Origin of the sequence: Microbacterium sp. MAH-37 (assembly GCF_009758255.1) — a bacterium.
Taxonomy (GTDB): Bacteria; Actinomycetota; Actinomycetes; order Actinomycetales; family Microbacteriaceae; genus Microbacterium.
In genome coordinates, this window is record NZ_WSEN01000007.1 from 57,672 (window position 1) to 494,621 (window position 436,950).

The following is a 436,950-nucleotide window of genomic DNA, read 5'->3' on the forward strand; positions in this document are numbered from 1 at the left end:
GCAGAAGTCGCTGGCCTTCGTGGCGGCGATCGGATGCTTCGTACTCTGCGGCGCAGCGGTGCTCGGCGGCATCACCCTGATCGTGATCGGGCACTGACCGCCCTATCATGAGGGCATGACCGCCCTTCCCGCGTTCGGTCGTCACGAGGCGGCGTCGCACACGATCATCCACCTCAGCGACCCGCACCTGCTCGCCGGGGGAGCGCGGCACGCCGGCGGGGCGGACTCCGACGCCAATCTCGAGCGCACCCTGCAGGCCGTGCGCCGTGTGCATCCGGCGCCGTCGGCCATCGTCGTCACCGGCGACCTCACCGACTTCGGCGAGCCGGACGCGTACCGCCGGCTGCGTGCCGCGCTCGAACCGGTGGCCGCCGAGCTCGGCTGCCCGATCGTCTGGGTGGCGGGCAATCACGACGAGCGGCCGGCGATGCGGGCTGAGCTGTTCGACGCCGAGGCGACCGAGGAACCCGTCACCGGGGTCTGGAACCTCGACGGTCTGCGCCTGATCGCCCTGGACTCGAGCGTGCCCGGGTGGCACCACGGCGACCTCGACGTGGAGCAGCTGGACTGGCTGGCCGAGCAGTTGCGCACGCACGCCCCGCACGGCACTCTGCTGGCGTTGCACCACCCGCCGCTGCCATCGCACCTGCCGCTGTTCGACATCCTCGAGCTGCGGCACCAGGACGAGTTCGCCGACGTCGTCCGCGGCACCGACGTCCGCGGCATCCTCGCGGGGCACCTGCACTACTCCTCGTCCGGCATGTTCGCCGGCGTGCCGGTGAGTGTCGCCTCGTCGACGTGCTACTCGATGAACGTCGCGCTGCCGGCTGCAGAGGTCAACGGGATGGATGCCGGGCAGTCGTTCCATCTGGTCCACGTGTACCCCGACACGATCACGCACACGGTCGTCCCGGTCGTCGACGCACCGACCGGCGACTTCTTCTCGGAGGAGTGGGTGCGCGAGATGGCGGCGCTGACTCCGGAGCAGCGGCTGGAGGCGTTCTCGCGCAAGCCCCCGGCGTAGACTGGGGGCATCCCCCGCTTTCCGGTAACCGCTGAACACCCACAAGGATGTGACATGGCCGCTGACGCGCCTGCCCGCACTCGCACCGAGACCGATTCGATCGGAAGCATGGAGATCCCCGTGGACGCCTATTACGGCGTGCACACGCTCCGTGCCGAGGAGAACTTCCCGATCACGAAGCGCCCGATCTCGGTGTATCCCGACCTCGTGGTCGGTCTCGCCATGGTCAAGCAGGCCAGTGCGCGAGCAAACAAGGAGATCGGGGTGCTCGACCCCGAGCGCGCGGACCTCATCGACAGGGCCGCGCAGCGCGTGATCGACGGCGAGTTCCACGACCAGTTCGTGGTGGGCGTCATCCAGGGCGGCGCCGGCACCTCGACGAACATGAACGCGAACGAGGTCATCACCAACATCGCGCTCGAGATGGCCGGGCGGGAGAAGGGCGACTACGACTTCCTGTCGCCGATCGACCACACCAACCGCAGCCAGTCCACCAACGACGTGTACCCGACGGCGGTCAAGATCGGCCTGTCGCTGACCCTGCGATCGCTGCTCGAGGAGCTCGATCTGCTGCGCGGCTCGTTCCTGAAGAAGTCGCGCGAGTTCCACGACATCCTCAAGGTGGGCCGCACCCAGCTGCAGGACGCCGTGCCGATGACGCTCGGCCAGGAGTTCCACGGTTTCGCATCGACTCTCGGCTTCGACCACGCCCGTCTGACGGAGAACGCGTCGCTGCTGTTCGAGATCAACATGGGCGCCACCGCGATCGGCACCGGCATCACCACGCACCCGGCCTACGCCCCGGCCGTGCTCAAGCACCTGCGCAAGATCACCGGTCTCGATCTGCAGACCGCCAGCGACCTGGTCGAGGCGACCAGCGACACCGGCTCGTTCATGTCGTTCTCGTCGTCGCTCAAGCGCAACGCCATGAAGCTCTCCAAGATCTGCAACGACCTGCGTCTGCTCTCGTCGGGTCCGCAGGCGGGCCTCGGCGAGATCAACCTCCCGGCGATGCAGGCCGGGTCGAGCATCATGCCCGGCAAGGTGAACCCTGTCATCCCCGAGGTCGTCAACCAGGTGGCCTTCGCGGTCGCCGGCGCCGACATGACCGTCACGATGGCGGCCGAGGCCGGCCAGCTGCAGCTGAACGCCTTCGAGCCGGTCATCGCGCACTCGATCTTCCAGTCCATCACCTGGATGCGCCAGGCCATGTGGACGCTGCGCGTCAACTGCGTCGACGGCATCACCGCGAACACCGACCGCCTCGGAGCGATGGTGGGCGCGTCGGTGGGCGTGGTCACCGCTCTCACCCCGTTCATCGGGTACGCGGCATCCGCCGCGCTGGCGAAGACGGCACTGCTGACCAACCGCAACGTCGCCGACCTCGTCGTCGAGGCAGGTCTGATGACCCGCGAAGAGGTCACCAAGCAGCTCTCGCCGGCGCGCCTGTCCGGTCTCGAGACGATCACCGCCGCGATCCCCGTGATCGCCGCCGAGGACGACTGAGCGCCCTGCGCCAATAGGCTGTCCTCCATGACCTCCGGAGGACAGCCGCCCGCCTACGGTCCGCCGCCCGCGCAGGGCGGCGGACCGCAGGCGTATCAGCCGCCGCGGCCGGCGTACCCGTCGGTGCTGGCGAAGAACCCGATGCGCGTCGCGCCGCAGGCGCCCGCCGCCCCGGCGCCCAGTCCGGCACTGCCCGCGCTGCCGACGCCGGTGCGCAAGGGCCGGACGATGTCGTTCTGGATGTTCGGCGTGCTCGCGTTCCTGCTGCTGCAGCTGATCGGCTACTTCGTGAACGCCCTGGGCGCCGGGGCATCCGTGCTCGGCCTGGTCCTCGCGCTCGTGCCGCTGTCGATCGTGCTGCTCGGAGTCTGGCTCATCGACCGTTGGGAACCCGAACCGCGCAGCCTGGTCGCCTTCGCGCTGGCCTGGGGCGCCATCGCCGCGGTCGGCATCGCGCTGCTCGTCGATCGGGGCCTCGGGCAGGTCTTCGGAGACCGTCCAGACGCCCTCACCGCGGTGGTCCAGGCACCGCTGGTGGAGGAGGTCGGCAAGGGCCTCGGCGTCTTCCTGATCTACGTGTTCGCGCGCCGTGCCTTCGACGGGCCGGTCGACGGGGTGGTCTACGGCGCTCTGGTCGGTGCCGGCTTCGCCTTCACCGAGAACATCCAGTACTTCGCGATCAGCCTGCACGAGGGCGGGGGGCAGCAGCTGACCGCGACGTTCGTGGTGCGCGGTCTGATGTCGCCGTTCGCGCACGCGATGTTCACCTCGCTCACCGGCTTCGCGATCGGCCTGGCGGCGCGACGTGGCGCGAGCGCACAGAGCGCCTTCGGCGCCGGATGCCTCGGAGTGCTCGGCGCCGTCGCGCTGCACGCGCTGTGGAACGGGTCCTCGCTGTTCGGGGACTTCTTCCCGCTGTATCTCACGATGCAGGTGCCCCTTTTCGTCGGCTTCATCCTGGGCATCATCGCGCTGCGGCGCGAAGAGTCGCGGCTGACCAGGGAGCGGCTCGGCGACTATGCGCGGGCGGGCTGGTTCACGCCCGAGGAGGTCACCATGCTCGCGACGGCGGCAGGCCGGCGGACGGCGATGAAGTGGGCGTCGTCGCTGCGCGGCGACCGCCGACCGCTGATGAAGTCGTTCATCCGGGATGCCACCGAGCTGGCCGCGGTGCGGCAGCGGGCCATCACCGGCCACGACAGGTACGCCGCAGCGGACGAGCACGCCCTGCTGGTGAGGACGCGGGCGACGCGGGCGGCGCTGCTGGCGTACTGACGGTCGCGGCCGCTGAGCTGCCAGGCCATTGACAGACTCAGCGCCCGGTGCTGCGGCGATGCCTGCAAGCGAATCCGGGCGCTGAGTTGATCTGTACCCAGGGTGCATCACCGGATGGGAAGTGTCAAGAGTCGCCTGTTCGCTCTCGGCGCGCATCCTCGCGTTGACCGTGCGCGGGGCGTCCGGTTACATGGAGGCATGACTGATCGCACAAAGCCCGAGTTCGACGCCCCCACCGGCGAGGCTCCCGCGGAGCTCGTCATCCGCGACATCATCGCCGGCGACGGCGCCGAGGCGAAGCCCGGCGACACCGTCACGGTGCACTACGCGGGCGTCGAATACGACACCGGCGAGGAGTTCGACTCGTCCTGGGGTCGTGGCGAGACCATCCAGTTCCCGCTGCGCGGCCTGATCCAGGGCTGGCAGGAGGGCATCCCCGGCATGAAGGTCGGCGGACGCCGCGAGCTGGTCATCCCGCCGCACCTGGCCTACGGTCCCGCCGGGGCGGGGCACTTCCTGTCCGGGAAGACGCTGATCTTCATCATCGATCTCGTCAACGTCGGCTGACATCATCTCCGAGGCCCTCGTCCGCAGCATGCGGGCGGGGGCCTCCGTCACTCCGGAACGTTTCTCACTCTCGGGAATACATCCATTTGCATGTAAGTTGTAACCCGTGTCGCCGATCGGCGGCAACGACTTCCCCCAAGGAGCAGCATGAGCACCATCGACGTCCCCGGCTACCGCGCCGGCACCTGGACCCTCGACCCTTCGCACAGCGAGGTCACCTTCAGCGTTCGCCACATGATGATCTCGAAGGTGCGCGGCAGCTTCGGCGTGAAGAGCGCGACCCTGATCGCCCCGGAGAACCCGCTCGAGGCCAAGGTCGAGGCCAGCGTCGATGTCACCTCGATCGACACCAACGACGAGAACCGTGACGCGCACCTGCGTTCCGCCGACTTCTTCGACACCGAGAACCACCCCACCATGGACTTCGTGTCGACCGGTGCCCGCGTCGAGGACGGCGACCTGTTCGTCGACGGCGACCTGACCATCCGCGGCATCACCAAGCCGGTCAGCTTCGCGCTGGACTTCGGCGGCTTCGGCACCGACCCGTGGGGCAACTACAAGGCCGGCGCTTCCGCCAGCGCGACCATCAACCGCGAGGACTTCGGCCTCACCTGGAACCAGGCCCTCGAGACCGGCGGCGTCCTGGTCGGCAAGGACATCAAGATCAACCTCGACCTGCAGGGTTCGCTGCAGGCCTGATCGCCACACTGCGAGAGGGGTGCGGATGCTGCGGCATCCGCACCCCTCTCGCATGTTCAGCCGGCCCGCCGCCGCAGCCGGAGCCGATCCTGCGCCAGCAGGATGCCGGCGAACACGATGAGCGCGCCGAGTGGCTCGTTCCAGCTCACCTGCTCATGCAGCACGAGGACGCCGAGCGTGACCCCGACCACCGGGGTGATGTAGGTCACGGTCGACGCGCGAGTCGGTCCCCAGGCGCGCAGCACGTTCTGATTCCAGACGTAGGCGAGGCCGGTGCCCAGGAAACCGAGGAGCACCACGGCCACGACGATCGCCGCGTCGAGATGCACCGGCGTCAGCACGAGCACCGGGGTGAGCAGGAGCATGATCGCGGCGGCGAGGCCGATGTTCAGGAACGAGAAGACCAGTGCGCTCACCCCGGAGTCCGAGAGGAAGCGTCGCATGTACGCGAAGCTGAAGCCGTAGCAGGCGGTGGCGCCGAGGATCGCCAGCTGCGCACCGATGCTCTGGCTCGCATCCAGTCCGCTCCACGGCGCGATGATGACCATTACGCCGAGGATCCCGATCAGGATGCCGGCGATCTGCCCCGGCTTCAGCCTCTCGACCCGCATCACGGCCCAGGCCATGATCGCGGTCATGATCGGGGTCGTCGCGTTGTAGATGCTGGTGAGACCCGAGCTCACGTACTGCTGCGCCCAGGCGAAGATGAGGAACGGCACGACGCAGAACGTCACGGCGACGACGGTCAGGTGCATCCAGATGCGGCGGTCGCGTGGCAGTCTGTCGCGGCGCAGTACGACGAACAGGCCGAGCGCGAGCGCGCCGAGCAGCAGCCGGGACCAGGCCACCTGGGCGGGGGAGATACCGCCCAGTGCGACCTTCATGAACAGGAAGCTGGAGCCCCACACGATCCCGGTGAGCACGAACTGGATCACGATCGAAGCGGTCCGCTGACGCGCGGCGACGGGAGGCGGGGAAGCGGCGGTCGAGGTCACTCCCGAACTCTATTCACGTCGCGGCCCGCGGCGGGGCACTTCCGGATGCGACGTCCGATATCCGCCGCTGAACGGCAGGATTCCGCTGCGGGAGCGGTTCAGGGCACCGGGTCCGCGGCGTCGTACGCGGCGAAGCTCGGGTGGCGCCTGGCCAGCAGTGCGACAAGGCCGATGACCAGGAAGCCGCCCAGCAGCGGCGGGAACCACAGTGCCGTGAGCGTGGCCAGGGTGCCGGCATAGAGCGCGCCGACGCGCGGCCCGCCGGCGACGACGATGATGAACACCCCCTGGAGGCGCCCGCGCATGGTGTCGGGCACGGCGGCCTGCATCATCGTGTTGCGGTAGATCGAGCTGACGTTGTCGCAGGCGCCGGACAGCGCGAGCGTGAGACAGGCAGCGACGATGAGCCCGACGTTCGGGGTCTTCTCGGTGGCAGGGGAGAGGAATGATCCGATCAGCAGCACGGCGCCGAACAGCACGATCGAGAGGCCGTAGGCCTGAACTGCGCGCTCGATGCCGCGGCCGTGCCAGCGGTACTGCACGACGCGTCCGGAGAGCAGGCTCGATGCGAACGTGCCCACGGCGACGGCCGCCGTGAGGATGCCGGTGGTGAACGCGCCACCGCCGAGGATCACCGTTCCCAGCGCCGGGAACAGCACCAGGGGCTGCCCGAACGTCATCGCCAGGATGTCGCAGAGGAACTGCATCCGGATGTTCCCCGCGCGGCGCAGGAACCGCCAGCCGTCGGCCAGGGATGCGAGACCGGGTCGCACGATCTCGCCCTCAGGCACGAGCGCGGGCAGGGTCCACAGCCCGAGGAACATCGCCAGCATCAGCACGATGTCGATCGTGTACGTCCAGCCGTACCCGGTGAGCGCGACGAGCAGTCCCGCGAGTGCCGGGCCCGCCATCACCGTGAGCCCGAACGCGATGCCGTTCAGGGCGGATGCCGCGGCCAGCTGCTCGCGGGAGATGAGCCGGGGCACGATCGCCGTACGGGTGGCCATGCCGACGGAGTTCGCCGCGGCGATGATCATGCTCAGCGCGTACAGCCACCAGATGCTCTCGGTGTGCGTCCAAGTGAGGGCGGCGAGCAGAGTGGTGGCGGCGAAGGTGACCGTGGCGGCGATCAGGGCGACCACGCGGCGGTCGAAGGCGTCGGCGAGCATGCCGCCGTAGAGCCCTGCGAGGATCATCGGGACGAGACCGGCGACAGCGATCATCGAGACCGCGAATGTGCTGTGCGTCAGGGAGAACACGTGCAGCATGACGGTGACCATGGTGAGCTGTCCGCCGATGCCGGCCAGCGTGGAGCCGATCCACATCCGCGCGAACGCGGGGCTCGCCTTGAGCGGTGAGAGGTCGATGAAATGGCTCACGCGAGAGTTCCGTACTGCATCATCCGAGCGTATCCGAGGGGCGGGCGTACCCCGTCCGTCGGTGGCCCCGATCACTGGTAGACTCTTCAGGTTGCCGTTAGATCGGCCGCGGATAAAGAGAGCTCACGCATCAGGCGTCGGGCACCGCGCAATGAGTGAGAGGGGATCGAATCTATGGCACTGGAAGCAGACGTCAAGAAGGCGATCATCGAAGAGTACGCGACGCACCCCGGTGACACCGGATCCCCCGAGGTGCAGGTCGCGATGCTGACGCAGCGCATCAAGGACCTCACCGAGCACCTCAAGGAGCACAAGCACGACCACCACTCGCGTCGTGGCCTGTTCCTGCTCGTCGGTCAGCGCCGCCGTCTGCTCGGCTACCTCCAGGACGTCGACATCGAGCGCTACCGCTCGCTGATCGAGCGCCTGGGTCTGCGTCGCTGAGCACAGCACGCGTTCCAGCGTTCAATCGCGCAGAACATTCTTGAGAAGGCCTCCCACGGTGTGGGAGGCCTTCATCGTTCCCGGCGGAGAGCGTACGCTGACCGCCATGCTGGCGAACAGATCGATGCCTGTCGACGCGCTCATCCCGGTGCTGGCGTATCCGGACGTGCCCGAGGCCGTCGAGAGACTGGGCGAGGCATTCGGCTTCACACTGCGCTGGCGCATCGGCGACCACCGTGCGCAGCTGGCCGTGGGCGACACAGCGGCGGTGGCGATCGTGCGCGGTGAGCGCCCGAACGGCGCCGACCACGTCATGGTTCGGGTGGCCGATGTGCGGGCGCTCCGGGAACGCGCACTGGCGGCCGGAGCCGCGGCGTCGACCGTCGAGGAGTTCCCCTATGGAGAGCGCCAGTGCACCTGCGTGGACTTCAGTGGACGCACCTGGGTGTTCTCGGAGTCGGTGGCGGACGTCGACCCGCGCGAATGGGGAGCCGCCACCGGCTGACCGGGCGCTCCTCAGCCGGCGATCAGCGAGACGGGCCGGCGCCGGATGACCAGCGCGGTGCAGGCGCTGAGCGCGATGCCGAGGATCGCCATGACCAGGATGCTGGCGGTCCAGCCTCCCGTCGCGTCGTGCAGCAGACCGAGCAGCAGGCTGCCGACGCCGGCGACGGCGTAGCCGACGCCCTGCGCGATCGCGGACAGGATGCCGGCCGACGGGGCATCGGCGGCGAGGCTGACCAGCAGTCCTATCGCGAGTCCGAAACCGGCGTTCTGCACGATGCCGAGCCAGGACACGACCGCGGCATCCGTTCCGGTGCTGAGTGCGAACCACGCGTAGCCGGCCGCCATCGCGACGCCGAGGCCAGGGCCGAACCAGGTCAGAGCACGTCTGCGGCGCGCGATCACCGGTGCCACGAGCGAGGGGATCAGGCCGATCAGGCTGAACCAGCCCAACAGCCAGCCGGTGGTGGCCGGATCGGTGCCGCGCTCGGCGAGCATCGACGGCAGCCAGGTGGTGACGGCGAAGTAGAGCAGCGACTGCAGCGAGAACACGGCGGTCATGATCACCACGGTCAGCCGGTTGTCGCTGGCGATGGTGATGCGGGGCCGCCCCTGTGCGGCGACGTCCGCACCGCGTCCGACGAGCAGCAGCACGGCGGCGGCGAGCACGGCGAGCACCGCCCAGCTGGCGAGGGCCTGCGCTGTTCCGCCCAGTGCTCGCTCCAGGGGCACTGAGAGCCCCGCGCCCAGCGCCGCACCGACGCCGAAGGACATCGTGCTCAGCCCCACCCACAGACCCGAGGCGTTCAGCGACTTCAGGAACGGCGGGATCAGCGTCGCGCCTACCATGATCGCGGCGCCGGCGAGGAACGTGCCGGGCACCAGCATCCAGCCGTCGACCACGCGCAGTGCCAGCGCGACGGCGAGCACGACCATCGCGGCCAGCAGCGCCCGTGAGGTGCCGATGCGGCGTGCGAGCAGCGGGCCGAGCGGCGCACTCACGCCGAAGACGACGATCGGGAGCGTGGCGAGGATGCCGGTGCCCGTGTCGCCGAGCGCGAACGTCGTCGAGATGTGGTCGAGCAGCGTGGAGACCGAGGTGATCGCCGGACGCAGATTGACCCCGACCAGCAGGGCCGCGCCGAGCGCGATCGCACGAGCGGCCCCGGAGGGCTCAGCGGACGTCGTCATCGGATGCGGTTTCGCCCCAAGGGCGCTCGTCTCGGATCAGCACTGTTCTGGTATACCAGATCAGGATGGATGGGCTGCCTGCCCCGCACGCGAGGCGCGGCTGACGCGGGTCTCGTCGGGAGTCAGGCCCTGACCAGGTCGGCGTGGTGGATCGCGGCCACATCCGGATGTGCGCGCAGTCGCGACTTCAGTGCGTTCTCGCCGTAGAGGGCGTGGATCGGGTTCGACGGATCGTCGGTGACGCCGTGCGCCTCGGCGGCGAGCTCCGCGGGCAACTCGATCAGCGGCAGCCGCGAATCCAGCGCCGGGTTGAAGAAGAACGGGATCGAGATCCGCTCATCCGGCGCCTTCGGCGAGATCACTCGGTGATCGGTCGCCTTCAGGTAGCCGCCGGTGGCGTACTCGAGCATCTCACCGATGTTCACGACGAAGGCACCGGGTACCGGCGGGGCGTCCACCCACTCGCCGTCGTACCGCACCTGCAGGCCGCCCTTGCCCGGCTCCACCCAGAGCAGAGTGAGGACGCCGGAGTCCTTGTGCGCGCCGACGCCCTGCTGCTGCTCAGGGTCGACCTTGCCGGGATAGCGCACGATCTTGATCAGGGTCTGCGGTTCGCCGAAGTGCTCGTCGAAGTAGGACGAGTCCGCGCCCAGAGCCTCGGCCCACGCTCGAAGCAGCCGCCGAGACACCTCCGAGAGCGTGGCGTGCCACTCCGCGACGACCTCGCGCAGCTCGGGCTGCGCCTCGGGCCACAGGTTCGGTCCGACCAGTCGGTTGAAGGCCGGGCCGCCGGCGAGCGGCTCGCGCTCCGGACCGATGTCGATCTGCTCTCTCCAGTCGACCTCGCCCTGCGTACGCTCGCCGCCCACGCGCGTGTACCCGCGGAAGTGCGGGCTCTTGACGTTCTCGATCGACAGCTTGTCGGCCTCGGGCAGGGCGAAGAAGTCCCGCGCCGCCCGGTGCAGGCGATCCTCGAGCTCGGGTGAGACGCCCGTGCCGGTCAGGTAGAAGAACCCCACGTCATGGGTGGCCGCCCGAAGCTCCGCGCGGAACTGCTCGGCCGCCTCTGGGCCGGCGTCGAGGCGGGAGAGGTCGAGGACGGGGAGGGGGAGTTCGGCCATGGCTCGACGGTAGACGTGCTTTCACACGGCGTCACGTATGTTGCGCACGGTTACTCGGATGCTAGGGTTTCATAGGTAAGGCATTCCTTACTTACCCCTTCCTCGGAGTCTCCCGCGTGATCGCATCACTCCTCATCGGCCTGCGCGAAGGTCTGGAGGCCGCGCTGGTCGTCGGCATCCTCGTCGCCTATCTCAAGCGGATCGGCCGCGCTGACGTCCTGCCCCGGATGTGGGCGGGCATCGGCCTGGCCGTGGCCCTGTCTCTGACCATCGGCGCCGTGCTCACCTTCGGCGCGTACTCGCTGGCGCCGGGCGCCCAGGAGCTCATCGGCGGCCTGATGTCGCTGTTCGCCGTCGCCATGGTGACCTGGATGATCTTCTGGATGCAGAAGGCCGGCCGCACCATGAAGGCCACGCTCGAGGGCGGTCTCGACCGTGCACTCGCGAAGGGCGGCCTCTGGGCGCTGGTCGCGATCGGTTTCGTGTCGGTTGCACGCGAGGGCATCGAGACCACACTGCTGCTGTGGTCGATGGTGCAGTCCTTCGGCAGCGCGCCGATGGCACTGCTGGGCGCCCTGATCGGTCTCGCCATCGCGATCGTCGTCGGCTGGCTGCTCGCCCGCGGGGCGGTCAGGCTCGACCTGCGCCGCTTCTTCGCCTGGACCGGTGGTTTCCTCGTGATCGTCGCCGCCGGAGTGCTCGCCTACGCGATCATGGACCTGCAGGAGGCCGGTGCCCTGCCCGGCCCGTTCACCACCGCGGCGCCGATCGACCCCGTCACCGGCGCCGTCGCCACCGGGTTCGCGGCGTTCCCGTTCGGCTGGGCGTTCGATCTCAGCGGCGCGATCGCCCCAGACGGCACCGCCGCGACCATCCTGCAGGCGACCCTCGGCTTCATGCCGCGGATGACCTGGCTGCAGGTGATCGCATGGCTCATCTACATCGTCGTCGTCGGCGCGTTCTTCCTGCGCGGCCTGCCTCGACGCCGCGGTGCGCGGAAGCCGGATGCTGCGGCATCCGCTCCAGCCACAGCGCAGCCCTCGACCCCAGCGGACGCCGCGCCCGCAGCGTCCGCGTCCCCCACCGCACTTCCCGTCACCACAACTGAAGGAACAGCATGACCTCGTCTTCCCGCGTCGCCTGCGCCCTCGCCGCCACCGGCGCCGCCGCGCTCCTGCTCAGCGGCTGCGTGGCCAAGGCCGACGCCGACCCGTCGGCCGCGCTCACGGTCTCATCCACCGCATCGGACTGCGCCGTCTCCGCGGGCACCGCGAAGAGCGGCACTCTGACCTTCGACGTGAAGAACGCCGGCGACCAGGTGACCGAGTTCTACCTGCTCGCCGACGACGGTCTGCGGATCGTCGGCGAGGTCGAGAACATCGCCCCGTCCGCCTCGCGCACCCTCACAGTCACCGCGCAGCCCGGCGACTACTTCACGGTCTGCAAGCCCGGCATGGTCGGCGACGGAATCGGCAAGGCCGCGTTCACCGTCACCGGCGACCGGGTCGCCGTGGACGGACCGGACGCCGAGCAGAAGCAGAAGGCCGTCGACCTCTACGCCGCCTTCGTCAAGGACCAGGTCGGACAGCTGGTCCCGGCGGTCGACGAACTGGTCACCGCGTACGAGGCAGGCGACGACGCGAAGGCGCAGGAGTTGTTCCCGACCACCCGCGCGTACTACGAGCGCATCGAGCCCGTGGCGGAGGCGCTCGGCGACCTCGATCCGCGCATCGACTATCGCGAGGTCGACGCCGTGGCCGAGGGGCTGGACTGGACCGGCTTCCACCGCATCGAGAAGGATCTCTGGGTCCCGGCGAAGGAGGCGCTGAACGCCGACGGCGAGACCTCGGCGTGGCAGGACTGGGCGCCGTCCACGTCCGAGCAGCGCGGTGAGTTCGGTGACCAGCTGATCGCCGACGTGCAGGAGCTGTACGACTACGTGCACTCCGACGACTTCGTCAGCAACCTCGAGGATCAGGGCATCTCCGGCGTCTCGAACGGCGCCATCGCGCTTCTGGACGAGGTCGCCACAGGCAAGATCACAGGCGAGGAGGACTGGTGGTCGCACACCGACCTCTACGACTTCGCCGCCAACGTCGAGGGGTCGAAGATGGCGTTCTCGCTGGTCAGCGACTTCGCCGCCGCCCAGGGCGACGACGGAGCGGCCCTGGTGAAGGAGATCGAGACCGGCTACGCCGATCTCGAGAATGCACTCGCCCAGCACGGCACGCTGAAGGACGGCTTCGTCGCCTTCACCGATCTGAGCGATGCACAGAAGCGCGAGCTCGTCGACCTCATCAACGCCCTCGCCGAGCCGCTCTCGCAGCTCACCGGAACCACGCTGTCCTGACGTGACAGGCGAACAGGGCGCGCAGCCGGTGGAGGAGCAGGCTCCAGATGCCGACAAGCGGAGGGGGCTGAGCAGGCGCGGCCTGCTCGGTCTCGCCGTGGGAGGCGGCGCCGCCGCACTCGCTGTCGGCGCGGGCGCGGGATACGCGGTCGCCGCGTCTCAACGCGGCCCGAACGAGGCGAAGCCCTACGAGTTCTTCGGAGCGCACCAGGGCGGCATCGTCACGCCGGTGCAGGAGCACCTGCACTTCGCATCCTTCGACATGATGCCGCGCACCGATCGCGCCGACCTCGTCGAGCTGCTGCAGGACTGGTCCTACGCCGCATCCCGGATCACGCAGGGACTCGACGTGTCGGCGACCGGCGCAGTGGGTGGCTCGCCCGAGTCGCCGCCCGACGACACCGGCGAGGCGCAGGGACTGCCGGCGAACGGTCTGACTGTCACGATCGGATTCGGCCCGACGCTGTTCGACAAGGACGGCGAAGACCGCTACGGCATCCGCGACCGGCGCCCTGCCGCGCTCGAGCGGCTGCCGGCTTTCCTCGGCGACGACCTCGCGCCGGAATCCTCCGACGGCGACCTGTGCATCCAGGTGTGCGCGGACGACCCGCAGGTCGCCGTGCATGCGGTGCGCAACCTCAGCAGGATCGCGTTCGGGCGGGCACGGCTGCGCTGGTCGCAGCTCGGCTACGGCAAGACCTCCCGCACGACCGCGGAACAGCAGACCCCTCGCAACCTCTTCGGGTTCAAGGACGGCACGGCCAACATCCTCGCCGACGACACCACCGCCCTCGACGAGAACGTGTGGGTGGCAGCATCCGACGAGCCGGCCTGGCTGTCCGGCGGCTCGTACCTGGTGGCGCGCAAGATCGCGATGCTGATCGAGACCTGGGACCGGGTGCGGCTGTCCGAGCAGGAGAACATCTTCGGCCGGGACAAGGGCGAGGGTGCGCCGCTCTCCGGCGGCACCGAGTTCACCGAGCCGAAGCTCGCGAAGCTCGACGCGCACAGCCACGTGCGGCTCGCGCACCCCGATTCCAACGGCGGCACCCGGATCCTGCGCCGCGGCTTCAACTACGTCGGCGGCAACAACGCACTCGGGCGGCTGGACGCCGGGCTGTTCTTCCTGTCGTACCAGCGGGATCCTGCGCAGTTCATCACGCTGCAGCGCAGCCTCTCCACCGACCTGATGAATGAGTACGTGCGACACGTCGGCTCGGGGCTGTGGGCGATCCCGCCGGGTGCCGCGGCCGGCTCCTATGTGGGGGCGCCGCTGTTCGCGTAGCCCCCACCGGGTTCAGGACGCGGCGTCGATCAGAGCGACGATCTCGTCGTACCCGGACTGCTCGGCCAGCTCCCGCGGCAGCGCGCCGTTGCCGTCCGCGATGCTCGGATCGGCGCCGGCCTCGAGCAGCAGGCGGACGGTCTCGATGTGATCGGGTGATCCGGTGCCGAGCACGATCGCCTCGAGGAGCGCGGTCCACCCCAGGTCGTTCACGTGGTCGAGCGGTACGCCGGCCTCGATGAGGATCCTCGTGGTCGAGACGTGGCCGTGCTCGCCGGCGGGGATCAGCGCGGTGCCGCCGTAGCGGTTGGTGCTGGTGACGTCCGCGCCGTGCTCGATCGTCGCTGTGAGGATCTCGTCCAGGCCCTCGGCACCGGCGTACAGGAACGCGGAGTCCTCGATGCCGTCCTTCGCGTCCGGGTCGGCGCCGGCGTCGAGCAGCAGCAGGGCGATGTCGGTCTGCTCGTCCTTGGTCGCGGCGACCAGGGGAGTGGCGTCACCGTCGCCACGTGCTTCGAGGTCGGCGCCGTCGTGGACTGCGGCGCGGGCCGCGCCGGCGTCGCCGCTGTCGATCGCCTGCCAGAGCGCGGCAGTGGCGTCGTCGGCGGAGGTGGGATCGGATGCGGGCGACACGGAGCACGCGGTCACGACGAGGGCGACGGTCACGAGCGCCGCGGCCAGACCGGCGGACTTCGCTGTCGATCTGCGGTTGCGGGTGCGGAAACGGCGAGGTCTCATCGGCTTCTCCAGGGGATCGGGGACGTCTCCAGACTCGCAGCGGGCGACGCCGGTCGGCATCATCCGATCGGCTACTCGTTCGCACCCGGCAGGACGATGCAGCGTGCCCGCGCCTCGAATGACGATGGATGCAATCGGCCTTGGCATCCACTCCTACCGGTCGAGATCACGAAACGAAGGACATGGAAATGACGCTCAAGAAGCCGATGAAGACGATCATGCTCACCGCCTCGGCGTTCGTCGCCCTGGGGCTGCTGGCCGGCTGCACCGCGGCTCCGACCGAGACCGCCGGTGCGCCGTCATCCAGTGCTGCGGCATCCGAGGAGTCCGCAGGGCCGACGCCCTCCGAGATCCTCGCCTCGACGGCATGGGAGACCACGGGCGCGACCGACGCCGAAGGCGCCGACGTCGCCCTCGACGACGAGAACGTGAAGAACTTCGTCGGCTGGGCGTACTTCAAGGACGGCGGTTCGTTCACGATGTACAACCTCGACGACTCCCCGAAGATGCAGGGCGACTGGAGCGTGACCGCGGACGGCAGCTCTCGGCACATCGTCGCGAAGGACGACGCCGGCGAGGTGCTCTTCGAGCGCGACTCCGACATCGTGACGCTGACCGAGGAGGAGTTCACCTACCGGGTGTTCCCCGACCCCGCGAACACCGAGGTGTACTTCGACATCATCCACACCCCGACCGATCACGAGGAGCCCGCCGCCTGACCGGCCCCACTCCACGGCGAGGCGCCCGTGCCGGAAGGCACGGGCGCCTCGTGCGTCTACTCGGGGCGGCGCCGCGACCCGGTCGGGTCGCTGCGGTGGTCCTGCGCCGACACCAGCGCGGCATCGGCGAACAGCCAGCGCGGACGCGGCTCGATGAGCGGCCGGAACACCCGTCGCACCGCACGCGTCGACAGGGCGAACGCGATGAGCACCGCGACGACGGTGATCAGCGGCAGCCAGAGCCAGGTCGGGTCGAGGCCCCGCAGGATGCCGGACTCGCGGAACGGGTACAGCACGAAGGAGTGCAGCAGGTAGACGTACATCGTGTACTGCCCGAAATGGGTCCACCATGTGGCGCGACGGGGGATGAGCAGGAAGAACGCTGCGCTCAGCACGATGGCCAGTGCCATCAGCGCGATGCGGATGCCGCCGGCCCACCACTGGTCCGCGGCGAGGCCCGCGTACGAGTCGTCGTAGAAGAACCAGAACCGCAGATCGACGGCATCCCAGGTCGGCAGCCAACGCCAGCAGACGAAGGCCCAGGCGCCCAGGGCGACGATCGCACAGACGCGCAGCCACCACGGCCGGAACTCGATCAGACGGAACCTGCGCACGATGTCGTGCTCGCGCAGCCACCAGCCGAGCGTGAAGAAGAACATCAGCCCCAGGGTCCGCGACAGCGAGAAGGTGCTGTCCACGTTCTGCATGTAGCCGACGCCGATCGAGATCAGGAACGCCCACAGCAGCGGCCAGCGCAGCAGGGCGAGGTAGGGGAGCACCAGGCGGAAGATGCCGAGCGCGAGCAGGAACCACAGCGTCCAGGAGGGCTGCGTGAGGTTCGGATCGGCCTGCCCCTCGACCAGCCACTTCGTCAGCGCCCACAGTCCCTCGAAGATCACGTACGGCACCAGGATGTCGGTGATCACCCGGGACATCTGTCGTCGGGTGGGGCTGGAGGCCTTCGAGAAGTAACCCGAGATGATCGCGAACGCCGGCATGTGGAAGGCGTAGATCAGCAGGTAGAAGGCGTAGGAGATGTCTGAGTCGTAGATCAGCCGCTGGATGCCGTGTCCCAGCACCACCAGGACGATGCAGGCGAACCGGGCGTTGTCCCAGAATGGCACTCTTCTTCGGGGGCGATCAGCGGGTACAGCGGCACTGCTCATGGGACGAGGCTACCGGCGGGAATATGTTTGCGGTCTGAGCGTTGTACCGGATACATTCATTTGAATAAACCCGGATGCTGAGGCATCCCGATCTGGAGAGAAATCGTGAACGAACAGAGCGGCATGCAGTTCGGCCTCATGTCGGTGAGCGACATCACGGAGGACCCGACCACCGGAGTCACCCCGAGCGAGGCGGAGCGCATCCAGGCAGCGGTCACCATCGCCAAGCACGCTGAGGAGGCGGGGCTGGACGTCTTCGCCATCGGCGAGCACCACAACCCGCCGTTCTTCTCGTCGAGCCCGACCACCCTGCTCGCGTACATCGCCGCGCAGACCGAGCGTCTGATCGTGTCTACCTCGACGACGCTGATCACCACGAACGACCCGGTGCGCATCGCCGAGGAGTACGCGATGCTGCAGCACCTCTCCGGCGGCCGCATGGACCTGATGATGGGTCGCGGCAACACCGGGCCGGTGTACCCCTGGTTCGGCCAGGACATCCGGCAGGGCCTGCCGCTGGCGATCGAGAACTATGCGCTGCTGAACGAGCTGTGGACCAAGGACGTCGTGGACTGGGAAGGCAAGTTCCGCACGCCGCTGCAGGGCTTCACCTCGACCCCGCGACCGCTCGACGGCGTCAAGCCGTTCGTCTGGCACGGCTCCATCCGCACGCCGGAGATCGCCGAGCAGGCCGCGTACTACGGTGACGGCTTCTTCGCGAACAACATCTTCTGGCCCAAGGAGCACTACCAGCGACTCATCGAGCTGTACCGCCAGCGCTGGGCGCACTACGGTCACGGTGCGCCCGAGACCGCGATCGTCGGCCTCGGCGGCCAGGCGTTCATCCGCCCGAAGTCGCAGGACGCCGTGAACGAGTTCCGGCCCTACTTCGACAACGGCCCGGTGTACGGCCACGGTCCGTCGATGGAGGACTTCAGCGAGATGACCCCGCTGACCGTCGGGTCGCCGCAGCAGGTCATCGACCGCTACGCGGCGATGCGGGAGCACTATGGCGACTACCAGCGCCAGCTGTTCCTGATGGACCACGCCGGCCTGCCGCTGAAGACCGTGCTCGAGCAGATCGACCTGCTCGGCGGCGAGGTCGTCCCGGTGCTGCGCAAGGAGCTCGCGAAGGATCGTCCGGCGAACGTGCCGGACGCCCCGACCCACGCCGCTCGCGTCAAGGCGGTCTACGGCGATGGCCCCGCCAGGCAGGCGCGCCCCGGTGCGAACCGCGGCGACAACCTCACCGCCGGCTCGCCGTACCAGGACGGCGGTGTCGCCCCCGCGGGCTCGGCGTTCGGGGCCGCGGCGACGAAGGCGGGTGCCTGAGATGGCCGAGCGTCGTATCGCCGTGATCTCGGCGGGCCTGTCGAACCCGTCCTCCACGCGGATGCTGGCCGACCGGCTGGCCGCCGAGACCGTGAAGACGCTCCGCGAACAGGACATCCCGGTGACCGTGGACGTGATCGAGCTGCGCGACCTGGCGCACGACATCACGAACAACCTGCTGACCGGCTTCGCGCCGCCCGCGCTGGAGACGGCGATCAACACCGTCGTCTCCGCCGATGCGCTGATCGCGGTGACGCCGATCTTCTCGACGAGCTACTCGGGTCTGTTCAAGTCGTTCATCGACGTGCTCGACCCCGACGCGCTCACCGGCAAGCCGGTGCTGATCGGGGCGAATGCAGGCACCGCCCGTCACTCGCTGGCGGTGGACTACGCCATCCGGCCGCTGTTCACCTACCTGCACGCCGAGCCCGTCTCCACCGGCGTCTTCGCCGCCTCGAGCGACTGGGGCGCGAACGCGGACGACGTGGCGCCGCTGAGCGCACGCGTCGAGCGCGGCGCACGCGAGCTGGCCGAGGCGATCGCCCGGCGCGAGCCCGCAGCGGACGCCGATCCGTTCGATCCGGAGACCTACCTCGGCAAGGGGCGCTCGTTCGGGCACCTGCTCGGAGGCCTCGCCGGGGAATGACCCAAATGGTATACCATTCAGTCTGGACTGACTGAAGGAGACCGTCGTGACCGAAGCCGACACCCGCCCCACCCAGCGGATCGGCCTCGGCACGGCGGTCTCCTCATTGCGGGGCAACCGCAGCTTCCAGCTGCTGTGGACGTCGAACCTGTTCTTCTTCGGCGGCGTCTGGACGCAGACGCTGGTGCTCGGATGGATGGCGTTCGAGATGACCGGCTCGGAGTTCCTGGTCGCGCTCTTCACCACAGTGCGGCTCGCCCCGCTGCTGCTCGGTCCGATCGCCGGCGCTCTCACCGACCGGTTCGACAAGGTGCGCCTGCTGCTGGCGGCCTGCGGCTGGGCGACGACGGCGATCGCCGTCGTGTCGTTCCTCGCGTCATCGGGGATGCTCTCCTACTGGGTGCTCGTGGCCGGGGGACTGGCCATCGGACTGGCGCAGTCGCCGTCGCAGACCGCCCGCGCCTCGCTGGCACTCGAACTGGTGGGGCCTGCAAACCTCTCCAACGCCAACGCCCTGAACTCACTGGCCATGAACATGACACAGGTCGTCGGGCCGGCGATCGGCGGCGCGATGATCGCCGGGCTGGGTGCGCCGGCGGCGCTGTGGGTGTCCACCGCCTGGTACGCCATCTCCTTCGCCCTGCTGATCCCGCTGCGCAGCATCCCGCATGTCGCGCACGCGGAACCCGAACCCGTGCTCCGGATGCTGGTGAGCGGCGTCCGCCTGATCGGGCGCAACCGCCTTGCGGTCGGGGTGCTCATGGTGACCGTGGTGGCGAACACGTTCCTGTGGCCGGTGTACCAGTCGTTCATGCCGGTGTTCGCCGATCAGCGGTTCGGACTCGATGCCGACGGGCTGGGCATCATGCTCTCGTGCTCGGGCATCGGCGGGCTGATCGGGTCGATGGTGATCGCGGCGCTCGGCGACTTCCGCCGCAAGGGCGCCCTGTTCGTCTTCGGCACGATGGTCTGGGGTGCGCTCTGGGCGGTGTTCGCGATGCTCACCTCGCCGCCGGCGGGATTCGTGGTGCTGGCTCTCGCCGGTTTCGCCAGTGCTGCGTTCGGTGTGCTGCAGACGACACTGCTGCTGATCGTCACCGACAAGTCACTGCACGGCCGAGTGCTCGGACTGCAGGAGCTCGCGATCGGGATGATCCCGATCGGCTCGCTGCTGCTGGGCGTGCTCGCTCAGACGTTCGGTGTGGCGCCCGTGACGTTCTGGGCGGCCGTGCTGCTGGTGCTCTCGGTGGGGGGCGTCGCGCTGCGCGTGCCGGCGGTGCTGCGGATCCGCTGACCCACGGCACCGCCGACTGCGCGAGGGATCAGCCCTCGATGCCGCCCTCGAACGCCTCGGCGCCGAGACCCCTGCGGACCTCGAGCTCGATCTCGGCCTCGCTCTGTGCCGTCTCGAAGGCCTCGTCGTCGCGGAGGGTCTCCTTCTCGGCGTCGGGACCCTGCGGCTTCTTCTCTGTCATGAGCGTGCTCCTGTGCCGTTCTGCTCAGCCGCTCTTGCGGCGGAACTCGCGCTTCATCTGCGGGGCGGCGGTCGCGTGCACGGCGGAATCGCCGTCCAGGTGCGCCTGCCCTGAGCGATTGTGCGCGTTCTTCTTGTCGAGCGCCTCTTTGAACTTGCGCTTCATCTCGTCGGACGCGGCGTCTTTGCCTTCGGTACTCATGGCGCCAGCCTAACCCGCGGGGCGGGTCATGGGCGGCGATTCCGAGGTGTTGGGCGTGCCCGCGAGACGGCGAGGTCGATGAGGAGGCCGATGCCGACGGCGGCACCCGCGGAGACGAGCACGGTCACGATCGGGCCGCCAGGACGGATCAGAGCGATCGCGGCGCCCAGTGCTGCCTGGTAGACGGCCCAGCCCGTGCCGGCGACGGCGGCGACGGAGAGATAGCGGAGCGGCGGAGTGCGTGCCGCACCCGCGACGAGATTCACGGCGAGCCGCGCGAAGGGGATGAACCGCGCCGTGAACAGGACTGTCGCCGTGCCCCGGTCCAGCCTGCGTCGTGCGCTCCCGATCGCCGCGCGCACCCGGCGATGCCGCATCCAACCCCACCGCTCGACGCCGACCGTGCGGCCGATCAGATAGCAGCAGGTGTCGCCGATCAGCGCGCTGCCGGCCGCAACGGCGATCACGACCCACAGCGGCGGGCGGCCGGTCTGCACGGCGAGCGCGCCCACGGCGGTGACGGCGACCTCGCCGGGTATCACGACGGTGAAGGCGTCGCCGATCACGAGTGCCGCCATGATGAGCAGGCCCCAGGTGCCGGTGAGGAGGCCGGTCAGCGCGTCCGGGATCACGGGACGAGCGTCTCTCATCCGGATGAACGGGAACCGACCGGGGGATATCCGGTGATCGGCATCCGTGCGACAGATGAACACTCGGTGATCCACGGCGGTCCCGGCGTCGGGAGCACCGTACGGCGCGGATCCTGATGTCGTGAGAGTCGCGGTCGTGACTGAATCCTTCCTGCCGCACATGAACGGCGTGACCGGATCCGTGCTGCAGATCCTTCGGCACCTCGAACACGCCGGCCACGAGGCCCGGGTGATCGCGCCCGCCGACCAGGACCTCCCCGTCGCGGTCGGCTCGGCCCGGGTCGAACCCGTGCCGTCCGTCGCCCTGCCCGGGTATCGCAGCGTCCGGGTCGGCACCTCCGGCGCCGGACGGGTCGCCTCCGCTCTCGAGCGNCGGCGCCGGACGGGTCGCCTCCGCTCTCGAGCGCTTCGATCCCGACATCGTCCATCTCGCCTCGCCCTTCGCCCTGGGATGGAGCGGGGTGCTCGCCGCGAATCGCCTCGAGCTCCCCGTCGTGGCCGCCTACCAGACGGACGTCGCCGCGTATGCGTCGCGCTACGGCGTCGCGCTGTCGACGGCTCTGGCGGAGCAGCACATCCGGAGACTCCATCGCAGGGCGACGATGACCCTCGTCCCGTCCGGCGGTTCCGAGGCACAGCTGGCCCGGCTGGGCGTCGACAGGATGCGTCGCTGGGGGCGGGGCGTGGACGCAGAGCTGTTCCACCCGGGGCGCCGGAGCGGCTCCCTGCTGCGTCGCACCGACGGAGTGGTCGTCGGCTATGTGGGGCGGCTCGCCCCCGAGAAGCAGGTCGAGGATCTGCGGGCGCTCGACGGGCTCCCCGGAATCCGCCTCGTCATCATCGGTGACGGCCCGTCCCGCGCGAAGCTGGAGGCGCTGCTGCCGCACGCCGAATTCCGCGGACATCTGGCGGGGGAGGAGCTCGCGGCCGTCGTCGCCTCCTTCGACGTGTTCGTGCACCCCGGCGAGAGCGAGACCTTCGGGCAGACGCTGCAGGAGGCGCACGCCAGCGGCGTGCCGGTGGTGGCGACGGGCCGGGGCGGCCCGCTCGACCTGGTGCGGATGGGCATCGACGGCTGGCTCTATCGTCCTGGCGATCTCGCGGACCTGCGGATGCGGGTCGCCGACCTCGCCGGGGACGCGCGCAAGCGCCGCGCCTTCGGGTGCGCAGGACGGGAAGCCGTGGAGCAGCGATCCTGGTCGGCGGCGGGCGATCAGTTGCTCGCGCATTTCGACGACGCCCGCGCCCTGCACAGCGCGGACCGCGCATCGGTGACCGTGCGAGCGCGCCGCCCCGAACTGCCGCAGCCGCGCGCGGGTGTTCGGCGGCGCTACATCGCGCTCGGTGACTCGCTCACAGAGGGACTGTGCGACCCCGCTCCGGATGGGACCCTGCGCGGCTGGGCGGACCGGCTCGCCCTGCTGCTCGCCGCTGAAGGAGGGTTGCGTTACGCGAATCTGGCCCTCCGTTCGCGTCGCGTGTCCGACGTCTGCGGTACTCAGCTGCAGCGCGCTCGCGCGCTGCAGCCCGACCTGGTTTCGATCCTGGCCGGGGCGAACGACCTGGTGAAGCCCTGGCCGGACGTCCGCCGGATGGCGGCCGAACTCGAGGAGGCCGTCGCGCGGTTGCGTGCCGACGGCGCCGAGGTGCTGCTGGTGACCCCATTCCTGCCCCGCCGCCGGGAGGCGGTGCTGCTCCGGCGGCGGTTCGCGGCCTTCGCCGACGAGCTGACCGGCGTCGCAGCGCGCACCGGTGCGACGCTGCTCGACACCGATCTGCTCCCGCTGCTCGGCGAGCGGCGCAATTGGGGCGAGGACCTGGTGCATCTCTCCTCGCGTGGGCACCGCCTCCTCGCCTACCGCGCGGCCGAGCTGCTCGGGGTTCCCCATGCCGATGCGCTCGGCCTGCTCGACGAGTCTTTCCACGGTGAGGAGGCGGCGCTGCGCATGCAGTGGTGGCGCCGGCATGCGCTGCCGTGGATCTGGCGGCGGATGCGGGGACGCTACGCCGGGGAGGGGCGCACGGCCAAGCACGACGACTACGTGTTCCTCGGCAGGGGGCGGGTCTCCGTCGGCGAGCGCGCGCCGGAGGCATGATCCGCTAGGCGCACTGCTAGACTCGATGCGGTTGCCTGTGGCATCCGTTCAAACTGCATACAGGCACGGAGCGGTCGGCTGGGAAGCTGGTCTCCTGTGGTGGGTTCCCCGGCGAGGCGTCGGGTGGTCTTCTACTGGTGACCAGCGCAGGCGAGAACCGCGGGTCCTCCCGCGCGCCGAGACTTTCCGCATCCGCTCCTTCGTGAGTCCTCGCACGCCAGACGGGCGCGCGAGTCTAAACAAAGAAGGAGAGACCTCTTGGAAGGTCCTGAAATCACTGCCACCGAGGCCGTTCTCGACAACGGCCGCTTCGGCACCCGCACCATCCGCTTCGAGACCGGCCGCCTCGCGCAGCAGGCGCAGGGCGCAGTCGCCGCCTACCTCGACGGCGAGACCATGCTCCTCTCGGCAACCAGCGCGGGCAAGCACCCGCGTGAGGGCTTCGACTTCTTCCCGCTGACGGTCGACGTCGAGGAGCGCTCCTACGCAGCGGGCAAGATCCCCGGCTCGTTCTTCCGGCGCGAGGGTCGTCCCTCCACCGAGGCGATCCTGGTCTGCCGCCTCATCGACCGTCCGCTGCGTCCGTCGTTCGTCGACGGACTGCGCAACGAGGTCCAGATCGTCATCACCGTGCTGTCGATCGCGCCGGGCGAGTTCTACGACGCGCTCGCGATCAACGCGGCATCCGCGTCGACTCAGATCTCGGGCCTGCCGTTCTCCGGTCCCGTCGCCGGTGTGCGCCTCGCGTTCATGCCGGGTCACGGCGAGCACGCCGACCAGTGGGTCGCGTTCCCGACCGCCGAGCAGGTAAGCGAGGCCGTGTTCGACCTGATCGTCGCCGGTCGCGTCGTGACCAAGGCCGACGGCACCGAGGACGTCGCGATCATGATGGTCGAGGCCGAGGCGACCGAGGGCAGCTGGAACCTGATCAAGGCCGGCGCCACCAAGCCGAACGAGGAGATCGTGGCCCAGGGCCTCGAGGCCTCGAAGCCGTTCATCGCCCAGCTGGTGAAGGCTCAGGCCGAGCTGGCCGCGCAGTCGTCGAAGGAGCCGGGCGTCTACCCGGTGTTCCTGCCCTACTCGCAGGAGACCTACGACTTCGTCGCGCAGCGCGCCTACGACGAGCTCGTCGGCGTCTACCAGATCGCCGACAAGATCGAGCGCCAGACCGCCGACGACGCCATCAAGGAGCGTGTCCACGCCGAGCTGGTCGCCGCCGTCGAGGCGAGCGAGCTGCAGGCCGTCGCGACTCTCGAGTTCTCGGCCGCCTACAAGGCCGTCACCAAGAAGATCGTCCGCGGACGCATCCTCAGCGAGAACATCCGCATCGACGGCCGCGGGCTGGCGGACATCCGCCCGCTCGACGCCGAGGTGCAGGTCATCCCGCGCGTGCACGGCTCGGCGATCTTCCAGCGCGGTGAGACCCAGATCCTGGGCGTCACCACGCTGAACATGCTCAAGATGGAGCAGCAGATCGACTCGCTGTCGCCCACGACCAGCAAGCGCTACATGCACCACTACAACTTCCCGCCCTACTCGACCGGTGAGACCGGCCGCGTCGGGTCGCCGAAGCGTCGCGAGATCGGGCACGGCTTCCTGGCCGAGCGCGCGCTCGTGCCGGTGCTGCCCACGCGCGAGGAGTTCCCCTACGCGATCCGTCAGGTCTCCGAGGCCCTCGGCTCCAACGGCTCCACCTCGATGGGCTCCGTCTGCGCTTCGACCCTGTCGCTGCTGAACGCCGGTGTGCCGCTGCGCGCACCCGTCGCCGGCATCGCCATGGGCCTGGTGTCCGACGAGGTCGACGGTCAGACCCGCTACGCGGCGCTGACCGACATCCTGGGTGCTGAGGACGCACTGGGCGACATGGACTTCAAGGTCGCCGGTACCAGCGAGTTCGTCACGGCGATCCAGCTGGACACCAAGCTCGACGGCATCCCCTCCGAGGTCCTGGCCGGCGCGCTGACCCAGGCCAAGGAGGCCCGCCTCACGATCCTGGGTGTCCTGAACGCCGCGATCGACGCTCCGGACGAGATGGCGCCGACCGCGCCGCGCGTCATCAGCGTGCAGATCCCCGTCGACAAGATCGGTGAGCTGATCGGCCCCAAGGGCAAGACGATCAACGCGATCCAGGACGAGACCGGCGCGCAGATCTCCATCGAGGAGGACGGCACCGTCTACATCGGCGCCGTCGACGGCCCGTCGGCAGAGGCCGCTCGCGCCCAGGTGAACGCGATCGCCAACCCGACCAACCCGGAGGTCGGCGAGCAGTTCCTCGGCACCGTCGTGAAGATCGCCACCTTCGGCGCCTTCATCTCGCTGCTGCCCGGCAAGGACGGCCTGCTGCACGTCACCGAGGTGCGCAAGCTCGCCGGTGGCAAGCGCGTCGAGAACGTCGACGACGTGCTCTCGGTCGGCCAGAAGCTGCTGGTCCGCATCACCAAGATCGACGACCGCGGCAAGTTGTCCCTCGAGCCCGTGCTCGAAGAGACCGCCGCGGACGAGAAGGTCGAAGAGGTCGTCGAGGGCTGAGCCCCGGCATCCGATCACGAGGTCCGGTCCCGCTCGCGGGGCCGGACCTCGGTCGTATCCGATGTGATCAAACCGTTACGGTAACTTTTCGGCCGTTCCCAGGGAATCGGCAGGAGCCGTGGAAATCGTCGCTTACTCTCGAAGTACGCACCGGGGGGTGCTGAAAGTCGAACGGATCGCGAGATCCGCGGGGGTTTTAGAGTATGCGTCTATTCAGCGTCGGCACATCAGCCGAAGCGGAGCGCGCCCCGCAGCGGACGGACGGGCACCCGTCAGCCCCGATCCCCGTCGTCGGTCCGGGCGTCGGTGAGAGCATCCGCGTGGACCTGGGCGAGACCGGTCTGCGGACCTTCCCGCTCATGCTCGGCGCCGCCGAGTTCGGCTGGAACGTCGACCGTGACACCAGCCACGCCATCCTGGACCGCTACCTGGAGTTCGGCGGCAACGCCGTGCACACCGCCGACGGCTACTCCGGCGGACGCAGCGAGCACATCGTCGGTCAGTGGCTGGCTTCCCGAGGCGTGCGCGACCGCATCGTGCTCGGCGCGCGCGTCGGCGCGCACCCCGACAACCCCGGCCTCGGGTCGGTGAACCTCGTCCGGGCCGTGGAGGCCTCGCTCGGCCGGCTCGGCACCGAGCACATCGACGTGCTGTACCTCGATGCCACCCTCGATCAGAGTACGAACCTCGAAGACACCATGGCCACCGTCGAGTGGCTGCGCGAGACCGGCAAGATCGGTGCGGTGGGTGCGTTCCGCTTCGCCGCCGAGCGTCTGGTCGAGGCCCGCATCCTGGCATCCGCAGGCTACCCGCGGATCGACGTGATCGATGAGCCGTACAACCTGGTGCGACGGGAGCCCTTCGAGGGCGACCTGCGGCTGGTGGCCGGCGCGCAGAACCTCGCAGTCACGCCTTCGCACGCGCTCGAACACGGATTCCTGTCGGGGCGGCACCGCAGCAAGCAGTCCGCGACCGGCGTGCGCGGCGAACAGCTGCGCTCGCACCTGAACCGCCGCGGCATCAAGATCCTGCGGGCGCTCGACCTCGTGGCGCAGGAGCTGGCTGTGCCCGTCGCTGCCGTCTCGATCGCCTGGCTTCTCGCTCAGCGCACGATCGCGGCGCCGATCGTGAACACCTTCGCTCCCGATCAAGTCGACGAGCTGATGCAGGGCGCCGGCGTCACGCTGTCGCGGGCGCAGGTCGCCGATCTCACCCGGGCGGCGAGCTGAGCCGACCCGGCGTCGGCGGGGTGGCCTAGGCTGGTGGTGCCCCGATGATGGGGCATGAAGCGAGCGGGTTGTGACGCATTACATCTATCTGGTCAGGCACGGCGAACATCAGGATGCCGAGCACGGCGTCGACGACGGACCCCTCTCTCCACGGGGGCAGCGGCAGGCCGAGTTGATCGCGGATCGCCTGTCCGGACTGCCGCTGGACGCTGTCTGGCACTCGCCTCTGCTGCGTGCTGCCGAGACCGCGCGCGCCGTCGCCGCGCGGTTGCCGTCGGTCGATCCCGCGCCGTCCGCTCTGCTGTTCGACTGCGTCCCGACCGGGATGACGGAGGAGACCCCGGCGGTCTTCGAGCCGTTCTTCGGCTCGGTGACGGACGCCGAGATCGAGGCGGGCAAGGCGCAGATGTCGGATGCCGTGAACGAGTTCCTGATGCGCAAGAACGGTGAAGTGCACGAGGTGCTGATCACGCACAACTTCGTGATCTCGTGGTTCGTGCGCGAGGTGCTCGGTGCGCCGGAGTGGCGCTGGATGACACTGAACCAGGCGCACTGCGGGCTGACGGTGATCGCGCAGAAACAGGGCCGGCCGTGGTCGCTGCTCACGCACAACGACCTCGGTCACCTGCCGATGGAGCTGCGCACCGGGTTGCCGGACTACGCGTCGGTCTAGGCGCCGACGACCTCGTTCGCGAAACCGAGCGAGAGGATGCCGATCCCGTCGTGCTCGCGCAGCCAGTCGAGGGCGTGCCGCTCGTGAGGCGGCATGTTCGAGGGCAGCGCGTCGAGGGCGAACCAGCGCAGCTCGGCGCACTTCTCAGGTTCCTGGATCGTCGGCTCACCGGTCCAGGCCGTGCACGTGAAGAACCACTCCACGCGCTGCTCGATCGGGTCGTCAGTGCCGTCGGTGCGCTGCAGCACGCAGATCGGGTCGAAGTCGTCCTGGGCGATGGCGATGCCGAGCTCCTCGGCGACCTCGCGCGCGGCGGCGCGGGTCGCGGTCTCGCCCGGCTCGACGTGCCCGGCGGCTCCGGCGCTCCACATCCCGTCCATGTAGCCGGTGTTCTGCCGCAGCTGCAGCAGCACGCCCTCGTCGCTGCGCAGGAAGACGTACGACGCCGGGATGACCGAGAATCTGCTCACCGGACGATGCTAGCGGGTGGAGTTCGGTGCGTCAGGAGACCGCCTTGCCGTACCACCTCGTCGCGTTCGGGTTCTCGTTGTACGGCTCGATCTGCTCATAGCCGCTGCGGGCGTACAGGCCGCCGGCGGCCTCGAGCGTGTGGTGCGTGTCGAGGACCAGTTCGGTCGCGCCCCAGCCCGTCGCGCGGCGCTCGAGCTCTTCGAGGATCGCGCGTCCCGTGCCTGCGCCGCGGCCCGCGGGCTGAACGAACAGGTGCTTGATCTCGAAACGGGGACCGGAGTCGCCGTCGGCCAGGCGCCGAACGGCGCCGCATCCGAGCACCTCACCGTCGTCGTCCAGCGCGAGCAGGAACACGCCGTCGGGCTCGCGGAACGCGTCAGGTCCGGGGAATGACGGGCGGTACTCGCCCGGGAATGCAGCGGCCCTCATCGCGAAGTAGTCGGTGAGGACGGCGACTGCCGCGGGATCTGTGGCCGGGACGGCACGGAATGTCACCATGGAGCAACGGTATCGCGCGCCACGGCAGGTTCAGAGCCGTCCTGACTGCCATATACCTAAACTGGAATCATGACCACACAGGTTGCTCTCGTCGGCGGATCCGGCAAGCTCGGCGGCATCATCCGCGCGGTGATCGATGAGCTCGACGGCTTCGAGGTGACTCGGGTGCTCGGCTCGTCCAGCGACCTCTCCGAGCTCGACGGGGCCGATCTCGTCGTCGACGCTTCGACGCCCTCTGTGAGCGTCGAGGTCGTCCGCGCCGCGATCGAGCGCGGCATCAACGTGCTCGTCGGCACCTCCGGCTGGTCGCAGGAGCGGATCGCCCTGGTGCGTCCGCTGGCGGATGCCGCGGGCACGGGCGTCGTGTTCATCCCGAACTTCTCGCTGGGGTCGGCGCTCGGCTCGGCGCTGGCCGCGGCCGCCGCGCCGTTCTTCGCCTCCGCCGAGATCATCGAGGCGCACCGGGACACCAAGATCGATTCGCCGAGCGGCACGGCGGTGCGCACTGCCGAGCTGATGGCGGATGCGCGGGAGGGGCAGGGGCCGGTCTCGGCTCCCCACGCCGACCAGCGCGCCCGCGGCCAGCGGGTCGCTGGGGTGCCGATCCACTCCCTGCGCCGCCCGGGCGTGGTCGCCAAGCAGGAGGTCATCCTGTCGGGCGCGGGGGAGTCGCTGACCATCACCCACGACACGGTCGACTCCGCTGCGGCCTACACCCCGGGCATCCGTCTCGCGCTGCCCTTCGCGCGTGACGCGCGAGGCGTCGTCGTGGGCCTGGAGAACATCATCGACCTCGGCCTGCGCCCGAACGCATGACCTTCCGGGTCGGCGTGCTCGGCCCCGTCCAGCTCGCCGATCGCGACGCGGGTGGCGCAGCCATGCGCGCGCTGCTGGCGGCGCTGACCCTGAGCGGCAGCGGCTCGGTCCGCTCCGTCTCCGCGCTCGCCGACGATGTCTGGGGCGAGGAACAGCCGCAGAACCCGAAGGCGGCACTGCAGACGCTGGTCTCCCGGGCACGCGCGGGTGGCGGCGCCGACCTCGTGCGCAGTGCTCCGGGCGGCTACGCCCTCGGCACCGATGAGACCGACCTGCACCGCGCCAGGCAGCTCGTCCTGGAGGCGACGAACCGGGCGGAGCGGGATCCGCAGCGGATCGACCTGTTCGAGTCCGCGGCCGCGCTGTGGCGCGGCGAGCCGGGGCTCGATCTCGGCGACGCGCCGGTGGCCGGCGAACTGACCCGCACCGCGACAGCCCTGCTCGACACGATCCGCTCCGGCCTCGCCACCGCGTACGCCGACGCCGGCCGAGATCCCGAGGCCATCGCACTGCTGACCGCGCTGGCCGAAGAGCGCCCTCTCGACGACGGCGTCCACGTGGCGCTGATGGATGCGCTCGCGCACGCCGGCCGCACCTCCGAGGCGCTCGCGCTCTTCGCGGGTCTGCGCATGCGGCTGCGGGACGAGCTCGGCACGTCGCCGTCGCCGGCGGCCGTGGAGCTCAACGCGCGACTGCTGCAGACCTCGGATCAGGCCGGGCCGAGGGTGCGCATCGGAGTCCAAGCCGCACCGAACGAGCTGATCGGCCGGGACGGGGCCCTCCGCGAGGCGAAGGCTCTGCTTGCACGCACGCGACTGCTGACGATCCTCGGCGCCGGGGGCATGGGCAAGACGCGGCTGGCCCAGGCGATCGCCCTCGACGCCGATGCTCCCGCGGTCGTCGTCGTCCCCCTCGCCGGCGTGCGCGAGGACGCGGGGGTGTCGATCGCCGTCGCCGCAGCCCTCGGCATCAGCGAGATCGTCCCGGGTCGTCGGCTGAACGACGCGGTGCCGCGACCCGACCTGATGGCGCGCGTCATCGCGATGCTGGGCGAGCGGCGCACGCTCCTCGTGCTGGACAACTGCGAGCAGGTGATCGACGGCGCCGCGCAGTGCGCGGCGGAGCTGCTGGCTGCCGTGCCGACGCTGCGGATCGTCACGACGAGCCGCACTCCGCTGGCGATCGCCGCCGAGCAGGTGCTGCCGCTGGAACCGTTGACGATCGACGCCGATCCGGCGGCTCCCGCCGTGCGCCTCTTCATCGAGAGGGCGCATGCAGCCCGCCCCGGCGCGACGCTCGACCTCGAGACGGTCGCGCGCCTGTGCCGCCACCTCGACGGACTGCCGCTGGCGATCGAGCTCGCCGCCGCGCGCGTGCGCACGATGACGCCCGAGCAGATCGAGCTGCGACTCGAGAACCGGTTCGCGCTGCTGACGACCGGTGACAGATCGGCGCCGGAACGGCATCGCACACTGCAGGCGGTGATCGAGTGGAGCTGGGACCTGCTGGCGCCCGAGGCGCAGCGAGCGCTGTCCCTGCTCTCGGTGCTGCCAGGCGGATTCTCCGCCTCTATCGCCGAGGCCGTGCTGGGCGGCGGGCCGGCTGACGACGTGCTCGACCTGCTCGTCTCGCATTCGCTCCTCGGTGTGATCGAGAACGATGCCGGGGCGGAGGTGCGCTTCCGGATGCTCGAGACCGTGCGCGAGTTCGGCCAGCAGCGGCTGCAGGACGCCGGCGGCGAGGAGGAGGCCTGGGAAGCCGTGATCACCTGGGCGACGGAGTTCGCCGCCGCACAGGGCGAGGGCAGCAGACGATTCCCGGCGGGGCTCACCGCAGCGGAGCATCTGGCGGTCAGCCGGGAGCACGACAACCTGGTCCATGTCCTGCGCCATCTCCTCACCGTCGAGCGCGACGCCGAGGCCGTGGTGCTGTTCGCCGTGCTCGGCCAGTCCTGGTTCATCCGCGGCTCGTTCACGGAGTTCATCGGCTACGCCCCGCGGATGATCGGCGCCGCCGCGGGGGCCGATCGCGACAGGATCGGCATCGATCTCGTCGTCATCGCCCTGGCGATGGGCGTGCTGGGCTGCATGATCAGCGGCGACCCGGGTGCCGCGCGGGGTCTCGCGCTGCTGCGTCTGCGCAGAGAAGCGGCCAGTGACAGCCTGGCCCCGGCCTGGCGTCTGCTGGCCGAGGCACTGGACGCGGCGGCCCGCGGAGGAACCGCCGGCGCCGGCGACATCGTCGCGGGCGAGACGGACCCCCGCGCACAGCTGGCGGCCGACATCCTCATGTCGCAGGCATCGGAGAACGACGGCGAGCCGGACGCTGCGATGCGCGCCGCGCGCAGCGCCTGGGAGCGCGCCAGGCGGATCGGCGAGCGGTGGGCGGAGGGACTGGCCGCCGATCTCGCCGCGCAGCTGGCCGCGCAGACCGGTGACGCCGAGGACGCACTCGTCTGGCTGGACCGCGCCGCCGAGGTGTTCCGCGAGTACGACGCGCAGGATCAGCTCAGCCAGCAGGAATGGGTGCGCGGTGGTGCGCTGCTGTGCCTGGGACGCACTGCGGACGCCCGGCCGCTGTTCCAGCGGCTCGTCGACGAGGGCGGACTCAGCCAGGACGGCCTGGAACTCACCTCCATCGGTGTCTACGGTCTGGCCGAGGCCGACCTGGTGGACGGCGATCTCGTCTCCGCATCCGAGTACTTCGCCGCCGCCATGCGGGCGTTCGCCGAACCGTCGCCACGGCGTTCGCCGTGGTACCTGATGGCGATGTCGGGCTATCTCGCGGCAGCCGTGCGCTCGCTGGGACTGGCGGCGGACGAGGTCGCGGTCTGGGAGCGCAGGCTGCGCACCAGGACGATCGCCGCCTGCAGGCAGCGCCGAGAGGGAGTGGACCGCCCGGTGCTGGGCACGGCCCTCATGGGCTGGTCGGCCTGGGCGCTCCGCAGCCCGGGGCAGGTCGCGCGGGGTGTCGAGGCCGTCGCACTCTCCGAGGTCCTCGGCGGCCGGCAGAACATGCCGACGCTCCACCTCGCCGCGCATCTGGCGGATGCCGAACGGATCGCCGGCGCCGATGTCGTGCAGCGGGTTCGCACCGAGGTCGCCGCGCTCAGCCCCGAGCGACGGCTCGAGCGCGGGCTGGCCGTGCTCACCGGCCGCTGAGCCCGGGTGCGCGGAAGGGGCGGCCGCCGTCGGCGGACGCCCCTGAGCGCGGGGAGGATCAGGCCTTTCGCATGTAGGCCCGCACCGTGAGCGGTGCGAAGACAGCGACGATCACGGCCGCACCGAGCAGCGAGATCCAGGCATCCGCTCCGAACGCACCGGTCGCGGTGAGCTCGCGGACGGCCGTCACGAGGTGCGAGACCGGATTGATGTTCACGAACCACTGCATCCAGTCGGGCATGGTGTCGACCGGCACGAAGGCGTTCGAGAGGAACGTCAGCGGGAACAGGATGATCATCGAGATCCCCTGCACGCTCGAGGCGGTGCGGGCGATGACGCCGAAGAACGCGAAGATCCAGCTGACCGCCCACGAGCACACGACGACCAGCAGGCCGGCGGCGACCACCGACCAGAGGCCGCCACCGGGACGGAAGCCCATCAGGGCGCCCATCGTGAAGGTGAGCACGGTGGCGATCGCATAGCGGACGGTGTCCGCCAGTAGCGCGCCGGACAGCGGGGCGATGCGCGCGATCGGCAGCGAGCGGAACCGGTCGAACACGCCCTTGTCCATGTCTTCGCGCAGCTGCACGCCGGTGACGACCGAGGTGGTGATCACCGTCTGCACCAGGATGCCGGGGATGATCACAGGCAGGTACGACTGCACGTCGCCCGAGATCGCGCCGCCGAAGATGTAGGTGAACATCAGCGTGAACAGGATCGGCTGCAGCGTGACGTCCATCAGCTGCTCGGGCGTGCGGCGGATCTTGATGAGGCCGCGTCCCGCCATCGTGAGGGTGTTGCGCAGGGCGAGCCCGAGACCCGCGTGGTTCTTCAGGTTCCGTTCGGATGCGGGGATGATGCGGGTGGCCGCGGGGGCGAGAGCGCTCATGCGCGCACCTCCTCCTTCTGTGAGGCGGCCGCAGCCGCGCTGTCTTCGGTCTCGTCCTCAGCGGAGTGACCGGTGATGGTGAGGAAGACCTCGTCGAGGGTCGGCTTCTGCACGCTCATCTCGCTGAGGCCGATGCCGGCCTCGCGGAGCACGATGAGCAGGTCCGCGACCCGATCGGCGTCGGTCATGGGGGCGGTGATCCGAGCAGCCTCGGGGGAGAGCACCCCCTGCACGCCGAGCACCCGCTCGATCGCGCGCAGTGCGTCCCCGGCATCCGCCGGCTCGGTGAGCCGCAGCTGCAGCGAGGATGCTCCGACGGAGGCCTTGAGGTCGTCGGGGGAGCCCTCGGCCACGACGCGGCCGCGGTCGATCACCGCGATGCGGTCGGCCAGCTGGTCGGCCTCGTCGAGGTACTGCGTGGTGAGCATCACCGTGGAGCCGGTGCGCACGAGCTCGCGGATGGTGTCCCACATCTGCCCGCGGGTGCGCGGGTCGAGACCGGTGGTCGGCTCGTCGAGGAAGATCAGCGGCGGCTGGGCGATCAGCGACGCCGCCAGGTCGAGACGACGGCGCATGCCGCCGGAGAACTGGGCGAGCGGGCGGCGCGCCGCCTCGGTGAGCCCGAACCGCTCGAGAAGGTCCGCGGACTTGGTGCGCGCCTCTGCCCGCGTCAGGCCGAGCAGCCTGGCGAAGATCATGAGGTTCTCGTTCGCGGACAGGGTCTCGTCCACCGAGGCGAACTGCCCGGTCACGCCGATGAGCTGGCGGACGACGTGCGCCTCGCGCACGACGTCGTGGCCGAAGATGCGGGCGCTCCCGCTGTCCGGACGCATCAGCGTCGCGAGCATGTTGATGGTGGTGGTCTTGCCGGCGCCGTTCGGGCCGAGGACTCCGTAGACGGTGCCGGCGGGCACGCGCAGGTCGACGCCGTCGACTGCGCGGTTCGCACCGAACACCTTCACGAGTCCGTCGGCCGCGATGGCCCATTCTGAGGTGGAGTTCGTCATGCGACGAGCATCCGCCCCGCCGCTGTCGGCGCACTGTCACGGCGCTGTCTGCGACTGTCACCCGCTGTCCGCGCGTGGGGCCGGCCCCACGCGCTCCTAGGATTGAGGCATGACCTCTCGCATCGGCGTCGCCGTCATGTCCGCCGCGCTGCTGCTGTACATCGTGGCCGTCGTCTGGCTCGCCGTGCTCTTCCTGCGCAGCGGCACCGGCGCGGGGATCGCGATGGGCATCGCCCTGATCGTCATCGCGCCGATCGGCGCCTGGGCGATGTACCGGGAGCTCGCCTTCGGCCTCGCCGCCGACCGGCTCGGCAGGCTGCTCGACAGCGAGGGCGGGATGCCGGAGGCGCCGGAGCAGCTCACGCCCAGCGGCCGGCTGATGAAGGACGACATCGAACCGCTCGTCACCCGGTACACGGATGCTGCGGATGCCGCCCCGCAGGACTGGCGCGCCCGTTACCGCCTCGGGGTGGTGCAGGACGCCGCGGGGCGCCGCAAGGACGCCCGCTCCAGCATCCGCGAGGCGATCAGGATCGCGAAGACCACGCCCTGACCCGCGGCGTCCCCGACTTCGGATGCCGCACGCCGGCGGCCGGCGTGTCGTCGACGTTCTGCGGCGTGTTGCGGGTCGGATCCGAAGTTGAGCAGGCGCCCGCCCCGAAACGCGCAACGCCCCCGTCAGCGACGGGGGCGCTGCGCATGTCAGAGCACTCAGACGAGCGAGGCCTCGAGGGTGATCTCGATGCCGGCGAGAGCCTGCGACACCGGGCATCCCGTCTTGGCGCCCTCGGCGAGCTGCTGGAACTGCTCGGGCGTGAGGCCGGGGACGCTGGCGTTCACGTTCAGGTGGCTGCCGGTGATGCCGGTGCCGGGCTTGAAGGTGACGGACGCCGTGGTGTTCACGCGCTCCGGCGGTGTGCCGTTCTCCGCGAGTGCGTTCGACAGCGCCATGCTGAAGCACGACGCGTGCGCGGCGGCGATGAGCTCCTCGGGCGTGGTGGTCGTGTCCGAGCCCTCGCTGCGGGCCTTCCAGTCGATCGGGAAGGTCCCGAGCTTCGACGAGGAGAAGGCGACGGTGCCCGACCCCTCGATCAGGGATCCGGTCCAGGTGCTGGCGGCTTCACTGGTGACGGGCATGGTTCCTCCTGTGTTGGGCGGGCTGTCCGGCAAGCCTATCCAGCCCTCATGCCCGAGGGAACGGTTCAGGCCGCGCGCAGGACGCCGGCGCGCCGCAGCAGCAGGTACAGCTCGCAGCCCAGGCAGAAGCCGAAGACGGCGTTGAGGAACGCGGCGATGAAGGCGGCGGCGGCCGCGATCGGCAGGGCCCACGGCACGCCGAGCAGATGCAGCAGCAGACCGACGCCGACGACGAAGAGTCCGACGCCCTGCGCGAAACGCGGCGGTCGGGGGTCCTCGAGCTCGGCCGGGGGAGCGAGGCGCGGCTGCACGAGTTTCCGGAACAGCACGCTCCAGGGCTGGGTTCGCGGCGACAGCACGCCCCAGAGGAAGAGCAGCGCGATGACGAGGAGAAGCAGGAAAGCGGGGTCGAGGATGCGCTGGAGTGGAGACACGAGCGTGATCGTCCAGGGCACGCCCGCCAAGAACCCGAAGTCGGTGGCTCCGCCGCCGGCGAGCGGAAAGGCTCCGATCGCGGGGAACCTGGCTGTCGACAACCCGACCAGTCCCAGCAGCACCGCGATGAGCAGCAACACGGCGGTGATGGATGCCGCGAACCGCGGGCCGCGGGGATCGATGCCGGTCGGGGTGCTCATCGTGCCTCCTGCAGTGCGGGCAGTGCGCCCAGGGCTTCCTCGACGTCTGTACGGCGGGGCACGCCGTTGAACCGTGCCCGCACGGTTCCGGTACCGTCGACCAGGAACGTCGTCGGTGTCTGCAGCACCCGGTACTTGGATGCCAGGTCGGTGCGGTGCGTCAGGTCGACGTCGGCGTGCAGGACGCCGTCGTGCTGGCCGGCGACCTGTCCCAGCATCCGGCGCACCTGCGGGCAGCGGGCGCACATCTCGGTGCTGAACTGCACGAGGGTGGCGCGCGCGCCCAGCTCACCGGCATCCGCTGCGTCCACGACCTCGCCGCGCCCTGCGCGACGGCGGCCGTCCCGCGCGTGCCATACGAAGCCGAGCGCGAGGCTGCCGACGAGCAGTGCGCCGGCGACGGCCAGGGCGGCGATCGGGTTCATGCTCAGAGGCTACGTCCGGCGGGATCGATGAAGGGCGGATGTGTCGCACGATGACGGGCCGGTGTCGGTGCCCCGCCGGTATCGTGTCTGTCATGACCGTTCCCACGCCGTATGAAGATCTGCTGCGCGACGTCCTCGCGAACGGAACCCACAAGGACGACCGCACCGGCACCGGCACGACCAGCGTGTTCGGCCGTCAGATCAGGTTCGATCTCGCCCAGGGATTCCCCCTCATCACGACCAAGCGCGTGCACTTCAAGTCGATCGCCTACGAGCTGCTCTGGTTCCTGCGCGGCGACTCCAACGTGCGCTGGCTGCAGGACAACGGCGTCACCATCTGGGACGAATGGGCTGACGCCGAGGGCGACCTCGGGCCGGTCTACGGCGTGCAGTGGCGCTCCTGGCCGACGCCGGACGGCGGCCACATCGACCAGCTCGCCCAGGTGATCGATCAGATCAGGGCCACGCCCGACTCGCGCCGGCTCATCGTCTCCGCCTGGAACCCCGCAGACATCCCCGACATGGCGCTCGCGCCCTGCCACGCGATGTTCCAGTTCTACGTGGCCGACGGGAAGCTGTCCTGCCAGCTCTACCAGCGCAGCGCCGATCTCTTCCTCGGCGTCCCGTTCAACATCGCCTCGTACGCGCTGCTGACGATGATGGTCGCGCAGCAGACCGGACTCGAACCGGGCGACTTCGTCTGGACCGGCGGCGACTGCCACATCTACGACAACCACGTCGCGCAGGTGCGCGAGCAGCTCACCCGCGAGCCGTACCCGTACCCGACGCTCCGCTTCGCGAGGAAGCCCGAGTCGATCCTCGACTACACCTACGACGACCTGGTCGTGGAGGACTACCAGCATCACCCCTCGATCAAGGCGGCGGTGGCGGTATGACCTGGGTGGGGCTCATCTGGGCCGAGGCGCACGGCGGCGTCATCGGCGCCTCGGGCGGCATGCCCTGGCACGTGCCGGAGGACATGGCGCACTTCAAGGAGGTCACGCTCACCGCTCCGGTCATCATGGGGCGCAAGACCTGGGACTCGCTGCCGGAGCGGTTCCGGCCGCTGCCTGGGCGAGAGAACATCGTGATCACCAGGCAGCAGGACTGGGCCGCCGACGGCGCGCGCCGCGCGGCGAGCGTGCAGGATGCCGCGCGCGGCCTCGAGAAGGTCTGGGTGATCGGCGGTGCCGAGATCTACGCCCAGGTCATCGCCGACGCCGACCGGCTGGAGGTCACCGAACTCGATCTGGACGTCGCCGGGGATGCCTACGCTCCGCCGAAGACGGGCTGGCGTCTGGTGTCCGAGGGCGAGTGGCAGACCTCTCGCACCGGCATCCGCTACCGCTTCCTGCGTTACGAGCGCTGATGCCCACTGCACTCATCACCGGTGCCAGCGCCGGACTCGGTGCCGAGTTCGCCAGGCAGCTCGCCGCCCGCGGTGCGGACCTCATCCTCGTCGCGCGCGGCGTGGACGCGCTCGAGGCGCTCGCCACGGAGCTGCGGAGCACGTACGGCGTCTCGACGGACGTGATCGCCGCCGACCTGTCGGTCGAGGCCGACGTCGAGATCGTGGCCGCACGCCTGCGTGATGCCCGGAACCCCATCGACCTTCTGGTGAACAACGCCGGCTTCGGACTGCCCCTGCAGTTCGCCGACAACGACATCGACGCCGAGGTGCGCCATCTGCGCGTGCACGTCGAGGCCTCGATGCGGCTCATGCACGCCGCGCTGCAGACGATGCGCGGCCGCGGGGGACGCATCATCAACGTGGCATCCGTCGCCGGGTTCATCTCGCGCTCGACCTACTCGGCGTGCAAATCCTGGCTGATCGGCTTCAGCCGATGGGCGAATGCGGAGTACGCCCGCGGCAACGTCACCGTCACCGCGGTGTGCCCCGGGTTCACGCACACGACCTTCCACGAGCGGATGGGCCTCGCCCGCGGCGAGGAGGGGATCCCGGCGATCGCATGGCTGGATGCCGAGGACGTCGTGCGGGAGGGACTGCGAGACGCCGCCAGGGGCAAGGCGGTCTCGATCCCGTCGCTCCGGTACAAGGCGGTCGTCGCGCTCACCGGCATCCTGCCGCGCTCGCTGACCGCGGGCCTCGCGCGCCGGGGCCGTGTCTGACGGATCCGTCGCGCGCGGCGGCAGCCCGAACCGATACGCTGGGAGGCATGACGCATACGGGCAATCCCTTCGGACAGGTGCTCGTCGCCCTCATCACCCCGATGACGGCCGACGGTGAGGTCGACTGGCCCTCCGTCGAGAAGCACATGGACCGGGTGATCTCCGACGGCGCCGACGGCATCGTCGTCACCGGCACCACCGGCGAGACGTCGACGCTGACCGACCCTGAGAAGCTCCGTCTGGTCGAGGTCGGCAAGGACGTCGCCGCGGGCCGCGCGAAGATCATCACCGGCGGCGGGTCGAACGAGACCGCGCACGCCATCGAGCTCTACAAGGCGAGCGAGAAGGCCGGCGCCGACGGCATCATGATCGTCACGCCGTACTACAACAAGCCCACCCAGTCCGGGATCCTGACCCACTTCCGCCTGGTCGCCGACGCGACCGATCTGCCGGTCATCCTGTACGACATCCCCGGCCGCACCGGCGTGCCGATCAAGTACGAGACCATCCTGCGTCTCGCCAAGCACCCGAACATCCTCGCCGTGAAGGACGCCAAGGGCGACTTCTCCGAGGTCAGCCGGGTGCTCAATCAGACCGACCTGATGTACTTCTCCGGCGACGACTCCAACGTCCTGCCCCACCTCGCGATCGGCGCCACCGGTCTCATCGGCGTCACCGCGAACATCACCTCCGCGCCGTACCGCACCATCGTCGACGCGGTGAACCGCGGCGATCTGGCCACGGCCACCGCCGAGCACAAGCGTCTCGAGCCGCTGGTGCGCGCCGCGATGACCCACGTGCCGGGCACCGTCTCGGCGAAGTACATCCTGCACGGCCTCGGCCGCATCGACAGCCCCCGCGTCCGCCTGCCCCTCGTCGGGCCGGAGGAGTGGGAGGCCGCAGCCATCGAGGATGAGCTCGCGCTCGTCAAGGACATCCCGGGTGCGGACTTCTCCGACTTCCGCCCCGACCGCAATGCCGCCGCAGGCGGCGCACTCCCCAAGGTGCACGGCACGACCAGATGACGGTCGTTCGTCGGCGCAGGGAGCAGATCACCGGGCGCGCAGCGCGCCCCGCCTAGGAGGCACCCATGTCCATCCCCATCGCCGATCCGGAACCCATCGCCGACGGCACTCTGCGCGTGATCCCGCTGGGCGGTCTCGGCGAGGTCGGCCGCAACATGACGACCTTCGAGATCGACGGCAAGATCCTCATCGTCGACTGCGGCGTGCTGTTCCCCGAGGAGCACCAGCCCGGCGTCGACCTGATCCTGCCCGACTTCGAACCGATCAAGCACCGCCTCGACGACATCGTCGGCGTCGTGCTCACGCACGGCCACGAGGACCACATCGGCGCGGTGCCGTACCTGCTGCGCCTTAAGCAGGACATCCCCCTGATCGGCTCGGGGCTGACTCTCGCGCTGGTCGAGGCGAAGCTCAAGGAGCACCGCATCAAGGCCTTCACCCTCACGGTGAAGGAGGGCGACCGCGAGCAGGTCGGTCCCTTCGACCTCGAGTTCGTCGCGGTGAACCACTCGATCCCGGATGCCCTCGCCGTCGCGATCCGCACGGATGCTGGCATGGTGCTGGCCACGGGCGACTTCAAGATGGACCAGCTGCCGCTGGACGGCCGCATCACCGACCTCCGCGCGTTCGCGCGGCTGGGGGAGGAGGGCGTGGACCTGTTCCTCGTCGACTCCACCAATGCGGACGTGCCGGGCTTCACACCCACAGAGCGGTCGATCGGCCCGGTGCTCGACCAGGTGATCGGCAAGGCTCCGCGTCGTGTGATCGTGGCGAGCTTCTCCAGCCACGTGCACCGCGTGCAGCAGGTCATCGACGCCGCGCACGCGCACGGACGCCGGGTCGCGTTCCTCGGCCGCAGCATGGTGCGCAACATGACCATCGCCGAGCAGCTCGGCTATCTGCACGTGCCCGACGGCGTGCTCATCGACTACAAGAAGGCGCGCGACCTGCCGGACGACCAGATCGTCTACATGTCCACCGGATCGCAGGGTGAGCCGATGGCCGTGCTGAGCCGCATGGCCAACCTCGACCACGCGATCGAGCCCGGCCCCGGCGACACCGTCATCCTCGCCTCCAGTCTCATCCCCGGCAACGAGAACGCGGTCTACCGCGTGATCGACGGGCTGACCAAGCTCGGTGCGAACGTCGTGCACAAGGCGAACGCGCGCGTGCATGTCTCCGGTCACGCCGCCGCCGGCGAGCTGCTCTACTGCTACAACATCCTGAAGCCGAAGAACGTGCTGCCCGTGCACGGCGAATACCGCCACCTGATGGCGAACGCCAAGCTCGCGCAGGACACCGGCATCGACGCGGAGCGCACGATCATCGCGTCGAACGGCACCGTGATCGACCTCGAGGGCGGCAATGCTCGTGTCGCCGGTCAGCTCGACCTCGGCTTCGTGTACGTCGACGGCTCGACGGTGGGCGAGATCACCGACGCCGACCTCAAGGACCGCCGCATCCTCGGCGAGGAGGGCTTCGTCTCTGTCATCGTCGTGGTGGACGCCGCCACCGGCCGCATCATCTCGGGCCCGGAGATCCACGCCCGCGGCATCGCCGAGGACGACGCGGTGTTCGACGACGTCGCACCGAAGATCGTCGCCGCGCTCAAGGAGGCCTCCGGCAACGGAGTGCGCGACACGCACGCGCTCTCGCAGGTCGTGCGCCGCACGATCGGCCGCTGGGTCAACCAGAAGCTGCGCCGCCGTCCGATGATCGTCCCGCTCGTCATCGAGGCGTAACCCGGATCGGATGCCGGGAATCGGTCGCGATCGCGCATCGATTCCCGGCCCCACCCGCGTCATTGCGGGGTTTTGTCGGTGCCCGGGAATACCGTAGAGGACATGGCCAGGAGCACCACGAAGTCTGAGCGCGCGTCCGCGGGTGCTCCCAAGAGCGCTCCGCGGCAGTCCTCCTCGCGATCGTCATCCTCGAGGTCGCCGAAGTCGGCTCCCGCGCCGAAGAAGTACGTCGACGAGCTGGACAAGCCGTCGATCGGCCTGCGCATGTGGATGGGCGTCGCGCACGGCGTCGGCGGGCTGTTCCGCGCCTTCGGCCCGGAGACCCTCGAGAAGGACCAGCGCCGCGACGGGTTCCCGTTCTTCCTCGTGCTGCTCGCCTGCATGGGCGCGGTGGTGGAGTGGTTCTTCATCGGCAACGAGGTCGCCGCGCAGATCTCGGCGTACTCGGTCGGCGGCCTGGTCGGGCGCACCGCGTTCCTGATGCCCGTGCTGCTGCTGTTCCTCGCGGGCTGGCTTTTCCGGCATCCGTCGTCCGTGCACGACAACGGGCGGATCGGCATCGGCTTCGGAATGCTGATCCTCGCGATCGCCGGCATCTGCCACGTCGCCTCCGGCACGCTGAACCCCAAGGGCGAGATGGTCTGGCCGCAGCCGCGCGACGGCATGCCGGCGCTCAGCGAGGCCGGCGGCCTGTTCGGCTGGATGATCGGGCAGCCGCTGCTGTTCCTCGGCCAGATCGTCGCCTACGTCGTGCTCAGCCTGCTCATCGGACTCAGCATCCTGATCATCACCAAGACCCCGCCGAACCGCATCGGCCAGCGTCTCGGCGATCTGTACGCCTGGATGTTCGGCGCGGAGCGTCGCGAGAAGGCCGAGAAGACGGCGGATGCCGCAGACGAGACTCCCGATGAGGATGACGGCGTGCTGCCCTGGTGGCGGCGCAACAAGACCGGCCGCGAAGAGGACCCGGACGACGGCGTCGACTCGAAGGCCATCACCAAGCTGCTCGACGAGCCGACCGCGAAGGCGGCGTACGACCAGGCGATCATCGTAGACGACCCGTCCGACGCCGCGACCGAGGTGCTCACCGACGTCAGCGCACTGACCCAGCTGCTCGACGAGCAGAACAACGCGACCGCTCTGATGGACGACTCCGGCACGACCGGCGAGCTGCCGGGCTTCGACGGCTTCGGCACGGCGGGGCCGGGTCAGAACGGGCCGCAGCCGCCCGCGGCGCCCTACGTACTGCCGTCCGCGTCCGTGCTGGCTGAGGGACCGCCTTCCGTGGCCCGCTCCGAGGCGAACGATCGCATCGTGCAGCAGATCACCAACGTTCTCACGCAGTTCAACGTCGACGCGAAGGTCACCGGATTCTCGCGCGGCCCGACGGTCACGCAGTACGAGGTCGAGGTGGGCCACGGCGTCAAGGTCGAGAAGATCCTGCAGCTGAGCAACAACTTCGCGTACGCGGTGGCTTCCAACGACGTGCGCATCCTGTCGCCGATCCCAGGCAAGAGCGCGATCGGCATCGAGATCCCGAACACCGACCGCGAGACGGTCTCGCTCGGCGACGTGCTGCGCTCGCCCGCGGCGCAGAAGAGCACGCACCCGCTGACGATCGGGGTCGGCAAGGACGTCGGCGGCAACTTCGTCGTCGCCAACCTCGCCAAGATGCCGCACCTGCTGGTGGCGGGTTCCACCGGCTCCGGTAAGTCCAGCTTCGTGAACTCGATGATCACCAGCCTGCTGATGCGGGCGAGGCCCGCCGACGTGCGCATGGTGCTCATCGACCCGAAGCGTGTGGAGCTCACCAGCTACACCGGCGTGCCGCACCTGATCACGCCCATCATCACGAACCCCAAGAAGGCCGCCGAGGCGCTGCAGTGGGTCGTGAAGGAGATGGACATGCGGTACGACGACCTCGCGTCGTTCGGCTTCCGTCACATCGACGACTTCAACCGCGCCGTGCGCGCAGGCGAGGTCGAGGTGCCCGCCGGCAGCGAGCGCGTGCTCAAGCCGTACCCGTATCTGCTGGTCGTGGTCGACGAGCTCGCCGACCTGATGATGGTCGCCCCGCGCGACGTCGAGGACTCGATCGTCCGCATCACCCAGCTCGCCCGAGCTTCGGGCATCCACCTCGTGCTGGCGACTCAGCGTCCCAGCGTCGACGTCGTCACCGGTCTGATCAAGGCCAACGTGCCCTCGCGTCTGGCATTCGCCGTGACCAGCGTCACCGACAGCCGTGTGATCCTCGACAGCCCCGGCGCGGACAAGCTGATCGGCCAGGGCGATGCCCTGTTCTCGCCCATGGGGTCGTCCAAGCCGTTCCGCCTGCAGGGCGCGTGGGTGCAGGAGAGCGAGATCGACGCGGTCGTCAAGCACGTCACCGGCCAGGCGCGCCCGGAGTACCGCCCGGACGTGCAGGAGGCCGCGGGAGCCGCGAAGAAGGAGGTCGACGAGGACATCGGCGACGACCTCGAGCTCCTGCTCGCCGCCGCGGAGCTCATCGTCACCTCGCAGTTCGGCTCCACGTCGATGCTGCAGCGCAAGCTGCGCGTCGGCTTCGCGAAGGCCGGCCGCCTGATGGACCTGCTGGAGTCCCGCGAGATCGTCGGCCCGTCCGAGGGATCCAAGGCGCGCGACGTGCTCGTCACGGGCGAGCAGCTCCCCGAGGTGATCGCGCGGCTGCGTGGTGCACCCGCCCCGGCCTCCGCTGCTGCGCCCGCTCCGCAGGCCGCACCTCCGGCACCGGCGGCGGATGCCGCGGACCCGTACCCGACCGATCCCATCGAGGCGCAGTACGACGGCCTTCCCGTCGTCGAGAGCGACGGCGATGAGGACGCCTGGGGCCTGACGGGGCGCGACTGATGGCGATTCCCCGGCAGCTCCCCAACGCGATCACCGTCGCCCGCATCCCGCTGGCTGTGGTGTTCTTCGTGCTGCTGCTCATGGGCGGCACGTACGGTCAGGCGCAGCCCGTACTGCGCTGGGTCGCTGCAGTCCTGTTCATCATCGCGATCTCGACCGACTGGGTCGACGGCTACCTGGCGCGCAAGTACGACATCGTCAGTGACTTCGGGAAGCTGTGGGATCCGATCGCCGACAAGCTGCTGACCGGATCGGGTTTCATCGGGCTGGCGATTCTCGGCGAGGTGCCCTGGTGGATCGTCATCATCATTCTGATCCGCGAGTGGGGTATCACCGTGCACCGGCTGATGATCAGCAGCGAGCACGTCGTCGCAGCGGCCTGGATGGGCAAGATCAAGACCGTCGTCCAGGCTGTCGCGCTGAGCTGGGCTCTGCTGCCCCTGCACGTCCTGGTCGGGATGACGGCATGGATCGTCGTCACCCAGACACTCATGATCACCGCCCTGGTGCTCACGGTCGCGAGTGGGGTGGACTACATCGTCGCGCAGGTGCGCGGATCACGCGCGGCACGCGGATGAGCGATGCCGCGGAGCTGATCGACGCGCTGCGCCGCCGCGGGTGGACGCTCGGCGTCGCGGAGTCGCTCACCGGGGGAGCGGTGTCAGCCGAACTGGTCTCGGTCCCGGGAGCGTCGAACGCGCTGCTGGGCGCGGTGGTCGCCTACGCCACCCCCGTCAAGCACAGCGTGCTGGGTGTCGACCAGGCCCTGCTCGATGCCCACGGCCCGGTCCATCCTGACGTCGCGGCCCAGATGGCCGATGGCGTACGCCGGGCCGTTCAGGTCGAAGCGCGGCCCGCCGACGTGGGAATCAGCACCACGGGCATCGCCGGCCCGGACTCGCCGGACGGTCAACCGGTCGGCACCGTGCACATCGGCGTCGCGAGTCCCATTGGGCGGGTGGTGCGATCGTTCGTGTTCGACGGCGACCGCGCGCAGGTGCGCCGCAGCAGCGTGGATGCCGCGATCGCCGCGGCTCTCGAACTGGTTCGGGAATAGCAGCGGGCACTTCCCGGTTTCCTCAGATGTGCTGATGACACAGCGAACGCTCACATCCGAACCACAGCGAGAAACAGTAGATTTGAAGATGCCAGGTGGGGTTAGACTGGCGATCCGTTCGGCGCGACAGTCGAACCAGACGATGGAGGGGAGGTTCCGATGATCCTTGTACGACAGGAGATCGGCGATGTGCTCAGGGACTTCCGCCTGCAGAAGGGGCGCACGCTCCGGCAGGTAGCGGGCAAGGCATCCGTCGCCCTCGGCTACCTCAGCGAGGTCGAGCGCGGTCAGAAGGAGGCGTCCAGCGAGATCCTCGCATCGGTCGCCGAAGCCCTCGACGTCCCCATCTCGACCATCATGCGTGAGGTCGGCGACCGCATCTCGGTGCTGGAAGGCATGCAGGTCTTCCCCGATGTGGTGCCCGACGACCTGGTGGCCTCGGTCGAGCCCGAGTTGTCGCTGCGCTGATCGCGGATGCGTCGCAGTGAGTTCCTGCGCGCCGTCGACGACGAGTTCGGCGCGCGTGCAACGGCCCTGACTCAGGATCTCGTGCTGAGCAGCATCGGTCGTACGGCTGTCGAGGCATTGGATGCGGGCGTGCCGCCGCGCGACATCTGGCTCGCGCTCTGCGAGGCCGCCGACGTCCCGCCGAACCGCAGGTACGGTGTCGGGCGTCTGGAGCCCCGTAAACGCTGACCGTGCATCCGCACTTCTGATCGATGCTGTGACGGCGTGTCGTCGAATAAGTGTTCGATAGGCGCGTATCGTTCTGCACAGATGGGTTCCAGCCGGAGTCTTCCCACAGCAAGGGCTGTCGACGACGTGATGTCGGAGGCCCCGCCTACGGTGAAGACATGGCCTGAAGCCATACGCCTTGTCTCAGATCCGACCCCGCCGGGGTCGGGCGCGACAGCCTACAGGCGGCAGAACTCGAGCACGAAGGAGCACGTCATGCCCTCACCCGCAGACCGCGAGAAGGCCCTGGAATCCGCCCTCTCCCAGATCGACCGCCAGTTCGGAAAGGGCTCGGTCATGCGACTGGGCAGCGACGAGCGCGCCCCGGTCGAGGTCATCCCCACCGGATCGATCGCGCTGGACGTCGCCCTCGGCATCGGAGGACTGCCGCGTGGCCGCATCATCGAGATCTACGGCCCGGAGTCCTCGGGTAAGACCACGCTGACTCTGCACGCGATCGCCAACGCCCAGCGCGCAGGCGGCATCGCCGCGTTCATCGATGCGGAGCACGCCCTCGACCCCGACTACGCGAAGAAGCTCGGTGTCGACATCGACCAGCTGCTGGTGTCGCAGCCCGACACCGGTGAGCAGGCGCTCGAGATCGCCGACATGCTGATCCGCTCGGGGGCGATCGACCTGGTCGTCATCGACTCCGTCGCGGCCCTGGTGCCGCGTGCCGAGATCGAGGGTGAGATGGGCGATTCGCACGTCGGCCTGCAGGCCCGCCTCATGTCGCAGGCGCTCCGCAAGCTGACCGGTGGCCTGAACCAGACCAAGACCACCGCGATCTTCATCAACCAGCTGCGCGAGAAGATCGGCGTGTTCTTCGGATCGCCCGAGACCACCGCCGGCGGTAAGGCGCTGAAGTTCTATGCGTCGGTGCGCCTCGACATCCGCCGTATCGAGACGCTGAAGGACGGTTCCGACGCGGTCGGTAACCGCACCCGCGTCAAGGTCGTCAAGAACAAGATGGCACCGCCGTTCAAGCAGGCCGAGTTCGACATCCTGTACGGCGTCGGCATCTCCCGTGAGGGCAGCCTGATCGACTTCGGCGTCGAGCACGGCATCGTCAAGAAGTCCGGTTCCTGGTACACCTACGACGGCGACCAGCTCGGCCAGGGCAAGGAGAACGCCCGCAACTTCCTGATCAACAACGACGACATCGCCCTGGCGATCGAGACGCAGATCAAGCAGAAGCTCGGCATCGGCGGGGCCGCGGCGCCGGCCGAATCCGCGGCCGACGAGCTGGCGCAGCGCCGCCCGGCCTGATCATGACGGCAGTCGACGGAGGCGAGCGCGACGACGATCGTCTCGCCCCCGTGATCCCGTTGTTCGGGTCCTCCTCCGTGCCCCGCTCTCGGCGGGGCACGAAGGACGGCTCCGGATCGGACTCGAACGAGGGCAGCGACACCGCTGTGCCGCGTCGCACCGGCGAAGCCGGCCTGTGGCGCTCCAGCTGGGACGAGGGCGATGTAGAACGCCCTGCCGACCCGGGTGCGCGGCATCCGGCCTATGGCACGCATGCGCGTGCGAACAGCGAGGGTGAGCAACCGGCCACGGTGCCGCGGCTGCGCGCGCTCCGGCCCGCGCACGCAGCGGATGCTGGCGACGATGCGGCGACGCGCGATCCCGATGAGCTCCGGAGGGTGGCTGAGGAGAGCCTCGTGCGCAAGCTCCGCAGCCGCGCCATGTCGGTGTCCGAGGCGCGAACCGCCCTGCGAGCGGCAGGGCTCGAAGGCGACCAGGCCGATCAGGTCATCGACGACTTCGAGCGCCGTAAGTATCTCGACGACCGCACGCTCGCTGGACATCTCGTCACCGCGGGCGTGGAGCGCAAGGGACAGGGGCGCGTGGCACTGTCCCGCGCACTCGCGCAGCGCGGCATCCCGCGCGACATCGTCGACGATGCGCTCGCGGAACTGCCCGACGACGACGAGGAGCGCGCCCTCGAGTACGCCAGGAGCAAGGCCCGCAGCATGACCAGGCTCGACCCCGACGCCGCGCTGCGACGTCTGGTCGGCCAGCTGTCGCGCCGCGGATATGGCGGTTCGGTAGCGATGAACGCGGCGAAGACCGCACTGCGCGAGGCTGCGGGCGGTTCCTCGCGGGGTGTGCGGTTCGTGGAATCGGACTGAGGGCGCGGCAGGCGGAGCGCACGTGCAGAGTCCGCTCGTAGAATGGACGGCATCATGATTACTCCGCGCAGCGAACCGACGATCATCGCGCCGTCGTCGGCAGCGATCGACGCCACGGGGCACCACCGCTCCTACGAGGTGCGCACCTTCGGGTGCCAGATGAACGTGCATGACTCCGAGCGACTCTCCGGTTCTCTGGAGAGCGCCGGCTACGTGCGTGCCGCTGACGGTGAGGACGCTGACGTCGTCATCATCAACACGTGCGCCGTGCGCGACAATGCCGCCGGCAAGCTGTACGGCACGCTCGGGCATCTGAAGTCCAAGAAGGACAACCACGACGGCATGCAGATCGCCGTAGGCGGCTGCCTCGCGCAGATGGACAAGGACGCTGTGCTCGACAAGGCGCCCTGGGTGGACGTGGTCTTCGGCACGCACAACATGGGTTCGCTGCCGAGCCTGCTCGAGCGGGCCCGTCACAACGGCGAGGCCGAGCTCGAGATCCTGGAAGCACTCGAGGTGTTCCCGTCGACTCTGCCCACCAAGCGCGACTCCGCGCACAGCGGCTGGGTGTCGATCTCGGTCGGCTGCAACAACACCTGTACCTTCTGCATCGTGCCCAGCCTGCGCGGCAAGGAGAAGGATCGCCGTCCCGGCGACATCCTGAACGAGATCCGCCTGCTGGCCGACGACGGCGCGATCGAGGTCACCCTGCTCGGGCAGAACGTGAACTCGTACGGCGTCGAGTTCGGCGACCGTCAGGCGTTCGGCAAGCTGCTGCGCGCCGCCGGTGAGATCGAGGGCATCGAGCGGATCCGCTTCACCAGCCCGCATCCCGCCGCCTTCACAGACGACGTCATCGACGCGATGGCCGAGACGCCCGCCGTCATGCCGCAGTTGCACATGCCGCTGCAATCCGGCAGCGACCGCATCCTGCGCGCCATGCGTCGGTCTTATCGCAGCGAGCGGTTCCTCGGCATCCTCGACCGCGTGCGGGCGAAGATCCCGAACGCGGCGATCACCACCGACATCATCGTCGGCTTCCCCGGCGAGACCGACGAGGACTTCGAGGACACCATGCGGGTCGTCGAGCAGGCCCGGTTCTCGGGGGCGTTCACGTTCCAGTACTCCATCCGCGAGGGCACGCCCGCCGCGACGATGGAGGACCAGGTGCCGAAGGAGGTCGTGCAGCAGCGCTACGACCGCTTGATCGCGCTCCAGGAGCGCATCTCGCTCGAGGAGAACCAGAAGCAGGTCGGGCGCGAGCTCGAGGTGCTGGTCTCGGTCGGCGAGGGCAAGAAGGACGCCGAGACGCACCGCCTCACCGGCCGCGCCGAGGACAACCGCCTGGTGCACTTCGAGGTCACGCCCGGCTCCGATCTGCCGCGCCCCGGTGACGTCGTGACGGTGAAGGTGACCCACGCGGCGCCGTTCCACCTGCTCGCCGACGACCCGACGGGCGCCCCGCTGCGCATCCGCCGCACCCGTGGCGGCGACGCCTGGGACCGTGCGCAGGCCGAGAGCTGCGCGCTGCCCGAGCCCGGTGCGTCCGGCTCGGCGGGCACCGTGCGCCTGGGGCTGCCCACGCTGCGCGTGGGCGTGTGACCGGCATTCGCGCCACTCAGACGGTCGCAGAAACACGGGATGTCGCCGACCTTCGACCGACCGTCTGCGACATCCGGGATATCTGCGACATCCGGGCGGCGGCAGGATGACTCGGCTGTGGGCGATCGTCGGCGCGACCGGCACGGGGAAGAGCGATCTCGCTCTCGACCTCGCCGAGGCGCTCCGCGCGCAGGGCAATCCGGCGGAGATCGTCAACGCCGATGCCATGCAGCTGTACCGCGGCATGGACATCGGCACGGCGAAGCTGTCCGAGGGCGAGCGCCGCGGCATCCCGCACCACCTCTTCGACGTGCGCGAGGTCACGGAGGAGGCCGCGGTCGCGTGGTATCAGCCGCTCGCCCGCGCGGCGATCGCAGGCATCCACGAGCGCGGCGGCGACGCGATCCTGGTCGGCGGCTCCGGTCTCTACGTGTCGAGCGTGATCTTCGACTTCCGGTTCCCGCCGAGGGATGCCGCGCTGCGCGCCGAGCTCGAGGCGGAACTCGAGGCGCAGGGTACCGGGGTCTTGTTCGCGCGGCTGCAGCAGCTCGATCCCGTCACGGCGAATAAGATCGACCCGAAGAACGGACGCCGGGTCGTCCGCGCGCTCGAGGTTCTCGCGCAGGGATCGGAGACCCACGGCGCCACTCTGCCGGATGCCCCGGTGCTGTGGCATCCCGACTCGCGCATCTTCGGACTGCACGTCGAGCGCTCCGTCCTCGTGGAACGGCTCGACCGCCGGGTGGAACGGATGTGGGAGAACGGCCTCGTCGACGAGGTACGCGGACTGCGAGGGCACGGTCTCGAGGACGGCGTCACCGCGCGTCGCGCGATCGGCTACGCGCAGGCGCTCGCCGAGCTGGACGGGCGGATGTCCGAGGCCGAGGCGATCGCCGAGACCCAGGCGCTGACCCGGCGCTACGCGCGCCGCCAGGTGTCGTGGTTCAAGCGCTATCCGGGCATCCGCTGGATCGAGCCGGGCACCCCAGCGGACTCACTCCTCGACTGAGAGCTCGTCGGGCTTGACCCCGAAGGCGAAGTAACTCGCCGGGCCGATCCAGTTCACCAGGATCACGGGGATCCATGCGGCCTTCGGCCCGCGCACCTGCCGGGCATCCCGAGCGGTGAGATCCCAGAACGCCAGTGCCGCGAACGCGATCTGCGCGATGCCCAGGATCGTGAAGAGCACCTTTCCGCCGGCGCTGATCTGCTTCTTCTCGGACCTCGCATCGCAACCCATGCCTCGAGTCTGGCCCACATCAGCACGAGGAGCGAGGGTTTCTCATGTCGGTGGCCAGGAGCACCATGAGATCATGACCACCCACTTCTACACCGCGTCGTCGCTGGACGGCTTCATCGCCACCGCCGATCACTCCCTGGACTGGCTGCTCAAGCAGGACATCGACATGGAGGGCCCGATGGCGTACCCGGGGTTCGTCGCCGAGGTCGGGGCGCTGGTGATGGGCTCGTCGACCTACGACTGGATCCGCCGACACGAGGGCGACACCTGGAACTACGCGCAGCCGACCTGGGTGCTCACCCATCGCGACCTGGCGGAGATTCCGGGTGCGGACATCCGCTTCGCTCAGGGTGACGTGCGCGCGGTGCACGAGGCCATGACCGCGGCGGCGTCCGGCCGCGATCTGTGGGTCGTCGGCGGAGGAGAGCTGGCCGGTCAGTTCGCCGATGCTGGTCTGCTCGACGAGGTGTGGGTGCAGTATGCACCGGTGACTCTGGGATCCGGCGCACCGTTGCTGCCCCGTACTCTTGATCTCGAACTCATCGACGTCGCGCGCAACCGGGCGTTCGCCTGCACGCGCTACCGCGTGCTGAAGGGTGCGCAGAACGGAGACACCAGTGACCGTGCAGCTGAGGACGTTCGTCAGGGCGGATGAGAGCGCCGTCGTCGCACTGTGGGAAGAGGCCGGGCTGACCCGGCCATGGAACGACCCGCATGCCGACATCGAGCGCATGCTCGCGGTCTGGCCGGATCTGCTCGTCGTCGCCGAGGACGCCGGCCGGATCGTCGGCACTGTCATGGCGGGCTATGACGGTCACCGCGGATGGATCTACTACCTCGCCAGTGCGGCCGACCGTCGCGGCGAGGGAATCGGCCGGATGCTGGTGGAGGAGTCAGAGCGCCGCCTAATCGCCCTGGGCTGTCCGAAAGTGCAGCTGATGGTGCGTCCGGGGAACGAGATCGTCTTCGCGTTCTACGACCGCATCGGCTATGAGCGCTTCGACATCGGCATGACCGGAAAGCGCTTGATCGTCGACGCTCCGGCTGAAGCCGTCGTCTGAACGGGAGACCTGCTCGGGCTGAATAGACTGGGCGCATGGTCGCATTCACCAAGGGACACGGCACCGGCAACGACTTCGTCATCATCGCCGACCCCGACGGCGAGCTCGAGCTGAGCGCCGAGCAGGTCGCGGTGCTGTGCGACCGCAACTTCGGCATCGGCGCCGACGGCGTGCTGCGCGTCGTGCGCTCCGCCGCCATCGCCGACGGCGCGGCCGCGCTCGCGGAGGAGCCGAACGCGGAGTGGTTCATGGACTATCGCAATGCCGACGGCTCGGTCGCCGAGATGTGCGGCAACGGCATCCGGGTCTTCGCGCACTATCTGGTCCGCTCGGGGCTCGCCACTCTCGACCCCGGCTCCACCCTGCCGATCGGCACCCGCGCGGGCGTCCGCGATGTGATGCGCGGTGAGACCGGCTACCAGGTCGACCTCGGCCTCTGGCGGCTGGTCGACGGGGACCCTCTCGTGAAGGCACGCGGCCTGGCTGTGGCGCGACCCGGCACCGGCATCGACGTCGGCAACCCCCACGTCGTGGTGGCTCTGGCGTCCGAGCAGGAGCTTGACGAGCTCGATCTGCATGCGGGTCCCGTGCTGGAGCCGGCGCCGGCGCACGGCGCGAACGTCGAGTTCGTGGTCCCGGGTGAGCCTCTCGTGCGGGACGGCATCGGCCACGTGCGGATGCGGGTTCACGAGCGCGGCGTCGGTGAGACGCTCAGCTGCGGCACCGGCGTCGCCGCGACGGCACTCGCCGTGCGGTACTGGGCGGGGGACAAGGCACCGAACGACTGGCGCGTCGAGGTGCCGGGCGGGAAGCTCGGAGTGCGCATGTTCCCCGCCGAGGATGGCGAGCACGTCGCCCTCTCGGGACCTGCCCAGCTCGTCTACACCGGCGAGATCGACCTCGCGTGAGGCCTCGCCGGGGCCGGAACGCTCAGGACGGGATCGCCACCGGCTCGGTCGGCGGGGTGCCATGCCGGCGCACCTTCAGCACCCGGTAGCCCTTGCCGGTCGCGGCGCGGAACACGCTGTACCCCGGATCGAACGTCGCATCGATCCAGCGCTGCAGCGAGTCGGCGCCGAGGTTGCGCTGTACGACCAGCCACGCATCGCTGCGCTCGTCGAGCCTGGGGATCCAGCGCTCGAGCATGCCGTGCAACTCGTTCTTGCCCACGCGGATCGGCGGGTTCGAGCGGATCGTGCGGAACACCACGTCGTCGGGAACATCGTCGGGCAGCACAGCGTTGACGTTGGTGAGGCCGAGCGACTTGGCGTTGCGGCGCGTCAGATCGAGGGCGCGTTCGTTGACGTCGACCGCCCACACGGTGGCGTGAGGGGCGGACAGCGCCATGGTCAGGCTGATCGGCCCCCACCCGCATCCGAGGTCGAGGAAATCCCCGCTCGGCGGCAGTGGCGGCATGTTTGCGAACAGCACAGCGGTTCCGGCATCAAGGCGGTCGGGACTGAAGACACCGCCGGCGGTCGTGACTTCGAGGTCACGGCCGGCGAGGGTGACGCGGATGTTCCGCAGGTTCTCCGCACTGGCCGGGGTCGCGGTGAAGTAATGGTCGGACCCCATACCGCGAGCGTAGCGGACGCGGCGGGCTAGGGTTAAGACGCTATTCAGAGAAAGCAGGAATCCGGACCGGATGACGAACTCCAAAAACAACGACGACAACACGCAGGACTCTCTGGACCGGGTGCTCGCGAACGCCGAACCACGCATCGAGCCGATCGTCTTCGGCGGCGCGCAGGCGCTGCAGGATGCCGCGACCGCGGGCTACGGCTCCGCCGACGGCGACCAGTGGGACCTCGAGGACCGGCATGCGCTGCGACGCGTGGGCGGGCTGTCGACCGAACTCGAGGACGTCACCGAGGTCGAGTACCGCCAGCTGCGGCTCGAGAACGTCGTGCTCGTCGGCGTCTACCCGCAGGGCGCGCAGGACGATGCGGAGAACTCGCTGCGTGAGCTCGCCGCCCTCGCGGAGACGGCCGGTGCCGTCGTCCTCGACGGGCTGCTGCAGCGTCGCCCCCATCCGGACCCCGCCACCTACCTCGGCCGCGGCAAGGCCGAGGAGCTGCGCGACATCGTGCGCGCCGTCGGTGCCGACACCGTCATCGCCGACACTGAACTGGCTGCCAGCCAGCGGCGCGCCCTGGAGGACGTGGTCAAGGTCAAGGTGATCGATCGCACCACGGTCATCCTCGACATCTTCAGCCAGCACGCGAAGAGCCGCGAAGGCAAGGCGCAGGTCGAACTCGCGCAGCTCGAGTACCTGCTGCCGCGCCTGCGCGGCTGGGGCGAGTCGATGAGCCGCCAGGCCGGTGGCCAGGTCGGCGCCGGCGGCGCCGGCATGGGGTCGCGCGGACCGGGTGAGACCAAGATCGAGCTGGACCGCCGCCGCATCCGCACGAAGATGGCGCTGCTGCGCAAGCAGATCCGCGACTTCGCACCGGCGCGGGAGGCGAAGCGTGCCGAGCGGCATCGCAACGCGATCCCGTCGGTCGCGATCGCCGGGTACACGAACGCCGGCAAGTCGAGTCTGCTCAACGCGCTCACCAGCGCCGGCGTGCTCGTCGAGAACGCGCTGTTCGCGACCCTGGATGCCACGGTGCGGCGCTCCGAGACCGCCGACGGCCGCGTCTACACGCTCACCGACACGGTCGGGTTCGTGCGGAACCTGCCGCACCAGCTCGTGGAGGCGTTCCGCTCCACGCTGGAGGAGGTCGCCGAGTCGGACGTGATCGTGCACGTCGTCGACGGATCGCACCCCGACCCCTCGGCGCAGCTGCAGACCGTCCGCGACGTCATGGGCGACCTGGGCGCGCGCGACATCCCCGAGATCGTGGTCTTCAACAAGGCGGACCTGCTCTCCGACGATGAGCGCCTCGTGCTGCGCGGTCTCGTGCCGGGAGCGCACTTCGCCTCCTCGCGCACGGGGGAGGGCATCGAGGAGCTGCGCGCGGCGATCGAGGAGACGCTGCCGATGCCCGCCGTCGAGGTGCGAGCACTCGTGCCCTACGACCGCGGCGACCTGGTCTCGGCCGTTCACGAGAGCGGCGTGCTGATCTCCGCGGAGCATGAGGAGAACGGCACAGCGATCCACGCGCACGTGTCCGAGCGCCTCGCGGCCGAGCTCGCGCCGTTCTCCACCGGGTCCTGAGCGCCCTTCGTCTCGTCGCTGCGCTCCTCGCTCAGGATCCGCGCAGGGGGAGGAATGGCGTCAGCTCGCGCTGAACCGCGCCTCGACGGTAGCGGACACGACGATGTCCTCCGCTTCGTAGACCATGCCCGGCCGCCCGAGGCGTCGAAGGCCGCCGCACGCATGAGCATCTTGCCCTGCGGCGGGCCCGCCGACTCCTGACGGGAGATCAGGCCGAGGTCGGCGATCTCCACAGGCTGCACGTTGTGCAGGCCGAGGGCGGCGGCGTAGGCCTCGGCACGGGCGACGGCGACGGACACGGCCTCGGCCGCGACATCCCGCTCGGTGCGTGCCCGGGTCTGAGGAGTGAGCTGCCAATCCACGCCGCCGATCTCGACGCCGTCGCGCACCGCGACATCCGAGACCCAGAGCGAGAGCTCCGACGCCTCGGCGAACGTCACGGTGAAGGAGATCGCCGCGTGGTGCACCGGCGCGAGCCGCTTGCCCTCGTTGTTCCACGGACGCTCCGCGTGCACGGTCATGCGGGTGCTCGACCACTCCACGACGGCATCGGAGTCCTTGCGGTCGACGATGCTCTGTCGGATGGGCTCCGCGAGGCGTGTGGCCTCGTCGACCGCGGATGCGCGCTCGGCGCCCTCTGCGCGGATCGTGAGATGGACCACGGCGCGCTCGGGTGCGATGCGGGCCTCGTTCTCGCCGCGGACGGTGATGATGACGTCGCTCATGAGGGGACTCTACGGCACCCGCCGACCGTCGGAACGGGCGCAGGCCTGGGCAATCAGGATTTGGTATGCCAAGATGTGGCGTGTGCGACTGATGAGGGGGAGCGTCATCGGCCTGCTGGCCGCTGCCGCCGTGCTGACGACGACGATGACCGCGAGCGCTGCGACCGAACGGTCCTGGGCGCAATGGGCGCCGATGGGTGGAACATCCGGGGCGTACACCGGGGAGGTGTCGATCGCCGAGACGCCGCAGCTCGACGCGACGTATTCGAGCACCTCGAGATCCGGCTCGGTCGGAGTGATCTCTGGAGCCAGCACCTGGCTCTCCGAAGGCACGCCGGTCGGCGCGGTCTACGGGTCGAGCCGGAACCAGCAGTACCTGAACCTTCGCCCCAAGGCGGACAACGCGTCGTCCCCGTCGATCACGACCTACGCGTTCGCGCAGGCGACTCCGGCATCCGGCTGGGCATTCACGCTCGGTGACATCGACGCCGACGCCGTGCAGATTCGCGCGATCGGGCCGGACGGCACCGCGCTCACCGCGGCGCAGCTCGGTTTCCAGGGCGGCTTCAACTACTGTGCCCCGGGCGTCGCGGGAAAGCCGTCCTGCACGGGCGACGCCGCCGATGTCCCGACTTGGGACGCGGGAAGCAGCACGCTCACCGGCAATGCTGGCGCCCTGGACACGCAGGGAGCCGCCGCTTGGTTCCAGCCGACCTCGCCGATCTCCTCGCTGACCTTTACGTTCACCCGCCGTGCGGGCTTCCCCGTGTACCAGACCTGGTTCTCCGCGATCACCCGCGGCGTGACGGGAGTCGTCCAGGACACGACCGCCGGCGCCCCGATCGGTGGTGTGCCGGTGCGCCTCACCGACGCGAGCGGTGCCGTGATCGGCGAGACCGTCACGGCCGCGGACGGCACCTATTCGTTCCCGAGCGCGGTGGCGACCGACGGGTACACCGTCGACATCGTGCCGCCCGCGGGGAAGACCAGCGATGAGTCCAGCCGCCCTGTCGACCTGACAGATCAGGACGGCGTGGCCGATTTCTCGGTGCGCGACATCGTGCCGGTCGCCGTGTCCGGCACGGTCCGGGATGCGAACGGAGACCCGATCGCGGGAGCCGTCATCACCCTCGACGACGGGACCACGGTGCGGACGAAGCCGGACGGCACGTACCTCATCGACACGGTCCCGGTCGGCGAGCACACCCTCACCGTGGCCGCGCCGGATGGCTACACGGTGATCTCCTCGCCGGCCCCGTTCACGGTCCCCGAGAACTCCGAGACCCCGATCACGGACCAGGACTTCGTGCTCCAGGAGCTTCCGGCGCTGTCCGGGACCGTGACCGCTGCCGGCACGGGAGTGGGGGGTGTGGTGGTCACCGCGGAGGGGCCCGGCGGCACGGAGCACGCCGTCACCGCCGCGGACGGCAGCTATTCGTTCCCGGGACTCACGGCGGGCGACTACACGGTGCGCGTTGAGACCCCGAACGGTTATGTCGCCTCGGGTCCCGCCGCCCGGGAGGAGGCCGTCGACGCGGCCGACGTGACCGGCGTCGACTTCGCTCTGGCTCGTCTGGGATCGGTCTCGGGCATCGTCACCACCACGGACGGAGACGCTCAGCCCGGGGTGACGCTGCGGATCACCGGCCCCCAGGGCACGGTGACGACGATCACGGAGGCCGACGGAGGCTACGGCCTGGGCGACCTCCCGCCCGGGGAATACGAGATCGAGATCGTGCTGCCCGACGGATTCGCTTCAGCATCCCCGACGTCGCGCACGATCACGATCACGGATGCCGGTGAACTGATCGAGGGGCAGGACTTCGTCCTCACCCCTGCGGTGGTCACCCCGACCCCCACCCCGGATCCGAGCGGATCGACGGAGCCGACCCCCGCGGCGCCGTCCGACGCCTCCGACGACGGTCTGGCGACGACGGGCGTGGACCCCTGGCCGGCGGTCGGCACCGGGGCCGCGTTGCTCGCGCTCGGTGCGATCACGCTGATGGCGACACGTCGTCGCCGGGCCTGAGCCATGCGCGGCGTCGGTGCCGGCGTGGAATGGCGCGGGCGCCGCATCCGTTGTAGTCTGTAGAGCTCGGCTGCGATGCATCCGAGGTGGTAAATCAACAGTGCGACAGCGGCTCCTTCGCAAGAAGGTCCACGGGGCTGATCGGTTTCGACGGCGCCTGTGAATCCACGAGAAGCGGGCCGAGGATGCAGGGTTATCTCGTGAACGCTCCCTGCAAAACAATAAGTGCCGATGCAAAGCGCACTGACTTCGCCCTCGCTGCGTAAGCGAGCCCGATAGTCCGTCAGGCCGTATGTGATTCCGATACGGATCCTGGCGTCATCTAGGAATCTTGCTGTGTGACGGCGTCTGGACGTCACACGGGACTCTTCCCAGGCTGGGCTTGTCGACTTAGGTGTCTGTGACAAAGGTCGGAGCCGAGTAGAACGTCTGCACAGACTGCGCCCGGAGAAGGCGTGGAGACTCAGCGTCGGACGGGGGTTCGATTCCCCCCAGCTCCACAGAACCGCTGTCGCACATCAAGAGGCCCGCCTTGCTGGTGAACACCGGGAAGGCGGGCCTTCTTGTGCAACCATCGACGCATGGACATCACGGATGATTCTCCGCAGGTGGGGCCGGCCGACGTCGACGAGGACGCGCTCGGAGACTTCGTCGCCCTCGCCGGCGAGTCGGGCTCCACCGACGAGCTGCGGACGAAGCCGGAATAGGCTGGCGCTCATGTCCGACCTGCAGGTTCTGAGAGCGCGTCACGACGTGATCGCAGCTCTTCTTGTGGCCGCTGAGAATGCTGAGCACGTGATGCGGATCTGTTCATCTGCAGCACCCGATGCTGCGGATGAGCTGGTGCGGACGTTCGGCGTCAGCGATCTTCAGGCACAGGCAATCCTGGAGATGCAGCTTCGGCGATTCGCTCCTGAAGCCGCCGCCGCCATGCGAGCCGAACTGGTCGAGGTCAGCCGCCGCATCAGTGAGATCGAAGCGCGCTAGCCGCAGCACGCTCGGACCGTCTCCTCAGGAGGAGGGCTTCTCCATCTCCGCGAGTGCGCCGGTCAGCCGGGCGCGCGCATCCGGATCTGCCGACGGGACGCGCTCGGAGATCATCCCGATGATCTCGGATGCCGCCTGCGGCGAGACAGCGAGGCTTACGAGCAGTTCGATCGCCTCGACGTCGTCGACGCCCTGCACGATCAGGTCGACGAGCGCGGGTACCGCGTCCAGATCTCCGCGGCGGCCGCGGATCAGTGCGGCGCGAGCGCGGACGACAGTGTCGGAGTCGGCGAGTGCTCCGGCGAGTGCGGCGAGCGCCCGGGCGCTGCCGATCTTCTCCAGGGTCACAGCGGCCTTCCGGCGCTGTGCGACGTCCGGAGACTCCAGCGACGCCTTGAGCAGCGGGACGGCGCGATCGCCGATCCGAGCGAGTGCCCAGTCCAGCGCCCCCGCAGCGTTCGGGTCGCTGTCGACTGGCGGCGCCGGCTCGACTCCCGCGGCATCGTCCGCGGGAGCGCGCGCCGCGGCCTGTCGGCGGGCGGGCGGCTCGGCGGACTCCACCCCGTGCATCAGGCCGACGATGTGCAGGGCCGCGGCCCCTTGCGCGGTTTCGCCGCTGCGGAATCGCTCCAGGCGACGGACCAGTTGCTGCTCCCGCGCCATGCGCTCGGCCGTGTCGATGAGAAGGCGGTCGACGACCGCAGCGGGGGAGAAGTCGGGTGAATCGAGCACGTCGGCGACCTCGGGGAGGCCCAGTCCGGATGAGCGCAGCGCCTCGACGTGGAACAGTCTCTGAACATCGGCGTCGGTGTACCGCCGATATCCACCGGCGGTGCGCTCGCTCGGGGACACCAGTCCGATGCTGTCGTAGTGGCGCAGCATCCGCGTACTGATGCCGGTCTGCGCCGCGACTTCGCCGATGAGCATCTCCACATTCCACCGCTGAGATTGTCACGGTGTCAAGGTCATGTCCGTGTCCCGGCCGGCGGAATATATGCGGATGCATAGAGGTTGGGGCTGACGTGAGCGATATCGAGTTCGGGCTGGACACGTTCGGGGGAGTCACCAAGGACGCCAAGGGGCAGAGCCTGCCGCATCCGCAGGTGATCCGGGATCTGATCGACGATGCGGTCGTCGCCGACCAGGCAGGACTGGACTTCTTCGGCGTCGGCGAGCACCACCGCCCCGACTTCGCGGTGTCGAGCCCGGAGATGGTGCTCTCGGCCATCGCCGCGAAAACCGAGCGGATCCGCCTCGGATCCGCGGTCACCGTCTTGAGCTCGGACGACCCCGTGCGCGTCTTCGAGCGTTTCGCGACGCTCGACGCCGTCTCGAACGGGCGTGCCGAGATCGTCGCGGGGCGCGGCTCCTTCATCGAGTCCTTCCCGCTCTTCGGCTACGACCTGCAGGACTATGAGGTGCTGTTCGAGGAGAAGCTCGACCTGCTCGCGGCGCTGCTCAAGGAGGAGCCCGTGACCTGGCAGGGGTCGACGCGCGCTTCGCTGACCGACCAGCGCGTCTTCCCGACCACAGAGCGCGGTCTGCGGGCCTGGGTGGGCGTCGGAGGCAGCCCGGACTCCGTGGTGCGCACGGCGCGGCACGGCCTCGGCCTCTTCCTCGCGATCATCGGCGGCCCCGCCGCGCGGTTCGCACCGTACATCGACCTGTTCGAGCGCGCGCAGGACCAGTTCGGTGTGGAGCGCCAGCCCGTCGCGGTGCACTCGCCCGGCCTCGTCGCCGAGACCGACGAGAAGGCCCACGCCCTCGTGCGTGACGGCTGGTTCGCGATGCGTACCCGGATGGGCCAGGAGCGCGGCTGGCCGCCGCCCGCAGTCGGCGACTTCGAGCGTGAGATCGAATCCGGCGCGCTGTACGTCGGGTCGCCTGAGACGGTCGCCCGCAAGATCGCCGCGACGCTGCAGATGCTGAAGGTCGACCGCTTCGACTTCAAGTACGACCAGCCCGTGCAGCACGCCGCTCACCAGCGCTCGATCGAGCTCTACGGTGAGAAGGTCGTGCCCATGGTGAAGGACATGATCGCCTGAGCGCGTTCATTCCGTCGGCGGCCACTCCTTCGCCACGAGGGTGAGCACGTCGTAGGTCGCGACCGGCTCGTCGTTCTGGTTGACGACGACGGCATCCCAGCGCACCTCGCCGTAGTCGGCCGAGCTGCGCGGAGTGAGCTGCTTCACCGTCAGCGTCACCCGGATGGTGTCGTCGGCCTTGACCGGAGTGAGGAAACGCAGCCCGTCCACGCCGAAGTTCGCGAGCACGGGGCCCGGATCCGGGTCGACGAACAGGCCCGCTGCCAGCGAGACCACCAGGTAGCCGTGCGCGACGATCCCGCCGAACAGCGGGTTGTTCGCCGCCGCCTCCGGGTCGGTGTGCGCGTAGAACCGGTCGCCGGTGAAGTCGGCGAAGTGGTCGATGTCGGCCAGCGTCACCGTGCGCGGCGCCGAGACGATGCTGTCGCCGATGCGCAGGTCGCGCAGGCTCTTGCGGAACGGATGCACGGCCTCCACGGTGCGCACCGAACCGGTCGTCCAGCGGCCGGTGATCGCGGTCATCATGTCGGGGGAGGCCTGCACGGCCGTGCGCTGCATGTGGTGCAGCACCCCGCGGATGCCGCCGAGTTCCTCGCCGCCGCCGGCGCGACCCGGGCCCCCGTGCACGAGCATCGGCAGCGGACTGCCGTGCCCGGTCGACTCGGCGGCGTCGTCGCGGTCGAGCACCAGCACCCGGCCGTGCCAGGGCGCGAGCCCCAGCACGATCTCGCGCGCGAACGCCGGATCGTGGGTGACGACGGATGCCACCAGGCTGCCGCGTCCGCGCGCGGTCAGCGCGATCGCCTCGTCCACCGTCCGGTAGGTGATGACGGTGCTGACCGGTCCGAAGGGCTCGACGTCGTGCGGCTCCTCCGCGCCCTCGTGGGCGCGGAGCAGGATCGGGGAGAGGAATGCCCCGGCCGCGGCATCCGCTCCGACCACCTCGACGCTGTCGGGGTCGCCGAACACCAGGTCGGAGCTGCGCCGCAGGGTCGCGACGGCCCGACGCACCTCCTCGCGCTGACCGATGCTGGCGAGCGCGCCCATGCGCACCCGCTCGTCGGTCGGATCGCCGACCACTGTGCGCGCCAGCCGACCCGACACCGCCGCGATCACGGCATCCGCCATCGCCTCCGGCACGATCGCCCGGCGGATGGCCGTGCACTTCTGGCCCGCCTTGACCGTCATCTCGGCGACGACGCCCTTGACGAACAGGTCGAACTCCGGGTCGTCGACGGTCACATCCCTGCCCAGCACGGAGGCGTTCAGCGAGTCCGCCTCGACCTGCAGCCGCACGCCGCGCTCCTGCACGGCGGGGTCGCGTCGCAGCAGGTCGGCCGTCGCTGCGGAGCCGGTGAACGAGACCGAGTCCTGTGCGTCGAGCATCGCGAGCAGGTCGCCGACGCCGCCGGAGATCAACTGCAGCGCGCCCTCCGGCAGGATGTCGGACTCGACGATCCTGCGCACGACGGCCTCGGTGAGGTAAGCGGTCTGGCTGGCCGGCTTCACGATCGTGGGGAGCCCGGCGAGGAAGGCGGGGGCGAGCTTCTCGAGCATGCCCCAGACCGGGAAGTTGAAGGCGTTGATCTGCACCGCCACGCCGGGCCGCGACGTGTAGACGTGCTGGCCGAGGAACGTGCCGCCCCTGCCGAGCTGCTCTACCGAGCCGTCCAGGTACACGATGTCGTTCGGCAGCTCGCGCTTGCCCTTGCTCGCGTAGGAGAACATGGTGCCGATGCCGCCGTCGATGTCGACCGCCGAATCGCGCTTCGTCGCTCCGGTGCGTGCGGAGAGTGCGTAGAACTCGTCCTTGTGCTGCCCGAGCATCAGTGCGAGCTCCTTGAGCATGCTCGCCCGCTCGTGGAAGGTCAGGGGACGGATCGCCGGACCGCCGACGCGCCGTGCGTAGTCGACCATGGCAGCGGTGTCGAGGCCTGCGCTCGAGATGCGGGCGATCTCGTTGCCGGTGGCCGCATCGAGAAGGGGCGTGCCCTCGTCGTCCGCGCGGAACCAGTTGCCGGCGGCGTAGCTCTCCAGAAGTGGGCTGGTCACTGGGGCATCCCTTCACTCGTCATCGAGGGCGCGGGGCGGCATTGCGCGACTCGCATCCGTGTGTCAGAGTAGTACAGAACGGTCGGTCAGTAAATAGGGCCGGATGCTCCGACGGAGGTGCAGCATGAAGGTCGAGGACGACCTGGAGCTCGAACGGCGCTTCGAGGAGATCGTCGCGCGGCGCGATCGCATCGAGCCGCGCGACTGGATGCCGGAGGCGTACCGCAAGACGGTGATCCGCCAGGTGGCTCAGCACGCGCACTCCGAGATCATCGGCATGCAGCCCGAGGGCAATTGGATCGGCCGGGCACCCTCGCTGCGACGCAAGGCGATCCTGCTCGCCAAGGTGCAGGACGAGGCAGGGCATGGGCTGTACCTGTACTCCGCGACCGAGACGCTGGGCGTCTCGCGGGACGAGCTCACCGAGAACCTCATCTCCGGCCGGCAGAAGTACTCGTCGATCTTCAACTACCCGACTCTGTCGTACACCGATGTCGGCACGATCGGCTGGCTGGTCGACGGCGCCGCCATCTGCAACCAGGTGCCGCTGTGCCGGACCTCCTTCGGTCCCTACGGGCGCGCGATGATCCGGATCTGCAAGGAGGAGTCGTTCCACCAGCGGCAGGGCTACGAGCTGCTCATGACGATGATGCGCGGCACCGACGCCCAGCGCGAGATGGTGCAGGAATCCGTGAACAGGTTCTGGTGGCCGTCCCTGATGATGTTCGGCCCGCCGGACGACTCCTCACCGAACACCGCCCAGTCGATGGCCTGGGGCATCAAGACGCACACCAACGACGAACTGCGGCAGAAGTTCGTCGACATGACGGTGCCGCAGGCCGAGGCGCTCGGCGTCACCCTCCCCGATCCCGATCTCGTGTGGAACGAGGAGCGGGGCCACTACGACTTCGGCACGCCGGACTGGGACGAGTTCTGGGCGGTCGTCGGCGGGAACGGCCCGTGCAACACGCAGCGCATCGCCTGGCGGCGAAAGGCGTGGGAGGAAGGTGCCTGGGTACGTGAGGCGGCCATGGCATACGCGGCGAAGGAGGACGCGGCATGAGCGAGGTCGAGGCCCAGGGCGTAAAGGCGGAGTGGCCGCTCTACGAGGTGTTCGTGCGCGGTAAGCGCGGGCTGAACCACGTCCACGTCGGTTCGCTGCATGCGGCCGACGACCAGATGGCGCTGCGGCACGCCCGCGACGTGTATACGCGCCGCAACGAGGGCGTGAGCATCTGGGTGGTGCGCTCCGACGAGATCTCCGCGTCGAGCCCGGACGAGAAGGATCCGATGTTCGCCCCCGCGGGCGACAAGGTGTACCGGCATCCGACGTTCTACGTGATCCCCGACGACGTGCCACACATGTGAGGTGACGACGATGACAGACGAGTTCCACGACAACGCCTACGCCGGACTTCTGGTGAACGACGCGCACTGGGCGTTCGGCACCGACTTCGAGGACCCGCTCGCCGGTGTCGACACGACCGTGCCGGACGGCGTGGATCCGCACGCGCTCGCCGAGTACTGCCTGATGCTGGGCGACGACGCCCTCGTGCTCTCGCAGCGGCTCTCGGAGTGGTGCAGCCGCGCGCCCGACCTCGAGGAGGACATCGCGCTGGCGAACATCGCCCTCGACCTGCTCGGCCAGGCCCGGCTGCTGCTGGCACGTGCGGCCGCCGCCGACCCGTCCGTGGTGCCCTCGCTGCCCGAGGGCTCGCCGGTCCCCGACGAGGACCGGCTCGCGTACTTCCGCGACGACCGGGAGTTCCTCAGCGTCCGTCTCGCCGAGGTGCCGAACGGCGACTTCGCCGAGACGATCGCCCGCATCCTGATCTTCTCGACCTGGCGCTACGCGCTCTTCGAGCGCCTGTCGGGCAGTCGCGACGCCGTGCTCGCCGCCGTCGCCGCCAAGGGTGCGAAGGAGCTCGCATACCACCGGGACTTCTCGGGCCGCTGGTTCGTCATCCTCGCGCAGGGGACGGAGGAGTCGCGCCGACGCCTCGTCGCCGCGCTCGACGGGCTCTGGCCGCTCCGCGCCGAGCTCTTCGAGACGCACCAGGTCGAGCGGACGGTGGCGGATGCCGGTGTCGGTGTCGACCCCGCACAGGTGCAGGAGGAGGTGGACGCCGTGCACGACCAGGTGCTCGCCGCGGCCGCGATCGAGCGCCCGGAGCGCGCCGCTCTCGCCGGGGTGCAGGGGCGCCGCGGTCGCGACGGCAGCCACACGGAGGCGCTCAGCCGCATGCTCGGCGAGATGCAGGTCGTCGCTCGCGCCCACCCGGAAGGGCGGTGGTGACGATGACCGCCGTCCTCGACCGAACCCAGCTGCTGGAACGCGCCTGGGCCGCGGCCACCCGCGTCGTCGACCCCGAGCTGCCGATGCTCACACTCGCCGATCTCGGCGTGCTGCGAGAAGTCAGCCTCGACGACGACGGCACGGTGATCGCCGCGATCACGCCGACGTACTCCGGATGCCCCGCCATGGCGACCATGCGCGACGACCTGCAGCGTGAACTGCATGAGGCCGGGTTCCCCGCCGCCCGCATCCGCGTCGCCCTCGAACCGGCCTGGACCACGGACTGGATCTCACCCGAGGGACGTGCGGCGCTCGCCGCGGCCGGCATCTCGCCGCCCGGACCGGCCCCGGTGCACACAGGACCGGTAGCGATCCGGCTCGGCCCGACGCACCGGGCCGTGCACTGCCCGCAGTGCGGCAGCACGGACGTCGCGCTCTCCAGCGAGTTCGGCTCCACGGCGTGCAAGGCCATGTACAGGTGCCGCTCCTGCCTGGAGCCCTTCGACCACGTGAAGGAGATCTGACGTGACGGCCGCAGCAACCGCCACCAGGGGAGCGTTCCATGCGCTCACCGTGACCGCGATCGACGTCCTCACTGACGACGCCGTCGCGGTGACCTTCGCCGTGCCGGAGGAACTCCGCGCGGAATACGACTTCGTCGCCGGGCAGTCGCTGACCCTGCGCAGGTTCATCGACGGGGCCGAAGAGCGCCGCACGTACTCGATCTGCTCGCCGGCCGGTAGCGCTCCGCGCATCGGCGTGCGCGTCATCCCGGACGGCCTGTTCTCGCCCTGGCTCGCGCACGAGCTGCGCCCGGGAGACGCCGTCGAGGTGCAGACCCCCAGCGGGAGCTTCCGTGCGGAGGCGGGGCAGGGCGGACGCCACCTGTGCATCGCCGCCGGATCCGGGATCACCCCGATGCTGTCGATCGCTGCGACGGTGCTCACCGATCCGGGATCCGACGTCACGCTCATCTACGGCAATCGCACCACGACTTCGGTGATGTTCGCCGAGGAGCTCGCCGACCTGAAGAACGCTCACGCAGGGCAGTTCGACCTGGTGCATGTGCTCTCGCGCGAACCCCGCGACGTCGAGCTGTTCTCCGGACGCCTCGACGCCGAGCGACTGCGCACCCTGCTCACCACGCTGGTGCCGGTCAGTGACATGGACCACGTATGGCTGTGCGGCCCGTTCGGCATGCTCACCGACGCGCGAACGGTGCTCGACGAGCTCGGGGTGCCGCACGACCGCGTGCACGTCGAGCTGTTCTACGTCGACGAGCCGCCGCCCGAGCTGCGGCACCCGGATGCCGTCGTCGAGGGCCTCACCAGCGATGTCACCGTCGTGCTGGACGGGCGCCGCACGACCACGGCGATGTCACGCGGCGCCAGCATCCTGGACTCCGCGCAGCAGACCCGCACCGACCTGCCGTTCGCCTGCAAGGGCGGTGTGTGCGGCACCTGCCGTGCCAAGCTGTGCGCAGGCGAGGTCGACATGGTGCGCAACTACGCCCTCGAACCGGGCGAGGTCGAAGCCGGCTTCATCCTCACCTGCCAGTCGTTCCCCGTGAGCGACGAGGTCACAGTCGACTACGACAGCTGAACAGGAGAACCATGTCCGAAGCCTTCATCGTCGACGCCGTCCGCACGCCCATCGGGCGCTACGGCGGCGGCCTGTCCGGGCATCGCCCCGACGACCTGGCCGCGCACGTGGTGCGCGCGGTCGTGGACCGCAGCGGCATCGATCCCGAGCTCGTGGATGAGGTCGTTCTCGGGGCCGCGAATCAGGCCGGGGAAGACAATCGCAACGTGGCGCGCATGGCGGTGCTGCTCGCCGGACTCCCGATCACCGTACCCGGGTACACGGTCAACCGTCTGTGCGCCTCGGGCCTGACCGCGATCCACACGGCTCGGCAGATGATCGCCGCAGGCGACGCCGACGTCGTGGTCGCCGGTGGAGTGGAGTCGATGACCAGAGCGCCCTGGGTCACCGAGAAGCCGGCGAAGGCCTGGGCGAAACCCGGTCGCACCTGGGACACCTCCCTGGGGTGGCGCTTCACGAACCCGCGCTTCGGCGCCGACACGACTCTCTCGATGCCGGAGACCGCCGAGCGGGTCGCAGCGCAATGGAATCTCACCCGAGATGAACTCGACGAGTTCGCGCTCGCGTCGCACCGTCGGGCGGTCGCGGCACAGCAGGCCGGCCGATTCGACGCGGAGATCGTCGCGGTGGGTGACGTCGTCGCGGACGAGGGGCCGCGGGCCGACACCACCGCGGAGAAACTGGCCGGCCTCCGCCCGATCCACGGCGAGGGCGGGCTGATCACGGCCGGCAACTCCAGCACGTTGAACGACGGAGCGGCCGCTGTCATCGTCGTGAGCGAGCGGTTCGTCGCGCAGCACGGGCTCGAACCACGGGCCCGGATCATCGCGGGAGCCAGCGCCGGAGTGGAGCCCTCCATCATGGGCATCGGTCCGGTGCCCGCCACCCGCAAGGTGCTCGAGCGATCGGGCTGGGACATCGAGGAGCTCGACGCCGTGGAGCTGAACGAGGCGTTCGCCTCGCAGTCCCTCGCCTGCATCAACGACCTCGGGCTCGATCCGGACACCGTCAACGGGTGGGGCGGCGCGATCGCGCTCGGGCATCCGCTCGGATGCTCCGGCGCGCGCATCGTGACGACCCTGCTCAACCGGCTGGAGCAGGGCGGAGGCAATCGGGGTCTCGCCACCATGTGCGTCGGCATCGGCCAGGGCACCGCACTGCTCTTGGAGCGCGCATGACCGCACCGGTGCTCGTCGAGCAGCACGACGACCGCGTCGTACTGCGGTTGAACCGTCCCGAGGTGCGCAACGCGATCGACCTCGCCACCGTCGACGCCCTGCACGACGCATGCCGGATGCTGGAGCGCGAGCCGCGCATCGCAATGATCATCGGTTCCGGTGGCACGTTCGCCGCCGGTGCGGACATCGGCGAACTGCGTGAGCGTGGCCGGACCGACGCCCTCGCCGGGATCAACTCCGGTCTGTTCGACCGCATCCAGCGCCTGCCGATGCCGACCATCGCCCTCATCGACGGATATGCGCTCGGCGGCGGCGCGGAGCTCGCCTACGCGTGCGACTTCCGCATCGGCACACCGGATGCGCGGATCGGGAACCCCGAACCCGGTCTCGGCATCCTCGCCGCGGCCGGTGCCTCCTGGCGGCTCAAGGAGCTGATCGGAGAACCACTGGCAAAGGAAGTGCTCCTGGCCGGGCGCATCCTCACCGCCGACGAGGCGCGCGAGGTGCACCTGCTCACCGATGTCGTCCCGGCGGATCAGCTGGAGGATGTCGGGAACCGCCTCGCCGACCGGGTCGCCGCGCAGGCGCCGCTCGCAGTGCGGCTCACCAAGGCCGCCTTCCACGCTCCGCGTGAGGCACATCCGCTCATCGACGACCTCGCACAGGCGGTGCTGTTCGAGACGCAGGACAAGCGCGACCGGATGACGGCGTTCCTGGAGCGCCGCGCGAAGAAGGAGAGCTCATGACGAGCCTCGGGGGAGTGCCCGCACGAGTCGGTGTCTACGGCGGCGGACGCATGGGCGCCGGCATCGCGCACGCGTTCGCGTTCGCGGGCTCGACGGTCACGATCGTCGAGAACGGCGCGGATGCCGCGGGCGCGGCGCGCGAGCGGATCGCGGCGAGCCTCGCGAAGGCGCAGGAGAAGGGCATCGAGGTCCGCGGCACGAGCAAGGTCGTCACCGACCCGTCGGCGCTGCTCGACTGCACGCTGGTCGTCGAGGCGGTGCCCGAGCTCGTCGATCTGAAGAGCGAGGTGCTCGCTCGCATCGCGGAGGTCGCGCCCGGCGCGATGATCGCCACGAACACCAGTTCGCTCTCGATCGACGTACTGGCGGACGCGCTCCCCGACCCGTCGCGCCTGATCGGCCTGCACTTCTTCAACCCCGTCCCGGCGAGCGACCTCGTGGAGATCGTGGTGGGCGCTCGGACCCCTGGCGCCCTCGCCGAGGAGGCGCGCGGCTGGGTCGCGGGGCTCGGCAAGGCCGCGATCACCGTGCGGGACACGCCAGGGTTCGCGAGCAGCAGGCTCGGCGTCGCACTGGCTCTCGAAGCGATGCGGATGCTGGAGGAGGGGGTCGCGGTCGCCGCAGACATCGACACCGCGATGACGCTCGGGTACCGGCATCCGGTCGGTCCTCTGAAGACGACGGACATCGTCGGACTGGACGTGCGACTCGCGATCGCCGAGCATCTTGAGCGTGAACTCGGCGCGCGCTTCGCGCCGCCGCAGCTGCTGCGCGACAAGGTGGCGGCGGGGGAGCTGGGACGCAAGACCGGCCGCGGCTTCTACGAGTGGTGATGAGGTGCTGCAGATGGTGAGCGAGATGGATCCGCAGCGGCTCGCCGAGGCGTGTGCCGAGCGGATGTGGTCGACGGATGCCGCGAGCATCGCGCTCGGCATGCGCATCGAGCAGGTCGGGCCCGGCACGGCGACCTTGACGATGACCGTGCGCGACGACATGGTCAACGGTCACGGAAGCTGCCACGGCGGAATCATCTCGTCGCTCGCGGACAGCGCGTTCGCGTTCGCGTGCAACAGCCGGGGAACGGTCACCGTCGCCGCCGGCTTCGAGGTGGACTTCATCGCGCCGGTCATGCTCGGAGACCGGCTCGTCGCGGAGGCGCACGAGACCGTGCTGCGCGGCAGATCGGGCATCTACGATGTGGTGGTGCGCAACCACGAGGCCGTGGTCGCCGTGTTCCGAGGGCGCAGTCGCTCTCTCGGCCGTCCCGTACTGGAGGATTCATGACAGACCAGGTTCTGCTCGACCGCGACGGCGCCGTCGCGATCATCACGCTCGACCGCCCTGAGGGACGCAACGCACTGAACGTCGCGCTGAAGACCGCGCTCGTCGCGGCGACCGCGGAGGTGGCAGCCGACGAGACGGTGCGTGCGGTCGTGCTCGCCGCCGACGGGCCTGCCTTCAGCGTGGGGCAGGACCTCGCCGAGCACGCGGCGCTGCTGGCCGACGGCGGCGGAGCTGCGGCCATCAGCACGGTGCGCGACCACTACTCGCCCGTGGTGCGGTCGCTGATGACGATGCCGAAGCCCGTGATCGCCGCCGTCGACGGCGCATGCGTCGGTGCCGGGCTGGGGCTGGCGCTGGCCAGCGACCTGCGCGTGTTCGGCCCGGGAGCGAAGCTCGGCACCGCGTTCACCGGCATCGGGCTGACCTTCGACACGGGCCTGTCATACACGCTGCCGCGCGCGGTCGGCGAGGCGCGCGCCCGTGAGCTGATCCTGCTGCCGCGCATGTTCGGGCCGCAGGAGGCGGTCGCCTGGGGGATCACCGGGGAGATCGCGGAGGACCCGCGCGCCAGGGCGCGCGAGATCGCCGGACTGCTCGCCCAGGGGCCGACGGCGGCGTACCGCGAAAGCAAGCGGCTGCTGCTGGATGCCGCGGCGCTGGAGGCGGCACTGGAGGCGGAGGCGGTCTCCCAGGCGCGCGCCGGCGACACGCAGGATCACAGGGACGCGGTCGAGGCATTCCTCGCCCGCCGCGCGCCGGTGTTCACCGGGAAGTAGACCGCCGCAGCCCTTCGATCGCCACGGAGAGCACATCGTCGGCGAGGCCCTGCGGATCGATCGCTCCGTCTGGCCGGTACCACTCCACGATCGAGTTGATCATGCCGAAGATCAGCCGTGTGATGGTGCCGGCGCCGATGTCGTCGCGCAGCAGGCCCTCGTGCTGCGCTCTGCGCACGAGTGAGGACACGCGCTGGTCGAAGGCGCGACGACGCTGCAGCGCGGCGAGCTCTACGGGACTGTTCCCGCGCAGACGAAGAAGCAGGGTGACTTGAGGCTGCTGCGCGGTGAGCACGCGCACCGCGCCGCGGATGGCCTCATCGAGCTGCTCGGATACGCCGTCGCACGCCATCGCCTCGTCCAGCGCGCCCTCCAGGCCGCCCAGCGCGCTGTCCAGCGCGAGCTCGAGCAGCTGCTCCTTCGAGTCGAAGTGGTGGTAGAGGGCGGACTTGGTCAGTCCGAGCCGTGTGGCGAGGTCCGAGACCGAGGTCGCGTCGTACCCCTGTTCGTTGAACAGGGCCACGGCGATCCGCAGCACCTGATCCCGGCTGTAGCCGGGACGTCCGCGGCGTGCGGTCTGCGAAGCGGTCATCCCGGGCTCCTCCCTGCGTGCGTACGCATCCGCGCGTCAGCATCCTGGATCAAACGTAGCGGGCCGTCGGCGCTAAGCTGGAGGGACACTGCCCGATTCCGAGAGGACCGTCATGGCCGCATTCATCGCCTTCATCATCATGTTCGTCGGCGGAATCTACCTGCTCGGCCTGTCGTTCGGTCTCGAGGCCTTCCAGGGCGTGGTCTTCGTCGCCGGCATCCTGATCGTCAGCCTCGCGCTCGGCCTTCTCATGCGCCAGCGCGGCTCGGCGACCCGACGCACGAACAACTGGTCGCAGGACAGCTGAACCACTGACGAAGAACGCGCGACGGCCCTGCAGCCGTCGCGCGTTCTTCGTGTGTCAGGTGCAGGTCACTTCCAGTCGACGAGGATGAGTCCCTGCTTCGTGTCGGCGTACTTCACCCAGCCGTCGCCGAACTCGTAGGTGACTCCGTAGCCGTCCTCATCGGTGGCGAATGCGTATTTCGGGTCCTCGGTGATGAATCCGTCCTCACCGTCGATGCGCTGCCAGCCCTCCGCGAGCATCTGGGACTGCACATCGTTCGCGGTCTTCGCGTCGATGGGGGCCCAGCCGTACTGCTGGCCGTGATCCGAGGCAGCGGAGTAGTCGGCCCAGCTGCACATGATCCCGCCGTCGAGGACGAGCTCGCCGAGGGTGAACTCGGTGGGCTCGGCCGTCCAGCCCTGCTCCTTCAAGGCCTTCACCGTGCCGGCCGAGATGATCGTGTCGCAGGTCGGTTCGGCGCCCTTGGTCGGCGCGGGATCGGGTTCCTCCGCGGCGGCGGTCGCCGGCGGCGCCTCGACGGGCTTCTCGGCCGTCGTGGTCTTCGTCGGGGCCGGATCGGGCGTGGGCGCGCAGGCGGTGATCGCGAGGGCGAGGGCGAGGAAGCCGGTGGCGGCGAGGGGGATGCGGGGGGTCATCGTCTCTTGTCGGGTCGGTCGGGACGCGGGGGCGTCACCGAGTCGGATCAGCTCGCAGCGTTGCGAGTGAGTTCGAGGACGGCGTCGTGCAGGACGTCGTTGGTGGCGAGGGCGGAGCGGTCGGTGATCGAGTCGGATCCGTCGAACGCGCTGAAGCGGCCACCGGCGGCGCGGACGATCGCCACGGCCGCGGCGATGTCGTACTCCTTGACGTCGAACTCGGCGACCATCTCGAGGCGCCCCTCGGCGAGCAGCATGTAGCTGTACACGTCGCCGTAGGCGCGATCGCGCCAGACGCGCTCGGCAAGGGTGAGCAGCGCGGGCAGCTGCCCGGCATCGGCCCACTGCGTGATGCTCTGGAAGCTCACGCTCGCCTCGTCGAGGGATGCCACCTGCGACACCTGGATCGGCCGGTAGCCGCCGTCGCCGTTGGTCCAGGCGCCGCGGTCGACGATGCCCCACCAGCGGCGTCCGAGGGCCGGCATGCTGACGACGCCCAGGCGGGGCTCTCCGTCGATCGCCAGCGAGATCATGGTGCCCCACAGCGGCACTCCGCGCAGGAAGTTCGCCGTGCCGTCGATCGGATCGATGATCCACTGCCGGTGCGTGCCACCGCCCGTGCCGAACTCCTCGCCGAGGATTCCGTCACCCGGTCGCTCGGCGGCGAGCAGGTCGCGGATGGCACGCTCCGTGGCGAGATCGGCATCCGTGACGTGGGACCGATCGGCCTTCAGCGACACCTCGAGGTCGGCCGCGTCGAATCGCGGCAGCGACTGCGCATCCGCCGCGTCGGCCAGACGCAGAGCGAGCTCGAGGTCGGCATCGACGGAGCTGTTCTCGGGGGAGGAGGTCACGGTCTCAGGATAGTGGGCCTACGTGTGAGAACGACGTGACAACGAGAAACCCCGTCTCATCAAGAACCTGATGAGACGGGGTTATCGGTGCACCCCCAGGGACTTGAACCCTGAACCCACTGATTAAGAGTCAGTTGCTCTGCCGATTGAGCTAGAGGTGCTCGCTGCCGTGTCCGGCAACGAGGAATTACGTTACCAGGCGGCGGGGTCGCGGACAAATCCGCGCCGTCCTCCCGGGCGCGTCGTCAGGCTGCCGCTCCGAGGTGAGCGGCGTCGTTGAACCGAGTGACGGCGATCTCGCCGTTCGAGCGGAGCTGCAGCTCGGTGACCGCCGCATTCCCGACCGGGAGCAGCATCCACGCCGCTGGCGGCGCCGATAGCGCTGCGGCGACGAAGCTGCCGACGACGAACGCATGGGTCACCACCATCAGCGCACCCTCGCCGCGGCCGTCCAGCATCCCGGCGATCCGAGTCCAGGCGTCGCGCAGCACGCGGCCGTCCTCGTCCTGCTCCTCGACGGGGGTCTCCTGCAGCCACTGCCACCGGTGCGCCGGATAGTCGCTCCAGCGCTCCGCGGAGGGCATCGGCGTGCGGTCGTCGAGGACAGGGGCGACCTCGAGCGGCAGGCCCAGACGTTCGGATACGGTGGACGCGGTCTGCCGGGCCCGGCGCCTCGGGCTGCTGAGCACGCGGAGCACGGGTTCGGCGGAGAGCCGTTCGGCGAGCAGGGCCGCCTGATGCTCGCCGGTCGTACTGAGCGCGGGGTCGGCGCCGTCATGGCCGTCGGCCTGAGCGTGACGCACGAGGAGGAGTCGATCCATCCGAGCAGTCTTCCAGAGGGTGCCGAGCTCCTTCGTCCGCCGTTCACCCTCGGGCTCTTCCGTCCCGTGCATCCTGGTGGGATCATGGCCTTCACGAGGAGGCTCTCATGATCGAACTCGATGAGATCGACACCGACGAGGATGGCGCGCTCACAGCGATCGCCGAGCTTCCCGGTGGGCGACGCGTCACGGTGCAGTACGACTTCGACGACGACTTCGACCTCGACGAGGGGGAAGACGACGATCTCGACGACGAGGACGATGACGACGGCGGCGGAGGGATAGACCCGGAGAATCTTCCGGACCTCGATGAGATGCAGTCCACCGCCGAACACGCACTCGCGCGGCTCACCGAGGAGACGCTCGACGGCATCGAGCGCGACGTCGTCAGGGCCCTCGCCGAGGCCGCCGCGGAGGACGACGAGTCCGACCTCGACGACCTGCTCACCGACCTTGCGGACGACATCGCATTGGACGGCGTCGTCGTCTTCGGCGACGGCGGCATCACGCTGCTCTACGTCGCCAGCGACAACTTCCCCGACCTGACCGTGTACTGCCTGCTCGACGACGACCTGGAGATCGACGACCTGATGGTCGAGTAGGCCGCTCAGGTCACCCGCACCAGTTCTCCGCCGGTCAGCGTGCGCAGCTGCTCGAACGTGAGCGGCATCACCGAGTGCGGGGTGCCCGCCGCCGCCCAGATCTGCGCGTATTGCTGCAGATCCTCGTCGATGAAGGTGCGCAGCGGCGCGGGATGCCCCACCGGGGCCACGCCTCCGATCGCCTGGCCGGTGACCTCGCGCACGAGCGCGGCGGGGGCCATGGCGACCTCGGCGGCGCCGAGCGCGGCGCTCAGGACGCCGAAGTCGACCCGGTGCGCACCGCTGGTCATCACCAGCACGGGAGCGCCGTCTGCGGTGAGCACGAGGCTGTTCGCGATGGCGCCGACCGCGCAGCCCACCGCCCGCGCGGCCTCGGCCGCGGTGCGCGCCGAGTCGGGAAGGACGACGACTCGGGTGTCGACGCCTGCTGCGGCGAGATGCTCGGCCACGATACGGCTGCGCGGGGGAAGGGTCTGCTCGGTGGTCACGACGTCATCGTCTCCTCGGATCGGGGGGAGCGGCGGATCAGGCCGCATCCCCCACGAGGATAGCCTCAGCGTCCTCGCCCGGGCCTTCGCTCTCATCGTCGATGTGCGAGAGCACCTTGCGACCGAGCAGCACCGTGAGGGCCGCGATCAGCACCGAGGCCGCGGCGAACAGGTACGGCACGGTGGCGTTGTAGTGGTGCCACAGCAGCGCGGCGATCGGCGGGGCGGCGGCGCCGCCGAGGAACCGCACGGCCGAGTACGACGAGGACGCCACCGAGCGCGGCAGATCCGTCGCCTCCATGACGGCCTCGGTGAGCACGGTGTTCATGATGCCGAGCAGCAGACCGCCGACGATGATGCAGGCGACGAGCCACATCGCGTCGGCCACGACCAGGCCGGCGACGACCAGGTCGATCGCCAGCAGCGGCAGCACGGTGAGGATGATCGTGGTGCGGCGCATCCGGCGCATCAGCACCGGCGCGACCCAGACGCTGGTGATCGCGAGGGCGACGCCCCAGCCGAAGAACGTGAAGCCGATGCCCATCGCGCCGAAGCCGAGCGGGAACGGCGAGAACGCCAGCAGCACGAAGAAGCCGATGTTGTAGAACAGCGCGGTCACGGCGAGGATCGCGAGGGCCGGCCGGCCGAGGGCGGTGAACGGTGCCGAGAACGGCACCGGCTCGCGCTTCTCGCCCTTGCCGCGCACCAGGGTGAGCACGGCGATGAAGCCGATGGCCATCAGCACGACGACGCCGAAGAACGGACCGCGCCAGCTGACCTCGCCGAGCAGGCCACCCAGCAGCGGGCCGACCGCGATGCCCAGGCCCAGTGCGGCCTCGTAGAGGACGATGGCCGCGGCGCTGCCGCCGGATGCCGCGCCCACGATGGTCGCGAGGGCGGTGGAGATGAACAGGGCGTTGCCGAGGCCCCAGCCGGCGCGGAATCCGATCACGGCCTCGACGCTGCCGCTGGTCGCGCAGAGGAGCGCGAAGACGACGATGAGGCCGAGTCCGGTGAGCAGCGTGGCCTTGGCGCCGATGCGGCTGGACACCCAGCTGGTGATGAGCATCGCAAGACCGGTGACGAGCAGGTAACTGGTGAAGAGCAGTTCGGTCTCGACCGGCGTCGCCTTCAGCGACTCGGCGATGGCCGGCAGGATCGGGTCGACCAGGCCGATGCCCATGAACGCCACGACGCAGGCGAACGCCACCGCCCACACCTGCGCGGGCTGTTTCCAGACCGATCCCGTCGTCGTGCTCATACTGCGTCTCCTGTCTCTCGGCTGTGGTCGTGCAGGATCTGCGCCGCACGGGCGAGGGCCGCCCAGTCCGCGTCGTCCAGCCCGGCGAAGCGCGGGGCGAGCGTGGCGCGGAAATCGGTCCGCCAGGCGTGCATCACCCGTCGTCCCTCGCCGGTGATCGTCACGAGCGTGGCGCGCGAGTCCTCCGGGTCGGGTGTCCGTGCGACGAGTCCCGCGCGCTCCAGGTCGCCGATCAGCCGGGTCATCCCGGGCTGCGTGGTGCGCGCGGCGGCCGCGAGTGCACCGACGCGCTGCGCCGGGGACTCCTCGAGCAGGCTGAGCACGCGCCATTGGGCGGCCGGTGCGTCGTTTCGCGCTTCCTGGGCGGCGATCCGCCCGAGCGCGTACGACGACAGCACCAGCGTGGGGATGATCTCGTCGCGATCCATACCAAAGAGTATATACCGCCTGGTATGTATCAGGGGCGCCGCGAGCCCGCGATCCGTGAGGAGAGCTGGTGCGCGTGTGCGAGCAGGGTGCGGCCGAGCTGGGGGAGCCGGTCCGGTCCGAACCGGAACTCGACGCCGGTGAGGCTGAGCGCCCACTCCGGGCGGCCGTCGCGGTCGAAGACCGCGGCGCCCATGCCCCAGGAGCCCTCCACGATCAGGCCGGGGTTCACGGAGTAGCCCCGCGCCTTCGTCTCGGCCAGCCGGGTGCGCAACGGACGCTGCGCATGCGTGCGCCCCCATCGTTCCGGCAGCTCCGGATGCCGGTCGAGATAGGCATCCACATCGTGGTCAGGGAGGAACGAGAGGATGGCGAGGCCGGCGCTGGCGACGCCGAGCGGGAACCGCACGCCCTCGCTGAGCACGAAAGAGCGGATCGGAAACGACCCCTCCTCGCGCAGCAGACAGACGGTCTCGTCCGCGCGTCGCACGGAGAGGAAGGCACTCTCTTCGGTCTTGACCGCCAGAGACCGCACGATGTCGCGTGCGAGTTCGGTCACGTCGTAGCGCGCTGCGGCGACGGTGCCCATCAGATACAGCTCGGGTCCCGGCATCCACAGGGCGGTGGCACGATCCTGGTCGACCAGGCCCTCCACCTGCAGCGCGGTCAGCAGTCGGTGCGCGGTCGACCGGCTGAGCTCTGCGTCACGGGCGAGCGTCTGCAGCGAGGCGCCGTCCGCCGCGGCGGTGACCAGCCGCAGCAGGCGCGACGCGCGCGCGACCGCCTGTGCGCCCGGCACCGTGCGTCTGGCCGTCGAAGACGATTCCATAATGTGGACGCTAGTCGGCACCGCGACCACATCGCAAGCATCCGTTTGCCGGAGCCTCGGGCGGAGGCGGATGCTGGAGGAGTACCCCATCACGAAGGAGTGACGCGTGATCGACAAGCAATGGGCATCTGCCACGGAGGCGGTCGCAGACATCCCCGACGGAGCGTCGCTGGCTGTCGGCGGATTCGGCCTGTCCGGCAACCCGATGAAGCTCATCGAGGCTCTGCACGCGCAGGGCACGAGCGACCTCAGCATCGTCAGCAACAACTGCGGCGTGGACGACTGGGGGCTCGGCATCCTGCTCGGCGCGCAGCGCATCCGCAAGATGACCTCGTCGTATGTCGGCGAGAACAAGGAGTTCGAACGGCAGTTCCTCTCCGGCGAACTGGAACTCGAGCTCACCCCGCAGGGCACGCTCGCAGAGAAGCTGCGCGCCGGCGGCGCCGGCATCGCCGCGTTCTTCACGCAGACCGGCGTCGGCACGCAGGTGGCCGAGGGAGGCCTGCCGCGCCGCTACGACGGCACCGGCGGCGTCGCGGTCGAGTCCCCAGTGAAGGAGGTGCGCAGCTTCTCGCTCGGTGGCACTCCGCATGACTACGTGCTCGAGGAGTCGATCGCCACCGACTTCGCCCTCGTCCATGCCTGGCGCGGTGACCGGCACGGGAACCTGATCTTCAACAAGGCCGCGCGCAACTTCAACCCGCTCGCGGCGCAGGCGGGGCGCATCTGCATCGCGCAGGTCGAAGAACTGGTCGAACCCGGCGAGCTCGACCCCGACTGCATCCACCTGCCCGGCATCTACGTGCATCGCGTCGTGGAGGTCGGCACCGGCATCGAGAAGCGCATCGAACGGCGCACGATCACGGAGGCGAACTGACATGGCGCTCACCCGCAACGAGATGGCTGCCCGCGCAGCGCTGGAGCTGCAGGACGGCGCCTACGTCAACCTCGGCATCGGCTTGCCCACGCTCGTGCCCAACTACGTGCCCGCGGGTGTCACCGTGGTGCTGCAGTCCGAGAACGGCATCCTCGGCGTCGGCCCGTACCCCACCGAGGAGAACGTCGACCCCGACCTCATCAACGCCGGTAAGGAGACCGTCACGACGCTGCCGGGGGCGGCGTACTTCGACTCCGCGACGAGCTTCGGCATGATCCGCGGCGGCAAGATCGACGCCGCGATCCTCGGCGCCATGCAGGTCTCGGCCCGCGGCGACCTCGCCAACTGGATGATCCCGGGCAAGATGGTCAAGGGACCGGGCGGCGCGATGGACCTCGTGCACGGCGCCGGCCGGCTGATCGTGCTGATGGAGCACGTCGCCAAGGACGGCAGCGCGAAGATCGTCAACGACTGCTCACTGCCGCTCACCGGGCGCGGCGTGGTGCACCGGATCATCACCGACCTCGCCGTGATCGACGTCACGGATGAGGGGCTGGTGCTGGTCGAGACCGCGCCCGGCGTCTCGGTGCAGGACGTGATCGACGCGACCGAACCCGAACTGATCGTCTCGACTGCGCTGGTCGAGAAGCGCGAACTGGAGGAGAACTCATGAGCGACATCGTCATCGTCGCGGCCGCCCGCACCCCGCAGGGGCGGCTCAAGGGTCAGCTGGCGGGCTTCACCGCGCCGCAGCTGGGCTCGCTCGCCATCAAGGGCGCACTGGCGCAGGGCGGGATCGACCCGTCGGAGGTCGACGCCGTGATCGTCGGCCAGGTGCTGCCGGCAGGCTCGGGGCAGAATCCCGCCCGCCAGGCCGCCATCGGCGCCGGGATCGGCTGGGACGTGCCGGCGAGCTCGGTGAACAAGGTCTGCCTGTCCGGCCTCACGGCGATCATCGACGCCGCGCGCATGATCCGTCTCGGCGACGCGACCACGGTCGTGACGGCCGGCATGGAGTCGATGACGCGCGCGCCGCATCTGCTGATGGGCTCGCGTGACGGCTGGACCTACGGCAGTGTCGAGGTGCTCGACCACATGGCGTACGACGGCCTCACCGACGTCTACGACAAGGAGAGCATGGGGGCATCCACCGAGCGCCAGAACCCTCGGTACGAGCAGACTCGCCAGACGCAGGACCGGGTCGCCGAGCTCTCGCACCAGCGCGCCGCCGCGGCGGCTGAGGCCGGCCTCTTCGACGCCGAGATCGTCGCCGTCGAGGTGCCGCAGCGCAAGGGAGACCCCGTCGTGCTGACCCGCGACGAGGGCGTGCGCCCCGAGACCACAATGGAGACGCTCGCGACGCTGCGTCCCGCCTTCGTGGAGGGCGGCACGATCACTGCAGGAAACTCCTCGCAGATCTCCGACGGCGCATCGTCGGTGATCCTCACCACCCGCGAGAACGCCGAGGCGAAGGGCTGGGAGGTGCTCGCCGTGGTCGGCGCGAGTGGACAGACCGCGGGTCCGGACAACTCGCTGCAGGCGCAGCCGGCACGCGCGATCGAGCGCGCCTGCGAGAAGCAGGGCATCACACCCGCGGATCTCGATATCGTCGAGATCAACGAGGCCTTCGGCGCAGTGGTCGCACGCTCGCAACAGGAACTGGGCCTCAGCGAGGACATCGTGAACATCCACGGCGGAGGCATCGCGATCGGGCACCCGATCGGCGCCAGCGGCAACAGGCTCGTCGTGCACATGGCGCACGAACTGGTCCGTCGCGGCTCCGGCACGGTCGCCGTCGGCCTGTGCGGCGGCGGCGGTCAGGGCGAGGCGCTGATCCTCATGCGCTGACTCTCAGCGCTTCGTCGCCTTCGCGGTCTTCTCGATCTGCTTCGCCTGTTTCCTCGCCCTCTTCGCCTGGACAGGGGCGATGGGGGAGTCGACCGCGACGGCGACGCCGCGCTCATCGCGGCGCATGTCGACGACGGCGCCGATCGCGAAGGCGAGAGTGATGGCCCAGCTCGCCCAGGCGAGCAGCGCCCGCCACGTGATCGGCGCATCGCGGGTGCCGCGCAGCAGCGAGATCCCTGCGGAGATCGCGGCGAACAGGCCGGTGCTGAACAGGTAGCGCATGCATCCACGCTAGCGGGTCCGGATCGGACGCGCCCGGTAGAATGGTCGACGGATGCCACGCATCCGCCAGCTGTGTATCTTCCGGCCGTCGGCACCCCGACGGATAACGGCGGCACCCGACCCCGCGCCGATCCGGCGCGCGAGAGCCATGACACAGACCACTTCGTCACCGAGCCTGATCCGTCTGGCCGGCATCCCGTACTTCCTCATCGCGTTCGTCGCGCGGCTGCCGTTCGCCATGATGGTCGTCGGCGTGCTCACGCTCGCTGTCTCCGCCCGCGGCTCCATCTCGCTGGGCGGACTCACGTCCGCCGCCGTCGGTCTCGGCACCGCCTGCATCGGCCCGCTGCTGGGCGCCGCCGCCGACCGCTTCGGGCAGCGTCCGGTGCTGCTGATCATCGCCCTCGCGAACGCCGCGGCTCTCGTGCTGTTCACCCTCGCGGTATACAGCGACGTACCCGACGCCGTCATGCTGCTCGCCGCCTTCGCGATCGGCGCCACCGCGCCGCAGGTGGCGCCGATGTCGCGCTCGCGACTGGTCACCATGATCACCGAGAACATGCCGCGCTCGAGGCAGCCGAAGGTGATCGGCTCGACGATGGCCTACGAGTCCGCCGCGGACGAGACCGTGTTCGTGTTCGGACCGTTCCTCGTCGGCGTGCTCGCCTCGCTGATCGCACCGTGGGCACCGCTGGTGATCGGCGCGGCGCTCACAGTCCTGTTCGTCGGCGCGTTCGCGCTGCATCCGAGTGGTGCGCACATCTCCGCGGCGCGGAAGGCCGATGGCGCGGCCGTGGCGCCCGTGCGCGAGCTGTTCCGGGCGCGACTGCTGGTGGTCGTCGTGGGCATGTTCGGTGTCGGACTGTTCTTCGGCACCATGCTCACGGCGCTGACGAGCTTCATGGAGGACCGCGGCCACCCCGAGCAGGCCGGGCTCCTGTACGGCGTGATGGGCGTCGGCTCGGCCGTGCTCGCCCTCGGTGTCGCCTTACTGCCGCCGAGCTTCAGCCTGCGGAACCGGTGGCTGGTGTTCTCCGGGATCCTGTTCGCGGGCACCCTCCTGCTGTTCGTCGTCCACGATGTGCCGAGCATGAGCCTGGCGCTGGGACTGATGGGCATCGGCATCGGCCCGACCCTGGTGACGCAGTACAGCTTCGGCGCCGCGCACACGCCGGCCGGCCGCTCGGCGACGGTCATGACCATGCTCGGCTCCTCGATCATCGTCGGACAGTCCCTCGGAGCGGCGGTCACCGGCCGGCTCGCCGAGACCGCCGGTACGACCGCCGCACTGTACCTGCCGATCCTCGCCGCGGCCATCGTGGTCGTCGCAGGCGTCGCCAACCACGTGCTGAACTCACCGCGCCGCCTCGCTCGATAGCCTGTAGACCTGTAAGGGAGGTCGCCGTCGTCGGCGACAGGACGGGAGGATCCGTGTCGCGCAGCGAACAGGCGGAGTTCGTGGTGGTGGCCAACAGGCTGCCCGTGGACAGGGTCGTCACCCCTGACGGCGAGGAGAGCTGGCGCACGTCGCCCGGCGGACTCGTGGCCGCGCTCGAGCCGATGATGCGCAGCGTCGACGGCGCCTGGGTGGGCTGGGCCGGGCAGCCCGACCTGGAGATCCAGCCGTTCACCGCAGACGGCATCCGGTTGATCCCGGTCACGCTGAGCGGTGAGGAGATCGCGGACTATTACGAGGGTTTCTCCAACGACACGATCTGGCCGCTCTACCACGATGTCATCGCACCGCCGCAGTATCACCGCGAGTGGTGGGACGCCTACGTGCGAGTGAACCGCCGGTTCGCGGAGGCAGCAGCCGCCGCATGCGCCGAGGGCGGGACGATCTGGGTGCACGACTACCAGTTGCAACTCGCTCCGGCGATGATCCGCGAACTCCGGCCGGACGTCACGATCGGATACTTCCATCACATCCCGTTCCCGACCCACGGGCTGTACGCGCAACTGCCGTGGCGTGACCAGGTGCTGCACGGCCTGCTCGGCGCCGACGTGATCGGCTTCCAGCGCGCGCAGGACGCCACCAACTTCCTCACCGCCGTCCGTCGTCGGCTGCGGCACGAGGTCAAGGCATCCACGGTCAACAAGGCCGACGGGCACACCCCCTTGGTGAAGGCGTTCCCGATCTCCATCGACACCACGCCCTACCGAGAACTCGCCCAGCGCCCCGACATCCGGGCCAGAGCCGCCGAGATCCGCGCGGAGCTCGGGCATCCGAAGCGCATCCTGCTGGGTGTGGACCGGCTGGATTACACCAAGGGCATCCGGCACCGGGTCAAGGCGTACGGTGAGCTGCTCGATCAGGGTCGTCTCTCGGTCGAGGACGTCACCTTCGTGCAGGTCGCCAGCCCCAGCAGGGAGCGCGTCAACGCCTACATGCAGCTGCGCGACGAGATCGAGCTCGCCGTCGCGCGTATCAACGGAGACTACGACACGACGGGGCATACGGCGATCCGCTACCTGCACCAGGGGTATCCGCGCGAGGAGATGGTCGCGCTCTACCTCGCTGCCGACGTCATGCTCGTCACCGCGCTGCGGGACGGGATGAACCTCGTCGCCAAGGAGTACGTCGCCACCCGGTTCGACAACAGGGGAGCGCTGGTGCTCAGCGAGTTCACCGGCGCCGCCGACGAGCTGCGGCAGGCCGTGCGCGTGAACCCGCACGACATCGAGGGCCTCAAGGAGGCCATCATGACGGCGATCGAGATGCCGCCCTCCGAGCAGGGCAGGCGGATGCGCTCTCTGCGCAAGCGCGTGCTCGAGCACGACGTGGACGCGTGGTCCACGTCGTTCCTCGACGCGCTCGCCGACGCGCGCGCCAAGAAGGCGCGCTCGTGACCCGCGCCTGGATCCCCGGAGCAGCGGATGCTGGGCTCGCGGCGGTCGCCCGCACGCCGCGGCTGCTCGTCGCCCTGGACTTCGACGGCACGCTGTCCGAGCTGGTCGCCGACGCTATGAGCGCCCGCGCGGTGCCCGAGGCGGCCGCCGCAGTCGAGCGCCTGGCCGCGCTGCCGGACACGCTGGTGGCCCTGGTCTCCGGGCGCACTCTCGACCACCTCCGGATCATCGCCGAGCACGACGACGACTCTCCGGTGGTGCTAGCGGGCTCGCACGGCGCACAGGAATGGACCCCCGGGGTCGGGGCGACCGAGCCGGCCGACCCGCCCGAGGAGCGCGAGCTGCGCGAACAGCTCTGGACGGATGTCGAGGAGCTCCTCGCCGCGTATCCGGGCGTCGAGCTGGAGCGCAAGACCTACGGCCTCGGCGTCCACGGGCGATCGGCGGACGTCGCGGTGGAGACGCAGGCGTTCTCCGCCGTCGACCAGCTGATGGCGCGTCGCGCCCCGCATTGGCGGCGCCGCACCGGCAGCCGCATCCTCGAGTTCTCCTCGCGGCAGGAGGGCAAGGACGCCGCGATCGCGACGCTCCGAGCCCGGTTCGGTGCCACCGCCGTCCTGTTCGCCGGAGACGACGTCACCGACGAGGACGCGCTGCGCTCGCTGGAGCCCGGCGACCTGGGCGTGCGGGTCGGCGCGGGGGAGAGCGCGGCCGCGCTGCGGGTGGAGAATCCGCAGCAGATGGCGGCCCTCCTCGGCGTCGTCGCGGACGAGCGCCGCGCCGGTCGGGAATAGACTTCCGTCATGTCCTTCCACGAAGCACCCGAGGGCGCGTCCGACGCCACTGCAGAGATCGACATCAAGCCCCGCAGCAGGGTCGTCACCGACGGGATCGAGGCCACCACCTCCCGGGGCATGCTCCGCGCCGTCGGCATGGGCGATGCCGACTGGGACAAGCCGCAGATCGGCATCGCGTCCAGCTGGAACGAGATCACGCCCTGCAACCTCAGCCTCGACCGCCTCGCGCGGGGCGCGAAGGAGGGCGTGCACTCCGGCGGCGGCTACCCGCTGCAGTTCGGCACCATCTCCGTCTCGGACGGCATCTCGATGGGCCACGAGGGCATGCACTTCTCGCTGGTCTCGCGCGAGGTCATCGCCGACTCCGTCGAGACCGTGATGATGGCGGAGCGTCTGGACGGCTCGGTGCTCCTGGCCGGTTGTGACAAGTCGATCCCCGGGATGCTCATGGCCAGCGCCAGGCTCGACCTGTCCAGCGTGTTCCTCTACGCGGGATCCATCGCGCCCGGCTGGGTCAAGCTCTCCGACGGCACCGAGAAGGACGTCACGATCATCGACTCGTTCGAGGCTGTCGGCGCCTGTCGCGCCGGCCTCATGAGCGAGGAGGACCTGAAGCGCATCGAGTGCGCGATCGCACCCGGCGAAGGCGCCTGCGGCGGCATGTACACCGCCAACACGATGGCGTCGGTCGCCGAGGCGCTCGGTCTGAGCCTTCCCGGCTCCGCCGCCCCGCCGGCGGCGGACCGCCGCCGTGACTACTATGCGCATCGCTCCGGTGAGGCTGTCGTCAACCTGCTCCGTCAGGGCATCACGACCCGCGACATCCTCACCAAGGAGGCGTTCGAGAACGCGATCGCCCTGGCGATGGCGCTCGGCGGCTCGACCAACGTGGTGCTGCACCTGCTCGCGATCGCCCGCGAAGCCGACGTCGAGCTGAGCCTGCACGACTTCAACCGGATCGGCGACAGGGTTCCGCACGTCGCCGACATGAAGCCCTTCGGAAAGTACGTCATGAACGACGTCGATCGGCACGGCGGCATCCCGGTGATCATGAAGGCGATGCTCGACGAGGGCCTGCTGCACGGCGACGCGCTCACCGTCACCGGGAAGACCCTCGCGGAGAACCTCGCAGAGCTCGACCCGCTGCCGATCGACGGTGAGGTCATCCACACCTTCGACAACCCGATCCACGCCACCGGTGGCCTGACGATCCTGCACGGCTCATTGGCACCCGAGGGCGCCGTCGTGAAGACCGCCGGCTTCGACGCCGCCGTCTTCGAGGGCAAGGCGCGCGTGTTCGAGCGCGAGCGGGCCGCGATGGACGCCGTCGCCGAGGGGTCGATCGAGCCCGGCACCGTCATCGTGATCCGTTACGAGGGACCCAAGGGCGGCCCCGGCATGCGGGAGATGCTCGCCATCACCGCGGCCATCAAGGGCGCGGGGCTCGGAAAAGATGTACTACTCTTGACAGACGGACGATTCTCAGGCGGCACAACCGGCCTGTGCATCGGCCACATAGCACCCGAAGCGGTGGACGCTGGTCCCATCGCCTTCGTGCGCGATGGTGATCTTATTCGGGTCGATATCGCGGCTCGTGCTCTCGACCTACTCGTCGACGAGTCCGAGCTGAGCTCCCGCCGTGAGGGCTGGGAGCCGCTTCCTCCGCGCTACACCCGAGGCGTTCTCGCCAAGTACTCCCGACTCGTGCGCTCCGCTGCAGAAGGAGCCACCACCGGTTGAGTTTCCCGGCATCCCGACGATTCCGCCAGATCACATCAGGAATGACACATGACTGCTGACTCCGCCCCGGCCGTGCCACGGCCTCCCGCCCGTCCTGCCGCAGCCCCGGAGATCTCCGGGGCCGACGCCGTCGTCCGCTCGCTCGAGAAGCTCGGCGTCACCGACGTCTTCGGCATCCCCGGCGGCGCGATCATGCCCGTGTACGACCCGCTCATGGACTCCACGGGCGTCCGCCACGTACTCGTCCGGCACGAGCAGGGCGGCGGACACGCCGCAGAGGGCTACGCCACCGCATCCGGCAAGGTGGGCGTGACCATCGCGACCTCCGGCCCGGGGGCCACCAACCTCGTGACCGCGATCGCGGACGCCTACATGGACTCGATCCCGATCGTGGCGATCACCGGACAGGTCTTCTCGACCCTGATGGGCACCGACGCGTTCCAGGAGGCCGACATCGTCGGCATCACCATGCCGGTGACGAAGCATTCGTTCCTCGTGAAGGACGCCACCGAGATCCCCGGTGCCATCGCCGCGGCGTTCGAGATCGCCTCGACCGGTCGCCCCGGCCCGGTGCTCGTGGACATCACGAAGGACGCCCAGCAGCAGGTCGCGCCGTTCGTGTGGCCGCCGAAGGTGGATCTGCCCGGCTACCGCCCGGTGACGAAGGCGCACGGCAAGCAGATCCAGGCCGCGGCCGCACTGCTGGCCGAGTCCAAGAAGCCGGTGCTCTACGTCGGCGGCGGCGTGATCCGCGGCAAGGCCTCCGAGCAGCTGTACGCGCTGGCGGAGTCGACCGGCGCGCCGGTCGTGACCACGCTGATGGCGCGCGGCGCCTTCCCCGACTCGCACCAGCAGCACCTGGGCATGCCGGGCATGCACGGCACGGTTCCGGCCGTGCTGGCGCTGCAGGAGTCCGATCTCATCGTCTCGCTCGGCGCGCGGTTCGACGACCGCGTCACCGGCAAGGCGTCGCTGTTCGCCCCGAACGCGAAGGTCGTGCACGTCGACATCGACCCGGCCGAGATCTCGAAGATCCGCACCGCCGACGTTCCGATCGTGGGCGACCTGCGCGAGGTCCTCGTTGACCTCGACACGGCCTACCGCGGCATCACGGCGGGCGCGAAGCCCGACATCGAGGAGTGGTGGTCCTACCTCGACGGCCTGCGCACCGAGTTCCCGCTCGGCTATTCGCAGCCCGAGGACGGCCTCATGTCGCCGCAGTACGTGATCCAGCGGATCGGCGAGCTCACCGGCCCCGAGGCGATCTACGCCGCAGGCGTCGGCCAGCACCAGATGTGGGCCGCGCAGTTCATCAAGTACGAGCGCCCGAACTCCTGGCTCAACTCCGGCGGAGCCGGCACCATGGGCTACTCGGTTCCGGCGGCGATGGGCGCCAAGGTCGCCGAGCCCGACCGCGTGGTGTGGTCGATCGACGGCGACGGATGCTTCCAGATGACCAACCAGGAGCTCGCCACCTGCGTCATCAACAACATCCCGATCAAGGTCGCGATCATCAACAACTCGTCGCTCGGCATGGTGCGGCAGTGGCAGACGCTGTTCTACGACGGCCGCCACTCGAACACCGACCTGAACACCGGCCACGGCACCGCCCGCATCCCCGACTTCGTGAAGCTCGCCGAGGCCTACGGCTGCCTCGCCCTGCGGGTCGAGAAGGAGGAGGACGTGGATGCCGCGATCCAGACGGCTCTCGAGACGAACGATCGCCCGGTGGTGATCGACTTCGTGGTGAGCGCCGACGCGATGGTGTGGCCGATGGTGCCGCAGGGCGTCAGCAACAGCTACGTCCAGTACGCCCGTGACCACGCCCCGGCGTTCGACGAGGAGGACTGACCATGTCGAAGCACGTGCTGAGCCTGCTCGTCGAGGACCGCCCCGGTCTGCTGACCCGCGTCGCGGGGCTGTTCGCCCGCCGCGGCTTCAACATCGAATCCCTCGCGGTGGGGGTGACCGAGGTGCCCGGCGTCTCGCGCATCACCGTCGTGGTGGACGTCGAGGACCTGCCCCTCGAGCAGGTCACCAAGCAGCTGAACAAGCTGATCAACGTGATCAAGATCGTCGAGCTCGAGCAGTCGGCCTCGGTGCAGCGCCACCACATGCTGATCAAGGTGCGCACCGACAACAACACCCGCTCGAACGTCCTCGAGGTCGTGAACCTGTTCCGCGCCTCCGTCGTCGACTACGCGCCGGACGCGCTGGTGATCGAGGTCACCGGTGACAAGGGCAAGGTCGAGGCACTGCTCCGCGCGCTCGAGCCGTTCGGCGTGAAGGAGCTGGCGCAGTCCGGCCTCGTCGCCATCGGCCGCGGCGGCAAGAGCATCACAGAACGCGTGCTGCGCGGCTGACATCCAAGAACTCGCTCGCCCGGCGGTTGCTGAGCGAGCGGAGCGAGACGAAGTACACAATCAAGGAGAAACACAAGTGAGCACCGAGATCTTCTACGACGCTGACGCCGACCTGTCGATCATCCAGAGCAAGAAGGTCGCGATCGTCGGCTACGGCTCGCAGGGTCACGCGCACGCGATGAACCTTCGCGACTCCGGCGTCGAGGTCGCGATCGCCCTCAAGGAGGGCTCGAAGTCGATCGCCAAGGCTGAGGAGGCCGGCTTCCCGGTCAAGTCCGTGGCGGATGCCGCCGAGTGGGCCGACCTCATCATGATCCTCGCGCCGGACCAGCACCAGCGCGGCATCTACGCCGACTCGATCAAGGACAAGCTGACCGCGGGCAAGACGCTGGCCTTCGCGCACGGCTTCAACATCCGTTTCGGCTACATCGACGCTCCCGAGGGCGTCGACGTGATCCTGATCGCCCCGAAGGCCCCCGGACACACCGTGCGTCGCGAGTTCGTCGCCGGCCGTGGCATCCCGGACATCATCGCCGTCGAGCGCGACGCGTCCGGCCAGGCCTGGGACGTCGCCCTCTCGTACGCGAAGGCGATCGGCGGCACCCGTGCCGGCGTCATCAAGACGACCTTCACCGAGGAGACCGAGACCGACCTGTTCGGTGAGCAGGCCGTGCTGTGCGGTGGCATGAGCCACCTGGTCCAGGCCGGCTTCGAGACCCTCACGGAGGCGGGCTACCAGCCGCAGATCGCCTACTTCGAGGTGCTGCACGAGCTGAAGCTCATCGTCGACCTGATGTGGGAGGGCGGCATCGCCAAGCAGCGCTGGTCGATCTCCGACACCGCCGAGTTCGGCGACTACGTCTCCGGCCCGCGCATCATCGACGCCGGCGTGAAGGCCCGCATGGGCGAGGTGCTGGCCGACATCCAGTCCGGCGCCTTCGCGAAGCGCTTCATCGAGGACCAGGACAACGGCGCTGCCGAGTTCCTCGCCCTCCGTGAGAAGGAGCAGGGCCACCCGATCGAGGCCACCGGCAAGGAGCTGCGCGCCCTGTTCGCCTGGAAGCAGTCCGACGAGGACTACGTCGAGGGCAGCGCTGCGCGCTGACCTCGACGCAGCCCCGGGACCCTGTGCTGGTCTGGCCGCTTTGCGGTCGCCGGCCCTCCGGCCTGGGGCGAGGGCGGCGCCGCGCGCTGACCTCCTGATCCGAACGAAGCGGATGTCGCCCTCGGGCGGCATCCGCTTCTTCGTCGCCAGACATCCGATGTTTGTGCCAGGATGGACACATGCGGCAGCAATGGTTCGATGAGGCCCGGTTCGGGATGTTCGTGCACTTCGGTGCGTACAGCGTCGCGGCGCGTCATGAGTGGGTTCAGAACTACGAGCGTCTGACGGACGACGAGTACCGCCCCTACGTGGAGCACTTCGACCCCGACCTCTTCGACGCCCGCGCGCTGGCGCGCCGCGCCAAGGAGACCGGGATGGGATATGTGGTGCTGACCACCAAGCACCACGACGGATTCTGCCTGTGGAACAGCGACGAGACCGACTTCTCGTCCGTCACGACCTGCGGACGCGACATCGTGCAGGAGTTCGTGGACGCCGTGCGCGCCGAGGGGCTGCGGGTCGGGTTCTACCACTCGCTGCTGGACTGGCATCACCCCGATTTCACGGTCGACTGGAATCACCCACGCCGCGATGACGACGCCGGAGCCGCGCTCAACGAGGGGCGTGACATGGCGCGCTACCGCGCGTACCTGCATGCACAGGTGCGCGAGCTGCTGACGCGCTACGGCACGGTCGACTACCTCTTCTTCGACTTCAACTACCCGGAGAGCCAGGACGGCTGGGCGGGCAAGGGGCCGGATGACTGGGGTTCCGAGGCGCTGCTCGCGATGTGCCGTGAGCTGCAGCCGGAGATGCTCGTCAACGACCGCCTCGGCATCCCCGGTGACCTCGTCACCCCTGAGCAGTACCAGCCGACGTCGCCGCTCGTGGATTCCGACGGCGTGCCGCAGGTGTGGGAGGCCTGCCAGACGCTGAACGGCTCGTGGGGGTACCACCGCGACAACCACGACCAGAAGCCGGCGACTCTGCTCACGCAGATGCTGGCGGACTCGGTGTCGATGGACGGCAACATGCTGCTCAACGTCGGTCCCAACGGGCGCGGCGAGCTCGCACCGCGCGACGAGGCGACGCTCGCCGAGATCGGCGAATGGATGCGGCTGCACCGCGACGCGATCGTCGGCGCCGGTCACGCCGACGTCGTGCCACCCCGCGAGGGCGTCTACACGCGGCGCGGGAACCGGCTCTATCTGCACCTGTTCTCGTGGCCGCTGGGCTTCGTCCACCTGCCGGATCTCGGCGGTCGCGTGAGCTTCGCGCGGCTGCTGAACGACGGATCGTGGCTGCGCACCTCTGTGATCGACCCCGATCAGCAGGCGGTGAACATGACGCCCGCCGGGCAGGCCGAGGGCACGCTGACGGTGCACCTGCCCGTGCAGCGGCCAGACGTGCTGATCCCGGTCATCGAACTGACCCTCACCGACTGAAGATCACGGAGTCCGGAGCTCGAGCCCGTCCATCGCGAGTCGTGCGGCGCCCTGCAGGATCGCGTCCGCACCCGTGCGGGCGGCCTCGATGCGCAGGGTCTGCGTGACCAGCGGGTGACAGCCCTGGTAGACCCTGCTCCGCACGGCGGCGAGGAACGGCTCCGACGCGCTCATGCTGCCGGTGAGGAACACCGCGTGCGGGTTGAAGAAGTTCACCACCCCGGAGAGCGCCTGCCCGAGGTGGTTCCCGGCCGTGCGCACGAGCGTGGTCGCATCCGGGTGCGCGTCCCTCGCGAGCGCGAGCACGTCCTCGGTGGTGTGCACCGTGCCGTAGCCGCGTTCGTGCATCTGCCGCACGAGGCTGGCGCCGCTGGCCACGGTCTCCAGGCAGCCGGTGTTGCCGCACGAGCACGGGATGTCGCCGCTGCTGTCGATCCTCGTGTGGGTGATGTCCCCGGCGGCTCCGGTGGCACCGCGATGCACGCTGCCGTCCACGATGATTCCGCTGCCGATCGCGGTGCCCGCCTTGACGGTGATGGAGTGCTTCTCCGCGCCGAACTGCGAGGTGTGCTCGCCGAGCGCCGCCAGATTCGCGTCGTTGTCGACCGCCGCAGGCACACCGTGCCGGGCACGCAGGTGCTCGCCGACGCGGAATCCCGGCCATCCGGGCATCCGTGACGGCTGATCGACCGAACCTGTCGCGATGTCGACCGGACCCGGCAGCCCCACCCCGATGGCTCGCACGGAGGCGTTCTCTCCGAACCGGTCGAACACGGCGCTGACACGCGCCAGCGTCGCCTCCGGACCTTCGGTGAGATCGACGGCGATGGTCTCGACCCGATCCAGAGCCCCGCCGAGCGTGTGTCGTCCGATGCGCGCGTGACCGCCGCCGAGGTCGGCGGTGAGGATCGTGCCGGCTTCGGCGAGCTGGAGCACGCGGGGGCGGCGTCCACCGCGCGAAGTCCCGTCGCCGGCCTCCCTGAGGACGCCTGCGTCGAGCAGCGTCTGCACGCGCATGCCCACGGTGGAGGGGGCGACGCCGAGCTGTGCCGCGAGCTCGCTGCGTGATCGCGCCGCGCCGCTGGCGATGAGCTCGACGATGCGGCGGCCGTTGGTGTCGTCTGAGGGCGGCATTGCTGTCTCCTGGGTGTCCGCTGAGGTGCCGCGGCTGCTCCGTAGACATCGGATGTTCCGCTTGCGTCGTAGTACGAAGTATGGCACGGTGTCTTCGTTCAAGACACAACCAGGTTGTTTCGGCCCTCGAAATAACCTCTGTGTCCCTGCTAGGAGGCAATCAATGAAGATCAAGCGCGTGGGGGCCGTGATCGCGGTCGCCGGCGTCGCCGTGGCGATGGCCGGATGCTCCAACGGCCCGAGCAACGGCGGGTCTGCGGACGGCGACACGATCGTCGTCGACATGTGGGCGGGCAGCGAGGACGACACCGCCGCGCTGAAGGCGCAGATCGATGTCGCGAAGAAGCAGAATCCCGACCTGAAGATCGAGCTGCGCACGGCGCCGTGGGGTGACTTCTTCACGAAGCTCACCACCAACATGGCCTCGGGCAACATGGCCTGCGTCACCGGCATGAACTCCGGCATGCTCGCCAGCTACACCGACGGCTTCGTGAAGCTCACCGACGCCGACCTGAAGACCGCAGGCCTCGCCGAGAGCGACTTCGCAGCCGGCGCCACCGAGATCCTGAAGAACAAGGGCGACCTGTACGGCCTGCCGTTCGACGTGTCGACCATGGTCGCCTATTACAACGAGGACCAGCTCACCGCCGCCGGCGCGGAGCTGCCGACCAACGACTGGACCTTCGAGGACTTCGAGTCCATCGCGAAGAAGGCCACCACCGGCGGCAAGTACGGCTTCGGCATCGGCATGGGCGACTTCCAGTGGCAGGCGCTCCCGATCGCGAAGTCCGGCACCCAGCCGGTCTCCGCCGACGGCGAGCTGCAGCTGACCGACCCCGGCTTCCTCGAGGCGTCCGAGTGGTACGCGGGCCTCGTCACCGACCAGAAGGTCGCGGCTCCCGTGGCCTCCGCATCCGAAGGCGGCTGGGGCGAGAACCAGTTCACCAGCGAGAACGCCGCCATGGCGGTCGACGGCACCTGGAACGCCGTCGGCTACCTCCAGAACGACGCCGGCTTCAAGGCGGGCCTCGCTCCGCTGCCCACCGGCGCCAACGGCGACCTCAGCCTCGTGCTCGGCTCGGGCTACGGCATCGCCGAGACCTGCAAGAACAAGGAGGGCGCGCTGAAGGTGCTCGGCTCCCTGCTCAGCAAGGACTCGCAGGACTACATCGCCTCCTCGGGCCGCAGCTACCCGGCGCGCGCCGAGAGCCAGCCGCTGTACTTCGAGTCGCTCGACGAGTCGTACCGTGACCAGGTGAAGTCGGTCTTCGAAGCCGCCTTCAAGAACGTCGAGGGACAGAACGTCTCCGACAACTGGGCCAAGGTCGGCACGTACGTGCAGCCCGAGCTCGTCAGCGTCTACAACGGCCAGGAGTCGATGAAGACGGTGCTCGAGTCCGCGCAGCAGCAGTTCGGCAACTGAGCCTCGCACAACACCAAGGGATGTACACAGAGATGACCACCACGACCGCTCCTCGCCGTCGTCGCGGGTCGCTCGCCAAGGTCGAGGCGCGCCAGGCGCTGGGCTTCGCAAGCCCGGCCCTGGTGGGCCTCGCCCTGTTCACGATCGTGCCGGTCGTCTTGTCCATCGTGATGAGCTTCTTCGACTGGCCGACGTTCGGCGAGCGCACCTTCAACGGCGGCGCGAACTACGCCAGGCTGTTCCAGGACCCGAACTTCCTGCCTGCCCTGAGGAACACGATCGTGTTCACGCTGCTGTACGTCCCCGCCAGCATCGCCCTGTCGCTGCTCATGGCGCTCGCCCTCGGGCCGCGGATCCGAGGGCGCGGCGCGCTGCGCGTGCTGTTCTTCATCCCCGTCGTGACGCCCATGGTGGCGAACGTGCTGGTGTGGAAGATGCTGCTGCAGCCGCAGGGTCTCTTCAACGGCCTGGCGCAGACCTGGTTCGGGGTCGAGCTGCCGAACTTCCTGGCCGACAAGAACTGGGCGATGATCATGGTCGTCGTCATGAGCGTCTGGCAGGGGATCGGTTACAACATGCTGATCTTCTCGGCGGCGCTCGAGCAGCTCCCGGAGAGCGTGATGGAGGCGGCGGTCATCGACGGCGCCCGCGGATTCCGCCTCACCTGGAGCGTGATGATCCCGATGATCTCCCCGGCGATCTTCTTCGCCACGATCATGACGATGATCACGTCGCTGCAGGTTTTCGTGCAGCCGCAGATGCTCACCGGCGGCGGTCCGGGCAACGCCACGATGCCCCTGGTGATGTGGATCTACAACCAGGGCTTCAAGTTCCAGGACCTCGGCCTCGCCGCAGCGGGCGCGTGGATCCTGTTCGCGCTGATCATCATCATCACCGCGCTGCAGTTCGGCGCGCAGAAGAAGTGGGTGCACTATGAGCACTGACGTCATGGAGCCCCTCGTGCTCGGCGACCCCGGCGACGACGGAGCCGTCGAGGGGGAGCGCATCCGCAGCCGCCCGCCGCGGAGCACCGCCGGTCGTGTCCGGCTCGTGTTCGCGCACATCGCGGTCTACATCGCGGCGGGCATCTTCCTGCTGCCGCTGATCTACGCCTTCTTCTCGGCGCTCAAGCCGAACGGCGAGATGTTCGCCATGCCGCCCCGCCTCATCGGATCCGAGGTGCGCTGGTCGAACTTCGCCGAGGTCTTCGAGTACGGCCCGTTCTGGACCTACATCTTCAACTCGCTGTTCGTCTCGGTCGCGGGCACTCTGGTGGTGCTCGTCGTCTCCACCACCGCCGGCTACGCGTTCGGGCGCCTGCGCTGGAAGGGCAGGGACGCCGTCTTCGTACTGTTCCTCGCCACCCTGATGGTGCCGGCCGAAGTGCTCGTCATCCCGATGTTCCAGGTGATGCAATGGGCCGGCTGGGTCGACACGTTCCAGGCGCTGATCTTCCCCTTCGCCTTCACCGCCTTCGGCACGTTCCTGATGCGGCAGTTCTTCCGCGGCATCCCGTACGAGCTGGAGGAGGCCGCCCGCGTCGACGGCGCCGGCGCGGTGCGGACGTTCCTGCGCATCATCCTGCCGCTGTCGACCTCCACGGTCGCCGTGCTCGCGGTCTTCACGTTCCTGTCGTTCTGGAACAGCTACCTCTGGCCGCTGATCGTCACGGTCGACTACAACGCGCACGGCACGCTGCCCGTCGGCCTCGCGAGCTTCTCGGGTCTGACCGGCACGCGCTGGGACCTGCAGATGGCGGCGTCGATCATCTCGATGATCCCGACCACGATCCTCGTGATCGCGCTGCAGAAGCACCTGGTCAAGGGCATCGCCATGGCGGGTCTGGGCGGTCGTTGACGTGAGCACGAGACAGTACGAGGGCACCGCTGTGCCCGCCGGCGTCCCCGCGGACGCCGGGATCGACATCGGCGGCACCAAGATCGCCGCGCTCATCGTCGACGAGCAGGGCGCCGTGCTGGCGCGGGGCAGCGCCGCCGCGCCGGCCAGGGAGGGCGGGGCCGCGATGGCGGATGCCGCCGCAGCCCTGGTCACGCGACTCTGCATCGAGGCGGGCGCCTCGCTGCGCGCCGCGGGCGTGGGCGCTGCGGGCGTCGTCGACCACGCCTCGGGCACCATCCGTGCGGCGTCCGAGACGTTCGTGGACTGGGTAGGCTTCCCGCTCGCCGACGAGCTCTCGTCCCGTCTGGGCGTGCCGGTGCGGATCGAGAACGACGTGAACGCATTCCTGCTCGGTGAGGCCGCCGGTCGTGACGACCGCGACGTGCTGGGCGTGATGCTGGGCACCGGTGTCGGCGGCGCGCTCATCGTCGACGGCGACCTGCGGCACGGCCCGCACGGCGCGGCCGGCGAGATCGGTCACACCCCCGGATACAGCGACCTGCGCTGCACGTGCGGTCAGACCGGTCACCTCGAAACACTGGCATCGGGCACCTCGATCGGCGCGCGATACGCCGAGCGCACCGGCGACGAGCTGGATTCGCGCGAGGTGGCCGATCGGGCCAGGAAGGGCGACGCCGACGCGATCGCGGTGTTCCACGACGCCGGCAGGGCCCTCGCACTGGCCTGCGCGAGTGCGGCGACGCTGCTCGACGTGCCTGTGGCGATCGTCGGCGGGGGAGTGGCGCGGGCCTGGGATCTGCTCGCCCCGGCCGTCGAGGAGACGCTGCGCACCGATGCGCCGATCACCGGCATCCCGCTTCAGGTGATTCCCGCGCAGATGGGCGGCGACGCCGTCGCTCTGGGCGCGATCCAATCCGCACGGCGCGCCCACGCCGTTCCCGCATACTGAACCCGAGTCGTACAGGAGGACACATGACCGACCGCCCGGAAGCGAGTGACATCTGGAAGGGGCCGCTGGGTTCCGTCGCCGACGGCGGGCTGATCGCCCCGCGCATCGGCATCGCCGGCATCTCGATCGAGTCGAGCACCTTCTCGCCGCACGTCTCCGGCGACGAGGCGTTCACGATCCGCACCGGCGACGAGCTCATCGGGTACTACCCCTTCCTCGACGCCGGCCGGGAGCTGCGTGAGGCCGCCCGATGGGTGCCGATCTTCCACGGGCGTTCCCTGCCCGGTGGCGCCGTGGCGCCGGAGACCTACCGGCGGATGAAGGATGCGATCGTCACCGGCATCCGCGACGCCATCCGCGACGGCGGCGCGTTCGACGGCTTCTTCTTCGACATCCACGGTGCGATGAGCGTGATCGGCATGCAGGACGCCGAGGGCGATCTCGCCCGCGCGGTCCGTGCGGAGCTGGGGCCCGACACCCTGGTCACCACGTCGATGGACCTGCACGGGAACGTCTCCGAGGTGCTGCGCGACGAGGCTGATCTGCTCACCTGCTATCGCATGGCGCCGCACGAGGACTGGATGAACACGAAGGAGCGGGCGGTGTGGAACCTGCTCGACCGGCTGCGGGGGCCGCACGGCGCCGATCCGGTGCTGCGTCGTCCGTACAAGGCGTGGGTGCCGGTCCCCGTGCTGCTGCCCGGCGAGAAGACCAGCACCAGGCTGGAGCCGGCGCGCGGCATCTACGCCGAGCTCCCGGGGATCGAGGCGATGGACGGCGTCGTGGACGCTTCGGTGTGGATCGGGTACGCCTGGGCGGATGAGCCGCGCTGTCAGGCCTACGTCGTCGTCACCGGCGATGACCGCGATCTCATCACCGCCGAGGCGGAGCGCGTCGCGCGGATGTTCTGGGACAGCCGCGAGGACTTCGTCTTCGTGGCGGAGACCGCCACGCTGGACGGGGCTCTGCAGAAGGCGCTCGCGCCGGATGCCGCGCATCCTTACCTGATCTCGGATTCCGGCGACAACCCCACGGCCGGCGGCGCCGGCGACGTCACGTGGACGCTGGCCGAGTTGCTGGCCCGTCCCGAGCTGACGGACGGCACTCGGACCACGCTCGTCGCGTCGATCTTCGACGCCGAGGCGGTCGCCGCAGCGGAGGCCGCGGGCGTGGGGGCGACCGTGACGCTCGACGCCGGTGCACGCGTGGACCACGGACCGCGCGGCCCGGTGCGGATCACCGGGACGGTCTTCTCGATCACCGAGGGCGACGCGGATGCCGGCACGCAGGCGGTCATCGCGGTGGGCGGCCTGCACGCGATCATCACCTCGCGACGCAAGCCGTTCCACCACCTGGACGACTTCCGGATGCTCGGGCTCGACCCCGAGGCAGCCGACATCGTCGTCGTGAAGATCGGCTACCTGGAGCCCGAACTCTACGACCTGGCCGCGGACTGGACCCTTGCGCTCACCCCGGGCGGGGTCGACCAGGATCTGCTCCGTCTGGGCCACAGCCACCTGCAGCCCGGCGTCTACCCGTTCGACACCACCGGCACCCCTGCGCTCACCGCCGTCGTGGGCCGCCGCGGAGAGGAGAGCACCGCATGCTGAACTTCGAGATGCGCACCGGCCCCGACTTCGGCGCCTCCGCGCCGCAGTATCCGGCGAACGGCGTGCCCGAGTGGTACCGCGACGCCAAGCTCGGCTTCTTCGTGCACTGGGGGCTGTACTCGGTGCCGGCGTGGGCGGTGCAGCACGGCGAGGGCGTGAACATCCCCACCGAGGACGCGTATGCCTGGCACCAGTACGCCGAGTGGTACGGCAACACCGTGCGCATCGCGGGCAGCCCGACCTGGCTGCGGCACCAGGAGCTGTACGGCCCCGGCACCTCGTACGAAGACCTCGCGGACCGCTGGGACGCCTCGGCCTTCGACGCCGACGCCTTCGTCGGCGAGCTGGTCGGCGCCGGCGCGAAGTACGTCATTCCCACGACGAAGCACCACGAGGGCTTCTGCCTGTGGGGCACGGCGACCACGGGGTTCAACGCCGCCGCTCGTGGCCCACGACGCGACCTCATCCGCGAGTTCCACGACGCGACCCGGCGCGCCGGCGCCCGCTTCGGTGTCTACTACTCCGGTGCGCTGGACTGGCACGTCAGCGATTTCCCCCCGATCGAGTCCGACACGGATCTGTTCCGCTTCCGCAGGAACGACGAGCACTTCTCACGCTACGCCGCCGCGCAGCTGGAGGAGCTCGTGGAGAACTTCTCGCCCGATGTGCTCTGGAACGACATCGACTGGCCGGACGGAGGCAAGGGCGACGACGACTTCGCCGTGGCCGCGCTGCTGAAGCGCTACTTCGACGCCGTGCCCGAGGGGGTCGTGAACGATCGCTGGGGCGTGCCGTACCACGGCTTCCTCACGCGCGAGTACCGGAACATCCCCGACATCCTCGAGCATCCGTGGGAGTCGACGCGTGGTCTCGGCTACTCCTTCGGGTTCAATCAGGCCGAGGACGGCCGCCACTCGCTGTCCGGCGACGAGCTGATCCGGATGCTCGTCGACGTCGTGTCGAAGAACGGCAACCTTCTCATCAACGTCGGTCCCGCCGCCGACGGCTCGATCCCCGCGCTGCAGCTGGCCGCCATGCGCGCGATGGGCGCCTGGCTGGGCGAGAACGGCGAGGCGATCTACGGCACCCGGCCATGGATCCGGTTCGGCGAACCGCTCGCCCCGGTGCGATACACGGCGTCGTCCGCAGGCGTCCACCTGCACGCGCTCGATCCGGCGACAGGCGAGGTGGCACTGCCCGCCGAGCTGGCCGGCCGGGAGGCCCGCTGGGTGGACGGATCGATCGCCCGGTCGGCCGCGCGTCCGGACGGTACGGCCACGCTGAGCATCCCCGAAGGGCTGCGCGGCGCGGCCGTCGCGGTGGCGACGATCGGATGATCGGCTCTGCACCGCGCGCGCATCGCGTGCAGCTCGAGATCGCGGTGCAGGACGCCGCCGGTGCGCGGACCGCGTTCCAGGCGGGCGCGGATCGTGTCGAGCTGTGTCAGGCTCTCGCGGAGACGGGCGGTCTCACGCCGTCGGCGGGGGCCGTCGAGGCGGTGCTCTCGGTGGCGGGACGCGCCGAGCGGGTGGCGGTGCTCGTGCGTCCCCGCCCGGGCGGCTTCGTCTACGACGCCGACGAAGTCGCGGTTGTCGCCGCCGACGTACGGGAGATCGTGCGTCGCGGGGCCGGGGCAGTGGTCGTCGGCGCTCTGGACGCCGATGGACGGATCGACGTGGACGCGGTCAGTCGCTGGATCGACGCCGCGGAGGGCGCCGAGGTCGTCTTCCACCGGGCCATCGACACGCTCACCGCCCCGGCCGACGCCATCGATCAACTCGCCGAGCTGGGCATCCGCCGCATCCTCACCAGCGGGGGCGCCGTGCGCAGCATCGACGGGCTGAGCACGATCGAGGCGCTCGCACGCCGGTCGGACGGCCGTGTGCAGATCATGCCCGGCGGAGGAGTGCGCGCCGTGGACATCCCCGCGTTCGTGGCGGTCGGAGCGGATGCCGTGCACCTCTCCGCCCGCAGGCCGTCCGGCGACACCTCGCCGAGCGGCCCCGGCGGCGGAGCATCCGGCTTCGACGTGACAGATGCGACGATCGTCGCCGCCGCACGCACGGCTCTCGACGGCGTGACAGCCGCGCGCTGACAGAGAGCGCTGCGCTCACGCCTCGGTGGCAGCAGCGCGGGCGCGAGCGATCCGGGAGAGCCCGGCGGGATAGGGGAGTTCTTCAGCGAGCTCGGTGAGCTCCTCGAACTCGCGCGCCGCGCGGCGCGTGTCGCCCCGTAGCGCCCGGGCTGTGGCAAGGATGATCCGCGCGTCGATCGCCGTGATGAGCTCACCCTCGCCCGTCGCACGGGAGATCTCCTCGGCGGCGATGCGTTCTGCGGCTGCGGCATCGCCCAGTTGAAGGCGTGCCCAGGCCTCGAGTGCGGCGGACCCGCTGGTCAATCCACGGAGCACGTGCAGCGCGGCATCCGGCTTCTCCTGCTCGAGCAGCAGCAGCGCCTTCGCACGGGCGATCTCGTCGAGCGCCTGGCGATCGGCGGATGCCTCGGCGGCCGCCTGCCCGATGTCGAGTGCGCCGGAAGGATCCTCCCCGCGCCGGATCTGCACCAGCGCCAGCGCCACGAACGCGTACGGCGTGGACCAGCCGGCAGGGGCGGGCGGCGCGGCCGCGACGGCCGCTTCAGCGAGCTCGGCCGCGAGATCCACCTCTTCCACGAGCAGATGCAGTTCCGCGAGGTTCGCCTGCTCGAACGCCTGGGAGAGCTGCTCGCCGGAGCGCATCGCCAGCTCGAGCGCGTGGTGACCGATGGCGAGGGCCTCGCGAAGGCGTCCGGAGCGGCGTGCCTGCTCACGCTGCACGGACAGTACCGAAGACAGGATCTGCGGATCGCCGTAGGCCTCGGCATGGGGGAGCGCCTGCTCGGCGGCCGGTCCCGCCTCGGACACCCGTCCGGCGAGTGCGAGCGACACCGCCTGGTACTGGAGGGCGCGAGCGAACAGACCGCGCCTGCTGCTCTCCGGCGTCTGTGCGGCGACGCTCTCCGCGCGCCGTGCGTACTCGACGGCGTCGGCATAGTCTCCGGTGACCAGCAGCGCCCGGGTGCGGGAGAGATGGTGGGTCGCCGCGGCGAGAGGTCCCGTCGCGCCTGTCACCGGATCGCGATCGAGTACGACCAGTGCGTCCTGCGGCGCGGCGGTGCTGACGAGCACCTCCGCGATGCGTGCGCCGGCGAGCACGACGCCGTCGTGGTCGCCTCGCCTTCGCAGTTCGCCGAGCGCCTCATCGAGCACGGCGCGCGCCTCGTCGAATCGCCCGGTGCGCTGCAGCACGACGCTGCGGTCGAGGCGCACCCACGCCGCTTCGGCGCTGATGGCGTCGAGCCGGCTGATCAGCTCTGCGTAGTAGAGATCGGCGGTGTCGTTCGCGCTCAGGCTCGCCGCACGATCCGCCGCCTGACGCAGGTAGGTGGTGGCGCGCGGGTCGTCGGCGCGCACCAGGTGCGTCGCCAGCGCGTCGACCGCATGCGGCCGCCGCCGCAGCACGACGTCGGCATACGCGCTGTGCAGCACTTGCCGGCGCACCGCTGACAGCTCGTCGTAGGCGGTCAGCCGGACGAGCGGATGCTGGAAGACGAGACCCGGCACGGGGCGTCCGTCGATCACGACATCGCGCTCGTAGAGCACCGAGGAGCGGAGCGCCTCGTCAACAGCCTCGGCCGTCTCGCCGGCCGAAAGCGGCGGATGGAGTACCTGCGTGGCGACATCCACGACCTCCGCGACGGCCGCCTCCCCGCCGGCGGTGGCGACGACCTCGGCGATGCGGCGCGCCGCAGCGGGCAGGCGGGAAAGCCGTGCGGTGACGAGTTGCCGGATGCCGTATGACCTCGGCCCCTCGCTGGTGTGCTCGACCTCGCGCGCCAGCTCGATCGCGAACAGCGGATGTCCGAGCGAGAGCTCCCACACCCGCTCCGGTGCGTCCGCGCCGGTGACGTCGGCGGCCAGGGCAAGGCACTCGGCACGCGTCAGCCGCGGCAATGCCAGTGTCTCGGCGAGGCGATCGCGCGCGAGCGCGTCGAGGAGCGCACGGCGCGGGTCGTCCGTATCGATCTCGTCTTCGCGCAGCGTCACGATCACGCGCCACGACGCACCTGTCATGGATTGCCGCCGGGCCAAGCTGCTGAGCAGTTGCACGGTGCCGAGATCGGCTGCGTGCAGGTCGTCGAGCACCAGGAGCACGGGAGCCGCCGCGGCGAGTTCCTCGAAGACGGCTGTCACGGACTGGAACAGGCGGCGGCGCTCGTCGTCCGGGCTGCGCTGCAGCTCGGGCAGCGTGTTGCCGAGGCTGGGCAGGATGCCGGCGAGCTCGGGATACTCGCTGCCGGCACGCGCGCGCTCGGTCGCCGGACGGCCGGACAGCCAGCCGTCGAGTGCCTCGACGAACGCACCGTAGGGCGTCTGGCCCTCGGTGTCGTGCCCGGCTCCCCAGAGCACGATCGCGCCTGCGTCGAACGCACGACGGGCGTGCTCAGCGACAATGCTGGTCTTGCCGAGACCGGCCTCTCCTGTGACGAGGAGAACCTTCGCGGTATCGTCGACCGCCAGCCGATCGAGCACCTCGCGACGGCCGCGCAGAGGGGTGGCCAGTGCGGTGCGCAGCACCGGCGGAGGCAGGATGGCCGCGTCGACCGGTCCGGCCGCGCCGGCGTTCACGTCCAGGATCTCGAGATGCAGCTGCTCGGTCTGCGGGCTCGGCCGGACACCCAGCTCGACGTCGAGCGCCTCGCGGCAGGCGTGGTACTGCTGGATCGCTTGCCGCCGCAGCCCGAGCGCGAGCGAGGCACGCATGACCGAGCGGTGCGCGCGCTCTTCGGCCGGATGCTGGGCGAGCACGCCCCTGGCGGTCGTGATCGCCTCCTCGGGGTCGGCGGAGAGCAGCGCCTCGCACAGCTCCAGAGCGACGCGGAGCCGCAGTCGGGCGAGGTGATCGCGGCGCTCGGCCGTCCACGGTGCATAGCGGTCCTCGGGAAGCAGTTCGCCGTCGAGCGCGGTGTGGGCGCTCCGCAGCTGCGCGGCATCGCCGCTCGCGAGGGCCAGAGAGGCGAGTCGCTCGGCATGGTCGGCGTCGATCCATACTGTGGCCGGATCGAGCTGCAGCATCGCTCCGTCACCGACGAGGTAGTTCGACGGCTGCCGGGACACCAGCTCCGGCTGAAGCGCACGGCGTGCGGCATGGAGGGCGACGCCGAGGCTGCGGGCCGCCGCTGGCGGATCGGCGTCGGGCCAGCACGCGGCCATGATCTCGTCGCGGTGCATCCGATGCGCCGGCGCGATTGCGAGCAGCTTCACGAGTGTGCGTGCACTCGGGCGCGGCCAGCGCTCCGGGATCGGCGCTCCGCTGTCGCGGGTCGCGCGGAAGCCTCCCAGGAGGTGCAGGCGCAACTGCGGCGGGTCGAGCGTGTCTCGAACGCTGGCAGCGTCGGAGGGGTCGCTCGTACGTGCCATCCCTAAGAGGGTAGTCGGCGGAACACAGATCGGCCCCGTCCCAGGGGACGGGGCCGATCTGCCGGGGGACTTCAGCTCACAGTGCGTCGAAGGAGATGATCATGAACTGGCGCATCGCCGTGAACGGCTGGGAGATGCCGGTGCCGAACAGCTCGGCCGCACGGTCGGCGCTGCGCAGGTCGGAGGTCAGTGAGACCGCTTCCTGACGCCCGTCACCGTCGAAATCGCCGAGCATGAGCTCCCGGCCGGACAGGTTGCCGGTCTGAGTGGACGCAGAGATGAAGGTGCTATCGGGATTCAGGAGATGTGAAACCCGATACGTGCTCACTCCGCCGACGGTGGCCGTGGCCAGGAGTCGCTCACCGTTCGGGCCGGCGACGAGCTCGGCGTCGTTCAGATCAGCGACGGTGTGCGTCTCGACGTCGCCGTCCGGGCGGAACGTGTACACCGCGCCCAGCGAGATCGCCATCAGGCCGTCGGAGCCGGCGATCCAACCGCCGAGCGTATGCAGACCACCGAGCGCCGCGGAGCGGATCACCTCCCCGGTGCGTCCGTCGCGGATCTCCATGAACATCCGGGGCGCGGTCGTCTGGGAATCCCGGCTGATCCAGGAGTACACGACGGCGTGCCCATCTGCGTACGGGATCTCGGGAGAGGCGAAGGTCGCGGCGCGCATCGTCGCGCCGTGCACCAGGCCGTCGAGCGGGAGCTCGGGGTCGACGGTCGGCGTCTCCTGCCAGCGCACCTTGCCGGTCGTGGCGTCGAGCGCAACGGCACGGACGTAAATGTCCTCCGGTGCTTTGTCGAACGACCCGCGGCTTGCGAACTCGGCATAGATCTGCCCGTCGCCGAAGGAGAGGTCACCCACGACGAGGTCCGCAGCGGGCCGGTACTCCCAGATGAGCTTGCCGTCGGCGCCGTAGACGCGTACCGCGTCGGTGGCCACGACGATCTCGGCCTTGCCATCGCCGTTCACATCGCTCAGGTCGACGGTGCGGACGAACTGGCCGCCACCGGCGATCGTGCGGAGCACCTTGCCGGACGTCGCATCCACCACTGCGGTGGCGGTGTCGGCCGCGACGACGACCTCGGCCTTGCCGTCGCCGTTCACATCGCCCTTGGCGACGTCGGTCACGCCGCCGGGGAGCGTCGCCGTCCACACGGGCACCCGCTTGCCGGCCATCAGGGCGTGGCCGTCATAGGCGGTGAGGGCCGCCGACTTGCCGCCGACGATCAGGTCGTCTGCGCCGTCGCCCGTGATGTCGAGCGCGACGCCCGTCGAGGAGTCGGCGCGGAGGGCGGACATGCCCATCTCCTTGCCGGAGCCCAGGTTGTAGAGGTGGATGTTCTCCTGTGTGTCGACGGTGCGGATCTGAAGGTCCTTGCCCGTGCCGACCACCTCGGACCAGACCGGCGATGCTGCCGTGCCGGTGTGCTCCCACTTCACCGCGCCGTTGTTGCCGGCGAGTACGGAGATGCGCCCGGAGACGCTCGCAGCACGGTTGAGAGCAGTGTCGTAGCCCTGGTCGTCCCTGTAATTGGCGATCACGCGGCCACCGGCGACGACGACACCCCAGCCGAGGACCCCATCGCCACCGTTGCCTTCTGCACGCTTGAGGGTGCGGGACCAGCGCTGTGCACCGCTGTCACCGTCGAGCGCGCGTACGGTGGACGCGTTGAAATAAATCGAGCTGTCTACAGTGGACTCGCTGACGACGATCTCCGACTTTCCGCCGTCACCGAGGTCACCGACCGCCGTGCTGAGCGGGAACGCGTTGATACGGGTGTCGAGCACGGTGCGAGCGCCGTCGGCGACCGGATAGGCCGCTACCTGGTACTGCACGCCGTCGTTGACATCGGACTGCTCGACCGCGACGATCCGCTGGCGCGACGCGTCGAAGCGCAGCTGTCGAGAGTAAAGCCCGTCGGTCGTGGTCTCCCACTTGACGGCGCCGCTCTTCGTGTCGATCACCAGGGTGTGCCCGGAGACCACCGTGTCCAGAGTCTCCTTGCGACGGTCCCACGACGCGGCGAGCAGGCCGTGGCCGACCGGCTCCAGGTCGGCCCAGCCTGAGCGCTGCGGAGCGTCGGGAGTGTAGGTCCAGGCCTCCGTGGCGTTGAGCTTCGCGCCGTCCTTGGTGAACCGCAGCGCGTGCAGCGACATGGTCGTGCCCTTGGGGGAGTTCATGTTGAACGACGGGGAGTCCGCGAGCACCAGGGTGCCCTCCACGAGGTCGAGCGCGTAGACGCCGGCGTACAGCCTGGTCCACAGGGTGTGGCCGTCGGCGCCGTCGAGGATCGTGACGAACGTGCCCGTGGAGGGGGTGCCGGCCATCGGACGGTAAGGGTACGAGCCGACCTCGGCGGAGAACACCAGGTCGTCGACGCCGTCGCCGTTCAGGTCGCCGGTGGCGAAGCCGCTCTCGCTGGTGGCGCCGAACGGGCTGACCGCGTTGTAGCCGATCACGATGCGAGCCGGGTACGGCTCGATCTGCCACGGTCGGGCGTTCTTGACGCCCCAGTCCGTGTAGAACGACATGTTGTCGCGACGCCAGACCTCAGCGCCGGCCGCGGTGCGGCGCTGCACGAGACCGAGTGCGTCGATCGTCAGGTAGTCGTCGCCGGCACCCGCGAGCGGTGCAGTCTGCACCATCCCGCCATCGCCCTCGACGGTGGCGTGCACCGTCTGCTTCCAGGTGGGCGGCTCGACGGCCTGCAGCTCGTTGCCGCCGTCCACGACATCCGTCTCATCTGCAGGCGCCTCGGCGGCGGGATCTGCCCGGCCGGCATCGCCGTACACGTCGGCAGTGGCGCGGGCGGCGAGCGCCTCGCCCTGCTCGGGCGTGAGGACGATCGGGTCCCCGTCGGTCGTCGCCGCAAGAGCCGGCGACGCGAGGCTGAACGCCATCGTCACGGCCGCGCATGTGGCGACGAATGCCGCGCCTCGGCGCTGTCTGGTGGTGAACATCAGTGTCCCTTTCGGATGAAGCTGATCGCCGAGCCGTCTGTCACGACGGCCTCGTTGAAGGAGTACTGCAGCGCGTCGGAGCCGTTCCCGCTCTCGATGCCGATGGTCGCCGAGGCGCCACGCTCGAGCGGCGAACCGGCGACGTCCTTGTACTGCAGGGTGACGGTGCCGGACGCCTCGTCGAAGACGGCCTCGAAGGAGAGGCGCACCGAGGGGTCCGCCGCGACGGCGGCGTTGTTCCACACGATGGCGAACTGTCGCTTGCCGGCGGTGCCGACGGTCGCGGTCTGCACGCTCGCCTTCTTGTCGATGACGAGGTCGTCCCAGAACGCGGCGATGATGCCGTTCGGCGCGGCGGCTGTCGGCAGGGCGCTGTTGGCGTAGTCGCCGAGGCGCGGTGCGACGAAGTTGATCATGCCATTCGTGGTGACCGCGGCGGTCGTATAGCTCGTGCCGTAGTGGTCCACCGCGAAGGGCAGCTTCACGGTGGCGGCATCCTCATCGCCCGAGATCGCGACCTTCGTCGAACCCTTGATCCAGGAGTACTTCGCGGGGAGGCACGAGGTGCCGGCCGCATCCGTGCGGGCGGGCAGGTCGATGTCCTCGACGACGTCGGCAGCGACCACGAGCGGCACGTTCGCGACGCCGTTGCAGAGCACGGGGGCGGTGGGCGTCGCAGTGATCGCAAAGGTCCCCTCGGCCACTGAGGGCAGAGTGTAACGGCCCTGCGCGTCGGTCTTGACGGCGGGCACCGGGATGCTGCCGAGCGAGATCGTGACACCGGACAGCGGGGCGCCGACGACGTCGCGGACGACGCCGGTCACGCTGTGGTGGGGCACCGCGGTGAGGGTGAAGTCGTGGTCGGCGTCGGTGCCTGCGGAGACGACGTATCCGTCCTCGACGAGGTTCGCGTAGCCGTAGCCGCTCAGCGCGAACCGGAAGGTGCCGGCGGGGAGGACGACACGATAGCCGCCGTCGGCGCCGGTGGTGACGATCCGGTCGAAGCCGGCGCCGGTCACGTGCACGGAGAGGTTCGCGATCGCGGCGCCGGTCACACCATCCGTGGCGGTGCCGGTGACGATCGCGCGGGTGTGCGGAGCCGCGTCCACAGCGGCGAGGATGTCGAGCTTGCCGTCGCCCCACACGTTGTTGCGTCCGGCGGTGCCGCCGCAGTGCGTGTCGTCGACGTCCCGCGCCGACTGGTTGAGAAGCGCCTGCGTGGCGGGGATGTCGCCGATCAGTGACGGAGCCTCGGACCACAGCAGGGCGACAGCGCCGGCGAGATGGGGCGTGGCCATCGAGGTGCCGTTCATCGACTGGTAGCTGTTGCCGGGGATCGTAGAACGCACATTCACGCCGGGCGCGGTGATGTCGGGGCGCATCGAGCCGTCGACAGGGGAGGGGCCGAAGCCCGAGAACGACGCGATCTTGCCGTTCACGTCATAGGCGCCGACGCCGTAGACCTCGCCGCGTCCTCCGGGGGCAGCCGTCGTCGAGCAGGTCACACCGTCGCCGTCGTTGCCTGCTGCGAATGCCTCGAAGATGCCGGCCGAGTTCCACGCCTCGATGATGTCGGCGTAGAAGAACTGGTCGTCGCTGCCGCCCCACGAGTTGTTGATGATGTCGGGGGAGAGATCAGGACGGGGGTTCTGCCCGTTGTGGTCGGTGGGGGCGAGCATCCACTGGCCGGCGTCGAGCAGGAACGGGTCGCTGCACGAGCGGCCCTCGCAGCCCTTGGCCGCGATCCAGGTCGCGCCCGGCGCGACGCCGATGCCGCCGGCGCCGACCATGGTGCCCATGGTGTGGGTGCCGTGGTTGTTGTTGTCGCAGGGGACGCCGCCAGTGCAGACGCCGGTCGGGTCGTACCAGTTGTAGTCGTGCGAGAAGGTGCCGTTGCCGAGGTTGCCGCGGTAGTTGGCGACCAGGGCCGGGTGGTCGTACTGCACACCACTGTCGATGTTCGCGATGACGATGCCATCGCCGTCCACGCCGTACTGCGACCAGACCTGGTCGGCCTTGATGTCGGAGATGCCCCACTCGACGGTGGTGTCCGCGGCGACAGCGGCCGCCGTGGTCGCGGACTCCGCTGTAGCCGAGACGATCGTGTCGTCGAGGGCGTAGGTGCGCTCGGGGACGATCTTCGCGACGTCCTTGCGGGCGGCGAGGTCTTCGATGAGCTCCACGTCCGCCGTGGTGGCGTGGATCGTGTTGGCGATCCAGTACGGCTGGTACTCGACGTGGTTCTTGTCGAGGAAGTTGCGCAGCGGGCGCTGGGTGTTCGCCGCGGTGGTGGTCAGCTCGGTGTACGCGAGCTCCGCCTTCTTCTCGTGACCCTTCGCCTTGCGGGCACCCGAGAGATCGGCCTTCTCGGTGAGCACGATGAAGAACGGAGTCTCCTCGCCCTGCTGCGCGGAGTCCAGCACGGACTGGTCGATCTTGTCGGCTCCCTTGTCTGCGGGGGCGGCGAGCGCAGGCGGTGCGGCGATGACGAACGCGGCGGCCGCTGCGGCGGCTGTCAGCGACGCCAGCCACGCGCGGGCGGTTCTGGACTGTTGCATGTCGTGTCCTTCGATGGTTGACGGCAGGTCCCGCGGGCGACGACGCTGGCGGACGCAGGATGGCGTCACGCTATCCGGGCCTTCTTACTGACGGATTACTGAAACCGCCCAGGCATGAATAAGGAGGGCATCCCGTGCGGGATGCCCTCCTTCTTCTGAGGATGCGTCGTCAGTTCGCCGGAGCGGCGTCCTTCACGACGATCGGCGGTGTGACGCCTTCGCCCCAGACCGGCGCCGGCAGTACGACACCGGTCGCACCGTCGCGGATCTCACGGATCGCGCTGACGATCTCGGCGGAGTTCTCGGGCACGGGCAACCCGCACTTCTTCAGTTCCGACGCGAACTCGAGCGTGAGGCGGGTCTTGCCGGCCTCGATGGCTTCCGCCGTCGTGCCGGTGCGGATCTCGCTGCCGGTCTGCACATCGGGCACTTCATCGCACACGTGGTAGACCTTGCCGCCGTCGACCCAGACGACCTGGTCCTTGCCGAGCAGCATGACCACGGTGGACTGGTCGGCGGTGTACTGCTCGACCGACGCCGGGGCGAAGTCGATGCCGATGTAGGTGGCGAGGAGGGCCAGCGCGACGCCGACGATGCCGGCGGTGGCCTTCTGCCCCTTGTCCATGTCCTTGTTCAGGAAGATCAGGATCACCAGCGGCAGGAACGCGATGATCGCGATGATCGCTCCGAGCTGGTTCTGCACGAAGAACCGCGCCTTGTCGGACTTGCGTGCCGGGTCGAGGCGGTTCGCCTTCTTCCAGAGCACCGAACCCGTGATCGACAGCGCGGCGATGACCACCAGCAGCACGAGCAGCGAGATGAACGCCCACTGCGGGAAGATCGCGGTGACGCCGCTCTCGCTCACCAGTCCGGTCTCGGGGTCGCGCGTGAAGGTGCCCTCCTCGCCGACGTACACGCGCTGGCGCAACAGCCAGAAGATGCCGACGGCCTCGCCGACGATCGCGACGACCCACAGCGCCACGGCGATCCAGCGGAAGGTGGTGGCCTTCTTCTTCGCCTCGGGCGTGGGCTTCCAGCCCGGTGCTTCCGTCTCGACTGCCTGCTCGTCGCTCTCAGCCACGATGGCCCCCTCCTGAGTGTTTGCTGAACGCCCTGAGCCTACTGGGCGCAGGATTCTGATCGCTACGCTGGAGACATGACATCCGACTCCGACGATGACGCCCTGAGCTGGGGTGGCGATTCCGACGTGGATCGCCCCACGCTGCCGAAGGGCTGGCACGCCGTCGGCCGGGGGAGCGAGGACGTCGAGTCCGCCCCGGCGGAGGAAACCGCCCCCGAGAAGGTCTCGTCCGCGGTATCCGCCGCCGACGAGGTCGCGGAAGAGGATGACGACGAGGAGTACGAGGGGCTGTCCACCGGGATGCTGCTGGCCCTCGGCGCGGTCGGCGGCATCTACCTGCTCTACACGATCGGCTGGCTGATCGGCGGCATGCGGATGCAGGCGGGCGCTCTGTTCCTGATCCCGAGCGTGATGTACACCGCCACCCTAGTGATCGCCGTCGCCGCGCCCGCGCTGTGGTTCGCGGCATCGTGGATGCTGACGCGCGGTTCGCGCAGCTGGGTGCGACTGGTCGCACTGATCGCCGGCGTCGTGTTCCTCGTGCCATGGCCGTTCGTGATGACTGGGGGAGTCGCCGCATGAGCGTCGCAGAGAACACCGTCGACCCCGCGCCCTCACGTCTTCGTTCCGCGCTGACCGGGTTCATCACCGGGCTGGCCGGCCTCGCCTACGCCTACCTGATCTGGAACGCCATCGCGTTCCTCATCGGTGTCGCTCCGTTCGGCCTGCAGGCGATGGACTGGGTGGCGCTGCTGTTCGCGGCCGTGCTTCCCGCGCTCGTCTTCACGGCCGCGATCGTGCTGGCGCGCAGACGGTCGCTCTGGCAGTTCGTCATCGTGCTGCTCGCCGGGCTCGGCCTGTCGGCGGTGTTCTGGCTGAACGTGCTGTCGTACATGATGCGCAGCATCGCGGTGGCCTGACCGGCCGGGCGTCACACGGACGGGAGCATCGGTCGCTCTCGGGTACAGTGGTGCTCGATCGCGCCCCCGACGGTGTGCGGCGCATCGGCTCTCTCCCGCCTGCCGCGCTGCCCCGAAGGATCCACTGTGCCGAAGCCCGTCGTGCTCATCGCCGAAGTCCTCTCTCCTGCCACGATCGAGGCCCTCGGCCCCGATTTCGACGTCCGCGACGTCGACGGCACCGACCGCGAGGCGCTGTTCGCCGCCCTCGCCGACGCCGATGCGGTGCTGGTCCGCTCGGCCACGAAGATCGACGCAGAAGCGCTCTCGCACGCACCGAAGCTCAAGGTCGTCGCCCGCGCCGGCGTCGGACTCGACAACGTCGACATCAAGGCCGCCACGGCCGCGGGCGTCATGGTCGTCAACGCGCCGACCTCGAACATCGTCTCGGCCGCCGAGCTGACCGTCGGCCACATCCTCAGCCTCGCGCGGCACATCCCCGCCGCGCACGCGTCGCTGGCCGCCGGCGCCTGGAAGCGCTCCAGCTTCACCGGCACCGAGCTGCTCGAGAAGACCGTCGGCATCGTCGGCCTCGGCCGCATCGGCGCCCTGATCGCCGCTCGCCTGAGCGGCTTCGACGTGCGCCTGATCGCGTACGACCCCTACGTCACCAGTGCCCGCGCGCAGCAGCTCGGCGTGCAGCTCGTCTCGCTCGACGAGCTGCTGGCCGAGGCCGACTTCCTCACGATCCACATGCCGAAGACCCCGGAGACGACCGGGATGATCGGTGTCGAGCAGCTCAAGGCGATGAAGTCCTCGGCGTACGTCATCAACGTCGCCCGCGGTGGCCTGATCGATGAGGAGGCGCTGCTCGAGGCGCTGCAGACCGGCGAGATCGCCGGCGCAGGACTCGACGTCTTCACCTCCGAGCCGCCCGCCGAGGGCAGCACCGCGCGAGCTCTCACCGAGCTGCCGAACGTCGTCGTCACCCCGCACCTCGGCGCCAGCACCGAAGAGGCTCAGGAGAAGGCCGGCGTCTCGGTCGCACGCTCCGTCCGTCTCGCGCTCGGCGGAGATCTGGTGCCCGACGCGGTCAACGTCGCCGGCGGCGTCATCGACCCTTATGCGCGTCCCGGCATCGCGCTGGTCGAGAAGCTCGGGCAGGTGTTCTCCGGTCTCGCGCAGTCGCCGCTCACCAGCCTCGACGTCGAGGTGCACGGCGAGCTGAACGACTACGACGTCAGCGTGCTGAAGCTCGCCGCTCTCAAGGGAGTCTTCGCGAACATCGTCAGCGAGACCGTGTCGTACGTGAACGCACCGCTGCTCGCCGAGCAGCGCGGCGTGGCCGTGCGGCTGCTGAAGGACGACGTCAGCGAGGAGTACCGCAACGTAATCACGCTGCGCGGGGCGCTCTCGGACGGCTCGCAGCTGTCGGTGTCCGGCACGCTGACCGGCCCGAAGCAGATCGAGAAGCTGGTGGGCATCAACGACCACGCGCTCGAGCTGCCGCTCGGACAGCACCACGTCGTGATGCTCTACACCGACCGTCCGGGAATCGTGGCCGTCTACGGCCAGAAGTTCGGCGAGGCCGGCGTGAACATCGCGGGCATGCAGATCGCCCGTCGTGCCGCCGGCGACCAGGCCCTCAGCGTCCTGACGCTCGACTCGCCCGTCGGCGACGAGCTCATCGACGAGATCCGCGAGGCGATCGACGCCGATCTTTTCCGCCAGATCGAGGTCACCACGCTCTGACATCCCCGCAGAACGGCCCGTCCTCGCGCGAGGGCGGGCCGTTCGCCGTTCTCCCGAGGAAGAAGTTCTGAAAGAATCTGCGCGGGCTGTCGATTTCGAAGGATGCTCCACGTCATATCGGTGTTCGACACCTCAGCGGGCCGCTGGCCCGCCCGACGAAGGAGACATGATGTCCGACGAGTACATGATCATCATCCGCGAACCGGAATGGGACTACGCCGGCAGCTCACCGGCGCAGCTCGAGGCGGATCTGGCGGGCCACAAGGCGTTCCAGGCGGCCGTCGCTGCAGCCGGCCAGCGGATCACCGCCGGCGTGCCGCTGCGCGCGCAGTCCGAGGCGTTCCGCATCCAGCCCGGCGCGGACGGCCCGGTCTACACGGACGGCCCGTTCGGCGAGACCCGCGAGGTCGTCACCGGCTTCTACGTGTTCACCGCCGACACGGTCGATCAGGCGAGGGAACTGGCAGCCCTGGTGCCCACGGGCGGCTGGCTGGACGTGCATCCGGTGCTGGACATGGCGGCGGCACCCGAAGCGCAGTCCTGAACCGATGAGTGACCGGATCGAGGATGCGTTCCGCGCAGATGCGGGGCGCATCCTCGGTGCCGTCGCCGCGTACACCGGCGACCTGCAGCTCGCCGAGGACGCGGTGCAGGACGCGTTCCTGCGCGCGATCGCGCAGGAGCGAGCCGGAGTCGTGCTCGCGAATCCCTCGGCGTGGATCACGACCGCCGCGCGGCGCGCGGCCGTCGACACGATCCGCCGGCAGCGCACGGCGGCGAAGGCACTCCCCGTGCTGGCGGCCGACACCGCCACGGTCACCGCGGATGCCGCGGACTTCGCGTTCACCGGTGATGAGCGGCTCGAGCTGATCCTGACCGTCTGCCATCCGGAGCTCGCGGAGGAGACCCGGCTCGCACTCGCCCTGCGCTTCGCCTGCGGCATCGCGACGCACGACGTCGCGGCGATGCTGCTGGTGTCGGAGCCGACGATGGCGGCACGGCTGACCAGGGCGAAGAAGCGGCTGCGCGATTCCAGCATCCGGTTCGCGATGTCGGATGCCGCGCAGGCGCACGCCAGGCTGCCCGACGCGCTCTCGGTGATCTCGCTGCTGTACACGACCGGCTACGCCGCGCCGACCACGGGGGATGGGCGCAGGCTGTGCGCGGACGCCGTCGAACTCGCGCGCGACGCGCGGCGGATCGCCGGCGACGACTCCGAGGCGAACGGGCTGCTCGCCCTGCTTCTGCTCACCGAGGCGCGGCATCCGTCGCGTGTCGACCCGGCGGGGGAGCTGGTCGCGCTGGCCGAGGCTGACCGCCGCCTCTGGGATCGTGCGCTGATCGCCGAGGGCGAGGCGCTCGCGACCGTCGCCCTGAACGGCGGGACCGGCCGTTTCGCACTCCAGGCCGGCATCTCGGGCCTGCACGCCATTGCGCCGGACTGGGACGCCACCGACTGGCCCGCGATCGCTCGGCTCTACGACGGGCTCGTCGCGCAGTGGCCCTCACCGTCGGCGAGGCTGGCCAGGATCGTCGCGCGCGGCTATGCGGACGGCATCGGCGCCGCCGGGGCGCGTCTGGAGCTGGATGCCGACGAACAGCTGTTCCAGGGGTCGCTCGCGGCGCAGGCGTTCGCGGTGCGCGCCGAGCTGGGGCTGCGCAGCGGCGACACGGACGGGGCTGCTCGCGACTTCCGGCAGGCGATCGCGCTCACCTCGGATCCGGCCGTGCGGCGGCACCTCCACCGCCGGCTGTCTGAACGTGAGGGTTGAGCGCCTGCAACTCCGGTCTCACTGTTTGCGGGTGCGGAGACCGTCTGACCCACAACGAGTGAGACCGGAGCAAGAAGGGGGTCAGGCAGCGGAGCCGGTCGCCTTCAGCACGAGCGCGATGAGCGCGCGCATCCGCTCCTCGTCGGGGACGAGACGATCGCCGCCGTCACCTCCGAGCGCGTTGTTGAAGTACAGTCCGTCGCTGAGCATCATCACCAGGTCGAGAGCGGCCTCGTCTCGTACGCGGGGGGAGATGGTCGCCGACCAGCGCCGCCGCACGTCGTTCAGGGCGGCGGCGGCCGCCGCGTGTCCGCCCTGCGCGAGCCGTGAGGTCGCGATGAGCGCGCGGTCCAGCGGATCGTCGATCGCGACAGAGGTACGCAGATAGTAGGCGACGACGCCCTCTTCGGCGGTCTCCATGCGCTGCACGTCGGCGTCGACGAGGTCGGAGAGCCGCTGGATCAGCCCCGCTGCGAGATCCTCCTTGGAGCCGAAGTGGTACAGCAGGCCGCCCTTCGAGACGCCGGCGGCTCTGGCCGTGGCATCGAGGGTCGCCGCGCGCTCGCCCTCCTCGATGAGGAGACGCTCGTAAGCGTCGAGGACGCCTTCCTTGGCGCGAGGCGGGCGCGACATGGGGACTCCTCTGCTCAGTGGATGCTCAGACGCATCGCCATTACTATACCAACTGGACGGTATAGTTATCTGGTCGTCCCCGAACAGGAAGAGCGTGAGAGCATGACCACCACCGCATCGATCCCCGTGCAGGAGACCGACGGACCCCGCGTCGGAGCACGCGGCTGGTGGGCGCTCATCGTGCTCATGCTGCCGGTGCTGCTGGTCTCAGTCGACAACACGGTGCTGAGCTTCGCACTGCCCGAGATCTCGCTCGCGCTCTCTCCGAGTGGAGCGGAACAGCTCTGGATCATCGACGTCTACCCGCTGGTGCTCGCGGGGCTGCTGGTGACGATGGGCACGCTCGGTGACCGGTTCGGCCGGCGGCGGATGCTGCTCATCGGCGCCACCGGCTTCGCCGCCGTCTCCGTGCTCGCGGCCTTCGCGCCGACGGCGCTCACGCTGATCGGCGCGCGCGCCCTGCTCGGCTTCTTCGGCGCGATGCTGATGCCGTCGACGCTCTCGCTGCTGCGGTCGATCTTCACCAACCGCGATCAGCGCCGCATGGCGATCGCGGTGTGGGCATCGGCGTTCTCGGCCGGCTCCGCGCTCGGCCCGATCGTGGGCGGCTTCCTGCTCGAGCACTTCTGGTGGGGCTCGGTGTTCCTCATCGCGGTACCCGTGCTCGTCCCGCTGCTGATCTGCGCGCCGCTGCTGGTGCCTGAGAGCCGCGACCCGAACCCCGGCCGCATCGACCCGATCAGCATTCTGCTGTCGATGGCCGCGATGATCCCCGTCGTCTACGCGATCAAGTCGTTCGCCGTGGAGGGCCCGACGTGGGCCGGGGGAGCGTGGGCCGCGCTCGGCATCGCGATGGGCGCGCTGTTCGTGCGCCGTCAGCTGTGGGCCGAGATCCCCATGCTCGACATGGCGCTGTTCCGCCGCGGCTCGTTCTCGGGCGCCATCCTGGTGAACCTGCTCAGCGTCGTCGCGCTGGTCGGCTTCCTCTACTACGTCTCCCAGCACCTGCAGCTGGTGCTGGGGCTGACGCCCATGGTCGCCGGGTTCGCCCTGGTGCCCGGCATGGCCGCGATGATCGTCTCCGGTCTGGCGATCGTGCCGGTGTCGCGTCGCGTCTCGCCGCACATCCTCATCCCCGCCGCACTGATGTTCTCGGTGCTCGGCTATCTGCTGGTGGCGTTCACGAGCGGCTCCATCGCCGCCCTGGTGCTGTCGTTCGTCTCGCTCGGCATCGGGATCGGCGCGGCGGAGACCATCTCGAACGAGCTGATCCTCGCCAGCGCGCCGCCCGAGAAGGCCGGTGCCGCCAGTGCGGTCTCCGAGACGGCCTACGAGCTGGGTGCCGTGCTCGGCACCGCGATCCTGGGCGGCATCATCACCGCCTTCTACCGCGGCGCTCTGGTACTGCCGGATGGGCTGGACGCCGCGGCCGCGGACGCCGCACGCGAGACGCTCGCCGGCGCGTACACGGTCTCGCACGGGCTCGGTGAGCCCGCGGCCACGCAGGTGTGGGATGCCGCGATCGCGGCCTTCGGCTCCGGCGTGGGCGTGACGTCGCTGATCGGCGCAGGACTCGTGGTGCTCGCGGCGGTCATCGCGGCGACTACGCTGAAAACACGCACCCGCTCCTGAGGCGTGGCGGGGCGGTCCCCGAGCAAGGAGTGTCATGTCGCGTGTCGTGAAGCTGGCCGTCATCCCCGGTGACGGCATCGGACCCGAGGTCATCGCGGAAGCCGAGAAGGTTCTCGACGCCGTCACCGCCGGCGGCGAGACCGTCTTCGAGAAGACGCCCTTCTCGCTCGGTGCGGGCCGCTACCTCGAGACGGGCGACACGCTCACCGACGACGACCTCGACGCGATCCGCACGCACGATGCCATCCTGCTCGGCGCGGTCGGCGGTCAGCCCGGCGATCCGCGGCTCAAGGACGCGAACATCGAGCGCGGGCTGCTGCTGAAGCTGCGCTTCGAGCTCGACCACTACGTCAACCTGCGCCCGTCGAAGCTGTTCGCCGGCGCCCCGGGGCCGCTCGCCGAGCCCGGCGAGATCGACTTCGTCGTCGTCCGCGAGGGCACAGAGGGGCCGTACGTCGGCAACGGCGGCAGCATCCGTCGCGGCACGCCGCACGAGGTGGCGAACGAGACCAGCGTGAACACCGCCTACGGCGTGGAGCGCGTGGTGCGCTACGCGTTCGAACTCGCCGAGCGGCGCGACAACCGCCTCACCCTGGTGCACAAGACCAACGTGCTCGTGAACGCCGGCGGCCTGTGGAAGCGGATCGTCGACGAGGTCGCGCAGGAGCACCCCGGCGTGGCCGTAGACTATCTGCACGTCGACGCGGCCACGATCTTCCTGGTCACCAACCCTTCGCGCTTCGACGTGATCGTCACCGACAACCTCTTCGGCGACATCCTCACGGATCTGGCCGGCGCCGTCACCGGTGGCATCGGACTCGCAGCCTCGGGCAACATCAACCCGACCGGCGCCTTCCCCTCGATGTTCGAGCCCGTGCACGGCTCGGCTCCGGACATCGCGGGTCAGCAGAAGGCAGATCCGACCGCCGCCATCCTCTCCGTCGCCCTGCTGCTCGATCACCTCGGGCTGCGCGACGAGGCCGCCCGCGTGCAGCAGGCGGTCGAAGCGGACATCGCCGAGCGGAATGCCCCGCGCGGCACCGCCCAGATCGGCGACGCGATCATCGCCCGGCTCCGGGCGTAATCTGGATTCCGGCGCACTACTCGCCAGCTTTCGACCTGTCAGGACACCACATCATGACCATCGGACTTCCCCTTCAGGCTCCTTCGCCCGCCGGCCTCATCTGGCAGGTGACCCGCAATGAGAACGCGCGCTCCGACGCGGAGCGCGAGGAGATCCTGAGCCACCCCGGGTTCGGTCAGTACTTCACCGACCACATGGTCGACCTGTGCTGGTCCGAGAAGGGCGGCTGGCACCGTCCCCGCGTGCAGCCCTACGGCCCGATCCCGCTCGACCCCGCCGCCGCGGTGCTGCACTACTCGCAGGAGATCTTCGAGGGGCTCAAGGCCTACCGGCACGCCGACGGCTCGGTGTGGACCTTCCGTCCCGACCGCAACGCCGCGCGCCTGCAGCGCTCGGCGCGCCGGCTCGCCCTGCCGGAGCTTCCCGAGGAGCTCTTCGTCGAGTCGCTCAAGCAGCTCGTCGCGGTCGACGCGTCGTGGGTGCCCAGCAACCCCGAGGAGAGCCTGTACCTGCGTCCGTTCATGTTCGCCAAGGAGGCCTTCCTCGGCGTGCGGGCGGCGAAGAAGGTCGGCTACTACCTGATCGCCAGCCCCGCCGGAGCGTACTTCCCCGGTGGCGTGCAGCCGGTGAACATCTGGCTGTCGACCGACTACGCCCGTGCCGGGCACGGCGGCACCGGTGCGGCCAAGACCGGCGGCAACTACGCCTCGAGCCTTCTCCCGCAGGAGGAGGCCTACGCCAAGGGATGCCAGCAGGTGCTGTTCCTGGACGGCGAGTACATCGAGGAGCTCGGCGGCATGAACCTGGTGCTCGTCACCAGCGACGGCCGCCTGCTCACGCCGCAGTCCGACTCGATCCTGGAGGGCATCACGCTCGCGTCGATCCTGCAGCTCGCCGAGGACCGCGGTCTGAAGGTCGAGCAGCGGAAGCTCTCGATCGACGAGTGGCGCAAGGGCGCGGCATCCGGTGAGATCGTGGGCGCCTTCGCCTGCGGCACGGCCGCCGTGGTCGTGCCGATCGGCAAGCTCATGGCGACCGACTTCGAGATCGTGCACGAGGGCGCGGAGTCGACCGAGCTCGCGATGTCGCTGCGCGAGGAGCTCACCGACATCCAGTACGGCCGTCGCGAGGACAAGCACGGCTGGCTCGTCCGCCTGGACGCCTGACCCGCCTCACGCCGAGACCCCGCTTTACCGCCGAGACCCCGGGTTGCTGACGTCAGCAGCCCGGGGTCTCGGCGCAAGCCCGGGGTCTCGGCGGGAGAAATGCCGGGTGAGTAGGCTGAGCGGGTGAAGATCGCGCGTTTCAGTCACCAGGGCGGCATCCGATTCGGCATCGTGGACGACGGGGATCTCGTCGTCCTCGAGGGCGACCCGATGTTCGCAGGATACGAGCCGACGGGGGAGCGCGTGCCGCTCGCGGACGCCGCGCTGCTGGCGCCCGTGATCCCACGTTCGAAGGTGGTCTGCGTCGGCCGCAACTACCACGACCACGCCGCCGAGTTCGGCAACGTCGCCCCGGAGGAGCCGCTGCTGTTCCTGAAGCCGAACACCGCGGTGATCGGCCCCGGCGACGCGATCGTGCGCCCGATCGCCCTCTCCGAGCGCACCGAGTTCGAGGGCGAGCTGGTCGCCGTCATCGGACGCATCGCGAAGAACGTCAGCGCCGAGAACGCCCTCGAGCACGTGTTCGGCTACACCGTCGGCAACGACGTCACCGCGCGCGACCTGCAGCGCAAGGACGGCCAGTGGACGCGCGGCAAGGGCTTCGACACCTTCTGCCCGCTCGGCCCGGTCATCGAGACCGAGTTCGACGATGCGTCAGCCACCATCGAGACCCGCGTCAACGGTGAGGTGCGCCAGCACGCGCCGCTGTCCGACATGATCCACTCGGTCGCCGACATCATCGCCTATGCGTCCGCCGTGTTCACGCTGCTGCCCGGCGACGTCATCCTGACCGGCACCCCGGCGGGCGTCGGCCCGATCGTCGCCGGTGACACCGTCGAGGTCGAGGTCTCCGGCATCGGCACGCTCCGCAACCCGGTGCGCGACGCCTCGTGACCACGACCGAGCTCGCTCCGGGCGATCTGGAGCGCATCCAGCGCCGCACAGTCGGCGTCCTCGCGCTCGGTCAGGTGCTCGGAGGCATCGCGTTCGGCGCCACGGTATCGCTCGGCGCCCTGCTGGCGGCCGACCTCTCCGGCGACGACGCGCTGTCCGGTCTCGCCACGGCGTCGGTCACCCTCGGTGCAGCAGCGGCAGCCATCCCGCTGGCACGGTTCGCGAGCCGTCGCGGGCGCAGGCTGTCGCTGACCGTCGGCAACCTGCTCGCGCTCGTGGGCGTGGGCATCGTGATCACCGCGGCATCCATCCGCAGCTTCCCGGTGCTGCTGGTGGGCGTCATCCTGATCGGCATGGGGAATGCCGGCAATCTGCAGTCGCGCTTCGCCGCGACCGACCTGGCCTCTGCGCAGCATCGGGGCCGCGATCTGTCGATCGTGGTCTGGTCGACGACGATCGGCGGCGTCGCCGGGCCGTTCCTGCTCACGCCTGGTGAAGTCATCGGGCAGGCACTGGGGATGCCGCATCTCACCGGCTCGTACGTCTTCTCGCTGATCGCCCAGGCGCTCGCACTCGCGCTGTACCTGATCGCGCTGCGGCCCGACCCGCTGCTGCTCGCGCTGCGGATCGCCCGCGACGAGGGCAGAGGAGCCGTGCTCGGTGCCTCCGTCGACCGCCCCGTCGCTGCGCGCTATGCGATCTTCGCGGTCGCCGGCTCGCATGCCGTGATGGCCTCCGTGATGGCCATGACCCCGATCCACCTCTCGCACATGGCTCACGGCATGCACGGCATGGCGACCACGGAGACCGATGTCACCACGCTTGTGGGACTGACGATCGGTCTGCACGTGGCCGGCATGTACGGACTTTCTCCGGTGTTCGGCATCCTCTCCGACCGCTGGGGACGTGTCCGCGTCGTGCTGCTCGGCCAGGCCCTCCTCACAGCTTCGCTGCTGACCGCGATCTTCGCGGGTGAGAACCCGGTCGGCGTCATGGCGGCGCTGATCCTGCTGGGGCTGGGCTGGAGCGCAGCGACCGTGGCGGGCGCCGCGCTGCTGACCGAGTCGTCGACGACGCTGCAGCGTCCGCGCCGGCAGGGCATCAGCGACTCGCTGATGAGTCTGACCGCTGCCGTCGGCGCGGCACTGGCCGGACTGGTGCTGACGAACTTCGGCTACGGGGGCCTCGGAGCGGCCGCCCTCGTGATCGTCATCGCGATCACCGCGCTGTCGCCGCTGGCCCGCGTGCGACCGACCGCATGAGCTGGGCCGGCACGGGCGACGCGTACGCCGCCTCCTACGCCGCGCTGTGCGCCGGCACGGGCGCGCGGCTGCGAGAGCTCGCCGGCGCGGCCGGCGGCCGTACCCTGCTCGACGTCGGCGCCGGCGACGGCACGCTGGCCGCGGCCTGGGCCGACGCCGGGTGGCGGGTCACAGCGGCCGAGCCGGAGCCGAGCATGCGCGAGGCGGCACTCCGGCGGCATCCGTCGCTCCGAGTGACGGACGGCATGCTGCCGGAGCTGCCCTTCGAGGACGGCGCATTCGACGTGGTCGTGGCGAACTTCGTGCTGAACCATCTGGCCGATCCCCGCGCGGGCGCTGCGGCGCTGCGGCGTGTCGCACGGAGCACCGTGATCGCCAGCACCTGGTCGGCGTCACCGTCGAGCTTCTGGGCGGACGTGACCGCACGATCCGGCCTCACGCCGGCGACCGGTAACCGCCTCCCCGCGGACAAGGACTTCGAACGGACGGCCGCAGGCTTCGGGCGGATGCTGCGGGAGGCAGGCTGGACGCCGGAGGTCACCGAGCTCACCTGGACCTGGCGGCCATCCGCTGAGACGCTGTGGACCTCCGTGGCCGGAGGAGTCGCCGGAGCCGGAGCCTTCTACGCCGGACTCTCAGCCGCGGAGAGGGAGCGATTCCGCACGGTCTTCGACGAGATCGTCGCGGCGACGTCACAGGACGGCGCGCTCCCGCAGACGCAGACCGCTGTCCTCGCGGTCGACCGATTGCGCTGAGGCGCCGCGCGACGACGCCGGTGTTCCGGCTCTAGGCTGTCGGGATGAGCGACAGCGAGGTGCCCAGCGACCTGTGGACCAAGGCGACCGCCGACGCGTATGACGACCCGGGCGATCCGATGTTCGCTCCGGAGCTGCTGGCCGCGACGTCGGCGTTCCTCGCCGAACGCGCGGAGGGGCGTCCTGCACTGGAGTTCGCGATCGGCACGGGCCGCGTCGCGATCCCACTGCAGGAGCGCGGCGTCGCCGTGAGCGGCCTGGAGTACTCCCCGGCGATGGCCGGTCGACTGCGGGAGAAGACGGATCGCATCCCGGTCGTGATCGGCGACATGTCCTCCACGACGGTGCCCGGCGAGTTCGGCCTCGTGTACCTCGTCTTCAACACGATCGGCAATCTCTGGACGCAGGACGCGCAGGTGGACTGCTTCCGCAACGCCGCGCGTCACCTCGTCCCCGGCGGGCGCTTCGTCGTCGAGGTCGAGGTGCCGGCCGCGCGGCGGATGCCGCCGGGTCAGGCCGCCGCGCCGTTCGACGTATCGGAGGAGCATGCCGGGATCGACACGTACGACTTCGTCACCCAGCGCGCGATCTCGCACCACTACACGCGTCAGGACGACGGCAGCTACCGGTACGGGGCGCACCACTACCGTTACGCGTGGCCGGCGGAGCTCGACCTGATGGCGCGCATCGCGGGCATGTCCCTGGAGTCGCGGCACGCGGACTGGACCGGCGCGCCGTTCACGGCGGAGAGCGAGTCGCACGTCTCGGTGTGGCGGAAGGATGCCGCGTTCTGAGGCGCCGGGGAGCGGCATCCGCTCTCGGTAGAATCGAAGGGCTATGGCTACTCCTGATCCCCGCACCACCACCGCCACCGGAGCCGACGTCCGTGTGCGCTTCTGCCCGTCGCCGACCGGTCTGCCGCACGTCGGCCTGATCCGCACTGCCCTGTTCAACTGGGCGTACGCGCGGCACAACGGCGGCAAGCTCGTGTTCCGCATCGAGGACACCGACGCCGCGCGCGACAGCGAGGAGAGCTACCAGCAGCTGCTCGACGCGCTGCGCTGGCTCGAGATCGACTGGGACGAGGGCGTCGAGGTCGGCGGCCCGAACGGTCCCTACCGCCAGTCGCAGCGCCACGACATCTACCGCGAGGTGCTGGACAAGCTCGTCGCCGCGGGCCTCGTCTACGAGAGCTTCTCGACCGCCGAGGAGATCGACGCCCGCAACGAGGCCGCCGGTCGCGCCAAGCAGCTCGGCTACGACAACTACGACCGCGACCTCACCGACGAGCAGAAGGCCGCGTTCCGCGCCGAGGGCCGCGAGCCCGCGCTGCGCCTGCGCGTGCCGGATCACGACCTCACCTTCGTGGACCTGATCCGCGGCGAGGTGACGTTCCCGGCCGGTTCTTTCCCGGACTACGTGATCGTGCGCCCGAACGGCGTGCCGCTGTACACGTTCGTGAACCCGGTCGACGACGCGCTGATGGGCGTCACGCACGTGCTGCGCGGCGAGGACCTCATGCCGTCGACCGCGCGTCAGCTGGCCCTCTACGCCGCGCTGATCGATGCCGGCGTGACGACCTTCATCCCTCGGTTCGGCCACATGCCGCTGGTGCTCGGCGAGACCGGCAACAAGAAGCTGTCCAAGCGCGACCCGAAGGCCGACCTGTTCCTGCACCGCTCCAGCGGCATGATCCCCGAGGGGCTGCTGAACTACCTGGCGCTGCTGGGCTGGTCGATCGGCCCCGACCGCGACGTCTTCTCCCGCGACGAGATGGTCGCGGCGTTCGACATCGCCGACGTCAACCCGAACCCGGCCCGCTTCGACCAGAAGAAGGCCGTGTCGATCAACGGCGACCACATCCGCATGCTCGATGGCAAGGACTTCGCCGAGCGGCTGCTGCCGTACCTCGCCGCAGCCGACGTGTTCGGCGGTGCCGAGCCCACCCACGAGCAGATCGTGCTCGCGTTCCGCGCGGCACCGCTGGTGCAGGAGCGGATGCAGCTGCTGGGCGAGGCGCCCGGCATGCTCGGCTTCCTGTTCGCCGACGAGGTCACCTACGAGGACGACGCGATGAAGGGGCTTCCCGCGAACGCGGCCGAGGTGCTGCAGGCATCCGTCGACGCCCTCGAGCCGCTGGAGGAGTTCACGCCCGAGACGATCCAGGAGGCTCTGTCCGCCGCGCTGATCGACGGTCTCGAGCTGAAGCCGCGCGTGGCCTACGGCCCGCCGCGCGTCGCGATCACCGGTCGTCGCGTCTCGCCTCCGCTGTTCGAGTCGATGGAGCTGCTCGGCAAGGACGAGTCGCTGCGTCGGCTGCGGACGCTGGGGGAGAAGCTCGCGAGCTGATCCGCTCGATCCTCGAGGAGGGAACCGGACGTGACGGATGTCGCGACCTCGGAGTCCGGAACGGACGTGATCCTCGGTGACCTCGGGGTGCTGCTGCTGGAGTGCGGCACGTCGGTCACCGACGTCCGGGGCACGCTAGAGCAGGTGAGCCGGCGGACCCTGCCGGACTCACCGGTCGAGTTCGCGATCCTGCCGGAGATGGTGATGGTGAGCCGCCCCGGCGCCGCGTCGGCGACGACGACCGTGATCGGCAAGGGGGCGGCCCTCACCTTCCGGCAGTCCGCCAAGGCCAGCCGGCTGGTTCGCGACCTCGAGTCCGGTGCGCTGCCGCTGCACGCCGCCCCGGCGAGGATGGCGGCGATCAGGGCGACGCCGCGTCGGATGCCCGGGCTGCAGAGCCTGATCGGCTGCGGGTTGCTCGCGGGGGCGCTCGCTGCGCTGTTCCGCTGCCCGTGGTGGGCGATCGTGCTCGCGCTGATCGTCGGACTGCTGGTGGGCGGCCTGACGCTGCTCATGATGCGGGTGCGCGCCGCCGCCGCGGTCGCCCCGTTCGTGTCGGCGTTCGTCTCGACGATCCTGGTCGGCACGGCGGCGAACGCGCTGGATCTGTCGCCGGTGCCGCTGTTCGCGGTGTGCGCGCCTATCGCGATCCTGGTGCCGGGCGCCCTGATCACGAACGCGCTGCTGGAGCTCACCTCGACGGACATCGTCACCGGGGCGTCCCGGCTGATGTACGGACTGATCATGCTCGCCTTCATGGCGGCCGGAGTCTTCGCGGGCGCGACGCTGACCGGGATGCACATCGACTCGGCATCCGCGGCGCTCGTCGGAGACGCCGTGCAGCTGACGAACGACCACAGCGGATGGGGGTCGCTGCCGCCGCTGTGGGTGGCGTGGATCGCCGTGGTGATCCTGGCGATCGGGATCGGCCTGGCGTTCGGTTCCGGCTTCCGGCTGACCGTGGTCTGCGTCGTCGTGATGACCGGCACCTACGCCGTGCTCGCGGTGCTCAGCCCGGTGATGGGGAATGTCGTGGCCACGGGCGTCGCCGGTGCCCTGCTGTTCGTCTCCGCGCGTGTGCTGGAGCGCGTGACGCTGGCCGTGCCCGCCACCGTGTCGTTCCAGCCGGCGTTCCTGCTGCTGGTGCCCGGCACGATCGGCCTGGTGTCGCTCGCCAGCTTCGACACGCAGGCCGTGACCACGGCGCTGATGATGTTCCTCAGCCTGAGCATCGGCACGAAGGTGGGCGCGCTGCTGGCCGACCTGGCACGCATCACGCGGTCGACGGTGTTCCTGCGCTGGGTCAAGCCGGCCCGCATGGGAGAGCTGTGAACCACGACGCGCGCGGGATACGAGTCCGGTTTGGCCCCTGCCGGGGAGTCGGGTAAGCTTGACTCTCGGTGCGGAGCTCCGGTTTCGCCCTTGGGGTATGGTGTAATTGGCAACACAGCGGTTTCTGGTACCGCCATTCTTGGTTCGAGTCCAGGTACCCCAGCAGATGAGAAAACCCCCGCTCCGGCGGGGGTTTTCTGCTGTGCGGGTCACTTCGCGAGCGACGTCTGTCATCACCGCTGCAACTGTCGGGGGAGGCCGCCGCGGATAACCTGGGCTCATGCGCACCAGCACCTGCATCCTGCCCGTCTGGCGATGGGGCGAGGCATCCGCGATCTGGCGAGCCGCCGATGACCTCGGGTTCCACGCGGCGTACACCTACGACCATCTGTCCTGGCGGAACTTCCGCGACGAGACCTGGTTCGGCGCCGTGCCGACGCTCGCGGCCGCTGCCGCGGTGACGTCGCGTGTGCGGCTCGGCACGCTCATCACCTCGCCGAACTATCGCGAGCCGGTGCTGTTCGCGAAGGACCTGATGACTCTCGACGATCTCTCGGGCGGGCGGATCACGGTCGGTCTCGGCGCAGGGACGACCGGTTTCGACGCCACGGTGCTCGGCCACGAGCCGTGGTCGGCACGCGAGCGCGCCGACCGGCTGCGCGACTTCACCGCGCTGCTCGACCGGCTGCTCACCGAACCCGCCGTCACCCAGACGGAGGGCGCCTACCTCGCGCATGAGGCGCGCAACATCCCCGGACCCGTGCAGCGGCCTCGCGTGCCGTTCGCGATCGCCGCGACCGGCCCCCGCGGTCTGCGCCTGACGGCGCAGTACGGGCAGGCGTGGGTGACCACCGACGGCGGTGGAAGCACAGCCGAGTCGCAGACGATCGTGCGCGAGCAGGTCTCGCGCCTGGAGAGTGCGTGCGAGGAAGCCGGCAGGGATCCCGCGAGCGTCGAGCGCATCCTGCTCACAGGCTTCACCCCGGACAGCGCGCTGGACGGCGTCGAGCACTTCCTCGAGACGGCTGCCGGATATCGTGACGCCGGTATCACCGAGATCGTCCTGCACTGGCCGATCCCGGACACGCAGTTCGCCGCAGATCAGGATGTGTTCGAACGGATCATCACCGAGGCTGCGCCGCAGCTGCGCTGAACGGGCAGAGGGCCCGGCCCACTCCGGGAATGCGGATGGTGCCGGGCCCTCAGGCTCAGGCGCTCAGAACACCGGGGTGCCGGCGCGCGTGAGCCGCCAGTTCTCGACATGGAAGTCCGCCGGATCGATCGTTCCCTCGGCCGAGGCGGTCGCGACGATCGCCTCACGGATCGCGACCTGTGCGTTGTAGATCACGGGCGCGGTGGCGATGTGCGGGAAGTTGCCGCCGCCCGACTGGCGGTAGTTGTTCACAGCCAGGGCGAACTTCTGGTCGGCGGACACGGGCACGCCGTTCCACGCGAGGTTCACGATGCGCGAACCGCGGGGCTGCGCGATGTCGATGTCGTACGTCACGCCCGAGAGCTGGTCGTAGTAGTAGTCCGCGGTGCCGTCGGCGTTGGTCCAGCTCGCCGGATCCACCGGGGCATCCGCCGCCACCTGGGTGAAGTACTTCGCGGAGTACTCCAGGTAGTCCTTCACCTGCGCACCTGTGAGCACCGAGGCCAGCAGCGTGTTGTCGAAGGTGTACAGCCCGGCCACGTCCCGCACCGAGACATCTCCAGCGGGGAAGGTCGCGGTGCGGCTGAACGGAGCGACGATCGACAGCACCGGCAGACCCTCGTCCGCCGTCCCGGCCAGGGCCTTGGTGACGGTCTCGACCTGCACCTTGTGGATGTAGTCGAGGATCGCGGTGTCGCGCCAGCACGCCTCCGCGGTGGACAGCGTCTCCGTGGACGTGGCGACGGTCGTGTTCACGTAGCGGACGACAGCGTCGTGCTGCGCCTGCACGACCGACACCAGGTCGGGGTCCTGCTGCACGCCGCTGGTGAGCAGGTTCGTGGCCTTCTTCGAGACCACCTTCCACTGCCCCTTGACCTGCCGCAGCTCGATGTCGAACACGCTCAGTCGCTGGCCGAAGCACATCGGCTCGCTGAGCACGACCTGCTCGCCCGTCGCGGCGTTGGTCACGAAGCGCTGCGGGATGTCCCTGTGCGCGTGCCCGAGCAGGATCGCATCGATGCCGGGCACCTGTTCGGCCAGCAGCGCTGCGGCGTTCTCGACGGGCAGGTCGTCGCCGTAGGTCGAGGTTCCGCTGTCGCCGGAGTGCACGCTGACGACGACGACGTCGACGCCCTGATCACGGATGATCGGCACCCACTTCTGCGCGGTCTGGACGATGTCCAGCACCTCGAGCTTTCCCTCGACGTGCGGCTTGTCCCAGATGACGATGCCGGGGTTGGTGAGACCGAGCACGCCGACGCGGATGGGCTTGCCGCCCTTCACGTTCAGCGTCTTGATCACGTACGGCGTGTACGCGGGCACCGTCGTCCCGGCGCGCACGGCGTTCGCGCCCATCACCGGGGCGTCCATCTGCGAGATCCAGGCGTCGAGGAAGTCGAGGCCGTAGTTGAATTCGTGGTTGCCCAGTGCCACGGCGTCATAGCCGATGGCGTTCATCTGCCTGGCGATCGGGTGCGTCTCGCCGGTCTCGGTGATCGGCTTCACGGTGGCGTAGTACGAGCCGAGCGGCGTGCCCTGGATGGTGTCTCCGGCATCGAACAGCAGCGTCCGGTCCGACCCGCGGTCCGCGCGGACCTGCTTGACGACGCTGGCGAGGCCGGCGAGGCCCACGGCGTTGCCCTTGCCGTCGTTGTACTCGGAGTCCTTGTAGTAGTCCCAGTTCAGGGCGTTGGAGTGGATGTCGGACGACCCCATGACGGTGATCGTGACGGTCTTGCCGACGCCGCCCTGAGCGGCTGAGGCGGACTCAGGGGTCGCCGCCCAGCCCGCAGCGGCGAGGGCGCCCGCCGCGGTGACGCCGGTGAGGAATCCACGCCGGCTGACGCCGGAACGGTGGTCATGGATGATGTCGGGATTTTCAGCCTGGGGAAGGTGCTGAGTTTCATCTGTCATGAGACTCAAGATACGTCAGCCGGGAACTTCTGAGGGAGCAAGATGGTTGTAGAGGACATACCCCTCAGACGAAGGAGCACTGCCATGACCAGCGGCATCACCGACACCGGATCCATCACGCGTCAGCAGGGCGCAGAGACCGCCGTCCTCGCAGGAGGCTGCTTCTGGGGCATGGAGGATCTCATCCGCCGTCAGCCGGGCGTGCTGGCCACGCGCGTGGGCTACACCGGCGGTCAGAACGAGCACGCCACCTACCGAAACCACCCCGGCCACGCCGAGGCCGTCGAGATCGTCTACGACCCCGAGAAGACCACGTATCGCGACATCCTCGCGTTCTTCTTCCAGATCCACGACCCGTCGACCTTGAACCGGCAGGGCAACGACATCGGCACCAGCTACCGTTCGGCGATCTTCCCGCTGGACGCCGAGCAGGAGCGGGTCGCTCGCGACACGATCGCCGACGTCGACGCCTCCGGTCTGTGGCCGGGAGCGGCCGTGACCACGATCGAGGCACCCGGTCCGTTCTGGGAGGCCGAGCCTGAGCACCAGGACTACCTGATCCGCTACCCCGACGGCTACACCTGCCACTTCCCGCGCGCGGGATGGGTGCTGCCGCGCCGGGAAGCCGACGCGACCGCCTGATGGCGCCCCAGCCGCGGCCGGATGTCGCGGCGGCGCTGCCCGAGCGCATCGCCGTCCGCGGTGCCCGTGTGCACAACCTGCGCGACGTGGACGTCGACGTCCCGTTGCGCGCGCTGGTCGGGATCGCCGGCGTCTCCGGCTCCGGCAAGTCGTCGCTGGCGCTGGGCGTCCTCTACGCGGAGGGCTCCCGGCGCTACCTCGAGGCGCTCTCGACCTACACCCGGCGACGGATGGCGCAGGCGCCGCGCGCCGCCGTCGACTCGGTGCAGCACGTGCCGGCGGCGCTGGCGCTCCGGCAGCGGCCAGGAGTCCCCGGCGTGCGCTCCACGTTCGGCACCTCGACCGAACTGCTGAACGTGCTCCGGCTGATGTTCTCGCGACTCGCATCGCACCTGTGCCCGAACGGGCATCGGGTGCCGCCGACGATCGACGTCGCCGCGGAGACGCCGTTCTCCTGTCCGGTCTGCGGCGCGCAGGTGCACGCCCCAGGCGCCGAGGACCTCGCGTTCAACTCCGCCGGTGCCTGCCCGACCTGCCAGGGCACCGGCGTCGTGCGCACCGTGGACGACACCGCGCTCGTGCCGGATCCGTCGAAGACGCTGGACGGCGGTGCCGTCGCGCCCTGGCAGATGTTCGGCTTCAACGTGCAGCCCGACATCGCCCGCGAGTTCGGTGTGCGCACCGACGTGCCCTGGCGCGACCTCACGGACGCCGAGCGCGAGATCGTGCTGGACGGCCCGGAGGAGAAGAAGCACATCACCGTGACGAGCAGGAAGGGCGTGCACGAGCTGGACTTCACGTTTCGCAACGCCCGGCTCACCGTCACGGAGGAGCTGCGCCGCGCCGACGACGAGAAGCGGCTCGCGCGCGTCAGCCGATTCCTCACGGAGGGCACCTGCCCGGACTGCGGTGGCACCCGGCTGAGTCCGGCGGCCCGCGCGCCGCGGATCGGCGAGGCGGGACTCGCGGATGTCACGGCCATGACCCTCGACGAGGTGATCGCATGGGCCCCTGGCGTGGCGCGCGGACTGCCTCCGGAGATGCGGCCGATGGCGGACGCGCTCGTGGACACGCTGCTGGGCATGGCGCAGCGGCTGATTCAGCTCGGGCTCGGTTACCTCTCGCTCGACCGGGCCGGTGCCACCCTGTCGACGGGGGAGCGGCAGCGGGCGCAGCTCGCCCGCGCGGTGCGCAACCGCACCACGGGCGTGCTCTACGTGCTGGACGAGCCGTCGATCGGCCTGCATCCGGTCAACGTGGACGGGCTGCTCGGCGTCATGCGCGACCTGCTCGCCGACGGCAACTCCGTGGTGTTCGTCGACCACGACGTGCAGATCCTGCGCGAGGCGGACTGGCTGATCGAGATCGGGCCCGGCTCGGGATCCGAGGGCGGGCAGGTGATCGCCCAGGGCGCTCCGGACGCCCTCGACGGCCCGTCGCGCATCGTGGGCTTCCTGAACGGCTCAGAACGGGTGGAGACGCGCGGCCGCGCGGCATCCGACACCGTCTTCGAACAGGGCCGGATCGTGCTACGCACCGACGCGATCCACACGGTGCATCCGCTCGAGGTCGAGGTGCCCGTGGGGCGCCTCACCGCCGTCACCGGCGTTTCCGGCTCGGGGAAGACCACGTTGGTGCTGGAGTCCCTGGTGCCCGCCCTGATGGCCGCGGCAGACGGGACCCGTCCGCCCGCACACGTCCGTGCACTCGAGGCGCCCTCCGCCATGAGGGTGCACGTCGTCGATGCGACGCCGATCGGCCTGAATGTGCGCTCCACGATCGCGACCTACTCCGGCGTGATGGACGAGCTGAGGAAGGCCTACGCCGCCACACCCACCGCGCGGGAGGCCGGGCTCACCGCCTCGGACTTCTCCTACAACACCGGATCGCTGGCGTGCCCGAAGTGCGAGGGCACCGGGGAGATCACGCTCGACGTGCAGTTCCTGCCCGACGTGGACATCGTCTGCCCGGAGTGCGAGGGCAGTCGATTCGCCCCGGACGCGCAGGCGTTTGCCCGCGAAGGAGTGACGCTGCCGGACCTGCTGCGCTGCACGATACGCGAAGCGCTGCCGAGGACCGCCGATCTGCCGCGGGTGCACCGCCGCCTGGTCGCCTTCGACCAGTTGGGGCTCGGCTATCTGACACTGGGCGAGGCGACGCCCGCGCTGTCCGGTGGTGAGGCGCAGCGGCTCAAGCTCGTCACCCAGATGCACCGTGACCAGACCGACGCGGTGTTCGTGCTGGACGAGCCCAGCGTCGGGCTGCATCCGCTCGATGTGCGCACGCTCGTCGCCGTGCTCGATCGGCTGACGGCGCGCGGGGCGACGGTGATCGTCGTCGAGCACGACCTGGACCTCATCGCGAACGCCGACCACGTGATCGATCTCGGGCCCGGCGGAGGCACCGAAGGCGGACGGGTCGTCGCCGTCGGCTCACCGACGCAGGTCGCCGGCACCGCGGCATCCGTCACCGGACGCTACCTCGCACGGCACCTGCGGAACGGCGCCTGACCCGATGTGCGGAGGGCCGGGGCCCTCCGCACATCGCGGGGATCAGGATGCCGCGGGGGAGGCGTACGCGATGCGGACGCCGTCGATCGTGCCGTCGAACGCGAACGGCATCCGGTCCGCATAGCTCCTCGACACCGCCCCGCCGTAGGCGCGGCCGATGTCGAGGCAGTCGTTCGCGGAGAACAGCAGCGGCGCGCTGACCGGAACCGTTCCGGAGGCCACCTCGGCGCCGTCCGCACGGATCACGATGCTCAGCGGTCCGCCCGGCCGAGGCTCGACGTACGTCGTCTCGACCTCGATCGTCGTCGCTCCCGCAGGCAGCGGGGCATCCGCGGCGATGACCGTGCGCTGGACGAGGAACAGGTTGTACTCGTAGTGCAGCACGCCGTCGATCACATAAGCGGTCAGGCCGCCGCCGGAGCCTCCGAGTTTTGTAGAGCACACCGTTCGCCTTGTTCGGGAGCGTCGCCGTGATCGTGACCGTGTTCGGCTTGTTCCCCAACGCAGGGGCGCAGAACTCCGGGATCCGCACGGTGTCGCCGGAGAGCTCCCACTCGGTGTACGCCGGGCCGAGCCGGAACTCGGGGTGGTAGACGGGCACCCAGAGTCCACCGCCGACAGGCAGAACATCGTTCTTCGCCGCCTCTATGGCGAAGAGTTCCTTCAGCTGGGCGAGTTTGTCCGGATGTTCGGCAGCGAGGTCGCGCGCCTGGCTCCAGTCCTCGTCCAGGTGGTACAGCTCCCACACATCGGCGTCCGGCGTCCATGTCGCGATGCCGGGAGGTGCTCCGGGCACCCACGGCAGACGCGGTCCGGTCGCGGACGCGATCCACCCGTCGGAGTAGATCGAACGGCTGGCCATGACCTCGAAGTACTGCACGCGGTGCCGCCCCTCGGCGGCGGCGTCGTCGATCGAGTACGCCAGGCTCGTCCCGTCGATCGGGTCCTGGGGGATGCCGTTCACCGTCTCCGGCGGGGTGATCCCGATGATCTCGTAGATCGTGGGAACGATGTCGATGACGTGATGGAACTGCGTGCGCGGTTGCGGGTCGTGCGCGATGCGCCCCGGCCACTGGATGAACATCGGATTCCGGGTGCCGCCGAGGTGCGACGCCATCAGTTTCATGCCCTGATACGGGGTGGAACCGGCCCAGGCCCACGCCGCGTGGTACTGATTGTCGGTCGCGGGGGTGCCGAGCGCGTCGAGACCGCCGAGCTCCTCGAGTGCGGCGAGGTGCTGGTCGATCGTCGTGGGGATCATGTTCTGCGCGAGCAGTTCGCTGATCGTGCCGTTCTGGCCCTCGCCGGAGGAGCCGTTGTCACCCCAGATGTAGATGATGACGGTGTCGTCGAGGTAGCCGAGCCGCTCCACCTCGTCGATCAGCCGGCCGGCCTGCACATCGGCGTGCTCGCCGAAACCCGCGCACACCTCCATGAGCCGCGACTGGAACGGTTTCTGGTGGTCGGGGATCTCGTCCCAGCCCTGCAGATTGTGCGGCCGTGGGGTGAGCTCCGCGGACTCCGGGATCCATCCGGACGCCTTGGCGCCGGCGAACGCCGTCTCGCGGTACGCGTCCCAGCCGTCGTCGAACTGCCCCGCGTACCTGTCGGCCCACTCCTTCATGATGTGGTGCGGCCCATGGATCGCGCCGGTGGCCCAATACATGAAGAACGGCTTGTCGGGAGCGTTCGCCTTGTGCTCGCGGAGCCAGTGCATCGCGTCGTCGGCGATGTCCTCGCTGAGGTGGTAGCCCTCCTCCGGTGTCTTCGGGGGCAGCACGCCGGTGGTGTTGCGCACGAGGTTCGGTTCATACTGCGAGGCTTCGCCGGCGAGGAAGCCGTAGAAGTACTCGAAGCCGTAGCCGGTGGGCCAGCGATCGTAGGGGCCGGCCGCCGTCGTCTCCTCGGCCGGGGTGTTGTGCCACTTGCCCCACGCCGCCGTCGAGTAGCCGTAGTTGCGCAGCACCTCCGCCATCGTCGCGCTCGACTTCGGGATGTGGCCGGAGTAGCCGTCCCAGTCGTTGGCGAGCTCGGCGATCTGACCGCTGCCCACGCGGTGGTGGTTGCGCCCGGTCAGCAGAGATGCCCTGGTGGGCGAGCACATGGCCGTGGTGTGGAACCTGTTGTAACCGAGGCCGTTCGAACGGATGCGGTCCAGCGTCGGCGTCTCGACCAGACCACCCAGCGGCTTCGGCAGCGCAGGGCCCGCATCGTCGATGAGGATGACCAGCACGTTCGGCGCCTGAGCACCGAGATGGCGCTCGGGCGGAAGCGGCGAGTAGGTCGATTCCGCGAGCGTCCGACCGGGGATGCTCCCCGAGCGGTGCGGCGGGAACGGCAGTGTTCTCGCCGTCGGCAGCGGTGGTCCGATGACGGAGTTCTCAGCGGTCATGATGCTCCCCTTCATGTCGATCGGTCCCGGCTGCCTCCCTGCAGCCGGAACCGTGCGCAGCGTCGCGTACGGTCATCTTGACGGCACGGCAGCGCGAGGGCATCACGCACAACGGGTGATGCGCCCGGTCGACGGCTTCGACGGTGAGAGGCTCGCGGCCCTTCGACAGGCACAGGAATCCTGATGTCGGATTCCTGAGCCTGTCGAAGCGCGTCAGCTCACGCGGCGCCGACGCGCGGTCGCGATGAGCATCAGGCCGATCAGCAGCAGGGCGAGGCCCCCGGTGACCGCGATCGCCACGGTGCGGGTGTCGGCGCCGGTGGCCGGCAGCGGCGCGATGAACGTGTTCGTGAAGGCGATGGACACGTGCCCGGAAGTGAGCGTGACCGTGCCCGATGCCCCGTTCTGCGTCTCTCCGTCCACCGTCATCGTGGTGCGGTCTGCGTCGCCGGTATCGGTCTCGGTGACCGTGCACTCGCTGCCCGCCGGCAGGTCGGCGACCTCGGCTGCGAGCCGCGACGGTCCGCCGATCTGGAAAGTCTCGTCACGGACCACCAGCCCCGGTGCCGGATGCGACGGATCGACGAGCACGCAGGTCACCTGCACCGGGAAGGTGCGCGTGACGGCGGATGCTCCGGAGCCGTCCACGATCTTCGAGATGCTCAGGGCGCTGACCCCGAACGTGTTCGTGATCGCCACGGAGGTCTGGTCTGCGGCGTCCGTGTTCGGCAGGGGAGCGAGCTGCGTGGTCGTCGCGGACTGCGCGTCGCCCTCCTCACCGCCCTGCGTCACGACCATGGTCGTGGACTCCGCACCGGCGGTGTCGGACTCGGTGACGGTGCAGTCGGCGTCCTGCGGCAGCTCCGTCCAGGTGACGGTCTCGCCGTCCTGGATCTGCTGTGTCATGGGTTCGGCGGCGGTCACCCGCTGCTCGTCCCACATGCAGGCCAGCGTGACCTCGAACGGCCCGTACTCGACCGGGTCGCCGTTCGCGTCGACCGCGCCGCTGTCGTCCACGGTCTTGGTGACCGAGACCTGGGCGAGGTTGAAGGTGTTCTCGACGGTCAGCGACGGCTGCGGCTGATCGTCGACACTGAGGATCGTCGGGTCGGTCACGATGGTGAAGTCGTAACTCTCCCCGTCGCCCGCCACGACGTTGCCGTCGGCGTCCAGGATCTGCGTGGAGCTCGCCCCGCCGTCGTCGACCTCGGTCAGGCGGCAGTCCGCACCCGTGGGCAGGTTCTCCCAGAGGGCGGTGGGCGAGTCGGCGCTGACCACGCGGATCGCGCCGCCCGGGATGTCCACGACCTCGCCGTCGCGCACGCAGCGCAGGCGCAGCTCGTAGGCGGAGGTGCCGTATTTCTCGACACCGTCACCCGCGAACGCCTTGGTGACCTGCAGCGAGCCGGTCAGGTACCAGTTGGTGGCGGTCACGGTGACCAGGCCGCCGCCGCGGGGGATGGTCACGATGCCGGTCGTGACGTCCTCGCCGTCGTTCGGCGTGAACACCACGGCGTCCGCACCGTTCAGATCGGCCTCCGTCACGGTGCAGACAGTGCCCTGGACGAGATCGACGATCACGCTCGTCCAGCCGTTCTCGGCATTCAGTTCCACGGATCCGGCGAACACGACCTCACCGGCGTAGGTGCACGAGTAGTCGAAGGTGAACGTCTTGTCGAGGCCGTACTGGTCGGCGCCGGCCCCGGCGAACTCCTTGTTCAGCACGACCTGCGAGGTGCCGAAGAGGTTCGTGTACGTCACGGTGTTCACCCCCGCCGTCTCTCCGGGCTGCAGCTCGGGGATGACGACGGTGCGCGTGCGCTGATCGATCTGCGGGGCGTTCTCGCCGTCGGCTCCGGTGACCTTCGCCGTCGTCACCGTGCCCGTCGCCTCGCGGTCATCGGTCTCGGTGACGGTGCACTCGGATCGGGCAGGGATGCCGTCGATCGTCTCGGTCTCGTCCGCGTCCAGTGTGAACGTCTCGTCGACGACGGTCTCACCCTGGAAGGTGCAGATCACGTGGAACTCGAACTGGGTCGGGATCGCGTCCGTGTCGGACACGACCTTCTTACCGACCTCGAGAGACGCCCACTCGTAGGTGTTCTCGACGTCGAGGGCGAAGGTCTGATCCGCCTCGGTCACCGTGATCTGCTCGGGAGACACAGTGGTGCCGGTCTGACCGGCGTCGTCCTCGACCACGGAGCAGACCGAGCCGACGGGGACGTCCTCGATCACCACGGGATCGGCGCCTGGCACGATCGTGACCTCGCCGTCGTTCGCCAGCGGCACCGCCGCACCCTGCCAGGTGCACGTCACGGTCGCCGTGAACGAGTCCGGTACCGGGAAGCCCTCGGGGGCGACGACCGACTTCGCGATCGACACCGAGCCGTTGTCGAACTCGTTGGTCACGGTGACCAGCACCGGCTCGCTGCCGTCGCCGATGACGACCGGCTGGTCCGGACTGATGGTGTGCCCGGTCGCGTGGCCGGCATCCGTCTCGGTGACGGTGCAGGACGCTCCGGTCGGAAGGCCCTCGTAGAGCGCGGTGCCGGCGCCCGTGATCGTGCGCGTGGCGCCGCCGGGGATCGTGACGTCGACGGTCTCGCCGTTGACCTCGCGCGTGCAGGACAGGCTCACCTCGTACTCGAACGTCGTCGCGGGGTCGAGACCGCTCGCGGGGGCGCCCTCGAGGTCCTTCTGCACCTGCAGCGAGCCGACGGTGAAGGTGTTGGTGATCTCGGCCGGCACCGGCGCGGCCGGGTCGTCGCCGACGGTCACCGTGACGCTGCCGCTCGAGTCGTTGGCACCGCCGTTCTCCGTCTCGGTCACGACGCAGGTGGCACCGGTCGGCAGGTTCGTCACGGTCCAGGTCGGATCGTCACGGCTCAGGGTCGTGGAGTCCTCGAACACGGGGTTCGGGGTCGCACCCTCGAGGGTGCAGGTCATCCCGACGGTGAAGGTGCTCCCGCCCCAGGCGCCGCCTCCGGAGCCGGCGACGATCTTCGTCACCTCGACGGCGCCGACCGTGTACACGTTCTCGAATCCGACGACGGTGAGGGCGGTGCTCGTGTCGTCCGCATAGGGGAGGATCGTGAAGGAAGCGTCGGAGGACGCCTCCGACGCGCCTTCTGCACCGTTCTCGGTGACGACCACGTTGGTGGTCGGCGCGCCGCCGGCATCCGTCTCCGTCACGGTGCAGTCAGCACCGGCAGGGATGCCCGAGAACGTCTTGCTCTCCCCGTCGTCGAGCGTGAACGTGCGGTCGGCCGCGGGGACGGTCTCCTGATCGAGATACGTGCAGCTCGCCTCGAACGCGTACGTGCGGTCGTAGACGATGGGCTCACCGTCCTCGTTCACGGCACCGCCGGCGTCCACGGACTTCTCGACGGTGAAGCCGCCGGCTGCGTAGGCGTTGGCGACCCGGATCGACGCCTGCTCGACATCCCCGGTGTAGGGATCCCACACGGCGTCATCCTCCGAGATGTCCCGCTCCGCGGTCACGCCGTCCTCGGGGTCGACGGTCACCGTCACACCCGGGATCACCGGGTCCTCGACGATGGTGCAGGTGGAGAACAGCGGCAGATTCACCGGGCCGGTGGTGTTGTCGTAGACGAGCACGGTCCCGTCGGCGTCGAGTGTCGGCCTGCTGGCATCCGAGTTGTCGGCGTGCACCAGGGTGACAGCCTCGCCGCCTGACGTGCAGGTGACGAGCATCGGATAGCTGTCAGGCAGTGTCACATCGGTGGCGAAGTCCGGGGCGTCGACCGACTTCGACAGCAGGAGCTGACCGGTGGCCGTGGCCACGCCGACCTTCTGCGGCTCGACGACCAGCGAGGGGCGCTCGGGCTGAGTCACCGTCTGGTTGGAGCGCGACGCCGTCGCGAAGGAGTTGTAGGCGACGGGCAGACCGTTGGCGACCGCAGACTCGGCGGGCAGCTGGTACGGGGTCTGGGTGTCGAACTCGATGCGCAGCGTTTCGCCCGGGCGCAGGCCCGGTGCCGGGCTGGCGCCGGTCGAGTTGTCGTACTCGAGAACCATCATCACGCTGCGGGCGGCCTTCAGCACATCGGGAGACGTGGACGCGTCCGCCTTCACCCAGTCGAATGTGCAACCGGGATCGGGCGTGGCGCCCTCTGTGTAAACCTTGATGGCATTCGTATTGCAGTCCTGGCTGAGCTGGACCGGCGACAGGAAGACGCCGGTGCGGGAATCGACGCTGTCGGTGAGTTCGTCGAAGTTCGCCGAGATGCCGCCGGTCAGCGTGACGCCGTACTGTGAGCCGCGGTCGCCGGGCACGATCACGCCCTGGTCGTCGACCGAAGGCAGAGTGTCGACGGCGGCGACCACCCGGGCCGCGGTGTTGCCCGTGTTGGTGAAGTCCACGCGCCAGGTCTCGATGCCACCGGGGCGGATGACCGGCGCGCAGGGGAACGAGTAGAACCCGTCGTTCGTGACACCGCCCTGGCTGGCGTCGCAGGCCGAGGCGTCGCCGTTCACGTTCAGCACGCCGAGGTCGTCGTCGCCGGACACGGCCGGGTCGCCGCCGTCGTTCCCTTTGACGTACTTCTTCGCCGCGATCGTCGCGTTCGCGAGGGGCGCGATCGAGGTGTCGGCCGAGCAGTCGTCCACCCCGGGCGGAGTGTTCTCGACGGGCTTCGGCGTGAGGTCCTTGCCGTCGACGACGGTGGTGCCCTCGCACGTCTCGAAGAGCCGATCCGAGGTCACAGTGGCCTCGTTGGTCACGATGGTGTCGGGCGTGACGTCGGAGCGGAACTTCAGCGGCGCGTTCATCGTGAGGGTCCAGCCGTGCATGAACACGAAGTCCGCGGGACCGTCGATGGTCATCTCACCGGTCTGCTCGTCCAGCGAGGCGGTGAAGCCCGGGTCACCGGAAGGTGCGCCATCACCGGTGAGCGTGAACGTGTACGCCGGCGGGTCCGGCTCCACGAGCAGCGAGCCGTTCGCGTCCGTCTGCACCTGGTCGACAAGATGGAAGCCGGTCATGTCCCACTGGCCGGTGTTCGTCACGGTGATGACATAGGGGATCGTGCCGGTGGGGCTGATCAGGGTCGACGAGCCGCGGGTCTTCGTGATCTTCACGGCGTTCGGACGGTGCAGGACGACGGTGTCGTCGGCCGCCTCGCCGTCCTTCGTGAACTTCTGTTGGCCGAACTGCGCTTCGCTGTGCGACTGCACGTCGTCGCTGATCACACCGGGATCGGTCTCACCGGGGTTCGGCTCGAGGTCGGGCCGCGTGGTCGAGACGAGCATCTCGGGGTCGCTGCGCAGCGTGTCACGGCGCTCGGTCGTGACCGAGTACGTCAGCTGCGGGTTGTACGGGCGCTCCCACTGGAGCACGTTCCCGTCTCCGTCGACCTCCTGCGCACGGAACCGCACGCCGACGACGGTGGTCGGATCGGTCACACCGGCGGGCAGATCGAACACCACGGTGTCGCCGGCGGCGGCATCCATCCAGTCACCCTGCACCCAGCACGACGAGGTGTCGGTCAGCGGCAGACCGTTGCACAGCGCCGTGAGGGCACCCGCGACGTCGACGTAGGTGACGCCGGTGCTGAGCACATCCATCGCTACCTGGTTCACCGGTGCGGGCACGGAGATCTGCGCGCCGGTGTAGTCCATGGTGTTCCAGAACGTCGGCGTGGTGTCGGTCAGGGTGAACGAGGTCGTGCGGGCGGTGCCGTTCGGGCGTCCGCCGAGCTGCGTGGTGTAGTCCTTCGACTCGTCCTCGTAGACGGATGCCGGATCGATGCTCTTCGTGGTCGTGATGTCGTAGCTCGCACCGACGATGACGAACTCGTCGCTGGCATCCGCAGCTCCCGTGCCGCACTGGTTGTTCGCGCAGTCGTCGAGTACAGGACTCTCCAGCTGCGTGTGCGTGTCGTTCACGAGGGTGTCGCCCGCCGGGGTCACCGTCACCGGTGTGGCCGGGTCGGAGCGCAGCTCCGCGCGCAGTTGCCAGGTGAGCGTGACGCCGCCCGTGCCGTTGGTCGGGATCACGGCGCTGCCGTCGTCGGAGCGGAACGCGATCGACAGCGCGGTCACGTCCGCGAGGTCACCGGGAGCGAGTGCGAGTGCGTCGGCGTACGAGTAGTCCGTCGTGGTCCCGCTCCGCGACAGCGTTATCGTCGTCTCGGCCTCGCTGATGCCGGAGGGCACCTGGATCGCATCGATGTCATACAGGTTCAGCGTGTCGAAGACCGTGTCGGGCAGTGCCTCGCCGTCGGTCGGGTCGTCGATCACCATGCCGGAGACGCGCGCCGCCGAATCGTTCGTCGCCGTGATGGTCGCGCTGATCAGCGGGTAGTCTGCCGGGTCGACCCCGAGTGCAGGATCGGGCAGGCCCAACTGGTCCTGATCGAAGGTCTTCGTCGTGGAGGCGTTGATCGGCTCGTCGACGATGAGGATGGTGTCGTCGGCGACGTCCGTGCTGTCGACGCCCGTCTGCTCGTTGACGCCGCGCGCGCTGGCGGTGTTGTCGACGAGGCCCTTCTGACCGGTGTTGTAGCCGTACGGGTGCAGGTCGCCGAGCACCGGCTTCGACGGGTCGCTGCGCAGCGTGTCGCGCACGCGGAAGTCGAGGTCGAAGGGGCGGCGGTCGTACGACGAGCCGACACCTGCCCCGGGTGTCCTCTCAGTCAGCACGATGCGCATCGCGAGTGTGTTCGCGGCTTGTTCATCCGTCAGCGTGTAACCGCCGAACTGCCCGTCGCAGCCGTTCGCGCAGGCCTGTGAGGTGATGTCCGTCCAGCCCTGCCCGTCCAGGTAGAGCGAGACCTCGGTGATCTCGTCGTTCACGATCAGCGGGTCGCTCTGCGCGGTGATCGGGTCGATCCGCACCAGGTCGAACGCGTCGTAGACGGTGTCGACCGTGTTCGTCGGGTCCTCGGTCTCGGAGATGTCGGACAGTGTCATCTGGGTGATGTTCAGACCGTCGGTCGACCACCACAGCCGTGCCGTGCGGGTCTCGCCGGAGAGGGCGGGCACGTCGTCGTCCGGGGTCCACTCCTTGTCGAGGAAGTCCGGGCCCGGGCCGTCGCCGTCGATCGGCAGCAGGTGGATGTCGTCCGTCGCGGTGTCGGTCTTCTCGCCGCCGGCATCCGGATTGTCGACCAGCGACTGCGCGTCGTTGTCGTAGGTGACCTCTGTGTCCTGCGGCTGTGTCACCGACACGTCGATGTGCGTGACGACCGTGAACCCGGGGGGCAGCAGATCGGGGCATCCGTCGCCGGCGGCCGGGAGGTACTCGAACTGGATGCCGCCGATGTCATCCTGCAGGTCGGCGGGGATCTGGTACGACCAGAGCTGCTCCGGTCCCGGCACCTCGGTCGCTCCGGGGAAGTCGGTCCACGGACCGTCGGTCGACTTCGGCCAGTAGCGCACGGTCAGCGTCGTGCACTGCGGGATGTCGGTGTTGTCGATCTCGGTCGCGGTGAAGTTGTCCCAGAACTCGGATCCGGCGGTCGGATCGACCGGGTCGGAGATGACGAGTTTCTCGGAGCCTGCCGTCGACTCGGGAGTGACGTTGCCCGTCAGGGTCATGTTCGCGTCGGTTCCCGGCACACCCCAGATGGTCTCGGGCGTGATCTCCTTGGTGACGCTGGTGTCGAGCGTCAGGGGCTCGACGGTGAACGGGGCCGACGCGTCGTCGGTGCCGGTCTGGCCCTGCGTGTTCTCGACCTCGGTGTCGACCGCGTTCGTGCTGGAGACGGCCTCCTCGGTCGGCAGTGCGGTGACGTTCAGCGGGAGCGCGGCGTAGGCGCCGGACACGATGTCGTCGCCGTCGGCGGAGAAGACCACCGTGAAGCCCTCGACGGTGCAGCCGTCCTCGGCGGCGGGAAGGGTGTTCTTCGTCGTCGTGGACGCCGTGCTGTCGTCGCAGTCGGAGTACGTGTAGGTGATCTCGGCCGAGGTGGCGGCCACGGGCCATTCGATGCCGTCGGCGAAGCCGTCGAAGCTGAGGCCCTGTTCGGTGAACGTCGGCGTGCCCGCGGTGGGCTCGGTGATGGTCAGCGTCTGCACGTTCTGCTCGCCCACGGTGGCCTTGATGTTCGCCGTGGTGCTCTGACCGCTGACCAGCGTGTTGTCGGCGAAGGACTTCTCGATCGTCACGTCGGGCTTGCGCTGCGCGAGGGTGATGCTCGCGTCGTCGGTGACGGGGTCGCTGGTGTCGTCGCCCTTCGACACCGTGGTCGACGCGTCGTTGGTGACGGTCTGTTGCGACTGGTCGGGGATGCCGGTCACCGTGTCGTTCGTCTCGGTGTGGACCACGAGCTTGCCGGTCGCGCCGGGGGCGAACGTTCCGGTGAAGGTGACGCGGATGCCCTCGGCCTCGGAGATCGGGTCGGGCTCGGTCGCGGTCCAGGCACCGTCCACCCAGTACTCGGTCGTCGTGCCGGTCGTGCCATCCGGTGCTGTCACGTCATAGCCGGTCACGTCGAGGTAGCCGCCGAACGTGCCAGGCGGAGACACCGGATCCTGCACGACGATCGTGTCGACGTTCTGATTGGAGCCGTTGCCCGGCGTCACGGTCCAGTCGATCGCCTGTCCTGGTACGGCGGGCAGGGTGCCGGCGGGCGAGACGGTCTTCTCGATGCTGGGCACGAGGGTGGTCTCGACGTCAAGGGTGACGTTCGCGCTGGCGTTCGCGACGGGCGCGTTGCTGCCGTCGACGCTGGCGGTGTTGGTCACGGTCTTGCCGTCCCACGTGCCGTCGGTGTCGGGCTTCACGATGGCATTGACCGTGACGGTCATACTGTTGCCGCCGGCCCAGGTCTTGGGCGTCGCGCTCAGGTCGGTGGCGGGGGTGACGGTGAAGCTGTTGCCGGCGGTGTCGATCTGCCGGTCGTACTCGCCGATGGGCTGGCCGGACGGTGCGTTGAGCTGGACTGTCACCGCGGGGTTGATCGCCGGGTTGAACATGAGCGGCTCGGGGAGCGAGTCGCTCAGGACCGTGTCGTCGCATCCGCCCTCGTTGGTCGAGGAGCAGTTCACGACGATCTGGTACGTGATCGTGTCGCCGGGACCGAACGGCCCGGATTCCACCGCCGTCTTCTGAATGCCGTACTGCGCGGTGTCCGCGGCCGCAGCGGGAACGGCGGCCACGAAGACCGACGCAGCGGCGAAGATCAACGCGGTGATTCCCGCGAGCACTCTGTTCTGACTTCTCATCGGCCTGCCCCCCTGGCGAGTCGTGACGCTCGACACCCTAGAGCCGATTCATAGGGTTTCACCAGGGGGTACTCCGTTAAGGATGAGGCGGGTGTGACTCGCTTCCGATCTCGCCGACCTCTTGCCGGGACAGCTTCGACGGCCACCAGATCGCCCGCCCGATGTCGTAGCCCAGTGCCGGCACCAGCAGCGAGCGAACGATGAACGTGTCCAGCAGCACACCGAAAGCCACGATGAACGCGATCTGCACGAGGAACAGGATGGGGATGACCCCGAGCGCGGCGAAGGTCGCCGCCAGCACCAGGCCCGCCGAGGTGATGACGCCTCCAGTGATCACCAGGCCACGGAGGATGCCGGGCCGCGCGCCGTGCTCCAGTGTCTCCTCCCGCACCCGCGTCATGAGGAAGATGTTGTAGTCGATCCCCAGCGCCACCAGGAACACGAAGCTGTACAGCGGCACTGCCGGGTCCGCGCCGGGGAAGTCGAAGACGACGTTGAAGAACAGCGCGGCCACGCCGAGGGCGGTCCCGAACGACAGGACGGTGGTCAGCACCAGCAGGATCGGCGCGACGACGGCACGCAGCAGGATCATCAGGATCACGAGGATGACGACGAGCACCAGCGGGATGATCAGCGTTCGGTCGTGGATCGACGCGTCGTTCGTGTCGATCGCGGTCGCCGTCACGCCGCCGACGAGCGCACCGGGCACCGCCTTGTGCAGGTCGGTGCGGATGCTTCGGACGGTCTGCTCCGCAGCATCCGAATCGGCGGCGTCGGAAAGCGTGGCCTGCAGCAGCACATTCCCGTCCGACACCGTCGGCTCAGCCGCCGGTGTACCGGGAGGGCCGACGGCCATGATGCCGTCTGAGGTGACCTGCGCGCTGCCGCTCGGGCTGTCGGCCGACACGACGCTGACGCTCTCCACGCCGTCCGCCGCGAGCAGCACATCGGCGGCGTCCTGCAGTTCGCGCTCCGGCACGATCACATAGGCCGGGCTGCCGGATCCCGCCGGGAAGTGCTCGCCGAGGATCTGCTGTCCGTCCCGTGCCTCGGAGGAGCCGAGCACCAGGTCGGACTGCGGCACTCCGGAGGCGTCCAGCTGCGTCGCACCGAGCATGCCGGCGGCGAGGACGAGCGCGGTGACGATCCAGATCGGGCGGTGGCGGCGACGGATCCATCCGGCGAGCCAGGCCCACGGGCCACGCGAGGGCATCCCGTCCTCGGCCTCGACGACCTCCGGCTCGTACACGGGCCGGCGCGGCCAGAACGCGGCGCGCCCGAACAGGAAGAGGATGGCCGGCAGCAGTGAGAGCGCCGCGAGCATCGCGAACACGATGCCGATCGAAGCCACGGGCCCGAGAGCGCTGTTCGACTTCAGATCGCTGAGCAGCAGGCAGAGAAGCCCCGCGATGACCGTGCAGCCGGATGCCACGATCGGCTCCACCGAACCGCGGATCGCCCGCATCGCCGCGACCCAGGTGTCGGTGTTCACCCGAAGCTCTTCTCGGAACCGGGATACGTAGAGCAGCGAGTAGTCGGTCGCCGCGCCGATCACGAGGATGAACAGGATGCCCTGCGTCTGACCGCTGAGCAGGAGAAGCCCCGCCTTCGCCAGCCACCACACCGTCAGCAGCGCCGCGGTGAGCGCGAAGATGCTCGTGGCGAGGACCGCCACGGGCAGCAGGAACGACCGGTACACGATGATGAGGATGATCAGCACGGCGAGCAGCGCCACGCCCAGCAGCAGACCGTCGATGCCGGTGAATCCGTTCACGAGGTCGGCGGTGAAGCCGGCCGGCCCTGTGATGTGCACCGCGACGCCGTCCGGTGCGGCGTCGCGCAACGCCGAGTCGACGTCGGCCACCGCAGCGCGCAGGCCTCCGCTCTCGGCGGTGATGGGCACGAACGCCTGCGCGGCCTCGCCGTCCTCCGAAGGGATCAGCGGCGAGACGTCCGTGCCCACGCCGTCGACATCGTCGGGGAGCGCCGCGACCGCGTCCGACATCCGCTCCAGGTCGTCGTCGCTCAGCTTCTCGTCGGACGACACCACGACGACCGCGGGAATCGCGTCGGAGTCGCGGAAGCCGCTGAGCATCGACTGGACCTCCGTCGCCTCCGCGGAGGACGGCAGATAGGCGGACTGCTCGTTGGACGACACCTCGCTCACCCGGCCGAAATACGGGCCGCCGATGCCGGCGACGACGAGCCAGATCAGGATGAGCAGCGAGGGGATGAGGAGGCGCAGCCACGCGGGCACGCTGCTGTGCGGTGAGCGCCTGCGGCGCTGGTCCGATCCGGCGTCCGGTGTCGTGCTGGACATGAGGGCTCCCCCCAGAGGGGGACGGCCCTCAGCCCTATGAAACCATACCGGCCGGACGCGAGCCGAGCAGAATCCGACCAGAATGAGGGGCATGAGCACCGTCATCCGCTTTCTGAAGCGCTATCCGGTCGTCCCGCTGACCGTGCTGGTCGCGGTCGTCGTCCTCGTGCTGCACATGGTCGACCTCGCGTTCGCGGCGCAGGTCGTCGCGACGGTGTTCGTGGCCGCGTTCATGCTCTGGACGATCATCGGAATGGTGCGGTCGCTGCTCAAGGGGCAGTTCGGCCTCGACATCCTCGCGGTGGTGGCGATGGGTGCGACTCTGGCGGTGGGGGAATACGTCGCCTCTCTCATCGTCGTGCTGATGCTCTCGGGCGGAGAGGCGCTCGAGGACTTCGCGTCGTACCGCGCCCGCCGGGATCTGAACGCGCTGCTGGAGCGCTCGCCGCAGCGGGCGCACCTGCTCGGGGCCGACGGATCGCTGCAGGACGTCCCCGTCGAGCAGGTCCGCGTCGGCGACGTGCTGCTGGTCCGGCCGTCCGAGATCGTGCCCGCGGATGCCGCCCTGCTGGACGACTCCGCGGAGTTCGACGAGTCCTCGCTGACGGGCGAGAGCCTTCCGGTGACGAAGAGCGCGGGCGACGAGGTGATGTCCGGTTCGGTGAACGGCGATGACGCCGTGCGGCTGCGCGTGCTTCGTCCGGCGGAGCAGAGCCAGTATCAGCAGATCGTCAAGCTCGTCGCCGCTGCGGAGGACTCCCGGGCGCCGGTCGTTCGGCTCGCCGATCGCTACGCCGTTCCGTTCACGGTCGTGTCCCTGGCGATCGCGGGTGTCGCCTGGGCGATCGCAGGGGATCCCGCGCGTTTCGCCGAGGTGCTCGTGCTGGCGACGCCGTGCCCGCTGCTGATCGCCGCGCCGGTGGCGTTCCTCGGTGGCCTGTCGCAGACGTCGCGCCGCGGTGTGATCGTCAAGGGCGGAGCGGTGCTGGAGCAGTTCGGGCGGATCCGCTCGGCGGCTTTCGACAAGACCGGCACGCTGACGCGGGGGCACCCGGCGCTGATCGATGTCCGTCCGGCGGCCGGCTTCGACGCCGCCGACGTGCTGCGGCTCGCCGCATCGGCGGAGCAGTACTCGACTCACGCGCTCGCCGACGGCATCCGCGCGGCGGCGCAGGATCGCGGGCTGAGCCTGCTCCCGGCGTCGCACGCCGCGGAGGCCGCCACGAACGGCGTCACCGCGGTGATCGACGGGCGTACCGTCGTCGTCGGCAAGCCCGCCTACATCGATGCGCTCACGCCCGACCTCGTCCGGGAGGACCTGCGCTCCGGCGAGGCCGCCGCGTACGTCGCGGTCGCCGGCCGGTACGCCGGGGCACTCATCCTGGCCGACGAGCTGCGGCCCGAGTCCGGCGCGGTCGTCGGCTGGCTGCGCGAGCACGGCGTGGAGCGGATCGTCATGCTGACCGGCGACGCGCGCACCACGGCGGAGTCCGTGGCCTCGTCGATCGGCGTGACAGAGGTGCATGCCGAGCTGCTGCCCGCGGACAAGGTGCGACTGGCGAGTGAGATGGCTCCCCGCCCGATGCTGATGGTCGGCGACGGCGTCAATGATGCGCCCGTGCTCGCTGCGGCCGACATCGGGGTCGCGATGGGAGCGAAGGGCGCGACTGCGGCGGGAGAGGCCGCGGATGCTGTGATCGTCGCCGACTCGCTGAGCCGTCTGGTGGACGCCGTCCGGATCGGCCGGCACACCCTCACCGTCGCGACCACCGCCATCGTGATCGGCATCGTCCTGAGCGTCGGCCTCATGCTGGTGGCGACGACAGGTGTGATCCCCGCGGTGGCCGGCGCGCTGATCCAGGAGGTCGTCGATCTGGCGACGATCCTCTACGCGCTGCGCGCGCTGCGCCCGCCGAAGGGTACGGAGCTCGGCACTGTGCCGTCCGCGCAGCCCGCGTCAGTCTCGCAGGCCGGCTGAGGGAAGCACTCCGACGCCCTCGCGCAGTTCGAACACGAGCTGGGTCTCCGTCGCACGCACCACATCGTGCACGGTGATGTGCTCGAGCACGATGTCGCGCAGTGCCGCGGCATCCGACACTGCGACGTGCACAAGGAAGTCGTCCGCGCCGGCGATGTGGAACACCTGCAGCACGCCGGGCGTCTTCACCAGCGCATCGAACAGCGCGTCGACGCCGGCCTTGCTGTGGTTGCCGAGGCGCACCCGGATGACCGCCTGCACAGGGAGGCCCAGCGCGGTCGGGTCGACGCGCAGACGCGCGCCGAGCAGCACCCCGCGAGCGCGCAGCGACCGGAGCCGGAACGCGCACGTGGATGCCGGGATGCCCAGTCCCTGGGCGAGATCGCGGACCGTCGCCTCGGGCTGCTCGGCGAGCGCGCCGAGGATGCGCAGATCGAGCGGGTCGATCGCGGGTGCCTGTTCTGCCGCCAACTTCAATACCTTCTTCTCCGCCGGATCTTGTCGAGTCAACAAGATCATCGCCCCTGAAGGTGTGACAGAGCAACCAGGGTGGACTGAACCTGCGCTGCGGAGCATCCTGATGGCATGTCCGATCTGCCGCTGCATCCCGAGACCATCGCCGTCCACGCCGGACGCACCGACTTCGCCGCGCTCGGCGTGCATGCGGCCCCGATCGACCTCTCCACGACCAACCCGCTGCCCGACATCCTGCACGGGGGCGACTCCTACGAGGCGATGGCGACCGGGGGACACCCGGTGCCGGAGGGCGGCAACGTCTATGCCCGACTATGGAATCCCACTGTCGCGCGGTTCGAGGAGGCGCTCGCGGAGCTCGAGCACGCCGAGGCCTCAGTCGCGTTCTCGTCCGGCATGGCGGCGATGACGGCCGCGATCCTCTCGCACACCCAGGCGACAGGGCGGCACCACGTGGTCGCGGTGCGTCCGCTCTACGGCGGGACGGACCACCTGCTCGACTCAGCGCTCCTCGGCACCAGAGTCACCTTCTGCGACGCGCACGAGGTGGCGGGGGCGCTGACCGCCGACACCGGGCTCATCGTGCTCGAGACACCCGCCAACCCCACCCTCGACCTCGTCGACATCGCCCATGTCGTCGCGCAGGCCGGTGGCGTCCCTGTGCTCGTCGACAACACCTTCGCGACGCCGCTGCTGCAGAATCCGCTCGATCTCGGCGCCACCATGTCGCTGCACAGCGCAACGAAGTACATCGGCGGCCACGGCGACGTGATCGCCGGCGTGATCGCCTGCTCGGAGAAGACCGCCGTGGCCCTGCGCCAGGTGCGCGCCATCACCGGCGCCCTGCTGCATCCGCTCGGCGCCTACCTGCTGCATCGGGGACTCGCCACCCTGCCGGTGCGTCTGGCCGCGCAGCAGGCCGGCGCCGTCGAGCTCGCGCGCTGGCTGGCAGATCAACCGGCGGTCGCCGACGTGTTCTTCCCCGGTGCGAGGCCGGAGGACCGTGAGCTGGTCGAGCGGCAGATGCGCGGTCCGGGCGCGATGATCGCCGTGCGCCTGCGCGGCGGGTACGTCGCAGCTGAGGCGCTCACCGGGGCGGTGCGCCTGTTCACGCACGCGGTCTCGCTCGGCGGGGTGGACTCGCTCATCCAGCACCCTGCGGCGCTGACCCACCGTCCGGTGGCAGCCGAGGCACGGCCCGGCGCCGACATCGTGAGGCTCTCGATCGGCCTGGAGAACGTCGACGACCTGCGCGTCGATCTGGACCAGGCGCTGGCGAAGGCGGATGCCACCGCCGCGCAGGTGGCACGCTGACCCTCCCGCGCCCTCTACGGTGGAGGCATGAGCGACAACACTGACCCGACGCCGCAGCCCGGGTACACCCCGCCGCCCGCGTCCGCCCCGTCCGCACCGGCTCCCCAGGCACCCCCGCAGGCCGGGTATGCCGGATATCCGGCGCCGTCCGCCGGGTACGTTGCGGCCCCGCCGGCGCCGAAGACCAACGTCCTGGCCATCGTCACCTTCGTGCTGGGCCTGCTCGGCTTCGCGATCGTGCCGGTCATCCTCGGCCACATCTCCCTCAGCCAGATCAACAAGAGCGGTGAGAGCGGAAAGGTGTTCGCCATCATCGGCCTCGTGCTGGGCTACCTGATGTGCGCCGTGTACCTGCTGCTCATCATCCTCCTCGTCGCCGGCAGCCTGTTCTACGCGACGAACTACAACTGACCTCGCTGGTCGGTCTCAGGCCCGCGCCGGAGCATGAGCTCCGGCCGGGCCGAATCTCGCGATGACCAGAAGTGCACCGGATGCCGCCACGATCGCGGCAGCAGCGGCGAAGAAGGCAGCGAGCCCCGCGACGTCGGCGATCAGCGCGACCCCCGCGTAGGCCAGCGGACTCAGCCCGAGCGTGAGCAGGGTGAGCACCGCCGTCACCCTGCCCAGCATTGCCGGCGGAGTCTGCTGCTGGACCTGTCCCTGGCACAGCACCATCGTGACGCCGCTGCTGACCCCCATACCCGCGCCGCAGAGCACCGCGGCCGCGACTTCGGCGGAAGCGCCGAAGACGAGCAGCAGCGCGGCCGTCACGGCCACGGATGCGAGCACCGTCGCGCGCCCTCCCGCGCGCGGCAGCGCCGAGAGCGCCAGGCTCGTCACCAGGCCTCCGATGCTGAATGCGGCGAGCACGGCGCCCGCCGTCGCCGCGGGCCATCCGCGGTCCTGCACGAGCAGGATGATCGCCGCGGCGACGGGACCGGAGAACGGCAGTTCAGACAGTGCGGTGCCCATCACGAGCGGAACGATCCTCAGGCGCCGGACCGTCTGCCAGCCGGATCCCGTCGTCTCGACGCGCTCCGCGGCGGTGCCGGCCGTCCGGGGGCGGATCGTGCGCAGCAGCAGCACCGACGTCGCGAAGAGCGCGCCCAGTGCGGCGAAGGCGACGGCGCTCCCGGCGAGCAGCAGCAGTGCGCCGAGTGCGGGGCCGACGGTGTTCGCGATCCGCAGACCGGTGATCCGCCACGCCTGCAGACGGGTGAGGTCCTCGGGCTCGACGAGGCGGGCGGGCATCGCGCCGACCGCGGGGATGAAACAGGCGTCCACGACCCCGAAGATCACGGCGACGACCATCAGCCACCAGGGGAGCAGGCCGAGCGAGACGGCGAGCAGCGCGGCGCCGATCAGCGTCGCCGCCCTCGCCGCGTCGGTCCAGACGGCGATCCGGCGCGGATCGACGCGGTCCGCCAGCATCCCGCCCGCGAGGAGCAGCAGCAGCCGGGGGAGCGATCCGGCGGCGAGGATGAGTCCGGACGAGGAAGCGCCGCCGGCTTCCGCCGCGGCCCAGGTGAGCACCAGGTAGTAGGCGACGTCGCCGAGGACGGCGAGGGTGTACGCCAGCACCCAGCGCACGGCGTCGTGCGTGACGCCCGTGCTCACGGCTGCTCGTAGATCTGGAGCCGTACCTGCGTCCTCGATCCGCCGTCGGCGGTGCCCTCGGTGCGATAGCGCTCGATCACGCCCATGAGGTCGGCGCGGAGTCGCTGCCGCCGTTCGCCGTCGAGCGGGAGCCGTAGATCGATGAAGGCGGACTCCGCGAGCCATCCGGCGTCGGCACGCGGCACAGCCGCCGCCACGCGCTGCAGTTCTTCTGCGGCCATCAGCACGACGGATTGCACATACCGGCGGGCGGACCCGTCGTCGTGCTGGGCAGGATCGAACTGCGACATGTCCTCCGCCGCACGCCACCAGCGCTCGCGCTGAGTGCCGAGGGCGGGATCCTCGACGATGAGCCCTCCCGCTTCGAGTCGCCGAAGGTGGTAGCTCGCCGCGCCGGAGTCGAGGTCGAACTCGCGCCCGAGCGAGCGCGAGGTCGCAGGGCCGTTCTCGCGCAGTCGGCGCAGGAACGCCAGGCGCATCGGATGCGAGAGCACCCGCAGCTGGGCGGTGCTGAGTTCTTCGGCTGCCATGTCGGTAAGGCTACGAGTGCGAAGAAGTCTTCGCAACATGATCGCTTCCAGCGGAACGCGTTACGGCAGTAACTGCCATAATCGGGCGTACGCTGAGAGCATGCCCCGCCAACCGCTCGCCCCAGAAGATCTGCTGCGCATCTCGGAACGATGCGCAGAGCTGCTCACCGCCGATGGCGCCGGAGAGCCTTCCGTGGCCGTTCTCGCGGATGCGGCCGGCCTGTCCGAGCGAACCTTCTACCGCTACTTCCCGACCAAGGCGGACTGCCTGCGGCCGCTGTTCGACGAGGGGCTGCATGCCTTCGTCCGGGTGCTGGAGACGCAGCCCTCCGATGCGGGACTCCCCGCCGCCGTGCGCGCGGCGTTCTCCGCGACCTTCCCGGATGAAGGCGAACAGCGCTCCCGGGCGATCATGAAGGCGGTCTTCCGGGACCCGGCGCTGCGCAGGGTCTGGTTCGAGGCGAGCTGGGAGACCGCGAGACTGATCCGTCCCGCCGTCGCGCGGCAGCTGCAGCAACCCGAAGAGTCGATCGCGGTGACCGTGGGCTGCGGCCAGGCGGTGCTGCACGTGATCGGCGGGATCGTTCATCTCGTCTCCGACGGATCGCACCCCTCCGAGCTCACCGCGGAGCTCTCCGAACTCATCTTCCCGAGCGGCACGGGACCCACTGCCGCCTGACTGAAAGGAACAACTCATGACTCGGAACCTCGAAGGCAAGGTCGTCCTCGTCACCGGCGGTGCGCGCGGCCTGGGCGAGGCATACGCACGGGGCATCGTCGCGGCCGGAGGCAAGGTCGTCATCGGCGACCTGCTGGACGCCGACGGCGAGGCCGTCGCCACGTCGCTCGGCGACGCGGCCCGCTTCGTGCACCTCGACGTCACAGACGCCGAGTCCTGGAAGGGCGCCGTGGATGCCACCGTCGCCGCTTTCGGCCGTCTCGACGGCCTCGTGAACAACGCCGGGATCTCGGCATCCGGAACCCCCGTCGCGGATGAGCCGCTGGAGACGTTCGAGCGCGTCGTCCGCATCAACCTGCTCGGTGTGCACATGGGCATGCACTTCGCGATTCCCGCGATGCGCGAGTCCGGCGGTGGATCGATCGTGAACATCTCCTCGGCAGCAGGCTTGATCGGGATGGCGCTGACCAGCGCATATGGCGCAGCGAAGTGGGGCGTGCGCGGGCTGAGCAAGATCGCTGCCGTCGAGCTGGGACGCGAGCGGATCCGCGTGAACTCCGTGCATCCCGGCATGGTGCTCACGCCGATGACCGCCCCCACGGGCATCAGCCTCGAGGAGGGGGCGTTCCCGAACAACCCGTTCCAGCGCGTCGGCCGGGCCGAGGAGCTGGTCGGTGCGGTGACCTACCTGCTGAGCGATGACGCGTCGTACACCACTGGCGCGGAGATCGCCGTCGACGGCGGATGGACCGCCGGACCGTCGATCGAGTACATCGCCGGCCAGTGAGGGGTGGCGGCACGTGACGTGCCAGCATGGAGGCATGACCTCTCCTAACGTCACCGCCAACCTCACGAGGGAAGAGACCGCCGCGCGGGCCGCGGGCATCACACTGCACCGCGTCCGGGTCGAGCTCGACCTCACCGGGGCCCCGGAGCGCGAACGCTCCGGGTTCCCGACGAGCACCGTGCTCGAGTTCGATGCGACCGCCGACGCGACCTGGGTCGACTTCATCGGAGAAAGCGTCGACCGCGTGGTGCTCAACGGCACCGAGCAGGCCGTCGACTGGGACGGCGCGCGCATCCGCGTGACCGGTCTCGCCGCGCAGAACACCCTCACCGTCGAGGCCGTCGCCGCGTACAGCCGCTCCGGCGAGGGCATGCACCGGTTCCACGATCCGGTCGACGGCGAGACGTACCTGTACACCCAGTACGAGCCCGCGGACTCCCGGCGGGTGATGGCGAGCTTCGAGCAGCCCGACATGAAGGCCTCGTACACGTTCGTCGTCTCGGCTCCTGCCGGCTGGCAGCTGCTGTCCAACCAGCGCCCGGAGCACACGACGCCTGGCATCGGCGTGCAGACCGTGCAGTTCGCCCCGACGCTGCCGATCTCCAGTTACATCACCTCCGTGGCGGCGGGCCCGTACGCCCGCATCGACGATGAGTGGCGCCGCGACGATCAGGTCGTCGAGCTCGGCCTGTTCTGCCGCGCATCGCTGCTGCAGTACCTCGAATCCGAAGAGTTCCTCACCGTCACCAAGCAGGGGCTGGACTTCTTCACCGACGCCTTCGCCTTCCCCTACCCGTGGGGCAAGTACGACCAGATCCTGGTGCCGGAGTACAACCTCGGCGCCATGGAGAACCCGGGCCTGGTGACGTTCACAGAGTCGTACATCAGCCGCGGCGCGGCGACGGACGCTCAGCGGTCGAGCCGGGCGAACACGATCCTGCACGAGATGGCGCACATGTGGTTCGGCGACCTGGTCACCATGCGCTGGTGGGACGATCTGTGGCTCAAGGAGTCGTTCGCGGACTACATGGGAGCGCACGCGCTCGGCGCGGCCACGCGGTTCGAGGACGCCTGGGTGTTCTTCGCGAACCGCCGCAAGGCCTGGGCGTACCAGCAGGATCAGCTGCCGACCACGCACCCGATCGTCGCCGACATCCCCGATCTCGAGGCCGCGAAGCTGAACTTCGACGGCATCACCTATGCCAAGGGCGCCTCGGTACTCAAGCAGCTGGTCGCCTACGTCGGGGAGGAGGCGTTCTTCGAGGGCGCTCGCCGGTATTTCGCCGCGCACGCCTACGGCAACACCACGCTCGACGACCTGCTGGTACAGCTGGAGGACGTCTCGGGCCGCGATGTGCGGACCTGGTCGGCGGCGTGGCTGGAGACCTCCGGTGTCTCGACGCTCTCCTTCGAGGAGGACGCCGACGGCAACGGCGTCATCATGCAGACCGACCCGCGCCCGCACCGCCTGCGCGTCGGCCGCTACGACGTGCAGGACGGCGTCCCCGAGCTGCGCGACCGCGCCGAGCTGGACGTCACCGACGAGCACACGCCGTTCGAGCGCGCGGACGCCGACCTGGTCCTGCTGAACGACGAGGATCTCACCTATGTGAAGGCACGGCTCGACGAGCGATCGCTCGCGACGGTCGAGGGGACCCTGTCCGCGGTGGAGGACGCGCTCGCACGCGGACTGATCTGGGCCTCGCTGTGGAACGCGACGCGTGACGGCGAACTGCCCGCGCAGCGGTATCTCGCCATCGTGCGTCGGCATGCCGCCGCCGAGCGCGACATCGTGCTGCTGACCGGGGTGCTCCTGAACGCACAGTTCGCGGTGCGCCACTACGTGCCTGCCGACGCGCGTTCCGACGAGCAGGGCTCATGGCTCGACCTGTCCTGGCAGGCGCTGCAGGCGGCGGATGCCGGCAGCGACGCGCAGCTGGCCTGGGCCCGTGCGTTCGCCGAGGCCGCCGCCTACGACGACGCGCACGGCGATGACGTGCGGCGGATGCTGGACGGCGCCGCGCCCGAGGGACTGCCTCTCGACCCCGACCTGCGCTGGCAGCTGCTCACCGCCCTCACCACCACAGGGACGGCGGGTCCGGAGGACGTCGAGGCGGAGCTGAGGCGCGACGACACGGCATCCGGCCGGACCGCCGGCCGGCGCGCGCTCGCCTCCCGCCCGACGGCCGAGGTGCGTGCCGCAGCCTGGGATGCAGCCTGGAACGACCTCACCCTCAGCAACGACCACCTGGATGCCGAGATCGCCGGCTTCCGCGCCGGCGGACGGCGCGACCTGATCGCCGGATTCGACGAGGAGTTTTTCGAGCGCATCGCAGCGGTGTGGGGAGAGCGCAGCATCGAGCTGGCCAAGCGGCTCGTGACGGGTCTGTTCCCGGCGTCCGACTCGCTCGAGCCGGCGGACGCCTGGCTGGCCGCGCACGAGGATGCGCCGGCCGCGCTGCGCCGGGTCGTCATCGAGCAGCGCGACCACCTGTCGCGCGACCTGCGGGTGCGCGCGGCGCAGCCGGTCGCGGACTGACGCCCCGACGATGACGGGCCCTGCACCGACGTGGTGCGGGGCCCGTCATCGCCTCAGTCCCGGACGTCTTGTCGCAGCTCGGCCGCCGTACTGACGCCGAGAGCGAGGTGATCGGGCCGGTCGTCGCTGAGCGTCAGGAACACCAGCGCGAGATACGCCGCCCAGGCTCGCGCCCTGGTCCAGGTCGGCTCGTCATAGCGGTCTCCGGTCGCGATCCGGAACCGCCGACGTCCATCGGCGTCGAACAGCAGCCAGCCTGCGGCGAGGTCGTAGGCGGGATCGCCTGCGGTGACATCGCCGAAGTCGATGAGGGCCGTGAGCCCGCCGTTCCGCAGCAGGACGTTGCCGGGATGCAGATCGCCGTGGATCCAGAGTCGCTGGTCGCTGTGCGGAGCCCGCAGCCCCGCCTCCCACGCCGTGCGGAGGGTATCCGACGCCGGCATGAGCGCTAGGCGCTCGCGCATGGCGCCATCCCGGACGGCGAGCGGCACCCCGCGGAGGGGATTGTGCGGCGCGTCCGCGGGCGCGGGGACGTGCAGTGCGGCGAACGCCGAGGCGAGGGCGGGTGCCCACTCCGCGTTCGCGGAGCGCGGGACGCCGAGCGCCGGCATCCCCTGGATCCACGGGATCACCGACCAGGGCCAGGCGAAGGCCGCGGTCGGCCGTCCCGCGACCACCGGGACCGGCGTCAGCACGCCCACGGCCGCCAGCCGCGGTCCGATCTCGGGCAGCGCGCGCTGCTCGTGGGTGATGAGCGGAACGGCGAGTTCGCGACGGGGGATGCGCACGGCGAGATCGTCGCCGAGCCTCCAGATCTCGTTGTCCCACCCGTCGGCGACGAGGGCGAGCGGGAGGTCGGCGAGGTGCGGGGCGTCGGAGCGCAGCAGGGCGCGGACATCGGCCTCTTCGAGGACGTGCTCCGCAGCGGGGGAGTTCGCCATCGTCAGAGGTCGAGGGACTCGCCGGGGTCCAGGGTGAAGAACTCGCCGCCGCCCTGTTCAGTGGCCCACTTCAGGCGACTGCGATGCATGTCTCGGCCGATCACGGAGAGCGTCATGTCGTGCACGCCGAACGCGCGCCGCGGCGCGACCGCCAGCACGTAGTCCATGGCGTCGCCGATCTTCAGCCACGGTGCGCCGAGAGGAGCGGCGAGCGTTCCCACGGCGACCCCCTCCGGCACCGCGTAGGAGTCACCGGGGTAGTAGAGCTCGTCGTTGACGAGCACGCCGACGTTCTCGACCACGGGGAGGGACGAGTGGATCACGGCGTGCTCGCCGCCGAAGAAGCGCAGTGTGAAGGAGCCGGCGGTCACGGTGTCGCCCGGTGCCACCACGGTGATCTCGTGATCCGTCGCCTGCGCGGCGACGCCGGCGGGGGCGAACACCGGCGTGCCGGGAGCGGCGAGCAGGATGCGATCGAGGTGCTCGGGCGTCCAGTGATCGGGGTGCTCGTGGGTGATCACCACGGCCACGGCCTTCCTCAGGTCCTCCAGCGGCGTGGTGAACGAGCCCGGGTCGATGATGAGGGTTTCGCCGGCCTCGTCGATGCGGAGGGCGGCATGTTCGAATTTCGTGACGCGCATGAGTCGAGTCAACTCCTGCGCGCCCGCGCGCGCAAACGACCCGCGACACGCCCGTGATCCGCGTTCGGCCCGCCTCGATTTGGTCGCGCTGGAATCGCCGTGGCATACTTGAACAGTTGTCAGCGGGACGGAAAAGTTCCGCAAGACGGCCCCATCGTATAGCGGCCTAGTACGCCGCCCTCTCACGGCGGTAACGCGGGTTCGAATCCCGCTGGGGTCACGGACAACATCAGAAGGCCCCCGGTTCCGACCGGGGGCCTTCTGCGTTTCCGGATCAGTTCGCCGATTCCTCGGCGGATTCCCCGACCGGTTCCTCGATCGTCTCCTCCTCGGGTTCCTCCGCTGTGGTGTCCCGCAGCGAGATGCTCCGCAGCTGCGGATTGCTCAGCGGAACGACCATCAGCAGCGCCATCGCACCCCCGTAGAGCGCGAACGGCACCCACAGCGGCAGGATCCCCGCGAGCGCACCGAAGGCGGCCATGCCCACGGGCATCAGGCAGTCGTCGCCGAGTCGCAGGATCGATCCGAGACGTCCGAGGTAGTCGGGCGCGGCCGTCGCCGCGAAGGTCGCGCTCAGGAGGGAGGACGCGTATCCCGCGGTGAATCCGATCGCCAGGCATCCGGCGCCGACCACGAACTGATTCCCGAGACCGAGGGAGACGATCCCCGCGCCTTGCACCATCAGTGCTGTGAAGCCGCCGATCGCCTCGTGACGCGGACGCCAGCGCACCACCGTCAGGGCGCCGACCATCGCGCCGCCGCCGACGAGCGCCTCGAAGACGCCCACCGCTCCCGCACCCCAGTCGCGCGACGTGGCCATCAGCGGCAGGCCGATGGCGAGCGCCGGGCCCACCGCCAGGTTCAGCCCGGACAGTGCGATCACCAGTGTGCGCGTCGCACGTTCCCGACCCAGGTAGCGGAAGCCGTCGGCGACACCGCGCAGAACGCTCTGCTCCGCGGAGGCCCGGGGGAGTGCGAACCGCGGGCGCAGCCACAGCACGATGAAGACGATGACGATGACGTACGTCAGCGTGTTCAGCCCCGCGCTGCCCGTGATCCCATAGGCGGCGACGAGGAACCCTCCGGCAGCCGAGCCCGCCATCGTGCCCAGACGGGAGAGCGTCTGGCTCAGCGCGGCATACGCCGGAAGATCGGATGCGGCGACGAGCTGACGCGGCATCGTCCCCGCCGCCGGTTCGAAGAACGCGTCGCACAGTCCGAAGGCGATGCTGGCGATCAGCAGCAGGGCGACCGTCGGCGGTGCCGCTAGACACCACACCGCGACCGTGACCAGCACGACCACGCGCAGCGAGTTGAACACGATCATCAGCCGTCGGGCATCCGCGCGATCGGCGTACGCGCCGCCGATCAGCAGCACCACCGCACGAGGGACCGTGCCGGCGGCCACGACGAGGCCGGCGACGGCGGGGGAGGCGATCTGCACCGCCGTCCAGGCGAAGGCGATCGTGAAGATCGCGTCTCCGGCATCGGAGAGCGCCTTGATCACCAGCCACGCCTGGACCATCCGATCGCGGGCGAACGCCGGCGGAGTGCGGAGCATCGTGGGTTGAGCCGTGGTCGTCATGTCATACCTCCGTCGGGAAGCCGTGGGCGAAGAAGTAGACCGGAGTCCGCTCCTGCCCGTCCTCGCGGTCGATGCCGGCGCTCCACTCCTCGAGCATCCGTCCCACTCGCGCCTGCAAGTCGTGCAGCTCGTCCTGCGTGGCCCAGGCCACGGTGTCGGTGTTGAAGCCCTCCCACTCGCTGGAGGCCGACACCCGGTACCAGCGCTGGAGGCGGTCGAGCTGGTTGCGCACGTTCGCGCGCTGCGCCTCGCGGGCCAGCAGCGCGTCGGCGGGCGATTCGAAGTCCTCGGAGGACCACGTGAACGAACGCCGGGTCAGTTGCCACCAGCTGGTGCGCCCGTCGCCGTGGGGGTCCGCGACCTGCTCGACGACGCCGGCCTTCTGCAGCATCCGCAGATGGTGGCTGATGCTGCCGACCTGCGCGTCGAAGGCGCGCGCGAAGGTGCCGACCTGGGTTGGCCCGTGCAGCAGCAGCCGGTCGATGATGCGCCGCCGGAGCGGGTGCGAGATGGCGGTGATGACGTCGATCTGTTCCACATAGGTAAACGTAAGCATGATCCGCGATTCTCACAAGAGTTCTTGTATACCCCGGAAAATCAAGGATTCCGCAGAGGAGCGGTGGCGACGTCGTGGTATCGGCGTCCGGTAGTATTGACTTCGCGAGAGGGAGTATCCCGTCAACGCGCGTCCGTCATCACGAGCATCGCCAACGCTGCTCCGGGCCCGCACCGCATGAGAATGCGGGGGAGAGACTTTCGGTCTTCACCGAACCCTCTCGAAAGGCGTCCTGCACGTGGACTTCATCCCCCTCTGGTTCGAGATCACCTCCATGGTGGTTCTCGTCGTCATCCTCATCGCCGACCTTCTGCTCGTGCGGCTGCGTCCGCACATCCCCAGCACCAAGGAGTCGACGCTCTGGGTGGCGTTCTACGTGACGCTCGCCCTGGCCTTCGCCGGGCTGCTCTGGGTGGTCTCCGACGGAGAGACCGCGGCGCACTTCGTCACCGGATGGGCGCTGGAGTACAGCCTCTCCATCGACAACCTGTTCGTCTTCGTGCTGATCATGGCCCAGTTCGCCGTGCCCAGACGACTGCAGCAGCAGGTGCTGATGGTCGGCATCATCATCGCGCTCGTCCTGCGCGGCATCTTCATCCTGCTCGGCGTGGCAGTCATCGAGAACTTCGCGCCGGTGTTCTACATCTTCGGCGCCTACCTCATCTACACCGCGATCAAGCAGGCGATGCCCGAGGGAGATCACGACGACGAGGTCAAGCGCGAGGGCTTCATGGTGCGGCTGGTGCGTCGCTTCGTCGACATCAGCGACCACTACGACGACAACAAGCTGCGCACCGAGGTCGACGGCAAGCGCATGTTCACCCCGATGGTGCTGGTCTTCGTCGTCATCGGCGTCACCGACCTGATGTTCGCGATCGACTCGATCCCGGCGATCTTCTCGATCACCTCGAACGGCTTCATCGTGTTCACCGCGAACATCTTCGCGCTGATGGGTCTGCGACAGCTCTACTTCCTGCTCGGCGACCTGCTCGACAAGCTGCGCTACCTGCACTATGGCATCGCCGTGATCCTCGGTTTCATCGGCGTGAAGCTGATCCTGCACGCGATGCACGAGAACTCGCTGCCGTTCATCAACGGCGGTCAGCCGATCGAGTGGGCCCCCGACATCAGCACCTGGATGTCGCTCGGCGTCATCCTGGTCTCGATGACCGTCGCGACCGTCGCGAGCCTCATCGCCGCGGCCCGCGACAAGCGCAAGGCCGCCGTCACACAGTGACGCAGCGGCGTCCGGCGGGTGCGGGCGCATGTAGACTGACCGGCATGCAGGCGGTGCAGCTTCTCCTTAGCAGCCGCGGCGAGACCTCGATCTAGGCCTCTCTCGCCGCGGTGTCTCGCGTGGGCCGCACCAAGACCCCAGGAGAAGTAAACGCATGACAGTCCCCGCATCCGCCCGCCCCCGCACTCTGGCCGAGAAGGTCTGGGACGACCACCTCGTCGTCAAGGGTGAGAACGGCGAGCCGGACCTGATCTACATCGACCTGCACCTGGTGCACGAGGTCACCAGCCCGCAGGCGTTCGACGGCCTGCGCTCCGAGGGGCGCCCGCTTCGTCGGCTCGACCTGACCATTGCGACTGAGGATCACAACACCCCGACGCTCGCGATCGACAAGCCGATCGCCGACCTCACCAGCCGCACCCAGATCGAGACGCTGCGCCGCAACGCGGAGGAGTTCGGCGTCCGCCTGCACTCGCTGGGCGACGCCGAGCAGGGCATCGTGCACGTCGTCGGGCCGCAGCTGGGCCTGACCATGCCGGGCATCACCGTGGTGTGCGGCGACTCGCACACGTCCACGCACGGCGCGTTCGGCGCGATGGCGTTCGGCATCGGCACCAGCGAGGTCGAGCACGTGATGGCCACGCAGACGCTGCCGTTGAAGCCGTTCAAGACGATGGCGATCAACGTGGAGGGCACGCTGCGTCCTGGCGTCACTGCGAAGGACATCATCCTCGCCGTGATCGCGAAGATCGGCACCGGCGGCGGACAGGGGTATGTGCTCGAGTACCGCGGCAGCGCCATCCGTGCACTCTCCATGGAGGGGCGCATGACGATCTGCAACATGTCGATCGAGGCGGGTGCCCGCGCCGGCATGGTCGCCCCCGACGAGATCACCTTCGACTACGTGCAGGGCCGTCCGCACGCCCCGCAGGGGCAGGACTGGGACGACGCGGTCGCCTACTGGCGCACGCTGCCCACTGACGAGGGCGCGGAGTTCGACGCCGAGGTGTTCATCGACGCTAACGAGCTGGAGCCGTTCGTGACCTGGGGCACCAATCCCGGGCAGGGCAGCTCGCTGTCGTCGACGGTTCCAGACCCCGCCGAGATCACCGACCCGAACGCCAGAGCCGCCGCCGAGCGCGCGCTGGAGTACATGGACCTCACGCCGGGCACGCCGCTGAAGGACGTGCAGGTGGATGCCGTGTTCATGGGCTCGTGCACCAACAGTCGCATCGAGGACCTTCGTGCCTTCGCATCGGTCATCAAGGGCAAGAAGAAGGCCGACGGCGTCCGCGTCATGGTCGTCCCCGGCTCGGCGCGGGTGCGTCTGGAGGCCGAGGCCGAGGGCATCGACCGGATCGTCGAGGAGTTCGGAGCGGAGTGGCGCTTCGCCGGCTGCTCGATGTGCCTGGGTATGAATCCCGATCAGCTCGCCCCCGGTGAGCGCTGCGCGTCGACATCCAACCGAAACTTCGAGGGCAGGCAGGGCAAGGGCGGTCGCACCCACCTGGTGTCGCCTCTGGTGGCCGCGGCCACCGCCATCCGTGGCACACTGTCGAGCCCGAGCGACCTGGTCGCCGAGGAGGTCTGAATCATGGAGAAGTTCACCACGCACACCGGTGTCGCCGCGCCCCTGAAGCGCTCCAATGTCGACACCGACCAGATCATCCCCGCCGTGTTCCTGAAGCGCGTCACCAAGACCGGGTTCGACGACGCGCTGTTCCACGCCTGGCGGCAGGACCCAGGGTTCGTGCTCAACCAGGAGCCGTTCCAGACGGCGTCCGTGCTGGTCGCCGGTCCCGACTTCGGCACCGGCTCCAGCCGTGAGCACGCCGTGTGGGCGCTGCGCGACTACGGCTTCAAGGTCGTGCTGAGCCCCCGGTTCGCCGACATCTTCCGCGGCAACTCCGGCAAGCAGGGCCTGCTCGCCGCGACCGTCGACGAGGCCGACATCGAGCGCATCTGGGCGCTCATCGACGAGGACCCCGGCCGTGAGATCACGGTCGATCTCGAGGCGCGAACCGCCACGATCGGGGGCTTCCAGACCGCCATCGGAATCGACGATTACACTAGATGGCGGCTCCTCGAAGGGCTCGATGACATCGGGCTCACGCTGCGCAACGAAGACAAGATCGCTCAGTTCGAGGCCCGCCGCGAATCGTGGCGGCCACGCACGCTTCCCGTCCGCTGAGGCCGGAAGCGCCCGTGGGCCGGGGCCACGAGCCCCGCGTTCCGAACGAAGAAGGATGAGGCCCGAATGTCGACACCTGTGCGCGCAGCCGTAGGAGAGGGAACGAACGTGACCGTATCCGAACTCGCGATCCGCGGGGGGCGGCCTCTGCGGGGCCGGGTGGATGTCAAGGGCGCGAAGAACCTCGCCACCAAGGCCATGGTCGCCACCCTTCTCGGGGAGACGCCCAGCACGCTGCGCGACGTCCCGGACCTCAGCGACGTCGCGGTCGTCCGCTCGCTGCTCGAGGTGCACGGGGTGCGGGTCGAAGAGGGCGACGAGCCCGGTGCCCTCACCTTCGACCCGAGTGGGGTCGAGTCGGCGCACATGGAGGAGATCGACGCGCACGCCGGCGCCTCCCGCATCCCGATCCTGTTCTGCGGCCCGCTGCTGCACCGGCTCGGGCAGGCGTTCATCCCCGACCTCGGCGGGTGCCGCATCGGCGACCGACCGATCGACTTCCATCTCGACGCGCTGCGCAAGTTCGGCGCCGTCGTGGAGAAGCTCCCCAGCGGCATCCGCCTGTCGGCCCCTGAGGGGCTGCGCGGCGCGAGCATCCATCTGCCGTACCCGAGCGTCGGCGCCACCGAGCAGGTGCTGCTGACCGCGGTGCGAGCGAAGGGCACGACCGAGCTGCGCAACGCGGCCATCGAGCCCGAGATCATGGATCTCATCGCGGTACTGCAGAAGATGGGTGCGATCATCTCGTACGAGCCCAACCGGGTCATCTTCATCGAGGGCGTCGACACGCTGCGCGGCTACGACCACCGATCGATCTTCGATCGCAACGAGGCGGCCTCCTGGGCGAGCGCGGCGCTCGCGACCGACGGCGAGATCTTCGTCGGCGGCGCGCGCCAGCAGGAGATGCTCACGTTCCTGAACGTGTTCCGCAAGGCCGGCGGCTGGTTCGACATCCAGGAGGACGGCATCCTGTTCCGCCGCGACGGCGAGCTCAAGCCGGTCGTCGTCGAGACCGACGTGCACCCCGGATTCATGACCGACTGGCAGCAGCCGTTGGTGGTCGCGCTGACCCAGGCCAACGGCCGCTCGATCGTGCACGAGACGGTGTACGAGAACAGGATGGGCTTCACCGACGCGCTGGTGAAGATGGGCGCCGACATCGTGGTGCACCCGCACGGTCTGCAGGACGGTCCGCGCCGCGTCGCGCGTCGCGAGCTGGAGCAGGCCGCGGTGATCACCGGCCCGACTCCGCTGCACGGCGCCGACATCGTCGTCCCCGATCTGCGCGGCGGCTACAGCCACGTGATCGCGGCGCTCACCGCACAGGGCGAGTCCCGTGTCTCCGGCGTCGACATCCTCAGCCGCGGCTACGAGAAGTTCCTCGACAAGCTCACCGCGCTGGGTGCGGACTTCGACGTCATCCGGTGAGCTGATGGCTGCCTCTGAGAAGGGCAGGCCCAGCCTGTTCTGGCCCCTCGCGGCCGTCGTCGTGCCCATCGCTTCGTACCTTGCCAAGCTGACCTTCATCGGCCGGGAGAAGCTGCCCCGTGAGGGCGCCTTCGTGCTGGCGCCGAACCACTACACGGAGTTCGACCCGATCATCGTGGCGCTGGCCGTGTGGCGGCTGCACCGGCTGCCGCGGTTCATGGCCAAGGAGAGCCTGTTCCGCGTGCCCGTGGTCGGCTGGGTGCTGAAGAACACCGGCATGGTGCCGGTCGCCCGCACCTCGTCGGCCTCGGCGGCGAAGCAGACCATGCTGCAGTCGAAGGAGCTCGTCGAGCACGGCCGCGGCGTGATCGTCTACCCCGAGGGCACGCTGACGCGCGACCCGGAGCTGTGGCCGATGCGCGGCAAGACCGGTGCTGTCCGCCTGGCGCTGGCAGGAGACATCCCGCTCATCCCGATGGCGCACTGGGGCGCGCAGGAGATCATGCCGCGGTACGGCAAGAAGATCAGCTTCTGGCCGCCGCGCAAGCGCGTGCAGATCATCATCGGCGATCCGGTCGACCTGTCCGATCTGCGCGGACGGGCGGGGGAGCAGGCGGCCCTCACCGAGGCGACTCGTCGACTCATGGATGCGATCGCGGTGCTGCTCGAAGAGCTCCGCGGAGAGAAGGCCCCGGCGGAGCGCTGGAACCCGGCAGATCACGGCCAGAAGGAGACGGGACGCCTTGACTCCTAAGCGCATCCCCGCCGGCACCGGTCCGCGTGTCGCCGTGATCGGCGCCGGCAGCTGGGGCACGACGTTCGGCAAGATCCTCGCCGACGGCGGCGCCCAGGTCACCATGTGGGCCAGGCGCCCCGAGCTGGCGCACGAGATCGCCGAGGCCAAGCGCAACTCGAAGTACCTGCCCGGCATCAATCTGCCGCGGACGATGGATGCCACGCCCGATCTGGCGAAGGCGCTGGACGGCGCCCAGCAGGTGTATCTGTCTGTGCCGAGTCAGTCCCTGCGCGAGAACCTGAAGGATCTGCGTCCGCTGCTCGAGGGCACCGACATGCCCCTGATCAGCCTGATGAAGGGCGTCGAACGCTCGACGACACTGCGGATGAGCCAGGTGATCGAGCAGGAGCTGCACTGCGACCCTGCGCGCATCGCCGTCGCATCCGGACCCAACCTCGCCCTGGAGATCGCCCGCGAGCAGCCCACTGCCGCCGTGATCGCCTCGCTCAGCGAGGAGACCGCCGACACGGTGGCGCGCACGGCGCGCAACAGCTACTTCCGCTCCTTCGTGAACACCGACGTGATCGGCACGGAGTTCGGCGGCGTGCTGAAGAACCTCATCGCCGTGGCGATCGGCATCGTCGACGGCGTGGGCTACGGCGAGAACACGAAGGCGTCGATCATCACGCGAGGACTGGTCGAGATGACCGACTTCGCGGTCGCGAACGGCGCCCAGCCGAGCACTCTGCAGGGCCTCGCGGGCCTCGGCGACCTGATCGCGACCTGCCAGTCGCCGCTGAGCCGCAACAACACCGCCGGCCGGCTGCTCGGACAGGGCTACAAGTTCCAGGACGTGGTCAAGCAGATGAACCAGACCGCCGAGGGCCTGGCCTCGGTCGCCCCTGTGCTGCAGCTCGCCCACGAGGCGGATGTGCACATGCCCATCGTCGAGCAGGTGAAGATGGTGCTGGACGGGAAGATGGACCCCCGTGACATCGCGCCCCACCTGACGACGGACGACGACACCCCGCAGGGGGAGAGGACCGAACATGGACAAGCAGACGGTGGCGGTGCTCTTCGGCGGGCGTTCCAGCGAGCATTCGATCAGTTCCGCCACGGCGGGCGGGGTGCTGGCGGCGATCGATCGTGACCGCTACCGGGTGATCCCGGTCGGGATCACCCGCGACGGCGCGTTCGTCCTCGAGGACGACGACCCCGCCAAGTTCCAGCTGGATGCCGCGAAGCTTCCCGAGGTCGCCGACAACGGCACCCGCGTGCGCTGGCCGGAGCCGGACGGCGTCCGTACCCTGCGCGTGGTGCGCGCCGATGGCGAGGAGGACGACCTCGGCGAGATCGACGTGGTGCTGCCGCTGCTGCACGGCCTGCACGGTGAGGACGGCGCGATCCAGGGCTTCTTCGACGTGCTCGAGGTGCCCTATGCCGGATGCGGCATCCTGGACTCCGCGGTGAGCCTGGACAAGCACTATACGAAGCTCGCCCTGCGGGCGGCCGGCATCGCCGTCTCACCGGGGATCACGGTGCGCAGCGCGCAGTGGAAGAGCGACCCGGAGAGCGTCCGCGCTGCCATCGCCGAGCTGGGATCCGTGGTGTTCGTGAAGCCCGCGAGCGCCGGTTCGAGCGTGGGCGTCTCGCGCGTCGACGACGGCGACGGTCTCGACGAGGCACTGCGGATCGCGTTCGCCGAGGACGTCAAGGTGCTCGTCGAATCGCGTGTCGCGGGCCGTGAGATCGAGGTCGGCGTGCTGGCCGGCCGTCAGGGAGCGCGCGCGAGGGCCTCGCTGCCCGGAGAGGTCGTGCTGACATCGCGCAGCTTCTACGACTTCGAGGGCAAGTACCTCGGAGGGGAGGGCGTCGAGATCGTCTGCCCCGCCGACGTCGACGCCGAGCTGATCGATCGCCTGCGCGACACCGCGGTGCGCGCCTTCGAGGCGGTGGACGGCAAAGGTCTGGCCCGCGTGGACTTCTTCGTCACCGCCGACGGCGAGCTGGTCGTCAACGAGCTGAACACGATGCCGGGGTTCACGCCGATCTCGATGTTCCCGAAGTGCTGGATCGCGTCTGGCCTGTCCTACGGAGAGCTGATCACCGAACTCGTCGAGAAGGGCCTCGAGCGCTGACCCCGGGTTCCTGAGGCTGCCGAAGGGTTACTCGACGAAGCCTTTCGGCTCGGCATCCGGGGCGATGCACTCGCTGGTCTTCGGGATCGACTGCACGCCGCTGACGATGCCGGTGTTGGCGAGCACTGCGTCGGCGCTGACCTTGGTCGTGTCGACGAACACCTGCACGGCGGGATCCCGCCCGTAGGTGGTCATCCGCATCCACGGCTCCTGCTTCGGGTCGACCAGCCAGTCGATGCCCTCCAGCGTGACGCACTGCAGCTCTGCGGTGGGGCCGGGCACGGCCACGCCGCAGGACAGCAGCACGGTGGTCGGGTCGCCCCAGGCGCCGGTGGCCTGGGCGTCGGTCCAGCGCCGGTCCTGGCCGGCGACGGCGTCGGGAAGGCGTACCGTCACCTCGGCGCAGAGCGGGTTGTTCGCATCCTTCGCGGGCTCGAGCGAGACGGTCTGGGAGCAACCGCTGAGGACGAGGGCCGTGAGCACGCAGGCAGCAGCGGCGAGACGGCGGAGGGGCATGCTTCCAGGCTACCTTTGACTTCATGCCCCCTCGCGCCGCCTCCGACGATCCTCGCCTGGGAGATGTCTCGGAGGGCACCGTCCTCCGCAGCATCCTGTCCCGCACGAAGCCCGCGACGGCGACGATCATCGGCCCCGGTGACGACGCCGCGGTGATCGCCGCTCCGTCGGGCGCTGTCGTGGCCACGACGGACACCCTCGTGCATGGACCCGACTTCCGGCTGGCGTGGTCGAGCGGTTTCGACCTCGGCTGGAAGGCGGCGGCGGTCAACCTGGCGGATGTCGCCGCGATGGGGGCGACGCCGACGGCCCTGCTCGTCGCGCTCGCCGTGCCGCGCGATCTGCGGCTCTCGTTCGTCGAGCAGCTCGCCGACGGCTTCCACGCCGCCTGCGACGCGCTCGCACCGGGGTGCGCGGTCGTCGGTGGCGATCTCACGGTGTCGGATGTCCTGACGATCGCCGTCACCGCGCTGGGCGACCTCGGCGGCGTGCGCGCCGTGACGCGTTCCGGCGCCCGCCCCGGCGACGTCGTCGCGATCGCCGGCGAGATGGGCCTCGCGGCGCAGGGCCTCGGCGTGCTGTTCGGCCGGTTCCGCGACGGGGACACCCCGATTCCGGTGGATGCCGCCGCGCTGACCTCCGAGGAGCGCGCCGCGGTCACCGCGCAGCTGCGGCCGGTGCCGCCGATCGGCCTCGGCCCGGTGGCCGCGGTAGCCGGCGCCACAGCGATGATGGACGTCTCGGACGGCCTCGCCCTCGACGCCGGTCGGATGGCGGACGCCTCTGAGGTGACGATCGCGCTGGATCGCGCCGCGCTCGGCATCCATCCGCGGCGGGCGCTGGCCGGCGGAGAGGACCATGCCCTGCTCGCCACGTTCCCGGGCGATGCGCTGCCGCCCGGATTCCGCAGGATCGGCCGGGTCATCGCCCGCACCGAGCATCCGGTGCTCCACGACGGCGAGCCGGTCGGCCCGCTCGGCTGGGACCCCTACCGCGACTGGGACGGCCACGCCGGCAGCTGAGCTGCAGTCGGGCATCGCGCTGCCGTTCTCTGCTCGCGCTGTCCTTTCCTGCTCAGCCGTGAACTCGCGCGCCACTTCTCCGCCGGCGCTGCGCGTATTCACGCCGCGTGAGCAGAGAAGTGCCGCGCGCGCCGGATCGTGTCCCTAGTTCACGCGGGCTGAGCGGGCTCCGCCCACCACACCCGGGTGTCGCCGTAGGTCTTCTCGCGCACCAGCGTCAGCCCTGCCGCATCCAGTTCCGGCGGGGTGGAGCGCTTCGCGCGCTCGATCACGACGATCGCGTCGGGCGAGAGCCGCGGCGCGAGAGCGGCGAGATCGGCGGTCATGGCCGCATCGTCGAGGTCGTAGGGCGGATCGGTGAAGACCAGATCGAAGACCCCGGAGGTGCGCTGCAGGAAGCCGTGCACGGCGCTCTCGTGCACGCGGGCGTCCGCGACACGGGCGCCGAGCGCCTTCGAGACCGTCGCGACGTTGCGTCGCACGATCCCCGCCGCTGGGTGCGACTTCTCGACGAGGTCGACGGATGCCGCGCCGCGGCTCCAGGCCTCCAGGCCCAGCGCGCCGCTGCCGGCGTACAGGTCGAGCACATGCGCACCGTCGATGACGCCCATCGACTCCAGCGCGCCGAACAGCGACTCGCGCACCCGGTCGCTGGTGGGCCTCGTCCCGGCGGAGGGGACGTCCAGTCGCAGACCTCGGGCGGCCCCGGCGATGATCCTCGTCACCCGTTCACGATACGACACGTGACGTCGTCGGCCTTCTCTAGACTCGTGAGCATGCCGTCCACGCTGGAAACGCCCCTCGACGTCGCGCTCGGCGGTGCGTCCGCGAAGGCGCTCGACAAGGCGTTCGGGCTGAAGAGCGTCGGTGATCTGATGGCGCATTATCCGCGCCGGTACGCCGACCGCGGTGAGCTGACGCCGATCCTCGATCTGCCGATCGGTGAGACCGTCACGATCGTGGCCGAGGTGCTCTCGTCGGGCATCCGACGCATGCGCAACCGGCAGGGAGCGATGCTCGAGGTGACGATCGGCGACGGGATCGGTCGGATGTCGCTGACCTTCTTCGGAAAAGGCGAAGGGCAGCTGGAATGGCGGCGGCAGCAGCTGCTGCCCGGTCGCCGCGGGGTCTTCTCCGGCAAGGTCGGCGAATACCGCGACAGCCTGCAGTTCTCGCATCCCGAGTACCAGATGTTCGACGACGAGGACGAGGCGCGGAAGCAGGCGGATGCGCGAGTCACGACGCCGATCCCGATCTACCCCGCTACCGCTGCGCTGGCGAGCTTCAAGATCGCGGAGTTCGTCGGTCGCGTACTCGACGACCTCGGTCCGATCCCCGACCCACTGCCGGAGCAGTTGCGTGTGCAGGAGGGACTGCTCGATGCGCGCACCGCGCTGGAGAACGTGCACCGGCCGCCCACCCGCAACGACATCGATCCCGCAGTGCGCACGCTGCGCATGCACGAGGCGCTGACCCTGCAGACCGCGCTGCTGCAGCAGCGCGCCGCGGTGCGCGAGCTCAGAGCCACGCCGCGGCCGGCGCAGCCGGGCGGGCTGCTGGAGCGGTTCGACGCGAACCTGCCGTTCACGCTCACTCCCGATCAGCAGGATGTCGGGGCACAGGTCCAGCAGGATCTCGTCGCGCCGTGGCCGATGAACCGGCTCGTGCAGGGCGAGGTCGGCTCGGGCAAGACGCTGGTCGCGCTGCGGGCGATGCTGCAGGTGGCAGAGTCGGGCGGCCAGGCCGCGCTGATCGCGCCGACCGAGGTGCTCGCCGGCCAGCATCTGCGCTCGATCACGAAGATGCTCGGCCCCGAACTCGCGCCGCTGCTGATGCCGACGCTGCTGACCGGGCAGATGTCCGCGCCGCTGCGGCGGAAGGCGGCCCTGCGGGTGGCATCCGGGCAGGCGCTCATCGTCGTCGGCACGCACGCACTGCTGTCCGAGAAGACCACGTTCGCCGACCTGGGTCTCGTCGTCGTCGACGAGCAGCACCGGTTCGGCGTCGAGCAGCGTGAGACGCTGCGCGCGAAGGGATCCAGCCCGCACGCGCTGGTCCTCACCGCCACGCCGATCCCGCGCACGGTCGCGATGACCGTGTTCGGCGACCTCGACACCTCTGTGATCCGCACCATGCCCACCGGACGTGCCGGGATCCAGACCTTCGTCGCACCTCTCGCCGAGCATCCGGGCTGGTGGCAGCGGGTGTGGCAGCGCTCGGCCGAGGAGATCGCGCAGGGCCGCCAGGTGTTCGCGGTGTGCGCGGCGATCGACACCACGAAGGACACAGCGGAGGCGGATGCCGCCAGCACGCTGTTCGACTCCACGGCGACGGGGCCGCGGTGGGGCGTCGTTCAGTTGGAGGAGGCGCTGTCCACGCACCCGGAGCTGGGCGGCGTGCGCCGCGCGGTGCTGCACGGCAAGATGCCGTCAGACGAGAAGGACGCCATCATGCAGGCGTTCGCGCGCGGCGACATCGATCTGCTGATCGCGACCACCGTCATCGAGGTCGGGGTCGACGTGCCGAACGCGTCGACTATGGTCATCCTCGACGCGGACCGGTTCGGCGTCTCGCAGCTGCACCAGCTGCGCGGCCGTGTCGGCAGAGGCGGCGTGCCAGGACTGTGCCTGCTGGTCACCGAGGCGGAAGAGGGATCGGTCGCGCGGGAGCGCGTGGACGCCGTGGCGGGGACGCTCGACGGCTTCGCCCTCGCCGAGGTCGACCTCGAGCTGCGCGGCGAGGGCGATGTACTCGGCTCGTCGCAATCCGGCGTGAAGTCGTCGCTGCGGCTGCTTCGCGTGGTCAAGGACTCCGGACTCATCGGTCGCGCGCGCGAGATGGCGGAGGCGATCCTGGCGGATGATCCGGCGCTCGAACACCATCCGGGGCTGCGCGACACCATCGCGCGCCGGGTGACGGAAGAGGACAGGGCTGCTCTCAGTAAGAACTAGGCTGACGTGTATGCCTGTACTGAGCGAGCGGAGCGAGACGAAGTGCGCCGTGCTGAGCGAGCGGAGCGAGACGAAGTGCGCCGTGCTGAGCGAGCGGAGCGAGACGAAGTGAACAGCAGGATCGCCGTCGTACCCGGTTCCTTCGACCCGCCGACACTCGGACATCTCGATGTGATCCGGCGTGCGGCGCGGTTGTACGACGAACTGCACGTGCTCGTGGTGCACAACCCGGGCAAGGAGGCGATGCTGCCGATCGCGCAGCGCATGTCGCTGCTCGAGCAGTCCATCGCTGACGCCGGTGTCGAGGGCAGCATCATCGTCGGTTCGTGGAGCATGGGACTTCTGGTCGACTACGCCCGCGACGTGAACGCAGGCGTGCTGGTCAAGGGCATCCGCTCGCAGGTGGATGTGGCCTACGAGTCGCCGATGGCGATCGTCAACCGGCACCTGGCCGACATCGAGACCGTCTTCCTGCTGCCCGACCCGGCTCACGCGATGGTGTCGAGCTCGCTGGTGCGTCAGGTCGCGTCGTTGGGAGGCGACGTGTCGCCCTTCGTGCCGCCGTCGGTGGCGGCCTTCCTCGACACCGGGGCGCGCGGCATCTGAGTCGCTCGGCCCGCGACCAGCTGGTACCGGGTAGCATGGCTGAGTGAAATCCCGACTGAACGGTCCTTTCGTCCTGCCCGTGCGCGACATCTCACGTCGCCCGGGGGAGATGCGCGAGCACGCGTTCGAGGTGACCCTGGCGGAGCGCTGGGGCGAGGGGATCGTGTCGGTCGAGGCCGGCGAGATCGTCGACCTCGACGTGCGTCTGGAGTCCGTGCACGAGGGCATTCTGGTGTCCGGAACAGCGGACGCCGAGTACTCCGGCGTGTGCGGACGATGCCTTACTGACATCGCCGCGCCTGTCGAAGTCGAGTTCCAGGAGCTTTTCGCGTATCCTGGAGAGGAAGAAACTGACTTCGAGGTTCAAGACGACCACGTGGATCTTGAAACTCTGGTCAGGGATGCGGTCGTATTGTCGCTTCCCTTCCAGCCGGTGTGTCAGCCGGACTGCCCGGGTCTCGACCCGAACACGGGTGAGAGGCTGACCGCGAGCACCGGCGCAGAGAGCACCGCTCCCATCGATCCTCGGTGGAGCGCGCTCCAGCAGATCACAGACCAGGACGGTGCGGCAGAGAGCCGGGCCGCCGAGAAAGAAGAGAGCTAGTCATGGCCGGTAACCCCCCGAAGCGCAAGGTCTCCCGTTCGAACACCCGCTCGCGCCGCGCGCAGTGGAAGGCGACGCCCACCGCTCTGGTGAAGACCGTCGAGAACGGCAAGACCGTCTACAGCCGCCCGCACCAGGCGAAGGTCGTCACCGACTCGCAGGGCACCGAGCTGTTCATGGAGTACAAGGGCCGCAAGGTCGCTGACGTCTGATCGCGATCGGCTGATCGTGACCGAGGTGGCGCGGGGGACGGCGCCTCTGAGTGAGACGCTGGGGGTCGATATCGACCCCCAGCTCCTCACACGTGCCCTCACACATCGCTCCTACGCGTACGAGCACGGTGGTTCCCCGCACAACGAGCGCCTCGAGTTCCTCGGCGACTCGGTGCTGGGACTGGCCGTCACCGTGATGCTGTTCACCACGCATCCAGAGCTCGACGAAGGAGAACTGGCGAAGCGTCGCGCGAGCGTCGTCTCGACCGTCGCCCTCGCCGAGGTCGCCCGTGGCATCGGGCTGGGCGAGCACCTGCTGCTCGGCCGCGGTGAGGAGCAGACCGGCGGACGCGACAAGGACTCGATCCTCGCCGACACCATGGAAGCCGTGATCGGGGCGACGTACATCTCCGCCGGTCCTGATGCGGCCACCGCCCTCGTGCTGCGGCTCACCGAGCCACTCCTCGCCGACCCTGAGCGGTATGGCGCCGCGATGGATCCGAAGACCAGCCTTCAGGAGCTCGCCGCCCGTCTGGGAGCGACCCCGCCGAGCTACTCGGTGAAGGCGACGGGCCCTGACCACGACCGGCGCTTCACCGCGACCGTGCTCGTCGGAGACCTCGCCCAGACCGGTGAGGGCACCAGCAAGAAGACGGCCGAGATGGCTGCCGCGCTCAGCGCCTGGCGGCTGCTCAGCGACCGTGCCTGAGCACGTCGATGCCTGAACTGCCCGAGGTCGAGGTCGTTCGCGCCGGCCTGGCGCCGGCGGTGGTCGGGGCGACCGTGACGTCGGTCTCGGTGCTCGACGAGCGGGCGCTGACGCGGCACGCCGCAGGTGCGGCGGACTTCGTCGCGCAGCTCGAGGGAGCTGACGTCGTGGCTGCAGTGCGCCGGGGCAAGTTCCTCTGGCTCCCTCTCACCGATCGCCACGAGGCGCTGGTCGCGCATCTCGGCATGAGCGGGCAGATGCTGCTGCGCGAGCCGGACGCCGCGCCCGAGCGGCACGAGCGCATCCGGCTGCACATCGAGCATCCTGCGCATGGACGGCTCGCGGTCGTGTTCTCCGATCAGCGAACCTTCGGATCGCTGGCGGTCGACGATCTGCTTCAGACTCCGGACGGTCGCGCGGCGGGACTCGGCAGCGACCTCGCGCTGGTGCCGTCGCAGGTGTCCCACATCGCGCGCGACGCTCTCGACCCCGCCTTCGACGATGCCGCGTTCATCGCGGCCGCCCGTCGTCGGTCGAGCGCGATCAAGCGCATCCTTCTCGATCAGAACCTGATCAGCGGCATCGGTAACATCTACGCCGACGAGTCGCTCTGGGCGGCGCGCATCCACCCGGAGACAGTGGGCCGTGCCCTGTCGGTGCAGGCATTGCGCCGTCTGCTCGCGGAGGTGCGGCTCGTGCTCGAGAAGGCCCTCGCCGAGGGCGGGACGAGCTTCGATGCCCAGTACGTGAACGTGAACGGTCAGGCCGGTTATTTCGCGCACTCCCTCAACGCGTACGGGCGCGGGGGAGAGGCCTGTCCGCGCTGCGGTGGACCGATCCGCCGTGACGCGTTCATGAACCGATCGAGTCACTTCTGTCCGAGGTGTCAGCGCCGACGCTGAGGAACCGGGCCGGCGCGCCAGGTGTGCAGCCCTCGGGTGGCTCACGCTGCGAGTGCGAAGGACTTCGCCAGCAGCGGGCGGGTCACTCGCGTCGCCGCCCACACCGTGAGGATCCCGATCGCGAGCACGCCCGCGATGGTCACGAGCGAGAGCGGAGCGATGATCAGCGTGATCCCCAGCAGCGGGAGGATCATGATCGCCGCGCACAGCGCGGAGCCGATCGCGGTGACCATCAGCGGTGACATGATCGCGCGCGTGCGCGCGGCATCCACCGTCTCCATCGGCACACCGAGACGGTGCAGGCTCGCGTGCAGGTCGCGCTGATCGGCGATGGCGGATGCCTGGTTCACGCCCACCGAGGCGGCGACCATGAGGAACGAGCCGATGAGGGTGATGATCAGGCCGGTGCGCATGTCGGTCACCAGCGCGAGATCCTGCGCTCGGGCGTCGTCGGTGCCCATCACGTCCATCAGGGCCACGCCGGTACCGGCGAACACAGCCATGAAGCTCGCCATAGCGATGCCGCTGACCTGTCGCCAGGCGGCCTTCGGCGCGTCCAGCACCATGCGCGCCGACAGCATCCGCTCGGGTGTCTCCGCCCTGCGCAGTTGGCGCCGGGCGCGCACTCCCAGCACCCACGGGCCGATGAGGTTCAGGACGGCGAGCACGACGCCGAAGACAGCGGCGAGGCCTGCGATGAGGTACACCGCTCCCGCAATCATCGGGAGGAGTTTGACGGCGGCGAAACCGGCGGCGACCACCAGCACGACGGCGACGGCTCGAACGGCTCCGAGGCGAGGAGCATCGGCGCGCATCCGCACGCCGAGCGGCGAGATGTTCACTCGGCGCAGGCCGACCACCGCGCTGAGCACGGCGAGCAGGATCACGCCGCCGAAGACGGCGAGGATCTGCCAGGCGGGCAGGATCACCGCGAGCACGCCGAGCGGCGCGCCGCGGAAGGGGATCAGCCCGATCAGGGGAGTGAGCGCGAAATAGAGCAGGATGCCGCCGATCGCACCGATCGCGGCGATCAGCGCGGACTCGACCACCGTGGCGAACGAGACACCTGCGGGAGTCACGCCGAGCAGTCGCAGCGTCGAAAGACGCTCGTCGCGCCGTCGGGCGGACAGCCGTGCGGCGGCACCGCCGAGTGTCATCAGCGGTACGACGAGCAGCACCACGGCGATCGCGGCGAGACCCTGGTAGATGAAGCCGTAGTCGTCGTCCCAGGTCCAGAACGACTGGGCACCGCCCAGCACCGTGAGCACGAGCGTCGTGACGATGCCGAACGCGACCGCGGGGATTGCGATCACGCCCAGCGAACCGGGGGCGGGACGCAGGAGCATCCGCAGCACGCCGACGTTCATGCCGACACCTCCGCGGGAACGATCACACCGTCGCGCATCGAGACCGTACGGGAGCATCGAGCCGCGACGCCGGGGTCGTGGGTGACCACGACCAGGGTGCGCCCCTGGCCGGTGGTCGACCAGAGCAGGGCGTCCATCACCTCGGACGAGGTCCGGGAGTCGAGCGCGCCGGTGGGCTCGTCGGCGAAGATCAGCTCGGCTCCGGTCACCTGGGAACGGGCGATGGCGACGCGCTGGGCCTGCCCGCCGGAGAGCTCGCCGATGCGACGGTCCTCCATGCCGGTCAGTCCTAGCGACTGCAGCCAGGCGGCGGCGTGCGGCAGTGCATCGGAGCGCTTCATGCCGTTGATCATTAGCGCGAGCGCGACGTTCTCGATGGCGGTGAGCTCGGGAATCAGCAGCCCCTGCTGAAAGACGAACCCGAACCGCTCGCGCCGCAGCTTGGAGCGGGCCGACTCGCCGAGTGCGGTCACGTCGATCACCTCGCCGGAGGAGGGGGTGAACCGTACCGTGCCGCTGTCCGGCGTGATGATCCCGGCGAGCGTGTGCAGCAGCGTGGTCTTGCCGGATCCGGATGCGCCCATGATCGCCACGGACTCGCCGCGCTGGACGGCGAGATCGACGCCGGCGAGGGCGCGGGTGGGGCCGTAGGACTTCTGAAGGGCACTGGCGTGCAGGATCGGTGCGGTCATGATTCCAGCATCCGCGGATCGGACGTCGGAATCGTCGGCCCAGCGGATGATCCGCGCGAAGCGGGATCATCCGCTGGGATGACCGGTCGTCAGCCCAGCTTCTTCTGCCAGGCCCCGGCGTACGCGACGGGGACGAAGCCGATCGCCTCGTTGATGTCGAGCATCGGCCGGTTCTCCTCGACGTTGAAGGTCGTGATCCTCGGCGACAGCGGTGCGACATCCCGCCAGTGCAGGATGTTCGCGCACTTCACCACCATGCCCAGGCGGTGACCGCGGTGCTCCTTGAGGACGAGCGTGTTGTACTGGTGCGTCGGCTCGCTTCGATCGGCTCCGACGACGAGCTCGTTGAACGCCGCCAGCTGCCCGGTCGGTTCATGGACGACGGCCGCGACCGACAGGGTCTGCTCGCTGTCGATGATCTTCTGCTCGCGGCGTGTGACGCGGGCGGCGTCCCAGACCTCCTCGTCGATCTCCATCGCACCGGAAGGCGCGTCCGTGGACATCCGGGACAGGGCCCAGGCATATCCGTCGCGCAGTTCCGGCGGCGTCGGGATCGTCCACTGCACGAGGCGGTAGTCAGCCCCGGCGGCGACCAGCGCCTCGTCGAGCGCGCGCTGCACGCCGTCCATCGGACCGGTCAGGTCGAAGGCGCTGTTGCGCTCCACCTGCTCGAGGACGAAACCGTTCGCCAGGAACAGCTCCGTCTGCGGGGACTGCTCGATCGCGCCCCACCCCGTCGCGGGCGTGAGGGTCGGTCCGGAGGGGGTGCCGTGGTGCAGCGTCCACGCCTGCATGACGCTTCGACCCAGCGCCCTGGTCTCCTCCTCGGCGCGCGCGAGCAGGGCGTCCTCGATGCCGCGCCCGCGGTCGGCACGCAGCACCATCAGGTCGAAGTCGGTGCTCGTCGGTTCGGCGAGGGCGTGATTGAAGATGCATGCGCCGACGATCCTGGAACCCTCTCGGACGATGAACACCCGGTGCACGGTGTCGGCGTCGTCGCGCAGATCGGCGAGCAGTTCGACGGCGGTGTAGTCGAGATCCGTCGTGCCCGCGTCCTCACGGCAGATCGCATTGTTCAGCTCGGTCAGAGCGATGAGGTCTGCCGCGTCGGGTCCCTCGGCGGATGCCGGCAGGGCGAGCAGTTCGATGGCGAGCGTGGTGCTCATGAGAGTTCCTTCTTCCAGGCGCCCTCGTAGGTGAAGGCGGTGAACCCGAGATCCTCGTTGATCGAGAGCATCGGGCGGTTCTGTTCGGAGTTGTAGGCGATGACCCGGGGCGAGTTCGGGTAGCGCTCCCGCCAGGCCAGCAGGCCCTCGGTCTTCACGAGCATGCCCAGGCGGTGTCCGCGATGGCCTGCGAGCACGAGGGTGTCGTACTGGTGCGTGGTGCCCGAGGCATCCGGACCTATCGCCAGCTCGTTGAACGCGCTCAGTTCACCGGTCTCGATGTGCTGCGCGGCGGTGACGAACTGGTGGTAGCCACGGGCTGCGGTGCGCTCGTCCTGCTGCGCGACCCGCGCGGCATCCCAGGTCTCCTCGGGTAGCCCGAGGTCGCCCTCGGGGACATCGGTGGACATGCGCGACTTCATCCATGCATAGCCGTCGACGTACTCGGCCGGGGTGGGCAGCATCCACTGCACGATCCGGTAGGCGGAAGCGTGCCGGGCCGCGTCGGTGCGCCGCGACTCCAGTACGGCTGCGGTGTCGTCGTTCCACACCAGTTCGCTGGCGCGCTCCACGGTCTCGAGTGTGTACCCGTTGCGGATGAGGAATCGTGCCGCGCGGTCGGCGGGAACAGAGCCGAAGCCGGTGGGCGAGGGGATCGGGTCGAGGTCGGATCCGTCATCGCGGTGCTCGGCGAAGTGCACGAGCTTGCGCACGCCTGCGTCGCGCGCGACGGACTCGAGGTGGTCGTAGGCGGCCCGGCCGATCCCCTCGTCCTGCGCGTCCCCCAGGAGCGCGACGATGACGAAGGCGGTGCGGCCGCCGTCGTCCTGCAGGATGTCGAGTGCGCAGCATCCGACGATCCGGCCGTCCTGCTCGACGTACCATTGGCGCCGCGTCCGGTCGGGGGTGCTGTAGAGCATCGGCAGCAACGACTCCGCGCTGAGCGCGTCGTCATCGCGACCGGTGCTTTCGAGGATGCTGCGGTTCCGCACCTCCGCGTACTCGCGGATCAGCGGGGTGGGCCCCGCGTCCGCCCGTTCGGGAAGAACGAGCGGACGCAGGGTCGCGCCGGCGGGGAGCGCGTGCACAGGGGGAGTGGCGGTCATGATGCTCTCGTTTCAGCGCAGCCGGAGCTGCAGATCGAAGATGGGCGCCTGGGCGTCCTCGATGGTGGGACGGTTGCGCTCGAGCGTGAGGCGCTCGCGCTGCTCCTGCTCGGTGACCCGTTCTTCCTGGCGAAGGGTCCGCTCCACCAGCCAGAGGCCGATGGCCAGCCTCAGTCGTTCGGCGGGAGTCAGGTACTGACGCTGGTCGGCGTCGGGGAGGGTGAGGATCTGACGATCCTCGATATCCGGCGGGTGTCCCTGACGCTGCAGGGTGCCGGGGGTGAGCAAAGAGGTGTTCACGGTGATTCCTTAGAGGTTGTGGAAATGACCCGGAGGTCGTCGATGGGGCGATCAGGGGCGGATGCGCGCCGAGGCGGCGTGCGGATCCACGGGTGACGGCGGTCAGCGGGCCGGAACGGCCGGCGGATGCCGGAGGAGCGCTGCCGATGGTCGGCGAGGTGCGCGGGAGGCGTCAGACCTGTGGTGTCGATGCGACGACAGGGACGCGGCGATCGGAGACCGGCACAGAGGTGCCGGGAGGATCGAGGAGGGCGGGTGGCCTGCTAGCTCAGCCCGGAGAACCCGACGGGAGAAACCGAGTGCGCGAAGCACGCGAACGAGCGCGCGGCTGGGCCGTCGAGGCGGGCGTCAGTCTTCGTGATCATCATCGGTCTCTCCTTTCCTTCAAGCGATCGGTGAGTCACGCTAGCGGGAACTTCCCAGCCGAGTCAAGCATTCGGGCGTGTCATCGGCGTGTCGCGTGCGGCGGATCGTCTGGCGGACGGCGCGGAATCCCCTGAAGAGCCGCAGGATTCCGGTAGCGTAGCGGCGTGATTCCCCTGACCCCGAAGGCCCCGGCATGCATCTGAAGAGCCTCACGCTCAAGGGCTTCAAGTCGTTCGCGCAGCCGACGACCTTCGTGTTCGAGCCAGGCGTCACCTGCATCGTCGGCCCGAACGGATCGGGCAAGTCCAACGTCGTGGACGCCCTGGCCTGGGTGATGGGGGAGCAGGGCGCGAAGACGCTGCGCGGCGGCAAGATGGAGGACGTCATCTTCGCGGGCACCTCGACGCGTGGGCCGCTCGGCCGCGCGGAGGTGCAGCTCACGATTGACAACGCCGACGGTGCATTGCCGATCGAGTACGCCGAGGTCACGATCAGCCGCACCCTGTTCCGGAACGGCTCCAGCGAGTACGCGATCAACGGCACCGGATGCCGGCTGCTGGACGTGCAGGAACTGCTCAGCGACTCCGGCCTCGGCCGCGAGATGCACGTCATCGTCGGGCAGGGTCGCCTGGACACCGTGCTGCAGGCCTCTCCCGAGGATCGCCGCGGATTCATCGAGGAGGCCGCCGGCATCCTGAAGCACCGGCGCCGCAAGGAGAAGACCCTCCGCAAGCTCGACGCCATGGAGACCAACCTGACTCGTCTCAGCGACCTGGCGGGCGAGATCCGCCGGCAGCTGAAGCCGCTCGGAAGGCAGGCCGAGATCGCGCGCGAGGCGCAGACGATCGCCGCGGTGGTGCGGGACGCGAAGGCCCGGCTCTTCGCCGACGACGTCGTCGCGCTGCGGACCACCCTCGCCGATCACACCCGCACCGAGAACGAGCGGCACACCGAGCGCCTGGTGCTGTCCGACCAGGTCGACGCCGTGCACACCGGTATCATCCGTCTGGAGGCCGAGCAGAATTCCGCCGCCGTCGACGAGGCGCGCCGCGTGGCGTTCGGCCTCGAGCAGGTGCAGGAGCGCATGCGAGGTCTGTTCACCCTGGCGAATCAGCGTCTGGCGCTGCTCGGCAGCGAGGACGACGACGCGGTGACGGCGATCACGGTCACGCAGAACACGATCGACGAGGCCAAGGACGAGATCACGCGGATCTCGGAGGGACTCGGTGACGCGCAGGACGCCGCAGCCGCGGCGAGCCGCGAGGTCGTGCAGGCTCGTGCAGAGCTGGACACGCTGGACGTCGACATCGCCGAGCAGAGCGCCCTGGTCTCGGCCTACGACATGCGGCTGAACACGCTGCGCGGAAACGCGGATGCCGCGGCATCCGCGCTGGCCGCCGTGCGCGGTGCGGTGCTGCGCCAGGAGAACGCGCTGGAGGCCGCACAGGCCCGTCGCCGTGAGGCGGCGGAGGCGCTGGAGTCGTTCGAGGAGGGCGAGGCGCCCGAGGGATCCGCAGCGGAGCATGCCGCCGCGTACGAGACCGCCCAGCAGGCCGCCACAGCGGCCGAGGCGGAGCGCGACGGGCTGCGGGAACGGCTGCACGAGGCGGAGCGCGAGGCCGATGCGCTGACGGCGAAGGCCGCCGCGCTGACGAGCGCGCTGTCGTTTTCGGGCGGTGCCGCCGACCTCGTCGCCGAGGGCACTCCCGGCGTGCAGGGGCTCGTCGGTGATTCCGTGCAGGTCAAGGCGGGATTCGAGGCGGCCGTCGCCGCGGTGCTCGGGCCTCTCGCCGAGGGCGTGCTGGTGGATGCCGCGGACGATGCGTTCGCACTCGTGCCGCATGCGCAGGGGCGCGGTGCCATCGACATCGTGATCGGTTCAGCAGAGGTCTCAGGCGGTGCCCCGGCGGTGGAGGGCACGGTCGCCGCGTCCGAGGTCGCGACCGCTCCCGCCGGCGTACTCGGCATCCTCGCGCACGTGCTCGTCGCCGATGACCTCGACGCCGCGAGGTCCGCGCGTGCCGCTCTGGACGCGCTTGGCGACACCACGACGGCCATCGTGACCCGAGACGGCGAGGTGCTCACCGCCCACACCCTGCGAGCGGGTTCGGGGGAGCGCTCCCGGCTCGAGCTCGCTGCGGAGCGGGATGCCGCGGCGGAGCGCCTAGACGAAGTCCGCGGGATCGTCGACGCGCTGCGCACCGAGCGCGCCGAGGCGACCGAGCGTGTGGAGACGACCAGGCGCGAGGCCAAGGAGGCCCTGCAGCGGCTTCGCGAGCACGACGCCGCGCTGGCCACGCATGCCGAGCAGCTGAACCGCGTGACCGTGCGGCACGAGGCCGCCGTCGCGGAGTGCGACCGGCTGGAGTCCGGCTTCGGCCAGGCGCAGTCCGCCGTCGCGGATGCCGAGCAGGCGATGGCGAAGGCGAAGGCGGAGCTCGAAGGTGCCGAGCGCGAGCCGCGGCCGGTTCTCGACGCATCCGCCCGTGACGGACTGCTCGAGGCGCTCGAGACCGCCCGCGAGGGCGAGGTCAGGGCCCGCCTCGAGATCGAGACGCTGCGTGAGCGCGTGCGCGCAGCGCAGACCAGGGTCGTGACGCTGGAGCGTCAGCGTGAGGCGGAGAGATCCGCGGCGGAAGAGGCCGCGCGTCGCGCCGTCATCCGGCGAGCACAGCGCGAGGCCGCGAGCGGCGTCGCGGACGAGCTGCCGCGGGTGCTCGACTCGATCGATCGGTCCGTCACCGAGGCTCGAGTGGCGCTGGCCGAGGCCGAGGCGGAGCGCTCCGCCCAGAACGAGGAGCTCACGGCGCTGCGCGCCCAGGAGACCTCGCTCCGCGAGCGCCTCGCGGGCCTCACGGAGAGCGTGCACGGCCTCGAGCTGCAGATCCACGAGAAGAAGCTGCACTTGTCCAGCCTGCTCGAGCGGGTATCGTCCGAGCTGGCGCTCGATGAAGATATTCTCATTGCGGAATATGGTCCCGACCAGCCGGTTCCCCGTGATCCGGGAGCGGAGGAGCAGGATGACGATACTGCGATCCCGTTCGACCGTCGCATCCAGGAGCGTCGTCTGAAGGACGCCGAGCGCAAGCTCGCACAGCTGGGACGGGTCAATCCGCTGGCGCTCGAGGAGTTCGCCGCGCTCGAGCAGCGGCACGCGTTCCTCACCGAGCAGCTGGCAGACCTGACGAAGACCCGCCAGGACCTGCTGACGATCATCGCCGAGCTCGATGAGCGGATGCAGACGATCTTCGCCGCCGCCTTCGAGGACACCAGGCAGGCCTTCACCGAGGTGTTCCCGGTGCTGTTCCCCGGCGGCGCGGGCAGCATCTCGCTGACCAAGCCCGACGACATGCTCACCACCGGCATCGAGGTCGCCGTGCGGCCGGTCGGCAAGAAGATCGAGCGACTGTCGCTGCTCTCCGGTGGAGAGCGGTCCCTGGCCGCCGTGGCGCTGCTCGTCGCGATCTTCAAGGCCCGGCCGAGCCCGTTCTACATCCTCGACGAGGTGGAGGCGGCGCTTGACGACGCGAACCTCGGGCGGCTGCTGGCCGTGTTCGAGCAGCTGCGCGAGAACTCGCAGCTGCTGATCATCACGCACCAGAAGCGCACCATGGAGATCGCGGACGCCCTCTACGGAGTCTCGATGCGCCAGGATGGCGTGTCAGCGGTGGTCGGCCAGCGCGTCGGCGATCGCGCAGCAGCATCCGTCTGAGCCGTCGGCGAACACGCCGGGGCGAGACCGTCGTGCACCGTAGGCTGGTGGCATGGCGGAGAAGTCCTGGTCCCTCGGTCGCGCGCTGCGCGGCATGTTCGTCAAGCCCACGATCGACGAGACGACGTGGGACGACCTCGAGACCGCGCTGATCGGCGCCGACTTCGGCCCCGACATCACCGAGCGCATCATCGACGAGCTGCGCGAGAAGGTCGAGCGCTATCGCACGACCGATCCGAAGGACCTGCAGCGGATGCTGCGAGAGACGCTCGAGGAGCACTTCGCGAAGTTCGACACCACGCTCAAGCTCTCGGAGCGCCCCGCCGTCGTGCTCGTCGTCGGCGTGAACGGCGTCGGCAAGACGACCACGATCGGGAAGTTCACGAAGTTCCTGCGCGGCTACCAGCGCAGCGTCGTCGTCGGCGCCGCCGACACCTTCCGCGCAGCGGCGGTGGATCAGCTCGCGACCTGGGCGCAGCGCGCGGGAGCGGCGATCGTGCGGCCGGAGCAGCAGGGCCAGGATCCAGCATCCGTGGCCTTCCAGACCGTCGACTACGCGAAGCAGAACGGCATCGAGATCGCGATCATCGACACCGCCGGCCGCTTGCACACCAAGGGTGGCCTGATGGACGAGCTCGGCAAGATCAAGCGCGTCGTCGAAAAGCAGGCGCCCATCAGCGAGGTGCTGTTGGTGCTGGACGCCACCACTGGCCAGAACGGTGTGATGCAGGCCGAGTCGTTCCTGCAGCACGCCGGCGTGACGGGTCTGGTCATCACCAAGCTGGACGGCTCGGCGAAGGGCGGCTTCGTGCTCGCGGTTCAGGAGCGCACCGGCATCCCGGTGAAGCTCCTCGGACAGGGCGAGGGCATCGACGACCTCACCGGCTTCACGCCGCACGTGTTCGTGCAGTCGCTGGTCGGCGCCTGATCCGAACTCGTCGACAACGCTGGCGCGTCGGGCTGGCGCAACACGGACAAGGCTGGTTGCATAGCGATATGGCGATCGAACACGACTACTTCGGACTGCTGTCCTCGGGGCCGGACGGGTCGATCTTCTGGTCGGAGCGCGTCGACCTCGGCGACCAGTCGGTCACTGTCGACCTGACCGCGCCGGACCAGGACGACGTGTCGATCGACGCCCTCGACATCGCGGCGGCGCTCATCAGCGGGCTCGAGGATGTGGATGCCACGGCTCGACGTTCGATGCTCTCCGAACTGGACGATCGCACCAGCGAGGTGACCGAGTACATCCTGCAGCAGCAGGAGGAGTTCGGCGACCAGCTCGCCGAGGTGCTCGTCGACGTCTCGGGTGATGACGCGGTGGACATCATCCGCTCGTTGACGCTGATCAGCATGACGCTGCTCGTCGACGAGCACGGCGGCAGCGATCCGTTCGCCGTGCTGGAGTACACGCTCGACGCCGGCGGTGCAGATGACGTGCTGCTGGTGAACCTCGCCTCCGACGGCTCTGTGCTGTCGGTGATGAGCGGGGACTGACGCCCTTCGTCTCGTCGCTGCGCTCCTCGCTCAGGGGCCGGAGCATGAACCTCTTGGATCCTGAGCGAGCGAAGCGAGACGAAGCGACGAAGGACGGGAGACGTCAGACCGCCTGAGCGAAGCCCAGATCCGCGCTCTCGGCGATGTGCGCGAGGTGCGACGGGATCGGGCGGCCCTTCGAGATCATCGACTGCGCCCACAGACGCCCGGCGCGGTACGACGAGCGCACCAGAGGGCCGGCGAGCACGCCGAGGAAGCCGATGCGCTCCGCCTCCTCTTTGAATCCGACGAACTCGTCGGGCTTCACCCAGCGCGCCACCGGCAGATGACGGGGGGAGGGGCGCAGGTACTGCGTGATCGTGATGATGTCGCATCCGGCGTCGTGCAGGTCCTGCAGCGCCTGCACGACCTCTTCCGGCTCCTCGCCCATGCCGAGGATGAGGTTCGACTTGGTGATGAGACCCGCCTCGTGGCCCTGCGTGATCACATTCAGCGAGCGCTCGTACTTGAACGCCGGGCGGATGCGCTTGAAGATGCGCGGCACGGTCTCGACGTTGTGGGCGAACACCTCGGGGCGGGCGTCGAAGATCTGGCCCAGGAACGCCGGGTCGGCGTTGTGCTCGTTGGCGAGCAGTTCGACGCCGGTGTTCGGGTTCATGGCATGGATCTGGCGCACCGTCTCGGCGTTCAGCCACGCACCGGTGTCGGGCAGGTCGTCGCGCGCGACGCTGGTGACGGTGGCATAGCGCAGACCCATCCGCTGCACGCTCTCGGCGACGCGGCGCGGCTCGTCGGTGTCGTAGGCGTCCGGCTTGCCGGTGTCGATCTGGCAGAAGTCGCACCGACGGGTGCACTGCGAACCGCCGATGAGGAAGGTGGCCTCGCGGTCCTCCCAGCACTCGAAGATGTTCGGGCAGCCGGCCTCCTGGCAGACGGTGTGCAGATCCTCGGTCTTCACCAGGGACTGCAGCGCCTGGTACTCCGGGCCCATCTTCGCCTTCGTGCGGATCCACTCCGGCTTGCGTTCGATCGGGGTCTCGGCGTTGCGGACCTCGAGACGGAGCAGCTTGCGTCCCTCGGGCCCGGCGCTCACGCGGCCACCTCCGCGTACTCGGCGGCGAAGGCATCGGAGACGGCCTCCACGAGGTCGACGGGCGAGACGGCGCGACCGGTCGTCTCGCTGACGGTGGTGACTCCGGCATCCGTGATCCCGCACGGGATGATGCCGCGGAAGCCGGCGAGCGTGTTGTCGCAGTTGATCGCGAAACCGTGCATGGTCACACCCTGCTGCACACGCACGCCGATCGCGGCGACCTTGTCCTCGCTGAGGGGGCGGCGCACCCACACGCCACTGCGTCCCTCGACCTGGTACCCGTCGACGCCGAACGGGCGCAGCACGTCGATGAGCAGCCGCTCGATGCGGCGCACGTGGGCGACGACGTCCATCGGCTCAGGCAGGCGCACGATCGGGTATCCGACCAGCTGGCCCGGCCCGTGCCAGGTGATCTTACCGCCGCGGTCGACGTCGATCACGGGGGTGCCGTCCTGCGGGCGCTCCTGAGGCTCGGTGCGCTTGCCGGCCGTGTAGACGGCCTCGTGCTCGAGCAGCAGCAGGGTGTCCGGCCGGTCGCCCGCGACGACGTCCCGGTGCACGCTGCGCTGCAGCTCCCAGCCGTCGAGATAGGGGAGGAACTCGGGGTCGAGTCCAGCGATCTGGATGTCGAGCATGTGTGCGCTCCATCGGGTCACGGTTATTGGATCGCGTCCAAGAATACCTCTGTTCGTGATCTCCGGTACACCGATACGCTGTGGCACATGGAATCGGTGTCGCGAGCGGGACGACCACGGGCCTCCTCGAGGGAGACGCTTGCGGAGGCCGCATGCGAGCTGTTCCTCGAGCAGGGGTACGACGCGACATCCGTGGCGGACATCACGCAGCGCGCCGGAGTGAGCCGCTCCAGCTTCTTCAACTACTTCTCGTCGAAGAGCGATGTGCTGTGGTCGGGGCTCGACGCGCGGATCGACGACGCGCTCGTCGCGCTGGCGGCGCTGGGTACGGATGCCACGGGGCCGGGCGTCCGCGCGGCGCTGACCCACGTGATCAAGGACTTCGAGCCCGACCCGCTGGCACTCGCCATCCGCAACGAGGCGGCCATGGGTCTGGAGGCCGAGCTCCAGCGCGATCGAGGGGTCCGACACGGACGGCTCGCCTCGGCCGTGGCGTCGGCGGCACGCGCATCCGGCGTCGGGGAGATCCCGGCCGACATCCTCGGCGCGGCGTGCGCGGCGGCCGTGCTCTCGTCGATCCGCGTGTGGGCCGAGAAGGGCGCCGGGCAGGCCTCGCTCGAGGCGCAGTTCGACTCCGCGCTGCGTTGCATCCACGATCTTCCCTGGGCGTAGCGGACGTTTCGCGGTCTGCCGGACAGGCCATGAGTAGAACCTGACGAAGGAGCGACTCATGACCGCATCCGCCCGCGTCCGTTCATCAGCGCGCGAAGGAGCAGCTGCGGGCCGCGCTGGGTCTGGAGGCCGGGGTTCCGTGATCCTTCTCAGTCGCGGAACGGCGTGATCGACGCGCCGATCGAGTTCAGCCTCGACCACAGGTCCTCGTAGCCGCGCTCGATGACGGCGATGTTGCGCAGGACACTGGTGCCCTTGGAGGCCAGCATGGCCAGCAGGATCACGACGGCCGGTCGCAGCGCCGGCGGGCAGATGACGTCGGCGGCGGACCAGTGCGTCGGCCCCGTGACGTCGAGCCGATGCGGATCGCGGAGCCGGATGTCGGCGCCCAGCCGGGTGAGGTCGGTCAGGTGGATGGCGCGCCCCTCGTACACCCAGTCGTGGATCAGAGTGGTCCCTGTCGCGCAGGCGCCGATGACGGTGAAGAACGGGAGGTTGTCGATGTTGATCCCGGGGAAGGGCATCGAATGGATCTTGTCGGCGGGCGCACGCAGCGCTGAAGGGTGCACGGTGATGTCCACGAGCCGGGTGCGTCCGTTGGCGGCGGCGTACTCGGGCGAGACGTCGTAGCGCAGCCCCATCTCGCCGAGGACGCTCAACTCGATCTCCATGAACTCGATCGGGACACGCGTGACGGTGATCTCGGAGCCGGTGACCACGCCGGCGGTGATCAGGGTCATCGCCTCGACCGGGTCCTCGCTCGGCCAGTAGTCGACATCGACGTCCACGTCCCGTCGGCCGTGGATGCGGAGCGTGGTCGTGCCGATCCCCTCTATCCGGATGCCGAGCAGCTCGAGGTAGAAGCAGAGGTCCTGAACCATGTAGTTGGGGCTTGCATTGCGGATCACCGTGACCCCGTCGCGACCGGCCGCGGCCATGATCGCGTTCTCGGTGACCGTGTCGCCGCGCTCGGTCAGGACGATCCGGAGCTCCGACCCGTCGACGTCCGACACCTTCGCGGCGTACCATCCGGACGTCGCCTCGACGGAGAGCCCGAAATGACGCAGGGCGATCATGTGCGGTTCCACGGAGCGCGTGCCGAGGTCGCACCCGCCGGCGTAGGGGAGTGAGAACGACTCGTGGCGTCCGAGCAGCGGGCCGAGGAACATCAGCACGCTGCGGGTGCGACGCCCGGCATCTGCGTCGATCGAGTGCAGATCGAGGTCGCGGGGCGCGCGGATCTCCAGATCCTCGCCGTTCTCGGACCAGGTCGCGGAGACACCCATGCTGCGCAGGACGTCGATGATGCGATCGACCTCGACGATCCGTGCCACGTTGTGCAGGGTCGTCCGGCCCCTGTTGAGCAGGCTCGCGCACAGGAGCGCGACCGCGCCGTTCTTGCTCGACTTGACGGCGATCGAGCCCGACAGACGGCGTGCGCCGTCGACGCGGATGTGCTCCGCAGTGCGGGGCTGGCCGAGCGTGAGGATCTCGTTGCCGAGCGCCGCGTTGATCCGGGCCAGGAGTTCGAGGGTGAGGTTCTGCCCTCCTCGTTCGATGCGATTGATCGCGCTCTGGCTCGTGCCGACGCGGGAGGCGAGCTGCGCCTGAGTGAGGTCCTGCGCCTGCCGGGCTTCGCGGATCAGGCGGGCGGCGGTGCTCTGGAGCGGTTCACCTGTGCCCGGATCCTCACTGATCGTCGTTCCGGAGGTCACGTCTGCGATCGTCATGAACGCAAATATACCGGCTATGAGATGAGCAGGGCGCGAGTGAGGCATTCTTCGCCAGAAGTCGTCGATGGATATCTCCTACGTGAGATTTCTCGCGCCCGGGTATGTTCCTCCGGCCCGCGCCGAGAGTCATCGCCGCGCTCCCGTAAACTTGACGTCATCATGGCTACCTTTGGCACGCTCTCCGATCGGCTGACCGAGACCTTCCGCAACCTGCGCACGAAGGGCAAGCTCAGCCCCGCCGACGTCGACGGCACCGTCCGCGAGATCCGTCGCGCGCTTCTCGACGCAGACGTCGCGCTTCCCGTCGTCAAGGACTTCACCGCGAAGGTGCGCGAGCGCGCCCTCGGTGATGAGGTGAACAAGGCGCTGAACCCGGCGCAGCAGGTCGTGCAGATCGTCAACGAGGAGCTCGTCGGGATCCTCGGAGGCGAGCAGCGTCGCCTGGAGTTCGCGAAGACGCCGCCGACCGTGATCATGCTCGCGGGCCTGCAGGGTTCCGGTAAGACGACCTTCGCCGGCAAGCTCGCCAAGCAGCTGCAGGGCGAGGGCCACACCCCGCTGCTCGTGGCGTGCGACCTGCAGCGCCCGAACGCGGTCACCCAGCTGACCGTCGTGGCCGAGCAGGCCGGCGCCGCGATCTACGCCCCCGAGCCCGGTAACGGCATCGGAGACCCGGTGAAGGTCGCCAAGGACGGCGTGGAGCACGCCCGCCGCACTCAGCACGACGTCGTCATCATCGACACCGCCGGCCGCCTCGGCGTCGACGCCGAGCTGATGAAGCAGGCCGGCGACATCCGCAAGGCGACGTCCCCCGACGAGGTGCTGTTCGTCATCGACGCGATGATCGGTCAGGATGCCGTCAACACTGCGAAGGCGTTCCAGGACGGCGTCGACTTCACCGGCGTCGTGCTCTCGAAGCTCGACGGCGACGCCCGAGGCGGCGCCGCGCTGTCGGTCGCCTCGATCACCGGCCGCCCGATCATCTTCGCCTCCACGGGCGAGAACCTCGACGACCTCGAGCCGTTCCACCCCGACCGCATGGCGAGCCGCATCCTCGACCTCGGCGACATCCTCACCCTGATCGAGCAGGCGCAGTCGGCGTTTGACGAGGCCGAGGCGATGAAGGTCGCCGAGAAGCTCGCGAACGAGGCCTTCACGCTGGAGGACTTCCTCGAGCAGATGCAGCAGATGCGCAAGATGGGCTCGATGAAGAAGATGCTCGGCATGCTGCCGGGCATGGGCCAGATGAAGCAGCAGCTCGATGACTTCGACGAGCGCGAGATCGACCGCACCGAAGCGATCATCCGCTCTATGACCCCGGCCGAGCGCCGCAACACCAAGCTTCTGAACGGCTCGCGCCGGCTGCGCATCGCGCGCGGCTCCGGCATGACCGTGACCGACGTCAACCAGCTCGTACAGCGCTTCGAGCAGGCCGCGAAGATGATGAAGACCGTCGCTCGCGGCGGCACCCCGCAGATCCCCGGCATGGGGCCGATGGGCAAGCCCGGTGCATCCGCCAAGCGCGGCCGGAAGGGCGCGAAGGGCAAGAGCGGCTCGCGGTCGGGCAACCCCGCGAAGCGCGCCGCCGAGAACGCCGGCGTGGGCACCGCCCCCGCCGAGGCGACCGGTTCCGGCTTCGGCCTCGGCGGTCAGAAGGCGCCGAGCGAGGCCGACATGGCCGAGATCCAGAAGCTGTTCGGCAAGGGCTGATCCCCATCGCCACGAGAGCCGCAGCGCGCACGACGCGCTGCGGCTCTCATCGTTTCAGCGGGCTGCCGGCTCTGCCGAGAGGTCCACGCCGTGCCGCTCGCGCAGCGAGCGGACGGTCGCCTCGATCTCGGCGTCCGTCGCCGCGGCGTCCCAGCCGAGGAGCTGCGCCATGGCCTCCGCGACCGTGCGCACGGTCGCGGCATCCGCATCGCCGGTGAAGACGAGGTTCGTGCGCCGGAACAGGACGTCCGAGACGTGGCGCGCGTGCTCCTTCTCGACCATCCAGAGGAGTTCGCGCGTGGACAGCTCCTCTCCCAGCAGCGGTTCGTCCGGTCCCTCGCCGAGGAAGGCGGCGACGTGCGCCGCGCGCGTGCCGTACCGCACGAACAGCACGCGGCCCCGTACGGAGTCGCCGACGTTCTGCCGCAGCCACTCCACGGTGCGCCGCGGCGTGCGCGGGTAGCCGTTGCCGCCGCCGATGCGGACGCCCTTGGTCCTGGTCACGCGCGGTCGGCCGAGCTCGGCCAGTACACGGTCGGCCAGGGACTCGCCGAGCGCGCGGAAAGTCGTCCACTTGCCGCCGACCAGACTGAGCACCGGCGGCAGCCCGGCATCCTTCCGCCGCTCGATCCGGTAGTCGCGGGAGACGAAGCCGGGCGCGGTGTCATCGTGGTGCGGCAGCGGACGGATGCCGGAGAACCGATACACGATCTGCGAGCGACCCACGGGGATCGAGGGGAAGACGTGGCCGATGAGGTCGAGGAAGTAGTCGATCTCCTCCTCGGTGCACACCGCGGGCTCGCGGGGATCGGCCTCCAGGTCGGTCGTGCCGACGAGCACCTTGCCCTTCAGCGGATAGATCAGCACGATGCGTCCGTCGGAGTGCTCGAAGAAGATCTCGCGGCCGGCGGTGGCCGCCATCAGCTCGGGGTGGTCGAGCACGATGTGCGAGCCCTTGGTGCCGCCCATGAACGCGGTCCCAGTGCCGAGCGCCGCGTTGGTGAGGTCGGTCCAGGGACCCGAGGCGTTCACCACCACGTCAGCGTCGATCCGGAACTCCTGCCCGGACTCGCCGTCGCGCAGCAGCACGCCGTCGGCGTCCATGCCGATCGCCTCGACGTAGTTCAGTGCGCGGCCGCCGGCCCGCTCGCCGTCCCGCAGCACGTCGAGGGCGAGCCGCTCCGGATCGTGGGCGGAGGCGTCGTAATAGGTCGCGGTGTACTTCACGCGGGGGTTCAGACGGGGGAGGTCCGCGAGCGACTTCCGCCGGCCGTGGAACCGGTGCCGGGGCACGCTGCCGCCGTCGCGCGAGAACGTGTCGTAGATCGTCAGCCCGGTCTTGATGAGCAGCGCGCCGCGCTCCCTCGGCTTGCCGGATCCGTGGAACAGGAAGCGGAACGGTGCGGTGAGGATGCCGGAGAACGTCGAGTAGATCGGGATAGTGGTCTCGAGCGGCTTCACGTAGTGCGGCGCCGTCTTGAGCAGGTCGTTGCGCTCCTGCACCGATTCCTTGACGAGACGGAACTCGCCGTTCTCCAGATAGCGGATGCCGCCGTGAATCATGTGGCTGGAGGCCGAGGACGCACCCGAGGCGAAATCCTCGCGCTCGACGAGCAGCACGTCGACGCCCTGCAGGGCGAGGTCGCGAAATGTGGAGATTCCGTTGATCCCACCGCCGATGATCAGGACGCTCGCGCGGCCTGCCTCCTGTGCTGCTCGGACATCAGTGCGCTCGTTCGTGGCCACGGCGGTCCCTCCCCGGATTCGTCCCCTCCATCCTCGCATCACCCACCCCGTCCGGGGCGCGAGCGCGGCCGGGCGAGGATGGCCGCATGAGCGATGATGCGACGGGGCCGAGCGACGAGGGCGTGCTCTGCCGGGATGAGGGCGGTGTCCGCATCCTGACTCTGAACAGGCAGAGGATGCGCAACGCGCTTGACCCTGCCACAGCCCGGGAGCTCAGGAGACTGCTCCGTGAGCTCGACGACCGCGATGACCTGCGCGTCGGGATCCTCGCGGCCACCGGCGATGTGTTCTGTGCGGGCATGGATCTGAAGGATTTCTCCGCCGGTGGCGATTGGTCGGCCGACGGTGGGTTCGACGGTTTCGCAGAACTCCGCCCGAGGAAGCCCCTCATCGCGGCGGTGCAGGGGCCGGCTGTCGGCGGAGGATTCGAACTGCTTCTGGCCTGCGACCTGGTCGTCGTCGAGACCGGCAGCTGGTTCGGCATGCCCGAGATCGCGCGCGGATTCGCTCCGGGCGGCGGCGGGATGCTGTGGCTGGCACGGCGGCTGCCGTACGCCGTGGCCATGGAGGTGCTCTTCGGCGCGGAACGCCTCCCCGTCGAGCGAGCCCGCGAGATCGGGTTGGTGAACGAGATCGTCGAGCCCGGGGAAGCGATCGGGACGGCGCTGGCCCTGGCTGAACGGATCGCCGGGCTGCCGCCGACCTCGCTGCAGGTGGTGAAGCACTTCGTGGGCGCCAGCCCCGACTGGTCCGAGCAGGACGCGCTCGCCATGCAGAAGGCGCTGATGAAGCGTCTGCTGTCCGGTCCGGATGCGGCGGAGGGCGTCGCCGCCTTCCTCGAGAAGCGTGCTCCGGTCTGGTCCGCGCCAGCGGTGGGCGATCTCGAGGAGTGGTTCCCGGTGCGCACGGATCGCGAGGGCGAGAACCGCTGAGAGGTCTCAGCGCACGTCGTCGTCCACCCAGTCCATCGACTTCTCGACCGCCTTGTGCCACAGGCGCAGCTTCCGCTCGCGCTCCGCCACGTCCATGGTCGGGGTCCAGCGGTGGTCCTCCCGCCAGTTCGCGGTGAGGTCGTCGAGGCCACTCCAGAACCCGACGGCGAGACCCGCCGCGTACGCCGCGCCGAGTGCGGTCGTCTCGGCGATCACGGGGCGCACGACCGGCACGCCGAGGATGTCCGCCTGGAACTGCATGAGGGCGTCGTTGGCGACCATGCCGCCGTCGACTTTCAGTTCGTTCAGCGCGGCGCCGGTGTCGCTGTTCACGGCGTCCAGCACATCCCTGGTCTGGAATGCGACGGATTCGAGCGCCGCGCGGGCGAAGTGGTTCCTGTTGGAGAAGCGGGTCAGACCGACGATCGCTCCACGGGCGTCCGGGCGCCAGTACGGCGCGAACAGGCCGGAGAACGCCGGAACGATGTGCACGCCGCCGTTGTCCTCGACCTGGGCGGCGAGGGTCTCGACCTCGGCGGCGGACTTGATGATGCCGAGCTGATCGCGCAGCCACTGGATGAGCGACCCGGTCACCGCGATCGATCCCTCCAGCGCGTAGTGGGCGGGTGCGTCGCCGAGCTTGTAGCCGACAGTCGTGAGCAGGCCGTTCGCCGAGTGCACGATCTCCTCGCCGGTGTTGACGATCAGGAAGCATCCGGTGCCATAGGTGTTCTTGCTCTCGCCTGCCGCGAAGGCGGCCTGCCCGAACGTCGCGGCCTGCTGGTCGCCCAGGATGCCCGAGATCGGTGTCTCTCGGAGCAGCGAGTGCGTCTCCGCCGTGCCGTACACCTCTGAGGAGGAGCGGATGTCGGGCAGCATCGAGCGCGGCACTCCGAACTCGGCGAGGATGTCGTCGCGCCAGTCGAGCGTCTCCAGGTCCATGAACAGCGTGCGGGACGCGTTCGTGACATCCGTCGCGTGCACACCGCCGTCCACGCCTCCGGTGAGGTTCCACAGCACCCACGTGTCGGTGGTGCCGAAGAGCAGATCGCCCGCCTCGGCCTTCGCCCGCGCGCCCTCGACGTTCTCCAGGATCCAGACGATCTTGGTGCCCGAGAAGTAGGTCGCCAGCGGCAGACCGACGATCGGCTTGAACCGGTCGACGCCATCCTCACCTGCGAGACGCTCCACGATGTCCTGCGTCCGCGTGTCCTGCCACACGATGGCGTTGTAGACCGGTTTGCCCGTGGTCCGGTCCCAGACCACGGCGGTCTCGCGCTGGTTGGTGATGCCGACGCCCGCGATGTCGTGCCTGGTCAGGTGCGCGCGGCTGAGCGCGAGCCCGATGACCTCTTGCACGTTCCGCCAGATCTCGGCGGGGTCGTGCTCGACCCAGCCCGCCTGCGGCAGGATCTGCTTGTGCTCCTTCTGGCCCGAGGACACGATGCGTCCAGAGCGATCGAAGATGATGGCACGGCTCGACGTCGTGCCCTGATCGATCGCGATCACGTGGTCGGGCATGGTGTTCTCCTTCGAATCGGCGGGAGGGATCAGCTGAGATGGTGGTGCGGTCCGGTGCGGAACTCGTCGATGAGGTGCTGGACCACCATCCGCAGATCTCCGCCCGTGGCATCCGCGACGGCGAGTTGACGCTCGTAGCTCGCGCCCGTGTCGAGGATCGAGCCGACGCGGGCGAACTCCGCGCCGCAGCGCAGATCCACGGCGACCGGCGCGAGGGTCTCCAGCAGCTCCAGCAGGTGCTCCCGCACCGGACGTTGCGCACCGGCGGAGTCCACGATGACCGTGGCGTCCAGCCCGTAGCGTGCCGTGCGCCACTTGTTCTCGCGGTGGAACCACGGCTGCAGCACAGGGAGGGTCTCGCCCTCGTCGAGGCGGCGGGAGAGGTACTCCACGAGCACCTGGGTGAGGGCGGCGATCGCGGCGAGCTCGCGCAGCGTCGACATCCCGTCGCAGGCGCGGACCTCGATCGTGCCCCAGCGCGGCGCGGGACGGATGTCCCAGCGCACCTCGGTGGCGTCCGCCATGACGCCGGTGCGGACCATGTCGTCGAGGTAGCCCTCGTACTCCGACCACGTGCGCAGCGGCCAGGGGAGTCCTGCCGTCGGCAGCTGCTGGAAGACGAGTGCCCTGTTGGAGGCGTAGCCGGTGCGCTCGCCCGCCCAGAACGGACTGGATGCCGCGAGTGCCTGCATGTGCGGCAGGTATGCGGCCAGAGCGCCCACGATCGGGAGGACCTTCTCGCGATCCTCCACGCCGACGTGCACGTGGATGCCCCAGATCATCATGTTCCGCCCCCACCACTGGGTGCGGTCGATGAGCGAGCGGTAGCGGGTCTTGTCGGTGACCCGCTGGTCGTACCACTGCGCGAACGGGTGGCTTCCGGCGGAGAGCAGCTCGATGCCGGCCGGATCCGTGGCCGCGCGCACCTCGCGGATGGCGGCGGAGATGTCGCCGATCGCCTCGGCTACCGTGGAGCCGACGCCGCTGGTCACCTCGACGGTGTTGGTGAGCAGCTCGCCCGTGACGGTGTGCCTGCTGTCGGCGCTAGCCGCTTCGAGGGCGGCGAGCAGCTCGGGCGCGCGACCGACGAGGTCACCCGTCTGCGGATCTGCGAGCATGACCTCCCACTCGACACCGACCGTCGAGCGTGCGGAATCGGCGAAGGCGATCGTCACGAGCACAGTCTGACATGGGCGGATGCTCCGACACGCTGCTCTGTGACGGTTCGCGACACCGCGCGGGATCTGGCAGAATAGTGGGTCGGACGACGTGCTCGACCCTCTATCCAGCGCGCCATCCCCCTTATAGAGCTTCCACCGGGTGTGCACCCCACGCTCCAGGTGACCGGTTCGTCTTCCTTCCACACCATTCAGGAGAATCGTGTCTGTCAAGATTCGTCTCAAGCGCTTCGGCAAGATCCGTGCGCCGTACTACCGCATCGTCGTCGCCGACTCGCGCACCAAGCGCGACGGTCGCGTGATCGAGGAGATCGGCAAGTACCACCCCACCGAGGAGCCCTCGTTCATCGAGGTCGACTCCGAGCGTGCGCAGTACTGGCTCTCCGTCGGCGCCCAGCCGACCGAGCAGGTCGCCGCGATCCTCAAGATCACCGGTGACTGGGGCAAGTTCAAGGGTGACAAGGACGCGAAGTCCACCCTCAAGGTCGCCGACGAGAAGAAGGCCTTCGAGGCCGACTCCGCCAAGAAGTCGGTCATCAAGCCCAAGGCCGAGAAGAAGGCCGAGGAGCCCGCCGAGGCTCCCGCCGAGGCTCCCGCCGAGGACGCGGCCGAGGCCGCTGCCGACGCAGAGTAATCCGCTGTGCTCGCCGCCGCGCTCGAACACGTCGTCAAGGGGATCGTCGATCACCCGGACGATGTCCGCATCACTGCATCCGCGTCGTCTCGTGGCGACCTCCTCGAGGTGCACGTGCACCCGGATGACCGTGGTCGCGTGATCGGGCGCGGCGGCCGCACCGCCAAGGCGCTGCGCACGCTCATCGCCGCCCTCGCCGACGGCCGTCGTGTCCGCGTCGACGTCGCGGACGACTGACGTGGCCGAGGAACGCAACCAGCTCCGCGTCGGTCGCCTGCTGAAGGCCCACGGCCTCAAGGGCGGGCTCAAGCTCGAGCTCTACACCGACGACCCGGCCCGCCGCTTCGTGCCCGGCGCCGAGTTCACCCTGCAGGTGCCCGAGGCATCCGTCTGGCACGGCAAGACCATCACCGTCCGCGAGTACCGGGTGATGAACGGCAGCTCCGTCGTCTTCTTCGACGACGTCGAGGACCGTGACGCCGCCGAGTCGCTCGTGCGCGCCATCCTCTGGATCGATCAGGACCTCGACGAGGCCGACGAGGATGCCTGGTACGACCAGCAGCTCTCCGGCCTCGACGTCGTGCGCGACGACGAGGTCATTGGCCGTGTCGTGCGGATCGAGCACATGCCCGCGCAGGACCTCCTGATCGTCAAGGCCGCCCGCCGCGAGGTCATGGTCCCGTTCGTGAAGGCGATCGTGCCGACGGTCGACATCGCGGCAGGACGCATCGTCGTCACCCCGCCGCCCGGGCTCTTCGAAGAGCTCCCGACGGCGGATGCCGCACCCGAGAAGGACGCAGACGGCGGCTCCGCCGCGGAGTGACGCGATCATGCGCATCGACGTCGTCTCGATCTTCCCGTCGTACTTCGACGGTCTGACGCTCTCACTGCTCGGCAAGGCGCAGGACGCCGGCATCCTCGACCTGCAGGTCCACGACCTGCGCGACTGGACCCACGACCGGCACCGCACCGTCGACGACACCCCGTACGGCGGGGGAGCGGGCATGGTCATGAAGCCGGAGCCCTGGGGCGCTGCGCTCGACGACCTCGTGTCTTCGGTTCCTGAGCGCCCTTCGTCTCGCTCCGCTCGCTCTGGAACCGCTGAGCAGCCCACCATCATCTTCCCCTCGCCGGCCGGCGAGGTCTTCACGCAGGCGACTGCCCGCGATCTCGCGACGAGAGAGCACCTGGTCTTCGGCTGCGGCCGCTACGAGGGCATCGACGAGCGCGTCTTCGAGTACGCGGCCTCGCTCGGCGAGGTGCGTCTGATCAGCCTCGGAGACTACGTGCTCAACGGCGGCGAGGTCGCCGTCATGGCCATGACCGAGGCCATCGGCCGACTCATCCCCGGTGTCGTCGGCAACCCCGAGAGCCTCGTCGAGGAGTCGCACGAGGACGGCCTGCTGGAGTACCCGTCCTACACCAAGCCCGCCGTGTGGCGGGATCGGGCCGTGCCCGACGTCCTGCTCAGCGGCAATCACGGCGCCATCGCCACTTGGCGTCGCGAGCAGCAGCTCGAACGCACCCGCACCCGCCGCCCCGACCTGCTGGACGAGTAGGCGCTGATAGCGTCGGATCATGGCAGATCAGACGCTGGCACAGTCGTTCCAGAACGCGGGGGAGGACTACGACCGGTTCCGCCCGGGGTTCCCCGAGGCGGCCGCGGACGCCGTCCTCCCGGTGCACGCGGACACGGCGCTCGACCTCGGCGCGGGAACGGGGAAGTTCACCGAACGTCTGGTCTCCCGCGCGTCGCGCGTGATCGCCGTGGAGCCCTCGGAGCAGATGCTCGCCGTGCTGCGGTCGAAGCTGCCGACGGTGGAGTCGCACGTCGGCACCGCCGAGGAGATGCCGGTCCCGGATGCCTCGGTCGACGTCGTCACAGTCGCGCAGGCCTTCCACTGGTTCGATCGCGATCCTGCCTGCGCGGAGATCCGGCGGGTGCTCGTTCCCGGTGGCACGCTCGGGCTGCTCTGGAACCACTCGGACTCGGCGTGTGCATGGGATCGCGCGTGCACGCGGGTCGCGCATCCGGACCTGACGGACGGGCTGACGGCGGACGACGCGGTGACCGCGACGCTGCCCGGATTCGACAACCCCCGATTCGTGCAGGTGCCGTGGCAGGAGCGGATCACCCGTGCGGACTACATCGCGCGCTGGCTCACCGTGAGCTCGTTCCTCGCGGCATCCGACGACGAGCGTGCCCGGATGGTCGCCGAGGTCGAGAGCATCCTCGACGCGGACCCTGAGACCTCGGGACGCGACGAGTTCGATCTGCCGCAGATCACGGACGTGTACGTCTACCGCGCCTCATGAGGCTCTGGTCACCGCATCCGCGGTATCTGGATCGCCAGGCGCTGGTCGCCTGCTGGCGCGAGGCGCTGCTCGCGCAGGCGGTGCTCGCCGGGAGGACCGTCGGATACCGGAACCATCCGCAGCTCGTGCGATTCCGCGGGCGCCCGGATCCGCTCGGTGCCGTGGGGATGTTCCTGACCGGCGTCGCGGACGAGGCGGATGCGCGCGGCTACCGCTTCGACCGCGCCCGGATCGACGTGCCCGGGCGTCCGGACGGAAGCATCGATGTGACCTCGGGTCAGCTCGACGCCGAGTGGCGTCATCTCCTGACCAAGCTCGCGCACCGCAGCCCCGAACGTCTCGCACTGCTCGAGGGCGTCCGCGTGCCCGACTCTCATCCGCTGTTCACCGTGATTCCGGGCGGCGTCGCGGACTGGGAACGCGCGCGCTGATGCTCGGCAGCGATACTGCTGGCGTCATCTCATGGCCCTTTACCTCGTGCGGCACGGGCAGACCGAGTGGAACGCCCTCGGCCGCCTGCGTTCCCGACGGAGAGAGCTACGCGACCGCGAGCATGCGCGCGCGGGCCTTCCTCGCCGCGCTCGACGCCCGTGTGCCAGTGGCGCTCCGCGCAGCGATGCCCAGCCAGGCGTCGAGAGGGGTTGCATGAACCGGCGAAGACCGCGCGATCGCTCGCGCTGCTGAGTTCTGCCCGCGCGGCGCTGATGTGCGCAGCGCGAGCAAGGATCGATAGCGCGATGGATTGTGGGCGACGAGACGTGCAGCGCGCGCGAAGAAGTGCAGCGCGAATTGCGGCGTGGCCGCCGGATTCAGTCGACGCCGAGGAAGCTGCGGTCGGTGAGGACGATCGGGCCGCCTGTGGTGATCGCGACGGTGTGCTCGGAGTGTGCGCCGCGCGATCCATCCGCGCTGCGCAGCGTCCAGCCGTCAGGGTCGGTGACGAGTTCGTCGGTGGTCGCGAGGAACCACGGCTCGAGGGCCATGACCAGGCCGTCCCGCAGCGGGAAACCGCGGCCGGCGCGGCCGTCGTTCGGCACGTGCGGGTCGCCGTGCATGACCCGGCCGACGCCGTGGCCGCCGAAGTCGGTGTTGATCGAGTAGCCCTCGCCATGCGCGACCTCGGCGATGGACGCGGAGATGTCGCCGATGCGGTTGCCGACCGTTGCGGCAGCGATCGCGGCATCCAGCGCCCGCTCCGTCGTCTCGATCAGCCGCAGGTCCTCGTCGCGTGCGGTGCCGACCACGAAGGAGACGGCGGAGTCGGCCACCCAGCCGTCGACGGAGACGGCGAAGTCGAGCGAGACGAGATCGCCGTCGCGCAGTACGTAGTCATGCGGGAGGCCGTGCAGGACGGCATCGTTGATCGACGTGCAGATGACCTTGCCGAACGGCCCGTTGCCGAACGAGGGCGCGTAGTCGATGTAGCACGACTCCGCACCGGCCTTCCGGATGAGGTCGTGTGCGCGGCGGTCGATCGCCAGCAGATTGGTGCCGACCTTCGTCTCATCGCGCAGCGTCGCGAGCGTCTCGGCCACGAAACGGCCGGCGGCGCGCATCTCATCGATCTCGGCGGGCGTGCGCAGTTCGATCATCGGGGTGTCCCTTTCTCCGGGCATCGTCAGGATGCCCGGCATCCATTCTCTCCGATCCGGATGTCACGATGCTCACAGCGAACGAAGAACCCTCGGGCTCCGGAGCGCCGTACCATCGGAGTATGTGGTTGCGCAGCGCGTTCTTCCGGTGGCTCTTCCCGGCGGCGCTGGTGCTGCCCCTGTGGCTGCTGATCGGCTGGGGAGTGTTCCAGGCCGGAGGATGGGCCTTCCTCTGGGTGATCCTCATCGCGGTGCCCTCCGTGCTCATCGGCGAACTCGTGCTCACGCTGCTCACCAGGGCCAGGCCGTCGGTTCGCGCCGAGCGTGCCGTCTCCTGGTGGGACGTGCTCGGGTTCGGCATCTGGCACGCCCTCACCATCGCCGTCGGATTCTTCCCCGAGGGCGGATTCCCGTGGCTGCTCACCGGGGCGATCGTCGCGTGGCTGGCGTTGTTCTGGCTGCAGCTGTGGCAGCTCTGGAGCGAGGCACGCGGCAGCGGCTTCAGCATCCGCGAGACCGCGACGTGGTCGACCGTCACTCCTGGCGCCTCGAATGCGAGCGAGCGCGACGTCATCATCGTGCAGGAGAACGACCGCCGGGACTGACTCGTTTTTGCGGCCTTGCCGATCCATGGCAGAATAGATTCTTGTGCCGTGACCCGGCTCTGCCTCAGGGGAGCCCGCGGACGCCTTGCGCGCCGTTCGGCACACATCAACGTATTCCTTCCTAAATGCATCCGACCTGTGGCGAGTGCAGAGAGAGACGATCATGCAGATCCTCGACGCCGTCGACGCGGCTTCGCTCCGTAGCGACATTCCCGAGTTCTTCCCCGGTGACACCGTCAAGGTGCACGTCAACATCACCGAGGGCAACCGCTCCCGCATCCAGGTCTTCCAGGGCGTCGTCATCGGCCGCCAGGGCGACGGCGTGCGCGAGACCTTCACGGTCCGCAAGATCAGCTTCCAGGTGGGCGTGGAGCGCACCTTCCCGGTGCACTCGCCGGTGATCGACCACATCGAGGTCGTCACCCGCGGTGACGTGCGCCGCGCCAAGCTGTACTACCTGCGCAACCTGCGCGGCAAGAAGGCCAAGATCAAGGAGAAGCGCGACAACTGAGCGCCGCTCTTCTGAAGCACCCCGGGACACGTCGTCCCGGGGTGCTTCTGTTCTGTCAGGATGTGCGACCCTTGATAGTGCCGTCTGCGTACGGTGCACCCGACGCGAAGGATGGAAATGACGACCGAAGCCGCTCCCGCTGCCGCCACGTCTAAGCGGCGTCATGGCTTCCTGATCTTCCTGCGCGACCTGCTGGTGATCATCGTCATCGCCGCGCTCGTGTCCTTCGTCGTCAAGTCGTTCGTGGTGCGCTCGTTCTACATCCCCTCCGGGTCGATGGAGCGCACGCTGCTGATCAACGACCGCATCCTGGTCGATGAGCTCACGCCGCGCTGGACCGGGTACGACCACGGCGACGTCGTGGTGTTCAAGGACCCGGGCGGATGGCTGCCGCCGCTGCCCGCCGAGCCTCCGCAGCCTCCGCTGATCAAGGCCATCGACAGCGTCCTCACCTTCATCGGCATCTCGGCGTCGGACTCTCAGGACCACCTCGTGAAGCGGCTGATCGGGCTGCCGGGCGATCATGTCGTGTGCTGCAACGCGGTCGGCCAGATCACCATCAACGGCGCGCCGATCGACGAGCTGTCGTACCTCAACCTCCCGCAGGGGGACACGAACGCGTCGGACACGCCCTTCGACGTCACGGTGCCGGAGGACTCGCTCTGGGTCATGGGCGACAACCGCACGCGCTCCCAGGACTCCCGCGCGCACCAGGAGCTTCCCGGCGGCGGATTCGTCCCGCTGGACAACGTCGTGGGGCGCGCATTCCTGCTCACCTGGCCGCTGGACCGCTTCGGCCTGATCGACACTCACGACGAGGCCTACGCCGGAGTGCCCGAGTCGAAGAAATGACGGTCGTCGCGCCCCGGCTCACGCTGGAGAGGTCTCTGCTCAAGGAGTACGACCTGATCATCGCCCTCGACGAGGTCGGGCGAGGAGCTCTCGCGGGGCCCGTTGCGGTGGGCGCCGCGGTGATGGATGCCGCAGGGGCACGGCGCCGGGTGCCGGATGGGCTGCGCGACTCGAAGCTCGTCACCGAGCGACGACGTCCCGACGTCGCCTCGCGCGCCGCCGCCTGGGTGGTCGCCTCGGATGTCGGATGGGCGAGCGCCGCCGAGATCGACGAGGTCGGGATCATGCGGGCTCTGGGCCTGGCCGCTTCACGCGCGATCTGCGGCGTGATGGGGACCGACGTCATCGGCGAACGCACCCTGGTGATCCTCGACGGGAACCACGACTACGTGTCGGGCGTGCATCCGTCCCGGCTGCGGGTGCGGCCGGTGATCAAGGCCGACCGGGACTGCGCCTCGGTGTCGGCGGCTTCCGTGATCGCCAAAGTCGCGCGCGACTCGCTGATGGTCGAGCTGCACGACCAGCATCCCGCCTACCAGTGGGAGCGCAACAAGGGGTACGCGAGCACGGAGCACCGCGCGGCCATCCGCGAGTGCGGCCTGTCGCCGTGGCATCGCGCCTCCTGGGCGATCGCTGACGCACCGACGCTGTTCTGAACGTGACGGGGACGGCGGCTCGTCCGCACGCCTCATAGGATGGACTCATCATGGATGACGAATCATTCGACGACTACGACCGTGAACTCGAGGTCGCACTCTTCCGCGAGTACCGTGACGTCGTCTCTCAGTTCCAGTACGTCGTCGAGACCGAGCGCCGGTTCTACCTCGCCAACGAGGTCAGCGTGGTGCGCCGCGACACCGAGCACGACTTCTACTTCGAGATCTCCATGACGGATGTCTGGGTCTGGGACATCTACCGCGCCGACCGCTTCGTGAAGGCGGTGCGGGTGCTCACCTTCAAGGACGTCAACGTCGAGGAGCTGCAGCGCCGCGAGTTCGAGCTGCCCGAAGATCTGTCGCTCGACGGCAAGTAGTACTCCCCAGCTCCGCCTCGGCGCGGAGTTCTTCCGGATCGCCGTGGATGCTGCGGAATCAGGCTGCGCGCGCGGTGTCGCTCCTCGAGGATGCTGTCCTCCATGGCAGCGAAGGACGAGCTCGGCAGAGCGGGTGAGGAGCGGGCCGCGGCGTACCTGCGAGCGGGCGGCTACGACGTGGTGGACCGCAACTGGCGGTGCGACCAGGGCGAGATCGACATCGTGGCGGTGCACCGCGATCGGCTGATCGTCGTGGAGGTCAAGACGCGCCGGAGCGATCGCTTCGGGCATCCATTCGAGGCGATCGACGACCGCAAGCGCCGGCGGCTGTGGCGGCTGGCTTTCGCCTGGGCGCATGCGCATCCCGAGATCGCCCGGCGCCGCACCGTGCAGCTCGACGCCATCGGGCTGATCGGCGATGACGCTGCGACGGCCTCCCTCGAGCATCTGACGGATCTGCTGTGAGCACCGCGCGCACCTGGGCCGTCGCGCTCACGGGTGTCGACGGGCATCTCGTCGAGGTGGAGGCTGACGTCTCGAATCAGACGCCGGAGTTCAAGATCATCGGTCTGCCGGACAAGTCGCTGGCCGAGGCCGTGCAGCGGGTGCACAACGCCTGCGCGAACGCCGGACTGGATCTGCCTCGTCGCCGGATGACGGTGAACCTGTCCCCGGCGAGCCTGCCCAAGCACGGCGCCGGGTTCGACCTGAGCATCGCCGTCGCGACGCTGGCGGCGAGCAGGTCTCTTCCGGGGCGGTCGATCAGGCAGGTCGTGCACATCGGCGAGCTCGGACTCGACGGGCGCCTGCGTCCGGTCGCCGGGGTGCTCCCTGCGGTGTACTCGGCCGTGCAGGCGGGGTTCTCGCACGTCGTGGTCCCGATCGGGAACGTCGACGAGGCGCGCCTGGTGCCAGGCATCGAGGTGCACGGTGCGGCGTCGCTGGCAGAGGTCGCGGTGATGCACGGCGCGGACGTCGAGGTCCCGGATGTGGAGCCGGTCACGATCGACACCACGGATGCCGCGGAGATCCACCCGCTGGACCTCGCCGATGTGATCGGACAGGACGAGGCCGTCGAGGCGCTGATCGTCGCCGCCGCAGGCGGACACCATCTTCTGCTGAGCGGACCTCCGGGTGCGGGCAAGACGATGCTCGCGCGTCGGCTGCCGGGGATCCTTCCCGAGCTGTCCGACGAGGAGGCGCTCGAGGTCGCCGCCATTCGCTCGCTGTGCGGCGATGCGGTGCGCGCGCTGGACCGCACGCCTCCGCTCGAGGCGCCGCACCACTCCGCGTCGATGGCGTCGCTGGTGGGCGGCGGGTCCCGCCAGGCACGGCCCGGTGCGATCGTGCGCGCCCATCGAGGCGGTCTGTTCCTCGACGAGGTCCCCGAGTTCCAGAGAGCCGCGCTGGACGCACTCCGGCAGCCCCTGGAGTCCGGACGCATCGAGGTGCACCGGGCGGGCTTCACGGCGAGCTTCCCCGCGCGGTTCCAGCTGGTCATGGCGATGAACCCCTGCCCCTGCGGCAACTACGGGGTGCGCGGCGCGGAGTGCATCTGCCCTCCGATCGCGATCCGCCGCTACGCGGCGAAGCTCTCCGGACCTCTTCGCGACCGGATCGACATCGAGCTCCAGGTGGCCAGAGTCGCGGCGTCCAGGGTGACGACGATGGAACGCTCTCCGATCACGACGGCCCAGGCCAGGGAACGGGTCGTGCAGGCGCGGGCCGCGGCATCGGCCCGCTGGGCCGGCACCCCATGGCGACGCAACGCCGAGGTGCCGGGGGAGCGGATGCGGCAGGGAAAGCTGCGACTGGCGGCCGCGGTGCGCATGCCGCTGGATCGCGCGCTGGAGCGCGGCGGCCTGACCCTGCGCGGCTACGACCGCACGTTGAGACTCGCCTGGTCGATCGCGGATCTGTCCGGCCGCGGAACCCCCGACTCCGACGACGTCGGTCGCGCACTGTTCCTGAAGAGAGGACTTCTGGCATGAAGACGATCACCACGGCGGACCTGCTGGCCGATGAGCATCTGCTGCGCGCGGCGGAGCGGCTGCGACCGGACGTCGATCCCGTGGAGGTAGCCGCTCGTGCCGCCTGGTCGGTGCTGACGGAGCCCGGCGACGGCGTGGCCGGCGCTCTTGTGACGATGTTCGGCGCGCAGGGCGCGCTCGACCAGGCACTGTCGGACGCGACGCTGAGAGCCCCTGTCGAGGCCCTCGGCGCGAGGGCGATGAGCGAGGCCGCGAGCAGGTGGTCCCCGAGGGCGGACCCACGAGCCGTGGCGGGCGCGCTCCGAGACGCCGAGGCCGTGGGCGCGCGGATGCTGTTGCCCGAGGATCCTGACTGGCCCGCGGGCCTCGACGATCTCGGTCCGCACGCGCCGCTGATGCTCTGGGTGCGGGGCGCCACGGAAGCGCTGGTGGCTGAGGAGGCAGTGTCGATCGTCGGTGCGAGAGCCTCTACCGCGTATGGGGAGAACATCGCCGCCGAGCTCGCGGGCGATCTCGCGGCGACGGGCGTGTCCGTGGTGTCCGGCGGTGCGTACGGCATCGACGGCACAGCGCATCGCGCCGCACTCGGCGTCGGAGGCACCACGGTCGCATTCCTGGCAGGGGGAGTGGACAGAAGCTACCCGGCCGGTCATCACCAGCTCTTCGAACGGATCCGAACCGGGGGAGCGGTGGTCAGTGAGGTGCCCTGCGGGTCCGCTCCCACGAAGTGGAGATTTCTGCAGCGGAACAGGCTCATCAGTGCGACGGGCCTCGCCACGGTCGTGATCGAGGCCGGCCGCCGCAGCGGCACGCTGAACACCGCCGGCCACGCGGCTGCGCTCGGACGGCCGCTCGGCGCGGTGCCGGGGCCGGTGACCTCCGCGGCATCCGCCGGGTGCCACCGCCTGCTCCGCGAGTTCGACGCGATCTGCGTGACGTCGGCGGCCGAGGTGCGTGAGCTGTGGGCGGATGCGGCGCCGTCGCATGGTGCGACTCCTGCTCCCGATCCCGATCGGATCCGGCTGATGGACGCTCTCAGCGCGCGAGCTCCGAGAGATGTTCCCGACCTGGCGAAGCGCAGCGGTCTCTCCATGGAGAGGGTGCGCAGCGTCCTCGGCACGCTCGATCTCGAAGGCGGTGTCGTGCGCCGCGCGACGGGTTGGCTGCGGGCGGGCGAATGAGTCCGTCCGGATCAGGCGTGCTTGCGGAACTCGTCCACCTCGAGGCCGAGATCGGCGAGTCTGGCCAGAATGCTCTGCAACTCCGCGTGATCGCGCAGTTCGCCCAGCAGCATGATGCTCGTGCCGGTCGGGATGACGGTCATCTCGGGGACGGCGGCCACGATCACATCCGAGTGCGCACAGGGAACGCGGATCTCGTAACTCGTCATCGGCCTCACCCCTGACTGCGATCCTCCTCCCTGCACTCGGCGCCGTCGTCATCCGACAAGGGTGAGGCACCCTCAGAGCAGACCGTGCTCCTTCGCGACCGCGACCGCCTCGGTGCGGCCGCCCACTCGCAGCTTGCGGTAGATGCTCTTCAGCTGCGTCTTCACGGTGTTCGCACTCACCTGGTACTTCGCGGCGATCTCGTTCGTCGTCTGATGAGCGGGAAGCTCACGCAGCAGCTCACGTTCGCGCCGCGTGAGCAGCGCCTGGAGCTCGTCGGCGTCCGGCCGGATCACGTCCACGTGCATCAGCAGATCCTCCGCGACGTCGCGCCACGGGCCGAAGCCCGCGACCCGGGAGCGCAGCAGGGCAGCACCCGCCCCCGCGGCGAGAAGCAGAGGCCGGACGGGGCGGAGCGCTGCGGCCGACTTGACGGCCATGAGGATGTCCTCCGTCGCGTGGGCGGAGCGATGCCGCTGCTCGGCGACGACGGCCAGGATCGTCCAGCAGTACACCACGGTGAACGGCTCCCGGCCAGGCTCTGCGGACTCGAGGAGGGTTCGCAGAGCGATCTCGTTCTCGCGCTCCGGGTGCATCATCAAGGCGAGAAGCCGCGTCTCCAGCGATTCCTCCCCGAGCACCCGGGCCGCGCGACGGAAGATGCGTTCCGTCAAAGGCACGTCCTCGGACTCGAGCGCCGCACACATCCAGGGGATCACTCCGAACCCCAGATTGGCGGGCTCGGAGCCGAAGCTGCTGTCCAGAACGCCGGTGACCAGCTGCAGAGACTCGCGCCCTGGCTCACGGTCCAGCCTGTCCAGCGCCAGCAGCAGCTCAGCGCGCTGCTGGTGGTCGTAGGCACCGGGGATGGGCGATGACCCCGCCATGCTGCGCAGCATGCCGAGAGGCAGAGGCTCGGCCCGATGATAGGCGAGGGAGGCATGCGCGAAGGCGATCCGGCTCGCGACGCCGTCGGCAGGGTTGGCGCTCAGATCACGACTGGTCAGGAGTGAAAGCAGGAGCGGCTGTGCCTCCGTCCAGTCGCCTGCCATGGCTCTCAGTGAGAACGCGCTCTCCAATGCGAGCATTCGCAGCCAGCCGAGTCCTTCCGCCCCCGCCGCTGCGCCGATGGAAGTGAGCCGCGAGGCCGCGTTCCTGCGGTCGGTCTCGTTCGAGCCGGCGGTCGACCAGGTGCGGGCGAGTTCGACGAACAGTGCGGCACCGGTCTGATCCTCGGCGACGTGCGGGACGTTCCCGGTCTGCGCCGACGGGGTCGCTCCCGTAGTCCCGGCATGTTCCCAGAGCATGCGCACTGCGGCATCCACGGCATCCGCCGACTCCGAGGCCGACGGGCGCGCCAGCGCGGCGCTCGAGGCGATACGGCTCGCGCCGCCCACGCGGTCGGTGAAATGCGGAGCATCCAGCAGCAGCCTCAGGCGGCTCTCCAGGTGCTCGGCCGACGCGGCGGCGGGGAATCGCTGCACCGCGCGGAGCACCGCGGACACGTGTCCGCGGAAGATAAGCTCGTAGGAGTGCACACTCAGGATGTCGGACACCAGTGCGCCGTCGGAGGATTCCACGGCCTGGTCCAGCGCGGCCGCGAGCTCGCCGCGCTGCGCGAACCAGCGTGCGGCCGTCGCATGGCCGCGCGCGGCTGACGCCGCGTCCCGGCGGCGGCGTTCGGCGCGCAGATAGGCGAAGAGCACCGGATGGATTCGGTACGACTCCCCGTCGGGAGCCGGAGCGATCAGCGCGTTGCGGCGAGCCAGAGCGTCCAGGATCGCACCGGCATCCGTATGGCCAGAGACGATCGCTGCCAGGGTCAACGGCACATCGTCCGCAACGGCAGACCAGAGCAGCACGTCGCGCTCCTCCGGCGAAAGCGAATCGATGACCTCGGAGACCAGGAAGTCGGCGATCGCACGATTGCCCGCCAGCCCGCTCACGATGTCCGCGCCCGAGCGCTTCGCATCCCGAAGCGCGTGCGCGACGAGCACGAACGCCGTCGGCCATCCCTGAGTGCGGACGATCACCTGCGCGATCTCGGCGCCGGTGAGGTCCACATCTCGGGAGGTGAAGAACGCGGCCGCCTCGTCCTCGGTGAAGGCGAGATCGTCGCCGCGGATCTCATGGGTCAACGCCCAGCGCAGGGGAGAGGCGGGGAACGGATCGTACCGGCCGGACAGCACGACCCCGGCGGAGGCCGCCTCTGCCTCGATCAGCTCCAGGATCAGGCGCAGCGCTCGCGGAGAGGCCTCATGGACGTCGTCGATCAGCAGTACGGGTGGGTGCGCCCGGTCCGCGGATCGAAGGCGCTCATGAGCGGCCTCGATCGCCGCATCCCGTGGCCGGTCGACCAGGATGCACTCGCCGGGCGTTCGAGCCAGCCACTGCCGCAGAAGCGTGGACTTGCCCGAGCCGGGCGCCGCCCAGACGCCCACGACGCGTGCGTCGCGCCCCAGGGTGCGAAAGCGGTCGAGCAGCCGCTCGCGCTCCACAAGCCCCCCGTGAAGCAGCCCATCCATGACGACGCCCTCCCGACGCAGACCTCTCCCGTCTCGGAGCATATCCAGTTCAGGGTCCCCGGTGCCGACGTTCGACCGCGAATAGCACGTGACGACGCGGAGTATGGTTGTCCCATGCGTTCCTCCTTCTCCTCCTCGTGGTGGTGGCTGCTCTAGCAGCCGGACGCACCAACTCGCGCGCGCTGCACGGCAGCCCGCGCGATCGCGGACCGATCCATCCGTGCAGCCCTGACCCCAGGAGCTCCTCATGGATTCCTTCTCCGCCACCGTCGCCCGGATGCCTGCACTGCAGGCCGAGATCGCCGCGCACCCGGAACGACATCGCATCCTCACCGGTGAGCGGCCGACGGGCCGGCTGCATCTCGGCCATCTGCTCGGCACGATCCTCGAGCGCGTCCGCCTCCAGCAGGCGGGGGTCGACACGTTCGTCGTGGTCGCCGACTATCAGGTGATCACCGACCGCGACACGATGGGCGACATCGTGGCGAACGTGCACGGCGTGGTCAGGGACAACCTCGCCGCCGGCCTGGACCCCGAACGGGCGACGATCTTCACGCATTCCTCCGTTCCGGAGCTGAATCAGCTGATGCTGCCGTTCCTCAGCCTCGTGTCCGAGGCGGAGCTGCATCGCAACCCGACGGTGAAGGCGGAGGCGACCGCGGCCGGCAGGTCGCTCAGCGGCCTGCTGCTGACCTATCCGGTGCATCAGGCAGCGGACATCCTGTTCTGCAAGGGCACCCTCGTGCCGGTGGGTAAGGACAATCTGCCCCACGTCGAGGTCGCGCGGCAGATCGCGCGCCGGTTCTCCGAGCGATACGGGGCGGTGTTCCCGGAGCCGGAAGGGCTGGTGACGTCCGCGCCCGATCTGCCCGGCCTGGACGGTCGCAAGATGTCGAAGAGCTACGGCAACGCGATCGCGCTCGGCATGAGCGCGGAAGAGACTACGGCTGTGATCCGGCGGGCGCAGACCGACTCCGAGCGGCTGATCACCTACGAGCCCGCTCGGCGACCGGGAGTGTCCGCGCTGCTGGACACTGCCGCCGTCTGTCTGGACAGGGACCCGCTCGAGATCGCGGAGGAGATCGGGACTGCGGGGAGCGGCGCGCTCAAGAGCGTCACCGCCACGGCCGTGAACGACTTCCTCGCACCGCATCGTGAGCGACGCGCGGCGATCGACGCGGCCACGGTCACCGAGGTGCTGAGAGCGGGCAACGAACGGGCCAGGGAGATCGCCGCAGCCACGCTCGATGAGGTGCGAGCCGCGATGGGCATGGCGTACTGAGCGGCACAGCACGCGGGGCCAGACTGGAGGGGTGCGGTACGACGAGGCGGTGCAGGCGTTCGCCGTGCACCTGGAGCAGGTGCGGCGGCTCTCGCCGGCGACCGTGCGCGCGTATCGATCGGATCTGGCCGACCTGGGAGCGGTCGCCGGAGACCGCGATCTGGACGAGATCGATCTCGAACTGCTGCGTGAATGGCTGTGGCACGCCACGCAGCGCGGTGACGCGCGCACCACACTGGCCAGGCGAGCGGCCGCCGCGCGATCCTTCTTCCGCTGGGCCAAGGACGAGGACCGCATCGCCGCGGACCCGAGTCTGCGGCTGGTGACGCCGAAGCTCGCCAGGACGCTGCCCGTCGTGGCCTCGCAGGACGGCATGCGGGAGCTGCTGGACGCAGAGAAGGATGCCGCCACGCAGGGCGACCCCGTCGCGTTGCGCGATCACGCCATCCTCGAGCTGCTGTACGGCTCCGGGATGCGGGTGTCGGAGCTGTGCGGTCTCGACGTGGACGATCTCGACCTGGATCGCGGCACCGCGCGGGTGTTCGGCAAAGGAGCGAAGGAGCGCGTGGTGCCCTACGGCGCTCCGGCCAGGGACGCGGTCGCGGCCTATCTGACCCGTGGACGCCCCGCGCTGCTCGCTCGCACGGACGCCCCCACACCGGCGCTCCTGCTCGGCAGCCGAGGGGCGAGGGTGGGTCCGCGCAGCGTGTACGCACTCGTCGCCCGCGTGCTCGCTCCCGTCGTCGGGACCGAGACCGTCGGCCCGCACGCCCTGCGCCACACTGCGGCCACCCACCTTCTCGACGGCGGCGCCGACCTGCGGGCGGTGCAGGAGATCCTCGGCCATGCGAGTCTGGGCACCACGCAGATCTACACGCACGTCTCCGCCGAGCGGCTCACCGCCGCGTATCGGCTGGCGCACCCGCGTGCCTGAACCTCACCCGCTGTCGCAGCACGGATAGAGGATCGCCCGTGGCACGTCGCCGAACAGCGGTCGCGGATTCACGTACTCGTCGTCCAGCCGCACACCCACGTGCACGGTCCCCGAGACGGCGTGCCCGCCGGCGGAGGCCACGGCGACGACCTGACCGGCCTCGATGACGTCGCCGGGTCCGAGATCGGACAACACCGGCTCCAGGGTGATGACGTAGCCGTCCCCGTGGTCGATGGTGAGCACTCCGCGGTCGACCACGCTTCCGCGGAACGCCACGACGCCGGCTGCGGGGGAGCGGAGTGCACCGGTCGCGATGATGTCCATGCCGCGGTGCCCGGGCCCGTAGCGGTGCGCTGGAGCGCGGAACGGCTCCGTCACGGTCCGGGCGCCCTCGACAGGCCAGATCCAGGGGGCGTCCGCGGGAAGCGCGGCATCCGCGGCCTGCGTGTCGTCGCCGGCGGCGACCGGCGGCGGGAGGGGCGACCAGATCACCGAGGATGCCAGGAGCGCCGTCGCCAGGGCGAGGAGCACTGCGCGTCGCGCGCCCGGCCTGCGGCGTCCGGCATCGGCGGCCGAGCGGGTGCGTACGATGTCCATGTCCCCAGCCTGATCGGGTGCGCACGACCCCTCCCGCGGGAGACCCGGGGCGGGGGAGAACCCGCTGCGGTTCCGCGCCTGGGGAGGGCGGGTGCCGGGGGCCGCATCCTGTACACTGGAACCCGCATCCCTTCCCAGGGATGACTACGCGTGCCCAGAGCGACCACGGTCGCGGCATCCACTTCCCGCAGGTCCCGCCTCCCACGAGGCGGGTGGGACGTGTGCCGGGCACCAGGCATCCGGCCGTCCGGCCGGTGGACAACCTCAACGACGCGAGAGCGTCAGAACCAGGAGACGACCATGGCTGTGGTCACCATCCGCCAGCTCCTCGACAGCGGCGTGCACTTCGGACACCAGACCCGCCGGTGGAACCCGAAGGTGAAGCGCTTCATCCTCACCGAGCGCAGCGGCATCCACATCATCGACCTGCAGCAGTCGCTGGGCTACATCGACAGCGCCTACGACTTCGTCAAGGAGACGGTCGCCCGCGGCGGCACGATCCTCTTCGTGGGCACCAAGAAGCAGGCGCAGGAGGTTCTCGCCGAGCAGGCGACCCGCGTCGGCCAGCCCTACGTCAACCAGCGCTGGCTGGGTGGTCTGCTGACCAACTTCCAGACCATCGCCAAGCGCCTCGCCCGTATGAAGGAGCTCGAGGAGCTCGACTACGAGAACCCGGCCGCTTCGGGCTTCACCAAGAAGGAGCTGCTGCTCAAGAAGCGCGAGCTGGACAAGCTGCACAAGTCGCTGGGCGGCATCCGCAACCTGACCAAGACCCCGTCGGCCCTGTGGGTCGTCGACGCCAAGCGCGAGCACCTCGCGATCGACGAGGCCAAGAAGCTGGGCATCCCGGTGATCGGCATCCTCGACACCAACGCCGACCCGGACGACTTCCAGTACCCGATCCCCGGCAACGACGACGCGATCCGCTCCGTCTCGCTGCTGACCCGCATCATCGCCGACGCCGCGGCCGAGGGCCTGCAGCAGAAGCACAACCCGGAGTCGGGCGACGCGGAGCCGCTGGCCGAGTGGGAGAAGGAGCTCCTCGAGGCGAACGCCTCCGAGGCCGCTGCTGAGGCCGAGGTCGCTGTCGAGGTCGCCGCTGAGGCTGCTGAGGTCGCCGCAGAGGCTGCCGTCGAGGCCGAGGTCGCCGTCGAGGAGGCCGTCGTCGCCGAGGCAGCCGCCGAGGTCGCCGAGGGCGACTCCAAGTAAGCATCCCCACGCACACACAACGAAGCAAGGAGCCACCACACATGGCCAACTTCACCATCGCCGACATCAAGGCGCTGCGTGAGCAGCTCGGCACCGGAATGGTCGACACCAAGAAGGCGCTCGAGGAGGCTGACGGCGACGTCGCGAAGGCGACCGAGATCCTGCGTCTCAAGGGCGCCAAGGGCAACGCCAAGCGCGCTGACCGCTCGACCAGCGAGGGCCTCGTCGTCGCTCGCGAGCAGGACGGCGCCGTGACGCTGATCGAGCTCACCTGCGAGACCGACTTCGTCGCGAAGAACGAGAAGTTCATCGCGCTAGCCGAGAAGGTCGCCGACGCCGCTGCTGCTGCGTCCGCCGACTCGGTCGAGTCCGTCCTGGCCGCCGCGGCCGGTGACCAGACCGTGGAGCAGCTCATCTCGGACGAGGCCGCGATCCTCGGCGAGAAGGTCGAGCTCCGCCGCGTCCGCCGCATCGTGGGCGACGCCGTCGAGGTCTACCTGCACCGCACCAGCAAGGACCTGCCGCCGCAGATCGGTGTCGTCGTCGCGTACAGCGGCTCCGACGCCGAGACCGCTCGCAGCATCGCGCAGCACATCTCGTTCGCCGACCCGATCTACCTCACCCGCGAGGACGTCCCCGCGGACGTGGTCGAGAAGGAGCGCGAGATCGTCACCGAGATCTCCCGCAACGAGGGCAAGCCCGAGGCAGCCCTGCCGAAGATCGTCGAGGGTCGCGTGTCCGCGTTCTTCAAGCAGGTCGCGCTGCTCGACCAGGACTACGCCAAGGACAACAAGCTGTCCGTCGGCCAGGTCGCGAAGGACGCCGGCATCACGGTGACCGACTTCGCGCGTTTCAAGGTCGGCGCGTAAGCCACGAGGAGGGGTTCGGATCCGCACAGGGTCCGAACCCCTTCTTCATGCCCGCAGGGCAATGCCACTATCGTGATATCCGATGAGAGGACCCTCCCAATGACAGAACGAACCGGACGCCGTCGCGTCCTCCTCAAGCTCTCCGGAGAGGCCTTCGGCGGTGGCCAGCTCGGCGTCAACCCCGACATCGTGAGCGGGATCGCCCGCGACATCGCTGCGGCCACGGACCGGGTGGAGGTCGCGATCGTCGTCGGCGGCGGCAACTTCTTCCGCGGTGCCGAGCTCAGCCAGCGCGGCATGGACCGCGGTCGCGCCGACTACATGGGCATGCTGGGAACCGTCATGAACGCTCTCGCCCTGCAGGACTTCCTCGAGCAGGCCGGCGCACCGACCCGCGTGCAGTCCGCGATCTCGATGACCCAGGTCGCCGAGCCCTACATCCCGCTGCGCGCAGAGCGCCACATGGAGAAGGGCCGCGTCGTGATCTTCGGTGCCGGCGCTGGTCTGCCGTACTTCTCCACCGACACCGTCGCCGCACAGCGCGCCCTCGAGATCGGTGCGCAGGAGGTGCTCGTCGCCAAGAACGGCGTCGACGCCATCTACACCTCCGACCCCAACAAGCACGCCGACGCCGAGCGGATCGAGCGTGTGACGTACCGGGAGGCCCTCCAGCAGGGTCTCAAGGTGGTCGACTCGACCGCGTTCAGCCTGTGCATGGACAACAACATGGACATGCGCGTGTTCGGCATGGAGCCGGCCGGCAACGTCACCAAGGCGCTGTTGGGCGACCCCATCGGCACGCTCGTCACCTCCTGACGGGCCGTCCGCGGCGCGGCGCACAGCGCCCCGCCGGTAGAATTGCCAGAACCACTCGACGAATGGAGAACCCGTGATCGCGGATGTCCTCGCAGATACCACTTCTCGCATGACGCGGGCGGTCGACGCCGCCAAGGAGGACTTCGCCACGGTCCGCACCGGTCGTGCGAACCCGCAGATGTTCCAGAAGGTGCTCGTCGACTACTACGGCTCGCCGACCCCGCTCGCGCAGCTCGCCTCGATGGCCAACCCGGAGGCGCGCACGCTCGTCATCACGCCCTACGACAAATCGGCGCTGAAGGCGATCGAGCAGGCCATTCGCGACATGCCGAACCTCGGCGCGAACCCGACCAACGACGGCAACATCGTGCGGGTCACCATGCCCGAGCTGACGGCCGAGCGTCGCAAGGAGTACGTGAAGCTGGTGCGCTCCAAGGGTGAGGACGCCAAGGTCCAGATCCGTGGCATCCGTCGCAAGGCGAAGGACGGCCTCGACGCGCTCAAGGCCGAGGTGGGCGAGGATGAGATCGCTCGCGGCGAGAAGGAGCTCGACGGGCTCACTCGTCAGCACGTCGACCTCATCGACGACGCTCTCAAGCGCAAAGAGGCCGAGCTTCTCGAGGTGTGACCGGGATGTCTGACGATTCTTCCTCGCAGGATCGTCCGCTCACCCGACGAGAGGCTCGGGCGGCGGCGACACCGGCGCAGGGCACCCCTCAGGCGGATGCGGCAGATGCCGTGACGCCGGTGCGTGGCGTGCCCGTGGTCGGATCGCAGCCCGAGAGGCCCGCCGAGCCCGCCGTCACGCCGAGTTCGGCGCGACCGGGACCGGAGCCGGTGCCGCTCGACGATGCGGCGTTCCCGGGGTTCGACGCGGCGGCCGTGCCGCCGCGTCCCTCCGCACCGGAGATCGCGGAGACGCCGAAGGCGGATCCGCCAGACTCGTCGCCGCCCGCGGCAGCGGACTCCGTACCTGCTCCGTTCGACGGCGGCCCGTTCAGCACCGCCGACCACAGCGCCATCCGCGACCAGTGGCGCGCTGCGCGAGACGAGCTGGGGACGCACGTCTCGAACGCGCGCGACCAGTTCGATCAAGCGAACGAGCGCATCAAGCAGCGCACGGGGCGCGACCTCCTCGTCGCGATCCTGATCGGCGTCGCGTTCGGCGCGGTGCTGCTGGCATCGCTGCTGTTCGTGAAGTGGCTGTTCGTCCCGATCGCCCTGGCCGCCGGCCTGCTGGGCACGTACGAAGTGTCGCGCGCGCTCAAGGGAGGGGGACGCCGGATCGACGTCGTCCCTCAGCTGATCGCCGCGGCGCTGCTGATTCCGACCGGGTACTTCGACTCGCCCTGGCTGAGCTGGGTGATGCTGTTCGTCTCGGTGACCTTCGTCTGCGTCTGGCGCATGGTCGCTCAGATGGTCGCCGGCGACGGCAGAACCTATGGCGATGTGCTCGCCGACGTCCTCGTCAGCGGGTTCGTGCAGATCTACGTCCCGCTGCTGACCGCCTTCGCGCTCATGCTGCTTCGCCAGGAGCACGGTGAATGGTGGGTGCTCTCTTTCATCGTCATCGCCGTCGTCGCCGACACGGCGGCGTACGCCGCGGGGCTCAGCTTCGGCAAGCATCCGATGGCGCCGCGGATCAGCCCGAAGAAGACCTGGGAGGGCTTCGCCGGTGCTGTCGCCGGGTCCCTTCTCGCGGGAGCGCTGCTCGGTGTGTTCCTGCTGCAGATCCCGGTCTGGGGCGGTCTGGTCCTCGGCGCGGCGATCCTCGCGTCGGCCACCCTCGGCGACCTGGGTGAGTCCATGCTCAAGCGCGATCTCGGCATCAAGGACATGAGCTCCTGGCTGCCGGGCCATGGCGGCCTGCTGGATCGCCTCGACAGCATCCTGCCGTCGACGGTGCCGGCCTTCGCCCTGTACGTGCTGCTCTCACCCTGGATGGTGTTCTGATGACTGCCGACTTCGCCGCACAGTTCTCCGACGAGGAGGAGTCCGCGCCGCCCGCCTTCACACTGACCACGGGGCGGCGTCGCGGGTACCACCGCGTGGCGGTGGATACCTTCCTGGAGTCCGCGCGGCGCTCCTTCGAGAGCGGGCTGGGCGACCTGACATCGGAGGACGTGCGGGTGGCGTCCTTCCCCCTCGTGAAGGAGGGGTACGACGTGGCCGAGGTGGATTCCGCTCTCGGTCGCATCGAGGACGCCCTCGCCGCGCGCGCCCGCGAGCGCATGGTGCGCGAGAAGGGTGTCGAGGCGTGGGTCGCCGAGGCCCGCGCGGATGCACAGATCATCTTGGACCACCTGGCGCGTGGGCCGAAGCACCGCTTCGCCCGCACCGGGATTCTCACCTTCGGCTACCGGATCGACGAGGTCGACCACGTCGCCGAGCGGATCACCGGTTTCCTCCGGGACGGTGACGAGCTCAGCGCCGAGCAGGTGCGCAACGCCGCGTTCCGGATGCAGCGCGGCGGGTATCGCGAGGAGCAGGTGGATGCGCTCCTGGACGCGACTGTCGAGGTCATCCTGGCCGTCCGTTGAGCCGCCACCGCGCGTTCTCATGGATGTTTCAGGCCGGATCGCATAGACTGACCGGCATCGTGACTCCCGATAACGAATCGATTACGCCTGAACTGCGCCCTGCGAGCGCGGTCTCCGCATCCCCGCGCGGCCGTGGCCGCCGGGTCCGTCGACCGATCGCCGCCGTCGTCGCGAGCGTCGCCGTCGTCGGTTTCTCCGCCGCCCTGCTGGCGCCCACCGGCATGGCCGTCGCCGACCCATCGGTCGCAGAGGGCGCCGTCACCGCCTACTCCCTCGCGGAGCAGGAGGGGCAGAACCTCACCGTGACCGTCGCGGGCGAGGACATCGCTCCCGCCGCGCGGGGGACCTTCGAGGTCTACATCAAGCCGAAGCCGAAGCCCAAGCCGGTCGTCACCAGCACGGAGAAGTCGTCGGGCAAGTCGAGTGGCGGATCCGCCGGAACGCCGAAGTACACCGGCGGCGGATCCAAGGAGGAGTGGATGACGGCGGCCGGGATCGCACAGAGCGACTGGCCGTACGTCGACTACATCGTCTCGCGGGAGAGCGGCTGGAACCCGAACGCGACGAACAAGTCGTCCGGTGCGTGCGGCCTTGTGCAGGCGCTGCCCTGCAGCAAGGTTCCGGGCAACGGGTACAACCCGGTGGACAACCTTCGCTGGGGAAGCGGGTACGCCGCCGGCCGCTACGGCGGATGGGCGGGAGCCTACGCGTTCTGGTCGCGCAACCACTGGTGGTGAGCGGCCGGTATGGCACGCTCTCGCAGACGGCGCCCGGATCCGCGCGCCGGCGATGATTCGCTCGACCGCCTGATCGCGGGCTGGAAGCGCTCCGAGACCCGTCGCGGGCAGGAATGGACCGTGCAGCCGGTGAACGCCTCTCAGGCGCAGAAGGCCTACACCTGCCCCGGATGCGGCGGCACGATCGCCACCGGCACCGCGCACCTCGTCGTGTGGCGTGCGGACGGAGTGCTGGGGGATGCCGCCGACCTGGCGGCCAGGCGGCACTGGCACACGCGATGCTGGAGCATCGCCTGAGCCGGACCGTTCTACCGCTCGTTCATCTTCGGGATGACGACCTGGCGATAGATGATGAGGATGCTGGCCGCGACGGGGATCGCGATCAGAGCCCCCAACAGGCCCAGCAATGATCCGCCCGCCAGTGCCGCGATGACGACGACGGCACCGGGCACGGAGACCGCCCTGCTCATGATGCGCGGCGAGATGAAGTACGCCTCGATCTGCATGTAGATCAGGTACCAGACGGCCGCGGCGATCGCGGTCGCCGGCGAAGCGAGCCCGGGGATCAGGCAGGTCAGCACGATGATCGCCGACCCGGTGAGGGTGCCGACCAGCGGGATCAGCGAGAAGAAGAAGGCGATCACCGCGAGCACGGCGGGGAACGGCGCGTTGATGATCGACAGGAAGATCATGCTGAGCACGCCGTTGATCACGCCCAGGGTGGCCTGGCCCATGACGTAGTAGCCGACGGAGTCGGTGATCTGATCGGCCAGATCGATGAAGCGCTCGCGCTTGGACGCCGGGACCAGCTGGTACACCGAACGCTTCAGTGACGGCGTGGACGCGGTCATGTAGATGGTGAGGACCAGCACGATGAACGTGCCGAAGAGGCCCGCGGCCACGGCGCTGCCGAACACCAGCACGCCCTGACCGATCTGGCTGCCGATCTCGGTGACGTTGGTGTTGAGCCACTCCGTGACGTACAGGAAGACATCGTCGACCTTGAGCATCGGGAAGGTCGTCTTCATCCACTCCTTCAGATCGTCGATGGCGGTGCCGCGCTCCACGATTCCCGTGATCTGCTGCACCAGCTGCCCGATCTGCTGCACGAACACGGGCAGAACTATGAGGAAGACTCCGGTGAGCACCGCGAGGACGGCGATGATCGTGGCGAGCACCGCGGCCCAGCGGGGCAGCCAGCGCTCCAGGAAGGTGACCATCGGGTCGAGGCCGAGGCTGATGAACAGTGCCGTACCGATGTAGAGCAGCACCGTCGAGAGCGTCTGGACGCTGCCGATGAGCATGATCCCCAGCCCCACGCCGAGCGTCGCGACGAGCGCGGTGCGGAACGGGCTGACGATCTTCATCGATTCTCCTCACGGACGGTGAACGCCAGCTTATTCCGTGGAAGCGGTGAAGCCTGGACGAGGCGGGGGAGTCGCGGCATCCGGCGGTGTTTCGCTTCTCGTGTGGAAAACGCACAGGCGCTTCCCGCTACCCTGGAATGTCGAGCGGAGACCACCGGTGGATGCCGGGGTCACGTAAGGAGTCTTCTCGTGCGATTCGTATGGGCCGTCGTGGCCTTCATCCTGGCCGCGGTCCTGATCGGTGCCGGCGTCGCCCAGCGCACCGTCTTCATGGGGCCATCCGAGGTGCAGATGGAGCTGCCGGCGGGCGAGTCGGAGCCGTATGTCCTGATCTCAGGCGACGTGCTGCGTGCTCACCCCGGTCAGCAGACCCTGCTGGTCCGCGGCGAGGGCGACCTCTTCGTCGCCTACGGACGCACGGCGGACATGAAGGCATGGCTGTCGGATGCCGAGTACGACAGCGTCACGCTGGACAAGAAGGGCGAGCCCCGGACCAAGGTCGTGAAGGCCGAGGTCGAGTCCACCAGTGAGACCGGGAGGAATCCTGCCGGCTCCGACCTGTGGCTGGACTCGTTCACCGACAAGGACTCCCTGATCGCGAACCTGCAGCTGCCCGAGGGGATGAGCGTGCTCGTGGCTCGCGACGGCGTCGAGGACGCGCCTTCCGACATCCTGCTCACGTGGCCGCTGAAGACGACGACTCCGTGGGTCGGACCGCTGTTCGTGCTCGGCGGCCTCGCGCTGCTGGTCGGTCTCGTGCTCTACATCCTCGGCATCCGGCACCAGCGTCGCGGCAAGGGGCCGCGGCGCAAGGGACCGGGTCCGCTGCCGCCCACGCAGCCCATCGACCTCGCTGTGGATCCGCTGCCGGAGCGTGAGCCCATCTCGACCGGCTCCGTGCCGACCGGTGAGGGGGCGGACGAGCCCGCCGACAAGCCCGCCGATGAGGGTCGTTCTCCGCGCACGGCGCACCGGATGCGGCGAAGACTGGCCGTCGCCATCCCCGCGATCGGTCTCACCGCCGTGCTCGCGACCGGCTGCTCGGCCGACTCCTGGCCGCAGTTCGATGCGCAGACGAGCCCGACGCCGACGCCTACTGTCGTCGCTCCGGACAACCAGAAGCCCCCGGCTGTGACGGAGGCTCAGGCCGCGCGCATCCTCAAGGACATCTCGAAGACGGTCACGGCGGCCGACGAGGCCCGCGACGTCGAGCAGGCCAAGACTCGCCTCGACGGCGCCGTGCTCGAGGCCCGCACCACGGACTACGCCCTCGGCGCGAAGAACCCGAATCTCGGCATCCCTGCACCGCTGCCGGCCGACAAGGTCGAGGTCGTGCTGCCGCAGTCGACCGACGCGTGGCCGCGAACGGTGCTGATGCTGACGAAGGCCTCCGACGAGAAGGTGCCGCCGGTGATCTTCACGATGACCCAGGCCGACCCGTGGTCGAACTACCGCATCGGCACGATGTCCGACATGCAGGCGTCGGCGAAGCTGCCCAAGCTCGCACCCGCCTGGCTCGGCACGACTCTCGTCCCGCCGGACTCCACGTTCCTGATGACCCCTCCGGACGAGGTGGCCGAGGCGTTCTCGTCGCTGGTCGACGAGGGGGAGAAGAGCCCGTATCTCGGCGAGTTCGACGACGCGTCCAAGAAGCAGGCCGAGGCGATCACCGCCAGCCGCGCCGCGCTGGTGAAGGCCGTCGCAGACAAGGGCGCCGCCAAGACGACGAAGATCGACTTCGACATGACCCCCTCGGACTTCGAGCCCGTCTCGCTGGCCACCCTGGACAGCGGCGCGATCGTCTCGGTGTCGGTCGTCGACACCCAGACCATCGCACCGACGACTCCGGACGCGGTCATCAAGTTCGACGGCAACCCCGAGGCCGAGGCCCTGACCGGGGCGAAGGAGTCCAAGAACGGCGTGCGCACCACCTATGGTATGCAGCTGTTCTTCGCGGTTCCCGCCCAGGGCGCGAGCGCGCAGATCCAGCTGCTCGCCTTCCATCAGAACATCCTTAAGGTGGAGATCATCCCATGAGCGACATCTCAGCCGCCGCCCTGCGCGGCGCCGTCGACCTGTCCACGCTGCGCGATCGTCCGCAGGCGGCACCCGGCGCACCCGCCGTGCAGCCGGGGGTTCCGGACGTGGTCGTGGACGTCACGGATGCGACGTTCGGTCAGATCCTCGAGCTGTCCAACACGGTGCCCGTCGTTGTCGACCTGTGGGCCGAGTGGTGCGGGCCGTGCAAGCAGCTCAGCCCCATCATCGAGAAGGTCACCCGTGAGCAGGGCGGCCGTGTCGTGCTCGCCAAGGTCGACGTCGATGCGAACCCGCAGATCGCCCAGGGCTTCCGCGCCCAGTCGATCCCGATGGTCGTCGCGCTGATCGGCGGGCAGCCGGTGCCGATGTTCACCGGCGCCGTGCCGGAGGAGCAGGTGCGCGAGGTGTTCGGGCGGCTGCTCGAGCTGGCCGCACAGAACGGCGTGAGCGGATCGGTGGCCGCCGGTGAGCCCGGCGAGGCGCCGGCGGAGCCGGAGGAGGCCCCGCTGCCCCCGCTGCACGCGGAGGCCTTCGAGGCGATCGAAGCCGGTGACTATCAGCGCGCGATCGTCGCCTATGAGAAGGCACTCGCGGAGAACCCGCGCGATGAGGACGCGAAGGCCGGACTCGGCCAGGTGCGGCTGCTCGCCCGGGTGCAGCACCTCGACCTGCAGGCCGCGCGCAGCGCAGCAGCGGAGGCTCCGCTCGATCCTGACGCGCAGTTCGCGGTGGCCGACCTCGACATCGCCGGTGGGCACGTCGAGGACGCGTTCGGACGCCTGCTGGATCTGTTCGCGGCGCTTCCGGCCGATCAGCGGGTGCCGGTTCGCGAGCGGCTCGTGGAGCTGTTCGACCTCATCGGCGCCTCCGATCCTCGCGTGGGCGCCGCGCGCACCCGGCTCGCATCACTGCTCTTCTGAGAGCTTCAGCGCGAACGCCGGGGACGGAGGTCCCCGGCCTTCGTCGTCTCAGCTGAACGTGGCCGCCGGCACATGGGGATCGGCCTGGTACCGCAGCCAGATCGTCGAGAGCGCGGGCAGTGTGATCGTGGCGACCGGCACCGCGTCCTCTCCCACGGGGTGCGCTGTGACCAGCCCGAGGTTGCCGCCTCCTGAGCCGCCGAACTCCGCGGCATCCGTGTTGAGCACTTCGAGCCAGACGCCCTTGAGCGGCAGATCCAGGCGATAACCCGTGCGCTGGACGCCGGCGAAGTTGCTGATCACGACCAGACGACCTCCGTGGGCGTCGCGTCGCTCGAAGGCGATCACGCTCGGATCCCAGCTCGGCGCACCGAGCCTGGTGAATGACGATCCCTCGTTGTCGCGCTCCCACAGCGGCGCCTGAGCGCGGTAGGTGCGGTTCAGCTCACCGACGAACCCCTGCAGCTGCTGGTGCGCCGGCTGGTCGAGCAGCCACCAGTCCAGCTCACGATCAGGCGACCACTCGCCGATCTGCCCGAACTCCTGGCCCATGAACAGCAGCTTCTTGCCCGGGTGCCCCCACATGTACGCAAGGTAGGCGCGCACGTTGGCCAGCTTGTGCGCGTGATCCCCGGGCATCCGCGACACCAGCGTGCCCTTGCCGTGCACGACCTCGTCGTGACTGATCGGCAGCACGTAGTTCTCGCCGAAGGCGTACACGAACGAGAACGTCATCTCGCCCTCATGGTGCGATCGGTGGATCGGATCCCGCTTCATGTACTCCAGCGAGTCGTTCATCCAGCCCATGTTCCATTTGAATCCGAACCCGAGTCCCGCGGCTGTCGTGGGCGCGGTGACACCAGGGAACGCGGTGGACTCCTCCGCGATCATCACGATGCCGGGGAAACTGCGATAGGCGGTCGCGTTGACCTCCTGCAGGAAGCGGATCGCCTCGAGGTTCTCCCTGCCGCCGTGGACGTTCGGCTCCCACTCGCCGTCCCGTCGCGAGTAGTCCAGGTAGAGCATGGAGGCCACGGCGTCGACCCGCAGGCCGTCGATGTGGAACTCGGACAACCAGTACAGCGCGTTGGCGACGAGGAACCCGCGCACCTCGTTGCGCCCGTAGTCGAAGATCAGCGTGCCCCAGTCCTGATGCTCGCCGCGGCGCGGATCCGGATGCTCGTAGAGCGGTCTGCCGTCGAAGCGGGCGAGCGCGAAGTCGTCCTTCGGGAAGTGCCCAGGCACCCAGTCCAGGATCACGCCGATGCCCGCCTGGTGCAGCTGATCGATGAGATAGCGCAGGTCGTCCGGGGTGCCGTACCTGCTGGTGGGCGCGTAGTAGCCGGTGACCTGGTACCCCCAGGACCCGCCGAACGGATGCTCCGCGACAGGCATCAGCTCGACATGCGTGAAACCGGTGGTGGTGACGTGCTCGATGAGGGGTTGCGCGACGTCGCGGTAGCTCATCCCGCCGCGCCACGATCCGAGATGCACCTCGTAGACCGACATCGGCTGGGCGACGGCGTGCGTCGCCGCACGACGGGTCATCCAGGCGCCGTCGGCCCAGGTGTACGCATCGAGAGTGACCACAGACGCCGTCGCGGGAGGAACCTCCGCGGCCTGCGCCATCGGGTCGGCCTTGAAGATCCAGCGGCCGTCCGGTGTGAGCAGCTGGAACTTGTAGGTCGCCCCGACGGCCACGTCCGGGATGAAGAGCTCCCAGACCCCGCTCGAGCCCATAGAGCGCATGGCGTGGCCCTCGCCGTTCCAGCCGTTGAAGTCGCCCGTCACGCGCACGGCCTGCGCGTTCGGCGCCCAGACAGCGAAGTCGACCCCGGTCTCGCCGTCGAGGATACGGGGGTGCGCTCCCAGTGCCTCCCAGAGCCGCTCGTGGCGCCCCTCGCCGATCAGGTGCAGATCGACCTCGCCGAGTGCCGGCGGGTGCCGGTAAGGGTCTCCGCTGAGGTCCTCGTCCCGGCCCTCGTAGACGGTCGCGATCCGGTAGGCGACCGGTGGTCCGTCGTGGCTGCCCTCCCAGATGCCGTGCACGACATGACCGAGCTCCAGCCGGCTGCCGTCGGCGAACACCGCCGAGACCGACTCGGCGAGCGGACGGCGCACCCGGATCACAGTCGTGGTCCTGCCCACGGCATCCGTGCTCGGATGGGACCCGAGCACCGAGTGCGGGTCGTGGTGCGCGCCGTGCGCGATGCTCTCCCACGCGGCAGAGACGGAGACGTCCTCGACGTAGCTCATGATCGCTCCTTCACCCTCAGGATGTGCACCGGCTCGGCGAAGGCGTCGAGCCGCACGTAGTCGTGGTCGGTCCAGGTCCAGACCGCGCCGGTGAGCAGATCCTCGACTTCGAACGGGTCGCCGGGCGTGACGCCCCAGAGCGTGGTGTCGAGGTGCACGGTGGTCTCGCGCACGGAGTGCGGATCGACGTTGGCGACGACGATGATCGTGTCGTCGGATCCGGTGCCGGTGAAGGCGGCGTCGAGGTGCTTGGAGTACACCAGGATCGCGTCGTCGTCGCTCCAGTGGAACGAGATGTTGCGCAGCTGACGCAACGCCGGATGCTCGCGGCGCAGGGCGTTCAGGCGGCGCAGAAGCGGGGCCAGTGAGTCGCCGCGCTGCTCGGCGCCCGCCCAGTCCCGTAGCTTGTACTCGTACTTCTCGTTGTCGATGTTCTCCTCGGAGCCGGGGCGGGCCACGTTCTCGAACAGCTCGTACCCGGCGTACACGCCGAACAGCGGCGCGGCCGTCGCGGCGATGCAGGCGCGGATGCGGTAGGCCGCGCGCCCCCCGTACTGCAGGTATTCGGTGAGGATGTCAGGGGTGTTCACGAAGAGGTTCGGACGCATGTAGTCCGCGGTGGTCGTGGACACCGATGTGAGGAATTCCTCGAGCTCGGCCTTGGTGTTGCGCCAGGTGAAGTAGGAGTAGCTCTGCTGGAACCCCGCGGCGGCGAGTCCCCGCATCGGTGCCGGGCGGGTGAACGCCTCGGCGAGGAACACGATGTCGGGGTGGGCGGCGTTCACGGTGCCGATCAGCCATTCCCAGAACCGCAGCGGCTTGGTGTGCGGATTGTCGACGCGGAAGATGCGCACGCCCTGCGCGATCCAGTGCTCCACGACGCGCAGCACCTCGGCGTAGAGACCCTCCGGGTCGTTGTCGAAGTTCAGCGGATAGATGTCCTGGTACTTCTTGGGCGGATTCTCGGCGTACGCGATGGTGCCGTCGGGCAGCGTCGTGAACCACTCGGGGTGGGCATCGACCCAGGGATGGTCCGGAGATGCCTGCAGCGCGAGGTCGAGGGCCACCTCGATACCGGCCTTGTTCGCGGCGCGCACGAAGGCGCGGAAGTCGGCGAGGGTGCCGAGGTCGGGATGCACGGCGTCGTGCCCGCCCGCCGCGGAGCCGATCGCCCAGGGCGAGCCCGGGTCGTCGGGGCCTGCGACGAGCGTGTTGTTCGGACCCTTGCGGTGCGTGCGTCCGATCGGATGGATCGGCGGCAGGTACAGCACGTCGAAGCCCATGTCGGCGATGGCGGGCAGGCGCTTCATCGCGGAGCGGAACGTGCCGCTGACGATGCTGCCGTCCTTACGGCGCTTCGCGCCCTCGGAGCGCGGGAAGAACTCGTACCAGGCGCCGCACCCGGCGGCGGTGCGCTCCACCAGGAGCGTGCCCCAGGCCGTCGCGGAGGCGAGCGTGACGAGCGGTCGATCGGCGAAGAAGTCCGTCAGCGCGGCATCGGTCGCGACGGACACGAGGGTGCCGGCATCCGCGCCCTTCAGGCGCTTCGCAGCAGCGTTGAGCGCGCGGCGCTCGCCGACGGCTCGATCCTGCTCGCCGGCGGCGCGGGCGAGCAGTTGCGCGCCTGCGATGCTCATGACCTCGAGATCGACGCCGGCCTCCGCCTTCACCTCGGCGGCATGCGCCCAGGTGGCGAAGTCGTCGGAGAACCCTTCGAACCGGAAGGCCCAGGTGCCGGCGGCATCCAGTGCGATCTGCGTCTGCCAGCCGTCGGTGCCGTCGTTCTGCGGGCTCAGCCGGTGCAGGCTCTCCTCGCCGCCGGGGGAGCGCAGCCGCACGTGCGTGCCGATGAGATCATGCCCCTCGCGGAATGCGACGACGCGGAACGGGACCACCTCGCCGGCGAAGGCCTTCGGCGAGAAGCCGCCCGGAGCCGTCGGCGACGGGTCGGCGAGCGGTATGCGTCCGAGCAAGGTGCCCGGCGCGGCTTCCTCCTGCTCTGCGGCGGGCCGCACGGGGATCTGTGCGGGGCTTCGGAGCACCGCCGGATTCGAGACAGAACGAGCAGCCACACCTTGAATGTACCGCGCACCATGGAAAGCGGGTAGCTTGCGGGATTCGCGTGGCGAAGGGCGTCCGAACGGACCCCGTCACTCGATCCGGAAGAGCTGCATCGACGTCCCGAGGACGGGCAGCACGTCGCCGGGTGCGTAGCTTCGGAGGGCGCCGTCAGGGCGTTCGTCCGCGCTCGACCAGAGCGACACGAACGCGGTCGCGCCCTCGATCGACTCGGGCAGGCGCACGTCGATCGGCGCCTCCGTGCCGTGCACGATGAGCAGGATGCGGTTGAACGCCTCCTTGTCAGGTGTCGACGCGGCGACGTACTGAAGGGTTCGGTGACTCGGGTCGTTCCACTGCTCGAGCGACATGGTCTCGCCGTCCTGGCCGTACCAGTTCATGACCGACGCATTCGGCACGTGCTCACCCAGCCGGGCGTAGCGCGCGGGACGGAGTGCCGGGTTCTCGGCGCGGAGCCGGGTGAGCAGGGCGACATGCTCGCGCAGGTCCTGCTGCCAGGGCTCGTGGTCCCAGCTCAGCCAGGTCAGGGCGGAGTCGTGGCAGTACGCGTTGTTGTTGCCGCGCTGGGTGCGGCCGAACTCGTCCCCGGCGGTGATCATCGGGATGCCGGCCGAGAGCAGCAGCGTGCCCAGCAGGTTGCGCATCGCCTTGCGGCGCGAGGCGAGGATGGACGGATCGTCGGTGGGGCCCTCAGCTCCGTGGTTGAAGGACCGGTTCATGTCGGCGCCGTCGTGGTTGTTCTCGCCGTTCGCCTCGTTGTGCTTTACGTCGTAGGACACCAGGTCGTGCAGGGTGAACCCGTCGTGCGCGGTGACGAAGTTGATGCTGGCGAGCGGTCCGCGCTCCTCGCTGTAGGTGTTCGCGGAGCCGGCGAGCCGATTGGCGAAGCCTCCGATGCCGACCGGAGTGGAGGCGCGGCGGGCGTAGTCGATGTCGCTGAGCCAGAAGTTGCGGGCGCGGTCGCGGTAACGATCGTTCCACTCGCTCCAGCCGGCCGGGAAGTTGCCGGTCTGCCATCCGCCCATCCCGACGTCCCAGGGCTCGGCGATGAGCTTGACGCCCTGCAGCGCAGGATCGTCGGCGATCGCCTGCAGCAGCGGGTGCTCGCGGGTGTACTCGTGATTCGCGTCGCGGCCGAGCGCGGCGGCCAGGTCGAAGCGGAAGCCGTCGATCTGCATCTCCTGCGCCCAGTACCGCAGCGAATCGAGCACGAGCCGCGCTGCGGCCTCCGTCGCCGTGTTCACGGTGTTGCCGACGCCGGTGGTGTCGATGTAGGCGCCGTCGGCCGTCTGACGGTAGTAGCGGGCGTTGTCGATGCCGCGGAAGCTGGAGCGCGGGCCGCCCAGACCCTCTTCGCTGGTGTGGTTGTAGACGACGTCGAGAATGACCTCGAGGCCGGCCTCGTGCAGCAGCCGCACCATGCCCTTGAACTCCGCGAGCACCGCCTCTGGGCCCTCTTTGCGGGACTCCTCGGTGGCGTACGCGGTGTGCGGCGTGAAGAAGCTCAGGGTGTTGTAGCCCCAGTAGTTCGTGAGGCCCTTCTCGAGCAGGCGCGGCTCCGGCACGAACGCGTGCACGGGGAGGAGCTCGATCGCCGTGACTCCGAGCGACTGGAAGTACTCGATCATCGCAGGGTGCGCGAGTCCGGCATACGTGCCGTGCAGTGCGGGCGGCACGCCGGGATGCCGCTTGGTCATGCCTTTGAGGTGGCCCTCGTAGATCACGGTGCGATCGAGCGGGGTGTTCGGCTTCGGCACGCCGCCCCAGTCGAACCCGTCGGCGATGACGACGGAGCGCCATTCCTCGTAGCCGTCGCCCTGTGCGAGCCCTCGCGAGTACGGGTCCAGGAGCAGCGTCTCGGAGTTGAAGGTGTTGCCGGGGCCGTGCGGGCCGTCGACGCGGATCGCGTAGCGCACACCGGGCTGCAGGAGGTCGGTGGTGACCTCCCAGACGCCGCCGGGGCGGCGTTCGAGGGGCAGCTGCGCGGTCTCCCAGTCCAGGTCGGTCGCGTCGAAGATCACGAGCTCGATCGAGGAGGCGTTCTGCGACCAGATCCGGAGGGTCCCCACGTCGTCGTGGAGCCGGACGCCGAGGTCGTCGAGCGCGGCGCCGCCGAGGGGCGTGCGGGACGTCGGGAGCATGGAGACAGCCTAGATGCCACAGCGGCCTCGCGATGAATCCGGATACCGGGTCGCGTGACCCCCGGTCTCGCCCGTTCCAGGCGTACGGCTGGGAGGATGGACTCATGCGCTTCTATCTCGACCACGCCGCCACCGCGCCGCTGCGCGCTGAGGCGCGGGATGCCTGGCTCGAGGCATCCGCTGTCGTGGGGAACGCGTCGTCCACTCACGGTGCGGGACAGGATGCGCGACGGCTGCTGGAGGAGTCGCGCGAGCGCGCCGCGGCCGTGCTGGGCTGCGACCCGATCGAGGTGGTGTTCACCTCGGGCGGGACGGAGTCGATCAACACGGCGCTGCACGGGTTGTGGGCCTCACGAGCTGAGGGTACGGATGCGATCGTGCTGCCGGACGGCGAGCACCACGCGACGATGGACACCGCGGCCGCGCTGGCGGCTGCCGGTGCCGGTGTCCGCGCGGTGCCGCTGGATGCGGTCGGGCGGATCCCTGTCAGTTCCTTCGCGGAAGCGTTGCCGGGTGCCGCACTGGCCACGGCCCTCGCGGCGAACAACGAGGTCGGCACGATCAACGACGGTGCTGCGCTTTCGACCGCCGCAGCGGATGCCGGAGTGCCGCTGCACCTGGACGCCGTGGCCGCCTGGGGACACGTACCTCTCTCGTTCCGCGAGCTGCGCGGAGAGGTTGCTGCCGGCGTAGGGCTCGTCGCCATGACGGTCGCCGGGCACAAGCTCGGTGCCCCGGTCGGTATCGGCGCGCTCGTCGTGGCGCGCACGGCGCGCATGACTCCGCTGCTGCACGGCGGCGCTCAGCAGCGCGGGCTGCGCGCCGGCACACAGGATGTCGCGGGCGCGGCGGCCTTCGCCGTCGCGCTGGAGATGGCGGAGGCTGAGCGCGGAGCGGAGACGGCGCGCCTGATCGCGTTGCGCGATCGTCTGATATCCGGCATCCGTGTGGCCGTGCCGCAGGCCGAGCTCCTCGGCGATCCCGTGGAGCGACTACCCGGCAACGCGCACCTGCTGTTCCCCGGGGCGGTGGGCGAGAGCCTGCTGTTCCTGCTCGACATGGCCGGTGTCGCGGCATCCACGGGCTCCGCCTGCCAGGCCGGGGTCGCGGAACCGTCGCACGTGGTCATGGCGCTGGGACGGAGCGAGCAGGACGCCCGGGGCGTGCTGCGCTTCACACTCGGACGCACCTCGACCGATGCCGACGTCGACGCCGTGCTCGCGACGATCGGTGATGCCTATGCGCGGGCGTCAGGCACCTCTCCAGCCACCCGCTCGTAGACTGGAACCCATGCGTATTCTGGCGGCGATGAGCGGAGGGGTCGACTCCGCGGTGGCGGCGGCCCGCGCGGTGGAGGCCGGCCACGACGTGGTCGGCGTGCACCTGGCGCTCTCCCGCGCCGGTGGCACGCTGCGCACCGGCAGCCGAGGATGCTGCACGATCGAGGACGCGATGGATGCCCGGCGCGCCGCCGATCTGCTCGGCATCCCGTTCTACGTCTGGGACTTCTCCGAGCGCTTCCGCGACGACGTGATCGAGGACTTCATCTCGGAGTACAAGGCCGGGCGCACTCCGAACCCCTGCCTGCGGTGCAACGAGAAGATCAAGTTCGCGGCCCTGCTGGAGCGGGCGATCGAGCTCGGCTTCGACGCGGTCTGCACCGGGCACTATGCGACGCTGGTCGACGGTTCCGACGGCCTCGAACTGCACCGCGCCTCGGACAATGCGAAGGACCAGTCGTATGTGCTGGGCGTCCTGAACGCCGAGCAGCTCGCACACACCTACTTCCCGCTGGGATCCACGCCGTCGAAGGCGCTGGTGCGTGCGGAGGCCGCCGAGCGCGGTCTGAGCGTGGCGCAGAAGCCGGACAGCCACGACATCTGCTTCATCCCGGACGGAGACACCCGCGGGTGGCTGGCCGAGAAGGTCGGCGCGGAGCAGGGGTCGATTGTGGATCGTGACGGCGAAGTCGTGGGCACGCACGACGGCGCGCACGCGTTCACGGTCGGGCAGCGGAAGGGACTGCGCCTAGGCGTCCCCGCCGCGGACGGCAAGCCGAGGTTCGTGCTCGAGGTGCGACCGGTCTCGAACACAGTTGTCGTGGGTCCCAAGGAGGCGCTGGCGATCGCCGAGATCTCGGGGGAGCGGTTCTCCTGGGCGGGCGCCGCCCCCGCGGCATCCGAGTTCGACTGCGAGGTGCAGATCCGCGCCCATGCCGAGCCGGTTCCGGCGCGCGCGTTCGTGACGGATGCCGGGGTGCGGGTCGTGCCCGTCGAGCCGCTCGACGGGGTCGCGCCCGGACAGAGCGCGGTGCTCTACGTCGGGACTCGCGTACTGGGTCAGTTCACCATCGACACGACGGTGTCGGCGGTGCCGGTCGGGGCCTGACGACCAGGGCTTCGTCGCCCGCGCTGCAGTTCTGGGGTCGCGTCGAGCATGCGCAGCACACGCCCGGCCTGTTCTTCCGTCGTTCCCGGCGGGTTGCGCAGGAAGCCGCCGTTGCCCGGCAGCAGCATGATCAGCCAGAAGATCGCCCAGAAGGTGCGCCACTCGGCGAGTCGCTCCCGCTCGGCGGTGGAGAGGCCGACCGCCCGGATGAGCGCGTCGGCGTCGTACACGCCGCGGCCTGCGAGGTGCTCCACATGATCGGCGAGCTCGAACGCCGGGTCGGAGAGGCCGCCGTCCTCGAAGTCGACGAGGCGACAGACTCTGCCGTCCCACAGCACGTTGGCGGGATTGAGGTCGGCGATGCCGAGCACGGAGAGCTCGAATGCGGGCGCCGGCGACTTCGTGAGGAACTCGCGCGCGCCGCTCAGCGCCCGCTCGACGAGTCCCGGCTCCTGCAGCGGGTTGAGGTCGTGCGGTCCGGCCGCCCAGGCGACCAGGTGCGTGCGGAGCGTTGAAGCGCCGAGGCGCCGCTCACCGAGGCCGGTCGCCGCGACGGCGGCGAACTCCACGTCGAAGAGTCGCCGTAGCGCGGCCCCCAGCGCCTCACCCTGCCGGCTGGTGAGGGGCCCGCTCCCGAGGGGCGTGCCCGGAAGACGCTCCATGACGATCACCGGGGCACCCTCCGCCGTCTCTCGGCGGAGCGGCCGGGGCGCCAGATCCGGAGCTTGCTGGGCGAGGATGCGAAGGCACGTCCACTCCCTGTCTGGCTCGTCATCGTCCCAACTGTTGAATCGCTTCCGCACCTCGGTCTCGGAGAACGTCAGATCGTGGGTGTGCGTCGTCACGCCTCCAGAGTAGGTGCAGTCCCCGGTTGAATCGCGCGGCAACGTTCAAGCGGGACGATGGAGACGTCGCCTGAGCGTGTCACCCGCACGTCGCGAGTCTTCGCATCGAAGCGGCCCATGCGCTGCCAGTGATCGAGGACGATCCGGCCGGTCGGCGGCATGGCGAGTCCCGACAGATCAGCATCGAGGGCGAACCAGCGCAGAGTGCCCTCCGTGCAGCTCGTAGGGGCCACGACCCCGTCGGCGAGTCGCGCGGTGAAGTAGTGCACGACCCTCGTCTCAGAACCGGTGTCCCTGGTCGCCGTGTAGCGCAGGCGGAGGTCGCGCAGGTCGGAAGAGCGCAAACCGACTTCCTCCGTGAGCTCGCGCAGCGCGGCATCCTGCGCGTACTCTTCAGGCTCGACGTGTCCACCGACGCCGACCCAGGAATCCTCGATGATGCGGGATCCCTCGCGGTGCAGGAGCAGGACGCGCTCGTCGTCGTGCAGGAACACCGTCGTCATCACTCGGGTCACCGGCTCAGACTAGTCGTCGCGACGCGCCCGGCGGATGTCGGCGGGCGCTCGTAGACTCGATCCGTGCCGGAGAACATCTCGCTGGAAGACGCCCGCAATGAGGCCGAAGACCTGACGACCCGCATCCTCGATGCGAAGGACGCCTACTACGGTCGTGACACCTCGCTCGTCGACGACGCCACCTACGACGGCTGGATGCGGCGGCTCGAAGAGCTCGAGCGCCTGCATCCCGAGCTGCAGGGGCAGGACTCGCCCACGCAGATGGTCGGCGCGGCTGAGGCCACCGGCCTCGACACCATCGAGCATGCGGAGCGGATGCTGAGTCTCGACAATGTGTTCTCGCTCGACGAGCTTCGGGACTGGGAGCTGAAGACCAAGGCCGCTGCCGGTCGCGACGTCGCCTGGCTCACCGAGCTGAAGATCGATGGTCTCGCGATCAACCTCCGATACGAGAACGGCGTGCTGACTTCGGCGGCGACCCGAGGCGACGGGCGTGTGGGTGAGATCGTCACCGAGAACGCTCTGCGTCTGTCCGACATCCCGCCGCGACTGAGCGGCACCGGGCATCCGTCGATCGTCGAGGTGCGCGGCGAGGTCTTCATCCCCGTCGCCGCGTTCGAGCGGCTCAACGCCGCACAGGCCGCGTTCCGCGATCGCGCGTATGCGGACGCGCTCGCGCGCTGGGAGGCGCGCTCGGGTGCGAAGAAGCCGTTCGACGAGGAGAAGGCGCGCGCAGCCGCCGCCCGACGCTTCCCCTCCTTCGCCAACCCGCGCAACGCGGCGAGCGGCGGCCTGCGTCAGCAGCTCGACAAGAAGGACGGCCTCGAGCTCGAAGCGGGTCTGCTGCGCACGGAGTCGCTGTCGCTCTACGTACACGGCATCGGCGCGTGGGAGAACCCGCCGGTCGCCGCGCAGAGCGAGGTCTACGACCTGCTCGCCGGGTGGGGGCTGCCCACCAGCCCGCACACCAAGGTCTGCCACACCCTCGACGAGGTGGCCGACTTCGTCGCCTACTTCGGCGAGCACCGGCACGACATCGAGCATGAGCTGGACGGCATCGTCGTCAAGGTCGACGAGCTGGAGCTGCACGCCGAGCTCGGGCAGACCAGCCGTGCTCCGCGCTGGGCGATCGCGTACAAGTACCCGCCGGAGGAGGTGCAGACGAAGCTGCTCGACATCGTCGTCTCGGTCGGCCGCACCGGCCGGGCGACGCCGTTCGCGGTGATGGCGCCCGCCCACGTCGCGGGCTCCGTCGTGCGGCAGGCGACCCTGCACAACAAGGACGTCGTGAAGGCGAAGGGCGTGCTGATCGGCGACACTGTCGTGCTGCGCAAGGCCGGCGACGTGATCCCCGAGGTCCTCGGCCCGGTGGTCGAGAAGCGCGACGGCACCGAGCGCGAGTTCGTGATGCCGGAGGCCTGCCCGGAGTGCGGGTCGATCCTCGCTCCGGCCAAGGAGGGCGACATCGACCTGCGCTGCCCGAACACCCGCTCCTGCCCGGCGCAGGTGCGCGGGCGCGTGGAGCACATCGGGTCGCGCGGGGCGCTGGACATCGAGGTGCTCGGCGAGGTCACGGCGGCAGCGCTGACGCAGCCCAGCCTCCCTGCAGAGCCACCGCTCGACACCGAGGCGGGGCTGTTCTCGCTCGTGCTGGAAGACCTCGTGCCGATCTCCGTCGTAGTGCGGGACTCCGAGACGGGCCTGCCCAAGGAGGACGACGACGGCGTCGTGAAGACCCGCTCGCCGTTCCGTCGCAACCCCACGGCGGCCGAGAAGAAGGATGGGATCGAAGGCCCTCAGCCGTCGTCCTCGGCGATCAAGCTCATCGCCGAGCTCGAGAAGGCCAAGACCAAGGAGCTCTGGCGACTGCTGGTCTCGCTGAACATCCGGCACGTGGGTCCGGTCGCGGCGCGCGCTCTCGCACAGTGGTTCGGCTCGCTCGACGCGATCCGGGCCGCCAGTCGCGACGAGCTCGCGGCTGTCGAGGGCGTCGGCGGCATCATCGCGGATTCGCTGCTGAGCTGGTTCGAGGTCGACTGGCATCAGGACATCGTGCGTCAGTGGGCGGAGGCCGGCGTGCAGTGGGCCACTCCGGGGCATCCCGGGCCGGGTGCCGCCGTCGCGGAAGGCGGTGTGCTGGACGGTCTGACCGTGGTCGCGACAGGATCGCTCGACGGGTACACCCGCGAGGGGGCACAGGAGGCGATCATCAAAGCCGGCGGCAAAGCCGCTTCATCGGTCTCGAAGAAGACCGACTTCGTCGCCGCGGGTCCTGGTGCAGGTTCCAAGCTCGCGAAGGCGGAGGATCTCGGGATCCGTGTTCTGGATGCCGCGCAGTTCCACGTCCTCGTCACTGAGGGGCCGGCGGCGCTGGATGCCTGACCGTCTCGTCGTCCTGAACGGCATGGCGGGCGCCGGCAAGACCAGTCTCGCCGGACCGCTCGCCGCTGTGCTCGGATTTCCGCTCGTCTCGAAGGACGCCATCAAGGAGGCGCTCGGTGACGCTGTCGATGCGCCGCTGCCGACGCGTGCGATCGGTGCGCTGGCGGCCGATGCCCTGTGGCGGATCGTCGGGATGCTGGAGGGCACGGTGCTCGTCGAGTCGGTCTGGCTCGCCGGACGCGACGAGGAGTGGTTTCGTCGCGGCTGGGAGTCGGTCGGGTCCCCCGTGGGGATCGAGGTCTGGTGCGAGGCGCCGCGTGACGTCATGCGCGAGCGCTATCTGACCCGTCCGCGCCATGCCGTGCACGACGATCAGGCTCGCATCGACGAGTGGGAGGCCGCGGTGGATGCGGCCAGGCCGATGACCGGCTTCCCGGTGGTCGAGGTCGACACATCCGCGCCGGTTGACGTCGCAGATCTGGCGAGGCGCATCAGGGTTGCGCAGCCGGGCGTCGCCCATCCCGCTCGGATGTCGGGATAGGACGCGCAGCGCGTCGGTCGTCGAGCGCACGACCTGTTGCCGAGCGCACGGGATGCTCGCGTGAACGAGCCGTGCACTCGACAAGAGGCCGTGCGGTCGGCAGCTCAGCCCTTGTGGCGCGGCTTGCGCGCGGGGCGCGCGTCGCGGTCGTACCGGTCTCCGCGATTGTCGCGGTTGCCCTTGTACCCGCCGTCGCGCGGGGCGCGGCGGTTCGGAACCCCGCGGTCCGGCTTGATCTCGATCAGCTGACCGGAGATCCGGGTGTCGCGCAGCCGCTCGAGCACCGACGGGTCGAGGTTCACCGGCAGCTCGACGATCGAGAAGTCCGGCTTGATCGAGATGGCGCCGAAGTCGTCCCGGCCCAGACCACCCTCGTTCGCCAGCGCTCCGACGATCTGGCGCGGCTCGACGCGCTGGCGCCGGCCGACCTCGATGCGGTAGGCGGCGTAGTCCCCGCGACCTCGACGCTCGCGGGGCGTGCGATCACCGCGGTCGGCACGATCGCCGCGGTCCGTGCGTTCGCGCGGCGGGCGGTTGTCGCGCTCGACGGCGCGCGAGAGCTCGTCCGTCGCGGGGTCCAGCAGCAGGGGAGTGGCGCCCTGCGCGACCACGGCGAGCGCCGCGGCGACATCCGCCTCCGGCACGTCGTGGTTGCGCACGTAGTGCGCGATGATGTCGCGGAAGCCCTCGATGCGCGTGGTCTCCTCGAGCGCCGCCGTGATGGCGTCGTCGAAGCGGGTGAGGCGGGTCGTGTTGACGTCCTCGAGCGTGGGCAGCTGCATCTGCGTGGGCTGCTGGCGCGTCGCCTTCTCGATGTGCTTGAGCAGGTAGCGCTCGCGCGGGGTGATGAAGCTGATCGCGTCGCCCGAGCGGCCGGCGCGGCCGGTGCGGCCGATGCGGTGCACGTACGACTCGGTGTCGGTGGGGATGTCGAAGTTGACGACGTGGCTGATGCGCTCGACGTCGAGGCCGCGAGCCGCGACATCCGTCGCCACGAGGATGTCGAGCTTGCCGTCCTTCAGCTGGTTCACGGAGCGCTCGCGCTGCGCCTGCGGGACGTCGCCGTTGATCGCGGCGGCGGAGTACCCTCGGGCGCGCAGCTTCTCGGCGAGCGTCTCGGTCTCGTTCTTCGTCCGGACGAACACGATCATCCCGTCGAAGTTCTCCACCTCGAGGATGCGGGTGAGCGCGTCGACCTTCTGCGCGTAGGACACCACCAGGTAGCGCTGGGTGATGTTCTGGTTGGTCGTGGTCTTGCCCTTGATCGCGACCTCTTCCGGGTCGCGCAGGTACTGCTGTGCCAGACGGCGGATCGTCGCGGGCATGGTCGCCGAGAACAGGGCGACCTGCTTCTCCTCGGGCGTCTGAGCGAGGATCTGCTCGACGTCCTCGGCGAAGCCCATCTTCAGCATCTCGTCGGCCTCGTCGAGCACGAGGTACTTGAGCTCGGAGAGGTCGAGGGTGCCCTTGGCCTGGTGGTCCATGATGCGGCCGGGCGTGCCGACGACGATGTGAACGCCGCGGCGCAGTGCGGACAGCTGCACGCCGTAGGCCTGGCCGCCGTAGACCGGAAGCACCCGGACGTCCTTCATCCGCGCCGAGTACGACTCGAACGCCTCGCACACCTGCAGGGCGAGCTCGCGGGTCGGGGCCAGCACGAGCACCTGCGGCGTCTTCTGCGTGAGGTCGAGGTTCTCCAGCACCGGCAGCGCGAACGCGGCCGTCTTCCCCGTTCCGGTCTGCGCGGTGCCGAGCACGTCGCGGCCTTGCAGCAGCAGCGGGATCGTCGCCGCCTGGATCGGCGACGGGGTCTCGTAGCCGAGGTCGTGGATGGCCTTCAGCACCGGCCCGGTGATGCCGATCTCAGCGAATCCGGGGGTGGCGGGCGTCTCGGCCTCGGCAGTCTCAGGGGAAGTCACTTCCCAACCGTACAGCGCGGGCGCCCTTCAGCGCTGGGAGAACGCCCCGTCAGTCGCCCGAGTTGAGCTCCAGCAGACGCTCCTTGACCTCGCGACGCAGCACCTTGCCGATCAGCGACTTCGGCAGCTCGTCGACGACGAACAGACGACGAGGAACCTTGTACGGAGTCAGGATGCCGCGGGCGAACTCGCGCACGGCCTCCACGTCGAGGTCTGTGGCGCCGTCGACGACGATCGCGGCGACGACCTCCTCGCCGGAGTGGCTGCTCGGGAGGCCGATCACGGCGGCATCCAGCACGTCAGGGTGCTGGCGCAGCACACCCTCGACCTCGGTCGGCGCGACGTTGAAGCCGCCGGTGATGATGAGCTCCTTGATGCGGTCGACGATGCGGACGAATCCGCCGTCGTCGATCGTGACGATGTCACCGGTGCGGAACCAGCCGTCCACGAACACGGCCTCGGTCTCTTCGGGCTTTCCGTAATAGCCCTGGAACACCTGCGGACCGCGCACGACCAGCTCGCCCGCAGAGCCGGGCTCGACGTCCCGCGTGGGGTCGTCGGGGTCGATGACCCGGCACTCGGTGCCCGGCAGAGGCAGGCCGACCGTTCCCGGCACGCGATTGTCGGCGACGGGGTTCGCCATCAGCACGGGGGAGCACTCGCTGAGGCCGTACCCCTCGACCAGGTAGCCGCCCGTGGCCTCCTCGAACGGCACCACCAGCTCGTGCGGCAGCGCCATGGCGCCCGAGATCGCGACCTCGGTGCCGGCCAGCGACACGCCCTTCTCCTTCGCCGCCGCGAGCAGACGCTCGGCGATCGGCGGCACCAGCGGCAGGAAGGTCGCAGGATGCTTCTTCGCGACATCCAGCACGAGATCCGGGTCGAACTTCGGGAACAGCACGAGGCGGGCACCCATGGACATCGCGAACGTGAGGCAGAGCGTCAGCCCGTAGGCGTGGAACATCGGAAGCACGGCATAGACGACGCAGCCCTTGCCGCGCTGGATCTGCGGCACCCAGGCCTGCGCCTGCGCGGCGTTCGCCAGCAGGTTGCGGTGCGTCAGCGCGGCACCCTTCGGAGTGCCGGTGGTGCCGGAGGTGTACTGGATGATCGCCAGGTCGTCGGTCGCAGGCTTGGGGTGGGAGGCCGGGATCGGCTCGGCCCTCAGGACCTGCTCCCACGGGATGGTGCCGCGGACCTTCTCGGTCAGTGCCTCACGCGACTCGCGGGCCTTCTGCACCGGCAGCTTCAGCGCGAGGCGCATGCCGAACGGCATACCGTTCACGACGTCCACCGATATCAGGCTCTGCACGGCGAGGTCGGCGGGGAACTCCTGCACCGACTTCACGACCTTGTTCCACACGATCGCGTGCTTGGCGCCGTGATCCTCGAACTGCTTGCGCAGCTCGCGCGGTGTGTACAGCGGATTGTGCTCGACGACGACGGCGCCCAGGCGCAGCACCGCGTAGAACGCGACGATGTGCTGCGGCGAGTTCGGCAGCACGATCGCGACCGGGTCGCCTGCACCGACGCCGAGGTCGCGCAGGCCCGCTGCGGCGCGGTCGATCTGCTCCTGCAGCTGCCGGTAGCTGGTCTCTCGGCCGAAGAACTGCAGGGCCGGAGCATCCGGATAATCGCGCGCGGAAGCGGCCACGATGTCGATCAGCGACCCGGAGACGGGGGAGAGGTCCTCGGGAACACCGTCTGCGTAGCTGGCGGTCCAGGGGCGCGGGGGTACGAACGTCGTCACCTCACCACCCTATTCCGATGCGTTTCATCCCGCTGGCGCTCGCTCAATGAGCGGGGAGCAGTCTCGTAGGATGAGGGGGTGTCTGAAATCACCCCTGATCTCGTGCGCCATCTCGGCGTGCTCGCGCGCATCCAGCTCTCCGATGACGAGGTGACGCAGCTGACAGGTCAGCTCGACGCCATCGTCGACAACATCGCGAAGGTGTCCGAGGTGGCGACCCCCGACGTCGTCGCCACCAGCCACCCGATCCCGCTGAGCAACGTCTTCCGACCGGACGAGGTCGGCCAGACTCTGACGCACGAGCAGGTGCTGCAGAACGCCCCGGATGCCGCAGACGGCCGCTTCCGTGTGACCGCCATCCTGGGAGAAGAGCAGTGAGCGACATCATCCGCCTGTCCGCCGCCGAGCTGGGCGAGAAGCTCACCGCCGGCGAGATCTCGAGCGTCGAGGCCACGCAGGCGCACCTCGACCGCATCGCCGCCGTCGACGGCGACGTGCGCGCCTTCCTGCACGTCAACGAGAACGCGCTCGCGGCCGCCGCCGAGATCGACGCGCGTCGCGCGGCGGGCGAGCAGCTCGGCCCGATCGCCGGGGTGCCGCTGGCGGTCAAGGACGTGTTGGTGACCACCGACATGCCCTCCACCAGCGGATCGAAGATCCTCGAGGGGTACATGTCGCCCTTCGACGCGACCGTCGTGGCGCGTTCGCGCGCCGCCGGGCTGATCCCGCTCGGCAAGACCAACATGGACGAGTTCGCGATGGGCTCGTCGACCGAGCACTCCGCCTTCGGCCCCACGCACAACCCGTGGGATCTCGACCGCATCCCCGGTGGCTCGGGCGGCGGTTCGGCCGCAGCGGTGGCGGCTTTCGAAGCACCGCTGGCGCTGGGCTCCGACACCGGCGGTTCTATCCGTCAGCCGGCCCACGTCACCGGCACGGTCGGCATCAAGCCCACCTACGGCGGCGTCAGCCGCTACGGCGCGATCGCACTGGCATCCAGCCTCGACCAGGTCGGCCCCGTCACCCGTACGGTGCTCGACTCGGGTCTGCTGCACGACGTGATCGGCGGCCACGACCCCAAGGACTCCACCTCACTGCAGCACGAGTGGCCGTCGTTCGCCGCCGCCGCCCGCGAGGGTGCCACTGGCCAGGTGCTCAAGGGTCTCAAGGTCGGCGTCATCAAGGAGCTGCCCGACTCCGGCTTCCAAGCCGGCGTCGCTGCCTCCTTCCATGAATCGCTGGCGCTGATGGAGGCGCAGGGCGCGGAGATCGTCGAGATCTCGGCCCCGCACTTCGAGTACGGCGTCGCGGCGTACTACCTGATCCTCCCCGCCGAGGCATCCAGCAACCTGGCGAAGTTCGACTCGGTGCGCTTCGGCCTGCGGGTCACCCCGGAGGGCGGCGCGACTGTCGAGGACGTGATGTCGGCGACCCGCGAGGCCGGATTCGGCCCCGAGGTCAAGCGCCGCATCATCCTCGGCACCTACGCACTGTCGGCCGGCTACTACGACGCCTACTACGGCAGCGCGCAGAAGGTGCGCACGCTGATCCAGCGCGACTTCGACCAGGCGTTCTCGCAGGTCGACGTCATCGCGACGCCCTCGGCGCCGACCACGGCGTTCAAGCTTGGCGAGAAGATCGACGACCCGCTGCAGATGTACCTGAACGACCTGACGACGATCCCGGCGAACCTCGCCGGCGTGCCGGGCATCTCGATCCCGTCCGGACTCGCCGCCGAGGACGGTCTGCCAGTCGGCATCCAGTTCCTCGCGCCCGCTCACGAGGACGCTCGTCTGTACCGTGTCGGCGCCGCCCTCGAGGCCGCGCTGCTTGATTCGTGGGGCGCCCCTCTTCTGGAGAAGGCACCCGTGCTGGGAGGAACCCGCTGATGGCCGCCGTCAAGCTCATGGACTACGACAAGGCTCTCGAGCTGTTCGAGCCGGTGCTCGGCTTCGAGGTGCACGTCGAGCTGAACACCCGCACGAAGATGTTCTCCGATGCCCCGAACCCGGCCAACGAGGAGTTCCACGGCGCCGAGCCGAACACGCTCATCGCCCCGGTCGACCTGGGTCTGCCCGGCTCGCTGCCGGTGGTCAACGCCACCGCGGTGCGTTCGTCGATCAGCCTCGGTCTGGCGCTGGGCTGCTCGATCGCCGAGTCCAGCCGCTTCGCGCGCAAGAACTACTTCTACCCGGACCTCGGCAAGAACTACCAGATCTCCCAGTACGACGAGCCGATCGCCTTCGAGGGCTCGGTCGAGGTCGAGCTCGAGGACGGCACGCTCGTGACGATCCCGGTCGAGCGTGCGCACATGGAGGAGGACGCCGGCAAGCTCACGCACATGGGCTCCACGGGTCGCATCCAAGGCGCCGAGTACTCCCTGGTCGACTACAACCGCGCCGGCGTTCCGCTCGTCGAGATCGTCACGAAGCCGATCTTCGGTGCGGAGCACCGTGCGCCGGAGTACGCCAAGGCGTACATCTCCGCCATCCGCGACATCGTCCGCGCCCTCGGCATCTCCGAGGCGCGACTGGAGCGAGGCAACCTGCGCTGCGACGCGAACGTCTCGCTGCGCCCGCGCGGCCAGGAGAAGCTCGGCACCCGCACCGAGACCAAGAACGTCAACTCGATGCGGTCCGTCGAGCGCGCGGTGCGCTACGAGATCCAGCGTCAGGCGGCCATCCTCGCCGACGGCGGCACGATCACCCAGGAGACCAGGCACTGGCACGAGGACACCGGCACCACGTCGCCGGGTCGCCCGAAATCGGATGCCGACGATTACCGCTACTTCCCGGAGCCGGATCTGCTCCCCGTGGTTCCCGCCCGCGAGCTGATCGAAGAGCTTCGCGCTGCACTGCCCGAGCAGCCCGTCGCGCGTCGCCGCCGGCTGAAGGCGGAGTGGGGCTTCACCGACCTCGAGTTCCAGGACGTCCGCAACAGCGGTCTGGTCGAGGTCGTGGAGGCGACCATCGCGGCCGGCGCGTCCCCGGCATCCGCCCGCAAGTGGTGGACCGGTGAGATCACCCGCCTGGCGAACGCGGCCGAGCGCGAGGCGACCGACCTGATCGCTCCCGAGAACGTCGCGGCGCTGCAGCAGCTGGTGGATGCCGGTACGCTCACCGACAAGCTGGCCCGCCAGGTGCTCGAGGGCGTCATCGCCGGCGAGGGCGCCCCGCAGGAGGTCGTGGACGCCCGTGGTCTGGCCGTCGTGTCGGACGACGGCGCGCTGATCGCCGCGATCGACGAGGCCCTCGCAGCGCAGCCCGACGTGATGGCCAAGATCAAGGACGGCAAGGTGCAGGCCGCCGGTGCGATCATCGGCGCGGTCATGAAGGCGATGAAGGGTCAGGCGGACGCCGCCCGCGTGCGCGAGCTCATCCTGGAGCGCGCCGCGCAGTGATCCTGCGCGCGCAGTGACATCCGGTGCCCGGGGCGTTCGACGCCCCGGGCACCGTCATGTCGTCGCAGGACCCGGCGCGGTGACGAGCAGTCCGGCGGTGAGCAGCCGTGCGATCGCGCGCAGGCTGGCCGGTTCGTGCAGGTGGGGGCGTGACTCCGAGCCGGCTGTCAGCGGCCGTGCGGTGATCGTCGCCGCCCACGCATCCGCCGCCGCCCGCAAGGCGAGTTCGTCGGCACTGACGGTCAGGCTCGCGCGCAGCGCGCATTCCACGAGCTCGTGCAGGGCGCGCCGGTAGCGCGTGAGCGCGGCGCTCACGTCGGGACGCGTGTGCGATTCGTGCCAGATGATCTCGCGCAGGACGTCGGATGCCGCGTGCGCGCTGAGAACCGTGTCTCCGACGTTGAGCAGGGTCTGCACGGGATCGCCGTGCACGGTGAGCGGCACCGGGTCGATCGAGTCGGTGCCCAGCCGCTCCTCGATCAGACTGCCGAGCAGGTCGGGCTTGGTCGGGAAGTAGTAGAACAGCAGCCCCTTCGGCACCCCGGCAGCGCGTGCGATCCGTGCCGTCGATGCGCCGTCGAAGCCGAGCCGGGCGAAGAGCGACTCTGCGGCGTCGAGGATGCGTGTGCGCGTCGCGATCGGGTCGGCCTCGTCGGTCATGACTGCTCCTTCCACGGAAGCGGGGCGGTGGTCGTCCGCCGCCCCGTTTCGTTCGCCGTGCAGGTCAGGCGTGAGCTGCGTGCGGTCCGCCGTGAGACGCCTTGTGCGCCTTCTCGGCGGGCGCCAGCGCCCACAGTCCTGCGGCCGCACCGATGAATCCGCAGATCCACGACGTCCACGCGGGTCCCGCGTCTCCGGCGAATCCGCCGATCCAGGGCGAGATGAACAGCAGCGCTCCGATCGCGGCGATGATCCACTCCATCGACACGAGTCCGGGCGCCGCCATGCTCCACAGCCCAGCGGCGATCATCAGCACGCCCAGCACGATCATCATGGACATCGACGCCGCCGTGCGCGGCGTCGTCCAGATGCTCGCCAGGGCCGCGTACAGTCCGGCGGCGACGGCCACCCAGTCCTGCCAGCGTGTCCACCTCTTCATTGAACTCATCCTCCTCGAGGTCAGATGGCTCCCGAATCGGGGGTCGAGGCTCACGATACGCTTTTGATTGACCGGTCGGTCAGGAATCTCGGATCGGATGTCGGCGGTGTCGGCGAGAATGGATGTATGGGACGCGGCGACGGATCGGGACGCATCGTGTCGCCCGCCGGGGCGGACGACAGCGGCACCGGCATCCTGCACGTCGACATGGACGCCTTCTACGCCTCCGTGGCCACACTGGATGACCCGTCCCTCCGTGGACTGCCGCTCATCATCGGCGCGCCCGATGGGCGATCCGTCGTCTCCAGCGCGTCGTACGAGGCGCGCCGCTTCGGTGTGCGGTCGGCCATGCCGGTGTCCCAGGCGCTGCGGCTCTGCCCGAATGCTCGGATCGTCGCTCCCGACTTCGCCCGCTATCAGGCCGTCTCCGGGCAGGTGATGTCGATCTTCGAGTCGTTCACGCCGCTGGTGGAGCCGCTGTCGATCGACGAGGCCTTCCTCGACGTGCGCGGCGTGCGACGGCTGTGGGGGAGTCCCGGCGAGATCGCGGTGCTCATCCGGCGCCGGGTCGCCGATGAGGTCGGCATCAACTGCAGCGTGGGCGTGGCCGCGACCAAGCATGTGGCGAAGATGGCGTCCACGCTGTCGAAGCCGGACGGGCTGCTCATCGTGCCGGGTGCGCGCACGCAGGAGTTCCTCGATCCTCGGCCGGCGGGTGCGATCTGGGGCGTCGGGCCGAAGGCGGCCGAGGCGCTGCAGCGCCGCGGCATCCATACGATCCGCGACGTCCGCGAAGCGGCCCCGGGGATGCTGGAGCGCGCGCTGGGACCGGCGGCGGGAAGCCGGATCCGGCAGCTCTCCAGGGGGGAGGACGCTCGCGAGGTCGAGACGGAGCGCGTCGAGAAGAGCATCGGTCACGAGGAGACGTTCGATGTCGACATCATCGACACGGACGTGCTTCGCGCCGAGCTGCTCCGGCTGGCCGACCGGGTCGGCGCTCGTCTGCGCGCGGCATCCTGGGAGGCGCGCACCGTCGCGATCAAGGTGCGCTTCTCGGACTTCTCCACGATCACTCGAGCGCAGTCGCTGCCCGAACCGACCGACGTGGGACAGCGCATCGGCGAGACGGCCGCGGCGCTGTTCGACGGCCTCGAGCGCCGCGATCCGATCCGCCTGCTCGGGGTTCGTGCGGAGAAGCTGCAGAGCGCGGGCTCCGCGGGATTCGCGCTGTGGGACGACGACGCCGATCGCCGACGCCTGGAGGGCGCATTGGACGATGCCCGCGCACGGTTCGGCAGCAGTACCATCACCCGAGCCAGGCATGTCGGACGCGGGGACGGCCGGGACGGCCCTCATCCGCGCTCCTTCGGGCGGGAATGACCCGCGACACCGGGCCGCGGTTCCAGTAGCGTGGACGACATGCCCAACATCGCAGTGGAACTCGGTAAGCAGGCCGCCTCGTTCGGGGTCAAGAGCGCGTACGGAGAGACGGTCGACGTCGACGGTGTCAGCATCACCCCCGTCGCACTCGCGGTGACCGGTTTCGCCGGCGGCAGTGGCGAGGGCATGGAGGGCGGCTCGGGTGGCGGCACGGCGATCCCGCTCGGCGTGTACGTGCGTCGCGAGGAGGGGCTGCGCTTCGAGCCGAACCTCATCACCCTGCTCGCGGTCGGGATTCCCTTCGTGTGGGTCGCAGGCCGTGCGCTGACCCGCATCATCCGTGCGCTCAAGAAGTAGCGATCCGTTCGGGGAGTGCCTCGACGCGGCCCTGGCCCGCATTGTCGCTGCCGTGCGTGCCGCAGGGGCGACGAATCCCGTCGTCGTGATCGACGGACGCAGCGGCGCCGGGAAGTCCACGCTCGCGCGGCGGCTCGCGGAGGCCTGGCCGGCGGAGCGCCCTGTGCAGCTGGTGGCGCTGGATTCGCTCTATCCCGGTTGGGACGGTCTCGCAGAGGGCGGGCGGCTCGCGCTCGAGAACGTGCTGCGCCCGCATTCCCGCGGCGAGATCGGCACCTGGCACCGCTGGGACTGGGGGAAGGACGTGGAAGCCGAGAGTCACACGGTCGATCCGTCGCGCGGCCTGATCGTGGAGGGGTGCGGTGCCCTCACGCCCGCCTCCGCCGCGGTCGCCGATGTGCGTGTCTGGGCGGACGGACCTGAGGAGAGCCGGAAGCACCGGGCTCTGGAGCGTGACGGCGACGGCTTCCGGCCGCATTGGGACCGGTGGGCGGCGCAGGAGGAGGCGCACATCCGCGCGCACGATCCGGCGTCTCTCGCGTCGATCCTCGTGACCGTGCCCTGACAGCGACTCAGAACCGGGCGTCGCGCTCGTCGGCCGCCTGGATCAGCCCCTCCAGCCGGTACCCCAGCCAGTCGTACACGCCGTAGCGCTCGTCCTCGGGGTCGTGCGCATCGGCGTTCTCGATTCCGATCCGGGTGGCCAGCACCAGGCGCAGCGCGGTGAGCGTGCGCAGCCACGCGTCCAGATGGTCGCCTGTGATCAGAGCATCGCGCGGACGCATCGCGTCGCGGCGGTTGAGGCCCTCTTCGCGATCGAAGGCGGCGAGATCGGCGCGGACGAGCGCCGCTTCTTCAGCACGACGATCCAGCAGGTCGGCGCGGGTGAGTGCCGCGTACTCCTGTGAGGCTTCCTCATCATCCGGGTAGGCCATCGGGGTGAGGCGCCGCAGCGCAGCATCCGCATCGCGTTCCGGCGCATCCACGAGCAGCAGGAACTCGTCGATGAGCGCGATCAGGTGCTGTCCCTCGATCACCGCCAGCGGCAGTACGACGGTGTGGTCCTCGCTCATGACTGGACCTGACGGATCGTCGCCCACAGGCCGAAGTCGTGCATGGCCTGCGCATGCACCTCCATGGTCTCGCGCGGTCCTGTCGCCACGACGGCCTGGCCCTCGTGGTGCACCGTGAGCATCAGCGCGGTGGCGCGCTCCTCAGAGAAGCCGAAGTAGCGTCGGAACACGCGGACGACATAGCTCATCAGGTTGACCGGGTCGTCCCACACCACGAGCTCCCAGGGTTCGAGCGGGGCCGCGACGAGGACCTCCTCGATGTCGAGGTCGGGCAGCGACACGGGCGTGCTCATGCCCACCCCAGCTCGTGCAGCTGCTCGTCGTCGATGCCGTAGAAGTGCGCGATCTCGTGGACCAGGGTGGTGTGCACCTCATAGCGCAGCTCCTGCTCGGACTCGCACGCCGCCAGGTGCGCTCTGCGGTAGACGATGATGCGGTCCGGTAGCTCTCCCAGGCCGTACTGGCCCCGCTCTGTGAGGGCGAGTCCGTCGTACAGACCGAACAGGTCCTCGCCGTCCTCAGGGGCCTCCTCGACCACGAACACGACGTTGTCCAGGCCATCGACCATGTCGTCGGGCAGCCGATCGAGCTCGTCCACGACGAGCTCCTCGAAGGCACCGGCATCCATCTCCATCACGACAAGCTTATGAGAGGACTCTCACGGTGGCGGGCCCCGTTTCCCGGCTCACGGAGAACCTGTCGCGGGATCGTCGGCACATGGCGATTCTGGAGCGTCCCGCACAGGCTTCGCCGTCGCGTGCGGCGGTGAAGCCGTCGCGACCGCGCGTCATCGCCCCATGGATCGGGATCGGCGTCGCCCTCGTCACGTACCTCGGCGCCGGTATCCCGTCGTACTGGGGCGATGAGGGGGCGAGCGTGATGTCCGCGCAGCGGCCCTGGTCGAGCCTCGCTGCCGAACTGAGCACGGTGGATGCCGTGCACGGCATGTACTACGCGCTGCTGCATCTCTGGATCGATGCGTTCGGTGCCACGGAGTGGTCGACCAGGGCTCTCAGCACGATCGGCATCGGCTTTCTCGCGGCAGGTGTCGTGGTCCTCGGTCGTCGTTGGTTCGACCGGCGAACGGCGATCCTCGCGGGGCTGCTGATCGCGGTGGTCCCTCGGGCGAGTCTGCTCGCGGCCGAGACCCGCGGCTACTCCATCGCCGCGGCCGCCGCCGTGTGGGTCACGATCCTGTTCGTGCGTCTCGTCGACAGGGATGCCCGGAGGCGCGCCTGGATCGGGTACGGGATCGCTGTGGCCGTGTCGGGAACGTTCTTCCTCTACCTGCTGATGATGCCCGTGGTGCACTTCGTCGCGCTGCGCACCCGACGGGAGCGGACGAGTGCCCGCGTCGTGCGGCGCTGGCTGACAAGCCTCGCGATCGCGGCGCCGCTCGCTCTGCCGATCGTGGTGGTGTCGCAGTTCCAGAAGGGACAGATCGCATTCCTCGCGCATCGCAGCTACGTCACACCGGCCGGTGTGGTGGTCACGCCCTGGTTCGGGCATCTGCAGGTGGCGCTGGTGATGTGGCCGCTCCTCATCCTCGGCGTACTTGTGCTGGCTCGTGGGTCCAAGCGCGGCGAGAGACGCGCCGAGGGCTTCCTGCCCGTCCTGACCTGGCTGCTGCTGCCCGCCTTCGCGCTGATCCTGTTCGATCTGCTGGTCTCCCCGGTCTACAACCCGAGGTACCTGTCCTTCAGCCTGCCCGCAGTCGCGCTGCTGATCTCGACCGGCGTCTGGGCCGTGCTGGACGCCGCCCGCAGGATCGGAGCAAGGAAGGGCATGGCGGTCGCGGTCATCGTGCTCACGGCCGTCGCCGCGGCGACCGTCGTCCCCGAGTTCGTGCGGCAGCGCACGCCGTTCGCCAAGGACGGAGGTGCCGACTTCCGCGCCGCCGCCGCGGAGGTCGGGGCGCACGCCCGTCCCGGCGACACGGTGCTCTTCGGCACCACCTCCCGCAACTCGCGCGCCCCGCGTCTCGCCTACCGGCTGTACCCGGGGGACTTCGCCGGGCTGCGCGACCCGCAGCTGATCGCCGCCTATGACCGCACGAACGGTCTGTGGGACAGGCTCGCGACCGTCTCCGATGTCGCACACGGGCTGAGCAGCGACACGGTCTGGCTGCTCGAGTCAGGCAGCACAGGGTCGTCGAAGGCCGACCTCGCAGCGCTGCAGGCCGCGGGCTTCACCCGAACGTCACACACGCACATCCACCGCACCGTCGTCTACGAGTTCCAGAAGGGAATGCAGTCATGAGCGAGAGCACCATCGTGATCCTGCCCACGTACAACGAGATCGAATCACTCCCCGAAGTGGTCGCCCGCCTGCGCGAGGCGGTGCCCGAGGCGCACATCCTCATCGTCGACGACGCGTCCCCCGACGGCACCGGTGACCTGGCCGATCTGCTGGCGGCGCGGGTAGCCGCGATCCATGTGCTGCACCGCACGGAGAAGCAGGGGCTCGGTCCCGCATACATCGCGGGCTTCGCGGAGGCCGTGCGGCTCGGCTTCGAGGTGATCGTGCAGTCGGATGCCGACGGCTCGCACCGGCCGGAGGACCTGCCGGCGATGCTCGACGGGCTCGACGGGCTCGACGGGCTCGACGGGCACGATCTGGTGATCGGTTCCAGGTGGGTGGCCGGCGGCGACGTGCAGCGCTGGTCCCTGCACCGCTACCTGCTCTCCCGCGCGGGAAGCGTGTACGCGGGGGTGATGCTCGGCCTGCGTCAGAAGGATCTCACCGGCGGCTACCGCGTGTTCCGCGCGGACGCGCTGCGCGCCATCCGCCCTGAACTGGTGACCAGCCGCGGGTACTGCTTCCAGATCGAGATGCTCGATCGCGCCGTGCGCAACGGATGCCGGGTGGTGGAGGTGCCGATCACATTCGACGACCGGCTGCACGGCGAATCGAAGATGTCCGGCCGGATCGTCTTGGAGGCGCTGCTCCAGGTGACCGGGTGGGGGATGGCACGCCTGTTCGGGCGGGAGCGCATGACGGTCGCACCGAATAGGGAGCCCTCTCATGTCTGAGGGAGTGCTGTCCCGGGGTGCGGCATCCCGAGTGACGCACGTTGCCGCGCAGCTGCTGAAGTTCGGCGTGGTCGGCGGTGTGGGATTCGTCGTCGACATCGCCGTGTTCAACCTGCTGCTGCTTCATCCGGTCGCCGGCATCCCTGCCTGGCCGATCGCCGCGAAGTCCGTCTCGACCATTGCGGCGATCGCCGTGAACTGGGTCGGGAACCGGATGTGGACCTTCCGGGAGCATCGCCGCACCGACACCGTTCGCGAGGGCGTCGAGTTCCTCATCGCGAGTCTCGTCGGCAGCGGCGTCTCCCTCGCGTGCCTGGCGTTCTCGCACTATGTGATGCAGCTGACCACGACCGTGGACGACAACGTCTCCGCCAACGTGATCGGCCTGATCCTGGGCTCGCTCGTGCGGTTCGCCGCTTACCGCTGGTGGGTGTTCGCCGACACGTCGGCGCCGGATGCCGTCGGCAGCACGACCGTCGCCGTCGCCCCGACGCCCGGACGGTCGTCGAGGGATACGGCGCCGTCGGCGAGCGTCGCCAGCCGGGCGACGATGGCGAGCCCGAGCCCGCCCCCGGAGTAGGACGAGGAAGACCCCCGGACGAAACGCTCGAATGCCCGGTCGGCGATCGCGGGGTCGAGTCCGCCGGCGTCGTCCTCGACAGTGAGCGTCAATGCGTCCATCGTCTGGGTGAGCGCCACCAGTACGCGCACGTCGCTTGCGCTCGCTGCGCCGATCGCGTTGTCCACGAGATTGTCGATCACCCGACCGAAGTCGGATGCGGCGATGTCCACGACAGCTGCCGGATCGCTGGTCTCGATCCGGAAGTCGATGTCGATCTCGCGCTCGTCCGTGTCCGCTGCCGTACGCAGGCGGATGCTGTCGACGCGCTCGGTCAGCTCGCTCGCCAGCTCGAGGACCGTGGCCGCGCCGCCGGCATCCGCTGCCTCGATCCGCGACAGCTGCAGGAGCGAATCGGCGACGCGCACGAGGCGCGTCAGCGTGTCGCGGGCGTCTTCCAGCACCGCGGCATCCGCGGCGGGATCCGCTCCGTCGACGAGAGCGAGCTGCGACTGCAGCACGGAGAGCGGATTGCGCAGCTCGTGACTGGCGTCGGACACCATCTGCCGCTCGCGCTCGCTCGCGGAGCGCATGCGCTCGAGGAGGTCGTTCAGGGTCTGGGCGAGTGCGTTGAGCTCATCCTTCGCCTCGCCGACCGGCAGGAGGTCGTCGCGGCGGCGGACAACGAGCGACTCCGCACTGCGGCGGAGCTGCTCGACGGGCCGCAGTGCGGCACCGGAGACGAACCACGAGCCGAGGGCGAACACCACCGCGCCGACGGCGAGGATCGTCAGGAGCAGTTTCTCGACGCCGCCGGTGACGTCTTCGCCGATGTCCGTGTCGCGGGTCGCGATCACGTACCAGGTGCCCTCGGAGGTCTTCACAGGATCGACGTAGACGTAGTACGTCTCCTTGGTGGAGCTGATCCTGTGCAGGCCCCGCCCCTTGGCGAGCATCTCATCCAGGCCGTCCTGCAGCCCCTTCGGCAGCGTGTTCATGCGCGTGGTGCCGGAGGGGTCGATCACGGCGACGTGCTGCTTGATGCCCGGCTTCTCGAAGTGCTCCTGGGGGTCCTCCTGGATCACGCCGCGGTAGACCTCCGTGATCCCGTGCAGCACGGCCTTCTCCCGCGCCTCCACGATCACGGTGATCTGCGCGTAGACCGCGATAGCGGCCGCGATGAGCAGCACCACGGCGACCACGGTGGAGCCGATCGTGATGCGCCCGCACCGAGAGCCTGGTGAGCATCAGGGGGTCCCGACCTGCCGGGGATCGGTGAGCCGGAAGCCGACGCCGCGCTCGGTCTCGATCTGCATCTCGGAGCCGGCTCCGACGAGCTTCCTGCGCACGTAGCGGACGTACTGGTCCACGACATTGGACTGGAAGTGCGGGGAGCCCCAGACCTCGGTCAGCAGATCCGCGCGCGTGACGACGCCCTCCGGGTGCTCCGCGAGGACGCGAAGCAGGTCCGCCTCGCGCCGGCTGAGTGGGTGGTCGCGCCCGTCGACGGTGAGGATGCCGCGGTCGGTGCTGAGCGTGAGATCACCGAACTGCACGCGGGTGGATGTCAGACTCTCGCGTCGGCGCAGCGCGCGCAGCCGGGCATACAGCTCGGCGAAGTCGAACGGCTTGACGAGGTAGTCGTCTGCACCCGCGTCGAGGCCTCGCACCCGGTCGTCGATCGCGTCTCGCGCGGTGAGCATGAGGATGCCGAGTCCCGCGGACTGCTCTCGCAGCCGCCGGCAGAGCTCGAATCCGTTCATCCCGGGCAGGTTCACGTCGACGATGGCGAGATCGAATTCGTCTCGTGCAGCGAGCGACAAGGCTCCGATCCCGTCGACGGCCGAGGCCGTCGCGTAACCTTCGCGTGAGAGCCGCCTGGCGATGAGATCGGCGAGCTGCGGCTCATCGTCCACGACGAGCACCCTGGTGGTCACAGCTGGATTCTACGTGTGCACGCTGTGCGGGTGGGCCGGACTCGTCAGGAGTCCGGCCCACCCGCACGAGGCTCAGTGAGCGTCGGGGGCGACGATCTCCGGGAGCACGGCCTCGAACTTCGCATCGAAGGCGAGAGCGCCGAGCTTGTGGCCCTGGTTGCTCGCGGCGTCCACCACGGAGGCGCCGAACGTCGAGCTCTTCAGCCGCTGGTTCGGGGTGCCGTGGTGGCCGTCGTTGGTGAAGGCGCAGTCGCCGACGTTGTAGAACGACGCCGCCACGTCGAGCGTGCGGGCCGCGTTCAGCGCGCCGCCGCGCGAGTGCACGAGGTAGTACGTGCCGTAGGCGTCAGCCATCAGCTCGGTGCGGCGGGTGGCCTCCGGGCCGGTCAGCGGCGACTCGAACAGGTTGTTCGCGTACTGCACCTGGTGGCCGTACTCGTGGGCGAGTACGCCCAGCGGGGCGGCCTTGTCCTGCAGCCCGATGCCGCGCAGGCCGGCCATGACTCCGTCGCCCATGATGATGCGCTTGGTCAGGCCGGGGAACTGCTCGACGTCCTCGGGGGCCGGATCGAACGCGAACGCATTGAAGGTGAAGTACGGGTTGTCGCCCTGGCGCAGTCCGGGCTGGCTGAAGATCAGCGCCTGGACGTACTCGGCGATCTCGCGAGCCGAGTCGGCGTCGAGGCCGTACACCCCGGTGTAGACGCGCACCATGCGGTCGATCGAGCGGTACGTGTCACCGTGCATCGGGATCAATTGGATGTCGGAGCCGTCGAAGTCCCAGAACTTCTTCAGGCCGTCCATCGTGCGGTTGAGCTCGTTCGTGTACGAACCGTCGTAGCCGAAGGTGTTCCGCTTGTCCTGCGCGCCGAAGATGAGCGCGTCGTAGGTCGCAAGGTCGAAACCGGCAAGCTGGTCGATCGCCTGCATGGTCGGCCGGTCGATGCCCGCGAGCTGGCCGGTGAGCCAGGCGTTGACCGGCGTCGTCGCACACTGGTAATCGCTGCCGTCGATGACGCTGCGCGTCTGGTCGGCCCACGTCGTGGCATCCAGGCCGAAACGAGCGCGGGCATCGGCGACGCGGTCGGCCCAGTCGGCCGGCAGCTCGGCGCGCAGCGCGTCGAGCTGCGGGGCGCCCGCGGTGACCGATGCTGCGGTGCTTGTGGGGGTCGTGGTCTCCGCCATCGCCGCAGGCGCGAGGCCGAGACCGAGAGCGATGGCGATCCCTGCGGCGAAGGCGCAGGAGGTCGACTTCTTGAGCATGTTGTGTTCTCCCAAATGAACGGCCCGACGCTGTTGTCGGGCGCACGAGACCGAACCTATCGGCCGGGGAACCGGGTGCACGGGAGGCCCGGCGTGTCGAGGTCGTCGACGTGTCGCAGAATGCGACCGGGAAGGAGAAAGGAGCGGGATGCTCTCGCATCCCGCTCCAGATTGGGGTGGCTAACGGGACTTGAACCCGCGACCCCCGCGACCACAACGCGGTGCTCTACCAACTGAGCTATAGCCACCATGTGCCGGCCGGAGCAGGCAACCGCTCAAGTGTATTACATGTTTTGAGTGAACTCTGACACCGTGCGCTCCGAGAGGGTTCGCGCCTCGTCTGTGGATGGTCCTGGTTCGTCCACGAACACCGCTCCGCGGTAGTACTGCAGCTCCCGGATCGACTCCAGAATGTCGGCGAGAGCACGGTGCCCGCCGTCCTTCGCAGGTGCGTTGAAGAACACCCGGGGGTACCAGCGCCGGGACAGCTCCTTGATGCTCGACACGTCGACGTTGCGGTAGTGCAGGTACTGGTCGAGCTCTGGCATGTACTTCGCGAGGAACATGCGGTCGGTGCCGATCGTGTTGCCGGCGAGCGGTGCCTTGCGCTCCTGTGGCACGAAGCGGCGGATGTAGGCGAGAGTCTGCTCGGTCGCCTCGGCGAGGGAGACGCCCCGGGGGATCTCCTCGATGAGACCGGAGGTGCGGTGCATCTCGGTCACGAAGTCGTTCATGTGCTCGAGCGCAGCGTCGCTGGGCCTGATCACGATGCTGAATCCGGGGTCGAGGGGCTTCAGAGTGAAATCCGTGACGACGACGGCGATCTCGACGAGCTCATCGACCGCGAGGTCGAGTCCGGTCATCTCGCAGTCGATCCAGACGAGCCGGTCGTTCTCAGACGCAGAAACCATGGTGTCCATCCTAATGACGGGTACGGACACCGCTATTTGGCCCCCCAGGCACGATTCGAACGTGCGACCGGCGACTTAGAAGATCGATGCTCTTCCGCTGAGCTACTGGGGGTAGACCTCTAGCGTACCCGGACTCAGCGGTCCGAATCATCGTGGCGTCGGGCCGCGCGCCATTCACGGTTGTACTGCGCGCGGCGTTCCCGGCAGGGATGGCAGTCGCATCCCCTCCGGCCCTTCGCGCCCCCGCCGTGGGGAACCGGCCGGCGTGGCGGTACGGTCACGATGATGGCAGGGACCTCGCGCCCCTCAGCGAGCATGTGCTTTCGGTGGTCCCCGCGCGCAGCCGTGCGACGACGATGGCAGTTCGCGCAGACGACCTCGCATTTCGCGATCTCCTGTTCGATGCTCTTCCACGACCGTGTCGATGCACCGACCGCGCGCGTGATCTCGAATCGCTTCTCGAACTCGGGCAGATGATCGAAATCGAGGACGACCGGATCGGGCTCACCGCAATCACTGCATGGGTGAACGGCGAGGTAGGCGATCATCCGCTCGAAGTTGCAATGGCGATGGGCGGCCTGCACCTGCCGAAGACGTTCGCCGCTGCTCGGCATGAGACTCAGAAGCGCAGAGCGGCCACGGCGTCGTCGGCGGCCCAGAACTCGCCGACCAGGCGGAAGGTGCCGGTGGCCGTATTCAGGCGTTCGGCGCGATAGCGGACGCCGAGAGGGTCGGCGACGATGCGGAGATGACCGCGGATGGCACCCCGCTCGTCGATCACGCGCCAGAGCTGGTCTCCGGCACGCTGAAGCGTCTCGCGCCCGGGTCTGATCGCGGGCGCGGTCCAGGGCAGGGCGAGTGCGGGTGTTCCGGTGGGGTGTTCGGCGGTGATCATGATGTCGTCTCCTCTCACCTTCGAAGATAGGGACGGCCTCCGACATCGCCTCGGCGGATGTGCGACGGGATCGCGTGATCCCTACACTGTGCTGGTGGCGTGGACGACCTGGCTCTCTCTGCTGGTCGCGTGCGTCGTGATCAGCTTCACGCCGGGCGCCGGTGCGATCAACACCATGACCAATGCGCTGAATCAGGGGTGGCGCCGCTCGCTCTGGGGTGTGGCGGGGCAGCAGGCGGCGCTGATCGTGCACGTCGTGATCGTCGCAGCGGGTGTCGGACTGCTGGTCGCCAGGTCACCGTTCCTGTTCGAGACGATCCGCTATCTCGGTGCCGCCTACCTGGTGTTCCTTGGAGTGCGGCTGATGCTCACCAAGCCGAAGGCGGGGGAGGACGGCATCGTCGCGCCGGTGTCCCGCGAGGGCGGCTGGTCGATGTTCCGCCGGGGCTTCTGGGTGAACCTGCTGAATCCCAAGGCGATCGTCTTCTTCATCGCCTTCGTCCCGCAGTTCATCCGCCTGGACCAGGACCCGCTGCCGCAGTATCTGATCCTGATCACGACGGTTATGATCGTCGACGTCCTCGTGATGTGGTTCTTCTTCGCCGCGGCCGCGAAGTCGTTCCGGCGCTTCACCGCGAGCCTGCGCGGCCAGCGGGTGCTGAACCTCGTGTTCGGGGCGCTCTTCATCGGCGTCGCCGCCCTGCTCCTGTTCGTGCACTGACCTCCGGCTCCACTCGTCCTGCACATCCCGCCGATCCCGCGGACTCTGCACAGTCACGGGTTTTCCGGCATCCGGCTCGGGGCGCCGCGGTGCACGCTGGTGCGATCCGGGCAGCGACCCGGGCTCACGAAGGAGAACGACATGTCCGACACAGTGACGATCCTGGGCAACGTGGCCAGCGATCCGCTGCGCAACACGACGAACCGCGGCGACGCCGTGATCAGGTTCCGCCTGGCGTCCCCGAACCGCTGGCTCGACCGCAGCACCGGTGTCTGGAACGAGGGGGAGACCAACTGGTACGACGTCTCGGCATTCCGGCAGCTCGCAGAGAACGTGAGGTCCTCGCTGCACAGCGGCGATCCGGTCATCGTCACCGGGCGGCTCAAGGTGCGCAAGTGGGAGGCCAACGGCAAGTCCGGCACCTCGGTCGAGATCGAGGCGGACGCGATCGGGCACAACCTGAAGCACGGCGCCAGCGCGTTTGTCAAGCCGCACCGCGCGCCGGCGCCGGAGGCCGGGGATCGCTTCGCGCCACCCTCTGACGAGGATGCGCCGGATGCCGCCGACGCGGCGGCCGCATGGTCAGTGCCGGCCGACGATGCGAGCGAGGACGGCAGCGAGGACTCGACCGAGGAGACGACGGCGTCGCACGCCGAGCTCCTCCCGACGTGATCCGCGCCGACACGATCCCCGCGGCTGAAGCCGGGCGCCTCCGGGACCCGAACCCGGAGGCGCCCCCTCCTAGAATCAGAGGGTGCTTCGTGGACCGTCCGCCGTCCCGCGTCGTGGCGCACCCGTCGCGGTGCTGCTCGCCGGGATGCTCGTCATGACGGCCTGTACGCCCGCGACGTCGTCGGATCCGACGCAGCCTGCGACCGCAACATCTCAGGCGAAGCCGTCGCCGCAGCCGACAGCCACGTCTCCCGAACTGCATGCCGAAGGCACGGCCGCCGACAACCTCCCGCTGTTCACCGAGATCACCAGCCGCGTCTGGTCCACCGAGAAGCGGGCCGAGGGGCGCGCATACATCGATGCGCTCGTCGCCGCGGGGTTCCCGCGCGAGCGGATGCAGGTCACCGAGGACGAAACCACGGTCGGCAATCCGGTCGAGAGCCTGCAGTTCTCGGTGGCGTGGGGCGATGCGGAGTGCCTGGTCGGCCAGGTCGGGCCGTCTACGGGCGAGCCCGTCACCGCGGTCCTGCCACAGCTTTCGGAGGGGCGCTGCCTCGTCGGCACGACGAGGTCGATCGACTGGTGAACCCGCCCGGCCGCGGGCCGGGCTCGCGCGACAGCGAAGGCCGGTAGGCTGGTGTGTCGGTGTGCGTCGGCACCGCAGACGCACATCCCACATGCACACCCGCCGAAAGTAAGGGGCTCCTCCGTGGCCGAGTACATCTACTCCATGGTCCGCGCACGTAAGGCCGTGGGCGACAAGCTCATCCTCGATGACGTGACGATGGCGTTCCTGCCCGGCGCGAAGATCGGCATGGTCGGCCCGAACGGCGCCGGAAAGTCGACGATCCTGAAGATCATGGCCGGCCTGGACACGCCGTCCAACGGCGAGGCCAAGCTCACTCCCGGCTTCACGGTCGGGATCCTCATGCAGGAGCCCGAGCTCGACGAGTCCAAGACCGTGCTGGAGAACATCCAGGACGGCATCGCGATCAAGGCGAAGGTCGACCGCTTCAACGAGATCTCCGCGCTGATGGCCGACCCCGACGCCGACTTCGATGCGCTGCTCGCCGAGATGGGCACCCTGCAGGAGGAGATCGACGCCGCCGACGGCTGGGACCTCGACTCCCAGCTCGAGCAGGCGATGGACGCGCTGCGCACCCCTCCGGGGGATGCCGAGATCGCACCGCTCTCCGGTGGTGAGAAGCGCCGCGTCGCCCTGGCTAAGCTGCTGCTGCAGAAGCCCGACCTGCTGCTGCTCGACGAGCCCACCAACCACCTCGACGCAGAGAGCGTGCTCTGGCTAGAGCAGCACCTGCAGTCCTACAAGGGCGCGGTCATCGCCGTCACTCACGACCGCTACTTCCTCGACCACGTCGCCGAGTGGATCGCCGAGGTCGACCGTGGTCGTCTGATCGGCTACGAGGGCAACTACTCGACCTACCTCGAGAAGAAGGCCGAGCGCCTCGACGTCCAGGGCAAGAAGGACGCCAAGCTCGCCAAGCGTCTGAAGGACGAGCTCGAATGGGTGCGCTCCAGCGCCAAGGGTCGTCAGACGAAGTCGAAGGCCCGTCTGGCCCGCTACGAGGAGATGGCTGCCGAGGCGGAGCGGACCAGGAAGCTCGACTTCGAGGAGATCCAGATCCCCGCCGGTCCTCGCCTGGGCAACGTCGTCATCGAGGCGAAGAACCTGCAGAAGGGCTTCGGCGACCGCACCCTCATCGACGGCCTGAGCTTCAGCCTGCCGCCGAACGGCATCGTCGGCGTCATCGGCCCGAACGGTGTCGGAAAGACCACGCTGTTCAAGACGATCGTCGGCCTCGAGCCCCTCGACGGCGGCGACCTGAAGATCGGCGAGACGGTCAAGATCAGCTACGTCGACCAGTCCCGCGCCAACATCGACCCGAACAAGACGCTGTGGGAGGTCGTCTCGGACGGCCTCGACTTCATCACGGTCGGCAAGATCGAGATCCCCTCGCGCGCCTACGTGTCGAAGTTCGGCTTCAAGGGACCGGACCAGCAGAAGAAGGCCGGCGTCCTCTCCGGTGGTGAGCGCAACCGCCTGAACCTCGCCCTGACGCTCAAGGAGGGCGGCAACCTGCTGCTGCTCGACGAGCCGACCAACGACCTCGACGTCGAGACCCTGAGCTCGCTCGAGAACGCACTGCTCGAGTTCCCCGGCTGCGCCGTGGTGATCACCCACGACCGCTGGTTCCTGGACCGCATCGCCACGCACATCCTCGCGTACGAGGGCACGGACGAGAACCCGGCCCAGTGGCACTGGTTCGAGGGCAACTTCGAGTCCTACGAGGCCAACAAGATCGAGCGCATGGGCCCGGAGGCCGCACGCCCGCATCGCACCACCCACCGCAAGCTGCACCGCGACTGATCCCCACGCCCCACTCCGGACATCGCTTCGCGCTGTCCGGAGCCTCCGGGGCGCGGGGCCCCTGTCGAGGCCGGCGCATCCGGCAGAAGGAGACGATCCTGACTGAGCACCTGCACCTCCCCGTGCACCTGCGCTGGGGAGACCTCGACGCCTACAACCACGTCAACAACACCTCGATGCTGAAGCTGCTCGAGGAGGCGCGGGTGCGCGCGTTCTGGGTCCCCGGCGACGGCGAGGACGCCCCGCCGACCGCGATCCTCGATCCCGGCATCAGTCAGGGCATGCTCACGCTCGTGGCGAGGCAGGAGATCGAGTACGTCGCGCCGGTGCCCTATCAGCGGCATCCGCTCGACGTGGAGATGTGGTTCGGCAAGATCGGCGGCTCCAGCATGGAGGTCTGCTACGAGGTGTACAGCCCGATCGCGGCGGCCGGGCGCACGCTCTACGCGCGCTCGACGGCCGTGATCGTGCTGGTGGACGCGGCGAGCGGCCGCCCCACCCGCATCACGCAGGAGATGCGCGAGGCGTGGGGCCCGTACGTCGACGAGCCGATCCGCTACGCGCACCGCTGACGCCGGCCCTTCGGCCGGGCGGCGTCAGTCGCCGGACGGCACCCGGATCATGATCTCCTGGGCGACGCTGGCCACCAGCATGCCTTCCCTGGTGTAGATCCGACCGGCGGCGAGACCGCGTCCTCCACGGGCGTTCGGCGACTCCTGAACGTAGAGCAGCCATTCGTCGACCCTGGCCGGCCGGTGCCACCACATCGCGTGGTCCAGGCTCGCGACCTTCAGGCCGTGCTCGGCCCAGGACAGGCCGTGTGCGCGCAGAATCGACTCCTGGATGGACATGTCGCTGAGGTAGGCGAGCGAGGCGCGGTGCAGGCTCGGCGCGTCGGGCAGAGGGGCGCGCATCCGCATCCAGACCGCCTGCGCAGCCACACGCTCGGCTCCCGCCTCGACGTAGATCGGCCCGTCGACGTGACGCATGTCCACGGGACGGTCGGTGAGCATGCGCTGCGACAGCGGGTGGTTGCCGGGGGACAGCGCCTCGTCGTTAGCGAGGCCGTCTGGGGCCGGAATGCCGTCGGGCATCGGCGCCGCGTGCTCGAGGCCCGGACCGTCATCCTGGAACGACGCGATCATCGAGAAGATCGGCACGCCGTTCTGGTACGCCTGGGCGCGCCGGGTGGAGAACGAACGGCCGTCGTGGATGCGGTCCACCGCGATCGTGATGCCCTTGGCAGCGTCTCCCGGCCGCAGGAAGTAGCCGTGCATCGAGTGCAGGATCCTGCCCTCTGCGACGGTGCGCTCGGCGGCGATCACGGACTGGGCGAGAACCTGCCCGCCGTAGATCCGGCCGGTCGGCATGGGATGCGAGATGCCGGTGAAGATGTCCTCGGTCGTCCGTGCACCCGACACGTCCAGAGCGAGCACCCGCAGCAATCCGTCGACCGTCTCCTGCGCGTCCATCGCCTGCCTTTCGTTCGATGACACCGGCCGGGTCGGCTCGGGGCACCGATGGATAGTCTAGATGTCGTGCCTCCTCGTCTCGTCCTCGCCGATGCCCACACCGCCCAGGACGTGCTGACCTTCCTCGGCCGCTCCCGGGCGATCTCCGACGACGGAGTGCGGCTGCAGGCCGCGAACGGCGTGCTCGCGCTCACCGCGGCAGCGCTGGCGCCACAGGGGCTCTTCGACCGCACGCCGACCGTGCTGGCCATGCGCATCGTGCACGCCGATCCGGAGCTCGAGTGCGATCTGGTCGTGGATGACCTGTCGGACACCGACGACGACCGGATGCTGCAGCTGCCACAGACCAGCCGCTCGCCCGCATGGGCGGGCGTCGCTCCGCCGCGCGGCGGCTGGCAGCCCGGTGGCGTGCTGGATGCCTCGACGATCGCGGAACGCTCCCAGTGGGGCATGTCCGCCGTGGCGCGTGGCGCGGGGACGCAGTCCGGCGAGGAGGTCGTGCGCAGCGTCCGTGCGTCCGTCTGGGGCGAACCGGACGAGGACCTGCTCGGGCTGCCGCGCGGAGTCGCGTTCGCCGCACAGGCGTTCGGCTTCCTCTCCGGCGCGGAGCAGGTGCCGGTGACCGTCTCGGGCCGCTGGACGCGCCTCGCGTTCCGCCGCGGTCATGTGCTGAGTCGCGGTCCTGCGGCGACCGGCCTCACCGACGTGCGCGCCACCGGCACAGCCGGCTGACTCCCGTCTACTGCTGCCGCGCAGCCGCGCGGCCCGCCTGGCGCCCGGAGAACAGGCATCCGCCGAGGAATGTGCCCTCCAGCGCACGGTAGCCGTGCACGCCACCACCGCCGAAGCCGCTGGCCTCACCGGCCGCGTACAGGCCGCTGATCGGCTCACCGGAGGCATCCAGCGCCCGGCCGTCGAGGTCGGTCTGGATGCCGCCCAGCGACTTCCTGGTCAGGACGTGCAGCTTCACGGCGACCATCGGTCCCGCGGCAGGATCCTGCAGACGGTGCGGCGCCGCGGTGCGGATCAGCTTGTCGCCGCGGTACGCACGCATCGAGCGCAGCATCCCGATCTGGGCGTCCTTGGTGAAGTCGTTCTCGATCTCGCGATCCCGGGCGGTCACCTCGCGGCGCACGCGATCGAGATCGAGAGCCTCGCCACCGGGCATCGCCGCCATGCGTCCGAGCAGCGTCTCCAGGTCGTCCTCCACGATGAAGTCCGGCCCCTCGTCGAGGAACGCCTGCACGGGGCCGGTCGGCCCCTTGGCCAGCCGTGACTTCAGCAGCAGCTGAACGTCCTTGCCTGTGAGATCGGGGTTCTGCTCACTGCCGGAGAGAGCGAACTCCTTCTCGACGATCTTCAGCGAGGTGACGAACCAGGAATGGTCGTGGCCGGTCCTGCGCAGGTGAGCCAGCGTGCCGAGCGTGTCGAAGCCGGGGAACAGCGGCACGGGCAGCCGCGCGCCGGTGGCGTCAAGCCACAGTGACGAAGGACCGGGCAGGATGCGGATGCCGTGAGAGGGCCACACCGGATCCCAGTTGGTGATGCCCTCGACGTAGTGCCACATCCGGTCTTCGTTGATGAGACGCGCACCGGCTGCGCGGGCGACCTCGTGCATCGAGCCGTCGACATAGGCGGGGACGCCGGTGAGCATGTGCTTTGGGGCGGTGCCGAGCCGTTCGGGCCAGACCTTGCGGACCAGGTCGTGGTTGCCGCCGATGCCGCCGGACGCCACGATCGTCGCCGCCGCGGTGATCTCGAAGCTCCCGACCACCTCGCGACTGCTCTCCTCGCCGCGGTCCGCGGGGCTGTCGGCTAGCACGTCGCCGTGGGCACCCGTGACGGCACCGTCGGTCGTCGTGAGCGCGCTGACACGATGCCGGGGGAGTACGGTGAGCCGGCCGGCCTTCTCCGCCTCGGACAGGGCGTCGACGAAGGGCGCGACGATCCCGGGCCCGGTGCCCCAGGTGATGTGGAAGCGAGGCACGGAGTTGCCGGGTCCTATCGCGCCGTAGCCGCCGCGTTCGGCCCAACCGACGACGGGGAAGAATCCGACGCCGCGCTCACGCAACCAGGAGCGCTTCTCGCCGGCGGCGAACTGCAGGTACGCCTCGGCCCAGCGCCGCGGCCATTCATCCTCGGGACGATCGAAGCCGGCATTGCCGAACCAGTCCTCCCGAGCGAGGTCGAGGGAATCGCGGATGCCCATCCTGCGCTGCTCGGGGGAGTCGACGAGGAACAGCCCGCCGAAGGACCACCAAGCCTGCCCGCCGAGGTTGGACCGCGGCTCCTGGTCGATGAGGGTGACGTGCCTGCCTGCGGCCACGGCCTCGGCCGCGGCGACGAGGCCGGACAGCCCCCAGCCGATGACGAGCACGTCGGTCTCGTGGGTGCGGGGTGACATGGCGACTCCTTCGTCGTCGATGCGGATGGCGGATGCTACGAGGTCAGGCCCAGATCGGGGCGGATCTGCGCCTGCTGGGCAGGGCCGACGCCGGAGGGCTCGAAGGTGTTCACGAGCGAGTGGGCAGCGCGCTGCAGGTAGTCCCAGAACGTCGCATCGTGCAGCGGGGAGAGCTGGGCCTCGTCGAGCGCGGTGCGCATGTGCGTGAGCCAGCGGTCGCGGGCATCCGGATCGACGTGGAAGGGCACGTGCCGCATCCGCAGTCGCGGGTGACCGCGCTGCTCGCCGTAGGTGGACGGGCCTCCCCAGTACTGCTCGAGGAACATCCGCAGCCGGTCCTGTGCCGGCCCGAGGTCGTCCTCGGGGTACATCGGCCGCAGCACGGGGTCGAGCGCGACCTCGCGGTAGAAGACGCTCGCGATCTTCTCGAACGTCTCGTGTCCGCCGATCTCGTCGTAGAACGTCACTTCTTTCCGCCTTCCGTTCCGGCGCCGTCAGGAGTGCCGCCGGTCTTCTTGCGTCGCCAGATGCCGCGCTCCACGGGCGGCACGCCGGTGATCGCGTTGGGGCGGGTCTTGGGCGGGTTCGCGCCGCGCACGCGACGGGCGCCCTCCAAGCCGGTCGGGGCGACCGCGGCCATGCTCGGGACGGCGATCTCCTTCTCGTCGAACGCCTTCTTCAGGCGCGCGCGCAGCTCTTGGGCCACGTCGTCCTTGGCGTTCGCCCTGGTCTTGATCACGACGCGCACCACGAGGGCGTCACCGGCGATGGACTCCAGGCCCCAGATCTCCGGCTTCTCGATGATCCTGGTGCGCCACTTCGGGTCCTTCGCCAGGGCCTGGGCGGTCTCGAGCATCGTCTGCTCGACGTCGTCGAGGTCGCTGTCGACCGGTAGTCCGAGGTCGACGATCACGCGGGCCCAGCCCTGCGACATGTTGCCGATGCGGGTGACCTCGCCGTTGCGCACGTACCAGAGCGTGCCGTTGACGTCGCGCACCTGCGTGATGCGGACGCTGACGTATTCGACGACGCCGGTGGCGAGACCGAGGTCGACGACGTCGCCGATACCGATCTGATCCTCGGCGACGATGAACATGCCGTTCAGCACGTCCTTGACGATGTTCTGGGCGCCGAAACCGAGGCCGGCGCCGACCGCGGCTGTGAGCAGGGTCAGCGAGCCGAGGATGTCCTTGTTGATCACCGTGACGATGAGCACCAGCGCGACGATGACCAGTACCACGTTGACGATGTTCTGCAGGATGGTGCCGAGCGTGCGGGTGCGCTGCACGAGTCGCATGTCGGCGAGAGGCGAGCGCTCCAGCGCGACCGTGTCCGCCACGTCCGCCTTGTTCTTGGCGTTGTCGACGATGCGATGCACCACGCGACGGATGACGAGGCGCAGCACGAAGGCGATCGCGATGCAGACGACCACGATGATCGCGATGTTCAGCAGCTTCCAGCCGACGTCGGTCAGGATCTGGAGCACCTGCTCCCAGACGGTGGCGGGGTCGTCTTTCGCTGCGGCAAGAGGGAGGAACATCATCCCCTCGATTCTACTGATGGGGCCTCTCCGCACGCTGAGTGCGGAGAGGCCTCACAGTGCGAGCAGTTCTCACCATGGGCATCTGTGCCAAAGGGCCCACACGGCCCGGAGGCTCCGATCGGCGCGGAGCGACGGGCGGAGTGGGCCGTGTGGATCAGTCCTCGGCGTCGCGGGACTGCGCAGCGAGGGCGCGCTCCACGTCGGCGAGGTTCTCGTGGACGAGACGGCGCAGCGCAGGTGCGGCATCCTGGTTCGACGAGAGCCACGCGCGCGTGGCATCCCGCAGCTCGACGTTCGCGAGCGACCGCGGGTACAGGCCGACCACGAGGTAGTCGGCGATCTGGTAGGTGCGCGACGTCCAGATCGGCAGCAGCATCTCGAAGTACTTCGGCACGAACTCGCCGAGCACCTTGATGCCCGAGCCGTGCACGAACCCGGCCGCCGCAGCACGCACGATGGTGTTCGGCAGATCGGCGTTGTCCACCAGGGACGTCCAGGCGGCCTGCTTGGCGTCGGCGGTGGGAAGCGCGGCACGCGCCTGCGCGGCGAACTCCGCACCCTTCGAGGTGTTGTCCGCCGCGAGGGCCGCGTTGATGGCGGCGGCATCCGTCGCGCCGGCGGCGGCGAGCCCGACCAGCAGCTGCCAGGACAGGTCGGCGTCGATCTCGAGACCGGGCAGGGCGTCCTCGCCGGAGCGGAGACGGCCGACGATGCCCGCGTGCTCCGGGGTGACCAGGATGTTCGCGAACGCGGTGACCAGCTGCAGCTGGCTGTCGCTGCCGGCGACGGCGCTCTGCGCGAGGGCCCACAGTCCGTCGGCCACCTTCTCACGGGCCGCGGAGCGCCGCTCCGGGGCCACGTACGTCGACGCGGCCAGACCCAGCTGGGCGAGCGTGGTGCGGATGGTCGTGGACTCGGTCTCACGGCCGATGTTGCCCAGCACCAGGTCGATGTAGTCGCTCGCGCTGCTCTCGGCGTCGCGGGTCTGATCCCAGGCGGCGCCCCAGACGAGGGAACGGGCGAGCGGGTCGCTGATGTCGGAGAGGTGCTCGATCGCGGTGGCCAGCGACTTCTCGTCGAGGCGGATCTTCGCGTAGGCGAGGTCCTTGTCGTTCAGCAGCACCAGGGCCGGGCGCTTCAGGCCCTGCAGCTCGGGGATCTCGGTGCGGTCGCCGTCGACGTCGACCTCCACGTAGTGGGTGCGCACGAGAGTGCCGCCGTCGAGGTCGTAGAAGCCGATGCCCAGACGATGCGGGCGGATGGTCGGATAATCCGCCGGCGCGGTCTGCGTGACGGCGAACCGGGTGATGACGCCGCTGGAGTCCTCCGCGATGACCGGGGCGAGAGTGTTGACGCCTGCGGTCTCGAGCCACTTCTTCGACCAGGTGGTGAGGTCGCGGCCGCTGGTGCGCTCGAGCTCGACGAGCAGGTCGCTCAGCTCGGTGTTGCCCCAGGAGTGCTTCTGGAAGTACGCCGAGACGCCCGCGAAGAATGCGTCGATGCCGACCCACGCCGTGAGCTGCTTGAGCACCGATCCGCCCTTGGCGTAGGTGATGCCGTCGAAGTTGACCAGCACATCCTCCAGGTCGTTGATCTCGGCGACGACCGGGTGCGTGGAGGGAAGCTGATCCTGGCGGTACGCCCAGGTCTTCTCCATGGCGTTGAACGTGGTCCACGCCTCGGTCCACTCCGTGGCCTCGGCGGTCGCGATGGTCGACGCCCACTCGGCGAACGACTCGTTCAGCCACAGGTCGTTCCACCACTTCATGGTGACCAGGTCGCCGAACCACATGTGGGCCAGCTCGTGCAGGATCGTGACGACGCGGCGCTCCTTGACGGCGTCGGTCACCTTGCTGCGGAACACGTAGGTCTCGGTGAAGGTCACGGCGCCGGCGTTCTCCATGGCGCCCGCGTTGAACTCCGGGACGAACAGCTGGTCGTACTTGGCGAACGGGTAGGGCACGCCGAACTTCGACTCGAAGTACGCGAAACCCTCGCGCGTCTTGTCGAAGATGTAGTCGGCGTCCAGGTGCTGCCAGAGGCTCTTTCGGCCGTACACGCCGAGCGGGATGACCCGGCCCGAGGCGCTGGTCAGCTCCGAGAAGGTCGCCTCGTAGGGGCCGGCGACGAGGGCGGTGATGTACGACGAGATGCGCGGGGTGGGCTCGAAGCCCCAGGTGGCGATCTGACCGGCCCCTGAGCCCGACGAAGGGTCGTGCACGATCGGCTCGGGGGTCGGCGAGTTCGACACGACTTTCCATGCCGCAGGAGCGGTGACCGTGAACTGGAAGGTCGCCTTGAGATCGGGCTGCTCGAAGACCGCGAACACGCGTCGGGAGTCGGGCACCTCGAACTGGGAGTAGAGGTAGACCTCGCCGTCGACGGGGTCGACGAAGCGGTGCAGGCCTTCACCGGTGTTGGTGTACACGCAGTCGGCGTCCACGACCAGCACGTTCTCCGCCTGCAGGTCGGACAGCGCGATGCGCGAGTCCGCGAACACCGCGCTGGGGTCGAGCTGCTCTCCGTTGAGCGAGATCTCGCGCACGTCGCGGGCCATGAGGTCGATGAAGGTGAAGGCCCCCGGCGTCGCCGTGAAGCGCACGACGCTGCGCGACCCGAACACCTCTTCGCCCTTGGTGAGGTCGAGGGTGACCTCATAGGACTGCGTGTCGATGACGTCGCGGCGCTCCTGCGCTTCGATGCGGGTGAGGTTCTCTCCAGGCACAGCTGTTCTCCCAGTGGTGAGGGGGTGTCGCCACGGTCCGGCGCTGCTGGCGCCGACGGCAACCATGACAGCCTACGCCAGGCGTCCGCGCCGTCGAATTCCACGGCGCCGGGGATCGGGACAGTCATAGGGAGCGGTGAAAGGATGGTCTGGTGACCGCCAAGCCTGTCGATTCCGTTCCGTTCGCCTCCGCAGCAGCCGCCTCCGGCGCCCCGTTCGTGGAGACACCCGTCGCCTACGACGCCATCCTGCTGGCCGGCTTCGGTGGTCCTGAGGGGCAGGAGGACGTGATCCCGTTCCTCCGCAACGTCACCCGCGGGCGGGGGATCCCCGACGAGCGTCTTGAAGAGGTGGCCCATCACTATCGCCACTTCGGGGGCGTAAGCCCCATCAACGGGCAGAACAGGGCGCTGAAGGCGGCACTGGAGCAGGAACTCGCCGCACGTTCGATCGACCTGCCCGTGTATTGGGGCAACCGCAACTGGGCGCCGTACCTGGAAGACGCCGTCGCAGAGGCGGCGGCCAACGGTCACACGACGCTGCTCGCGTTCGCGACGAGCGCCTACAGCTCGTTCTCGAGCTGTCGCCAGTACCGCGAGGACTTCGCGCGCGTTCTGGGCGGCACGCAGTACGAGGACGTCGTCACCATCGACAAGATCCGTCCGTTCTTCGACCATCCCGGGTTCGTCCAGGCCTTCGTGGACGGGGTGCACGACGCGATCTCCGGCTTCCTCGCGGACGGGATCGCGCCGGAGGCCGTGCAGGTGCTCTTCTCGACGCACAGCATTCCGTCCGCCGACGCCGTGCGCTCGGGCCCGCGTGACGTGGACTGGGGCGCGGGCGGTGCCTATGCCGCGCAGCACGAGGCAGTCGCGGCCTGGGTGATGGATCGAGTCGCACAGCTGTTGCCGGCGGCGTCCGCCGTCCCGTGGGAGCTGGTGTACCAGTCGCGGTCCGGTCCCGCCTCGCAGCCCTGGCTCGAGCCCGACGTGTGCGACGTGATCGAGGAACTCGGCGGGCGGAGTCGGCAGGCCGTCGTCGTCGTTCCCGTGGGATTCATGAGCGACCACATGGAGGTGCTGTGGGACCTCGACACCGAGGCGAAGGAGGCGGCGGAGGGGGCCGGCCTGCGGTTCGTCCGTACGCCGACGCCGGGCGTGTCTGCGGGGTTCGTCGCGGGGATCGTCGATCTCGTGCAGGAGCGCCTCGAAGGCCGCCCTCCGGCGGACCGGGCGCACGTGACCGATCTGGGGCCGTCCTTCGACATCTGCCGACCCGGGTGCTGTGAGAACGTCCGCGCGGGGTTCAAGCCCGCCGCTGCCGGCATCGCTCCGTGACGTGAGGCGGGGTCCGTCGGCGCCGTGGGAGCCGGTGATGTGCCGAATAGGATGAGAGCCATGCGCATCCACCTCGCCACCGATCACGCCGGACTCGACTTCTCCACCCGCCTGCAGGAGCACCTGCGTGCGGCCGGCCACGACGTGGTCGACCACGGCCCGCTGACCTACGACGCGCTGGACGACTACCCGGCATTCTGCATCCGCGCAGCACAGGCCGTCGTCGCCGATCAGTCGTCCGGAGTCGAGGCGCTCGGCGTCGTGTTCGGCGGTTCGGGGAACGGCGAGCAGATCGCCGCGAACAAGGTCGAGGGCATCCGCGCCGCGCTGGTCTGGAACGCCTCCACCGCCGAGCTCGCGCGTGAGCACAACGACGCCAACGTGATCTCGATCGGTGCGCGTCAGCACACCTTCGACGAGGTGACCTCGTTCATCGACCTCTTCATCGCCACACCCTTCTCGGGCGAGGAGCGGCACGTGCGCCGGATCGGACAGATCGCCGATTTCGAGCGCGACGGATCTCTCCTTCCGGACCCGCGGGCCTGAGATGCCAGAGGGCCACTCCGTCCACCGCATCGCGCGCCAGTTCGACCGCAACTTCGTCGGCCGTGAGGTGCTCGCCTCCAGTCCGCAGGGCCGCTTCGCCGAGGGCGCGGAGTTCCTGAGCGGACGCGAATTGCTCGAGGCCAAGGCCGTCGGCAAGCAGATGTTCCTCGGGTTCGACGGCGACGCCTGGCTGCGGGTTCACCTCGGTCTGTACGGCGCGTGGGACTTCGCCGGCGAGATCCTCGTCGACCCGACGATCGCCTCGGCCAACGGACGCATGGGCCAGACGAACCAGCGCGGCACGGATCTAGATGCCCCGATCCTCGACGAAGCGGGGGAGAACTCGCTCACGTCGATCGGCGCTCCTCGGCGCACCCGGGTGCACGTCCGGATGTCTGAGCAGACCAAGGGCCTCGCGGACGACGGCGACCAGTGGCCGCCGCCCGTCGTCGGGCAGGTCCGCGTACGTCTGCTCACGGACGCGACGTGTGCCGACCTGCGCGGCCCGACCGCCTGCCAGGTTCAGACGCCGGACGAGATGCTCGCGACGATCGCGAAGCTCGGCCCTGATCCGCTCGTCGGCGATCCCGCCGAGGGCGAGGAGCGCTTCACCGCCGCCGTTCGGAAGAAGGGCACGCCGATCGCGCTGCTGCTGATGGATCAGGCCGTCGTGAGCGGGATCGGCAACGTCTATCGTGCGGAGATGCTGTTCCGCGCGAGGCAGAACCCGCACACGCCCGGCAAGCAGGTGCCGGAGGACGTCATCCGGGAGCTCTGGCGGGACTGGGTGCGCCTGCTTGCGATCGGCGTCGAGACCGGGCAGATGATGACCATGGACGACCTGTCCCCGGACCAGTACCGGGCGGCGATGGCGAGCCGTGACGACCGGCACTGGGTCTACCACCGCGCCGGGCTTCCGTGCCGGGTGTGCGGCACGGAGATCGCACTGGAGGAGATCGGGGCGCGCAAGCTGTACTGGTGCCCTTCCTGCCAGCGCTGATCCGTCGACGCACCGCGGGCGGGGTGGAATCCTGAGAGCGGGCTGTGAAAGGATGACCGGACTCTCTGCAACGACGCATGACAGGAGATGCGATGGACCTTTCCGGCCTGCAAGCCGTACTCGAGAAGATCAGCTCGTGGATCTGGGGCCCCTGGATTCTCATCCCTCTGCTCCTGGGTACCGGGCTGTACCTGACGATCCGCCTCGGAGGCCTGCAGTTCCTCCGTCTCGGCGCGGCACTGCGCCTGGGCATCTTCACCCGCAAGGACCCGGGCGCCGACGACGGTGACATCTCGCAGTTCCAGGCGCTCACCACCGCGCTGGCCGCCACGGTGGGCACCGGCAACATCGTCGGTGTCGCGACCGCCATCGGCATCGGCGGCCCGGGCGCGCTGTTCTGGATGTGGGTGACCGGTCTGCTCGGCATGGCGTCGAAGTACTCCGAGGCCTTCCTCGGTGTGCGCTTCCGCAAGACGGACGCCGCCGGTGAGAAGTCCGGCGGTCCGCAGTACTACCTGGAGCGCGGCATCCCGAACAAGTTCGGCAAGTTCCTCGCGCTGTTCTTCGCGATCGCCGCCGTGCTCGCCTGCTTCGGCATCGGCAACATGACGCAGGGCAACTCGATCGCCTCGAACATGGAGAACAGCTTCAACGTACCGACCTGGGTCACGGGACTCGTCCTCACCGCGTTCGCGATGCTCGTGCTCGTGGGCGGCATCAAGTCGATCGGTCGCGTGACGGCCGGCCTCGTGCCGATCATGATCATCTTCTACGTGCTCGGTGCGCTCTACATCCTGATCGCGAACATCGCCGATGTGCCCGCGGCCTTCGCTCAGATCTTCACGGACGCCTTCACCGGCACAGCGCCGATCGGCGGTTTCGCCGGGTCGGCGATCATCATCGCGGTGCAGTTCGGGGTCGCACGCGGCATCTTCTCCAACGAGTCCGGCATGGGCTCCGCAGCGATCGCTGCGGCCGCGGCCAAGACCACGCACCCCGTTCGCCAGGGGCTGGTGTCCATGACCCAGACCTTCATCGACACGATCATCGTGGTGACCTGCACCGGTCTGGTGATCATCACGACCGGCGTCTGGAACATGACCGACCCCGAGACCGGCGAGCAGATCAGCGCGGCGCTCATGACGGGCGAGGCGTTCTCGCACGGGCTGCCCGGTGAGTGGGGACACTACATCGTCACGATCGGCCTGGTGATGTTCGCCGGCTCCACGATCCTGGGCTGGTCGTACTACGGCGAGCGGTGCATCGAGCGGCTGATGGGCCGCAGGGCTGTCATGCCGTTCCGGGTGATCTTCTCGCTCGTGGTCTTCATCGGCTGCACGGTGCAGCTCGGCGTGGTGTGGGCGTTCTCCGACGTGATGAACGGCCTGATGGCGATCCCGAACCTGATCGGACTGCTGATCCTGTCGGGTCTTATCGCCCGCGAGACGAAGAAGTATCTCGACAACGATCCGAAGCTCGTCGCGACCAAGGAGCAGATCGACGTCTTCATGGCCGGCGACCGCGACTTCGAGGAGTGGAAGACGCAGGCGATCCCGGTGGTGGGCGCCAAGAAGTAGCACGGCGTGGCGACGGCGGCCTGGGGGAGCGTCCCCCGGGCCGCCGTCGCCGTAATCTGGTCACATGCGCCAGAACCCCAGCTTCGCCATGACCGATCTGACCGAGTTGAGGCGGGTGATCGCGCAGAACCCGTGGGCGACGCTGGTGGCGAGCGGCCCGGACGGGCTGGTCGCCTCGCACTACCCGGTGCTGCTGGACCCCGATCGCGAAGATCTGACGGTGGTCGGCCATGTCGGCAAGCCGGACGATCACGTGCTGGGACTGGGGGAGACCGAGCTGCTGCTGGTGTTCGAGGGACCGAACGGCTACATCTCGCCGAATTGGTACGGCGATGTCAAGGCAGTCCCGACCTGGAACTACGTGGCGGTGCACCTGGCCGGCGTCCCGGAGGTCGTCGACACCGAGACGAACCTGAAGATCCTGGACGATCTGGTCTCGCACTTCGAGTCGCGGCTGCCGCAGCCCCGGCTGATGTGGCAGGCGCCGAACACCGACGAGTTCGTGCGCGTGCTCGAGGCGGGCACGGTCGGCTTCCGCCTGACCCCGACCCGGGTCACGGCCAAGCGGAAGCTCAGCCAGAACAAGCCGGACGAGATCGTCGAGAGCGTGATCGCCGAACTCGGCGCGGACGGCGAGTACGCGCATCCGGCCCTCGCCGCGGAGATGCGCCGGGCGCACGACGCACGTCTGGCGCACCGCGGATGAGCACCGACCTGCTGCTGCGGTCTGTCCGCGTCGCCGGCGCAGGGCGTGAGCTGCTGCCGACCGACGAGCCGGTCGACATCCTGATCCGAGGTGGCCTCATCACCGACATCGCACCCACCGGCAACCTGCGTGCGCCGGCTGACGTCCTGGACGGCGACGGCGCCTGGGTGATCCCCGGTCTCTGGGACCACCACGTGCACACCGTGCAATGGGCGCTCACCGCCCAGCGCGAGCCGCTGCACGACGCAGAGAGCGCGGCGGATGCCGCTGCGCGGATGTCCCGGGTCGCGCCACTGAGCGACGGACGCCGGATCGGCATAGGTTTCCGCGACGCGCTCTGGCCCGACGCTCCGACGCGGGCGCTTCTCGATCAGATGACGGGCGACGTACCGACCTATCTGCTCAACGCCGACGTGCACAGCGTCTGGCTGAACTCCGCGGCGCTGCGTCGTGAGGCGTTCGACGGGCAGGACGACGACGGCATGCTGCGCGAGGAGCCCGCGTTCGAGATCTCGCGCCGGCTGAACGCCGTCGACGACGCGATGGCCGATGCCGCCGTGGCCGAGGCGGCCCGTCGCGCGGCCGCGCGCGGCATCGTCGGGCTGGTCGACTTCGACATGGGCTGGAATGCCGGAGCATGGGCGCGCCGTCTGGCAGCCGGCTTCGACGTGCACCGGGTGGAGTTCGCCGTGTACCCGCACGATCTGGAGCGGGCCGTGGCGGAGGGGCTACGCACAGGCGACCCGGTCGGCGAGGGCGGGCTGGTGCGCATGGGCCCGCTGAAGGTGATCGCCGACGGATCCCTCGGCACTCGCACCGCCGCGTGCAGCCACGGCTACGACGACACGCCGTCCAATCACGGGGCGCTCACCGTGCCGCCTGAGCGTCTGCACGAGCTGCTCGGCCGCGCCGCCGGTGCGGGCATCGAGGCCGCGGTGCACGCGATCGGGGATGTGACGGCCACCGCCGCGCTCGACGCGTTCACCGACACCGGGCAGACCGGGACGATCGAGCACGCCCAACTGGTGCGGCACGCCGACCTGGCCCGCTTCGCCCGCCTCGGGGTGGCCGCGAGCATCCAGCCGCGTCACGCGATCGATGACCGTGCGCTGGTCGACCTGCTGTGGTCGTCGCAGTCCTCCGTCGCCTACCCGATCGCGAGTCTGCGCAGTGCAGGCGCCGGCGTCCGGTTCGGTTCGGATGCCCCGGTCGCACCGCTCGACCCGTGGCATGCGATCTCGGCCGCGGTGACGCGCGAGAGCGAGGACGGCACGCTGTGGCACCCCGAGGAGCGCGTCGACATCGACACCGCGCTGCGTGCCAGCGCGCACCACGGTACCGACGGCACGTCTGCCGTCACCCCGGGCGGGGTCGCCGATCTCGTGCTCTGCGGTGCCGACCCGCACAGCACGGATGCCGCGACACTGCGAGTGATGCCGGTCGAGGCGACCTTCGTCGCCGGGCGCCGCACGCACTGATCGCGGACACACGAATGCCCTCGGGAGATCCCGAGGGCATTCGTGGTTCGAGATGCGTCAGGCCGCGACGTGCGAGAACAGGAACCAGCGGTCCTTCTCGAGACCGCGCTGGATCTCGATCGCGACGTCCTGGCTGGTGAGGTCGACCTCGTCGAGCCCCTCCACAGCGGCCTTCACGTCCACGAGGATGGCGTCGATGTCGGCGATGACGGCGCGGACGAGCTCGTCCGAGGCGGCGAAGCCCGCGGCGACCTGCGTCGAGCCGGCCTTCTCGGCCACCGTGCTGATGCGGGCGTCGATCGGCAGCCCCAGGGCGACGATGCGCTCCGCCGCGGTGTCGGCGAACTCACCGGCGTTGGCCACGACGGTGTCGAGGAACTCGTGCACCCCGATGAAGTTGGCACCGCGCACGTGCCAGTGCGCCTGCTTGCCGTTCACGACCAGCGCCTGCAGGCCGAGGACGACGGGGGAGAGGAACTGGGCCGCCGCAGCTGCCACGGTGGGGTCGCCGGCGGTGGCGGGGATGGTCTTAGAAGCGCTCATGGTGTCCTCCGGAGTCGTTGATCGCTGCCTGATGACCTCAACGCTACTCAGCCTGAAATGTTCCGCAAGCAAGCTGAGGCAACACTAACCGCCGCGGAATCACGCGGATCTGAGGGTAGTCTCACCTACATGACCGTCTCCTCCGCAGCATCCGTCCTGGCACTGCCGGGCAAGACTCCGAGCCTGCACGACGATGCCTTCGTCGCCGATGGCGCGCGCATCGTCGGCGAGGTGTCGGTAGGCCGGGGAGCGAGCGTCTGGTACAACGCCGTGCTCCGCGGCGACTCCGCGCCGATCTCGATCGGTGCGGGCAGCAACGTGCAGGACAACGTCTCGGTACACGTGGACAGCGGTCACGGTGTCGTCGTCGGCGAACGCGTGTCCATCGGCCACAACGCTGTCGTGCACGGCTGCACGATCGGCGACGGTTCGCTCGTCGGTATGGGCGCCGTCGTGCTGTCCGGCGCGGTGATCGGAAACGGGTGCCTGATCGCGGGCGGCGCGGTCGTGCTCGGCGGCACGGAGGTCCCGGACGGCTCGCTCTTGGCGGGCGTGCCCGCCAAGGTGCGTCGTGAGCTCACCGACGAGGAGCGCGCCGGTCTCATCGAGAACGCCGAGATCTACCTCCGGCACACGCAGACGCATCGCGATGCAACAAGGCTCTGACGCCGCCCGGTAGGCTGGAAGACCTACGGGGCGGTGGCCAAGCTGGTCAAGGCAGCGGGCTCATAACCCGACGATCGTGGGTTCAAGTCCCACCCGCCCTACTCTTTCGTCTGCGGACGGCCGATGATCCCGATGCCGACGGCCTCGTGATCCGGTTCCGGTTCGTCGCGCTCGGGCTTGCGTGGCTGCTCGCCGGGCTCCTTCTCGGTGCTGGGCTCGTCGAGGTCCTCGGCGGCGGGCTCCGTCTCAGGGCGTTCGTCCTGTTCGCGTGGATCGGTCATGGTTCGTCCTCCTTGCCGCGAACGTACGAGGCACCTCCGGATACGCGAAGGGGGTGGACAACGCCCGAACCGGCGCTACAGGTGCTCGAGCGGATACCGGTCCCGGATGTGCTCCCGGAAGTACCGCCCCGCGCTCGGCGCCGCCACGAGCGCGCGGTGCACCGACGGCGGGACCGCGTAATAGCGGTAGAGCTCCGAGCTGCGGAATTCGATCTCGAGCACGGCCGTGCCGGGGTCGTATCCGACCGAGGCGATCGCGGACGATCGAACCTGCTGCCGCTTCATGGCGAAGCCTCCGGCGGATCGCCGGTGCCCGCTCGCGCCCGACGTGGACGTCGCTCTCCGGAATCCTCCATCCGAAGGATGGTACGCCGGGCTCTGTCACCGCGGCCTGCGGGTTGACAACCGGACGAGACCGCTGCAGCGGTTACCGGACGCGCCGGTCGTACGCCAGGTCGAGCAGCCGCTGGAACACGTCGCCCGATCGCAGGCCGTTGTGCTCGTGCTCGCTGGTCACCCACAGTCTGAGGCCGGGCAGCAGCCGCGCCGTCTCCAGAGAGTGCTCGAGCGAGACGTACACGTCGTTCACGTACACAGCCGCCGCACCGCGCGCGCCGGACGCCGCGAGAGCGTCAGCGTCGTACAGCGCGGGCCACTCGTGGTCGGCGAGCGTGAGCGCGACCTCGCGCCACGGCCGGAGCGCGGGGACCGTCTCCGTCCACTCCCGACGGATGTGCTCACCGGTGAACAGGGTCACGTCCGAGACGAAGTCCGCCGGCTCCATCCGCTCCGCCGACCACCGAGTGGTCTGGGCGTCGGCGTAGCAGGACTCGTGGAACGCGAAGTAGAGCGGGTTGCGGCCGCCGAACGGCATGGCCGCGGCCAGGTCGTAGCGGAACGCGTTGGTGTCGGGGTCGAGCTCGAGCAGCGACCAGACGGTCTGCCAGCCGTCGTTCGTACCGAGTGCGGAGCCGACCGAGCGCAGCCGCGAGACGGAGACGACCTCTCCATCCGGCAGCAGCAGCTTCCCGGCGGCGGCGAGGTCGACGAGTCTGCGCATCCGCTCGCGGTGCTCGGGGAAGCGGCGGTAGTACTTCTCCGACGCGGTGCGCATCTTGTCATAGCTGAGTGTGTAGACCTCGTCGACCGTGTGCTCCACAGTGCTGAGCCCACCGGTGGTGTAGACCCGGTCCAGCGCGCTCGCGTGCGTCGACAAGTACGTCAGCACGGTGAAGCCGCCGAACGACTGACCGAGCAGGTTCCATTTCTCGACGCCCAGCTCGGCGCGCAGCGCCTCGGCATCCCGCACGATCGAGTCCGCCCGCAGGTGCGTGAGGTACTCCGCGGCAGCGGGGGAGCCGAGCTCCTCCAGCAGCCGGTCGCCCACCGGCGTCGAGCGCCCGGTGCCGCGCTGGTCCAGCATGACCACGCGGTGATCCTGGAGCGCAGCATCCAGCCATGAGGGCGAGGAGGGGGCATGGAACGGACGCGGCGCCTCGAAGCCTGGCCCGCCCTGCAGGAATACCAGACAGGGCAGGTCCTCGCCGCCGTCGCGGGCGACGACCGCGGCGAACACGTCGATGGTGCGGGTGTCGGACTCGTCGCCCCAGACCAGCGGCACCGTCATCGTGTGCTCGGTCACTGTCAGATCCTGCATGCGTCGCACGACGGCGGTCATCACATCACGTTCCCGATGTAGGAGTACTTCACGAACACCTCGGCGGCGATGCCGGACTCCTCCAGCACGCCCTGTACGGCACCCATCATGTAGTTGGAGTCCCAGCCCATGTAGATGTGGATGCCGCCGAAGTCGTCCCAATGGCCCTTCCAGGCCATCTCGTCGTAGAGCGGGCCGCCGTGCGCCGCGCTGTACGCCAACGCGGCGGAGCGGTCGTCGGTCCAGGCGCGGCGGAACACCCGGTTGAACAGGTAGCGGACGTCCTTGACCTCCCAGTGCTCACCGCGGTACTCGACGTAGTCGAACTCGCGCTCCCAGCCGGCCGGCCACCCGCGGCGCCGGACGGCGTCGAGGATGGGGGTGAGGCCGTCGTCGTCGATCTCGGGCAGATCGGGTCGCGCCCAGATCCGCACGAATGCCTCGGTGAGCTGCACCGTGCGCGCGGCGATCGCGGCGGTTCCCCAGGAGGCCAGGTCGGCCAGAGCGCGAGTCCCGGAGACGGCGCTGCGCGCATAGGCGTCGTCCCGCTTGTCGGGGAACGACGCCCCGAACACGCGCTCCGTGAGCCGCTGCTCGAGCAGCGTGAGATTGCCCAGCGTCGGCGCCAGCGCGCGATGGCTGTTCTGCTCGTCCTCGGTGTACTCGCTCCACGGTCGCACGCCGTCACCCGACCAGGCGTCGCCCGGTGCGGCGGGCACGATGTGCTCCACGTCGTAGCCGCTCGCGTCGTCGACGTCGAGCAGGCGGCCCAACACGTACGAGGCGTACGGCAGCTCGCTGTACTTCAGCACCGCGCTGACGCGCTCGTCGGACGGCGTGATGCGGGCGATCGCGCGCATCAGCGCGTCATTCCCCTCGGCGCGGGCACGGCACAGGCGGGCGATCAGGCGATCGGTCGGCAGCCCCACCACGGTACGGCGCAGGAGCAGCGCCTGCACCCACTCCATCGTGACGATCAGCTCGTCGCGTGAGATCACGCCGTGCGCGTGGTCGCGATAGGCGCTCATCACCAGCGGATAGGCGGCGCGGCCGAAGGTGTTCACGAATCCGAGCTGGCGACGGATGCCGGCATCCGCTTCGAGCGACGGATCCAGCAGGATGCCGTAGATCTCCGCGTATTCGCGCCAGACGCCTGCATCGGCTCGCAGCCGCTCGACGTCGAACCGCGGGAAGGTTGCGCGGAACGCGCTGTACACCCCGCGCTCACCGGCGACATCGACCTCGCGACCGGTGGTCATCACCAGGAAGTGCCGCCAGAACGCGCCGATCGCCTCGCCGGTGAGTCGCTCGATCGCCAGCCAGTACTCCTCCTCGATCTCGAGCTGCTCACCGTGTGAGAGCCCCATGAGGATGTAGTTGTGGATGAGCTCGTGGTCGCGCAGCGGCTCACCTGTCGAGTTCAGGCTCTCGAAGATCTGCTGCGCGTTCGCCGCCGCGCCGAGCGTGATCGATACGTGCTCCAGCTTCTTCAGGCCCTCCCAGATACGTGGGGCCTCGTCGGCGTGAACCTGGCTGCGGAAGAAGGCGTAGTTGTCGTCGAACCGCGATTCGCGGTCCGTGTCGTCGCGTCGGTCCAGCACGACCGAGTCGTACAGGTCGGCCCACGCGTGATGCGGCCGCAGCTTGGTGCGGGCTGGGTCGTCGGCGCGCACCAGGACGCGCTCCAGGTCGGCGGCCATCGCGGGGTCCGTCTCTCGGACGGAGTGGTGCAGGGCCGCCACCAGGAGCATCAGCGTGGTGACACGCTGCTGCCCGTCGATGAGGATCAGGTCGCCGCCGTCCTCCGTGGCGTCCTCGGCCGACAGGATCGAGCCGATGAAGTGCCGGTGCGCGGCATCCTCCGCGGCCACGGCCCGGATGTCGGAGAGCAGCCGCTCACACCCGCCGATGTCCCAGCGGTACTGGCGCTGATACACCGGGACGACGATGTTCGTCGACGGTGCCGACAGCCATTCGATCGTGCTCGTTGCGGTCGCTTCGACGTTGGTTGCCGTGGCCATGACTGGGTGATGCCTCCGTGCGGCGGGAAGACGGGATCCGCCGCACCGAGTCTATCCGGGGCCGTCTTTTCTCCGGCTCGCCTCTCGGGCGCGTCCAGCAGCGGGAGGTAGGCTTACCTAAGTAGGGCCTGTTAAAACTTCGCTGGCCCCCTACGAAAGGACATGACTCGCTCATGGGATACATCAAGTCCGCAGCCCTTGAGGACAAGGGATTCGTCATCCTCGACAGCTACGGCGGGGAAATGGACCCGAAGGAATGGCTCGACATCGAATATGTCGATTGGAAGTCCTCGGGCGACACCCGCTTCTCCCCGCTCGCCAGCGCGAAGGGCGAGATCGAGTGCAACGGCTTCTGGAACCACAAGCCGCCGCGCACCGACAAGGACGGCGTCTGGATCGAGTCCCAGACCGCCATCGCTCCGACCCTGACCGCGCGTGCGCAGGAGCCCGGCGCCAATGTCGGCCGCTGCCGCGTCATCGAACTGCAGCCCACGCCGTACGGCGACTGCCTGTACAACCTGCACCAGGACGACAACAACCGTCTGAACCCGGACGGCACCGGCTGGGTGGTGCGCGGCTTCTTCAACCTCACCGACGACAAGGACAGCTTCTTCGTCCTGCGTGAGAACCGCACCGACCCGAGCATCGAGTACCGCATCGCTCTTCCTGCCGGCGCTCAGCTGATCGTCGACACCCAGCGTCTGTGGCACGCGACCACCCACATCGGCACCGAGCCGCGCTACTGCCTGATCACCTCCTGGACCTCGGGCCCGGAGCTCGACGCCTACATCGAGAAGTACCACGGCACCGACCAGCACACCCAGGTCGAGGTCCCGCAGGACGTCCTCGAGGCCGGATACGCCGAGCAGGCCCGCAAGGATGCCGCTCGTGCCGCGTACTACGCCGCCAAGGGTCAGCAGGAGAAGCTCGCGATGAGCGAGGCCTGATCCTCAGTCGGATCACGCGGAACGGCCCCGATCTCGGATCGGGGCCGTTCTGTGTTACATGCTTGTCATTCCTCGGAATCTCGGCGATAATCGCGGTATAACCGCATAGTCCGCCAGCATCCGTGGCTCAGGTCGTAGGGGAAGACGCACCTGATGAAACGGAGAGATCATGGCGACGGGATACGCACGGGGAGTGGTCTACATCCACTCCGCGCCTCGCGCGCTCTGCCCGCACCTCGAATGGGCGGTGGGACGCGCTCTCGGTCGTGCCGTCAACTTCGACTGGAGCGACCAGCCGGTGCAGCAGGGCACGCGCCGCGCGGAGTTCTACTGGGACGGCCCGGTGGGTACCGGTGCTGCACTCGCGACGGCCATCCGCGGGTGGGAGCACCTGCGCTTCGAGGTCTCCGAAGACCCGACGCCGCGCAGTGACGGCGGACGCTGGCTGCACACGCCCGATCTCGGCATCCACTATGCGCAGACGGATGCCGCGGGCAACATCGTCATCGGAGAGGACCGCATCCGGTACGCGATGGAGATCGCCGCCGGAAGCATTGTCGAGCTGCAGCGCGAGCTCGACGTGGCCCTCGGCGCCGCCTGGGACGAGGAATTGGAACCGTTCCGGCACGCCAGCGACGACTCGCACGTCGTGTGGCTGCACAAAGTCGGCTAGCCGTTCCGCTGAAGAGTCGGCTAGCCGCGCTGAAGAGTCGGTTGATAAGGCTTGCGAGAGAGGCGCGAGTAGCGGGATCCGGTGAACACCCCCGGAGACCGGGAAGGCGAATCTCTCGCAGAGGACAGGAGCCCCCGCCGGGGAAGGCGGGGGCTCCGTCGCGTCCGGCGTCAGATGACAGCGGTGCGCGGATACGTCCCCGCGGGATGAAGATCGCCGCGGCGGACGTCCCGCCAGGCGAGCGCGAACCGGCGCATCGCTTCCGCGGAGGTCTCGGGGTCGTGGGTGATCGGGATCCGCATCCGGCGCTCGAGCACCCCACCGGTAGCGAATCGCGGACCCGGCGGCAGGATGAGACCGTGCGCCCGCGCCGCGAGGGACAGCTCGGTCGAGATCGGGGCGCCAAGATCGATCCAGGTGGAGAGGCCGCCATGCAGGTCGGGCATCACGGGGCCGTCGACTGCGGCGAGCCCAGAGGAGACCGCGTCGCGTCCCGCCGTGAGACGCGCTCGAACCTGGCCGCTGAGCTCGGCAAGGTCGCCGAGCAGCTCGACAGCGATGCACTGTTCGAGGAGCGCGGTGCCGAGGTCGTACGACGCCCGTGTCGCCAGGAGCCGGCCGATCATCGCCCGGTCCGCGCGGATCCAGCCGAGTCGTAGCCCGCCCCAGGCGAGCTTCGAGAGCGACCCGATGGTGACGACGTGCGGACCGAGTGCGCCGAACGGAACGGGTGCCCACCCGCGATCGATGTCGAGCTCGGCGGTGGTCTCGTCGACGATCACGAGCGTCCCGGCGCTTCGGGCGGTCGCCGCGATCACGGAGCGCGCGTCGTCCGGCAGAGTTGCGCCGGTGGGGTTGTGGAAGTCCGGGATGAGATAGGCGAGGTGCGGGCGGGCGCGCAGCAGAGTCTCTGTGACGTGCGCGGCATCCCATCCGTCGTGATCCACCGGCGTCGGCAGCATGCGGTATCCGTGCCGGTGCAGCGCCTCGATCGCGTGCGGGAAGGTGGGCTGCTCGATCAGTGCTCGTTCGCCGCGCCGTCCGAGCGCGCTCAGCACGAGGTTCAGCGCCTGCATGGCGCCCGCGGTGATCACGATCTCGTCGGCGGATGTCGGTGCGCCGCGCTCCGTGAGGCGCCGGGCGACCGCGTCCCGGAAGTCCGGCAGCCCCTGCAGCGAGTAGCCGCTGGTTCCGCGCAGCGCGGCGAGGCGCGGCAGTGCCCGGACCGTCGCGTCGTAGAGCCCGGGCGTCGATCCCATCGAGGCGACGGACATGTCGATGGCGTCGCCGTCGCCTGTGGGTGCGGGGGCGAGCCCCTGGTGCGGCAGCGTCACCCGAGTGCCGCCGCCGTGCACCCGATCCACGTAGCCACCCTCGGCCAGGATGTCGTAGGCGTGCGTGATGGTCGAGCGGGAGCGCCGCAACTCGAGAGCCAGTGCGCGCTCGCTCGGTAGACGCTCGCCGACGGTGAGCCTGCCGTCGAGGACGAGCGCCCGGATCTGATCCGCGAGTGACGCCGCCGATGCGCCGGCGGCGCTCTGCACTCCGAGCAGGGTCACCAGGCGCGAGGTCATACGTCCATTCTGCGGCAGAGTGGCCTGGATCTGGCAGACCACTTTCCTCATGGTGGTCCGCTCTGCGCCGGGCGCCGGTCCGCGAGCATGAGGGGATGAACTTGCGATCGATCCTGCTGCCGATCTCCGCCGCCGGCCCCAGAGACCTCGCGGAGCGTCTGCTGCAGCTGGTGGTCGGGCTCTTCCTCTACGGCGTGGCGCTGGCCCTGATGATCCGCGGCGGCATCGGCGTGGCCCCTTGGGACGTCCTCTCGCTGGGGATCGCCGGGAGCACCGGGCTCGGCTACGGTCTGGTGACGAACCTCACCGCCGTGGTGGTGCTGCTGCTCTGGATACCGCTGCGCCAGCGGCTGGGACTGGGCACCGTGCTCAACGCACTGCTGATCGGGCCGAGCGCGGACCTGACGCTGTGGCTGGTCCCTGCCGCGCCTTCGCCGTGGGTGGGGGTGCCACTGTTCCTGTTCGGACTCGTGCTGCTCGCCTTCGCCACCGGCCTCTACATCGCGGCGGACTTCGGACCGGGCCCGAGGGATGGTCTCATGACCGGGCTGGTCGCGCGCACCGGATGGCGGGTGTGGGTGGTCCGCACCCTCATCGAGGGCAGCGTCCTGGCGATCGGGTTCCTGCTCGGCGGTCCGGTCGGCGTCGGCACCGTTCTGTTCGCGTTCGGTGTGGGGCCGCTGATCGGCTGGTTCCTGCCCCTCCTCACCCGGATGCGGGAGAGGCGGACTCGCCAGCTCGCGCGGCGGTGACGGATGCGCGAGACGCCCCCGGGGTTACCCCGGGGGCGTCTCGGCGTGCATGCGTTGGTCAGCCGTCGTAGCTGCGGAACGCGACGACCGCGTTGTGGCCGCCGAAGCCGAACGAGTTGCTGATGGCCAGCTGCGGGCCATCGCCGAGCGACTGCGGCGTACCTGCGAGCTTGAACGGCACGGCCGGGTCCTGCTCGGTCATGTTGATCGTCGGCGGGGCAACGCGGTCGCGCAGCGCGAGCACGGTGTAGACCGCCTCGAGTGCGCCGGTGCCGCCCAGCAGGTGGCCGGTCGAAGCCTTCGTGCCCGACACCGGGATCTCGTCGATCCGGGCGCCGAAGACGCGCTTGAGCGCCTCGTACTCGTTCGGGTCGCCGACCGGGGTCGAGGTCAGGTGCGCGTTGATGTGCGTCACCTCGCCGGGCGTGGCGCCGGCCTGCGCGAGCGCCGCCTCGACGGCGCGGGCAGCGCCTGCACCCGTCGGGTCGTTGCCCGTGATGTGGTACGAGTCGGCGGTGACGCCGCCGCCCACCAGCTCGGCGTAGATCTTCGCGCCGCGGGCCTTGGCGTGCTCCTCGGTCTCGAGCACGAGCGCGGCGCCGCCCTCACCCATGACGAAGCCGTCACGGTCGACGGCACCAGGGCGGGACGCGCCCTCGGGGTCGTCGTTGCGGCGGGAGAGGGCCTGGGCGGAGGCGAAGGAGGCCATCGTGATCGGGTGGATCGCCGATTCGGCGCCACCGGCGATGACCACGTCGGCCAGGCCGTCCTGCAGGTGCTCGTAGGCGTTGACGAGCGACTCCGTGCTGGAAGCGCAGGCGCTGACCACGGTGCGGGCGAAGGCCTTCGCCCCGAAGTGCAGCGACAGGTTGCCTGCTCCCGCGTTCGGCATCAGCATCGGGACCGTGAGCGGCATCACCCGACGAGGGCCCTTCTCGCGCAGCGTGTCCCAGGCGTCCAGAAGGGTCCAGACGCCGCCGATCCCGGTTGCCCAGTCGATGCCCAGACGTTCGGGCTCGATCTCGGGCGATCCGGCGTCCTCCCAGGCCTCGCGTGCCGCGATCAGCGCGAACTGCGTCGACGGGTCGAGGCGCTTGGCCTCGTGCCGCGGCAGCACCTCCTCGGGACGGACTGTTGCCTCGGCGGCGAACTTGACGGGGATCTGGTACGTCTCGAGCCACTCGTGGGGCAGAGTGTGCGCGCCGGGGACGCCGGCGAGCAGGTTCGCCCAGTTCTCGGGCGCCGTGCCTCCGAGTGCGGACGTGGCGCCGATACCGGTCACGACGATGCGCTTGGTCATGGATGGTTCCTTCGTGGGGATCGTTCAGGGACGGCGGATGCCACGCCCCGCGGATGTGCGGGCGTGGCATCCACGGGAATTACTCCGCGCCGGCGACGATGAACCTGACGGCGTCGCCCACGGTCTTGAGGTTCTTGACCTCGTCGTCGGGGATGGTCACGCCGAACTTCTCTTCGGCGTTGACGACGATCGTCATCATCGAGATCGAGTCGATGTCGAGGTCGTCGGTGAACGACTTCTCCAGGGCGACCTCGGACGCGTCGATGCCGGTCTCGTCGGTGATGAGCTCAGCCAGGCCCGCGAGGACCTCGTCGTTGGTGAGAGCCATTTCTTTCCTCTTTCTTGGGATGGTCTAGGAACCGGGGAACAGTCTAGGGAACAGCGGTTGCAATTACGGGATGTGCGGTGTTCTCAGGGGAGCACGACGACCTGGGCGGCGAACACCAGGCCGGCGCCGAAGCCGATCTGCAGCGCGAGACCGCCGGACAGCTCAGGGTGCTCCTGCAGAAGGCGGTGCGTCGCGAGCGGGATGGATGCCGCGGACGTGTTGCCGGTGGTCTCGATGTCGCGGGCGATCACCGTGGTCTCCGGCAGCTTCAGCTGCTTCGCGAACTCGTCGATGATGCGCATGTTCGCCTGGTGCGGGATGAAAGCCGCGAGGTCGGACGCCTCGATGCCGGCCTTGTCCAGTGCCTCGCGGGCGACCTTGGCCATCTCCCAGACGGCCCAGCGGAACACCTTCGGGCCCTCCTGACGGAGCGTCGGCCAGGGCGCCGCCCCGTCACGGAATTCGGTGAGCGTGTGGTTCATACCCACGGCCTCGGCGTTGCTGCCGTCAGAACCCCACACGGCGGGCGAGATCGCCGGGGTGTCGCTGGGACCCACCACGGCGGCACCTGCGCCATCACCGAGCAGGAACGAGATGCTGCGGTCGGTCGGGTCGACGATGTCGGAGAGCTTCTCCGCGCCGATCACCAGCGCGTAGTGCGCGGCACCGCTGCGGATCAGGGCGTCGGCCTGGGTGATCGCGTACGCGTAGCCCGCGCACGCGGCGTTGATGTCGTACGCCGCGGCGGGGTTCGCACCCACGCGGTCGGCGACGATCGCGGAGACCGACGGGGACTGCTTGGGGTTGCTGATCGTGGCGACGATGACGAGGTCGATGTCGGAGGGGGCGACGCCTGACTTCTCGATGGCCTCGGTGGCCGCGGCGGTGGACAGATCGATCGCGTCGGTCTCCGGCACGGCGCGCGTGCGCGTGACGATGCCGGTGCGCTGCCGGATCCACTCGTCGCTGGAGTCGATCGGACCGATCAGGTCGTCGTTCGGCACGGCGTTCTCGCCACGGGCGGCGCCGTAGGAGTAGATGCGCGTGTACGCGGGACCGGTGGTGTGCGCGAGGGTACGGGTCATGCTGCTTCTCCGTTCAGCAGCGCAACCGCCGCGTCGAGGTCTTCCGGGGTCTTCACGGCGACGTTCGGCACGCCGCGCAGACCGCGCTTGGCGAGTCCGACAAGAGCGCCCGCCGGGGCGACCTCGATCAGGCCGGTCACGCCGGCGTCGGTCATCGACTCCATGCACAGGTCCCAGCGCACCGGGGACGAGACCTGGGTGACGATGCGGTCCAGTGCGTCGCGGCCGTCGGTAACGACCGCACCGTCGCGATTGGACCAGAGCGTGACGGTGGGGTCTCCCGGAGTGACCTCATCGACGGCGGCGCGCAGGACTTCGACCGCGGGTGCCATGTACGAGGTGTGGAACGCCCCCGCGACCTCGAGGGCACGCACGCGGCTGCCCTTCGCGGGGTTCTCGGCGAGCCTGGCGAGGTTCTCCAGCGAGCCGGCGGCGACGATCTGACCGGCGACGTTGTAGTTCGCCGGGGTCAGGTCGAGCTCGGCGAGCAGGGCGAGCACCTCGTCGGCGTCACCGCCGAGCACGGCACTCATGCCGGTGGGAGTGCGAGCCGCGGCATCCGCCATCGCACGCCCGCGGATGCCGACCAGCCGCATCGCGTCGATGCCGGAGACGACTCCCGCAGCCGCGATGGCGGCGAGCTCACCGACCGAATGTCCGGCGAGGCCGTCGGGGCGTCGTCCGGATCGCTCCACGAGCTGCTTGCCGGCGACCATGGAGGCAGCGACGATGAGCGGCTGCGCGATGCGGGTGTCGCGGATGGTGTCGGCATCCGACTCGGTGCCGTGCTTGATCAGATCGACCTCCGCGGCATCCGAGAACGCCGCGAGCTGCTCGGCGACACCGTCGAGCTCGAGCCAGGGAGAGAGGAAGCCGGGGGTCTGAGAGCCCTGTCCAGGGCAGGCGACGACGATCACTCACCCATTCTGTCAACGATCACGCGGAGACGGTGGATGATCTCTCACAACAATCCGCGTTTCGTTTGTGCGTGGCGCACAGCTGTCAGCGTGGGCGACGTCCGAGTGGGCGACGGCGGACTTGCTCGGCGGTGCCGATGGAGCCGAGGATGAGCGCGGTCTGCAGGATCAGTGCCTCGCGCGGACCGGTGGCATCCCATCCGATCACCTCGCTGACCCGCTTCAGCCGGTAGCGCACCGTGTTGGGGTGCACGAACAGCTCACGAGCGGTCGCCTCGAGCGATCGTCCGTTGTCGAGATAGCTCCACAGCGTGGTCACGAGATCGGGGGAGTGCGACTGAAGAGGGCGGTAGATCCGCTCGATGAGGGTCTGCTTCGCCAGGGCGTCACCGGCGAGGGCGCGCTCGGGCAGCAGATCATCGGCCTCGACAGGACGGGGCGCGCCGCGCCAGGCGCGCGCGACGGCGAAGCCGGCGAGAGCCGCTCTGGCGCTCTGGCCGGCATCCACCAGGGCAGCGACGGGCGGTCCGAGCACGACGTAGCCCGGGCCGAAGGAAGGCTCGAGGCGACCGGCGATCTCCTCGAAGGGCAGCTCGTCGGTCGGTTCCTCGCGTCCGGGCAGACGGGCGCGTCCGACCACGAGCACCAGTCGCGACCCCTGTACGCCGATCAGGACGTCGACGGCGAGCTTGCGGGCGGTGCGGCGCACGGTGTCCACGTCGAACTGCGCCGGCGTCGTGCCGACGATGACGCTGACCTCGCCGTGGCCGTGCCAGCCCAGAGCCGCGATGCGGCTGGGGAGCTCCTCGTCGGCCTCGCCGGTGAGGATCGAGTCGACGACGAGCGCCTCGAGTCGGGCATCCCACAGTCCGCGCGACTCCGCGGCGCGCGCGTACACGTCCGCGGCCGCGAAGGCGACGTCGCGGGAGTAGAGCAGGATCGCCTCGCGGACGCTCTCGTCCTTGCCCGCGACGCGCTCCTCGGTGACGTCCACCGTGGCGCGGATCAGCTGCAGTGTCTGCTGCAGGCTGACGCTGCGCAGCAGCTCGCGGGGAGCGGCGGCGAAGAAGTCCGCGCCGATCCAGGCTGTGGACGTCGGATCCTCGTACCACTGGATGAACGAGGTGATGCCGGCCTGGGCCACCAGCCCGACGGAGGACCGTCGGGCCGGTGGCATGTCGGCGTACCAGGGCAGCGTCTCCTCGAGGCGCTTGATCGTCGCCGTGGCCAGGTCGCCGGAGATCCGGCGCAGCCAGGCGAGCGTCGCAGCCTTGTCGACGGCCGGCGCAGGAGTCGCTGTCACTCGGTGCTCAGCTCTCGCCGCCCGCGTTCCCGCTGGTGCCCGCGTTCACGTTGTACAGGTCGTACTTCGCGATGGCCTGAGCGACGATCGAGCGCTCGACCTTGCCCTCGTCGGCCAGGGCCTGGAGGGTGCGGACGACCATGGAGGGGCCGTCGATCTTGAAGAACCGGCGCGCTGCGGCACGGGTGTCGGCGAAACCGAAACCGTCGGCGCCGAGCGTGTAGTAGGAACCGGGGACCCACTGGCGGATCTGGTCCTGCACGGCGTGCATGAAGTCGCTGGTCGCGATGACCGGGCCCTCGGCGCCCTGCAGCTTCTCCGTCAGGTACGCGGTGCGCGGCTCCTGGTCGGGGTGCAGGAAGTTGTGCTCGTCGGCGGCGAGGCCGTCGCGGCGCAACTCGTTCCACGACGTCACCGACCAGACATCTGCCGTGACGCCCCAGTCCTCGCGCAGCAGCTCCTGCGCCTCGAGCGCCCACGGCACGCCGACGCCGGAGGCGAGCAGCTGGGCGCGGTGGCCCTCGCCGGTGCCGACGGAGATGCGGTGCAGGCCCTTGAGGATGCCCTCGACATCCACGTCCTCCGGCTCGGCCGGCTGGCGCATCGGCTCGTTGTACACGGTGATGTAGTACATGACGTCCGGGTCGGGGTGCGTGCCGCCGTACATCTGCTCGACACCGGCCTGCACGATGTGTGCGACCTCGTAGCCGAACGCGGGGTCGTAGACGAGCGTCGCGGGGTTGGTCGACGCGAGCAACGGCGAGTGACCGTCCGCGTGCTGCGTGCCTTCACCGGTCAGCGTGGTGCGACCGGCGGTGGCGCCGATCACGAAGCCGCGCGCCATCTGGTCGCCGGCGGCCCAGAAGGCGTCGCCGGTGCGCTGGTAGCCGAACATCGAGTAGAAGATGTAGATCGGGATCAGCGGCTCACCGTGGGTCGCGTATGAGGTTCCCGTCGCGGTGAACGCGGCGGTCGCGCCTGCCTCGTTGATGCCGACGTGCATCAGCTGGCCCTGCGGGCTCTCCTTGTAGGCGAGGAGCAGCTCCCGGTCGACCGAGGTGTAGTTCTGGCCGTTCGGGTTGTAGATCTTCGCCGTGGGGAAGTAGGCGTCCATGCCGAAGGTGCGCGCCTCGTCCGGGATGACCGGGACGATCCGCTCGCCGAAGCCCTTCACGCGCATGAGGTCCTTGACCATGCGCACGAAGGCCATGGTCGTGGCGACCTCCTGGTTGCCCGAGCCCTTCTTCGGCAGCGAGTAAGCCTTGTCGTCGGGCAGCTGCAGGCCCACGTGGGTGCTGCGGCGCTCGGGCAGGAAACCGCCGAGGTCACGACGGCGCTCCAGCATGTACTGGATCGTCTCGTCGTTCTGTCCGGGGTGGAAGTACGGCGGACGGTACGGGTCGGCCTCGAGCTGTGCGTCCGTGATCGGGATGTGCATGGTGTCGCGGAACAGCTTGAGGTCGTCCAGCGTCATCTTCTTCATCTGGTGGGTCGCGTTACGGCCCTCGAAGTGCGGGCCGAGGCCGTAGCCCTTGACCGTCTTCGCGAGGATCACGGTGGGCTGGCCCTTGTGCTCCATGGCCGCCTTGTACGCCGCGTAGACCTTGCGGTAGTCGTGGCCGCCTCGGCGCAGCTGCCAGATCTGGTCGTCGGTGAGGTCCTTGACCAGCGAGAGCGCGCGCTCGTCCCGGCCGAAGAAGTTCTCCCGGACGTAGGCGCCGTTCTCGGCCTTGTAGGTCTGGTAGTCGCCGTCGGGCGTGACGTTCATGAGGTTCAGCAGTGCGCCCTCGGTGTCGCGGGCGAGCAGGTCGTCCCACTCACGGCCCCAGACCACCTTGATGACGTTCCAGCCGGCACCGCGGAAGAAGCTCTCCAGCTCCTGGATGATCTTGCCGTTTCCGCGGACGGGGCCGTCCAGGCGCTGCAGGTTGCAGTTGATCACGAAGGTCAGGTTGTCGAGACCCTCGTTCGCCGCGACCTGGAGCTGGCCGCGGGACTCGACCTCGTCCATCTCGCCGTCGCCCAGGAAGGCCCAGACGTGCGAGTCGGAGACGTCCTTGATGCCGCGGTTGGCGAGGTACTTGTTCGTCATCGCCTGGTAGATCGCGTTGATCGGGCCGATGCCCATCGACACCGTCGGGAACTGCCAGAACTCCGGCATCATCCGCGGGTGCGGGTACGACGGCAGGCCGTTCGGGGCGCCGGACTTCTCCTGGCGGAAGGCGTCCATCTGCGTCTCGGTGAGGCGGCCCTCGAGGAACGCGCGGGCGTACATGCCGGGGGAGGCGTGGCCCTGGTAGAAAATCTGGTCGCCGCCGTTGGCGTGGTCGCGACCGCGGAAGAAGTGGTTGTGACCGACCTCGTACAGCGACGCTGCGGACGCGTAGGTGGAGATGTGGCCGCCGACCCCGATGCCGGGGCGCTGTGCGCGGTGCACGGTGATCGCGGCGTTCCACCGGATCCAGTGCCGGTAGCGGCGCTCGAGCTCCTCGTCGCCGGGGAAGGCGGGCTCGTTCTCGGGGGCGATGGTGTTGATGTAGTCGGTGGTGGGAACCATCGGCACGCCCAGGTGCAGATCCTTGGAGCGCTTCAGCAGGCTGAGCATGATCTCTCGCCCGCGGCCGTGGCCCTTCGCCTCGACGAGTTCATCGAGCGACTGCTGCCACTCGCCGGTCTCCTCCGGGTCGCTGTCGAGCGGGCCCTGCGAGTACGGATCCTGATCGTGAACGGTCACGGTCGACCTTTCGTCGTGATGGCAGATCATGCCAAGGGAACGGGATGCCGCATCGGTGAACCTTGTCGGCTTCACACAACGCGCACTGTGCTCAGCCTATCCCTGTTCGCACGAGGATCGCGTCGTCCGCTGGACCGTGCGCCCGCTCCTCAGTCGACGGCTCGCGACTCGAGTCGCCGCAGGTGCTCATCCCACGTGTCCTGCCATTCAAAGGCGCCGGATGCATCCCGGTAGCTCACCCACAGCGAGGCGAACCTGCCGTCGGGCAGGGCGACGGCGAACTCTCCGCCCGGGTCGACGCGCGGTTCGCTGGCGACCACGGTCGGCTCTCCGTCGATCTGCCAGACGGTCATCACCTCGGTGGCTGCAGCGCCGGTGACGCGAATGGTGCCGGCGCTCCCGTCTCGGCTCGGCAGCAGCCGTGGCTGAACCGCACGACGGGCCGCGAGCCGGGCCTGCTGAGCGGCGGCGCGGCTTTCGAGCGCGGCGATGGCAGCGCCGACCGCGGCAGCAGCGGCGCACAGCCCGGCGACGACGGCACCCGCGGCTTCCAAGGCCGCCAGCATCGCGGCATCCGCGCGCTTGAGGATGAAGACGACGAAGATGGCGACGAACACCAGCAGGCTGGCAGCGACGGTGATGGCGATGCGGATGCGCATGGGGGCGAGGATCCTCCGGCTGGTCGTCACTGACCTCCGGCAGGAGATCATTAGAATCATCGTGAAGGGCCTTTAGCTCAGCTGGTAGAGCGCCACGTTTACACCGTGGATGTCGTCGGTTCGATCCCGGCAGGGCCCACCGATCGCGAGGGGCGGATGCATGGCGCAGCAGGTGACCGCAGAGGCCCGTTGCCCGTGCTCGAGCGGCAACACCTACGGCGGATGCTGCGGCCCGATCATCGCTGGGGCGCCGGCGCCCACCGCGGAGCGGCTGATGCGCTCGCGGTTCACCGCGTTCGCGATCGGGGACGACGCGTACCTGCTGCGCTCCTGGCATCCGTCCACGCGTCCGGAGGACGTCGACCTCGATGACGCGACCCGCTGGCTGTGGCTGGAGATCGGAGCGACGACGGCCGGCGGACCGTTCGACAGTGAGGGGACGGTGTCGTTCGCCGCCGCGTACCGCGACGCGTCCGGCAGGGGCGAGCTCCGTGAGCGCAGCCGATTCGTCCGCGAGAGCGGTGAATGGTTCTACGTCGACGGCGACGTGGACCGACACTGAGTACATTGGACTTCGTGAACGCGAATCCCGAAAGCCAGCGCGCCCTGCTCGACATCGCCGATCTCGACCTGCGGATCGCGCGGGCCGCGAAGGCCGCGAAGAACCCTTCCCAGGGCGCCCGCATCTCCGAGCTCGCCGCGCAGCGGCAGGAGCAGCTGCGCGAGCTGACCGCACTCGCCGGTGTGCGGGACGATGCGCAGACGGAGCTCTCCCGGGTCGAGTCGGATGTCGCGCTCGCGGAGCAGCGTCGTGATCGCGACGCGGCGAGGCTGACGACCGTCACCAGCCCCAAGGACGCTGTCGCCCTCGAGCAGGAGATCGCCAGCCTCGGCCAGCGTCTCAGTGCGCTCGAGGACGTCCAGCTGGAGCGCATGAGCGCTGTCGAGGAGGCGGATGCCGCAGTCGCGGCGCAGCAGGCTCTGATCGACGCGACCAGCGCGGAGGGTGGCGAGCTCACGCGCCAGGCCAAGGCGGATATGGCCGCTGCCGAGGCCGAAGGAGAGCAGCTCGCCCGGGACCGGGCTGCTGTCGCAGCGGGCATCCCCGCCGATCTGCTGGCGGACTACGACCGCCGCGCCGTGCGCACGGCTCCGGCCGCCGCGCTGCTGCGTGCGCGCACCTGCGAGGGATGCCGGATGGTGCTGTCTGGCACGGACCTCACCGCCATCCGTCGCGAGCCGGAGGACGCCGTGGTGTCCTGCCCCGAGTGCGGCGCGATCCTGGTGCGCACCGACGAGTCAGGCCTCTGAGCGCCGGTCCGGCCGCCGGCCGCGACGGACGTCTGCCGTCGCGGCGAGACCCCGAGTTCCGTGCGAGACCCATGCGCGCGATGTCGGACTCGTGCAGAACTCGGGATCTCACGCGGAACTCGCTCAAGTCTCGGGAACTCACTCCGCGGCAGAGGACCGTCACTGCTCCTCGTGCGTGCGCGGGTCGGCGTCGAACAGCCGCCCGTCCGGGCGTCCGAGTGCGGTGATCCGCTCGACCTCCTCCGGGCTCAGCACGACGTCGTTGGCTGCGAGGTTCTGACTCTGGTGCGCCGGGTGGGCCGCCTTCGGGATCGACACCACGCCGCGTGAGCGATGCCAGGCGAGCACGGTCTGCACGGGCGTGGCTCCGTGCGCGGCAGCGATGTCGACGATCGCCTGCTCGTCGAGGACGTCGCGGGCCCGGCCGATCGGGCTCCATGCCTCGGTGAGGATGCCGTGCTCGCGGTGGTAGGCGAGTGCCTCCTGCTGCGGGAAGTGCGGGTGCAGCTCGATCTGATTGACCACGGGGCGCACCCCGGTCGCCTGCTCGATCCGCTCGAGATGCTCCGGCAGGAAGTTCGAGACGCCGATCTGCCGGACGAGTCCTCGTTCCCTGGCGTCGATGAGGGCCTGCCAGGCCTCCACGTACAGATCGACGCTCGGGTTCGGCCAGTGGATGAGCACGAGGTCGATCTGATCGACGCCGAGACGGAACCTGCTCTCCTCCAACGCGGTGCGCGCCCGATCGGCGGCGTGATGCCGCCCGGCCAGCTTGGTCGTGATGACGAGCTCGGCAGGATCGACTGCGGCACCTGCCACGCCCCACCCGACGGCGCCCTCGTTCTCGTAGTTGAACGCCGTGTCGATCAGCCGGTAGCCGAGCTCGATGCCCTGGCGCACGGAGTCGGCACCGGACTCTCCGCGCAGGTTGTACGTGCCGAGCCCCTGAGCGGGCAGGGCGAATCCGTTGTGCGCGGTGAAGGCGGAAGAGTCGGTCATGGTGGCTCCCTCTGTCAGTGGTCGACCTGGCGCTTGTCCTCCACGCTAGACGCTGGTGCAGCGGTGTCGCCGGTCTGGCGTAACGTCGAGACGTGAACCGAACGGAAGCGACGGATCGGCGTGCTGCGGCCGTGGTGCTCGGACGCGACGCCGGCGGTTCCTGGATGCTCGTGCACTGCGACGAGGAGGGAGCCGAGTTCTCCCGCGAGAGCTGCGCATTCGACGAGCTGAACGCCGTCGTGGCGCGCATAGAACGGGGCACACCGCTCTGGATCGTGCGTACGCTGCGCGAGATCTATCCACCGTTGCTGGGGGCCGGCATCCGGCTGCGCCGCGCGCACGATCTGCTGCTGTGCCACGCCATCCTGCGCGACACGGCCGCGCTGGCGCAGCCGGTGCCTGCATCCGCTCGCTGGACACGCACAGACGCGGCCGAGCCTCGGCCGCAGGCGCTGTTCGAGGTGGACGCCGGGACCGATCAGGACGACGGGATCGACGAGCTGCTCGCCGAATGGGCTCGCCAGCGCGCCGCTCTCCGCCGCGCCCCGGATGCCCGGCTCGAACTGCTCTGCAGGGCGGAGTCGACCGGGGCGCTGATCGCCGAGGAGATGACGGCCGCGGGTCTGCCGTGGGACGTCGCCGTGCACGAGCGGATCCTCGAGAACGCCCTCGGGCCCCGGCCGCTCACCGGCGCCCGTCCGCTGAAGATGGCACGCCTGGCCGTCGAGGTCGGAGAGCAGCTCGGTGAGCGCGACGTGCCCATAGACAGCCCGCCGCGTCTGCTGCGGTCGCTGCACCGCGCCGGCATCCTCGTGGAGTCCACGTCGCGGTGGGAGCTCGCCGAGCAGGAGCATCCTGCCGTGGCGCCGCTGCTGGCGTACAAGAAGCTCGCGCGACTGCACACGGCGAACGGCTGGGCCTGGCTGCGCGAGTGGGTGCACGAGGGACGGTTCCGGCCGATATACCTCACCGGCGGGGTCGTCACTGGCCGCTGGGCGTCCAGCGGCGGGGGAGCGCTGCAGATCCCGCGCAGCCTGCGTCCCGCCGTCCGTGCGGATGCCGGGTGGCGGTTCGTGCTCGCGGATGTCGCGCAGCTGGAGCCCCGGGTGCTCGCCGCGATGTCGCAGGACCGGGCGATGGCCATGGCGGCCCGCGGCGCCGACCTCTACGAGGGGGTCGTGCGCTCCGGCGCGGTGGCGACCAGGTCCGAGGCGAAGTACGCCGTGCTCGGCGCGATGTACGGGGCGACGACGGGCGAGAGCGGGCGCCTGGTGCCACGGCTGCGCAAGGTGTTCCCCACCGCGATGGCCCTGGTCGACCGCGCCGCGCGCATCGGCGAAGAGGGCGGCGTCGTGTCGACGCTGCTCGGCCGCAGCTCGCCGCCGCCGTCCGGCGAATGGCGCGCCACGCAGTCCCGAGCCAGCGACCCGGGCGCGGGCGGGGCCGAGGAGCGCCGAGCGCGCAGCCGGGCGCGCGACCGTGGACGCTTCACCCGCAACTTCGTCGTGCAGGGCACTGCCGCGGAGTGGTCCCTGCTGTGGCTGGCAGAGATCCGGCACCGGCTGTCCGCCCTGCCGCCCGCCGGCTCGCCGGCGCCGGCATCCGGCCCGGTCTTCCAGCGCGGCGCGCACCTCGCGTTCTTCCTGCACGACGAGGTGATCGTGCACACTCCTGCGGAGCAGGCGGATGCCGCGGCCGAGATCGTCCGCGCAGCAGCGGACGCGGCCACCGCACGACTGTTCCCCGGCTTCGACATCGACATCCCGCTCGATCTGCGCATCGCGGAGGACGCGGGCAAAGACGCCTAGAATCGAAAGGTGAACGGGTCGGCTGGACGGTCGCGTTGCGGGTGACCGCACCGAGGAACGTCCGGGCTCCACAGGGCAGGGCGGTGGGTAACACCCACCCGGAGCAATCCGCGAGACAGTGCCACAGAGAGCAGACCGCCTCGAAAGAGGTAAGGGTGAAAGGGTGGTGTAAGAGACCACCGGGGGCCGTGGTGACACGGCCCGCCAGGTAAACCTCGCCCGGAGCAAGGCCAGACAGAGGATGTTGACGCGGCTCGCCGAGTCCTCGGGTAGGCCGCTGGAGCGGCACGGCAACGTGTCGCCGAGAGAGATGACCGTCCACGGGGCGCAAGCCCCCGGACAGAACCCGGCGTACAGGCCGGCCCGTTCACCTCATACGACGAAGCCCCGGAATCCGATCGGATTCCGGGGCTTCTCACGAGGGGGTTCAGTCAGCGGCGAGCGAGGCCGCGCCGATGATGCCGGACGAGTTGCGGTGGATCGCCGGGACGATCGGGGTGTTCAGCTCGAGCAGCGGGATGAACTTCTCCGGGTGCTTCGAGACGCCGCCGCCGACCACGAACAGGTCGGGGCTGAACAGGAACTCGACGTGGCTGAAGAAGATCTGCAGCCGCGCGGACCATTCCTCCCAGGAGAGGCTCTCGCGCTCCATGGCGGAGTAGGCGGTCCACTTCTCGATCGAGTCGGTCTCGACCGAGGTGCCGCCGTACAGCAGGTGACCGAGCTCGGTGTTCGGCAGGAGCACGCCGTCGTAGAGGAACGCCGAGCCGATGCCGGTGCCGAGGGTGGCGAGGATGGTGAGGCCCTGAGCGTCGCGCGCGGCGCCGTGGCGCACCTCGGCCACGCCGGCGGCGTCCGCGTCGTTGACGAAGTGGATCTCGCGGCCGAGGCCGTCCTCGAAGAACTTCTCGGCCTCGAAGCCGATCCAGTCCTTCGAGATGTTCGCGGCGGACAGTGTCTTGCCGTGCTTGACGATCGCCGGGAACGCGACGCCGAGGGGCAGGTCAGAGTCGGCGACGCCGAGGGTGTCGAGCACCTGCTTGACGGCGTCCAGCACGTCCGCGGGGGAGGCGCCCTTCGGAGTGGGGACCCGAATACGATCGGAGTCGAGTGTGCCGTGGGAGAGGTTGACGATTCCCGCCTTGATGCCTGTGCCGCCGATGTCGACGCCGATCGCTTGTGCCATGGGCATTAGCCTAGCGAGAGCACGACGCGACGTTAGGATCGTGACAACAGCTACGAAGGGACGGAGCCATGCCCGAAGGGGATGACAAGTACTGGTACAACCTCACCACCAAGCAGGTGGAGTACGGCATGATCTCGTCGTCGTACGACCGGGTCGGCCCGTTCGACACCAAGGCTGAGGCCGAGCGCGCCCCTGAGGTCATGGTGGAGCGCTCGAACAAGTGGGCCGAGGAGGAAGCGGCCGAGAACGGCTGGGACTGACACACATGGACAAACAGCGTGATTTCGTGCTGCGGACCATCGAGGAGCGCGGCGTAAAGTTCGTGCGCCTGTGGTTCACCGACGTCATCGGCACGCTGAAGTCGGTCGCGATCGCGCCGGCAGAGGTCGAGGGCGCGTTCGCCGAGGGCATCGGCTTCGACGGCTCTGCGATCGAGGGCCTGACCCGCTCGTTCGAGTCCGATCTGCTCGCGCAGCCCGACCCGACGACCTTCCAGATCCTGCCCTGGCGCGGCGAGATCGATCCCACCGCTCGTATGTTCTGCGATCTCACGACGCCCGACGGGCAGCCCGCGGTCTCCGATCCGCGGCATGTGCTCCGGCGCACGCTCGCGAAGGCGGCGGATGCCGGGTTCACGTTCTACACGCATCCTGAGATCGAGTTCTACCTGCTGAAGTCCTCGCAGATCGGCCCGGAGGGGCCGATCCCGGCGGATTCCGCAGGCTACTTCGACAACGTTCCCGGCGGCACGGCGCACGACTTCCGCCGACGCGCGGTGCGGATGCTGGAGGATCTCGGCATCTCGGTGGAGTACAGCCACCACGAGGGCGGCCCCGGTCAGAACGAGATCGACCTCCGTTACGCCGACGCACTCACCACCGCGGACAACATCATGACGTTCCGGACCGTCGTGAAGGAGGTCGCGATCGAGCAGGGCGTGTACGCGACGTTCATGCCCAAGCCGCTCAGCGACCACCCCGGCAGCGGCATGCACACGCACATGTCCCTGTTCGAGGGCGACGTGAACGCGTTCTACGAGGAAGGCGCGCAGTACCAGCTCTCCCGCACCGGCCGGCACTTCATCGCCGGCCTGCTGCGGCATGCCAACGAGATCGCCGCGGTGACGAACCAGTTCGTCAACTCGTACAAGCGGCTGTGGAGCGGCGGCGAGGCGCCGAGCTTCGTCACCTGGGGGCACCAGAACAGGTCCGCCCTCGTCCGCGTGCCGATGTACAAGCCGAACAAGGGCCAGTCCTCGCGGGTCGAGTACCGCGGCCTGGACTCGGCGACCAACCCGTATCTGGCGTATGCGCTGATCCTCGCAGCCGGCCTGAAGGGCATCGAGGAGGAGTACGACCTGCCTCCCGAGGCCGAGGACAACGTCTGGACGCTCAGCGACGCCGAGCGCCGGGCGCTGGGCTACGAGCCGCTGCCGGCCAGCCTCGACCACGCACTGGAGTTCATGGAGGATTCCGAGCTGGTGGCCGAGACACTCGGCGAGCAGGTGTTCAACTACGTGCTGCTGAACAAGCGCAAGGAGTGGGAGGCGTACCGCGGTCAGGTCACGCCGTTCGAGCTCAAGAGCAACCTCGAGCTGCTCTGATCCATGGCCCGCCAGGACGAGTCCGTCTCGCTGTCGGCGCTCGCCCGGCTCGGCTTCGCCGAGCTGAGCACGGCCTCGGCGGCGCTGGAGGAGCTCGCGGAGCTGACCGGATCCTCGCGGGCAGCGCTCCTCCAGGGGGCGATCGCCGCCGACCCGGACGGAGCGCTGGAGGGACTGCTGCGGATCGCCCGGCGCGCGCCGGGCGATCTCGCCCCGCTTCTGAGTGATCCCGATGCGCGATCGCGCGCCTGGCGGCTGCTGGGCGCGTCCTCCGGCGTCGCGGAGTTCCTGCTGCGGCATCCGGAGCATCTCACGGTGCTGCGAGACGAGGCGACAGCCGTTCCGGACTCCCACGCGCTGCGGGAGCGGATGCTGCACGCCGTGGGTGCCCGCGACGGCGTCGCGTCCGACGGGGGGCCCGATGCCGTGATCGCTCTGCGCGTGGCGTATCGCCGTGCGCTGAGCGAGATCGCGCTCGTCGACGTGATGTCCGCCGATCCGGTCGGGCTCATCGACGAGGTCTGCGCGGCGCTGGCGGATGCCGCAGGGGCGGCGCTGGAGGGCGCACTCGCCGTCGCCAGAGCCCGCCTGGCCGAGAGCGTCCCGCTCGCCGAGGTGCAGGCCACGCGCCTCGCGATCATCGGCATGGGTAAGGCCGGAGCGCGCGAACTGAACTACATCAGCGACGTGGACGTCATCTTCGTGGCAGGCACCGCCGACGACGAGGTGCTCGCCGAGTCGCGCGCGCTCGATCACGCCACCCGCCTCGCCCGCGATGTCATGACGGTCCTCTCGGGCATGGAGGTGGAGCCCCCGCTCTGGGAGGTCGATGCCGCGCTGCGCCCGGAGGGCAAGCAGGGCGCGCTGGTGCGCTCGCTCTCCTCGCACCTGGCGTACTACGAGCGCTGGGCGAAGAGCTGGGAGTTCCAGGCGCTGCTGAAGGCCAGGCCGCTCGCCGGAGATCCGGTGCTGGGCGAGGCGTATCTCGCCGCCGTGCAGCCGCTGATCTGGTCGAGTGCCGCGCGCGACGACTTCGTCGACAGCGTGCAGCAGATGCGCGAGCGCGTCACCGCGCACATCGACCCGGCGGACGCCGCCTATCAGCTGAAACTCGGCGAGGGCGGCCTCCGCGACATCGAGTTCACCGTGCAGCTGCTGCAGTTGGTGCACGGCCTCGCAGACGAGTCGCTGCGGGTGCGCGGCACGCTCGAGGCGCTGGACGCGCTCCGCGATCGCGGGTACATCGGCCGTTCCGAGGCCGGGGTGTTCGGCGCGGATTACCGGATGCTGCGTCTGCTGGAGCATCGTCTGCAGCTGCGCGACCTGCGGCGCACGCATCTCATGCCGCGAACGGACGCCGGGCTGCGGGTGCTGGCCCGTGCCACCGGGCTCGCCGACACCGGTGAGGGCGTGTGGCAGCGCTGGGAGGCCATCCGGCGCGAAGTGCGCGAGCTCCACGTGCGGCTGTTCTATCGGCCGCTGCTCAGCGCCGTGGCTGCGCTCCCCGAGGAGGAGCGCACCCTCTCGGCGGCGCAGGCCCACGACCGTCTGGCGGCCATCGGCTTCCGCGATCCGGCCGGAGCGCTGCGGCACATCGGCGCGCTCACCGGCGGGCTGAGCCGCAAGGCGGTGGTGCAGCGATCGCTGATGCCGATCATGGTGCGCTGGTTCGCCGACGGCAGCGATCCCGACTACGGGCTGATCGCGTTCCGCCGCATCAGCGAGCGGCTCGGCGACACCCCGTGGTTCCTGCGCATGCTGCGCGATTCCGCCGGTGCGGCCGAGAGGCTCACCCGCGTGCTGTCCGGCTCGAAGTACATCGGCGAGCTGATGGAGTGGATCCCCGAATCCGTCGCCTGGCTGGACAGCGAGGGGCAGCTGCGCCCGCGCTCGGCGAAGGCTCTCGACGACGAGGCGAGGGCCATCCAGACCCGGCACGTGACGGTGGCAGATGCGGCGAAGGCCGTCCGTGCGCTGCGCCGCAGGGAGCTGCTGCGCACCGCGATGGGCGCGGTGCTGGACGTGCTCACGATCGAGGAGGTCGCGCAGGCGCTCACCGACATCACCGAGGCGGCGATCCAGGCTGCGCTTCGCGCCGTGCGGCGCGAGGTCGTTCCGCCGGAGCACGACGCGCTGGACTTCTCGGTGATCGGGATGGGACGCTTCGGCGGCGCGGAGCTGGGGTTCGGATCCGATGCGGATGTGCTGTTCGTCTACGACGCGAACGGCGTCGACCCGCACACCGCTCAGCAGCTGTCCGCGCGGATCGTCGCCGGCCTGCGGGAGCACCTCACGGATCACCGGCTGCCGCTCGAACTCGACGCCGACCTCCGGCCGGAGGGGCGCAACGGACCGCTGGTGCGCTCCTTCGACGCCTATGCGGAGTACTACCGTCGCTGGTCGCTGTCCTGGGAGGCCCAGGCGCTGCTGCGCGCACGGGGCATCGCAGGCAGCGCGAAGCTCATCGCCCGCTTCACCGAGCTCGCCGACGGCATCCGCTATCCCGAGTCGATCGGGCTGCAGGAGGTTCGCGAGATCAAGCGGATCAAGGCCAGGGTCGAGGGGGAGCGGCTCCCGCAGGGCGCTGACCCCCGCAGGCATCTGAAGCTCGGCCCCGGCACGCTCAGCGACGTGGAGTGGATGGCGCAGCTGCTGCAGCTGCAGCACGCCGCTCGTGTCCCCGGGCTGCGGACGACGTCGACGTTGGGCGCGCTCTCCGCCGCGGAGGATGCCGGGCTGCTCCCGGCGTCCGGCGTCAGTCGCCTGCGTGCGGCGTGGCTGCTGTCCAGCAGGCTGCGCTCGGCGATCACCCTGTACACCGGAAAGGCGACCGACGTGCTGCCGGCTGACCGCCGGGAGCTCGATGCGGTCGCCCGCCTGCTCGGCTATCCGGACCGATCCGCGACGCAGCTCGACGAGGAGTACCTGGGCGTCACGCGCCGCGCACGCCGGGTCTTCGAGAAGAACTTCTACGGCTGACCGAGAGGATCGTATGACGAGCTCCATCCGTGACCTGCTGCGTGCTGTGCCCGCGCTCACCGGATCTGCGCCGCCGTTCGATCCGCTCTCCGCGCCCGACGATCCCACCGAGCTGTTCGTCGCGTGGTTAGACGAGGCATTGGCGGCGGACATCGCCGAGCCGCACGCGATGACGCTGTCGACGGTCGACGCGGAGGGGCGGCCGGATGCCCGCACGCTGATCCTCAAGGACGTGGACCGGGTGGGCTGGGCGTTCGGGAGCACGCTGTCCTCGGTCAAGGGGCGTCAGCTGGCCATGCATCCGGCGGCCGCGCTGAGCTTCTGGTGGCCGGGCCAGGTGCGCGCGGTGCGCGTGCGGGGGCCGGTCGTGCAGGCTTCGACGGAGGAGTCCGCCGCCGATCTGGCGGCACGCTCCGCCGCGGCGCGGGAGGGCGTCGCCGAGGGTGACTGGGCGCTCTGGCGTGTGGTGCCCGAGCAGATCGAGTTCTGGCAGGGCGCGGCGGATCGCCGGCACCTGCGTCTGATGTACGAGAGGCGCGGCGACGGCTGGTCGCACGCCGTGGTGAACGGTGCGCAGAGAGAGGATGCAGGATGAGCGAGGGTTACGAGGTCACGCAGATCGGAGGCCTGGACGACTGGCGCGGGCACTTCGGCGGGTTCGACGAGAGCCGGTCGCGTGACGGGCGACGGGTCATCGACCACGAGCTGACCATGCAGTACATCGGCATGACGGCCAACGCGCTGGTGCCGGGGGAGGAGGCCGGGTACTGGCATTCGCACAGCCGTGTCGAGGAGCTCTACGTGTTCCTTGAGGGGCGAGGCCAGATGGGGCTCGACGACGACGTGGTCGATGTCGGACCCGGCTCGGTCGTGCGGGTCGGTCAGGGCGTTTGGCGCACATGGCGCGCGCTGCCCGACAGCCCGGGGGAGCTGCGCTGGCTCTGCATCCGTGCCGCAGGCGAGGAGCTGCCCCACCTGCCGAATGACGGCACGCGCGCTCCGGAACGGCCGATGCCGTGGTGACCGCGCTGGAGACTCTCCACGGCCGCTGGACGGGCGAGGAGGAGGTGTTCGCGACCGCATGGACACCGGCGGGGCGTGCCGAGGCCGAGCTCGTGCTCGCAGAGGGCCCAGGCGGCGCGCTGATCGTCGACTACGCCGAGACCCGCGCGGACGGTGCGATGACAGGCCACGGCGTCGTCCTCGGCGACGGCTGGTGGTGGTTCGACTCCTACGGCTTCGTTCCGTCGGCGCCCGGTACGGCCACCTGGAGCGACGGGGAGCTCGTCCTCGAACGGCGCTCGGAACGGGGCAGGAACGTCATGGTCCTGGCATCCGACGGTGAGGTCCTGACGATGCGCCTCGCCGCGGCGTCCGGCGACGGAGAGCTGCAGCCTCTCGTGTCGGGGGTCTACCGCCGGGGGTAGCCCGACGGCGCTCAGCGGTTCTTGTCGTCGCGCCAGGCGAGCCAGTCCGTCACGCGCGCGAGGTCGTAGTCAGGGCCGGAGATGCCGACCGTGAAGAGGGTCGCGCCGAGGGCGTACTGCTGCTCGACCTCGTGGAGGCTGCGGTTCCCGATCTCGGTGGAGATCTCGATCTCCGCTGTGTCCCTGCCGACCGCGCGGCCGTGGTCGGCCAGAATCGCGAGCTTCCGCTCCAGCGTGGCCGCGTCGCTGAACGAATGCCAGATGTCTGCATGCCCGGCGACGATCCGCAGCGTCTTCCTCTCACCTCCGCCGCCGATGAGCACGGGGATGTGCCGGGTCGGTGGCGGGTTGAGCTTCGCCCACCGGTTCTCGATCACGGGGAGGTCGCGGGCCAGCGCATCGAGACGGCTGCCCGCAGTGCCGAAGTCGTAGCCGTACTCGTCGTAGTCGCGCTCGAACCATCCCGACCCGGTGCCGAAGATGAAGCGCCCCTGACCACCCTTCGCGCTGATGTGATCGATCGTGCGGGCCATGTCCGCCTGCAGGTTCGCGTTCCGATAGCTGTTGCAGTTCACCAGGGCGCCGATCTCGACGCGGGTGGTCTGCTCAGCGAGAGCGGCGAGCATCGTCCACGACTCGAAGTGCATGCCGTGGGGTTCGCCGCGAAGAGGGAAGAAGTGGTCCCAGTTGAACAGCACGTCGACGCCGAGATCCTCGAGGGCGGCGGCTGTGTCTCGGAACTTCTCGTACGGCGCGTGCTGGGGCTGGATCTGCACGCCGATGCGCACAGGGCGATGTACAGCGGTCATGTGTTCCTCCAGGACGAGGATAGGCGAATGCCCCGCCTCCGAACGGGAAGCAGGGCATTCGCGAGTCAGGCGTTGATCACACGCCGTAGTACAGCTCGAACTCGTAGGGGTGGGGACGCTGTGCCATCGGCAGGATCTCCTTCTCGTACTTGTACTCGATCCAGGTGTCGATGAGCTCCTGGGTGAACACGCCCCCCTCGAGGAGGAAGTCGTGGTCCTCGCGGAGCGCCTCGAGCGAGTCCAGCAGCGAGTTGGGCACCTGCGGGATGTTCTTGGCCTCCTCCGGCGGCAGCTCGTAGAGGTCCTTGTCGATCGGCTCCATCGGCTCGATGCGGTTGCGGATGCCATCAAGGCCGGCCATCAGCTGCGCGGCGAACGCGAGGTACGGGTTGCCCGAGGCATCCGGGACGCGGAACTCGATGCGCTTGGCCTTCGGGTTCGAACCGGTCAGCGGGATGCGGATGGCGGCGGAGCGGTTGCCGGCGGAGTACGCCAGGTTCACCGGCGCCTCGAAGTGCTTCACCAGGCGGTGGTAGCTGTTCAGGGTCGGGTTCGTGAAGGCGAGCACGGCGTGCGCGTGCTTGAGCAGGCCGCCGATGTACCAGCGCGCGGTGTCGCTGAGCTGGCCGTAGCCGTTCTCGTCGAAGAACAGCGGCTTGCCGTCGAGCCACAGCGACTGGTGCGTGTGCATGCCAGAGCCGTTGTCGCCGAACAGCGGCTTCGGCATGAACGTGACCGTCTTGCCCCATTCCTCGGCGGTGTTCTTGACGATGTACTTGAACTTCAGGATGTCGTCGGCCGCGTGCACCATGGTGTCGAAGCGGTAGTTGATCTCCTGCTGGCCGGCGGTGCCCACCTCGTGGTGCGAGCGCTCCAGGTGGAAGCCGGCATCGATCAGGCGCAGGGTGATGTCGTCGCGCAGGTCCGCGGTCTTGTCGACCGGTGCGACGGGGAAGTAGCCGCCCTTGAAGGGGGTCTTGTTGCCGAGGTTGCCGCCCTCCTCCTCGCGACCGGAGTTCCACGCGGCCTCTTCGGAGTCGACCTTGTAGAAGCTCTCGCCCGAGGTGACCGAGTAGCGCACGTCATCGAAGATGTAGAACTCGGCTTCGGGAGCGAAGTACGCGGTGTCCGCGATGCCGGTGGAGGCGAGGTACTTCTCGGCCTTCTTCGCGACCTGACGCGGGTCCTTGCTGTAGATCTCACCGGTGCGCGGGTTGTAGATGTCGAACACCATGACGATCGTGCTCGCCTCGCGGAACGGGTCGATGTACGCCGTCGTCACATCGGGGATGAGCTGCATGTCGGACTCGTGGATCGACGCGAAGCCGCGGATCGAGGAGCCGTCGAAGAGCTGTCCGTCCCGGAAGAAGTCCTCGTCGACCGTGGCCGCCGGGATGTTGAAGTGCTGCTGCACACCGGGCAGGTCGGTGAAGCGGATGTCAAGGAACTTGACGTCGTTCTCCTTGATATACGCGAGCAGCTCGGACGGTTCACTGAACATGTAGCACTCCTGTGGAAGGGATTCGGGGGGCTTGGCCCACGAGGCAGATTACGGAGAGGCGGTTTCCCCGCCGTGTCTGCCGTGTTTCGAGCATGTTACAGGCGACGCCTAAACTGGAACCGTGACGGATGCTGTGAACACGTACCCCGGAGAGCGACTCGGAATGCCGCAGACGGGGCCGGGGAGCATCGCCCGCGTCGGCCGCAGGATCGGCGCACTGCTGATCGATTACGCGGCGGCGACGATCATCGCGATCGGGTTCCTGGGCTACGACCAGTTCGATCTGCCCGCCGAGGCCGGGTGGCGTCAGTTCGCGCCGATGATGGTGTTCGCCGTGCTGCAGATCCTGTTCATCCCCACCGCCGGCGGCAGCCCTGGGCACCGCATCCTGGGTTTGCGCGTGATCAGGCTGGGTGGCGGGTGGGCCGGTCTCTGGCGCCCGATCGTCCGCACGCTGCTGCTCGTCGTCGTGATCCCCGCGGTGATCTGGGATGCGGATCAGCGCGGCCTGCACGACAAGGCATCGGGTCTGGTCCTCATCCGCGCCTGACTCCGCGCTCAGTCCCTGCCGCGGTTGCGTCGGCGCGCCTCTTTCGGCGCCCTGCCGCCGAGGAATGACCGCGCAGGGTCCACGATGTACCCGCGACGCAGCGCCTCACGGCCGATGAGCATCCGGAAGCCCATCTCGTCGCGGTTGGTCAGCGTGACCTCCGCGGTGACTTCGCGGTCCACGAGCCGCACACGCAGCTTCACGACCAGGCGTGCCTCGGAGTGACCGGACGAGCTGCGCACCTCGCGGCGGTCGTGTACGGGGTACTCGGCGAGCACCGCGTCCTCGGCGGTGTCCTGCCAGGGGTTCACACGGAAGCGCACCCAGTCCGCGCCCTCGCGCTGGAACTCCTCGATGTCGAAGGCGTGCAGCGAAGAGGTCCGGGCGCCGGTGTCGATCTTCGCCTTGATCCACTCCACGCCGAGATCGGGCAGCCCGACCCACTCACGCCACCCCGTGAGCGTGTTTGAATGAGAAGACCGACCCATCCCTACATCCTGGCAGGAATCCCCGTTGAAGATCGCCGTCCTCTCCCGAGCGCCGCAGTCCTACTCCACCCAGCGCCTTCGCGCCGCAGCGCAGCAGCGCGGACACAACGTCAAGGTCCTGAACACCCTGCGGTTCGCGATCGACCTGACAGCGGATGAACCCGACCTCTTCTACCGGGGCAAGCAGCTCAGCGACTACGATGCGATCCTGCCGCGCATCGGGAACTCGATCACCTACTTCGGCACCGCCGTGGTGCGTCAGTTCGAGCAGATGGACGTGTACACGCCGAACACGGCGAACGGCATCTCCAGCGCCAGGGACAAGCTCCGCGCGAACCAGATCCTGTCTCGGCACAACATCGCGATGCCTGCGACGGCGTTCGTGCGCAACCGCGCCGACGTGCGCCCGGCGATCGAGCGGGTCGGCGGCGCTCCGGTCGTGATCAAGCTGCTGGAGGGGACCCAGGGGATCGGCGTGATCCTCGCGCCGCAGGTGAAGGTCGCCGAGGCGATCATCGAGACACTGCACTCCACCAAGCAGAACGTGCTGATCCAGAAGTTCATCGCCGAGTCGCGCGGTCGCGACATCCGTGCGCTGGTCGTCGGTGGGCGCGTGGTCGCCGCCATGCGACGGGTCGCCGACGGCGACGAGTTCCGCTCCAACGTGCACCGGGGCGGCCGCGTGGAGCCCGTCACGCTGGATCCTATGTACGAGCAGACGGCGGTGCGCGCGGCCCAGATCATGGGCCTGCGCGTCGCCGGCGTGGACATGCTCGAGGGCGAGGACGGTCCGCTGGTCATGGAGGTCAACTCCTCCCCGGGTCTGCAGGGCATCGAGGCGGCGACCAAGTTGGACGTCGCGGGCGCCATCATCGACTACATCTCGGAGCAGGTGGCCTTCCCCGACATCGACGTCCGTCAACGCCTGAGCGTGTCCACCGGCTACGGCGTCGCCGAGCTCGTGATGCACTCGGGCGCGGAGCAGGTCGGCAAGCAGCTGGGTGACCTCGGTCTGTGGGACCGGGACATCACCGTGCTCACCCTGCACCGGGGTGTGAACGTGATCCCGAACCCGCGCAAGCACGTCGTGCTCGAGTCGGGCGACAGGCTGCTGTGCTTCGGCAAGCTCGACGAGATGCGCTCGATGATCCCGGAGCGCCCCCGGCGCCGGGCGAAGGTGCGCCGTCTGCCCAAGCAGCCGCTCGGCGAGTGACACGAGAAAGGGCCCCGTCCGCGGACGGGGCCCTTTCTCGTGAGTTGTTCGGGTCAGCGCGGACGCTGCGCGCGGGCCTTCATGGGGTCGATGCCCTTCGGGATCGGCAGTGAGGTGACCGACTGCGAGACGGACTCGATGCGCTTGATCACCGCGGCCATCGTGGCCTTGTCGATCTTCTTCGGCAGCTTCTTGATGGTCTTCGCGAGGTCCTTGATCTGCACCTCATCGTCGCCGTGCCCGACATAGAGGACGGTGACGGGCACTCCGGCGGCCACTCGCTGGGCCTTCGACCGCTCTTCGTTCACGAGGCGCGTCAGACGCCCGCGTGCGCCTTCGCCGACGACCACGACGCCACCACGGCCGACCGCGCGGTAGACGGCCTCCTGGGTCTTCGGGTTGATGCCGGCGGGAGTGTCGGAGGCCTGCCAGTTGCGACCCAGGCTGGTGGACAGCACGTGACCGCTGGCCCCGGGCATACCGTCGATCTTCTGGTACATCGCGCTCGTGGAGAGGCGGGTCATCAGCATCATCGCGCCGAGCAGACCGAGCATCAGACCGGTGATGCCCCAGAGGATGACCGCGAACACGCCGCCCGGCGGGATCAGGTACCCGAGGATCACACCGATCAGCACACCGCCGACGACGATCGCGGCCTGCGCCCAGGGGAGCCAGCCGTAGATCTCGCGCGTGAAGCGGAACAGGGACTTCAGCTGGGAGAAGAATCCGGGTCGCTTCTCGGGTGCGGAATCACGCTTTGCCATGAGGACCAGCCTACCGGTCGTCGGGGCGCCGCCGCCGCCCTGCTCTGTTCCTCCACAGGCGGGTTGGTCGGACGTTCCGTGCACAGGGCCGGGATTCCGACGTCCGCGTCCGCTCCCGCTGCGCTGGGATGGGCGGATGACCGAGAACACATCGTCAGACGAGCTCGTCGCCGGCGTGCACCGGAGGATCCGGATGCTGGATCCGCAGGAGGGCCCCTTCGCCGGAGAGCTGGTGGCGGACGGCGAGGAGGTGCGGATCCGTCTCGATGCCGCCGGATGCTCCGAAGATCCGTTCTGGTCGTTCAGCGGGACAGACCACGTCGCGGCGCCATTGGACCTCGTGCGAAGGGCGGACGGCACCGACGTGCTGCTGCCGTGGTGCACAGAGCGGATCTCGGCGTTCCTCGGACGTCGCACCGCGGCGGAGCAGGCGCTGAGCACCGGGGAGAGCGTCACCCTGGTCGGCAGCCTGCTGCGTGGCCTGACCGAGCTGGACGGCTGCCCGCTGCCCGGTGCCTGGTGGTTGACCGACGGCGGCAGGCCGGTGTTCGTCCTGGGCACGGGGGAGCCCGCGGCCGAGGGATCGAGGGCACTCATCGCACGGGTGCGGGACGGGGCCGCGGATCGCGGCCTCGAGCGGCTCCTCGCCGACATCGAGTCGGGTCTGGCGGACCCGCGCGCCGCGCGACGGCGGATGGACCGGTGGGATGCAGAGCTGACCGAACTCGCTGCACCCCGGCCGCTGCATCGTGAGGTGTTCGCCCCGGCCGCCGCAGGCGCCGTCGTCGCGAAGCGCTTCCCGGCGGCCCTCGACGTGCCCGCTGACGAGGGAACGCGGTGGTGGACTGCGGTCTCCGGCCGAGCCGCGATGGCAGCGGAGCGCGTGCGCGGGCTGCTGCGGCGCCTGGGATCGGCCGCGCCGCGCCGGCGGCAGTCCAGAAGGATGCCGAAGCCCGAATCGGGCGCGGCGAATCCCGTCGGAGGGCGTCGCCGTCCCCTGCTGATCGGCGCCGCTGCCGCGACGGTCGTGCTGGCGGTGGGACTGCTGTGGCCGACCGGCGAGGGGGACGACCCGGCCTCCGCACAGGCCGTGGAGACGCCGGTCGCCGGCACGCCTGCTGCCGAGACCCCGAGCCCTGAGCACTCCGCACGCACCGCGACGCCACAGGACGTGCCGTCGGGCGATCCCGTGGCGGCAGTTCCGGGTCTCGTGGAGCGGATCGAACGCTGCCTGCGCGCACACGACGGGGTCTGCGCGGATGCCGTCGTCGAGGGGTCCGCGGCCGCCGTGCTCGCTGCCATCGAGCGTGCGGACACCGGTGACGCGGTCTCCCTGGTGGATTCCTACGGCGACATCGCGGTGATCCGCCGAGGCGATGTGCAGGAGGAGCAGCAGATCCTGGTGCTCCTGCGTCGGAAAGACGAATGGCTGGTCCGCGACGTCTATGCCGTCGCGGACCAGCCGGGTTCGTCCTGAGACTTACGCTCCGAGCACGGCGGCGAAGTCCGCCGCCTCGAGGCGGGTCTTGATCGCGCCCAGGAAGCGGGCGGCATCCGCACCGTCGATGATGCGGTGGTCGTACGAGATCGCGAAGTACACGTACGAGCGGACGGCGATCGCGTCGACGCCGCCGACGTTCACGACGCCGGGGCGCTTGAACACGACGCCGGTGCCGAGGATCGCGGACTGGGGCAGGAACACCAGCGGTGTGTCGAACAGCGCACCGCGCGAGCCGGTGTTGGTCACCGTGAAGGTGCCTCCGGCGAGCTCGTCCGGCTTCAGCTTGTTGTCACGCGTGCGGGCGGCGAGATCGGCGATCTCGTGAGCCAGCTGGGCGAGGTTCTTCGTGGCCGCATCGCGCACGACCGGCGTGAGCAGGCCGCGCTCGGTGTCGACCGCGATGGAGATGTTCTCGGTCGCCGGGTAGACGATGCTGTCGCCGTCGACCGTCGAGTTGATGATCGGGAACGCCTGCAGCGCCTCGGCGGCGGCCAGGGTGAAGAACGGCAGGAAGGAGAGCTTGTCGCCCGTCTTCTGCTGGAACGCCACCTTGACGCTGTCGCGGTACTGGGCGAGCGCCGTCACGTCGATCTCGACGAACGTGGTCAGCTGCGCAGTCTGCTGCATGGAGGCCACGGCGCGCTCGGCGACGACCTTGCGCAGACGCGACATCTTCTGCGTGGTGCCGCGCAGCGGCGAGACCTCGAGCGGAGCAGGAGCCGCGGCGGCCGGAGCGGCAGCGGCGGCGGGCGCCTGGGACTTGGCCTCCGCGGCCTTCAGGACGTCCTCCTTGCGGATGCGTCCGCCGACGCCAGAGCCCTGGATGCTGGCCAGGTCGACGCCCTGCTGAGCGGCGAGACGACGCACGAGCGGGGTGACGTAGACGTTGTCCGATCCCTCGGCCTGGGCGGCCGGGGCCGGCGCAGCAGCGGGAGCCGGTGCAGGAGCGGGAGCCGGCGCAGCAGGGGCCGGCGCGGGTGCTGCGGCCGGGGCGGGCGCGGTTGCCGGGGCAGGCGCCGCAGGAGCAGGCTCAGCTGCAGGAGCCGGGGCTGCTGCCGGTGCGGCAGCAGCAGGAGCACCGGAACCGACACGGGCGAGGACGGCACCCACGGCGACGGTCTCGTCCTCGGCGGCGACGATCTCCTGCAGCACGCCGGCGACCGGCGACGGGATCTCGGTGTCGACCTTGTCGGTCGAGATCTCGAGGAGTGCCTCGTCGACCTCGACGCTGTCGCCGACCTGCTTCAGCCAGCGGGTGACGGTGCCCTCGGTGACGCTCTCGCCGAGCTCGGGGAGCACGATGTCGGTGGCGTCCCCTGCGGGCGCGGGCGCTGCGGGTGCCTCGGCGGCCGGCGCCGGAGCGGGAGCTGGTGCCTCTGCGGCCGGCGCCGGAGCGGCGGGCGCGGGCGCCTCAGCAGCGGGCGCGGCGGCAGCAGCCGGGGCCTCGGCGGCGGGGGCGGCGCCGGAGCCGTCGCCGATACGGGCGAGCAGCGCGCCGATCTCGACCGTCTCGTCCTCTTCGACCAGGATCGCCTCGAGCACGCCGCTGACGGGTGCGGGGATCTCGGTGTCGACCTTGTCGGTCGAGATCTCGAGGAGGCCTTCATCAGCCTCGACGGTGTCGCCGACCTGCTTGAGCCAGCGGGTGACCGTACCCTCGGTGACGCTCTCTCCGAGAGCGGGGAGGACCACGGATGTGCTCATGTCGGAGTCTCCTTCAGGAAGTTCGTGTGGTGTTCAGCTTAGTGGCCTTGACCGCGCAGAGACAGAACGAAACTTCCACAATGCGCGAAAAAGTTTTCATAATGCGTGCAGGGGCTTACCGGCGAGAGCGAGGAAGGCCTCTCCCAGAGCCTCGCTCTGCGTGGGGTGGGCGTGGATCAGAGGAGCGATGTCCTCGGGGTGCGCCTCCCACGCGACCGCGAGCTGGCCCTCGGTGATCAGCTCGCCGACGCGGTCGCCGAGCAGGTGCACGCCAAGCACGGGACCGTCCTTCAGCCGGACGACCTTGACGAGGCCGCCCGTACCGATGATCTCGCTCTTGCCGTTGCCCGCGAGGTTGTAGTCGTACGAGACGACCTGGTCGGCGCCGTGCGCGGCCACCGCGGCCTCTTCGGTGACGCCGACGGACGCGACCTCCGGGCTGCAGTACGTGACGCGGGGGATGTTCGTCTCGGCCATCGGCGCAGGGCTGAGTCCTGCGATGCGCTCGGCGACCGCGATTCCCTGCAGGAATCCGCGGTGCGCGAGCTGCAGGCCCGGAACGATGTCGCCGACGGCCCAGAGACCGGGCACGCCGGTGCGCAGCTCCTCGTCGACGATCACGAACCCGCGGTCCATCGTGACGCCGGCCTCCGCGAAGCCGAGATCCGCGGTGGCGGGACCGCGCCCGACGGCGACCAGCAGGTAGTCGGCCTCCAGCGTCTTGCCGTCCTCGAGCGTGATGGTCACGGCATCCGCCGTCTGCGTGGCGGACTGGAACCGCACGCCCAGCGAATACGCGATGCCCCGTCGCCGGAACGCGCGCTCCAGCCCCTTGCTCAGCGCGATGTCCTCGTTCGGGACGAGGTGCGGCAGCGCCTCGACGATCGTCACCTCAGCACCGAACGAGCGCCAGACGCTGGCGAACTCGACGCCGATCACGCCGCCGCCGAGAATGAGCACCCGTGAGGGGATCTCGTCGAGGGCGAGCGCCTGCTCGCTGGTGAGGATACGGCCGCCGATCTCGAGACCAGGCAGCGATCGGCTGTACGAACCCGTCGCGAGCACGACGTCGGCGCCCACGTAGCGGTCCTCACCGACCACGACGGCGCGGTCGGTGTCCAGTCGGCCGGCGCCGCTGACCACGGTGATGCCGCGCGCCTTGATCAGACCCTCGAGACCCTTGTACTTCTTGGCGACGATTCCTTCGCGGTAGGAGCGGACGCCGGCGGCGTCGATTCCCTCCAGCGTGGCCGTCACGCCGACGGATGCCGCATCCCGGACGTGCTCGGCGACCTCGGCCGCGTGCAGCAGGGCCTTGGTGGGGATGCAGCCGCGGTGCAGGCAGGTGCCGCCGACCTTGTCCTTCTCGATCAGGGCGACCTTCTTGCCCAGCTCCGCAGCGCGTAGCGCGGCGGCGTAGCCGCCGCTGCCGCCGCCCAGGATGACGACGTCGTAGGTGTGGGTGGTCATCATGCCTCCTTGCCGGATGCTTCGGCGAACGCGATCAGCGAGCGCACGGTGGCGCCGGTCGGGCCCTTCTCCGTGAAGCCGTACGCCGCACCCTTGTGCTCGCCGGATCCGGCGATGTCCAGATGGATCCAAGGGATGCGCGGGGCGTCGGCGTCATCGGACGTACGGCCCACGAAGCGGCGCAGGAACAGCCCGGCGAACAGCGAACCGCCGGAGCGGTCGCTCATGTTCGAGTTGATCATGTCCGCGATCGGCGACTCCAGCGACTCCTCCATGTGGTCGGGGAGGGGGAGTGCCCACGCGAGCTCGTCCACGCTCTCCGCGGCGGCCAGGTACTCGGCCACCGCCTCGTCGCTGCCCATCACACCGGTGTGGCGCATCCCGAGCGCGACGATGATCGCCCCGGTGAGCGTGGCGACGTCGATGATGACGTCGGGGTTCTCGCGGCTCGCCGCGACCAGGCCGTCGGCCATCACCAGCCGGCCCTCGGCATCGGTGTTCAGCACCTCGACGGTCTGGCCGTCCAGCATCCGGAGCACATCGCCGGGGCGCGTGGCGCGGCCGGACGGCATGTTGTCCGCGATGCAGAGCCAGGCGGTGACGTGCACGGGGAGCCCGAGTGCGGCGATGGCGCGGAGCGCGGCGAGCGCCGTCGCGGCGCCGGCCATGTCGAACTTCATCCCGACCATGCTCGCGGCGGGCTTCAGGGAGAGACCGCCGGTGTCGAACGTGATCCCCTTGCCTACCAGGGCGATGTGGCGCGTCGCACCGGCGGGGGAGTAGTCCAGACGCACCAGGCGCGGCGGGCGGTCCGATCCGCGACCCACGCCGAGGATGCCGCCGTAGCCCTGCTCCTCGAGCTGCTTCTCGTCGAGCACCTCGACCGAGACGTCGAGGTGCTCGACCGCCTCGGCGGCGCTGTCGGCCAGCTGAGCGGGGCTCTGCCACTCCGCCGGGACGTTCACCAGATCCTTGATGAGGGCGACGGCCTCGGCAACGGCGACCGCACGGGCGACATCCGCGTCGCTCAGGTCGGCGTGCAGCACGAGCTCGTCCGCGCGCGAGGGCCCGCGGTCGCTGCGGTAGTCGTCGAAGCGGTAACCGCCGAGTGCGGCACCCTCGGCGGCGGCGGCCGGGTGCGCATCGGCGCCCGGGGCGAATCCGATCGAGACCCGGCTGAAGCCGGTCAGGGTGCGGGCGGCGGTCGCGACGGCGTCCCGCACCGCGGCGGCGGTCGGCTCCTTGCCGACGCTGACGACGGTGAGCGGGAGCGCGGTCACCGCGGGCAGGTGCACCCGTGCAGTGCTGCCGGCGGAGCCGCGGAAGCCGACGCCGGAGAGGAACTCCACGAGACCCGGGTAGGCCGTGAGCGCTTCTGGCGCGACCTCCGGATCCTGGATCACGAGCACTGCGGCGTCTGCAGCGCTTTCGGGGAACGTTTCGGTCGTGTGCGAGAGCGCGGGTAGCGTCATGCCTCCATCCTATTCAGGGACGGAGCGGCGAGACCGCGCGCGTGTTCGCTCTCAGCTTGAGACCCACGGCCTCCGCATCGGGCGCGGCTCGTAGCATGGAGTCATGCCCTTCACCGGAGACGTCCACGAACGCGTCGCGAACGCCCCGGTCGTGCCGACCGGCCTTCCGCTCGTCATCCTGCTCACCGGGTTCACCGACGCGGGGAACGCCGTGTCCGGTCTGATCGACCACCTCGAGGAGACAGCGGATCCGCAGCCGATCGTCGTCTTCGACAACGACATGCTGCTCGACTACCGCGCGCGGCGGCCCGTGGTCTCATTCGACCAGGACCACCTCACGGAGTTCCGCCCTGCGCGTCTCGAGCTCTCGCTCGCCCACGACGCGCTGGGACAGCCGTTCCTGCTTCTGGCCGGGTATGAACCCGACTTCGCCTGGAACGCCTTCTCCGACGCCGTGCTGGAGCTCGCGACCGAGTTCGAGGTGTCCGGAGTCTCCTGGGTGCACTCGATCGCGATGCCGGTCCCGCACACCCGTCCGATCGGGACCACGGTGAGCGGGAACCGCCGCGACCTGATCGTCGCGCACTCGGTCTGGCGCCCGCGCACCCAGGTGCCGTCGACCGCGGGTCACCTGCTCGAGTACCGCTTCTCACAGCGCGACGACCGCGTTGCCGGATTCGTGCTGCTCGTGCCGCACTATCTCGCAGACACGGAGTACCCGGATGCTGTGATCACGGCATCCGAGCGCCTCATGGCCGCGACCGGCCTGGTGCTGCGGATGGACGAGGTGCAGGAGAGCAGAGCCGACTATCTCTCGCGGGTCGAGGAGCAGGTGCACGGCAACGAGGAGCTGATGCAGATGGTGCACACGCTCGAGCGCCGGTACGACGCCTACATGGCCGGCCGCGACCCGGAGGACGCCGACGAGGGCGGTTTCGACGAGCGCGACCTGCCCAGCGCCGACGAGATCGCCGCCGAGCTGGAGCGCTATCTCGCCTCCCGGCCCACCGGTGAGGACGACGGGAAGCGCGGCTGAGAGCGGAATCGGTGCTTCGCGGCATCCGAACGCTCTCGGGTGTGTGATAATGGACATTCGACCCGTTGTCAACCATCGTATTCGCGATCGGACTTGACAAGGGTCTTACTAGTGTCCGAAATCTCCCGGGGCGTGCGCACCGCCCCGTGAAAGGCGAAACGTGACTCAAGCCACGACCAAGAAGAGCCGGACGACCAAGACGACGACCCCTGCCGAGGCCGAGCCCGCTGACGTCGACGCGGTCGAAGCAGCGGAGCCCGCGGCCAAGGCCGCGCCCGCGAAGAAGGCCGCTGCCAAGAAGCCTGCGACGCGACGCAAGAAGAAGGACGACGACGAGGGCGACGACACCGCCGAGGACGTCCACGCCGAAGACACGGCCGAAGACGAGGAGGAGGGCGACAAGAAGCCCGCCTTCACCGAGCCGCTGCCGACCGGTGCCATCGTCATCACCTCGAACGACGAGGACGATGTCCCCGTCTACTCGACCCAGATCACCGGCGCCACGGCCGACCCGGTCAAGGACTACCTCAAGCAGATCGGAAAGGTCGCGCTGCTGAACGCGGCCGAAGAGGTCGAGCTCGCGATGCGGATCGAGGCCGGTCTGTTCGCCGAGGAGAAGCTGTCGACGATGACCGCGGCCGAGAAGACCAGCCAGCTGGGCCTCGACCTGCAGTGGGTCGCCCGCGACGGTCAGCGCGCCAAGAGCCACCTGCTCGGCGCGAACCTGCGCCTCGTGGTCAGCCTGGCGAAGCGCTACACCGGTCGCGGCATGCAGTTCCTGGATCTGATCCAGGAGGGCAACCTCGGCCTCATCCGCGCCGTCGAGAAGTTCGACTACACCAAGGGCTTCAAGTTCTCGACCTACGCCACCTGGTGGATCCGCCAGGCGATCACCCGCGCCATGGCCGACCAGGCCCGCACCATCCGCATCCCGGTGCACATGGTCGAGGTCATCAACAAGCTCGCCCGCGTGCAGCGCCAGATGCTGCAGGACCTGGGCCGCGAGCCCACCCCCGAGGAGCTGTCCCGCGAGCTCGACATGACCCCCGAGAAGGTCATCGAGGTGCAGAAGTACGGTCGTGAGCCGATCTCGCTGCACACCCCGCTCGGCGAGGACGGCGACAGCGAGTTCGGTGACCTCATCGAGGACACCGAGGCCGTGGTCCCCGCGGACGCGGTCGGCTTCACGATGCTGCAGCGCCAGCTCGAGCAGCTGCTCGACTCGCTCTCGGAGCGCGAGGCGGGCGTGATCCGCATGCGCTTCGGCCTCGGCGACGGCCAGCCCAAGACCCTCGACCAGATCGGCGACACGTTCGGCGTCACGCGCGAGCGCATCCGTCAGATCGAGTCGAAGACGATGGCCAAGCTGCGTCACCCGAGCCGTTCGCAGTCGCTGCGGGACTACCTCGAATGATGGCGGCCGCACCTCAGGCGCGGTCGGCGGGTCCCCGGTACATCGTTCCGGTTCTGGCGGGAAAGCTCGCCCGTTTCGCGACGCGCCTGCGCGGTGGCGGATCGGCGTTCCCTGGGTACCTCACCAACCGGATGGCGCCGACCCTGCTGCCCACGCTCGCAGACCAGTTCCGCTACGGCGTGATCTTCGTGCTCGGGTCCAACGGCAAGACGACGACCACGCACATGGTCAGCGAGGTGCTGCGGGCGCACGGCCTGAAGGTCTTCACCAACCCGACCGGCGCGAACCTGCCGCAGGGCGTGACGAGTGCGCTGCTCGCCGACGCGTCGCTGACCGGCCGGATCAAGGCCGATGTCGCGGTCCTCGAGATCGATGAGGGTTATGCCGCCGACCTCGCCGACCGGCTGTCGCCCTCGGTGATCCTGTCGCTGAACGTGCAGGTCGACCAGCTGTTCCGGTTCTTCGAGACAGAGCGCGTCGCCGACATGATGCTGGATGCCTCGACGCGGGCATCCGGCCACGTCGTGGTCAACCGCGACGACCCGTACCTCTCGAAGATCGACGTGGACGCCATGAAGGCGCCCGTCTCGTTCTTCGGCATCGCGGAGGACATCGTCGCGGCATCCGCGCACGGCCTGTCCAATGCCGCCGACACGCGCAGCGGCACCGCCGGCACGACCCCGAGAGACGCCTTCGCCGAGGTGCGCGAGGTCTCGGGGCGTGACATCGTCGTGAACGTCGGCGGCGCGGATGCCCGCATCACGCTGCCCGCGCGCGGACTGCACTACGCGGCGGACGCCGCAGCGGCGCTGACTGTCGCGGCGCGCGTGCTGGGTGACGAGTTCGACACCGACCGTGCCGCGGCGGGTTTCGCCACCATGGCACCCGCCTACGGCCGCGGTGAGGTCATCCCGCTGCGCGGGAACCCCGCAGGCGAGCAGGTCGAGTTCGTGATGTTCAAGAACGCGCCGAGCCTGCAGATGAACCTGGATGCCCTGGACGGCACCCCGGAGCGTGCGCTGATCGCGATCGACGACGGCACTCCGGATGTCTCCTGGCTGTACGACGTGGACTTCGCACCGCTGCCGCGGGTCGATGTCGTCACCGGCGAGAAGGCGCACCAGCTCGCACTCGCGCTCGCCTATGCGGGCGTGGAGATCGGCACGGTCGAACCCGACATGGAGAAGGCCGTGCAGCTCATGCGCTCGTTCCCCGAGACCGCGGCCGGCCGTCAGGTCTGGTTCGTCAACTACGAGCTCATGATGATCGGCCGTCGTATCCTCGGCCGCGAAGAGCAGGAGACGCGCCGATGACGCAGGTCACCATCGCCCAGCTGTACCCGGCCGAACTCGGCGTCACCGGCGACCGCGGCAACGTCCGCGCGATCGAGCGGCGCCTCGCCGCGCGCGGTGTGGAGACCACGACCGTGCTCGTCGCGCCGGGTGAGCGGCTCCCCGACGCGCTCGATGTGCTCGTGATCGGCAACGGCCCACTGTCCGCGCTGCGCGGCGTGCACGCCGACCTGACCGCGCGGAAGGACCGGCTCGACGCGTTCGTCTCAGACGGCGGCGTGCTGTTCTCCGTCGGCGGCTCCGCAGAGCTGCTCGGAGAGCGCCTCGATGCGCCGGACGGCGAGAGCCTCGACGGCATCGGCGTGCTGCCGTACCGTGTCGCCCGCGTCAGCGCCCGGCGTGTCGGCTACATCATCGTCGACACTCCGGACGGCCCTGTGGTCGGCTTCGAGGATCACGCCTCCGAGTGGACGCTCATCGACGCGGCATCCGCCTACGGCACTGTGCGCGACGGCCACGGCAGCTTCACCAGGGGTGAAGGACGCGGTGAGTTCGTGCGCGTGGGCAACGCCTTCTCGAGCAACGTGCAAGGACCGGTGCTGCCGCTGAACCCGGCGCTCACGGACGTGCTCGTCGATGCGGTCGCCGAGCGCCGCGGACTGACGCTTTCCCCGGCGCGCGCCAGTGATCTCGACGAGTACGCCGACGCCGCCCGCACGAAGATCCTGATGCGTCCCACTCGCGACAAGGGCTTCAAGACCATCCAGGTGTGACGGAGGAGATCCAGTGAGATCCGCTGCGAGCAGCGCGCTGCCGCGTGCCGTCCTCTCCCGTGGTGCCCTCGCGTCCGCGGTCAGGGCGACAGTCGAGGCTGGCGGCACCCTGGCGGATCTGCGCCGTGACGCCTGGGGTCACGGTGTGGCGGAGGTCGCCCGCGCCGCCGCCGGACGGCTGAACGTCCTCGTCGACGACGAGGACATCGCCCAGCAGTTGCGCGCGACCGGCGTCGACGCCGTGACGTCCGGACTGCCCGACGTGGATCCCTTCCTGCTATATGGTCTTCCCGGCGCCGGCGTGACGCCGGTCATGCGCCTGGTGGGCACCGTCATGTCCACCAAGCCGTTGCGTGCGGGGGACGCCGTCTCGTACGGCTACACCCACCGTGCACCGGAGCCGACCACCGTCGCGCTCGTCACGGGCGGCTATGCGCAGGGCGTCGTCCGGTCGCTGGGCAACCATGGCCGCGCGGAGATCGACGGCGTGCTGCGACCGATCATCGGCCGGGTCGCGATGGACGTCTGCGTCGTTGACCTCCAGGGCGAAGATGCGGCAGAGGGCACCGAGGTCACCTACTTCGGCGGCGAGGGACCGGCGCGCGATGCCCTGGCGGACTGGGCACGGATCACCGGCCTCACCGTCGGCGAGCTCGTCGGCGTCGCCGGGATGAGCTCAGGACGGGAGTGGCGAGCATGAGCGCTCCTGTGCTGGAGATCTCGCGCGGGACGCTGCGGAGCAATATCGCCGCAGTGAGGGAGCAGATCGCCCCGAGCGAGCTGATGCTCGTCATGAAGGACGACGCGTACGGGCACGGACTGGAATGGGCGGTGGATGCGGCCGACGGCGTATCCTGGCTCGGCTCCTACGACATCGCCTCGGCGCTGCGCATCCGGGCGCGACGACGGGACGCCAGGGTCTACGCCTGGGCGACCTCGCCGGGCGACGAGGTCGCCGCGGCGATCGAGGCGCACATCGACCTCGGCGTCGGCACCCTGCCGTATCTGCGTGAGGTGATCGCCCAGGCTGAGGTCCTCGGAACCAGGGCGAGGGTGCACCTGAAGATCGACACGGGACTGCACCGCAACGGCGTCCGGCCGGAAGACTGGCCGGCGTTCGTGGCCGAGGCCCGTGCCGCCGAGGAGCGTGGCGTTCTGGCCGTGGTCGGCGTGTGGAGCCATCTCGCCGAGGCCAGTGACGACGAGGACGACGAGGCCGCGGGGGAGTTCCGCGCCGCCGTGCAGTCGCTCCGTGATGCGGGTGGCGAGCCCGAAGTGCTGCACCTCACCGCGTCCGCAGCATCCTGGTGGCGACCCGAGCTGCGCGGATCCCTGAGCCGGATCGGTGCGTTCTGCTACGGGATCCGCTCCGCGGACGGACCGCAGATCCCCGGCGTCGTGCCGGTCGCCGAGCTGCGCGCGCCGGTCCTGGCGGCGGGCGACGAAGTCGTGGAGATCGCCGTCGGGTCCTTCGACGGTCTGCCGTCGACGCTCGCGGGCGCGGGCGTGGGCACGCCCGCCGGCACCCGGATGCTGCGCGAGGTCGGGGCGATGACCAGTCTGGTCGAGACCTGGCCCGGGGCGTCCACGGGTGACCTGGTCACGGTGTTCGGCCGAGGCTCTCAGGGCGAGCAGGACGCGACGTCCCTCGCGGAGCGCATCGACACCGTCGGCGAGGAGATCCTGCTGCGACTCACGCCCCGCGTGCGCCGGGTCTCAGTCGACTGACGCGACGCGGGTGGTCGGTCAGACCGCTTCGGCGAGGCGTGCGGTCTCGTCGTGCCAGCTGGTGGCGACGGCACGCAGCTTCTCTTCGTACTTGCGGCCGTGGTGAGCGCAGAACAGCAGTTCGGAGCCGTTCACCTCGGCGGCGATGTAGGCCTGAGCGCCGCAGGAGTCGCATCGGTCCATGGCCGTCAGGCGGTACTCGACGGTGGACGTGTCACGTTCGGTCGTAGCGTTCATCTCGGTTCCTCCTCGGTCTCGGACGTCTCTGTGATCGTGCTCAATACAACCACGCAGACCTGTGAGCAATGCCCGCGGGGCGGCGTGTTTCGCTCTGCGCGTACTGATCTGCGCCGGAGCGGGCGCATGGGGGAGTGTCGGCGAGGCTGCGGGCCCCGTGGCGAATAGAATCGAGGATTGTGACCGCCGAGTACTCCGCCCATCATCTGCAGGTTCTCGAGGGGCTCGAAGCGGTGCGGAAACGCCCCGGCATGTACATCGGGTCGAACGGCTCCCCGGGTCTCATGCACTGCCTCTGGGAGATCATCGACAACGCCGTGGACGAGGCGGTCGCCGGCAACGGCGCGAAGATCGACGTCATCCTGCACTCGGACGGCAGCGTCGAGGTCCACGACCGCGGCCGCGGCATCCCGGTCGACGTGGAGCCGCGCACCGGTCTCACGGGCGTCGAGGTCGTCTTCACGAAGCTGCATGCCGGCGGCAAGTTCGGCGGCGGTTCCTATGCGGCATCCGGCGGCCTGCACGGCGTCGGCGCCTCCGTCGTCAACGCCCTGTCCGAGAGACTGGACGTGGAGGTCGACCGCGGCGGCAAGACGTACGCGATGTCGTTCCACCGCGGCGAACCCGGACTGTTCGACGACTCCGGTGACGGCATGCGCCCGGATGCGCCGTTCACGCCCTTCCAGGAGAAGAGTGAGCTGCGTGTCATCGGCAAGGCGCCGAAGGGGGCGACCGGCACCCGGATCCGGTACTGGGCGGACCGCCAGATCTTCACCAAGGATGCGGCGTTCCAGCTCGGCGAGCTGGAGACCCGCGCCCGCCAGACCGCGTTCCTCGTCCCCGGCCTCGAGCTGGTCGTCCGCGACGAGCGCGCCGAGGAGACGAACGAGACCTCGTACCACTACGAGGGCGGGATCTCCGAGTTCGTCGAGTATCTCGCGGCAGACGCGCCGGTGACCGACACCTGGCGCATCCAGGGCGAGGGCACGTTCAAGGAGACGGTGCCGGTCCTGCAGCCCGACGGGCACATGGTCGCCACCGAGGTCGAGCGCGTCTGCGCCGTGGACCTCGCGCTGCGCTGGGGCACCGGCTACGACACGACGACACGCTCGTTCGTCAACATCATCGCCACGCCCAAGGGCGGCACGCATCAGCAGGGCTTCGAGCAGGAGCTGCTGAAGTCGCTGCGCGGCCAGGTGGAGCAGAACGCCCGGCGGCTCAAGGTCGGGAGCGACAAGCTCGAGAAGGACGACGTGCTCGCCGGCCTCACCGCAGTGCTCACCGTGAACCTGCCGGAGCCGCAGTTCGAGGGCCAGACCAAGGAGGTTCTGGGCACCCCGGCCGTTCGCGCGATCGTCTCGCAGGTGGTGCGCAAGGACCTGGCGGCCCGGTTCAGCTCCACCAAGCGCGACGACAAGAGCCAGGCGGCCCAGCTGCTCGACAAGGTCGTCGCCGAGATGAAGGCCCGCGTGTCCGCGCGCGCCCATAAGGAGACGCAGCGGCGCAAGAACGCCCTGGAGTCCTCCTCGCTGCCCGCGAAGCTGGTGGACTGCCGTTCCAGCGACGTCACGCAGTCCGAACTGTTCATCGTCGAGGGCGACTCCGCCCTGGGCACCGCCCGGCACGCCCGCAACAGCGAATTCCAGGCGCTGCTGCCGATCCGGGGCAAGATCCTCAACGTGCAGAAGGCGTCCGTCAGTGACATGCTCGGCAACGCCGAATGCGCGGCGATCATCACGACCATCGGCGCGGGTTCCGGGCGCTCCTTCGACCTGAGTCAGGCGCGCTACGGCAAGGTCATCCTGATGAGCGACGCCGACGTCGACGGCGCGCACATCCGCACTCTGCTGCTCACCCTGTTCTTCCGGTACATGCGGCCGCTCGTCGAGGCAGGCCGCGTGTTCTCGGCCGTGCCCCCGCTGCATCGCGTGATCGTCATGAACCCGGGCTCCAAGCCGAACGAGACGATCTACACGTACTCCGAGGCGGAGCTGCACACGCTGCTCACGAAGCTGCAGAAGGCCGGCAAGCGCTGGCAGGACCCGATCCAGCGTTACAAGGGTCTCGGCGAGATGGATGCCGATCAGCTCGCGAACACGACCATGGAGAAGTCGGGCAGGCTGCTGCGCCGCGTCACGGTCGACGACGCCGAGTCGGCGGACGCCGCGGTGCGCACGTTCGAACTGCTGATGGGCAACGACGTGGCACCGCGGCGCGAGTTCATCATGAGCTCCAGCGACAGGCTCAGCCGCGAGTCGATCGACGCGTGATGCCCGGCGTGGTGCGCCTGCGGCCCGCGACTCCGGATGATCTCGAGACTGTCATCGCTCTGAAGGAGCGCGTGATGCGCGCCGACCTCGATCGGCTGATCGGCTGGGATCCGGAGAAGTCGCGGGCGCGGGTCGTCGAGCACTTCTCGCCCGCGCACACCCGGATGATCCTGGTCGACGAGACCACGGCGGGCACGATCACCCTGCGTCCCGACGGCGATGACGTCTGGCTCGAGATGTTCTATCTCGGCGCGGAGCATCAGGGGCGAGGGCTCGGCACGTCGGTGCTGACCCAGGTGCTGGCGGAGACGACGGCGTCGCTGCGCCTGCAGGTGCTGGTCGGTTCACCCGCTCAGCGGCTCTACGCCCGACATGGTTTCGTCGTCGAGGAGGACGACGGCATCGACGTCTGGATGCGACGGCATCCCGCCAGGGATCGGCGGCTGCCTGCGGCCATCCGGATCGCAGCCTGGGACCGTACGCCGGATCAGCTCCGGCGGGCCGCCGACCTGTATGGGCGCGTGTTCGCTGAACCGCCCTACGGCGAGGACGTCGAGCAGAGCCGGCACTCCTTCACGGAGCGGGTGAACCGGAACTCCCTCAACAAGCCGGAGTTCCGGCTGATCCTTGCCCTCGACGGTGCCGACGTCGTCGGGCTGGTGCTGGGGTCTGGAATCGCCGAGGGCGACTGGTGGCGCGACCGCATCGCCGGTGCGATGGGAACCGTCGCCGGGGATGCGTGGCTCGGGACGGAGTGCTTCTCCGTGGACGAACTCGCCATCGCTCCCGAGCATCGCCGCACGGGGATCGCCGGCGCGCTGATGGGCGCGGTGCTGGAGGGTCTTCCGTACGAGTCCGCCGTGCTCGGCTGCTACACCGCGGCACTCAGCGCGCGACGGTTCTACGAGTCGCAGGGCTGGCAGGAGATCGCGGCCGACCTGCGCATCGCGAACGGAGCGTCTCTCGGCGTCCTCGGCATCCGCCTCGACGACTGGGCGGACGCCGGAAACTGACCGCGCCCTGACGCTCCAGGGGCTGTTCTGCGCTGCGCCGCCTGACAGACTGACACGATGATCGCGCTCGTCTCGGCACCTTCGAACCTCGGTCTGCGCCCGCCGACAGCCGGCTCCGTACCCGGCGCGGCGAAGGCGCCGGAAGCTCTGCGCGAGGCGGGGCTGCACGAGCGGATGCAGCGGCACGGAGCGGTCGACGCCGGCGTCGTGCTTCCCGGCCGCTACCTCGAGGACGAGAACAGGTCACCGGGAACGCCCCGCAACCAGGAGGCGCTGATCGCCCACTCTCGGCGCCTCGCCCAGCGGCTGCTCGCGGTGCGCGCCGAGCGTCGCGCGCCACTGGTGCTCGGCGGCGACTGCAGCATCCTCCTCGGCGCCGGCGTCGCCACGCGCATCAGCGGCGGAGGGGGACTGGTCCACCTGGACGGGCACACGGACTTCCGGCATCCGGGGAACGACCCGGACTGCGGGGCGGTCGCGGGCGAGGATCTCGCCGCCGCGATCGGCCGGCACCTTCCCGAGATCGCCGACATCGACGGGCTGGGCCCCTACTTCGACGCCCGGCACACGGCGCACCTCGGATGCCGCCAGGACGATGAGCACGTGCGGGAGGTCACCGAGACGATCGCGGTGACGATCCCGGCCGAAGAGGTGATCCTGCACGGCGCGCAGCGGGCGGCCGCGCGGATCCTCGAGGCAGAGGGCGTCGAGCGGGGATTCTGGCTGCACCTGGATGCGGACATCCTCGACGTCGCGCACATGCCCGCGGTCGACAGTCCGAGCGCCGGCGGCCTCTCACCGGATGAGCTGCGCACCCTGCTCGCTGCCCTCGCACCGCGCGCATGGGGCGCATCGGTCGCGTGTTTCGACCCTGACCTCGATCCTGACGGCACGCACGCGCTGCTGCTGGCGGACGTGATCACCGCCGGGCTGGGCGAGCTGGGCACCGAGCTCGACGAGGGCTGAGGGCGCTCGACGGCTCGGGACCAGACGTCCGGTCAGCCGATCGCCGTGCCCACCGAGCCGATCACGGCGTCGAGCGGCTGCCCGGAGCCGTCGCGCTTGGCACCGGACTCGGGCAGCTGCCGCGCCGCGCCATCGTTGCCCAGCGCACGGGGCTCCGCACCGACCCAGGCCAGACGCAGGCGATCCTCGCCCTTCAGGAAGGCGTGTGCGCGGACTCCGCCGGTGGCGCGGCCCTTGCCGGGGAACTCCGAGAACAGCGAGACCTTCGCCCGGCCGTTGTCGGTGCCGGCCAGGACCGCGTCGGCCCCGGAGACGGTGACCACGACCGCATCGTCGGGCGCCGACACCACGGTGAACGAGATGACCTCCGCGCCGCTGCCCAGCTTGATGCCCGCCATGCCCGCGGCCGGTGCGCCCTGGGGGCGCACGTTCGAGGCGGTGAAGTGCAGCAGCTGCGCGTCCGAGGTCACGAAGACGAGTTCGGCGTCGTCGGGAGCGGGGGCGGCGCCGACCACGACGTCCTTGGGCTTCAGCCCGATGACCTCGAGCTCGGGGCGCACCGGGAGGGTCGAGGGGACGATGCGCTTGACCACGCCGTCCTTCGTGCCCAGGGCCAGGGGAGTGTCGTCGTCGAACCTGATCAGCGCCAGGACGCGCTCAGACCGATCCGTGATGCCGAGGTAGTCGGCGATTCGCACACCGGCGCCCAGGCCCACGGAGGTCGCGGGCACCGCGGGGATGTCCACCGGCGTGAAGCGCACGACGCGGCCCGTGCTGGTGACCGCACCGATCTCGCTTCGTGTGCTGGTCTCCAGCCGCGCGATGATGCCGTCGTGCTTGCTGCGACGTGCCGGAGTCGCGATGACGGCTCCCGGTTCGAGGTCGACGCGCACAGCGCGGCCCGTCGTGGACAGCAGCACCGTCGTCGGCGCGTCCGCGATCTGCAGCTCGGCAGCCGACTTCGTCTGGCGCTGCTTCGGCGGCGCGGCGTTCAGCAGCAGCGTGCGTCGGGGTGTGCCGAAGGTCTCGGCCACGGCATCCAGCTCGGCGGCCACCTGCGCGCGCAGCAGCGCCGGGTCGCCAAGAAGGGTCTCGAGCTCGGCGATCTCGGCGAGCAGCTTGTCGCGCTCCGCCTCGAGCTCGAGCCGGGAGAACTTCGTGAGCCGGCGCAGCCGCAGCTCGAGGATGTACTCGGCCTGGATCTCGTCGAGCTCGAACACCTGCTGCAGCCGGGCTCGCGCGCTCTCGGAGTCGTCGGAGGAGCGGATGACCTGGATGACCTCGTCGATGTCGAGGATCGCGAGGAGGAGTCCCCTCACCAGATGCAGGCGCTCGTTACGGCGTGCGAGGCGGTACTGGCTGCGTCGGGTGACGACCTCGATGCGGTGCGCGAGGTACACGCTCAGCAGCTCTTTGAGCCCGAGGGTGCGCGGCTGGCCTTCGACCAGCGCGACGTTGTTGATCGAGAACGAGTCCTCGAGCGGAGTCAGCCGGAACAGCTGCTCGAGCACCGCTGCCGGATCGAAGCCCGTCTTGACCGTGATGACCAGGCGCAGGCCGTTCTTGCGGTCGGTGAGGTCCTGCACGTCGCTGATGCCCTGGAGCTTCTTGGCGCCGACGGCGTCCTTCAGCTTCGCGATCACGCGCTCCGGGCCGACCTGGTAGGGCAGCTCGGTGACGACGATGCCGGTCTTGCGCGGTCCGAGTGACTCGATCGAGGTCTTCGCGCGCAGCTTGAAGGCGCCGCGGCCTGTCGTGTACGCGTCCTTGACGCCGTCCAGCCCCATCAGGATCGCACCGGACGGGAAGTCCGGGCCCGGCACGAACTCCATCAGATCCTCTGTCGAGGCATCCGGGTTCTCGAGCAGGTGCGTGGCGGCGGCGACGACCTCGATGAGGTTGTGCGGTGCCATGTTGGTGGCCATGCCGACCGCGATGCCGCTCGCGCCGTTGACCAGCAGGTTCGGGAACGCCGCCGGCAGCACCGCCGGCTGCTGGAACTGGCCGTCGTAGTTCGGCACGAAGTCGACGACGTCCTCGTCGAGGCTCTCCGTCATCGACAGTGCGGATGCCGCGAGGCGCGCCTCGGTGTACCGCGAGGCCGCCGGGCCGTCGTCGAGTGAGCCGAAGTTGCCGTGGCCGTCGACGAGCGGCACGCGCAGGGCGAAGTCCTGCGCGAGGCGCACCAGGGCGTCGTAGATCGCCGAGTCGCCGTGCGGATGCAGCTTTCCCATCACCTCGCCCACGACGCGGGCGCTCTTGACATGGCCGCGGTCGGGGCGCAGCCCCATCTCGGCCATCTGATAGAGGATGCGTCGCTGGACGGGCTTCATGCCATCGCGGGCGTCGGGCAGAGCGCGGGAGTAGATCACCGAGTAGGCGTACTCCAGGAACGATCCCTGCATCTCCTGCGAGAGATCGATGTCCTGAATGCGCTCGTCGACCGGTTCGGGAGGAGTGGATCGGGCCATGTTGTTTTCGGCTGTGACTTCCTGGGCAACGAATTCAGCGCCGTCGCCTGTGGGAGACTGGCGACGATGACTCTCATGCTACCGGCCGGGCCCGCTCTGACGCGCAGCATCGCCGGGGTGGCGCCCGACCTGCTCGCGTCGCTGCGCGGGGAGTCCGACACCCTGCGCCAGGTCTCCTCCGCCGTGCTCGTGGTCGTGGACGGGCTGGGGGCGCTCCCGCTGCGCGCGCACGCCGGTCACGCGCGCACGCTCACCGCGGCGATGTCGAAGAAGGATGCCGCGGCATCGGTCTTCCCGACGACGACGGCCGCCGCGCTCACGACTCTGCTCACCGGTGAGATGCCCGGTGCGCACGGGCTGGTCGGCTACCGGGTGCGCGATCCGCGCCGCGACGTCCTCGTGAACCAGCTCACCGAGTGGGAGGGCGCGGGGATCGATCCGCTCACCTGGCAGTCGCAGCCGACCGTGTTCGAGCGGGCAGTCGCCGTCGGGCATCCGGCGTTCGCGGTCGGCTTCGCCGGCCACGCCCACAGTGGCTTCACGCACGCCACGCTGCGCGGGGCTACGTTCGTGCCGGCCGGACGCCCCGCCGAGCGCGTGGCGACCGCCTGGGACCTCGCGGAGCAGAACCCCGGTTCGCTCGTCTACTGCTATCTGCCCGAGACCGACAAGGCCGGTCACAGACACGGCGTCGACTCGGCCGAGTGGGTGGCCGCGCTCGAGGACGTCGATGCCGCGCTGCGGCCTCCGGCGCCTCCCGGCGTCGGCGTGCTCGTCACCGCCGACCACGGCATGGTCGACGTCCCCGCGCACCGTCAGGTCGTCCTGGACGAGGGCGACGGCTGGCACGACGGCGTGCGGCACATCGGGGGAGAGCCGCGCATGCTGCACGTCTACCTCGAGCCGGATGCTGCCGCGTCCGACATCCTGGGACGCTGGCGCCGCGATCTCGAAGGGCTCGCGGACGTGCTCCCGCGCGACGAGGCGATCGCCGCCGGGCTGTTCGGGCCCGTGGTCTCGGAGGCCGCTGCCTCCCGCATCGGCGACATCCTCGCGATCGCCAGAGGCAACAGGGCGCTCTACGACGGAGCGGCCGAGGACCAGCGCGGACGCAACATGGTCGGACAGCACGGCGCACTCACTCCCGAGGAGTGGCGGGTGCCGTATCTGCGGCTCGGCGGCTACGCCGTCTGATCACTCGTCGGTGCGTGCGCCGAAGACGATTTCGTCCCAGGACGGCATCGCGCCTCGGCGGCCGCGACGTGCGGTCCGGTCGGGCTCGGGCTGCTCGGCCGGGGGCTCCGGCGTCTCATCCTCGTCGAGCGACTCGAACAGGGCGATGGGTCCGGTCTCGTTCGCGTCCTCGACCTCGTCGAGGACGGGTGCCGTCTCGCGCTGACCCCGGCGGCGGCGCAGCGCCTCGAGCAGATCGGCGGTCTCGGCGCTGGTCTTGGATTCGGCGGGCGCGTGCCGTGCCGCGGCATCCTGAACCGCCGCAGGGGCCCGCACCGGCGTCTCGTCCTCGAGATCGATCTCCGCGATCTCCGGGGCGGGCACGAGGCGCGGACCGAACGCGCCGGAGTCGAAGCGGGAGTCGTCCTTGTACGGCGACGCCTTCTCGGTCTCGACCGCGCGCAGTCGGGGGATGAGTCCCTCCGGCAGGGATCCCTGGCGGGACAGCTGCGTGGCGTCGGCGTTCAGGGGGGAGAGCAGGCTGCGACGAGGGTCGAAGCTCCAGCGGGCGTCGTGCTGGACCTCGTCCGAGACGAAGGCGAGCTTGACCACCCACCCGGACTCGTCCTTCCAGCTGGCCCAGTGCTCGTCGCTCGCACGCGCCTCCGACAGCTTCGCCCGCACGGCGGAGCCGAACGTCGGCTGGGCGTCCGGCTCGACCTCGCTGCCGATCAGCACCGGGACGGCCAGTGCCTGACCGACGATGTGCTCGCGCTCGGCGAGCACCGGCCCCTCGAAGCGCTCCACGTCCGAGACGCTGACGCCGAGCAGCTCGGCGACCTCGGCGGCGGAGAGACCGGCTCGGATCTGGGCCTGGATGTCGCGCGGGCTGGCGGCCAGGCGCGCGGGCGCTGCCTCGGCGTCCCTGGATGCACGACGGATCTCGCGATGCAGGAGATCGTCGATGGGCAGCGCGAAGCGCTCGCCCGACTCGGTGGCGAGCACGAGCACGCCCGACTCAGCGCCGACGATGGTGACGTTTTCCATGCGAATGCCCCTCAGGATGGGTGTGCGTTCATGGTGTCACGGCGCACGCATAGGCCCTGGGAATACCGTGGGCGCGCCGTGAGTTTTCCCGGTCGCGTCCACGGATATTTGCGAAATCATCCGAGGTCGTGCAAACTATGGCCGCCGCACACCCGACGGTGACCCCGCACACCACTGTGAAAGTTGAGATCTCCAGCATGGCAACCGACTACGACGCACCCCGCAAGAGCGAAGACGACTCCGAGTCGATCGAAGCTCTGAAGGAGCGCGTGCCGGACAATCGTGCCGGCGCCAGCAACGACGAGGACTCGGACAACCCGACCGGGTTCGAGCTTCCCGGTGCTGACCTGTCTGATGTCGAGCTCGACGTCGTCGTGCTCCCGGCTCAGCAGGACGAGTTCACCTGCATGAGCTGCTTCCTGGTGAAGCACCGCTCGCAGCTGGACCACGAGGGCCCCGAGGGCCCCATCTGCAAGGAATGCGCCGCCTGACGGCAGCACGCCCTTCGCGCCCCGATCGTCAGATCGGGGCGCGTTCTGTTTCCTGCCGGGCTGCGCGGATGGCTGCAGCCAGGCGGTCGGGCGTCCGTGAGGAGATGGTCCAGGTGCCGTGCGGGTCGTCCGGATCGGTGAGCGTCACGATGACGACGCCGTCGATGCCTCCTCGGACCAGGTGCCACCCGTCGTGGGGCAGCTCGGGCCCTCTGGCCCGCTTTGCCTCCTCGCCGGTGCGGTGCACGGCGTCCCCCAGCCAGCGTGCGTCGATGTGCGCTCGCCCGGCGCGCAGCACCGTGCCGTCCACTTCGATCACCGGCGAGAGCAGGATGCCGGCGGCCACGAGCAGCAGCGAGACCACCGCGCCGAGCGCCAGAGCCAGCGTGGCTCCGACAGGGACGAACACCAGCGCGACCATGGGACCAGCCAGAGCGATGGTGATCAGCATCCACAGGCTCGGCGTGAGACGCTCCCGGTAGTGGGGGCGTGTAGCGGGGGTGTTCATCTGCATTAGCCTCGTCAGGTGACCGATTCCGTGGACGTCCCCATTATCGCCGCCCAGACTCCCGGCTACGCGCATCCGGGTGATGCCGGAGCAGACCTCGTCGCCTCCGAGGCAGTCCGTCTGGAGCCGGGGGAGCGGGCCCTGATCGGCACCGGTGTGCGCATCGCGCTGCCCGAGGGTTATGCCGCCTTCGTGGTGCCGCGGAGTGGCCTCGCTGCCAAGCACGGCATCACCGTGGTGAACTCGCCGGGAACCGTGGATGCGGGTTACCGGGGCGAGATCAAAGTGAGTCTGCTGAACACGGACAGCCGGAGCGCGTACGATGTGGCGGTCGGAGACCGCATCGCGCAGCTGATCGTCATGCCCGTGACACGCGCGAACTTCATCCCGATGGACGAGCTGCCCGAGAGCGTCCGCGGAGACGGCGGCTTCGGATCCACCGGGTACACCCAGGGAGAACGATGACTGAGAACAACGAGCCGGACGGCGCCGACGACGCGCTGAAGTCCGCCCCCGCAGACCGCGCCACCGCCGGTCCCTTCGACGATTCCGAGGCGAACCCGGTCCGCCCGTACATCGACCTCGGCGGCATCAAGGTGCTGCCGCGCGAGGGACTGAACCTGCGCCTCGAGGTCGAGGAGCAGTCCAAGCGCATCGTCGCGGTCGGACTCGACTACGCGGACTCCTCGCTTCAGGTGCAGCCCTTCGCGGCGCCGCGCACCCGCGGACTGTGGGATGAGACCCGTGTGCAGCTGCGCGACCAGATCCGCTCCCAAGGCGGTCGCGCCGAGGAACGCGAGGGCACGCTCGGCAAGGAGCTGCTCGCCGAGGTCCCCGGCACCGCCGCCGAGGGCTCCGGGCTGCGTCTGGCTCGCTTCGTCGGCGTCGACGGCCCTCGGTGGTTCCTTCGCGGTGTCATCGGCGGCGCTGCGGCATCCGACCCCCAGGCCGCCGAGCAGGTCGAGGACCTGTTCCGCTCGATCGTCGTGGTCCGCGGGGCATCGCCGATGCCTCCGCGCGACCTGATCCCGCTGCGCATGCCGTCGACCCCGGGCTCGGTGTGAGCCAGCCCACCGGACCGGACGACTCCGAACAGGCCGCGTCGGCGCCCGACGTTCTGGGCGCGGCCTTCGGGGACGCGGCTCGGCGGATGGGCCTCGACGCCGATCAGAGCACCTCCACGGGCCACGTGGTCTGGCGTGCGATGGGCGGCTGGCGCGGAGTCGTCGAATCCGTCCTCCCCGGCCTCGTCTTCGTGATCGTCTACACGCTCAAGCCTGAGCCGCTGTGGATCTCGCTGGTCAGCTCCGTAGGCCTCGCCGCGGTCTTCACGGCGATCCGGCTCATCCAGCGGTCGCCTTCGAGCGCCGCCTTCGGAGGGCTGATCGCCGCCGGGGTCGCCGCCGCCCTCGCACTGTGGACGGGGCGCGGCGAGGACAACTTCGTCCCCGGCTTCATCACCAACACGCTGTACGGTTCCGCGTACCTGATCACGGCGCTGGTCGGCTGGTCGCTGATCGGGCTCATCGTGGGCTATCTCATGGGTGACGGCATCGCCTGGCGCAAGGACAGGCGCAAGCGGCGCACCTTCTTCTGGCTCGGCATCGCGTGGGCCGGCGTGTTCTTCGCCCGCCTCGCCGTGCAGCTTCCTCTCTACTTCGCCGGCGATGTCGCGCTGCTCGGCACACTCAAGATCGTGATGGGCCTGCCGCTGTTCGCGCCGCTCGTCGCGGTCACCTGGCTCGTCGCCCGGGCCCTCTATCCCAAGGACCGGGACAGCGGCGTGGCAGATGAGAGCGCTTCGGAATAGTGCTAGATTTATCTTGACATCAAGATAAATCTCACGCTTCCGCCAACGCGCGCGGCGGCGCAGACTGGTAAGGCCCGCCTTGCTAGCCATGGCATGTGCACGGCGAGCAAGATGGAGTCGCCTGTCGCTCCCATCCCATAAGAAGGAGACGGATACGTGTCCACGGTGAACAGCTTCGGTGCGAAGAGCACCCTGACAGTCGGCAGCACCGACTACGAGATCTTCCGGATCGACACCGTCGCCGGGCACGAGAAGCTCCCGTTCAGCCTGAAGGTGCTGCTCGAGAACCTCCTCCGCACCGAGGACGGCAAGAACGTCACGAAGGCGCAGATCGAGGCCCTCGGATCGTGGGATGCCACGGCCGAGCCCAACACCGAGATCCAGTTCACGCCCGCCCGTGTGCTCATGCAGGACTTCACCGGTGTGCCCTGCATCGTCGACCTCGCCACCATGCGCGAGGCCGTCACCGCCCTCGGCGGCGACCCGGCGAAGATCAACCCGCTCTCGCCCGCCGAGATGGTCATCGACCACTCGGTCATCGCCGACCTGTTCGGCAGCGAGAACGCGCTGCAGCGCAACGTCGAGATCGAGTACGAGCGCAACGGCGAGCGCTACCAGTTCCTGCGCTGGGGCCAGACCGCGTTCGACGACTTCAAGGTCGTCCCGCCGGGAACCGGCATCGTGCACCAGGTGAACATCGAGCACCTGGCCAAGGTCATCTACGACCGCACCGTGGACGGCGTCCTGCGCGCGTACCCCGACACGCTCGTCGGCACCGACTCGCACACCACGATGGTCAACGGCCTCGGCGTGCTGGGCTGGGGCGTCGGCGGCATCGAGGCCGAGGCGGCGATGCTCGGCCAGCCCGTCTCCATGCTGATCCCGCGCGTGGTGGGCTTCAAGCTCACCGGCGAGATCCCCGCCGGTGTCACCGCCACCGACGTCGTGCTCACGATCACCGACAAGCTGCGCAAGCACGGCGTGGTCGGCAAGTTCGTCGAGTTCTACGGTGCCGGCGTGGCATCCGTGCCGCTCGCCAACCGCGCCACCATCGGAAACATGTCGCCGGAGTTCGGCTCGACCGCGGCCATCTTCCCGGTCGACGACGTCACCCTCGACTATCTGCGTCTCACCGGTCGCACCGACGAGGCCGTCGCCCTCGTCGAGAGCTACGCCAAGGAGCAGGGGCTCTGGCACGACGCCGCGAACGAGCCGGTGTTCAGCGAGTACCTCGAGCTGGACCTCGGCACCGTGGTCCCGTCGATCGCCGGCCCGAAGCGCCCGCAGGACCGCATCCTGCTGTCCGAGGCGAAGGAGCAGTTCGAGAAGGACATCCTGAACTACGCCACGCCGTCGACCAGCGAGGACATCGTCGATCTCGAGTCGAAGCACTCGTTCCCGGCATCCGATCCCGGTGCGGCACCCGGCGACGAGGAGCCGACCACGCGCCCGGTGCACATCAACAGCGGCGCCCCGGCGCACGCCTCGAAGCCGGTGCCGGTCACCTCTCCCGCCGGTGACAACTACATCCTCGACAACGGCGCCGTGACGCTGGCGGCGATCACGTCGTGCACCAACACGTCGAACCCGTCGGTGATGGTCGCCGCCGGTCTGGTCGCTCGCAAGGCGCTGCAGAAGGGCCTGAAGCAGAAGCCGTGGGTGAAGACCACCCTCGCGCCCGGCTCGAAGGTCGTCACCGACTACTACGAGAAGTCGGGTCTGACCGCCGATCTCGAGGGTCTCGGCTTCTACACCGTAGGCTACGGCTGCACCGTCTGCATCGGAAACTCCGGTCCGCTGATCGACGAGGTCTCGGCCGCCGTCAACGAGCACGACCTGGCCGTGACCGCCGTGCTCTCCGGCAACCGCAACTTCGAGGGTCGCATCAGCCCGGACGTGAAGATGAACTACCTGGCCTCGCCGCCGCTGGTCATCGCGTACGCCCTGGCCGGCTCGATGCACTTCGACTTCGACAACGACGCACTCGGGCAGGACACCGAGGGCAACGACGTCTTCCTGAAGGACATCTGGCCGACCTCCGACGAGGTGCAGGAGATCATCGACTCGTCGATCTCGCGCGAGCAGTTCATCAACCAGTACGCCACCGTCTTCGACGGCGACGAGCGCTGGACCAGCCTGCCGACGCCGACCGGCCCGATCTTCGAGTGGGACGACGCCTCGACCTACGTGCGCAAGGCGCCGTACTTCGACGGCATGACCATGGAGCTCACCCCGGTCGCCGACATCACCGGTGCCCGTGTGATGGCCGCACTGGGTGACTCGGTCACCACCGACCACATCTCGCCCGCGGGTGCGATCAAGCCGGGCACCCCGGCCGCGCAGTACCTGACCGAGCACGGTGTGGATCGCAAGGACTTCAACTCCTTCGGGTCGCGCCGAGGCAACCACGAGGTGATGATCCGCGGCACGTTCGCGAACATCCGCCTGAAGAACACGCTGGTCAAGGCCGTCAACGACGGTCAGCAGATCGAGGGCGGTTACACGCGCGACTTCACCCAGGAGGGTGGCCCGCAGGCCTTCATCTACGACGCGTGCATGAACTACCAGGCCCAGGGCACCCCGCTGGTGGTGCTCGGCGGCAAGGAGTACGGCTCCGGCTCGTCGCGCGACTGGGCGGCCAAGGGCACGAACCTGCTCGGCGTCAAGGCGGTCATCACCGAGAGCTTCGAGCGCATCCACCGCTCGAACCTCATCGGCATGGGCGTGGTCCCGCTGCAGTTCCCCCAGGGAGAGACCTGGGAGTCGCTCGGCCTGGACGGCACCGAGATCATCTCGATCACGGGGCTGACGGCGCTGAACGAGGGCATCACGCCGAAGACCGTCAAGGTCACGGCCACCCCGAGCGAGTTCTCGCCTGAGGGCAAGCAGGTCGTCGAGTTCGACGCCGTGGTGCGCATCGACACCCCCGGTGAGGCGGACTACTACCGCAACGGCGGCATCCTGCAGTACGTGCTGCGCTCGCTGGTCTGACCCACATGCGGTCGCGGGGCTCGGACGGTTCGCCGTCCGAGCCCCGCGCTGTCCCTGCTCGCGTACAGGTCGACGGATAGAATGAGAGACGTCCTGCGCCACCGCGCGGAACGCCGTACCGAGTCGAAGAGGAGCGTCGATGCCGATCCTGCCGAGCATCACCGGACCCCGAGACCTCGACCGGCTCTCCCCGGAGCAGCTCAACGAGCTGGCCGCGGAGGTCCGCTCCTTCCTGATCGAGAACGTCGCCAGGACCGGCGGCCATCTGGGCCCGAACCTCGGTGTCGTCGAGCTGACGATCGCCCTGCACCGCGTGTTCTCGTCGCCGGACGACCCGATCATCTTCGACACCGGCCATCAGTCCTATGTGCACAAGCTGCTCACCGGCCGTCAGGACTTCAGCGAGCTGCGCTCGCGCGGAGGACTCGCCGGCTATCCGCAGCGCTCGGAGAGCGCTCACGATGTCGTGGAGTCCTCGCACGCCTCCAGCTCCCTGAGCTGGGCTGACGGCGTCTCCCGGGCGCTCACGGCCACAGGTCGCGCGGATCGCCACGTGGTCGCCGTGGTCGGCGACGGCGCGCTCACCGGCGGCATGACCTGGGAGGCGCTCAACAACATCTCCGACGACAACGACCGCAACCTGGTCATCGTCGTCAACGACAACGGCCGCTCCTACGCACCGACGATCGGCGGGATGTCGCGCTATCTGAACCGCGTCCGCACGGCCGCCGCCTATCGGGACCTGCACCACCGGTCGGATCGGCTGTTCCGCTCCTTCGGCCCGTTCGGGCGCGCGCTGTTCCGCGGGGTCCGAGGCGGCACGCACGGCTTCCTCAGCCGCTTCACCAACAACGCGGCGCTGTACTCGAACCTCGACATCAAGTACCTGGGCCCCGTCGACGGCCACGACATCGGCGCCCTGCAGGAGACGCTGCAGCTCGCCAAGGGCTTCGGCGCGCCGGTGATCGTGCACGTGATCACCGAGAAGGGGCGCGGCTATCAGCCCGCCCTCGATGACGAGGCCGACCAGTTCCACTCCGTCGGGCGCATCGACCCGAAGACCGGCGGCTCACTTGCCAAGTCGTCCGGACACGCCTGGACCGACGTCTTCGCCGAGGCGCTCGTCGACGTCGGCGCCCGTCACGACGACGTGATCGCGATGACCGCGGCGATGCTGCGGCCCACCGGACTGGCCCCGTTCGCGGAGCGCTTCCCGGACCGCGTCTACGACGTCGGCATCGCCGAGCAGCACGCCGTCGCATCCGCTGCCGGGCTCGCGTACGGCGGCCTGCATCCGGTGGTCGCGATCTACGCGACGTTCATGGGACGCGCCCTCGACCAGGTGCTGATGGACGTCGGCCTGCACAAGGCGGGCGTCACGTTCGTGCTCGACCGTGCGGGCGTCACCGGACCGGACGGACCGAGCCACCACGGCATCTGGGACCTGTCAATGCTGCAGATCGTCCCCGGCATCCGCATCGCCGCGCCGCGCGACGGCGCGCGCCTGCGTGAGGTGCTCGAGGAGGCGGTGTCCATCGACGACGCGCCGACCGTGATCCGTTACCCGAAGGGCGCCGCCCCCGACGAGATCCCTGCGCTCGAGCGACTGGACGACGGCGTCGACGTGCTGGCCCGCGACGAGACCGAGGATGTGCTGCTGATCGCCATCGGTCCCTTCGCGTCGATGGCGCTGGAAGTCGCGCAGCGGCTGCGTGCCCAGGGGATCGGCGCGACGGTGATCGATCCGCGCTGGGCGATCCCGGTACAGCCCTCGATCGTCGAGCTCGCCGCCCGGCACCGACTCGTGATCACGATGGAGGACGGGATCCGCGTCGGCGGCATCGGCACGCGCGTGCGTCAGGTGCTCCGCGAGGCGGGAGTCGACACCGCGGTCGACGAACTCGGCGTTCCTGATGCGTACATCGATCACGCCTCGCGCGAGCAGATCCTCGAGGACGCCGGGCTGACTGCCCCGAAGATCGCTCACGACGTGGTGGCTCAGGTGCTCGGACGGCGCGTGCCGATGGCGCGTCAGACCGGGGAGACCGGCGCGATCGAGCTTCCGCTCAATCCGAACCTGCGCTGAGCCGGCCCGGCTCAGCGCTCAGGCGGCCGGATCGCCGGGCAGACTCACCGGAGCGGGCTCTGGCCGCTTCGCCTCGACGTTGTCGCCGGACGACTGGTGGCGGAGGCGGCGCAGCACCCACGGCACGAGGTGCTCACGCGCCCAGCCGATGTCCTCGGCGCGGGCCTCGCGCCAGGTGCGCACCGGCACCGGGTCGGGCTGCATCGCCTGCAGGTCGTTCGGCACGTTCAGCGCGCGCAGCACCATGCGGGCCACCTCGTGGTGGCCGAGGGCGTTGTAGTGCAGCCGATCGTCGTCGAAGAAACGCGGGTCCTGCACGACCTTCAGCGCCCACTGGTCGGCGACGATGCAGTCGTACCGGTCCGCGATCGTGCGCACGTTCTCGTTGTAGATCGCGACCTTGCCGCGGAACGGACGGAAGACCGGCGTGAAGCCGGTGTCGATGCCGGTGAAGAGCACGACTGCCGCGCCGCTGGACGACAGGCGCGCCACCGCGCCCTCGAGCTGGGTCGCGATGTCGTCGGGGTCGGTGCCGGGGCGGATGACATCGTTCCCGCCCGCGCAGATCGAGATCAGGTCGGGCTTCAGTGCGACTGCGGGCTCGATCTGGTCGGCCACGATCTGCGCGATCAGCTTTCCACGCACCGCGAGATTGGCGTAGGCGAAGTCGTCCGAGTCCTGGGCCAGCACCTCCGCGACGCGGTCAGCCCAGCCGCGGTGACCGCCCGGCACGTTCGGATCGGGATCGCCGATGCCCTCGGTGAACGAGTCGCCGATGGCGACGAACCGGTGCCAGGGGTGGGCCCCCTCGTTGGCGATGTACGGGGTACGGGACGATTCCTGGTCGACCATCGAACTCTCCTTCACGCAGGGTGCGCCCTGGATGCCGGGCGCGCCGCATGCGAGCCTACCGCGTGCGCCGACGATGTCCCCGGCCTCGACTATCGTTGAGGCGATGCTTTCCCCGTCCTTCCCTCAGCGCGCCCCGTGGGGAACGGCGGACAAGCTGCGGGCCTGGCAGCGCGAGGCGCTCGAGGACTACTTCCAGCGCGATCAGCGCGACTACCTCGTCGCTGCGACGCCTGGTGCGGGCAAGACGACCTTCGCCCTCACCCTCGCCGTCGAGCTGCTGCGCATGGGCGAGGTGAACAGGGTGATCGTGGTCGCCCCGACCGAGCACCTGAAGACGCAGTGGGCGGATGCCGCCGCGCGTGTGCACATCCGTCTCGACCCGCGGTTCCGCAACAGCCACTGGGCGCCGGCCAGGCACTACCACGGCGTCGTCGTGACCTACGCGCAGGTCGCCGCGAAGTCGTCCGTGCACCGCCACCTGACCGAGGACGCGAAGACCCTCGTCATCCTCGACGAGGTGCACCACGGCGGCGACGCGCTGAGCTGGGGCGATGCGATCCGCGACGCCTACGGCCCCGCGAAGCGCAGGCTGCTGCTCTCCGGCACGCCGTTCCGGAGCGACACCGCGCCGATCCCGTTCGTGGAGTACCACCCCGACGAGTCCGGATCGCGCGTCTCGGTCACCGACTACCGGTACGGCTACGGCCGCGCCCTGGCCGATGGCGTGGTCCGGCCGGTGCTGTTCCACATGTACTCCGGAAAGATGACCTGGCGCACCAGTGCGGGTGACGAGCTCGAGGCGCACCTGGGGCAGGACAACACCAAGGACATCACCTCGCAGGCCTGGCGCACCGCCCTCGACCCCGAGGGGGCGTGGATGCCGGCGGTGCTGTCCGCCGCGGATCGCCGCCTCACCGAGATTCGCCACCACGTGCCGGATGCCGGCGGGCTGGTGCTCGCCACCGATCAGACCGTCGCACGCGCCTACGCGAAGATCCTGCACAGCATCACGGGGGAGCAGCCCACGATCGTGCTCTCCGACGATGCCTCGGCGTCCGAGCGGATCGAGAAGTTCAGCGAGAACGACCGGCGCTGGATGGTCGCGGTGCGCATGGTGTCGGAGGGTGTAGACGTGCCGCGACTGGCGGTCGGCGTCTACGCCACGTCGTCCTCCACGCCGCTGTTCTTCGCCCAGGCCATCGGCCGCTTCGTGCGCGCACGGCGCCGCGGTGAGGCCGCCAGTGTGTTCCTGCCCAACGTCCCGGTGCTGATGACGCTCGCGAACGAGATGGAACGGCAGCGCGACCACGCCCTCGACCGGAGGGACAAGGACGACGACGGCCTCGAGGACTCGTTGCTGGAGAGCGCGAACCGCGAGGACGAGGCGTCAGACGCGCTCACCCAGGAGTTCAGTTATCAGGCGATCTCGTCGATCGCGCACTTCGACAGGGTGGTGTTCGAGGGCAAGGATTTCGGACAGCTCGCCGAACCCGGATCGCTGGAGGAGGAGGAGTTCATCGGGCTCCCCGGCCTGCTCGAGCCGGAGCATGTCCACGAGCTCCTCATGCAGCGCAGCGCGCGCCAGTCCAAGCTGCGTGAGGCGCGGGAGGCGAAGGCCGGGCCTGAGGCGACGACGACCCTGCCCGCGCCCCTGCACCGCACCCTGCGCGAGCAGCGCCAGCTGCTGAACAGCCTGGTGGGGCTCTATGCACGGCAGAGCGGTGAACCGCACGGCGCGGTGCATGCGGAGCTGCGGCGGGTGTGCGGCGGCCCCGCCGTGGCGCAGGCCACCGTGACCCAGTTGCAGGCGCGCATCGAGGTGCTCCGCAAGCGCGTTCGCTCCTGAGTGCTTAGGACGCCCGAAATGCTCTGAATCCGCGGATCCGTGCGGTTCCGCGGCATCTGCGCCGATAGCGTGGGGTGTTCCCTTTCCCGACCGGAGGTCCCATGACTGCGCCCGCGCCCGTGCCCACAGCTGCTGACAGGAGGCGCTGGGCGCGCTACCTCGTGGAGGAGCGCGCCGAGGGGGCCGTCTACCTCGGGCTCGCCGCGCGCCGCACCGGTGAGGAGCAGGAGATCCTGCTGTCGCTCGCCGACGCCGAACGGCGTCACGAGCAGCACTGGCTGGATCTGCTCGGCGAGGAGCCGGCGCGGCTGCCGCGTGCCGGATTACGCTCCCGGATGCTGGGATGGATGGCCAAGCACTTCGGATCCATCTTCGTGCTGGCGCTCGCCCAGTCCGCAGAGGCGCGTTCGCCGTACGACACCGAGGCGTACGCCACCCCGGCGATGCGCGCCGACGAGAAGGTGCACCACGAGGTCGTCCGCGGTCTGGCCGCGCGCGGCCGCCGCCGGCTCTCCGGCTCGTTCCGCGCAGCGGTGTTCGGCGCCAACGACGGACTGGTCTCCAACCTCGCGCTGGTGCTCGGCATCGGCGCCACCGGGGTGTCCGCCGGCTTCGTGCTCTTCAGCGGCATCGCGGGCCTGCTCGCCGGCGCGCTCTCGATGGGGGCGGGGGAGTTCGTCTCCGTGCGCTCCCAGCGCGAGCTGCTGGCCGCCACGGAGGACAACGACGACGCGGATGCCGCAGCCGCCGACCTCGACATCGACGCCAACGAACTCGCACTGGTCTATCGCGCCAGGGGCATGGAGCAGGACCTGGCGCTCGCACGGGCGGAGCGCATCGTGCGCGCCGCCCAGGCCGGCGTCCGCCGCTCGGCCACCGGGCCGATCGGCGTGCACGCGACAGGCGAGGACCACGAGATCGTCGGCAGCGCCTGGACCGCGGCGATCTCCAGCTTCCTGCTCTTCGCCTCGGGAGCGATCATCCCGGTGCTGCCGTGGATCTTCGGTCTGCAGGGGACGACGGCGATCGTCGTCGCCCTGATCCTCGTCGGCATCGCCCTGCTCAGCACCGGCGCCATGGTCGGCATCCTCTCCGGCGGTCCGCCGCTGCGCCGCGGTCTGCGGCAGCTGGCGATCGGTTTCGGCGCGGCGGCGGTCACCTACGCACTCGGCCTGCTGTTCGGAGTCGGCGCGGCCTGAGCCTCTCACCCGCGCGGGATGAGGGCCCGGCTGTGAGCGCCGCCACGGTGCCAGCATGGGCGCATGATGACGAACCAAGGTTCCATCTCGCCGGACCAGTACGGCCCGGTCGAGCTGAATGTGATCTCGCTGGCATCGCCGGCTCCCTCGCCGGAGCTGCTGCACGCCCTCGCCGCCCAGATCCGGGCCGGCGTGGTGCGCCTGCTCGACTTCGTGGTGGTGTCCAAGAGCGAGAACGGCGAGGTGCGATATGAGGAGATCGACGTCGAGGCCTATGAACTCGCCGATCTCGTCGTGCACCTCCCTGGTCTCGCCGGCGAGGACGATCTCGCCGAGTTGGCGGCGGGCATCCCCGCCGGTGGCGCGGCGGCGGTGGTCGCCTTCGAACTGCTGTGGGCGCGGGAGCTCGCCGAGCAGCTTGCAGAGGACGGCAGCGTGGTCATCGCGACGGAGCGCATCCCCGCCCCCGTCGTCAACACCATCGTCGGAATGGCCTCGGACGACTAGTCCGGGAAGAGGAGCAGAATCATGATCAGACGAGTGGGACGCCCGGGTCTCGTCGGGCTCGCAGCGCGGACGGCGGTCGTCGCCGGCACGGCGAACGCCATGGAGAACCGGCAGATGAACAGGCGCGCCGCGGCTGCCGAGCAGCAGCAGGCCGCCGCTGCGTACCAGCAGCAGCAGATGGATCAGGCCGCGCAGGCGGCGGTGGCCGCGCAGGCGGCCGCGGCACCGGTGCCGGCTCCGGTCGCGGCGGCTCCGGCCGTCGACGTCACGGAGCAGCTGCTGAAGCTCGCCGATCTGCACAATGCCGGCGTGCTCTCGGACGACGAGTTCGCGGCGGCGAAGGCGAAGCTCCTGGGCTGACCCTGACCGCATCACCACCGCGGGGCGGTCAGGCGAACAGCCGGACCGCCTCGCGTCGTGAGGCGACGCCCAGCTTGCGGTAGATCGCGCGCTGATGGGTCTTGACCGTGTTGATCGAGACTCCCATCACATCGGCGATCTCCTGCATGGTCCGGCTGCTGCGCAGGTGCGAGAACACGTCGCGCTCCCGGTCGGAGAGCGACTGCAGCGGGCCGCCCGCCTCGCGCGGCGTGAGGCAGGCGGTGAGGAAGGTGTCGTGCGGCGTTCCCCAGGTCAGCTGCGCGGCGAGCATCTGCCGGGCATCGAGCCCCGCGCCCGCGAACGGCCGGCGCAGGTCTTCGGGAGCCGCGATCTCGAGCGCCTGTTCCACGAGGCCGCGGGCCTGCGCACGCCGGTCCTCCCGCCACACCACGACCGCCTCGGCGAGCAGCCGTGACACCTTCACGTACGAGATCGCGTCATAGGCCTCGATCCGGCGCAGCATCTCCACCGCGAGGCGCGCGTTGCCCGCGCGCGAGGCGATCCCGGAGAGCACCACGGTGATGAGCGGCAGGTCGGTCGTGTTCTCGTAGCGGGCGACGATCCTCAGAGCCAGCTCACGGCGACCGGCAGCCTCGTTCAGCGCCGCGAAGGCGGCGTGCCGGAACGCCGGCCACTCCACGCCCTGCAACGTCACAGTGGGGAGGCCCTGCACCTCGCGGGCCGCCCGCTGGCACGCCGGGGCATCCCGCGACGCGGCTGCAGCGAACGCGTAGAGCATGCGAGCGGCGCCCGGGAACGAGATCGCCGATCCTCCGCTGCGGATCGCGCGCTGCGCGGCGGCGACCGCCTGCGACTGGTCGTCCCGCCAGTAGGCGGAGAAGGCCGCAGCCGTGGCCGCACTTCCGCCGGCATAACTGGCCCAAGAACCCTCGTCGATGAGCTCCAGACGCTGTGCCAGCACGTCATCGGCCTCATGCAGCCTTCCCGCCCAGGCCAGCGCATGCGCCAGGTGCCCGAGCGAGCGACGGGCCAGCGTGTGGTCTCCTGCGGCTGTGGCATCGCTCGCCGCTGTGGCGAAGAGCTGCACCATGAGACCGGGGGAGGTTCGATGCCGCAGCTCGCTCCACCCCAGCAGGTACTGCAGGGCGGCGCGGTCGCCGAGATCGACGCCGTCCGGAGCCTCCAGCTGCGCGCGGACCGTGGTGATCGCCTCGGCGAGCTCGGCGCGGTCGTCGACGAGGAACAGGCGCGCGCGAGCCTTCAGGTCCGCGAAGCCGGGGATCTCCTCCTGCTCCGAGGCTCGGCCGTCGGCGCGCGCCGCGAGCATCATTGCGACATCGTGATGGCCGATCACGTCCTGAGCGCACGCCCTGATCATCAGGATGCGCGGGTCATCCGCGTAGGGGTGCGGCACCGATGCGCACCACCGGTCCAGTGAACCGGCCTCGGATCCCACGACGAGTCGTGTCCACCCCGACAGGATCGTCCGCACCGCGGCATCCGTGTCGCCCGCTCTGATCCAGTACCGGGCGGATGCCAGCGGATCCTCCTCGGACAGATGGACCGCGGCCGCGCGGAGGATCTGACGCCGCAGCTCCGGGTCGCGCTGCTCCAGGATGCGCTCGCACTGATGGGATAGGACGTCGTGCCAGCGGTACAGCGACCCGGTCGCGGTCTCGAAGCGATCGAGGAACAGCCCCATCTGCACGCAGCGCTCGAGCAGTTCGCCCGCATCGGATTCGCCGGTGATGCTCTGCGCGAGTTCAGGCGTGAGGGTCGAGCACAGCGCCGCCACGCGGACGAAGCGCTCGATGTCGTCGGGCAGGGCTCCGAGCACGTGGACGTCGATGTAGCGACGCAGCACAGAGTCCGGGCTGTGCGTGACGTGGTCCGGACGTGCCCCCGCCATCTGCACGGCGCGAACGGCGATCGGCCATCCGCCCGTCTGCTCCAGAATCGCCTCGGCGGTGAACGGATGCTGCTGCTCCGCACGAAGACCTTCCACCTCACGTACGTCGAAGGCGAGTTCGCGGGAGCGGATCACCGCGCCGGGTGTCTGCAGCACGAGGCGACTCAGGGCGATCTCGACGTAGCTGGTGCCGACGACGACGACGCGCAGCGCGTCGCAGGTCCCCTCCAGGAGCGCGCCGAGCAGGCCCGTGCTCAGTTCGTCCTCGGCGCGGTGCGCATCGTCGATCACGAGGTGGATCGGCTCGCTCACGTCGACCAGCGCCTCGGTGAGCAGGTCGAAGGCTGCCGCGGGAGTCAGCTCCGCGGCATCGAACGACAGCAGCTCGGCCAGATCGGGGCGTCCAGTGGAGCGAGCCAGCGACTGCAGGGCGAGCGCGGCGCTCGCGCCGAGGTTCTTGCCGTCGGCGTCGAACGGCCCGAGCGTCAGCCAGGCGATCTGCCCGTCGTGCGTCGCCGCCCACTCCGCCACCGCAGACGTCTTGCCGTATCCGCTCGGCGCGATCACCATCGTCGTCGGGTGAGACGCGGTCATGGCGTCCAGAAGCTCCGTCAGCCGAGGGCGCGCGAGATGTCCGCTCTGGGGGGAAGGCGGGCGGAAGCGGTACGAGCGCAGCGATGCGGCTGGAGGAACCATCGTCCCCGATTTTATCGGGCGCTGTCGTCGTTCCTGGACGCCACGATCGCCAGCGCCTCGGCGAGGGAGTCGCCCACCCTCGGACGCACCGGGATCACGTTGCCGCCGCCGATCCGCGCGCCGACGCCGGTGGCATCCAGCTGGTCCTGCAGCCGCTTCCCGACGCCGACGAGCATCAGGGTGGCGTCGTGCGCGGCGAGCTCTTCCGCATAGTCGCGGACCATGGTGAGGAAGGTCACACCGAGTTCCTCTGAGCCGCGCAGCCGGATGATGACGGTCGCTCCTGCGGAATCGTCTGTCGGCGTGGGCAGCTGGGCGCGGAAGGACTGCGCGGAGGCGAAGAACAGGCTGCCGTAGGGGGAGAGGATCACGATCTCGTCGTGCGGGACGACGGCCGGGGGAGCGACCTCGAGCGGATGCCCGCCGGGATCGTCGAACTGCCAGCGCACGATGCGCACCCGGTTGGACTGCCGAGCGATGTGCAGCACGATCGAGAGGCCGACGCCCGCGAGCACGGCGTACTGGAGCGGGATGAGCAGCGTCAGCAGGAAGGTCACCAGGAACACGGTGATCTGCGTCGTCCCCGTCCGCCACACCAGCAGCACCTGATGGATCTTCAGAGTGCGGACACCGACCAGGATGAGAAGCCCCGCCAGCGCGGGCATCGCGATGTATTCGATCAGCGGGCCGAACGCGAGCAGGGTGATGATCATCACGACCCCGGCGACGAGATTGGCCAGCGCCGTCTTCGCACCGGCTGTCCGCACCAGGGCCGTCGCCGAGGAGGAACCGCCGACCGGCATCCCTCGCAGCAGTCCCGAGACGATGTTCGCGATGCCCTGTCCACGGAAGTCCGCCGAGGCATCCGGGTACCTCCCGTCCGGGTTCGGAATCGAACCGGAGATCGCCGCGCCCTGCACGAGTCCGACGAGCGCGATGGACACGCCGGGCACGATCAGGGCACCGAAGAGACTGAGATCGGGAAGGACGGGCGTCGGCAGCGAACGGGTGACCTCGGCGATGTCGCCGATGGTCGCGACGCTGCCCCCGGGCAGCACCAGGACGAGCAGCGACCCGGCGATCACAGCGACCACCAGGGCGAGGGCGCCGAGCGGCGTGCGCTCTAGCAGGAGGATCAGTCCGATGGTCACGACGCCCACCAGCACTGTGGGCCAGCTGAACTGCGGCACGGAGACGAGGGTGTCGAGGAACCGCATGATCCGGTTCGCCCCCGCGCTCTCGAATCCGGTGATGTTGTCGAGCTGGCCGAGGACGATGTTGATCGCCACCGCGTTCATGAAGCCGATCAGCACAGCACTCGGGATGAAGCGGACCAGGCTGCCGAGGCGGGCGATGCCCAGCCCGAGCATGACGACGCCCGCGATCAGGGTGAGCATCGCCATCGCCCCGGCGCTGTCATCGCCCTGCACCTCGGGCACGTCGCCGATGATGACCGCCATGGCCCCGGTGGCCTGCACAGCCATGAACACCGAACCGGTCGTGAGCGCGCCCCCCAAGGTCCCCAGCATGTACCCGTACAGGCCGTAGAGGGGGCTGACTCCGGCGAGCACGCCGGCGGCGAGCCCGTCCGGCACGCTCTCGACCCCCAGCACGACCCCGGCGCGGATGTCGCTTCCGACGGTGCTGCGGTCGCCGAAGCGCGCCGTCCAACGGCGGAGTCCGGATCCGATGCTCATGCGAGGACCCCTTCCAGGGCGCGGGTCAGCTGCAGGAACCCGATCAGCAGCAGCAACCCCGCGCTGATGTAGCCGTTGTTGTTCATCACCCAGGTACGCATCCTGCCGATGAACGGGGCGTCGGCCCCGCGCACCCACAGGACCAGCACCGGCGTGATCACCGGCAGGGCGGCGGCGACCACGAATCCTGCAGCGATCTGCCTCTCGCTCTGCTGGGAGATGTCGGCGTCGATCAGGCTGAGAGCCGTCGCGATGAGCAGCGACATGTTCACGGGGTTGAGGACGAAGACCGTCACGCCCAGAGCGAAGGATCGCGGAACGCTGTAGTGGTCGACGTCGCGAAGGAGGCCAGGCAGCCGGGGCGTCGCCGCTGCCAGTTCATCCGGCGTGCGCGCGGTGCCCATGCGCATCAGGATGTCGTGTGAGCGGCGGTAGGTCCAGACCGACGCCCCGATGCAGAGCAGTCCGATCATCAGATGCAGCACGGTGCCGGTGAGTCCGCCGCCGTAACCGTATCCGTCGCCGATGCCGAGCCACCCGAGCATCAGGGTCCACAGCAGCAGGCTGCCACCGGTCGCGAGCACCCAGCCGACCGCGAAGGCAGTGCCGTTGCGGCGGGCGTGCGTGGAGACCAGGATGCCGAGCAGCGCCATCACCGAGATGGGACTGATCATCACCCCGAGAGCGATCGGCAGCAGCTGCCAGATGAGGCCGATCACCGCACAGCGCCCTCTTCCTCTGCGATCTCGTCGGTCGCCGGCTCGGCCGCGTCCGCGGCGACGGGTGCGTGCGCCTCAGCCCCGTCTGCGGCCGGAGTGCTGCCCGCCGGGCGACGCAGGACCTCGAGGAGCAGCAGCGCCACCAGGATCCCGACGACGGTCCAGACCACCGATCCGATGCTGACCGGACGCGTCATGAACAGGATGAACACGCCCAGCGCGATGACGATGACGATGATCGCGGGACGCCAGCGATCCAGCGCGGTGCCGAAGCCCTTCGTGTTCAGGCCGCTGCGGTCGGCGCTCTCGCGCGCCTTGGCGAACGCGGCGTTCCCGGACGTGCGCAGCGCCCGCGCCGGGCGGGAGCGCCCTGTGATCCACGCGCCGATCACGACGAATGCCGAGAGGAGCACCAACGCGGCGATCACCGAGTGCATCATCTCGGTGATCTGATCGAAGAGCACCTCGGCCGTCCCGGAGGGCATGATCGAAGGGCTGACCGTGCCCATGAAGAACATCTTGCCGATGCCGAGGCCGGCCGCCAGGAGCAGGAACGATGCGACCAGGCCGATGCCGGTCAGCAGCAGAGCCCGAGAGCGGTTGCGCGCCAGCGCGATTCCGGCCGCGGCCAGGGCGAGTACCACCCAGGGGAGCCAGTAGCCCGCGGCGATCGCGATCTGGTAGACGGTGCGAACCAGCACGAAGGCATCCGCGGTGACCAGCGGGATCGACTTGTGGATCACCGGGATCGAGGAGGCGAAGCCGAATCCGTTCTCGACGAGACGTTCCTTGACCTTCTCGATCACGACGTCGAGGTCGAGGGACAGCGTGCCGTCGTCGGAGAGCTGGAGGGCGGTGCCCTCCTGCCCCTGGATCACCGCGATCGCACGCGAGTGGGTCTGGCGCAGCGCCTGCTCCCAGACCTCGGCGAACGCGGGGGAGGCGACCAGCTTGTCCACAGTGGAGTTGATCAGACCGCGGATCCCGTCCGCGGCGGGTGCGGTGAGCAGCCCGATGGCGGTCTGCGCGCGCGGCGGGAGGTCGAGGCCCTTCAGGCCGTCGGCCAGGTCGGCGACCATGCCGTCGATGTCGACGTTGTCGTCGATGGCCGTGACGATCTGGTCCGAGACGTAGGCCTGCACCTCGGGGCTGTCCGCGAGCGGGGCGAAGGTCGCGACGAACCGATCGGTGTCGACGAGCTCGAGGCGAGCCCAGGTGCCCAGGACTGCGACCGGCGCGAACAGGATGGCGAGCACGAGCGCCACTGCGGACAGGATGCTGCGGGTGGGGTTCCCGCGTCTCTTCACGGCGGGCGCCTCGGAGCGCAGTCCGTCGTTCTCGGCCTCGAGTTCCGCGACGCGACGGCGCAGATCCTCCAGCTCGTCCTTGCCTGCCATGCGAACCCTCCCGTGTCCCGATCCGGCGGCGCTCCACCGGTACAGGCCCATCCTGCCGGAGTGCGGTGCACGGGCAGAAGAGGTTCATCCCGGAAGGGTGACCGTGTCGGGAGGCGCGCCCGGGGTGCAACGCCGGTTCGTCCGCGCTCCAGGAACGTGCTAATCTCGATCTTCGGTTGGGAACAGCCGGAAAAACCCACCTTGCGCGGGTGGCGGAATAGGTAGACGCGCTAGCTTGAGGTGCTAGTGCCCGATAAGGGCGTGGGGGTTCAAGTCCCCCCTCGCGCACAGAACGAAGCAGGACCCCAGGTCGAAGACCCGGGGTCCTGCTTCGTTTTCGGTCTTCGATAGCCTTGATGGCATGTCAGAGAGTTCGCTGCCCGAGGTCGTGCGCATCGCCCGCGACCTGATCCGCATCGACACGTCCAACTGGGGCGGGGGCAAGGCGAACGGCGAGCGTGAGGCGGCCGAGTACGTCGGCGCCCACCTGGAGTCGCTGGGCCTCCGGCCCGAGTACTACGAGCCGATTCCGCGACGCACCAACGTGATGGCGCGCGTCCCGGGGCGTGATCGCAGTCGTCCGGCGCTGGTCGTGCACGGGCACCTCGACGTCGTGCCTGCGGTGGCGGACGACTGGAGCGTCGATCCGTTCGCCGGGGAGATCCGCGACGGGATGCTCTGGGGCCGCGGCGCCGTCGACATGAAGAACATGGACGCCATGATCCTGGCATCCGTCGGCGATCTGCTGCGCGCCGGCGAGCAGCCGGAGCGGGATCTCGTGCTCGCATTCTTCGCGGACGAGGAGAACGGCGGCGTCGAGGGCTCCGCGCTCGTCGTGAAGGAGCGCCCGGAGTGGTTCGCCGGCGCCACCGAGGCGATCAGCGAGGTGGGCGGCTACTCCATCACGGTGGACGATCGCCGCGCCTATCTGCTGCAGGTGGGGGAGAAGGCCCTGATCTGGATCCGGCTCGTCGCACGCGGTCGCGCCGGACACGGCAGCCGCCTGCATCCTGAGAATGCTCTCACGAAGTTGGCGGAGGCCGTCGCGGCCATCGGGCGCACGCGCTGGCCGATCAGGCTCACGCCCACGACCGAGGCCCTGCTGGCGGGGCTGTCCGGTCTCACCGGCCGCAGCGCCGACGATCCGGACGCCCTCGCGGCAGCGGCCGGACCCGCCGAGGCGTTCCTCGCGTCCACGTTCCGCACCACCGCGAACCCGACCGTGCTGCAGGCCGGGTACAAGCACAATGTGATCCCCGAGCGCGCAGAGGCCCTGATCGACGTGCGAACCCTGCCGGGCACCGAGGACGAGGTGCTCGCCGATCTGCAGCGCATCGTCGGCGACGAGGTCGAGATCGAGATCGTGGTGCGGGACATCGGCATGGAGACGCCGTTCCGCGGCGATCTCGTCGACACGATGGTCGCTGCCCTGGGCAGGCACGACCCGGGTGTGCCCGTGATCCCGTATCTGCTCGGTGCCGGCACCGACAACAAGGCGCTCGCCTCGATCGGCATCACCGGCTACGGGTTCGCGCCGCTGCAACTGCCCGCCGACCTCGACTTCACAGGGATGTTCCACGGAGTCGACGAGCGCGTGCCCGTAGACTCACTGAGCTTCGGTCAGCGCGTGCTGGCCGACCTGTTCCGCACCTGCTGACCCGGCCCGCGCCGCGGCCGGCATCGCTCTGTCACGAAAGACCTGTGCATGCACCTGCTCGAAGCACTCCTTCTCGGCATCGTCCAGGGACTCACCGAGTTCCTGCCGATCTCCTCCAGCGCGCACCTGCGCATCGTGGGGACCATGCTCGGCTCGGGTGAGGACCCCGGCGCGGCCTTCACCGCGATCACGCAGATCGGCACCGAGGCGGCCGTCGTGGTGTTCTTCTGGCGCGACATCGTGCGGATCATCAAGAGCTGGGCGCTCGCGCTGGTCGGGCGCCTGCCGCGTAACGACCCTGACGCCCGGATGGGATGGCTGATCATCATCGGCAGCATCCCGATCGTCGTGCTCGGCCTGCTGTTCCAGGACCAGATCGAGACGGTGCTGCGGTCGCTGTGGATCGTCGCGATCATGCTGATCGTGTTCGGCGTGCTCCTCGGCATCGCCGACCACGTCGGCGCGAAGCGCCGTTCGCTCAACCAGCTGACCTACCCGGACGGCGTCGCGTACGGCTTCGCCCAGGCGCTGGCCCTGGTCCCGGGAGTGTCCCGTTCCGGCGGCACCATCACGATGGGACTCTTCCTGGGTTACGAGCGCGCCGCGGCAGCCCGCTACGCGTTCCTGCTGGCGATCCCGGCCGTGTTCGGCAGCGGCTTCTTCCAGCTCGCCAAGAGCTGGGACGCACCTGATCAGTACTTCACCATGCCCGAGACGCTCGCGGCCACCGGCATCGCGTTCGTCGTCGCGCTCGGCGTGATCGCGTTCTTCATGAGCTGGATCTCGAAGCGCAGCTTCCTGCCGTTCGTGATCTACCGCATCCTGCTCGGCGGCGTGCTGATCGTGCTGCTCGCCACGGGAGTGATCTCGGGCTGATCGCGCGCGGGGCGGGTCCGGTCAGCGCTTCTGATCGGGCCCGTCGCCGCGGCGGCGGAGATAGCGCTCGAAGGCCTGCGCGATCGCATCGCCGGAGGCGTCGGGGGAGTCCCAGGTGTCCCGGGTGCGCTCCAGCTGGCGGATGTACTCGCTCATGTCGTCGTCGTCCGCCGCCGCAGCGTCGATCGACGCCTCCCAGGCAGCCGCCTCGGTGCGCAGATGCTCGCGCGGCACGCCGATCGCCGTGAGCTCCTCCAGGCGGTCCAGAAGGGCGAGGGTCGCCTTCGGCGACGGGGCAGCGGATGCCACATAGTGCGGCACGCTGGCCCACAGGCTCGCGGTAGGGATGCCCGCGCGCTCCGCGAAGTGCTCCAGCACGCTGAGGATGCCGACAGGGCCCTCGTAGGTGGAGCGCTCCAGGCCGTGCGCCTCGCGCACCTGGTCATTCTGGCTGGAGGCGAACACCGAGATCGGGCGGGTGTGCGGCACGTCGGAGAGCATCGCGCCGAGCGTGACGAAACCGGTGACGTCGTCGCGCAGCGCCACGTCGATGAACTCCGAGGCGAACGCCTGCCAGGTGCGCGCCGGCTCGGAGCCGGTCAGCAGCCACACCTCCGGGGAGCCGGCCGAGACCGTGGGGCGGGACAGCGTCGCCTCGGGCCAGGTCAGCTCCCTGCGCCCCTGCGCATCCGTGCGGGTCGCCGGCCGGGTGTACTGGTAGTCGAAGTACAGCTCAGGATCGGCGCTGTGCACGGTGGTGAACTCGGCGCTCTCGCGGAGTGTGGCGAGCGCGCCGGTGGCGGCTTCGCCGGCATCGTTCCAGCCGTCGAAGGCGGCGACGATGATGCGCGAGCCGAGGACGTCCATCTCTCAAGGCTAGTCGCCGGGGCGGGCAGCGGCGCGAGCGCGCGCCGTGGCGCCGGTACCATTGGTGCAGTGAGCACCACTCCCTCTGCCGCCACCCGGCCCGCCGCCGTCCTGTGGGACATGGACGGCACTCTGATCGACACCGAACCGTACTGGATGGCCGCCGAGACCGTTCTGGTCGAGTCGTACGGCGGCACCTGGACGCATGAGCAGGCGCTGCAGCTGATCGGCAGCGGTCTGCTCGACAGCGCGAAGGTGTTCCAGGCGGCGGGGGTCGACCTGGAGGCTCAGGAGATCGTCGACCGACTGACCGACAGCGTGTCCGAGGCTCTGCGCACCCAGGGCGTGCCGTTCCGTCCCGGTGCGCGCGAGCTGCTCGCCGACCTGCGTGCGGCCGGCATCCGCACCGCACTGGTGACCATGTCGCTGCGCCGGATGGCCACCGACGTCGTCGATCTGATCGACTTCGAGGCGTTCGACCTCGTGGTCGCGGGCGACGACGTCGCACTGCCGAAGCCGCACCCGGAGCCCTATCTGCACGCCGCCGAACTGCTCGGCATCGACATCGCCGACGCGGTGGCGATCGAGGACTCCCGTACCGGAGTGATCTCGGGCGTGGCATCCGGAGCGGTGACCATCGCCGTGCCGAACCTCATCCCGCTCGACGGTCTCGGCGCGCATGAGATCTGGGAGACGCTCGAGGGACGCACCGCGGATGACGTGATCGCCCTGCACGCACGGCACGCGAAGGAGGTCGTCCGATGACCGCCGCGCGGCCGAGCGGGCCGTTCCGCGAGGGCGACCGCGTGCAGCTGACCGGCCCGAAGGGACGGATGCACACGATCACGCTGCGCGCCGACGGCGAACTGCACACGCATCATGGCGTGCTCCGTCATGCGGATCTCATCGGCCTGCCGGACGGCTCCGTCGTCGCGAACAGCTCGGGCCACGACTACCTCGCTCTGCGTCCGCTCATGCGGGACTTCGCGATGTCGATGCCCCGCGGCGCGGCGATCGTGTATCCGAAGGACGCCGCGCAGATCGTGGTGCAGGCGGACATCTTCCCCGGCGCGACCGTGGTGGAGGCCGGTGTCGGCTCCGGCGCACTGTCGCTCGCACTGCTGCGGGCCATCGGCCCGGACGGAGCGCTCACGTCGTTCGAGCGCCGTGCGGACTTCGCCGAGGTCGCCATGGCGAACGTCGAGACCTTCTTCGGCGAGACACCCGACACCTGGCGCGTGGTCGTGGGTGATCTGGCCGAGCAGCTCGGCGCCGAATTCGAGCCGGGCACCGTCGACCGTGTGGTGCTCGACATGCTCGCCCCCTGGGACTGCATGGACGCCGTCGCCGACGCGCTCACTCCCGGTGGCGTGGTGATCTGCTACATCGCCACCGCCACCCAGCTGTCCCGCGTGGCGGAGTACATCCGTGCCAGCGGACTGTTCACCGATCCCGAGGCCTCCGAGACGATGGTGCGCGGCTGGCACGTCGAAGGCCTCGCCGTGCGCCCCGACCACCGCATGGTCGCGCACACCGGCTTCCTGCTCACCGCGCGCCGGCTGGCGCCGGGCGCGATTCCCCCCGAGGTCCGCCGCCGCGCATCCAAGACCAGCTTCTCGGACGAGGACGTCGAGCTGTGGACGCCTGGCGCCGTCGGAGACCGCGAGATCACCGACAAGAACCTGCGCAAGCGGGTGCGCGAGGCGCAGAAGGCGGCCGACGGCGCGCGCATCGCCGCCACTGCGCGCGAATCGGACTCGACGACGGAATAGACTGGAGCGCGTGCGTAAAACGTCCGCTGCTCTCGCCGCCCTCGCCCTGTCCGCCGTCGCTCTGACCGGATGCTCGGCCGCGCCGACCTTCGCCGGAGCGACCTGTGATCGCACCGGTTCCGCGAACGGGATCGATGAGGACGTGTCGGTCACCGGCGAGCTGGGCAGCCAGCCGAAGGTCTCGCTGGTCGGCCCGCTGCAGACCAAGGAGGTCTCGTTCTTCGACGCCGAGGTCGGTGACGGCGACCCGCTGGTCGACCCGAACCAGGTCTTCGTCGGTGCGTTCGCGATGTACTCCGGCAAGACCGGGGAGATGATCCAGAACGTCGGCTTCGACGGGCAGGGCCAGCTGTTCACGATCAGCACGATCGAACAGGGACTGCCCGACCTCAAGCTCAACAAGGCCCTGGAGTGCGCCACCGGCGGCAGTCGTGTCGTGGTCGCCGCTCCCGCGAGCAAGTCGGGGGACAGCGTGATCGCGGTCTTCGACATCGAGAGCGCCATGCTTTCCCGGGCCGAGGGAACCGATGTCTTCAACAGCGCCCGCGGCATCCCCTCCGTGGTCCGCGCACCCGACGGCCGCCCGGGCATCATCATCCCCGACGGCAAGGCACCGACCAAGACGGTCTCCGAGACGCTGATCGCCGGTGAGGGCGACAAGGTCGGCGACGACCAGCCGTTCTTCGCGTACACGGCCGTGGGCTGGAACGACCGGAAGGTCGCCGAGAGCACCTGGGGCGCACTGCCCGAAGCCGACCTCTCGAAGCTGCCGAAGCAGGTCGCCGATGCTGTGAAGGCCGCGAACGTCGGATCCCAGATCCTCGTCGTCGTACCCGGTGAGGGCGATGCGCAGGCCGTCGCTTACGTCGTCGACATCCTCGGTTCGGTGCCCGCGAGCAACTGATGGCCGCAACGATCCCCGCGGAGGAGCGCCTCACCAACCTCATCGTGGCGCTGATGGCCACGCGGATCGGCCTGACCAAGCAGCAGATCCTCGACAGCGTCTCCGGATACCGTCAGCGCGCCGAGGCCGGCGCGAAGGCGGATGCGCTCGAGAAGATGTTCGAGCGCGACAAGGATCAGCTGCGCGCCCTCGGCGTCCGCGTCGAGACGATCGGCGACGCCGCGGACCCCAACGACCTGCGCGAGGCGCGCTACCGCATCCCGCAGGAGGAGTACGACCTGCCCGGCGACATCGCCTTCAGCCCGGCGGAGCTCGCCGTGCTGCGACTCGCCGGCAGCGTGTGGAGCGCCGAGTCCGCGTCATCCGACGCCCAGGCCGGCGTGCGCAAGATCCGCGCACTGGGCATCGATGGTGATGAGCCGATCATCGGCTTCGCCCCGCGGATCACGGTGCGGGATGCCGCATTCGCGCCCCTGCAGGAGGCGATCGAGCGGTCCCGCGTGGTGACGTTCGACTACCTGAAGCCTGGCGAGGAGAGGTCGCAGAGCCGGCGGCTGCGGCCGCTCGCGCTGCTCGACTACGAGGCGCGCTGGCATGTCTACGGCATCGACGTGGACGCGGAGGCCGAGCGCACGTTCCTGCTCAGCCGCATCGTCGGGGCCGTGAAGGTCACCGCGCAGTCCTTCGACTCCTCGCTCCGCGAGGGCGCGGGGGATCGGGCACTGGCCGGGCTCGAGCAGGTCGCCGCGACGCACTCCGCACTGCTGGAGGTCGAGCCGGGCACCGAGGCCGCACTGCGCCTCGGCCGCCGCGCCACGCCCGCAGTGCAGGGCATCCGGATTCCCTACGTCGATCGTGACATCCTCGCCGACGAGCTGGCCTCCTACGGTCCCGAGGTGCGCGTCGTCGAGCCGGCGAAGCTGCGCGACGCCGTCGTCGAACGACTGCGCGGAGTCCTCGCCGCCCACGACGATGGGGAGAGCGCATGAGCGATCCGAAGCCTCTGCTCGCCGCCGACAGGGTGCGCGTCTACCTCACCCTCGTGCCGTATCTGCTCGAGCGAGGCCAGGTCTCTCTGTCCGAGGCCGCAGCGGAGTTCGGCGTGAGCGTGCCCGAGATGCGCGCGATGGTCGAGAAGCTCACCGTGATCGGCCTTCCCGGGGAGGACGGCTTCTGGCAGCAGCCGCAGGAGATGTTCGACATCGACTGGGACCTGCTCGACGAACACGACGTGATCGAGATCACCAACGACGTGGCGCTGCGCCGTGTGCCGCGCTTCACGGCCCGTGAGGCCGCAGCGCTGCTGGCAGGACTGCAGATGGTCGCCGCGGTCCCCGCCGTGTCGGATTCCGGACTGGTGGCGGGTCTGCTCGCGAAACTGGCCCGCGGCGCGGTCGACGCGCCCGCCGACGTCGTGGTCGCACCCCGTCAGGTGGGGGAGGTTCAGGAGGTCGTCTCGCGCGCGCTGAACGACGGCGTCGCCGTCTCGTTCGCCTATCAGGCACCGGATGCCGCGCCGACGGTGCGCACGGTCGACCCGGTGCAGGTCCTCATCACCGACGGCCAGTGGTACCTGCAGGGCTGGTGCCACCTGCGGCAGGCCATGCGCACCTTCCACCTCGACCGGGTCAGCGACGCACGTCTCACGGACATCGCGATCACCCACGGAGCAGAGGGCGTACCGGATGCGTTCGGGACGGCTCCGGCCGAGGGCACGGTGACCGTGCGCATCCCCGAGGGGCTGGCACCGCTGCTGAGCGGCTTCCGGTCCGAGGAGGTCTCCCGGGCCGACGGCGACGTCATCCTCCGGCTGCGCATGGCTGATCCGCGGGGGATCAAGCGCTTCGCCGCGCGTTTCGCCGGCAAGATGCAGGTGCTCGAGCCCGCGGCCGCGCGAACGGCGACACGGGAATGGGCGATCGCCGGACTGGCGCTCTACCGTGACCCGATCTCGCCCGACCACGGGTAGACTGAACGCCACTACCCATTCAATGAGGAGACTTCTATGGCTGGCCTGACCGGATGGCACCTGCTCGCCATTCTCATCGTTGTCCTGCTTCTTTTCGGTGCGGCGAAGCTGCCGGCACTGGCGAAGAGCGTCGGACAGTCCGCCCGCGTGTTCAAGGGCGAGATGAAGGCGATGAAGGACGACGACGCGACCGCCGCACAGACCGAGGCGGCGCCCGAGAGCGGTTCGACCGGACCGCAGAAGGACGCACCGTCCAGCGCTGACAAGACCAGCTGACGGCGGTGGCAGTGACTGATTCCTCGCCCGTCGAGGAACAGCCTCGCCACGACCGTCGGATGTCGCTCGGCGCGCATCTGCGCGAGCTCCGCAAGCGTTTGACGATCGCGGCGATCACGATCGTCGTCGCGATGATCGTGGCGTTCTTCGTGACGGATCCGATCATCCACTTCATCTCACGGCCGATCATCGATCTGCAGGAGATGAAGGGAACGACATATGTGTCGTTGAACTTCGCGACCGTGACGTCGTCGTTCGATCTGCGCATGCGCATCGCGTTCGCGATCGGACTGACGCTCGCGGCGCCGGTGTGGCTGTGGCAGATCTGGGCGTTCATCATGCCCGGACTGACCCGCAAGGAGGTCAGGTACACCATCGGCTTCGTCGCCGCGGCGATCCCGCTCTTCTTCGCCGGCTGCTACACCGCGATGGTCGTGAGCCCGCACGTCATCGAGATGCTGGTCGGGTTCACGCCCGAGGGCGGCACCAACGTGATGGATGCCCGCGAGTACTACGACTTCATCTTCAAACTGATGATCGTGGTGGGCATCTCGTTCGTGACGCCGGTGTTCATGATCGGCCTGAACATGGCCGGCATCCTTTCGGGCAAGGCGATCTTCAAGGGCTGGCGCTGGGCCATCCTGGTCGCGATCGTCTTCTCGGCGATCGCGACGCCGCCTGCCGACGTGGTGAGCATGTTCCTGCTCGCGGGCATCCTGACCGTGCTCTACTTCGCTGCCGGAGGCCTTGCACTGATCTTCGACCGGCGCAAGCGCAAGCGCATGATTGCGATGGGGCTCGACCCCGATCTGCCCGCATGAGTTCGGCCGCGGATCGGTTCGCCGAGGCGAACGACCGACGCGACCACCCGCAGACGTCTGCGTTCGCCGCGGCGCAGCGGTTCCGTCTGGACCCGTTCCAGGTGGCGGCCTGCCAGTCGCTCGAATCCGGGCGCAGTGTGCTGGTGGCCGCGCCGACCGGCGCCGGCAAGACGATCGTCGGCGAGTTCGCGATCCACCTCGCAATGCAGACTCCGGGCGACAAGGCGTTCTACACCACACCGATGAAGGCGCTGTCGAACCAGAAGTTCCGCGAACTGGTCGATGTCTACGGTGAGGACGAGGTCGGTCTGCTCACCGGTGACACCAACATCAACGGCAACGCGCGCGTCGTGGTGATGACCACCGAGGTGCTGCGGAACATGCTCTACGCGGACTCGCCGGCCCTCACCGGACTCAGGTTCGTCGTGATGGACGAGGTGCACTACCTCGCCGACCGCTTCCGAGGTCCGGTGTGGGAAGAGGTCATCCTCCATCTGCCCTCTCCGGTGCGGCTGGTGTCCCTCAGCGCGACCGTGTCCAACGCCGAGGAGTTCGGCGACTGGCTGGACACCGTTCGCGGCGACACGGACGTGATCGTCTCCGAGACACGGCCCGTGCCGCTCGAGCAGCACGTGCTGGTGCGCGACGACCTGCTGCCGCTGTTCGACGACAGGGCCGGCATCGCCACGGCGCAGGTGAATCAGGAGCTCATGCGCATCCGCTCGTTCACCGGCTCCCGGTACGACGACAACAAGCGCGCTCAGGAGTACCGCAGCGCTCGGCACTCCGGAAACCAGGCCAAGCGCCCGCCGCGCGGCGGGAAGCGGCCGGTGCGCTCGGCGAACGTCCGCAGGATCGAGCGGATGGATCGGCCGGAAGTGGTGCGGCTGCTCGACAACGCGAATCTGCTGCCGGCGATCTTCTTCATCTTCAGCCGGGTCGGATGCGACGCGGCCGTGCAGCAGGTGCGTCGCTCGGGACTGCGGCTCACGACCGCCGAGGAGCGCGCCGAGATCCGCGAGATCGTGAACGATCGCACGCGGGCGCTGAAAGACGAGGATCTCGACGTGCTCGGCTTCTGGCAGTGGCGCGACGACCTCGAGCGTGGCGTCGCATCGCACCACGCCGGCCTGCTGCCCGCCTTCAAGGAGGTCGTCGAGGAGCTCTTCCAGCGCAAGCTGCTCAAGGCGGTCTTCGCCACCGAGACCCTGGCGCTGGGCATCAACATGCCGGCGCGCACGGTCGTGCTGGAGAAGATGGAGAAGTTCAACGGCGAGGCGCGCGTCGCGATCACGTCGGGGGAGTACACCCAGCTCACCGGGCGTGCGGGCCGCCGGGGGATCGACGTCGAGGGCCACGCCGTCGTGCAGTGGACCGAGGGCATGGACCCGCAGGCGGTCGCTGCTCTCGCCTCCCGACGCACCTACCCCCTGAACTCCAGCTTCCGGCCCACCTACAACATGGCGGTCAACCTCATCGACAGGTTCGGCCGCGCGCGTGCGCGCGAGATCCTGGAGTCGTCGTTCGCACAGTTCCAGGCCGATCGCGCCGTCGTGGGCCTGGCGCGTCAGGTGAAGGAGGCCGAGACGTCGCTCGCCGGCTACGTCGAGGCGATGACCTGCGAGCACGGGGACTTCACGGAGTACGCCGGCATCCGGCGCGAGCTGAGCGACCTCGAGAAGAAGCATCGGAAGGATGCCGCGGCTCCGCGCGCGGTGCGCGACAAACGGCTGCACAAGATCCAGCAGCTCCGCACCCGGATGCAGCGGCACCCCTGCCACTCGTGCCCCGACCGGGAGGCCCATGCCCGCTGGGCTGAGCGGTATTGGAAGCTCAAGCGCGAGACCGACCGCACCCGGCGTCAGATCGAGAACCGCACCGGCACTGTGGCGCGGATCTTCGACCGCGTGCTCGAAGTTCTTCAGGCCGTCGGCTACGTCGTCGGCGAGGGCGAGGACCTCGCACTGACGGATGCCGGACGCACGATGCGGCGCATCTACGGCGAACGGGATCTGCTGGTCGCCGAGGCACTGCGCCGCGGACTGTGGAAGCAGCTCGACGCGCCGTCCCTGGCTGCGATGGCGTGCTCTCTGGTCTATGAGCCACGGCGGGACGAGCAGAACGCGGGGGAGAGGGGCATTCCACGCGGCGCCTTCCGCATCGCCTACGACCGCACGGTCGAGCTGTGGGCGGAACTCGACGACCTGGAGCAGGACCACAGGCTGCCCGGCACCGAGGCGCTGGCACCGGGGCTCGCCGCGGCGATGCACGAATGGGCCCGTGGCGGCATGCTGGACCGGGTGCTCATCGAGGCTGACATGGCCGCCGGCGACTTCGTGCGGTGGGCGAAGCAGACCATCGACCTGCTCGATCAGCTCTCCATCGTCGCCGAGGACGGGGACCTCGCCCGCACGGCGCGACGCGCACTCGACGGCGTGCGTCGGGGAATCGTCGCCTATTCAGGACTGTAGGATCCGGATGTCCGACATCGACCGCTCTTCGCGGCCGCAGCCGCTGCTGCCGCTCTGGCTCGCCCTGCCCGCTGCCGCCCTGGCCGCCCTGCTCATGCGGTTGGCCTTCCCGGAGCCCGCTGTCTGGCCGCTCGTGTTCCCGGGGGTGGCGCTGCTGCTGCTCGCCCTGATAGGTCGCCGGGCGTGGAGCGCGATCCTGGTCGGGCTCGTGTACGGTCTGCTGTTCTTCGGCCTGCTGGTGTCCTGGACGAGCCGCTACCTCGGAACCATCCCGTGGGCGGCTCTGAGCGTCGTCGAGGGCGCGCTCACGGCCATCGCTCTGCTGCCGATCGCCCTCGCGTACCGGTGGGTGCCGCGCGCGTGGCCGCGCGGGCGGCTGTACGCGCTGCCGATGCTCGTCGGTGCTCTGTGGACGGGCCACGAGCTGTTCCTGGGCAACTGGCCCTACGGCGGGTTCCCCTGGGCGCGCCTCGGCATGACGCAGTCGGAGAGCCCGCTCGGCGCCGTGACCTCGTGGACGGGCGTGAGCGGGCTGAGCTTCCTCATCGTGACCACCACCGCGCTGGTGATCGAACTGGTGCGCACGGCTTCATGGCGGCGTCCGCTGCGGTTCATCGCTCCCGCGGCGCTCGTGTTCGTGCTGCTGCTCACGCCACTGTTCCCGACATCCGCAGCGGGAGACATGCGCATCGGCGCGGTGCAGGGCAACGGGCCCACCGGGTACTTCGACCACCGCGAGCCCTACTCCGTGATCGACTCTCAGATGGAGGCGACCGAACCGCTGTACGGTGAGGACCTCGACCTCGTCGTCTGGCCGGAGGGCTCGGCGGGCTACGACCCGTTCCAGGACCCGGCGACAGCGCGCCGCCTCACACGGGTCGTGAACCAGGCCGATGCTGCCTTGCTGGCGAACACGGCCACCGAGCGCGGCGACGACATCTTCAACACCTCGTTCCTCTGGACGGCCGATGGTACGGCCGACCAGATCCACGACAAGCGGCATCCGGTGCCGTTCGGCGAGTACGTGCCGGATCGGGCGTTCTACAACGCCATCGTGCCCGACCTGATCGGGCTCCTGCAGCGCGAGTACACTCCCGGCACCAACCCGCCGCTGATCCAGGTCGGCGACGTGGCCGTGGGGCTCGCGATCTGCTTCGACGTCATCTACGACGAGGTCATCCGCGAGGGCGTGGAGGGCGGGGCCCAGGTTCTGATCTTCCAGACGAACAACGCCGACTTCCGCGGCACCGACGAGAACCTGCAGCAGCTCGCCTTCGCGCGCACGCGTGCCATCGAGACCGGTCGCAGCGTGGTGAACATCTCCACGGTGGGCACCAGCCAGACCATCCGTCCTGACGGATCCACCATTTCCACGCTGGACGCGGATGAGGCCGGCGCGCTGCTCGACGATGTCGAACTGCGCACCGGCCTCACGGCGGGAGTCGTGATCGGACCCTGGCTTCAGCAGGTCCTGCTGTGGGGCGGGATCGCCGGCCTGGTGCTCAGCGGCGTCCTCGCCCGACGGCGCCGGAGCTGATCAGGCGCCGATCTTCTGGCGAGTCGGGTCGTCGCCGGCGCCCCGACGGGCGCGGATGTAGGCGAGCCGCTCCTCGAGCAGCTCTTCGAGCTCGGCGCGCGTACGGCGCTCGAGCAGCATGTCCCAGTGGGTACGGGCGGCCTTCTCGTCGTCCTCGGCCGGCTTCACGGGCTTGCCGTCGACCTCGAGCAGCGCGTCGGCGCCGCAGGATCGGCACTCCCACGTCTGCGGGGGCTCCGCGTCGGCGGCGAACATCAGGGTGGTCTCGTGCCCGCAAACCGGGCACGCGTAGGTGGTGGCGCTCCGCTCCATGAACACGACGCCCTCTTCGCTCTGTAGGCTCTGGGCGCCGAGCCGGATGCCGCGCAGGCTGCGATCTGCCATTGTGTGGTCCTCTCGTCGCTGTCAGGTATAACGAACCTGTCTGTGCGGATCATCCACAGGGCCTGAATCCTAGACGTTTTCACAGTGGAATCCCAGGGGTCCCGGCGTAGGAGTCGGAGGATGCGTCAGGATGCGAGGGTGCGCAGCGCCACATCCGCGTGATCGCTGATGATGCCGTCGACGCCGAGGTCGGTGAGCTCCCGCATCTGAACGGGGTCGTTCACCGTCCAGATGTGCACTTCCACGCCGTGCCGATGCGCGGCGCGGAGGAGTCCCGGGGTGAGCACGCGGAACGACCCCTGCGCGACCGGGATCTGCACCGCGTCGATGCCGCGCAGAGTCGTACCGGGGGAGATGTGCAGCGCGGAGAGGGCGCGCAGCGCGACGATCGAGCGGCGTCCGCCCGACGTCGCGGGTGGCTCCGCCGCACCGGCGCGCCTGATCGACTCCAGGGCGCGCTGCCGTCTGGCATCCGAGAAGCTGGTGATCAGCAGACGCCGCGTGTGCGGGGCGGTCAGAGCGCCGATCGGCTCGGCAGCGGCATCCGTCTTGACGTCGATGTTGAAACGGGTGCCCGGAAACGCATCGAGGGCCTCGTCGACCGTCATCAGCCCGCCGTGCTCGGCGAAGAGCTCCCGCAACTCTGCGGTGCGCACCTCCGAGACTGCTCGGGGATCACCGGTGAGGCGCTCCAGCGTCGCGTCGTGGAACAGCACGACGTCGCCGTCGGCCGTCACCTGGCAGTCGGTCTCGATGAACTCCGCGCCCGCGGTCACGGCCTGGGCGAAGGCCCCGGCGGAGTTCTCCCACACCGAGGAGTCTTCGCCCTCGGGGGTCGCGAGACCACGGTGGGCGAGGACACGCGGAAGCCCGGTTCCGACGAAGTACGGGTGCGTCACGCGCCGGGCAGCCTCGGCGGCGTCTGGCCAGAGCCGTCCGGCCTGGGTGCGAACGCCGTGCCGAAGTTCTTCAGCGCCTCGGTCAGCTCGCTCGGAATGATCCACAACTTGCTGGACGGGCTCTCGCTGATCTTGGGCAGCATCTGCAGGTACTGGTAGGCGAGCAGCTTGTCGTCGGGCTGGCCTTGATGGATCGCGGTGAAGACGTTGTTGATCGCCTCCGCCTCGCCCTGGGCACGCAGCACGGCGGCCTGCTTGTCACCCTCGGCCTTGAGGATCGCCGCCTGGCGCTGGCCCTCCGCCTCGAGGATCTGGGACTGCTTGGAGCCCTCGGCGGTGAGGATCGCCGCACGACGATCGCGCTCCGCACGCATCTGCTTCTCCATCGAGTCCTGGATGGAGACGGGCGGGTCGATCGCCTTCAGCTCGACACGACCGACACGGATGCCCCACTTGCCGGTGGCCTCGTCGAGGACCACGCGCAGCTGGCCGTTGATCTCGTCGCGGCTGGTCAGCGCCTCCTCGAGGTTCAGACCGCCGACCACGTTGCGCAGCGTGGTGGTGGTGAGCTGCTCGACGGCACCGAGGTAGTTGGCGATCTCGTAGGTCGCGGCACGGGCATCCGTCACCTGGAAGTAGACGACGGTGTCGATCGACACCACCAGGTTGTCCTCGGTGATCACCGGCTGCGGCGGGAAGGAGACGACCTGCTCGCGCATGTCGATGAGCGGTCGCAGCCGATCGATGAAGGGCACCAGGAGGTTCAGGCCCGGCGTCAGCGTCTTGTGGTAGCGGCCGAGTCGCTCGACGACTCCGGCCGTGGCCTGCGGGATGATGCGGATCGCGCGGGCGACCGTGACGATCACGAGGATGATCACCGCGATCGCGAGGATCCACCCGATCGCTGTGGGGATGAACGAATCGTCCACGATGCTCCTATTCGCTGACGGGGCGGACGACGGCGGTCGCCCCGGTGATCTCGACGACCTCGATGCGTCCGCCGCGGGGGATGGGCGCGTCGGTCGCGCTGCGCGCCGTCCAGGTGTCGCCGTTTCCGAGCTTGGCCTCGCCGCTGACCCGTGTGATGTCGGCCAGCGCAGTGCCGTGCAGTCCGATCAGCGCATCGACGTTGGATTTGGTGGGGTCCTCACCACGTCGGAGCCGATGCAGCAGCGGCGGCCGCAGGAAGAGGATGAACAGGGCGGCGGCGATGCCCGCGATGATCACCTGCAGCCAGAGATCCATGCCGATCAGGTCGGTGATGAGCCCGACCCCGCCGCCGAAGGCGAGCATCAGGAACGTGAAATCCAGCGAGAGCATCTCGATCACGAGGAACAGCGCGATCAGCACCAGCCAGCCGATCCACGCCCACTGCTCGAACATCTCGATCATGCTCGCCCTTCCCTCTGGTGCGAACCTACCACGGGCCGGGACGGGGTCGGCGGGCCCCTCCGCGGTAGGGTGAGATCGTCGCGGTCGCGGCGAAACAGAGCATTCCAAGGAGCACCAGTGACCGACGTTCTTCCCGCTGGCTCTCTCGACGGCAAGGTGGCGCTGGTCACCGGATCGTCGCGGGGCATCGGCGCCGACACCGTCCGCTATTTCGCGCAGGCCGGGGCCGACGTGGTGATCAACTACCGCAACAAGGCGCCCCGCGCCGAGAAGCTCGCGACCGAGCTGCGCGGCCTGGGCCGCAGGGCCCTTGTCGTCGCCGCGGATCTCACCGATCCGGCATCCGTCGGCGAGATGTTCGCGAAGGTCGAGAGCGAGTTCGGCCGTCTCGACATCCTCGTGCTGAACGCCTCCGGCGGCATGGAGTCCGGCATGGCCGAGGACTATGCGCTGAAGCTCAACCGCGATGCGCAGGTCGACGTGCTGGAGCAGGCTCGCCCGCTGCTCGGCGAGGGCTCCCGAGTCGTGTTCGTGACGAGCCACCAGGCGCACTTCATCCGCACCACGCCCACCATGCCGGAGTACGAGCCGGTCGCGAAGTCCAAGCGCGCCGGCGAGGACGCCCTGCGAGAGCTCATCCCGGGTCTCGCCGAGGCCGGCGTCGGCTTCACCGTCGTCTCCGGCGACATGATCGAGGGCACCATAACCGCGACGCTGCTCGAACGCATGAACCCCGGCGCAATCTCCGAGCGCCGCGAGTCGGCCGGCAAGCTGTACAACGTGTCCGAGTTCGCCGCCGAGGTCGCGCAGGCAGCCGTCGACCCGGTGCCCGCCGACAACACCCGTCTCGTGGGCGACACCTCCGGATTCGTCGCGGAGTGACGCACTGCGCGGTGGAGTGACCCCGCAGACATGAGAATGGCCCCGTCCGATCGGACGGGGCCATTCTCATGAGCGGATGCGTCAGGCCGGGGCGTCGGTCTTCAGCGTGTCCTCGATCTCCTTCGCGTCCTTGCCGAGCGTGATCGCGCGGACGATCTGCACGATGCCGAGGACGATCAGGGCGATGCCCAGGATCCACCACAGAACGACCGCGGCGAACATCGGCGAGAACAGCACGACGATTCCGGCGATGATGCTGAGGATCGCGTAGATGACGGTCCAGGTCTTCGAGGCGGCCTTGCTCAGCAGGCTGAGCGAGACGATGCCGTCGATGATCCAGCTGACACCGATCAGGATCGCGACCACGAAGGCGAGCGTCGCCGTCGCCGCCGCGAGGTTGGTGAAGGCGATCACACCGGCGACGATGTAGATCAGGCCGAGCACGATGTGCCCGACTCGCGACCAGCCGCCCTTCTCCTTGGAGAAGATGCCGAGCGCGATGTAGACGAGGCCGGCGACGATCAGGTAAGCCGCGATGATCGCGGTCACGATCACGGCGGACTTGCCCGGCCAGATGAGCAGGATGAGGCCGGCGATGAGCGCGATCGCACCCGAGACGGCGAGGAAGACCCGGACGGACTTGACGAAGCCCTTCGCTTCCGAGAGAGCATCAGACATGATGTTTCCTTTCTGGGAACCTCCTGTGAGGCACGTCCAGCGTAGCGGGTGCCCTTTCCAAATGGTGGAAGGCGCGTCACGCGACGATATGGCGCGTGTCGGCACCTCATGCCACGATCGGAATGTGACTGCCGCGCCCGCCGACGACGCTCGCCTGCGCGAACTGATCGCCCTGCGCAAGGTTCGCGACCGCATCGATCGCGAGTATGCCCAGCCTCTGGATGTGGAAGCCCTCGCCACCGGCGCGCACATGTCCGCCGGTCACCTGAGCCGGCGCTTCAAGCAGGCGTTCGGGGAGTCCCCGTACTCGTATCTGATGACCAGACGCATCGAGCGCGCGATGGCGCTGCTGCGTCGCGGCGACCTGTCGGTCACCGACGTGTGCTTCGAAGTCGGGTTCTCATCGCTCGGCACGTTCAGCACGCGGTTCTCCGAGCTCGTGGGGCGATCGCCGAGCTCCTACCGTGAGGATCCCGGCCTCGGCCCGGGCATCCCGTCCTGGGTGGAGAAACAGGCGACGAGACCGATCAGGAATCGAGAAGCGGGCGGCGAGAAGGGTGCGTAGCGTCGGAGGCATGGACATCACGATCAACGCCAGCTTCCTCCCGCACACCGACCCCGAGGCATCCCTCGCCTTCTACCGGGACATGCTCGGTTTCGAGGTGCGCAAGGACGTCGGCTATCAGCAGATGAGATGGATCACGGTCGGACCGGTCGGGCAGCCCGACACGGCGATCGTGCTGACGCCGCCGGCGGTCGATCCCGGCATCAACGACGAGGAGCGCACCACCATCCTCGAACTCATGGCCAAGGGCAGCTACGGCGGCATCGTGCTCTCGACAGCCGACGTGGACGAGGCGTTCGCCGCCATCGAGGCCAAGGGCGCCGACGTGGTGCAGGAGCCGATCGACCAGCCCTACGGCATCCGCGATTGCGCGTTCCGCGACCCGGCGGGCAATATGGTGCGTCTGCAGCAGGCCGCGTGAACCGGAGAGGACGACGATGACGCACATCGCCGACGCCCACGACAGCATCCGTGTCGAGGGGGCCCGTGAGAACAACCTCAAGGATGTCAGCGTCGTCCTCCCCAAGCGGAGGCTCACCGTCTTCACCGGGGTGTCGGGTTCGGGGAAGAGCTCCCTGGTCTTCGACACCATCGCTGCGGAGTCCCGCCGGATGATCGACGAGACCTACAGCGCCTTCGTCCAAGGGTTCATGCCCTCGGTGCCGCGCCCGGACGTCGATGTGCTGGAGGGGCTGACCACGGCGATCATCGTCGATCAGGAGCGACTCGGCGCGAATCCGCGCTCGACGGTCGGCACGGTGACCGATGCGAACGCGATGCTGCGCATCCTGTTCTCCAAGCTCGGCGAGCCCTACATCGGCGGGCCGACGGCGTTCTCGTTCAACATCCCGACGCAGAAGGCCAGCGGGGTGATGACCGGGCCGAAGGGCGAGAAGAAGATCGTCAAGGACGCCATCTACCTGGGTGGCATGTGCCCGCGCTGCGAGGGTCGGGGCACGGTGTCCGATGTCGACCTCACCCAGGTCGTCGACGAGAGTCTCTCGCTGAACGACGGCGCCATCCTCGTGCCCGGCTACACGGCGGACGGCTGGATGGTGAAGCAGTTCGCCGAATCCGGTTTCTATCCGGCGGACGAGCCGATCTCGTCGTTCACCGAGAAGCAGCGGCACAACTTCCTCTACGGCGAGATCACCAAGGTGAAGGTGAACGGGATCAACATCACCTACGAGGGACTGATCCCGAAGATCACCAAGTCGATGCTGTCGAAGGACCTCGACGCGCTGCAGCCGCACATCCGGCGATTCGTCGAGCGGGCGGCTGCCTTCACCACCTGCCCGGAGTGCGACGGCACCCGGCTCACCGAGGGGGCGCGGTCGTCGAGGATCGACGGTGTCAGCATCGCCGACGCGTGCCGGATGCAGATCACGGATCTGGCCGAATGGGTGCGCAGCGTCGACAAGCCCGGAGCGGGTCCGCTGCTGAGCGCGCTGAGTGCCAACCTCGACGCCTTCGTCATGCTGGGGCTCGGATATCTGAGCCTGGATCGCCCATCCGGGACGCTGAGCGGGGGAGAGGCGCAGCGGATCAAGATGCTCAGGCACCTCGGATCCTCACTCACCGACGTCACCTACGTGTTCGACGAGCCCACCATCGGACTGCATCCGCACGACATCCAGCGGATGAACGGCCTGCTGCGGCAGCTGCGCGACAAGGGCAACACGGTGCTCGTCGTGGAGCACAAGCCGGAGACGATCGCCATCGCCGACCACGTCGTCGACCTCGGCCCCGGTGCGGGCAGCGCCGGTGGTGAGATCTGCTTCGAGGGCACGGTCGATGGGCTCCGGGCGAGCGACACCCTGACCGGGCGGCACCTCGACGACCGGGCATCGGTCAAGGACGGCGTGCGTGACGCGAACGGCGCGATGCAGGTGCGCGGCGCCGACGCGAACAACCTGCAGAATGTCGACGTCGACATCCCGCTCGGGGTGCTCACCGTCGTCACCGGCGTCGCGGGGTCGGGCAAGAGTTCGCTGATCCACGGCTCCGTCGCCGGGCGCGACGGCGTCGTCACGATCGATCAGACCGCGATCAAGGGTTCGCGCCGCAGCAATCCCGCCACCTACACGGGGATGCTCGAGCCGATCCGCAAGGCTTTCGCGAAGGTGAACGGCGTGAAGCCGGCGCTGTTCAGCGCGAACTCCGAGGGCGCCTGCCCGTCGTGCAAGGGCTCCGGCGTGATCATCACAGAACTGGGCTTCATGGACACGGTGGAGACGCCATGCGAGGACTGCGGAGGCAAGCGGTTCCAGTCTGCCGTGCTGGAGTACCGGCTCGGCGGCAAGGACATCGTCGAGGTGCTGGAGATGCCGGTGCGGGAGGCGCAGGAGTTCTTCGGCGGGGGAGAGGCGAAGATCCCCGCCGTCGCCAGGATGCTGGATCGAATGGCCGACGTCGGCCTCGGATACCTCACACTCGGCCAGCCGCTGTCGACGCTGTCGGGCGGTGAGCGGCAGCGCATCAAGCTCGCCATCCAGATGGCCGAAGGCGGCGACGTGTACGTGCTGGACGAGCCGACCACCGGCCTGCACCTCGCCGATGTCGAGAATCTGCTCGGCCTTCTGGACCGGCTGGTCGACTCCGGCAAGACGGTCGTCGTCATCGAGCACCACCAGGCCGTGATGGCGCACGCCGACTGGATCATCGACCTCGGCCCCGGGGCCGGACACGACGGTGGGAGGGTCGTCTTCGAGGGCACCCCCGCGCAGTTGATCGCCGACAGGTCGACGCTGACGGGCGAGCATCTCGCCCAGTACGTGGGATCCTGAGCGAGTGACACTGAAGATCTCCACCCGGAACGCCCGCTTCCAGCTCATCGAGGCCCTGCTGCACAACCGCAACCGCCGGCTGCGCGACGGACGCTTCATCGTGCAGGGGGTCCGTCCCATCAATCAGGCGATCGAACACGGCTGGGCGATCGAGACCGCGGTGTTCGACGGGCAGCGCAAGCTGTCGCCGTGGGCGAAGGGCCTGGTGGCTCAGGCCTCCGAGGGCATCGCCATGAGCCCGGAGCTGCTCGCGGAGCTGTCTGGCAAGGAGGACGGTGCCGCCGAGGCGATCGCGATCGTGCGGATGCCGGAGGACGACCTCTCCCGCATCCCGACGTCGCACGACTTTCTCGGCATGGTCTTCGACCGCCCGACCCAGCCGGGCAACATCGGCGCGATCCTGCGGTCGCTCGACGCCTTCGGCGGGCACGGGCTCGTCGTGTCCGGGCACGCCGCCGACGTGTACGACCCGAAATCGGTACGCTCGTCCACGGGCTCGCTGTTCGCGACACCGGCCGTGCGCGCGGCGTCGCAGGGACCGGTGCTGGACTGGATCGCCGAAGTCCGGGCGGGCGGCGTGCCTGTGTCCGTGGTCGCCACGGACGAGCACGGCGACGTCGACGTCTGGGACTACGACTTCACTCAGCCGACCCTCGTGCTGATCGGGAACGAGACCGTCGGGCTGTCACGCGGCTGGCGCGAGGCGGCTGATGTCACGGTGCGTGTGCCCATGCGCGGGTCGGCGAGCTCGCTGAACGCCTCGAACGCGGCGACGCTCATGCTGTACGAGGCGGCGCGGCAGCGGTCGACTCGCTAGCATCCGTTCATGACGCCTTCGCAGACGGACATCGACGCACGGATCCAGACCTACTACGGCGACACCTTCGACGAGAGCGTGCGCCTGACGACGCGCTCGGCTCAGGGGCCGCTGGAGTTCCGCCGCACGCAGGAGCTCATCCGCACGCACGTTCCGGTCGGGCGCGTGCTGGACATCGGCGGCGGATCGGGCGTGCACGCTGTCGCGCTGCAGCGAGACGGGTACGAGGTCGAGCTGGTCGAACCCGTGCCGCGTCATGTCGAGAGCGCCGTCGCGCTCGGCGTGAAGGCGCGGATCGGGGATGCTCGTGAGCTGCCGTTCGAGGCCGACTCGTTCGACGCCGCGCTGATGCTCGGACCGCTGTACCACCTGGCCACCCTTGAGGATCGGCTCGCCGCGATCAGTGAAGCCACCCGGGTGGTGCGCCCCGGCGGGATGGTGCTGGCCGCCGGACTTTCGCGATATGTCGCGTTCGGCGCCGCATCGCTGGGGCGGGACATTCCCTCGCCGATCCCGGGGGAGTGGGCCGCTCTGATCGCGGACGGCACGCCGGGGTCGGGGATGCAGTTCCCCGCCGGGCACTTCCATACCGCCGAGGAACTGCAGTCCGAGGTCGAGGCAGCGGGACTGGAGGTCCTCGAGGTCGTCGGCGTGGAGGGCCCCGCCGGGTTGTTCCTCGAGATGGCGCGCGATCTGGACCAGGACGTGCAGGATGCCGCCATGCTCATCGCTTGTGCTGCATCAGCCGAACGCGGCATCCGCGACCAGAGCGCGCATCTGCTCGCGATCGCACGCGTGCCGTGACCGGCGGAGCGGGCGCATGAGGCCGTTCCGTTCGTTCATCGGGCTGGAGACGCGGAAGGATGGGGGACATGCCGATTGATCGCTCCTACATCCGCGTGAAGGCGATGCTCGTCGCTCCGAATGCCGACGGAACCCTGCATCTGGTCAGCAGGAATGCCCCGTCCGAGGAGAACCCCGAGGGATACGACCGCTTCGTCGGCGGAAGCGTCGAACTGGGTGAGACCCACCGTGACGCGATCATCCGCGAGGTCGACGAGGAGCTCGGCGCCGAGATCCGCGACCTCGCCTTCCTGGGGATGGTCGAGAACATCTTCCGAATCGACGGAGAGCTCGGGCACGAGATCGTCGCGCTGTACAGCGGACGTCTGGACCCCGAGCCGCCCGCCGAAGGTGGAACGCTCACGGAGATCGACGGCTCGATCGTTCCGGTCGTGTGGCGTCCCTTCGACGACGCCGGGCTCGATGTTCCGCTCTATCCGGCCGCTGCGGACGAGTGGATCCGCCAGCTCGCCGCGGGAGTGTGAACGGCGGGCAGCGGCATCACGTCCTGCTCAGCAGTCCTCCTCGGAGTACTCGTTCATGACCCACCGCGATGTCTCGCGCTCCATGACGACGCGGCCGCAGGAGCCGCCGTCATACGCGACGCGCAGCTCCGCCGCCTCGGCCGTCGCCGAGACCGTGTCGACCTCCACGTCCTGCGACTGACCTGTCGCCTTGTACAACGCGGCTGTGCTCTCGATCATCTCGACACAGTCGGCGGCGGGCAGTCCGGATGCCTTCATCTCTGCGAGCATCCGTTCGATCAGGCCGTCGGTGAGGTAGCTGCAGGCGACGGCCGCGTCCGGTTCGCGGCTGGCAGCGAGCCAGGTCCGGAAGGCCAGTTCCGGCGATTGCTCGTCTGCGGTCGGCGGAGCGGTCGGCGCAGGCGTCGCCGCTACGGGCTGCTGGGTAGATTCACCGTCGGACTGGGTCGAGCATGCTGGCAGCGCGGCGAGCACGGCTCCGAATGTCACGGCAAGGAGGACGCGCGTCAGGGCGGAGGTCTTCACGCTCTCATTATGTCGACCGAGTCGTCACAGTGCAGAGCCGGGGGAGCGCCCGGGCTGAGCACGGGATCTGTGCTCAACCCGGGTCGATCTCACGGCGTCAGCCTGTGCACGTCGCGCGGGAAGAGCGTGACCTCGCGGATGTTGGGCGCCTCGAGCAGGCGTCCCACCCATCGCTCCAATCCGATCGCGAAGCCGCCGTGCGGCGGCATCCCGTGCGCGAACGCCTGCAGGTACTCGTCGTACGCGGCCGGCGATTCTCCGTGAGCGGTGAGAGCCTGGATGTAGTCGCTGTGCCTGTGCAGACGCTGCCCGCCGGTCACCAGCTCGAGACCGCGGAAGATGAGGTCGAAGCTGTTGCTCCATCGGGTGTCGTCGGGCTGCGGATGCGTGTAGAAGGGGCGCTTTCGCATCGGATAGCCCTCGACCGCCAGGACGTCGCTGCCGAACTCCCGCATGGCCCAGTCGCCCAGCATCCGCTCGTGCTCAGGGGCGAGGTCTGGTTCGTCGGCGGAGGCGCCGACCAGCGCCAAGGCCTCGGAGAAGTGGATGGTCGGGATCTCGTCGGGGATCGCAGGTATCCGGACCTTCAGCAGCTCGACCGCGTCGGAAGCGCGGGAGCGGATCGCCTCGATCATCCCGGACAGGACCGTGCGGAGCATCGCGAGCACGTCGTGATGGTCACGGATGAAGCCGAACTCGACGTCGAGCGACACGTACTCGGACAGATGCCGGACGGTGTCGTGCGGCTCGGCGCGGAACACCGGACCAACCTCGTAGACGCGTTCGAACACGCCGACGAGCTGCTGCTTGTAGAACTGCGGGCTCTGGGCGAGGAACGCCTGCCGGCCGAAGTAGTCGACGGGGAAGACGTTCGCGCCGGACTCGGTGGCAGATGCCACGAGCTTGGGCGTCTGGATCTCGGTGAAGCCTGCGGCGTCCAGCGTCGCGCGGAAGCCTTGCAGGCTCGCGGCGGCGAGCTCCCACCTGGCGCGCTGAGCCGGGTGACGCCAGGTCACCGCGGCGTTGTCCAGCAGGGTCGGCAGTCCGGCGGTGATCGCGGGCCGCCAGAGCTCGACCGGGGGTGTCGTGGCGGGCTCGGTGAGCATCGTCACTGCAGGGCAGGTGACCTCGACCCCACCGGGAGCGTGTGGGTTCGCCGTGGCGACTCCGACGACATCGACGACGGTCTCCTCAGGCGGCAGGCCGACCTCGCCGACCTCATCCGGGCGCACGACGACCTGTGCGAGGCCGGAGCGGTCACGGATGACGAGGAAGCTCACAGTGGCGAGTTCGCGTCTGCGGTGCACGTGGCCCTGCAGTCGGACCTCGGTGCCCGGTGTGGCATGGCTCAGCTCTGCGGCGAGAGTGCGGGATGGTTCGGGTGATCTCATGATTCCTCCAGAAAGCGGAAGCCCTGGAGGTGCGGGCGGGGGCCAGATCGCGGTGCCACCACACCTTCGCCGACGTGTCGCCGGCCTCTCGTCGATGACGCTGTACGCGCGAGCACGGCTGCTCCTGTGAAGCTGAGGGTTGTCAGTCCTCGCCGTTGGCTGGGTCTCAGAATAGCCGACAGAGCCCCGACCGCATCCACTCGTATAATCCGATAATGCACATTATGTCAGTTCATGAGGAACAGGCACTCCCGTGATCCTGCGCGGTGACTCCGCCTCCGGGAAGACGACGACGGTGTTGGCGCTCCGGGAGCGGCTCGGAGTCCGGATGCTCCTCGGCTGTTCTGGCGATACACGGCGCACTGGTCCGCGCGCGCCGAGTCGCTAGCCTGAACTGTGCCCAAGAGAACCACCAAAGCGGTCTGCTACGTCGTCCAAGACGGCCACCTGCTCGTGTTCACGCACCTCCGGCAGCCGATGCACATCACGGGCGTCCAGGTTCCGGCCGGAACCGTCCGACCGGGCGAGACCGCCGCGGACGCGGCTCAGCGAGAACTCCTCGAGGAGACCGGCCTGCACGGTACGGTCGTGCGGGAGATCGGCGTCAGCGACTACGACCTGCGTCCAGCCCGGGACGAAATCGCGTCCCGGCACTTCTTCGAGCTGGCCGTTCCTCGTCGGGATCTCTCGCGGCGCTGGATCGCGGGCGAGACGGATGCCTCCACCGGCGCCCCCGATGAGGACTGGGAGTGCTGGTGGCTTCCTCTTGAGCACGCCCATGTGCTCGCGGCAGGATTCGGGGCGCTTCTCGGCAGCCTCGACGAACGGGCAGCGTGAGCATGCTTCCGCCCACGCACGAGCCCTCCGAGTACGCCTGCCCGTTCTGCGGCATCCAGCGCGGAACGTTCAACGAGCGCAACCTGCCCTCTGACATCGTCGCCGTCACCGAGCGCGCCTTCGCCCGTATCGCGCCGAAGTGGTGGCCCGGCAACACGGGCGCCGTCCTCGTCATCCCGCGCGCGCACGTCGAGAACCTCTACGACCTCTCCCCTGCCGACGGGCAGGCCGTGTGGGAGCTGACGCAGCGGCTCGCGACCGGCATCCGCTTGTCGTACGGATGCGAGGGAACCTCGATCCGTCAGCACAATGAGCCCGCCGGCGGCCAGGACGTGTGGCACCTGCATGTGCACGTGTTCCCGCGGTACGCCGACGATCGCCTGTACCAGCGACAGGACGAGGCACGGTGGGTCTCCCCCGCGGACCGTGAGGTCTTCGCACACAGGCTCAGATCGGAACTCGGCATGCCGTTCAGCTTCGACTGAGCGACAGCTTCTGCTAGCGTGGTCCGCGCCGTGCGGCAGAGCGAGGAGGTGGTATCCGTGAACACGACGACATGGGTGCTCCCCTCCGGGGTCACGGTCGGGCGATAGATCGTCCGGGAGCGCCATCTCAGCTCCCGAAAGGCACGATCATGCACTTCACCTCAGAACATCTTCTCGAGGACGGCGTCCTCGAACGCGACTTCGTTCTCGACGGCATCCCCGGCATCCTCTGGACTCCCCCGTCCGGGACCGCTGACGAGCCTGTCCCGCTCGCCCTGCTCGGTCACCCGGGCGGCATCGCGCGGATGCGGCCGCGCCTGCGGGGTCGCGCGCAGTACTCGGCGGCCGGCGGCCTCGCCTGCGCGACCCTCGAACTCCCCGGAACCGGCGAACGGCCGAACCTGCCGGTCGTCGACCGGGCTCGCGCCGACCTGCGGAATGCACTCGCCGCGGGTGAACCCGTCACCCCCGACATCGTCGACAGGCTGATCCTGCCGCTCGTCGAGCAGGGTGTCCCCGAGCTGCAGCTCGCGCTCGACGTGCTCCTGGAACGCCCGGAACTGCGCGGGCCGGTGATCTACTCCGGCGGCGTCATCTCCATCGGCGTGCGCCTTGCGGCCGTCGAGCCCCGGGTCGTCGCGGCGAACCTGTTCGCCGGCAGCTACGTGCCGCGCTCGATCATCGAGGAGGCACGGAACGTCACGATCCCGCTGCACGTCATGCTGCAGTGGGACGACGAGGGTAACGACCGTCAGATGGCGCTAGACCTGTTCGACGCCTTCGGCTCAGAGGAGAAGGCTCTTCTGGCCAACATGGGCGGGCACACCGGCGTCCCGGCATCCGCAGCCGAGCACGCGGCAGCGTTCTTCGCGCGGCATCTGCGCTGACGGCCCGAGCGTCACAGCTCACGGACGGTCAGCAGCGACCGTCCGTGAGCGCTCTCCTTGATCACGACATCCGTCTCGTGGAACCCGAGCTTCTCGAGCGCCCGTCGCGACGCGAGATTCCAGTCCCAGACGGATGCCCGCAGCTGCGGGTATCCGGCCTGGCGCGCCCATTCGAGCACGGCGCGGCCCGCCTCCGTCGCGTAGCCCCGATTGTGCACGGCCCGCAGCAGCTCGAAGGCCAGCTCGGGCTCATCACCGTCCCAGACGATGCCGCAGTACCCGATGATCTGACCCGTCTCGCGAAGCACGACCGTGAGCAGGCCCGGCCTCGACCCGTCCAGTCCTCGAATGTGCGCCGCGATGTCCTGTACATCCGGATGCCCGTCGGCGTCGATCCTGCGGTGCTCAGGGACACGCTCGTCACGCTCCGTCCACAGCCGATGGAACACCTCGGCGTCTGACTCGCGCTGACGACGCAGGACAAGCCGGTAGGTCTCCAGGGCGTCCAGCGACGGCTCCATCGTCAGCGCCCGATCGGCACGGACCAGAGGACCTCGGTCTCGCGGTAGCCCTCACGTGCGTAGAGCCGTCGCGCACCGTCATTGCTGCCGAAGATGTTCAGCGCCAGCACCTCAAGACCCGCCGACGCGGCCTCCTCCGCGGCCGCGCGGAGCGCCTGCGTGCCCAGGCCCTGTCCGCGCCGGGACTCGCGCAGTGAGATGTCGTAGATGAACGCGGCATCCTCGCCCAGGTGCACCCAGAGGATACCCACACGCTCCCCTGCGCCGTCGAGCACGGTCCAGAGGCGGTGTCCGGCAGTCCGAGGTCCTTCCGGCAGCACGTCGGCCATCTGCTCGGCCGCGACGCGCCGCGAGTCCTCGATGGTGGGTTCGGCGCCCGATGCGAAACGCTCCTGGGCGTAGTCCTCGTCGGCGACGGCCCGGTAGGACGCGAAATCGGCGTCGTCCATCGGCACCAGGTCGATGCCGTCGGGAGCAGGTACCTCCGCCACTGAGACGCGCATCTTCGTGGCGACGCGACGCGCATTCGCAGACTCTGCGAGGGCCGCCATGTGCGACTGTCCGGCGAAGGCACTGAAATGCCAGACGCCCGACCAGCCCGCTCCGGCCGCGAGATCGTCGAACAGCGACCAGTCGGTGGTCGCACCGTCGACGTCCGCGAGGATCACCTCACCCGCATCCGGCATCACCCAGACCGTGACAGCGCCGTCAACCGTCTGCCAGATCTCGCCGCGATCGATGTCCGGAACGGCGATCTCGCGCCGCTCGGCCGCGGCCCGCGCGGTGAACACGCGCCCTGCCGCGGCGGTCAGGAGTGCACGGCGCTGCACAGGTTCGGTGATGTGGATCCAGCTCATGGCACGTAGGAGCCTTCCTCTTCGGGACGGAGATACGAGAAGTACGGAACGGTGACCGTGACCTGCAGCACGTTCTCGCCGGTGCGGCCCTGCTCGGCCAGTTGATCGACGAGCTTCGTCTCGTCGGTGACGATGGTCTCGTTCCGGTGCCACAGGGGCAGGATGTCGATGTCGACATACTCGCCCTCCTGGACGAAAGCGTCGACCCTGGTCCGGCTGCCGTCCAGGAACCCGCCGGCATTCGGCACGCGGTCGCTGAGCTGCAGCCCGGGAAGGTTCTTCGCGAGTTCGGCGGTTGCAGCCCAGGCCGCCTCGTCCTCGCGGCTCGTCTGCACCCCGTCCATACGCACGTACAGCGTTCTGCGCATGGCCGCGCAGGAGTAACCGCCGATGTGTGCATCGTCGAAGCCACCGCGGTCGTTCGTCATCGACCCGCACGCGTCGACGTTCCGCTCCGCGATCTGCTCCCAGCCGGTCGGCGTCGGAATCTCCACGCCCGCCAGCGACTGGATGCCCGCCGGCCGCGCGGCCTCCGCGCCCGCCAGTTCTTCATCGGTCGGCGCGCTGCTGCCGCACGCGATGAGTGAGCCGGCAAGGAGACTCCCGAGCAGCGCCGCGCCCGCAGAACTGATCACTCGGCGACGGCACATACCGCGACAGTACAGGAGCATCGCCCGGTGAAACCTAGACGACCGCCCGCAATCAGGGCCGCGTCGCCAGGATGATCTGGAACTCGTTGTGATCGGTGAGCAGTCCGTCTCCATCGGCCAGCGGTTCGAGACGCTCCCGCAGGATTCGATCGAACTCCCCTGCCCGATCGCCGAGCACGGCCGGCGATGCGAAGGACATCGAGTGCATCAGACCGATCACGCCGTCCACTGTCTTGGTGCGGACCACGGGAACGCGGGTGGTCGTGACGCCGTGAAACCCCGCATCCGCGATGTCGTCCTCGAAGCGACCCGCCGGCCGGTCATAGGTTCCCGCGCCGGCACGGCGCTGCTCCCCCAGCACCTCCTGCACGACCTCGCGGGTGCGATCCTTCCACTCGTCACCGCCCGCCCAGATGCTCTGGTCGCCGAACACGGCGAGCACGGCATCGGGAGCCATCCGCTCAGCGACGTGCCGTAGGAACACGGGACGATCGAACCAGTGGAAGGCACGGCACACCGTGACGAGGTGCGCAGACCAGGTCTCCGGAGTCTCGAAGGACTCGGCCGGTGCCTGCACCAACCCCACCCGGTCGCCAGGGAGCTCCTCGCGCGCGACGGCGAGCAGGTCAGCGTCGAGATCGACCCCGATCGCCTCGTCGAACCACGGCAGTAACGCGCTGATCACGAACCCCGGACCCGTTCCGACGTCGAGCAGATGCCGAGGCGAGCCCTGCGGCGCGGCGTCCGCCAGGATCTCGGCCACTTCCGCGGGCACCCCGGAACGATGACGGCGGTAGTGCTCGGCGGTGGATGCGAACAGGCTCACTCCCTGACGCTATCCGATGCGGCAGCCAGGACTAGAGTCGATCGCGTGACGCGCGCACTCCCTGTCTCCACTCCCGGCTGGCGCTCCTGGCTGATCTGGGGTGTAGGAGTCGCCGCCTACATGCTCGCCATCACCAACCGCGCGTCGCTGAGCGCGGTCGGCGTCGACGCGGCAGACCGGTTCAACGCGGACGCCGCGACGCTGTCTCTCTTCGCCGTGGTGCAACTCGCCGTCTATGGCGGGATGCAGATCCCGATCGGCGTGCTGCTGGACCGCTATGGCGCCCGGCCGATCATGGCGATCGGCATGCTCCTGATGGCCGCGGGTCAGCTCGTGATGGCGGTCTCCCCGAGCATCGGCATCGCCCTGATCGCCCGCATGCTGCTCGGCGCAGGCGACGCCGCCGTCTTCCCCGCAGTGTTGCGCCTCGTCGCCACCTGGTTCCCCGCACAGCGCGGGCCGATCATGGTGCAGCTGACCGGCCTCGTCGGACAGTGCGGACAGCTGCTCGCCCTCATCCCGCTCGCCGCGCTGCTGCACGCGACATCCTGGTCGATCACGTTCGGCAGCATCGCCGGTCTCGGCGTGCTCTTCGCGATCCTCACCTGGACGGTCATCCGCAACCACCCGCCGGAGCGGAAGGCCGATGTCACGGTGAACACCGACACCGGCGCGATCCGCGTGGTGACCTCGGCGATCGACACCGGCACGGGCATCCGTGCGGCCTGGGCGCACCCGGGCACCCGCCTCGCATTCTGGTCGCACTTCACCACGCCTTTCGCAGGCACCGCGTTCCTGCTCCTCTGGGGCATGCCGTTCCTCACCGCGGGCGAAGGACTCAGCAACGCCGCAGCGGCATCCCTGCTGTCACTCAACGTCGTCGTCGCCATGGCGCTCGGCCCACTGATCGGCGAACTCTCCCGGCGTATCCCGTTGCGCAGGTCGCGCGCGCTGGTGATCCCCAGCGTCGGCGTGCAGGTCGTGGCCTGGCTCGCCGTCATCCTCTGGCCGGGGCCGGCCCCGATCTGGCTGCTCGTCGTCCTGGTCGTCGCGCTCGCCGCAGGCGGACCGGCTTCCATGATCGCGTTCGACCACGCGCGCACGCACAACCCGGCGCACCGCCTGAGCACGGCCACCGGGCTCACCAATTCGGGCGGCTTCCTCGCCGCCCTCATCGCCATCTTCCTGATCGGGCTCACGCTCGACCTGCAGGGCGCCGGCACTCCCGACACGTACTCGCTGGAGGCGTTCCGCTGGGCGTTCCTCACCCAGCTCCCGCTCTGGGCGCTCGGCGTGACGTTCATCAGCATCGAGCGCAAGCGCACCCGCATCCGGATGGGACTCGACCCGGAGCGTCCGCGGCGATGACCGTCACGGACGGGTACCGGCCCGCCGCGGACGCCGACCCGTCCGCTCCTGGCTGCGGCGCGGGATTCAGGTCGGCCCGCAGCGCCCGGCGACCCCGGCTGTCCTCATAGGATGAAGGATGGCCTCCGGATACCGCTTCTCCTCCGACCTCGCCGACATCGACCGTGACCGGGTGCACACCTGGCTCAGCGAGCAGTCCTACTGGGCCTCGGGCCGAGCGCGCGAGACGCAGGATGCCGCGATCGACGGCTCCCGCAACTACGCCGTCGTCGACGACGCAGGTCGGCAGGTCGCGTACGCGCGCGTCGTCACGGATGCCGTCACCTTCGCCTGGCTGTGCGATGTGTTCGTCGACGAGGCTGCGCGTGGCAACGGCGTCGGCAAGCTGCTGGTCGAGGGCGTCGTCGCCGACATCGAGCGGACGACCGTCAAGCGCATCCTGCTCGCCACGGCCGACGCGCACGGACTGTACGCACAGTACGGATTCGCTCCGTCGGAGGACCCGAACCGGTACATGATCCGCACGAAGGCCTGAGCCGTCAGCCGCGCGGGGTCCAGCCGAACGGGCGCGCACCGCCGCGGCCGCCCCGCTCGACGTCCACGCGGGCGGACCAGCCCTGCGCGGCATCGACCGCGTCGAAGCCACCGCGCGCGAGGCGCATCCCGACGTCCTCGTGATGCATCCGCGGGGCACCGCCGCGACGCACCGACGCCCGCACGCTCCACGCGTCGTCGGCGAAGCCGCCGCCGCGGAACACCCGGTAGTCGTCGTAGCGCGCGGGATCCAGCAGGTCCCAGCACCACTCCCACACGTTGCCGAGCGTGTCGAACAGACCGTTGAGGTTCGGCAGGCGCAGCCCGACATCCTGCGGAGTGCGCACGCCGTCCGCGCCCGTCCAGGCCACGTCCGGGAGCGGGCCGTGCTGCGGGCCGGTCGACCCCGCCCGGCACGCGAACTCCCATTCCGCCTCGGTCGGCAGCCGATAGCCGTCGCTGTCGACATGCCACGTCACGTCCTCGCCGTCGAACGAGTAGGCGGAGTCCAGGCCCTCCCACTCCGAGGCCGCGTTGCAGAACCGTATCGCGCGCAGCCAGCTGAAATCGGATGCCGGGCGGCGCGGATGCGTCGCCGGCACGCCGAGCACCTCGGCGAACTGCTCCTGAGTCACAGCGAAGACGCCGATCTCGAACGATTCGAGCTGCACCGTGCGGCGCTCGTCCCGCCGCGCGTCGTGCAGCGTCACCGATCCCCCGTCCAGGCGGCGCATCTCCCACAGGTCCATGGCTCAGCCGACCGCAGGGAGTTCGTCCGAGCGGGGCGCCCTCGGCGGCCGGGACTCGCCGCCGTCGAGGCGCACCGCGAAGATCGTCAGGAAGAACTGGCACATCGGCCCGACGAGCAGGGCGAACGCCACTGTCCCCAGTCCCACCACTCCCCCGAGCAGCCACCCGGCCACCAGCGCCGAGAGCTCGACGACCGTGCGGGCGAGCCAGATCGGCCAACCCAGGCGGGCATGAAGACCGGTCATCAGCCCGTCGCGCGGGCCAGGGCCGAAGTGCGCCCCGATGTACAGTCCCGACCCGACGGCGAGGACGGTGAGCCCGGTCGCGAAGGACAGGATGCGCAACCAGAGGCTCCCGACCTCCGGGATGATCAGGAAGCCCACGTCCGCGGCGACACCCACGCCCAGCGCGTTCACGATCGTTCCGATGCCGGGCCTCTGCCGGAGCGGGATCCACAGCAGCAGGACGAGAAGCGACAGGATGACACTCACCGTGCCGAAGCTCAACGGCACCCGCAGCGCGATGCCTTGAGCGAGCACGTCCCACGGCGCTGCGCCGATGCCTGCGCGGATCATGAACGAGATCCCGAGGCCGAACAGGAAGACTCCGACGACGAGCTGCAGGATGCGTCTCGGCAGACGTCTCCCGGTGACTTTCGTCACTGCGGCGTCCGCTCGACCCAGGTCGCGTACTTCGCTGCCCGCCCGTCTCCGGAAGACGTCCGGGTGACGCGCCGCTTGATCCACGGACCGACGAACTCCCGGTAGTACTGCAGGCCGGCAGGACCGACCGGGCCGTGCTCGTGCGCCGCCCACCACTGAGCGGGCGGCTCGAAGCCGAGCGCGTGCAGCACCCGCGCGGCCACCCGGTGGTGCCCGTTCGAGTTCATGTGCAGCCGATCCTCGGACCAGTACGGCGGCGTGGAGAGTTCGGCATCGGGCCAGTTCAGCGCCCGCAGCACGTCGGGGCGATCCTCGAAGCGGCGCAGCACCGCAGCCGACAGCTCATCGCCGCGGGCCTGGATCATCCTTCCCATGGGCAGCTGGCCGCTCGGGTTCGCCCCCGAGAGCACGATCATGGTCACGCCCTCCTCGTCACAGCGCCGCAGCACTCGGGTGAACGAATCGGCGATGTGCTCGATGTCGGCCTTCGGCCGGAGCATGTCGTTGCCTCCGGCATTGAACGACAGGTGGGTCGGGCGCAGTGCGAGCGCCGGCTCGAGCTGCTGCTCGACGATCGGCCAGGCGAGCTTGCCGCGAATGGCGAGGTTCGCGTACTCGATCGGCTCGCCCGCGGCATTCGCCCAGCCCTGCGCGGCGATGTCGGCCCAGCCGCGGACCCGGCCGTCGGGAAGCTCATCCCCGACGCCCTCGGTGAAGGAGTCCCCGATCGCCACGAATCGCACAGCTGCCATCCGTCCAGCCTATTGCGACTCGGCGGCCGCGTCAGCGATCGTCGAGCCGTTCGCCACGGCGATCGACGAGGCCCCAGGCGCCGAGGGCGGCGACCACGAAGAACGCCGAGAACACCGTGAACACCAGCGGCGCGCCGCCAGCCTCGAGCATCACCGGCACGAGCAGCGGCGCGAAGATGCTGGCGATCCTGCCGACGCCCGCCGCCCAGCCCGCGCCGGTTCCGCGCAGGGAGGTCGGGTAGATCTCGGGAGTCACGGCGTACAGCGCGCCCCAGGCGCCGAGGTTGAAGAACGAAAGCGCCATGCCGGCCCCGATGATCATGCCCGTACTGTCGGCAGTGCCGAACAGCACGGCGGATGCGGCGGAGCCGACGAGGAACACCGAGAGGGTCGTGCGGCGGCCCCACACCTCGATGAGCCACGCCGCCACCGCGTATCCGGGCAGCTGGGCGAGCGTGATGATGAGCGTGAAGCCGAAGGAGCGCACCAGGTCGTAGCCGGCGGCGACGAGGATGCTGGGGATCCAGATGAACGCCCCGTAGTAGGCGAAGTTCACACAGAACCACACCAGCCAGATGCTCGCCGTGCGCAGCCGGAACTCCCGGTTCCACAGCGTCGCCAGGCGCGCCGCCGTGGTGACGGCGACAGGACGCGTGTCCGGCTCCTTGTTGATCGCCGGGGACAGCACGATCCCGGCATCCTTCTCGAATGTCTCGACGATGCGCTGCGCGCGTGTGATACGCCCTCGGCCTGCGAGCCAGCGCGGCGACTCCGGCAGGCCCCAGCGCACGACCACCGCGTAGAGTGCCGGGACGGCGCCGAGGGCGAACGCCCAGCGCCAGCCGTTCTCGGATGCGGGGATCACGAAGAATCCGATCAGGGCGGCCGCTGTCCAGCCCACGGCCCAGAACGCCTCCAGCACCACGATCAGGCGACCCCGGATGCGGGCGGGGACGAGCTCGCTCACATACGTCGACGCGACGGGGAGCTCGGCGCCGAGACCGAGTCCGACGACGAAGCGCAGGATGAGCAGGCCCGTCACCCCGGCGGCCAGCGCGCTGGCACCGGTGGCGATGCCGTACACCAGCAGTGTGATGGCGAACACCTGCCGGCGTCCGTACCGGTCGGCGAGCAGGCCCCCGACGCCGGCGCCGATCGCCATGCCGATGAAGCCCACGGAGGCGATCCAGCCCAGCTGGCTCGGGCTGAGCGCCCACTGCTGCGCAAGGGCGGCGATGATGAACGAGATCAGGCCGACATCCATCGCATCGAGCGCCCATCCGATGCCTGATCCGGTCAGGATCCGCACGTGGCGGCGCGTCAGGGGCAGTGCGTCGAGACGGGACGCCAGGGAGCGGCGGCTCGGGACGGCGGTGTCGGGCATCCTTTCATCCTAGGGCGGACAACACGTCCGGATCGCAGCCCGTCAGTCCTCGGCGAGCAGCCGTCGCACGCGGGGCACGACCTCGGTTGCATACAGCTCGATGCTGCGCATCAGCTGCTCGTGCGGAGTGGTGCCGGTGGCGTACTTCAGTTCGAAGCGACCGAGGCCGAGCGTACGGATCGTCTCCGCCATCTTCGCCGCGACCCGGTCCGGCGAGCCGGCGTACGTGGCGCCCATCGGCCCGACGTCGTTCTGGAACCGCGCCCTGCTGTACGCTCCCCAGCCGCGTTCGCGACCGATTGTGCGGTTCATCGCCTCGAAGCCGGGATACGCCTGCTCCCAGGCCTCTTCGTCGGTCTCGGCGATGTGTCCCGGCGAGTGCGCAGCGATCGGTCGGGCCTCGGTGCCGAACTGATCCACAGCGCGGTGATAGAGGTCCACGAGGGGCTTGAACCGAAACGCCGCTCCTCCGATGATCGCGAGAGTGAGGCCGAAGCCGTGCCGCGCGACGCGGATGACCGACTCCGGGCTGCCACCCACGCCGACCCAGGGGCGCAGTCGGTTCTCGGTCTTCGGGAACACGTCCGCGTTCTCGAGCGCCGGACGCATCGTGCCCGACCATGTCACCGGCTGCTCCTTGACGAGCTCGGCGAACAGATCCAGCTTCTGCTCGAACAGCGCCTCGTAGTCACGCAGGTCGTACCCGAACAGCGGGAAGGACTCGGTGAACGACCCCCGGCCCAGCACCGGCTCGGCACGACCGTTCGAGACCGCGTCGAGCGTGGCGAAGCGCTCGTAGACCCGCACAGGGTCGTCCGACGAGAGCACGGTGACCGCGGTGCCGAGCTTGATGCGCTCGGTGCGGCTCGCGATCGCTGCCAGCACCATCTCGGGCGCGGAGATCGCGAACTCGGGGCGGTGGTGCTCCCCCACGGCGAACCAGTCGAGGCCGAGGCTGTCGGCGAGTTCCGCCTGCGCGACGACGTTGCGGATGGTCTGCGCCGCGCTGAGCGGGGTGCCGTCGAGCGCCGTCGAGATGTCGCCGAAGGTGCCGAGCCCGAATTCCACGTCCATGAAGTCCCTTTCGTATTCACCCGAATACAACGCGGGGATCATCCGGGCATTCCGGATGATCCCCGCGGATCGTGATTCGACTCTCAGCCGAGCAGCGCAGTGCGCAGCGTGTCGAGGCCAACGCCGCCCATGTCGAGGGCGCGCTTGTGGAACTCCTTCATCGAGAAGTCGTCGCCGCGCTCAGCGCGGTACGCGTCGCGCACCTGCTCCCAGATGCGCTGGCCGACCTTGTACGACGGCGCCTGTCCCGGCCAGCCGAGGTAGCGGTTCACCTCGAACTGACGGAACTCGTCCGACATGTTCACGTTGCGGCGCATCATCTCAAGTGCGTAGTCGTGGTCCCAGATGCCGTCGCCGTCCAGGCGGGGCTTGCGCAGGTGCACGCCGATGTCCAGCACCACGCGCACGGCGCGCATGCGCTGGCCGTCGAGCATGCCCAGCCGATCCGCCGGGTCGTCGAGGTAGCCGAGCTGCTCCATCAGGCGCTCCGCGTAGAGCGCCCAGCCCTCAGCATGCCCGGAGGTGCCCGCGAGCAAGCGGCGCCAGCTGTTCAGCTCGGCCCGGTTGTACGTGGCCTGCGCGATCTGCAGGTGATGCCCGGGAACACCCTCGTGGTACACGGTGGTGAGCTCGCGCCAGGTGTCGAACTCGGTGACGCCCTCGGGCACCGACCACCACATCCGGCCGGGACGCGAGAAGTCGTCCGTCGGCCCGGTGTAGTAGATCCCGCCCTCCTGCGTGGGAGCGATCATGCACTCGAGCTCGCGGATCTGCTCCGGGATGTCGAAGTGCGTGGCGCCCAGCTCGGCGATCGCACGGTCGCTGGTCTCCTGCATCCACCGCTGCAGGGCATCGGTGCCGACGAGCCGGCGCGACGCGTCGGCCTCGAGGTGCGCGACGGCCTGCTCGACGGTCGCGCCAGGCAGGATCTCGTTCGCGATCGACTCCTGCTCGGAGATCATGCGGGCGAGCTCTTCCCGGCCCCACTCGTAGGTCTCGTCGAGATCGATCGTGGCACCGAGGAACCGGCGGGAGTTCAGCGCGTACAGGTCGCGGCCGACCGCGTCGTCCTCACCGGCCACCGGGGCCAGTTCGGTCGCCAGGAAGTCGCGCAGCTGGTCGTAGGCCACCCGGGCCGCGCCGGCGTTGTCGGACAGGGTGCGGGCGAGCGAGGCCGGCAGCTGCCCGTCCTCGGGAGCGGCCCCGGCGACGAACGACGCGAAGAATCCGTCGTCGGCGGTGTACCGAGTGATCTGCGTCGCGACCTCGGCGACCTGACGGCGCGCCGGGACGACGCCCTGGGTGATGCCCTCACGCAGCGTGGCGGTGTAGCCGCGCAGAGCCTGCGGGATGGCCGCGAGACGCTCGGCGACGACCGACCAGTCCTCGGACGTGGCCGTGGGCATCAGATCGAACGCCTGGCGGAAGTCCTGCGCCGCCGAAGCGATCACGTTGAGGTCGCGCAGATGCCACTGCGCGTCGTGCAGCTCGAGGTCGAGCTGCAGCTGCGAGGACAGATCGGCCTTGGTGACCTCGTCGATGTGGTCGACGGGGTCGAGCTTCTGCAGCGCCGCGAGCGTGCGGCGGGTCGCCTCGACGCTCTTCTCATGCCCTTCAGGGCTGAGATCGTCGAGCCGGCCGTTCGCCTCGTTGCGTCCGATGTAGGTCGCCAGCACCGGCGACAGGTCGACGAGTTCGTCGACCCATTCCTCGGCGACCTTGTCGATCGCCGAGGGCGTGCGTGAATCAGTCATGGGGTCGAGCCTAGTCAGTGGGCCGCCTCGTTCCAGTCTCGGCCTCGGCCGACCTGCACGTCGAGCGGGACGGAGAGCTCGGCAGCGCCGCCCATGCGCGCGCGGACGATGCTCTCGACCGCCTCCCACTCCCCCGGTGCGACCTCGACCACGAGTTCGTCGTGAATCTGCAGCAGCACGCGCGAGGACAGGTCACCGGCGCGCAGGTCGTCGTGGATGCGGAACAGCGCGATCTTCATGATGTCGGCGGCGCTGCCCTGGATCGGGGCGTTCAGTGCGGCGCGCTCGGCGTTCTCGCGGAGCACGCGGTTCGGGCTGGACAGGTCGGGGAACGGCCGTCGGCGGCCGAAGATCGTCTCGGTGTAGCCGACCTCCTTCGCCGCCATCACCGACGCCCGCAGATAGTCGCGCACCGCGCCGAATCGGGCGAAGTACTCGGTCATCAGCCCCTTGGCCTCGGACTGCTCGATGCGCAGCTGCTTGGACAGGCCGAACGCGCTCAGACCGTAGACCAGGCCGTAGGACATCGCCTTGACCTTGGTGCGCATCTGCGACGTCACCTCGGAGGGCTCGACCCCGAACACCCGTGCGCCCACGAAGCGGTGCAGGTCCTCGCCGGAGTTGAAGGCCTCGATGAGGCCCTCGTCGCCGCTGAGATGCGCCATGATGCGCATCTCGATCTGCGAGTAGTCGGCGGTCAGCAGCGTCTCGTACCCTTCGCCGACCTCGAACGCACTGCGGATGCGGCGGGACTCCTCGGTGCGCACCGGGATGTTCTGCAGGTTGGGGTCGGTGCTGGACAGCCGGCCGGTCTGGCTGCCTGTCTGCACGTACGTGGTGTGGATGCGGTGATCGTCACGGATCGCGGTGTCGAGCGACTCGATGATCTGACGCAGCTTGGTCGCCTCGCGGTGCTGCGAGAGCTGCTCCAGGAAGATGTGCGGGCTCTTCTCCTGGATGTCGGCCAGCGAAGCGGCATCCGTCGAATAGCCCGTCTTCGTCTTGCGCGTCTTCGGCAGCTGGAGTTCTTCGAAGAGCACCTCCTGCAGCTGCTTCGGCGAGCCGAGGTTCACCTCGCGGCCGATCGTGACATACGCGTCCTGCGCGATGCCCTCGGCCCGCGCGCCCAGCTCCGCGGAGAAGGTCGAGAGCACGTCGTGCGAGACGGCGACGCCTGCGGTCTCCATGTCGGCGAGTGTCAGCAGGGTGGGCAGCTCGATGTCGGTGAGCACGGTCGCGACGGACTCCGGCAGCTCATCGCGCAGCGCGTGGGCGGTGCGCAGCGTGAACCACGCCTCCTGCGAGGGCGTCGCGCCGTCGGTCTCAGGGACCAGCTGCGAGGGGTCGGACTCGGGCAGCTTCTCGCCCAGGTACCGCTCCACGAGGTCGCCGAGGGTCTTGTCGGGGAAGCTCGGGCGCAGCAGCCAGCCGGCGAGGCTGGTGTCGTAGGCGAGGCCGCCGAGGCGGATGCCGGCGGAGGTCAGCGCCTTCACCTGCGGCTTCGCATCGTGCAGCGCCTTCGGCGCGTCGGACTCGAACCATCCACGCAGCGCGTCGGCGGCAGACTCGTCCCAGTCGCCCTCACGCAGCTCTGTGGCGGTCGCCACGCCGATGCGCGTCGGACGTGCGCCGGGCACCAGCGTGACGGCCACCTCGCCCTCCTGAGCGGCGAGCCAGGTCGCGATCTCGGCAGCGGTCGCCTGGACGGCCTCCGGCAGCTCGACGGTCGACGCGGTCTCGGCGTCCTCGTCGTGGGCGCCGACCGCATCGAAGACCCGCGGCAGGAGCGTGCGGAACTCGAGGCGGGCGAAGATGTCGCGCACCGCCTGCGCGTCGATCGGGGCGACGGCGAGGTCGGCCGGGCCGAGCGGCAGCTCGACGTCGGTGAGCAGGCGGTTGAGCTTGCGGTTGCGGCGCACGTCGTCGAGGTGGTCGCGCAGGTTGCCGCCCACGACGCCCTTGATCTCGCCGGAGCGCTCCAGCAGCTCGTCGAGGCTGCCGAACTGCGTCAGCCACTTGACCGCGGTCTTCTCGCCGACCTTGGGCACGCCGGGCAGGTTGTCGCTGGTCTCGCCGACCAGCGCCGCGATGTCGGGGTACTGCTCGGGCCGTACGCCGTAGCGCTCCTGTACCGCAGCGGGGTCGTAGCGCTTCAGCTGTGAGACACCCTGCACCGACGGATACAGCAGCGTGACCTCGTCGTTCACCAGTTGGATCGTGTCACGGTCGCCCGAGACCACGAGCACGTCGTAGCCGAGCGCGGAGCCCTGCGTGGACAGCGTGGCCAGGATGTCGTCAGCCTCGATGCCCTCCTTGGTGAGCACGGGCACGGACATTGCGGCCAGGCAGTCCTGCAGCAGCGGGATCTGCCCGCGGAACTCACTCGGCGTCTCGGAGCGTGTGGCCTTGTACTCGGGGTACTCGTCGGTGCGGAACGAGTGACGCGAGGTGTCGAAGGCGACGGCGAGGTGCGTCGGCTGCTCGGCCTTGATCAGGTTCACGAACATCGACAGGAAGCCGTAGATGGCGTTCGTGTGCTGGTTGTCGCGTGTGGTGAAGTTCTCGACCGGAAGGGCGAAGAACGCACGGTAGGCGAGCGAATGGCCGTCGACGACCATGAGGGTAGGCTTTGCGGAGTCCGTCACCCTGTCAGCCTAACGAGGGCGACGGACATGCGCCGAGGAGGACGAGTGAGCGACACGAGCACGACCGACGGTCTGGAATGGGCCACCCGCCGCGGAATGGGTGCGCTGGCCGAGAAGATGGGGATCGAGTTCACCGAGTTCTCGATCGAGCGCAGCGTCGCCACGATGCCCGTGGAGGGGAACACCCAGCCGGTCGGCCTGGTGCACGGCGGCGCGTACGTCGTGCTGGGCGAGTCGCTCGGCTCCATGGCGGCCAATCTGCACGCGGGCCCCGGGAAGCTGGCCGTCGGGGTGGACATCAACGCCACGCACACCCGATCGGCGACCAGCGGCACCGTGACGGGTGTGTGCACCCCGATCCACCTGGGGCGCAGCATCGCCGTGCACGAGATCGTCGTCAGCGATGATCAGGGTCGCCGCTGCTCGACGATCCGCATCACGAACATGATCAAGGACTTGCCCGCCTGAGGCGGGCAGTCCTCACATCACTTCTTGGGGGCGAGCTGCTCGATGATCGCCTTGGCGACGTCCTGCATCGTCAGGCGGCGGTCCATCGACGCCTTCTGGATCCAGCGGAACGCCTCGGGCTCGCTCAGGCCCATCTTCTCGTTCAGGAGGCCCTTCGCACGGTCGACGAGCTTGCGGGTCTCGAAGCGCTCCACCATGTCGGCGACCTCGGCCTCGAGCGTGATGATCTGCTCGTGGCGGGCCAGCGCGATCTCGATCGCCGGCAGCAGGTCGTTCGGGGTGAACGGCTTGACGACGTAGGCCAGCGCGCCGGCCTCGCTGGCGCGCTCCACGAGCTCCTTCTGGCTGAACGCGGTCAGCAGCACGACGGGAGCGATGTTGTTCTTGTGCAGCTTCTCGGCGGCGCTGATGCCGTCGAGCTGAGGCATCTTCACGTCCATGACCACCAGGTCGGGACGCAGTTCGGTCGCAAGCGCCACGGCAGTCTCACCGTCGCCGGCCTCACCGACGACGTCGAATCCGTTGTCGCGGAGGATTTCGACGATGTCGAGGCGGATCAGCGACTCGTCCTCGGCGACGACGACGCGTCGCGGGGCGGATGCCGTGGGCTGCTCAGGCTGCTGCTCTTCAGTCACGGGGGAAATCCTATCTGTTCAACTTGTGCCGTCGGTGGGGCCACGTCGCGACTCACCGCATCGCTTCGCGCTGCGGCGAGCCTCCCGCGACGCGGAACCGGAACCCACGCGGGCTTCGCCCGCTGGTTCGAGTCCCGCTCTGCTGTTCGTATGTGGGATCCGGGACACCCTCCGGGCGCCCCGGATCCCACATGTGCCGGCGGTGGGACTCGAACCCACACGTCTTTCGACAAAGCATTTTGAGTGCTCCGCGTCTGCCATTCCGCCACGCCGGCCCTGACCGACTTTATCGCACGGGAAAGGGCGGAGCCGGACGGCCCCGCCCTTCCTCGGCGATCAGTTCTTCGACTTGTAGACCGGTGCCGCTCCGCCGACGGCATCCCCGACCTGGTGGACGCGGATGTCGTTGGTCGAGCCGATGATCCCGGGAGGGGAACCCGAGATCACGACGACCTTGTCGCCTTCGACGGCGAGCTTGTTGCCCAGCAGGTACTCGTCGACCTGGTGGAACATCAGGTCGGTGTGCTCCACGACGTCCACGAGGGCGGTGCGGATGCCCCACGAGACCGCGAGACGGCGGCGGATGCCCGGCTCAGGCGTGAACGCGAGCATGGGGATGCGCGGCCGCAGGCGCGACATGCGACGGGCCGAGTCGCCGGACTGGGTGAAGACGCAGATGAACTTCGCCTCGACGAACTCCGCGACCTCCTCGCCGGCCAGCGTGATGATGCCGCCCTGGGTGCGCGGCTTGTTGCGCAGCGGCAGGATCCGCTCCAGGCCGTGCTCCTCGGTGGACTCGATGATGCGCGCCATGGTCTCCACCACGACGACGGGGTACTCCCCCACGCTCGTCTCGCCGGACAGCATGACCGCGTCGGCACCGTCGAGCACCGCGTTCGCGACGTCCGAGGTCTCGGCGCGGGTCGGCACCGGGCTAGAGATCATCGACTCCAGCATCTGGGTCGCCACGATGACCGGCTTCGCCATGGCCCGCGCGAGCTCGACCGCACGCTTCTGGACGATCGGCACGGCCTCGAGCGGCAGCTCGACACCGAGGTCGCCACGGGCGACCATGATGCCGTCGAAGGCGTCGACGATCTCCTCGAGGTTGTCGACGGCCTGCGGCTTCTCGATCTTCGCGATGACCGGGACCTTCACGCCCTCCTCGGCCATGATCTCGTGCACGCGCGTCACATCGGCGGCATCCCGCACGAACGACAGGGCGATGATGTCCGCGCCGGTGCGAAGGCCCCAGCGCAGGTCCGCCTCGTCCTTCTCGCTCAGCGCGGGAACGCTGACGGCGACACCGGGCAGGTTGATGCCCTTGTTGTTCGACACGGCGCCGGCGACCACTACGCGCGTGGTCACGGTGACGCCGTCGGTCTCGACGACCTCGACGCGCACCTTGCCGTCGTCGATCAGCAGGAAGTCGCCCGGCTTCACGTCCTGGGGCAGCCCCTTGAAGGTCGTGCCGCAGATCTCGCGGTTGCCGAGGATGTCCTCCGTGGTGATCTTGAAGATGTCGCCGACGGCGAGCTCGTACGGGCCGTCCTCGAACTTGCCGAGGCGGATCTTCGGCCCCTGCAGGTCGACGAGCACGGCGACCGCGCGGCCGGCGTCCTCTGCGGCGCGGCGCACGTTCGCGTAGTTCGCGTCGTGCACGGTGTAGTCGCCGTGACTGAGGTTCAGTCGGGCGACATCCACGCCGGCGTCGAACAGTGCGCGCACGGTCTCATAGGTGGATGTGGCGGGGCCCAGTGTGGCGACGATCTTCGCGCGTCTCAACAGCATCTCCAGGGTAAAAAGGGGGATCGAAAATAGGCGACGTTGCCGCCGCCAGCCTACGCGGGCTGCACGCCGATCGCGACATCGGTCGGGGCCACCGGCGCGGGAAGCACCGTCGAGCCCATCAGATGACGATCCACCGCCGCAGCCGCTGCGCGGCCCTCGGCGATCGCCCAGACGATCAGCGACTGACCGCGTCCGGCGTCTCCTGCGATGAACACACCGGGAACGGTCGACTGGTAATCGGCGTCTCGACGAAGGGTACCGCGTTCGGTGTGCACCGGCGAGACCCCGCCGGTGAATGTGTCGGACTCGGGCCCGGTGAACCCCATCGCGATCAGCACGAGGTCTGCGGGGATCTCGCGCTCGGTGCCGCTGCGCGGGATGCGACGGCCGTCGACGTACTCTGTCTCGGCCACGCGCAGCGCGCGCACCCTGCCCGCGTCATCGGTGAGGAACTCGACCGTCGAGGCGAGGAAGACCCGCTCGCCGCCCTCCTCGTGCGCGGAGGACACCTCGAACAGCGTCGGCATCATCGGCCACGGCTGATGGTCGGGACGCTCTGCGGAGGGCTGGCGCCCGATCGCGAGGTTCGTGACGCTCAGCGCGCCCTGGCGGTGGGCCGTGCCGATGCAGTCCGCACCGGTGTCGCCGCCGCCGATGACGATGACGTGACGCCCCGCTGCGGTGATCTGCTCGGGGACCTCGTCCCCCGCGGTCGCCTTGTTCGACTGCACGAGGTACTCCATGGCGAAGTGCACGCCCTCGGCGTCGCGCCCGGGGATCGGCAGATCGCGCGGCACCGTTGAACCGGTGGCGACGAGGACGGCGTCGTAGCGCGCACGCAGCTCATCCCAGCCGATGTCGGTGCCGACGGCGACGCCCGCGCGGAACCGGGTGCCCTCCTCCTCCATCTGACGGAGGCGCGCATCGACGTGCTGCTTCTCCATCTTGAAGTCCGGGATGCCGTAACGCAGCAGACCGCCGATGCGGTCGTCGCGCTCGTACACGACCACGGTGTGGCCGGCCCTGGTCAGCTGCTGGGCGGCGGCGAGTCCCGCAGGACCCGAGCCGATCACGGCGACGGTCTTGCCCGTCAGGCGCGCCGGCGGCTGCGCCTGCACCCAGCCGCTGTCGAACGCCTGATCGGCGATGGACTGCTCGATCTGCTTGATCGTCACCGCCGGCTGGTTGATACCGAGCACGCAGGAACTCTCGCAGGGCGCAGGGCACAGGCGTCCGGTCCACTCCGGGAAGTTGTTCGTGGCGTGCAGGCGCTCGATCGCGGAGCGGTCCTCGCCGCGCCACGTGAGGTCGTTCCACTCCGGGATGAGGTTGCCCAGCGGGCATCCGGAGTGGCAGAACGGCACGCCGCAGTCCATGCAGCGGCCGGCCTGACGGCGCAGCACCGCGGTGTCGCCCTTCTCGTAGACCTCTTTCCAGTCCATGATGCGCACCGGGACGGGGCGCCGAGCGGGCAGCTCCCGCTCGGTCACCTTGAGAAAGCCCTTGGGATCAGCCACCGGTCACCTCCAGGATCCGGTGCCAGACGGCGTCGCCGTCGGGGTCGATGCCCGCCTGCTCCGCCTCCTGGCGTACGTTCTGCACCGCCGCGAAGTCGCGCGGCAGCACCTTGGTGAATTCGTCTGCGACGGCGTCGAAGCCGTCCAGGAGGCGCTGCGCGATCGGCGACGCCGTGCGCTCGATGTGCTCGACGAGCAGCCCTCTGAGGATCTCGAGGTCGGCGCGGTCGAGCTGCTCGAGCCTGAGCTCGCCGCTCTGGATCGACTGCGCGTTGACCTTCGCGGTGTCCAGGCGATGCACGTAGGCGACGCCTCCCGACATCCCCGCACCGAGGTTGCGGCCGGTCGGACCGAGGATGACGGCTGTGCCGCCTGTCATGTACTCCAGAGCGTGATCGCCGACACCCTCGACGACCGCGGTCGCGCCGGAGTTGCGAACCAGGAACCGTTCGCCGACCACACCGGAGATGAACATCGAGCCCGCCGTAGCGCCATAGCCGATCACGTTCCCCGCGATCACGTTGCGGTGCGGTTCGAACAGCGCTCCGCGCGGCGGGCGGATGCTGATGTCGCCGCCGGAGAGGCCCTTGCCGACGTAGTCGTTGGCATCGCCCTCGAGGCGCAGCGAGATGCCCGGAGGCAGGAACGCCCCGAGAGACTGCCCGGCCGTGCCGTGCAGGGAGATGTCGATCGTCTCCTTGGCCAGGCCCTCGGCGCCGTACCGCGTGGTCACCTCGTGCCCGAGCATCGTGCCCACGGCGCGCTCGGTGTTGCGGATCGGCAGCTCGATGAGCACCGGGTCGCGGTACTGCAGTGCGTCGTGCGACATCCGCACCAGCTCGACGTCGAAGTGCTTCTCGAGCTCGTGGTCCTGGGAGCGCCCGCTGCGACGCGGCTCGTCGGCCGGGAACGCGGGTCCCTCCAGGATCGGCGCCAGATCGAGGCCGTCGGCCTTCCAGTGCCGGATGGCGGCGTCCGTGCGCAGCAGATCGGACCGGCCCACGATCTCCTCGATCGAGCGGAAGCCCAGCTCGGCGAGCAGTTCGCGCACCTCCTCGGCGATGAACTCCATGAAGTTCACGACGAACTCGGGCTTGCCGGTGAAGCGCTCTCGGAGCACGGGGTTCTGCGTCGCGACGCCCACAGGGCAGGTGTCCAGATGGCAGACGCGCATCATGATGCAGCCGCTCACCACGAGCGGCGCTGTCGCGAATCCGAACTCCTCCGCGCCCAGCAGGGCACCGATGATCACATCGCGACCGGTCTTCAGCTGGCCGTCGACCTGCACCACCACCCGGTCGCGCATGCCGTTGAGCATCAGCGTCTGCTGGGTCTCGGCGAGCCCGAGCTCCCACGGCGTGCCGGCGTGCTTGAGCGAGTTCAGCGGGCTCGCGCCCGTGCCGCCGTCGTGTCCGGAGACCAGCACCACGTCGCTGAGCGCCTTCGCCACGCCCGCCGCGACCGCACCGATGCCGGACTGGCTGACCAGCTTGGTGTGGATGCGCGCGTGCGGGTTGGCCCGCTTCAGATCGAAGATGAGCTGCTTGAGGTCCTCGATCGAGTAGATGTCGTGATGCGGCGGCGGCGAGATCAGCCCGACGCCCGGTGTCGCGTGGCGCGTGCGCGCCACCCACGGGTAGACCTTGCCCGGCGGCAGCTGACCGCCTTCGCCGGGCTTCGCGCCCTGGGCGAGCTTGATCTGGATGTCGTCGGCCTCGGTGAGGTACTGGCTCGTGACGCCGAACCGACCGGACGCCACCTGCTTGATGGCGCTGCGGCGCTCGGGGTCGACCAGGCGATCGGGGTCCTCGCCGCCCTCGCCGGTGTTGGACTTGCCGCCGAGGCGGTTCATCGCGATCGCGAGGGTCTCGTGCGCTTCACGGGAGATCGAGCCGTAGCTCATCGCACCGGTCGAGAAGCGCTTGACGATCTCGGAGACGGGTTCGACCTCGTCGATCGGCACCGGCGGCCGCTCCCCCGTGCGCAGCTCGAAGAGCCCGCGCAGCGTCTTCAGCGACTTCGCCTGGTCGTCGACCAGCTGGGTGTACTCGCGGAACACGTCGTAGCGACGGGTGCGCGTGGAGTGCTGCAGGCGGAACACCGTCTCGGGGCTGAACAGATGCGGCGAGCCGTCGCGGCGCCACTGGTACTCGCCACCGGTCCAGAGCCGCTCGTGCGCAGTGGCCGCGGCGTCCTCCGGGTAGGCGTAGTCGTGCCGCGCCTGATTCTCGGCGAACACCTCCTCGATGCCGATGCCGCCCAGGCGGGTCGTCGTGCCGGTGAAGTAGGCGTCGACGAGCTCCTGGCTCAGACCGACGGCCTCGAACACCTGCGCTCCGGCGTAGGACGACACCGTCGAGATGCCCATCTTGGACATGATCTTCAGCACGCCCTTGCCCAGCGCGTGGATCAGGTTGTGCACGGCCTGCTCGGGTTCGAGATCGGTGATGAATCCGGTCCGCACCAGGTGCTCGACGGTCTCCATCGCCAGGTACGGGTTCACGGCGGATGCGCCGTAGCCGATCAGCGTGGCGACGTGGTGCACCTCGCGCACGTCGCCGGCCTCGACGATCAGACCGACCTTCATCCGGTTCTCGCGACGGATCAGGTGGTGGTGCACTGCGGCGACCATCAGCAGGGACGGCACCGGGGTGAGGTCCTTGTTCGAGTCGCGATCCGAAAGGATCAGGAACTCCGCACCGGCCTCGATCGCGGCATCCGCCTCGGCGCACATCTGCTCGAGACGCTCGGCGAGCGTGTGGGGGCCGGCGTCGAAGTGGTAGAGCCCCTTGATCGTCGCGGTCCAGCGGCCGGGGACGACCCGGTCGATGTGACGGATCTTGGCGAGCTCGTCGTTGTCGATCACCGGGAAGTCGAGAGTCACGCTCTGCGCGTGCTCCGGCCCCCAGCTGAGCAGGTTGCGCTCTCGGCCGAGGCCGAGGCGCAGGCTGGTGACGACCTCTTCGCGGATCGCGTCCAGCGGCGGGTTCGTCACCTGCGCGAACTGCTGCGTGAAGTAGTCGAACAGCAGGCGAGGGCGCTCGCTGAGCACGGCGATCGGGGTGTCGGAGCCCATCGCGCCGATCGGCTCCGCGCCGTTCTGACCCATCGGCGTCAGGAGGATGCGCACCTCCTCCTCGGTATAGCCGAAGGTGCGCTGGCGGCGCACGATCGACGCCGCCGGGTGGATGATGTGCTCGCGGTCGGGCAGATCCGGCAGCCGGAGGGCTCCGTCGTCCAGCCACTTGCGCCACGGGTGCAGGGTGGCGAGGTCGTGCTTGATCTCCTCGTCCTCCACGATGCGGTGCTGCGCGGTGTCGACCACGAACATCCGTCCGGGCTGCAGCCGGCCACGGCGCTTGATGCGCTCCGGCTCGAACTCCAGCACACCGGTCTCCGAGCCGATCACGACGAGTCCGTCGGTGGTCTCCGTCCAGCGGCCGGGGCGCAGTCCGTTCCGGTCCAGCGTCGCGCCGACGAGCGTGCCGTCGGTGAAGATCAGGGCGGCGGGGCCATCCCAGGGCTCCATCTGGTGCGAGTGGTACTCGTAGAACGCACGCAGGTCGGGGTCGAGGTCCGACTGCTTCTCCCACGCCTCTGGCACCATCATCATGATCGCGTGCGGCAGGCTGCGCCCGGTGAGGGTGAGCAGCTCGAGGACCTCGTCGAAGGATGCCGAGTCGCTCGCGCCGGGGGTGCAGATCGGCAGCAGCGGGCGGATGTCGCCGAGCAGCTCGGATTCGAGCTGCGACTGGCGGGCGCGCATCCAGTTGCGGTTGCCGCCGACGGTGTTGATCTCGCCGTTGTGCGCGAGCATCCGCAGCGGCTGCGCGAGCGGCCAGGACGGGAAAGTGTTGGTGGAGTAGCGCGAGTGCACGACGGCGAGCTCGGAGGCGAACCGCTCGTCCTGCAGGTCGGGGTAGAACGGCTCGAGCTGCAGGGTGGTGACCATGCCCTTGTACCCGAGCGTGCGGGCTGACAGCGAGACGAAGTAGGCGTCGAGCTCGTGGCCGGCGCGCTTGCGCAGCCGGTAGGCGATCCGGTCCAGGGCGATGCCGGAGAGTCCGGAGCCCGAGACGAAGAGCTGCTCGAAGGCCGGTCGAGCCTCGTCGGCCAGCTTGCCGAGGTGCTCGTTGACGGTCGGCACCACGCGCCAGCCGAGCACGGTGAGACCCTCTTCACGGGCGATCCGCTCGATGCCGGCCTTCTGCTCACGGCGGGCGCTCGACTCCCGCGGGAGGAACGCGAGGCCTGCGGCGTACTCGCCGACCTGAGGGAGGTCGAAGTCGGTGACCGCACGGAGGAACGCGTCAGGCATCTGGGTGAGGATTCCGGCCCCATCGCCGGTTCCCGCGTCGGAGCCGATCGCACCGCGGTGCTCCAGGTTTCGCAGCGCTTCCAGCGCCAGGGCGATGATGTCGTGGCCCGGTGTTCCGCGCAGCGTGGCCACCATCGCCAGCCCGCACGCGTCCTTCTCGAACGCCGGATCGTACATCCCCTGCTTCGGGGGGTAGGCGCCGGAGGCGCCGTAGGGAGGCTGGAAGTACACCAGTCACCGTCCTCGTATCTCAGTTGACACTGCTCTCGGATGAGACCGGGGACGACGTTGGCCCGCTTTCAGTGCGATTGTTCCCCGTGGGGATGAAGCGGCCTTATCGGGCGGTGTCTTCGATGCTCGGAGCCGTGCTGGTGGCGGTGGCTCCTGAGGTGATCGCTTCGGCGGGAGGCTCGCTCACGTCGACGAAGGAATCGGGGTTGTCCGATTGTACCTCAGCCTTGGGGGCGCGCCCCGTCATGTACGGCGAGGGCTCGACGCCGGGGTGGCGACGGGTTTGCACGATGAGGATCACGATGCCGACGATGACGCCGATGATCGCTGCCCAGACGTTGCTGCGCAGGCCGAGGATCACCTCGCTCGGGTCGATCCGGATCGACTCCCAGACGATGCGTCCGGCGCTGTACCAGATCAGGTAGAGGGCGAACAGCTTGCCCCACTGCAGACGCAGCGCCTTGCCGGCCCAGAGCAGGAAGATGACGCCGAGACCGTTCCAGATCACCTCGTAGAGGAACGTGGGGTGGAACAGCGTGCCGTCGGCCAGTCCCGGCGGGAAGGCGGGGTTCGTCGACTCGATCTCCAGGCCCCAGGGCAGGTCGGTCGGCAGTCCGAACAGCTCGTGGTTGAACCAGTTGCCGAACCGTCCCATGGCCTGCGCGAGCAGCAGACCCGGCGCGAGCGCGTCGGCGAAGGTCCAGAACCGGATGCCGGTCCACCGGCAGCCGAGCCAGGCTCCGACGGCGCCGCCGATGAGCGCGCCGAAGATGGCGATGCCGCCCTCCCAGATCGCCCACACCGAGCCGGGCTCGAACGGGTTCCAGGTGTTCTTGCCCGGGCCGAAGTAGAAGTTCGGGTGCGTGAGCACGTGGAAGATCCGCGCACCGATGATCGCGAGCGGCACCGCGAGGATCGCGATGTCGATGACGACCCATTTCTCCGCACCGCGCTTGGTCAGCCGGTAGTTGGTCAGCAGCACCGCCGCGACGATTCCCGCGATGATGCACAGCGCGTAGTAGTGGATCGTGGGGCCACCCGGCCAGACCTGGAAGGTGTTGTTCGGGGGGCTCGGGATGCTGGCGAGCACGCCGGAGAAGGTGCTGAGGGACATGAGACCGATTCTAATTGTCGAGCGAGAACTGTGCGGACGGCGTGCCCGCTGCGAGGGAACGGGTGACCTCGGCGAGACGGTCGAGGCCGCCGTCGCGGAGGGCGCGCACCAGGGCCGTGCCGACGATCGCGCCGTCGGCGTACTCGGCGACGCCGTTCACCTGTTCGGCGTTGGAGATGCCGATGCCCACGCAGGCGTTGCCGACGCCGTGCGCCCGCAGACGCTCGACGAGCACGCGCGCGGCACGGTCGAGCTCGGCACGCTCACCGGTGATGCCCATGGTGGAGACGGTGTAGACGAAGCCGGTCGAGGCTGACACGACGAGGTCGAGACGCTCATCGGTCGAGGTCGGCGCTGCGAGGAAGACGCGATCGAGGCCGGTCCGCTCACTGGCGGCGATCCACTCCCCTGCCGCCTCCGGCGTGATGTCGGGGGTGATGAGACCGGCGCCACCCGCCGCGAGCAGATCGTCGGCGTAGCGGTCGACCCCGTATTGCAGCACCGGGTTCCAGTAGGTCATGACCAGGACGGGTACGTCCACGGCGTCGGTGATCGCCTTCACCGCGGTGAACAGGTCGCGCATCTTGAAGCCGGCGGCCAGCGCGTGCTGCGTGGCCTCCTGGATGATGAGGCCGTCCATGACCGGGTCGCTGTAGGGCGGGCCAAGCTCGATGACGTCGACGCCGTTGCGCGCGAGCGTGATCGCCGCCTGGATGCTCGTCTCCAGATCCGGATAGCCGACAGGCAGATAGCCGACGAACGCGCCGCGGCCCTCGTTGTGCGCCTTGGCGATGGCGTCCTCGACGCGGCTCATTCCGCGGCCCCTTCGTCGTAGAGGTGGAAGTACCGAGCCGCGGTGTCCATGTCCTTGTCGCCTCGCCCGGAGAGGCATACCGCGATGAGGCCGTCCGGACCGAGCTCGCGGCCGATGCGCAGCGCGCCGGCAAGGGCGTGCGCGGACTCGATCGCGGGGATGATGCCCTCCGTACGGCTCAGCAGCCGCAGCGCCTGCATGGCCTCGTCATCGGTCGCGGGGATGTAGTCCGCGCGCCCGATGTCGGCGAGCCAGGAGTGCTCGGGGCCCACGCCCGGATAGTCCAGGCCGGCCGAGATCGAGTGCGACTCGATGGTCTGGCCGTCCTCGTCCTGCAGCACGTAGGTCTTCGCACCGTGCAGCACACCGGGCCGGCCGCGCTCGATCGAGGCCGCGTGCTGCTCGGTGTCGACGCCGTCACCGGCCGCCTCGACGCCGTAGAGCTTCACGTCCGCGTCGTCGAGGAACGCGTCGAACATGCCGATCGCGTTCGATCCGCCGCCCACGCAGGCGACGACCGCGTCGGGCAGGCGGCCGGCTTCCGCCAGCAGCTGCTCGCGGGCCTCCTCGCCGATGATCTTCTGGAAGTCGCGAACCATGGCCGGGAACGGGTGCGGACCCGCTGCCGTGCCGAAGATGTAGTTGGTGCTCTCGACCGTGGCGACCCAGTCGCGGTACGCGTCGTTGATCGCGTCCTTCAGGGTGCGCGAGCCGGTGGTCACCGGGACGACCTCCGCGCCGAGCAGCCGCATCCTGGCGACGTTCAGCGCCTGGCGCTCAGTGTCGACCTCGCCCATGTAGATCGTGCAGTCCAAGCCGAACAGCGCCGCCGCCGTCGCCGTGGCGACGCCGTGCTGGCCCGCTCCGGTCTCGGCGATCACCCGAGTCTTGCCGAGTCGCTTGGTGAGCAGCGCCTGTCCCAGCACGTTGTTGATCTTGTGCGATCCGGTGTGGTTCAGGTCCTCACGCTTGAGGAACACCCGTGCGCCCCCGGCGTGCTCGGCGAACCGCGGCACCTCCGTCAGGGCCGACGGACGTCCCGCGTACGTGCTCAGCAGGTGAGCGAGTTCGGCTTGGAACTCGGGGTCGGCGATCGCGGCGTGGTACGCCTCGGTCAGCTCGTCGATCGCGGCGATGAGGGACTCGGGCATGTAGCGCCCGCCGAAGTCTCCGAAGAAGGGACCGGGCTGATCGCGCAGACTCACTTCGACTCGCTCCGCTCGCTCAGTACAGGCACTATCCGACCTCCAGGAAGCTTTTCAGTGTGGCGACCGGGTCGCCGGTGACGAGGGCCTCGCCGATCAGCACGACGTCGGCGCCCGCCCCGCGGTACCGCGCCACGTCGGCGGGCTCGAGGACGGCGGATTCGGCGATCTTGATCCGGTCTGCAGGGATGCGGTCGGACAGCCGGCCGAACAGGTCGCGGTCCAGCTCGAGCGTCTTGAGGTTCCGCGCGTTGATCCCGATGAGCTTCGCGCCCAGGTCGATCGCCTGCTCCAACTCGTCCGCGTCATGCGTCTCGACGAGTGGGGTCATCCCCAGGTCGAGGATGAGGGCGTAGAGCTCCTGCAGCGTCTTCGCCGGGATGCCGGCCACGATCAGCAGGGCGAGGTCGGCACCGGCGGCGCGCGCCTCGAACACCTGGTACGGGGTCGCGATGAAGTCCTTGCGCAGAACAGGAAGGCCCACGTGGGCGGTGACAGACTCGAGGTCGGCGAGCGACCCGCCGAACCGGCGCTCCTCGGTCAGGACGCTGATCGCGGACGCGCCGCCCTGCTCGTAGAGCCCGGCTTGGTGGGCGGGGTCGGGGATCTCGGCCAGTGCACCGCGGGACGGGCTGGCGCGCTTGACCTCGGCGATGATCTTGACCCGCTCGGCGGGGGCCAGCGCTGCGACGGCGTCGCGTGCGGCGGGGCGCGCGAGCGCATCGCGCTCGACGGCGGCCAGCGGCCTGGTCAGAGCACGACGTTCTGCGTCCTCGACTGCGCCGGCCGTGAGGTCGGCGAGGACCATCAGTGGCCCTTCGGCGAGTACTTGGGGCCGTTCACCCCGTAGCCGGCCTTGGCCATCGCCCAGCCCACGATCGGGCCGATGACGATGACGACGACGGAGGCCCACACGAGAGGGGGCTGCTCGAGGCAGAAGAACAGCGTGGCCAGCCCGACGCCGACCAGCATGATCACGACCGCGGTCCACGCGGCAGGCGAGTGTCCGTGTCCAGGGTCTGCGATCGAATTGCTCATGTTCTTCCTCCGGGTGGTCGGCGTACGGTCAGTCTATCGGGATCAGCGGGTCGGATCGGTGCCACGCGAGAGGTCGTCCCAGGAATCGACGGCGTCGAGCGGGCCCTGGTGCGCGGCGTGGGGAGCGTCGTCGGTGCGGTAGCGGCGTCCGCCACTCTTCCACCCCCTGGCGGTCACGGCCGTGAACCCGGCGGTGAGCAGCATCAGGAACCAGCAGCACAGGGCGATCACGGGCCAGGCAGTGGGTGTGACCGCCGCGACGATCTCGTGCAGCGCCGAGTCTCCCGCAAGGCCGGTCTTCTCCGCGACGACGCCGCCGACCACGGTCAGCGGCGGTGCTGCCACCAGCGGGATCGTGGCGATGATCAGCACCACGGCCGCGCCCGCCGCGAGAGCGGCGAACACGTAACGCAGCACGAGGCCGACGATCGAGAGCGCCGCCCCGAGGGCGAGCGCAGCCAGTGACAGCGGGGCGAGCAGCGCGACCGCGTCGGATCCGGCGACGAGGATCGGCTCCGAGCCGTCCACGCGGGTGACCGTGAGCCAGGTCTGGGTGGCGGAGATCACGCCCATTCCTCCGGCGAGGAGGAAGCCCAGCACGGCGATCAGACGGCCTCGGGCGCTCATGCCTGCTCGCCCCCGATCACCGCGTCGAGGTCACGGCCGTCGAAACAGGTCCGGGTGCCGGTGTGGCACGCGGCCCCGGTCTGGTCGACCTGCAGCAGGATCGTGTCGCCGTCGCAGTCGATCCGCGCGCCGCGGACGGTCTGGATGTGACCGGAGGTGTCGCCCTTGCGCCAGTACTCCTGACGCGACCGGGACCAGTACGTGACGCGGCCGGTGGTCAGCGTCCGGCGCAGCGCCTCGGCATCCACCCAGGCGAGCATGAGCACCTCCCGGGTGTCCCACTGCTGCACGATCACCGGAGCCAGCCCGTCGGCGTTCCACGCGACGTTCGCGATCTGATCCTCGACGCTCACTTCGTCTCGCTCCGCTCGCTCAGTGCGGCGCATCGAACGATCACCCCGTCCGCACGGAGGGCCTCCTTGACCTGCCCGACCGTGAGCATGCCGCTGTGGAACACGCTGGCGGCGAGCACGGCATCCGCGCCCGCGCCGATCGCCGGCGGGAAGTCGGATACGCGACCGGCGCCGCCGGAGGCGATCACCGGCACCGAGGCGACCTCGCGCATCAGCCGGATCAGCTCCAGGTCGAAGCCGTCCTGGGTGCCGTCGGCGTCGATCGAGTTGACCAGCAGTTCACCGGCACCGCGCTCGGTGGCCTCACGGGCCCAGACGGCGGCATCCAGGGTCGTCTCGGTGCGGCCGCCGTGCGTCGTGACGACGAATCCGGACGGTGCGCCGGAGGCGCGCTTCACGTCGAGGGAGAGCACCAGCACCTGAGCCCCGAAGCGATCCGCGATCTCGTCGATCAGGTCGGGTCGCGCGATCGCGGCGGAGTTCACACCGACCTTGTCTGCACCCACACCGAGCAGCCGGGCGACGTCCTCGGTGGAGCGCACCCCTCCCCCGACGGTGAGCGGCACGAACACCTGCTCGGCGGTCCGCTGCACGACGTCGTAGGTCGTGGCTCGGGCATCCACCGTCGCAGTGACGTCGAGGAAGGTGATCTCATCGGCACCCTGCGCCGCGTAGTGCGCGGCCAGCTCGACCGGGTCGCCCATGTCGCGCAGGTTCTGGAAGTTGACGCCCTTCACGACGCGGCCGGCGGCCACGTCCAGGCACGGGATGACACGGGACGCGAGCGTCATCAGAGCCTCGCGGCGTGGATCGCGGTGACCAGGATCGCCCGCGCGCCCAGCGCGTACAGATCGTCCATCACCTGGTTCATGCCCTTGCGCGGGATCATCACCCGAACAGCCACCCACTCCGGATCGCGCAGCGGCGAGATCGTCGGCGATTCCCGACCGCCGGCGATGGCGGTGGCCTGATCCACCAGCCCGGCGGGCAGGTCGTAGTCCAGCAGCACGTACCGGCGGGCCACCATGACGCCGCGCAGACGGCGCAGCAGCCTGTCGGTGCCCTCTACGTCTCCAGGGCGGCTGATGAGCACGGCCTCCGACTCGATGATCACCGGGCCGAAGATCTCGAGGCCGGCCTGTCGCAGGGTCGTGCCGGTCTCCACGACGTCAGCGATCACGTCGGCCACACCGAGCCGCACCGCCGATTCGACGGCGCCGTCCAGCGGCACCAGCACGGCACTCACGCCGTTCTCACGCAGGAAGTCGTCGACGAGGCCGGGGTAGGCGGATGCCACGCGCACGCCCTCGAGGTCCTGGATCGTGGAGTACTTCCCGGGAGGGGCAGCGAAACGGAAGGTCGAGCGGGCGAACCCGAGCTGCTCGATCTCGCGCGCGTCGTCCTGCCGCACGTCGCGCAGCAGGTCACGCCCGGTGATGCCCACGTCGAGGGCGCCGGATGCCACGTAGGTGGCGATGTCACGGGGACGGAGGTAGAAGAACTCGACGTCGCTGTCGGCGTCGATGACGTGCAGGGTCTTCGGGTCGCGGCGACCGGTGTAGCCGGCCTCCGCGAGCATCTCGGCCGCTGTCTCTGACAGCGAGCCCTTGTTCGGAACGGCGATGCGGAGCATGGGGATCCTTCGGGTCGAACGAGTCTGTGGCGGAGCGCGCTCACAGATGTCGGTAGACGTCCTGGAGATCCAGACCCTTCGCGAGCATCATCACCTGCAGGTGGTACAGCAGCTGCGAGATCTCCTCGGCCGCCTCTTCCTTGGACTCGTACTCTGCGGCCATCCACACCTCGGCGGCCTCTTCGACGATCTTCTTGCCGATGGCGTGCACGCCGCGGTCGAGCTGCGCGACCGTACCCGATCCGTCAGGACGGGTCCTCGCTGTCTCGGTCAGCTCGGCGAACAGCTCGTCGAAAGTCTTCACCCCTCAAGGCTAGCGGCTCGCGCGCGGTCGCGAAGACCTGTGACGGCCGCCTCGACGTCATCGGCCCCGTACACCGCAGAACCCGCCACGAACGTGTCGGCGCCGGCCTCGGCGGCCTGCGCGATGGTGTCGAAGGAGATTCCGCCGTCGACCTGCAGCCACACGTCCGACCCGCGACGGCGGGCCTCGTCGCGCAGCGAGCGCAGCTTCGGCATGGTCTCCGGCATGAAGCCCTGCCCGCCGAAGCCCGGCTCCACCGTCATCACCAGGATCTGGTCGAACTCGTCGAGGATGTCGTACAGCGGCTCGCCCGCGGTGCCGGGCTTGATCGCGACGCCTGCGCGGGCGCCGATGTCGCGCAGCCTGCGCGCGAGCGCGACCGGATCTGCCGCGGCCTCGAGGTGGAAGGTGACGCTCGCTGCCCCGATCTCCGCGTAGCCCGGCGCCCAGCGGTCGGGATCGGTGATCATGAGGTGCACGTCGAGCGGGATCGGGCTGGTCGCCTGGATGCGCTCCACCATCTGCGGGCCGAACGTGAGGTTCGGCACGAAGTGGTTGTCCATCACGTCGACGTGCGCGAAGTCGGCGCTGGCGATCCGCGCCAGCTCGGCCTGCATGTTGACGAAGTCGGCGGCGAGGATGCTGGGGTTGATGCGCGGGTTCATCGGCTCTCTCCTTCGGGAGCGCGCTGCAGCAGCGCGAGGAACATGGCGTCGGTGTTGTGGCGATGCGGCCAGAGCTGCACCCGGCCGGAACCGTCGTCTGCGAGGTCGATCGAAGACCGGGCCACGCCTGCCAGCACGGCGCGCGCGTCCAGCTCCACCAGATCGTCGCGGTCGCGCAGCACCTCCGAGACCACGCCGGTGGTCTCCGCCAGGTGCGGTGAGCAGGTCACGTACGCGACGATGCCGCCGGGCGCCAGCGCCGACACCGCGGCGGTGAGCAGTTCGGTCTGCAGGGCGACCAGGTCCGCGACATCCGCCGGTGTCTTCCGCCAGCGCGCCTCGGGCCGGCGGCGCAGCGCCCCGAGCCCGGTGCACGGCGCGTCGACGAGGATGCGGTCGAAGGCGCCGGGGCGGGATGCCGCGAGCGTGCGACCATCCTCCTCGTGGACCGTCACCTCGCCGGACACAGCGCGCAGCGCGTTGCGTACCAGGCCGGCTCGGGCCGGGACGACCTCGTTGGCCTCGAGGACCGCTCCGCTCTCCTGCGCGATCGCGGCCAGCAGCGCAGTCTTGCCGCCCGGGCCCGCGCACAGGTCGAGCCACTGCTCACCGGCGATGATGGGCCGTGCGGCGGCCAGTGCCAGTGCGACCAGCTGGGATCCCTCGTCCTGCACCCGCACCGTGCCCGCGGCATCCGCCACCACACGGTGCGGATCGCCGCCCGGCGAGGCGAACGCGGTCGGCGCGTAACGACGCCGCGGATCCCCGGGCTCGGCGAGCCCGGGGAGAGCCACCAGAGTGACCTCGGGCGAGGCGTTGTCCGCGGCGAGCAGGGCGTCGAGTTCGTCCTCGCGCCCCTCCGCGGCGAGGGCTCGGCGCAGAGCGCGGATGATCCACACCGGGTGCGCGGTCCGCAGCGACAGACGCTCGTCGTCGGACCGGGCTGCGCTCTCGATGGCCTGCTGCCAGGCTCCGGGGGTGTCCCTGCCGATGCGGCGCAGTACGGCGTTCGCGAAGCCCGCGGCTCCCCTGCCCTGCGCGGTCGCGACCAGGTTGACCGACTCGTTCACAGCCGCGTGCCCGGCGACACGGGTGGAGAGCAGCTGATGCGTGCCGAGCCGCAGGGCGTCGAGCACCGCAGGATCGATCTCGGATGCCGGACGGCCCGCGGCCGCGGCGATGATGGCGTCGTACGTCCCCTGCCGGCGCAGCGTGCCATACGTGAGCTCGGTGGCGAGGGCTGCGTCCTTCTGATCGAGACCCGCCTCGGCGATGCTCGTCGGCAGCAGCAGGTTCGCGTAGGCGTCGGACTCGGTGACGGCACGCAGCACGCCGTAGGCGACGGCGCGGGCGGGCTGGACCGTGCGGTCGGGTCCCCGGCCGACCCCGGATCGCTGCGGCCGACGTCCGCGCTGGGGACGGCGCTCCTGCCCGCTCATGCGCCCGCTCGCAGCGTCTCGTCGCGCTGACCGCGCCACCAGTCAGCGGCGGGCATGGCGCCCTTGCCGGCCGGTTGCACGCGGGTCACGGCAAGCGGCGCACTCGCGGTGCCGATCAGGATGCGGCGCTTCTCCCCCACTATCCGCCCAGGCTCGATCGGCGCGGCATCCGTCGCGGGAGCCGCCTCGAGCACTTTGAGCCGCGCACCCGCGACTTCCGTGTGCGCCCCAGGCTCCGGGGTGATGCCGCGGAACCTGGCGTACACCTCGTCGAGCGGGCGGTTCCAGTCCAGCAGTCCGTCGGCGAGGACGAGCTTGGGAGCGAAGGTGGGCTCGCCGGTCTGCGGAACAGCCTGGGCAGTGCCGGCTGCGATCCCGGCGACGACGTCCACGGTCAGCGCGGCCCCGTCCTCGGCGAGGATTCCGAGAGCATCGGCGGCGGTGGCGGTTCCCGGCAGCGACACCGGGCGCATGCCGTACACGTCGCCGGCATCCAGCTCGGGGACGAGCCGGAACACGCTCACCCCGAGCGACTCGTCGCCGGCGATCAGCGCGCGCTGCACGGGTGCCGCGCCGCGCCAGCGCGGGAGCAACGAGAAGTGCAGGTTGATCCAGCCGTGGCCGGGTGCGGACAGCAGCGGCTCACGGACCAGGCCGCCGAAGGCGACGATGACACCGAGTTCCGGGCGCAGCGCGGTGATCGCGTCGGTCGCCTCGGCGTCGAGCCTGGCGGCCTTGATCACGGGGATGCCGAGCTCGTCCGCCACCTGCGCGACGGGCGACGGAGTCAGCACGCGCCGTCGTCCGAGGGGCGCGTCGGGGCGGGTGACGACGGCCACGATGTCGTGCAGCGGGGCGAGTGCCCGCAGGGTGGGGACCGCCGCATCGGGGGTGCCGGCGAAGACGAGTCGCATGAAGGTGCTCCGGAGGGTGAGGGGCGTCAGATGTCTGGTTCGAGGATATCGAGGTGCAGGCTCAGGCCGGCCTTCCCCCGTGCCCGCCGGTTGCGGGTGGCGTCGGTGACCACCGCGGCGCGGAGCGTCGTCGCAACCTCGGCGCCGGCGGCGTACCCGAAGCGCACCAGGGCGCGCACGCGCCCCTCGTCGCCGACGGGCACCGGTCCGAGCACGGCGTCGGCGGGCAGACCGAGTGCGCGCACCTGCTCCAGTGCGGGACGCATGACCGCCGGGAGGCCGTCGAGCTGCGCGACGCGGTACATCGGCGGCATCCGCAGCGGGGCGCGCGCCTCGAGCTCGGAACGCGCATAGCCGGCCTGGGTCCAGGTCGCCAGAGCCCTGGCGACCGGGCCGTCGACCCCGACGAGGTGCACCGGCGCTCCGGGCGCCGCGAGGGCGGCGGCGTTCGACCACCAGCGCAGGCAGGACTCGCCGATCCGCAGCTCGGGCGCCTGCAGCATCCGCGAGCCATCCAGGAGCACGACGGCACGGTAGCCTCCGTCTGCGACCGGCTCGGCGCCGCGCGTCGCGATGACCAGCGCGGGCTTCGCCGGCACTCGCTCGACCGGATGCGTGCCGTCGGCGACGATGACCTGCACGCCGGGGAAAGCCCTGCCGAGCTCGTCGGCGGTGCGCTCGCTGCCGGACGAGGCCAGACGCACCTGCGTGGCCTCACAGCTCGGGCATCGCCAGCCGTTCGCCGATCTGCCGCACCAGCCGCACACCGGCACCGCGCCCCGCCGACGGGCGCCGAGCGGGCCTCCGCAATGCGCACAGCGCGCAGGGGCGCGGCACTGGCCGCACACCAGCGACGGAGCGAAGCCCGGGCGGGCGACCTGCACGAGGACCGGTCCCTCCGCTGCGGCCTCTCGCGCGGCGAGGAAGGCGCTGGACGGCATCCGCTGGACGCCCCGCTCGAGTTCCTGCGGTGGCGACAGCACCACGCGCGGAGAAGAGCGCCTCGCGGCGCGGACGTCGGTCATCCAGCCGCCCTGCACGAGCCTCTCGACATCGGTGGTGCGCGTGTGCCCGGCGAACAGCAGGGCGCCGCCCTCCTGCTCCTGCCGCACCAGGGCCACGTCGCGGGCGTGCACGTACGGGGCGAGCGGCTCGGCGAGCAGCGGGTCGCCGTCGTCCCAGACGACGACCACGCCCGCCCGCACCGGGGCGTACACCGCCGAGCGATTTCCGACCACGACGCACGGAGCATCGGCGAGGGTGCGCAGGAACGCACGGTACCGATCGGGATTCGTCTGCCGGGCGTCGTGCCGCACCACGGCGTCGTCCGGCAGCAGCTCTGCGAGGGCGTCCAGCAGCCGATCCTCATCGCGCTTGTCCGGCACGACCAGGATCGCAGAGCGCCCCGATACGAGGACCAGGGTCGCGACGGCGGCGAGCAGCCGCGCCGAATGCGGCAGAGCCCCCTCCATCTCGGCGATGGTCTCGACGGCCGCTCTGCCGCCGTCGGCAAGGACCCCCTGGAGACCGTCGTACCTGGCGATCACCGACTCGGCCCGCTGAAGAGCCTCCGTCTCGACCGCCGGGGCCTCGACGTCGAAGGACCACGCCTTCTCGACGCGCACCTGCCGCTTCGGGATCGCCAGCCGCAGGATGTCGGATGCCGAGCCGGCCGCGCGATCGGCGGCGCGTCGCGCGAGTTGATGCAGTCGCTCGGGCAGCACGACGACCGGCGAGACGACGCTCTCCACCTCGGCGAGCGTGCGCGAGATGTCCTCCTCGACCCCGATCCCGACGATGTAGCCGTCCATCACGCGGCCGGCCGTGCGCAGCGGCACCTTCACCCGGACGCCGACCGGCACGTCGCCGAACTCGGCGGGCAGAGCGTAGTCGAACAGCCGGTCGAGCTGCGGCAGCGGTGAGTCGATCAGCACCCGCGCGATGCGCCGCGCCGCGGCCGACATCAGAGACCGGCGGCGCGCCGCAGGTCGTCTGCGCGGTCGGTGCGCTCCCAGGTGAAGTCCGGCAGCTCACGGCCGAAGTGCCCGTAGGCGGCGGTCTGCGCGTAGATCGGGCGCAGGAGGTCGAGCTCCTCGATGATCGCCTGCGGGCGCAGGTCGAACACCTCGGTGATGGCGCGGATGATCGCGTCGTCCGACACCCGGCCCGTGCCGAAGGTCTCGACGTACAGGCCGACGGGGTGAGCGACCCCGATCGCGTACGCGACCTGCACCTCGAGGCGGTCTGCGAGACCGGCCGCGACGGCGTTCTTCGCCACCCAGCGCATCGCGTACGCCGCAGAGCGGTCCACCTTGGACGGGTCCTTGCCGCTGAAGGCGCCGCCGCCGTGGCGGGCCGCGCCGCCGTACGTGTCGATGATGATCTTGCGACCGGTGAGGCCGGCGTCACCCTTGGGGCCGCCGATGACGAACGGGCCGGCCGGGTTGATGTAGTACTTCAGGTCGGTCGCGAGGTCGAGGCCGGTCTGCGCCAGCACCGGGTCGATGACGTGCTCGCGGACCTGCGCCTTGAGCTCGTCCTGCGTGACGCCGGGCAGGTGCTGCGTGGAGAGCACCACCGCGTCGACGGTCTTCGGCGTGAAGCCCTCGTACCCGAGCGTGACCTGGGTCTTGCCGTCTGGACGCAGGAAGGGCAGCTCCCCGGAGCGACGGACCTCGGAGAGGCGCTCGGCGATGCGGTGCGCCGTCCACGCGGCCATCGGCATGAGCTGCGGCGTCTCGTTGGTGGCGAAGCCGAACATGATGCCCTGGTCGCCGGCACCGAGCGCGTCACGAGGGTCGACGGAGCCGCAGTCGCGGCTCTCCGCCGCCTGGTCGACGCCGTGCGCGATGTCGGTGGACTGCTCGCCCACCGAGACGCTCACGCCACAGGACGAGCCGTCGAAACCGGTGTCGCTCGAGGTGTAGCCGATGCCGTTGACCACGTCGCGGACGATGGTCGGGATGTCGACGTACCCCTCGGTGCGGATCTCGCCGGCCACGTGCACGAGGCCGGTCGTGACCAGGGTCTCCACGGCGACGCGCGAGTCGCGGTCGACGGCGAGCAGGCCGTCGAGGATGCTGTCCGAGATCTGATCGCAGATCTTGTCGGGGTGTCCTTCTGTGACGGACTCGGACGTGAACAGGCGCAGCGCGCTCATCGGGGCTCCAACGGTTTCTCGGCGGTATCGGGCCAGTATGCAGGGAGCCGCCGACACCCCACGACGGGATGACGGCGGCTCACCTGTCAGTTCACTCGGCGTGACGGATGCGGAGCTTGTCCTCGTTGATCTCGTGCAGCGCGATGGTGAGGGGCTTGTCCTCGACCGACGAATCGACCAGCGGGCCGACGTTGTCGAACAGGTTGCCCTCGTGCAGGTCGGAGTAGTAGTCGTTGATCTGGCGCGCGCGCTTGGACGCGTAGATGACCAGCTCGTACTTGGAGTCGACACGATCCAGCAGATTGTCGATGGGGGGATCGATGATGCCCTGGTTGTTACCGGCCACGGTGGGACCTCCTGATCGGGCGACGATGTCGAGGTGCTCGACGTGTCGCGAAGTTGGTGGGCGGGCGCGCCTCAGCGGTCAGCGCGCGAATGCCGTAGTCAAGTCTACGACCTCCTGCGCCGCCGTGGCGACGTCCTCGTTCACGACGAGGTAATCGAACTCGTTCTGGGCGGCGAGTTCGGCCTTAGCGGTGCGCAGCCGGCGAGCCCGTTCCTCGGCGTCCTCGGTGCCGCGGCCGACGAGCCGGTTCACCAGCTCGTCCCAGGACGGCGGCAGCAGGAACACCAGCGTCGCGGACGGCTCGGCGGCGCGCACCTGACGTGCGCCCTGCAGGTCGATCTCCAGCAGCACGGTGCGCCCCTCGGCCAGCGCGGCGTCCACCGGTCCGCGCGGTGTGCCGTACCGGTACCTGTTGTGCACCGTGGCGTGCTCGAGCAGTTCGCCCTGGGCGATGAGCCGGTCGAACTCGGCATCGTCGACGAAGAAGTAGTGCACGCCGTCGATCTCACCCGGACGCGGCGACCGCGTGGTCGCCGACACGGAGAGATGGATCTGCGGGTGGTGCGCGCGGATGTGCGCGGCGACGGTGCCCTTGCCGACCGCGGTCGGCCCTGCGAGAACCAGCAGCCGGCTGCGACCTGCACGCGGGACATGCACAGGGAAACGGCTGTCGAGCCAGTTCCCGAGATCGGCCACCTGACGGACGCCGAGTCCGCCGAGACGCTTGACCGGTGCGATGTGCAGATCCCTCAGGATCTGGTCGCGCTTGCCCGCGCCGATGGCGGGCAGGGCGGTGAGGAAGTCCGTGATGCGCAGCGAGCCGGCGACGGATGTCGCATCGTCGAGCGCGCGGCGCAGCACCTCCTGCGGTGCCACGACGCGCATGGCGAGATCGCGCTTCAGGGAAGCACGTGCTCGGCGTCGCTCGACCGCGCGGCGGGCGGCCGCACTCCGATCGACCTCGGGCATCGAACGGGTTTCAGGCACCCAGCACCTCCTGGTAGCGTCGCGCGGTCTCCTCCATTCTGACAGCGATTCCATCGGGTCCTGCACTCAGGATGCTGCGGCTCTCGCTCGCGAGCACGTTGCGGGCGATCGCGCCGAAACGGGCCCCGAGATCCTCGGGCGTGGCGCCCTGCGCACCGAAGCCCGGTGCGAGCACCGGGACTGTGCGCAACAGATCGTCGTCGAGGCCGAAGGCGGCCCGGTCGACGGTCGCCCCGATCACCAGCCCGATCGCCCCGAGGGCATCCCCCGCATCGCCGGCAGTGGCCTGGCGCGCGACCATCGCGGCGACGTGGGTGCCGTCCCCGGTGGTCGCGGACTGCACCGCCGCTGCCTCGGGGTTGCTGGTCGCCGCGAGGACGAAGACGCCCTTGCCTGCGGACCTGGCCCGGGCGAGCACGGCGTCCAGGGCGCCCACTCCCAGGTAGGGGCTCAGCGTCACGGCATCCGCCTCCAGGGGCGAGCCCGGCTCGAGCCAGGCGTCCGCATAGCCCTCGTTCGTCGAGCCGATGTCCCCGCGCTTCGCGTCGGCGAGCACGAGCAGCCCCGCGGCCCTTGCCGCGGCGAGCACGTCCTCGAGGGCGGCGAAGCCGCGCGAGCCGAAACGCTCGAAGAACGACACCTGAGGCTTCAGCACGCCGACGCGGCCGGCGGCGGCATCCACCACCCGCAGGCCGAACTCGCGCACGCCGGCGGCGTCCTGCCCGAGCCCCCACGCGTCGAGGAGCGACGCGTGGGGGTCGATGCCGACGCAGAGCGGGCCGCGCTCGTCGAGCGCTGTCCGCAGCCGCGAGCCGAAGGACTCGGTCATGCCGACGCCTTCCGGTCGAGCGCGTACTCCTGCAGGCTGCGCACCTCGAATCCGTCACCGGTCGCGTCCATGCCGCTGACCGCGGCGCCGAGCGTCGCGATGGTGGTGAACAGCGCCTTGTCCGCGGCCACCGCAGCCGCGCGGATCTCGTAACCGTCGGCGCGCGCCGCTCCCCCGTCCGGGACGTTCACGACGATGTCCACCGCGCCCTCGTTGATCAGGTCGACGATGTTCGTCGCGCCCGACCCCTGCGACTCGCCGAACTTCTGCACGACGTCGACCGGGATGCCGTTGCGCGAGAGGATCTCGCCGGTGCCCTCGGTCGCGAGGATGCGGAAGCCGAGCTGGCTGAGCCTGTGCGCCGGCAGGATCACCGCGCGCTTGTCGGAGTCGGCGACCGAGATGAACACGGTGCCCGAGGTCGGCGTGCCGCCGTAGGCCGCGGCCTGGCTCTTCGCGAACGCGGTCGGGAAGTCCTTGTCGATGCCCATGACCTCGCCGGTCGAGCGCATCTCCGGACCGAGCACGGAGTCGACCGTGCGGCCCTCCTTGGTGCGGAAGCGCTTGAACGGCAGCACCGCCTCCTTGACGGCGACCGGTGCGTCCAGCGGGATGCGGGAGCCGTCCTGCTCGGGCAGCAGACCCTCGCCCTTCAGCTCCGCGATCGTGGCGCCGGCCATGATGCGGCTTGCAGCCTTGGCCAGCGGGATGCCCAGCGCCTTCGACACGAACGGCACCGTGCGGCTGGCGCGCGGGTTCGCCTCGATCACGTAGAGCACGCCGGCACTGACGGCGAACTGCACGTTCAGCAGGCCGCGGACGCCCACGCCCTCCGCGATCGCCAGGGTCGCGGTGCGCACCCGGTCGATCTCGGTGCGACCGAGCGAGATCGGCGGCAGGGTGCAGCTGGAGTCGCCGGAGTGGATACCGGCCTCCTCGAGGTGCTCCATGACACCGCCGATGAACAGCTCTGTGCCGTCGTAGAGCGCGTCCACGTCGAGCTCGATCGCGTCGTCGAGGAAGCGGTCCACGAGCAGCGGCTTGCCCTCCTCGATGACGACCTCGCCGGCGGTGCGCGCGAAGTAGTCGTGCAGACCCTCGGTGCTGTAGACGATCTCCATGCCGCGACCGCCGAGCACGAAGCTCGGGCGCACCAGCACCGGGTAGCCGATCTCCTCGGCGATCCGCACGGCGCCCTCGGCGTCGATCGCGGTGCCGTTGCGCGGCGCCACGAGACCGGCGCGGTCCAGCAGCTGCGAGAACAGCTCACGCTCCTCGGCCAGGTCGATCGCCTCGGGGCTGGTGCCGAGCACGGTGTAGCCGGCGGCCTCGATCCCCTTCGCCAGACCCAGCGGCGTCTGACCGCCGAGCTGGCAGACCACGCCGAGGATGGTGCCGCTCGCCGCCTCGGCGTCCAGCACCTCCAGCACGTCCTCGAGCGTCAGCGGCTCGAAGTACAGCCGGTCGGAGGTGTCGTAGTCGGTCGACACGGTCTCGGGGTTGCAGTTGACCATGACGGTCTCGTACCCGGCATCCGACAGCGCGAACGACGCGTGCACGCAGGAGTAGTCGAACTCGACGCCCTGGCCGATGCGGTTCGGGCCGGAGCCGATGATGACGATCTTGGTGCGCTCCGACGGGGCGACCTCGGACTCGAAGTCGTAGCTCGAGTAGTGGTACGGCGTCAGCGCAGGGAACTCGCCCGCACACGTGTCGACCGTCTTGTACACCGGCCGGACGCCGAGACCGTGACGGATGCCGCGCACCTCCTGCTCGGAGATGCCGCGCAGCTCAGCCAGCTGGGCGTCCGAGAAGCCGTGCTCCTTGGCGTACCGGATGGTGTCGGCGTCGAACTCGCTCGCGGTGCGGACGGCCTCGGCGACCTCGTTGATGAGCACGATCTGGTCGAGGAACCACGGATCGATCGCCGTGGCGTCGAACGCCTGCTCGATCGTCGCGCCCTTGCGCAGCGCCTGCTGCAGCACGACGATGCGGCCGTCGGTCGGGGTCTTCGAGATCTCCAGCAGCTCCTCGACGCTGCGCGCCTCGGCGCCCCAGTGGAAGCTCGAGCCGCGCTTCTCGAGCGAACGGAGCGACTTCTGCAGGGCGGTCGTGAAGTTGCGGCCGATCGCCATCGCCTCGCCCACCGACTTCATGGTGGTGGTGAGGGTGGCGTCGGCGGCCGGGAACTTCTCGAACGCGAAGCGAGGGACCTTCACCACGATGTAGTCGAGCGTGGGCTCGAAGCTCGCCGGAGTCACGCCGGTGATGTCGTTGGGGACCTCGTCCAGACGGTAACCGAGGGCGAGCTTGGCGGCCAGCTTCGCGATCGGGAATCCGGTGGCCTTCGACGCAAGCGCCGAGGACCGCGACACGCGCGGGTTCATCTCGATGACGATGATGCGCCCGTTGGTCGGGTCGACCGCGAACTGGATGTTGCAGCCGCCGGTGTCGACGCCCACGGCGCGGATGATGTCGATCGAGATGTCGCGCAGCTTCTGGTACTCGCGGTCGGTGAGGGTGAGTGCCGGGGCGACCGTGATCGAGTCGCCGGTGTGCACGCCGACCGGGTCGACGTTCTCGATCGAGCAGACCACGACCGTGTTGTCGGCCGTGTCGCGCATGAGCTCGAGCTCGTACTCCTTCCAGCCGAGGATCGACTCCTCCAGGAGCACCTCGTTGGTGGGCGAGTCGTGCAGGCCGGCACCGCCGATGCGGCGCAGGTCCTCCTCGTCGTAGGCGAAGCCAGAGCCCAGTCCGCCCATGGTGAAGCTGGGGCGGACGACGAGCGGGTAGCCGAGCTGCTCGGCACCGGCCAGGAGCTCGTCCATCGTGTGGCAGATGACCGACTTGGCGACATCCGCTCCCGCGTCGAGGACGAGCTGCTTGAAGATCTGGCGGTCCTCGCCCTTGCGGATGGCGTCCACCTTGGCGCCGATGAGCTCGACGTCGTACTTCTCGAGGATGCCGCGCTCGTGCAGCGCCATGGCGGCGTTCAGAGCCGTCTGGCCGCCGAGCGTCGGCAGGATGGCGTCTGGCTTCTCCTTGGCGATGATCGTCTCGATGACCTCGGGGGTGATCGGCTCGATGTAGGTCGCGTCGGCGAAGTCCGGGTCGGTCATGATCGTGGCCGGGTTCGAGTTGACGAGGATGACGCGGACGCCCTCCTCGCGCAGCACCCGGCAGGCCTGCGTCCCCGAGTAGTCGAACTCGACGGCCTGGCCGATGACGATCGGACCGGAGCCGATGACCAGGACGCTGTTGATGTCGTCGCGCTTGGGCATTACTTTGCGCCTTCCTGCATGGTCGCGACGACGAGGTCACGGAAGCGGTCGAAGAGGTAGTTTGCGTCGTGCGGGCCGGCCGCCGCCTCGGGGTGGTACTGCACCGAGAACGCGGGGATGTCGAGGGCCTTCAGCCCCTCGACCACCTGGTCGTTCAGGCCGATGTGGCTGACCTCGACCTGGCCGTAGCCGTTCGGGCTGTCGAAGGAGCCCTCCAGGGGCGCCTCCACCGCGAAGCCGTGGTTGTGCGCGGTGATCTCGACGCGGCCGGTGGTCTTGTCGAGCACCGGCTGGTTGATGCCGCGGTGCCCGAAGGTGAGCTTGTAGGTGCCGAGGCCGAGCGCGCGGCCGAACAGCTGGTTGCCGAAGCAGATGCCGAAGTAGGGCAGCCTGGCGTCGAGCACCTCGCGCAGCACGGCCACCTGGCCATCGGATGCTGCGGGGTCGCCGGGGCCGTTCGAGTAGAACACGGCGACCGGGTCGATCGCCATGATGTCCGCGAAGGTCGAGGACTGCGGCAGCACGTGCACCTCGAACCCGCGCGCGGCGAGGTTGTCGAGCGTGGCCTGCTTGACGCCGAGGTCGAGCACGGCGAGGTTGCCGATCTTCTCACCGACGGCGGGCGTGACCTCCGCGACGGCCACAGAGACCTCCGCGGAGAGGTTCTGGCCCGCCATCTGCGGGGCCTCGCGGACGATGCGCAGCTGCTCCTCGGCATCCAGGCTCGCGGCCTCGCCGGAGAAGACGCCGCCTCGCATGGATCCGGCCGAGCGGATGTGTCGGGTGATCGCGCGGGTGTCGACGCCGCTGATGCCGACGATGCCGTCGCGGACGAGGATGTCGTCGAGCGACGCGTTGGCGCGCCAGTTCGACACCACTCGTGAGGGGTCGCGCACGATGTAGCCGGCCACCCAGATGCGACGCGACTCGGGGTCCTCGTCGTTCATGCCGGTGTTGCCGATGTGCGGGGCGGTCTGCAGCACGATCTGGCCCGCGTACGACGGGTCGGTGAGCGTCTCCTGGTATCCGGACATGCCGGTGGCGAAGACGACCTCGCCGAGGGTGGTGCCGCGGGCGCCGTAGGCGCGTCCTGGGAATCGGGAGCCGTCCTCCAGGACGAGGACGGCGGGGTCGGTGTTCAGAGTCACGAGGTTGCTCCTGTCTCCGGTGCGGCGCACAGGCGCTGCAGCGCGGTGAGGACGTGCTGCGGGCCGCCGTTCGCGACGCGCAGGAAGGAATCGAGAAGGATGCCGGAGGACTCGCGCCAGACGATGCGCACCAGTCCGTTCGGCTCCACCACGCGGTCGATGGCGACCGTGGCGAGATCGGCGGCGACGAGCCGCTCCGAGGCGAGGAACACCGTGGGCGATCCGTCCAGGCTGAGTGCGGCACCGCGGTCGGTGAGCACCAGCTCGCCGCGGGCGCGGTACTCCAGCGGCTTGACCGCGACCCGCTCGAGGGGCTCGTCGTGCCGCGTGGTGGCGACGTACAGCACCTCGACGCGCTCCGTGACCTCGGCGTGCTCAGGCACGCCGAGGGGTGCGCTGATGCCGGAGTCGCGTCGCAGTCGCGCGCGCCAGGCGAACAGGATCGCGGCGATGATGACCACCGCGAGTGCGATCGTCAGCAGGACGGCGAGGTCACGTGTCACTCGCCCAGCCCTTCCACGAGGGTGCCGTCGGCCACGGTGACGCGGCCGCCGTGGATCGTCCAGTGCACCTGACCGGGAAGGTCGCGGCCGAGGTACGGCGAGTTGCGGCTGCGGCCGTGCAGGTCCGCTTCAGTGAAGACGCCTGCGACCCGAGGGTCGTACAGCGTGACATGTGCGGGGGCGCCGACCTCGAGCGATCCGAAGCCCTCCAGCCGGCCGATCGCCGCGGGTGCCGTGCTCATGACGCGCGCGACATCCGGCCAGCCGAGCAGACCGGTCTCCACCATCGACTGGTGCACGACGCGCAGCGCGCTCTCCAGGCCGACCATGCCGTTCGCCGCGGCCTGCCACTCGCATGCCTTGTTCTCGGAAGGATGCGGGGCGTGGTCGGTGGCGACGATGTCGATCGTGCCGTCTGCGAGGCCTTCGCGCACGGCCAGGACGTCCTCCTCGCGGCGCAGCGGCGGGTTGACCTTGTACCTCGCGTCGTAGCCGCGCACCAGCTCGTCGGTCAGCAGCAGGTGATGAGGCGTGACCTCGGCGGTCACGGCGACGCCGCGCTTCTTCGCCCACCGGATCAGGTCCACGGATCCCGCGGTCGACAGGTGGCAGACATGCAGGCGGGACCCGACGTGCTCGGCCAGCAGGACGTCGCGGGCGATGATCGATTCCTCGGCGACCGCCGGCCATCCGGCCAGACCCAGCTCGGCGGAGACGGTGCCCTCGTTCATCTGGGCGCCCTCGGTGAGCCGTGGGTCCTGGGCGTGCTGTGCGATGACGCCGTCGAAGGACTTCACGTACTCCAGCGCTCGGCGCATGATCAGCGGGTCCCAGACGCAGAAGCCGTCGTCGCTGAAGACGCGGACCTTCGCGCGGGAGGAGGCCATGGCGCCGAGCTCGGCGAGCCGCTCGCCCTTCTGGCCGACCGTGACGGCGCCGATCGGCTGCACGGTGGCGTAACCTGCCGCCTCCCCGAGGGCGAGCTCCTGCTCGACCACGCCGGCGGTGTCGGCGACCGGGGAGGTGTTCGGCATCGCGAACACCGCGGTGAAGCCACCGGCCGCCGCGGCGCGGGTGCCGGTGAGCACGGTCTCGGAGGCCTCGAAGCCCGGCTCGCGCAGATGCGTGTGCAGGTCGACGAGCCCGGGCAGGGCGATGAGGCCGGCCGCGTCGACGACGCGAGCCCCTGCACGGCTCAGGCCACTGCCGATCTCGGCGATGCGACCGTCCTCGATCACGATGTCCGCGGCATCCGCACCGTTCAGTGCAGCACCGGTGATGACGATGGTCTCGCTCACTGCGCTTCTCCTCCTTCGCCGTCGCGCTCCCCCGCCAGCAGCAGGTAGAGCACGGCCATTCTGATCGACACGCCGTTGGCGACCTGTTCCAGCACGGTCGAGGCGGCCGAGTCGGCGGCCTCGCTCGAGATCTCCAGACCGCGGTTCATCGGTCCGGGGTGCATCACGATGCTCGTCTCGGGGAGGCCGGCGACGCGCACCGCATCCAGGCCCCAGAGGCGGGTGTACTCGCGCTCGTTCGGGAAGAACGCCGCGTGCATGCGCTCCATCTGGATGCGCAGCATCATCACGGCATCCGGTCCCTCGGCGAGGGCCTGGTCGAGGTCGTAGCGCACCGTGACCGGCCACAGCGAGACGTTCTGCGGGATGAGCGTGGGCGGCGTGACCAGCGTCACGTGCGCGCCGAGGGTCGTGAGCAGCCACACGTTCGAGCGGGCGACCCGCGAGTGCAGCACGTCGCCGACGATCACGATGCGCAGGCCGCTGAGATCGCGACCCCGGCTGTCGGCGCCGAAGTGGCGCTTCCGGATCGTGAAGGCGTCGAGCAGCGCCTGCGTGGGGTGCTCGTGCGTGCCGTCGCCGGCGTTCACGACGCCTGCCGAGATCCAGCCGCTGGTCGCGAGGGTCTGCGGCGCACCGGAGGCGGAGTGCCTCACCACGACGGCGTCGGCACCCATCGCCTGCAGGGTCTGCGCGGTGTCCTTCAGGCTCTCGCCCTTCGAGACGCTGGAGCCCTTGGCAGCGAAGTTGATGACATCCGCCGAGAGGCGCTTCGCGGCGGCCTCGAACGAGATGCGGGTGCGCGTGGAGTCCTCGAAGAAGAGGTTGACCACGGTCTTGCCGAGCAGCGTCGGCAGCTTCTTGACCTGGCGGGACTGGGTCTCGGCCATGTCCTCGGCCACGTCGAGGATGCGGAGCGCGGTGGCGCGGTCGAGCGTGCGCGTGTCGAGCAGGTGCCTCATGCTTCGATCGTCACCTCGTCGGTGCCGTCGAGCTCGCGCAGGTGCACGTTGACGCGCTCCTGCCGGGAGGACGGGATGTTCTTGCCGACGAAGTCGGGGCGGATGGGCACCTCGCGGTGACCGCGGTCGACGAGGATCGCCAGTCGGATGACGGCGGGGCGGCCGATCGACTGGATCGCGTCGAGGGCGGCGCGGATGCTGCGGCCGGAGAAGAGCACGTCGTCGACGAGGACGACGGTCTTGCCGTCGATGCCGCCGTCGGGGATCTCCGTGCGCTTCGGCGTGCGGGTGGGATGCTTCGCCAGGTCGTCGCGGAACAGGGTGACATCCAGCGATCCGACCGGGATCTCTGCGCCGGCGATCTCGGAGATGATCGGGCCGAGCCGCTCGGCGAGGGTCACGCCGCGGGTCGGGATACCCAGCAGGACGAGACCGTCCGCTCCCCGATTGGACTCGAGGATCTCATGGGCGATGCGCGTCAGAGCGCGCGCGATGTCGGCTTCTTGCAGCACGGTTCGTACAGCCATCTGCCTCTCCCTTCTCCGCCTCACGGGACGGGCTTAAAGGATGGGTGATGGTTCGATTCTAACGATTCGCCGGTCCGGCCGGTGGTATACCAACGAGCGGCTACGCTGGCGGGATGCGGCGCAAGATCACCCTCCTCCGCCACGGCATGCCTGCGGTCGATGCGTCGGTCTCGCCGGAGGAATGGCCGCTCAGCTCCGACGGCGCGGCAGCGGCATCCGCGTTGCGCCTCGACGGCACAGCGGTGTCGAGCCCCGAGCTGAAGGCGCGGCAGACGACAGTGCTCGCGACCGGAGCCGAGGAAGGAACCGTCGTCCAGGACGCCCGCTTCCGCGAGGTCGACCGTGAGGAGCTGGTGCACGACGACTTCCGCTCGGCTCGCCGCGCCTGGGTCGCCGGACGACTGGATGAGCGGCATGTGAGCTGGGAGACGCCGGATGACGTCGCGCAGCGCTTTCACGAGGGCCTCCTCGCGCACCCTGCCGAGCACATCGTCGTCGGAACCCATGGCATGGCTCTGACGGCCTGGATGGTCGCGCAAGGTCTGATCGAGGCGGGTGATCCCGCGGTCGCGTTCTGGGAGACGCTGCGGTTCCCCGACGTCATCGAGCTCGACCTCCCGCTCCCCCGCGTGCGGGCGCTGCTGACGGATGACGACGGGCGGATCATCCTGATCAAGCGGACTCGCGCTGGTCACGCACCGTACTGGACCACCCCGGGCGGCGGGATGGCACTTTCGGATGCCACTCCGGAGGACGCGCTGCGCCGCGAGCTTCGCGAGGAACTCGGCGCCGAGGCCTGGATCGGCGAAGTGATCCATGAGCGCCGGATCGACGGCATCCGCAGCGAGATCTTCTACGCTGCGCGGCTGACCGGCATCGACCCCTCTCGTCGGAACGGACCCGAGTTCGACGACCCGTCGCACGGGCGATACGACATCGAGCGGGTCGCCCTGGACCGGATCGCCGGCCTCGACCTCCGTCCTGCAGAACTGGTGTCCGTCCTGCGCGCGACATCTGCGTGACTCCCCGACTTCTGCGCGAGACCCGTGTTCAGCACGGGGACCTCGTGCAGAAATCGGGATCTCGCGGCGAAGTCGGCGAGATCTCGCGCGCCGCGCTCAGTCCGCCGCGGGGTTGATCCTCTGGAACATCAGGAAGTCGCGCCAGGCGCCGTCGATACGGAGATACTGCGGCGCGAGGCCGTAGTGCGTGAAGCCGATCCGGGTCAGCACGGCCTGAGAAGCGACGTTCTCGGGCAGTGTCTCGGCCTGCACCCGGTGCAGCTCCAGTGCGGTGAACGCGTGTTCCACCGCCAGGGCGGCCGCGCGCGCGGCGTGCCCACGACGCACGTGGTCCGCCGCGATCCAGTACCCCATCGCGCACGACTGCAGGGCGCCACGCACGACGCCGCTCAGCGTGACCCGGCCGATCAGCTCACCGGCATCCGTCGTGATCCCGAACGGGACGGCACGTCCGGCCTCGTGCTCGCCCAGCGCGATCTCGAGCCGATGCCGCTGCTCCGAAGCCGTGAAGTACTCCGGCGCCCGCGCCGGATCCCACGGGCGCAGGTGCTCGCGGTTCGCGAGTTCCAGTGTGGTGAGCTCGTCGACATCGTCGAGGCTCAGCAGCCGGACGCCGGTTCCGGCGCCGCTCATCCGGCGCGGAGCGCCTCGTCCGTGAGCGGGCAGTACTCTGCGCGGATCTCGTGGCCGGCGGTGCTGAGGCACTTGCCGGTCTTGAGGTCCCACTTCCAGTCGTGCATCGAACAGGTGAGCACACCGTCCTCGATCTTGCCGGTGCGGGTCAGGTCGGCACGCAGGTGCGGGCAGCGGCGCTGCACGACCCAGTCGCCGATCTGGGCGTCCTCGGTCTGGTCGGTCTGCTCGGAGTACCAGTTCTCGACGTACTCGATGCGGTCGACCGAGAGGCACTTCAGGAACGTGGTGAGGAACTCGTTGAACTTGCCGCTGCGGCCCACCGAGAACTGCATCGACAGGAAGATCGAGTTGGACCAGTCGATCTCATGATCGCGGATGTTCGTCGAGACGAGGTCGGCGGGGATGGTGTACCAGTAGATGCACTCCTCGCCGGCGTACTCGCGCACCTTGGCACGCGGGAAGTCGACGACCATGTCGAGGTCGCCGATCCGGAAGCGGACGTTGCCGCCGACGCCGTTCCGGATGGTGCGCGACTTCTTCAGAAGCGGCTCCCACCAGGCCTTCAGTTCGGCGAGGATCTCCTCCGCGGGGAGTGCGGGCGCGCGCCGCGCCTCCTCGTCGCGGATCTCCTGCTGGCGCGAGGCCCGCTGCTCCTCGAGGTAGTCCCACTTCTCGTCGAAGATGTGCGCGATCTCGGCCTCCGAGTACAGGCTCTGCGTCACGGACAGCTCGCCGTGGTTCATCTCGACGACCGTGCCCGGGATGAAGAGCTGCCCGTCATACTGCGGAGCGAGCTCCTTCAGGTGGGCGAGGAACTCCTTCTGATCGGTGAAGATCGAGTCGTCGTTCTGGCCCGTGCCGTTGTACTGGAACAGCTCGTCGCGCAGGAACATCGGCGGGCCCGCCATCGGGAAGACGTGCGGGGCGTCCACCTTCTCGATGTAGTACATCGCGCGCTTGTTCTGGGCGTCGCGCTTGAGCTTCGCGAAGTTCTGCTTGGCGTCCTGAGGGAGGTCGTACACCATCGGCCACCAGATCGCGCCGGAGACCTGCGTGAAGTACGCCTCGGGCTTGCCGAAGCTCAGCAGCTTCTCGAGGTCGAGCGGGTGCGAGTCGTTCTGGTTCAGGATCGACGCGGTGCCGTCGTCGACGCTCAGCGAGGAGTCGCCGATGGGTCCGTCGCTGGGGGCGCGCAGCGGCGTGATCATGATCTTCAGGTCGCCGCGCTCGATCACCCCGCCGGCGGGCGCGTAGGTGATGTTGTCGTAGCCGAGGGCGCGGATGTCGACCTCGAGGTCGTCGGTGACGTACTCCGGCAGCAGCACCTCGATGTCCTTGCGGATGTACTTCTCCAGCAGCCGAGGGTCGAAGTGGTCGCGGTGCCGGTGTGAGATGTACAGGAAGTCGGCCTTCCTGCCGATCTCCTCCCAATCGAGACCCCGGTTGTCGGGGAACGGGAACCACGAGCCGTAGAACGAGGGGCCGAGCACGGGGTCGCAGATGATGTTCCCGCCGACCGTCTCGATGAGCATTCCGGCGTGGCCGAGTCCCGTGATCCGCATGTCTCTCCTCCTGCTTGGACCCGTCGATTCTACCGGCGCACGCTTCGGAAGCCGCAGAGACCGGCCGTGCCTAACCCGCCCGGGCGCGCCTCAGGCCAGCCCCGCGACCGGCACGCCGAGCCACTCCGCGAGCTCCTGGATCTCCGCGCGGACCAGCTCGTGCTCGTCCGCGTCCCAGGGGAAGAACTCGTGCACGGCGTTCACCTGGAGCACCTCGCGCTTCCGGTCGTGCTCGGCGTCGAGCATGCCGATGAACCGGTCGCCGAAGAGGATCGGATGCGCGAAATAGCCGTACACGCGCTGCGCCTTCGGCTTGAACTGCTCGAGCACGTAGGAGAAGTCGAACACCTCCTCCAGCCGCTTCCTGTCGAACAGCAGGTTGTCGTAGGGATTGAGGAACGCGACCCGCCCGCCGCGATCGGGCTCCTCGAGCGCCGCGAGCGCCGCGGGGTCGACGCGGAAGCGCACGGAGCTCCCCTCGACGGATGCTGCCTCGCCCGCCGTCTTGGAGACCCCGTTCCACCAGTTGTACGGACGTGCGAGCCCGGCGGCCTGCAGCAGACGGGAGGACCACTCGTCAGCGGCTTCCTGCGCGCCGAGCACACGGCCGTCCTGCGGGTAGACGCGCTCCGCGAGATCCCAGCGCCGAGACCGGCCTTCGCGACCGACCACGGCGACTTCAGCCGTGTGCGAGAGCACGTCGAGCATGATGGGCACCTGATTCGAGCCGGTCCATCCGTCGGGGGCCTTGGTGACCTGGGCGGTGTCGGGGATCTCGCTCGCGAGCAGCGGACCCTCGGCGCGCAGCCGCGCCAGCACGTCGCGGCGGAACCCGTCGTTCGCCGCCAGCCAGGATCGGGTGCTCTCACGCAGTGTGCCCTCGGTCATGCCGGGGAGCATGGCGGGCAGGAGCGAGACGGGCAGGAACGTCCCGTTGTACTCGAACAGCTGCCGGTCCTCCTCCGCAGCCTTCTTCAGCTGCCCGGGTTCGTACGACCAGCCGATCCGTGACCAGGCCATCGTGTGCTCGCAGGGCGCGATCGTCGCGGTGGGATCGATCTTGATGTAGCCGATCTGCTCGGCGACCTCGACGACGTCACCGGGGCGCTCCGCGTCGAGCAGTGCCGCTCGCACGATGACGCGCCGCGCCTCGTCCTTGCTCAGAGCCACAGTCATCCCGGAATTCTCCGCTCATTCCTCGAACAGTGCACGGATGTCGTCAGCAGTGAGCGACTTCGCGAACAGTTCGTCGTCGTCCATCACCGCGGTGAACAGTCGCGCCTTGCGCTGCTGCAGCGCGAGCACCTTCTCCTCGATCGTGCCGGTCGAGATCATCCGGTACACGAACACCTGCTCGCGCTGCCCGATCCGGTGCGTGCGGTCGATCGCCTGCTCCTCCGCCGCCGGATTCCACCACGGATCCAGCAGGAAGACGTAGTCCGCCTCGGTGAGGGTCAGGCCGAAGCCGCCCGCCTTGAGGCTGATCAGGAACACGGTCTGGTCGCCGTCGCGGAAGTCGTCGACGACCTCGCCGCGCTTGCGGGTGGCACCGTCCAGACGGCTGTAACGGATGCCGGCATCCTTCAGCCGTGCCTCGGCGAGATCGAGGTAGGAGGTGAACTGGCTGAACACCAGCACCCGATGCCCCTCGGCGCGCAACTCCTCGGCGCGCTCGACCAGTGCGTCGAGCTTGCGCGATCCGAGACCCGTGTCGTCGGGGTCGACGAGACCAGGTGCGAGCGCGAGCATCCGCAGCATGGTCAGCGAGCGGAACACGATGAACCGGTTCTTGTCGAGGTCCTTGAGCAGCCCGAGGATCTTCTGCCTCTCCCGCTGCAGCACGGTGTCGTACACGGCGCGGTGCGCAGGACTCGGCTCGACGTGCAGGATCTGCTCCTGCTTGGGCGGCAGCTCGGACGCCACCAGATCCTTGGTGCGACGCAGCATGAGCGGGCGGATGCGACGCCGCAGTCGCGCGATGCGGCCGGCCCGGAAGTCCGCGCCCTCGGCGTTCTCGGGCACCTTGCCCTTCTCGATCGGCTGCACGTAGTCCTCGCGGAACTGTCGCTTGGACGGGAACAGCCCGGGTGCGGTCAGGTGGAACAGCGCCCACAGGTCCATCAGGCTGTTCTCCAGCGGTGTGCCTGTGACGGCGTAGGTCACGTCGGCGCGGATAGCGGCGATCGCCTGGTGCTGCTGCGAGGCGGGGTTCTTCACGAACTGCGCCTCGTCGAGGATCAGGCCCGCCCAGTCGCGATCTCGGAACGTCTGCTCTGCCAGGCGCACGACCGCGTAGGACGCAACGACCAGGTCGGCCGACACCGCGGCATCCCGGATGTCGGACGCCTTCGAAGTCTCCACCACCCGCACGCGCAGGTCGGGGGTGAATCGCGCCGCCTCGTCGCGCCAGGCTGTCAGCACACTGGTCGGCGCGACGACGAGGAAGGGCCGCTCCTCCCCCGCCTCGTGCGCGTGCTGGACGAGGGCGAGAAGCTGCAGTGTCTTGCCGAGGCCCATGTCGTCGGCGAGGATGCCACCGAGACGGTGCTGGCGCAGGAACGCGAGCCATTCGAACCCCGCCTGCTGATAGAGGCGCAGCTCGGCCCGCAGCCCGGCGGGCGGCGGCACCGCCGGCACGTCACTGTCGGTGCGGAGCGCCTCGACTGTGGCGCGCCAGGACACCGCCGGCTCGGACTGGTCCGCGAGGTCCTCGAAATCGTCCCAGAGGGCGGTCTGGTACCGGCTGATGCGCGGTCCGGTCTCCCATTCGTTCAGCGTCGCGGCCTCGTCGATGAGATCGCGAAGGCGGTCGAGGGCGGGGTGCGCGAGCGAGAAGTAGCTGCCGTCGACGAGCAGCAGGTTCTTGCGCCGCAGGGCGAGCGCGGTGAACAGCGGCTCGAACGGGATGGTGCGGCCGTCGATCTTCACCAGGAACCCGAGGTCGAACCAGTCCGGATCCGTGCTCTCGACGGTCGACACCGTGATCTCGGGTTCGCCCGCCAGCTCCCGGTAGACGGGCCTGTCCCCCGTGACGATGACCTCGATCCCCGCGTCCTCGAGTGCGGGCACGACCTCACCCATGAGCCGCGCGGTGTCGAGGTCGCGGACGACTCCGGTCGCCGCGAAACGCAGGTCGGATGCCGCGGACCAGATGCTCTCGACGGTGCGCAGCTCCGCGGCCTCGGCCTCCGCGTCCCGGATCGCGTCCGCTGTGGTCGTCACCGGGAATCCGCCGCGCCCGCCGTACCGCCAGCTGAGCCGGTGATCGGCAGTGTGGCCACCGCGGAACGTGACGGAGACCACGGGAGTCGGTCTCAACACTTCCGGCAGGACGACGCCGGTTCCTGCGGTGAGCGTGGTCGTCCTGCTCAGCGAGGGGTACGCCTCTGCGAAGAAGGCTTCCTCGTCGGCCGCGGGCACCGGGACCGATCCGCCCTCGGTCAGCAGCATCCGCGTCGGCTCGTCGAGTGCGCTCCTGGCGAGGGCGACCTCGACGCGCCGGTCCACGACGCGCCAGGTGTAGAAGCCCGAGCGTCCGATCGGGCGCGCATGCTCCGCATCCTCCCCGTCGACCTGCGCGGCCGCGCGCAGCAGCAGCCCGGTGTCGGTGCGGTCCACCCGCACGCGCGCGGACCCCGTGTCCGTGAGCCGGATGTCGGTGTCCTTGCGCACGGCGATGAGCGGCACGCCCGCGGCATCCGCCCGCAGCAGGTGATCGAGGAAGACATCCGATTCGACGTGGTCGACCAGGATCCACTCCCCGGCGGTACCGGAAAGCAGCGAGTCGCGCGCGAGCGCGAGCAGATCGCCGAACCAGCGGTGCTGGGCGATCGGGTACGCCGGCGAGGGACGGCGGAACGACTCCCACCCGACCTCACCCTTGATCCAGGCGCCTGTGCGTGGGCTGGTGGTGTACGGGCGCATGGCCAGGCGCACGTCGACCTCGCCCTTCGCCAGGGCGCGCGGATCGGCCGGGGTCGTGCGCTTCGTCGACCACGGATTCGCGCTGCGCTCGTGCACCCGGAGTTCGAATCCCAGCGCGAGCGGCGTCCGCGCCGCTGTCGTGCGCGCCTCGGGGATGAGTCTGCGCCACGGCTCGACCTTCGGTCGCTCCGGTGCCGTCACGGCAGCGCGCACCACGGACTCCCGATCGGCCTTCAGCACGGCCGCCGCGACGTGCTTGCAGGCGGATGCCATCGGGCAGGTGCAGCGGGAGGACATGATGCGCGGCACCTCGGCCGTGTCGTCGATGCGGATGACGCATGCGTAGTCGCCGATGCTGCTGCCGCGGACCGTCGCCGTGAGCACGGAGGACTCCTCGTCCCAGCGCGTGCCGAGGACCATACCGGTGCGGAGGTAGTCCCTCGCCCGCTGCAGTGTCACGGTGCCGACATGACGGTTGAGGGTCACATCGTCGATGTGCGGGAAGGGCATGCAGCAATCCTGCCAGCACCTGCCGACACCCGTCGGCGAGGCCCCGTTGCCGTGCCGTTACCCAACCCTTGCCGGATCGTGATCCCGCCAGGACGGCGCCCGGCCTAGCCTGTGGCTATGAACAGGATGCGGCGTGGTCTGGTGACGGTCGTCCTCCTCTCGGCGCTGATGATCGGCACCGCGGGATGCACCGCCATGGGCGGATCGTCCGGTGGGTCCTCCGGCGATTCGTCGAGCAGCGAGGTGCAGTCCGGGCAGGATGCCGGCGGCGCCGCGGACGATCAGGCGCCCGGTGCCGTGGAGGACAAGGACTCGGCGGTCGTCACGACCGGGCGGATGCTGCTGACCACCGACGATCCGCTCGCAGCAGCGGATGACGCGACGAAGATCGCCGTCGACGCCGGCGGGCGGGTGGACGCCCGCAACGACAACGCCGGGGGTGACGGCGCCGCGGCTCAGGCCGAGGTCGTGCTGCGGATCCCCGCCGATGATCTCGAAGACGCACGCGCCGCTCTGAAGAAGCTCGGCGAGCTGGAGGAGACCTCGTTCTCGGCCGAGGAGGTCGGCGCGACGCAGCGCGATCTGGACGCCCGCATCACCACCCTTCGGACGTCGATCGCACGGTACACGGAGTGGCTCGGAACCGCGCAGAAGACCTCCGATCTCATCGAACTGGAACAGGCGATCTCCGAGCGGCAGAGCGAGCTGGAGTCGCTCACCGCGCAGAAGCGTGATCTCGACGACCGCGTCGCGATGGCCACGGTCACCGTGACCTTCATGTCGGTGTACGTGCCGCAGACCACCGCGCCGCAGAATCCGCTCGAGGCGATCGCCGCCGGATGGTCGGCGTTCGTCAGCTTCTGGTCGGCGACCGGGATCGCCCTGGCCTTCCTGCTGCCCTGGCTGGTCGTGGTCGCCGTGATCGTGCTGGTCGTGCTGTGGATCGTGCGGAGGCGGCGCGGCTCGGCATCCGCTCCGGCGCCCGCGGCGGAGGCCGGAGCGGCGGCGGATGCCGGAGCACCGGCGGCGTCCGCACCTGCACCCGCGGGCGCGCCTGCGGAGTCCCAGGAACAGCACGACGCGCCGCGCTGAATCAGCGCGGCGCGTCAGGCCGATCTGTCAGGCTGCGCGGGCGAGGCGTGCGAGCACGCCGTGCACGAAGGCGCCGGACTCATCGGTGGAGAGCTCCTTGGCCAGCTCGACGGCCTCGTCGATCGCGACGGCCGTGGGCACCTGCTCGTTGAACAGGATCTCCCAGGCGGCGATGCGCAGCACAGCGCGGTCGACGGCCGGCATGCGCTCGAGCCTCCAGTCGCGGCTGTGCGTGGTGATCTGCTCGTCGATCTCGTCGCGGTGGTCCACGACGCCGTCGACGATCTCCCGCGCGTACAGCCACGAGGCCTCGCGGGCCGGCTCGCTGGCCGCGCGCTTCGCCTCGGCGGCCAGCGTGGTCGCGATCTCCTCACCGCGCACGTCGGCGGCGAAGAGGATGTCGAGGGCGCGCTTGCGCGCCTTGCTCCGTGCGCTCAAGGTCAGTCGTTGACGCGGCCGAGGTAGTCGCCCGTGCGGGTGTCGACCTTGACCTTGGTGCCGGTCTCGAGGAACAGCGGAACCTGGATCTCGTAGCCGGTCTCGACGGTGGCGGGCTTGGTGCCGGCCGACGAGCGGTCGCCCTGCAGGCCCGGCTCGGTGTACGTGATCTCGAGAACGACTGACGCCGGAAGCTCGATGTACAGCGGGTTGCCGTTGTTCAGCGCGATCTGCACCTGCTGGTTCTCGAGCAGGAAGTTCTTCGCGTCGCCGACGGTCGCAGCGCCGACCGTGAGCTGGTCGTAGTCCTCGACGTCCATGAAGACGAAGCTGTCGCCGTCGGTGTACAGGTACGTGAAGTCGCGACGGTCGACGTTCTCGATCTCGATCTTCGCGCCGGCGTTGTAGGTGCGGTCGACGGTCTTGCCGCTGACGACGTTCTTCAGCTTGGTGCGCACGAACGCACCGCCCTTGCCCGGCTTGACGTGCTGGAACTCGATGACGCTCCAGAGCTGTCCGTCGATCGACAGGACGACGCCGTTCTTGATGTCTGCGGTGGATGCCATGCTGGTGGAAGTCCGTTCGTGTGTTGACGTGAGTGGCCGGGCGCGGAGGCGCGTAGAACACGGCCGACCACTCATTCTACGGGATGGCGGCAAATCGGCCCTCGATAGGCTCTCGGAATGCCGATTGCAGCCGACCTCCGCAGTTTCTCGGACGACGCACCGCCGGAGGGCCGGTCGCCCTACCTCGTGCCGCCGAGCCGCACTCCGATCGCCGTCGTGCCGTACGACGAGGCCTGGCCCGGCCGGTTCGCACAGATCTCCGCGCACATCCGCGGGCTGCTCGGTGCACGCGCACTGCGCATCGAACATGTCGGCTCCACCTCGGTGCCCGGCCTCGCCGCCAAGCCGATCATCGACATCGACCTGACAGTCGCCGATCCCGCAGACGAGGACGCCTACATCCCGGCTCTCACGGCGGCCGGCTGGGTGCACACCGTGCGCGAGCCCTGGTGGTACGAGCACCGCATGCTGAAGCTGACCGATCCCCTCGTCAACCTGCACGTCTTCGGCCCGGACTCCCCCGAGACCTGGCGGCACACGATCCTGCGCGAGCACCTGAGCCGTGACCCCGCCGACCGGGAGCAGTACGCGGCGATCAAGCGCGAGTCCGCTCTCCTCGCGACGGCGGCACGCGAGACGGTCGACGACTACAACTCCCGCAAGGAGCGTGTGCTCCGAGAGATCATCGGCCGGGCGATGGATGCCGCCGGCGTCCCGTCCTAGCCGTCCGACGACGCGATGTACGCGGCGTTCCCCCGGATCGCCGGGCGATAGCGGTCCAGTTCCGGTGCGGCAGCGTCATCGGCGATGACCTCGAGCAGCGCGGCGATCGCGGCATCCGCGCGCCCGGCGGCGTGCAGCGTCAGCGTACGGAAGACGGTGAGCGACGGCGACCCGTGGAAGACGCGCAGCGCCTCGTCGAAGACCTCGAGCGACCGGTCCAGCTCGCCGAGGTTCCTCAGCGTGGAGCCGTACTGCACGCAGCAGCGCCGCAGGATGTCGCCCTCGAGCCCCGCGTCGAGGGCACGTTCGTAGTAGCCGCGGGCGATCGCCTCCTCCCCCGCCGTGTCATACGCTCCGCCCACCTCGTAGAGCACGCGGGCGTCGCCGGGATGCGACTCGAGGTACGGCAGCAGCGCGTCGATCGTTGGCTGCATGTCGTCGCGGTTCCTGGCGGCGACGATGCGGTCGAGCTCGGCCTCGAGGGTCACTCCTCGGCGCCCCCGCCCTGCAACTGCCCCACGAGCTCGCGCACGGCCTCCGCGTAGCCGCGCACTCCGTGCCCCACGACCCGCACCGCGGCGACGTCGTGCAGGTACGAGAAGTGCCGGAACTCCTCCCTGCGGTAGACGTCCGAGATGTGCACCTCGGCGAACGGCAGCCCCACGCCGGTCAGCGCGTCGCGCAACGACACCGAGGTGTGCGTGAGTCCGCCCGGGTTGATGACCACCGCTGCACAGTCCTCACGAGCCGCGTGGATCGCGTCGATCAGCACGCCCTCATGATTGCTCTGCACTGCGCGCACGTCGTAGCCGAGGGCGGAGGCCGCATCCGCCGTGATCCGCTCCACGTCGGCCAGCGTCTCGGTGCCGTAGACCGCGGGCTCGCGGGTGCCGAGGAGGTTGAGGTTCGGCCCGTTGACGAGCAGCAGGCGGCGAGGCTGGGTCACGCGCCCACGCTATCAGCGGCGCCGATCGCCCGGACCATGACGTACTCCTCGCCGTTGTCCAGGTGAGTGATCTCACCGGTGCGCACGAAGCCCCAGCGCTCGTACGCACGCTGCGCGCGATGGTTGTCGACGTGCACCTCGAGGTACAGGGCGGAGCGTCCGGTGCTCCGCGCCCAGGATGCCGCAGCGTCGAAGAGCGCCTCGATCGTTCCTGCGCCACGATGCCCGTCGGCGACGTACACGCCGACGACGAGACCCGAGCCGGGGTGATCCCGGTGATCGATCACTGTCGCCGAGCCGAACCACTCGCCGTCGTCGGCGATCGCGACGAACTGCGCCGCCTGGTCGCCGGATGCCGCGTTCCGCGTCCGCTCCTGCCAGAACGCGTCCGGCTGGGCCGAGGCGTGCTCGAGGGTGTCCAGGAAGGCGAGGTGCGCGACGGCGTCGCCGAGAGCGCGCAGGCGCAGTGCCTTCACCTCGGCCCACTCGTCGGGAGCGACCCGCCGGACCTCGACGCTCACGCGCCGACCTCCTGATATGCCGCGAACATCAGCGACTCGTCCGGGGCCTGCAGCACGGTCGGCTTGGCGATGTCGTCGAGCACGATGAACCGCAGCATGCCGCCGCGGGCCTTCTTGTCCCGCTGCATCGTCGCGAGCAGCTGCGACCAGGCGCCGGCGCGGTAGGTGATGGGCAGCCCGAGCGTCTCGAGGACGCCGCGGTGCCGGTCGACGGCCTCGTCGGAAAGCCGCCCGGCAAGGCGCGACAGCTCCGCGGCGTACATCATGCCGACAGAGATCGCTGCGCCGTGCCGCCACTGGTAGCGCTCGGCGTGCTCGATGGCGTGCCCGAGCGTGTGCCCGTAGTTCAGGATCTCGCGCAGGCCCGCCTCGCGGAAGTCGTCGGAGACGACCTTGGCCTTCATGTCGATGGCGAGTTCGATGGTGCGGCGGAACTCGTCGGTCGCGGGGTCGATGGCCCGCTCCGGGGCGGCCTCGACGATGTCGAGGATCTCCGGCGCCCAGATGAAGCCGGCCTTCACGACCTCGGCGTACCCGGCGGTCGCCTCGTTCGCGCTGAGGCTGGTCAGCTCGTCGAGGTCGCCGATCACCGCGCGCGGCGCCCAGAAGGCACCGACCATGTTCTTGCCCTCGGCGGTGTTGATGCCGGTCTTGCCGCCGACAGCGGCATCCACCAGCCCGAGCACTGTGGTCGGCACCTGCACGACCTGCACGCCCCGCAGCCAGGTCGCTGCGACGAAGCCGGCGAGATCGGTCACCGAACCCCCGCCATAGCCGATCACGGCGTCGGTGCGGGTGAAGTCGGCCTGCCCCATGACCTGCCAGCAGAACGCCGCGACCTCGACGCGCTTGCCCTGCTCGGCGTCCGGGATCTCGGCGAGCAGCACCTCGAGCGCACCGGTCGACATGAGGCGCTCGCGCAGCTGCGCGGCGCGGGCGGCCAGCGTCGGCGGGTGCACGACGAGCACCTTGCGGACAGCGGGGTCGAGCGCCTCTGCGACCTGGTCGAGGATGTCACGACCCACGGTGATCCCGTAGTTCTCGCGTCCGGTGACGCCGATCGTGGTCGTGCTCATTCCTGTTCCTTCCGCCATTGTGCGATCTCGTCCGCGATCTTCCTCATCGGACGCTTCGAGGTGTCGACCGTCAGATCGGCCACCTCCTCGTACCAGCCGCGCCGCGCTTGGAAGATCTCCTCCCATCGCGCGACCGGATCCTCTCCTGCCAGCAGTGGTCGTCCGCCGCCGGTTATCCGCGCGGCGACGGCCGCGGCGGTCACCGTCAGGTACACGACCGGATGCCCGGACAGCAGCGTCCGGGTGCCCGCATCCGTCACCGCGCCACCACCCAGCGACACGACGCCGCCCTCGGCGAGGGCATCGGCAACCGCGAGTCGCTCGAGCTCGCGGAAGTGCGCCTCGCCGTGCGCCTCGAACAGCTCGGGGATCGGGCCGTGCGCTGCGACGATGCGCTTGTCGGTGTCGATGAACGGCACCTCGAGGGTGCGAGCGACGCGGCGCCCGACGCTGGTCTTGCCCGCAGCCATCGGCCCGACCAGCACCAGCGTGAGCGGATGCTCAGCCGCGCTCGTCATCGGCGTTCAGGCCTCTTCCTGCGCGATCAGGGCGGCCTCGGACGCCGGCGCGGTGCGCAGCGACTCGGGGATCGCCTCGAGATAGGACTGCAGGTTGCGGCGGGTCTCGCCGACGCTGTCGCCGCCGAACTTCTCCAGCACCGAGTTCACCAGCTCGATGGCGACCATGGCCTCGGCCACGACGCCGGCTGCGGGGACCGCGCACACGTCGGAGCGCTGGTGATGCGCGGTCGCCTGCTCGCCGGTGGCGACGTCGATCGTGCGCAGGGCGTGCGGAACCGTTGCGATCGGCTTCATCCCTGCGCGCACTCGGAGAACCGTGCCGGTGGACATGCCGCCCTCGGTGCCGCCGGCGCGGTCGGAGCCGCGGGTGATGCCCCCGTCGGCCTCGAACAGCTCATCGTGCGCGGCGGACCCACGCCGGCGCGTGGTCTCGAAGCCGTCACCGACCTCGACGCCCTTGATGGCCTGGATGCTCATCAGCGCCTGCGCGAGGCGACCGTCCAGACGACGGTCCCAGTGCACGTGCGAGCCGAGCCCCGGAGGCAGCCCGTAGGCGAGCACCTCGACGATGCCGCCCAGGGTGTCACCGTCCTTGCGGGCGGCGTCGACCTCGGCGACCATCAGCGCGGAGGTCGCGGCGTCGAAGCAGCGCAGCGGATCGGCGTCCAGCGCGTCCACGTCGTCCGGTGTGGGCAGTGCAGCGCCCTCGGGCACGTGCACCGGCCCGATCGACAGCGTGTGGCTGACGAGGCGGATGCCGAGTTCGGACAGGAACGCGCGCGCGATCGCACCGAGAGCCACGCGTGCCGCGGTCTCCCGGGCGCTGGCGCGCTCCAGGATCGGGCGGGCCTCGTCGAAGTCGTACTTCTGCATGCCCACCAGGTCGGCATGACCGGGTCGAGGGCGCGTCAGCGCAGCGCCACGGCCGCGGGACATGTCGGTGAGATCGACGGGCGCCGGGTTCATCACCTCGGTCCACTTCGGCCACTCGGTGTTGCCGATGCGCAGCGCCACCGGGCTGCCCAGGGACAGCCCGTGCCGCACACCGCCGGAGATGGTGAGTTCGTCCTGCTCGAACTTCATGCGCGAGCCGCGGCCGTAGCCGAGCTTGCGTCGCTGCAGGTCGGCCTGGATTCCCTCGGCCGAGATGGGCACGCCGGAGGGCAGGCCCTCCATGACGGCGATGAGTTCGGGGCCGTGCGATTCGCCGGCCGTGAGCACACGGAGCATTGCTCCAGTCTCCCATGCCTTCAGGACAGTGCTGAGCGCATTACCGGCTCTTCGCAGTTGAGCGTGTAGCGGCCTGAGCGTGGTGTTGGCCGGGTAGGCGTCGAG

408 protein-coding genes, 9 tRNA genes, 2 other RNA genes and 2 pseudogenes (1 of these 421 cut by a window edge) are annotated in these 436,950 nt (G+C 69.5%); 239 read left to right on the top strand and 182 right to left on the bottom strand.

The features are described 5' to 3' along the window. The 6 genes from GON06_RS08345 to GON06_RS08370 all read left to right on the top strand — a co-directional run. A protein-coding gene (locus tag GON06_RS08345) for a peptidase (RefSeq protein WP_157311870.1) crosses the window boundary here: on the top strand, positions 1 to 97 show its final stretch. It extends 239 nt beyond the left edge of the window; the window shows 97 of its 336 coding nt (coding positions 240–336); its start codon lies beyond the left edge, outside the window; the stop codon is at positions 95 to 97. An 18-nt stretch (positions 98 to 115) separates the two neighbouring features. Beyond that, positions 116 to 1,024 (top strand): phosphodiesterase, encoded by a 909-nt coding sequence (locus GON06_RS08350; RefSeq protein ID WP_157311871.1) that lies wholly within the window; start codon positions 116 to 118, stop codon positions 1,022 to 1,024. 54 nt (positions 1,025 to 1,078) lie between these two features. Continuing rightward, the gene (locus GON06_RS08355) at positions 1,079 to 2,530 is read left to right on the top strand and encodes an aspartate ammonia-lyase (RefSeq protein WP_157311872.1); all 1,452 of its coding nucleotides are present in this window, start codon (positions 1,079 to 1,081) and stop codon (positions 2,528 to 2,530) included. A gap of 27 nt (positions 2,531 to 2,557) precedes the next feature. Then, a complete protein-coding gene (locus GON06_RS08360; protein WP_157311873.1) occupies positions 2,558 to 3,805 on the top strand; it encodes a PrsW family intramembrane metalloprotease in 1,248 nt (415 codons plus the stop codon). 198 nt (positions 3,806 to 4,003) lie between these two features. Beyond that, the gene (locus GON06_RS08365) at positions 4,004 to 4,372 is read left to right on the top strand and encodes an FKBP-type peptidyl-prolyl cis-trans isomerase (RefSeq protein WP_157311874.1); all 369 of its coding nucleotides are present in this window, start codon (positions 4,004 to 4,006) and stop codon (positions 4,370 to 4,372) included. Positions 4,373 to 4,519: 147 nt separating this feature from the next. Next, complete coding sequence (locus GON06_RS08370) at positions 4,520 to 5,071, top strand: YceI family protein (protein WP_157311875.1); 552 nt, start codon at positions 4,520 to 4,522, stop codon at positions 5,069 to 5,071. Positions 5,072 to 5,127: 56 nt separating this feature from the next. Here GON06_RS08370 and GON06_RS08375 read toward each other — a convergent pair whose 3' ends face one another. Together GON06_RS08375 and GON06_RS08380 are read right to left on the bottom strand one after the other, a co-directional pair. Continuing rightward, positions 5,128 to 6,066, bottom strand: a complete 939-nt coding sequence (locus GON06_RS08375; RefSeq protein ID WP_332837293.1) for a DMT family transporter — start codon at positions 6,064 to 6,066, stop codon at positions 5,128 to 5,130. A 98-nt stretch (positions 6,067 to 6,164) separates the two neighbouring features. After that, positions 6,165 to 7,391, bottom strand: coding sequence for an MFS transporter (locus tag GON06_RS08380; protein WP_232528392.1), 1,227 nt, complete (start codon positions 7,389 to 7,391; stop codon positions 6,165 to 6,167). Positions 7,392 to 7,619: 228 nt separating this feature from the next. Here GON06_RS08380 and rpsO point away from each other — a divergent pair, with 228 nt between their 5' ends. Further along, positions 7,620 to 7,889 carry a 30S ribosomal protein S15 gene (rpsO, locus tag GON06_RS08385; RefSeq protein WP_116241715.1) on the top strand — a complete coding sequence of 90 codons (270 nt, stop codon included), beginning with the start codon at positions 7,620 to 7,622 and terminating at the stop codon, positions 7,887 to 7,889. Positions 7,890 to 7,995: 106 nt separating this feature from the next. Next, positions 7,996 to 8,394, top strand: a complete 399-nt coding sequence (locus GON06_RS08390) for a glyoxalase (protein ID WP_157311876.1) — start codon at positions 7,996 to 7,998, stop codon at positions 8,392 to 8,394. Positions 8,395 to 8,405: 11 nt separating this feature from the next. On the opposite strand, the gene GON06_RS08395 is transcribed toward GON06_RS08390, so the two are convergent. After that, positions 8,406 to 9,584: an MFS transporter gene (locus GON06_RS08395; RefSeq protein WP_157311877.1), complete on the bottom strand. Its 1,179-nt coding sequence runs from the start codon at positions 9,582 to 9,584 to the stop codon at positions 8,406 to 8,408. 122 nt (positions 9,585 to 9,706) lie between these two features. Continuing rightward, positions 9,707 to 10,705 (bottom strand): isopenicillin N synthase family dioxygenase, encoded by a 999-nt coding sequence (locus GON06_RS08400; protein WP_157311878.1) that lies wholly within the window; start codon positions 10,703 to 10,705, stop codon positions 9,707 to 9,709. 116 nt (positions 10,706 to 10,821) lie between these two features. Between GON06_RS08400 and efeU the strand changes: the two genes are divergently transcribed. The 3 genes from efeU to efeB are packed head-to-tail and all read left to right on the top strand — an operon-like array spanning position 10,822 to position 14,340. After that, positions 10,822 to 11,826 carry an iron uptake transporter permease EfeU gene (gene efeU, locus GON06_RS08405; RefSeq protein ID WP_332837296.1) on the top strand — a complete coding sequence of 335 codons (1,005 nt, stop codon included), beginning with the start codon at positions 10,822 to 10,824 and terminating at the stop codon, positions 11,824 to 11,826. Continuing rightward, on the top strand, positions 11,823 to 13,055 hold the full coding sequence (efeO, locus tag GON06_RS08410; RefSeq protein ID WP_157311879.1) for an iron uptake system protein EfeO: 1,233 nt from the start codon (positions 11,823 to 11,825) through the stop codon (positions 13,053 to 13,055). The genes efeU and efeO overlap by 4 nt, the downstream gene beginning before the upstream one ends. Position 13,056: 1 nt before the next feature. Beyond that, the gene (efeB, locus tag GON06_RS08415) at positions 13,057 to 14,340 is read left to right on the top strand and encodes an iron uptake transporter deferrochelatase/peroxidase subunit (protein ID WP_332837297.1); all 1,284 of its coding nucleotides are present in this window, start codon (positions 13,057 to 13,059) and stop codon (positions 14,338 to 14,340) included. Between the two features lie 12 nt (positions 14,341 to 14,352). Here efeB and GON06_RS08420 read toward each other — a convergent pair whose 3' ends face one another. Continuing rightward, complete coding sequence (locus tag GON06_RS08420; protein WP_157311881.1) at positions 14,353 to 15,078, bottom strand: ankyrin repeat domain-containing protein; 726 nt, start codon at positions 15,076 to 15,078, stop codon at positions 14,353 to 14,355. 188 nt (positions 15,079 to 15,266) lie between these two features. On the opposite strand from GON06_RS08420, the gene GON06_RS08425 reads away from it, so the two are divergent. Beyond that, positions 15,267 to 15,797 (top strand): DUF4822 domain-containing protein, encoded by a 531-nt coding sequence (locus GON06_RS08425; RefSeq protein ID WP_198346659.1) that lies wholly within the window; start codon positions 15,267 to 15,269, stop codon positions 15,795 to 15,797. 56 nt (positions 15,798 to 15,853) lie between these two features. Here GON06_RS08425 and GON06_RS08430 read toward each other — a convergent pair whose 3' ends face one another. After that, positions 15,854 to 16,963: an acyltransferase family protein gene (locus tag GON06_RS08430; RefSeq protein ID WP_157311882.1), complete on the bottom strand. Its 1,110-nt coding sequence runs from the start codon at positions 16,961 to 16,963 to the stop codon at positions 15,854 to 15,856. Between the two features lie 123 nt (positions 16,964 to 17,086). On the opposite strand from GON06_RS08430, the gene GON06_RS08435 reads away from it, so the two are divergent. The 3 genes from GON06_RS08435 to GON06_RS08445 are packed head-to-tail and all read left to right on the top strand — an operon-like array spanning position 17,087 to position 20,235. Further along, entirely contained in the window at positions 17,087 to 18,295 is a 1,209-nt protein-coding gene (locus tag GON06_RS08435; protein ID WP_157312198.1) for an LLM class flavin-dependent oxidoreductase, read from the top strand. 1 nt (position 18,296) lies between these two features. Then, the gene (locus tag GON06_RS08440; protein ID WP_157311883.1) at positions 18,297 to 18,941 is read left to right on the top strand and encodes an FMN reductase; all 645 of its coding nucleotides are present in this window, start codon (positions 18,297 to 18,299) and stop codon (positions 18,939 to 18,941) included. 46 nt (positions 18,942 to 18,987) lie between these two features. Next, a complete protein-coding gene (locus GON06_RS08445; RefSeq protein WP_332837299.1) occupies positions 18,988 to 20,235 on the top strand; it encodes an MFS transporter in 1,248 nt (415 codons plus the stop codon). A gap of 28 nt (positions 20,236 to 20,263) precedes the next feature. Here the strand turns inward: GON06_RS08445 and GON06_RS08450 are convergent, their stop codons facing one another. From GON06_RS08450 to GON06_RS08455, 3 genes are read right to left on the bottom strand one after another with little or no spacing between them, the layout of a single operon-like run. Then, the gene (locus tag GON06_RS08450) at positions 20,264 to 20,416 is read right to left on the bottom strand and encodes a hypothetical protein (protein ID WP_157311884.1); all 153 of its coding nucleotides are present in this window, start codon (positions 20,414 to 20,416) and stop codon (positions 20,264 to 20,266) included. A gap of 24 nt (positions 20,417 to 20,440) precedes the next feature. Next, positions 20,441 to 20,617: a DUF5302 domain-containing protein gene (locus GON06_RS18510; protein WP_198346660.1), complete on the bottom strand. Its 177-nt coding sequence runs from the start codon at positions 20,615 to 20,617 to the stop codon at positions 20,441 to 20,443. Positions 20,618 to 20,643: 26 nt separating this feature from the next. Next, positions 20,644 to 21,249, bottom strand: coding sequence for a DedA family protein (locus GON06_RS08455; RefSeq protein ID WP_332837300.1), 606 nt, complete (start codon positions 21,247 to 21,249; stop codon positions 20,644 to 20,646). Between the two features lie 332 nt (positions 21,250 to 21,581). Here GON06_RS08455 and GON06_RS19070 point away from each other — a divergent pair. The 5 genes and pseudogenes from GON06_RS19070 to GON06_RS08475 all read left to right on the top strand — a co-directional run. Further along, a partial coding sequence (locus tag GON06_RS19070; protein ID WP_332837390.1) for a hypothetical protein occupies positions 21,582 to 21,639 on the top strand: 58 nt, incomplete at its 3' end. A gap of 1 nt (position 21,640) precedes the next feature. Beyond that, positions 21,641 to 23,363 (top strand): annotated as a pseudogene (locus GON06_RS08460) (GDSL-type esterase/lipase family protein); the annotation flags it as partial. Between the two features lie 258 nt (positions 23,364 to 23,621). Then, entirely contained in the window at positions 23,622 to 25,892 is a 2,271-nt protein-coding gene (locus GON06_RS08465; RefSeq protein ID WP_157311886.1) for a polyribonucleotide nucleotidyltransferase, read from the top strand. Positions 25,893 to 26,095: 203 nt separating this feature from the next. After that, positions 26,096 to 27,121 carry an aldo/keto reductase gene (locus GON06_RS08470; protein ID WP_157311887.1) on the top strand — a complete coding sequence of 342 codons (1,026 nt, stop codon included), beginning with the start codon at positions 26,096 to 26,098 and terminating at the stop codon, positions 27,119 to 27,121. Positions 27,122 to 27,191: 70 nt separating this feature from the next. Continuing rightward, the gene (locus tag GON06_RS08475) at positions 27,192 to 27,794 is read left to right on the top strand and encodes a histidine phosphatase family protein (RefSeq protein WP_332837301.1); all 603 of its coding nucleotides are present in this window, start codon (positions 27,192 to 27,194) and stop codon (positions 27,792 to 27,794) included. Here GON06_RS08475 and GON06_RS08480 read toward each other — a convergent pair. Beyond that, a complete protein-coding gene (locus tag GON06_RS08480; RefSeq protein ID WP_332837302.1) occupies positions 27,791 to 28,264 on the bottom strand; it encodes an NUDIX hydrolase in 474 nt (157 codons plus the stop codon). The two genes, GON06_RS08475 and GON06_RS08480, sit on opposite strands and share 4 nt — an antisense overlap. A 31-nt stretch (positions 28,265 to 28,295) precedes the next feature. Further along, positions 28,296 to 28,763, bottom strand: a complete 468-nt coding sequence (locus GON06_RS08485) for a GNAT family N-acetyltransferase (protein WP_157311888.1) — start codon at positions 28,761 to 28,763, stop codon at positions 28,296 to 28,298. A gap of 69 nt (positions 28,764 to 28,832) precedes the next feature. Between GON06_RS08485 and dapB the strand changes: the two genes are divergently transcribed. Then, positions 28,833 to 29,579 (top strand): 4-hydroxy-tetrahydrodipicolinate reductase, encoded by a 747-nt coding sequence (gene dapB, locus GON06_RS08490; protein ID WP_116241695.1) that lies wholly within the window; start codon positions 28,833 to 28,835, stop codon positions 29,577 to 29,579. Continuing rightward, a complete protein-coding gene (locus GON06_RS08495) occupies positions 29,576 to 32,740 on the top strand; it encodes an ATP-binding protein (protein WP_157311889.1) in 3,165 nt (1,054 codons plus the stop codon). Before dapB ends, GON06_RS08495 begins: the two co-directional genes overlap by 4 nt. Positions 32,741 to 32,798: 58 nt before the next feature. Here the strand turns inward: GON06_RS08495 and GON06_RS08500 are convergent, their stop codons facing one another. Both GON06_RS08500 and GON06_RS08505 read right to left on the bottom strand, forming a co-directional pair. Continuing rightward, positions 32,799 to 33,629: an ABC transporter permease gene (locus GON06_RS08500; protein WP_157311890.1), complete on the bottom strand. Its 831-nt coding sequence runs from the start codon at positions 33,627 to 33,629 to the stop codon at positions 32,799 to 32,801. Continuing rightward, positions 33,626 to 34,636, bottom strand: a complete 1,011-nt coding sequence (locus GON06_RS08505) for an ATP-binding cassette domain-containing protein (RefSeq protein ID WP_157311891.1) — start codon at positions 34,634 to 34,636, stop codon at positions 33,626 to 33,628. Before GON06_RS08505 ends, GON06_RS08500 begins: the two co-directional genes overlap by 4 nt. A gap of 109 nt (positions 34,637 to 34,745) precedes the next feature. Here GON06_RS08505 and GON06_RS08510 point away from each other — a divergent pair, with 109 nt between their 5' ends. After that, positions 34,746 to 35,189, top strand: a complete 444-nt coding sequence (locus GON06_RS08510) for a hypothetical protein (RefSeq protein WP_157311892.1) — start codon at positions 34,746 to 34,748, stop codon at positions 35,187 to 35,189. A gap of 158 nt (positions 35,190 to 35,347) precedes the next feature. On the opposite strand, the gene GON06_RS08515 is transcribed toward GON06_RS08510, so the two are convergent. The 3 genes from GON06_RS08515 to GON06_RS08525 form a co-directional block, all read right to left on the bottom strand. After that, on the bottom strand, positions 35,348 to 35,773 hold the full coding sequence (locus GON06_RS08515) for an OsmC family peroxiredoxin (protein WP_157311893.1): 426 nt from the start codon (positions 35,771 to 35,773) through the stop codon (positions 35,348 to 35,350). Positions 35,774 to 35,838: 65 nt separating this feature from the next. Then, complete coding sequence (locus GON06_RS08520; protein WP_157311894.1) at positions 35,839 to 36,408, bottom strand: DUF4395 family protein; 570 nt, start codon at positions 36,406 to 36,408, stop codon at positions 35,839 to 35,841. After that, positions 36,405 to 36,833 carry a thioredoxin family protein gene (locus GON06_RS08525; protein WP_157311895.1) on the bottom strand — a complete coding sequence of 143 codons (429 nt, stop codon included), beginning with the start codon at positions 36,831 to 36,833 and terminating at the stop codon, positions 36,405 to 36,407. The genes GON06_RS08520 and GON06_RS08525 overlap by 4 nt, the downstream gene beginning before the upstream one ends. A gap of 92 nt (positions 36,834 to 36,925) precedes the next feature. On the opposite strand from GON06_RS08525, the gene GON06_RS08530 reads away from it, so the two are divergent. The 14 genes from GON06_RS08530 to miaA all read left to right on the top strand — a co-directional run bounded on the left by GON06_RS08530 (position 36,926) and on the right by miaA (position 51,136). Continuing rightward, positions 36,926 to 37,729, top strand: coding sequence for a thymidylate synthase (locus GON06_RS08530; RefSeq protein WP_157311896.1), 804 nt, complete (start codon positions 36,926 to 36,928; stop codon positions 37,727 to 37,729). Beyond that, positions 37,726 to 38,202: a dihydrofolate reductase gene (locus GON06_RS08535; RefSeq protein WP_157311897.1), complete on the top strand. Its 477-nt coding sequence runs from the start codon at positions 37,726 to 37,728 to the stop codon at positions 38,200 to 38,202. The genes GON06_RS08530 and GON06_RS08535 overlap by 4 nt, the downstream gene beginning before the upstream one ends. Beyond that, positions 38,202 to 38,963, top strand: a complete 762-nt coding sequence (locus GON06_RS08540) for an SDR family NAD(P)-dependent oxidoreductase (RefSeq protein ID WP_157311898.1) — start codon at positions 38,202 to 38,204, stop codon at positions 38,961 to 38,963. Before GON06_RS08535 ends, GON06_RS08540 begins: the two co-directional genes overlap by 1 nt. 47 nt (positions 38,964 to 39,010) lie before the next feature. Beyond that, positions 39,011 to 39,988 (top strand): 4-hydroxy-tetrahydrodipicolinate synthase, encoded by a 978-nt coding sequence (gene dapA / locus GON06_RS08545; protein WP_157311899.1) that lies wholly within the window; start codon positions 39,011 to 39,013, stop codon positions 39,986 to 39,988. Positions 39,989 to 40,053: 65 nt separating this feature from the next. Further along, positions 40,054 to 41,730: a ribonuclease J gene (locus GON06_RS08550; RefSeq protein WP_157311900.1), complete on the top strand. Its 1,677-nt coding sequence runs from the start codon at positions 40,054 to 40,056 to the stop codon at positions 41,728 to 41,730. A 102-nt stretch (positions 41,731 to 41,832) separates the two neighbouring features. Continuing rightward, positions 41,833 to 44,598: an FtsK/SpoIIIE family DNA translocase gene (locus GON06_RS08555; protein WP_157311901.1), complete on the top strand. Its 2,766-nt coding sequence runs from the start codon at positions 41,833 to 41,835 to the stop codon at positions 44,596 to 44,598. Then, a complete protein-coding gene (gene pgsA / locus GON06_RS08560) occupies positions 44,598 to 45,176 on the top strand; it encodes a CDP-diacylglycerol--glycerol-3-phosphate 3-phosphatidyltransferase (protein ID WP_157311902.1) in 579 nt (192 codons plus the stop codon). Before GON06_RS08555 ends, pgsA begins: the two co-directional genes overlap by 1 nt. Continuing rightward, positions 45,173 to 45,655 carry a CinA family protein gene (locus tag GON06_RS08565; protein WP_157311903.1) on the top strand — a complete coding sequence of 161 codons (483 nt, stop codon included), beginning with the start codon at positions 45,173 to 45,175 and terminating at the stop codon, positions 45,653 to 45,655. The genes pgsA and GON06_RS08565 overlap by 4 nt, the downstream gene beginning before the upstream one ends. Positions 45,656 to 45,814: 159 nt before the next feature. Beyond that, entirely contained in the window at positions 45,815 to 46,123 is a 309-nt protein-coding gene (locus tag GON06_RS08570; protein ID WP_157311904.1) for a helix-turn-helix domain-containing protein, read from the top strand. A 6-nt stretch (positions 46,124 to 46,129) separates the two neighbouring features. Next, entirely contained in the window at positions 46,130 to 46,351 is a 222-nt protein-coding gene (locus GON06_RS08575; protein ID WP_157311905.1) for a DUF3046 domain-containing protein, read from the top strand. A gap of 255 nt (positions 46,352 to 46,606) precedes the next feature. Next, a complete protein-coding gene (gene recA, locus GON06_RS08580) occupies positions 46,607 to 47,659 on the top strand; it encodes a recombinase RecA (protein ID WP_157311906.1) in 1,053 nt (350 codons plus the stop codon). 2 nt (positions 47,660 to 47,661) lie between these two features. Beyond that, positions 47,662 to 48,525: a regulatory protein RecX gene (locus tag GON06_RS08585; RefSeq protein ID WP_157311907.1), complete on the top strand. Its 864-nt coding sequence runs from the start codon at positions 47,662 to 47,664 to the stop codon at positions 48,523 to 48,525. A gap of 54 nt (positions 48,526 to 48,579) precedes the next feature. Next, the gene (gene miaB, locus GON06_RS08590; RefSeq protein ID WP_157311908.1) at positions 48,580 to 50,127 is read left to right on the top strand and encodes a tRNA (N6-isopentenyl adenosine(37)-C2)-methylthiotransferase MiaB; all 1,548 of its coding nucleotides are present in this window, start codon (positions 48,580 to 48,582) and stop codon (positions 50,125 to 50,127) included. A gap of 106 nt (positions 50,128 to 50,233) precedes the next feature. Next, positions 50,234 to 51,136, top strand: a complete 903-nt coding sequence (miaA, locus tag GON06_RS08595; RefSeq protein ID WP_157311909.1) for a tRNA (adenosine(37)-N6)-dimethylallyltransferase MiaA — start codon at positions 50,234 to 50,236, stop codon at positions 51,134 to 51,136. On the opposite strand, the gene GON06_RS08600 is transcribed toward miaA, so the two are convergent. Beyond that, positions 51,122 to 51,367 carry a PLDc N-terminal domain-containing protein gene (locus GON06_RS08600; protein WP_157311910.1) on the bottom strand — a complete coding sequence of 82 codons (246 nt, stop codon included), beginning with the start codon at positions 51,365 to 51,367 and terminating at the stop codon, positions 51,122 to 51,124. The genes miaA and GON06_RS08600 overlap by 15 nt on opposite strands. A 73-nt stretch (positions 51,368 to 51,440) precedes the next feature. Between GON06_RS08600 and GON06_RS08605 the strand changes: the two genes are divergently transcribed. From GON06_RS08605 to dapF, 3 genes are read left to right on the top strand one after another with little or no spacing between them, the layout of a single operon-like run. After that, positions 51,441 to 52,022, top strand: coding sequence for a dihydrofolate reductase family protein (locus GON06_RS08605; protein ID WP_157311911.1), 582 nt, complete (start codon positions 51,441 to 51,443; stop codon positions 52,020 to 52,022). Beyond that, a complete protein-coding gene (locus GON06_RS08610; protein WP_332837303.1) occupies positions 51,985 to 52,428 on the top strand; it encodes a GNAT family acetyltransferase in 444 nt (147 codons plus the stop codon). The genes GON06_RS08605 and GON06_RS08610 overlap by 38 nt, the downstream gene beginning before the upstream one ends. Positions 52,429 to 52,463: 35 nt before the next feature. Then, positions 52,464 to 53,336, top strand: coding sequence for a diaminopimelate epimerase (gene dapF / locus GON06_RS08615; RefSeq protein ID WP_157311912.1), 873 nt, complete (start codon positions 52,464 to 52,466; stop codon positions 53,334 to 53,336). A 22-nt stretch (positions 53,337 to 53,358) separates the two neighbouring features. Here dapF and GON06_RS08620 read toward each other — a convergent pair whose 3' ends face one another. Next, a complete protein-coding gene (locus tag GON06_RS08620; protein WP_157311913.1) occupies positions 53,359 to 54,003 on the bottom strand; it encodes a class I SAM-dependent methyltransferase in 645 nt (214 codons plus the stop codon). A gap of 250 nt (positions 54,004 to 54,253) precedes the next feature. On the opposite strand from GON06_RS08620, the gene hflX reads away from it, so the two are divergent. Beyond that, positions 54,254 to 55,588, top strand: coding sequence for a GTPase HflX (gene hflX / locus GON06_RS08625; protein ID WP_378736216.1), 1,335 nt, complete (start codon positions 54,254 to 54,256; stop codon positions 55,586 to 55,588). Here hflX and GON06_RS08630 read toward each other — a convergent pair. After that, positions 55,474 to 56,313, bottom strand: a complete 840-nt coding sequence (locus GON06_RS08630) for an SIMPL domain-containing protein (protein ID WP_232528368.1) — start codon at positions 56,311 to 56,313, stop codon at positions 55,474 to 55,476. The genes hflX and GON06_RS08630 overlap by 115 nt on opposite strands. Positions 56,314 to 56,404: 91 nt before the next feature. Between GON06_RS08630 and GON06_RS08635 the strand changes: the two genes are divergently transcribed. The 4 genes from GON06_RS08635 to GON06_RS08645 all read left to right on the top strand — a co-directional run bounded on the left by GON06_RS08635 (position 56,405) and on the right by GON06_RS08645 (position 59,329). Then, positions 56,405 to 58,342, top strand: coding sequence for an MSCRAMM family protein (locus GON06_RS08635; protein WP_232528396.1), 1,938 nt, complete (start codon positions 56,405 to 56,407; stop codon positions 58,340 to 58,342). A 133-nt stretch (positions 58,343 to 58,475) separates the two neighbouring features. Beyond that, positions 58,476 to 58,845, top strand: a transfer-messenger RNA (tmRNA) gene (gene ssrA / locus GON06_RS08640). Between the two features lie 78 nt (positions 58,846 to 58,923). Beyond that, positions 58,924 to 59,049, top strand: coding sequence for a hypothetical protein (locus GON06_RS18980; RefSeq protein ID WP_269778445.1), 126 nt, complete (start codon positions 58,924 to 58,926; stop codon positions 59,047 to 59,049). A gap of 10 nt (positions 59,050 to 59,059) precedes the next feature. Next, positions 59,060 to 59,329, top strand: coding sequence for a DNA gyrase subunit A (locus tag GON06_RS08645; RefSeq protein WP_157311916.1), 270 nt, complete (start codon positions 59,060 to 59,062; stop codon positions 59,327 to 59,329). Between the two features lie 24 nt (positions 59,330 to 59,353). Here the strand turns inward: GON06_RS08645 and GON06_RS08650 are convergent, their stop codons facing one another. Beyond that, positions 59,354 to 60,256: a MerR family transcriptional regulator gene (locus GON06_RS08650; RefSeq protein WP_157311917.1), complete on the bottom strand. Its 903-nt coding sequence runs from the start codon at positions 60,254 to 60,256 to the stop codon at positions 59,354 to 59,356. 95 nt (positions 60,257 to 60,351) lie between these two features. Between GON06_RS08650 and GON06_RS08655 the strand changes: the two genes are divergently transcribed. Then, positions 60,352 to 61,374 (top strand): Atu2307/SP_0267 family LLM class monooxygenase, encoded by a 1,023-nt coding sequence (locus GON06_RS08655; RefSeq protein WP_332837305.1) that lies wholly within the window; start codon positions 60,352 to 60,354, stop codon positions 61,372 to 61,374. Between the two features lie 6 nt (positions 61,375 to 61,380). Here GON06_RS08655 and paaZ read toward each other — a convergent pair whose 3' ends face one another. Further along, positions 61,381 to 63,426 (bottom strand): phenylacetic acid degradation bifunctional protein PaaZ, encoded by a 2,046-nt coding sequence (gene paaZ / locus GON06_RS08660; RefSeq protein ID WP_378735973.1) that lies wholly within the window; start codon positions 63,424 to 63,426, stop codon positions 61,381 to 61,383. Positions 63,427 to 63,550: 124 nt separating this feature from the next. Here paaZ and paaA point away from each other — a divergent pair, with 124 nt between their 5' ends. The 10 genes from paaA to GON06_RS08710 are packed head-to-tail and all read left to right on the top strand — an operon-like array spanning position 63,551 to position 71,308. After that, positions 63,551 to 64,489 carry a 1,2-phenylacetyl-CoA epoxidase subunit PaaA gene (gene paaA / locus GON06_RS08665; protein WP_157311918.1) on the top strand — a complete coding sequence of 313 codons (939 nt, stop codon included), beginning with the start codon at positions 63,551 to 63,553 and terminating at the stop codon, positions 64,487 to 64,489. Continuing rightward, positions 64,486 to 64,794 carry a 1,2-phenylacetyl-CoA epoxidase subunit PaaB gene (gene paaB, locus GON06_RS08670; RefSeq protein WP_157311919.1) on the top strand — a complete coding sequence of 103 codons (309 nt, stop codon included), beginning with the start codon at positions 64,486 to 64,488 and terminating at the stop codon, positions 64,792 to 64,794. The genes paaA and paaB overlap by 4 nt, the downstream gene beginning before the upstream one ends. Before the next feature lie 10 nt (positions 64,795 to 64,804). Then, positions 64,805 to 65,722 (top strand): 1,2-phenylacetyl-CoA epoxidase subunit PaaC, encoded by a 918-nt coding sequence (gene paaC, locus GON06_RS08675; protein ID WP_157311920.1) that lies wholly within the window; start codon positions 64,805 to 64,807, stop codon positions 65,720 to 65,722. A 2-nt stretch (positions 65,723 to 65,724) separates the two neighbouring features. Then, positions 65,725 to 66,246, top strand: coding sequence for a 1,2-phenylacetyl-CoA epoxidase subunit PaaD (gene paaD / locus GON06_RS08680; protein WP_157311921.1), 522 nt, complete (start codon positions 65,725 to 65,727; stop codon positions 66,244 to 66,246). A gap of 1 nt (position 66,247) precedes the next feature. Continuing rightward, positions 66,248 to 67,324 carry a 1,2-phenylacetyl-CoA epoxidase subunit PaaE gene (gene paaE, locus GON06_RS08685; protein ID WP_332837306.1) on the top strand — a complete coding sequence of 359 codons (1,077 nt, stop codon included), beginning with the start codon at positions 66,248 to 66,250 and terminating at the stop codon, positions 67,322 to 67,324. An 11-nt stretch (positions 67,325 to 67,335) separates the two neighbouring features. Next, the gene (locus GON06_RS08690; protein ID WP_157311922.1) at positions 67,336 to 68,502 is read left to right on the top strand and encodes a thiolase family protein; all 1,167 of its coding nucleotides are present in this window, start codon (positions 67,336 to 67,338) and stop codon (positions 68,500 to 68,502) included. Further along, positions 68,499 to 69,248 (top strand): enoyl-CoA hydratase/isomerase family protein, encoded by a 750-nt coding sequence (locus tag GON06_RS08695; RefSeq protein WP_157311923.1) that lies wholly within the window; start codon positions 68,499 to 68,501, stop codon positions 69,246 to 69,248. Before GON06_RS08690 ends, GON06_RS08695 begins: the two co-directional genes overlap by 4 nt. After that, on the top strand, positions 69,245 to 70,081 hold the full coding sequence (locus GON06_RS08700) for a 3-hydroxyacyl-CoA dehydrogenase family protein (protein WP_157311924.1): 837 nt from the start codon (positions 69,245 to 69,247) through the stop codon (positions 70,079 to 70,081). Before GON06_RS08695 ends, GON06_RS08700 begins: the two co-directional genes overlap by 4 nt. Positions 70,082 to 70,094: 13 nt before the next feature. Next, entirely contained in the window at positions 70,095 to 70,532 is a 438-nt protein-coding gene (gene paaI, locus GON06_RS08705) for a hydroxyphenylacetyl-CoA thioesterase PaaI (RefSeq protein ID WP_198346661.1), read from the top strand. Beyond that, positions 70,529 to 71,308 (top strand): enoyl-CoA hydratase/isomerase family protein, encoded by a 780-nt coding sequence (locus GON06_RS08710; RefSeq protein ID WP_157311925.1) that lies wholly within the window; start codon positions 70,529 to 70,531, stop codon positions 71,306 to 71,308. The genes paaI and GON06_RS08710 overlap by 4 nt, the downstream gene beginning before the upstream one ends. Here the strand turns inward: GON06_RS08710 and GON06_RS08715 are convergent. Then, positions 71,295 to 71,900 (bottom strand): TetR/AcrR family transcriptional regulator, encoded by a 606-nt coding sequence (locus tag GON06_RS08715; protein WP_157311926.1) that lies wholly within the window; start codon positions 71,898 to 71,900, stop codon positions 71,295 to 71,297. The two genes, GON06_RS08710 and GON06_RS08715, sit on opposite strands and share 14 nt — an antisense overlap. A 112-nt stretch (positions 71,901 to 72,012) precedes the next feature. Here GON06_RS08715 and GON06_RS08720 point away from each other — a divergent pair, with 112 nt between their 5' ends. Beyond that, positions 72,013 to 72,207 carry a hypothetical protein gene (locus GON06_RS08720; protein ID WP_157311927.1) on the top strand — a complete coding sequence of 65 codons (195 nt, stop codon included), beginning with the start codon at positions 72,013 to 72,015 and terminating at the stop codon, positions 72,205 to 72,207. Positions 72,208 to 72,272: 65 nt separating this feature from the next. On the opposite strand, the gene GON06_RS08725 is transcribed toward GON06_RS08720, so the two are convergent. The 4 genes from GON06_RS08725 to GON06_RS08740 all read right to left on the bottom strand — a co-directional run bounded on the left by GON06_RS08725 (position 72,273) and on the right by GON06_RS08740 (position 74,517). Next, the gene (locus tag GON06_RS08725; RefSeq protein ID WP_157311928.1) at positions 72,273 to 72,842 is read right to left on the bottom strand and encodes a hypothetical protein; all 570 of its coding nucleotides are present in this window, start codon (positions 72,840 to 72,842) and stop codon (positions 72,273 to 72,275) included. Positions 72,843 to 72,889: 47 nt separating this feature from the next. Next, entirely contained in the window at positions 72,890 to 73,696 is an 807-nt protein-coding gene (locus tag GON06_RS08730; protein WP_332837308.1) for an inositol monophosphatase family protein, read from the bottom strand. A gap of 88 nt (positions 73,697 to 73,784) precedes the next feature. After that, a tRNA-Lys gene (locus tag GON06_RS08735) sits at positions 73,785 to 73,857 on the bottom strand. A gap of 84 nt (positions 73,858 to 73,941) precedes the next feature. Beyond that, positions 73,942 to 74,517: a histidine phosphatase family protein gene (locus tag GON06_RS08740; protein WP_157311929.1), complete on the bottom strand. Its 576-nt coding sequence runs from the start codon at positions 74,515 to 74,517 to the stop codon at positions 73,942 to 73,944. Between the two features lie 107 nt (positions 74,518 to 74,624). Between GON06_RS08740 and GON06_RS08745 the strand changes: the two genes are divergently transcribed. Beyond that, a complete protein-coding gene (locus GON06_RS08745; RefSeq protein ID WP_157311930.1) occupies positions 74,625 to 75,119 on the top strand; it encodes a hypothetical protein in 495 nt (164 codons plus the stop codon). Between the two features lie 5 nt (positions 75,120 to 75,124). On the opposite strand, the gene GON06_RS08750 is transcribed toward GON06_RS08745, so the two are convergent. Genes GON06_RS08750 through GON06_RS08765 form a run of 4 tightly spaced genes read right to left on the bottom strand, consistent with a single transcriptional unit; the run spans position 75,125 to position 78,123 of the window. After that, positions 75,125 to 75,607, bottom strand: a complete 483-nt coding sequence (locus GON06_RS08750) for a YbaK/EbsC family protein (RefSeq protein ID WP_332837309.1) — start codon at positions 75,605 to 75,607, stop codon at positions 75,125 to 75,127. A 37-nt stretch (positions 75,608 to 75,644) separates the two neighbouring features. Further along, entirely contained in the window at positions 75,645 to 76,868 is a 1,224-nt protein-coding gene (locus tag GON06_RS08755) for an MFS transporter (protein WP_157311932.1), read from the bottom strand. Next, the gene (locus GON06_RS08760) at positions 76,865 to 77,296 is read right to left on the bottom strand and encodes a MarR family winged helix-turn-helix transcriptional regulator (RefSeq protein WP_157311933.1); all 432 of its coding nucleotides are present in this window, start codon (positions 77,294 to 77,296) and stop codon (positions 76,865 to 76,867) included. Before GON06_RS08760 ends, GON06_RS08755 begins: the two co-directional genes overlap by 4 nt. 29 nt (positions 77,297 to 77,325) lie before the next feature. Then, the gene (locus tag GON06_RS08765) at positions 77,326 to 78,123 is read right to left on the bottom strand and encodes an IclR family transcriptional regulator (RefSeq protein WP_157311934.1); all 798 of its coding nucleotides are present in this window, start codon (positions 78,121 to 78,123) and stop codon (positions 77,326 to 77,328) included. A gap of 106 nt (positions 78,124 to 78,229) precedes the next feature. Here GON06_RS08765 and GON06_RS08770 point away from each other — a divergent pair, with 106 nt between their 5' ends. Genes GON06_RS08770 through GON06_RS08780 form a run of 3 tightly spaced genes read left to right on the top strand, consistent with a single transcriptional unit; the run spans position 78,230 to position 80,848 of the window. Continuing rightward, the gene (locus tag GON06_RS08770) at positions 78,230 to 79,000 is read left to right on the top strand and encodes a CoA transferase subunit A (protein ID WP_332837310.1); all 771 of its coding nucleotides are present in this window, start codon (positions 78,230 to 78,232) and stop codon (positions 78,998 to 79,000) included. A gap of 1 nt (position 79,001) precedes the next feature. Then, positions 79,002 to 79,673, top strand: a complete 672-nt coding sequence (locus tag GON06_RS08775; RefSeq protein ID WP_198346662.1) for a CoA transferase subunit B — start codon at positions 79,002 to 79,004, stop codon at positions 79,671 to 79,673. Then, positions 79,670 to 80,848, top strand: coding sequence for an acetyl-CoA C-acetyltransferase (locus tag GON06_RS08780; RefSeq protein ID WP_157311935.1), 1,179 nt, complete (start codon positions 79,670 to 79,672; stop codon positions 80,846 to 80,848). The genes GON06_RS08775 and GON06_RS08780 overlap by 4 nt, the downstream gene beginning before the upstream one ends. Positions 80,849 to 80,851: 3 nt before the next feature. On the opposite strand, the gene GON06_RS08785 is transcribed toward GON06_RS08780, so the two are convergent. Then, positions 80,852 to 81,130: a hypothetical protein gene (locus tag GON06_RS08785; RefSeq protein ID WP_157311936.1), complete on the bottom strand. Its 279-nt coding sequence runs from the start codon at positions 81,128 to 81,130 to the stop codon at positions 80,852 to 80,854. 148 nt (positions 81,131 to 81,278) lie between these two features. On the opposite strand from GON06_RS08785, the gene GON06_RS08790 reads away from it, so the two are divergent. The 8 genes from GON06_RS08790 to GON06_RS08825 all read left to right on the top strand — a co-directional run bounded on the left by GON06_RS08790 (position 81,279) and on the right by GON06_RS08825 (position 91,430). Beyond that, positions 81,279 to 82,508 (top strand): MFS transporter, encoded by a 1,230-nt coding sequence (locus GON06_RS08790; RefSeq protein ID WP_157311937.1) that lies wholly within the window; start codon positions 81,279 to 81,281, stop codon positions 82,506 to 82,508. A gap of 53 nt (positions 82,509 to 82,561) precedes the next feature. After that, positions 82,562 to 83,980 (top strand): alpha,alpha-trehalose-phosphate synthase (UDP-forming), encoded by a 1,419-nt coding sequence (locus GON06_RS08795; protein WP_332837311.1) that lies wholly within the window; start codon positions 82,562 to 82,564, stop codon positions 83,978 to 83,980. After that, entirely contained in the window at positions 83,977 to 84,774 is a 798-nt protein-coding gene (otsB, locus tag GON06_RS08800) for a trehalose-phosphatase (protein ID WP_332837312.1), read from the top strand. The genes GON06_RS08795 and otsB overlap by 4 nt, the downstream gene beginning before the upstream one ends. Before the next feature lie 9 nt (positions 84,775 to 84,783). Continuing rightward, the gene (ilvD, locus tag GON06_RS08805) at positions 84,784 to 86,517 is read left to right on the top strand and encodes a dihydroxy-acid dehydratase (protein ID WP_157311938.1); all 1,734 of its coding nucleotides are present in this window, start codon (positions 84,784 to 84,786) and stop codon (positions 86,515 to 86,517) included. A 48-nt stretch (positions 86,518 to 86,565) separates the two neighbouring features. Continuing rightward, positions 86,566 to 88,368 carry an acetolactate synthase large subunit gene (locus tag GON06_RS08810; RefSeq protein WP_157311939.1) on the top strand — a complete coding sequence of 601 codons (1,803 nt, stop codon included), beginning with the start codon at positions 86,566 to 86,568 and terminating at the stop codon, positions 88,366 to 88,368. Between the two features lie 2 nt (positions 88,369 to 88,370). After that, positions 88,371 to 88,880, top strand: a complete 510-nt coding sequence (ilvN, locus tag GON06_RS08815; protein WP_157311940.1) for an acetolactate synthase small subunit — start codon at positions 88,371 to 88,373, stop codon at positions 88,878 to 88,880. Positions 88,881 to 88,956: 76 nt separating this feature from the next. Further along, entirely contained in the window at positions 88,957 to 89,985 is a 1,029-nt protein-coding gene (gene ilvC, locus GON06_RS08820; protein WP_332837314.1) for a ketol-acid reductoisomerase, read from the top strand. Positions 89,986 to 90,164: 179 nt separating this feature from the next. After that, positions 90,165 to 91,430, top strand: a complete 1,266-nt coding sequence (locus tag GON06_RS08825; protein ID WP_157311941.1) for an alpha-L-fucosidase — start codon at positions 90,165 to 90,167, stop codon at positions 91,428 to 91,430. Positions 91,431 to 91,433: 3 nt separating this feature from the next. Here GON06_RS08825 and GON06_RS08830 read toward each other — a convergent pair whose 3' ends face one another. Continuing rightward, positions 91,434 to 92,564 carry an ROK family transcriptional regulator gene (locus tag GON06_RS08830; RefSeq protein ID WP_157311942.1) on the bottom strand — a complete coding sequence of 377 codons (1,131 nt, stop codon included), beginning with the start codon at positions 92,562 to 92,564 and terminating at the stop codon, positions 91,434 to 91,436. Between the two features lie 163 nt (positions 92,565 to 92,727). On the opposite strand from GON06_RS08830, the gene GON06_RS08835 reads away from it, so the two are divergent. From GON06_RS08835 to GON06_RS08865, 7 genes are read left to right on the top strand one after another with little or no spacing between them, the layout of a single operon-like run. Further along, positions 92,728 to 93,987, top strand: a complete 1,260-nt coding sequence (locus GON06_RS08835) for an ABC transporter substrate-binding protein (protein WP_157311943.1) — start codon at positions 92,728 to 92,730, stop codon at positions 93,985 to 93,987. 32 nt (positions 93,988 to 94,019) lie between these two features. After that, complete coding sequence (locus GON06_RS08840; protein WP_157311944.1) at positions 94,020 to 94,931, top strand: carbohydrate ABC transporter permease; 912 nt, start codon at positions 94,020 to 94,022, stop codon at positions 94,929 to 94,931. Next, a complete protein-coding gene (locus GON06_RS08845) occupies positions 94,921 to 95,844 on the top strand; it encodes a carbohydrate ABC transporter permease (protein WP_232528369.1) in 924 nt (307 codons plus the stop codon). The genes GON06_RS08840 and GON06_RS08845 overlap by 11 nt, the downstream gene beginning before the upstream one ends. Position 95,845: 1 nt before the next feature. After that, the gene (locus GON06_RS08850) at positions 95,846 to 96,796 is read left to right on the top strand and encodes an ROK family protein (RefSeq protein ID WP_332837315.1); all 951 of its coding nucleotides are present in this window, start codon (positions 95,846 to 95,848) and stop codon (positions 96,794 to 96,796) included. A 23-nt stretch (positions 96,797 to 96,819) separates the two neighbouring features. Then, entirely contained in the window at positions 96,820 to 98,406 is a 1,587-nt protein-coding gene (locus tag GON06_RS08855) for a M81 family metallopeptidase (RefSeq protein WP_157311945.1), read from the top strand. Continuing rightward, entirely contained in the window at positions 98,400 to 99,743 is a 1,344-nt protein-coding gene (locus GON06_RS08860) for an alpha-L-fucosidase (RefSeq protein WP_157311946.1), read from the top strand. The genes GON06_RS08855 and GON06_RS08860 overlap by 7 nt, the downstream gene beginning before the upstream one ends. After that, positions 99,740 to 100,501, top strand: coding sequence for a copper homeostasis protein CutC (locus GON06_RS08865; RefSeq protein ID WP_157311947.1), 762 nt, complete (start codon positions 99,740 to 99,742; stop codon positions 100,499 to 100,501). Before GON06_RS08860 ends, GON06_RS08865 begins: the two co-directional genes overlap by 4 nt. Before the next feature lie 15 nt (positions 100,502 to 100,516). On the opposite strand, the gene GON06_RS08870 is transcribed toward GON06_RS08865, so the two are convergent. The 4 genes from GON06_RS08870 to GON06_RS08885 form a co-directional block, all read right to left on the bottom strand. Beyond that, on the bottom strand, positions 100,517 to 103,864 hold the full coding sequence (locus GON06_RS08870; RefSeq protein ID WP_157311948.1) for an ATP-binding protein: 3,348 nt from the start codon (positions 103,862 to 103,864) through the stop codon (positions 100,517 to 100,519). Positions 103,865 to 103,940: 76 nt separating this feature from the next. After that, complete coding sequence (locus GON06_RS08875) at positions 103,941 to 106,832, bottom strand: FG-GAP-like repeat-containing protein (protein ID WP_157311949.1); 2,892 nt, start codon at positions 106,830 to 106,832, stop codon at positions 103,941 to 103,943. After that, on the bottom strand, positions 106,832 to 109,390 hold the full coding sequence (locus tag GON06_RS08880) for a S8 family serine peptidase (RefSeq protein WP_157311950.1): 2,559 nt from the start codon (positions 109,388 to 109,390) through the stop codon (positions 106,832 to 106,834). Before GON06_RS08880 ends, GON06_RS08875 begins: the two co-directional genes overlap by 1 nt. 169 nt (positions 109,391 to 109,559) lie before the next feature. After that, a complete protein-coding gene (locus GON06_RS08885; RefSeq protein ID WP_232528370.1) occupies positions 109,560 to 110,471 on the bottom strand; it encodes a hypothetical protein in 912 nt (303 codons plus the stop codon). 75 nt (positions 110,472 to 110,546) lie between these two features. Between GON06_RS08885 and GON06_RS08890 the strand changes: the two genes are divergently transcribed. The 5 genes from GON06_RS08890 to GON06_RS08910 all read left to right on the top strand — a co-directional run bounded on the left by GON06_RS08890 (position 110,547) and on the right by GON06_RS08910 (position 114,894). Next, positions 110,547 to 111,053 (top strand): hypothetical protein, encoded by a 507-nt coding sequence (locus GON06_RS08890; protein ID WP_157311951.1) that lies wholly within the window; start codon positions 110,547 to 110,549, stop codon positions 111,051 to 111,053. Then, on the top strand, positions 111,050 to 111,391 hold the full coding sequence (locus GON06_RS08895) for a hypothetical protein (RefSeq protein ID WP_157311952.1): 342 nt from the start codon (positions 111,050 to 111,052) through the stop codon (positions 111,389 to 111,391). Before GON06_RS08890 ends, GON06_RS08895 begins: the two co-directional genes overlap by 4 nt. Positions 111,392 to 111,517: 126 nt before the next feature. After that, complete coding sequence (serA, locus tag GON06_RS08900; protein WP_332837316.1) at positions 111,518 to 113,122, top strand: phosphoglycerate dehydrogenase; 1,605 nt, start codon at positions 111,518 to 111,520, stop codon at positions 113,120 to 113,122. 169 nt (positions 113,123 to 113,291) lie between these two features. Beyond that, the gene (locus GON06_RS08905) at positions 113,292 to 113,666 is read left to right on the top strand and encodes a YciI family protein (protein ID WP_157311953.1); all 375 of its coding nucleotides are present in this window, start codon (positions 113,292 to 113,294) and stop codon (positions 113,664 to 113,666) included. Positions 113,667 to 113,670: 4 nt separating this feature from the next. Beyond that, positions 113,671 to 114,894 (top strand): RNA polymerase sigma factor, encoded by a 1,224-nt coding sequence (locus GON06_RS08910; RefSeq protein WP_157311954.1) that lies wholly within the window; start codon positions 113,671 to 113,673, stop codon positions 114,892 to 114,894. Between the two features lie 81 nt (positions 114,895 to 114,975). On the opposite strand, the gene GON06_RS08915 is transcribed toward GON06_RS08910, so the two are convergent. Continuing rightward, a complete protein-coding gene (locus GON06_RS08915; RefSeq protein WP_157311955.1) occupies positions 114,976 to 115,527 on the bottom strand; it encodes a TetR/AcrR family transcriptional regulator in 552 nt (183 codons plus the stop codon). A gap of 102 nt (positions 115,528 to 115,629) precedes the next feature. Between GON06_RS08915 and GON06_RS08920 the strand changes: the two genes are divergently transcribed. From GON06_RS08920 to GON06_RS08970, 11 genes are all read left to right on the top strand, one after another. Continuing rightward, positions 115,630 to 117,159 (top strand): MFS transporter, encoded by a 1,530-nt coding sequence (locus GON06_RS08920; RefSeq protein ID WP_157311956.1) that lies wholly within the window; start codon positions 115,630 to 115,632, stop codon positions 117,157 to 117,159. Between the two features lie 34 nt (positions 117,160 to 117,193). Further along, positions 117,194 to 118,243 carry a 3-isopropylmalate dehydrogenase gene (locus GON06_RS08925; RefSeq protein ID WP_157311957.1) on the top strand — a complete coding sequence of 350 codons (1,050 nt, stop codon included), beginning with the start codon at positions 117,194 to 117,196 and terminating at the stop codon, positions 118,241 to 118,243. Between the two features lie 53 nt (positions 118,244 to 118,296). Beyond that, positions 118,297 to 119,409, top strand: a complete 1,113-nt coding sequence (locus tag GON06_RS08930; RefSeq protein WP_157311958.1) for a branched-chain amino acid aminotransferase — start codon at positions 118,297 to 118,299, stop codon at positions 119,407 to 119,409. Between the two features lie 123 nt (positions 119,410 to 119,532). Next, entirely contained in the window at positions 119,533 to 120,303 is a 771-nt protein-coding gene (locus GON06_RS08935) for a fumarylacetoacetate hydrolase family protein (RefSeq protein WP_332837320.1), read from the top strand. Further along, positions 120,300 to 121,565 carry an MFS transporter gene (locus tag GON06_RS08940; RefSeq protein WP_332837321.1) on the top strand — a complete coding sequence of 422 codons (1,266 nt, stop codon included), beginning with the start codon at positions 120,300 to 120,302 and terminating at the stop codon, positions 121,563 to 121,565. Before GON06_RS08935 ends, GON06_RS08940 begins: the two co-directional genes overlap by 4 nt. Then, positions 121,562 to 122,320, top strand: coding sequence for a class I SAM-dependent methyltransferase (locus tag GON06_RS08945; RefSeq protein ID WP_157311959.1), 759 nt, complete (start codon positions 121,562 to 121,564; stop codon positions 122,318 to 122,320). Before GON06_RS08940 ends, GON06_RS08945 begins: the two co-directional genes overlap by 4 nt. A 44-nt stretch (positions 122,321 to 122,364) precedes the next feature. Further along, positions 122,365 to 123,114, top strand: coding sequence for a class I SAM-dependent DNA methyltransferase (locus GON06_RS08950; protein WP_157311960.1), 750 nt, complete (start codon positions 122,365 to 122,367; stop codon positions 123,112 to 123,114). A 43-nt stretch (positions 123,115 to 123,157) separates the two neighbouring features. Then, positions 123,158 to 124,669, top strand: coding sequence for a glutamate--tRNA ligase (gene gltX / locus GON06_RS08955; RefSeq protein ID WP_157311961.1), 1,512 nt, complete (start codon positions 123,158 to 123,160; stop codon positions 124,667 to 124,669). A gap of 30 nt (positions 124,670 to 124,699) precedes the next feature. Then, positions 124,700 to 126,001 (top strand): threonine/serine exporter family protein, encoded by a 1,302-nt coding sequence (locus tag GON06_RS08960; protein ID WP_198346663.1) that lies wholly within the window; start codon positions 124,700 to 124,702, stop codon positions 125,999 to 126,001. 91 nt (positions 126,002 to 126,092) lie between these two features. Continuing rightward, a tRNA-Gln gene (locus tag GON06_RS08965) sits at positions 126,093 to 126,164 on the top strand. A 117-nt stretch (positions 126,165 to 126,281) separates the two neighbouring features. Beyond that, positions 126,282 to 127,154 carry an LLM class flavin-dependent oxidoreductase gene (locus GON06_RS08970; protein WP_157311962.1) on the top strand — a complete coding sequence of 291 codons (873 nt, stop codon included), beginning with the start codon at positions 126,282 to 126,284 and terminating at the stop codon, positions 127,152 to 127,154. 63 nt (positions 127,155 to 127,217) lie between these two features. Here the strand turns inward: GON06_RS08970 and GON06_RS08975 are convergent, their stop codons facing one another. Next, on the bottom strand, positions 127,218 to 129,068 hold the full coding sequence (locus GON06_RS08975) for a bifunctional metallophosphatase/5'-nucleotidase (protein ID WP_157311963.1): 1,851 nt from the start codon (positions 129,066 to 129,068) through the stop codon (positions 127,218 to 127,220). A gap of 84 nt (positions 129,069 to 129,152) precedes the next feature. Between GON06_RS08975 and msrA the strand changes: the two genes are divergently transcribed. Together msrA and GON06_RS08985 are read left to right on the top strand one after the other, a co-directional pair. Continuing rightward, positions 129,153 to 129,710, top strand: a complete 558-nt coding sequence (gene msrA / locus GON06_RS08980) for a peptide-methionine (S)-S-oxide reductase MsrA (RefSeq protein WP_157311964.1) — start codon at positions 129,153 to 129,155, stop codon at positions 129,708 to 129,710. Then, positions 129,710 to 132,220 carry an AAA family ATPase gene (locus tag GON06_RS08985; protein WP_157311965.1) on the top strand — a complete coding sequence of 837 codons (2,511 nt, stop codon included), beginning with the start codon at positions 129,710 to 129,712 and terminating at the stop codon, positions 132,218 to 132,220. The genes msrA and GON06_RS08985 overlap by 1 nt, the downstream gene beginning before the upstream one ends. Here GON06_RS08985 and GON06_RS08990 read toward each other — a convergent pair. The 3 genes from GON06_RS08990 to GON06_RS09000 all read right to left on the bottom strand — a co-directional run bounded on the left by GON06_RS08990 (position 132,177) and on the right by GON06_RS09000 (position 146,121). Then, a complete protein-coding gene (locus GON06_RS08990; RefSeq protein WP_232528371.1) occupies positions 132,177 to 134,612 on the bottom strand; it encodes an arylsulfatase in 2,436 nt (811 codons plus the stop codon). The two genes, GON06_RS08985 and GON06_RS08990, sit on opposite strands and share 44 nt — an antisense overlap. A gap of 213 nt (positions 134,613 to 134,825) precedes the next feature. Continuing rightward, positions 134,826 to 143,801, bottom strand: coding sequence for a DUF5979 domain-containing protein (locus tag GON06_RS08995; RefSeq protein WP_157311966.1), 8,976 nt, complete (start codon positions 143,799 to 143,801; stop codon positions 134,826 to 134,828). A 76-nt stretch (positions 143,802 to 143,877) separates the two neighbouring features. Beyond that, entirely contained in the window at positions 143,878 to 146,121 is a 2,244-nt protein-coding gene (locus GON06_RS09000; RefSeq protein WP_157311967.1) for an MMPL family transporter, read from the bottom strand. Positions 146,122 to 146,212: 91 nt separating this feature from the next. Between GON06_RS09000 and GON06_RS09005 the strand changes: the two genes are divergently transcribed. Beyond that, positions 146,213 to 148,099, top strand: coding sequence for a heavy metal translocating P-type ATPase (locus GON06_RS09005; protein ID WP_157311968.1), 1,887 nt, complete (start codon positions 146,213 to 146,215; stop codon positions 148,097 to 148,099). Here GON06_RS09005 and GON06_RS09010 read toward each other — a convergent pair. Continuing rightward, entirely contained in the window at positions 148,079 to 148,570 is a 492-nt protein-coding gene (locus tag GON06_RS09010; RefSeq protein ID WP_157311969.1) for an Lrp/AsnC family transcriptional regulator, read from the bottom strand. The genes GON06_RS09005 and GON06_RS09010 overlap by 21 nt on opposite strands. Before the next feature lie 114 nt (positions 148,571 to 148,684). Here GON06_RS09010 and GON06_RS09015 point away from each other — a divergent pair, with 114 nt between their 5' ends. Both GON06_RS09015 and GON06_RS09020 read left to right on the top strand, forming a co-directional pair. Beyond that, entirely contained in the window at positions 148,685 to 149,887 is a 1,203-nt protein-coding gene (locus GON06_RS09015) for a trans-sulfuration enzyme family protein (RefSeq protein ID WP_157311970.1), read from the top strand. Between the two features lie 27 nt (positions 149,888 to 149,914). Continuing rightward, complete coding sequence (locus GON06_RS09020; protein WP_157311971.1) at positions 149,915 to 150,298, top strand: DUF4190 domain-containing protein; 384 nt, start codon at positions 149,915 to 149,917, stop codon at positions 150,296 to 150,298. Positions 150,299 to 150,313: 15 nt separating this feature from the next. Here GON06_RS09020 and GON06_RS09025 read toward each other — a convergent pair whose 3' ends face one another. Both GON06_RS09025 and GON06_RS09030 read right to left on the bottom strand, forming a co-directional pair. Then, positions 150,314 to 151,504 (bottom strand): MFS transporter, encoded by a 1,191-nt coding sequence (locus tag GON06_RS09025; RefSeq protein WP_157311972.1) that lies wholly within the window; start codon positions 151,502 to 151,504, stop codon positions 150,314 to 150,316. Next, entirely contained in the window at positions 151,501 to 152,034 is a 534-nt protein-coding gene (locus GON06_RS09030; protein ID WP_157311973.1) for a winged helix-turn-helix domain-containing protein, read from the bottom strand. Before GON06_RS09030 ends, GON06_RS09025 begins: the two co-directional genes overlap by 4 nt. A 100-nt stretch (positions 152,035 to 152,134) precedes the next feature. On the opposite strand from GON06_RS09030, the gene GON06_RS09035 reads away from it, so the two are divergent. Genes GON06_RS09035 through pepN (GON06_RS09045) form a run of 3 tightly spaced genes read left to right on the top strand, consistent with a single transcriptional unit; the run spans position 152,135 to position 156,039 of the window. Further along, positions 152,135 to 152,713 (top strand): TetR family transcriptional regulator, encoded by a 579-nt coding sequence (locus GON06_RS09035; protein ID WP_157311974.1) that lies wholly within the window; start codon positions 152,135 to 152,137, stop codon positions 152,711 to 152,713. A 16-nt stretch (positions 152,714 to 152,729) separates the two neighbouring features. Continuing rightward, on the top strand, positions 152,730 to 153,500 hold the full coding sequence (locus GON06_RS09040) for a glucose 1-dehydrogenase (RefSeq protein ID WP_157311975.1): 771 nt from the start codon (positions 152,730 to 152,732) through the stop codon (positions 153,498 to 153,500). Positions 153,501 to 153,534: 34 nt separating this feature from the next. Then, entirely contained in the window at positions 153,535 to 156,039 is a 2,505-nt protein-coding gene (gene pepN / locus GON06_RS09045) for an aminopeptidase N (RefSeq protein ID WP_157311976.1), read from the top strand. A gap of 53 nt (positions 156,040 to 156,092) precedes the next feature. Here pepN (GON06_RS09045) and GON06_RS09050 read toward each other — a convergent pair whose 3' ends face one another. Both GON06_RS09050 and GON06_RS09055 read right to left on the bottom strand, forming a co-directional pair. Beyond that, entirely contained in the window at positions 156,093 to 156,980 is an 888-nt protein-coding gene (locus GON06_RS09050) for an aminoglycoside phosphotransferase family protein (RefSeq protein WP_157311977.1), read from the bottom strand. Positions 156,981 to 156,982: 2 nt separating this feature from the next. Next, positions 156,983 to 157,621 (bottom strand): MBL fold metallo-hydrolase, encoded by a 639-nt coding sequence (locus GON06_RS09055; protein WP_157311978.1) that lies wholly within the window; start codon positions 157,619 to 157,621, stop codon positions 156,983 to 156,985. A gap of 147 nt (positions 157,622 to 157,768) precedes the next feature. On the opposite strand from GON06_RS09055, the gene GON06_RS09060 reads away from it, so the two are divergent. After that, positions 157,769 to 157,841 (top strand) — tRNA-Glu (locus tag GON06_RS09060). Between the two features lie 54 nt (positions 157,842 to 157,895). Here the strand turns inward: GON06_RS09060 and GON06_RS09065 are convergent. After that, entirely contained in the window at positions 157,896 to 159,206 is a 1,311-nt protein-coding gene (locus GON06_RS09065; protein WP_157311979.1) for an MFS transporter, read from the bottom strand. A 1-nt stretch (position 159,207) separates the two neighbouring features. Continuing rightward, positions 159,208 to 159,744, bottom strand: coding sequence for an ArsR/SmtB family transcription factor (locus tag GON06_RS09070; RefSeq protein ID WP_332837324.1), 537 nt, complete (start codon positions 159,742 to 159,744; stop codon positions 159,208 to 159,210). Positions 159,745 to 159,994: 250 nt separating this feature from the next. Here GON06_RS09070 and GON06_RS09075 point away from each other — a divergent pair, with 250 nt between their 5' ends. The 7 genes from GON06_RS09075 to GON06_RS09105 all read left to right on the top strand — a co-directional run bounded on the left by GON06_RS09075 (position 159,995) and on the right by GON06_RS09105 (position 167,492). Next, a complete protein-coding gene (locus GON06_RS09075) occupies positions 159,995 to 160,999 on the top strand; it encodes a TerC family protein (RefSeq protein ID WP_157312215.1) in 1,005 nt (334 codons plus the stop codon). A 154-nt stretch (positions 161,000 to 161,153) separates the two neighbouring features. Next, on the top strand, positions 161,154 to 162,590 hold the full coding sequence (gene leuC, locus GON06_RS09080; protein WP_157311981.1) for a 3-isopropylmalate dehydratase large subunit: 1,437 nt from the start codon (positions 161,154 to 161,156) through the stop codon (positions 162,588 to 162,590). A 3-nt stretch (positions 162,591 to 162,593) separates the two neighbouring features. Further along, entirely contained in the window at positions 162,594 to 163,190 is a 597-nt protein-coding gene (gene leuD, locus GON06_RS09085) for a 3-isopropylmalate dehydratase small subunit (protein WP_157311982.1), read from the top strand. 66 nt (positions 163,191 to 163,256) lie between these two features. Further along, positions 163,257 to 164,618, top strand: coding sequence for a UDP-N-acetylglucosamine 1-carboxyvinyltransferase (murA, locus tag GON06_RS09090; RefSeq protein WP_157311983.1), 1,362 nt, complete (start codon positions 163,257 to 163,259; stop codon positions 164,616 to 164,618). 4 nt (positions 164,619 to 164,622) lie between these two features. After that, the gene (locus GON06_RS09095) at positions 164,623 to 165,372 is read left to right on the top strand and encodes a lysophospholipid acyltransferase family protein (protein WP_157311984.1); all 750 of its coding nucleotides are present in this window, start codon (positions 164,623 to 164,625) and stop codon (positions 165,370 to 165,372) included. Then, positions 165,362 to 166,504 (top strand): NAD(P)H-dependent glycerol-3-phosphate dehydrogenase, encoded by a 1,143-nt coding sequence (locus tag GON06_RS09100; RefSeq protein ID WP_232528372.1) that lies wholly within the window; start codon positions 165,362 to 165,364, stop codon positions 166,502 to 166,504. The genes GON06_RS09095 and GON06_RS09100 overlap by 11 nt, the downstream gene beginning before the upstream one ends. Next, positions 166,404 to 167,492, top strand: a complete 1,089-nt coding sequence (locus GON06_RS09105) for a D-alanine--D-alanine ligase family protein (RefSeq protein WP_157311986.1) — start codon at positions 166,404 to 166,406, stop codon at positions 167,490 to 167,492. Before GON06_RS09100 ends, GON06_RS09105 begins: the two co-directional genes overlap by 101 nt. A gap of 27 nt (positions 167,493 to 167,519) precedes the next feature. Here GON06_RS09105 and GON06_RS09110 read toward each other — a convergent pair whose 3' ends face one another. Further along, the gene (locus tag GON06_RS09110; protein ID WP_157311987.1) at positions 167,520 to 168,008 is read right to left on the bottom strand and encodes a DUF3515 family protein; all 489 of its coding nucleotides are present in this window, start codon (positions 168,006 to 168,008) and stop codon (positions 167,520 to 167,522) included. A 23-nt stretch (positions 168,009 to 168,031) separates the two neighbouring features. Between GON06_RS09110 and thiL the strand changes: the two genes are divergently transcribed. Further along, positions 168,032 to 169,030, top strand: coding sequence for a thiamine-phosphate kinase (gene thiL / locus GON06_RS09115; RefSeq protein WP_157311988.1), 999 nt, complete (start codon positions 168,032 to 168,034; stop codon positions 169,028 to 169,030). Between the two features lie 149 nt (positions 169,031 to 169,179). Here the strand turns inward: thiL and rsmD are convergent, their stop codons facing one another. Then, a complete protein-coding gene (rsmD, locus tag GON06_RS09120) occupies positions 169,180 to 169,755 on the bottom strand; it encodes a 16S rRNA (guanine(966)-N(2))-methyltransferase RsmD (RefSeq protein WP_332837326.1) in 576 nt (191 codons plus the stop codon). A gap of 51 nt (positions 169,756 to 169,806) precedes the next feature. On the opposite strand from rsmD, the gene GON06_RS09125 reads away from it, so the two are divergent. From GON06_RS09125 to mutM, 6 genes are all read left to right on the top strand, one after another. Then, positions 169,807 to 171,981 (top strand): ATP-dependent DNA helicase RecG, encoded by a 2,175-nt coding sequence (locus GON06_RS09125; protein WP_157311990.1) that lies wholly within the window; start codon positions 169,807 to 169,809, stop codon positions 171,979 to 171,981. A gap of 108 nt (positions 171,982 to 172,089) precedes the next feature. Then, positions 172,090 to 172,587, top strand: a complete 498-nt coding sequence (gene coaD / locus GON06_RS09130) for a pantetheine-phosphate adenylyltransferase (protein ID WP_332837327.1) — start codon at positions 172,090 to 172,092, stop codon at positions 172,585 to 172,587. A 55-nt stretch (positions 172,588 to 172,642) separates the two neighbouring features. Then, complete coding sequence (locus GON06_RS09135) at positions 172,643 to 173,191, top strand: YceD family protein (protein ID WP_157312216.1); 549 nt, start codon at positions 172,643 to 172,645, stop codon at positions 173,189 to 173,191. Positions 173,192 to 173,193: 2 nt separating this feature from the next. Beyond that, positions 173,194 to 173,403, top strand: coding sequence for a 50S ribosomal protein L32 (rpmF, locus tag GON06_RS09140; protein ID WP_157311991.1), 210 nt, complete (start codon positions 173,194 to 173,196; stop codon positions 173,401 to 173,403). Positions 173,404 to 173,416: 13 nt separating this feature from the next. Further along, the gene (gene rnc, locus GON06_RS09145) at positions 173,417 to 174,112 is read left to right on the top strand and encodes a ribonuclease III (RefSeq protein ID WP_332837391.1); all 696 of its coding nucleotides are present in this window, start codon (positions 173,417 to 173,419) and stop codon (positions 174,110 to 174,112) included. A gap of 8 nt (positions 174,113 to 174,120) precedes the next feature. Continuing rightward, positions 174,121 to 175,014, top strand: coding sequence for a bifunctional DNA-formamidopyrimidine glycosylase/DNA-(apurinic or apyrimidinic site) lyase (gene mutM, locus GON06_RS09150; protein WP_157311992.1), 894 nt, complete (start codon positions 174,121 to 174,123; stop codon positions 175,012 to 175,014). Positions 175,015 to 175,055: 41 nt separating this feature from the next. On the opposite strand, the gene GON06_RS09155 is transcribed toward mutM, so the two are convergent. The 5 genes from GON06_RS09155 to GON06_RS09175 form a co-directional block, all read right to left on the bottom strand. Then, positions 175,056 to 176,381 carry an FtsX-like permease family protein gene (locus tag GON06_RS09155; RefSeq protein WP_157311993.1) on the bottom strand — a complete coding sequence of 442 codons (1,326 nt, stop codon included), beginning with the start codon at positions 176,379 to 176,381 and terminating at the stop codon, positions 175,056 to 175,058. Next, positions 176,378 to 177,073 carry an ABC transporter ATP-binding protein gene (locus GON06_RS09160; protein WP_157311994.1) on the bottom strand — a complete coding sequence of 232 codons (696 nt, stop codon included), beginning with the start codon at positions 177,071 to 177,073 and terminating at the stop codon, positions 176,378 to 176,380. The genes GON06_RS09155 and GON06_RS09160 overlap by 4 nt, the downstream gene beginning before the upstream one ends. Positions 177,074 to 177,162: 89 nt before the next feature. Continuing rightward, positions 177,163 to 178,239: a GNAT family N-acetyltransferase gene (locus GON06_RS09165; protein ID WP_157311995.1), complete on the bottom strand. Its 1,077-nt coding sequence runs from the start codon at positions 178,237 to 178,239 to the stop codon at positions 177,163 to 177,165. Continuing rightward, on the bottom strand, positions 178,236 to 179,345 hold the full coding sequence (locus tag GON06_RS09170; protein ID WP_157311996.1) for a GNAT family N-acetyltransferase: 1,110 nt from the start codon (positions 179,343 to 179,345) through the stop codon (positions 178,236 to 178,238). Before GON06_RS09170 ends, GON06_RS09165 begins: the two co-directional genes overlap by 4 nt. A 12-nt stretch (positions 179,346 to 179,357) precedes the next feature. After that, positions 179,358 to 179,645, bottom strand: a complete 288-nt coding sequence (locus GON06_RS09175) for a hypothetical protein (RefSeq protein WP_157311997.1) — start codon at positions 179,643 to 179,645, stop codon at positions 179,358 to 179,360. A 559-nt stretch (positions 179,646 to 180,204) separates the two neighbouring features. On the opposite strand from GON06_RS09175, the gene smc reads away from it, so the two are divergent. The 3 genes from smc (at position 180,205) to GON06_RS09190 (ending at position 185,220) form a co-directional block, all read left to right on the top strand. Then, a complete protein-coding gene (gene smc / locus GON06_RS09180; protein WP_157311998.1) occupies positions 180,205 to 183,723 on the top strand; it encodes a chromosome segregation protein SMC in 3,519 nt (1,172 codons plus the stop codon). Between the two features lie 52 nt (positions 183,724 to 183,775). Next, on the top strand, positions 183,776 to 184,651 hold the full coding sequence (gene ftsY / locus GON06_RS09185) for a signal recognition particle-docking protein FtsY (RefSeq protein WP_157311999.1): 876 nt from the start codon (positions 183,776 to 183,778) through the stop codon (positions 184,649 to 184,651). A gap of 68 nt (positions 184,652 to 184,719) precedes the next feature. Continuing rightward, positions 184,720 to 185,220 (top strand): DUF2004 domain-containing protein, encoded by a 501-nt coding sequence (locus GON06_RS09190; RefSeq protein ID WP_157312000.1) that lies wholly within the window; start codon positions 184,720 to 184,722, stop codon positions 185,218 to 185,220. 103 nt (positions 185,221 to 185,323) lie between these two features. On the opposite strand, the gene lipA is transcribed toward GON06_RS09190, so the two are convergent. Beyond that, a complete protein-coding gene (lipA, locus tag GON06_RS09195) occupies positions 185,324 to 186,313 on the bottom strand; it encodes a lipoyl synthase (protein ID WP_332837329.1) in 990 nt (329 codons plus the stop codon). Beyond that, positions 186,310 to 187,035 (bottom strand): lipoyl(octanoyl) transferase LipB, encoded by a 726-nt coding sequence (lipB, locus tag GON06_RS09200; protein WP_332837330.1) that lies wholly within the window; start codon positions 187,033 to 187,035, stop codon positions 186,310 to 186,312. Before lipB ends, lipA begins: the two co-directional genes overlap by 4 nt. On the opposite strand from lipB, the gene GON06_RS09205 reads away from it, so the two are divergent. Next, positions 187,036 to 187,620, top strand: a complete 585-nt coding sequence (locus tag GON06_RS09205) for a TetR/AcrR family transcriptional regulator (RefSeq protein ID WP_157312002.1) — start codon at positions 187,036 to 187,038, stop codon at positions 187,618 to 187,620. 149 nt (positions 187,621 to 187,769) lie between these two features. Here GON06_RS09205 and GON06_RS09210 read toward each other — a convergent pair whose 3' ends face one another. Next, positions 187,770 to 189,350 (bottom strand): helix-turn-helix domain-containing protein, encoded by a 1,581-nt coding sequence (locus tag GON06_RS09210; protein WP_157312003.1) that lies wholly within the window; start codon positions 189,348 to 189,350, stop codon positions 187,770 to 187,772. 162 nt (positions 189,351 to 189,512) lie between these two features. Between GON06_RS09210 and ffh the strand changes: the two genes are divergently transcribed. Further along, the gene (ffh, locus tag GON06_RS09215; RefSeq protein WP_157312004.1) at positions 189,513 to 191,063 is read left to right on the top strand and encodes a signal recognition particle protein; all 1,551 of its coding nucleotides are present in this window, start codon (positions 189,513 to 189,515) and stop codon (positions 191,061 to 191,063) included. A gap of 54 nt (positions 191,064 to 191,117) precedes the next feature. Here ffh and GON06_RS09220 read toward each other — a convergent pair whose 3' ends face one another. Then, entirely contained in the window at positions 191,118 to 192,848 is a 1,731-nt protein-coding gene (locus GON06_RS09220) for a glycerol-3-phosphate dehydrogenase/oxidase (protein WP_157312005.1), read from the bottom strand. Between the two features lie 47 nt (positions 192,849 to 192,895). Between GON06_RS09220 and GON06_RS09225 the strand changes: the two genes are divergently transcribed. Then, a complete protein-coding gene (locus GON06_RS09225; protein ID WP_157312006.1) occupies positions 192,896 to 193,741 on the top strand; it encodes an enoyl-CoA hydratase-related protein in 846 nt (281 codons plus the stop codon). 6 nt (positions 193,742 to 193,747) lie between these two features. Here the strand turns inward: GON06_RS09225 and glpK are convergent, their stop codons facing one another. Next, positions 193,748 to 195,262: a glycerol kinase GlpK gene (gene glpK, locus GON06_RS09230; protein WP_157312007.1), complete on the bottom strand. Its 1,515-nt coding sequence runs from the start codon at positions 195,260 to 195,262 to the stop codon at positions 193,748 to 193,750. A gap of 29 nt (positions 195,263 to 195,291) precedes the next feature. Further along, positions 195,292 to 196,437, bottom strand: a complete 1,146-nt coding sequence (locus GON06_RS09235; RefSeq protein ID WP_332837332.1) for a glutamate--cysteine ligase — start codon at positions 196,435 to 196,437, stop codon at positions 195,292 to 195,294. Positions 196,438 to 196,642: 205 nt separating this feature from the next. On the opposite strand from GON06_RS09235, the gene rpsP reads away from it, so the two are divergent. The 6 genes from rpsP to GON06_RS09265 are packed head-to-tail and all read left to right on the top strand — an operon-like array spanning position 196,643 to position 199,821. Next, positions 196,643 to 197,074, top strand: a complete 432-nt coding sequence (gene rpsP / locus GON06_RS09240; protein ID WP_332837333.1) for a 30S ribosomal protein S16 — start codon at positions 196,643 to 196,645, stop codon at positions 197,072 to 197,074. A 6-nt stretch (positions 197,075 to 197,080) separates the two neighbouring features. Further along, positions 197,081 to 197,311 (top strand): RNA-binding protein, encoded by a 231-nt coding sequence (locus GON06_RS09245; RefSeq protein ID WP_116242719.1) that lies wholly within the window; start codon positions 197,081 to 197,083, stop codon positions 197,309 to 197,311. A 1-nt stretch (position 197,312) separates the two neighbouring features. After that, complete coding sequence (rimM, locus tag GON06_RS09250) at positions 197,313 to 197,897, top strand: ribosome maturation factor RimM (protein ID WP_332837334.1); 585 nt, start codon at positions 197,313 to 197,315, stop codon at positions 197,895 to 197,897. A gap of 7 nt (positions 197,898 to 197,904) precedes the next feature. Further along, entirely contained in the window at positions 197,905 to 198,633 is a 729-nt protein-coding gene (gene trmD / locus GON06_RS09255) for a tRNA (guanosine(37)-N1)-methyltransferase TrmD (RefSeq protein ID WP_157312008.1), read from the top strand. Positions 198,634 to 198,652: 19 nt separating this feature from the next. Next, entirely contained in the window at positions 198,653 to 199,390 is a 738-nt protein-coding gene (locus GON06_RS09260; RefSeq protein WP_157312009.1) for a class I SAM-dependent methyltransferase, read from the top strand. Beyond that, positions 199,387 to 199,821: a pyrimidine dimer DNA glycosylase/endonuclease V gene (locus GON06_RS09265; protein WP_157312010.1), complete on the top strand. Its 435-nt coding sequence runs from the start codon at positions 199,387 to 199,389 to the stop codon at positions 199,819 to 199,821. Before GON06_RS09260 ends, GON06_RS09265 begins: the two co-directional genes overlap by 4 nt. Positions 199,822 to 200,199: 378 nt before the next feature. Here the strand turns inward: GON06_RS09265 and map are convergent, their stop codons facing one another. Beyond that, positions 200,200 to 200,982 carry a type I methionyl aminopeptidase gene (map, locus tag GON06_RS09270; protein ID WP_157312011.1) on the bottom strand — a complete coding sequence of 261 codons (783 nt, stop codon included), beginning with the start codon at positions 200,980 to 200,982 and terminating at the stop codon, positions 200,200 to 200,202. Positions 200,983 to 201,104: 122 nt separating this feature from the next. Here map and GON06_RS09275 point away from each other — a divergent pair, with 122 nt between their 5' ends. From GON06_RS09275 to dprA, 8 genes are all read left to right on the top strand, one after another. Beyond that, on the top strand, positions 201,105 to 201,587 hold the full coding sequence (locus GON06_RS09275; RefSeq protein ID WP_157312012.1) for an MFS transporter permease: 483 nt from the start codon (positions 201,105 to 201,107) through the stop codon (positions 201,585 to 201,587). Positions 201,588 to 201,750: 163 nt separating this feature from the next. Continuing rightward, the gene (rplS, locus tag GON06_RS09280) at positions 201,751 to 202,098 is read left to right on the top strand and encodes a 50S ribosomal protein L19 (protein ID WP_116242711.1); all 348 of its coding nucleotides are present in this window, start codon (positions 201,751 to 201,753) and stop codon (positions 202,096 to 202,098) included. A 117-nt stretch (positions 202,099 to 202,215) separates the two neighbouring features. Further along, positions 202,216 to 202,950 (top strand): signal peptidase I, encoded by a 735-nt coding sequence (gene lepB / locus GON06_RS09285; protein ID WP_232528373.1) that lies wholly within the window; start codon positions 202,216 to 202,218, stop codon positions 202,948 to 202,950. Further along, the gene (locus GON06_RS09290) at positions 202,947 to 203,606 is read left to right on the top strand and encodes a ribonuclease HII (protein WP_157312015.1); all 660 of its coding nucleotides are present in this window, start codon (positions 202,947 to 202,949) and stop codon (positions 203,604 to 203,606) included. The genes lepB and GON06_RS09290 overlap by 4 nt, the downstream gene beginning before the upstream one ends. A 50-nt stretch (positions 203,607 to 203,656) precedes the next feature. Continuing rightward, positions 203,657 to 203,983, top strand: a complete 327-nt coding sequence (locus tag GON06_RS09295; RefSeq protein ID WP_157312017.1) for a DUF2469 family protein — start codon at positions 203,657 to 203,659, stop codon at positions 203,981 to 203,983. A gap of 102 nt (positions 203,984 to 204,085) precedes the next feature. Further along, positions 204,086 to 204,448: a YraN family protein gene (locus GON06_RS09300; RefSeq protein WP_157312019.1), complete on the top strand. Its 363-nt coding sequence runs from the start codon at positions 204,086 to 204,088 to the stop codon at positions 204,446 to 204,448. Continuing rightward, on the top strand, positions 204,445 to 205,974 hold the full coding sequence (locus GON06_RS09305; RefSeq protein WP_332837335.1) for a YifB family Mg chelatase-like AAA ATPase: 1,530 nt from the start codon (positions 204,445 to 204,447) through the stop codon (positions 205,972 to 205,974). Before GON06_RS09300 ends, GON06_RS09305 begins: the two co-directional genes overlap by 4 nt. Next, complete coding sequence (gene dprA / locus GON06_RS09310) at positions 205,971 to 207,155, top strand: DNA-processing protein DprA (RefSeq protein WP_157312021.1); 1,185 nt, start codon at positions 205,971 to 205,973, stop codon at positions 207,153 to 207,155. The genes GON06_RS09305 and dprA overlap by 4 nt, the downstream gene beginning before the upstream one ends. A gap of 11 nt (positions 207,156 to 207,166) precedes the next feature. Here dprA and GON06_RS09315 read toward each other — a convergent pair whose 3' ends face one another. Further along, positions 207,167 to 207,364, bottom strand: coding sequence for a hypothetical protein (locus GON06_RS09315; RefSeq protein WP_157312023.1), 198 nt, complete (start codon positions 207,362 to 207,364; stop codon positions 207,167 to 207,169). A 72-nt stretch (positions 207,365 to 207,436) separates the two neighbouring features. Beyond that, complete coding sequence (locus GON06_RS18710) at positions 207,437 to 209,887, bottom strand: LuxR C-terminal-related transcriptional regulator (RefSeq protein WP_157312025.1); 2,451 nt, start codon at positions 209,885 to 209,887, stop codon at positions 207,437 to 207,439. A 247-nt stretch (positions 209,888 to 210,134) separates the two neighbouring features. On the opposite strand from GON06_RS18710, the gene trpS reads away from it, so the two are divergent. Together trpS and GON06_RS09330 are read left to right on the top strand one after the other, a co-directional pair. After that, positions 210,135 to 211,169, top strand: coding sequence for a tryptophan--tRNA ligase (gene trpS / locus GON06_RS09325; RefSeq protein WP_157312027.1), 1,035 nt, complete (start codon positions 210,135 to 210,137; stop codon positions 211,167 to 211,169). A 31-nt stretch (positions 211,170 to 211,200) separates the two neighbouring features. Beyond that, entirely contained in the window at positions 211,201 to 212,103 is a 903-nt protein-coding gene (locus GON06_RS09330; protein WP_332837337.1) for a tyrosine-type recombinase/integrase, read from the top strand. 3 nt (positions 212,104 to 212,106) lie between these two features. Here the strand turns inward: GON06_RS09330 and GON06_RS09335 are convergent, their stop codons facing one another. Continuing rightward, positions 212,107 to 212,700, bottom strand: a complete 594-nt coding sequence (locus tag GON06_RS09335; protein ID WP_157312030.1) for a murein hydrolase activator EnvC family protein — start codon at positions 212,698 to 212,700, stop codon at positions 212,107 to 212,109. A gap of 300 nt (positions 212,701 to 213,000) precedes the next feature. On the opposite strand from GON06_RS09335, the gene rpsB reads away from it, so the two are divergent. The 8 genes from rpsB (at position 213,001) to GON06_RS09375 (ending at position 219,168) form a co-directional block, all read left to right on the top strand. Next, positions 213,001 to 213,909: a 30S ribosomal protein S2 gene (gene rpsB, locus GON06_RS09340; protein ID WP_157312031.1), complete on the top strand. Its 909-nt coding sequence runs from the start codon at positions 213,001 to 213,003 to the stop codon at positions 213,907 to 213,909. 41 nt (positions 213,910 to 213,950) lie between these two features. Then, on the top strand, positions 213,951 to 214,778 hold the full coding sequence (tsf, locus tag GON06_RS09345; protein WP_157312032.1) for a translation elongation factor Ts: 828 nt from the start codon (positions 213,951 to 213,953) through the stop codon (positions 214,776 to 214,778). Between the two features lie 99 nt (positions 214,779 to 214,877). Continuing rightward, a complete protein-coding gene (pyrH, locus tag GON06_RS09350) occupies positions 214,878 to 215,594 on the top strand; it encodes a UMP kinase (protein ID WP_157312033.1) in 717 nt (238 codons plus the stop codon). Positions 215,595 to 215,667: 73 nt separating this feature from the next. After that, the gene (frr, locus tag GON06_RS09355; RefSeq protein WP_332837338.1) at positions 215,668 to 216,222 is read left to right on the top strand and encodes a ribosome recycling factor; all 555 of its coding nucleotides are present in this window, start codon (positions 215,668 to 215,670) and stop codon (positions 216,220 to 216,222) included. A 5-nt stretch (positions 216,223 to 216,227) separates the two neighbouring features. Continuing rightward, positions 216,228 to 217,547, top strand: a complete 1,320-nt coding sequence (locus GON06_RS09360) for a phosphatidate cytidylyltransferase (RefSeq protein ID WP_157312035.1) — start codon at positions 216,228 to 216,230, stop codon at positions 217,545 to 217,547. Beyond that, positions 217,547 to 218,134 (top strand): DivIVA domain-containing protein, encoded by a 588-nt coding sequence (locus GON06_RS09365; RefSeq protein ID WP_157312036.1) that lies wholly within the window; start codon positions 217,547 to 217,549, stop codon positions 218,132 to 218,134. The genes GON06_RS09360 and GON06_RS09365 overlap by 1 nt, the downstream gene beginning before the upstream one ends. A 59-nt stretch (positions 218,135 to 218,193) precedes the next feature. After that, on the top strand, positions 218,194 to 218,871 hold the full coding sequence (locus GON06_RS09370; protein WP_332837339.1) for a transglycosylase SLT domain-containing protein: 678 nt from the start codon (positions 218,194 to 218,196) through the stop codon (positions 218,869 to 218,871). Between the two features lie 9 nt (positions 218,872 to 218,880). Continuing rightward, the gene (locus GON06_RS09375) at positions 218,881 to 219,168 is read left to right on the top strand and encodes a hypothetical protein (protein ID WP_157312037.1); all 288 of its coding nucleotides are present in this window, start codon (positions 218,881 to 218,883) and stop codon (positions 219,166 to 219,168) included. An 11-nt stretch (positions 219,169 to 219,179) separates the two neighbouring features. Here GON06_RS09375 and GON06_RS09380 read toward each other — a convergent pair whose 3' ends face one another. Continuing rightward, positions 219,180 to 220,238 carry an AI-2E family transporter gene (locus GON06_RS09380; RefSeq protein WP_157312038.1) on the bottom strand — a complete coding sequence of 353 codons (1,059 nt, stop codon included), beginning with the start codon at positions 220,236 to 220,238 and terminating at the stop codon, positions 219,180 to 219,182. Positions 220,239 to 220,427: 189 nt separating this feature from the next. On the opposite strand from GON06_RS09380, the gene GON06_RS09385 reads away from it, so the two are divergent. After that, on the top strand, positions 220,428 to 222,275 hold the full coding sequence (locus tag GON06_RS09385) for a glycosyl transferase (protein ID WP_157312039.1): 1,848 nt from the start codon (positions 220,428 to 220,430) through the stop codon (positions 222,273 to 222,275). Further along, positions 222,272 to 223,198, top strand: coding sequence for a tetratricopeptide repeat protein (locus tag GON06_RS09390; RefSeq protein WP_157312040.1), 927 nt, complete (start codon positions 222,272 to 222,274; stop codon positions 223,196 to 223,198). Before GON06_RS09385 ends, GON06_RS09390 begins: the two co-directional genes overlap by 4 nt. 48 nt (positions 223,199 to 223,246) lie before the next feature. On the opposite strand, the gene glgB is transcribed toward GON06_RS09390, so the two are convergent. The 3 genes from glgB to glgX all read right to left on the bottom strand — a co-directional run bounded on the left by glgB (position 223,247) and on the right by glgX (position 229,674). Next, on the bottom strand, positions 223,247 to 225,454 hold the full coding sequence (gene glgB, locus GON06_RS09395; RefSeq protein ID WP_157312041.1) for a 1,4-alpha-glucan branching protein GlgB: 2,208 nt from the start codon (positions 225,452 to 225,454) through the stop codon (positions 223,247 to 223,249). Beyond that, the gene (locus GON06_RS09400; RefSeq protein ID WP_378736078.1) at positions 225,451 to 227,526 is read right to left on the bottom strand and encodes an alpha-1,4-glucan--maltose-1-phosphate maltosyltransferase; all 2,076 of its coding nucleotides are present in this window, start codon (positions 227,524 to 227,526) and stop codon (positions 225,451 to 225,453) included. Before GON06_RS09400 ends, glgB begins: the two co-directional genes overlap by 4 nt. A gap of 78 nt (positions 227,527 to 227,604) precedes the next feature. Continuing rightward, a complete protein-coding gene (glgX, locus tag GON06_RS09405; protein ID WP_157312042.1) occupies positions 227,605 to 229,674 on the bottom strand; it encodes a glycogen debranching protein GlgX in 2,070 nt (689 codons plus the stop codon). A 104-nt stretch (positions 229,675 to 229,778) separates the two neighbouring features. On the opposite strand from glgX, the gene GON06_RS09410 reads away from it, so the two are divergent. Beyond that, on the top strand, positions 229,779 to 230,954 hold the full coding sequence (locus GON06_RS09410; RefSeq protein ID WP_157312043.1) for a cysteine desulfurase family protein: 1,176 nt from the start codon (positions 229,779 to 229,781) through the stop codon (positions 230,952 to 230,954). A 10-nt stretch (positions 230,955 to 230,964) separates the two neighbouring features. Next, positions 230,965 to 232,062 carry a tRNA 2-thiouridine(34) synthase MnmA gene (gene mnmA / locus GON06_RS09415; protein WP_157312044.1) on the top strand — a complete coding sequence of 366 codons (1,098 nt, stop codon included), beginning with the start codon at positions 230,965 to 230,967 and terminating at the stop codon, positions 232,060 to 232,062. Here mnmA and GON06_RS09420 read toward each other — a convergent pair. Next, positions 232,014 to 232,907: an aminoglycoside phosphotransferase family protein gene (locus GON06_RS09420; RefSeq protein ID WP_157312045.1), complete on the bottom strand. Its 894-nt coding sequence runs from the start codon at positions 232,905 to 232,907 to the stop codon at positions 232,014 to 232,016. The two genes, mnmA and GON06_RS09420, sit on opposite strands and share 49 nt — an antisense overlap. Beyond that, complete coding sequence (locus tag GON06_RS09425) at positions 232,904 to 233,422, bottom strand: NUDIX domain-containing protein (protein WP_157312046.1); 519 nt, start codon at positions 233,420 to 233,422, stop codon at positions 232,904 to 232,906. The genes GON06_RS09420 and GON06_RS09425 overlap by 4 nt, the downstream gene beginning before the upstream one ends. Before the next feature lie 63 nt (positions 233,423 to 233,485). Between GON06_RS09425 and ligA the strand changes: the two genes are divergently transcribed. Beyond that, positions 233,486 to 235,804 carry an NAD-dependent DNA ligase LigA gene (ligA, locus tag GON06_RS09430; protein WP_332837340.1) on the top strand — a complete coding sequence of 773 codons (2,319 nt, stop codon included), beginning with the start codon at positions 233,486 to 233,488 and terminating at the stop codon, positions 235,802 to 235,804. Then, positions 235,797 to 236,345 (top strand): AAA family ATPase, encoded by a 549-nt coding sequence (locus GON06_RS09435; RefSeq protein WP_157312047.1) that lies wholly within the window; start codon positions 235,797 to 235,799, stop codon positions 236,343 to 236,345. Before ligA ends, GON06_RS09435 begins: the two co-directional genes overlap by 8 nt. 104 nt (positions 236,346 to 236,449) lie before the next feature. Here the strand turns inward: GON06_RS09435 and GON06_RS09440 are convergent, their stop codons facing one another. Both GON06_RS09440 and GON06_RS09445 read right to left on the bottom strand, forming a co-directional pair. Continuing rightward, positions 236,450 to 238,264 (bottom strand): DEAD/DEAH box helicase, encoded by a 1,815-nt coding sequence (locus tag GON06_RS09440; protein ID WP_332837341.1) that lies wholly within the window; start codon positions 238,262 to 238,264, stop codon positions 236,450 to 236,452. Between the two features lie 49 nt (positions 238,265 to 238,313). Beyond that, positions 238,314 to 240,014, bottom strand: coding sequence for a long-chain-fatty-acid--CoA ligase (locus GON06_RS09445; RefSeq protein WP_332837342.1), 1,701 nt, complete (start codon positions 240,012 to 240,014; stop codon positions 238,314 to 238,316). Positions 240,015 to 240,092: 78 nt separating this feature from the next. Here GON06_RS09445 and gatC point away from each other — a divergent pair, with 78 nt between their 5' ends. From gatC to gatB, 3 genes are read left to right on the top strand one after another with little or no spacing between them, the layout of a single operon-like run. Continuing rightward, complete coding sequence (gene gatC, locus GON06_RS09450) at positions 240,093 to 240,392, top strand: Asp-tRNA(Asn)/Glu-tRNA(Gln) amidotransferase subunit GatC (RefSeq protein WP_332837343.1); 300 nt, start codon at positions 240,093 to 240,095, stop codon at positions 240,390 to 240,392. Continuing rightward, a complete protein-coding gene (gene gatA / locus GON06_RS09455; RefSeq protein ID WP_332837344.1) occupies positions 240,389 to 241,903 on the top strand; it encodes an Asp-tRNA(Asn)/Glu-tRNA(Gln) amidotransferase subunit GatA in 1,515 nt (504 codons plus the stop codon). The genes gatC and gatA overlap by 4 nt, the downstream gene beginning before the upstream one ends. Continuing rightward, positions 241,903 to 243,414 carry an Asp-tRNA(Asn)/Glu-tRNA(Gln) amidotransferase subunit GatB gene (gene gatB / locus GON06_RS09460; RefSeq protein WP_157312048.1) on the top strand — a complete coding sequence of 504 codons (1,512 nt, stop codon included), beginning with the start codon at positions 241,903 to 241,905 and terminating at the stop codon, positions 243,412 to 243,414. Before gatA ends, gatB begins: the two co-directional genes overlap by 1 nt. Before the next feature lie 54 nt (positions 243,415 to 243,468). Here gatB and GON06_RS09465 read toward each other — a convergent pair whose 3' ends face one another. Then, positions 243,469 to 244,074 (bottom strand): TetR/AcrR family transcriptional regulator, encoded by a 606-nt coding sequence (locus GON06_RS09465; RefSeq protein ID WP_157312049.1) that lies wholly within the window; start codon positions 244,072 to 244,074, stop codon positions 243,469 to 243,471. A gap of 64 nt (positions 244,075 to 244,138) precedes the next feature. After that, positions 244,139 to 244,513: an SPW repeat protein gene (locus GON06_RS09470; protein WP_157312050.1), complete on the bottom strand. Its 375-nt coding sequence runs from the start codon at positions 244,511 to 244,513 to the stop codon at positions 244,139 to 244,141. 126 nt (positions 244,514 to 244,639) lie between these two features. Here GON06_RS09470 and dinB point away from each other — a divergent pair, with 126 nt between their 5' ends. Genes dinB through GON06_RS09485 form a run of 3 tightly spaced genes read left to right on the top strand, consistent with a single transcriptional unit; the run spans position 244,640 to position 246,815 of the window. After that, positions 244,640 to 245,893 (top strand): DNA polymerase IV, encoded by a 1,254-nt coding sequence (gene dinB, locus GON06_RS09475; RefSeq protein WP_157312051.1) that lies wholly within the window; start codon positions 244,640 to 244,642, stop codon positions 245,891 to 245,893. A gap of 39 nt (positions 245,894 to 245,932) precedes the next feature. Then, positions 245,933 to 246,250 (top strand): hypothetical protein, encoded by a 318-nt coding sequence (locus GON06_RS09480; RefSeq protein WP_157312052.1) that lies wholly within the window; start codon positions 245,933 to 245,935, stop codon positions 246,248 to 246,250. A gap of 52 nt (positions 246,251 to 246,302) precedes the next feature. Beyond that, positions 246,303 to 246,815, top strand: coding sequence for a hypothetical protein (locus tag GON06_RS09485; protein WP_332837345.1), 513 nt, complete (start codon positions 246,303 to 246,305; stop codon positions 246,813 to 246,815). A gap of 7 nt (positions 246,816 to 246,822) precedes the next feature. Here GON06_RS09485 and GON06_RS09490 read toward each other — a convergent pair whose 3' ends face one another. The 3 genes from GON06_RS09490 to GON06_RS09500 are packed head-to-tail and all read right to left on the bottom strand — an operon-like array spanning position 246,823 to position 247,957. Next, entirely contained in the window at positions 246,823 to 247,323 is a 501-nt protein-coding gene (locus GON06_RS09490; RefSeq protein ID WP_157312053.1) for a DUF2017 family protein, read from the bottom strand. After that, positions 247,320 to 247,616 (bottom strand): ATP-dependent Clp protease adapter ClpS, encoded by a 297-nt coding sequence (clpS, locus tag GON06_RS09495; RefSeq protein ID WP_157312054.1) that lies wholly within the window; start codon positions 247,614 to 247,616, stop codon positions 247,320 to 247,322. The genes GON06_RS09490 and clpS overlap by 4 nt, the downstream gene beginning before the upstream one ends. Further along, the gene (locus GON06_RS09500; RefSeq protein ID WP_157312055.1) at positions 247,613 to 247,957 is read right to left on the bottom strand and encodes a metallopeptidase family protein; all 345 of its coding nucleotides are present in this window, start codon (positions 247,955 to 247,957) and stop codon (positions 247,613 to 247,615) included. The genes clpS and GON06_RS09500 overlap by 4 nt, the downstream gene beginning before the upstream one ends. A gap of 83 nt (positions 247,958 to 248,040) precedes the next feature. Between GON06_RS09500 and GON06_RS09505 the strand changes: the two genes are divergently transcribed. From GON06_RS09505 to GON06_RS18715, 3 genes and pseudogenes are all read left to right on the top strand, one after another. Next, positions 248,041 to 249,582 (top strand): glycosyltransferase family 39 protein, encoded by a 1,542-nt coding sequence (locus tag GON06_RS09505; RefSeq protein WP_157312056.1) that lies wholly within the window; start codon positions 248,041 to 248,043, stop codon positions 249,580 to 249,582. Continuing rightward, complete coding sequence (locus tag GON06_RS09510; RefSeq protein WP_157312057.1) at positions 249,579 to 250,355, top strand: polyprenol monophosphomannose synthase; 777 nt, start codon at positions 249,579 to 249,581, stop codon at positions 250,353 to 250,355. The genes GON06_RS09505 and GON06_RS09510 overlap by 4 nt, the downstream gene beginning before the upstream one ends. Beyond that, a pseudogene (locus GON06_RS18715) lies at positions 250,348 to 250,731 on the top strand (GtrA family protein); the annotation flags it as partial. The gene GON06_RS09510 and the pseudogene GON06_RS18715, both read left to right, overlap by 8 nt. A gap of 41 nt (positions 250,732 to 250,772) precedes the next feature. On the opposite strand, the gene GON06_RS09520 reads toward GON06_RS18715, so the two are convergent. The 8 genes from GON06_RS09520 to GON06_RS09555 form a co-directional block, all read right to left on the bottom strand. After that, positions 250,773 to 252,116 carry a sensor histidine kinase gene (locus tag GON06_RS09520; RefSeq protein WP_157312059.1) on the bottom strand — a complete coding sequence of 448 codons (1,344 nt, stop codon included), beginning with the start codon at positions 252,114 to 252,116 and terminating at the stop codon, positions 250,773 to 250,775. Positions 252,117 to 252,161: 45 nt separating this feature from the next. Continuing rightward, positions 252,162 to 252,851 carry a response regulator transcription factor gene (locus GON06_RS19075; RefSeq protein WP_198346666.1) on the bottom strand — a complete coding sequence of 230 codons (690 nt, stop codon included), beginning with the start codon at positions 252,849 to 252,851 and terminating at the stop codon, positions 252,162 to 252,164. Between the two features lie 72 nt (positions 252,852 to 252,923). Then, entirely contained in the window at positions 252,924 to 254,114 is a 1,191-nt protein-coding gene (locus GON06_RS09530; RefSeq protein ID WP_157312060.1) for a hypothetical protein, read from the bottom strand. A 172-nt stretch (positions 254,115 to 254,286) separates the two neighbouring features. Then, positions 254,287 to 254,362: transfer RNA gene (locus GON06_RS09535), tRNA-His, on the bottom strand. A 36-nt stretch (positions 254,363 to 254,398) separates the two neighbouring features. Beyond that, positions 254,399 to 255,025 carry an oligoribonuclease gene (orn, locus tag GON06_RS09540; RefSeq protein ID WP_157312061.1) on the bottom strand — a complete coding sequence of 209 codons (627 nt, stop codon included), beginning with the start codon at positions 255,023 to 255,025 and terminating at the stop codon, positions 254,399 to 254,401. A 37-nt stretch (positions 255,026 to 255,062) separates the two neighbouring features. Continuing rightward, positions 255,063 to 255,137, bottom strand: a tRNA-Arg gene (locus tag GON06_RS09545). Between the two features lie 22 nt (positions 255,138 to 255,159). After that, positions 255,160 to 255,639, bottom strand: a complete 480-nt coding sequence (locus tag GON06_RS09550) for a hypothetical protein (protein WP_157312062.1) — start codon at positions 255,637 to 255,639, stop codon at positions 255,160 to 255,162. Positions 255,640 to 255,644: 5 nt separating this feature from the next. Next, positions 255,645 to 255,920, bottom strand: a complete 276-nt coding sequence (locus tag GON06_RS09555) for a hypothetical protein (RefSeq protein ID WP_232528376.1) — start codon at positions 255,918 to 255,920, stop codon at positions 255,645 to 255,647. A gap of 94 nt (positions 255,921 to 256,014) precedes the next feature. Here GON06_RS09555 and GON06_RS09560 point away from each other — a divergent pair, with 94 nt between their 5' ends. From GON06_RS09560 to GON06_RS09580, 5 genes are all read left to right on the top strand, one after another. After that, positions 256,015 to 256,641, top strand: coding sequence for a LysE family translocator (locus tag GON06_RS09560; RefSeq protein ID WP_332837346.1), 627 nt, complete (start codon positions 256,015 to 256,017; stop codon positions 256,639 to 256,641). Between the two features lie 141 nt (positions 256,642 to 256,782). Then, positions 256,783 to 257,313: a single-stranded DNA-binding protein gene (locus tag GON06_RS09565; protein WP_157312063.1), complete on the top strand. Its 531-nt coding sequence runs from the start codon at positions 256,783 to 256,785 to the stop codon at positions 257,311 to 257,313. A gap of 82 nt (positions 257,314 to 257,395) precedes the next feature. Next, positions 257,396 to 257,899, top strand: coding sequence for a DUF6993 domain-containing protein (locus GON06_RS09570; RefSeq protein ID WP_332837347.1), 504 nt, complete (start codon positions 257,396 to 257,398; stop codon positions 257,897 to 257,899). A 123-nt stretch (positions 257,900 to 258,022) separates the two neighbouring features. Next, positions 258,023 to 259,702: an energy-dependent translational throttle protein EttA gene (gene ettA / locus GON06_RS09575; protein ID WP_332837348.1), complete on the top strand. Its 1,680-nt coding sequence runs from the start codon at positions 258,023 to 258,025 to the stop codon at positions 259,700 to 259,702. Between the two features lie 122 nt (positions 259,703 to 259,824). Continuing rightward, complete coding sequence (locus tag GON06_RS09580; protein ID WP_332837349.1) at positions 259,825 to 260,274, top strand: acyl-CoA thioesterase; 450 nt, start codon at positions 259,825 to 259,827, stop codon at positions 260,272 to 260,274. Positions 260,275 to 260,298: 24 nt separating this feature from the next. Here GON06_RS09580 and GON06_RS09585 read toward each other — a convergent pair whose 3' ends face one another. Further along, positions 260,299 to 261,174, bottom strand: coding sequence for an acyl-CoA thioesterase (locus GON06_RS09585; RefSeq protein WP_157312064.1), 876 nt, complete (start codon positions 261,172 to 261,174; stop codon positions 260,299 to 260,301). Between the two features lie 66 nt (positions 261,175 to 261,240). Here GON06_RS09585 and GON06_RS09590 point away from each other — a divergent pair, with 66 nt between their 5' ends. Then, positions 261,241 to 261,906 carry a hypothetical protein gene (locus GON06_RS09590; protein WP_332837350.1) on the top strand — a complete coding sequence of 222 codons (666 nt, stop codon included), beginning with the start codon at positions 261,241 to 261,243 and terminating at the stop codon, positions 261,904 to 261,906. A gap of 7 nt (positions 261,907 to 261,913) precedes the next feature. Here GON06_RS09590 and GON06_RS09595 read toward each other — a convergent pair whose 3' ends face one another. The 4 genes from GON06_RS09595 to pepN (GON06_RS09610) form a co-directional block, all read right to left on the bottom strand. Further along, positions 261,914 to 263,578, bottom strand: a complete 1,665-nt coding sequence (locus tag GON06_RS09595) for an FAD-binding dehydrogenase (RefSeq protein ID WP_157312066.1) — start codon at positions 263,576 to 263,578, stop codon at positions 261,914 to 261,916. 35 nt (positions 263,579 to 263,613) lie between these two features. Further along, entirely contained in the window at positions 263,614 to 264,045 is a 432-nt protein-coding gene (locus GON06_RS09600; protein ID WP_332837351.1) for a globin, read from the bottom strand. Then, positions 264,042 to 265,121, bottom strand: coding sequence for a mechanosensitive ion channel family protein (locus GON06_RS09605; RefSeq protein ID WP_157312067.1), 1,080 nt, complete (start codon positions 265,119 to 265,121; stop codon positions 264,042 to 264,044). The genes GON06_RS09600 and GON06_RS09605 overlap by 4 nt, the downstream gene beginning before the upstream one ends. A gap of 154 nt (positions 265,122 to 265,275) precedes the next feature. After that, the gene (gene pepN / locus GON06_RS09610; RefSeq protein ID WP_332837353.1) at positions 265,276 to 267,846 is read right to left on the bottom strand and encodes an aminopeptidase N; all 2,571 of its coding nucleotides are present in this window, start codon (positions 267,844 to 267,846) and stop codon (positions 265,276 to 265,278) included. A gap of 152 nt (positions 267,847 to 267,998) precedes the next feature. Between pepN (GON06_RS09610) and GON06_RS09615 the strand changes: the two genes are divergently transcribed. From GON06_RS09615 to GON06_RS09640, 6 genes are all read left to right on the top strand, one after another. Further along, entirely contained in the window at positions 267,999 to 269,183 is a 1,185-nt protein-coding gene (locus tag GON06_RS09615) for a ferrochelatase (protein ID WP_332837354.1), read from the top strand. 60 nt (positions 269,184 to 269,243) lie between these two features. Next, on the top strand, positions 269,244 to 269,729 hold the full coding sequence (locus GON06_RS09620; protein ID WP_157312069.1) for a ribose-5-phosphate isomerase: 486 nt from the start codon (positions 269,244 to 269,246) through the stop codon (positions 269,727 to 269,729). A gap of 1 nt (position 269,730) precedes the next feature. Continuing rightward, positions 269,731 to 270,729, top strand: a complete 999-nt coding sequence (locus GON06_RS09625) for an Fpg/Nei family DNA glycosylase (protein ID WP_157312070.1) — start codon at positions 269,731 to 269,733, stop codon at positions 270,727 to 270,729. A 92-nt stretch (positions 270,730 to 270,821) separates the two neighbouring features. After that, the gene (locus GON06_RS09630; protein ID WP_157312071.1) at positions 270,822 to 272,306 is read left to right on the top strand and encodes an alanine/glycine:cation symporter family protein; all 1,485 of its coding nucleotides are present in this window, start codon (positions 270,822 to 270,824) and stop codon (positions 272,304 to 272,306) included. Positions 272,307 to 272,370: 64 nt separating this feature from the next. Beyond that, entirely contained in the window at positions 272,371 to 273,012 is a 642-nt protein-coding gene (locus GON06_RS09635; protein WP_157312072.1) for an FMN-binding negative transcriptional regulator, read from the top strand. Continuing rightward, complete coding sequence (locus GON06_RS09640; protein ID WP_157312073.1) at positions 273,009 to 274,490, top strand: amidohydrolase; 1,482 nt, start codon at positions 273,009 to 273,011, stop codon at positions 274,488 to 274,490. The genes GON06_RS09635 and GON06_RS09640 overlap by 4 nt, the downstream gene beginning before the upstream one ends. Before the next feature lie 57 nt (positions 274,491 to 274,547). Here GON06_RS09640 and GON06_RS09645 read toward each other — a convergent pair whose 3' ends face one another. Further along, a complete protein-coding gene (locus GON06_RS09645; RefSeq protein ID WP_157312074.1) occupies positions 274,548 to 275,033 on the bottom strand; it encodes a Dps family protein in 486 nt (161 codons plus the stop codon). Positions 275,034 to 275,162: 129 nt separating this feature from the next. Between GON06_RS09645 and GON06_RS09650 the strand changes: the two genes are divergently transcribed. Both GON06_RS09650 and GON06_RS09655 read left to right on the top strand, forming a co-directional pair. Beyond that, complete coding sequence (locus GON06_RS09650; protein ID WP_157312075.1) at positions 275,163 to 275,699, top strand: gamma carbonic anhydrase family protein; 537 nt, start codon at positions 275,163 to 275,165, stop codon at positions 275,697 to 275,699. Between the two features lie 27 nt (positions 275,700 to 275,726). Continuing rightward, a tRNA-Ile gene (locus GON06_RS09655) sits at positions 275,727 to 275,800 on the top strand. Here the strand turns inward: GON06_RS09655 and GON06_RS09660 are convergent. From GON06_RS09660 to GON06_RS09675, 4 genes are all read right to left on the bottom strand, one after another. After that, positions 275,798 to 275,980, bottom strand: a complete 183-nt coding sequence (locus GON06_RS09660; protein WP_157312076.1) for a hypothetical protein — start codon at positions 275,978 to 275,980, stop codon at positions 275,798 to 275,800. The two genes, GON06_RS09655 and GON06_RS09660, sit on opposite strands and share 3 nt — an antisense overlap. Before the next feature lie 75 nt (positions 275,981 to 276,055). Beyond that, positions 276,056 to 276,265 carry a KTSC domain-containing protein gene (locus GON06_RS09665; protein ID WP_157312077.1) on the bottom strand — a complete coding sequence of 70 codons (210 nt, stop codon included), beginning with the start codon at positions 276,263 to 276,265 and terminating at the stop codon, positions 276,056 to 276,058. Positions 276,266 to 276,407: 142 nt separating this feature from the next. After that, positions 276,408 to 277,622: an alpha/beta fold hydrolase gene (locus GON06_RS09670; protein ID WP_332837355.1), complete on the bottom strand. Its 1,215-nt coding sequence runs from the start codon at positions 277,620 to 277,622 to the stop codon at positions 276,408 to 276,410. A gap of 35 nt (positions 277,623 to 277,657) precedes the next feature. Then, positions 277,658 to 279,658, bottom strand: a complete 2,001-nt coding sequence (locus GON06_RS09675; RefSeq protein WP_157312079.1) for a DUF262 domain-containing protein — start codon at positions 279,656 to 279,658, stop codon at positions 277,658 to 277,660. Positions 279,659 to 279,831: 173 nt separating this feature from the next. On the opposite strand from GON06_RS09675, the gene GON06_RS09680 reads away from it, so the two are divergent. Then, entirely contained in the window at positions 279,832 to 280,605 is a 774-nt protein-coding gene (locus tag GON06_RS09680; protein ID WP_157312080.1) for a hypothetical protein, read from the top strand. A gap of 169 nt (positions 280,606 to 280,774) precedes the next feature. After that, a complete protein-coding gene (locus tag GON06_RS09685; RefSeq protein WP_157312081.1) occupies positions 280,775 to 281,278 on the top strand; it encodes a DUF3145 domain-containing protein in 504 nt (167 codons plus the stop codon). Between the two features lie 170 nt (positions 281,279 to 281,448). On the opposite strand, the gene yczR is transcribed toward GON06_RS09685, so the two are convergent. Continuing rightward, positions 281,449 to 282,852, bottom strand: coding sequence for a MocR-like transcription factor YczR (gene yczR / locus GON06_RS09690; protein WP_157312082.1), 1,404 nt, complete (start codon positions 282,850 to 282,852; stop codon positions 281,449 to 281,451). A gap of 95 nt (positions 282,853 to 282,947) precedes the next feature. Here yczR and yczE (GON06_RS09695) point away from each other — a divergent pair, with 95 nt between their 5' ends. Beyond that, positions 282,948 to 283,604 (top strand): membrane protein YczE, encoded by a 657-nt coding sequence (yczE, locus tag GON06_RS09695; protein WP_157312083.1) that lies wholly within the window; start codon positions 282,948 to 282,950, stop codon positions 283,602 to 283,604. Between the two features lie 58 nt (positions 283,605 to 283,662). Here the strand turns inward: yczE (GON06_RS09695) and GON06_RS09700 are convergent, their stop codons facing one another. The 7 genes from GON06_RS09700 to GON06_RS09730 all read right to left on the bottom strand — a co-directional run bounded on the left by GON06_RS09700 (position 283,663) and on the right by GON06_RS09730 (position 291,930). After that, the gene (locus GON06_RS09700; RefSeq protein WP_157312084.1) at positions 283,663 to 284,904 is read right to left on the bottom strand and encodes a beta-ketoacyl-[acyl-carrier-protein] synthase family protein; all 1,242 of its coding nucleotides are present in this window, start codon (positions 284,902 to 284,904) and stop codon (positions 283,663 to 283,665) included. A gap of 79 nt (positions 284,905 to 284,983) precedes the next feature. Beyond that, positions 284,984 to 285,232 (bottom strand): acyl carrier protein, encoded by a 249-nt coding sequence (locus GON06_RS09705; protein ID WP_157312085.1) that lies wholly within the window; start codon positions 285,230 to 285,232, stop codon positions 284,984 to 284,986. A gap of 83 nt (positions 285,233 to 285,315) precedes the next feature. Further along, complete coding sequence (locus GON06_RS09710; protein WP_157312086.1) at positions 285,316 to 286,317, bottom strand: beta-ketoacyl-ACP synthase III; 1,002 nt, start codon at positions 286,315 to 286,317, stop codon at positions 285,316 to 285,318. After that, a complete protein-coding gene (locus tag GON06_RS09715; RefSeq protein ID WP_332837357.1) occupies positions 286,314 to 287,234 on the bottom strand; it encodes an ACP S-malonyltransferase in 921 nt (306 codons plus the stop codon). The genes GON06_RS09710 and GON06_RS09715 overlap by 4 nt, the downstream gene beginning before the upstream one ends. An 85-nt stretch (positions 287,235 to 287,319) precedes the next feature. Next, positions 287,320 to 288,537 (bottom strand): PucR family transcriptional regulator, encoded by a 1,218-nt coding sequence (locus GON06_RS09720; protein ID WP_332837358.1) that lies wholly within the window; start codon positions 288,535 to 288,537, stop codon positions 287,320 to 287,322. Between the two features lie 7 nt (positions 288,538 to 288,544). Next, entirely contained in the window at positions 288,545 to 291,271 is a 2,727-nt protein-coding gene (gene aceE / locus GON06_RS09725) for a pyruvate dehydrogenase (acetyl-transferring), homodimeric type (RefSeq protein ID WP_332837359.1), read from the bottom strand. Positions 291,272 to 291,420: 149 nt separating this feature from the next. Beyond that, positions 291,421 to 291,930, bottom strand: coding sequence for a hypothetical protein (locus tag GON06_RS09730; protein ID WP_157312087.1), 510 nt, complete (start codon positions 291,928 to 291,930; stop codon positions 291,421 to 291,423). Between the two features lie 66 nt (positions 291,931 to 291,996). On the opposite strand from GON06_RS09730, the gene GON06_RS09735 reads away from it, so the two are divergent. The 3 genes from GON06_RS09735 (at position 291,997) to GON06_RS09745 (ending at position 293,241) form a co-directional block, all read left to right on the top strand. Then, a tRNA-Val gene (locus tag GON06_RS09735) sits at positions 291,997 to 292,069 on the top strand. A 21-nt stretch (positions 292,070 to 292,090) separates the two neighbouring features. Further along, the gene (locus GON06_RS09740) at positions 292,091 to 292,492 is read left to right on the top strand and encodes a YchJ family protein (RefSeq protein WP_157312088.1); all 402 of its coding nucleotides are present in this window, start codon (positions 292,091 to 292,093) and stop codon (positions 292,490 to 292,492) included. Between the two features lie 14 nt (positions 292,493 to 292,506). Next, positions 292,507 to 293,241 carry a zinc ribbon domain-containing protein gene (locus tag GON06_RS09745; protein WP_332837360.1) on the top strand — a complete coding sequence of 245 codons (735 nt, stop codon included), beginning with the start codon at positions 292,507 to 292,509 and terminating at the stop codon, positions 293,239 to 293,241. 159 nt (positions 293,242 to 293,400) lie between these two features. On the opposite strand, the gene GON06_RS09750 is transcribed toward GON06_RS09745, so the two are convergent. Beyond that, the gene (locus GON06_RS09750; protein ID WP_157312090.1) at positions 293,401 to 294,240 is read right to left on the bottom strand and encodes an aldo/keto reductase; all 840 of its coding nucleotides are present in this window, start codon (positions 294,238 to 294,240) and stop codon (positions 293,401 to 293,403) included. A 92-nt stretch (positions 294,241 to 294,332) separates the two neighbouring features. Between GON06_RS09750 and GON06_RS09755 the strand changes: the two genes are divergently transcribed. After that, positions 294,333 to 296,048 (top strand): bifunctional 3'-5' exonuclease/DNA polymerase, encoded by a 1,716-nt coding sequence (locus GON06_RS09755; RefSeq protein ID WP_332837361.1) that lies wholly within the window; start codon positions 294,333 to 294,335, stop codon positions 296,046 to 296,048. 14 nt (positions 296,049 to 296,062) lie between these two features. Continuing rightward, positions 296,063 to 296,418: RNase P RNA component class A (gene rnpB, locus GON06_RS09760), an RNA gene on the top strand. Positions 296,419 to 296,475: 57 nt separating this feature from the next. Here the strand turns inward: rnpB and ppgK are convergent. Next, positions 296,476 to 297,234 carry a polyphosphate--glucose phosphotransferase gene (ppgK, locus tag GON06_RS09765; RefSeq protein WP_157312091.1) on the bottom strand — a complete coding sequence of 253 codons (759 nt, stop codon included), beginning with the start codon at positions 297,232 to 297,234 and terminating at the stop codon, positions 296,476 to 296,478. A 68-nt stretch (positions 297,235 to 297,302) separates the two neighbouring features. Here ppgK and GON06_RS09770 point away from each other — a divergent pair, with 68 nt between their 5' ends. From GON06_RS09770 to GON06_RS09795, 6 genes are read left to right on the top strand one after another with little or no spacing between them, the layout of a single operon-like run. Beyond that, entirely contained in the window at positions 297,303 to 297,494 is a 192-nt protein-coding gene (locus tag GON06_RS09770; protein WP_157312092.1) for an SPOR domain-containing protein, read from the top strand. 5 nt (positions 297,495 to 297,499) lie between these two features. Beyond that, on the top strand, positions 297,500 to 298,837 hold the full coding sequence (glnA, locus tag GON06_RS09775) for a type I glutamate--ammonia ligase (RefSeq protein ID WP_157312093.1): 1,338 nt from the start codon (positions 297,500 to 297,502) through the stop codon (positions 298,835 to 298,837). Positions 298,838 to 298,840: 3 nt separating this feature from the next. Beyond that, on the top strand, positions 298,841 to 301,816 hold the full coding sequence (locus GON06_RS09780) for a bifunctional [glutamine synthetase] adenylyltransferase/[glutamine synthetase]-adenylyl-L-tyrosine phosphorylase (protein WP_157312094.1): 2,976 nt from the start codon (positions 298,841 to 298,843) through the stop codon (positions 301,814 to 301,816). Positions 301,817 to 301,829: 13 nt separating this feature from the next. Next, entirely contained in the window at positions 301,830 to 302,411 is a 582-nt protein-coding gene (locus GON06_RS09785) for a pyridoxine/pyridoxamine 5'-phosphate oxidase (protein ID WP_157312095.1), read from the top strand. Next, positions 302,408 to 302,839, top strand: coding sequence for a cupin domain-containing protein (locus tag GON06_RS09790; protein ID WP_157312096.1), 432 nt, complete (start codon positions 302,408 to 302,410; stop codon positions 302,837 to 302,839). Before GON06_RS09785 ends, GON06_RS09790 begins: the two co-directional genes overlap by 4 nt. After that, positions 302,836 to 303,243 carry a DUF1579 domain-containing protein gene (locus tag GON06_RS09795; protein WP_157312097.1) on the top strand — a complete coding sequence of 136 codons (408 nt, stop codon included), beginning with the start codon at positions 302,836 to 302,838 and terminating at the stop codon, positions 303,241 to 303,243. The genes GON06_RS09790 and GON06_RS09795 overlap by 4 nt, the downstream gene beginning before the upstream one ends. An 11-nt stretch (positions 303,244 to 303,254) precedes the next feature. Here GON06_RS09795 and GON06_RS09800 read toward each other — a convergent pair whose 3' ends face one another. Both GON06_RS09800 and glnA (GON06_RS09805) read right to left on the bottom strand, forming a co-directional pair. Then, positions 303,255 to 304,052, bottom strand: a complete 798-nt coding sequence (locus GON06_RS09800; RefSeq protein WP_157312098.1) for an LLM class F420-dependent oxidoreductase — start codon at positions 304,050 to 304,052, stop codon at positions 303,255 to 303,257. Between the two features lie 76 nt (positions 304,053 to 304,128). After that, on the bottom strand, positions 304,129 to 305,553 hold the full coding sequence (gene glnA, locus GON06_RS09805; RefSeq protein WP_157312099.1) for a type I glutamate--ammonia ligase: 1,425 nt from the start codon (positions 305,551 to 305,553) through the stop codon (positions 304,129 to 304,131). Between the two features lie 163 nt (positions 305,554 to 305,716). Between glnA (GON06_RS09805) and GON06_RS09810 the strand changes: the two genes are divergently transcribed. Then, complete coding sequence (locus GON06_RS09810; protein ID WP_157312235.1) at positions 305,717 to 306,103, top strand: RDD family protein; 387 nt, start codon at positions 305,717 to 305,719, stop codon at positions 306,101 to 306,103. 8 nt (positions 306,104 to 306,111) lie between these two features. Here the strand turns inward: GON06_RS09810 and GON06_RS09815 are convergent, their stop codons facing one another. Continuing rightward, entirely contained in the window at positions 306,112 to 306,591 is a 480-nt protein-coding gene (locus GON06_RS09815; RefSeq protein ID WP_157312100.1) for an ATP-dependent zinc protease family protein, read from the bottom strand. 25 nt (positions 306,592 to 306,616) lie between these two features. On the opposite strand from GON06_RS09815, the gene GON06_RS09820 reads away from it, so the two are divergent. Next, positions 306,617 to 307,804, top strand: coding sequence for a RimK family alpha-L-glutamate ligase (locus GON06_RS09820; protein WP_157312101.1), 1,188 nt, complete (start codon positions 306,617 to 306,619; stop codon positions 307,802 to 307,804). A gap of 53 nt (positions 307,805 to 307,857) precedes the next feature. Here GON06_RS09820 and GON06_RS09825 read toward each other — a convergent pair whose 3' ends face one another. Next, on the bottom strand, positions 307,858 to 308,568 hold the full coding sequence (locus tag GON06_RS09825) for a DUF4191 family protein (RefSeq protein ID WP_157312102.1): 711 nt from the start codon (positions 308,566 to 308,568) through the stop codon (positions 307,858 to 307,860). A 136-nt stretch (positions 308,569 to 308,704) separates the two neighbouring features. Between GON06_RS09825 and GON06_RS09830 the strand changes: the two genes are divergently transcribed. Then, positions 308,705 to 310,045, top strand: coding sequence for a hypothetical protein (locus GON06_RS09830; protein WP_157312103.1), 1,341 nt, complete (start codon positions 308,705 to 308,707; stop codon positions 310,043 to 310,045). Positions 310,046 to 310,048: 3 nt separating this feature from the next. Here GON06_RS09830 and sucB read toward each other — a convergent pair whose 3' ends face one another. The 3 genes from sucB to GON06_RS09845 all read right to left on the bottom strand — a co-directional run bounded on the left by sucB (position 310,049) and on the right by GON06_RS09845 (position 314,715). Next, positions 310,049 to 311,773 carry a 2-oxoglutarate dehydrogenase, E2 component, dihydrolipoamide succinyltransferase gene (sucB, locus tag GON06_RS09835; RefSeq protein WP_157312104.1) on the bottom strand — a complete coding sequence of 575 codons (1,725 nt, stop codon included), beginning with the start codon at positions 311,771 to 311,773 and terminating at the stop codon, positions 310,049 to 310,051. A 96-nt stretch (positions 311,774 to 311,869) separates the two neighbouring features. Continuing rightward, positions 311,870 to 313,243: a dihydrolipoyl dehydrogenase gene (lpdA, locus tag GON06_RS09840; protein ID WP_157312105.1), complete on the bottom strand. Its 1,374-nt coding sequence runs from the start codon at positions 313,241 to 313,243 to the stop codon at positions 311,870 to 311,872. Then, complete coding sequence (locus tag GON06_RS09845; protein ID WP_157312106.1) at positions 313,243 to 314,715, bottom strand: leucyl aminopeptidase; 1,473 nt, start codon at positions 314,713 to 314,715, stop codon at positions 313,243 to 313,245. The genes lpdA and GON06_RS09845 overlap by 1 nt, the downstream gene beginning before the upstream one ends. A gap of 103 nt (positions 314,716 to 314,818) precedes the next feature. On the opposite strand from GON06_RS09845, the gene GON06_RS09850 reads away from it, so the two are divergent. From GON06_RS09850 to GON06_RS09875, 6 genes are all read left to right on the top strand, one after another. Then, the gene (locus tag GON06_RS09850; protein WP_157312107.1) at positions 314,819 to 315,751 is read left to right on the top strand and encodes a proteasome assembly chaperone family protein; all 933 of its coding nucleotides are present in this window, start codon (positions 314,819 to 314,821) and stop codon (positions 315,749 to 315,751) included. Positions 315,752 to 315,911: 160 nt separating this feature from the next. Continuing rightward, complete coding sequence (locus GON06_RS09855) at positions 315,912 to 317,165, top strand: RNA polymerase sigma factor (RefSeq protein ID WP_332837362.1); 1,254 nt, start codon at positions 315,912 to 315,914, stop codon at positions 317,163 to 317,165. After that, positions 317,165 to 318,478, top strand: coding sequence for a MurT ligase domain-containing protein (locus GON06_RS09860; RefSeq protein ID WP_157312108.1), 1,314 nt, complete (start codon positions 317,165 to 317,167; stop codon positions 318,476 to 318,478). The genes GON06_RS09855 and GON06_RS09860 overlap by 1 nt, the downstream gene beginning before the upstream one ends. Then, positions 318,475 to 319,230 carry a type 1 glutamine amidotransferase gene (locus GON06_RS09865; RefSeq protein WP_157312109.1) on the top strand — a complete coding sequence of 252 codons (756 nt, stop codon included), beginning with the start codon at positions 318,475 to 318,477 and terminating at the stop codon, positions 319,228 to 319,230. Before GON06_RS09860 ends, GON06_RS09865 begins: the two co-directional genes overlap by 4 nt. Positions 319,231 to 319,243: 13 nt before the next feature. Then, positions 319,244 to 319,930: an alanine racemase C-terminal domain-containing protein gene (locus GON06_RS09870; RefSeq protein WP_332837364.1), complete on the top strand. Its 687-nt coding sequence runs from the start codon at positions 319,244 to 319,246 to the stop codon at positions 319,928 to 319,930. Beyond that, positions 319,927 to 320,958, top strand: coding sequence for an alanine racemase (locus tag GON06_RS09875; RefSeq protein WP_157312110.1), 1,032 nt, complete (start codon positions 319,927 to 319,929; stop codon positions 320,956 to 320,958). Before GON06_RS09870 ends, GON06_RS09875 begins: the two co-directional genes overlap by 4 nt. Before the next feature lie 18 nt (positions 320,959 to 320,976). Here the strand turns inward: GON06_RS09875 and GON06_RS09880 are convergent, their stop codons facing one another. Further along, entirely contained in the window at positions 320,977 to 321,195 is a 219-nt protein-coding gene (locus GON06_RS09880; RefSeq protein WP_157312111.1) for a DUF7455 domain-containing protein, read from the bottom strand. Between the two features lie 179 nt (positions 321,196 to 321,374). Here GON06_RS09880 and GON06_RS09885 point away from each other — a divergent pair, with 179 nt between their 5' ends. Genes GON06_RS09885 through GON06_RS09895 form a run of 3 tightly spaced genes read left to right on the top strand, consistent with a single transcriptional unit; the run spans position 321,375 to position 325,444 of the window. Next, on the top strand, positions 321,375 to 323,465 hold the full coding sequence (locus GON06_RS09885; protein ID WP_332837365.1) for a DNA gyrase/topoisomerase IV subunit B: 2,091 nt from the start codon (positions 321,375 to 321,377) through the stop codon (positions 323,463 to 323,465). Continuing rightward, a complete protein-coding gene (locus tag GON06_RS09890; protein WP_157312112.1) occupies positions 323,465 to 324,478 on the top strand; it encodes a GNAT family N-acetyltransferase in 1,014 nt (337 codons plus the stop codon). The genes GON06_RS09885 and GON06_RS09890 overlap by 1 nt, the downstream gene beginning before the upstream one ends. Positions 324,479 to 324,535: 57 nt before the next feature. Beyond that, complete coding sequence (locus GON06_RS09895) at positions 324,536 to 325,444, top strand: arginase family protein (RefSeq protein ID WP_157312113.1); 909 nt, start codon at positions 324,536 to 324,538, stop codon at positions 325,442 to 325,444. Between the two features lie 32 nt (positions 325,445 to 325,476). Here GON06_RS09895 and GON06_RS09900 read toward each other — a convergent pair whose 3' ends face one another. Next, positions 325,477 to 327,915, bottom strand: coding sequence for a DNA gyrase/topoisomerase IV subunit A (locus GON06_RS09900; protein ID WP_157312114.1), 2,439 nt, complete (start codon positions 327,913 to 327,915; stop codon positions 325,477 to 325,479). Positions 327,916 to 327,981: 66 nt separating this feature from the next. Between GON06_RS09900 and GON06_RS09905 the strand changes: the two genes are divergently transcribed. After that, positions 327,982 to 329,109, top strand: a complete 1,128-nt coding sequence (locus tag GON06_RS09905; RefSeq protein ID WP_157312115.1) for an alkaline phosphatase family protein — start codon at positions 327,982 to 327,984, stop codon at positions 329,107 to 329,109. On the opposite strand, the gene sepH is transcribed toward GON06_RS09905, so the two are convergent. After that, complete coding sequence (gene sepH, locus GON06_RS09910) at positions 329,110 to 330,135, bottom strand: septation protein SepH (RefSeq protein WP_157312116.1); 1,026 nt, start codon at positions 330,133 to 330,135, stop codon at positions 329,110 to 329,112. Positions 330,136 to 330,332: 197 nt separating this feature from the next. On the opposite strand from sepH, the gene GON06_RS09915 reads away from it, so the two are divergent. Beyond that, positions 330,333 to 330,626, top strand: a complete 294-nt coding sequence (locus GON06_RS09915) for a DUF4193 domain-containing protein (RefSeq protein WP_116242239.1) — start codon at positions 330,333 to 330,335, stop codon at positions 330,624 to 330,626. Positions 330,627 to 330,654: 28 nt separating this feature from the next. On the opposite strand, the gene GON06_RS09920 is transcribed toward GON06_RS09915, so the two are convergent. Continuing rightward, the gene (locus GON06_RS09920; RefSeq protein ID WP_157312117.1) at positions 330,655 to 331,134 is read right to left on the bottom strand and encodes a DUF3093 domain-containing protein; all 480 of its coding nucleotides are present in this window, start codon (positions 331,132 to 331,134) and stop codon (positions 330,655 to 330,657) included. An 18-nt stretch (positions 331,135 to 331,152) separates the two neighbouring features. On the opposite strand from GON06_RS09920, the gene dut reads away from it, so the two are divergent. The 5 genes from dut to dxs all read left to right on the top strand — a co-directional run bounded on the left by dut (position 331,153) and on the right by dxs (position 338,021). Next, positions 331,153 to 331,599: a dUTP diphosphatase gene (gene dut, locus GON06_RS09925; RefSeq protein ID WP_332837366.1), complete on the top strand. Its 447-nt coding sequence runs from the start codon at positions 331,153 to 331,155 to the stop codon at positions 331,597 to 331,599. Next, a complete protein-coding gene (locus GON06_RS09930; protein ID WP_157312118.1) occupies positions 331,596 to 332,198 on the top strand; it encodes a DUF3710 domain-containing protein in 603 nt (200 codons plus the stop codon). Before dut ends, GON06_RS09930 begins: the two co-directional genes overlap by 4 nt. Continuing rightward, on the top strand, positions 332,195 to 332,944 hold the full coding sequence (locus tag GON06_RS09935) for a DUF3159 domain-containing protein (protein ID WP_332837367.1): 750 nt from the start codon (positions 332,195 to 332,197) through the stop codon (positions 332,942 to 332,944). Before GON06_RS09930 ends, GON06_RS09935 begins: the two co-directional genes overlap by 4 nt. Before the next feature lie 156 nt (positions 332,945 to 333,100). Further along, complete coding sequence (locus GON06_RS09940) at positions 333,101 to 335,935, top strand: aconitate hydratase (protein WP_332837368.1); 2,835 nt, start codon at positions 333,101 to 333,103, stop codon at positions 335,933 to 335,935. Positions 335,936 to 336,074: 139 nt separating this feature from the next. After that, positions 336,075 to 338,021: a 1-deoxy-D-xylulose-5-phosphate synthase gene (gene dxs, locus GON06_RS09945; protein WP_157312119.1), complete on the top strand. Its 1,947-nt coding sequence runs from the start codon at positions 336,075 to 336,077 to the stop codon at positions 338,019 to 338,021. A gap of 18 nt (positions 338,022 to 338,039) precedes the next feature. Here the strand turns inward: dxs and GON06_RS09950 are convergent, their stop codons facing one another. Beyond that, positions 338,040 to 338,873, bottom strand: a complete 834-nt coding sequence (locus GON06_RS09950) for an SGNH/GDSL hydrolase family protein (RefSeq protein WP_157312120.1) — start codon at positions 338,871 to 338,873, stop codon at positions 338,040 to 338,042. A gap of 103 nt (positions 338,874 to 338,976) precedes the next feature. On the opposite strand from GON06_RS09950, the gene GON06_RS09955 reads away from it, so the two are divergent. From GON06_RS09955 to GON06_RS09970, 4 genes are all read left to right on the top strand, one after another. Beyond that, complete coding sequence (locus GON06_RS09955) at positions 338,977 to 340,719, top strand: DEAD/DEAH box helicase (RefSeq protein WP_198346668.1); 1,743 nt, start codon at positions 338,977 to 338,979, stop codon at positions 340,717 to 340,719. Between the two features lie 101 nt (positions 340,720 to 340,820). Continuing rightward, the gene (locus tag GON06_RS09960; protein WP_157312122.1) at positions 340,821 to 341,918 is read left to right on the top strand and encodes a VIT1/CCC1 transporter family protein; all 1,098 of its coding nucleotides are present in this window, start codon (positions 340,821 to 340,823) and stop codon (positions 341,916 to 341,918) included. Positions 341,919 to 341,981: 63 nt separating this feature from the next. Next, entirely contained in the window at positions 341,982 to 342,425 is a 444-nt protein-coding gene (locus GON06_RS09965; RefSeq protein WP_157312123.1) for a DUF6325 family protein, read from the top strand. Between the two features lie 21 nt (positions 342,426 to 342,446). After that, positions 342,447 to 342,785, top strand: a complete 339-nt coding sequence (locus GON06_RS09970) for an SHOCT domain-containing protein (RefSeq protein ID WP_157312124.1) — start codon at positions 342,447 to 342,449, stop codon at positions 342,783 to 342,785. A gap of 28 nt (positions 342,786 to 342,813) precedes the next feature. On the opposite strand, the gene GON06_RS09975 is transcribed toward GON06_RS09970, so the two are convergent. From GON06_RS09975 to GON06_RS09990, 4 genes are all read right to left on the bottom strand, one after another. Beyond that, positions 342,814 to 345,270, bottom strand: coding sequence for a LuxR C-terminal-related transcriptional regulator (locus GON06_RS09975; protein WP_157312125.1), 2,457 nt, complete (start codon positions 345,268 to 345,270; stop codon positions 342,814 to 342,816). Positions 345,271 to 345,383: 113 nt separating this feature from the next. Next, a complete protein-coding gene (locus GON06_RS09980) occupies positions 345,384 to 347,069 on the bottom strand; it encodes a SulP family inorganic anion transporter (RefSeq protein WP_157312126.1) in 1,686 nt (561 codons plus the stop codon). Continuing rightward, positions 347,066 to 347,788: a GAP family protein gene (locus GON06_RS09985; RefSeq protein WP_157312127.1), complete on the bottom strand. Its 723-nt coding sequence runs from the start codon at positions 347,786 to 347,788 to the stop codon at positions 347,066 to 347,068. The genes GON06_RS09980 and GON06_RS09985 overlap by 4 nt, the downstream gene beginning before the upstream one ends. Further along, positions 347,785 to 349,185: a hypothetical protein gene (locus tag GON06_RS09990; RefSeq protein ID WP_157312128.1), complete on the bottom strand. Its 1,401-nt coding sequence runs from the start codon at positions 349,183 to 349,185 to the stop codon at positions 347,785 to 347,787. The genes GON06_RS09985 and GON06_RS09990 overlap by 4 nt, the downstream gene beginning before the upstream one ends. 203 nt (positions 349,186 to 349,388) lie before the next feature. On the opposite strand from GON06_RS09990, the gene GON06_RS09995 reads away from it, so the two are divergent. The 3 genes from GON06_RS09995 (at position 349,389) to GON06_RS10005 (ending at position 351,718) form a co-directional block, all read left to right on the top strand. Then, positions 349,389 to 349,473 (top strand) — tRNA-Leu (locus GON06_RS09995). A gap of 73 nt (positions 349,474 to 349,546) precedes the next feature. After that, positions 349,547 to 350,842, top strand: a complete 1,296-nt coding sequence (locus GON06_RS10000) for a M20/M25/M40 family metallo-hydrolase (RefSeq protein ID WP_157312129.1) — start codon at positions 349,547 to 349,549, stop codon at positions 350,840 to 350,842. 48 nt (positions 350,843 to 350,890) lie between these two features. Beyond that, positions 350,891 to 351,718, top strand: coding sequence for an undecaprenyl-diphosphate phosphatase (locus GON06_RS10005; RefSeq protein ID WP_157312130.1), 828 nt, complete (start codon positions 350,891 to 350,893; stop codon positions 351,716 to 351,718). Between the two features lie 21 nt (positions 351,719 to 351,739). On the opposite strand, the gene GON06_RS10010 is transcribed toward GON06_RS10005, so the two are convergent. Further along, positions 351,740 to 352,585, bottom strand: coding sequence for a PAC2 family protein (locus GON06_RS10010; RefSeq protein WP_157312131.1), 846 nt, complete (start codon positions 352,583 to 352,585; stop codon positions 351,740 to 351,742). Positions 352,586 to 352,654: 69 nt separating this feature from the next. On the opposite strand from GON06_RS10010, the gene GON06_RS10015 reads away from it, so the two are divergent. Genes GON06_RS10015 through lnt form a run of 9 tightly spaced genes read left to right on the top strand, consistent with a single transcriptional unit; the run spans position 352,655 to position 362,335 of the window. After that, the gene (locus GON06_RS10015) at positions 352,655 to 353,350 is read left to right on the top strand and encodes an HAD family hydrolase (RefSeq protein ID WP_332837369.1); all 696 of its coding nucleotides are present in this window, start codon (positions 352,655 to 352,657) and stop codon (positions 353,348 to 353,350) included. Beyond that, entirely contained in the window at positions 353,347 to 354,357 is a 1,011-nt protein-coding gene (locus tag GON06_RS10020; RefSeq protein ID WP_157312132.1) for a tRNA (adenine-N1)-methyltransferase, read from the top strand. Before GON06_RS10015 ends, GON06_RS10020 begins: the two co-directional genes overlap by 4 nt. Before the next feature lie 10 nt (positions 354,358 to 354,367). Next, entirely contained in the window at positions 354,368 to 355,261 is an 894-nt protein-coding gene (locus tag GON06_RS10025; RefSeq protein ID WP_157312133.1) for a hypothetical protein, read from the top strand. Next, positions 355,261 to 356,250, top strand: coding sequence for a helix-turn-helix transcriptional regulator (locus GON06_RS10030; protein WP_157312134.1), 990 nt, complete (start codon positions 355,261 to 355,263; stop codon positions 356,248 to 356,250). Before GON06_RS10025 ends, GON06_RS10030 begins: the two co-directional genes overlap by 1 nt. Next, the gene (locus tag GON06_RS10035) at positions 356,247 to 357,230 is read left to right on the top strand and encodes a helix-turn-helix transcriptional regulator (protein WP_157312135.1); all 984 of its coding nucleotides are present in this window, start codon (positions 356,247 to 356,249) and stop codon (positions 357,228 to 357,230) included. The genes GON06_RS10030 and GON06_RS10035 overlap by 4 nt, the downstream gene beginning before the upstream one ends. 36 nt (positions 357,231 to 357,266) lie before the next feature. After that, entirely contained in the window at positions 357,267 to 357,506 is a 240-nt protein-coding gene (gene tatA / locus GON06_RS10040) for a Sec-independent protein translocase subunit TatA (protein ID WP_116242158.1), read from the top strand. 59 nt (positions 357,507 to 357,565) lie between these two features. Further along, positions 357,566 to 358,327 carry a twin-arginine translocase subunit TatC gene (tatC, locus tag GON06_RS10045; RefSeq protein WP_157312241.1) on the top strand — a complete coding sequence of 254 codons (762 nt, stop codon included), beginning with the start codon at positions 357,566 to 357,568 and terminating at the stop codon, positions 358,325 to 358,327. Then, positions 358,324 to 360,798: a DEAD/DEAH box helicase gene (locus GON06_RS10050; protein ID WP_157312136.1), complete on the top strand. Its 2,475-nt coding sequence runs from the start codon at positions 358,324 to 358,326 to the stop codon at positions 360,796 to 360,798. The genes tatC and GON06_RS10050 overlap by 4 nt, the downstream gene beginning before the upstream one ends. Positions 360,799 to 360,805: 7 nt before the next feature. Continuing rightward, positions 360,806 to 362,335 (top strand): apolipoprotein N-acyltransferase, encoded by a 1,530-nt coding sequence (gene lnt, locus GON06_RS10055; RefSeq protein WP_157312137.1) that lies wholly within the window; start codon positions 360,806 to 360,808, stop codon positions 362,333 to 362,335. Here the strand turns inward: lnt and GON06_RS10060 are convergent, their stop codons facing one another. The 4 genes from GON06_RS10060 to GON06_RS10075 form a co-directional block, all read right to left on the bottom strand. Next, positions 362,336 to 362,719 (bottom strand): RNA polymerase-binding protein RbpA, encoded by a 384-nt coding sequence (locus tag GON06_RS10060; protein WP_157312138.1) that lies wholly within the window; start codon positions 362,717 to 362,719, stop codon positions 362,336 to 362,338. A gap of 125 nt (positions 362,720 to 362,844) precedes the next feature. After that, positions 362,845 to 363,618 carry a glycerophosphodiester phosphodiesterase family protein gene (locus tag GON06_RS10065; protein ID WP_332837370.1) on the bottom strand — a complete coding sequence of 258 codons (774 nt, stop codon included), beginning with the start codon at positions 363,616 to 363,618 and terminating at the stop codon, positions 362,845 to 362,847. After that, positions 363,615 to 364,550, bottom strand: a complete 936-nt coding sequence (locus tag GON06_RS10070; RefSeq protein WP_332837392.1) for an SPFH domain-containing protein — start codon at positions 364,548 to 364,550, stop codon at positions 363,615 to 363,617. Before GON06_RS10070 ends, GON06_RS10065 begins: the two co-directional genes overlap by 4 nt. Positions 364,551 to 364,554: 4 nt before the next feature. After that, positions 364,555 to 365,010 (bottom strand): NfeD family protein, encoded by a 456-nt coding sequence (locus GON06_RS10075; RefSeq protein WP_157312139.1) that lies wholly within the window; start codon positions 365,008 to 365,010, stop codon positions 364,555 to 364,557. Between the two features lie 117 nt (positions 365,011 to 365,127). Between GON06_RS10075 and GON06_RS10080 the strand changes: the two genes are divergently transcribed. Beyond that, complete coding sequence (locus tag GON06_RS10080) at positions 365,128 to 365,892, top strand: SDR family oxidoreductase (protein WP_332837372.1); 765 nt, start codon at positions 365,128 to 365,130, stop codon at positions 365,890 to 365,892. An 81-nt stretch (positions 365,893 to 365,973) separates the two neighbouring features. On the opposite strand, the gene GON06_RS10085 is transcribed toward GON06_RS10080, so the two are convergent. Further along, positions 365,974 to 366,570, bottom strand: coding sequence for an HdeD family acid-resistance protein (locus GON06_RS10085; protein ID WP_157312140.1), 597 nt, complete (start codon positions 366,568 to 366,570; stop codon positions 365,974 to 365,976). An 88-nt stretch (positions 366,571 to 366,658) separates the two neighbouring features. Here GON06_RS10085 and GON06_RS10090 point away from each other — a divergent pair, with 88 nt between their 5' ends. The 6 genes from GON06_RS10090 to GON06_RS10115 all read left to right on the top strand — a co-directional run bounded on the left by GON06_RS10090 (position 366,659) and on the right by GON06_RS10115 (position 372,066). Then, on the top strand, positions 366,659 to 367,135 hold the full coding sequence (locus GON06_RS10090) for a helix-turn-helix transcriptional regulator (protein ID WP_157312243.1): 477 nt from the start codon (positions 366,659 to 366,661) through the stop codon (positions 367,133 to 367,135). Positions 367,136 to 367,145: 10 nt separating this feature from the next. Continuing rightward, positions 367,146 to 367,556 carry a VOC family protein gene (locus tag GON06_RS10095; RefSeq protein ID WP_157312141.1) on the top strand — a complete coding sequence of 137 codons (411 nt, stop codon included), beginning with the start codon at positions 367,146 to 367,148 and terminating at the stop codon, positions 367,554 to 367,556. 16 nt (positions 367,557 to 367,572) lie between these two features. Next, the gene (locus GON06_RS10100; protein WP_157312142.1) at positions 367,573 to 369,921 is read left to right on the top strand and encodes an ATP-binding cassette domain-containing protein; all 2,349 of its coding nucleotides are present in this window, start codon (positions 367,573 to 367,575) and stop codon (positions 369,919 to 369,921) included. Positions 369,922 to 369,925: 4 nt separating this feature from the next. Continuing rightward, the gene (locus GON06_RS10105) at positions 369,926 to 370,738 is read left to right on the top strand and encodes a TrmH family RNA methyltransferase (RefSeq protein WP_332837373.1); all 813 of its coding nucleotides are present in this window, start codon (positions 369,926 to 369,928) and stop codon (positions 370,736 to 370,738) included. Between the two features lie 9 nt (positions 370,739 to 370,747). Further along, positions 370,748 to 371,542: a class I SAM-dependent methyltransferase gene (locus GON06_RS10110; RefSeq protein ID WP_157312143.1), complete on the top strand. Its 795-nt coding sequence runs from the start codon at positions 370,748 to 370,750 to the stop codon at positions 371,540 to 371,542. A gap of 68 nt (positions 371,543 to 371,610) precedes the next feature. After that, the gene (locus tag GON06_RS10115; RefSeq protein ID WP_157312144.1) at positions 371,611 to 372,066 is read left to right on the top strand and encodes an NUDIX domain-containing protein; all 456 of its coding nucleotides are present in this window, start codon (positions 371,611 to 371,613) and stop codon (positions 372,064 to 372,066) included. A 27-nt stretch (positions 372,067 to 372,093) separates the two neighbouring features. On the opposite strand, the gene GON06_RS10120 is transcribed toward GON06_RS10115, so the two are convergent. Beyond that, positions 372,094 to 372,591, bottom strand: coding sequence for a hypothetical protein (locus GON06_RS10120; RefSeq protein ID WP_157312145.1), 498 nt, complete (start codon positions 372,589 to 372,591; stop codon positions 372,094 to 372,096). An 89-nt stretch (positions 372,592 to 372,680) separates the two neighbouring features. Further along, positions 372,681 to 373,982: an aspartate--tRNA(Asn) ligase gene (aspS, locus tag GON06_RS10125; protein ID WP_157312146.1), complete on the bottom strand. Its 1,302-nt coding sequence runs from the start codon at positions 373,980 to 373,982 to the stop codon at positions 372,681 to 372,683. Between the two features lie 396 nt (positions 373,983 to 374,378). Between aspS and GON06_RS10130 the strand changes: the two genes are divergently transcribed. The 3 genes from GON06_RS10130 to GON06_RS10140 all read left to right on the top strand — a co-directional run bounded on the left by GON06_RS10130 (position 374,379) and on the right by GON06_RS10140 (position 376,191). Beyond that, positions 374,379 to 374,819 carry an NUDIX domain-containing protein gene (locus GON06_RS10130; RefSeq protein ID WP_198346669.1) on the top strand — a complete coding sequence of 147 codons (441 nt, stop codon included), beginning with the start codon at positions 374,379 to 374,381 and terminating at the stop codon, positions 374,817 to 374,819. A 2-nt stretch (positions 374,820 to 374,821) separates the two neighbouring features. Further along, positions 374,822 to 375,304 carry an HIT family protein gene (locus GON06_RS10135; protein WP_157312246.1) on the top strand — a complete coding sequence of 161 codons (483 nt, stop codon included), beginning with the start codon at positions 374,822 to 374,824 and terminating at the stop codon, positions 375,302 to 375,304. A 149-nt stretch (positions 375,305 to 375,453) separates the two neighbouring features. Further along, on the top strand, positions 375,454 to 376,191 hold the full coding sequence (locus GON06_RS10140; protein ID WP_157312147.1) for an alpha/beta hydrolase: 738 nt from the start codon (positions 375,454 to 375,456) through the stop codon (positions 376,189 to 376,191). A gap of 11 nt (positions 376,192 to 376,202) precedes the next feature. On the opposite strand, the gene GON06_RS10145 is transcribed toward GON06_RS10140, so the two are convergent. From GON06_RS10145 to GON06_RS10160, 4 genes are all read right to left on the bottom strand, one after another. Then, complete coding sequence (locus tag GON06_RS10145) at positions 376,203 to 376,712, bottom strand: GNAT family N-acetyltransferase (protein ID WP_232528380.1); 510 nt, start codon at positions 376,710 to 376,712, stop codon at positions 376,203 to 376,205. A gap of 2 nt (positions 376,713 to 376,714) precedes the next feature. Beyond that, complete coding sequence (locus tag GON06_RS10150; protein ID WP_157312148.1) at positions 376,715 to 377,569, bottom strand: GNAT family N-acetyltransferase; 855 nt, start codon at positions 377,567 to 377,569, stop codon at positions 376,715 to 376,717. Then, positions 377,566 to 378,204 carry a hypothetical protein gene (locus GON06_RS10155; RefSeq protein WP_157312149.1) on the bottom strand — a complete coding sequence of 213 codons (639 nt, stop codon included), beginning with the start codon at positions 378,202 to 378,204 and terminating at the stop codon, positions 377,566 to 377,568. The genes GON06_RS10150 and GON06_RS10155 overlap by 4 nt, the downstream gene beginning before the upstream one ends. A 67-nt stretch (positions 378,205 to 378,271) precedes the next feature. Then, positions 378,272 to 379,045 carry a class I SAM-dependent methyltransferase gene (locus GON06_RS10160; protein ID WP_198346670.1) on the bottom strand — a complete coding sequence of 258 codons (774 nt, stop codon included), beginning with the start codon at positions 379,043 to 379,045 and terminating at the stop codon, positions 378,272 to 378,274. A 45-nt stretch (positions 379,046 to 379,090) separates the two neighbouring features. Between GON06_RS10160 and GON06_RS10165 the strand changes: the two genes are divergently transcribed. Both GON06_RS10165 and GON06_RS10170 read left to right on the top strand, forming a co-directional pair. Next, entirely contained in the window at positions 379,091 to 380,413 is a 1,323-nt protein-coding gene (locus GON06_RS10165) for an MFS transporter (protein WP_332837374.1), read from the top strand. Between the two features lie 118 nt (positions 380,414 to 380,531). Further along, the gene (locus GON06_RS10170) at positions 380,532 to 380,948 is read left to right on the top strand and encodes a GNAT family N-acetyltransferase (protein WP_157312151.1); all 417 of its coding nucleotides are present in this window, start codon (positions 380,532 to 380,534) and stop codon (positions 380,946 to 380,948) included. A gap of 4 nt (positions 380,949 to 380,952) precedes the next feature. Here the strand turns inward: GON06_RS10170 and GON06_RS10175 are convergent, their stop codons facing one another. From GON06_RS10175 to polA, 7 genes are all read right to left on the bottom strand, one after another. Continuing rightward, positions 380,953 to 381,696 (bottom strand): formylglycine-generating enzyme family protein, encoded by a 744-nt coding sequence (locus GON06_RS10175; protein ID WP_157312152.1) that lies wholly within the window; start codon positions 381,694 to 381,696, stop codon positions 380,953 to 380,955. Positions 381,697 to 381,699: 3 nt separating this feature from the next. Further along, complete coding sequence (gene yczE, locus GON06_RS10180; protein ID WP_198346671.1) at positions 381,700 to 382,359, bottom strand: membrane protein YczE; 660 nt, start codon at positions 382,357 to 382,359, stop codon at positions 381,700 to 381,702. Further along, positions 382,356 to 383,111 (bottom strand): SGNH/GDSL hydrolase family protein, encoded by a 756-nt coding sequence (locus GON06_RS10185; protein WP_157312153.1) that lies wholly within the window; start codon positions 383,109 to 383,111, stop codon positions 382,356 to 382,358. Before GON06_RS10185 ends, yczE (GON06_RS10180) begins: the two co-directional genes overlap by 4 nt. 31 nt (positions 383,112 to 383,142) lie before the next feature. Further along, positions 383,143 to 384,495 carry an MFS transporter gene (locus GON06_RS10190; protein WP_157312154.1) on the bottom strand — a complete coding sequence of 451 codons (1,353 nt, stop codon included), beginning with the start codon at positions 384,493 to 384,495 and terminating at the stop codon, positions 383,143 to 383,145. Between the two features lie 42 nt (positions 384,496 to 384,537). Further along, on the bottom strand, positions 384,538 to 385,569 hold the full coding sequence (locus GON06_RS10195; RefSeq protein ID WP_157312155.1) for an LLM class flavin-dependent oxidoreductase: 1,032 nt from the start codon (positions 385,567 to 385,569) through the stop codon (positions 384,538 to 384,540). 83 nt (positions 385,570 to 385,652) lie between these two features. Beyond that, positions 385,653 to 387,323, bottom strand: coding sequence for a DUF885 domain-containing protein (locus GON06_RS10200; RefSeq protein ID WP_157312156.1), 1,671 nt, complete (start codon positions 387,321 to 387,323; stop codon positions 385,653 to 385,655). A gap of 14 nt (positions 387,324 to 387,337) precedes the next feature. Next, entirely contained in the window at positions 387,338 to 389,968 is a 2,631-nt protein-coding gene (gene polA, locus GON06_RS10205) for a DNA polymerase I (RefSeq protein ID WP_332837376.1), read from the bottom strand. Between the two features lie 96 nt (positions 389,969 to 390,064). On the opposite strand from polA, the gene GON06_RS10210 reads away from it, so the two are divergent. Then, positions 390,065 to 390,436 carry a hotdog fold thioesterase gene (locus tag GON06_RS10210; protein WP_232528415.1) on the top strand — a complete coding sequence of 124 codons (372 nt, stop codon included), beginning with the start codon at positions 390,065 to 390,067 and terminating at the stop codon, positions 390,434 to 390,436. Positions 390,437 to 390,453: 17 nt separating this feature from the next. On the opposite strand, the gene GON06_RS10215 is transcribed toward GON06_RS10210, so the two are convergent. The 29 genes from GON06_RS10215 to pyrR all read right to left on the bottom strand — a co-directional run bounded on the left by GON06_RS10215 (position 390,454) and on the right by pyrR (position 422,078). Then, positions 390,454 to 391,071 (bottom strand): ANTAR domain-containing response regulator, encoded by a 618-nt coding sequence (locus GON06_RS10215; protein ID WP_116242125.1) that lies wholly within the window; start codon positions 391,069 to 391,071, stop codon positions 390,454 to 390,456. Between the two features lie 194 nt (positions 391,072 to 391,265). After that, positions 391,266 to 391,346: transfer RNA gene (locus tag GON06_RS10220), tRNA-Leu, on the bottom strand. Positions 391,347 to 391,407: 61 nt separating this feature from the next. Beyond that, on the bottom strand, positions 391,408 to 392,856 hold the full coding sequence (gene pyk, locus GON06_RS10225; protein WP_157312251.1) for a pyruvate kinase: 1,449 nt from the start codon (positions 392,854 to 392,856) through the stop codon (positions 391,408 to 391,410). 56 nt (positions 392,857 to 392,912) lie between these two features. After that, positions 392,913 to 394,379, bottom strand: a complete 1,467-nt coding sequence (locus GON06_RS10230; protein ID WP_332837377.1) for a glutamate synthase subunit beta — start codon at positions 394,377 to 394,379, stop codon at positions 392,913 to 392,915. Further along, positions 394,372 to 398,874, bottom strand: a complete 4,503-nt coding sequence (gltB, locus tag GON06_RS10235) for a glutamate synthase large subunit (protein WP_157312253.1) — start codon at positions 398,872 to 398,874, stop codon at positions 394,372 to 394,374. Before gltB ends, GON06_RS10230 begins: the two co-directional genes overlap by 8 nt. A gap of 157 nt (positions 398,875 to 399,031) precedes the next feature. Then, a complete protein-coding gene (gene lgt, locus GON06_RS10240) occupies positions 399,032 to 400,042 on the bottom strand; it encodes a prolipoprotein diacylglyceryl transferase (RefSeq protein WP_157312158.1) in 1,011 nt (336 codons plus the stop codon). Between the two features lie 10 nt (positions 400,043 to 400,052). Then, a complete protein-coding gene (gene trpA, locus GON06_RS10245) occupies positions 400,053 to 400,856 on the bottom strand; it encodes a tryptophan synthase subunit alpha (RefSeq protein WP_157312159.1) in 804 nt (267 codons plus the stop codon). After that, positions 400,853 to 402,061 carry a tryptophan synthase subunit beta gene (trpB, locus tag GON06_RS10250; protein ID WP_332837378.1) on the bottom strand — a complete coding sequence of 403 codons (1,209 nt, stop codon included), beginning with the start codon at positions 402,059 to 402,061 and terminating at the stop codon, positions 400,853 to 400,855. The genes trpA and trpB overlap by 4 nt, the downstream gene beginning before the upstream one ends. Positions 402,062 to 402,092: 31 nt before the next feature. After that, positions 402,093 to 402,869 (bottom strand): indole-3-glycerol phosphate synthase TrpC, encoded by a 777-nt coding sequence (gene trpC / locus GON06_RS10255; RefSeq protein ID WP_157312160.1) that lies wholly within the window; start codon positions 402,867 to 402,869, stop codon positions 402,093 to 402,095. Further along, entirely contained in the window at positions 402,869 to 403,099 is a 231-nt protein-coding gene (locus tag GON06_RS10260; RefSeq protein ID WP_157312161.1) for an HGxxPAAW family protein, read from the bottom strand. The genes trpC and GON06_RS10260 overlap by 1 nt, the downstream gene beginning before the upstream one ends. 42 nt (positions 403,100 to 403,141) lie before the next feature. Continuing rightward, positions 403,142 to 403,726 (bottom strand): Trp biosynthesis-associated membrane protein, encoded by a 585-nt coding sequence (locus GON06_RS10265; protein ID WP_157312162.1) that lies wholly within the window; start codon positions 403,724 to 403,726, stop codon positions 403,142 to 403,144. Continuing rightward, positions 403,723 to 404,112, bottom strand: a complete 390-nt coding sequence (gene hisI, locus GON06_RS10270) for a phosphoribosyl-AMP cyclohydrolase (protein ID WP_157312163.1) — start codon at positions 404,110 to 404,112, stop codon at positions 403,723 to 403,725. Before hisI ends, GON06_RS10265 begins: the two co-directional genes overlap by 4 nt. After that, the gene (hisF, locus tag GON06_RS10275) at positions 404,076 to 404,870 is read right to left on the bottom strand and encodes an imidazole glycerol phosphate synthase subunit HisF (RefSeq protein ID WP_157312164.1); all 795 of its coding nucleotides are present in this window, start codon (positions 404,868 to 404,870) and stop codon (positions 404,076 to 404,078) included. The genes hisI and hisF overlap by 37 nt, the downstream gene beginning before the upstream one ends. Beyond that, positions 404,870 to 405,712 carry an ATP phosphoribosyltransferase gene (hisG, locus tag GON06_RS10280; RefSeq protein WP_157312165.1) on the bottom strand — a complete coding sequence of 281 codons (843 nt, stop codon included), beginning with the start codon at positions 405,710 to 405,712 and terminating at the stop codon, positions 404,870 to 404,872. The genes hisF and hisG overlap by 1 nt, the downstream gene beginning before the upstream one ends. Before the next feature lie 40 nt (positions 405,713 to 405,752). Beyond that, entirely contained in the window at positions 405,753 to 406,016 is a 264-nt protein-coding gene (locus GON06_RS10285) for a phosphoribosyl-ATP diphosphatase (RefSeq protein WP_332837380.1), read from the bottom strand. Next, entirely contained in the window at positions 406,013 to 406,681 is a 669-nt protein-coding gene (gene rpe / locus GON06_RS10290) for a ribulose-phosphate 3-epimerase (protein ID WP_157312166.1), read from the bottom strand. Before rpe ends, GON06_RS10285 begins: the two co-directional genes overlap by 4 nt. Next, on the bottom strand, positions 406,678 to 408,120 hold the full coding sequence (locus GON06_RS10295) for an RsmB/NOP family class I SAM-dependent RNA methyltransferase (protein ID WP_157312167.1): 1,443 nt from the start codon (positions 408,118 to 408,120) through the stop codon (positions 406,678 to 406,680). The genes rpe and GON06_RS10295 overlap by 4 nt, the downstream gene beginning before the upstream one ends. Beyond that, positions 408,117 to 409,034 carry a methionyl-tRNA formyltransferase gene (gene fmt / locus GON06_RS10300; protein WP_157312168.1) on the bottom strand — a complete coding sequence of 306 codons (918 nt, stop codon included), beginning with the start codon at positions 409,032 to 409,034 and terminating at the stop codon, positions 408,117 to 408,119. The genes GON06_RS10295 and fmt overlap by 4 nt, the downstream gene beginning before the upstream one ends. Positions 409,035 to 409,060: 26 nt before the next feature. After that, a complete protein-coding gene (locus GON06_RS10305) occupies positions 409,061 to 410,998 on the bottom strand; it encodes a primosomal protein N' (protein WP_157312169.1) in 1,938 nt (645 codons plus the stop codon). Further along, positions 410,998 to 412,194 carry a methionine adenosyltransferase gene (metK, locus tag GON06_RS10310; protein WP_157312170.1) on the bottom strand — a complete coding sequence of 399 codons (1,197 nt, stop codon included), beginning with the start codon at positions 412,192 to 412,194 and terminating at the stop codon, positions 410,998 to 411,000. Before metK ends, GON06_RS10305 begins: the two co-directional genes overlap by 1 nt. 91 nt (positions 412,195 to 412,285) lie before the next feature. After that, positions 412,286 to 412,540 carry a DNA-directed RNA polymerase subunit omega gene (gene rpoZ / locus GON06_RS10315; RefSeq protein WP_116242108.1) on the bottom strand — a complete coding sequence of 85 codons (255 nt, stop codon included), beginning with the start codon at positions 412,538 to 412,540 and terminating at the stop codon, positions 412,286 to 412,288. 78 nt (positions 412,541 to 412,618) lie between these two features. After that, positions 412,619 to 413,509: a guanylate kinase gene (gene gmk / locus GON06_RS10320; RefSeq protein WP_198346675.1), complete on the bottom strand. Its 891-nt coding sequence runs from the start codon at positions 413,507 to 413,509 to the stop codon at positions 412,619 to 412,621. Positions 413,510 to 413,519: 10 nt separating this feature from the next. Continuing rightward, positions 413,520 to 414,356: an orotidine-5'-phosphate decarboxylase gene (gene pyrF, locus GON06_RS10325; protein ID WP_157312172.1), complete on the bottom strand. Its 837-nt coding sequence runs from the start codon at positions 414,354 to 414,356 to the stop codon at positions 413,520 to 413,522. Next, positions 414,353 to 417,640: a carbamoyl-phosphate synthase large subunit gene (gene carB / locus GON06_RS10330; RefSeq protein WP_157312173.1), complete on the bottom strand. Its 3,288-nt coding sequence runs from the start codon at positions 417,638 to 417,640 to the stop codon at positions 414,353 to 414,355. Before carB ends, pyrF begins: the two co-directional genes overlap by 4 nt. Further along, a complete protein-coding gene (gene carA, locus GON06_RS10335; RefSeq protein WP_332837383.1) occupies positions 417,640 to 418,788 on the bottom strand; it encodes a glutamine-hydrolyzing carbamoyl-phosphate synthase small subunit in 1,149 nt (382 codons plus the stop codon). Before carA ends, carB begins: the two co-directional genes overlap by 1 nt. Further along, on the bottom strand, positions 418,785 to 419,291 hold the full coding sequence (locus GON06_RS10340; protein WP_332837384.1) for a PH-like domain-containing protein: 507 nt from the start codon (positions 419,289 to 419,291) through the stop codon (positions 418,785 to 418,787). Before GON06_RS10340 ends, carA begins: the two co-directional genes overlap by 4 nt. Further along, a complete protein-coding gene (locus tag GON06_RS10345) occupies positions 419,288 to 420,589 on the bottom strand; it encodes a dihydroorotase (RefSeq protein WP_332837385.1) in 1,302 nt (433 codons plus the stop codon). The genes GON06_RS10340 and GON06_RS10345 overlap by 4 nt, the downstream gene beginning before the upstream one ends. After that, entirely contained in the window at positions 420,586 to 421,551 is a 966-nt protein-coding gene (locus GON06_RS10350; protein WP_157312174.1) for an aspartate carbamoyltransferase catalytic subunit, read from the bottom strand. The genes GON06_RS10345 and GON06_RS10350 overlap by 4 nt, the downstream gene beginning before the upstream one ends. Further along, complete coding sequence (gene pyrR / locus GON06_RS10355) at positions 421,548 to 422,078, bottom strand: bifunctional pyr operon transcriptional regulator/uracil phosphoribosyltransferase PyrR (protein WP_157312175.1); 531 nt, start codon at positions 422,076 to 422,078, stop codon at positions 421,548 to 421,550. Before pyrR ends, GON06_RS10350 begins: the two co-directional genes overlap by 4 nt. A 113-nt stretch (positions 422,079 to 422,191) precedes the next feature. On the opposite strand from pyrR, the gene GON06_RS10360 reads away from it, so the two are divergent. Next, positions 422,192 to 423,100 (top strand): NUDIX domain-containing protein, encoded by a 909-nt coding sequence (locus GON06_RS10360; RefSeq protein ID WP_157312176.1) that lies wholly within the window; start codon positions 422,192 to 422,194, stop codon positions 423,098 to 423,100. 96 nt (positions 423,101 to 423,196) lie between these two features. Here GON06_RS10360 and GON06_RS10365 read toward each other — a convergent pair whose 3' ends face one another. From GON06_RS10365 to GON06_RS10380, 4 genes are all read right to left on the bottom strand, one after another. Next, positions 423,197 to 423,733 (bottom strand): GNAT family N-acetyltransferase, encoded by a 537-nt coding sequence (locus GON06_RS10365; protein WP_157312177.1) that lies wholly within the window; start codon positions 423,731 to 423,733, stop codon positions 423,197 to 423,199. Then, the gene (locus GON06_RS10370; protein WP_157312178.1) at positions 423,730 to 425,298 is read right to left on the bottom strand and encodes a Rieske 2Fe-2S domain-containing protein; all 1,569 of its coding nucleotides are present in this window, start codon (positions 425,296 to 425,298) and stop codon (positions 423,730 to 423,732) included. Before GON06_RS10370 ends, GON06_RS10365 begins: the two co-directional genes overlap by 4 nt. A gap of 90 nt (positions 425,299 to 425,388) precedes the next feature. Next, complete coding sequence (locus tag GON06_RS10375) at positions 425,389 to 426,474, bottom strand: DNA glycosylase AlkZ-like family protein (protein WP_157312179.1); 1,086 nt, start codon at positions 426,472 to 426,474, stop codon at positions 425,389 to 425,391. A gap of 15 nt (positions 426,475 to 426,489) precedes the next feature. Then, a complete protein-coding gene (locus GON06_RS10380; RefSeq protein ID WP_232528382.1) occupies positions 426,490 to 429,732 on the bottom strand; it encodes a DEAD/DEAH box helicase in 3,243 nt (1,080 codons plus the stop codon). Between the two features lie 117 nt (positions 429,733 to 429,849). Here GON06_RS10380 and GON06_RS10385 point away from each other — a divergent pair, with 117 nt between their 5' ends. Beyond that, the gene (locus tag GON06_RS10385; RefSeq protein ID WP_157312180.1) at positions 429,850 to 430,824 is read left to right on the top strand and encodes a DUF4349 domain-containing protein; all 975 of its coding nucleotides are present in this window, start codon (positions 429,850 to 429,852) and stop codon (positions 430,822 to 430,824) included. A 27-nt stretch (positions 430,825 to 430,851) separates the two neighbouring features. Here GON06_RS10385 and nusB read toward each other — a convergent pair whose 3' ends face one another. Then, positions 430,852 to 431,262, bottom strand: coding sequence for a transcription antitermination factor NusB (nusB, locus tag GON06_RS10390; protein ID WP_157312181.1), 411 nt, complete (start codon positions 431,260 to 431,262; stop codon positions 430,852 to 430,854). Positions 431,263 to 431,264: 2 nt separating this feature from the next. Continuing rightward, positions 431,265 to 431,828, bottom strand: a complete 564-nt coding sequence (gene efp, locus GON06_RS10395) for an elongation factor P (RefSeq protein WP_157312182.1) — start codon at positions 431,826 to 431,828, stop codon at positions 431,265 to 431,267. Positions 431,829 to 431,945: 117 nt separating this feature from the next. On the opposite strand from efp, the gene GON06_RS10400 reads away from it, so the two are divergent. Then, the gene (locus GON06_RS10400; protein WP_157312183.1) at positions 431,946 to 432,551 is read left to right on the top strand and encodes a GrpB family protein; all 606 of its coding nucleotides are present in this window, start codon (positions 431,946 to 431,948) and stop codon (positions 432,549 to 432,551) included. On the opposite strand, the gene GON06_RS10405 is transcribed toward GON06_RS10400, so the two are convergent. From GON06_RS10405 to aroC, 6 genes are read right to left on the bottom strand one after another with little or no spacing between them, the layout of a single operon-like run. Next, entirely contained in the window at positions 432,548 to 433,039 is a 492-nt protein-coding gene (locus GON06_RS10405; RefSeq protein ID WP_332837386.1) for a tetratricopeptide repeat protein, read from the bottom strand. The genes GON06_RS10400 and GON06_RS10405 overlap by 4 nt on opposite strands. After that, positions 433,036 to 433,497, bottom strand: a complete 462-nt coding sequence (locus tag GON06_RS10410) for a type II 3-dehydroquinate dehydratase (protein WP_332837387.1) — start codon at positions 433,495 to 433,497, stop codon at positions 433,036 to 433,038. Before GON06_RS10410 ends, GON06_RS10405 begins: the two co-directional genes overlap by 4 nt. Further along, positions 433,494 to 434,018, bottom strand: a complete 525-nt coding sequence (locus GON06_RS10415) for a GNAT family N-acetyltransferase (protein WP_332837389.1) — start codon at positions 434,016 to 434,018, stop codon at positions 433,494 to 433,496. The genes GON06_RS10410 and GON06_RS10415 overlap by 4 nt, the downstream gene beginning before the upstream one ends. Further along, the gene (aroB, locus tag GON06_RS10420; RefSeq protein ID WP_157312184.1) at positions 434,015 to 435,094 is read right to left on the bottom strand and encodes a 3-dehydroquinate synthase; all 1,080 of its coding nucleotides are present in this window, start codon (positions 435,092 to 435,094) and stop codon (positions 434,015 to 434,017) included. The genes GON06_RS10415 and aroB overlap by 4 nt, the downstream gene beginning before the upstream one ends. Next, positions 435,091 to 435,612, bottom strand: a complete 522-nt coding sequence (locus tag GON06_RS10425; protein ID WP_157312185.1) for a shikimate kinase — start codon at positions 435,610 to 435,612, stop codon at positions 435,091 to 435,093. The genes aroB and GON06_RS10425 overlap by 4 nt, the downstream gene beginning before the upstream one ends. A gap of 6 nt (positions 435,613 to 435,618) precedes the next feature. Further along, a complete protein-coding gene (gene aroC, locus GON06_RS10430; protein ID WP_157312186.1) occupies positions 435,619 to 436,845 on the bottom strand; it encodes a chorismate synthase in 1,227 nt (408 codons plus the stop codon). Positions 436,846 to 436,950 lie beyond the last annotated feature (105 nt).

Excerpts from the sequence above, each read along its gene's own strand:
- GON06_RS09005 (WP_157311968.1), top strand. The coding sequence starts at position 146,213 with ATGAGCACCGTCATCCGCTTTCTGAAGCGCTATCCGGTCGTCCCGCTG.
- GON06_RS18980 (WP_269778445.1), top strand. The coding sequence starts at position 58,924 with ATGGACATCACGGATGATTCTCCGCAGGTGGGGCCGGCCGACGTCGAC.
- GON06_RS08400 (WP_157311878.1), bottom strand. The coding sequence starts at position 10,705 with ATGGCCGAACTCCCCCTCCCCGTCCTCGACCTCTCCCGCCTCGACGCC.
- trpS (WP_157312027.1), top strand. The coding sequence starts at position 210,135 with ATGGATTCCTTCTCCGCCACCGTCGCCCGGATGCCTGCACTGCAGGCC.
- GON06_RS09290 (WP_157312015.1), top strand. The coding sequence starts at position 202,947 with ATGACGGTCGTCGCGCCCCGGCTCACGCTGGAGAGGTCTCTGCTCAAG.
- GON06_RS10195 (WP_157312155.1), bottom strand. The coding sequence starts at position 385,569 with ATGGACGTGGAATTCGGGCTCGGCACCTTCGGCGACATCTCGACGGCG.
- GON06_RS10110 (WP_157312143.1), top strand. The coding sequence starts at position 370,748 with ATGACGCCTTCGCAGACGGACATCGACGCACGGATCCAGACCTACTAC.
- murA (WP_157311983.1), top strand. The coding sequence starts at position 163,257 with ATGTCGACACCTGTGCGCGCAGCCGTAGGAGAGGGAACGAACGTGACC.
- yczE (WP_157312083.1), top strand. The coding sequence starts at position 282,948 with ATGAACTTGCGATCGATCCTGCTGCCGATCTCCGCCGCCGGCCCCAGA.
- GON06_RS08920 (WP_157311956.1), top strand. The coding sequence starts at position 115,630 with ATGACCACCACCGCATCGATCCCCGTGCAGGAGACCGACGGACCCCGC.
- paaD (WP_157311921.1), top strand. The coding sequence starts at position 65,725 with ATGACCGCCGTCCTCGACCGAACCCAGCTGCTGGAACGCGCCTGGGCC.
- GON06_RS09920 (WP_157312117.1), bottom strand. The coding sequence starts at position 331,134 with ATGAACACCCCCGCTACACGCCCCCACTACCGGGAGCGTCTCACGCCG.
- lgt (WP_157312158.1), bottom strand. The coding sequence starts at position 400,042 with ATGTCCCTCAGCACCTTCTCCGGCGTGCTCGCCAGCATCCCGAGCCCC.
- GON06_RS08370 (WP_157311875.1), top strand. The coding sequence starts at position 4,520 with ATGAGCACCATCGACGTCCCCGGCTACCGCGCCGGCACCTGGACCCTC.
- GON06_RS10400 (WP_157312183.1), top strand. The coding sequence starts at position 431,946 with ATGCCGATTGCAGCCGACCTCCGCAGTTTCTCGGACGACGCACCGCCG.
- GON06_RS09500 (WP_157312055.1), bottom strand. The coding sequence starts at position 247,957 with ATGGAGATGGATGCCGGTGCCTTCGAGGAGCTCGTCGTGGACGAGCTC.
- GON06_RS09970 (WP_157312124.1), top strand. The coding sequence starts at position 342,447 with ATGATCAGACGAGTGGGACGCCCGGGTCTCGTCGGGCTCGCAGCGCGG.
- GON06_RS09110 (WP_157311987.1), bottom strand. The coding sequence starts at position 168,008 with ATGCCCCTCCGCCGTCTCGCCGCTGCTGCCTGCGTGCTCACGGCCCTC.
- dapA (WP_157311899.1), top strand. The coding sequence starts at position 39,011 with ATGACGCATACGGGCAATCCCTTCGGACAGGTGCTCGTCGCCCTCATC.
- pyrF (WP_157312172.1), bottom strand. The coding sequence starts at position 414,356 with ATGACCGAGTCCTTCGGCTCGCGGCTGCGGACAGCGCTCGACGAGCGC.
- GON06_RS09585 (WP_157312064.1), bottom strand. The coding sequence starts at position 261,174 with ATGGACGCGCAGGAGACGGTCGACGGATTGCTGCGGGTGCTCGCTCTG.
- rplS (WP_116242711.1), top strand. The coding sequence starts at position 201,751 with ATGCAGATCCTCGACGCCGTCGACGCGGCTTCGCTCCGTAGCGACATT.
- glnA (WP_157312093.1), top strand. The coding sequence starts at position 297,500 with ATGGACAAACAGCGTGATTTCGTGCTGCGGACCATCGAGGAGCGCGGC.
- GON06_RS09035 (WP_157311974.1), top strand. The coding sequence starts at position 152,135 with ATGCCCCGCCAACCGCTCGCCCCAGAAGATCTGCTGCGCATCTCGGAA.
- sucB (WP_157312104.1), bottom strand. The coding sequence starts at position 311,773 with ATGAGCACATCCGTGGTCCTCCCCGCTCTCGGAGAGAGCGTCACCGAG.
- ppgK (WP_157312091.1), bottom strand. The coding sequence starts at position 297,234 with ATGGCACAAGCGATCGGCGTCGACATCGGCGGCACAGGCATCAAGGCG.
- GON06_RS09730 (WP_157312087.1), bottom strand. The coding sequence starts at position 291,930 with ATGCGCATCCGCATCGCCATCACCGTCGCTGCCAGCCTGCTGGTGTTC.
- GON06_RS10265 (WP_157312162.1), bottom strand. The coding sequence starts at position 403,726 with ATGAGCGCCCGAGGCCGTCTGATCGCCGTGCTGGGCTTCCTCCTCGCC.
- GON06_RS08790 (WP_157311937.1), top strand. The coding sequence starts at position 81,279 with ATGACACAGACCACTTCGTCACCGAGCCTGATCCGTCTGGCCGGCATC.
- GON06_RS08645 (WP_157311916.1), top strand. The coding sequence starts at position 59,060 with ATGTCCGACCTGCAGGTTCTGAGAGCGCGTCACGACGTGATCGCAGCT.
- GON06_RS09165 (WP_157311995.1), bottom strand. The coding sequence starts at position 178,239 with ATGAGCACCACGCTCGCCATCGAACTGCTCGCCCTGCCGGCATCCGCC.
- GON06_RS09710 (WP_157312086.1), bottom strand. The coding sequence starts at position 286,317 with ATGACCCGTACCCTCGCGCACACCACCGGTCCCGCGTACACGCGCATC.
- ffh (WP_157312004.1), top strand. The coding sequence starts at position 189,513 with ATGGCTACCTTTGGCACGCTCTCCGATCGGCTGACCGAGACCTTCCGC.
- GON06_RS09905 (WP_157312115.1), top strand. The coding sequence starts at position 327,982 with ATGACTCTCATGCTACCGGCCGGGCCCGCTCTGACGCGCAGCATCGCC.
- GON06_RS09665 (WP_157312077.1), bottom strand. The coding sequence starts at position 276,265 with ATGAAGCGGCAGCAGGTTCGATCGTCCGCGATCGCCTCGGTCGGATAC.
- pepN (WP_157311976.1), top strand. The coding sequence starts at position 153,535 with ATGACCTCTCCTAACGTCACCGCCAACCTCACGAGGGAAGAGACCGCC.
- GON06_RS09125 (WP_157311990.1), top strand. The coding sequence starts at position 169,807 with ATGCCGTCCACGCTGGAAACGCCCCTCGACGTCGCGCTCGGCGGTGCG.
- GON06_RS09975 (WP_157312125.1), bottom strand. The coding sequence starts at position 345,270 with ATGACCGCGTCTCACCCGACGACGATGGTGATCGCGCCGAGCGGATAC.
- GON06_RS09990 (WP_157312128.1), bottom strand. The coding sequence starts at position 349,185 with ATGGCAGGCAAGGACGAGCTGGAGGATCTGCGCCGTCGCGTCGCGGAA.
- GON06_RS09015 (WP_157311970.1), top strand. The coding sequence starts at position 148,685 with ATGTCCGATCTGCCGCTGCATCCCGAGACCATCGCCGTCCACGCCGGA.
- GON06_RS10030 (WP_157312134.1), top strand. The coding sequence starts at position 355,261 with ATGGCCGCAACGATCCCCGCGGAGGAGCGCCTCACCAACCTCATCGTG.
- GON06_RS09830 (WP_157312103.1), top strand. The coding sequence starts at position 308,705 with ATGACCGAGAACACATCGTCAGACGAGCTCGTCGCCGGCGTGCACCGG.
- GON06_RS08650 (WP_157311917.1), bottom strand. The coding sequence starts at position 60,256 with ATGCTCATCGGCGAAGTCGCGGCGCAGACCGGCATCAGTACGCGGATG.
- GON06_RS09660 (WP_157312076.1), bottom strand. The coding sequence starts at position 275,980 with ATGACCGATCCACGCGAACAGGACGAACGCCCTGAGACGGAGCCCGCC.
- GON06_RS08715 (WP_157311926.1), bottom strand. The coding sequence starts at position 71,900 with ATGACCGCTTCGCAGACCGCACGCCGCGGACGTCCCGGCTACAGCCGG.
- dxs (WP_157312119.1), top strand. The coding sequence starts at position 336,075 with ATGCCGATCCTGCCGAGCATCACCGGACCCCGAGACCTCGACCGGCTC.
- GON06_RS09890 (WP_157312112.1), top strand. The coding sequence starts at position 323,465 with ATGCCCGGCGTGGTGCGCCTGCGGCCCGCGACTCCGGATGATCTCGAG.
- GON06_RS09605 (WP_157312067.1), bottom strand. The coding sequence starts at position 265,121 with ATGATGTTCCTCCCTCTTGCCGCAGCGAAAGACGACCCCGCCACCGTC.
- efeO (WP_157311879.1), top strand. The coding sequence starts at position 11,823 with ATGACCTCGTCTTCCCGCGTCGCCTGCGCCCTCGCCGCCACCGGCGCC.
- GON06_RS09790 (WP_157312096.1), top strand. The coding sequence starts at position 302,408 with ATGAGCGAGGGTTACGAGGTCACGCAGATCGGAGGCCTGGACGACTGG.
- GON06_RS08810 (WP_157311939.1), top strand. The coding sequence starts at position 86,566 with ATGACTGCTGACTCCGCCCCGGCCGTGCCACGGCCTCCCGCCCGTCCT.
- aroB (WP_157312184.1), bottom strand. The coding sequence starts at position 435,094 with ATGAGCACGACCACGATCGGCGTCACCGGACGCGAGAACTACGGGATC.
- GON06_RS09845 (WP_157312106.1), bottom strand. The coding sequence starts at position 314,715 with ATGACGCTACCCGCGCTCTCGCACACGACCGAAACGTTCCCCGAAAGC.
- GON06_RS09965 (WP_157312123.1), top strand. The coding sequence starts at position 341,982 with ATGATGACGAACCAAGGTTCCATCTCGCCGGACCAGTACGGCCCGGTC.
- GON06_RS09700 (WP_157312084.1), bottom strand. The coding sequence starts at position 284,904 with ATGACCAAGCGCATCGTCGTGACCGGTATCGGCGCCACGTCCGCACTC.
- GON06_RS09685 (WP_157312081.1), top strand. The coding sequence starts at position 280,775 with ATGGCGACGGGATACGCACGGGGAGTGGTCTACATCCACTCCGCGCCT.
- tatA (WP_116242158.1), top strand. The coding sequence starts at position 357,267 with ATGGCTGGCCTGACCGGATGGCACCTGCTCGCCATTCTCATCGTTGTC.
- GON06_RS08995 (WP_157311966.1), bottom strand. The coding sequence starts at position 143,801 with ATGAGAAGTCAGAACAGAGTGCTCGCGGGAATCACCGCGTTGATCTTC.
- GON06_RS08425 (WP_198346659.1), top strand. The coding sequence starts at position 15,267 with ATGACGCTCAAGAAGCCGATGAAGACGATCATGCTCACCGCCTCGGCG.
- GON06_RS08765 (WP_157311934.1), bottom strand. The coding sequence starts at position 78,123 with ATGGAATCGTCTTCGACGGCCAGACGCACGGTGCCGGGCGCACAGGCG.
- GON06_RS09410 (WP_157312043.1), top strand. The coding sequence starts at position 229,779 with ATGCGCTTCTATCTCGACCACGCCGCCACCGCGCCGCTGCGCGCTGAG.
- gatB (WP_157312048.1), top strand. The coding sequence starts at position 241,903 with ATGGCCGCCGTCAAGCTCATGGACTACGACAAGGCTCTCGAGCTGTTC.
- GON06_RS09220 (WP_157312005.1), bottom strand. The coding sequence starts at position 192,848 with ATGCGAGGATGGAGGGGACGAATCCGGGGAGGGACCGCCGTGGCCACG.
- GON06_RS09170 (WP_157311996.1), bottom strand. The coding sequence starts at position 179,345 with ATGACCGCCACTCCCCCTGTGCACGCGCTCCCCGCCGGCGCGACCCTG.
- GON06_RS08450 (WP_157311884.1), bottom strand. The coding sequence starts at position 20,416 with ATGACAGAGAAGAAGCCGCAGGGTCCCGACGCCGAGAAGGAGACCCTC.
- ilvN (WP_157311940.1), top strand. The coding sequence starts at position 88,371 with ATGTCGAAGCACGTGCTGAGCCTGCTCGTCGAGGACCGCCCCGGTCTG.
- GON06_RS10090 (WP_157312243.1), top strand. The coding sequence starts at position 366,659 with ATGGCGCGTGTCGGCACCTCATGCCACGATCGGAATGTGACTGCCGCG.
- ftsY (WP_157311999.1), top strand. The coding sequence starts at position 183,776 with ATGGCGGAGAAGTCCTGGTCCCTCGGTCGCGCGCTGCGCGGCATGTTC.
- GON06_RS09915 (WP_116242239.1), top strand. The coding sequence starts at position 330,333 with ATGGCAACCGACTACGACGCACCCCGCAAGAGCGAAGACGACTCCGAG.
- GON06_RS08710 (WP_157311925.1), top strand. The coding sequence starts at position 70,529 with ATGACAGACCAGGTTCTGCTCGACCGCGACGGCGCCGTCGCGATCATC.
- GON06_RS09265 (WP_157312010.1), top strand. The coding sequence starts at position 199,387 with ATGAGGCTCTGGTCACCGCATCCGCGGTATCTGGATCGCCAGGCGCTG.
- GON06_RS08725 (WP_157311928.1), bottom strand. The coding sequence starts at position 72,842 with ATGACCCCCCGCATCCCCCTCGCCGCCACCGGCTTCCTCGCCCTCGCC.
- GON06_RS09375 (WP_157312037.1), top strand. The coding sequence starts at position 218,881 with ATGGCACGCTCTCGCAGACGGCGCCCGGATCCGCGCGCCGGCGATGAT.
- GON06_RS09510 (WP_157312057.1), top strand. The coding sequence starts at position 249,579 with ATGAGCGAGAGCACCATCGTGATCCTGCCCACGTACAACGAGATCGAA.
- GON06_RS10350 (WP_157312174.1), bottom strand. The coding sequence starts at position 421,551 with ATGAGGCACCTGCTCGACACGCGCACGCTCGACCGCGCCACCGCGCTC.
- GON06_RS09750 (WP_157312090.1), bottom strand. The coding sequence starts at position 294,240 with ATGACCGACTCTTCCGCCTTCACCGCGCACAACGGATTCGCCCTGCCC.
- GON06_RS08600 (WP_157311910.1), bottom strand. The coding sequence starts at position 51,367 with ATGGGTTGCGATGCGAGGTCCGAGAAGAAGCAGATCAGCGCCGGCGGA.
- GON06_RS08865 (WP_157311947.1), top strand. The coding sequence starts at position 99,740 with ATGATCGGCTCTGCACCGCGCGCGCATCGCGTGCAGCTCGAGATCGCG.
- GON06_RS09055 (WP_157311978.1), bottom strand. The coding sequence starts at position 157,621 with ATGCGCGTCACGAAATTCGAACATGCCGCCCTCCGCATCGACGAGGCC.
- GON06_RS08620 (WP_157311913.1), bottom strand. The coding sequence starts at position 54,003 with ATGGGGTCCGACCATTACTTCACCGCGACCCCGGCCAGTGCGGAGAAC.
- GON06_RS09785 (WP_157312095.1), top strand. The coding sequence starts at position 301,830 with ATGACGAGCTCCATCCGTGACCTGCTGCGTGCTGTGCCCGCGCTCACC.
- GON06_RS08365 (WP_157311874.1), top strand. The coding sequence starts at position 4,004 with ATGACTGATCGCACAAAGCCCGAGTTCGACGCCCCCACCGGCGAGGCT.
- GON06_RS08435 (WP_157312198.1), top strand. The coding sequence starts at position 17,087 with ATGCAGTTCGGCCTCATGTCGGTGAGCGACATCACGGAGGACCCGACC.
- GON06_RS08720 (WP_157311927.1), top strand. The coding sequence starts at position 72,013 with ATGGCCGCATTCATCGCCTTCATCATCATGTTCGTCGGCGGAATCTAC.
- GON06_RS09740 (WP_157312088.1), top strand. The coding sequence starts at position 292,091 with ATGGCGCAGCAGGTGACCGCAGAGGCCCGTTGCCCGTGCTCGAGCGGC.
- GON06_RS10005 (WP_157312130.1), top strand. The coding sequence starts at position 350,891 with ATGCACCTGCTCGAAGCACTCCTTCTCGGCATCGTCCAGGGACTCACC.
- mnmA (WP_157312044.1), top strand. The coding sequence starts at position 230,965 with ATGCGTATTCTGGCGGCGATGAGCGGAGGGGTCGACTCCGCGGTGGCG.
- GON06_RS10295 (WP_157312167.1), bottom strand. The coding sequence starts at position 408,120 with ATGAGCGGGCAGGAGCGCCGTCCCCAGCGCGGACGTCGGCCGCAGCGA.
- GON06_RS10060 (WP_157312138.1), bottom strand. The coding sequence starts at position 362,719 with ATGGCAGATCGCAGCCTGCGCGGCATCCGGCTCGGCGCCCAGAGCCTA.
- GON06_RS09860 (WP_157312108.1), top strand. The coding sequence starts at position 317,165 with ATGGCGGCCGCACCTCAGGCGCGGTCGGCGGGTCCCCGGTACATCGTT.
- thiL (WP_157311988.1), top strand. The coding sequence starts at position 168,032 with ATGCCCCCTCGCGCCGCCTCCGACGATCCTCGCCTGGGAGATGTCTCG.
- GON06_RS09300 (WP_157312019.1), top strand. The coding sequence starts at position 204,086 with ATGGCAGCGAAGGACGAGCTCGGCAGAGCGGGTGAGGAGCGGGCCGCG.
- glnA (WP_157312099.1), bottom strand. The coding sequence starts at position 305,553 with ATGTTCAGTGAACCGTCCGAGCTGCTCGCGTATATCAAGGAGAACGAC.
- lpdA (WP_157312105.1), bottom strand. The coding sequence starts at position 313,243 with ATGACCACCCACACCTACGACGTCGTCATCCTGGGCGGCGGCAGCGGC.
- GON06_RS10000 (WP_157312129.1), top strand. The coding sequence starts at position 349,547 with ATGTCAGAGAGTTCGCTGCCCGAGGTCGTGCGCATCGCCCGCGACCTG.
- GON06_RS09260 (WP_157312009.1), top strand. The coding sequence starts at position 198,653 with ATGGCAGATCAGACGCTGGCACAGTCGTTCCAGAACGCGGGGGAGGAC.
- GON06_RS08605 (WP_157311911.1), top strand. The coding sequence starts at position 51,441 with ATGACCACCCACTTCTACACCGCGTCGTCGCTGGACGGCTTCATCGCC.
- GON06_RS09365 (WP_157312036.1), top strand. The coding sequence starts at position 217,547 with ATGACTGCCGACTTCGCCGCACAGTTCTCCGACGAGGAGGAGTCCGCG.
- GON06_RS18710 (WP_157312025.1), bottom strand. The coding sequence starts at position 209,887 with ATGGATGGGCTGCTTCACGGGGGGCTTGTGGAGCGCGAGCGGCTGCTC.
- GON06_RS08540 (WP_157311898.1), top strand. The coding sequence starts at position 38,202 with ATGCCCACTGCACTCATCACCGGTGCCAGCGCCGGACTCGGTGCCGAG.
- GON06_RS08420 (WP_157311881.1), bottom strand. The coding sequence starts at position 15,078 with ATGAGACCTCGCCGTTTCCGCACCCGCAACCGCAGATCGACAGCGAAG.
- paaI (WP_198346661.1), top strand. The coding sequence starts at position 70,095 with ATGGTGAGCGAGATGGATCCGCAGCGGCTCGCCGAGGCGTGTGCCGAG.
- GON06_RS08840 (WP_157311944.1), top strand. The coding sequence starts at position 94,020 with ATGACCACCACGACCGCTCCTCGCCGTCGTCGCGGGTCGCTCGCCAAG.
- GON06_RS09705 (WP_157312085.1), bottom strand. The coding sequence starts at position 285,232 with ATGGCTCTCACCAACGACGAGGTCCTCGCGGGCCTGGCTGAGCTCATC.
- GON06_RS10020 (WP_157312132.1), top strand. The coding sequence starts at position 353,347 with ATGACCGCCGCGCGGCCGAGCGGGCCGTTCCGCGAGGGCGACCGCGTG.
- GON06_RS10170 (WP_157312151.1), top strand. The coding sequence starts at position 380,532 with ATGGCCTCCGGATACCGCTTCTCCTCCGACCTCGCCGACATCGACCGT.
- GON06_RS10210 (WP_232528415.1), top strand. The coding sequence starts at position 390,065 with ATGGGTGCGCTGGCCGAGAAGATGGGGATCGAGTTCACCGAGTTCTCG.
- GON06_RS10375 (WP_157312179.1), bottom strand. The coding sequence starts at position 426,474 with ATGACTGTGGCTCTGAGCAAGGACGAGGCGCGGCGCGTCATCGTGCGA.
- GON06_RS08515 (WP_157311893.1), bottom strand. The coding sequence starts at position 35,773 with ATGCCCGTCACCAGTGAAGCCGCCAGCACCTGGACCGGATCCCTGATC.
- GON06_RS09480 (WP_157312052.1), top strand. The coding sequence starts at position 245,933 with ATGCCCAACATCGCAGTGGAACTCGGTAAGCAGGCCGCCTCGTTCGGG.
- GON06_RS09825 (WP_157312102.1), bottom strand. The coding sequence starts at position 308,568 with ATGGCAAAGCGTGATTCCGCACCCGAGAAGCGACCCGGATTCTTCTCC.
- GON06_RS08775 (WP_198346662.1), top strand. The coding sequence starts at position 79,002 with ATGGCGCTCACCCGCAACGAGATGGCTGCCCGCGCAGCGCTGGAGCTG.
- GON06_RS08570 (WP_157311904.1), top strand. The coding sequence starts at position 45,815 with ATGATCCTTGTACGACAGGAGATCGGCGATGTGCTCAGGGACTTCCGC.
- GON06_RS08910 (WP_157311954.1), top strand. The coding sequence starts at position 113,671 with ATGAGTGACCGGATCGAGGATGCGTTCCGCGCAGATGCGGGGCGCATC.
- GON06_RS09770 (WP_157312092.1), top strand. The coding sequence starts at position 297,303 with ATGCCCGAAGGGGATGACAAGTACTGGTACAACCTCACCACCAAGCAG.
- GON06_RS08575 (WP_157311905.1), top strand. The coding sequence starts at position 46,130 with ATGCGTCGCAGTGAGTTCCTGCGCGCCGTCGACGACGAGTTCGGCGCG.
- leuD (WP_157311982.1), top strand. The coding sequence starts at position 162,594 with ATGGAGAAGTTCACCACGCACACCGGTGTCGCCGCGCCCCTGAAGCGC.
- GON06_RS08530 (WP_157311896.1), top strand. The coding sequence starts at position 36,926 with ATGACCGTTCCCACGCCGTATGAAGATCTGCTGCGCGACGTCCTCGCG.
- glpK (WP_157312007.1), bottom strand. The coding sequence starts at position 195,262 with ATGCCCGACCACGTGATCGCGATCGATCAGGGCACGACGTCGAGCCGT.
- GON06_RS08745 (WP_157311930.1), top strand. The coding sequence starts at position 74,625 with ATGATCGAACTCGATGAGATCGACACCGACGAGGATGGCGCGCTCACA.
- GON06_RS09950 (WP_157312120.1), bottom strand. The coding sequence starts at position 338,873 with ATGGTCGACCAGGAATCGTCCCGTACCCCGTACATCGCCAACGAGGGG.
- GON06_RS08395 (WP_157311877.1), bottom strand. The coding sequence starts at position 9,584 with ATGACGACGTCCGCTGAGCCCTCCGGGGCCGCTCGTGCGATCGCGCTC.
- GON06_RS09190 (WP_157312000.1), top strand. The coding sequence starts at position 184,720 with ATGGCGATCGAACACGACTACTTCGGACTGCTGTCCTCGGGGCCGGAC.
- GON06_RS08780 (WP_157311935.1), top strand. The coding sequence starts at position 79,670 with ATGAGCGACATCGTCATCGTCGCGGCCGCCCGCACCCCGCAGGGGCGG.
- GON06_RS10380 (WP_232528382.1), bottom strand. The coding sequence starts at position 429,732 with ATGCCCTTCCCGCACATCGACGATGTGACCCTCAACCGTCATGTCGGC.
- paaA (WP_157311918.1), top strand. The coding sequence starts at position 63,551 with ATGAAGGTCGAGGACGACCTGGAGCTCGAACGGCGCTTCGAGGAGATC.
- GON06_RS09030 (WP_157311973.1), bottom strand. The coding sequence starts at position 152,034 with ATGGCAGCCGAAGAACTCAGCACCGCCCAGCTGCGGGTGCTCTCGCAT.
- GON06_RS10010 (WP_157312131.1), bottom strand. The coding sequence starts at position 352,585 with ATGGACGTCCTCGGCTCGCGCATCATCGTCGCCGCCTTCGACGGCTGG.
- GON06_RS08440 (WP_157311883.1), top strand. The coding sequence starts at position 18,297 with ATGGCCGAGCGTCGTATCGCCGTGATCTCGGCGGGCCTGTCGAACCCG.
- GON06_RS08740 (WP_157311929.1), bottom strand. The coding sequence starts at position 74,517 with ATGGATCGACTCCTCCTCGTGCGTCACGCTCAGGCCGACGGCCATGAC.
- GON06_RS09530 (WP_157312060.1), bottom strand. The coding sequence starts at position 254,114 with ATGCTCAAGAAGTCGACCTCCTGCGCCTTCGCCGCAGGGATCGCCATC.
- GON06_RS09850 (WP_157312107.1), top strand. The coding sequence starts at position 314,819 with ATGCCCTTCACCGGAGACGTCCACGAACGCGTCGCGAACGCCCCGGTC.
- orn (WP_157312061.1), bottom strand. The coding sequence starts at position 255,025 with ATGGTTTCTGCGTCTGAGAACGACCGGCTCGTCTGGATCGACTGCGAG.
- GON06_RS08845 (WP_232528369.1), top strand. The coding sequence starts at position 94,921 with ATGAGCACTGACGTCATGGAGCCCCTCGTGCTCGGCGACCCCGGCGAC.
- tsf (WP_157312032.1), top strand. The coding sequence starts at position 213,951 with ATGGCCAACTTCACCATCGCCGACATCAAGGCGCTGCGTGAGCAGCTC.
- GON06_RS09635 (WP_157312072.1), top strand. The coding sequence starts at position 272,371 with ATGCGCCAGAACCCCAGCTTCGCCATGACCGATCTGACCGAGTTGAGG.
- aspS (WP_157312146.1), bottom strand. The coding sequence starts at position 373,982 with ATGAGATCACCCGAACCATCCCGCACTCTCGCCGCAGAGCTGAGCCAT.
- GON06_RS09620 (WP_157312069.1), top strand. The coding sequence starts at position 269,244 with ATGCGCATCCACCTCGCCACCGATCACGCCGGACTCGACTTCTCCACC.
- GON06_RS10175 (WP_157312152.1), bottom strand. The coding sequence starts at position 381,696 with ATGGACCTGTGGGAGATGCGCCGCCTGGACGGGGGATCGGTGACGCTG.
- fmt (WP_157312168.1), bottom strand. The coding sequence starts at position 409,034 with ATGCGACTCGTCTTCGCCGGCACCCCCGATGCGGCGGTCCCCACCCTG.
- GON06_RS09865 (WP_157312109.1), top strand. The coding sequence starts at position 318,475 with ATGACGCAGGTCACCATCGCCCAGCTGTACCCGGCCGAACTCGGCGTC.
- GON06_RS08635 (WP_232528396.1), top strand. The coding sequence starts at position 56,405 with ATGAGGGGGAGCGTCATCGGCCTGCTGGCCGCTGCCGCCGTGCTGACG.
- GON06_RS08855 (WP_157311945.1), top strand. The coding sequence starts at position 96,820 with ATGACCGACCGCCCGGAAGCGAGTGACATCTGGAAGGGGCCGCTGGGT.
- smc (WP_157311998.1), top strand. The coding sequence starts at position 180,205 with ATGCATCTGAAGAGCCTCACGCTCAAGGGCTTCAAGTCGTTCGCGCAG.
- leuC (WP_157311981.1), top strand. The coding sequence starts at position 161,154 with ATGACAGTCCCCGCATCCGCCCGCCCCCGCACTCTGGCCGAGAAGGTC.
- dapF (WP_157311912.1), top strand. The coding sequence starts at position 52,464 with ATGGTCGCATTCACCAAGGGACACGGCACCGGCAACGACTTCGTCATC.
- GON06_RS10115 (WP_157312144.1), top strand. The coding sequence starts at position 371,611 with ATGCCGATTGATCGCTCCTACATCCGCGTGAAGGCGATGCTCGTCGCT.
- GON06_RS09550 (WP_157312062.1), bottom strand. The coding sequence starts at position 255,639 with ATGCCGAGCAGCGGCGAACGTCTTCGGCAGGTGCAGGCCGCCCATCGC.
- GON06_RS09810 (WP_157312235.1), top strand. The coding sequence starts at position 305,717 with ATGCCGCAGACGGGGCCGGGGAGCATCGCCCGCGTCGGCCGCAGGATC.
- GON06_RS09390 (WP_157312040.1), top strand. The coding sequence starts at position 222,272 with ATGAGCGACATCTCAGCCGCCGCCCTGCGCGGCGCCGTCGACCTGTCC.
- glgX (WP_157312042.1), bottom strand. The coding sequence starts at position 229,674 with ATGCTCCCGACGTCCCGCACGCCCCTCGGCGGCGCCGCGCTCGACGAC.
- GON06_RS08830 (WP_157311942.1), bottom strand. The coding sequence starts at position 92,564 with ATGCCGCCCTCAGACGACACCAACGGCCGCCGCATCGTCGAGCTCATC.
- GON06_RS09225 (WP_157312006.1), top strand. The coding sequence starts at position 192,896 with ATGAGCGATGATGCGACGGGGCCGAGCGACGAGGGCGTGCTCTGCCGG.
- GON06_RS09815 (WP_157312100.1), bottom strand. The coding sequence starts at position 306,591 with ATGGGTCGGTCTTCTCATTCAAACACGCTCACGGGGTGGCGTGAGTGG.
- GON06_RS08535 (WP_157311897.1), top strand. The coding sequence starts at position 37,726 with ATGACCTGGGTGGGGCTCATCTGGGCCGAGGCGCACGGCGGCGTCATC.
- GON06_RS08390 (WP_157311876.1), top strand. The coding sequence starts at position 7,996 with ATGCTGGCGAACAGATCGATGCCTGTCGACGCGCTCATCCCGGTGCTG.
- GON06_RS08945 (WP_157311959.1), top strand. The coding sequence starts at position 121,562 with ATGAGCTGGGCCGGCACGGGCGACGCGTACGCCGCCTCCTACGCCGCG.
- carB (WP_157312173.1), bottom strand. The coding sequence starts at position 417,640 with ATGCCCAAGCGCGACGACATCAACAGCGTCCTGGTCATCGGCTCCGGT.
- GON06_RS09490 (WP_157312053.1), bottom strand. The coding sequence starts at position 247,323 with ATGAGCGAGGACCACACCGTCGTACTGCCGCTGGCGGTGATCGAGGGA.
- GON06_RS08520 (WP_157311894.1), bottom strand. The coding sequence starts at position 36,408 with ATGAGCACCCCGACCGGCATCGATCCCCGCGGCCCGCGGTTCGCGGCA.
- GON06_RS08905 (WP_157311953.1), top strand. The coding sequence starts at position 113,292 with ATGTCCGACGAGTACATGATCATCATCCGCGAACCGGAATGGGACTAC.
- GON06_RS10145 (WP_232528380.1), bottom strand. The coding sequence starts at position 376,712 with ATGGAGCCGTCGCTGGACGCCCTGGAGACCTACCGGCTTGTCCTGCGT.
- dprA (WP_157312021.1), top strand. The coding sequence starts at position 205,971 with ATGAAGACGATCACCACGGCGGACCTGCTGGCCGATGAGCATCTGCTG.
- efp (WP_157312182.1), bottom strand. The coding sequence starts at position 431,828 with ATGGCATCCACCGCAGACATCAAGAACGGCGTCGTCCTGTCGATCGAC.
- GON06_RS09680 (WP_157312080.1), top strand. The coding sequence starts at position 279,832 with ATGGGATACATCAAGTCCGCAGCCCTTGAGGACAAGGGATTCGTCATC.
- GON06_RS09315 (WP_157312023.1), bottom strand. The coding sequence starts at position 207,364 with ATGACGAGTTACGAGATCCGCGTTCCCTGTGCGCACTCGGATGTGATC.
- GON06_RS09930 (WP_157312118.1), top strand. The coding sequence starts at position 331,596 with ATGACTGAGAACAACGAGCCGGACGGCGCCGACGACGCGCTGAAGTCC.
- gmk (WP_198346675.1), bottom strand. The coding sequence starts at position 413,509 with ATGCCCGAGGTCGATCGGAGTGCGGCCGCCCGCCGCGCGGTCGAGCGA.
- GON06_RS09040 (WP_157311975.1), top strand. The coding sequence starts at position 152,730 with ATGACTCGGAACCTCGAAGGCAAGGTCGTCCTCGTCACCGGCGGTGCG.
- GON06_RS09295 (WP_157312017.1), top strand. The coding sequence starts at position 203,657 with ATGGATGACGAATCATTCGACGACTACGACCGTGAACTCGAGGTCGCA.
- GON06_RS10150 (WP_157312148.1), bottom strand. The coding sequence starts at position 377,569 with ATGAGCTGGATCCACATCACCGAACCTGTGCAGCGCCGTGCACTCCTG.
- GON06_RS08760 (WP_157311933.1), bottom strand. The coding sequence starts at position 77,296 with ATGGATCGCGACGAGATCATCCCCACGCTGGTGCTGTCGTCGTACGCG.
- GON06_RS10385 (WP_157312180.1), top strand. The coding sequence starts at position 429,850 with ATGAACAGGATGCGGCGTGGTCTGGTGACGGTCGTCCTCCTCTCGGCG.
- GON06_RS10200 (WP_157312156.1), bottom strand. The coding sequence starts at position 387,323 with ATGACTGATTCACGCACGCCCTCGGCGATCGACAAGGTCGCCGAGGAA.
- GON06_RS09275 (WP_157312012.1), top strand. The coding sequence starts at position 201,105 with ATGTGGTTGCGCAGCGCGTTCTTCCGGTGGCTCTTCCCGGCGGCGCTG.
- GON06_RS08915 (WP_157311955.1), bottom strand. The coding sequence starts at position 115,527 with ATGTCGCGCCCGCCTCGCGCCAAGGAAGGCGTCCTCGACGCTTACGAG.
- pyrR (WP_157312175.1), bottom strand. The coding sequence starts at position 422,078 with ATGGCTGTACGAACCGTGCTGCAAGAAGCCGACATCGCGCGCGCTCTG.
- GON06_RS08925 (WP_157311957.1), top strand. The coding sequence starts at position 117,194 with ATGTCGCGTGTCGTGAAGCTGGCCGTCATCCCCGGTGACGGCATCGGA.
- GON06_RS08555 (WP_157311901.1), top strand. The coding sequence starts at position 41,833 with ATGGCCAGGAGCACCACGAAGTCTGAGCGCGCGTCCGCGGGTGCTCCC.
- trpA (WP_157312159.1), bottom strand. The coding sequence starts at position 400,856 with ATGAGCCGCGTCGAGGACGCCATCGCCAAGGCGCACAACGAGGGCCGC.
- GON06_RS08525 (WP_157311895.1), bottom strand. The coding sequence starts at position 36,833 with ATGAACCCGATCGCCGCCCTGGCCGTCGCCGGCGCACTGCTCGTCGGC.
- GON06_RS09105 (WP_157311986.1), top strand. The coding sequence starts at position 166,404 with ATGGACAAGCAGACGGTGGCGGTGCTCTTCGGCGGGCGTTCCAGCGAG.
- dapB (WP_116241695.1), top strand. The coding sequence starts at position 28,833 with ATGACCACACAGGTTGCTCTCGTCGGCGGATCCGGCAAGCTCGGCGGC.
- GON06_RS08360 (WP_157311873.1), top strand. The coding sequence starts at position 2,558 with ATGACCTCCGGAGGACAGCCGCCCGCCTACGGTCCGCCGCCCGCGCAG.
- GON06_RS08630 (WP_232528368.1), bottom strand. The coding sequence starts at position 56,313 with ATGAGCGACGTCATCATCACCGTCCGCGGCGAGAACGAGGCCCGCATC.
- GON06_RS09065 (WP_157311979.1), bottom strand. The coding sequence starts at position 159,206 with ATGACGACCACGGCTCAACCCACGATGCTCCGCACTCCGCCGGCGTTC.
- lepB (WP_232528373.1), top strand. The coding sequence starts at position 202,216 with ATGACGACCGAAGCCGCTCCCGCTGCCGCCACGTCTAAGCGGCGTCAT.
- GON06_RS10035 (WP_157312135.1), top strand. The coding sequence starts at position 356,247 with ATGAGCGATCCGAAGCCTCTGCTCGCCGCCGACAGGGTGCGCGTCTAC.
- GON06_RS08970 (WP_157311962.1), top strand. The coding sequence starts at position 126,282 with ATGCGCACCAGCACCTGCATCCTGCCCGTCTGGCGATGGGGCGAGGCA.
- GON06_RS08990 (WP_232528371.1), bottom strand. The coding sequence starts at position 134,612 with ATGACCGCTGAGAACTCCGTCATCGGACCACCGCTGCCGACGGCGAGA.
- GON06_RS09880 (WP_157312111.1), bottom strand. The coding sequence starts at position 321,195 with ATGAACGCTACGACCGAACGTGACACGTCCACCGTCGAGTACCGCCTG.
- GON06_RS09960 (WP_157312122.1), top strand. The coding sequence starts at position 340,821 with ATGACTGCGCCCGCGCCCGTGCCCACAGCTGCTGACAGGAGGCGCTGG.
- GON06_RS08565 (WP_157311903.1), top strand. The coding sequence starts at position 45,173 with ATGAGCGATGCCGCGGAGCTGATCGACGCGCTGCGCCGCCGCGGGTGG.
- sepH (WP_157312116.1), bottom strand. The coding sequence starts at position 330,135 with ATGGAAAACGTCACCATCGTCGGCGCTGAGTCGGGCGTGCTCGTGCTC.
- GON06_RS10100 (WP_157312142.1), top strand. The coding sequence starts at position 367,573 with ATGACGCACATCGCCGACGCCCACGACAGCATCCGTGTCGAGGGGGCC.
- GON06_RS09650 (WP_157312075.1), top strand. The coding sequence starts at position 275,163 with ATGACCGTCTCCTCCGCAGCATCCGTCCTGGCACTGCCGGGCAAGACT.
- GON06_RS08835 (WP_157311943.1), top strand. The coding sequence starts at position 92,728 with ATGAAGATCAAGCGCGTGGGGGCCGTGATCGCGGTCGCCGGCGTCGCC.
- GON06_RS08380 (WP_232528392.1), bottom strand. The coding sequence starts at position 7,391 with ATGTGGATCGGCTCCACGCTGGCCGGCATCGGCGGACAGCTCACCATG.
- GON06_RS09160 (WP_157311994.1), bottom strand. The coding sequence starts at position 177,073 with ATGACCGCACCGATCCTGCACGCCAGTGCCCTTCAGAAGTCCTACGGC.
- GON06_RS09955 (WP_198346668.1), top strand. The coding sequence starts at position 338,977 with ATGCTTTCCCCGTCCTTCCCTCAGCGCGCCCCGTGGGGAACGGCGGAC.
- GON06_RS09470 (WP_157312050.1), bottom strand. The coding sequence starts at position 244,513 with ATGAAGAGGTGGACACGCTGGCAGGACTGGGTGGCCGTCGCCGCCGGA.
- pgsA (WP_157311902.1), top strand. The coding sequence starts at position 44,598 with ATGGCGATTCCCCGGCAGCTCCCCAACGCGATCACCGTCGCCCGCATC.
- GON06_RS08930 (WP_157311958.1), top strand. The coding sequence starts at position 118,297 with ATGACCATCGGACTTCCCCTTCAGGCTCCTTCGCCCGCCGGCCTCATC.
- hisG (WP_157312165.1), bottom strand. The coding sequence starts at position 405,712 with ATGCTCCGCATCGCCGTTCCGAACAAGGGCTCGCTGTCAGAGACAGCG.
- GON06_RS09645 (WP_157312074.1), bottom strand. The coding sequence starts at position 275,033 with ATGAGCGCTTCTAAGACCATCCCCGCCACCGCCGGCGACCCCACCGTG.
- GON06_RS10135 (WP_157312246.1), top strand. The coding sequence starts at position 374,822 with ATGCTTCCGCCCACGCACGAGCCCTCCGAGTACGCCTGCCCGTTCTGC.
- GON06_RS09435 (WP_157312047.1), top strand. The coding sequence starts at position 235,797 with ATGCCTGACCGTCTCGTCGTCCTGAACGGCATGGCGGGCGCCGGCAAG.
- gltB (WP_157312253.1), bottom strand. The coding sequence starts at position 398,874 with ATGTACGATCCGGCGTTCGAGAAGGACGCGTGCGGGCTGGCGATGGTG.
- GON06_RS09380 (WP_157312038.1), bottom strand. The coding sequence starts at position 220,238 with ATGAAGATCGTCAGCCCGTTCCGCACCGCGCTCGTCGCGACGCTCGGC.
- GON06_RS09335 (WP_157312030.1), bottom strand. The coding sequence starts at position 212,700 with ATGGACATCGTACGCACCCGCTCGGCCGCCGATGCCGGACGCCGCAGG.
- msrA (WP_157311964.1), top strand. The coding sequence starts at position 129,153 with ATGACCAGCGGCATCACCGACACCGGATCCATCACGCGTCAGCAGGGC.
- GON06_RS08470 (WP_157311887.1), top strand. The coding sequence starts at position 26,096 with ATGCGTCTATTCAGCGTCGGCACATCAGCCGAAGCGGAGCGCGCCCCG.
- GON06_RS10185 (WP_157312153.1), bottom strand. The coding sequence starts at position 383,111 with ATGGCAGCTGTGCGATTCGTGGCGATCGGGGACTCCTTCACCGAGGGC.
- GON06_RS09980 (WP_157312126.1), bottom strand. The coding sequence starts at position 347,069 with ATGAGCATCGGATCCGGACTCCGCCGTTGGACGGCGCGCTTCGGCGAC.
- GON06_RS09210 (WP_157312003.1), bottom strand. The coding sequence starts at position 189,350 with ATGACGATCGCAGACGTGACCTCCGGAACGACGATCAGTGAGGATCCG.
- miaB (WP_157311908.1), top strand. The coding sequence starts at position 48,580 with ATGATTACTCCGCGCAGCGAACCGACGATCATCGCGCCGTCGTCGGCA.
- GON06_RS08785 (WP_157311936.1), bottom strand. The coding sequence starts at position 81,130 with ATGCGCTACCTGTTCAGCACCGGCCTGTTCGCCGCGATCTCCGCAGGG.
- GON06_RS09875 (WP_157312110.1), top strand. The coding sequence starts at position 319,927 with ATGAGCGCTCCTGTGCTGGAGATCTCGCGCGGGACGCTGCGGAGCAAT.
- GON06_RS08895 (WP_157311952.1), top strand. The coding sequence starts at position 111,050 with ATGAGCGTCGCAGAGAACACCGTCGACCCCGCGCCCTCACGTCTTCGT.
- rpmF (WP_157311991.1), top strand. The coding sequence starts at position 173,194 with ATGGCCGGTAACCCCCCGAAGCGCAAGGTCTCCCGTTCGAACACCCGC.
- lnt (WP_157312137.1), top strand. The coding sequence starts at position 360,806 with ATGTCCGACATCGACCGCTCTTCGCGGCCGCAGCCGCTGCTGCCGCTC.
- mutM (WP_157311992.1), top strand. The coding sequence starts at position 174,121 with ATGCCTGAACTGCCCGAGGTCGAGGTCGTTCGCGCCGGCCTGGCGCCG.
- rpsB (WP_157312031.1), top strand. The coding sequence starts at position 213,001 with ATGGCTGTGGTCACCATCCGCCAGCTCCTCGACAGCGGCGTGCACTTC.
- GON06_RS10085 (WP_157312140.1), bottom strand. The coding sequence starts at position 366,570 with ATGTCTGATGCTCTCTCGGAAGCGAAGGGCTTCGTCAAGTCCGTCCGG.
- GON06_RS10425 (WP_157312185.1), bottom strand. The coding sequence starts at position 435,612 with ATGACGAGCGCGGCTGAGCATCCGCTCACGCTGGTGCTGGTCGGGCCG.
- GON06_RS09565 (WP_157312063.1), top strand. The coding sequence starts at position 256,783 with ATGTCCGACACAGTGACGATCCTGGGCAACGTGGCCAGCGATCCGCTG.
- GON06_RS08700 (WP_157311924.1), top strand. The coding sequence starts at position 69,245 with ATGACGAGCCTCGGGGGAGTGCCCGCACGAGTCGGTGTCTACGGCGGC.
- map (WP_157312011.1), bottom strand. The coding sequence starts at position 200,982 with ATGATCGAACTGCGCACGCCCGCCGAGATCGATGAGATGCGCGCCGCC.
- metK (WP_157312170.1), bottom strand. The coding sequence starts at position 412,194 with ATGAGCGCGCTGCGCCTGTTCACGTCCGAGTCCGTCACAGAAGGACAC.
- GON06_RS09050 (WP_157311977.1), bottom strand. The coding sequence starts at position 156,980 with ATGGCGAACTCCCCCGCTGCGGAGCACGTCCTCGAAGAGGCCGATGTC.
- GON06_RS09595 (WP_157312066.1), bottom strand. The coding sequence starts at position 263,578 with ATGTCACCCCGCACCCACGAGACCGACGTGCTCGTCATCGGCTGGGGG.
- GON06_RS08500 (WP_157311890.1), bottom strand. The coding sequence starts at position 33,629 with ATGAGCGCTCTCGCCCCCGCGGCCACCCGCATCATCCCCGCATCCGAA.
- GON06_RS10305 (WP_157312169.1), bottom strand. The coding sequence starts at position 410,998 with ATGTCGGCCGCGGCGCGGCGCATCGCGCGGGTGCTGATCGACTCACCG.
- clpS (WP_157312054.1), bottom strand. The coding sequence starts at position 247,616 with ATGAGCACGCCCGTGTCGCTGCCCGACCTCGACATCGAGGAGGTCCTC.
- GON06_RS09900 (WP_157312114.1), bottom strand. The coding sequence starts at position 327,915 with ATGGCCCGATCCACTCCTCCCGAACCGGTCGACGAGCGCATTCAGGAC.
- GON06_RS08355 (WP_157311872.1), top strand. The coding sequence starts at position 1,079 with ATGGCCGCTGACGCGCCTGCCCGCACTCGCACCGAGACCGATTCGATC.
- GON06_RS08860 (WP_157311946.1), top strand. The coding sequence starts at position 98,400 with ATGCTGAACTTCGAGATGCGCACCGGCCCCGACTTCGGCGCCTCCGCG.
- GON06_RS08485 (WP_157311888.1), bottom strand. The coding sequence starts at position 28,763 with ATGGTGACATTCCGTGCCGTCCCGGCCACAGATCCCGCGGCAGTCGCC.
- recA (WP_157311906.1), top strand. The coding sequence starts at position 46,607 with ATGCCCTCACCCGCAGACCGCGAGAAGGCCCTGGAATCCGCCCTCTCC.
- GON06_RS08755 (WP_157311932.1), bottom strand. The coding sequence starts at position 76,868 with ATGAGCACGACGACGGGATCGGTCTGGAAACAGCCCGCGCAGGTGTGG.
- GON06_RS10050 (WP_157312136.1), top strand. The coding sequence starts at position 358,324 with ATGAGTTCGGCCGCGGATCGGTTCGCCGAGGCGAACGACCGACGCGAC.
- GON06_RS10365 (WP_157312177.1), bottom strand. The coding sequence starts at position 423,733 with ATGAGCGGCGCCGGAACCGGCGTCCGGCTGCTGAGCCTCGACGATGTC.
- paaB (WP_157311919.1), top strand. The coding sequence starts at position 64,486 with ATGAGCGAGGTCGAGGCCCAGGGCGTAAAGGCGGAGTGGCCGCTCTAC.
- rpsO (WP_116241715.1), top strand. The coding sequence starts at position 7,620 with ATGGCACTGGAAGCAGACGTCAAGAAGGCGATCATCGAAGAGTACGCG.
- GON06_RS08880 (WP_157311950.1), bottom strand. The coding sequence starts at position 109,390 with ATGCAACAGTCCAGAACCGCCCGCGCGTGGCTGGCGTCGCTGACAGCC.
- paaC (WP_157311920.1), top strand. The coding sequence starts at position 64,805 with ATGACAGACGAGTTCCACGACAACGCCTACGCCGGACTTCTGGTGAAC.
- GON06_RS10190 (WP_157312154.1), bottom strand. The coding sequence starts at position 384,495 with ATGCCCGACACCGCCGTCCCGAGCCGCCGCTCCCTGGCGTCCCGTCTC.
- hisF (WP_157312164.1), bottom strand. The coding sequence starts at position 404,870 with ATGACGCTCGCGTCCCGTGTCATCCCGTGCCTGGACGTGGCCGCCGGC.
- trmD (WP_157312008.1), top strand. The coding sequence starts at position 197,905 with ATGCGCATCGACGTCGTCTCGATCTTCCCGTCGTACTTCGACGGTCTG.
- GON06_RS09505 (WP_157312056.1), top strand. The coding sequence starts at position 248,041 with ATGGCGATTCTGGAGCGTCCCGCACAGGCTTCGCCGTCGCGTGCGGCG.
- GON06_RS09640 (WP_157312073.1), top strand. The coding sequence starts at position 273,009 with ATGAGCACCGACCTGCTGCTGCGGTCTGTCCGCGTCGCCGGCGCAGGG.
- GON06_RS10260 (WP_157312161.1), bottom strand. The coding sequence starts at position 403,099 with ATGAGCAATTCGATCGCAGACCCTGGACACGGACACTCGCCTGCCGCG.
- glgB (WP_157312041.1), bottom strand. The coding sequence starts at position 225,454 with ATGAGCTACGTCGAGGACGTCTCCGTCTCTGCCGCGTGGGAGAGCATC.
- GON06_RS09020 (WP_157311971.1), top strand. The coding sequence starts at position 149,915 with ATGAGCGACAACACTGACCCGACGCCGCAGCCCGGGTACACCCCGCCG.
- GON06_RS08890 (WP_157311951.1), top strand. The coding sequence starts at position 110,547 with ATGACATCCGACTCCGACGATGACGCCCTGAGCTGGGGTGGCGATTCC.
- GON06_RS08350 (WP_157311871.1), top strand. The coding sequence starts at position 116 with ATGACCGCCCTTCCCGCGTTCGGTCGTCACGAGGCGGCGTCGCACACG.
- GON06_RS10370 (WP_157312178.1), bottom strand. The coding sequence starts at position 425,298 with ATGCGGATCACGGGACTCGGCCACGCCGGAATGCTCATCGAGACGGTC.
- GON06_RS08875 (WP_157311949.1), bottom strand. The coding sequence starts at position 106,832 with ATGTTCACCACCAGACAGCGCCGAGGCGCGGCATTCGTCGCCACATGC.
- hisI (WP_157312163.1), bottom strand. The coding sequence starts at position 404,112 with ATGCGCCGCACTGAGCGAGCGGAGCGAGACGAAGTGAGCGTCGAGGAT.
- GON06_RS10140 (WP_157312147.1), top strand. The coding sequence starts at position 375,454 with ATGCACTTCACCTCAGAACATCTTCTCGAGGACGGCGTCCTCGAACGC.
- GON06_RS08825 (WP_157311941.1), top strand. The coding sequence starts at position 90,165 with ATGCGGCAGCAATGGTTCGATGAGGCCCGGTTCGGGATGTTCGTGCAC.
- GON06_RS10095 (WP_157312141.1), top strand. The coding sequence starts at position 367,146 with ATGGACATCACGATCAACGCCAGCTTCCTCCCGCACACCGACCCCGAG.
- GON06_RS08870 (WP_157311948.1), bottom strand. The coding sequence starts at position 103,864 with ATGGCACGTACGAGCGACCCCTCCGACGCTGCCAGCGTTCGAGACACG.
- GON06_RS08950 (WP_157311960.1), top strand. The coding sequence starts at position 122,365 with ATGAGCGACAGCGAGGTGCCCAGCGACCTGTGGACCAAGGCGACCGCC.
- dinB (WP_157312051.1), top strand. The coding sequence starts at position 244,640 with ATGGGACGCGGCGACGGATCGGGACGCATCGTGTCGCCCGCCGGGGCG.
- GON06_RS08495 (WP_157311889.1), top strand. The coding sequence starts at position 29,576 with ATGACCTTCCGGGTCGGCGTGCTCGGCCCCGTCCAGCTCGCCGATCGC.
- GON06_RS08695 (WP_157311923.1), top strand. The coding sequence starts at position 68,499 with ATGACCGCACCGGTGCTCGTCGAGCAGCACGACGACCGCGTCGTACTG.
- tatC (WP_157312241.1), top strand. The coding sequence starts at position 357,566 with ATGTCGCTCGGCGCGCATCTGCGCGAGCTCCGCAAGCGTTTGACGATC.
- GON06_RS08550 (WP_157311900.1), top strand. The coding sequence starts at position 40,054 with ATGTCCATCCCCATCGCCGATCCGGAACCCATCGCCGACGGCACTCTG.
- GON06_RS08585 (WP_157311907.1), top strand. The coding sequence starts at position 47,662 with ATGACGGCAGTCGACGGAGGCGAGCGCGACGACGATCGTCTCGCCCCC.
- GON06_RS09155 (WP_157311993.1), bottom strand. The coding sequence starts at position 176,381 with ATGAACGTCGGCGTGCTGCGGATGCTCCTGCGTCCCGCCCCCGGTTCG.
- GON06_RS10360 (WP_157312176.1), top strand. The coding sequence starts at position 422,192 with ATGCGGCGCAAGATCACCCTCCTCCGCCACGGCATGCCTGCGGTCGAT.
- yczR (WP_157312082.1), bottom strand. The coding sequence starts at position 282,852 with ATGACCTCGCGCCTGGTGACCCTGCTCGGAGTGCAGAGCGCCGCCGGC.
- GON06_RS09000 (WP_157311967.1), bottom strand. The coding sequence starts at position 146,121 with ATGTCCAGCACGACACCGGACGCCGGATCGGACCAGCGCCGCAGGCGC.
- GON06_RS09095 (WP_157311984.1), top strand. The coding sequence starts at position 164,623 with ATGGCTGCCTCTGAGAAGGGCAGGCCCAGCCTGTTCTGGCCCCTCGCG.
- GON06_RS08430 (WP_157311882.1), bottom strand. The coding sequence starts at position 16,963 with ATGAGCAGTGCCGCTGTACCCGCTGATCGCCCCCGAAGAAGAGTGCCA.
- GON06_RS09895 (WP_157312113.1), top strand. The coding sequence starts at position 324,536 with ATGATCGCGCTCGTCTCGGCACCTTCGAACCTCGGTCTGCGCCCGCCG.
- GON06_RS09630 (WP_157312071.1), top strand. The coding sequence starts at position 270,822 with ATGGACCTTTCCGGCCTGCAAGCCGTACTCGAGAAGATCAGCTCGTGG.
- ilvD (WP_157311938.1), top strand. The coding sequence starts at position 84,784 with ATGTCCTTCCACGAAGCACCCGAGGGCGCGTCCGACGCCACTGCAGAG.
- GON06_RS08985 (WP_157311965.1), top strand. The coding sequence starts at position 129,710 with ATGGCGCCCCAGCCGCGGCCGGATGTCGCGGCGGCGCTGCCCGAGCGC.
- GON06_RS09205 (WP_157312002.1), top strand. The coding sequence starts at position 187,036 with ATGGAATCGGTGTCGCGAGCGGGACGACCACGGGCCTCCTCGAGGGAG.
- gltX (WP_157311961.1), top strand. The coding sequence starts at position 123,158 with ATGGCTACTCCTGATCCCCGCACCACCACCGCCACCGGAGCCGACGTC.
- GON06_RS09360 (WP_157312035.1), top strand. The coding sequence starts at position 216,228 with ATGTCTGACGATTCTTCCTCGCAGGATCGTCCGCTCACCCGACGAGAG.
- GON06_RS09675 (WP_157312079.1), bottom strand. The coding sequence starts at position 279,658 with ATGGCCACGGCAACCAACGTCGAAGCGACCGCAACGAGCACGATCGAA.
- GON06_RS08505 (WP_157311891.1), bottom strand. The coding sequence starts at position 34,636 with ATGACGAACTCCACCTCAGAATGGGCCATCGCGGCCGACGGACTCGTG.
- aroC (WP_157312186.1), bottom strand. The coding sequence starts at position 436,845 with ATGCTCCGTGTGCTCACGGCCGGCGAATCGCACGGCCCCGAACTCATC.
- GON06_RS09780 (WP_157312094.1), top strand. The coding sequence starts at position 298,841 with ATGGCCCGCCAGGACGAGTCCGTCTCGCTGTCGGCGCTCGCCCGGCTC.
- rpe (WP_157312166.1), bottom strand. The coding sequence starts at position 406,681 with ATGAACCCGCGCATCAACCCCAGCATCCTCGCCGCCGACTTCGTCAAC.
- pyrH (WP_157312033.1), top strand. The coding sequence starts at position 214,878 with ATGACAGAACGAACCGGACGCCGTCGCGTCCTCCTCAAGCTCTCCGGA.
- GON06_RS09555 (WP_232528376.1), bottom strand. The coding sequence starts at position 255,920 with ATGATCACCGCCGAACACCCCACCGGAACACCCGCACTCGCCCTGCCC.
- GON06_RS18510 (WP_198346660.1), bottom strand. The coding sequence starts at position 20,617 with ATGAGTACCGAAGGCAAAGACGCCGCGTCCGACGAGATGAAGCGCAAG.
- GON06_RS10075 (WP_157312139.1), bottom strand. The coding sequence starts at position 365,010 with ATGATCGAGATGTTCGAGCAGTGGGCGTGGATCGGCTGGCTGGTGCTG.
- miaA (WP_157311909.1), top strand. The coding sequence starts at position 50,234 with ATGACTCGGCTGTGGGCGATCGTCGGCGCGACCGGCACGGGGAAGAGC.
- GON06_RS09465 (WP_157312049.1), bottom strand. The coding sequence starts at position 244,074 with ATGACCGACGAGGCCGACCCGATCGCGACGCGCACACGCATCCTCGAC.
- GON06_RS09800 (WP_157312098.1), bottom strand. The coding sequence starts at position 304,052 with ATGACCGCTGTACATCGCCCTGTGCGCATCGGCGTGCAGATCCAGCCC.
- GON06_RS08975 (WP_157311963.1), bottom strand. The coding sequence starts at position 129,068 with ATGACAGATGAAACTCAGCACCTTCCCCAGGCTGAAAATCCCGACATC.
- GON06_RS08510 (WP_157311892.1), top strand. The coding sequence starts at position 34,746 with ATGACCTCTCGCATCGGCGTCGCCGTCATGTCCGCCGCGCTGCTGCTG.
- GON06_RS08690 (WP_157311922.1), top strand. The coding sequence starts at position 67,336 with ATGTCCGAAGCCTTCATCGTCGACGCCGTCCGCACGCCCATCGGGCGC.
- GON06_RS09625 (WP_157312070.1), top strand. The coding sequence starts at position 269,731 with ATGCCAGAGGGCCACTCCGTCCACCGCATCGCGCGCCAGTTCGACCGC.
- trpC (WP_157312160.1), bottom strand. The coding sequence starts at position 402,869 with ATGGTCCTCGCCGACCTCACGGCCGGCGCAGTCGAGGACGCAGAACGT.